The sequence below is a fragment of the Vibrio cincinnatiensis genome (assembly GCF_022113815.1).
Classification (GTDB): Bacteria; Pseudomonadota; Gammaproteobacteria; order Enterobacterales; family Vibrionaceae; genus Vibrio; species Vibrio cincinnatiensis_A.
In genome coordinates this window covers 173,014-634,386 of the sequence record NZ_SGOM01000001.1, presented here as the reverse complement: position 1 = coordinate 634,386, position 461,373 = coordinate 173,014, and the positions used below count along the sequence as shown (strand labels likewise).

At 42.9% G+C, this 461,373-nt stretch carries 439 protein-coding genes, 3 tRNA genes, 9 pseudogenes, 1 riboswitch and 1 other annotated feature (1 of these 453 only partly in view); of the genes and pseudogenes, 217 read left to right on the top strand and 234 right to left on the bottom strand.

Going from position 1 to position 461,373, the window contains the following annotated elements:
* Window positions 1-80: 80 nt before the first annotated feature.
* Window positions 81-1,394 carry a ferredoxin reductase family protein gene (locus EXA13_RS02985; RefSeq protein WP_238131793.1) on the bottom strand — a complete coding sequence of 438 codons (1,314 nt, stop codon included), beginning with the start codon at window positions 1,392-1,394 and terminating at the stop codon, window positions 81-83.
* Between the two features lie 302 nt (window positions 1,395-1,696).
* Here EXA13_RS02985 and EXA13_RS02980 point away from each other — a divergent pair, with 302 nt between their 5' ends.
* Window positions 1,697-4,396 (top strand): bifunctional diguanylate cyclase/phosphodiesterase, encoded by a 2,700-nt coding sequence (locus tag EXA13_RS02980; protein WP_238131792.1) that lies wholly within the window; start codon window positions 1,697-1,699, stop codon window positions 4,394-4,396.
* Window positions 4,397-4,617: 221 nt separating this feature from the next.
* Here the strand turns inward: EXA13_RS02980 and cdd are convergent, their stop codons facing one another.
* The 6 genes from cdd to EXA13_RS02950 form a co-directional block, all read right to left on the bottom strand.
* Window positions 4,618-5,505 carry a cytidine deaminase gene (gene cdd / locus EXA13_RS02975; protein ID WP_238131791.1) on the bottom strand — a complete coding sequence of 296 codons (888 nt, stop codon included), beginning with the start codon at window positions 5,503-5,505 and terminating at the stop codon, window positions 4,618-4,620.
* Window positions 5,506-5,663: 158 nt separating this feature from the next.
* Window positions 5,664-6,344: an LrgB family protein gene (locus EXA13_RS02970; RefSeq protein ID WP_238118279.1), complete on the bottom strand. Its 681-nt coding sequence runs from the start codon at window positions 6,342-6,344 to the stop codon at window positions 5,664-5,666.
* Entirely contained in the window at window positions 6,344-6,727 is a 384-nt protein-coding gene (locus EXA13_RS02965) for a CidA/LrgA family protein (RefSeq protein WP_238118269.1), read from the bottom strand. The genes EXA13_RS02970 and EXA13_RS02965 overlap by 1 nt, the downstream gene beginning before the upstream one ends.
* 31 nt (window positions 6,728-6,758) lie before the next feature.
* Window positions 6,759-8,180: an exodeoxyribonuclease I gene (gene sbcB / locus EXA13_RS02960; RefSeq protein ID WP_238118268.1), complete on the bottom strand. Its 1,422-nt coding sequence runs from the start codon at window positions 8,178-8,180 to the stop codon at window positions 6,759-6,761.
* A gap of 157 nt (window positions 8,181-8,337) precedes the next feature.
* Entirely contained in the window at window positions 8,338-9,708 is a 1,371-nt protein-coding gene (locus EXA13_RS02955; RefSeq protein WP_238118267.1) for an L-cystine transporter, read from the bottom strand.
* Between the two features lie 166 nt (window positions 9,709-9,874).
* Complete coding sequence (locus EXA13_RS02950) at window positions 9,875-10,564, bottom strand: NAD(P)H-binding protein (protein WP_238131790.1); 690 nt, start codon at window positions 10,562-10,564, stop codon at window positions 9,875-9,877.
* A 160-nt stretch (window positions 10,565-10,724) separates the two neighbouring features.
* Here EXA13_RS02950 and cobT point away from each other — a divergent pair, with 160 nt between their 5' ends.
* The 10 genes from cobT to EXA13_RS02900 all read left to right on the top strand — a co-directional run bounded on the left by cobT (window position 10,725) and on the right by EXA13_RS02900 (window position 23,613).
* Entirely contained in the window at window positions 10,725-11,789 is a 1,065-nt protein-coding gene (gene cobT, locus EXA13_RS02945) for a nicotinate-nucleotide--dimethylbenzimidazole phosphoribosyltransferase (RefSeq protein ID WP_238131789.1), read from the top strand.
* Window positions 11,789-12,601 carry an adenosylcobinamide-GDP ribazoletransferase gene (locus EXA13_RS02940; RefSeq protein WP_238131788.1) on the top strand — a complete coding sequence of 271 codons (813 nt, stop codon included), beginning with the start codon at window positions 11,789-11,791 and terminating at the stop codon, window positions 12,599-12,601. The genes cobT and EXA13_RS02940 overlap by 1 nt, the downstream gene beginning before the upstream one ends.
* Window positions 12,586-13,131, top strand: coding sequence for a bifunctional adenosylcobinamide kinase/adenosylcobinamide-phosphate guanylyltransferase (cobU, locus tag EXA13_RS02935; RefSeq protein WP_238131787.1), 546 nt, complete (start codon window positions 12,586-12,588; stop codon window positions 13,129-13,131). The genes EXA13_RS02940 and cobU overlap by 16 nt, the downstream gene beginning before the upstream one ends.
* Entirely contained in the window at window positions 13,131-13,754 is a 624-nt protein-coding gene (locus EXA13_RS02930; RefSeq protein ID WP_238131786.1) for a histidine phosphatase family protein, read from the top strand. Before cobU ends, EXA13_RS02930 begins: the two co-directional genes overlap by 1 nt.
* A gap of 170 nt (window positions 13,755-13,924) precedes the next feature.
* Complete coding sequence (locus EXA13_RS02925; RefSeq protein ID WP_238131785.1) at window positions 13,925-14,953, top strand: succinylglutamate desuccinylase; 1,029 nt, start codon at window positions 13,925-13,927, stop codon at window positions 14,951-14,953.
* Between the two features lie 71 nt (window positions 14,954-15,024).
* Window positions 15,025-16,020, top strand: coding sequence for a vitamin B12 ABC transporter permease BtuC (btuC, locus tag EXA13_RS02920; protein ID WP_238131784.1), 996 nt, complete (start codon window positions 15,025-15,027; stop codon window positions 16,018-16,020).
* Window positions 16,007-16,762, top strand: coding sequence for a vitamin B12 ABC transporter ATP-binding protein BtuD (gene btuD, locus EXA13_RS02915; protein WP_238131783.1), 756 nt, complete (start codon window positions 16,007-16,009; stop codon window positions 16,760-16,762). The genes btuC and btuD overlap by 14 nt, the downstream gene beginning before the upstream one ends.
* A gap of 573 nt (window positions 16,763-17,335) precedes the next feature.
* Window positions 17,336-18,454 carry an efflux RND transporter periplasmic adaptor subunit gene (locus tag EXA13_RS02910; RefSeq protein ID WP_238131782.1) on the top strand — a complete coding sequence of 373 codons (1,119 nt, stop codon included), beginning with the start codon at window positions 17,336-17,338 and terminating at the stop codon, window positions 18,452-18,454.
* Window positions 18,455-18,462: 8 nt separating this feature from the next.
* Window positions 18,463-21,537, top strand: a complete 3,075-nt coding sequence (locus tag EXA13_RS02905) for an efflux RND transporter permease subunit (RefSeq protein ID WP_238131781.1) — start codon at window positions 18,463-18,465, stop codon at window positions 21,535-21,537.
* Between the two features lie 201 nt (window positions 21,538-21,738).
* Window positions 21,739-23,613, top strand: a complete 1,875-nt coding sequence (locus EXA13_RS02900; protein WP_238131780.1) for a PhoX family protein — start codon at window positions 21,739-21,741, stop codon at window positions 23,611-23,613.
* 71 nt (window positions 23,614-23,684) lie between these two features.
* On the opposite strand, the gene EXA13_RS02895 is transcribed toward EXA13_RS02900, so the two are convergent.
* The 4 genes and pseudogenes from EXA13_RS02895 to EXA13_RS02880 all read right to left on the bottom strand — a co-directional run bounded on the left by EXA13_RS02895 (window position 23,685) and on the right by EXA13_RS02880 (window position 26,730).
* Entirely contained in the window at window positions 23,685-24,260 is a 576-nt protein-coding gene (locus tag EXA13_RS02895) for a nucleoside triphosphate pyrophosphohydrolase family protein (RefSeq protein WP_238131779.1), read from the bottom strand.
* Window positions 24,261-24,464: 204 nt separating this feature from the next.
* A complete protein-coding gene (locus EXA13_RS02890; protein WP_238131778.1) occupies window positions 24,465-24,815 on the bottom strand; it encodes a DUF2750 domain-containing protein in 351 nt (116 codons plus the stop codon).
* Window positions 24,816-24,914: 99 nt separating this feature from the next.
* On the bottom strand, window positions 24,915-25,475 hold the full coding sequence (locus tag EXA13_RS02885; protein ID WP_238131831.1) for a DUF1415 domain-containing protein: 561 nt from the start codon (window positions 25,473-25,475) through the stop codon (window positions 24,915-24,917).
* Window positions 25,476-25,530: 55 nt separating this feature from the next.
* Window positions 25,531-26,730 (bottom strand): annotated as a pseudogene (locus EXA13_RS02880) (MFS transporter).
* A gap of 110 nt (window positions 26,731-26,840) precedes the next feature.
* On the opposite strand from EXA13_RS02880, the gene EXA13_RS02875 reads away from it, so the two are divergent.
* Window positions 26,841-27,710: a LysR family transcriptional regulator gene (locus tag EXA13_RS02875; protein WP_238131777.1), complete on the top strand. Its 870-nt coding sequence runs from the start codon at window positions 26,841-26,843 to the stop codon at window positions 27,708-27,710.
* Between the two features lies 1 nt (window position 27,711).
* On the opposite strand, the gene EXA13_RS02870 is transcribed toward EXA13_RS02875, so the two are convergent.
* Window positions 27,712-27,945 (bottom strand): glutaredoxin family protein, encoded by a 234-nt coding sequence (locus EXA13_RS02870; protein WP_238131776.1) that lies wholly within the window; start codon window positions 27,943-27,945, stop codon window positions 27,712-27,714.
* 156 nt (window positions 27,946-28,101) lie between these two features.
* Between EXA13_RS02870 and EXA13_RS02865 the strand changes: the two genes are divergently transcribed.
* Together EXA13_RS02865 and EXA13_RS02860 are read left to right on the top strand one after the other, a co-directional pair.
* Window positions 28,102-28,599, top strand: coding sequence for a M48 metallopeptidase family protein (locus tag EXA13_RS02865; protein ID WP_238131775.1), 498 nt, complete (start codon window positions 28,102-28,104; stop codon window positions 28,597-28,599).
* Window positions 28,600-28,774: 175 nt separating this feature from the next.
* Window positions 28,775-28,999 carry a hypothetical protein gene (locus EXA13_RS02860; protein WP_238131830.1) on the top strand — a complete coding sequence of 75 codons (225 nt, stop codon included), beginning with the start codon at window positions 28,775-28,777 and terminating at the stop codon, window positions 28,997-28,999.
* A 2-nt stretch (window positions 29,000-29,001) separates the two neighbouring features.
* Here the strand turns inward: EXA13_RS02860 and pilW are convergent, their stop codons facing one another.
* Both pilW and metA read right to left on the bottom strand, forming a co-directional pair.
* Window positions 29,002-29,715 carry a type IV pilus biogenesis/stability protein PilW gene (gene pilW / locus EXA13_RS02855; protein WP_238131774.1) on the bottom strand — a complete coding sequence of 238 codons (714 nt, stop codon included), beginning with the start codon at window positions 29,713-29,715 and terminating at the stop codon, window positions 29,002-29,004.
* A 159-nt stretch (window positions 29,716-29,874) separates the two neighbouring features.
* Window positions 29,875-30,816, bottom strand: a complete 942-nt coding sequence (metA, locus tag EXA13_RS02850; RefSeq protein ID WP_238131773.1) for a homoserine O-acetyltransferase MetA — start codon at window positions 30,814-30,816, stop codon at window positions 29,875-29,877.
* A 264-nt stretch (window positions 30,817-31,080) separates the two neighbouring features.
* On the opposite strand from metA, the gene EXA13_RS02845 reads away from it, so the two are divergent.
* A complete protein-coding gene (locus EXA13_RS02845; RefSeq protein WP_238131772.1) occupies window positions 31,081-31,455 on the top strand; it encodes an AAA family ATPase in 375 nt (124 codons plus the stop codon).
* A 3-nt stretch (window positions 31,456-31,458) separates the two neighbouring features.
* Here EXA13_RS02845 and EXA13_RS02840 read toward each other — a convergent pair whose 3' ends face one another.
* The 5 genes from EXA13_RS02840 to EXA13_RS02820 form a co-directional block, all read right to left on the bottom strand.
* On the bottom strand, window positions 31,459-32,607 hold the full coding sequence (locus tag EXA13_RS02840) for an ABC transporter permease (protein WP_238131771.1): 1,149 nt from the start codon (window positions 32,605-32,607) through the stop codon (window positions 31,459-31,461).
* Entirely contained in the window at window positions 32,594-33,757 is a 1,164-nt protein-coding gene (locus tag EXA13_RS02835) for an ABC transporter permease (protein ID WP_238131770.1), read from the bottom strand. The genes EXA13_RS02840 and EXA13_RS02835 overlap by 14 nt, the downstream gene beginning before the upstream one ends.
* Window positions 33,758-33,760: 3 nt before the next feature.
* Window positions 33,761-34,735, bottom strand: a complete 975-nt coding sequence (locus EXA13_RS02830; RefSeq protein WP_238131769.1) for an HlyD family secretion protein — start codon at window positions 34,733-34,735, stop codon at window positions 33,761-33,763.
* On the bottom strand, window positions 34,732-36,141 hold the full coding sequence (locus EXA13_RS02825) for a TolC family protein (RefSeq protein ID WP_238131768.1): 1,410 nt from the start codon (window positions 36,139-36,141) through the stop codon (window positions 34,732-34,734). The genes EXA13_RS02830 and EXA13_RS02825 overlap by 4 nt, the downstream gene beginning before the upstream one ends.
* Before the next feature lie 124 nt (window positions 36,142-36,265).
* Window positions 36,266-36,508 (bottom strand): hypothetical protein, encoded by a 243-nt coding sequence (locus EXA13_RS02820; protein ID WP_041156857.1) that lies wholly within the window; start codon window positions 36,506-36,508, stop codon window positions 36,266-36,268.
* A 509-nt stretch (window positions 36,509-37,017) separates the two neighbouring features.
* On the opposite strand from EXA13_RS02820, the gene EXA13_RS02815 reads away from it, so the two are divergent.
* Entirely contained in the window at window positions 37,018-37,989 is a 972-nt protein-coding gene (locus EXA13_RS02815; protein ID WP_238131767.1) for a chemotaxis protein, read from the top strand.
* A 25-nt stretch (window positions 37,990-38,014) separates the two neighbouring features.
* Window positions 38,015-38,701 (top strand): DUF2726 domain-containing protein, encoded by a 687-nt coding sequence (locus EXA13_RS02810; protein ID WP_238131766.1) that lies wholly within the window; start codon window positions 38,015-38,017, stop codon window positions 38,699-38,701.
* Here EXA13_RS02810 and EXA13_RS02805 read toward each other — a convergent pair.
* Entirely contained in the window at window positions 38,698-39,759 is a 1,062-nt protein-coding gene (locus EXA13_RS02805) for a GGDEF domain-containing protein (protein WP_238131765.1), read from the bottom strand. The two genes, EXA13_RS02810 and EXA13_RS02805, sit on opposite strands and share 4 nt — an antisense overlap.
* Before the next feature lie 330 nt (window positions 39,760-40,089).
* Here EXA13_RS02805 and EXA13_RS02800 point away from each other — a divergent pair.
* Together EXA13_RS02800 and EXA13_RS02795 are read left to right on the top strand one after the other, a co-directional pair.
* Window positions 40,090-40,166 (top strand) — tRNA-Val (locus tag EXA13_RS02800).
* Window positions 40,167-40,184: 18 nt separating this feature from the next.
* Window positions 40,185-40,261 (top strand) — tRNA-Val (locus EXA13_RS02795).
* Window positions 40,262-40,398: 137 nt separating this feature from the next.
* Here the strand turns inward: EXA13_RS02795 and EXA13_RS02790 are convergent.
* Window positions 40,399-41,592, bottom strand: coding sequence for a class I SAM-dependent methyltransferase (locus EXA13_RS02790; protein ID WP_238131764.1), 1,194 nt, complete (start codon window positions 41,590-41,592; stop codon window positions 40,399-40,401).
* A gap of 136 nt (window positions 41,593-41,728) precedes the next feature.
* Here EXA13_RS02790 and yccX point away from each other — a divergent pair, with 136 nt between their 5' ends.
* Window positions 41,729-42,004, top strand: a complete 276-nt coding sequence (gene yccX, locus EXA13_RS02785) for an acylphosphatase (protein WP_238131763.1) — start codon at window positions 41,729-41,731, stop codon at window positions 42,002-42,004.
* A 31-nt stretch (window positions 42,005-42,035) separates the two neighbouring features.
* Here the strand turns inward: yccX and EXA13_RS02780 are convergent, their stop codons facing one another.
* The 6 genes from EXA13_RS02780 to EXA13_RS02755 form a co-directional block, all read right to left on the bottom strand.
* Window positions 42,036-42,365 (bottom strand): TusE/DsrC/DsvC family sulfur relay protein, encoded by a 330-nt coding sequence (locus EXA13_RS02780; protein ID WP_238131762.1) that lies wholly within the window; start codon window positions 42,363-42,365, stop codon window positions 42,036-42,038.
* A 123-nt stretch (window positions 42,366-42,488) separates the two neighbouring features.
* Window positions 42,489-43,148, bottom strand: coding sequence for a Bax inhibitor-1/YccA family protein (locus tag EXA13_RS02775; protein WP_238131761.1), 660 nt, complete (start codon window positions 43,146-43,148; stop codon window positions 42,489-42,491).
* Window positions 43,149-43,318: 170 nt separating this feature from the next.
* Window positions 43,319-44,074 (bottom strand): amino acid ABC transporter ATP-binding protein, encoded by a 756-nt coding sequence (locus EXA13_RS02770; RefSeq protein ID WP_238131829.1) that lies wholly within the window; start codon window positions 44,072-44,074, stop codon window positions 43,319-43,321.
* Between the two features lie 30 nt (window positions 44,075-44,104).
* Complete coding sequence (locus tag EXA13_RS02765) at window positions 44,105-45,196, bottom strand: amino acid ABC transporter permease (protein WP_238131760.1); 1,092 nt, start codon at window positions 45,194-45,196, stop codon at window positions 44,105-44,107.
* A gap of 2 nt (window positions 45,197-45,198) precedes the next feature.
* Window positions 45,199-46,422: an amino acid ABC transporter permease gene (locus EXA13_RS02760; protein WP_238131759.1), complete on the bottom strand. Its 1,224-nt coding sequence runs from the start codon at window positions 46,420-46,422 to the stop codon at window positions 45,199-45,201.
* Between the two features lie 107 nt (window positions 46,423-46,529).
* On the bottom strand, window positions 46,530-47,558 hold the full coding sequence (locus tag EXA13_RS02755; RefSeq protein ID WP_238131758.1) for an amino acid ABC transporter substrate-binding protein: 1,029 nt from the start codon (window positions 47,556-47,558) through the stop codon (window positions 46,530-46,532).
* A gap of 360 nt (window positions 47,559-47,918) precedes the next feature.
* On the opposite strand from EXA13_RS02755, the gene EXA13_RS02750 reads away from it, so the two are divergent.
* The gene (locus tag EXA13_RS02750; protein WP_238131757.1) at window positions 47,919-48,857 is read left to right on the top strand and encodes a siroheme synthase; all 939 of its coding nucleotides are present in this window, start codon (window positions 47,919-47,921) and stop codon (window positions 48,855-48,857) included.
* A 31-nt stretch (window positions 48,858-48,888) separates the two neighbouring features.
* Here EXA13_RS02750 and yidA read toward each other — a convergent pair whose 3' ends face one another.
* A complete protein-coding gene (yidA, locus tag EXA13_RS02745) occupies window positions 48,889-49,695 on the bottom strand; it encodes a sugar-phosphatase (protein ID WP_238131756.1) in 807 nt (268 codons plus the stop codon).
* Window positions 49,696-49,910: 215 nt separating this feature from the next.
* Between yidA and queE the strand changes: the two genes are divergently transcribed.
* From queE to EXA13_RS02725, 4 genes are all read left to right on the top strand, one after another.
* Window positions 49,911-50,579, top strand: a complete 669-nt coding sequence (gene queE, locus EXA13_RS02740) for a 7-carboxy-7-deazaguanine synthase QueE (RefSeq protein WP_238131755.1) — start codon at window positions 49,911-49,913, stop codon at window positions 50,577-50,579.
* A gap of 11 nt (window positions 50,580-50,590) precedes the next feature.
* Window positions 50,591-51,292: a 7-cyano-7-deazaguanine synthase QueC gene (gene queC, locus EXA13_RS02735; RefSeq protein WP_238131754.1), complete on the top strand. Its 702-nt coding sequence runs from the start codon at window positions 50,591-50,593 to the stop codon at window positions 51,290-51,292.
* 117 nt (window positions 51,293-51,409) lie between these two features.
* A complete protein-coding gene (locus EXA13_RS02730) occupies window positions 51,410-51,634 on the top strand; it encodes a hypothetical protein (protein ID WP_238131753.1) in 225 nt (74 codons plus the stop codon).
* Between the two features lie 205 nt (window positions 51,635-51,839).
* On the top strand, window positions 51,840-52,040 hold the full coding sequence (locus tag EXA13_RS02725; RefSeq protein WP_238131752.1) for a hypothetical protein: 201 nt from the start codon (window positions 51,840-51,842) through the stop codon (window positions 52,038-52,040).
* On the opposite strand, the gene EXA13_RS02720 is transcribed toward EXA13_RS02725, so the two are convergent.
* The 4 genes from EXA13_RS02720 to EXA13_RS02705 all read right to left on the bottom strand — a co-directional run bounded on the left by EXA13_RS02720 (window position 52,037) and on the right by EXA13_RS02705 (window position 58,319).
* Complete coding sequence (locus tag EXA13_RS02720) at window positions 52,037-52,585, bottom strand: hypothetical protein (protein ID WP_238131751.1); 549 nt, start codon at window positions 52,583-52,585, stop codon at window positions 52,037-52,039. The two genes, EXA13_RS02725 and EXA13_RS02720, sit on opposite strands and share 4 nt — an antisense overlap.
* 188 nt (window positions 52,586-52,773) lie before the next feature.
* Window positions 52,774-55,581: an Hsp70 family protein gene (locus EXA13_RS02715; RefSeq protein ID WP_238131750.1), complete on the bottom strand. Its 2,808-nt coding sequence runs from the start codon at window positions 55,579-55,581 to the stop codon at window positions 52,774-52,776.
* 177 nt (window positions 55,582-55,758) lie between these two features.
* Window positions 55,759-57,687, bottom strand: a complete 1,929-nt coding sequence (locus tag EXA13_RS02710; RefSeq protein WP_238131749.1) for an Hsp70 family protein — start codon at window positions 57,685-57,687, stop codon at window positions 55,759-55,761.
* A complete protein-coding gene (locus tag EXA13_RS02705; RefSeq protein WP_238131748.1) occupies window positions 57,687-58,319 on the bottom strand; it encodes a DUF2760 domain-containing protein in 633 nt (210 codons plus the stop codon). The genes EXA13_RS02710 and EXA13_RS02705 overlap by 1 nt, the downstream gene beginning before the upstream one ends.
* 329 nt (window positions 58,320-58,648) lie before the next feature.
* Between EXA13_RS02705 and EXA13_RS02700 the strand changes: the two genes are divergently transcribed.
* Complete coding sequence (locus EXA13_RS02700; RefSeq protein ID WP_238131747.1) at window positions 58,649-60,169, top strand: sensor domain-containing diguanylate cyclase; 1,521 nt, start codon at window positions 58,649-58,651, stop codon at window positions 60,167-60,169.
* Between the two features lie 83 nt (window positions 60,170-60,252).
* Complete coding sequence (locus tag EXA13_RS02695; protein ID WP_238131746.1) at window positions 60,253-60,783, top strand: 3'-5' exonuclease; 531 nt, start codon at window positions 60,253-60,255, stop codon at window positions 60,781-60,783.
* A gap of 16 nt (window positions 60,784-60,799) precedes the next feature.
* Here EXA13_RS02695 and EXA13_RS02690 read toward each other — a convergent pair whose 3' ends face one another.
* From EXA13_RS02690 to EXA13_RS02680, 3 genes are all read right to left on the bottom strand, one after another.
* On the bottom strand, window positions 60,800-61,255 hold the full coding sequence (locus EXA13_RS02690; protein WP_238131745.1) for a TerB family tellurite resistance protein: 456 nt from the start codon (window positions 61,253-61,255) through the stop codon (window positions 60,800-60,802).
* A 107-nt stretch (window positions 61,256-61,362) separates the two neighbouring features.
* Window positions 61,363-61,704, bottom strand: a complete 342-nt coding sequence (locus EXA13_RS02685) for a hypothetical protein (protein ID WP_238131744.1) — start codon at window positions 61,702-61,704, stop codon at window positions 61,363-61,365.
* A 213-nt stretch (window positions 61,705-61,917) separates the two neighbouring features.
* A complete protein-coding gene (locus tag EXA13_RS02680; RefSeq protein ID WP_238131743.1) occupies window positions 61,918-62,505 on the bottom strand; it encodes an FMN-dependent NADH-azoreductase in 588 nt (195 codons plus the stop codon).
* Between the two features lie 239 nt (window positions 62,506-62,744).
* Between EXA13_RS02680 and hrpA the strand changes: the two genes are divergently transcribed.
* Window positions 62,745-66,668 (top strand): ATP-dependent RNA helicase HrpA, encoded by a 3,924-nt coding sequence (gene hrpA / locus EXA13_RS02675; RefSeq protein ID WP_238131742.1) that lies wholly within the window; start codon window positions 62,745-62,747, stop codon window positions 66,666-66,668.
* 197 nt (window positions 66,669-66,865) lie between these two features.
* The gene (locus EXA13_RS02670) at window positions 66,866-67,345 is read left to right on the top strand and encodes an outer membrane beta-barrel protein (RefSeq protein ID WP_238131741.1); all 480 of its coding nucleotides are present in this window, start codon (window positions 66,866-66,868) and stop codon (window positions 67,343-67,345) included.
* A 105-nt stretch (window positions 67,346-67,450) separates the two neighbouring features.
* On the opposite strand, the gene EXA13_RS02665 is transcribed toward EXA13_RS02670, so the two are convergent.
* The gene (locus EXA13_RS02665; protein ID WP_238131740.1) at window positions 67,451-68,350 is read right to left on the bottom strand and encodes a LysR family transcriptional regulator; all 900 of its coding nucleotides are present in this window, start codon (window positions 68,348-68,350) and stop codon (window positions 67,451-67,453) included.
* 107 nt (window positions 68,351-68,457) lie between these two features.
* Between EXA13_RS02665 and EXA13_RS02660 the strand changes: the two genes are divergently transcribed.
* The 3 genes from EXA13_RS02660 to EXA13_RS02650 all read left to right on the top strand — a co-directional run bounded on the left by EXA13_RS02660 (window position 68,458) and on the right by EXA13_RS02650 (window position 72,111).
* Window positions 68,458-69,864, top strand: coding sequence for an MDR family MFS transporter (locus EXA13_RS02660; protein WP_238131739.1), 1,407 nt, complete (start codon window positions 68,458-68,460; stop codon window positions 69,862-69,864).
* A gap of 256 nt (window positions 69,865-70,120) precedes the next feature.
* Entirely contained in the window at window positions 70,121-70,603 is a 483-nt protein-coding gene (locus EXA13_RS02655; protein WP_238131738.1) for a GNAT family N-acetyltransferase, read from the top strand.
* 50 nt (window positions 70,604-70,653) lie between these two features.
* Window positions 70,654-72,111 carry an NUDIX hydrolase gene (locus EXA13_RS02650; RefSeq protein ID WP_238131737.1) on the top strand — a complete coding sequence of 486 codons (1,458 nt, stop codon included), beginning with the start codon at window positions 70,654-70,656 and terminating at the stop codon, window positions 72,109-72,111.
* A gap of 12 nt (window positions 72,112-72,123) precedes the next feature.
* Here the strand turns inward: EXA13_RS02650 and EXA13_RS02645 are convergent, their stop codons facing one another.
* The gene (locus EXA13_RS02645) at window positions 72,124-73,644 is read right to left on the bottom strand and encodes an EAL domain-containing protein (RefSeq protein WP_238131736.1); all 1,521 of its coding nucleotides are present in this window, start codon (window positions 73,642-73,644) and stop codon (window positions 72,124-72,126) included.
* Between the two features lie 281 nt (window positions 73,645-73,925).
* Here EXA13_RS02645 and EXA13_RS02640 point away from each other — a divergent pair, with 281 nt between their 5' ends.
* The gene (locus tag EXA13_RS02640; RefSeq protein ID WP_238131735.1) at window positions 73,926-74,858 is read left to right on the top strand and encodes a glucosamine inositolphosphorylceramide transferase family protein; all 933 of its coding nucleotides are present in this window, start codon (window positions 73,926-73,928) and stop codon (window positions 74,856-74,858) included.
* A gap of 31 nt (window positions 74,859-74,889) precedes the next feature.
* Here the strand turns inward: EXA13_RS02640 and EXA13_RS02635 are convergent, their stop codons facing one another.
* The 6 genes from EXA13_RS02635 to EXA13_RS02610 all read right to left on the bottom strand — a co-directional run bounded on the left by EXA13_RS02635 (window position 74,890) and on the right by EXA13_RS02610 (window position 80,642).
* On the bottom strand, window positions 74,890-75,600 hold the full coding sequence (locus EXA13_RS02635) for a glycerophosphoryl diester phosphodiesterase (protein ID WP_238131734.1): 711 nt from the start codon (window positions 75,598-75,600) through the stop codon (window positions 74,890-74,892).
* A gap of 9 nt (window positions 75,601-75,609) precedes the next feature.
* The gene (locus tag EXA13_RS02630; RefSeq protein WP_238131733.1) at window positions 75,610-76,389 is read right to left on the bottom strand and encodes a DeoR/GlpR family DNA-binding transcription regulator; all 780 of its coding nucleotides are present in this window, start codon (window positions 76,387-76,389) and stop codon (window positions 75,610-75,612) included.
* Between the two features lie 8 nt (window positions 76,390-76,397).
* Window positions 76,398-77,492 carry a sn-glycerol-3-phosphate ABC transporter ATP-binding protein UgpC gene (gene ugpC / locus EXA13_RS02625; RefSeq protein ID WP_238131828.1) on the bottom strand — a complete coding sequence of 365 codons (1,095 nt, stop codon included), beginning with the start codon at window positions 77,490-77,492 and terminating at the stop codon, window positions 76,398-76,400.
* 52 nt (window positions 77,493-77,544) lie between these two features.
* Window positions 77,545-78,387, bottom strand: coding sequence for a sn-glycerol-3-phosphate ABC transporter permease UgpE (gene ugpE, locus EXA13_RS02620; RefSeq protein ID WP_238131732.1), 843 nt, complete (start codon window positions 78,385-78,387; stop codon window positions 77,545-77,547).
* Between the two features lie 15 nt (window positions 78,388-78,402).
* On the bottom strand, window positions 78,403-79,284 hold the full coding sequence (locus EXA13_RS02615; RefSeq protein ID WP_238131731.1) for an ABC transporter permease subunit: 882 nt from the start codon (window positions 79,282-79,284) through the stop codon (window positions 78,403-78,405).
* Window positions 79,285-79,349: 65 nt separating this feature from the next.
* Window positions 79,350-80,642: an extracellular solute-binding protein gene (locus tag EXA13_RS02610; protein WP_238131730.1), complete on the bottom strand. Its 1,293-nt coding sequence runs from the start codon at window positions 80,640-80,642 to the stop codon at window positions 79,350-79,352.
* A 239-nt stretch (window positions 80,643-80,881) separates the two neighbouring features.
* On the opposite strand from EXA13_RS02610, the gene EXA13_RS02605 reads away from it, so the two are divergent.
* The 17 genes from EXA13_RS02605 (at window position 80,882) to EXA13_RS02525 (ending at window position 97,234) form a co-directional block, all read left to right on the top strand.
* A complete protein-coding gene (locus EXA13_RS02605; protein WP_238131729.1) occupies window positions 80,882-81,664 on the top strand; it encodes an MBL fold metallo-hydrolase in 783 nt (260 codons plus the stop codon).
* A gap of 175 nt (window positions 81,665-81,839) precedes the next feature.
* Complete coding sequence (locus tag EXA13_RS02600) at window positions 81,840-83,018, top strand: methyl-accepting chemotaxis protein (RefSeq protein ID WP_238131728.1); 1,179 nt, start codon at window positions 81,840-81,842, stop codon at window positions 83,016-83,018.
* A 32-nt stretch (window positions 83,019-83,050) separates the two neighbouring features.
* Window positions 83,051-83,419, top strand: coding sequence for a response regulator (locus tag EXA13_RS02595; RefSeq protein WP_238131727.1), 369 nt, complete (start codon window positions 83,051-83,053; stop codon window positions 83,417-83,419).
* 10 nt (window positions 83,420-83,429) lie between these two features.
* Window positions 83,430-83,747, top strand: a complete 318-nt coding sequence (locus EXA13_RS02590; protein WP_238131726.1) for an STAS domain-containing protein — start codon at window positions 83,430-83,432, stop codon at window positions 83,745-83,747.
* Window positions 83,748-83,757: 10 nt separating this feature from the next.
* Entirely contained in the window at window positions 83,758-85,896 is a 2,139-nt protein-coding gene (locus tag EXA13_RS02585) for a chemotaxis protein CheA (protein ID WP_238131725.1), read from the top strand.
* A gap of 83 nt (window positions 85,897-85,979) precedes the next feature.
* A complete protein-coding gene (locus EXA13_RS02580) occupies window positions 85,980-87,587 on the top strand; it encodes a methyl-accepting chemotaxis protein (protein WP_238131724.1) in 1,608 nt (535 codons plus the stop codon).
* Between the two features lie 9 nt (window positions 87,588-87,596).
* Window positions 87,597-88,118 carry a chemotaxis protein CheW gene (locus tag EXA13_RS02575; protein ID WP_238131723.1) on the top strand — a complete coding sequence of 174 codons (522 nt, stop codon included), beginning with the start codon at window positions 87,597-87,599 and terminating at the stop codon, window positions 88,116-88,118.
* Between the two features lie 14 nt (window positions 88,119-88,132).
* Window positions 88,133-88,978, top strand: coding sequence for a CheR family methyltransferase (locus tag EXA13_RS02570; protein WP_238131722.1), 846 nt, complete (start codon window positions 88,133-88,135; stop codon window positions 88,976-88,978).
* Between the two features lie 63 nt (window positions 88,979-89,041).
* Window positions 89,042-90,112, top strand: a complete 1,071-nt coding sequence (locus tag EXA13_RS02565) for a protein-glutamate methylesterase/protein-glutamine glutaminase (RefSeq protein WP_238131721.1) — start codon at window positions 89,042-89,044, stop codon at window positions 90,110-90,112.
* Window positions 90,113-90,211: 99 nt separating this feature from the next.
* A complete protein-coding gene (locus EXA13_RS02560) occupies window positions 90,212-90,982 on the top strand; it encodes a DUF3450 domain-containing protein (protein WP_238131827.1) in 771 nt (256 codons plus the stop codon).
* Window positions 90,979-92,346: a MotA/TolQ/ExbB proton channel family protein gene (locus EXA13_RS02555; RefSeq protein ID WP_238131720.1), complete on the top strand. Its 1,368-nt coding sequence runs from the start codon at window positions 90,979-90,981 to the stop codon at window positions 92,344-92,346. Before EXA13_RS02560 ends, EXA13_RS02555 begins: the two co-directional genes overlap by 4 nt.
* 9 nt (window positions 92,347-92,355) lie before the next feature.
* Entirely contained in the window at window positions 92,356-92,898 is a 543-nt protein-coding gene (locus EXA13_RS02550; protein WP_238131719.1) for a MotA/TolQ/ExbB proton channel family protein, read from the top strand.
* Window positions 92,898-93,305: an ExbD/TolR family protein gene (locus tag EXA13_RS02545; RefSeq protein WP_238131718.1), complete on the top strand. Its 408-nt coding sequence runs from the start codon at window positions 92,898-92,900 to the stop codon at window positions 93,303-93,305. Before EXA13_RS02550 ends, EXA13_RS02545 begins: the two co-directional genes overlap by 1 nt.
* A complete protein-coding gene (locus EXA13_RS02540; RefSeq protein ID WP_238131717.1) occupies window positions 93,302-93,922 on the top strand; it encodes an energy transducer TonB in 621 nt (206 codons plus the stop codon). The genes EXA13_RS02545 and EXA13_RS02540 overlap by 4 nt, the downstream gene beginning before the upstream one ends.
* On the top strand, window positions 93,919-95,094 hold the full coding sequence (locus tag EXA13_RS02535; protein ID WP_238131716.1) for a tetratricopeptide repeat protein: 1,176 nt from the start codon (window positions 93,919-93,921) through the stop codon (window positions 95,092-95,094). Before EXA13_RS02540 ends, EXA13_RS02535 begins: the two co-directional genes overlap by 4 nt.
* Window positions 95,095-95,266: 172 nt before the next feature.
* Window positions 95,267-96,118, top strand: coding sequence for a patatin-like phospholipase family protein (locus EXA13_RS02530; protein WP_430794455.1), 852 nt, complete (start codon window positions 95,267-95,269; stop codon window positions 96,116-96,118).
* A gap of 240 nt (window positions 96,119-96,358) precedes the next feature.
* Complete coding sequence (locus tag EXA13_RS02525) at window positions 96,359-97,234, top strand: DNA ligase (RefSeq protein WP_238131715.1); 876 nt, start codon at window positions 96,359-96,361, stop codon at window positions 97,232-97,234.
* A 66-nt stretch (window positions 97,235-97,300) separates the two neighbouring features.
* Here EXA13_RS02525 and EXA13_RS02520 read toward each other — a convergent pair whose 3' ends face one another.
* On the bottom strand, window positions 97,301-98,671 hold the full coding sequence (locus EXA13_RS02520) for an MATE family efflux transporter (RefSeq protein ID WP_238131714.1): 1,371 nt from the start codon (window positions 98,669-98,671) through the stop codon (window positions 97,301-97,303).
* A 152-nt stretch (window positions 98,672-98,823) separates the two neighbouring features.
* Between EXA13_RS02520 and EXA13_RS02515 the strand changes: the two genes are divergently transcribed.
* A complete protein-coding gene (locus EXA13_RS02515; RefSeq protein WP_238131713.1) occupies window positions 98,824-99,447 on the top strand; it encodes a riboflavin synthase subunit alpha in 624 nt (207 codons plus the stop codon).
* 90 nt (window positions 99,448-99,537) lie between these two features.
* Here the strand turns inward: EXA13_RS02515 and EXA13_RS02510 are convergent, their stop codons facing one another.
* Entirely contained in the window at window positions 99,538-99,741 is a 204-nt protein-coding gene (locus EXA13_RS02510) for a CPXCG motif-containing cysteine-rich protein (protein WP_238131712.1), read from the bottom strand.
* A 133-nt stretch (window positions 99,742-99,874) separates the two neighbouring features.
* On the opposite strand from EXA13_RS02510, the gene EXA13_RS02505 reads away from it, so the two are divergent.
* Complete coding sequence (locus tag EXA13_RS02505; protein ID WP_238131711.1) at window positions 99,875-100,192, top strand: heavy metal-binding domain-containing protein; 318 nt, start codon at window positions 99,875-99,877, stop codon at window positions 100,190-100,192.
* Window positions 100,193-100,260: 68 nt separating this feature from the next.
* On the opposite strand, the gene EXA13_RS02500 is transcribed toward EXA13_RS02505, so the two are convergent.
* Complete coding sequence (locus tag EXA13_RS02500) at window positions 100,261-101,127, bottom strand: fructosamine kinase family protein (RefSeq protein WP_238131710.1); 867 nt, start codon at window positions 101,125-101,127, stop codon at window positions 100,261-100,263.
* A 373-nt stretch (window positions 101,128-101,500) separates the two neighbouring features.
* On the opposite strand from EXA13_RS02500, the gene EXA13_RS02495 reads away from it, so the two are divergent.
* On the top strand, window positions 101,501-101,842 hold the full coding sequence (locus EXA13_RS02495) for a DUF3802 family protein (RefSeq protein ID WP_238131709.1): 342 nt from the start codon (window positions 101,501-101,503) through the stop codon (window positions 101,840-101,842).
* A gap of 12 nt (window positions 101,843-101,854) precedes the next feature.
* Here the strand turns inward: EXA13_RS02495 and EXA13_RS02490 are convergent, their stop codons facing one another.
* Window positions 101,855-102,373, bottom strand: coding sequence for a C40 family peptidase (locus tag EXA13_RS02490; protein WP_238131708.1), 519 nt, complete (start codon window positions 102,371-102,373; stop codon window positions 101,855-101,857).
* 21 nt (window positions 102,374-102,394) lie between these two features.
* Window positions 102,395-103,180, bottom strand: coding sequence for a sterol desaturase family protein (locus tag EXA13_RS02485; protein ID WP_238131707.1), 786 nt, complete (start codon window positions 103,178-103,180; stop codon window positions 102,395-102,397).
* A gap of 103 nt (window positions 103,181-103,283) precedes the next feature.
* Between EXA13_RS02485 and EXA13_RS02480 the strand changes: the two genes are divergently transcribed.
* Together EXA13_RS02480 and nagK are read left to right on the top strand one after the other, a co-directional pair.
* On the top strand, window positions 103,284-104,012 hold the full coding sequence (locus tag EXA13_RS02480; RefSeq protein WP_238131825.1) for a tRNA-uridine aminocarboxypropyltransferase: 729 nt from the start codon (window positions 103,284-103,286) through the stop codon (window positions 104,010-104,012).
* Window positions 104,013-104,187: 175 nt separating this feature from the next.
* Window positions 104,188-105,099: an N-acetylglucosamine kinase gene (nagK, locus tag EXA13_RS02475; protein ID WP_238131824.1), complete on the top strand. Its 912-nt coding sequence runs from the start codon at window positions 104,188-104,190 to the stop codon at window positions 105,097-105,099.
* Between the two features lie 71 nt (window positions 105,100-105,170).
* Here nagK and EXA13_RS02470 read toward each other — a convergent pair whose 3' ends face one another.
* The 6 genes from EXA13_RS02470 to EXA13_RS02445 are packed head-to-tail and all read right to left on the bottom strand — an operon-like array spanning window position 105,171 to window position 110,057.
* A complete protein-coding gene (locus tag EXA13_RS02470; RefSeq protein ID WP_238131706.1) occupies window positions 105,171-105,440 on the bottom strand; it encodes a DUF2960 family protein in 270 nt (89 codons plus the stop codon).
* A 29-nt stretch (window positions 105,441-105,469) separates the two neighbouring features.
* Entirely contained in the window at window positions 105,470-107,239 is a 1,770-nt protein-coding gene (locus tag EXA13_RS02465; RefSeq protein ID WP_238131705.1) for a bifunctional molybdopterin-guanine dinucleotide biosynthesis adaptor protein MobB/molybdopterin molybdotransferase MoeA, read from the bottom strand.
* Entirely contained in the window at window positions 107,236-107,823 is a 588-nt protein-coding gene (gene mobA / locus EXA13_RS02460) for a molybdenum cofactor guanylyltransferase MobA (protein ID WP_238131704.1), read from the bottom strand. The genes EXA13_RS02465 and mobA overlap by 4 nt, the downstream gene beginning before the upstream one ends.
* Window positions 107,801-108,511, bottom strand: a complete 711-nt coding sequence (locus EXA13_RS02455) for an energy-coupling factor ABC transporter ATP-binding protein (protein ID WP_238131703.1) — start codon at window positions 108,509-108,511, stop codon at window positions 107,801-107,803. Before EXA13_RS02455 ends, mobA begins: the two co-directional genes overlap by 23 nt.
* Window positions 108,512-108,536: 25 nt before the next feature.
* Window positions 108,537-109,235 carry an ABC transporter permease gene (locus tag EXA13_RS02450; RefSeq protein WP_238131702.1) on the bottom strand — a complete coding sequence of 233 codons (699 nt, stop codon included), beginning with the start codon at window positions 109,233-109,235 and terminating at the stop codon, window positions 108,537-108,539.
* A gap of 6 nt (window positions 109,236-109,241) precedes the next feature.
* Window positions 109,242-110,057, bottom strand: coding sequence for a substrate-binding domain-containing protein (locus tag EXA13_RS02445; RefSeq protein WP_238131701.1), 816 nt, complete (start codon window positions 110,055-110,057; stop codon window positions 109,242-109,244).
* Window positions 110,058-110,280: 223 nt separating this feature from the next.
* Here EXA13_RS02445 and EXA13_RS02440 point away from each other — a divergent pair, with 223 nt between their 5' ends.
* Window positions 110,281-111,729 carry a sigma-54-dependent transcriptional regulator gene (locus EXA13_RS02440; protein WP_238131700.1) on the top strand — a complete coding sequence of 483 codons (1,449 nt, stop codon included), beginning with the start codon at window positions 110,281-110,283 and terminating at the stop codon, window positions 111,727-111,729.
* Window positions 111,710-113,752 (top strand): sensor histidine kinase, encoded by a 2,043-nt coding sequence (locus EXA13_RS02435; RefSeq protein ID WP_238131823.1) that lies wholly within the window; start codon window positions 111,710-111,712, stop codon window positions 113,750-113,752. The genes EXA13_RS02440 and EXA13_RS02435 overlap by 20 nt, the downstream gene beginning before the upstream one ends.
* Before the next feature lie 59 nt (window positions 113,753-113,811).
* On the opposite strand, the gene fdhD is transcribed toward EXA13_RS02435, so the two are convergent.
* On the bottom strand, window positions 113,812-114,588 hold the full coding sequence (gene fdhD, locus EXA13_RS02430; protein WP_238131822.1) for a formate dehydrogenase accessory sulfurtransferase FdhD: 777 nt from the start codon (window positions 114,586-114,588) through the stop codon (window positions 113,812-113,814).
* A gap of 227 nt (window positions 114,589-114,815) precedes the next feature.
* On the opposite strand from fdhD, the gene EXA13_RS02425 reads away from it, so the two are divergent.
* The 10 genes from EXA13_RS02425 (at window position 114,816) to cobB (ending at window position 124,429) form a co-directional block, all read left to right on the top strand.
* Window positions 114,816-115,277, top strand: coding sequence for a DUF3305 domain-containing protein (locus tag EXA13_RS02425; RefSeq protein ID WP_238131821.1), 462 nt, complete (start codon window positions 114,816-114,818; stop codon window positions 115,275-115,277).
* Window positions 115,267-115,773, top strand: a complete 507-nt coding sequence (locus EXA13_RS02420; RefSeq protein ID WP_238131699.1) for a DUF3306 domain-containing protein — start codon at window positions 115,267-115,269, stop codon at window positions 115,771-115,773. The genes EXA13_RS02425 and EXA13_RS02420 overlap by 11 nt, the downstream gene beginning before the upstream one ends.
* 198 nt (window positions 115,774-115,971) lie before the next feature.
* Entirely contained in the window at window positions 115,972-117,633 is a 1,662-nt protein-coding gene (locus tag EXA13_RS02415; protein ID WP_238131698.1) for a 4Fe-4S binding protein, read from the top strand.
* Window positions 117,634-117,640: 7 nt separating this feature from the next.
* Window positions 117,641-118,264, top strand: coding sequence for a TorD/DmsD family molecular chaperone (locus EXA13_RS02410; protein ID WP_238131697.1), 624 nt, complete (start codon window positions 117,641-117,643; stop codon window positions 118,262-118,264).
* Between the two features lie 81 nt (window positions 118,265-118,345).
* Window positions 118,346-118,543: a twin-arginine translocation signal domain-containing protein gene (locus EXA13_RS02405; RefSeq protein WP_238131696.1), complete on the top strand. Its 198-nt coding sequence runs from the start codon at window positions 118,346-118,348 to the stop codon at window positions 118,541-118,543.
* Window positions 118,544-118,552: 9 nt separating this feature from the next.
* Window positions 118,553-121,408: a formate dehydrogenase subunit alpha gene (locus EXA13_RS02400; RefSeq protein WP_238131695.1), complete on the top strand. Its 2,856-nt coding sequence runs from the start codon at window positions 118,553-118,555 to the stop codon at window positions 121,406-121,408.
* A gap of 11 nt (window positions 121,409-121,419) precedes the next feature.
* Complete coding sequence (gene fdh3B / locus EXA13_RS02395; RefSeq protein ID WP_238131694.1) at window positions 121,420-122,028, top strand: formate dehydrogenase FDH3 subunit beta; 609 nt, start codon at window positions 121,420-121,422, stop codon at window positions 122,026-122,028.
* Between the two features lie 6 nt (window positions 122,029-122,034).
* Window positions 122,035-123,108, top strand: coding sequence for a formate dehydrogenase subunit gamma (locus EXA13_RS02390; protein ID WP_238131693.1), 1,074 nt, complete (start codon window positions 122,035-122,037; stop codon window positions 123,106-123,108).
* Window positions 123,092-123,514, top strand: a complete 423-nt coding sequence (locus EXA13_RS02385) for a hypothetical protein (RefSeq protein ID WP_238131692.1) — start codon at window positions 123,092-123,094, stop codon at window positions 123,512-123,514. The genes EXA13_RS02390 and EXA13_RS02385 overlap by 17 nt, the downstream gene beginning before the upstream one ends.
* 189 nt (window positions 123,515-123,703) lie before the next feature.
* Window positions 123,704-124,429, top strand: a complete 726-nt coding sequence (gene cobB, locus EXA13_RS02380; RefSeq protein ID WP_238131691.1) for a Sir2 family NAD+-dependent deacetylase — start codon at window positions 123,704-123,706, stop codon at window positions 124,427-124,429.
* Between the two features lie 155 nt (window positions 124,430-124,584).
* On the opposite strand, the gene EXA13_RS02375 is transcribed toward cobB, so the two are convergent.
* From EXA13_RS02375 to potA, 5 genes are all read right to left on the bottom strand, one after another.
* The gene (locus EXA13_RS02375; RefSeq protein ID WP_238131690.1) at window positions 124,585-125,622 is read right to left on the bottom strand and encodes an extracellular solute-binding protein; all 1,038 of its coding nucleotides are present in this window, start codon (window positions 125,620-125,622) and stop codon (window positions 124,585-124,587) included.
* Window positions 125,623-125,748: 126 nt separating this feature from the next.
* Window positions 125,749-126,780, bottom strand: coding sequence for an extracellular solute-binding protein (locus EXA13_RS02370; RefSeq protein WP_238131689.1), 1,032 nt, complete (start codon window positions 126,778-126,780; stop codon window positions 125,749-125,751).
* 100 nt (window positions 126,781-126,880) lie between these two features.
* On the bottom strand, window positions 126,881-127,651 hold the full coding sequence (gene potC / locus EXA13_RS02365; RefSeq protein ID WP_238131688.1) for a spermidine/putrescine ABC transporter permease PotC: 771 nt from the start codon (window positions 127,649-127,651) through the stop codon (window positions 126,881-126,883).
* Window positions 127,651-128,508 (bottom strand): spermidine/putrescine ABC transporter permease PotB, encoded by an 858-nt coding sequence (gene potB / locus EXA13_RS02360; RefSeq protein ID WP_238131820.1) that lies wholly within the window; start codon window positions 128,506-128,508, stop codon window positions 127,651-127,653. Before potB ends, potC begins: the two co-directional genes overlap by 1 nt.
* Window positions 128,492-129,625, bottom strand: a complete 1,134-nt coding sequence (gene potA / locus EXA13_RS02355; RefSeq protein ID WP_238131687.1) for a spermidine/putrescine ABC transporter ATP-binding protein PotA — start codon at window positions 129,623-129,625, stop codon at window positions 128,492-128,494. Before potA ends, potB begins: the two co-directional genes overlap by 17 nt.
* A 461-nt stretch (window positions 129,626-130,086) precedes the next feature.
* Between potA and EXA13_RS02350 the strand changes: the two genes are divergently transcribed.
* Genes EXA13_RS02350 through EXA13_RS02340 form a run of 3 tightly spaced genes read left to right on the top strand, consistent with a single transcriptional unit; the run spans window position 130,087 to window position 132,327 of the window.
* Window positions 130,087-130,884: a hypothetical protein gene (locus EXA13_RS02350; protein ID WP_238131686.1), complete on the top strand. Its 798-nt coding sequence runs from the start codon at window positions 130,087-130,089 to the stop codon at window positions 130,882-130,884.
* The gene (locus tag EXA13_RS02345) at window positions 130,877-131,665 is read left to right on the top strand and encodes a glucosaminidase domain-containing protein (RefSeq protein WP_269136837.1); all 789 of its coding nucleotides are present in this window, start codon (window positions 130,877-130,879) and stop codon (window positions 131,663-131,665) included. The genes EXA13_RS02350 and EXA13_RS02345 overlap by 8 nt, the downstream gene beginning before the upstream one ends.
* Before the next feature lie 2 nt (window positions 131,666-131,667).
* A complete protein-coding gene (locus tag EXA13_RS02340; protein ID WP_238131685.1) occupies window positions 131,668-132,327 on the top strand; it encodes a DUF2987 domain-containing protein in 660 nt (219 codons plus the stop codon).
* Window positions 132,328-132,375: 48 nt separating this feature from the next.
* On the opposite strand, the gene ttcA is transcribed toward EXA13_RS02340, so the two are convergent.
* The 11 genes from ttcA to ccoN all read right to left on the bottom strand — a co-directional run bounded on the left by ttcA (window position 132,376) and on the right by ccoN (window position 142,435).
* Window positions 132,376-133,308: a tRNA 2-thiocytidine(32) synthetase TtcA gene (gene ttcA / locus EXA13_RS02335; RefSeq protein WP_238131684.1), complete on the bottom strand. Its 933-nt coding sequence runs from the start codon at window positions 133,306-133,308 to the stop codon at window positions 132,376-132,378.
* 140 nt (window positions 133,309-133,448) lie between these two features.
* The gene (gene uspE / locus EXA13_RS02330; RefSeq protein ID WP_238131683.1) at window positions 133,449-134,396 is read right to left on the bottom strand and encodes a universal stress protein UspE; all 948 of its coding nucleotides are present in this window, start codon (window positions 134,394-134,396) and stop codon (window positions 133,449-133,451) included.
* Window positions 134,397-134,540: 144 nt separating this feature from the next.
* Window positions 134,541-135,293, bottom strand: coding sequence for an FNR family transcription factor (locus tag EXA13_RS02325; protein ID WP_238131682.1), 753 nt, complete (start codon window positions 135,291-135,293; stop codon window positions 134,541-134,543).
* Window positions 135,294-135,380: 87 nt separating this feature from the next.
* A complete protein-coding gene (locus tag EXA13_RS02320) occupies window positions 135,381-136,061 on the bottom strand; it encodes a sulfite exporter TauE/SafE family protein (RefSeq protein ID WP_238131818.1) in 681 nt (226 codons plus the stop codon).
* A 2-nt stretch (window positions 136,062-136,063) separates the two neighbouring features.
* The gene (ccoS, locus tag EXA13_RS02315; protein ID WP_238131681.1) at window positions 136,064-136,270 is read right to left on the bottom strand and encodes a cbb3-type cytochrome oxidase assembly protein CcoS; all 207 of its coding nucleotides are present in this window, start codon (window positions 136,268-136,270) and stop codon (window positions 136,064-136,066) included.
* A complete protein-coding gene (locus EXA13_RS02310; RefSeq protein WP_238131680.1) occupies window positions 136,263-138,641 on the bottom strand; it encodes a heavy metal translocating P-type ATPase in 2,379 nt (792 codons plus the stop codon). The genes ccoS and EXA13_RS02310 overlap by 8 nt, the downstream gene beginning before the upstream one ends.
* Window positions 138,642-138,645: 4 nt before the next feature.
* Window positions 138,646-139,125 carry a FixH family protein gene (locus EXA13_RS02305; RefSeq protein ID WP_238131679.1) on the bottom strand — a complete coding sequence of 160 codons (480 nt, stop codon included), beginning with the start codon at window positions 139,123-139,125 and terminating at the stop codon, window positions 138,646-138,648.
* A gap of 83 nt (window positions 139,126-139,208) precedes the next feature.
* Window positions 139,209-140,192: a cytochrome-c oxidase, cbb3-type subunit III gene (gene ccoP, locus EXA13_RS02300; RefSeq protein WP_238131678.1), complete on the bottom strand. Its 984-nt coding sequence runs from the start codon at window positions 140,190-140,192 to the stop codon at window positions 139,209-139,211.
* Window positions 140,189-140,362, bottom strand: coding sequence for a cbb3-type cytochrome oxidase subunit 3 (locus EXA13_RS02295; RefSeq protein ID WP_238131677.1), 174 nt, complete (start codon window positions 140,360-140,362; stop codon window positions 140,189-140,191). The genes ccoP and EXA13_RS02295 overlap by 4 nt, the downstream gene beginning before the upstream one ends.
* Window positions 140,363-140,373: 11 nt before the next feature.
* Window positions 140,374-140,994 carry a cytochrome-c oxidase, cbb3-type subunit II gene (ccoO, locus tag EXA13_RS02290; protein ID WP_238131676.1) on the bottom strand — a complete coding sequence of 207 codons (621 nt, stop codon included), beginning with the start codon at window positions 140,992-140,994 and terminating at the stop codon, window positions 140,374-140,376.
* A gap of 13 nt (window positions 140,995-141,007) precedes the next feature.
* Window positions 141,008-142,435, bottom strand: a complete 1,428-nt coding sequence (gene ccoN, locus EXA13_RS02285; protein WP_238131675.1) for a cytochrome-c oxidase, cbb3-type subunit I — start codon at window positions 142,433-142,435, stop codon at window positions 141,008-141,010.
* A 254-nt stretch (window positions 142,436-142,689) separates the two neighbouring features.
* On the opposite strand from ccoN, the gene EXA13_RS02280 reads away from it, so the two are divergent.
* The 3 genes from EXA13_RS02280 (at window position 142,690) to EXA13_RS02270 (ending at window position 146,043) form a co-directional block, all read left to right on the top strand.
* Window positions 142,690-143,037 (top strand): hypothetical protein, encoded by a 348-nt coding sequence (locus EXA13_RS02280; protein ID WP_238131674.1) that lies wholly within the window; start codon window positions 142,690-142,692, stop codon window positions 143,035-143,037.
* Between the two features lie 138 nt (window positions 143,038-143,175).
* A complete protein-coding gene (locus EXA13_RS02275) occupies window positions 143,176-144,294 on the top strand; it encodes an FIST signal transduction protein (protein ID WP_238131817.1) in 1,119 nt (372 codons plus the stop codon).
* Window positions 144,295-144,303: 9 nt separating this feature from the next.
* Window positions 144,304-146,043, top strand: a complete 1,740-nt coding sequence (locus EXA13_RS02270) for an ATP-binding protein (RefSeq protein WP_238131816.1) — start codon at window positions 144,304-144,306, stop codon at window positions 146,041-146,043.
* A 211-nt stretch (window positions 146,044-146,254) separates the two neighbouring features.
* Here EXA13_RS02270 and EXA13_RS02265 read toward each other — a convergent pair whose 3' ends face one another.
* Complete coding sequence (locus tag EXA13_RS02265; protein ID WP_238131673.1) at window positions 146,255-146,566, bottom strand: G5P family DNA-binding protein; 312 nt, start codon at window positions 146,564-146,566, stop codon at window positions 146,255-146,257.
* Window positions 146,567-146,578: 12 nt separating this feature from the next.
* Window positions 146,579-147,754: a phage/plasmid replication protein, II/X family gene (locus tag EXA13_RS02260; RefSeq protein WP_238131672.1), complete on the bottom strand. Its 1,176-nt coding sequence runs from the start codon at window positions 147,752-147,754 to the stop codon at window positions 146,579-146,581.
* Between the two features lie 70 nt (window positions 147,755-147,824).
* On the opposite strand from EXA13_RS02260, the gene EXA13_RS02255 reads away from it, so the two are divergent.
* Both EXA13_RS02255 and EXA13_RS02250 read left to right on the top strand, forming a co-directional pair.
* Window positions 147,825-148,232 (top strand): helix-turn-helix transcriptional regulator, encoded by a 408-nt coding sequence (locus EXA13_RS02255; protein ID WP_238131671.1) that lies wholly within the window; start codon window positions 147,825-147,827, stop codon window positions 148,230-148,232.
* Window positions 148,233-148,960: 728 nt separating this feature from the next.
* A pseudogene (locus EXA13_RS02250) lies at window positions 148,961-149,384 on the top strand (phage protein).
* A gap of 44 nt (window positions 149,385-149,428) precedes the next feature.
* Here the strand turns inward: EXA13_RS02250 and EXA13_RS02245 are convergent.
* The 3 genes from EXA13_RS02245 to EXA13_RS02235 form a co-directional block, all read right to left on the bottom strand.
* A complete protein-coding gene (locus EXA13_RS02245; protein ID WP_238131670.1) occupies window positions 149,429-150,127 on the bottom strand; it encodes a hypothetical protein in 699 nt (232 codons plus the stop codon).
* Window positions 150,128-150,189: 62 nt separating this feature from the next.
* Window positions 150,190-150,366 (bottom strand): hypothetical protein, encoded by a 177-nt coding sequence (locus tag EXA13_RS02240; RefSeq protein ID WP_238131669.1) that lies wholly within the window; start codon window positions 150,364-150,366, stop codon window positions 150,190-150,192.
* Window positions 150,366-150,572 carry a hypothetical protein gene (locus tag EXA13_RS02235; RefSeq protein WP_238131668.1) on the bottom strand — a complete coding sequence of 69 codons (207 nt, stop codon included), beginning with the start codon at window positions 150,570-150,572 and terminating at the stop codon, window positions 150,366-150,368. Before EXA13_RS02235 ends, EXA13_RS02240 begins: the two co-directional genes overlap by 1 nt.
* Before the next feature lie 75 nt (window positions 150,573-150,647).
* Here EXA13_RS02235 and EXA13_RS02230 point away from each other — a divergent pair, with 75 nt between their 5' ends.
* The 4 genes from EXA13_RS02230 to EXA13_RS02215 all read left to right on the top strand — a co-directional run bounded on the left by EXA13_RS02230 (window position 150,648) and on the right by EXA13_RS02215 (window position 151,992).
* Complete coding sequence (locus EXA13_RS02230; protein WP_238131667.1) at window positions 150,648-150,953, top strand: hypothetical protein; 306 nt, start codon at window positions 150,648-150,650, stop codon at window positions 150,951-150,953.
* Complete coding sequence (locus tag EXA13_RS02225; RefSeq protein ID WP_238131666.1) at window positions 150,943-151,257, top strand: hypothetical protein; 315 nt, start codon at window positions 150,943-150,945, stop codon at window positions 151,255-151,257. Before EXA13_RS02230 ends, EXA13_RS02225 begins: the two co-directional genes overlap by 11 nt.
* A gap of 206 nt (window positions 151,258-151,463) precedes the next feature.
* A complete protein-coding gene (locus EXA13_RS02220) occupies window positions 151,464-151,694 on the top strand; it encodes a TA system antitoxin ParD family protein (RefSeq protein ID WP_158116517.1) in 231 nt (76 codons plus the stop codon).
* Window positions 151,669-151,992, top strand: a complete 324-nt coding sequence (locus tag EXA13_RS02215; RefSeq protein ID WP_238131665.1) for a type II toxin-antitoxin system RelE/ParE family toxin — start codon at window positions 151,669-151,671, stop codon at window positions 151,990-151,992. The genes EXA13_RS02220 and EXA13_RS02215 overlap by 26 nt, the downstream gene beginning before the upstream one ends.
* Before the next feature lie 24 nt (window positions 151,993-152,016).
* Here the strand turns inward: EXA13_RS02215 and EXA13_RS02210 are convergent, their stop codons facing one another.
* Together EXA13_RS02210 and EXA13_RS16955 are read right to left on the bottom strand one after the other, a co-directional pair.
* A complete protein-coding gene (locus tag EXA13_RS02210) occupies window positions 152,017-152,286 on the bottom strand; it encodes a regulator (protein ID WP_346346940.1) in 270 nt (89 codons plus the stop codon).
* 158 nt (window positions 152,287-152,444) lie between these two features.
* Window positions 152,445-152,636, bottom strand: a pseudogene (locus EXA13_RS16955) (DUF3693 domain-containing protein); the annotation flags it as partial.
* Between the two features lie 84 nt (window positions 152,637-152,720).
* Here EXA13_RS16955 and EXA13_RS02200 point away from each other — a divergent pair.
* Window positions 152,721-153,992: an O-acetylhomoserine aminocarboxypropyltransferase/cysteine synthase family protein gene (locus EXA13_RS02200; RefSeq protein ID WP_238131664.1), complete on the top strand. Its 1,272-nt coding sequence runs from the start codon at window positions 152,721-152,723 to the stop codon at window positions 153,990-153,992.
* A gap of 402 nt (window positions 153,993-154,394) precedes the next feature.
* On the opposite strand, the gene EXA13_RS02195 is transcribed toward EXA13_RS02200, so the two are convergent.
* The 9 genes from EXA13_RS02195 to EXA13_RS02155 all read right to left on the bottom strand — a co-directional run bounded on the left by EXA13_RS02195 (window position 154,395) and on the right by EXA13_RS02155 (window position 162,829).
* Window positions 154,395-154,556, bottom strand: coding sequence for a YoaH family protein (locus tag EXA13_RS02195; RefSeq protein WP_238131663.1), 162 nt, complete (start codon window positions 154,554-154,556; stop codon window positions 154,395-154,397).
* A 40-nt stretch (window positions 154,557-154,596) separates the two neighbouring features.
* Entirely contained in the window at window positions 154,597-155,745 is a 1,149-nt protein-coding gene (locus EXA13_RS02190) for a conjugal transfer protein TraF (RefSeq protein WP_238131662.1), read from the bottom strand.
* Between the two features lie 58 nt (window positions 155,746-155,803).
* Entirely contained in the window at window positions 155,804-156,679 is an 876-nt protein-coding gene (locus EXA13_RS02185; RefSeq protein WP_238131661.1) for a DUF2861 family protein, read from the bottom strand.
* A 4-nt stretch (window positions 156,680-156,683) separates the two neighbouring features.
* Entirely contained in the window at window positions 156,684-157,343 is a 660-nt protein-coding gene (vxrB, locus tag EXA13_RS02180) for a response regulator transcription factor VxrB (protein WP_238131660.1), read from the bottom strand.
* Window positions 157,318-158,820 (bottom strand): sensor histidine kinase VxrA, encoded by a 1,503-nt coding sequence (gene vxrA / locus EXA13_RS02175; RefSeq protein ID WP_430794458.1) that lies wholly within the window; start codon window positions 158,818-158,820, stop codon window positions 157,318-157,320. Before vxrA ends, vxrB begins: the two co-directional genes overlap by 26 nt.
* 136 nt (window positions 158,821-158,956) lie before the next feature.
* Window positions 158,957-160,333 (bottom strand): Re/Si-specific NAD(P)(+) transhydrogenase subunit beta, encoded by a 1,377-nt coding sequence (pntB, locus tag EXA13_RS02170; protein ID WP_238131658.1) that lies wholly within the window; start codon window positions 160,331-160,333, stop codon window positions 158,957-158,959.
* An 11-nt stretch (window positions 160,334-160,344) separates the two neighbouring features.
* Complete coding sequence (locus EXA13_RS02165; protein ID WP_238131657.1) at window positions 160,345-161,889, bottom strand: Re/Si-specific NAD(P)(+) transhydrogenase subunit alpha; 1,545 nt, start codon at window positions 161,887-161,889, stop codon at window positions 160,345-160,347.
* Window positions 161,890-162,170: 281 nt separating this feature from the next.
* Complete coding sequence (locus EXA13_RS02160; protein ID WP_238131656.1) at window positions 162,171-162,449, bottom strand: HlyU family transcriptional regulator; 279 nt, start codon at window positions 162,447-162,449, stop codon at window positions 162,171-162,173.
* A 2-nt stretch (window positions 162,450-162,451) separates the two neighbouring features.
* Window positions 162,452-162,829, bottom strand: coding sequence for a late competence development ComFB family protein (locus EXA13_RS02155; RefSeq protein ID WP_238131655.1), 378 nt, complete (start codon window positions 162,827-162,829; stop codon window positions 162,452-162,454).
* Between the two features lie 282 nt (window positions 162,830-163,111).
* On the opposite strand from EXA13_RS02155, the gene EXA13_RS02150 reads away from it, so the two are divergent.
* A complete protein-coding gene (locus EXA13_RS02150) occupies window positions 163,112-164,368 on the top strand; it encodes a GGDEF domain-containing protein (protein ID WP_238131654.1) in 1,257 nt (418 codons plus the stop codon).
* A gap of 51 nt (window positions 164,369-164,419) precedes the next feature.
* Here EXA13_RS02150 and EXA13_RS02145 read toward each other — a convergent pair whose 3' ends face one another.
* The 7 genes from EXA13_RS02145 to EXA13_RS02115 all read right to left on the bottom strand — a co-directional run bounded on the left by EXA13_RS02145 (window position 164,420) and on the right by EXA13_RS02115 (window position 170,570).
* On the bottom strand, window positions 164,420-165,052 hold the full coding sequence (locus tag EXA13_RS02145) for an ATP-dependent zinc protease family protein (RefSeq protein ID WP_238131653.1): 633 nt from the start codon (window positions 165,050-165,052) through the stop codon (window positions 164,420-164,422).
* Between the two features lie 23 nt (window positions 165,053-165,075).
* Complete coding sequence (locus EXA13_RS02140; RefSeq protein ID WP_238131652.1) at window positions 165,076-166,257, bottom strand: amino acid aminotransferase; 1,182 nt, start codon at window positions 166,255-166,257, stop codon at window positions 165,076-165,078.
* Between the two features lie 75 nt (window positions 166,258-166,332).
* On the bottom strand, window positions 166,333-166,800 hold the full coding sequence (gene nrdG / locus EXA13_RS02135) for an anaerobic ribonucleoside-triphosphate reductase-activating protein (RefSeq protein ID WP_238131651.1): 468 nt from the start codon (window positions 166,798-166,800) through the stop codon (window positions 166,333-166,335).
* Window positions 166,801-166,804: 4 nt separating this feature from the next.
* A complete protein-coding gene (nrdD, locus tag EXA13_RS02130; protein ID WP_238131650.1) occupies window positions 166,805-168,925 on the bottom strand; it encodes an anaerobic ribonucleoside-triphosphate reductase in 2,121 nt (706 codons plus the stop codon).
* Window positions 168,926-169,360: 435 nt separating this feature from the next.
* On the bottom strand, window positions 169,361-169,795 hold the full coding sequence (locus EXA13_RS02125; protein WP_238131649.1) for a YeeE/YedE family protein: 435 nt from the start codon (window positions 169,793-169,795) through the stop codon (window positions 169,361-169,363).
* 24 nt (window positions 169,796-169,819) lie between these two features.
* Window positions 169,820-170,239, bottom strand: coding sequence for a YeeE/YedE family protein (locus EXA13_RS02120; protein ID WP_238131648.1), 420 nt, complete (start codon window positions 170,237-170,239; stop codon window positions 169,820-169,822).
* Between the two features lie 10 nt (window positions 170,240-170,249).
* Window positions 170,250-170,570 carry an ArsR/SmtB family transcription factor gene (locus tag EXA13_RS02115; protein WP_238131647.1) on the bottom strand — a complete coding sequence of 107 codons (321 nt, stop codon included), beginning with the start codon at window positions 170,568-170,570 and terminating at the stop codon, window positions 170,250-170,252.
* Window positions 170,571-170,726: 156 nt separating this feature from the next.
* On the opposite strand from EXA13_RS02115, the gene EXA13_RS02110 reads away from it, so the two are divergent.
* From EXA13_RS02110 to glpD, 6 genes are all read left to right on the top strand, one after another.
* A complete protein-coding gene (locus EXA13_RS02110; protein WP_238131646.1) occupies window positions 170,727-170,918 on the top strand; it encodes a YgaP family membrane protein in 192 nt (63 codons plus the stop codon).
* A gap of 100 nt (window positions 170,919-171,018) precedes the next feature.
* Entirely contained in the window at window positions 171,019-172,722 is a 1,704-nt protein-coding gene (locus tag EXA13_RS02105; protein WP_238131645.1) for an FAD-dependent oxidoreductase, read from the top strand.
* A gap of 212 nt (window positions 172,723-172,934) precedes the next feature.
* The gene (gene ahpC, locus EXA13_RS02100) at window positions 172,935-173,492 is read left to right on the top strand and encodes an alkyl hydroperoxide reductase subunit C (protein WP_078924691.1); all 558 of its coding nucleotides are present in this window, start codon (window positions 172,935-172,937) and stop codon (window positions 173,490-173,492) included.
* 194 nt (window positions 173,493-173,686) lie between these two features.
* A complete protein-coding gene (gene ahpF, locus EXA13_RS02095; protein WP_238131644.1) occupies window positions 173,687-175,255 on the top strand; it encodes an alkyl hydroperoxide reductase subunit F in 1,569 nt (522 codons plus the stop codon).
* A gap of 236 nt (window positions 175,256-175,491) precedes the next feature.
* A complete protein-coding gene (locus tag EXA13_RS02090) occupies window positions 175,492-175,929 on the top strand; it encodes a DUF3069 domain-containing protein (protein ID WP_078924689.1) in 438 nt (145 codons plus the stop codon).
* A 303-nt stretch (window positions 175,930-176,232) separates the two neighbouring features.
* A complete protein-coding gene (glpD, locus tag EXA13_RS02085) occupies window positions 176,233-177,777 on the top strand; it encodes a glycerol-3-phosphate dehydrogenase (protein WP_238131643.1) in 1,545 nt (514 codons plus the stop codon).
* A 94-nt stretch (window positions 177,778-177,871) separates the two neighbouring features.
* On the opposite strand, the gene EXA13_RS02080 is transcribed toward glpD, so the two are convergent.
* From EXA13_RS02080 to EXA13_RS02065, 4 genes and pseudogenes are all read right to left on the bottom strand, one after another.
* Window positions 177,872-178,915: an AbrB family transcriptional regulator gene (locus tag EXA13_RS02080; protein ID WP_420895606.1), complete on the bottom strand. Its 1,044-nt coding sequence runs from the start codon at window positions 178,913-178,915 to the stop codon at window positions 177,872-177,874.
* 60 nt (window positions 178,916-178,975) lie between these two features.
* On the bottom strand, window positions 178,976-179,326 hold the full coding sequence (locus tag EXA13_RS02075) for a GlpM family protein (RefSeq protein ID WP_238104953.1): 351 nt from the start codon (window positions 179,324-179,326) through the stop codon (window positions 178,976-178,978).
* 145 nt (window positions 179,327-179,471) lie between these two features.
* Window positions 179,472-179,882: pseudogene (locus tag EXA13_RS02070) on the bottom strand (VOC family protein).
* A gap of 44 nt (window positions 179,883-179,926) precedes the next feature.
* Entirely contained in the window at window positions 179,927-180,469 is a 543-nt protein-coding gene (locus EXA13_RS02065; RefSeq protein WP_238131642.1) for an isochorismatase family protein, read from the bottom strand.
* A 143-nt stretch (window positions 180,470-180,612) separates the two neighbouring features.
* Here EXA13_RS02065 and EXA13_RS02060 point away from each other — a divergent pair, with 143 nt between their 5' ends.
* From EXA13_RS02060 to EXA13_RS02050, 3 genes are all read left to right on the top strand, one after another.
* Window positions 180,613-181,086, top strand: coding sequence for a peroxiredoxin (locus EXA13_RS02060; RefSeq protein WP_238131641.1), 474 nt, complete (start codon window positions 180,613-180,615; stop codon window positions 181,084-181,086).
* A 201-nt stretch (window positions 181,087-181,287) separates the two neighbouring features.
* On the top strand, window positions 181,288-182,022 hold the full coding sequence (locus EXA13_RS02055; protein WP_238131640.1) for a hypothetical protein: 735 nt from the start codon (window positions 181,288-181,290) through the stop codon (window positions 182,020-182,022).
* A complete protein-coding gene (locus EXA13_RS02050; RefSeq protein WP_238131639.1) occupies window positions 181,943-182,605 on the top strand; it encodes a hypothetical protein in 663 nt (220 codons plus the stop codon). The genes EXA13_RS02055 and EXA13_RS02050 overlap by 80 nt, the downstream gene beginning before the upstream one ends.
* 23 nt (window positions 182,606-182,628) lie before the next feature.
* Here the strand turns inward: EXA13_RS02050 and viaA are convergent, their stop codons facing one another.
* Both viaA and EXA13_RS02040 read right to left on the bottom strand, forming a co-directional pair.
* Window positions 182,629-184,071: an ATPase RavA stimulator ViaA gene (gene viaA / locus EXA13_RS02045; RefSeq protein WP_238131638.1), complete on the bottom strand. Its 1,443-nt coding sequence runs from the start codon at window positions 184,069-184,071 to the stop codon at window positions 182,629-182,631.
* A gap of 13 nt (window positions 184,072-184,084) precedes the next feature.
* Window positions 184,085-185,740 carry an ATPase RavA domain-containing protein gene (locus EXA13_RS02040; RefSeq protein WP_238131637.1) on the bottom strand — a complete coding sequence of 552 codons (1,656 nt, stop codon included), beginning with the start codon at window positions 185,738-185,740 and terminating at the stop codon, window positions 184,085-184,087.
* Between the two features lie 323 nt (window positions 185,741-186,063).
* Here EXA13_RS02040 and EXA13_RS02035 point away from each other — a divergent pair, with 323 nt between their 5' ends.
* Window positions 186,064-186,582, top strand: a complete 519-nt coding sequence (locus tag EXA13_RS02035; RefSeq protein ID WP_238131636.1) for an NUDIX hydrolase — start codon at window positions 186,064-186,066, stop codon at window positions 186,580-186,582.
* Between the two features lie 185 nt (window positions 186,583-186,767).
* The gene (locus EXA13_RS02030) at window positions 186,768-187,517 is read left to right on the top strand and encodes a TetR/AcrR family transcriptional regulator (protein WP_238131635.1); all 750 of its coding nucleotides are present in this window, start codon (window positions 186,768-186,770) and stop codon (window positions 187,515-187,517) included.
* A gap of 43 nt (window positions 187,518-187,560) precedes the next feature.
* Here EXA13_RS02030 and EXA13_RS02025 read toward each other — a convergent pair whose 3' ends face one another.
* Complete coding sequence (locus EXA13_RS02025) at window positions 187,561-188,826, bottom strand: DEAD/DEAH box helicase (protein WP_238131634.1); 1,266 nt, start codon at window positions 188,824-188,826, stop codon at window positions 187,561-187,563.
* Window positions 188,827-189,157: 331 nt separating this feature from the next.
* Here EXA13_RS02025 and EXA13_RS02020 point away from each other — a divergent pair, with 331 nt between their 5' ends.
* Complete coding sequence (locus tag EXA13_RS02020) at window positions 189,158-190,363, top strand: aromatic amino acid transport family protein (RefSeq protein ID WP_238131633.1); 1,206 nt, start codon at window positions 189,158-189,160, stop codon at window positions 190,361-190,363.
* Window positions 190,364-190,559: 196 nt separating this feature from the next.
* Window positions 190,560-191,984, top strand: a complete 1,425-nt coding sequence (locus EXA13_RS02015; RefSeq protein ID WP_238131632.1) for a methyl-accepting chemotaxis protein — start codon at window positions 190,560-190,562, stop codon at window positions 191,982-191,984.
* Between the two features lie 49 nt (window positions 191,985-192,033).
* Here EXA13_RS02015 and galE read toward each other — a convergent pair whose 3' ends face one another.
* Entirely contained in the window at window positions 192,034-193,050 is a 1,017-nt protein-coding gene (galE, locus tag EXA13_RS02010; RefSeq protein ID WP_238131631.1) for a UDP-glucose 4-epimerase GalE, read from the bottom strand.
* Between the two features lie 209 nt (window positions 193,051-193,259).
* Here galE and EXA13_RS02005 point away from each other — a divergent pair, with 209 nt between their 5' ends.
* From EXA13_RS02005 to EXA13_RS01995, 3 genes are read left to right on the top strand one after another with little or no spacing between them, the layout of a single operon-like run.
* On the top strand, window positions 193,260-194,000 hold the full coding sequence (locus tag EXA13_RS02005; protein ID WP_238131815.1) for a 5-oxoprolinase subunit PxpA: 741 nt from the start codon (window positions 193,260-193,262) through the stop codon (window positions 193,998-194,000).
* A gap of 1 nt (window position 194,001) precedes the next feature.
* Complete coding sequence (locus EXA13_RS02000) at window positions 194,002-194,727, top strand: 5-oxoprolinase subunit B family protein (RefSeq protein ID WP_238131630.1); 726 nt, start codon at window positions 194,002-194,004, stop codon at window positions 194,725-194,727.
* On the top strand, window positions 194,724-195,656 hold the full coding sequence (locus EXA13_RS01995) for a biotin-dependent carboxyltransferase family protein (RefSeq protein WP_238131629.1): 933 nt from the start codon (window positions 194,724-194,726) through the stop codon (window positions 195,654-195,656). Before EXA13_RS02000 ends, EXA13_RS01995 begins: the two co-directional genes overlap by 4 nt.
* A gap of 9 nt (window positions 195,657-195,665) precedes the next feature.
* Here EXA13_RS01995 and EXA13_RS01990 read toward each other — a convergent pair whose 3' ends face one another.
* From EXA13_RS01990 to EXA13_RS01980, 3 genes are all read right to left on the bottom strand, one after another.
* Complete coding sequence (locus tag EXA13_RS01990) at window positions 195,666-197,108, bottom strand: FAD-dependent oxidoreductase (RefSeq protein ID WP_238131628.1); 1,443 nt, start codon at window positions 197,106-197,108, stop codon at window positions 195,666-195,668.
* Between the two features lie 354 nt (window positions 197,109-197,462).
* Window positions 197,463-199,904: an ABC transporter permease gene (locus EXA13_RS01985; RefSeq protein WP_238131627.1), complete on the bottom strand. Its 2,442-nt coding sequence runs from the start codon at window positions 199,902-199,904 to the stop codon at window positions 197,463-197,465.
* Entirely contained in the window at window positions 199,901-200,581 is a 681-nt protein-coding gene (locus tag EXA13_RS01980; protein WP_238131626.1) for an ABC transporter ATP-binding protein, read from the bottom strand. Before EXA13_RS01980 ends, EXA13_RS01985 begins: the two co-directional genes overlap by 4 nt.
* On the opposite strand from EXA13_RS01980, the gene tesA reads away from it, so the two are divergent.
* The 3 genes from tesA to EXA13_RS01965 all read left to right on the top strand — a co-directional run bounded on the left by tesA (window position 200,580) and on the right by EXA13_RS01965 (window position 204,467).
* Entirely contained in the window at window positions 200,580-201,200 is a 621-nt protein-coding gene (gene tesA / locus EXA13_RS01975; RefSeq protein WP_238131625.1) for a multifunctional acyl-CoA thioesterase I/protease I/lysophospholipase L1, read from the top strand. The two genes, EXA13_RS01980 and tesA, sit on opposite strands and share 2 nt — an antisense overlap.
* Window positions 201,201-201,355: 155 nt before the next feature.
* Window positions 201,356-202,552 carry an enoyl-ACP reductase FabV gene (gene fabV / locus EXA13_RS01970; RefSeq protein WP_238131624.1) on the top strand — a complete coding sequence of 399 codons (1,197 nt, stop codon included), beginning with the start codon at window positions 201,356-201,358 and terminating at the stop codon, window positions 202,550-202,552.
* Between the two features lie 265 nt (window positions 202,553-202,817).
* Window positions 202,818-204,467, top strand: a complete 1,650-nt coding sequence (locus EXA13_RS01965) for an ABC-ATPase domain-containing protein (RefSeq protein ID WP_238131623.1) — start codon at window positions 202,818-202,820, stop codon at window positions 204,465-204,467.
* A gap of 43 nt (window positions 204,468-204,510) precedes the next feature.
* Here EXA13_RS01965 and EXA13_RS01960 read toward each other — a convergent pair whose 3' ends face one another.
* Window positions 204,511-205,134: a DNA-J related domain-containing protein gene (locus tag EXA13_RS01960; protein ID WP_238131622.1), complete on the bottom strand. Its 624-nt coding sequence runs from the start codon at window positions 205,132-205,134 to the stop codon at window positions 204,511-204,513.
* Window positions 205,135-205,387: 253 nt separating this feature from the next.
* Here EXA13_RS01960 and EXA13_RS01955 point away from each other — a divergent pair, with 253 nt between their 5' ends.
* Window positions 205,388-205,993 (top strand): DUF2238 domain-containing protein, encoded by a 606-nt coding sequence (locus EXA13_RS01955; protein WP_238131621.1) that lies wholly within the window; start codon window positions 205,388-205,390, stop codon window positions 205,991-205,993.
* Window positions 205,994-206,000: 7 nt separating this feature from the next.
* Here the strand turns inward: EXA13_RS01955 and cutA are convergent, their stop codons facing one another.
* The 3 genes from cutA to EXA13_RS01940 all read right to left on the bottom strand — a co-directional run bounded on the left by cutA (window position 206,001) and on the right by EXA13_RS01940 (window position 207,684).
* Window positions 206,001-206,345 carry a divalent-cation tolerance protein CutA gene (gene cutA / locus EXA13_RS01950; protein ID WP_238131620.1) on the bottom strand — a complete coding sequence of 115 codons (345 nt, stop codon included), beginning with the start codon at window positions 206,343-206,345 and terminating at the stop codon, window positions 206,001-206,003.
* A gap of 23 nt (window positions 206,346-206,368) precedes the next feature.
* The gene (locus EXA13_RS01945) at window positions 206,369-207,025 is read right to left on the bottom strand and encodes an HAD family hydrolase (protein WP_238131619.1); all 657 of its coding nucleotides are present in this window, start codon (window positions 207,023-207,025) and stop codon (window positions 206,369-206,371) included.
* Between the two features lie 140 nt (window positions 207,026-207,165).
* On the bottom strand, window positions 207,166-207,684 hold the full coding sequence (locus EXA13_RS01940; protein ID WP_238131618.1) for a hypothetical protein: 519 nt from the start codon (window positions 207,682-207,684) through the stop codon (window positions 207,166-207,168).
* A gap of 162 nt (window positions 207,685-207,846) precedes the next feature.
* Between EXA13_RS01940 and EXA13_RS01935 the strand changes: the two genes are divergently transcribed.
* Entirely contained in the window at window positions 207,847-208,320 is a 474-nt protein-coding gene (locus tag EXA13_RS01935) for a CreA family protein (RefSeq protein ID WP_238131617.1), read from the top strand.
* 115 nt (window positions 208,321-208,435) lie between these two features.
* Window positions 208,436-210,154 carry a GGDEF domain-containing phosphodiesterase gene (locus tag EXA13_RS01930; protein ID WP_238131616.1) on the top strand — a complete coding sequence of 573 codons (1,719 nt, stop codon included), beginning with the start codon at window positions 208,436-208,438 and terminating at the stop codon, window positions 210,152-210,154.
* Here the strand turns inward: EXA13_RS01930 and EXA13_RS01925 are convergent.
* From EXA13_RS01925 to EXA13_RS01915, 3 genes are all read right to left on the bottom strand, one after another.
* Window positions 210,098-211,156, bottom strand: a complete 1,059-nt coding sequence (locus EXA13_RS01925; protein ID WP_238131615.1) for a S1 family peptidase — start codon at window positions 211,154-211,156, stop codon at window positions 210,098-210,100. The two genes, EXA13_RS01930 and EXA13_RS01925, sit on opposite strands and share 57 nt — an antisense overlap.
* 95 nt (window positions 211,157-211,251) lie before the next feature.
* The gene (gene gcvT / locus EXA13_RS01920; protein ID WP_238131614.1) at window positions 211,252-212,385 is read right to left on the bottom strand and encodes a glycine cleavage system aminomethyltransferase GcvT; all 1,134 of its coding nucleotides are present in this window, start codon (window positions 212,383-212,385) and stop codon (window positions 211,252-211,254) included.
* 237 nt (window positions 212,386-212,622) lie between these two features.
* A complete protein-coding gene (locus EXA13_RS01915) occupies window positions 212,623-213,255 on the bottom strand; it encodes a helix-turn-helix domain-containing protein (protein ID WP_238131613.1) in 633 nt (210 codons plus the stop codon).
* A gap of 337 nt (window positions 213,256-213,592) precedes the next feature.
* On the opposite strand from EXA13_RS01915, the gene gcvH reads away from it, so the two are divergent.
* The 4 genes from gcvH to cspE all read left to right on the top strand — a co-directional run bounded on the left by gcvH (window position 213,593) and on the right by cspE (window position 217,874).
* Entirely contained in the window at window positions 213,593-213,973 is a 381-nt protein-coding gene (gene gcvH / locus EXA13_RS01910; RefSeq protein WP_238131612.1) for a glycine cleavage system protein GcvH, read from the top strand.
* Window positions 213,974-214,086: 113 nt separating this feature from the next.
* On the top strand, window positions 214,087-216,951 hold the full coding sequence (gene gcvP / locus EXA13_RS01905) for an aminomethyl-transferring glycine dehydrogenase (RefSeq protein ID WP_238131611.1): 2,865 nt from the start codon (window positions 214,087-214,089) through the stop codon (window positions 216,949-216,951).
* Window positions 216,952-217,097: 146 nt separating this feature from the next.
* Complete coding sequence (locus tag EXA13_RS01900) at window positions 217,098-217,334, top strand: RNA recognition motif domain-containing protein (RefSeq protein WP_238131610.1); 237 nt, start codon at window positions 217,098-217,100, stop codon at window positions 217,332-217,334.
* A 327-nt stretch (window positions 217,335-217,661) separates the two neighbouring features.
* On the top strand, window positions 217,662-217,874 hold the full coding sequence (cspE, locus tag EXA13_RS01895; RefSeq protein ID WP_078924645.1) for a transcription antiterminator/RNA stability regulator CspE: 213 nt from the start codon (window positions 217,662-217,664) through the stop codon (window positions 217,872-217,874).
* Window positions 217,875-217,932: 58 nt separating this feature from the next.
* On the opposite strand, the gene EXA13_RS01890 is transcribed toward cspE, so the two are convergent.
* Complete coding sequence (locus tag EXA13_RS01890) at window positions 217,933-218,247, bottom strand: DMT family transporter (protein ID WP_238131609.1); 315 nt, start codon at window positions 218,245-218,247, stop codon at window positions 217,933-217,935.
* Between the two features lie 637 nt (window positions 218,248-218,884).
* Here EXA13_RS01890 and EXA13_RS01885 point away from each other — a divergent pair.
* The gene (locus EXA13_RS01885; RefSeq protein WP_238131608.1) at window positions 218,885-219,661 is read left to right on the top strand and encodes an EAL domain-containing protein; all 777 of its coding nucleotides are present in this window, start codon (window positions 218,885-218,887) and stop codon (window positions 219,659-219,661) included.
* A 45-nt stretch (window positions 219,662-219,706) separates the two neighbouring features.
* Window positions 219,707-220,942 (top strand): glucose-1-phosphate adenylyltransferase, encoded by a 1,236-nt coding sequence (glgC, locus tag EXA13_RS01880; protein ID WP_346346942.1) that lies wholly within the window; start codon window positions 219,707-219,709, stop codon window positions 220,940-220,942.
* 35 nt (window positions 220,943-220,977) lie between these two features.
* Here the strand turns inward: glgC (EXA13_RS01880) and EXA13_RS01875 are convergent, their stop codons facing one another.
* On the bottom strand, window positions 220,978-221,841 hold the full coding sequence (locus tag EXA13_RS01875; protein ID WP_238131606.1) for a DMT family transporter: 864 nt from the start codon (window positions 221,839-221,841) through the stop codon (window positions 220,978-220,980).
* Between the two features lie 326 nt (window positions 221,842-222,167).
* Between EXA13_RS01875 and EXA13_RS01870 the strand changes: the two genes are divergently transcribed.
* The gene (locus EXA13_RS01870) at window positions 222,168-223,424 is read left to right on the top strand and encodes an aromatic amino acid transport family protein (protein WP_430794452.1); all 1,257 of its coding nucleotides are present in this window, start codon (window positions 222,168-222,170) and stop codon (window positions 223,422-223,424) included.
* Between the two features lie 160 nt (window positions 223,425-223,584).
* On the top strand, window positions 223,585-223,806 hold the full coding sequence (locus EXA13_RS01865) for a hypothetical protein (RefSeq protein ID WP_238131605.1): 222 nt from the start codon (window positions 223,585-223,587) through the stop codon (window positions 223,804-223,806).
* On the opposite strand, the gene EXA13_RS01860 is transcribed toward EXA13_RS01865, so the two are convergent.
* Window positions 223,798-224,046, bottom strand: a complete 249-nt coding sequence (locus tag EXA13_RS01860) for a DUF1289 domain-containing protein (RefSeq protein ID WP_238131604.1) — start codon at window positions 224,044-224,046, stop codon at window positions 223,798-223,800. The two genes, EXA13_RS01865 and EXA13_RS01860, sit on opposite strands and share 9 nt — an antisense overlap.
* 143 nt (window positions 224,047-224,189) lie before the next feature.
* On the opposite strand from EXA13_RS01860, the gene EXA13_RS01855 reads away from it, so the two are divergent.
* The 5 genes from EXA13_RS01855 (at window position 224,190) to EXA13_RS01835 (ending at window position 228,889) form a co-directional block, all read left to right on the top strand.
* Entirely contained in the window at window positions 224,190-224,633 is a 444-nt protein-coding gene (locus tag EXA13_RS01855; RefSeq protein WP_238131603.1) for an META domain-containing protein, read from the top strand.
* A 152-nt stretch (window positions 224,634-224,785) separates the two neighbouring features.
* Window positions 224,786-225,931 carry an ABC transporter substrate-binding protein gene (locus tag EXA13_RS01850; RefSeq protein WP_238131602.1) on the top strand — a complete coding sequence of 382 codons (1,146 nt, stop codon included), beginning with the start codon at window positions 224,786-224,788 and terminating at the stop codon, window positions 225,929-225,931.
* 9 nt (window positions 225,932-225,940) lie between these two features.
* Window positions 225,941-227,614 carry an ABC transporter permease gene (locus tag EXA13_RS01845; RefSeq protein WP_238131813.1) on the top strand — a complete coding sequence of 558 codons (1,674 nt, stop codon included), beginning with the start codon at window positions 225,941-225,943 and terminating at the stop codon, window positions 227,612-227,614.
* Window positions 227,611-228,258, top strand: coding sequence for an ATP-binding cassette domain-containing protein (locus tag EXA13_RS01840; RefSeq protein WP_238131601.1), 648 nt, complete (start codon window positions 227,611-227,613; stop codon window positions 228,256-228,258). Before EXA13_RS01845 ends, EXA13_RS01840 begins: the two co-directional genes overlap by 4 nt.
* A complete protein-coding gene (locus tag EXA13_RS01835) occupies window positions 228,251-228,889 on the top strand; it encodes a CDP-alcohol phosphatidyltransferase family protein (protein WP_238131600.1) in 639 nt (212 codons plus the stop codon). The genes EXA13_RS01840 and EXA13_RS01835 overlap by 8 nt, the downstream gene beginning before the upstream one ends.
* Here EXA13_RS01835 and EXA13_RS01830 read toward each other — a convergent pair.
* The 3 genes from EXA13_RS01830 to EXA13_RS01820 all read right to left on the bottom strand — a co-directional run bounded on the left by EXA13_RS01830 (window position 228,886) and on the right by EXA13_RS01820 (window position 231,984).
* Window positions 228,886-229,818, bottom strand: a complete 933-nt coding sequence (locus EXA13_RS01830; protein WP_238131599.1) for a class I SAM-dependent methyltransferase — start codon at window positions 229,816-229,818, stop codon at window positions 228,886-228,888. The two genes, EXA13_RS01835 and EXA13_RS01830, sit on opposite strands and share 4 nt — an antisense overlap.
* A 3-nt stretch (window positions 229,819-229,821) precedes the next feature.
* Entirely contained in the window at window positions 229,822-230,520 is a 699-nt protein-coding gene (locus tag EXA13_RS01825) for a TIGR01621 family pseudouridine synthase (RefSeq protein ID WP_238131598.1), read from the bottom strand.
* A gap of 129 nt (window positions 230,521-230,649) precedes the next feature.
* Window positions 230,650-231,984, bottom strand: a complete 1,335-nt coding sequence (locus tag EXA13_RS01820; protein ID WP_269135224.1) for a sodium-dependent transporter — start codon at window positions 231,982-231,984, stop codon at window positions 230,650-230,652.
* A 337-nt stretch (window positions 231,985-232,321) separates the two neighbouring features.
* Here EXA13_RS01820 and cls point away from each other — a divergent pair, with 337 nt between their 5' ends.
* Both cls and EXA13_RS01810 read left to right on the top strand, forming a co-directional pair.
* Window positions 232,322-233,776 carry a cardiolipin synthase gene (gene cls, locus EXA13_RS01815; RefSeq protein ID WP_238131597.1) on the top strand — a complete coding sequence of 485 codons (1,455 nt, stop codon included), beginning with the start codon at window positions 232,322-232,324 and terminating at the stop codon, window positions 233,774-233,776.
* 102 nt (window positions 233,777-233,878) lie between these two features.
* The gene (locus tag EXA13_RS01810; RefSeq protein WP_238131596.1) at window positions 233,879-235,069 is read left to right on the top strand and encodes a cystathionine beta-lyase; all 1,191 of its coding nucleotides are present in this window, start codon (window positions 233,879-233,881) and stop codon (window positions 235,067-235,069) included.
* A 107-nt stretch (window positions 235,070-235,176) separates the two neighbouring features.
* On the opposite strand, the gene EXA13_RS01805 is transcribed toward EXA13_RS01810, so the two are convergent.
* The 4 genes from EXA13_RS01805 to pspA form a co-directional block, all read right to left on the bottom strand.
* Entirely contained in the window at window positions 235,177-235,734 is a 558-nt protein-coding gene (locus tag EXA13_RS01805) for a DNA-3-methyladenine glycosylase I (protein WP_238131595.1), read from the bottom strand.
* Between the two features lie 24 nt (window positions 235,735-235,758).
* Window positions 235,759-236,148, bottom strand: coding sequence for an envelope stress response membrane protein PspC (gene pspC, locus EXA13_RS01800; protein WP_238131594.1), 390 nt, complete (start codon window positions 236,146-236,148; stop codon window positions 235,759-235,761).
* A gap of 1 nt (window position 236,149) precedes the next feature.
* A complete protein-coding gene (gene pspB, locus EXA13_RS01795; protein WP_238131812.1) occupies window positions 236,150-236,374 on the bottom strand; it encodes an envelope stress response membrane protein PspB in 225 nt (74 codons plus the stop codon).
* Window positions 236,375-236,447: 73 nt separating this feature from the next.
* Complete coding sequence (gene pspA / locus EXA13_RS01790; RefSeq protein ID WP_238131593.1) at window positions 236,448-237,113, bottom strand: phage shock protein PspA; 666 nt, start codon at window positions 237,111-237,113, stop codon at window positions 236,448-236,450.
* A 222-nt stretch (window positions 237,114-237,335) separates the two neighbouring features.
* Here pspA and pspF point away from each other — a divergent pair, with 222 nt between their 5' ends.
* The 6 genes from pspF to EXA13_RS01760 all read left to right on the top strand — a co-directional run bounded on the left by pspF (window position 237,336) and on the right by EXA13_RS01760 (window position 243,714).
* The gene (gene pspF / locus EXA13_RS01785) at window positions 237,336-238,370 is read left to right on the top strand and encodes a phage shock protein operon transcriptional activator (protein WP_238131592.1); all 1,035 of its coding nucleotides are present in this window, start codon (window positions 237,336-237,338) and stop codon (window positions 238,368-238,370) included.
* A 105-nt stretch (window positions 238,371-238,475) separates the two neighbouring features.
* Window positions 238,476-240,098, top strand: coding sequence for an ABC transporter substrate-binding protein SapA (gene sapA / locus EXA13_RS01780; RefSeq protein ID WP_238131591.1), 1,623 nt, complete (start codon window positions 238,476-238,478; stop codon window positions 240,096-240,098).
* Entirely contained in the window at window positions 240,098-241,060 is a 963-nt protein-coding gene (locus EXA13_RS01775) for an ABC transporter permease (protein ID WP_238131590.1), read from the top strand. The genes sapA and EXA13_RS01775 overlap by 1 nt, the downstream gene beginning before the upstream one ends.
* On the top strand, window positions 241,047-241,934 hold the full coding sequence (gene sapC, locus EXA13_RS01770; RefSeq protein WP_238131589.1) for a putrescine export ABC transporter permease SapC: 888 nt from the start codon (window positions 241,047-241,049) through the stop codon (window positions 241,932-241,934). The genes EXA13_RS01775 and sapC overlap by 14 nt, the downstream gene beginning before the upstream one ends.
* Window positions 241,934-242,923, top strand: coding sequence for an oligopeptide/dipeptide ABC transporter ATP-binding protein (locus EXA13_RS01765; RefSeq protein ID WP_238131588.1), 990 nt, complete (start codon window positions 241,934-241,936; stop codon window positions 242,921-242,923). The genes sapC and EXA13_RS01765 overlap by 1 nt, the downstream gene beginning before the upstream one ends.
* A gap of 2 nt (window positions 242,924-242,925) precedes the next feature.
* Window positions 242,926-243,714, top strand: coding sequence for a peptide ABC transporter ATP-binding protein (locus EXA13_RS01760; protein WP_238131587.1), 789 nt, complete (start codon window positions 242,926-242,928; stop codon window positions 243,712-243,714).
* A 63-nt stretch (window positions 243,715-243,777) separates the two neighbouring features.
* On the opposite strand, the gene EXA13_RS01755 is transcribed toward EXA13_RS01760, so the two are convergent.
* The 3 genes from EXA13_RS01755 to focA all read right to left on the bottom strand — a co-directional run bounded on the left by EXA13_RS01755 (window position 243,778) and on the right by focA (window position 246,498).
* On the bottom strand, window positions 243,778-244,167 hold the full coding sequence (locus tag EXA13_RS01755) for a DUF2750 domain-containing protein (RefSeq protein WP_238131586.1): 390 nt from the start codon (window positions 244,165-244,167) through the stop codon (window positions 243,778-243,780).
* 55 nt (window positions 244,168-244,222) lie between these two features.
* Window positions 244,223-245,128 (bottom strand): manganese-dependent inorganic pyrophosphatase, encoded by a 906-nt coding sequence (locus EXA13_RS01750; RefSeq protein ID WP_238131585.1) that lies wholly within the window; start codon window positions 245,126-245,128, stop codon window positions 244,223-244,225.
* A gap of 527 nt (window positions 245,129-245,655) precedes the next feature.
* A complete protein-coding gene (gene focA, locus EXA13_RS01745) occupies window positions 245,656-246,498 on the bottom strand; it encodes a formate transporter FocA (RefSeq protein WP_238131584.1) in 843 nt (280 codons plus the stop codon).
* Between the two features lie 257 nt (window positions 246,499-246,755).
* Here focA and EXA13_RS01740 point away from each other — a divergent pair, with 257 nt between their 5' ends.
* The 3 genes from EXA13_RS01740 to EXA13_RS01730 all read left to right on the top strand — a co-directional run bounded on the left by EXA13_RS01740 (window position 246,756) and on the right by EXA13_RS01730 (window position 248,546).
* Window positions 246,756-246,992, top strand: coding sequence for a TIGR02647 family protein (locus EXA13_RS01740; protein ID WP_238131583.1), 237 nt, complete (start codon window positions 246,756-246,758; stop codon window positions 246,990-246,992).
* A 98-nt stretch (window positions 246,993-247,090) separates the two neighbouring features.
* A complete protein-coding gene (locus EXA13_RS01735) occupies window positions 247,091-247,921 on the top strand; it encodes an NAD(P)H-binding protein (RefSeq protein WP_238131582.1) in 831 nt (276 codons plus the stop codon).
* On the top strand, window positions 247,914-248,546 hold the full coding sequence (locus EXA13_RS01730; protein ID WP_238131581.1) for a YdcF family protein: 633 nt from the start codon (window positions 247,914-247,916) through the stop codon (window positions 248,544-248,546). Before EXA13_RS01735 ends, EXA13_RS01730 begins: the two co-directional genes overlap by 8 nt.
* Before the next feature lie 47 nt (window positions 248,547-248,593).
* On the opposite strand, the gene EXA13_RS01725 is transcribed toward EXA13_RS01730, so the two are convergent.
* Entirely contained in the window at window positions 248,594-249,172 is a 579-nt protein-coding gene (locus EXA13_RS01725; RefSeq protein ID WP_238131580.1) for a thymidine kinase, read from the bottom strand.
* Window positions 249,173-249,303: 131 nt separating this feature from the next.
* On the bottom strand, window positions 249,304-251,079 hold the full coding sequence (gene aspS / locus EXA13_RS01720; RefSeq protein ID WP_238131579.1) for an aspartate--tRNA ligase: 1,776 nt from the start codon (window positions 251,077-251,079) through the stop codon (window positions 249,304-249,306).
* Between the two features lie 283 nt (window positions 251,080-251,362).
* Here aspS and EXA13_RS01715 point away from each other — a divergent pair, with 283 nt between their 5' ends.
* The 7 genes and pseudogenes from EXA13_RS01715 to EXA13_RS01690 all read left to right on the top strand — a co-directional run bounded on the left by EXA13_RS01715 (window position 251,363) and on the right by EXA13_RS01690 (window position 257,521).
* A complete protein-coding gene (locus tag EXA13_RS01715) occupies window positions 251,363-252,253 on the top strand; it encodes a DUF72 domain-containing protein (RefSeq protein WP_238131578.1) in 891 nt (296 codons plus the stop codon).
* Window positions 252,254-252,372: 119 nt separating this feature from the next.
* Window positions 252,373-253,101 (top strand): carboxy-S-adenosyl-L-methionine synthase CmoA, encoded by a 729-nt coding sequence (gene cmoA, locus EXA13_RS01710; protein WP_238131577.1) that lies wholly within the window; start codon window positions 252,373-252,375, stop codon window positions 253,099-253,101.
* Window positions 253,102-253,184: 83 nt separating this feature from the next.
* The gene (cmoB, locus tag EXA13_RS01705) at window positions 253,185-254,156 is read left to right on the top strand and encodes a tRNA 5-methoxyuridine(34)/uridine 5-oxyacetic acid(34) synthase CmoB (RefSeq protein ID WP_238131576.1); all 972 of its coding nucleotides are present in this window, start codon (window positions 253,185-253,187) and stop codon (window positions 254,154-254,156) included.
* 114 nt (window positions 254,157-254,270) lie between these two features.
* Window positions 254,271-254,493: pseudogene (locus EXA13_RS16950) on the top strand (ATP-dependent Zn protease); the annotation flags it as partial.
* An 83-nt stretch (window positions 254,494-254,576) separates the two neighbouring features.
* Window positions 254,577-255,020 (top strand): annotated as a pseudogene (locus tag EXA13_RS16945) (ATP-dependent zinc protease family protein); the annotation flags it as partial.
* Between the two features lie 16 nt (window positions 255,021-255,036).
* Entirely contained in the window at window positions 255,037-256,545 is a 1,509-nt protein-coding gene (locus EXA13_RS01695; RefSeq protein WP_238131574.1) for an inactive transglutaminase family protein, read from the top strand.
* A gap of 1 nt (window position 256,546) precedes the next feature.
* Window positions 256,547-257,521, top strand: a complete 975-nt coding sequence (locus EXA13_RS01690; RefSeq protein WP_238131573.1) for an alpha-L-glutamate ligase-like protein — start codon at window positions 256,547-256,549, stop codon at window positions 257,519-257,521.
* 65 nt (window positions 257,522-257,586) lie between these two features.
* Here EXA13_RS01690 and mukB read toward each other — a convergent pair whose 3' ends face one another.
* From mukB to cmoM, 4 genes are read right to left on the bottom strand one after another with little or no spacing between them, the layout of a single operon-like run.
* On the bottom strand, window positions 257,587-262,047 hold the full coding sequence (gene mukB / locus EXA13_RS01685; protein ID WP_238131572.1) for a chromosome partition protein MukB: 4,461 nt from the start codon (window positions 262,045-262,047) through the stop codon (window positions 257,587-257,589).
* Window positions 262,044-262,772 carry a chromosome partition protein MukE gene (gene mukE / locus EXA13_RS01680; RefSeq protein ID WP_238131571.1) on the bottom strand — a complete coding sequence of 243 codons (729 nt, stop codon included), beginning with the start codon at window positions 262,770-262,772 and terminating at the stop codon, window positions 262,044-262,046. The genes mukB and mukE overlap by 4 nt, the downstream gene beginning before the upstream one ends.
* Window positions 262,753-264,090 (bottom strand): chromosome partition protein MukF, encoded by a 1,338-nt coding sequence (gene mukF / locus EXA13_RS01675; protein WP_238131570.1) that lies wholly within the window; start codon window positions 264,088-264,090, stop codon window positions 262,753-262,755. Before mukF ends, mukE begins: the two co-directional genes overlap by 20 nt.
* A 2-nt stretch (window positions 264,091-264,092) precedes the next feature.
* Complete coding sequence (cmoM, locus tag EXA13_RS01670) at window positions 264,093-264,881, bottom strand: tRNA uridine 5-oxyacetic acid(34) methyltransferase CmoM (protein ID WP_238131811.1); 789 nt, start codon at window positions 264,879-264,881, stop codon at window positions 264,093-264,095.
* Window positions 264,882-264,969: 88 nt separating this feature from the next.
* Here cmoM and elyC point away from each other — a divergent pair, with 88 nt between their 5' ends.
* From elyC to EXA13_RS01650, 4 genes are all read left to right on the top strand, one after another.
* Window positions 264,970-265,791 carry an envelope biogenesis factor ElyC gene (gene elyC / locus EXA13_RS01665; protein ID WP_238131569.1) on the top strand — a complete coding sequence of 274 codons (822 nt, stop codon included), beginning with the start codon at window positions 264,970-264,972 and terminating at the stop codon, window positions 265,789-265,791.
* Window positions 265,792-266,210: 419 nt separating this feature from the next.
* A complete protein-coding gene (gene purR / locus EXA13_RS01660; RefSeq protein WP_238131568.1) occupies window positions 266,211-267,224 on the top strand; it encodes an HTH-type transcriptional repressor PurR in 1,014 nt (337 codons plus the stop codon).
* Between the two features lie 202 nt (window positions 267,225-267,426).
* Window positions 267,427-267,509: riboswitch (cyclic di-GMP riboswitch) on the top strand.
* Window positions 267,510-267,630: 121 nt separating this feature from the next.
* Window positions 267,631-268,221: a TfoX/Sxy family DNA transformation protein gene (locus tag EXA13_RS01655; RefSeq protein WP_238131567.1), complete on the top strand. Its 591-nt coding sequence runs from the start codon at window positions 267,631-267,633 to the stop codon at window positions 268,219-268,221.
* A gap of 153 nt (window positions 268,222-268,374) precedes the next feature.
* Window positions 268,375-269,058, top strand: coding sequence for a TVP38/TMEM64 family protein (locus EXA13_RS01650; RefSeq protein WP_238131566.1), 684 nt, complete (start codon window positions 268,375-268,377; stop codon window positions 269,056-269,058).
* Here the strand turns inward: EXA13_RS01650 and EXA13_RS01645 are convergent.
* From EXA13_RS01645 to topA, 4 genes are all read right to left on the bottom strand, one after another.
* A complete protein-coding gene (locus EXA13_RS01645; protein ID WP_238131565.1) occupies window positions 269,055-269,852 on the bottom strand; it encodes an alpha/beta fold hydrolase in 798 nt (265 codons plus the stop codon). The genes EXA13_RS01650 and EXA13_RS01645 overlap by 4 nt on opposite strands.
* Before the next feature lie 149 nt (window positions 269,853-270,001).
* Window positions 270,002-271,456 carry a glycogen synthase GlgA gene (gene glgA, locus EXA13_RS01640; RefSeq protein WP_238131810.1) on the bottom strand — a complete coding sequence of 485 codons (1,455 nt, stop codon included), beginning with the start codon at window positions 271,454-271,456 and terminating at the stop codon, window positions 270,002-270,004.
* Between the two features lies 1 nt (window position 271,457).
* A complete protein-coding gene (gene glgC / locus EXA13_RS01635; RefSeq protein ID WP_269136830.1) occupies window positions 271,458-272,687 on the bottom strand; it encodes a glucose-1-phosphate adenylyltransferase in 1,230 nt (409 codons plus the stop codon).
* A 460-nt stretch (window positions 272,688-273,147) separates the two neighbouring features.
* Complete coding sequence (gene topA, locus EXA13_RS01630; RefSeq protein WP_238131563.1) at window positions 273,148-275,778, bottom strand: type I DNA topoisomerase; 2,631 nt, start codon at window positions 275,776-275,778, stop codon at window positions 273,148-273,150.
* 334 nt (window positions 275,779-276,112) lie between these two features.
* Between topA and EXA13_RS01625 the strand changes: the two genes are divergently transcribed.
* On the top strand, window positions 276,113-276,361 hold the full coding sequence (locus EXA13_RS01625; protein WP_238131562.1) for a YciN family protein: 249 nt from the start codon (window positions 276,113-276,115) through the stop codon (window positions 276,359-276,361).
* A gap of 36 nt (window positions 276,362-276,397) precedes the next feature.
* On the opposite strand, the gene aroA is transcribed toward EXA13_RS01625, so the two are convergent.
* Both aroA and EXA13_RS01615 read right to left on the bottom strand, forming a co-directional pair.
* A complete protein-coding gene (aroA, locus tag EXA13_RS01620) occupies window positions 276,398-277,678 on the bottom strand; it encodes a 3-phosphoshikimate 1-carboxyvinyltransferase (protein ID WP_238131561.1) in 1,281 nt (426 codons plus the stop codon).
* A gap of 142 nt (window positions 277,679-277,820) precedes the next feature.
* The gene (locus EXA13_RS01615) at window positions 277,821-278,276 is read right to left on the bottom strand and encodes a glycine zipper 2TM domain-containing protein (RefSeq protein ID WP_238131560.1); all 456 of its coding nucleotides are present in this window, start codon (window positions 278,274-278,276) and stop codon (window positions 277,821-277,823) included.
* A 32-nt stretch (window positions 278,277-278,308) separates the two neighbouring features.
* Between EXA13_RS01615 and aat the strand changes: the two genes are divergently transcribed.
* From aat to infA, 3 genes are all read left to right on the top strand, one after another.
* The gene (gene aat, locus EXA13_RS01610) at window positions 278,309-279,043 is read left to right on the top strand and encodes a leucyl/phenylalanyl-tRNA--protein transferase (RefSeq protein WP_238131559.1); all 735 of its coding nucleotides are present in this window, start codon (window positions 278,309-278,311) and stop codon (window positions 279,041-279,043) included.
* Window positions 279,040-279,738 (top strand): arginyltransferase, encoded by a 699-nt coding sequence (locus EXA13_RS01605; RefSeq protein ID WP_238131558.1) that lies wholly within the window; start codon window positions 279,040-279,042, stop codon window positions 279,736-279,738. The genes aat and EXA13_RS01605 overlap by 4 nt, the downstream gene beginning before the upstream one ends.
* Before the next feature lie 83 nt (window positions 279,739-279,821).
* Window positions 279,822-280,040 (top strand): translation initiation factor IF-1, encoded by a 219-nt coding sequence (gene infA, locus EXA13_RS01600; RefSeq protein WP_001040191.1) that lies wholly within the window; start codon window positions 279,822-279,824, stop codon window positions 280,038-280,040.
* Window positions 280,041-280,179: 139 nt separating this feature from the next.
* Here infA and clpA read toward each other — a convergent pair whose 3' ends face one another.
* Together clpA and clpS are read right to left on the bottom strand one after the other, a co-directional pair.
* Complete coding sequence (clpA, locus tag EXA13_RS01595; RefSeq protein ID WP_238131557.1) at window positions 280,180-282,447, bottom strand: ATP-dependent Clp protease ATP-binding subunit ClpA; 2,268 nt, start codon at window positions 282,445-282,447, stop codon at window positions 280,180-280,182.
* Between the two features lie 38 nt (window positions 282,448-282,485).
* Entirely contained in the window at window positions 282,486-282,806 is a 321-nt protein-coding gene (gene clpS / locus EXA13_RS01590) for an ATP-dependent Clp protease adapter ClpS (protein WP_238131556.1), read from the bottom strand.
* A 521-nt stretch (window positions 282,807-283,327) separates the two neighbouring features.
* Here clpS and cspD point away from each other — a divergent pair.
* Window positions 283,328-283,549: a cold shock domain-containing protein CspD gene (gene cspD / locus EXA13_RS01585; RefSeq protein WP_238131555.1), complete on the top strand. Its 222-nt coding sequence runs from the start codon at window positions 283,328-283,330 to the stop codon at window positions 283,547-283,549.
* Window positions 283,550-283,749: 200 nt separating this feature from the next.
* Here the strand turns inward: cspD and pgsA are convergent, their stop codons facing one another.
* The 3 genes from pgsA to uvrY are packed head-to-tail and all read right to left on the bottom strand — an operon-like array spanning window position 283,750 to window position 286,827.
* Entirely contained in the window at window positions 283,750-284,307 is a 558-nt protein-coding gene (pgsA, locus tag EXA13_RS01580; RefSeq protein WP_238131554.1) for a CDP-diacylglycerol--glycerol-3-phosphate 3-phosphatidyltransferase, read from the bottom strand.
* Window positions 284,308-284,353: 46 nt separating this feature from the next.
* Window positions 284,354-286,183, bottom strand: coding sequence for an excinuclease ABC subunit UvrC (gene uvrC / locus EXA13_RS01575; RefSeq protein WP_238131553.1), 1,830 nt, complete (start codon window positions 286,181-286,183; stop codon window positions 284,354-284,356).
* Window positions 286,183-286,827, bottom strand: coding sequence for a UvrY/SirA/GacA family response regulator transcription factor (gene uvrY / locus EXA13_RS01570; RefSeq protein ID WP_238131552.1), 645 nt, complete (start codon window positions 286,825-286,827; stop codon window positions 286,183-286,185). Before uvrY ends, uvrC begins: the two co-directional genes overlap by 1 nt.
* 436 nt (window positions 286,828-287,263) lie before the next feature.
* Between uvrY and EXA13_RS01565 the strand changes: the two genes are divergently transcribed.
* From EXA13_RS01565 to EXA13_RS01555, 3 genes are all read left to right on the top strand, one after another.
* Complete coding sequence (locus EXA13_RS01565) at window positions 287,264-287,746, top strand: DUF3015 domain-containing protein (protein WP_238131551.1); 483 nt, start codon at window positions 287,264-287,266, stop codon at window positions 287,744-287,746.
* 122 nt (window positions 287,747-287,868) lie between these two features.
* Window positions 287,869-289,740, top strand: coding sequence for a DUF4105 domain-containing protein (locus tag EXA13_RS01560; RefSeq protein WP_238131550.1), 1,872 nt, complete (start codon window positions 287,869-287,871; stop codon window positions 289,738-289,740).
* A gap of 119 nt (window positions 289,741-289,859) precedes the next feature.
* A complete protein-coding gene (locus EXA13_RS01555) occupies window positions 289,860-292,223 on the top strand; it encodes a DNA polymerase II (RefSeq protein ID WP_238131549.1) in 2,364 nt (787 codons plus the stop codon).
* Here the strand turns inward: EXA13_RS01555 and EXA13_RS01550 are convergent.
* Both EXA13_RS01550 and EXA13_RS01545 read right to left on the bottom strand, forming a co-directional pair.
* Window positions 292,220-294,159: pseudogene (locus EXA13_RS01550) on the bottom strand (EAL domain-containing protein). The gene EXA13_RS01555 and the pseudogene EXA13_RS01550 sit on opposite strands and share 4 nt — an antisense overlap.
* Window positions 294,160-294,591: 432 nt before the next feature.
* Window positions 294,592-295,359 (bottom strand): nucleotidyltransferase domain-containing protein, encoded by a 768-nt coding sequence (locus EXA13_RS01545; protein ID WP_238131548.1) that lies wholly within the window; start codon window positions 295,357-295,359, stop codon window positions 294,592-294,594.
* A gap of 203 nt (window positions 295,360-295,562) precedes the next feature.
* Between EXA13_RS01545 and yeiP the strand changes: the two genes are divergently transcribed.
* Together yeiP and EXA13_RS01535 are read left to right on the top strand one after the other, a co-directional pair.
* Window positions 295,563-296,129 (top strand): elongation factor P-like protein YeiP, encoded by a 567-nt coding sequence (gene yeiP, locus EXA13_RS01540; protein WP_238131547.1) that lies wholly within the window; start codon window positions 295,563-295,565, stop codon window positions 296,127-296,129.
* 2 nt (window positions 296,130-296,131) lie between these two features.
* Window positions 296,132-296,452 carry an HI1450 family dsDNA-mimic protein gene (locus EXA13_RS01535; protein WP_238131546.1) on the top strand — a complete coding sequence of 107 codons (321 nt, stop codon included), beginning with the start codon at window positions 296,132-296,134 and terminating at the stop codon, window positions 296,450-296,452.
* Between the two features lie 38 nt (window positions 296,453-296,490).
* On the opposite strand, the gene yqfB is transcribed toward EXA13_RS01535, so the two are convergent.
* Window positions 296,491-296,790, bottom strand: a complete 300-nt coding sequence (yqfB, locus tag EXA13_RS01530; protein WP_238131809.1) for a N(4)-acetylcytidine aminohydrolase — start codon at window positions 296,788-296,790, stop codon at window positions 296,491-296,493.
* A 250-nt stretch (window positions 296,791-297,040) separates the two neighbouring features.
* Here yqfB and EXA13_RS01525 point away from each other — a divergent pair, with 250 nt between their 5' ends.
* On the top strand, window positions 297,041-297,766 hold the full coding sequence (locus EXA13_RS01525) for a DUF3581 domain-containing protein (RefSeq protein WP_238131545.1): 726 nt from the start codon (window positions 297,041-297,043) through the stop codon (window positions 297,764-297,766).
* Between the two features lie 38 nt (window positions 297,767-297,804).
* Here the strand turns inward: EXA13_RS01525 and EXA13_RS01520 are convergent, their stop codons facing one another.
* Window positions 297,805-298,266 carry a methyltransferase family protein gene (locus EXA13_RS01520; protein ID WP_238131808.1) on the bottom strand — a complete coding sequence of 154 codons (462 nt, stop codon included), beginning with the start codon at window positions 298,264-298,266 and terminating at the stop codon, window positions 297,805-297,807.
* 62 nt (window positions 298,267-298,328) lie between these two features.
* A complete protein-coding gene (gene ydiJ, locus EXA13_RS01515) occupies window positions 298,329-301,367 on the bottom strand; it encodes a D-2-hydroxyglutarate dehydrogenase YdiJ (RefSeq protein ID WP_238131544.1) in 3,039 nt (1,012 codons plus the stop codon).
* 320 nt (window positions 301,368-301,687) lie between these two features.
* Between ydiJ and EXA13_RS01510 the strand changes: the two genes are divergently transcribed.
* The 7 genes from EXA13_RS01510 (at window position 301,688) to EXA13_RS01480 (ending at window position 307,643) form a co-directional block, all read left to right on the top strand.
* Window positions 301,688-302,371 carry a DUF3334 family protein gene (locus tag EXA13_RS01510; protein WP_238131543.1) on the top strand — a complete coding sequence of 228 codons (684 nt, stop codon included), beginning with the start codon at window positions 301,688-301,690 and terminating at the stop codon, window positions 302,369-302,371.
* 191 nt (window positions 302,372-302,562) lie between these two features.
* Entirely contained in the window at window positions 302,563-303,246 is a 684-nt protein-coding gene (locus EXA13_RS01505; protein WP_238131542.1) for a DUF2786 domain-containing protein, read from the top strand.
* Window positions 303,247-303,396: 150 nt separating this feature from the next.
* A complete protein-coding gene (locus tag EXA13_RS01500; RefSeq protein ID WP_238131807.1) occupies window positions 303,397-304,065 on the top strand; it encodes an OmpA family protein in 669 nt (222 codons plus the stop codon).
* 233 nt (window positions 304,066-304,298) lie between these two features.
* Window positions 304,299-305,303, top strand: a complete 1,005-nt coding sequence (locus EXA13_RS01495; protein ID WP_238131541.1) for a J domain-containing protein — start codon at window positions 304,299-304,301, stop codon at window positions 305,301-305,303.
* 164 nt (window positions 305,304-305,467) lie between these two features.
* A complete protein-coding gene (locus EXA13_RS01490; RefSeq protein WP_238131540.1) occupies window positions 305,468-305,653 on the top strand; it encodes a hypothetical protein in 186 nt (61 codons plus the stop codon).
* A gap of 305 nt (window positions 305,654-305,958) precedes the next feature.
* A complete protein-coding gene (locus EXA13_RS01485) occupies window positions 305,959-306,369 on the top strand; it encodes a hypothetical protein (protein WP_238131539.1) in 411 nt (136 codons plus the stop codon).
* Window positions 306,370-306,530: 161 nt separating this feature from the next.
* A complete protein-coding gene (locus tag EXA13_RS01480) occupies window positions 306,531-307,643 on the top strand; it encodes a phosphoribosylaminoimidazolesuccinocarboxamide synthase (protein ID WP_238131538.1) in 1,113 nt (370 codons plus the stop codon).
* Window positions 307,644-307,762: 119 nt separating this feature from the next.
* On the opposite strand, the gene EXA13_RS01475 is transcribed toward EXA13_RS01480, so the two are convergent.
* Window positions 307,763-308,140: a transporter gene (locus tag EXA13_RS01475; RefSeq protein ID WP_238131537.1), complete on the bottom strand. Its 378-nt coding sequence runs from the start codon at window positions 308,138-308,140 to the stop codon at window positions 307,763-307,765.
* Between the two features lie 201 nt (window positions 308,141-308,341).
* On the bottom strand, window positions 308,342-310,690 hold the full coding sequence (locus tag EXA13_RS01470; protein WP_238131806.1) for a helicase-related protein: 2,349 nt from the start codon (window positions 310,688-310,690) through the stop codon (window positions 308,342-308,344).
* Between the two features lie 206 nt (window positions 310,691-310,896).
* Between EXA13_RS01470 and EXA13_RS01465 the strand changes: the two genes are divergently transcribed.
* The 6 genes from EXA13_RS01465 to EXA13_RS01440 all read left to right on the top strand — a co-directional run bounded on the left by EXA13_RS01465 (window position 310,897) and on the right by EXA13_RS01440 (window position 316,702).
* Window positions 310,897-312,585, top strand: a complete 1,689-nt coding sequence (locus tag EXA13_RS01465; protein ID WP_238131536.1) for an NAD-dependent malic enzyme — start codon at window positions 310,897-310,899, stop codon at window positions 312,583-312,585.
* Between the two features lie 111 nt (window positions 312,586-312,696).
* On the top strand, window positions 312,697-313,020 hold the full coding sequence (locus EXA13_RS01460; protein ID WP_269136826.1) for a DUF3392 domain-containing protein: 324 nt from the start codon (window positions 312,697-312,699) through the stop codon (window positions 313,018-313,020).
* Window positions 312,993-313,766 carry a SanA/YdcF family protein gene (locus EXA13_RS01455; protein WP_238131535.1) on the top strand — a complete coding sequence of 258 codons (774 nt, stop codon included), beginning with the start codon at window positions 312,993-312,995 and terminating at the stop codon, window positions 313,764-313,766. Before EXA13_RS01460 ends, EXA13_RS01455 begins: the two co-directional genes overlap by 28 nt.
* Before the next feature lie 31 nt (window positions 313,767-313,797).
* Complete coding sequence (locus tag EXA13_RS01450; RefSeq protein WP_238131534.1) at window positions 313,798-314,625, top strand: DUF2797 domain-containing protein; 828 nt, start codon at window positions 313,798-313,800, stop codon at window positions 314,623-314,625.
* 253 nt (window positions 314,626-314,878) lie between these two features.
* Window positions 314,879-315,343: a MarR family winged helix-turn-helix transcriptional regulator gene (locus EXA13_RS01445; protein ID WP_238131533.1), complete on the top strand. Its 465-nt coding sequence runs from the start codon at window positions 314,879-314,881 to the stop codon at window positions 315,341-315,343.
* 12 nt (window positions 315,344-315,355) lie between these two features.
* Window positions 315,356-316,702, top strand: a complete 1,347-nt coding sequence (locus EXA13_RS01440; protein ID WP_238131532.1) for an MATE family efflux transporter — start codon at window positions 315,356-315,358, stop codon at window positions 316,700-316,702.
* 76 nt (window positions 316,703-316,778) lie between these two features.
* On the opposite strand, the gene EXA13_RS01435 is transcribed toward EXA13_RS01440, so the two are convergent.
* From EXA13_RS01435 to EXA13_RS01415, 5 genes are read right to left on the bottom strand one after another with little or no spacing between them, the layout of a single operon-like run.
* Window positions 316,779-318,143: a TrkH family potassium uptake protein gene (locus EXA13_RS01435; RefSeq protein WP_238131531.1), complete on the bottom strand. Its 1,365-nt coding sequence runs from the start codon at window positions 318,141-318,143 to the stop codon at window positions 316,779-316,781.
* A gap of 1 nt (window position 318,144) precedes the next feature.
* The gene (locus tag EXA13_RS01430) at window positions 318,145-318,798 is read right to left on the bottom strand and encodes a potassium channel family protein (protein WP_238131530.1); all 654 of its coding nucleotides are present in this window, start codon (window positions 318,796-318,798) and stop codon (window positions 318,145-318,147) included.
* A 14-nt stretch (window positions 318,799-318,812) separates the two neighbouring features.
* Window positions 318,813-320,351, bottom strand: a complete 1,539-nt coding sequence (locus tag EXA13_RS01425) for a TrkH family potassium uptake protein (protein WP_238131529.1) — start codon at window positions 320,349-320,351, stop codon at window positions 318,813-318,815.
* A complete protein-coding gene (locus tag EXA13_RS01420; protein WP_238131528.1) occupies window positions 320,266-320,964 on the bottom strand; it encodes a response regulator transcription factor in 699 nt (232 codons plus the stop codon). Before EXA13_RS01420 ends, EXA13_RS01425 begins: the two co-directional genes overlap by 86 nt.
* Window positions 320,961-321,995: a sensor histidine kinase gene (locus EXA13_RS01415; protein WP_238131527.1), complete on the bottom strand. Its 1,035-nt coding sequence runs from the start codon at window positions 321,993-321,995 to the stop codon at window positions 320,961-320,963. The genes EXA13_RS01420 and EXA13_RS01415 overlap by 4 nt, the downstream gene beginning before the upstream one ends.
* A 221-nt stretch (window positions 321,996-322,216) precedes the next feature.
* Here EXA13_RS01415 and trxB point away from each other — a divergent pair, with 221 nt between their 5' ends.
* From trxB to EXA13_RS01395, 4 genes are all read left to right on the top strand, one after another.
* Window positions 322,217-323,176, top strand: a complete 960-nt coding sequence (gene trxB / locus EXA13_RS01410) for a thioredoxin-disulfide reductase (RefSeq protein ID WP_238131526.1) — start codon at window positions 322,217-322,219, stop codon at window positions 323,174-323,176.
* A gap of 119 nt (window positions 323,177-323,295) precedes the next feature.
* Entirely contained in the window at window positions 323,296-325,083 is a 1,788-nt protein-coding gene (gene cydD / locus EXA13_RS01405) for a heme ABC transporter permease/ATP-binding protein CydD (RefSeq protein ID WP_238131525.1), read from the top strand.
* Window positions 325,076-326,797, top strand: a complete 1,722-nt coding sequence (gene cydC / locus EXA13_RS01400) for a heme ABC transporter ATP-binding protein/permease CydC (protein ID WP_238131524.1) — start codon at window positions 325,076-325,078, stop codon at window positions 326,795-326,797. Before cydD ends, cydC begins: the two co-directional genes overlap by 8 nt.
* Window positions 326,798-327,063: 266 nt before the next feature.
* Window positions 327,064-328,767: a hypothetical protein gene (locus EXA13_RS01395; protein WP_238131523.1), complete on the top strand. Its 1,704-nt coding sequence runs from the start codon at window positions 327,064-327,066 to the stop codon at window positions 328,765-328,767.
* A gap of 270 nt (window positions 328,768-329,037) precedes the next feature.
* Here EXA13_RS01395 and rluB read toward each other — a convergent pair whose 3' ends face one another.
* From rluB to rnm, 3 genes are all read right to left on the bottom strand, one after another.
* A complete protein-coding gene (rluB, locus tag EXA13_RS01390; protein WP_238131522.1) occupies window positions 329,038-330,072 on the bottom strand; it encodes a 23S rRNA pseudouridine(2605) synthase RluB in 1,035 nt (344 codons plus the stop codon).
* 118 nt (window positions 330,073-330,190) lie between these two features.
* Complete coding sequence (locus EXA13_RS01385) at window positions 330,191-330,811, bottom strand: L-threonylcarbamoyladenylate synthase (RefSeq protein WP_078924558.1); 621 nt, start codon at window positions 330,809-330,811, stop codon at window positions 330,191-330,193.
* A gap of 2 nt (window positions 330,812-330,813) precedes the next feature.
* A complete protein-coding gene (gene rnm, locus EXA13_RS01380; protein ID WP_238131804.1) occupies window positions 330,814-331,686 on the bottom strand; it encodes an RNase RNM in 873 nt (290 codons plus the stop codon).
* A gap of 152 nt (window positions 331,687-331,838) precedes the next feature.
* Window positions 331,839-331,939 (top strand) — a sequence feature (Trp leader region).
* A 75-nt stretch (window positions 331,940-332,014) separates the two neighbouring features.
* On the opposite strand from rnm, the gene EXA13_RS01370 reads away from it, so the two are divergent.
* From EXA13_RS01370 to EXA13_RS01340, 7 genes are all read left to right on the top strand, one after another.
* Window positions 332,015-333,580 carry an anthranilate synthase component 1 gene (locus EXA13_RS01370; RefSeq protein WP_238131520.1) on the top strand — a complete coding sequence of 522 codons (1,566 nt, stop codon included), beginning with the start codon at window positions 332,015-332,017 and terminating at the stop codon, window positions 333,578-333,580.
* An 11-nt stretch (window positions 333,581-333,591) separates the two neighbouring features.
* On the top strand, window positions 333,592-334,173 hold the full coding sequence (locus EXA13_RS01365) for an aminodeoxychorismate/anthranilate synthase component II (RefSeq protein ID WP_238131519.1): 582 nt from the start codon (window positions 333,592-333,594) through the stop codon (window positions 334,171-334,173).
* Window positions 334,174-334,255: 82 nt separating this feature from the next.
* On the top strand, window positions 334,256-335,254 hold the full coding sequence (gene trpD, locus EXA13_RS01360) for an anthranilate phosphoribosyltransferase (RefSeq protein WP_078924553.1): 999 nt from the start codon (window positions 334,256-334,258) through the stop codon (window positions 335,252-335,254).
* A gap of 6 nt (window positions 335,255-335,260) precedes the next feature.
* The gene (gene trpCF, locus EXA13_RS01355; RefSeq protein ID WP_238131518.1) at window positions 335,261-336,682 is read left to right on the top strand and encodes a bifunctional indole-3-glycerol-phosphate synthase TrpC/phosphoribosylanthranilate isomerase TrpF; all 1,422 of its coding nucleotides are present in this window, start codon (window positions 335,261-335,263) and stop codon (window positions 336,680-336,682) included.
* Window positions 336,683-336,744: 62 nt separating this feature from the next.
* Entirely contained in the window at window positions 336,745-337,935 is a 1,191-nt protein-coding gene (gene trpB / locus EXA13_RS01350; RefSeq protein WP_078924551.1) for a tryptophan synthase subunit beta, read from the top strand.
* Window positions 337,935-338,744, top strand: a complete 810-nt coding sequence (trpA, locus tag EXA13_RS01345; RefSeq protein ID WP_238131517.1) for a tryptophan synthase subunit alpha — start codon at window positions 337,935-337,937, stop codon at window positions 338,742-338,744. The genes trpB and trpA overlap by 1 nt, the downstream gene beginning before the upstream one ends.
* Before the next feature lie 143 nt (window positions 338,745-338,887).
* Window positions 338,888-339,706: a DNA-binding transcriptional regulator gene (locus EXA13_RS01340; RefSeq protein WP_238131516.1), complete on the top strand. Its 819-nt coding sequence runs from the start codon at window positions 338,888-338,890 to the stop codon at window positions 339,704-339,706.
* Window positions 339,707-339,779: 73 nt separating this feature from the next.
* On the opposite strand, the gene EXA13_RS01335 is transcribed toward EXA13_RS01340, so the two are convergent.
* From EXA13_RS01335 to EXA13_RS01305, 7 genes are all read right to left on the bottom strand, one after another.
* Window positions 339,780-341,144 (bottom strand): MFS transporter, encoded by a 1,365-nt coding sequence (locus EXA13_RS01335; protein ID WP_238131515.1) that lies wholly within the window; start codon window positions 341,142-341,144, stop codon window positions 339,780-339,782.
* A gap of 80 nt (window positions 341,145-341,224) precedes the next feature.
* Window positions 341,225-342,238 (bottom strand): 4-hydroxy-2-oxovalerate aldolase, encoded by a 1,014-nt coding sequence (dmpG, locus tag EXA13_RS01330; RefSeq protein ID WP_238131514.1) that lies wholly within the window; start codon window positions 342,236-342,238, stop codon window positions 341,225-341,227.
* Window positions 342,239-342,250: 12 nt separating this feature from the next.
* Window positions 342,251-343,186 (bottom strand): acetaldehyde dehydrogenase (acetylating), encoded by a 936-nt coding sequence (locus EXA13_RS01325; protein WP_238131513.1) that lies wholly within the window; start codon window positions 343,184-343,186, stop codon window positions 342,251-342,253.
* Window positions 343,186-343,983, bottom strand: a complete 798-nt coding sequence (gene mhpD, locus EXA13_RS01320; protein WP_238131512.1) for a 2-keto-4-pentenoate hydratase — start codon at window positions 343,981-343,983, stop codon at window positions 343,186-343,188. The genes EXA13_RS01325 and mhpD overlap by 1 nt, the downstream gene beginning before the upstream one ends.
* A gap of 10 nt (window positions 343,984-343,993) precedes the next feature.
* Entirely contained in the window at window positions 343,994-344,857 is an 864-nt protein-coding gene (locus EXA13_RS01315) for an alpha/beta fold hydrolase (RefSeq protein WP_238131511.1), read from the bottom strand.
* Between the two features lie 15 nt (window positions 344,858-344,872).
* The gene (locus EXA13_RS01310; RefSeq protein WP_238131510.1) at window positions 344,873-345,841 is read right to left on the bottom strand and encodes a 3-carboxyethylcatechol 2,3-dioxygenase; all 969 of its coding nucleotides are present in this window, start codon (window positions 345,839-345,841) and stop codon (window positions 344,873-344,875) included.
* A gap of 1 nt (window position 345,842) precedes the next feature.
* Window positions 345,843-347,531 (bottom strand): bifunctional 3-(3-hydroxy-phenyl)propionate/3-hydroxycinnamic acid hydroxylase, encoded by a 1,689-nt coding sequence (locus tag EXA13_RS01305; RefSeq protein WP_238131509.1) that lies wholly within the window; start codon window positions 347,529-347,531, stop codon window positions 345,843-345,845.
* A gap of 437 nt (window positions 347,532-347,968) precedes the next feature.
* Between EXA13_RS01305 and EXA13_RS01300 the strand changes: the two genes are divergently transcribed.
* From EXA13_RS01300 to EXA13_RS01285, 4 genes are all read left to right on the top strand, one after another.
* Complete coding sequence (locus EXA13_RS01300) at window positions 347,969-348,517, top strand: septation protein A (protein WP_238131508.1); 549 nt, start codon at window positions 347,969-347,971, stop codon at window positions 348,515-348,517.
* Window positions 348,518-348,610: 93 nt separating this feature from the next.
* On the top strand, window positions 348,611-349,012 hold the full coding sequence (gene yciA / locus EXA13_RS01295) for an acyl-CoA thioester hydrolase YciA (RefSeq protein ID WP_238131507.1): 402 nt from the start codon (window positions 348,611-348,613) through the stop codon (window positions 349,010-349,012).
* A 91-nt stretch (window positions 349,013-349,103) separates the two neighbouring features.
* A complete protein-coding gene (locus tag EXA13_RS01290) occupies window positions 349,104-349,400 on the top strand; it encodes a YciI family protein (protein ID WP_238131506.1) in 297 nt (98 codons plus the stop codon).
* Window positions 349,401-349,402: 2 nt separating this feature from the next.
* Entirely contained in the window at window positions 349,403-349,792 is a 390-nt protein-coding gene (locus tag EXA13_RS01285; protein WP_238131505.1) for a GspS/AspS pilotin family protein, read from the top strand.
* A gap of 49 nt (window positions 349,793-349,841) precedes the next feature.
* On the opposite strand, the gene metE is transcribed toward EXA13_RS01285, so the two are convergent.
* Window positions 349,842-352,133 (bottom strand): 5-methyltetrahydropteroyltriglutamate--homocysteine S-methyltransferase, encoded by a 2,292-nt coding sequence (metE, locus tag EXA13_RS01280; RefSeq protein WP_238131504.1) that lies wholly within the window; start codon window positions 352,131-352,133, stop codon window positions 349,842-349,844.
* 246 nt (window positions 352,134-352,379) lie between these two features.
* On the opposite strand from metE, the gene metR reads away from it, so the two are divergent.
* Window positions 352,380-353,291, top strand: coding sequence for an HTH-type transcriptional regulator MetR (gene metR / locus EXA13_RS01275; RefSeq protein ID WP_238131503.1), 912 nt, complete (start codon window positions 352,380-352,382; stop codon window positions 353,289-353,291).
* A gap of 20 nt (window positions 353,292-353,311) precedes the next feature.
* Here the strand turns inward: metR and EXA13_RS01270 are convergent, their stop codons facing one another.
* Both EXA13_RS01270 and EXA13_RS01265 read right to left on the bottom strand, forming a co-directional pair.
* The gene (locus EXA13_RS01270) at window positions 353,312-353,506 is read right to left on the bottom strand and encodes a DUF4250 domain-containing protein (RefSeq protein WP_238131803.1); all 195 of its coding nucleotides are present in this window, start codon (window positions 353,504-353,506) and stop codon (window positions 353,312-353,314) included.
* Between the two features lie 87 nt (window positions 353,507-353,593).
* Window positions 353,594-354,271, bottom strand: coding sequence for a hypothetical protein (locus tag EXA13_RS01265; protein WP_238131502.1), 678 nt, complete (start codon window positions 354,269-354,271; stop codon window positions 353,594-353,596).
* 225 nt (window positions 354,272-354,496) lie between these two features.
* On the opposite strand from EXA13_RS01265, the gene EXA13_RS01260 reads away from it, so the two are divergent.
* Window positions 354,497-357,250, top strand: a complete 2,754-nt coding sequence (locus EXA13_RS01260; protein WP_238131501.1) for a M16 family metallopeptidase — start codon at window positions 354,497-354,499, stop codon at window positions 357,248-357,250.
* A gap of 64 nt (window positions 357,251-357,314) precedes the next feature.
* Here the strand turns inward: EXA13_RS01260 and EXA13_RS01255 are convergent, their stop codons facing one another.
* Window positions 357,315-357,473: a hypothetical protein gene (locus tag EXA13_RS01255; protein ID WP_238131500.1), complete on the bottom strand. Its 159-nt coding sequence runs from the start codon at window positions 357,471-357,473 to the stop codon at window positions 357,315-357,317.
* Between the two features lie 70 nt (window positions 357,474-357,543).
* On the bottom strand, window positions 357,544-357,933 hold the full coding sequence (locus EXA13_RS01250; RefSeq protein WP_238131499.1) for a VOC family protein: 390 nt from the start codon (window positions 357,931-357,933) through the stop codon (window positions 357,544-357,546).
* Between the two features lie 305 nt (window positions 357,934-358,238).
* On the opposite strand from EXA13_RS01250, the pseudogene EXA13_RS01245 reads away from it, so the two are divergent.
* Window positions 358,239-360,437: pseudogene (locus tag EXA13_RS01245) on the top strand (YgiQ family radical SAM protein); the annotation flags it as partial.
* 120 nt (window positions 360,438-360,557) lie between these two features.
* On the opposite strand, the gene EXA13_RS01240 reads toward EXA13_RS01245, so the two are convergent.
* From EXA13_RS01240 to EXA13_RS01230, 3 genes are all read right to left on the bottom strand, one after another.
* Window positions 360,558-362,426, bottom strand: coding sequence for a methyl-accepting chemotaxis protein (locus tag EXA13_RS01240; protein WP_238131498.1), 1,869 nt, complete (start codon window positions 362,424-362,426; stop codon window positions 360,558-360,560).
* A 338-nt stretch (window positions 362,427-362,764) separates the two neighbouring features.
* Window positions 362,765-363,859 (bottom strand): 3-phosphoserine/phosphohydroxythreonine transaminase, encoded by a 1,095-nt coding sequence (gene serC, locus EXA13_RS01235; RefSeq protein ID WP_238131497.1) that lies wholly within the window; start codon window positions 363,857-363,859, stop codon window positions 362,765-362,767.
* A 206-nt stretch (window positions 363,860-364,065) separates the two neighbouring features.
* Window positions 364,066-365,328, bottom strand: a complete 1,263-nt coding sequence (locus EXA13_RS01230) for a DUF945 family protein (RefSeq protein ID WP_238131496.1) — start codon at window positions 365,326-365,328, stop codon at window positions 364,066-364,068.
* 287 nt (window positions 365,329-365,615) lie between these two features.
* On the opposite strand from EXA13_RS01230, the gene EXA13_RS01225 reads away from it, so the two are divergent.
* The 3 genes from EXA13_RS01225 to EXA13_RS01215 all read left to right on the top strand — a co-directional run bounded on the left by EXA13_RS01225 (window position 365,616) and on the right by EXA13_RS01215 (window position 368,946).
* Window positions 365,616-367,550, top strand: coding sequence for an ATP-binding protein (locus EXA13_RS01225; RefSeq protein ID WP_238131495.1), 1,935 nt, complete (start codon window positions 365,616-365,618; stop codon window positions 367,548-367,550).
* A gap of 17 nt (window positions 367,551-367,567) precedes the next feature.
* Window positions 367,568-368,065: a response regulator gene (locus EXA13_RS01220; protein WP_238131494.1), complete on the top strand. Its 498-nt coding sequence runs from the start codon at window positions 367,568-367,570 to the stop codon at window positions 368,063-368,065.
* A 332-nt stretch (window positions 368,066-368,397) separates the two neighbouring features.
* Entirely contained in the window at window positions 368,398-368,946 is a 549-nt protein-coding gene (locus EXA13_RS01215; RefSeq protein ID WP_238131493.1) for a hypothetical protein, read from the top strand.
* Window positions 368,947-369,018: 72 nt separating this feature from the next.
* On the opposite strand, the gene EXA13_RS01210 is transcribed toward EXA13_RS01215, so the two are convergent.
* Window positions 369,019-369,606, bottom strand: coding sequence for a TfoX/Sxy family DNA transformation protein (locus EXA13_RS01210; protein ID WP_238131492.1), 588 nt, complete (start codon window positions 369,604-369,606; stop codon window positions 369,019-369,021).
* 374 nt (window positions 369,607-369,980) lie between these two features.
* Here EXA13_RS01210 and EXA13_RS01205 point away from each other — a divergent pair, with 374 nt between their 5' ends.
* From EXA13_RS01205 to EXA13_RS01185, 5 genes are all read left to right on the top strand, one after another.
* Window positions 369,981-370,901: an HDOD domain-containing protein gene (locus EXA13_RS01205; RefSeq protein ID WP_238131491.1), complete on the top strand. Its 921-nt coding sequence runs from the start codon at window positions 369,981-369,983 to the stop codon at window positions 370,899-370,901.
* A 20-nt stretch (window positions 370,902-370,921) separates the two neighbouring features.
* Window positions 370,922-371,827 carry a lysine exporter LysO family protein gene (locus EXA13_RS01200; RefSeq protein WP_238131490.1) on the top strand — a complete coding sequence of 302 codons (906 nt, stop codon included), beginning with the start codon at window positions 370,922-370,924 and terminating at the stop codon, window positions 371,825-371,827.
* A 131-nt stretch (window positions 371,828-371,958) separates the two neighbouring features.
* Entirely contained in the window at window positions 371,959-372,471 is a 513-nt protein-coding gene (locus EXA13_RS01195; protein WP_238131489.1) for a hypothetical protein, read from the top strand.
* 131 nt (window positions 372,472-372,602) lie between these two features.
* Entirely contained in the window at window positions 372,603-374,276 is a 1,674-nt protein-coding gene (gene panP, locus EXA13_RS01190) for a pyridoxal-dependent aspartate 1-decarboxylase PanP (protein ID WP_238131488.1), read from the top strand.
* Between the two features lie 341 nt (window positions 374,277-374,617).
* A complete protein-coding gene (locus EXA13_RS01185) occupies window positions 374,618-375,472 on the top strand; it encodes a MurR/RpiR family transcriptional regulator (RefSeq protein ID WP_099612275.1) in 855 nt (284 codons plus the stop codon).
* A gap of 67 nt (window positions 375,473-375,539) precedes the next feature.
* Here EXA13_RS01185 and EXA13_RS01180 read toward each other — a convergent pair whose 3' ends face one another.
* The gene (locus EXA13_RS01180) at window positions 375,540-376,790 is read right to left on the bottom strand and encodes an iron-containing alcohol dehydrogenase (RefSeq protein WP_238131487.1); all 1,251 of its coding nucleotides are present in this window, start codon (window positions 376,788-376,790) and stop codon (window positions 375,540-375,542) included.
* A 300-nt stretch (window positions 376,791-377,090) separates the two neighbouring features.
* On the opposite strand from EXA13_RS01180, the gene EXA13_RS01175 reads away from it, so the two are divergent.
* Together EXA13_RS01175 and EXA13_RS01170 are read left to right on the top strand one after the other, a co-directional pair.
* Entirely contained in the window at window positions 377,091-377,357 is a 267-nt protein-coding gene (locus tag EXA13_RS01175; protein WP_099612274.1) for a GrxA family glutaredoxin, read from the top strand.
* Window positions 377,358-377,524: 167 nt separating this feature from the next.
* Window positions 377,525-379,201, top strand: coding sequence for an aspartate:alanine antiporter (locus tag EXA13_RS01170; RefSeq protein WP_238131486.1), 1,677 nt, complete (start codon window positions 377,525-377,527; stop codon window positions 379,199-379,201).
* Window positions 379,202-379,275: 74 nt separating this feature from the next.
* On the opposite strand, the gene fabV (EXA13_RS01165) is transcribed toward EXA13_RS01170, so the two are convergent.
* The 3 genes from fabV (EXA13_RS01165) to EXA13_RS01155 all read right to left on the bottom strand — a co-directional run bounded on the left by fabV (EXA13_RS01165) (window position 379,276) and on the right by EXA13_RS01155 (window position 383,638).
* Window positions 379,276-380,478, bottom strand: a complete 1,203-nt coding sequence (fabV, locus tag EXA13_RS01165; RefSeq protein ID WP_238131485.1) for an enoyl-ACP reductase FabV — start codon at window positions 380,476-380,478, stop codon at window positions 379,276-379,278.
* A 190-nt stretch (window positions 380,479-380,668) separates the two neighbouring features.
* The gene (locus EXA13_RS01160) at window positions 380,669-382,951 is read right to left on the bottom strand and encodes an acyl-CoA dehydrogenase (RefSeq protein ID WP_238131484.1); all 2,283 of its coding nucleotides are present in this window, start codon (window positions 382,949-382,951) and stop codon (window positions 380,669-380,671) included.
* Between the two features lie 60 nt (window positions 382,952-383,011).
* On the bottom strand, window positions 383,012-383,638 hold the full coding sequence (locus EXA13_RS01155) for a TetR/AcrR family transcriptional regulator (protein ID WP_238131483.1): 627 nt from the start codon (window positions 383,636-383,638) through the stop codon (window positions 383,012-383,014).
* A 414-nt stretch (window positions 383,639-384,052) separates the two neighbouring features.
* Between EXA13_RS01155 and EXA13_RS01150 the strand changes: the two genes are divergently transcribed.
* Complete coding sequence (locus tag EXA13_RS01150) at window positions 384,053-384,946, top strand: pyridoxal-phosphate dependent enzyme (RefSeq protein ID WP_238131482.1); 894 nt, start codon at window positions 384,053-384,055, stop codon at window positions 384,944-384,946.
* Between the two features lie 21 nt (window positions 384,947-384,967).
* Window positions 384,968-385,237, top strand: a complete 270-nt coding sequence (locus EXA13_RS01145; protein ID WP_238131481.1) for a DUF1496 domain-containing protein — start codon at window positions 384,968-384,970, stop codon at window positions 385,235-385,237.
* Between the two features lie 2 nt (window positions 385,238-385,239).
* Here the strand turns inward: EXA13_RS01145 and EXA13_RS01140 are convergent, their stop codons facing one another.
* The 6 genes from EXA13_RS01140 to EXA13_RS01115 all read right to left on the bottom strand — a co-directional run bounded on the left by EXA13_RS01140 (window position 385,240) and on the right by EXA13_RS01115 (window position 390,857).
* Complete coding sequence (locus EXA13_RS01140) at window positions 385,240-386,694, bottom strand: NAD-dependent succinate-semialdehyde dehydrogenase (RefSeq protein WP_238131480.1); 1,455 nt, start codon at window positions 386,692-386,694, stop codon at window positions 385,240-385,242.
* Between the two features lie 104 nt (window positions 386,695-386,798).
* Entirely contained in the window at window positions 386,799-387,518 is a 720-nt protein-coding gene (locus tag EXA13_RS01135; protein WP_238131479.1) for a carbonic anhydrase, read from the bottom strand.
* Between the two features lie 203 nt (window positions 387,519-387,721).
* Window positions 387,722-388,939: an organoarsenical effux MFS transporter ArsJ gene (gene arsJ, locus EXA13_RS01130; protein WP_238131802.1), complete on the bottom strand. Its 1,218-nt coding sequence runs from the start codon at window positions 388,937-388,939 to the stop codon at window positions 387,722-387,724.
* 44 nt (window positions 388,940-388,983) lie between these two features.
* Window positions 388,984-389,478 carry a cyclin-dependent kinase inhibitor 3 family protein gene (locus EXA13_RS01125; protein ID WP_238131478.1) on the bottom strand — a complete coding sequence of 165 codons (495 nt, stop codon included), beginning with the start codon at window positions 389,476-389,478 and terminating at the stop codon, window positions 388,984-388,986.
* Between the two features lie 11 nt (window positions 389,479-389,489).
* Window positions 389,490-390,491 carry an ArsJ-associated glyceraldehyde-3-phosphate dehydrogenase gene (locus EXA13_RS01120; RefSeq protein WP_238131477.1) on the bottom strand — a complete coding sequence of 334 codons (1,002 nt, stop codon included), beginning with the start codon at window positions 390,489-390,491 and terminating at the stop codon, window positions 389,490-389,492.
* Between the two features lie 24 nt (window positions 390,492-390,515).
* Window positions 390,516-390,857 carry a metalloregulator ArsR/SmtB family transcription factor gene (locus EXA13_RS01115; protein ID WP_099612266.1) on the bottom strand — a complete coding sequence of 114 codons (342 nt, stop codon included), beginning with the start codon at window positions 390,855-390,857 and terminating at the stop codon, window positions 390,516-390,518.
* Window positions 390,858-391,192: 335 nt separating this feature from the next.
* On the opposite strand from EXA13_RS01115, the gene EXA13_RS01110 reads away from it, so the two are divergent.
* The 7 genes from EXA13_RS01110 to EXA13_RS01080 all read left to right on the top strand — a co-directional run bounded on the left by EXA13_RS01110 (window position 391,193) and on the right by EXA13_RS01080 (window position 397,525).
* A complete protein-coding gene (locus EXA13_RS01110; protein WP_238102775.1) occupies window positions 391,193-392,215 on the top strand; it encodes a substrate-binding domain-containing protein in 1,023 nt (340 codons plus the stop codon).
* Between the two features lie 69 nt (window positions 392,216-392,284).
* A complete protein-coding gene (gene pstC / locus EXA13_RS01105; protein ID WP_238131476.1) occupies window positions 392,285-393,670 on the top strand; it encodes a phosphate ABC transporter permease subunit PstC in 1,386 nt (461 codons plus the stop codon).
* Between the two features lie 16 nt (window positions 393,671-393,686).
* A complete protein-coding gene (gene pstA, locus EXA13_RS01100; protein WP_238102771.1) occupies window positions 393,687-395,057 on the top strand; it encodes a phosphate ABC transporter permease PstA in 1,371 nt (456 codons plus the stop codon).
* A gap of 38 nt (window positions 395,058-395,095) precedes the next feature.
* A complete protein-coding gene (gene pstB, locus EXA13_RS01095; RefSeq protein WP_238115236.1) occupies window positions 395,096-395,902 on the top strand; it encodes a phosphate ABC transporter ATP-binding protein PstB in 807 nt (268 codons plus the stop codon).
* A gap of 24 nt (window positions 395,903-395,926) precedes the next feature.
* On the top strand, window positions 395,927-396,670 hold the full coding sequence (phoU, locus tag EXA13_RS01090) for a phosphate signaling complex protein PhoU (RefSeq protein ID WP_238131475.1): 744 nt from the start codon (window positions 395,927-395,929) through the stop codon (window positions 396,668-396,670).
* Window positions 396,671-396,846: 176 nt separating this feature from the next.
* The gene (locus EXA13_RS01085) at window positions 396,847-397,218 is read left to right on the top strand and encodes a transposase domain-containing protein (RefSeq protein WP_238131474.1); all 372 of its coding nucleotides are present in this window, start codon (window positions 396,847-396,849) and stop codon (window positions 397,216-397,218) included.
* A 13-nt stretch (window positions 397,219-397,231) separates the two neighbouring features.
* Entirely contained in the window at window positions 397,232-397,525 is a 294-nt protein-coding gene (locus EXA13_RS01080; protein ID WP_238131473.1) for a hypothetical protein, read from the top strand.
* Here the strand turns inward: EXA13_RS01080 and EXA13_RS01075 are convergent.
* From EXA13_RS01075 to EXA13_RS01065, 3 genes are all read right to left on the bottom strand, one after another.
* Window positions 397,508-397,867, bottom strand: a complete 360-nt coding sequence (locus EXA13_RS01075) for a VOC family protein (protein ID WP_238131472.1) — start codon at window positions 397,865-397,867, stop codon at window positions 397,508-397,510. The genes EXA13_RS01080 and EXA13_RS01075 overlap by 18 nt on opposite strands.
* A 64-nt stretch (window positions 397,868-397,931) precedes the next feature.
* The gene (locus EXA13_RS01070; RefSeq protein ID WP_238131471.1) at window positions 397,932-398,633 is read right to left on the bottom strand and encodes a helix-turn-helix transcriptional regulator; all 702 of its coding nucleotides are present in this window, start codon (window positions 398,631-398,633) and stop codon (window positions 397,932-397,934) included.
* A 263-nt stretch (window positions 398,634-398,896) separates the two neighbouring features.
* Window positions 398,897-399,193, bottom strand: coding sequence for an ArsR/SmtB family transcription factor (locus EXA13_RS01065; RefSeq protein WP_238131470.1), 297 nt, complete (start codon window positions 399,191-399,193; stop codon window positions 398,897-398,899).
* 176 nt (window positions 399,194-399,369) lie between these two features.
* Between EXA13_RS01065 and EXA13_RS01060 the strand changes: the two genes are divergently transcribed.
* Window positions 399,370-400,470 (top strand): permease, encoded by a 1,101-nt coding sequence (locus EXA13_RS01060; RefSeq protein WP_238131469.1) that lies wholly within the window; start codon window positions 399,370-399,372, stop codon window positions 400,468-400,470.
* Window positions 400,471-400,520: 50 nt separating this feature from the next.
* Here EXA13_RS01060 and EXA13_RS01055 read toward each other — a convergent pair whose 3' ends face one another.
* The 3 genes from EXA13_RS01055 to EXA13_RS01045 form a co-directional block, all read right to left on the bottom strand.
* Window positions 400,521-400,757, bottom strand: a complete 237-nt coding sequence (locus EXA13_RS01055) for a thioredoxin family protein (protein WP_238131468.1) — start codon at window positions 400,755-400,757, stop codon at window positions 400,521-400,523.
* A gap of 8 nt (window positions 400,758-400,765) precedes the next feature.
* The gene (locus EXA13_RS01050; RefSeq protein WP_238131801.1) at window positions 400,766-401,779 is read right to left on the bottom strand and encodes a permease; all 1,014 of its coding nucleotides are present in this window, start codon (window positions 401,777-401,779) and stop codon (window positions 400,766-400,768) included.
* A gap of 183 nt (window positions 401,780-401,962) precedes the next feature.
* Window positions 401,963-402,139 (bottom strand): hypothetical protein, encoded by a 177-nt coding sequence (locus EXA13_RS01045; RefSeq protein WP_238131467.1) that lies wholly within the window; start codon window positions 402,137-402,139, stop codon window positions 401,963-401,965.
* A 246-nt stretch (window positions 402,140-402,385) separates the two neighbouring features.
* Between EXA13_RS01045 and EXA13_RS01040 the strand changes: the two genes are divergently transcribed.
* Window positions 402,386-404,110, top strand: a complete 1,725-nt coding sequence (locus tag EXA13_RS01040) for an SgrR family transcriptional regulator (protein ID WP_238131466.1) — start codon at window positions 402,386-402,388, stop codon at window positions 404,108-404,110.
* Window positions 404,111-404,148: 38 nt separating this feature from the next.
* Here EXA13_RS01040 and EXA13_RS01035 read toward each other — a convergent pair whose 3' ends face one another.
* Both EXA13_RS01035 and EXA13_RS01030 read right to left on the bottom strand, forming a co-directional pair.
* Window positions 404,149-404,709, bottom strand: a complete 561-nt coding sequence (locus EXA13_RS01035; protein ID WP_238131465.1) for a sigma-70 family RNA polymerase sigma factor — start codon at window positions 404,707-404,709, stop codon at window positions 404,149-404,151.
* Between the two features lie 68 nt (window positions 404,710-404,777).
* Entirely contained in the window at window positions 404,778-405,098 is a 321-nt protein-coding gene (locus tag EXA13_RS01030) for a metalloregulator ArsR/SmtB family transcription factor (protein ID WP_078924502.1), read from the bottom strand.
* Between the two features lie 245 nt (window positions 405,099-405,343).
* Here EXA13_RS01030 and EXA13_RS01025 point away from each other — a divergent pair, with 245 nt between their 5' ends.
* Both EXA13_RS01025 and EXA13_RS01020 read left to right on the top strand, forming a co-directional pair.
* On the top strand, window positions 405,344-406,834 hold the full coding sequence (locus EXA13_RS01025; RefSeq protein WP_158117389.1) for a SulP family inorganic anion transporter: 1,491 nt from the start codon (window positions 405,344-405,346) through the stop codon (window positions 406,832-406,834).
* Window positions 406,835-406,844: 10 nt separating this feature from the next.
* The gene (locus EXA13_RS01020; protein ID WP_238131464.1) at window positions 406,845-407,693 is read left to right on the top strand and encodes a universal stress protein; all 849 of its coding nucleotides are present in this window, start codon (window positions 406,845-406,847) and stop codon (window positions 407,691-407,693) included.
* Between the two features lie 82 nt (window positions 407,694-407,775).
* On the opposite strand, the gene EXA13_RS01015 is transcribed toward EXA13_RS01020, so the two are convergent.
* The 4 genes from EXA13_RS01015 to EXA13_RS01000 all read right to left on the bottom strand — a co-directional run bounded on the left by EXA13_RS01015 (window position 407,776) and on the right by EXA13_RS01000 (window position 412,788).
* Window positions 407,776-409,413: a BCCT family transporter gene (locus EXA13_RS01015; RefSeq protein WP_238131463.1), complete on the bottom strand. Its 1,638-nt coding sequence runs from the start codon at window positions 409,411-409,413 to the stop codon at window positions 407,776-407,778.
* 189 nt (window positions 409,414-409,602) lie between these two features.
* Entirely contained in the window at window positions 409,603-410,826 is a 1,224-nt protein-coding gene (locus EXA13_RS01010; RefSeq protein WP_238131462.1) for an MDR family MFS transporter, read from the bottom strand.
* A 124-nt stretch (window positions 410,827-410,950) separates the two neighbouring features.
* Window positions 410,951-411,733 carry an ABC transporter ATP-binding protein gene (locus tag EXA13_RS01005; protein WP_238131461.1) on the bottom strand — a complete coding sequence of 261 codons (783 nt, stop codon included), beginning with the start codon at window positions 411,731-411,733 and terminating at the stop codon, window positions 410,951-410,953.
* Between the two features lie 2 nt (window positions 411,734-411,735).
* Window positions 411,736-412,788, bottom strand: coding sequence for a FecCD family ABC transporter permease (locus EXA13_RS01000; RefSeq protein ID WP_238131460.1), 1,053 nt, complete (start codon window positions 412,786-412,788; stop codon window positions 411,736-411,738).
* 345 nt (window positions 412,789-413,133) lie between these two features.
* Between EXA13_RS01000 and EXA13_RS00995 the strand changes: the two genes are divergently transcribed.
* The 3 genes from EXA13_RS00995 to EXA13_RS00985 all read left to right on the top strand — a co-directional run bounded on the left by EXA13_RS00995 (window position 413,134) and on the right by EXA13_RS00985 (window position 416,647).
* Complete coding sequence (locus tag EXA13_RS00995) at window positions 413,134-414,219, top strand: ABC transporter substrate-binding protein (RefSeq protein WP_238131459.1); 1,086 nt, start codon at window positions 413,134-413,136, stop codon at window positions 414,217-414,219.
* 167 nt (window positions 414,220-414,386) lie between these two features.
* The gene (locus EXA13_RS00990; RefSeq protein ID WP_238131458.1) at window positions 414,387-415,316 is read left to right on the top strand and encodes a homocysteine S-methyltransferase family protein; all 930 of its coding nucleotides are present in this window, start codon (window positions 414,387-414,389) and stop codon (window positions 415,314-415,316) included.
* Window positions 415,316-416,647 carry a basic amino acid/polyamine antiporter gene (locus EXA13_RS00985; protein ID WP_238131457.1) on the top strand — a complete coding sequence of 444 codons (1,332 nt, stop codon included), beginning with the start codon at window positions 415,316-415,318 and terminating at the stop codon, window positions 416,645-416,647. Before EXA13_RS00990 ends, EXA13_RS00985 begins: the two co-directional genes overlap by 1 nt.
* A 70-nt stretch (window positions 416,648-416,717) precedes the next feature.
* Here the strand turns inward: EXA13_RS00985 and EXA13_RS00980 are convergent, their stop codons facing one another.
* From EXA13_RS00980 to EXA13_RS00900, 17 genes and pseudogenes are all read right to left on the bottom strand, one after another.
* Window positions 416,718-416,996, bottom strand: coding sequence for a hypothetical protein (locus tag EXA13_RS00980; protein WP_238131456.1), 279 nt, complete (start codon window positions 416,994-416,996; stop codon window positions 416,718-416,720).
* Between the two features lie 13 nt (window positions 416,997-417,009).
* Window positions 417,010-417,582: a DUF6795 domain-containing protein gene (locus EXA13_RS00975; protein ID WP_238131455.1), complete on the bottom strand. Its 573-nt coding sequence runs from the start codon at window positions 417,580-417,582 to the stop codon at window positions 417,010-417,012.
* A 720-nt stretch (window positions 417,583-418,302) separates the two neighbouring features.
* Window positions 418,303-419,166, bottom strand: a complete 864-nt coding sequence (locus EXA13_RS00970) for a hypothetical protein (RefSeq protein WP_238131454.1) — start codon at window positions 419,164-419,166, stop codon at window positions 418,303-418,305.
* 5 nt (window positions 419,167-419,171) lie between these two features.
* Window positions 419,172-419,624, bottom strand: coding sequence for a hypothetical protein (locus tag EXA13_RS00965; protein WP_212752364.1), 453 nt, complete (start codon window positions 419,622-419,624; stop codon window positions 419,172-419,174).
* Window positions 419,625-420,287, bottom strand: a complete 663-nt coding sequence (locus EXA13_RS00960; RefSeq protein ID WP_238131453.1) for a hypothetical protein — start codon at window positions 420,285-420,287, stop codon at window positions 419,625-419,627. It abuts the gene before it with no gap.
* 9 nt (window positions 420,288-420,296) lie between these two features.
* A complete protein-coding gene (locus EXA13_RS00955; protein ID WP_170905940.1) occupies window positions 420,297-423,278 on the bottom strand; it encodes an ATP-binding protein in 2,982 nt (993 codons plus the stop codon).
* A gap of 10 nt (window positions 423,279-423,288) precedes the next feature.
* On the bottom strand, window positions 423,289-423,936 hold the full coding sequence (locus EXA13_RS00950) for a hypothetical protein (RefSeq protein WP_238131452.1): 648 nt from the start codon (window positions 423,934-423,936) through the stop codon (window positions 423,289-423,291).
* Window positions 423,937-423,946: 10 nt separating this feature from the next.
* Complete coding sequence (locus EXA13_RS00945) at window positions 423,947-426,742, bottom strand: molecular chaperone DnaK (RefSeq protein WP_238131451.1); 2,796 nt, start codon at window positions 426,740-426,742, stop codon at window positions 423,947-423,949.
* Between the two features lie 32 nt (window positions 426,743-426,774).
* The gene (locus EXA13_RS00940) at window positions 426,775-427,734 is read right to left on the bottom strand and encodes a helix-turn-helix transcriptional regulator (protein ID WP_238131450.1); all 960 of its coding nucleotides are present in this window, start codon (window positions 427,732-427,734) and stop codon (window positions 426,775-426,777) included.
* A gap of 299 nt (window positions 427,735-428,033) precedes the next feature.
* Window positions 428,034-428,228, bottom strand: coding sequence for a hypothetical protein (locus EXA13_RS00935; RefSeq protein ID WP_238131449.1), 195 nt, complete (start codon window positions 428,226-428,228; stop codon window positions 428,034-428,036).
* A gap of 200 nt (window positions 428,229-428,428) precedes the next feature.
* Complete coding sequence (locus EXA13_RS00930) at window positions 428,429-429,223, bottom strand: hypothetical protein (RefSeq protein ID WP_238131448.1); 795 nt, start codon at window positions 429,221-429,223, stop codon at window positions 428,429-428,431.
* Entirely contained in the window at window positions 429,216-429,698 is a 483-nt protein-coding gene (locus EXA13_RS00925) for a hypothetical protein (protein WP_170905946.1), read from the bottom strand. The genes EXA13_RS00930 and EXA13_RS00925 overlap by 8 nt, the downstream gene beginning before the upstream one ends.
* Window positions 429,685-430,365 (bottom strand): GTPase, encoded by a 681-nt coding sequence (locus tag EXA13_RS00920; RefSeq protein WP_238131447.1) that lies wholly within the window; start codon window positions 430,363-430,365, stop codon window positions 429,685-429,687. Before EXA13_RS00920 ends, EXA13_RS00925 begins: the two co-directional genes overlap by 14 nt.
* Window positions 430,366-430,634: 269 nt before the next feature.
* Window positions 430,635-430,826, bottom strand: a complete 192-nt coding sequence (locus EXA13_RS00915; RefSeq protein WP_170905948.1) for a hypothetical protein — start codon at window positions 430,824-430,826, stop codon at window positions 430,635-430,637.
* A gap of 188 nt (window positions 430,827-431,014) precedes the next feature.
* A complete protein-coding gene (locus EXA13_RS00910) occupies window positions 431,015-431,470 on the bottom strand; it encodes a hypothetical protein (RefSeq protein WP_238131446.1) in 456 nt (151 codons plus the stop codon).
* 159 nt (window positions 431,471-431,629) lie between these two features.
* Window positions 431,630-431,935 (bottom strand): annotated as a pseudogene (locus EXA13_RS00905) (hypothetical protein); the annotation flags it as partial.
* A 192-nt stretch (window positions 431,936-432,127) separates the two neighbouring features.
* Window positions 432,128-432,334 (bottom strand): AlpA family transcriptional regulator, encoded by a 207-nt coding sequence (locus EXA13_RS00900; RefSeq protein WP_170905360.1) that lies wholly within the window; start codon window positions 432,332-432,334, stop codon window positions 432,128-432,130.
* Window positions 432,335-432,449: 115 nt separating this feature from the next.
* Between EXA13_RS00900 and radC the strand changes: the two genes are divergently transcribed.
* The 4 genes from radC (at window position 432,450) to EXA13_RS00880 (ending at window position 434,924) form a co-directional block, all read left to right on the top strand.
* Window positions 432,450-432,920 carry a RadC family protein gene (gene radC, locus EXA13_RS00895; RefSeq protein WP_170905361.1) on the top strand — a complete coding sequence of 157 codons (471 nt, stop codon included), beginning with the start codon at window positions 432,450-432,452 and terminating at the stop codon, window positions 432,918-432,920.
* A complete protein-coding gene (locus tag EXA13_RS00890; protein WP_238131445.1) occupies window positions 432,917-433,351 on the top strand; it encodes a DUF2787 family protein in 435 nt (144 codons plus the stop codon). The genes radC and EXA13_RS00890 overlap by 4 nt, the downstream gene beginning before the upstream one ends.
* Window positions 433,352-433,398: 47 nt before the next feature.
* Window positions 433,399-433,833, top strand: a complete 435-nt coding sequence (locus EXA13_RS00885; RefSeq protein ID WP_238131444.1) for a DUF2787 domain-containing protein — start codon at window positions 433,399-433,401, stop codon at window positions 433,831-433,833.
* A gap of 104 nt (window positions 433,834-433,937) precedes the next feature.
* Window positions 433,938-434,924 carry a GTPase family protein gene (locus tag EXA13_RS00880; protein ID WP_238131443.1) on the top strand — a complete coding sequence of 329 codons (987 nt, stop codon included), beginning with the start codon at window positions 433,938-433,940 and terminating at the stop codon, window positions 434,922-434,924.
* Between the two features lie 42 nt (window positions 434,925-434,966).
* On the opposite strand, the gene EXA13_RS00875 is transcribed toward EXA13_RS00880, so the two are convergent.
* A complete protein-coding gene (locus EXA13_RS00875; protein WP_238131442.1) occupies window positions 434,967-435,608 on the bottom strand; it encodes an inovirus Gp2 family protein in 642 nt (213 codons plus the stop codon).
* Window positions 435,609-436,025: 417 nt separating this feature from the next.
* On the opposite strand from EXA13_RS00875, the gene EXA13_RS00870 reads away from it, so the two are divergent.
* Window positions 436,026-437,084 (top strand): hypothetical protein, encoded by a 1,059-nt coding sequence (locus EXA13_RS00870; RefSeq protein ID WP_238131441.1) that lies wholly within the window; start codon window positions 436,026-436,028, stop codon window positions 437,082-437,084.
* Window positions 437,085-437,169: 85 nt separating this feature from the next.
* On the opposite strand, the gene EXA13_RS00865 is transcribed toward EXA13_RS00870, so the two are convergent.
* From EXA13_RS00865 to EXA13_RS00855, 3 genes are all read right to left on the bottom strand, one after another.
* Window positions 437,170-437,325 (bottom strand): AlpA family phage regulatory protein, encoded by a 156-nt coding sequence (locus tag EXA13_RS00865; RefSeq protein WP_238131440.1) that lies wholly within the window; start codon window positions 437,323-437,325, stop codon window positions 437,170-437,172.
* Between the two features lie 78 nt (window positions 437,326-437,403).
* Window positions 437,404-438,639, bottom strand: coding sequence for a tyrosine-type recombinase/integrase (locus tag EXA13_RS00860; protein WP_238131439.1), 1,236 nt, complete (start codon window positions 438,637-438,639; stop codon window positions 437,404-437,406).
* Between the two features lie 313 nt (window positions 438,640-438,952).
* A tRNA-Ser gene (locus tag EXA13_RS00855) sits at window positions 438,953-439,040 on the bottom strand.
* A 314-nt stretch (window positions 439,041-439,354) separates the two neighbouring features.
* On the opposite strand from EXA13_RS00855, the gene EXA13_RS00850 reads away from it, so the two are divergent.
* A complete protein-coding gene (locus EXA13_RS00850) occupies window positions 439,355-439,924 on the top strand; it encodes a UPF0149 family protein (protein ID WP_238131438.1) in 570 nt (189 codons plus the stop codon).
* A gap of 94 nt (window positions 439,925-440,018) precedes the next feature.
* Here EXA13_RS00850 and nadA read toward each other — a convergent pair whose 3' ends face one another.
* From nadA to cysS, 16 genes are all read right to left on the bottom strand, one after another.
* Window positions 440,019-441,062 (bottom strand): quinolinate synthase NadA, encoded by a 1,044-nt coding sequence (nadA, locus tag EXA13_RS00845; RefSeq protein ID WP_430794450.1) that lies wholly within the window; start codon window positions 441,060-441,062, stop codon window positions 440,019-440,021.
* 149 nt (window positions 441,063-441,211) lie between these two features.
* Window positions 441,212-441,991, bottom strand: coding sequence for a tol-pal system protein YbgF (ybgF, locus tag EXA13_RS00840; protein ID WP_238131437.1), 780 nt, complete (start codon window positions 441,989-441,991; stop codon window positions 441,212-441,214).
* A gap of 14 nt (window positions 441,992-442,005) precedes the next feature.
* Window positions 442,006-442,554 (bottom strand): peptidoglycan-associated lipoprotein Pal, encoded by a 549-nt coding sequence (gene pal, locus EXA13_RS00835; RefSeq protein ID WP_238131436.1) that lies wholly within the window; start codon window positions 442,552-442,554, stop codon window positions 442,006-442,008.
* 47 nt (window positions 442,555-442,601) lie between these two features.
* Window positions 442,602-443,954 carry a Tol-Pal system beta propeller repeat protein TolB gene (tolB, locus tag EXA13_RS00830; protein ID WP_238131435.1) on the bottom strand — a complete coding sequence of 451 codons (1,353 nt, stop codon included), beginning with the start codon at window positions 443,952-443,954 and terminating at the stop codon, window positions 442,602-442,604.
* A 12-nt stretch (window positions 443,955-443,966) separates the two neighbouring features.
* Entirely contained in the window at window positions 443,967-445,046 is a 1,080-nt protein-coding gene (tolA, locus tag EXA13_RS00825; protein ID WP_238131434.1) for a cell envelope integrity protein TolA, read from the bottom strand.
* A 14-nt stretch (window positions 445,047-445,060) separates the two neighbouring features.
* Window positions 445,061-445,504, bottom strand: a complete 444-nt coding sequence (gene tolR, locus EXA13_RS00820) for a protein TolR (protein WP_238131433.1) — start codon at window positions 445,502-445,504, stop codon at window positions 445,061-445,063.
* 3 nt (window positions 445,505-445,507) lie between these two features.
* Window positions 445,508-446,191, bottom strand: a complete 684-nt coding sequence (tolQ, locus tag EXA13_RS00815) for a protein TolQ (protein ID WP_238131432.1) — start codon at window positions 446,189-446,191, stop codon at window positions 445,508-445,510.
* A complete protein-coding gene (gene ybgC / locus EXA13_RS00810; protein WP_238131431.1) occupies window positions 446,181-446,591 on the bottom strand; it encodes a tol-pal system-associated acyl-CoA thioesterase in 411 nt (136 codons plus the stop codon). Before ybgC ends, tolQ begins: the two co-directional genes overlap by 11 nt.
* A 180-nt stretch (window positions 446,592-446,771) precedes the next feature.
* Window positions 446,772-447,077 (bottom strand): cyd operon protein YbgE, encoded by a 306-nt coding sequence (gene ybgE, locus EXA13_RS00805; RefSeq protein WP_238131430.1) that lies wholly within the window; start codon window positions 447,075-447,077, stop codon window positions 446,772-446,774.
* A complete protein-coding gene (gene cydX / locus EXA13_RS00800) occupies window positions 447,070-447,177 on the bottom strand; it encodes a cytochrome bd-I oxidase subunit CydX (protein ID WP_000270284.1) in 108 nt (35 codons plus the stop codon). Before cydX ends, ybgE begins: the two co-directional genes overlap by 8 nt.
* Before the next feature lie 11 nt (window positions 447,178-447,188).
* Complete coding sequence (cydB, locus tag EXA13_RS00795; protein ID WP_238131429.1) at window positions 447,189-448,325, bottom strand: cytochrome d ubiquinol oxidase subunit II; 1,137 nt, start codon at window positions 448,323-448,325, stop codon at window positions 447,189-447,191.
* Window positions 448,326-448,341: 16 nt separating this feature from the next.
* Complete coding sequence (cydA, locus tag EXA13_RS00790) at window positions 448,342-449,928, bottom strand: cytochrome ubiquinol oxidase subunit I (protein WP_238131428.1); 1,587 nt, start codon at window positions 449,926-449,928, stop codon at window positions 448,342-448,344.
* A gap of 458 nt (window positions 449,929-450,386) precedes the next feature.
* Complete coding sequence (ruvB, locus tag EXA13_RS00785; RefSeq protein WP_238131427.1) at window positions 450,387-451,391, bottom strand: Holliday junction branch migration DNA helicase RuvB; 1,005 nt, start codon at window positions 451,389-451,391, stop codon at window positions 450,387-450,389.
* Window positions 451,392-451,523: 132 nt separating this feature from the next.
* The gene (gene ruvA / locus EXA13_RS00780; RefSeq protein ID WP_238131426.1) at window positions 451,524-452,141 is read right to left on the bottom strand and encodes a Holliday junction branch migration protein RuvA; all 618 of its coding nucleotides are present in this window, start codon (window positions 452,139-452,141) and stop codon (window positions 451,524-451,526) included.
* Window positions 452,142-452,246: 105 nt separating this feature from the next.
* Entirely contained in the window at window positions 452,247-452,768 is a 522-nt protein-coding gene (gene ruvC / locus EXA13_RS00775; RefSeq protein WP_238131425.1) for a crossover junction endodeoxyribonuclease RuvC, read from the bottom strand.
* A gap of 107 nt (window positions 452,769-452,875) precedes the next feature.
* Window positions 452,876-454,258: a cysteine--tRNA ligase gene (cysS, locus tag EXA13_RS00770; RefSeq protein WP_238131424.1), complete on the bottom strand. Its 1,383-nt coding sequence runs from the start codon at window positions 454,256-454,258 to the stop codon at window positions 452,876-452,878.
* A gap of 146 nt (window positions 454,259-454,404) precedes the next feature.
* Between cysS and EXA13_RS00765 the strand changes: the two genes are divergently transcribed.
* The 4 genes from EXA13_RS00765 (at window position 454,405) to EXA13_RS00750 (ending at window position 457,520) form a co-directional block, all read left to right on the top strand.
* On the top strand, window positions 454,405-454,899 hold the full coding sequence (locus EXA13_RS00765) for a peptidylprolyl isomerase (protein ID WP_238131423.1): 495 nt from the start codon (window positions 454,405-454,407) through the stop codon (window positions 454,897-454,899).
* Window positions 454,900-454,956: 57 nt separating this feature from the next.
* On the top strand, window positions 454,957-455,676 hold the full coding sequence (gene lpxH / locus EXA13_RS00760; protein ID WP_238131422.1) for a UDP-2,3-diacylglucosamine diphosphatase: 720 nt from the start codon (window positions 454,957-454,959) through the stop codon (window positions 455,674-455,676).
* 107 nt (window positions 455,677-455,783) lie between these two features.
* The gene (locus tag EXA13_RS00755; RefSeq protein WP_238131421.1) at window positions 455,784-456,998 is read left to right on the top strand and encodes an EAL and HDOD domain-containing protein; all 1,215 of its coding nucleotides are present in this window, start codon (window positions 455,784-455,786) and stop codon (window positions 456,996-456,998) included.
* Window positions 456,999-457,061: 63 nt separating this feature from the next.
* Window positions 457,062-457,520, top strand: coding sequence for a YchJ family metal-binding protein (locus EXA13_RS00750; RefSeq protein WP_238131420.1), 459 nt, complete (start codon window positions 457,062-457,064; stop codon window positions 457,518-457,520).
* A 39-nt stretch (window positions 457,521-457,559) separates the two neighbouring features.
* Here EXA13_RS00750 and EXA13_RS00745 read toward each other — a convergent pair whose 3' ends face one another.
* Window positions 457,560-458,228: a DUF2057 family protein gene (locus EXA13_RS00745; protein ID WP_238131419.1), complete on the bottom strand. Its 669-nt coding sequence runs from the start codon at window positions 458,226-458,228 to the stop codon at window positions 457,560-457,562.
* Window positions 458,229-458,306: 78 nt separating this feature from the next.
* Complete coding sequence (locus EXA13_RS00740; protein ID WP_238131418.1) at window positions 458,307-459,248, bottom strand: porin; 942 nt, start codon at window positions 459,246-459,248, stop codon at window positions 458,307-458,309.
* A gap of 556 nt (window positions 459,249-459,804) precedes the next feature.
* On the opposite strand from EXA13_RS00740, the gene dinG reads away from it, so the two are divergent.
* Window positions 459,805-461,373: the 5' portion of an ATP-dependent DNA helicase DinG gene (dinG, locus tag EXA13_RS00735; protein ID WP_238131417.1), read on the top strand. It continues 540 nt past the right edge of the window; 1,569 of the gene's 2,109 nt are visible here — the first part of the coding sequence; its start codon is at window positions 459,805-459,807; its stop codon lies beyond the right edge, outside the window.

Sequence of the window (461,373 nt, the reverse complement as noted above, 5' to 3'; positions counted from 1 at the left end):
ATACCGAGAGCGAAAACAGCGGCCATGATACTGGAAAGGTAAAAAAAAGAAAACGTTTGCCTTTAGGGAGGAATCAAATCTTAACGCATCATAAACCGCTCAGAATGAAAGTTATTTGGTGCTAATCCAGCATCAATCAGTGCGTTTTTCATGCTTTGTGAAAAAGCCATGGGGCCGCAGAAAGAGATACTCAACTCCGATAAATCTCGCCCTTGCGTAATCTCTTTTGCACTTAAATATTCATGGTTACCTGCAGTATAAATGTGCAATTGAATGTTGTGCAGAGGAGCTATCATGGTTTGGATTAATTCAACAAAAGCCGTTTGTTGCCTCGTTTCTCGACAATAGTACAAATCGATTTGATGGTTTGAGTTTGAGGCTTTTTGACTCAAGGCTTGTATCCAAGCGATAAAAGGGACAATACCAATGCCAGCTCCAATCCATACTTGATGCGTGGCTTGTGGAAGGCAGAAACGTCCGTAACCACCTTCAACGGAAACGGGTTGACCGAATGTTAAACTGTGATAGAGCTGGTGAGTGTAATCGCCGAGATCTTTGATAGCGAATTCTACTTGCTGAGAAAAAACATCATATTTTAGGACAGAAAACGGGTGGGCGGGTTCACCATCAAGAAAGTCAAGATAGGCAAATTGACCCGCAGTGTATGCCATAGGGGTGTCAAGTGTGATACCAATATGCAGAACTCGATACTGGCTTTGTGGTTCATTGATGTGCTTTAGATAAGAAACCTGTCCTTGAACTTTACGCCTTTTCCCAATTTGCCCACTCAGTGAAATAAAGGCGCATATTGATCCTAAAAGCGCTGCACCCCAAACCAGAAGGTTCATACCAAGTGCACTGGGTTGATTGTCTAATAAAATGATCGAATGAAAAGCCCCCGCTAAAAAGAGAGCCCCTGCTAATTTGTGGGTAAAACGAAATTTCCGATAACTGATACTTTGAATTAAGCTAATAGCGATAACTGCCGTTAAACAGTAAAAACTCAATTCGCCAATTGTCTTGGCAAGATGTGTCCAGTTAATCAGATCTAATGATTGTGCGAATTGGGCTCGGCGTTGAGGTCGTTCAAGGAGGTTAAAACGGATCAACCAATGAGGAATTTCTACCAGTAGCCAGTGTATTACTAATGTGATACCAGCACGGATGCCTAGCCACTTGTGAATGGCATAAGCCTTATCCTGGCCATGCACATAGTTTTCGACTTTTGGTAGTCGTATGGCCAGTAACATCGCGAGTGCCATGTAAACGAGCCCTAACATACCACTCAGCAAAATGAACTGATGACGCCAATAGAAAAAGTGAGCATCCTCTGACCAAGTGAATACAAGGTTAGGTAACCATAGCAGCAAGACCAGTAGTGTTATTTTTTTCATCACAACAAATCCCTGTTTATTGTATGGTTAAATATTAGACCTGATAGATAGAGAAGGGTATCAGCTTTATCAAACCTTACCTTTCTTGACATAAGCTGACAAAGCGAGCAATTTTCAACCGTGGGTAAGTAAGAACAGGACGCCTTTGAATAGGATCTCTTATTGCTTTTGTCTAAATGTGGTTGTAAATCGAACAACTCATCTGTTTTGGTGATATATACATGAATAAAATCATTTTATTTATTGATTTTAACAACTAGTATTTTACCTATAACGATCAAGTAGTAGATGAGTACACAGCGATGCTTCGAACAATTAACTTAGAAATAAAAACAGCGTTGCTGTTTGCCGTAGGGTTAATCGGTGTGGTACTAAGTAGCTTATTTCTCACTCGGTATTTTTTTCTCTATAGCCTCTATGAATTAGAAAATATTGAAGTTCACCGAGCCAGTAACCAAGCATTATCGGTTGTAGAATCTGTTGTCCAACGGCAGGAAGAATCCTCTTATGATTGGGCGTATTGGGATGAAACCTACATGTTGCTGACCGATCGAGATCCGGGTTATGCCGAACGAAATTTAACAGAGGATGGTTTAGACGCGCTGGATTTAGACCTTGTGGCTTATATTCGTCCAAATAGAACGCTGTTACTCTCTTTTGCTCGGGAGACAGACCAATCTGTCCAACAAGCGAAGCAGTTATTACAAACGGAAGTACTGACACATTATTTGCAACAAATGGATAAGCAGTTAGATGCAAAAAAAAACAGTACAGCAAGCTTGGTCAGTATTGAACAGCAATTGTGGGCCATCAGCCTAACAGCTGTCAGAGATAGTGGTGGAGATACTGAAGCCGTTGGTTGGATGCTATGGGGGCAGAATTTAACAAACCGTTTTCCTCAGCATTATGAGCGAATCTTAATGGCAGATAACCAACTGTCAACCGATGAGCAAAGTGTGGCATTTTGGAATTCTGCTCAGCAAAGTGGGCATGATCATTTATTTATAGAGCGAACCGATCAACATCTCATTCATCATACTCTCCTAACTAATGATCACGGTAAGGCGATTGCGGTACTAAAAACCACAGAGCCGAGGCTCTATTATCAACGAGCGAAAAGCGTTTTTGTATTGCTTATTGTCGTTATGCTCGCAGTTACCAGTGCCATAGCGCTCATTATGTACGGTATTTTTTGGGTCACGGTGAGCCGACGTTTTAGTTATTTTGAACAAGGAATGCAAAATTTATTGAGTACGGTAGCCGCGCCTGAAAAAAACAATCATACCGATGAGTTTGATCGAATCACCCAATGGGTGAAAACTCTGGCTCTCTCTTCTTCACAAACAGAAGAGAAGCTGCAAGAAACCTTACAAAAATTCGATGTCCTTTATCATAGTCGCACGGTTGGAATGATATTGTTGACCGATAGAATCATTGTGGATGTAAGCCCTACGGTGCTCATGCTATTGGGGTTCCAGCGTGATCAACTTATCGGTCAGCCACTGAGTATGATTTGCGGCTGTAAACATACTCAGTGTGGTACAGAGCAACTGTATCATTCGATTAACCAAGGGCAATATCATTTTGAAACGACAATGAAGCGACATGATGGTTCAGACATTGCCTGCTCGGTTGAAGCCGCTTTGCTAAATGATGGTGAAAATTCATCCATTATGCTTTCAGTAAAAGATATCAGTGAGCAAAAGCAGCAGGCAGAATTAATTGAAACATTAAAACATTGTGATCCTGTTTCTGGTTTACTGAATCGGCAGACCTTGATGAAACGAGTGAATCACCGTATTCAGCAAGCGGAGACTACATTTAATGTGCTGTATCTATATGCATCACGCTTAAAAGAAATTGATGATGTATATGGGCACGATTACTACGACCGAATTGTTCAACATTTAGCGGCGACGTTGAAACGTCATTTCCCCGCTATGGAGATAGGCCGAATCAGTGAACAAGAGTTTATGATTTGGGCAGAGCAACCGACCCTTGATTTTGAGCGGGAAGGTAATCGCGTATTAATGGAATATCGCCAGAAAATCATGCTAGAAGATATAGAATGTGATATCGGCTTAAAAGCCGCATTGTTATCTTCTGCTATTGATTTTGAAAATTTTGAAAATTTATCGCACACCGGGTTGTATGCTGTCACACATGACAGCGGCACTAATACGTCTGTGACTCTGGTTCATGCGCAGCATTTTGAGCGAACTCAAGAGCTATTAGTGTTAAACCGAGATATTGTTGCAGCTTTAAAAAATGGTGAATTTACGGCGCATTATCAACCGATAGTGAAAGCTGAATCTGGTCAATTGGTTGGTTTTGAAGCATTGGCTCGTTGGACTCATCCAACATTAGGGATGATCTCCCCAGCGGTTTTTATTCCTCTGGCCGAGCAGAGAAAATTGATTGTGGAATTAGGCGAACAAATATTGGAGAAAGCGTGTCAGTTTATTCAACAAATTCAATGTGCGGATAAAACCCTCTCTTCCCACTTAAGTATTCATGTCAATATTTCTAGCCCTCATTTTCACCATAATAGTTTGGTGGAAACGTTACACAAGGTAATCGAGACTTATCACTTACTCCCTGGGCAGTTGGTTCTTGAGTTGACGGAGAGTATCTTGCTAGGAGCGGAAGATGATATTATTCACCGAATGGAGACCATTAAAGCATTAGGGGTTCAACTGGCACTGGATGACTTTGGTACGGGGTATTCCTCGTTCAGTTCACTCTGTAATTTCCCATTGGATATTGTGAAACTGGATAAATCCTACATTGATGGTTTAGAAACCAATAGTAAGGCCAAAAGCCTTATCCGAAATATTATCCATATGTCGAAAGAACTAGGAATGACCACCGTCGCAGAAGGCGTTGAAACAGCATCGCAGCTTAGAAAATTAACGGTATGGAATATTGATGAAATTCAAGGCTATTATTTTTATAAACCCATGACTGCAGAGCAAGCCTTTGAAAAATTTACGCTTTATTAAGTCCCTTATGAACGATGAGATTGTGGCTCACAATACTGTAATGGTCGCTTAATATGAATGGCACTATTAATTTGAGCCGCTGAGTTAAGCGGCTTTTGTCGATCTAAGATAATTTGATGATTACGAATTTAATCCGTTCACAGGTACGGCCCTGTGCCATTGTAAGTGAGCCTTGAAACATTGAGTATTTATCAAGGCTCACAAACTTTAAATGTTTATTGCTAGAGCGATAAATAGGACAGAGGAATATCTGGATTTATCGCTTCTAATGTGGCTTGAGTATCCGCCAAGTGGCTGATGGTGCCTTGCGACATTTCAATTAAAGCAGCCTCACGAATTTGTTCGAATGACTCTCTTGCCATTCGTAGTTGGATCAGTGCGACTTGTAGTGGCGGAAGGCTTGGATTGAATGCCGCATTTTCAGCATAAGCGCCGCTAAATTCTTGACCTGAAGCTGTGCGCAGAGCAACACCACTTAAGTTATTCGTGTAAGGGGCATGGCTACGGTTAAGGGCTCGTATGGCAGCTTGCAATAATGGCTCTTGGATATCGGTAAATAACCCATGATCCGTCTCTGACATTAGGCCAGAGGTAATACCGAGATCTCTCGGACCAAAGGATTCTGGGAGGTAATACTGCAGTGATTTTCCTTCGCGTTCAGGAAGTTGAATGGTCAACGTGTGTGAGCTTGTCAATTCATTCATAAACTGACGGCAGTGTCCACATGGGCTGTAGTTAACCGTAATATCCGTAATGCCTTGCTCACCTTTCATCCAAGCATGACTAATGGCGGCTTGCTCTGCGTGAATCGTCTGACCGAGCTGCACACCTGAGAATTCCATATTCGCCCCAAAATAAAGGTGGCCACTGATGCCACGCACGATCGCACCGACATAAAACTGAGAAATAGGGACATAAGCATAAGCCGCAGCAAGCGGGAGTAAAGCGACTCTTAATTCAGCATCGGTTAACTTTGAAATAGCAAGTAACTGGTTAAACTGTTCAGCAGACAGGGTTGCATCATATTTTTCAGTGAGCACGATCGGTGAGAGGTATTCGCTCACGGCCAATGGCAATTGTGCTAAAGCTTGTTCAATACGACGATTCATAATTTATCCTTATCCGTTTATTGAACTTCATTTTAGTGAATTGAGCGGTGCTTGCTGAGATCTGTGTCACGACTAGATATGTAATGGATTCTAATATTTCATAATTAGAGTGATATCACACATGGCGCAATCGGTATCCTTAGGTGAGCAGGCGTGGCTTATCCGTAGATAAGCCAAACACTAAATGCAAACAGGGTTGGGGCTAAAATGGATGTAATAATGCCGCAAACGACAAGGGCGAGTGAGCTAAATGCTGCATCCCGTGCATCTTTTTCCGCACAAGTTGCGGTACCGAGTGCGTGAGAAACGGTGCCTGTCGTTAGGCCTCTTGCGATGGGGTGGGTAATGTTAAGCAAGTTGTAAATAGGGTAGGCCATGATGGCACCAAAGAGGCCAACCAGTAGAACAAGAATGGCCGCAATCGCAGGTTCCCCTCCTAGGTTATTGGCAACTTCCATCGCAATGGGAGTGGTGACGGATTTTCCCATCAAGGCGGCGACTAATGATGTGTCTGCCTGCATCGATAACGCGATAAAACTGGCCGTAAGCATAGACATAATACTGCCGATACCACAGGCTAACATGATGATGCGCCAGTTAGAGCGAATTTGGGGGAGCTGTTCGTACAGTGGGTAGGCAAGTGCGACGACAGCAGGCTGTAGGAGATCGCTTATCCAATGATTATCAGCGTAGTAGGTATCAAACGGTACCTGAAGATAGATTAAGGTCGGGATTAAAATAGCAATACAGATCAACAGTGGGTTAACCAAAGGGGTTCGACATTTTTGTGCAACCCAACGAGCAAAGAAAAAGACCACTAATGTGACGAGTAACCACATCATTTTTCTCCTTTTTTAAGTAGCCGATCCAATACATAACCGAGTGAAACCAAAACGAGAACGGTGCCACCAATGGCACTGGCGAGGATTGGCCACAGGTTATTGAGCAACATATCGAAGTGAACCATTAACCCAACACTGATTGGGACAAACAGTAAGATCATGTAGCGGATAAAAAGATGAGCACTGGGTCTTACCCATTCAATGGGTACGAGCCCACTGGCTAATAAGGTGAAAAGAAATAATAAGCCGATAATACTGCCGGGAATGGCGATCCCCAACCAATGCTGTATGGTGATCCCAGCCCAGAGGCAGAGAAAGATTAACCCCATAGACACCAAGTATTGAGCGGCGGTTTTGAGGTGAAGAGTGATCGTATTCATGGTTAATTTTCACAATTAATAAAAGCGATTTTTAGCAAGCTAAAGATTCTACATAGCGATACACAGATTTGAGTATCGCCATTTTTTTCTCATCACTTTGGTGCTCTTGCACTAAGTTTTCTAAATTAAGCATATAGCTGGGTAGACGTGTTTCAAAATAATCTCGACAGTGATTAGCCCAGCGACGCTGCTCAGCATCATTAAGTGTCCAAGGATAATGACGAGCACGATAGCGAAAGAGCAGTGGGGCGATTCGCTGATCGCTAAATTGAATATCTAAGCTGCCGAGTAATTCAGGATGACTTGAGCGAATGATTTCCATGCCAGCTTTGTCAGAAGGGGAAAAGAACCCATCATACAGTTGGCTATCGACATCAACCGTGGTGGGAAATTCTCGTTCAATCGTAAATAGGGCAACTAATTTTTCTCGAATTTCTGGATGTTGACGAAGTAAGGCGAGATTTGCTAAGCATTGTTCACGATCAATCCCAATCACAGCGGCATTATCTGCAGTTAAGGTTTTTGCAGGCGCTAAAATCGGACATTTATTGAGATGCACCAATTTGATGGGCACCGGTAATTCATCTTCGGCCAACTCTTCACGTTTGGTGTAAAGACGTCGATGTAATTGCTCGACAGATAGCGTGAATAATGGTTCAGGATCTTTGGCTAAATCGACCACAATAACAGCATTCTGGTTGGTGGGATGCCATGTCATTGGAACGACCCAACTGGTGTATTGGCATTCTCGCCCCAACATGCCAGAAACATGCATTAAAGGCGTCATATTGACAATATCGACCAGATCGATCAGCTTACGTTTATGACGCATTGATAAAAAATAATCGAAAAGCTTAGGTTGGGCAGCTTTGATTTTTTTTGCGAGTTCGATGGTAGCGATGACATCGGCCATTGCATCATGTGCATTTTCATGTTCAATGCCATTTTCTTTTGATAGGTCTTCTAATTTAAAACTGGTAAACCCATCGTTATTTTCTGGCCAGTGGATCCCTTCCGGACGTAGCGCGTGACAGGCTCTCATCACATCTAATAGATCCCAGCGAGAGTTACCGTTTTGCCAACTCCACGCATAAGGGTCAAGAAAGTTGCGATAACAGGTATAGCGCGTCACCTCATCATCAAAACGAATGCTGTTATAACCTAGGCTAGTCGTATTGGGGGTGGCAAGTTCCGCATGAATCCGAGCAATAAACTCAGGCTCAGCTAGCCCTTCCTCCATCACTTTTTGTGGTGTAATTTTGGTGATTAACGCAGCCTCCGGCCCCGGTAGGTAATCACAAGGTAACTGGCAGTAAATCACTAATGGGTCACCGATAATATTGAAATCCATATCGGTACGGACACCGGCAAACTGACTGGGACGATCTTTCGCAGGGCTCGTTCCCCAAGTCTCATAATCAAAGAAGAAGAAAGTTGGCTGGTGTTGTTGCATGTGTGATTAACCCAGTAACGAAGAGGAGATGATGAGTATTAGAACATTCCACTCAAGACATGGCAATGATTGGACTGGGTGATAAAGCATAAGTTTAGAGAAAGAAAAAGCCGACCCGATTAAGGCCGGCTAACAGATGATAAGCCATTAAACGAACTTAAGCTTGTTGTTGTTCAGCTTCTGGTTCATGAATCTGCTTCATTAAGCGGCTCGTAATAGTACCGGCCGTCATTGAACCAGAAACGTTCAATGCGGTACGTGCCATGTCAATCAAAGGTTCTATCGAAATTAACAGGGCTGCGATGGTGACAGGTAATCCCATTGCTGGCAGTACAATCAGTGCGGCAAATGTAGCGCCACCACCAATACCTGCAATACCAAATGAGCTGATTGTGATCATCGCAATTAAAGAGAGCACAAAGTGAATGTCGAGTGGGTTTATCCCCATTGTGGGTGCAACCATCACAGCGAGCATGGCTGGGTAAATTCCTGCACATCCATTTTGGCCAATCGTTGCTCCAAATGAAGCTGAAAGGTTGGCGATGGCGGGTGGCACATTCAATTTCGTAATTTGTGCTTCAACATTCAACGGAATCGTGGCGGCAGAACTACGTGATGTGAATGCGAACGTTAATACAGGCCAAATTTTTTGAAAGTACGTTTTAGGGTTAACGCCCACAAAAGAAACCAATATTCCATGTACAACAAACATTAGGCCAATCGCAATGTAAGAGGCGACGATAAAACCGAGCAAATTGAGGATATCACTCGCACTGGATGTGGCGACGACTTTAGCCATGAGCGCGGCAATGCCATAAGGTGTCAAAGCGATAATCATTTTTACTAAGCGCATCACAATCGATTGCAGCGCATCAACAAATTGACGAATCGGCGCTTCAAATTGTTCTTTTTCGATCATCACTTTACGAGCTGCGATACCCATGAGTACACCGAAAATCACGACCGCAATAATGGATGATGAGCGTGCTCCCGTTAGGTCTGCAAACGGGTTGGTTGGAATAAAGCTCAACAGCATCTGTGGGATCGTTAAATCAGCCACTGTCGCGGCACGAGATTCTAATTGAGTCATGTGAGCGACTTCTCGGCTTCCTTCCGTGAGGCCTGCTGCACTTAAGCCAAAGGCTTGAGTGACTAAAATACCAATCAAAGCGGCAATCGCGGTGGTGATCAATAGAATCGAGATGGTCAGCCCTGAGATTTTACCTAGTGAACCGCTGTTCTCTAGTTTTACGACAGCAGAAATCATGGAAACAAGGACTAATGGCATAATGACCATTTTTAGTAGCCCCACATAGCCGCTACCGACGATAGCAATCCAAGAGAGGACTTGACTGATGACTGGGCTGTTCTCACCAAAGGTTAGCTGTAGAGCCAGTCCGAATACACTACCAAGCACAAGGCCTAGTAATACAACACGAGAAAGGGAATACGCTTTTTTCTGCTGGCTGAACAGGAACAGCAAAATGCCGGCAAATACCGCGAGCATGGCGATAGCTGTAACTGACATAATAAACATCCTTAAAATGGGGTAAGAGTAAAGAATGGAAAACGAAGGCAGGATACCGCTTCAAGGTTTATATGAAAAAGAAAAAAACAGTATGATTTAGAACAAATGGTTATCTAACTGAACGATTTGTTTATCCAAACAACATTTTGCTGGTGAATTGTTCGTTTTATTGATATTTCTTCAACATTTGATGGATGTCTTGTGAATGTAAAAGAGAGATGCGTTGTTCGGAATAGTCAAATAATTGATACAACATGGCCTGAGCAACTCGATCCGCTTCGATCGGAATCAGGTTTTTGAGCCGACCAAATAAGAAACATTGTCCGAGAATCATGACGCGTTGTAGCCAAATTTCGTCCAGCCTTGGTGTTTTTCGCTGACCTTTCAGCGGTCCTGGGCGAACAAAGGTGACATGTTCAAACCCTTGCCGGCGGATTGCTTCTTCCATTCGGCCTTTACAACGTAGATAGTGTGAGCGTGATGTGGGATTTGCGCCATAACTGGACACGACGGCTAATCGAGTCACACCTAACATCTTCATGGTTTGAGCGACTTGACAGACTAAATCAAAATCGATTTTTTCTAATGCTTGCTTTGAACCGGCTTGTTTGAGGGTTGTACCTAAAGCGATCACTCCATAGGTTGGGCGAGGCTGGTCATCATCCCACTGAGTAATATTCAGTTGTGCATCAATCCATTCGGTTAACTTGGGATGTGGAAGCCCAGAAGAATGTCGTGTAAGAGAATAGACTCTCTGGATAGCCGGTTGTGCGAGCAGGCGTTGCATCACGCAGGATCCAACTAAACCGGAAGCTCCAGCCACTATAACAATGGGGTTGCGAATCGATGAATTCATCTTCTTGTCTCGCCACTGAATCGATGAGAGTAGGAGCATAGCATGAATGAAAGCTCACGCGGGTTTGTTAAGTAAAGATTGTGATGGACAAAGCGTAGCATCATCAAAGGATAACGAGTAGACTGCTCCCACTGATTTTATTTCGGCTTAGGGATTAGCAATGTCTTACCTTTTCAAACAGTTAGATCTTTCATTTCATCATCAGATCACTCAGCGTATTGACCAAAAAACCAAGCCTTTAGGAGCACTGGGTAATCTGGAATCCCTTGCTTATCAGTTGGCACTCATTCAGAGCCAAGGACAAACGCAAGCCGCAGAATCCATCACCCTAAATAACCCGAACGTGGTTGTTTTTGCTGGCGACCATGGGATTGCTGACGAAGGCGTGAGTATTGCGCCCAGTGACGTTACTCACCAAATGGTAATGAATTTTCTCTCGGGTGGTGCGGCGATTAACTGTTTTTGTCGAGCTAACCAAGTACAGATAACAGTGGTAGATTGTGGCATATTACTCCCTATTGAAACTGCTCATCCTCACTTGGTGGTACAGCGCTTAGGCGCAAGAACCCAGAATTTTGTTCAGCAAGCGGCGATGACGCCTCAACAAGTCGAGCAAGGGCTAGAATATGGGCAGCAGTTAGTGACAAAGGTGATTCATTCTGGTTCCAACCTTGTTATGTTTGGTGAAATGGGCATTGCTAATACCAGCAGTGCAGCTGCATTATTGGCTGCATTATCAGGGCTACCGAGTGAAATCTGTGTAGGGAAGGGGACCGGAATATCATCGGAACAATTTCAGAAAAAACAAATGCTTATTCATCAAGCTGTATTACGTTGTCAAGAAGCAATGGGTGATCCTAAACAAGAACCTAAGCTGGTGCTTGCAGAACTGGGGGGATTTGAGATTGTGCAAATGGTCGGTGGATTTTTAGCCGCTGCTCAGCACAATACTCCTGTCATTGTGGACGGGTTTATTGCGACGGTGGCGGCGTATGTTACCACTTTACTTAACCCTAGCTGTCGAGATTACATGATTTTTGCTCATCGCTCTCATGAATCAGGACATCAAGCGGTGTTACAACTGCTTGAGGCGAGACCCTTGTTGGATTTAGGACTGCGGTTAGGGGAAGGAACGGGGGCGGTATTGGCCGTGCCTCTTCTTCGTGCCACCGCAGAATTTTACAATACGATGGCCAGCTTTGAGCAAGCCGGAGTGACAGTGTAATGTTTTGCCGAGTGCAATATCAGTGGCAGCTCTTTTTATTAGCGGTCAGTTTTTTTTCCCGTCTGCCCGTGCCGAAATCTTTGCCTTACAGTGTAGAACGGATGAATCAAGCGGGGCGATATTTCGCCTTGGTTGGGCTGTTACTCGGCAGCTTATGTGCTTTGACTTTCACGGTGTTAAGTGGGGTGTTACCTAGCCACATTAGCCTATTTTTAACTATGCTCATGAGCTTATTATTGACGGGTGCTTTTCATGAAGATGGGTTAACCGATATGGTTGACGGCATTGGTGGTGGAATGACCATTGAGCGGCGGCTACTCATCATGAAAGATAGCCGCATCGGGACTTATGGTGCAACCGCATTAATCATGGCATTGTTGGGGAAATATTTGTTTCTCTCTTCCTTGGACTCTTGGATGTCGTTAGTGCCCGTTTGGTTGCTGGGGTATACCTTAAGCCGAGCGGTAGCCGCGAGCTTTATTTATGATTTGCCTTATGTGAGTGATCCAGACAGCAGTAAAAGCAAGCCTCTTGCCAGCCGCCAAAGTCGTAGCGAGTTGGCGATATTGTTGATTACTGGAGTGTTTCCTGCATTCTGGTTTAGCGTCGAAGTGTTTATTGGGCTGCTTTTGTTAACCGGGTTATTCCGAGTGGGTTTTAAGGCTTGGTTAACCAAGCAGCTGGGCGGATTTACCGGAGACTGCTTAGGCGCAGCGCAACAGATTATGGAGCTAGCTATTTATTTACTGTTGATTGCTTATTGGCAGCAAGGTATTCAAGTGTTAGGACGTGTACAGTGGCTATTCAACTGATCTTAGGTGGGGCAAGAAGTGGTAAGTCCCATTATGCAGAGCAGCAAGCTCAATTGTGGCTTGCTGAGAGTCCCTCCTCTCAACTTCATTATGTGGCAACAGCAACCGCCTGTGATTTGGAGATGCAAGCACGTATCGCACATCATCAGCAGCAACGTGGTCAAGGTTGGTTAGAACATGAAGAACCTCTCGCTTTGGCGCAATTATTCACCCAGTTTCGTGAGCATGATATTGTGCTGGTTGATTGCCTGACCTTATGGCTTAACAATGTGATTTATAATGATGGGCAGGTACTGAACAAAAAACAGATAGAGCAACAGTTAGAACAATTACTGGTGGCACTCACGTGCAGCAAGGCAAGAGTTGTGCTTGTTTCTAATGAAGTAGGAATGGGGATTGTACCACTCGGCGAAGCTTCACGTTTGTTTGTGGATTACGCTGGTTGGATGAATCAAGCCATTGCTAAAGTGGCTCAGCGAGTCGTCTTTATTTGTGCGGGGCTTCCTCTCATATTAAAGGAAAACGGTTGATGATTTCTCTCTATCTGCTTCGCCATGGGAAAACGGTAGGACCTGCTGCTTTGAATGGGCGAACGGATGTCGCTGTAGCGGATAAAACGCAGCAAGCGATTGCAGAACAGCTTAAGTCCTTATCATTTGCGACGGTCGTGACTTCACCGCTGCGCCGCTGCGCTGATTTATCGGTACAACTTAAAGCTCTGAGGCCAGAGTTGGAGGTGATAATTGAGCCTGCATTTCAAGAACTTGATTTTGGTGAGTTTGATGGAAAAACCTTTGATGAATTATCTCTCCATTGGCCTTGTTTAGAGGCGTTTTGGCAAGATCCAGTCAATCATCCTTTGCCCGGAGCAGAGCCGCTATTCGAGGCCTATCAGCGAGTGAGTAACGCTTGGCACCGTTGGTTGCATCAGTGTGATAAAGATTGTTTGATGATCTTACATGGCGGAACCATCCGTCTATTATTGGCAGACATTTTACAGCTCAATTGGCAAAATCCACGCTGGTATTCCTCACTGTCGATTGCCAATCAATCAATAACTCAGTTAACCATTTACCCGACGGATCCTCCGCAGGTAATGGTCAACTATATTGGTGTTCCATTACCATTGGCATCCATAATAACTAAAAGGTAGTTATAGAGTATTCGCCACAGTTAGTGGTAGAATTTGCGCTGTTAGACGGACTGTATTTATTGTTCATAAATCTATGAATAAATAGCTTTTGTCTTGATAAGTGCGATCCTCCCAACATAAATTGGCTGAACAATTCTTTACCATACCGCTGTGCAATAAAGGAGTAGCGCATGACGAAGTCACTATTTCGCCAATCTTTTCTTTTCGACAGTCTTGATCTTGAGCAGCCAGTTTTACGTGGTGAGGTCACCACACTTTCGGGTGTAACGGTTAAGTTACATGAACGTGGTTTGGTTGAAGTTGTGCCTGCACAGAACAATGCACAAACGAAACACATTGTTATCTCTTGTGGTATTCATGGTGATGAAACCGCCCCGATGGAATTAGTGGATAAACTGCTGGAAGATATTCTAAGCGGTTTTCAAACGGTTAAAGAACGTTGTCTATTTATTTTTGCTCACCCAGCAGCAATGCAAAAACATACTCGCTTTATTGAAGAGAACCTGAACCGCCTGTTCGATGATAAGCCGCACCCTAATACCCAAGAATACTCGATTGCTGAGCATTTAAAGAAAGTGGTGGCAGAGTTCTATGTGGGAACGGCCCCAGTGCTACGCTGGCATTTGGACCTACACTGCGCGATTCGTCAATCTAAGCACTATTCTTTTGCCGTCAGTCCCAAAACTCGCCACCCAGTGCGTAGCCGAGCATTAATGCATTTTATTGAACAAGCACATATTGAAGCCGTCATGCTTTCTAATGCTCCATCAAGTACGTTTAGTTGGTTTAGTGCGGAATATTTTGCTGCGCAAGCCATGACCATTGAATTGGGTCGAACGGCTCGATTGGGAGAGAACGATCTTTCTCGTTTGGTTGCTTTTGATCTTGCGCTGCGCGATCTTGTTTCAAGGGAAACACCTGAGCATTTGCCTAAGAAACCCGTTATTTACCGAGTCAGTCGAACCATTGTGCGTATGCATGATGATTTTGATTTCCGTTTTGGTGAAGACGTTGAGAATTTTACAGCCTTTATGCATGGTGAAGTGTTTGGGCACGATGGGGATAAACCGTTAATGGCGAAGAATGAAGGGGAAGCGGTAGTATTTCCTAACCGTCATGTTGCCATTGGTCAGCGAGCTGCCTTGATGGTGTGTAAAGTGGATACTCGCTATGAAGAGGATCAATTAGTCTACGACTAAGTAAATCTCTTGAGCTTGGCCTGTGATGACGGTAAGGTTAACCCATTCTCATCAAAGCCTTTGATCTCTCAATGCAATTTAGTCAGCTCATCCAACAAAAACAGCGCCGCTGGCATCATGCTTCATGGCTGATGTTATGTGCCTTACTAATCAGTAGCGTTGTTTATACCATGGTGGGTGAGGTTTGGATTTGGCCATGGACTTCCCATACTCCTTTAGAACAACAGGTCGTTTTTGAATTAAGATTACCGCGTTTATTTGCTGTTATCTTGATAGGTAGCGCATTAGCGCTATCGGGGGCGACTTTACAAGTTTTACTGGGTAATGTGCTGGCAGAACCGGGCATTCTGGGTATTTCTGGCGGTGCGAGTGTCGCCATGGTTGTCGTACTCTTCTTTTTTCCCTTATTGGCGACTCCGCCGATCTTTATGATTGCCGCCGTCATCGGCTGCTTACTGTTTACTTTATTGCTTGTTCTTTTAGCAAAAACCATGCATCTAAGTACGACGCGCCTATTATTGGTTGGTGTTGCACTTGGCATTTTGTCTAGTGCGGCAGTGACTTGGGCCTTTTATTTTAGTAACAACTTAAATTTAAGACAGTTAATGTATTGGCTCATGGGTAGCGTCAGTGGTGTTAGTTGGTATCAGCACAGCCTGTCGCTTTTCGCATTACCGGTGATGGTGTGGCTGATGTTTCAAGGCGCTAAACTGGATAAACTGATGCTAGGTGAGGGGCATGCTAAACAGCTTGGTATTGATGTGCTGAATTTACGCTGGAAGCTGATTTTTTCTGTGGCGATTTTAGTGGGGGTGAGTGTAGCGCTTGGTGGTGTAATTGGCTTTGTTGGTCTCGTTGTTCCTCATTTCTTGCGTTTACTTTTAGGCAGTGAAAATCGAATGTTGCTTCCCCTTGCCGCGATTGGCGGAGCTTTACTGCTGGTTTTTTCTGATATTGTGGCACGCCTGATGTTAGAGGGGGCTGAACTGCCACTCGGCGTCGTCACTACTACGTTAGGTGCGCCAATCTTTATCTGGATGTTGATAAAAAACCATGATTCAAATTAACGGTTTACAGGTTGGAACACGCTTACTTCCCCTTTCTTTTCAGTGCAAAAAGGGTGAAATTTTACATGTGGTTGGCCCTAATGGCAGTGGAAAAAGTACGTTATTAGCAGCTGTGGCTGGCGTATTGGAAAGCCAAGGAGAGGTTATGCTTAACCAAACTCCTCTTTCTCAGCTTTCTTTCTCGGAGCTTGCACTACGACGAGCTTATCTATCACAAAGTGATAAACCCGCTTTTAATTTGGATGTTTTTCAATACCTCGCTTTATCTCTTCCCCAGGGTAAGCATCATCACGATTCAGAGGTTACGATCGCACTGAATGAAATCTGCAGCTTGCTCAATTTAGGTGACAAACTTCATCGCACCATCCATTCTTTATCTGGTGGAGAATGGCAGCGTGTACGCCTTGCCGGTAGTTGTTTACAGATTTGGCCAACGCTTAATCTTGATGGTCAAGTGTTGATTCTTGATGAGCCTGCTGCTCCGCTCGATATTGCTCAGGAACAGTTACTCTATACTTTGATTCAGCGGATCGCGAATCAAGGTATTACGGTTATGATGTCTAATCATGATCTAAATCGTTCACTTCATCATGCCGATCAAGTGTTATTGCTTGATAAGGGCATTATGCATGCCTTTGGTCCCGCACTTCATGTATTAACGGAAGAGAACCTTGCGGGCGTTTTTCAAACCTCAGTGAAGCGAGTGGATTGGCAGGGGCGAGCCTACCTTCTGTTTGAGTGATTTTGGTGCATTAAGCCCATTTGTTGGGCAGTGTGATGAATTTATTGGAAGTTGATAGAATATTTTCATTTAAAAATCAATCGGTTAATTTCTCCCCAATATTGGCACACCAATCGCATTACTCTTAGCGATACATTCTCGTTCTTGTTAGGCTTTTATAGTCACATTCGCCACCTTACTCTTGAGGTGGCTTTTTTTATCAAATGATCGCTTTATTGCTGTCTGAAAAGAGCGCTAGAGAAGCTCTGTACTATGGCGTAAAACGTACTGTGAATGATAACCATAAGTTATTTCTTGATGTCTGTTCATGCTTTTTTATTTATTCAACACTATGATGGTTTGGCACAGGGAAAAGTTTTGGATATGAAAGAACCTTTTTCATATTTGACGCATAAAATGGTAGTGACATAAGGTTTTTTGAAAATCATCTTTTCAGCACTTTTCGCTTTATTATTGTGACATTATGACGTTATTTTGAGCAAGGTAACGGTATTGGAATTAGGATTAGAAATGTCTCCTGATTTTCATTACTTTTTGTTATTTCATTTAAGGATCAACCAGCAAGGAGTTTTCATGTTAAAACGCATGATCCTGATGTTAATCGTCAGTACGCTGATTTTTGGTGGCATTTTTGCCTACAAAGCGGTCGGTAACTATTTTATGAATCAATTTTTTGACAATATGCCGATTCCTCCAGTCACAGTGACGGTGAGTGAAGTGACGACCGATGAATGGCAACCTTTTGTCAGTGCGATTGGGAGTTTTGCTGCCGTTCATAGTACCGATCTCACCACAGAAGCCAGTGGCATTATTACTGGTATCTATTTTGACAATGGAATCCGTATCAAAAAAGGCACACTGCTTGTTACATTGGATGATTCGGTCGATAAAGCAGAATTAAAACGGTTACAAGCGGTGGAAGACTTGGCGAAGTTAGAACTGACTCGTTATCAGCGCTTGTATCGAGAGAAAAATGTCTCTGAATCGGAGTTACGCTTGCGTGAAAGTGAAGCGAAGCAAGCGGCGGCCACGGTTGAAAGCCAACAAGCTCGTATTGCCCAAAAAACGATTAGAGCCCCTTTTGATGGGGTCGCAGGCATTCGGCAAGTCAGTTTAGGCCAATGGTTATCACCCGGTAGTACGGTGGTTTCACTGCAATCTTTCGCACCGATTTTCCTTAACTTTACTTTGCCAGAGCAGCAGTTACCGAACATTGAATTAGGCGGAAGCGTTCAAGTTGGGGTCGATTCTGTACCTGACCAAACTTTTGTTGGACGAATCACTGCTATTGCTCCTTCGATACGAGAAGCGAGCCGAAGCATTGAAGTGCAAGCCACGCTGGAGAATCAGAATTTCGCTTTGCGCCCTGGAATGTTTGCCCGAGTGCAGTTGAATACCGGAGATCCTGCTAGCGTGAGTCTAGTTCCGCAAACGGCCATTCAATTTAACCCTTATGGTAATTCGGTGTTTGTGGTTGAAGAACACGATGACACCTTGTTGGTTCAGCAGCGTTTTGTTCAAACTGGCGAGCGTCGTGGAGATGTTATCGTGATCGAAAAAGGGCTGGAGGTAGGTGAGCGAGTCGTGACTTCAGGTTTACTTAAATTACGTAATGGTGCTCCGATTATTATTAGTGATAACTCCCAAGTTCAGCCTAGTGCTGACGTGGCACCGTCACCTGACAATCAGTAGGAGTTTTCATGCGTTTTACTGATAAGTTTATTCAAAAGCCGATTCTTTCATCGGTGGTGAGCTTGTTTATTCTCCTATTAGGCTTACGAGCTATTATGGATATGAACGTTCGCCAATTTCCAGAGATCCAAAATGCAGTGATCAGTGTCAGTACGACTTATGTTGGGGCTGACGCGGATTTGATTCAAGGCTTTATTACCACACCATTGGAGAGAGAAATTGCCGCAGCTGAGGGAATTGATTACCTCGTTTCCACTTCTGTGGCAGGCAACAGTACTATTGAAGCTTACTTGCGACTTGATTATGACCCAAATGAAGCGTTGACGCAGATTGCGGCACAGGTCAATAAGGTTCGCTCTGAACTGCCAGAGAATGCTCGTGAGCCCGTTGTGACTTTACAAGTGGGTGAAAGTGTCGCGGCGATGTATTTATCTTTCTATTCTGAAGTCTTGGGTGACAACCAAATTACGGATTATTTAGTTCGAGTGGTGGAACCTCAGCTATCCACCCTACCAGGGGTTCAGCGTGCTGAAATTTTGGGGGCTCGCACCTTTGCGATGCGTATTTGGCTCGATTCCGTCAAAATGGCAGCCTATGGGATAACCGGAAGCGATGTTGCTGCAGCACTGAATAATAATAATGTACTGGCTGCGCTTGGCCGAACCAAAGGGCAAATGGTGGCCATTGACTTAACCGCGGCCACTGACCTACGCGATGCCGAAGGATTTAAACAATTAGTTATTGGTAGCGATGGCCGGAGTGTGATTCGTTTGGAAGATGTAGCGGATGTTGAACTCGGTGCCGAAAGTTATGAAAGTTCGGTTAGCTTCAATGGGTTAGCCGCAACCTTTATCGGGATCGAGGTTTCTCCTGATGCGAATGCTTTAGATGTAATTGAATTGGTGCGGCAAGTGTGGGACCGAGATATTATTCCCCAGCTTCCCCAAGGTTTGTCAGCCTATATCGCTTATGATTCCACTGAATACATTGAAAATGCGATTGATGAGGTGGTGATTTCCATCGTCTTAGCTTTGGCGATCGTGGTATTGGTTATTTATGCCTTCCTCGGTTCTATTCGTTCAGTCATCATTCCAGCGGTCGCTATTCCCGTTTCCTTAATCGGGACTTTTTTCTTAATGTGGTTACTGGGCTTTTCTATCAACCTACTGACACTACTTGCCATGGTGCTGGCAATTGGAGTGGTAGTGGATGATGCCATCATTATGTTAGAAAACATTCATCGCCATATTGAAGAGGGGAAGAGCCGTACTGAAGCGGCGATTCAAGGCGCTCGTGAACTTGCTTGGCCAATCATTACTATGTCCACAACGCTGGTTGCTGTCTTCCTACCGATAGGATTTGTTGGGGGGTTGACAGGTGTTCTCTTTGTGGAATTTGCTTTTACATTGGCTGCCTCAGTGATTTTATCGGGTGTGGTGGCATTAACGCTTTCTCCGGTGATGTGTGCTTATATTCTCAAACCTCATGATGCAAATAATGAAAAAGAGAAGTCGCTGGAACAGTGGCTAGATAAACAGTTTGAACGTTTACACCATGCTTATCAGCGTACATTGCACAGCTTACTTGATAGTAAAAGTGTGGTGCTCACCTTTGGTTCGATTGTACTTATCTCTTGTTATTTTCTATTTGTGACCAGTCCTTCTGAATTAGAGCCAGCCGAAGATCAAGGGTTTGTTTTCTCGATTCTTGAAAGTGATAGCTACCATACATTGGACGCATTGAGCCAAGCAACAGGTGAACTGAACCGTTTGGTGGATGAAGTCGAAGAAGTGGAGAATGTCTTTATCATCAATGGAATTGGGGGAACCAATTCGGCGATCGCAGGGATTGTACTTGCACCATGGGAGCGAAGAGAGCGGGATACTCAGGCGGTATTGGAAAACAATATTCAACCTTTTCTTACTCAGCAACCAGCATTAAACAGTTTTGCATTAGTGCCACCTTCACTGCCTTCTCCAGGGGGCGGGACACCGGTTGAATTTATCATTGGTTCTACACAGCCATTTGAAGCACTTCAAGAAGTGGTGCAGGAAATCTTGGGGCGAGCAATGGCGAGTGGCCGGTTTATTTTTGTTGATAGCGATTTAAAAATTAATCGCCCACGTCAAACGGTAGAAGTGGACCGAGAAAAAGCAGCATTGATGGGGGTTTCTATGCAGCAAATCGCGGCAGATTTAGGCAGTTTATTATCAGGCGCTGATACTGGGCGTTTTTCGCTTGATAATCGTTCTTACCGAGTGATCCCTCAAGTTGAGCGCAAAGAACGCTTAAATCCAGATCAACTGACCAATTATTACACTCGAAATAAGCAAGGGGAATTGGTGCCTCTTTCAGCATTGGTGACGCTAACGGAATCGGTACAGCCGCAGGCTTTGCGTGGTTTTCAGCAGTTGAACGCTGTGAAAATATCGGGTGTTCCTCGCCCCGGTGTGCCCTTAGGGGAGGCTTTAAATATCCTTGATACCATTGCTGAGGAGTTATTGCCCGCTGGATTTAGTGTCGATTATGCGGGGCAGTCACGTCAGTATAAGAGTGAAGGGCAACAGTTGGTTGTCACCTTCTTCTTTGCACTGATTGTGATTTTCTTGATCCTTGCGGCGCAGTTTGAGTCATTCAAGAATGCCATTATCATCATGGTCACCGTTCCAATGAGTGTTTGTGGTGCGTTGATCTTTACCAGTTTAGGGTTGACCAGCATTAATATTTATACTCAAGTGGGGCTGTTAACCTTAGTGGGGCTGATTGCAAAACATGGCATTTTAATTGTGGAATTTGCTAACCAACTACAAATGGAAGGCAGAAGTAAACGAGATGCAGTTGAACAAGCCACCGCTATTCGTCTGCGGCCCATTTTAATGACTACGGCGGCAACGGTACTGGCGATGATTCCGTTATTGATTGCGACGGGCGCGGGAGCTGGGTCTCGGTATGCGATGGGGTTGGTGATTGCCAGTGGTATGACAATTGGTACGTTATTTACCTTATTTGTTGTTCCTGCAATGTATCTACTATTGGCAAAGGATATAAACCCGCACGTGGATTCTCTGACCGCACAAGACTAAACATTATAGAAGTATGCGTATGGCCGTATCATTGTGATGCGGCCATTTTTTTAGCTGTTCATTATTACGCGAAGAGGCATTAAGGTGTCATGAGACAGCAGTATAAGGTTCATCTCTTCGTCATTTTTGCTGGTTATGGTTTTGTGGTATTCATGTTAGCTATTTATTAAATTAATAATCATAAAGTAAAGGAACCAGCCAATGTGTAAAAATGAAGAGCAAGCATCGCAATTGAGTGAAATGATTGAGGCGCGTTTGTCGAGACGTCACTTTTTAGCCGGTAGTGCAGCGACGAGTGCTGGCGCTTTTCTGGCACTCAATCCAGTTGCGAGTGCTGTCGCCGCATCAGCCCCTTCATCGCTGCTTAAGTTTGAACCAATTCCAGCATCCATTGAAGATCGCGTTATTGTGCCTAAAGGCTATAAGGCGACACCTTTAATTTCATGGGGCGATCCTATCTTTGCTCATGCGCCAGAGTTTGAGTCTAGCGGTAAGCAGACATCTCAGGCACAAGCGCAGCAATTTGGTGATAATACCGATGGAATGAGCCTTTTCCCCATTAGCGATGGGCGTGCGGTTTTAGCGGTCAATAATGAATACACCAATTATGAATATTTGTTTGCTCATCAAGGAAAATCGATGACCGTGGATGATGTGCGAAAAGCACAAGCAGCGGTTGGAGTGACGTTGTTTGAAATTATCAAAAATAAAGGGCAGTGGGTGGTGGATCGACAAGGTGCTCGAAATCGACGAATCACAGCATATACACCGATGTTAATGACTGGGCCTGCTGCTGGGCATTCGTTATTAAAAACGGCGGCCGACACTTCTGGTACCAACGTGCTGGGAACGTTTAATAACTGTGCTAATGGACAGACGCCATGGGGAACGTATCTCACGTGTGAAGAGAACTTTGATGATTTCTTTGGGAGTGATAAAAAAGCGGAACTGAATGCAGACCAAAAACGTTATGGTCTTTCTGCTTCTCCCAGCCATTATCAATGGCATAAATATGATGAGCGTTTTGATATTACCAAACACCCCAACGAGGCCAATCGTTTTGGATGGGTCGTAGAAATTGATCCACATAATCCACAATCAACGCCACTGAAACGAACGGCACTTGGGCGTTTTAAACATGAGAATGCGGCATTAACAATCAATAAAGATGGGCATGCGGTTGTGTATTTAGGAGATGATGAGCGAGGAGAGCATCTCTATAAATTCGTCTCTAAAGATCGCTATCAACCGGGTAATGATGCGGCCAATCGCCAACTTCTTGAGCAAGGTACCTTGTATGTTGCTCAATTTGAAATGGAAGAAGATACGCTTAAAGGTATCGGACGTTGGATTGAATTGACCTGGGGAAAAAATGGATTAACTCCTGACAATGGTTTTAACGATCAAGCGGAAGTATTGATTTTTGCTCGACGTGCAGCAACACAGGTTGGCGCAACGACCATGGATAGACCGGAATGGGTCGCGATTCATCCAGAGAATAAACATGTATTCTGCACATTAACTAACAATAAGAATCGCGGTAAAGAAGGTCAGCCAATCGGTGGTCCAAACCCAAGAGCGAAAAATCACTATGGTCAGATCGTTCGTTGGATGCCCGCACATGGCGATCACACCAGTGAACATTTTGCTTGGGATCTGTATCTGTTAGCGGGCAACCCGACAGTTCATAAAGGGACTTTATACGCTGGAAGTCAAAACATATTCGCTGAAAACATGTTTAATAGCCCAGATGGCATTGGTTTTGATCAAGCGGGAAGGTTATGGATTCAAACCGATGGAAACTACTCCAATCAAGGAGATTTTGCTGGACAAGGGAATAACCAGATGTTGTGTGGCGATCCGATCACAGGGGAAATCAAACGTTTCTTGACTGGGCCTGTTGCTTGTGAGATCACAGGATTAGCCTTTTCTCCTGATCACAAAACGATGTTTGTGGGTGTTCAACACCCGGGGGAAGATGGTGCTCCTTCTCACTTTCCTGCTGGAGCGAATAGCAAACCACGGTCAACGATTATGATGATCACCCGTGAAAACGGTGGTGTTATCGGCGCATAAATTCGTCAGTCTTCATGTATCAATATCCCAAGCGACCTGTCTTGGGATATTTTTTAGAAGATATCCGCGAATTATTGTGTCAGTGAGACTAAATCAGCAGGACGGTAGTAAACGGATTTGAGTACTTTTCCTTGGCGAATGGTTTTCCCTTCCATTACCACATCTTCAGCACATTTGGCGATAATATAATCGCCTTTTGGAACCGCTATCAGCTTAATGCCTTGTTTGGCATAGAATTCGACCGTGTCAGCAAATTCTTGTTCACTACGGCACACTTTGCTCATGTTTGAACTGTGTACTTCATCCCAACATGGAAGAAAATCGATACCACGGTTAGCGGCGACATTAAGAAGTAAATCAATAAGATAACTGATGGCAATATTATCATTCACCTGCTTGTGACCAAGGTGAACGAGGCGTCCCATCAAAACGTATACACTGTCTACAATCGCATCTGCTTGTTCGACTTTATTATCGGCTTCAGCCAATTCAGTCAGCTCTTCAATCGCTAAAGAAGTATGTAACGTATCTGCCTGTGCATCTAAGCTGGTTGGAGCGGCCACAGGAAGATCAAAGGTACTGCGAAACTCACTGATATCGTGATAAAGGTGGTGATAAATTTCTTGAGTCAGCTTAGATAAGTGCATGTTCTAATCCATATCGTAAAATAAAAAAATATTCGAACAAGCTTGCCGTTATGGATGAGGAGGATAAGCAAGCATTGTTATGGTTACATTTAGAAAGCAGCCATGGAAGAAGAAAGCTGAGAGACGTCATTCCTAATCGGCATGTGTATTGTGAATGAGAATGACGACATAAAGGTTCAGAAGTTCTGCCGATGGCATTTTGATCTATAGGTAGAGTTTTGCCAGCTCTGCTGGCTCCAACTCTTTACCTTCAAGGTTAGCATTCCAATTGGTTCCAACTAAAACACCGTCTTCTGCTAAGGTGATCAGCCAATCTTCAACGAAAATATCGAGTGGAATTTCTAAAACATCGAAATCTGCCCACTCTTCTACATTATGTAATTGGGCATCTTCTTTTCTGGACCAGAAAGGCATTACTTCACTGTCTTCAAATTCTGTTGATTCACAAGAGAGCCAACCTTCTTCGTTACGTAGCCCCCAAACCAATTGGTTTTCTTTCGACTCGTTAATGAAAAGGTCTAGGTTAGCTTGCACATCTGCCGTTAATTTGCTCATTTTATTCTCTCACTAAGAATGACGCGGCTAGGGTAGCATTTCCAAGGGGTAAATCCCATTAAGATTTATGATGCGATCTCCCCCTTTACCCTTGAGATTTTAGCGGAATAAAAAGGGGAATAGTGCTTTGCGTTGCTGATCGGTTAGCTGACAAACTCGCTTAATGTTGACGTCAGGAATGAATTCCGGGTTTGGATAATGTTTGAGCACTTTTTCCATGCTTTCCTCACGAATGAGATGAAAAATAGGATAAGGCGAACGGTTGGTTAGATTTTCATCATCGTCAGGTTGCGTACCGGCAAAACAGTAGTCTGGGTGAAAGGTGGCAACTTGGAAAATACCTTCCCAATCTTGCTGGCGGATCAGTGCTTCAACCCAGTCAATGAAAAAGTTATAGTCCGTAAAATCATGGAGTAGGTTAGGAATCGCGACTAAAGTTGTCTCTAATTCTTCGGGGTCTTTGGTATCGAGCTCAAGGAGTTGGTCCAAAATGTCTTGCAAAAGTTCCTCTTCGCTTTGTGCTTGGCTGACGTGAATTTTTATCTGCTTATTACGCTGAGGTTTGGCTGCGAAGGGGCAAAGGTTTAGCCCGATCACTACGTCATTCAGCCATTGATTTACTTCTTGAGTGATGGTTTGTTGGTTGGTCGTTGAGCTCATTGGACGGCGCTTATTATTTGTATAGAGTGTCATTCTAGCACGTTAATGGGCTGATTTATAAGTTGAAGACGGTGGTGCTTCTTGTGCGCTGATGCTTGAGAGCCCAACATAAGCTAAAGAGTACGCCGTAGATAACTGAGCCGCCCAGCGTCACCATTTTCCAGCCACCGTGCTGCCAGCAATAGAGCAGATAGAACCCACCTAAACTGCCACCCACATAATAGTGGACGAGATACAGCGCTGTCGCCGTTGCTTTTGCCTGTGTTGCCTTCTGGCTTACCTAGGCGTAGGCCAGTGTATGAGTGAAGAAGGCCCCAAAGCTTATTAAGCTTAGCCCCAGTAACATAAATAGGATGGATTCGACGTTAGCCAGCCACATTCCAAGCATACTGAGTAGGCCTCCCACCGCCATGCCGAGCACAGGATCAAACCGCTGTGTCCAATGACTGGTTAGTTTAGAGCTGAGCGTTCCCGCTAAATAACAGAGGAAAATGAAAGAGGCTAAACCAATAGGAAGAGAGTAAGGTTTTGCGACTAAGCGAAAACCCATGACGGAATAAAGATTAACAAACAGCGCGAAATTGGTTGCCCCAATGAGCATGGCGAGCCAAAGGTTACGATTGGTTAAATGCCGAACCATGGCTTTATTATGATGGAAGAACATACCTTTTTGAGGCGTGAAATGTTGCTGTTTTGGTAGAAGGAGAAAAACAAGTATGGCGCCACACAACGTAAAGAGGGCCATCGAAAGGACGGCTGATTGCCAGCCCAATGTATCGGTCAGTAACCCTCCCGCAATTCGTCCACTGATTCCACCAAGAGAGTTCGCCGCAATATAACCACCAATGGCTTTGTTAAACGCTTGGGGGGAGAGTTCTTCTACCATATAAGCCACCGCGACCGAAGCAAATGCCGCTAATGCAATCCCCATAAGTGCTCGGGTTAAGACCAAAATCCATAAGTGCGCGCTGATCAGCATCAGTACTCCAATCAATGGCATAGCGAATAGCCCAAATAGCATGACTTGGCGACGACCAAAGGATTCAGAACCGATTGCCCAAGGCACTAGGCTGATCGAGAGAGCTAGGGTCGATGCAGCGAATAACCAGTTAATGTGCGTTTCGGACACAACGAAATGCTGTGCTAAATAGGGCAGCATTGGTTGGAAAAGGTATAAATTACAGAAAACCAGAAAGGAGCCAAACGCTAAAGCGAAGGTAACTTGACGATATTGTGGGCTGTGTAATTCAATCATAGAAACTCATCCATGTTGAGCGTAGCTGCTGATGTGATCAAAGTAACAGTATTCTTTTGATTAATAAAATATATTAAAAATATGGTTGTGATATATATTGGTTATGGTCAATGGAAACGCGTCATTTAAAACATTTTTTGGCCGTAGCAGAGTGGAAAAATTTTACTCATGCAGCGCAGCAACTGCATATTGCACAACCAGCACTCAGTATTTCAATTAAGAAGTTTGAGCAACAGCTAGGTGTGACTCTTTTTAAGCGAGATGATCGCAAAGTCACCTTGACCCATGAAGGGCAAGTATTGCTGGAACATGCTAAGCGCATTTATCAGCAAATAGAAGATGCACAATTAGCAATAGATGAATTAAAAGGTCTAGTCAAAGGAGAGGTTCGCCTCGGGGCTCCTAGTATGATGGGAAGCTATTTTTTTCCTCAAATTGTGATGGCATTTAAAAGCCATTTCCCACAGCTGAAAATGACGGTGATTGATGCTGGAACTCAATCTATCCGAAAAATGTTATTGTCTGGTGAGTTGGATATTGGTGTGATTTTAAATCAAGATGTGCCGGATGATTTAGAGGTTGATCCGTTACTTTCTTCCCAAATGGTCGCAGTGGTTGGCCCTAAGCACGAACTGGGTAAGCAGACGGTGATTGATTTTCAGCAATTTTTTTCGCATGAATTAGTGATGTTTAAACCGGGATATTTCCATCGGGAATTTATCGATCATGTTTGTAAAAAACACCAGCATAAAGCAAATATTTCTTTTGAAACTAATCTATTGCCTATGATTCTCAGCATTGTTAAACAAGAATATGCGATTACGGCCTTACTCGAATTAGTGACAGATAATGAACCTGAAGTCAGGGCGATTCCTTTTCATCCTCCGGTGTGGCTCGATTTGGCGCTGGCATGGCGTAAAGATGCTTACCTTTCTAATGCTGACAGAACGTTTATCGAGTTTGTGAAACAGTATACCTAGTTTAGCCCTTGCTGTGGTAGATGCGTTCAAAGTTGCTGGCATTCCATCCAATCATAAGCCGATCGGCAATTTTCAACACAGGAACACTACGAGCTCCTAAAGCGTCCAGTTCTTTTCGGCCTCGTTCCATTTTTGCGTTACATAAGCGGTATTTTATTCCCTTTGCATCTAAGTATTGCTGAGCACTTTTGCAGTGGGGGCATTTATCTTTTACGTAAAGAACAACACGTTTCATAGTTAAACTCGATGATAGAAAAAGGCGAATTTTAGCTTTTGAGCCGTAGGGATGCAATCAGCGATGAATCGTTTTTCGCTTTCCGCTAGACTGAGCGCTTCATGATATTTAGCCAAACGCATTCATCTAAAAGGGCGCAGGGCATGAGGTAGGGTTATGCAGTCTCTATTAAAATATATTCAAGGATATCCGGAACCTATTATTGAACAGGTTGAGCAATTAATTGAGAAAGAGCAGTTAGTGCCTTGGTTTGAGCAGCGTTACCCACAACGGCATGATATTCAAAGTGAAAAGGCATTATTTGCTTATACTATGGCGATTAAAAACCATTACATGAAAAAAACGGCCCCTATTAGTAAAGTGGTGTATGACGGAAAAATTCATCTCATTAATAATGCGTTAGGTTTACACAGCTATGTTTCCCGTGTGCATGGCAGCAAAATTAAGACGAAAAATGAGATTCGAATTGCTAGTGTTTTTAAAGAGGCCCCGGAAGCATTATTACGAATGCTGGTGGTTCATGAGCTTGCTCACCTACGCGAGAAAGATCACAATAAGGCTTTTTACCAATTGTGTTGTCATATGGAACCGAACTACCACCAACTGGAGTTGGATGCTCGTTTGTATATGATGGTGCTTGAGTTAAGAGCATAGCTGCTTGATGACGAGCGGATTTTAAGGCGGTTTCCATATATACTGTCGTTAATCACAGTAAAACCAGATAAGCATGCCAATCTAATAACTTTTTCTCTCAAGATCAGGAAAATTTAGCCGATATTGTTATTAGAGGTCATGCATAGTCAACGTGAGATAAGGGGGCGATATGGATATGGATTTTGATTTCTATCTACCATGCCAGCCTGAGTGGCTTTGTAAGCCTTTTATGACGGTATTTAGTCTGTTACTCCTCATTGGCCTGATTCTGTTTATTCGAATCGGTTATCGAGAATATCTGAAAATTCAACGAGCTAAAAATGTTAAACGTCGGCGTAGAATTCATTACCGAGATCGTAAAGGCGGTAAAAATGGTCGTCCGACTAATATCAAAAAATAACCTTAAGAGAGATTATCTAATAAGGCCTGATATTTGTTCTCTAATGCGCTATTGCCAGCTCGTTGTTCCAGCTCAATCAAGAGCTGCAATGAGGCTTTTTGGTATCCATACTGTTGGTGCAATTGCATCAAATGAATACGCGCTTGAGTGAGTTCATTATCATCCATTTGCAGTTTGGCAAGTTGCAGTAATGAGTTCACTCGTGTGGGATCATGATCCAACACTCGTTTAAAATACTGTTTGGCTTTGGGGGTATCATTGGATTTTAAAGCACAAAATGCCGCGTTTTCGTAACTGGCAGGGATCAGGTAGTAGTAGGGTTGTTTTACTGCGCGCATAAAAAATTGATCGGCTTTCGCATACTCTCCTTGTTTACATAAAAAAGTACCGTAATTATTGAGTACATTTCCATTACGCGGATTATCACGCAGTGCATTTTGATAAAGTTCAGTTGCGGCTTTATTTTCTCCTACAGTTTCTAGGTAATGTGCCATTGACAGTTGAGCGCGATAGTAATGAGGGGCATGCTGCATGGCGATTTGTAAATTTTGACGGGCTTTTACGCGATTGCCATTTTTTAAATAGCCTAGCCCAAGCTCTATTCGTGATTCGGCCATTTCAATCGGGTTGCTTACCGATTCCGCTTGTTCGTTTTCTGTGATGGTGACACAGCCTGTTAAGCCTATAGATAGGCTTAATGCCAACACATATTTCATTACGTTTCTCCCTAACCGAACTCAAGCCGAATTTTGGTATAGAAAGCATGATAGATAAATCAGGTCGCCCGAGAATGGTGGGGGAAAAACAATGCGAGTCAGTTGGCAATCTTAATGTATCCAAAGGGCAGATCGCCGCTTTGGATACGTGAGAAAGGGTTAATCGTCTTTCGTGAACCTATCTTCACTAAAGTGCTCAAGATCGTAAGGAGTTTGTTGGTAAACACAGTAATTGAGCCAGTTAGAAAACAGCAAATGCCCATGGCTACGCCAACTGGCTCTCGGTGGATTATCCGGATTATCATTAGGATAATAATTCACTGGGATAGGGGGCTGTAGTCCTTCGGCTAGATCCCGAACGTATTCTTGATGAAGAGTATAAGCATCATACTCTGGGTGGCCTGTAACAAAAACATGGCGTTTGTCTTTGGTTGAGGCTAAGTAGACCCCGGCGACCTCCGACGTTGCGAGGAGATCTAAATCGGTATGTTGTGCTAAGTAATTAGCATCAAAATCAGCATAGCGAGAATGCGGGGCAAGAAACGTATCATCAAACCCACGTAGTAACGGATGAAAAGGTTGATGGATATCATGGTGATAAACACCAGACAGTTTTTCATCCCGCGTTTGTTTTGGTAGGTTATAAAGGAGTTTCAGTGCTGCTTGAGCGGCCCAGCAAACATATAGCGTAGAGGTGACATGGTCTTTTGCCCATGCCATGATATGTTGTAAGTGATCCCAATAAGCGACGTCTTTAAACTGCACGAGGCCTAAAGGTGCACCCGTAATAATTAACCCGTCAAAATTACGGTGTCGAACCATCTCAAACTGACGGTAGAAGGCGTTGAGATGCTCCTCGGGTGTATTTTTACTTGGGCGATCATCAATCCGAAGCAGTTCGATATCCACTTGAAGTGGAGAGTTGGATAATAGGCGCAAAAATTGTGTTTCAGTCTCGATTTTTTTAGGCATCAGGTTCAACAGAAGAACTTTTAATGGTCGGATTTCTTGCGTTGAAGCGCGAGACTCAGCCATGATAAAGATATTCTCTTTACGCAATACATCGGTGGCTGGTAATTGATCGGGAATTTTAATAGGCACAGCTTTCTCCCTAAGCATTGTACTTGGACGTCTATACTTCTAGACTTATAGCTTAACTGATTAAGAAAGTCGATAGTTAACTACCGTTATCGTTTAAATTAACTCGTTTACCTAAATTTCAATACACATCAATACCCAGATAGACGGATACTCCGTTGGTCGCTTGTACATTTATCCTGATGACTATAGATGATGCTATTACTCGGTAAGCAATATCACAGTGGCGTGAAGTAGAAAGAGAAAAGGGATATAATAGGCTTACTTATGGTTTTGTCATTGACCTTAATTCGTGGGTTACCTGGCTCCGGAAAATCCACGCTTGCGAGAAAATTGCCAGGAAAACATATCGAAGCAGATATGTATTTTATCAATGATCAGGGAGAGTATTGCTATCGTCCTAACGCTATTTCACAGGCCCATTTGTGGTGTCAGCAGCAGACGGAATATTGGTTAGCAAAAGGAGAGAGCGTAGTAGTGGCCAATACGTTTGTTCGGCAATGGGAGATGGAGGCTTATCGATATTTAGCACGAAAGTATCATGCTCAATTAGTGATACGAGTTTGTCGTGGATCGTTTGATAATATCCACCATGTGGATGCTGCCACTGTGGCTCGTATGCGCAAACAGTGGCAGGAGTAAAGATTAATCTCTGTGAGCGAGAGCGCCTTTGCCCGTTCGTTTAAATTGCCACCAAGCCAGATATCCCCATCCTAAGGTTTGTAGCCAAAGGAGTGTCCATTGAAGTGCGATTTGTTGCCAATCCGCCCCCATTTGGTTTAACGCTAAAAAGCCTTGTATTCCTGGGGTGCTTGGAAATAAGCTTGCTATCCATGTGATAGGGGCTGGAAGTGCCTCAATTGGCCAGATAAAGCCAGCTGAAAACGCTAACGGTAAAGAGCTTAATAAAACTAACATGGTCACCAACTCACGTCTTGGTGCTAAGGCTCCAAGCCAGATACCGACAAAACAAGCACTGAGTAAAAACGGTAACAGTAATGTCAGAAGTTCGACGGGGTTTGCTAACATAGTGATGCCTAATCGGCTAAAACTAGCGCCGAAGTAGTACATACTTAATAAGTAGTAGCAGACAGCAAAGATGAGACTACGCATTAAAATTAAGCGAAGTGGGGAAACTCGGCTCCAATAACCATTGCCTTGCTTTTGTGTCCCAACCATTAGACCAGAAGCCATGACTAAGGTTTGTTGTAAAATAAGCACAAACACGGCGGGCACGACGTAATCAATGTATCCCATACGAGGGTTAAATGTGGGTTTCTGGTTTGACTGTAATGAGGAGGCGTGGCCAAGAGCAATACTTAATGGTTCCCCCTCTACTATTAGGCGGGATATTTTTGCTTTGGCAGCTAGAGTTCCTCCCGCTTGAGCTAAACCTTCAACGATGGTGCCATAAACAAGAAAGTACGCTGCATCTCCGGCATAAGCTAATGTTGGGCTTTTTCCTAGCAGTAGATCTTTATAGAAGTGCTCGGGAATCACTAAAATGCCGCTAACATCACCCTTAAGGAAAGCTTGTTTGGCTTCTTCAATGGAGTGATCTCGCTGAACCACATGGACCTGCGGTGTGGCATCGACCATACGCTCAAGTTGATAGCTGGTTTGACTTTTATCCAAGTTAACTACGGTGATAGGGAGTTCTCTTGGGGTTTGTTGACTATACGGTAAAGGGTAAAGAAAAGAGTAAAAGACAACACCACCGATCATGGTGAGCATAACCACAGGGTTCGTCAGTAAAGCTTTTAATTCAGCTTTAAATAGTTCAAACAAGGTCATGAGCACCCCCTGATTGTGTTTCTTTGCTCTGATGCTTACGGATCAAAGCAAGAGTGATCCAAAGTGGAATAAGATAACCCACCATAGGTATTAGGTGCTGTAAAGATTGGATAGCACTTAAGCCATAGTTGATCTGAGTTAGCTGTACCTCAATATAATGGCTAATCGGTAATAAGCTCCGCCAAATCAAAGCAAGGTTATTCATATCTGAGGCCGGAAAAGTGACCCCCATAAAGGCAAAGCTTGGGGCTGTGAAAGCACCGGCGAAGCTCATTGCTCGTGCAGGATCAAGGGTCAGAAAATAGAAAACACCGCCCATAATGATGCAAGCTATCACTGTAATCGCCTGAGCAAAGATGATCACCGGTAGGCTGCCATGTATAGGCCATTGCATAAAGCGATAAAAGCAGACGAGAAAAATGACGCCTTGGAGAAGGAATATAACCGAGTAGGGTGCGAGAGTGGCGATTAAATGCCGAAGAGGTCGATCGTTTAGCCAGCGGTTCAAGCCATACTCTCGATAGTTTGCCGTTAAAATCATAATCGTGGTGACGACAATAAATATTTGCCAAACGGCAGGCACGGCTGCTGAAACTAAAAACTGGGTGTAGTTATTGTTTCGATTAAATAGCGGGGTCATTTGGGTGCGAACGGGAACGGCTCTTCCCATTGCACTGAGCGATGTTTGGCTACCTTTAGTTAAGGTTTTCATCCCTTCTATTTGAGCATTCAAGGTTCCTTGAGCCTGAAGGATCGCAGAATTAATCAAACGCCCAACTAATATGTACTGACTATTGTAAAACGTCGTTACTTTGGGTTGTTCTCCTCGGTATATCTTTTTATCAAATTGATCCGGGATAATCACATAAGCGTAGATTTGGCTAGAGATTAACTCTTCCTTCGCTTGAGCAACCGTTTGATACTGTCGTGTGACAGAAAGGGTTGAAGTGGCATCCAAATGACGGGTTAATTGCCGAGAGAGCTGACTGTGCGATAAGTCAACCACACCAACGGGTAAGTTTTGTAAGACGCCTTGCGAGAATATCCACCAGAGCAGGGCTCCGACAAGAAGCGGAACCCATGTTAGGCAAGAGAGTAACCAGTGGTCGTGACGTAATAACTGCCATTGTGAGGGTAGGGGATTACGCATGATTTATAGCTCAACTGCGACAGTCATTCCCATTCTCAACCCTTCTATTGCTTGTGTTGGGCGAGCTTCCACTTCAAAAGTTCGTAGATCAAACCCTTGTGTCGCATCGGTTGAGCGCCAAGTCGCAAAATCGCCCATTGCGGCAATATGGGTAACTTTAAACTCAATAGATTGATTTAATGCTGGAAGAAAAGCGTTAAATGTTTGCCCTTTTTTAAAGTGTTGCAGAAGATCTTCACGCACATTAAAGACAGCCCAAGAATCTGCTCGATCAATCACCGTGACCACAGGGAAACCTTGAGGTGCTAATTCACCATCATGCATTAGCACTTGTGAAACTTCACCATTAAACCAACTTTCAATCCGTGTATCTGCCGCATACGCTTCAACTTCAGCGACTGCTCCTGCTGCCATTCGCTCTTTTTCTAACGCGGCAAGAATGGTTTCTTCACGAGCACCTTCTTTAGCCATTTCATACATTTGAAACGCAGCACTTTCACTGTGCTTGGCGGCTTGCCATTGAGTGTTGGCTTCATCACGTTTCTGCTCAGAAACAACGCCTTCTTGATAAAGGTTATTAACACGCAAATAGGTTTTTTCAGCCAAATCAGCCGCTGCTTTAGCTGTCAGCCATTGATCACGTGCAGCATGAATCTGTTGGTTACGTGACCCTTTTTCGGCTTCTTGAGCCAAAGCACCAGCGGCTTTTTGACCCGCTAAGGCTTGGTCAAGTTTGGCTTCAATTTCAGGGCTATGCAAAGTGAAAATAAGCTGACCTTTAGTTACATCATCCCCTTTACGTACAAACACTTGATCGATTCGTCCCGGCACCTTTGATGAAATACTGTATTGCTGAGACTCTATTTGCCCCTGAAGGCGAACCGGTTTTGGCTGATAAGCCTGATAAAAGCTGTAGCCGACCCAAGTGACGGCCGCGATGGCTGTAACAGTAAGAAGAGACGATTTTACCGCTTTCATGATGGTTCCTTTTGTGAAGTAAGATCTTGAGTAAATTGCATAGTCAGAGGGGTGGCCGTCTGTTTATATTGTGAAAAGGTATTCATTTCACTAGAGAGTGCTAAAAGTTTACTCAAGGAGATAAGATAGTTAAATCCAGCAACCGCTTGTTGAGTGCGAATACTGGCTAAATAAAGTTCGGCATCAACCACATCTAAAGAGGTAGCAAGCCCTTGGTTAAATGCTTTTTGACGTAGAAGAAGGTTTTCTTGTGCGAGAGTTAAGCTGGAATCCAAACCTTGAACTTCTTCGAGAGCTTGTTCAGCTTCTTTGTATGTTTTTTCAACTAAAACGGTGAGATCTTGTTCTGCTTGAGCGCGTAAAAAACGCACTTGTGAAACCGTGCTGTTTGCCGCTTTTACTTGATGACTCCGCCCTGTATTTTCGATTAGGGGAATGCTGACACCAACACCGACCATCCAATCTGGTTTCATTTGACTAACCAGAGAATCATCATCGTATAGGCTGTAGTTACCAAAAGCATAAACTTCCGGGTAGTACTTACCTTTTTCTGCTTTTATTAAACTATTGGCTTGTTTCTCTTTAGCTGATAGTAATTCTAAACCTGGATACGTCGATAATGTTTGTTCAACAAAGGCAGAAAGTGGTGGTAAGTTTTGGTTGATAAAAAGTTGACCACTTGGTTCAACCGATTGATCTTGATTGAGTATCTGAGTTAATGCACTTTGGGCAATGTCGAGATCTTTTTCTGCTTTTTTACGATCAATCATGGCCTTATCTAGCGATGCTTCAGCTTGTAAGCGTTCCACTAGGGCAATCTGACCTTGCTTCTCAAGTTTTAAGGCATTATCTCTGTGTTGGGTTAGGCCTTGTTCAACGGCAATGCGAGTATTAAGCACTTCTTTTGCCAGTACCACACTGTAGTAATACTTCGCTAGATCTTCATAGCGAGCTTGAATGACCATGGCAAGCTGGCTTTGTGCTTCTTCTTTTTTTCCTTCAGCAGCGGTTTGTGCTGCCGTAATTCGGCCACCTGTAAAAATGGGCCAAACGGCTCGAATGGAAGAACTGAAGATATCGCGTTCTGTCATCGTCGATGTTAGGGAACCCAGTTTATTGAGTGCCCCTAAACTTGCATTGCTGCTTTTTTCGATTTGTTTTAAGGATAGTGTGACATCTTGATCTAAGCGTATGTAGTTTGCACTGACGGTAACGGAAGGTAAATTCAAATTAAACGTTGAATCTTGCATGTACTGATAGTGTTCAACATTGGCTCGTTCAGCGGCTAAAGAATGGTTACTTTGCTGCAAAATTTCCCAAGCTTGCTGGAACGAAATGGGCGCAGCGGATACCGATGAAATACCCAGCAATGAGCACATCAAGAGAGTGAGTGATTTTGGCTTCATACTTTCCGTTCAGAATCAGGTTTAGAGTTAATGCTCTATATTATAGATTTTCGACAGGGCTGAGTAGTATTTTGTTGTAACAAAAGTCGAATTGCTGATTCGAAAACCCGAACCAGCAATAATGTTATATATGAATATTATGAGAATAGTAGGGACATAAGAAATCTGCGCGCCATATGAGCTTTTTGGTCCCTTGCATTGTTGTGAGTACATCTTTTCCAGACATTTGTGGGAACGCAAGCAAGACACGTAAGTTTTCATGATCTTCGGTTTCTAATTCATAGGCCCGGACATGAGTAAACGTCGAAAGGAGATGCTCGTTTAGCATGTCTCGTGAAAGGCATATACCTAAAGCATCTTTTTCCATTGTTACTTTCCTCCTGACAATGTATAGGGTGAGCTATCTACCACATTAGTCATTATAATCGAGCGTAGAATGGCAATAACTTTTACTCCTCACTGCTCCATTTAGTATATAGGTAACCACGCAATTGGGCAAAAAATACGCGAATCTTAATGTGATCAATGACAGATTTTCGAGTGTAAATAGGGAAGAGTTATTAGCTAATAAATTTATCATTAATGAATCTTTGTCTTCCTTTATTTTATATTTATAAATCATAGCGTTAAATATTATTATTTCGAATGACTGACTTTCATCCAAGCCAAGTTAGCTAGAATGATTTTGAATAGCGAGGTTAATGTTCAGCCTGTTTTTGTACGACGTCATTGTTTGGGTATTTTTCTGCTGAATTATCAGTGATACCTAACAAAATAGAGAGTATGTCTTGTTGAGCGGATTATCTTTACGGGAACTTCGGTGTATACTAGAAAAATTGAACAATATCGTCGACTTGCCTTAAAGATGTGATCATTATGAGTAACCCAAGCAGTACTATTTTATTAGAAAGCGGCACCAACGAACTGGAAATTATTGAGTTTCATCTGGAGAAATTATTACCGAATGGTGAGACAAAAACTTGTTACTACGGTATTAACGTAGCCAAAGTTCGAGAAGTGATCCGGGTTCCAGATACCACGGATTACCCAAATGCACAGCCTCATATGATTGGTGTTTTCTCTTCTCGTGACATTTTGACTCCGCTGGTGGATCTCGCAGGATGGCTAGGCGTACCGACTCGTAAAGGTGTCGACAACAAATATGTCATCGTGACCGATTTTAACCGGATGACCAATGGATTTTTGATTGACAGCATTAGCCGTATTCATCGTATTTCATGGAATGATGTTGAATCACCGAGTCAGTTTCTTGAATCAGGAGAGCAAGATTGTGTTGTCGCTGTGGTACGAAAAGAACAAAAATTAATCATGATTCTGGATTTTGAAAAAATCATCGCTGACATTAACCCAGAATTAAGCATGGAAAAATATGATGTTAAGGTGGATCGTTCAGTTGACCTTAATCAGAAAATGCTTGCTAAGCGTAATGCAAAAACGGTGATGGTGGTTGATGACTCTGCTTTTATTCGTAGCCTGATTCAAGATACATTAAGCTCTGCTGGGTATAACGTCATCGCTTGTAAAGATGGCGGTGAAGCGTATGAAAAATTGATGGACATTCAACGTATTGCTAATGAAGAGAAGTTGTCAGTCAGTGAGTTAGTTAACGCTTTAGTTACCGACGTAGAAATGCCACGAATGGATGGAATGCATTTGGTGAAACGCTTACGTGAAAATGAAGCGTACAATAACACTCCTATTGTTATGTTTTCTTCTTTAATGAGTGATGACAACCGTTCTAAAGCGCTGTCACTAGGAGCAAATGATACCATTACAAAACCTGAAATTGGCAAATTAGTCAGTATGATGGATAGTTATATTTTTTAACCATATTTAGCCTCAAACAGGTACTATGACGAACATATTTATTATCGTTGCACTATTGGTTGTTTTTTTCGTTTTTATTCAGAAATACGTTATTCGTCAAGAGAGTAGCAAAGAGTATACATATAAAAAAAAGGGGGTATTGCTTAATGCCTCTGAAAGCACCTTCTATCATGCATTAAGAGCAGCGGTTGGTGATCATGGCGTAGTTTTAGCCAAGGTGAATATGGCGAATGTCATTGCCCCAGGAAAGCTAAAAAAGAAAAGTCAGTTTGCCGCCTATAATCGTATTGCTAAGAATCATTTTAATTTTATTGTTTGTGATGCTCGGACTCTTGAGCCTAGGGTTATCATTGAATTAGATGATGGTAAGCCGCTGGCGAAAAATAAATTAGAAAGGCAGAAACTGCTACTGCATGTTTGTCAATCGGCTAACATTCCCTTAATTGGGGCAAACATGAAATACAGTTATCAAGTGGGGAAGTTACGCCGATTATTGGCTGCTCATATTGATCTTATTGAAACAGATAAAGAAGTGCGTTTTTGTAAGCGTTGTGGTAGCCCAATGGTTATAAAGGTTGCCAGTCAAGGTGAATTTAAAGGGCGACGCTTTTTTACCTGTAGCCGCCAGCCCCATTGTACCTATACTGAAAATTTCAATGTAGTGTATGAATTAGAAGAGACAGAAGATAACACCCAGGATATTGAGCGTTAAAGTGTCTCTGCTTGAGAAGCGGTATATGCAGCAGTATCCGATGTTTGGCAGATCCGAACTTGGTTTCGACCATTTTTTTTGGCTCGATAGAGTTCTAAATCTGCCAGTTTAATTAATTCATTTAAGTTGTCACCTTCTCGATACTCACAGATTCCAACACTCAGTGTGAGTTGAATACGTTTGTTATGATGAGAGAAGAGGTGGTTTGCCATAATATTGCGCAACCTTTCTCCCACATGTTCTGCTTGGCTCAATGAGTGGTCAAATAAGGTGATACAGAACTCTTCTCCACCAATTCTATAAATATTATTATCACCAACAATGTTAGCTAATAAATGGCTGGTATCTATTAACACTTTATCTCCAGCATCATGACCGTATTCATCATTGATCTGTTTAAAGTAGTCTAAATCAAGGATTAAAAGACATAGTGACGAATCGTGGTCTTTATTATGTTTAAAGTGTTGAAAGGCTGAGTTTAGTGATAAACGGTTATGGGCTCCGGTGAGAGAGTCCCTGGATGCTAAGTAGGTTAAGGTGTTTTCAATTTTATTTCGATTAAATTCATAGATGTGGGCAATAATCCAAATACCACTGTAACAAGCAATCAGATTAATTAAGGTTGCCCCTATGTTGTAACCCGCGAAGGGGGATGACTGATGAAAGAGACTGGTGACTTGAATGATAAGTACAATCCCTGTTATCAGTTGGCCTTGCTTTAAACCCAGCAAGACATATAAAAGTACGGGACAAAGTAAGCTCCATAAAAATAGCCCATGACTTATGGGTTGTAGGTACGTACCAATACTGATGATAGTGACCAAAAAATAGACATACCATTGAATGTGTCGAAAGGTGTGCCGCTCTCGTCTTGTGAGTCGATAGAGGTAGGCTGAATGTATGGCAAATAAGAGTTCCAATCCCGCAAGTAAATAAGTCTGATGGTAGATAACGTTAAAGGTAGCAAAGAAAAGAGCAATAGCAGTCAGAAACAGGCTTAATCCTGTTAGAACTGATGTTCTTAACGTATGCGAATTGCCAAACAACTTTGCATCCATGTTCTAACGACTCGATTGCATATTCCTTAATCCATATGCGCTATAGTACTTATTTGGTTTCAGCAATCAATATTATTTTTGAATCCGAGTCACAAAAGGAGAGGTAGTTCTAATTAGTTACCTTGCACGTAGTGTGATAAGCCTCGATGAGTTGTTTTTTTCTCTTTCCTCATTTGCACTATAGTTTTAGGCAGGTTTGTGAATTTAGCAAGAATAAAGGATAAAAAAACAGCAAATTGGTGGTGTAAAAGCCAATCAGTTCAAAAACATAGAAAATAGACTTGCACTGGTTAAAATCAATCGCTAATATCCACCTCGTTCTCAAGTGATGCGTCCGTAGCTCAGCTGGTTAGAGTATCGCCTTGACATGGCGGGGGTCGGTGGTTCGAGTCCACTCGGACGCACCAAAGAGAATAATAGAGTTTGCGTCTGTAGCTCAGCTGGTTAGAGTATCGCCTTGACATGGCGGGGGTCGGTGGTTCGAGTCCACTCAGACGCACCAGATTCGTTCTTTATGAACAAACAACAAAGCCCACTTCAAGTGGGCTTTGTTGTTTCTGCTGTATTTTAAACTTGTTGCCCGATACAGGGCGATTATACTCAGCCCCTAATGAGGTGAGTATAATGACTCAAATTAAGTTATAGAACTTTACAAGCAAAGCCTTTTAGGTAAAACCCTTCTGGGTAGGCCGAATCAATCGGGTGATCAGCAGCCTGTCCAAAGCGTTCGATAAATTTCACTTCTCGCTTAGCATCTAAAGCGGCATCGGCAATAATTTTCTGAAACAGAGTTTGGTCCATTAGGCCTGAACATGAGTAGGTAAGTAAAGTGCCTCCCGGTTTTAGTATTTGCATCGCTAGCATGTTGATATCTTTATAACCACGACATGCCCCTGCTAATTGAGCTTTAGCATCTGCAAACTTAGGTGGATCCATGATCACCACATCAAATTGTGTACCTTGATCACGGTATTCACGCAGCAACTTAAATACATCTGCATTTAAAAAGACTGCTCGTTTTTTACTTATATCAAACTCATTGAGATGGGCATTTAATTTTGCTGTATCGAGCGCAGGTTGTGATACATCAGCATTAATTACTCGTTTTGCTCCACCTTTTAATGCATATAGTCCAAATCCACCCGTATAAGAGAAACAGTTAAGTACTTCCTTATCTTTTACATATTTCATCGAATGATAACGGCTGTCACGCTGATCAAGATAAAAACCTGTTTTATGTCCACCGACAATATCAACGCTGATTTTCACGCCATTTTCTTCGATAATCACAGAATCAGGTGGTGTGTTACCATAGAGAACGCCGACTCGTTCCTCTAACCCCTCCTTTTTTCTTACTGCGACATCAGAACGCTCATAAATAGAGCAATCAGAGAAACAGTATTTGAGAGCTTCTACTAAGTTGTCTTTATGGAACTCAGCTCCAGCACTCAGTAATTGGCAGACCAGATAATTTTGATATTTATCGATGGTTATTCCAGGCAATCCATCCGATTCAGCGGCAACTAATCGGTACCCTGTGACGCCATCACGTTGAATCAATTCTTCGCGCAAACACTGTGCTTGTTGGATACGTTTGATGAAAAAAGAAGTGTCGATGGTTTCATTGTTAAAGCTCCATACTCGAGCTCGAATCTGTGAGTGAGGAGAGTAGGCCGCTTTTGCTAACCATTGACCATTATGGCTGTAAACATCAACCGTATCCCCTAATTGTGGAGTACCTTCTACTTTGCTGATACCACGAGAAAAAATCCAAGGGTGACGGCGACGTAGAGATTTGTCACGGTCTTTGACCAGATAGATTGCTGGAGTCATAGGGCTACTCACATGTTTCATAAAAAAGGGCGCGTATTGTCATGTAAGTGATGCTGAAATGCAAACAAGGATCACCAGTGATATATACTTAGGTTATCCATTACTTTTATGATAAGCCATTTATCAAGGTGATAGTATGACGATACAATGCGAAAAATTTAGAGTGTCCGGGATTGTCCAAGGGGTGGGGTTTCGTTATCACACTGCGCATCAAGGTCTTAAATTGGGTTTGACCGGGTATGCTAAAAATTTAAATAATGGGGATGTGGAAGTGGTTGCTTGTGGTGATCCCAACAAGGTTGAAGTGTTTTGGGAGTGGCTAAATCAAGGGCCCAAAAGTGCTCAGGTGGACCAAGTAGAACGTACCACAACGATACTTGACACTCCCTGTCAAGGGTTTCAAATTCTTTAGCTACATGCATTAAACAATGCAGAGTTAATGATCACAAACATTTGGCTGGTTTTGGTAAACCGGCAAGTTTGGTTGCTTGTTTCGCTGGGCCTTTCGGAAAAAGTTTAAAAAGATATTTGCTGTTTCCCTTTTCAGGGCCGTGCGCTTTTTCCATAGCTTTGACTAACATTCTGATTGCGGGAGACGTATTGAATTCCAAATAAAATTGGCGAACGAAATGTATGACCTCTAGGTGAGCGTTATCGAGAGTGATGCCTTCTTCTTTAGCAAGGACGGGAATCATACCTTCTTCCCATACCGTATGATCAAGTAGGTAGCCTTGTGAATCTGTATCGATGGTTTTACCGTTATATTCAAACATAGTGAGTTGCCTAAACTTAAAGTGGGTATAGGGTAATAGAGAGGCTGAAGGAGCTCAAGAAAAAATAAAAGCCCGAAATTGACTTTCGGGCTAGGTAAAAATACAAAGTAAATGAGCGAGCAGTTAGTCGCGCATAATGCCAAGAATACTCAATAAGCTGATGAACAGATTATAAATTGAAACATACAAGGTCACGGTTGCGGAGATATAATTTGTTTCTCCACCACGTACAATTTGTTGCGTAGTTAGTAAAATTGCACCTGTTGAAAACAGCACAAACATTCCGCTCATGGCTAAATACAACATAGGCATTTGTAGGAAAATGTTCGCTACCATACCTACAAGTAATACCACAAAGCCCGCCATTAAGAGGCCGCCAAGGAAAGAAAGATCGCGTTTAGTGGTTAGCGCATAAGCCGAAGCTCCCATAAAGGCAAGAGCTGTGCCTCCTAGCGCAGTCAGCACCACATCGCCCATCCCAGCCCCAACATACATATTGAGAATGGGGCCAATGGTGTAGCCTAAGAATCCAGTGAATAGGAAGGTAAAGACTAAACCTAAACCGTTATTGCGATTTTTTTCTGTCAGGAATAATAGACCATAAAAACCGACTAACATAATCAGTAAGCCAGGTCTTGGTAGGTTCATTGCCATAGAAATACCAGCAATCACCGCTGACCATAGCAACGTCATAGAAAGCAGTGCATAGGTGTTTCTGAGCACTTTGTTGGTTTGTAGAGCACTGTCATAAGACGAGGTGCGTGAATACATAGGACTATTCATACTCTTCCTCATAGAAGGTGGTGATATTTATGTAGACATTGATGGGGCCAAAAGTTCCTAATTTCAATCCCATACTTTGTCTTTTCCTTGGTTAGAATCATAATCCAAACGAGAGGGTTATGTGTGAACAAGTTGTAACGTGATATTACCAGCTTTCTCTGTAGAAAAACTTAATGATGTAGAATTTGAGCTAAAAAGTTTTGAGTCCGCTCAGACTGAGGGTAATTAAAGAAATTGGTGGGGGTATTTTCTTCAATAATTTCACCGCCATCCATGAAGATAACTCGATCTGCCACTTCTTTTGCAAAGCCCATTTCATGGGTGACACAGAGCATGGTCATTCCTTCCTTTGCCAGTTCAGTCATAACATCAAGTACTTCTCGAACCATTTCTGGATCCAGCGCTGATGTAGGTTCATCAAACAACATTATTTGTGGATTCATGCATAATGAACGAGCAATTGCTACGCGTTGTTGCTGCCCGCCGGATAACTGACCGGGATATTTATCTGCTTGATCTGGAATTTTGACTCGCTGTAAATATTTCATAGCTATTGCCTCAGCTTCCCCTTTCGGTATTTTTTTTACCCAGATTGGGGCTAGCGTACAATTTTCTAATACCGTTAAATGAGGGAAAAGATTAAAGTGTTGAAAGCACATGCCTACTTCTCTCCTGACCGCTTCGATATTTTTTAAATCGTCAGTTAATTCATGACCTGAAACTAAAATCTTCCCTTGTTGGTGTTCTTCTAGTCGATTGATACAGCGGATCATCGTTGATTTTCCTGATCCCGATGGCCCACAAATAACGATGCGCTCTCCTTTGTGCACATTCAAATTAATGTTTTTCAACACGTGGAATTCGCCATACCATTTATGCATATTTTGAATATCAATGACTGATGGATTATGAGAGTGGGGGATCATCATGATTCAATTCCTTTTATTCATTATTATTTAGTGTTTGTGGCCAGTATGCAGTTTATGTTCGAGCCAAATAGAGTAGCGAGACATCGCAAAGCAGAACAGCCAAAAGACAAGGGCAACAAAAACATAGCTTTCGGTAGCAAAGCCTAGCCAGTCAGGATCCGTATTGGCGGTTTGTCCAATTCCCAACACATCAAACATGCCGATGATCAGCACTAAGCTGCTATCTTTAAATAGGCCGATAAACGTGTTGACGATGGAAGGAATGGTGATTTTTAACGCTTGCGGAAGGATAATTAGCGTCATTTTTTTCCAGTAACTTAGGCCTAATGCATTGGCTGCCTCATATTGCCCTTTCGTTATCGCTTGTAAGCCTCCTCGAATGACTTCTGCCATATAAGCTGCGCTAAACATGATCACACCAAGTAAGGCGCGAATCAGTTTATCGATCTCTGTTCCATGAGATAAAAATAGAGGTAACATAACTGAAGCCATAAAGAGAACCGTAATTAGTGGTATCCCTCGCCAAACTTCAATATAAACGGTGGATAAACTACGGATGATTGGCATACGAGAGCGACGGCCCAACGCGAGTAGTATTCCAATAGGTAGAGATGCAATTATTCCCACTAAGGCGATGACTAATGTGATGAGTAACCCTCCCCAGCGGTGAGTTTCAACGACGGCTAAGCCAAAAACGCCACCATAGAGCAGTGTAGCGATGAGGCAAGGATAGGCTGTGACAAAAAAGGCCCAGATTCTGGTTCGGTTTGGGGTTTTCTCATAAGCTAATAGCAGAAGTAGGATGGCCAGTGAGGCAAAAAAGAGACGGGGTCTCCATAGTTCTTCTGGTGGATAGAAACCATACATAAATTGTTCCCAGCGAACGGAAATAAAGACCCAACAAGCGCCTTCACCGTGGCAAGCGTCACGAGTTGAACCGATCCAGTCAGCATTAAAAATAGCCCAATCTAATACGGCCCAAGCAGCGCTCAAAGCTAAGTAGCCCAATAATAGGGAACAGAATGTATTGATTACCCCATTGAATAGATTTTCCCTCAACCAAGTGAGTATGGAGGTGAATAAGGCAGGTGAGTGAGCGTGAAATAGAGGTGTTGTCATTATTATCTCTCCACTAGAGCAACTTTGCGGTTGTAGATATTCATCAATGCGGAAGTGAATAAACTAAGAGCGAGATAAACTCCCATTGTCATGGCAATAATTTCGATGGCTTGTCCGGTTTGATTGAGCGTCGTGCCAGCAAAAACGGAGACTAAATCTGGGTAGCCGATCGCCATGGCTAAGGATGAATTCTTTGTTAAGTTGAGGTATTGGCTGGTTAGGGGTGGAATAATGATTCGCAGGGCTTGGGGAATAATGATCAACTGTAAGGTTTGAGATCGAGACAAACCTAGCGATAAGGCGGCTTCACTTTGACCTTGACTGACAGCATTGATTCCAGAGCGAACAATTTCTGAAATAAAAGCGGCGGTGTAGACACTTAAAGCAAGTAATAGAGCGGCTAATTCAGGAATGATACTAATGCCACCATGATAATTAAACCCTTTTAATTCTGGATATTGGAGTGAAATAGGCATGCCTAATAGCCAATAAATAATAAAAGGGAGCCCCAAACTTACAGAGAAAACAATACGAGCATTTGAACAAGTTTTGCCTGTTTTTCGTTGTTGGCTTTTGCTCCAAATAAGGAAACTAAAGGCAGATGTTAGTCCAATAGCGAGTGCCATGAGAACGAATTGACTTCCGGGTTCAAACGCCAGTGAAGGTAAAAATAATCCGCGTACATTTAAAAAAAGAGCATTGGCGAAACTCAAGCTTTCTCTTGGTGATGGTAGCGCTTGCAGTACAGCGAAATACCAGAAAAAAATTTGTAATAACAACGGAATATTGCGAAACGTCTCTACATAAAGTGCAGCTAATCGGTTAATCAGCCAATTTGAGGAAAGACGTGCAATTCCAATCATAAACCCCAATACGGTTGCGAAAAAAATCCCTAATATTGAGACTAATCCTGTATTGAGTAAGCCGACGATAAAGGTTCGTCCATAAGAATGGCCTTCATTATAGTCAATTAAAGATAAGCCAATCCCAAATCCAGCTGGCTGTTTAAGAAAATCGAATCCTGTGGCAATACCTCGATCACTTAAGTTGGTGAGTGCGTTATTGATAATGGTGTAGAAGAAAAAAATCAGTGCGATGACGGCAAGCAATTGAAATAAAGCAGACCGAAAGGCTGGGTTATAGAAAAAGCGTGTGCTTTTATACGTAGTTCGAGTTTTATTGTTTTTTTCGCTTATTTTAAGCACAGCAAGGGGCTCAGGTTTCATAGAATGATAACCTCAAATCAATCAATATGGGAGCGGGCAAGGTCCCGCGCTAGAGAAACCATAACGCAATTAGGCTATCCCTGATTACGTTATGGTTAGCATGAGAATTATCGGATAGGAGGAGCGTACATAAATCCACCTTCATTCCATAGGGCGTTAACACCACGAGCAATTTGTAACGGAGAGCCTTTTCCTACAGTACGTTCAAAACTTTCTCCATAGTTGCCCACTTGTTTGATGATTTGATACCCCCAGTCGTCACGAAGACCAAGAGCCTGTCCTTTTGGCCCATCAACACCCAGAATGCGTTTGACATCAGGGTTATCAGATTTAAGCATGTGATCAATATTGGTAGAGGTGATGCCATATTCTTCAGCATTGATCATGGCAAAAAGCGTCCATTTGGCAATGTTGAACCAGCGATCGTCATCTTGGCGCACGACTGGGCCTAGCGGTTCTTTAGAAATGATTTCTGGTAAAACCGTAGCGGAATCGGGTTTAGATAAATTTAGTCGCAGAGCATACAAACCGGATTGATCTGTCGTTAATGCATCGCAGCGGCCTGAATCAAACCCTCGTGCGGTTTGTGCTGCAGTATCAAAAACAACTGGCTTATAACTCATGCCATTTTTACGAAAGTAATCTGCAAGGTTAAGTTCGGTTGTCGTTCCTGATTGGACACACACCGATGCTCCATCCAGATCTTTTGCGCTCTCAATTCCCAACTCTTTTTTGATCATAAAACCTTGGCCATCATAGTAATTGGTACCAACAAAATTCAGGCCCAGTGCGGAATCACGGTGTAATGTCCAAGTGGTATTGCGCGACAACACATCAATTTCACCTGACTGTAGAGCGGTAAAGCGTTCTTTTGCTGTCAGAGGAACATATTTAACCTTATTTTTGTCCCCCAATACTGCTGCCGCTAAAGCTTGACAATATTCAACATCAATTCCTTCCCATTCCCCCTTCGCATTAGGGTTAGAAAAACCGGGTAATCCAGTACTGACTCCGCAACTTAAACTTCCCTGAGCTAACACTTTATCTAAAGTACTGCTCGCCGCTTGCGCATTATTTATGGTTAAGCTTGTTGATACTGCGATGATTGTTGTCATCAATGTTAATTTATTTGCCATGATAATTATTCCTGTCTGATCCGGTGGTAAGCCCACTTCAATGGTGAATTTTATTATTAGTGAATGTACGTTTTTAGTGTCGTTATCGTCGTTGCACATTGATACTGGACTTGGAATAAGCATGGCTAAATGTTACTTAGTTGTAAATAGTGCAATTGGGAACGATCTTGGTGCAACAGAGCAGAGAAAGTGTAAATTTCTCACTCTTAATTTCATTATTTAAAATGTGGTTATTATTTGAAATAAAAAGCCATAAACAAAGATAAATTTAGTGAATAATTATTTATCATTTGATGATATTCTCTTTTGGTGCACCTTTTTTGGTCGCACCTTCTAAACGGTTTAAAAGGTGGAGACATAATGCGTTATTTCCCTCTATTTCTTGATTTGCTGAATAAAGCGGTATTGGTCGTTGGTGGAGGTGAAGTCGCATGCCGAAAAGTTGAAGCCCTGCTACGTGCCGGCGCACAGGTTACGCTCGTCTCTCCGCAAATTGTTTCACCCATTCAAGCGTGGGTTGAACAAGGGTGTTGTCAGTGGGTAAAAAATTTCTACTCCTCACAGTATGTTACAAAAGAGTATCGCCAGGTGTGGGCGACAACCGATAACCCTGAACTTAATCATCAAGTGTATCGTGATGCTACAGCGGCAGGTATTTTAGTGAACGTGGTTGATGACCAACCCTATTGTGATTTTATTACTCCTTCTATCTTAGAGAGAGGACGCATTCAGATTGCGATTTCCAGTGGTGGAGCTTCTCCGGTATTAATCCGTAATGTTCGTGAAACACTGGAAACGGTTTTACCTCAAAATCTTGATTTATTGGCGGATTTTGGGGCATCGAAACGCAATTCGATTAAAGAATATTTACCCACCGTTGAGCTAAGGCGTAAATTTTGGGAACATTTTTTTGCACAACGTTCAGTGAAAAATGCGACAAGTCGTGAAGCCTTAGAGCAGTGTTATCGAGTCGCGCTCACAGAAGAAGTAGATGAACGGGGTGAGGTGGTTTGGATCGAATATGGTACAGATGTTGAGCTCTTACCTCTGAAAGCGTTGCGTTATATGCAGCAAGCCGAATTGGTTTTATTTGAACAAACATGCCCTTATGGCTACATTGATCTTTGTCGGCGAGATGCTGAGCGAGAGAGTTTTCATCATCCTGCGCAATTGAGTGAGCGCCTAGCTACAGCGAAACAAGCCGAGCAAAAAGTCGTAGTATTGGTGTCTGCTGATAAGCATGAGTACTTGTTATTACAAGGACAAGAACGGGTTTTAAAACAAGGAAGAGAAGGGTAACGAAACTGTGTTACCCTACGTTTTGTTCCTGTTAGCGCAGTGCAAATTGTTCAATCGCCACGGCGACGCCATCTTCATCGTTACTCAGGGTAATATGATCGGCAATTTGCTTGGTTTCTTCCATCGCATTTGCCATTGCAATGCCAAGCCCGGCATACTGCAACATATGGTGATCATTTTCTGCATCCCCCATACAGATCACTTCGTTGGCATGAATACCTAAATGATCGGCTATCGCTTTGACTCCGATACCTTTGTTGCTATTTGGATTCAGAAATTCAAGGAAGAAGGCTGCACTTTGAACGATGGTATAATCTTGATGTAATGAAGAGGGTAGTTGACGGATTGCTTCGGTTAATGCTTCAGGTTCTGCAACTATCATGGCCTTAATAATCGGGTGATCATCTTCTAATTGTTCAAAATCCATCTCAGTAATGGTTAAATCATTAATGGTGGCTTCGACTTCAGTATATTGGCTGATTTTTGGGGTAATAAGCCCATGAATCTGACTGAATGCATGAGCATTCACTCCTAGTTCTTTGGCTAAGCGAGCGACCATTTTCGCTGAGCGACCATCAAGGATCTGCTGATAAATGATATCACCGGTCCCCACGTTCTGTACTACGGAGCCATTGTAGTGGAGAACGTAGTCATCCTGTGAAGTGAGGTTTAACTCTTCCAATTTACTGCGCATACCAGCCAGCGGACGTCCAGAAGCAAGAACGATGTGAATTCCTTGTTCCCGAGCTTTTGCAATGGCCTGTTTGGTACGTGGTGAAATCTGTTTCTGGCTATTAAGCAGGGTGCCATCCATATCAAGAGCGATCAATTTATACATGTGTTACCTAAAGTGATGGAATCAGACCAATTAAAACATGACAAGATACGCGTTTTCTATGAAAACTAAAAGTAACCTTGTACAACAATCAAGCATTGGCTCAAATTATGAAGCTGTTTTTTTCTTTTATCCACTCGGTTTTAAATTGACCTAACGAAGCGCATCTATTAAGGTCTGCGACCTGAAATTGATAACGATAGATTAGGCCGTTGACCTTGTATAAAGTAAACGAAATATTTGAGACCATTCAAGGCGAAGGCGTCTTTACTGGGGTTCCCGCTGTCTTTGTTCGCTTGCAATATTGCCCGGTTGGTTGTGCTTGGTGCGATACTAAACAGACTTGGCAGGCGTTCGAGCAAGATCAACGCAGTATGGAGCAAATCATCGTGAAGCAGGGGGATAGCCCGACATGGTGTTCGGTGTCTGCTGATGAAATTATTTCGCAATATCATCAGCAAGGGTTTTCAGCCAAACATATTGTTATTACTGGCGGAGAGCCGTGTTTTTACGATCTTATGCCATTGACACTGGCATTTGAAGCGATTGGATGCCAATGTCAAATTGAAACCAGTGGCACTTTTGAGGTTCAGGCCAGTGAGCGTACTTGGGTGACCGTTTCACCGAAAATTGCCATGAAAGGCAAACTACCTGTTTTAACGTCGACGTTACTGCGAGCTAATGAAATTAAGCACCCAGTGGGAACGGAAAAAGATATCGAGCAACTGGAGGCTTTATTAAGCCAAATAGTGTTGCCCGTATCGACGATCATCGCTTTACAACCACTGAGCCAGAAGCCACGAGCGACTCAATTGTGTATTGAAACTTGTATTGCCCGTAATTGGCGCTTATCCATTCAAACTCATAAATACCTAAATATCGCATAGAGGATGTCAATATGAATAAAGCCGTTGTGGTGTTCAGTGGTGGACAAGATTCAACAACCTGTCTCGTTCAAGCGCTAAAAGAGTACGACGAAGTACATGCCATCACATTTGACTATGGTCAGAGACATCGGTTGGAAATTGAGGTGGCACAAAAATTAGCCGCGACATTAGGTGTGAAAGCGCACAAAGTGATGGATGTGACTTTGCTCAATGAGTTGGCCATTAGTTCTTTGACGCGTGATGATATTCCTGTTTCGCATAAACGGCAAGATAACGGCTTACCCAACTCTTTTGTACCTGGACGTAATATTCTCTTTTTAACCCTAGCGGGTATTTATGCTTACCAAATTGGTGCTGACAGTATCATTACCGGAGTGTGTGAAACCGATTTTTCTGGCTACCCTGATTGTCGAGATGAATTTGTAAAAGCGATGAATCATGCACTTGTTCAAGGAATGGCGAGACCATTAAGCATTCGGACGCCTTTAATGTGGCTCAATAAAGCGGAAACATGGGCTCTAGCCGATCAGTATCAAGCATTGGAATTGATTCGGCATGAAACCTTAACTTGTTATAACGGAATCATGGGTGATGGGTGTGGCGATTGCCCATCTTGTGATTTGCGAAAAGCAGGATTAGAGCAATATTTAGCGGACCGATCTGTGTGGACGAAGTCATTACTTACTAAGCAATCCAGTAAAAATCAACAATAGCGGAAGTTCGTCACGATAAATAATTCATTTTCCTGTATGTAAAAACAGTGTTTTTGCTTGACAAAGAAACCAACTGCACTATGCTGGATGTATAACCAGTGGTAAAGGAGGTCATCTATGTTATGGGAGACATTAGAACGAGTTAACCGCCTGCGCCAACAGGCGATGTCTGACCCAGAATTTGTTGAGTCAGCAAAAAATCATGAAGAAACCCTCAAGCAGGTCGAACAAGAGTTTGAACCTAAACGTCGACGTAAAACTAAATCTGCAAAAGATAAAAAACTGGCAGATATTTATAAACAAACAGAATTCAGCTATAACCCTTCTGGTATAAAACACTAAGTGCTTTACGCCCTATGATGAAGAGTGGGGCGTAAAATTTTAGTGCCTCGACAACAGCGAAGAGAACGTATTTATCCATTCTTTTTGTTAGGTGGAGGTTCATTTTTATCCCGCTACATTATTTTCCATATTCTCTTTGAGTATTTCTGTCTAAACTATAAGTAATCTTGATTCTCTTTCCTTCATTAACTTGCAGGATGAATTAATGAGTGGGAAACCAGTAACGTCTCCCATTCATGAGCTTAAGGGGATGGAAATGCAAAATGTACCAAACAGGGTGAGAAAATTTATTGTTGTTGGGATCTTAGTGCTCGCAGCCATGATCGCTTCAGGTTATTTTTATTGGCGTAGCACAGAAGTCGCTTCCTTCTACCGGTTGATGAGTGAAAGCTTAATGATGTGTTAAAAGTCTGCGTTAACTACGTAATAAGGATTTTTGGGCTTTTTAATATGGCTGAGTTTTGATTTAACCAACTGATTCCACAAAGTTTTATCAAAACTCCCTTTAGGGATAGAAGGATAAAGTGTATCAACCTCTTCATAAGCATAACGCATAAATTCTTTCTTCTTAATTTGGTTATACTCATTGACCACCAAATTATACTGTTTCATCCATTCTTGTTTAAAAGCTCGTAAAGCGGGTTCAGCCTGTTCAAGTGGAAGCCGCGAGAGATACACTCGCTTGTAGGCAACTTTTCTATCGATCATGGTCAGCATAGTCGTTTGAATATAGCGACCGTGATGCGTTATCGAAATATCTTGTTCAGTAAATGGCGTTAAACACCAGCCTTTCGGTAAAAACGAGTTTTTTTTATACTGTTTATTACGCAGTATAATGGCTTCATGTAAAACAATATCTGATGTCCCACGAAAGGTCGCTTGCCATTTTGCAATACGAACTTGGATCGACCCCGGTAGGCGGAATATATGCATAAATTTATCTTGCGTCATAGTAATACGATGATCCAGTAAGTCTATCTAACGACCAATACATCTTACCCTGTATTTTTTTATAATCGGGTTTTGAAATACGTTAATACTGACCTAGCCAAACAACGAACACTCGTGGAAGATTATTATGGTATATCGAGCGCGGAGAGCTATTCTACACTGAATACCCCCCCATGCCCAAGTAACTTTTAATGACTTAATAATATGAGTCCGCTTGGTAAAGCATCACCAAATATTCGTTTTGATTCACCTGCTGATAATTCACAACGGTTCTCCATTAAATGGATCCATGATGTTGGTGCTTTACACTGTTTTAGCTGATCTGTGACTTGTTGGCGCACATCGTCTCGAATATCCAGCGTTCTATCTCCAGTCTTACGGCAAATCATCACACAAGCAAAAGCGATCATCGGTTCACGTTGCCAATCTTGAGCGAGCAATGTCGGTAACCATTGTTCGACGATGTCTCGTGGAATGACCGTGTGTTGGCTAGCGTAAAGCGGAGTCCGAGAGGCCAATCGTCCGACTGCCCACCAGTGGGCTTGTTCAAATTGATGATGATGGCAAGCTTTATTTAAGAACCAATGGGCCAACAGTTTTTTATCTTCTACCTCTAAATGTTCGAGAGAGGCAGCAAGGCGAACCATGGCTTCGTATCCCATCTCTTGAGCTGCTTTCACTGTTTGTGGATTTTTCGCTGCGCTCGGATGAAGGTATTTAGCGATATCCGCTAGAATTGTTTCCTGTTGTTCTTGATTGAGCCCTCCGGCAATACGACGCCAGAAAACCCACCAATCACTCCAACCTTGATGATTTTGAAATTGAATGCCTTGTTGATAAAGCCCCCACACTTGTTCGATACGCCATGAGTCGGTGGCATCACCAAAACCGGGGCGGAGAGTAAAACCGGCTAAGCGTAGCCAATTTTTTTCATGCTGTTCTGAGCGACGACGACGTTTACGTCCTTGTGCTAAGGTATCAAACAATTGACGTAGAGTAATGAAATCCCATTCATCGCGTTTCCCTAATCTTTTTTCGAGATCTTTGGCAAGTGTTTTAATCTCATGACCTTCACTGCTTTTTTTATTACCACTGTAGAGGCGAGAGATCAGAGCTTGACACTCTACGAGGTGAGGGGAGTGAGCGACGGGTTCAGTTGCTTGTGCCTTTTGGTTACGTACCTCAAACTCTAAAGCCCAGCGTTTTTGATCGTCGTCGATGCTGACGCATTCAAGTTTTAAAGTACCGACTTCGGTTAATTGAGAGGCAAGCTGAACGGTAACCCGCTCTTTCTGGTTTGCCTCAAGCTTTGCGCCTTCACTGTCTAAGGTAACAATATAGGGAGGAAGAGGAGCAAATAGATCCGGATCTACCTTAACCACTACGCCATTTTGAATCGCGGTATCTTGCGCTATCGTGTCATGTGTTGAGGTGAGCAAGTTAAAACGTACGGGTTCTCCTAGTGTTAATGAGAATCGTCGGCCTGTTAAGCGGATTTCCTGTCCTTCCTCAGTCCCTTTGGCAAGAAGGCAAAGCGCATTACCCATTTTATTTTTTTCTTGTAGATGTAGAAAATAAGAGCGGGCAGCGCCTCCGCCAATTTTCAGTTGCGCACCTCGGCGAGCTTTAGCAAAGGCTACTGCACCAAGGGCTACTGACCAGTCAGGATGTGGGTTATCGAGTAAGGTAATGGGCGATTGTCGCCAGTTTTCTAGCAGTTGTAACAGGCGTTTTGTGATCAGTTCACTATTGAACAGACCCCCATTCAGTAATAGGCCAACGGGAATTGCAGCTTGGTTTGGTTCTTGCTGATCTAAAGCGGTCATCGCCACAGACTGATGTTGATGGAGAAAGTCAGCAATATGTTTACTGATCGCAGGATCAGCCACATAAGGCAGGCCAAATTCAACCATTGCACTTCGCCGCTTATCTGGGTGTTGTGAAAAATCCGTTAAAGGAAAGAATCCATCCAAAGTAATGTGGTGAACTTCTTTCTGGCTCAGTGGAATGCTTTTTGTACCCCCCAGCAGTTTTGAGCCGCTACCAAGCATCGTAATTTTCACCTCTTGTGGTGCATTCGACGTCAGCAGATTTTCTTTCGCCTTACGAGTTTGTTGGATGAGTTTCGTTAAGTTGGCCGCATTCAATTTTTGGGTTTGGTTTAGTCGCTGCTCTGCGAGATGAGCTAATGCAAGGTCAAGGTTATCTCCTCCGAGCATCAAATGCTCCCCGACACCAATACGATTGAGCGCTAGTTCACCTTGTTGAAACTGTGCTTCGATCAAGCTCAAGTCCGTTGTACCGCCTCCTACATCGCAGACTAAGATGAGAGGCAGTGTTTGCAGCTCTTGATGTGCGGTGTTGTGATGTCGGGCATACCAATCGTAGCAAACCGCTTGTGGTTCTTCTAACAGCAGTATTTTTTTTAGCCCAGCCAGTGCTGCGGCTTCGATCGTCAGTTTTCGAGCCGTTTCATCGAAAGAGGCAGGAACGGTCACGACGACTTCTTGATTTTCTAATGGGTCACTCGGGTGGCGATAGTTCCAAGCTTGACGGATATGGTTAAGATAACTGGCACTAGCAATGACGGGGGAGACTTTTTCAACATCATCCGTGCCTGCCCACGGTAATATGTTCGCACGGCGATCCACCGCTTGGTGAGATAACCAACTTTTAGCGCTGGATACTTGGCGTCCCGCAACTTTTGAGCCTAATTCTCGTGCCCATTCACCGATAATCACCGGTTCAATATCTCCCTCAACGGCTTGATGTTTCCAAGGTAAGATGAGGTCAGAGTAAGCAACTTGTCCGTGAGCCGGGTGGTAACGAAAAGAAGGGAGTAAAGGTTTACGGACCACTTCACCAGGCCCCACCAATTGATCAATAGGAAATAACGTGATTTCAGATTGTGACAGATTGTCGGTGATTTCACAGAAGGCAACGACGGTATTGGTCGTGCCCAAGTCAATACCGACCAAAAAACGAGGAGAGCCCATAAGACATACCTTTCATGAGTTAAAGAACGACATGGGTGAAGATGCCATATTTCTTTGTTCGACTGATGATAAAAATATGGGCACTATGAATTCGCTCCAATCACGTGATTCGTGATGAGGGCGGTTTATCAACAATGCCCACTCGTTAAGTATCAAGTCGTATGAATCTCGGTTATTTTAGTGTTGCGTCTGAGCGTTAGCATCTTCACGAACATTAAATTCAACATGCCATTTTTGACCATTATCAGCGGCGATCGCTTCTAAGTAGAGCGTACCTAATTCAGTCACTCGAGCTGCGAGAGTCACTGGCACGATGTCACCTTCACGACGTCCTTCTGAGACTGGAAGCGAGACTTGAATTTCTGGCAATTCTTCTAGTTCCCCCTCATTCCAGTAATCAAGATGGGTGCCCACGCTATCCTCTCGGCGTACTGTTGAACCAAAAAATTGGAAGTTTACTGGCTGGCCAATCACTAGACCAAATTGCTGGCTAGGTACATCAACACTGGAGCCTTCTTCCATACCGAAAGGAGCAACACAGAGTGCTTCCATTGGGGGAGCCATACCTGGAATGGCAGGCATTGCACTTTCAATTCCGACATAATAACTAGAGGCAATACCACCACGGATACGGACACCTTGGCCTTGGCGAACGTGTCCATAATAGGCTGCGCCGCAGGCAACCGCGAGATCAAGATCAACGCCCGTTAAGCGCTTTGCAACTTGAACCTGTGCGTGGGTTAACCAATCATTAATGGTTTGTTCAAGACGGTTGGCCAATAGGGAGGATTTCAGTACTCCGCCATTAAATAACAGCACGCTGGGTTTGATGAAATCATTCATTGAACTCGTTGACTCATTTTCCATGCCTGGAATGCCCCCCATAAATGGGTTAAATGCATCAGTAGGCGTGGCTTGAGCTTCACCTTGAGCCATCGCTTGTTTGGATAAAAAGGCAGCAATATGACGAGTGATCCCCGCATCTTGTGCATAAGGTAGGCCCATTTGTGTTAATGCACCACGATTGCGTTGTTGTGGGTGTTGATCAACCATTACTGTAGGAAAAAAACCATCAACCAAGATTTGCTGCACTTCTTGCTGAGTTAATTCCGTTTTCAACGTTGTCCCAAGCAATTTTGAGCCTCGGCTAGGTACTACGATAGGAACAGAGGCCAATAGGGGATCATTGAGTAATGCCTCTTTTGCATCTCGACAAGCATGAGTCATCGCTTGAACTTGCCATGGCTGTAACTCTTTCCCTTCTTTTGCCAGCTTTATTTTTAAATGGTAAGCGAGGGCAAGATCCATATTGTCACCGCCGAGTAGAATATGTTCACCGACAGCGATACGCTTTAAGCTCAGATTGCCTTCTTCTTCAGTGACTTCAACCAAAGAAAGGTCTGTGGTTCCACCACCAATATCCACCACAAGGACGATATCGCCAATACTCACTTGATGACGCCACTGTTCATGACTGTTATCAATCCAGTTATAGAGGGCAGCTTGAGGTTCTTCTAACAGAGTCAGGTGTACAAAACCCACATTTCTGGCGGCTTCTGCGGTTAAATCACGAGCTGCAGGATCAAACGAGGCTGGCACCGTGATGGTCACGTCTTGCTCAGATAACGGTGCGCTAGGATGTACGTGATTCCACGCGGCTTGCAGATGCTCAAGATAACACTCGGTTGCCTTGAGTGGCGAAATTTTTTCTACCTCCTCTGGGCTTCCTGCAGGTAGGAAGGCATCTCGGCGATTGACACCAGCATGGCATAACCAAGATTTGGCACTAGCGACTAAGCGAATAGGGGTTTTAGCCCCAAGATTACGCGCAATAGCACCAACTAAAGCTTTCGGTTCGTTCGTCCACGGCAGCACGCGGGCTGATGCGTTCATTTCGTGCTCATGGGGTTGATAGAGAAAGGACGCGAGTTGAGAGCGTGACTCTACCGTGCCTGGTGCGGTTAATTGTGGAATGGGCATAGTTTGGACACGTGCTTGTTCATCTTGAGTATCAATATATGAGATCACACAGTGTGTTGTCCCTAAGTCAATACCCACACTAAATTTTGCACCGCTTTGATTTACTACTGAGGTGAGATTATCCATTACAACTCTACCTCTGCAGGAGCAATAACCGATACGTCATGATTTTCGGCTAATTGAGGTAGGTTCATCGCAGTCGCTTTCCAGCCTTTATGAATTAAGGTTCCAGTAAAAGGGGCGTATCCGGTAACATGACCAACTAAGCGAATTGATTGAGGGTTAAAACCTTCTTCAATGGTCACTCGGCTCTCTTCTTGTTCTAAGCAGATAGGCTCAAGTGTGAGATACTCTTTGAGGACTTTTTGACCACCGGCATGAATCACACGCGCTGCTGCACCGACGTCTTCATCAGAAAAGGTGGTGAGATCTTCTTGTAAAAAGTCAATGAGTCGAGCCTCTTGCTGCATAATAGAAAGTAATTGCATCGCAGAATCGGTTGCAGCCGTGGCCAATTGAGATTGGACCTCGACCACTTTTTCAACCACTTTCTCAACTTCAACGATTTTTTCGACCTCAACAATCTTTTCTACCGGTTTCTCAACTTCAATAATTTTTTCAATGGGTTTTTCAATGACCTTTTCTACGATCTTGGACTTTCTGCTGATAGAGAAAACCAGTAGAAGTAGTGTGGATGCGGCAAGGCCGGCATGAAGCATATCGAAGGTGGTGGGAATCATAGCTAAATCGAAGTTCATGATGAATTCTCTGTCGTGTCCATAATCAACGATAAAAGAGAGGTTCTTTTATCTTCATAAGAGTCAGAATTAGGTAAAACTTGGGGCTGATACTACCATATTCAAGAGTGATCACATGGATAAATGCGCGCATCTCTTGGCTCGTTTATTTGTTAGTTGAACTTTTAATCAAATCGCTCACGGATTTCGTGAAAAATTCGTGTTAATTGTCAACATTTGGTTATGAACCCCGTTTACTTTGCGCTACATCAAGGGAAATAAAAGTCCTGATATTGACGAAGTGAAAGAGAGTCGGTAAAACCACAACAAAGTTCAGTTAAGGCGGAAAGATGCCCGATACAATAAAAAAACGTCTGCCTCTCTTGGTCATGATGGCAAATTTAGTGGTTACTGGTGCCATCGTCTCTATTGCGTATCTCGTTCAGCAAGGTTACAGCAAGGCTTTATTTAATACTTTAGCCTCTCGGCAAGCACTTGTTGTACAGCAATATATCGACAATGATATTCATCTGATTGGTTCAAGCGCTAATTTTTTGCGCGCTGCTTCTGTACAAAGCCGAGATAATTTTCAGTTTTTTGCTGAGCAAATATTGCAAGATTCCGAAAGTTTGATCGGGTTGCAATGGCTAAAAAAAGTAGAAAAGAGTGATTTGCCTCATTACATCGATATGAGGCGTGCCCGCGACCCTAATTTTTATCTTTATACACAAATGGATAACAACGTTATTTTGCCGGGCTATCATTTAAAAGATCAGCCGATTTATGTCATTGATGATATTTATCCACGAACATTAACGAATACAGCATTATTGGGTTTTTATTCCTCAAATCAACGTTTTCAGCAAATGTTATCGATGATGTTAATATCAAAACAAGCCGGCGTATCTGAAAAAATACATCTATTAAAGAATGAGCAACGCGAATATTCTGGCCAAGATGGTTTGCTTATTTACTACCCAGTTTTTGACCTTCAGCACGATACTCTTTCCGGTATCGTTGTCGGTGTTATTCGCTTGTCCATTTATGTTGAACGCTTAATTCAGGAAACCGCATCGAATGAACTTTTTATGATGCGCGTTATTGATAAAGGGTTTGATAATGAAAAAAATAGTTTGCTCTATTTAAGCCCAAATTGGCAGGAGGATGAAGGGAGTATGCAAGTTAGTCGGGTCATTAATTTACCCAATCGACAGTGGGTGATCGAATTTAACTTGCCAGAGCCTTTAACTGCCAATGACCGCTGGGTTTTATTTGGTTTAGGTAGCGGTGGTGTAGTTATTAGCTTATTGCTGGGTGTGGTCAGCTTATTATTAACACGTGAGAAAGAATTCCTGAATGATCGGTTGGAAGAACGTACTGCAGAGCTTAAATTTTTGGTTGAACATGACAGCTTAACGGGGATTTATAATCGTCGAGCATTTAACCGAATTTTTCAGCTTTATATTCAGGATAAGAAAGCCTTTTCGTTGGTGAGTTTTGACATTGATTATTTTAAGCAGATCAATGATAACTACAGTCACTTAGCGGGAGATAAAGTTCTGGTCGATGTGGTTCAGGTGGTGAAGACTCACTTAAATATTAAAGATGTATTTGTTCGAACCGGTGGGGATGAGTTTGCTATCTTATGCGCAATTACCGACAGCGTCTCTTTGTATGAATATCTTGAACAGTTACGTCGTTTAATAGAAAAAAGTCAGTTTAATTATGAAGGTCATCAGATAACCTTATCACTCAGTATTGGCGCGGTAATTAATCAGGCATACACCGAGCAAGAGTTACTACAAAAAGTGGATGCCCAATTGTATGAAAGTAAAGCAAGAGGGCGGAATACCGTCTCGATTGAAGAGTAATTCACCGCTTGATCGTCGAATTTTTACGAAGAGTTCGGTAAGATGGCGCGCTTTATGTTTGGTCAAATAAGCTGGATAGATGAATGAATCATAACCGAGTTGTGTGTTTTGACTTAGAAATGTGCTGTTGGAGTGAAAATGGTGTGGGCACAACAGGCGAAATCATTGAAATTGGTTTAGCGGAGATTGACCTAGCAGCCAATAAAATAGTCAAGAGAGCCCAATATTATGTGAAGCCAGCGCATGATGAAATATCCGCTTTTTGTGTTGAATTGACGGGGATTACACCTCGAAAAATAGCCAAACAAGGGCGACCATTAGCGGATGTATTGCAGTCGATGGTAAAAAATTTTGGGGGAAATAATAAAATTTACGCTTGCTGGGGAAGAGACGACCGTATTTTATATAAAGAATGTAAAAACAAAGGATTAACTCTGCCTTTTCAAGAGTGCTTAAATTTAGCGACACTCTACCGAATTCAGCACCGAATGAAAGACCAACGTATTGGGCATCGAGCCGCTCAAGAAGCGAAAGGGATAGAATGGGAAGGCCGTCAGCATTCAGGGTATGTTGACGCCTATAACCTTGCCAAACTAGCGCTTACCATGCTGTAAGTAGAGTAAACCCATGTTAGCGATTTGTTTGTTGCTCGACGACCAGTAATTTTGCACGGATAAACTGGCTATGATCGACGTAAAGGAGTTCTGCTGTTTTACGAATAACGGCATCTTCTAACGGATCAATTTCACCGTCACTATGAGCGACCTCCCACATGGCTTTAATCAGATCAAAGCGTGTTTCTTGGCTTAAACTGCGAAGTTGAGAGGTAAATTCATAGAGTGAGGCGGATTGACGAATGTGCTGTTCTGATTGAGTCACTAGCCGTTGTGCTTCTGTGGCATCAATGTCTAGCAGTCGTTCCAACAGCGCCAGTTTGGCTTGACGTTCTGTGAGGCTAATTTGGTGATCGGCCCCAGCAACTTCACTGAGCAAACAAGCTATTGCAAAGTTAGGGCTGGGTGTTTGCTGGCTGAGATCTTGCCCATCAAGTAATTGCTTAAAAAGGGTTGTGATTGCGTTAAACATGATTGTCTTGCCTTTACTTTCTGTGTCTTTTCATCTATTGGATAATTTTATTGAGACTCAGTTCCCACTTTTCAAGCTTAAAGACGAGAGTCTTATTAAGTGGTGTTTTAGATTTGATCACCAATCATTTCAATAAACTCTGCGCTGGTATGTTCATGAGCGGCAAGGAGTAAAGCCAGTAAAGCTTCAATTTTTTCTCGTTGAGCGCTCTCTTCACGTAGTACTTGGGCAAGCCGATAACGGATAAGCTCAATTTCGTGTTCGACAAATCCTCGACCTTCTTCTTCTTCCTCTTCTTGTGGGGCATTGTCAAACTGCAAAAAGAGCAGCTCATCGTCCAACTGAGTACCGACTAATTGTTCTGGCAGCCAAAGTTCGCCCATCACAATGTCAGGGTCAATATCGCTGGGGAGATCATCTAGTCGTTGTTTGAGTTCAGAAGCTTTCACAGTCTTGTCTATTTAGTTACGCCTAGGGTTATTCTAGCGGTCAATGGCAAAGAAAACTAAGCTTTCTATCATTAAACAAGCATAAGAGGGGAAATAATCATCAAACGGGAGGACTATTGAGAAGTGCAGTTTGGCTTGAGTGCCGTATCCATCGAAAGATGGCTTTAAATACGGTGGGGAAGAGGGTATGTTCCCATACCCTCTAATCGCTGTTTATAGTGCGATTTCAGTCAATTGAGCTTTTGCCGACTCAATGCCTTTTGAAGCAGAATCTTCACCCATATTTAGAGCTTCTGCGTAAGCAAATTGAACATCGGTCATACCGACAAAACCTAAAATGGTTTTTAAATAAGGCGTTACATTATCAGTTGCACTGTCTTTATGAATGCCGCCGCGTGTCGTGATCACCACCACTTTTTTGCCTGTAATTAACCCTTGTACACCCGCTTCAGTATATTTAAAGGTCACCCCAGCGCGAGCAATTAAGTCAAACCAGTTTTTGAGTTGCGTTGGTATGGTGAAGTTATACATTGGTGCAGCAATCACAATCGTATCTGCGGCGTTCACTTCAGCAATTAACGTGTCAGATAGCGTGACCACTTTTTGTTGTTCTTCCGAAAGGTCTTCCGTTGCACGCAGTGCGGTTGCAACAGAAAAGTCCAGCACTGGGAGTGGGTTTGCGGCCAAATCACGAACCAACAGATCGTTGGTATCAAATTGGCTTAAATAAGTATCAAGTAATTTGCTTGACTGAGAATATTCACCAAGAATGCTAGATTTTAGGGCAAGTATACGAGACATATTTTTTCCTTTTCTGTTCTATTTGAGCATGTTGACGGCGTGGCGCTCAGTCATCATGTTGATGGCGCTATAGTAAGCATTACGCTCAGGCAATATAAGTCGGTAAATTTGCTGAACTCATTCAAAAAATTTGAAGATAAGAATCACCGTGTGGATGCGTATCGGTGAAGAGGTCACTTGATGATAACTCTGTGATACAATTCGCACAGTTTTATAGATGAATAAGAATAGGTAATGCTTTGACTCAGTCACAGCCTCACTCAGAAGCGCGTAGCGAAGCAAAAGCTAACAGCGCTCAATCACTGCAACAAGCCCTCAAACAATGCTTAATCAAAGACCGCTTTCGACTCAATAAGCGGATTATGGGGGCGAGTAAAATTCGCAAAGAATCGGCCCGTCATGCAGTATTTGATGAAATCGCTTTAGATATTGCCCGCTCTATGTTGGTGGTCCAGCAGCGCATGGAGCAAAAGATTACGATTGATTACCCTGAACTTTTACCCGTCAGTCAAAAACGTGATGAAATAACGAAAGCCATTGCTGACCATCAAGTAGTGATTGTTGCGGGGGAAACGGGGTCGGGCAAAACAACCCAGCTACCTAAAATTTGTGCCGAGCTCGGGCGTGGTAAATATGGTTTGATCGGTCATACTCAACCACGTCGTTTAGCGGCTCGTTCGGTGGCGACTCGAATTGCTCAAGAGATGGAAACAGAACTGGGCAGTTTTGTGGGGTATAAAGTCCGTTTTAACGATCAAATTTCTGATCAAACCCAAATTAAACTGATGACCGATGGGATTTTGCTGGCGGAAATTCAGCATGATCGTTATCTCAATCAGTATGACACCATTATTATCGATGAAGCCCATGAGCGCAGTTTAAATATTGATTTCATTCTTGGTTATCTCAAGCAACTCTTGCCTCGTCGCCCAGATTTAAAAGTGATTATCACCTCGGCGACGATTGATCCTGAGCGCTTTTCCAAGCATTTTTCTAACGCCCCCATCATCGAAGTCTCTGGCCGAACTTATCCTGTGGATACCCGTTATCGCCCCTTAGCTGGTGATAATGATAGCGATCGTGATCAATTGGAAAGCATTTTTGATGCAGTTGATGAACTGTGCGCTGAAGGTCTGGGTGATATATTGATCTTTATGAATGGAGAGCGGGAGATCCGTGATACGGCGGATGCACTCTCAAAACGTAACTTACGAGATACGGAAATTGTGCCTTTATATGCCCGCTTATCCGCCGGCGAACAGAACAAGATTTTTCAGCCACACAGTGGGAGACGCATTGTGCTCGCTACCAATGTGGCGGAAACTTCATTAACCGTTCCGGGGATTAAATATGTGATTGATCCCGGAACGGCGAGGATAAGCCGTTATAGCTATCGTACAAAAGTGCAACGCTTACCCATCGAACCGATTTCTCAAGCCAGTGCGAATCAACGAAAAGGTCGTTGTGGGCGTGTGGAAGCCGGAATTTGTATTCGCCTTTATTCTGAAGACGATTTTCTCTCTCGCCCTGAATTTACTGATCCTGAAATTTTACGAACTAATCTGGCCTCAGTCATTTTACAAATGACTGCCCTTGGCTTAGGCGACATTGATGCATTCCCTTTTGTTGAAGCTCCAGATAAACGAAATATTCAAGATGGCGTGCGTCTATTGGAAGAATTAGGGGCAATCGATAATGACGCCACGGATCCCAAAAAACGCTTAACCGAAATGGGGCGTAAGCTCGCTCGTTTACCCATTGACCCTCGTTTAGCTCGAATGGTACTTGAAGCGCCACGCCTAGGCTGCTTGAAAGAAATAATGGTTATTGCTTCGGCATTATCTATTCAAGATCCTCGGGAACGGCCGAGCGACAAGCAACAAGCCTCTGATGAAAAACATCGGCGATTTTTTGATGAAGAATCTGACTTTTTAACTTTAGTAAACCTGTGGAACTATCTTCAGCAGCAACAAAAAGCGTTAAGCAGTAACTCATTTCGTCGTCAATGTAAGCAAGATTACCTGAACTACTTACGAGTGAGAGAATGGCAAGATGTTTACTTCCAAATTCATCAAGCGATGCGAGAAATGGAATACAAACTCAATGATGAATCTGGCAGTTACCAAGCCGTTCATAGCGCAATTTTAGTCGGTTTGTTGTCACATATTGGTAGCAAAGATGCAGAAAAAAATGATTACCACGGGGCGCGTAATGCTCGTTTCCATATTTTTCCCGCCTCTGGATTATTTAAAAAACAGCCCAAATGGGTGATGAGTGCTGAATTGGTGGAAACCTCTAAACTGTGGGCCAGAATTGTGGCGAAAATTCAGCCAGAATGGATTGAGCCTTTAGCGAAACACTTGATTAAACGCAGTTACAGTGAACCCCACTGGTCGAAAAAACAAGCCGCGGTGATGGCTTATGAAAAGGTCATGTTATATGGCATGCCGATCGTTGCGAAGCGATTAGTCAACTATGGCAACATTGATGCAGCGTTAAGCCGAGAAATTTTTATTCGGAGCGCTTTAGTTGAAGGGGATTGGGAAACAAAACATGCGTTTTTCAAGCAAAACCGTTCACTGTTGCAGGAAGTGGAAGCATTAGAACATAAGTCTCGCCGCCGAGACATATTAGTTGACGATGAAGAACTGTTTCAATTTTATGATCAGCGAGTGGGAACGGAAGTGGTTTCTGGTCGTCATTTTGATGTATGGTGGAAAAAAGCACGTCAAGCTCAGCCAGACTTACTCAACTTTGAAAAAGAGATGCTCTTTAAAGGGGATGCCAGCCATATTACTGAGCTTGATTACCCCAATTTCTGGTATCAAAATGACATTAAGTTAAAACTGAGTTATCAGTTTGAACCAGGTGAGGATAGTGACGGTGTCACCGTTCATATTCCATTGCCTATCCTTAACCAAATTGAAGCGACGGGGTTTGATTGGCAAATTCCAGGGTTACGTCATGAATTGGTGGTGAGCTTAATTAAATCATTGCCAAAAGCGCTGCGTAAAAATTTTGTGCCTGCGCCGAACTATACCGATGCGTTTTTAGCACGAGTCACCCCGATGGAATTGCCACTACTCGATGCATTAGAAAAAGAGCTGCGCCGTATGACAGGTGCTGCTATTCAGCGTGACGACTGGAATTGGGCACAAGTTCCAGATCACTTAAAAGTGACGTACCGTGTTGTTGATCATCGTCATCGTAAATTACATGAAAGCAAAGATTTATATGCACTGAAAGAGCGTTTAAAAGAAAAAGTACAACAAACATTGTCACAAGTGGCGGATGACGATATTGAGCAAAAAAGTTTGCATACTTGGTCATTTGGCGAACTACCACGAGTTTATCAACAAAAACGAGGAGGCTTTGAAGTTAAGGCTTACCCCGCATTGGTAGACAATAAAGAGAGTATCGAAATCAAGCTGTTTGAAACAGAATATGAACAACAGTGTGCTATGCAAGCCGGACAACGGCGATTGATTTTGCTCAATGTGCCGTCTCCCATAAAGTATTTGCATGCGAACCTGCCCAATAAGTCTAAGCTTGGTTTGTACTTTAACCCTTATGGCAAAGTGTTGGATCTGATAGATGACTGTATTGCTTGTGGTGTCGATAAATTGATTGAAGAACAAGGTGGGCTAGTTTGGCAACCGGAAGCATTTGAGGCATTAAAAGAACAAGTGCGGGCTGAATTAGGGGATACGGTTGTTGCGATTGCTCAGCAAGTTGAAACGATTTTAACCACGGCTTATAACATTAATAAACGCCTTAAAGGAAAAATTGATTTTACCATGGCATTTGCATTATCTGATATCAAAGCTCAAATGGAAGGGTTGATTTTTAAAGGTTTTGCGACAGAGTGTGGCTATCAACGTTTGCCTGATATATTGCGTTACATGAAAGCGATTGAACGGAGAATGGAAAAATTACCGATTGATCCGAATAAAGATCGACTTCATATGCTGAAGATTGAATCGGTCACCAATAGCTATAAAGCCCTGCTCAATAAAATACCGAAAGGGGGCGTAGTCCCTGATGCGGTGAAAGATATCCGTTGGATGATTGAAGAATTGCGCGTGAGTTATTTTGCTCAACAATTAGGCACACCTTATCCTATTTCTGATAAACGTATAATTCAGGCTATTGATGCGTGTTAATGGTTCACTAGCTGAGTGCTTAATAAGAAATTTATCTTTTAGATAACCTTGTTTCTTGAGGTCACTAGGGGATGATTCTATAATTTGTGGAAGTGGTATACCTGCCCACTTGAAGCGGCTACGTTGTTCGCTATTTAAGTGGTTTGGGTAGATAGAGGCTGTATGATGCATGCCTTATAACAATGAAAAGGTTTATTATGAAAAAAACTCTTCTTGCACTTGCGTTGATCGGTGCATCTTCAACCGCGATGGCAGATGCACTGGTTTATGCAGGAGCATCGGTCGGTCAATCGGATTATCGTGGTGACACAAGTACGGCTTATAACTTGCATGTGGGTACCGGTATTCTGCCTTTTTTTGCTGTTGAAGGTGGTTACAGTGATTTCGGTGACTTCAAAGTGAACGGCGTTGAAACTTCAGCATCGACAATGTATGCCGCGTTAAAACCTAGCATCGATTTTGGCCCTTTGCATGTTTATGCTCGTGGTGGCATCCACTCTTGGAAAACGGAGATCGGTGGCAGCAAAGATGATGATGGCATTGATGTTATGTATGGCGTCGGCGCAGAGTATTTCATTATGGGCCCATTTTCTATTGGCGCTGGCTATCATCGTTACACGCTTGATAAACACGACGTTAAAGTGCTCTCTTTTAATGCGACGTTCCATTTCTTATAAAGATACAGTCTGAAGCACTCTCTAATCTCACCATTGGTTTTGCTAACGAATGGTGAGGTTTTTTATTGAGTGAGTTAGGCGTTTCCTTCCTATTCATTCTACTCTCTATGCCAACCAATGACTAAAGGCAACTCTCGACCAATGGGTAATAATATAGTCAATTAAAGCTTGAGTTCTTTCGGGTAAAAAACGTCGCTGAGGATGTAATAAATGCACATCAGCCCCTTCCATTTGCCACTCTGGGAGCAATGGAACCAATTTTCCTTGATTGAGTTCTTGAGTAATCAGCCCTTTGGGTAATCGAGCGACTCCCATATTCAAAAATGTTGCTTTGAGAATGGTATCGAGATCTTCAGATCCTAACCTAGGCTTAGGCATAAACTGAAATCGCTCCCCACTTTGGGTATGTAGAAATACCCATGTTTGTTTCGTGTTGAGCGTTAACAAAGGTAAATTAAGCAATTGCTCTGGATGCTGAAGGTTGAGTGAATGAGCATATTGAGCAGATGCACATAATAGGGAAGGGTTACTGGCCAGTTTTCTGGCCACCCATTCGGATTGAGGTTGAGGCCCAAAACGCAGAGCAATATCGAGATCGTAGCGGGTGAAATAATCCATACCTGCGCCAACTTGAATGTTGATATTGACTTTAGGGTGCAGCTGGCAGAACTCTAGTGCGAGCGGACTGAGTTGATGACGAATGGGAATAATTGGCGCGTTGATCACTATATCTCCCCGATATTCACGTTTCGCCTTCAAGGCTTGCTCTTGTTTGAATTCTAATTCTGCAAACAGCTCTGCATACGTATCAAATAGGTGTTCACCTTCTTTTGTCAAAGCAATCTCTTTGCTGCTGCGAATTAATAAAATACTGCCAATATCTTGTTCAAGTTGCTGAATCCGGCGACTTAGCGTACTGCTGGATATCGCTTTTTGTTTTGCCGCTAGGGTAAAGCTGCCACAACGAACGACCGCCAAAAAAAGCGCAAGATCATCAAGTTTCATTCTTAATCCTATTTTTGCAATTGACTATCCCATTCTATCCTATTTTGGAGATGATGGGATTAGGGTATCTTGTCGAGGGAGATCTTTTCATTCATCTAGAGGGGCATATGCTAAGCGATTCAACCTATACAGATAAGCCAAAAATTATTTTTGCCAGTGTCGCCCTGGTTATTGCCTTAGGTTCATTGGAGAAAAGTATTGTTACAACACCATTAGCTTTGATTGGTGAGGAACTCTCTGCGGGCAAATCACTCACTTGGGTGATTACCGCTTATTTATTAGCAGCGACGGCCGTATTACCAGTTTATGGAAAATTAAGTGATCTGTTTGGGCGCGTTCGTATGCTTAATACCAGCATTCTTATCTTTATGCTCGGCTCGGCCTTGTGTACGTTTGCGATTGATCTTCCGACCTTAATTGGCGCCCGAGTCATTCAAGGGATTGGTGGGGGAGGTCTAATTGCTTTAGCCTTTACCGTTATTGCTGATTCGATCCCTCCGCGAGAAGTTGGGAAGTATCAAGGTTATATCTCTGCGGTTTATGCTGTATCGAGCATCGCTGGGCCTTTATTGGGCGGGTATTTTGCTGAGCATTTAACATGGCGTTGGGTTTTTGGTATCAACTTACCTTTAGGGGGGGTTGCGTTGTTTATGGTTAACCGATACCTACGACATCTTAACCGACGTCGCCATAGTCGATTTGACTGGATGGGGGCGGGGTTGCTAATGATCGCTACCACCATGTTGTTATTACTGCTTTCTTCGCATTCATTTATGCCAAGTGGATGGGGCGCGTTTATTCTTCTGGCGACGATTTTGGGCCTGATTGTGGTCGAAAGACAGGCCAGCGACCCGATTCTTCCTGCGAGGCTAGCTCGCTTACCCAATTATTTAACCGCGATTATGCTCATTATGGGCTCGCAAATGTTGATGTTTGCGTTGTTAGTCTACTTGCCTCTACAATTGCAATGGCAGAAAGGATTATCGCCATCACAAAGTGGCAGCATCATGGTGATCTTCATGTTTTGTATTACATCGGGTGCCTATGTTGGAGGGAAACTCGTTTCAAAGCATGGGCGTTATAAACTGCAAGTGATGTTAGGTTTTATTTTAGCGATGCTTGGGTTATGGCAGATACATTATGACGTTTGGGTAAAATTTGCACTTGGTTTTTCAGGAATTGGCCTTGGGCTAACATTACCAGCGCTTAATGTTGTCGTGCAAAGTGTGCTGCCCGCCAGAGATCGCGGTATTGGCATGTCGTTGTATAATTTTGGCCGTGAATTGGGTGGGGCGTTAGGCGTGGCCTTTTGTTCGGCACTGTTTTACTTGCGTGTGCCACAAACAGTGATGGTCAGTGAGCAAGGCTCAAAGCAAGGTGATGCTGCCAGCTATCACTTGCTTGCTCAAGGGTTTAGCTTAGTGTATATCGGTATGAGTATTCTCGCTTTATGTGCCGTACTATTAACCTTGAGCCGTTTACGTAAAGACGCCTTGATGGTTGAGGGAAAGTAACGGTTTTATTTGGCTTAATATAGGGAAAGAAAGGTTCAATGAACCTTTCTTGTTACCAATTGCGCTTTGTTTTTTGATTAAAAGCTTCTTGTGTCAAGATCGCACGGCCTGCTTTTTATTTAGCCATTAATGGCAAATTTTGCTGAATTAATCAGCACTTCCTATCTCTTTACGCTATCTGAATCATATGATGGTGTTCTTTCATTGGCCAATCCGATAGAATTGCAACACAACGTCTTAATTAACACGACAAAAAATGTCTTCTATCGTGCTTTCTGCCGCTCAATTTGGTGATTTAGAACCCCTAAATCAATTGATGTTTGATCTACATGATGAACATCATCACTCTTGTCCAGAATATTTCAAAACGGCGCAAGAAATAGAGCAAGAAAAAAGTATTGCTCGCTATCTCGATGATCCTCAATGTTTGGTTTATATCGCTAAAGTTAATGAAACGATAGTTGGGTTTGTGACAGGACATTTTTGTGAATTGGTATCAACGGTCAGTAAACCGGTATTAATGGGCAGTATTGATGAACTTTATGTGCATCCTTTATTTCGTCAGCAAGGCGTGGCTCGGGAACTGCTTACTCATTTAGAACACACCTTTATAACCTACGGTGTGAAAGAAATTTTTGTCGAAGTATGGGAATTTAATCAGACGGCGCAGCAGCTTTATCAAGCATCGGGGTTTACTCATCATATTCATTGGTTACGTAAGTCAGTGACGAGTCAGTGAGTTTAATCTTGCCATTGCAAGAGTCATTTATACGAAGAAGAGTCCTGTTGATGAGCCAGAAAGAAAATAAGTGTTATCAGATTTATAAACCGTGGTCTTTACTGAGTCTCGGTTTCTTCCTTATTGGTATGATCTACACCTCTGGTGCCTTGGCATCGGAAACCCGACGCGGGGCATTATGCCTTATCCGGGCAAATGACAAAATGGTGGTAACCCATGAAACCATCACTCAAAAGCTCTCACTACCGGGGGGAACCATTGAAGTCGGTGAATCTCCAGAACAAGCGGCTCAGCGTGAAACTTGGGAAGAAACCGGGCTTGTTGTCACAGTGGGGGCAATATTGGGAGAAACACCAACAGCGACGGTTTTTGATTGTGTCAGCGATTCCGAGATCGTTAAGTTTCGTTATGTGAATGCATTAGGTGGAGAAGTGTTACCACTATGGTTTGCTCCCGATTATGGGGTGGAAGTGTCTGATGCCATGTTAATTCACCCTTCACGGATCATAACCAGTCAGTATCGTTACCCCGAACAATGGGCCTTAATTGAAGACTTTTTTACCAAAGCAACCCATCAATCAACCCGCACTGTTGATGAGTTGATTAAAGCGGCGCCTTCTTTTCATCAGCTTGAGTTAGGTTGGATGCGCCACGTGCAATATTGGTCAGCGACATGGCCTCACTCGCTCAAAAATCGTTTTGATTCAATATGGATTTTGATTGCTAATTTAGCCTCTCCACTACTTGGTATTGTGCTTTTTCCTTGGTTGTACTGGCAAAATGGAAAAGTATTTTGTTATAAAGCATTTTTTTCTGTTTCGGCTACCTCCTTGCTGTGTTTAGTCGCTCAACAAGGCTTTTCTTTACCCGGCCCGTATGCGTATGCGCCTGAGGTTCTGAAAATTCCGCACTATGGTTTTGGTTTTCCAAACTTATCGATTGCGGTCTGGACCAGCTTGGTTGCGCTTTGGTTATTAGAAAAAGACCAAGTACAAATCAACAGCAAGACTCTTCTTGGTCTCTTCTCCATTTTAGGGGTTGGTTTTGCTCAGTTTTATTTAGGTTGTGCATTTATTACCGATATGTTGGTGGGAGGGCTATTAGGGCTTTTGGTCACCTGGCATATCGTACGGTTTTATAGTCAGCCGGAGATTAATATTAACCAACTACTGTGCTCGTATAAGGTTTGGTTTACGATGACATTGTGTGCGGGTGTATTGGTTTATCTTTGGCCTCACCCCATATTTCTAGCATGGCTTTTGGTGCTTATTGCCGTTTCTGTTATGGTGGTGACGAGCCATAAAGAGCAAGTTGAAGTCAGTAATCCGTTTCTTGTTTTGATTGCGGTAAGCTTGTTATTAACCAGTTTATTGCTGTCTTATCTCTCTGACTTTGTCTCGTCAAATGGGCTCGCTTCATTACTCATGCAGGTGTTTTATTATCCTATCTTAATTATGCTTTTTGCGCTGTTGCTCAGAGTGGGTCAGCACCTAGCTCGAAAAGCCTAAGGTGCTGGCTGGCTAATGATTAGCGGGAAGGGTTGGGGAGATGTTCGCTAATTCTTCGAGGCAGAGAGGTTTTGAATAGTAGTAACCTTGTTGATATTTTACCCCTTTCGCTTTTAGGTATTCAGCTTGATAAGCTTGTTCTATTCCTTCTGCAACAATTTCCACTTCTAACTGTTTGGCAAGTTCAATAATGCTGTTCAAGACAGGCGCATTGATAGAGTCAACACCAATGGTATCTGTAAAGCATTTATCAATTTTCAAGCAGTCAAAGGTAATATGCTGTAAAACAGACAGGGCTGTGCGGCCAGTACCAAAATCATCAATTGCAATTCTAATTCCAGCATCACGCAATAATTTTAGGACCTGTTGTCCTTGTTCATCCAATAACTGACGCTCTGTAATTTCTACAATTAACTGAAACCCTTGGTTGGCAAGGTAGTTTGAGCTATCTATTAATCGGTTAATATGTTTTTGCGTGGATAAATAACTGGGTGGAACATTAATACCGATATGTAAGCGATGCGAGTCATTGATGGGTAGATGATCCATGTCGTGTTCAACTTGACGAAGGACATAATCCGTTAATTTATTAATTAAACCGTACTCTTCTGCGATAGGAATAAAACTATCTGGGTTAATAAAGCCCAATTTCGGGTTAACCCAACGAATCAACGCTTCATATCCGTGAACTTCTCCTGAATGGGTAAACACAATAGGCTGATACACTAAAAATAGCTCATGACGTTCCAACCCCTTTTTTAAATCATCAAGCAAGCTGGTTCTTCTATTTTGAAAGTAAATCAGGGTAAATATTAGCAGTGATAGAACAAAAGAAGCCGGAATCGCACTTAAAAGATGAAAGGTGATTTGTTCTGATGCGAACTTCTGACTGGCGACGATCTGCAAGGAAAAGCGTTGTTGAGGAGAATGAATTAACACACTGTGAGCGTGTGTTAAAAAGTGGCCATTGGGGGGGTAGTAATCGTCACCCACTTTAACAATCAGTTTTGCAATTCTGTTATCCACATGATAGCCCAAATAGGCTTGGATATATTTTTCATCGACCACGGAAACCGCGCCACGGTAGGGGTTATTTTTATCCGCATCAATCACGAGTAGTGTGCGTTGCCATGCATTGTTGGGTAAATCAAAAAAACGTTCTTTGGTGGTGACGATACCATCGGGATAGTAATGGCTAACATCAGATTGCATTTTTCCTCGTTTGGAGGAGCAGACAATTTTCTGATGTTCGATAATGAACATTTCACGCAATAAGCTTTCAAACAGCAATTCTTCTTGGATTTGCGAACAGTTTTTACTGCCATACAAAGCTTTTGCATTTTCGGTATGTAAATCGATGATCAATGCTTCTATACGGTTGGCATAAGCGCTAGCAATGTTGTGCAACTGACGTTGAATACTTTCTAAACTTGAGTAATAAGCGTAGATAAAGATGATAGGGAAGGGCAAAAGACATGTGATAAGAACTTTTATCAACCATCGTTTTTTATTATTTTGCAATTCCTTTTTCATCTTTTTGTTTCCTAGTCTTAAAATCGATACATTTTATGTATAGGTTGCGCAGTATAGAGGATGCGCTCACGGATAAAAAGCTTAAAAAATGAGTGGAATACCGTATTTCATGCCGAATTAGGAGGGGCGATGGCATCCGCTAATGGTCAGGATTTATTTAATATATGGCTTTAACGGCAGATTTCTTCTACTTATTCGAACACGATTCGTTGCATAACTATTTGTCCGGTTGCATAATTGCAGAAATTTTGTGGAGGCTGATCACACATTGATGGGCTGTGATGAATGAGAGCGTTACCGTGTTAGATGCGATAAAAACACTATACAGAAAGTTATTTGAGCTAGAACAGTGGCGCGTTGGAATGGTGGATCAAACCTTAGCTGAGGTCCTTCAATTTGGTATCCGTTCAGAGCGGGTGGCATGGTTTCCTTGCCATCGATACGATTTTATTGCGGATCCTTTTCTCTTCTCCCTCAAGGGGAAGCCTTATCTTGCTTGTGAAATTTTTAATTACTTCTCTGCCAAAGGAAAACTGAGGTGCTATGACCTTAATGGACAAGAATATCCTTTTTTTGATGAGGTGAATCGAGTCAAAGGCCATAAATCTTATCCATTAGTTTTTGAACATGATGGGGAAATCTACTTAATCCCAGAAACGAGTGATCTAAACGCGGTCTCTCTCTACCAGTTTGATGAGCAGAAGCAGAGGTTTATCTGGCAGCAGCATTTGATTGAAGGTAAGGATTTTGTTGATACTTCTATTATTCAAGAGGATGGTTATTGGTATTTATTCACCTCATCGGCGCAAGATCCATATACTCAACGTTTGTTCGTCTCAGAATCATTGACGGGCGTTTTTTCCGAGCATCCTCAGTCTCCCATTTGTTGTCACCGCTTAGGTGGCCGTAATGGTGGCGCCATTTTGCGGGACCATCATCAACTTTATCGGTTTGGACAAAATGGGGTTGGAGGATATGGAAAGAGTTTGTTAGTGATCAAAATTGAGCAGTTGACGCCCACGCAATATCAGGAGTCGGCCGTTCGGGAGCTAACCGGTGTGAGCCCTTATATTGACGGCCTACACACCTTTGCTTGCTCTGGTGAACACATCGTGATTGATGCGAAAAAGCATACCTATTTTTTGAGTAATCTTTTTAAGAAAATCGTGTTTAAGTGTTTGGAACGATTGAATATTGAACGTCGCTACCACTGATCTCTATGAAGGCGTCGTGGTAGCGTTATTCTCAATCGATGAATCGATTTGGCCAATCTGAAAAAATCGCATCCACCTGTTTGAAATGAGCAAATGCACTTGGCTCATTGACGGTATAGCACCAAATTTGATAACCATGCTCTCGCAAATAATCAATATGTTTTTGGGTTATCCAGCGATAGTTGAGATTGGCACTAAAAGCATTGATTTCATGCAGTATCTCCTTGTCTTTGTGAGAAAGACGCTCGCTCAGTACGCCGAGCCTGTATCCTGGGCAGTGTTGATGCAGTTCGCGGATAATGTCATGGCTAAAACTAGAGAGCAGCAGTTTTTCTTGAGATAAGGGGCTGCGATCCAGTTGTGCTTTAAGCTGGCTAGCGACTTGAGTCACGTCATGCTTATCTACTTTGACTTCAATATTGAGCCCTAGTTGGTGAACGGCCGACAGCTCCAGCAGCTCTTGCAGTGTCATAATGGATTCACCACTAAATTGAGGTTGGAACCAACCACCAAAATCAAACTGGCGTAGCTCGGCTAACGTGTAGGCATCAACCCGTCCTTTCCCATTACTACAGCGGTTAATGGTATGATCATGGCAGACAACCAAAATGTTATCTTTGGTCGGTTGAACATCAATTTCTACCCAAGACAACCCTAAATCAATGGCGGCTTGTACACTGACTCGAGTATTTTCGGGATAGCTTCCGGCCACACCTCGGTGGCCGATAATGATGGGAGACATAATGCGTCCTTAAGCTTTTTCAATGGTTGATGAAGCGACGACGACTTCGATTGAGTGATGAAGTGCTAATTGTGTAAGCTCGGGCGTCGCATAGTCTATAAATAGACGTTGTATTTCAGAGAGTTTACCACTAACTACAGGCGCATAACGTCCAAATTTACTTTTGTCTGCCACTAACCAGCATTGTTGGCTTTGCTCAATAATCGCTCGGGTTAAACACGCTTCTTCAGAAGTGAAATCCAGTAATTGACCTTTACTATTGAGCCCTCCCACCCCAAAAATACCAATTTTAAGATTAAACTGACGATAAAAATTAGTGGCTGACTCTCCAACTGTATCCTCATCTGAAGGGCGGACGGCTCCACCAGCCAAATGAATAGAAATATTGGGGTTTCGGCTTAATATTAAGGCCGCATTGAGGTTATTGGTGACTACCGTTAACCCAGGATGATCCAATAAGGCGTGAGCTACATGTTTTGGCGTGGTTCCTATTCCTAAAAAAAGGCTACATCCTTCAGGCAGTTCGCTCACCACTTTTTGAGCAATGCTTTGTTTGGCTGATAAATGAATAAGCTCACGATTGGTAAAAGATACATTATCATTGGCACTTGGGAGGGATATCCCTCCATGCACTCGGCGCACCATTCCTTTATCACTGAGATCATTCATATCTTTGCGAATGGTTTGCACAGAAACATCAAAATGTTTTGATAATAATGTGCTAGATAGAACGCCGTGTGCTTGCTGCAAGTATTCTAGAATCTGCTTTTGTCGGGTAGATAAGCTCACATTAATCCTTATGCAATGGCACGTTTTGTAAGAGAAATTGGACTCAAACGCTGACCTTGCTCATCAAAGAGGTGCAAGTGATCAGGGGCGATTGATAAGGTGAGGGGATCATGCAGGTTTAACGGCATTTCAGGGGTGACGGCAATAAAGTCAGACTGGGTATCTAACCCGATAATTTGCCCGTGCACTAATTGATTTGGCCCTAATGGCTCTATGACATGAATATTTAAAGCAAGGGCTAGCTTATCTTGAACATGAGTCAGTTCTGCATGTTCAGGGCGAATCCCCAAGGTTAATGTTTGTGCACTAAGCCCTTGGTATTGAGGAAGATAAAAGTGTTGGCCAGCAATGTGTAAGTGACCATTTTTGAGCTGAGCAGGAAGAAAGTTCATAGCAGGACTGCCGATAAAACTGGCAACAAAGGTACTGGCTGGTTGGTGATAAACCTCGGTCGGTGTACCGATTTGTTCAATTTCGCCTTGTTTGAGTACGACAATGCGATCGGCCAATGTCATGGCCTCCACTTGATCATGGGTGACATAAACACTGGTAACCCCTAATTTACGTTGCAGTTTCTTGATTTCTAGCCGCATATGAGCGCGCAGTGCGGCATCCAAATTAGATAGCGGTTCGTCAAATAAAAAGAGTTGAGGATCTCGAACAATTGCCCGTCCCATCGCTACTCGTTGCCGCTGTCCTCCGGAGAGTTTACTGGGTTTACGTGTTAAATACTCGTCGATCTTGAGTGTTCTTGCGACCTGCTGAATTTTTTCTTCGATGGTTTTTTTATCAACCCCTCGATTTTTTAATCCATAAGCGAGGTTATCATACACACTCATGTGCGGATAAAGTGCATAGTTTTGAAATACCATGGCAATGTCTCGTTTGGCGGGCTTTTCAGTATCCACTCGTCGGCCAGAGAGATAAATCTCCCCATCGGATATGGGTTCTAGTCCTGCAATCGAACGTAAAATAGACGATTTTCCACAGCCTGATGGGCCAACAAGTACAATGAACTCACCTTGTTGGATAGAAAGATCCACACCTTTCAGGGCTCGGTGGCCATTTTCGTAAGTTTTTACGAGTTGTTTGATTTCAAGCATCATGTTTTTTGGCTCCTGTGCGGGAGTATGTGGTACTAAATGGATTGCAGTATTATTTTTCACTTTCGATTAGTCCTTTGACAAACCAACGTTGGAAGATAACGACCACCAAAACAGGTGGAAACATGGCTAATATGACCATGGCAAAAGCGTAGTCATAACGCGGTAAATTGGTTTCATTGATATTATTAAGAATTTGCTTTATACCCATTACAATGGTGTTGTAGTGTTCATCGGTGGTCATCATGATTGGCCATAAATATTGATTCCATCCCACGACAAACATAATGATGAAAATGGCGGCCATCATGGTTTTGGATAAAGGAAGCAGTATGTCGATAAAAAAACGAATCGGACCTGCATTATCGAGTTGTGCGGCTTCCATTAATTCATCGGGAATGGTTTTAAAAAATTGCCGAAAAAAGAAAGTCGCGGTTGCTGATGCGATCAAAGGTAAAATTAATCCAGTGTAGCTGTTGAGCATTCCTAGGCTGGATACGACTTCATAAGAGGGGATGATCCTGACTTCTAAAGGCAAAAGTAAGGTCACAAAGATCAGCCAAAACCACGCACTGGCATAAGGAAGGCGAAAGTAGACTAGGGCAAAGGCTGCCATCATGGAAATAATAATTTTACCAATAGCAAAACCCAGCCCCATGATCATGGAGTTTGCAATCATCGTACTCGCGGTAACATTTCCAGCGAAACCTAAACTTTTATTCCATGCCTCTTCGTAAATGGCTGCGGTGTGATGACCTAACCCCCATTGCAGCCCTTCACTCATGATCGTGTTCGGGTGGTGAGTTGAGCTGGCGAAAATCAACCAGATCGGGATCAGCATAAATAGAGCACCAATGATCAATATTAAATGGTCAGAGAGTTTGTTGCTTTTCATGATCAAACCTTGTGTTTAGTAGTGGACACGTTTTTCAACAAATCGAAATTGAATGAAGGTTAGGATAAGAACCAGCGTTAACAACACCACAGACTGTGCAGAGCTGCCGCCTAAATCAGCACCGACAAAACCATCCCGATAAACCTTATACACTAGGGACGTGGTACTCCCGCCTGGGCCACCATTGGTCATGGTGTCGATAACACCGAAGGTTTCAAAAAAGGCGTAGGTGAGGTTAATCACCAGTAGGAAAAACCCCGTCGGTGCTAAGAGAGGGAAGGTGATGGTCCAAAAACGTTTTGTATCATTGATGCAGTCTAGCGTGGCGGCTTCTTTGACTGCGTAAGAGATAGATTGCAGCCCCGCCAGAAAATAGACGAAATTAACCGCGACTTGCTTCCAAACGGAGACTAAGATCAGCGCAACGGTGGCATCAACAGGATCGGTTTGTACACTGAATTGCCAACCAAGCTGAGCAAAAAGCTCGGTCAAAATACCGATGTGCGGATTAAACAAAAATCCGCCGATGATCCCTGCGACAGCAGGGGCTACAGCATAAACCCAAGTCAATGTCACCTTATATGAACCTTGACCATGAATAATATTATCGGCTTTGACGGCCAGTAATAGAGCGATAGCGAGAGAAAGAAAAGAAACCAAGATGGAGAACAGCACGGTAAAACCGAGTGATGATAAATATTCGTTGGATTGAAAAAGCATCTGATAGTTTTCAAACCAAACAAAAGTCGAGGACATCCCCCAAGGATCTTCTAACATAAAGGAGAGATAAATCGCTTTGACCGCTGGATAAACAAAGAAAATTGCAATGATAACGATCTGAGGTGCCAGCAAGAGATAAGGCAAAGGCGAGTGTAGAAATTGTTGTCGACGTTCCACAAGTTTTTCCATTAATAAGCTATCAAAAACACCCCCGCAGAGAGTCCCACGGGGGTGAATAAACATTACTGCATAGTGCGCGCAAAGCGGCTCAGCAGTGTTTCACTTTCGTCTTTTACTTTATCGAGGCTATCTTTGACAGAAGAGCGGCCCGCGAAAATATTGTCGAATTCACGGTGCATCACTTCTCGAATCTGTGGGTAATAGCCTAAGCGATACCCTTTGGTCCATTCCCCGGAAGGTAAACTGAGTTGTTTTACCCCCACCTCAGCATCGGGGTGATCACGGTAATAGCCTGACGCTTTTGTCATCTCATAAGCAGCATTGGTGACAGGAACATAGCCCGTGGTTTGGTGCCAATACATTTGAACTTCTGGACGAGTTAAGTAGGCAAAGAAAGCGGCGACGGCTTTATCTTCCGCTTTTGAATGGCCATTTAAAGCAAACAGGGCCGCGCCACCAATAAAGGTGTGTGTACCGCTTTGATTTAATGATTGCCAGTAGGGTAAGTAAGTGGTACCAAAATCGAAATCGACTCGGTTACGTAACCCCCCAAAAGAGCCGGATGACCCCATCCACATAGCGACTTCTTGACGTTCAAAGGGTGTTTGGTTTGCATCCCAATTGCTGCCGTAATATTTAAAATAACCTTTGTCTGACCATTCTTTCAGCTTCCCAACATGCATTAACATGTCTGGAGTATTCACCATAATGGTCGAAGAAAGTGCCTGATAGCCATTGTTCTGATCGGAGAGAGGGAGGTTATGACGAGATTTGAAGTTTTCGACCATGATCCACGGAGTGAGTGACTGTGAAAATGCCGCATATCCTTGTGATTTGAGCTTGATGGCCAGCGCTTCTAATTGTTCGTAGGTTTTTGGCACTTCACCCCCCACTTTCTTGAGAATCTCTTTGTTGTAATACAATACCGGGGTTGAACTGTTAAATGGCATGCCAACCATTTTACCGTTATTGTCCGCATAGAAGTTACGTACACCGGCCAGATAATCTTGGGAATGAAAGGCATAACCTGAATCAATCATAATATCTTGTACCGGTTTTGCGACACCCGGAGCATTCATGATGGTTGCTGCACCGGCATCAAACACTTGCAAAATATTCGGGGATCGTCCGGCACGAAAAGCGGCAATCCCTGCTGTCAGCGTTTCGGTGTATTCCCCTTTGTAAATGGGGGTTATCTGATAGTCATTTTGTGAGGCATTAAAATCAGCAGCCATCTTATTGACGGTTTCTCCTAACTGCCCACCCATTGCGTGCCACCAAGTAATATTGGTGGCGGCAACGCTGCTTCCTGAAAAAGCGACCGACAGTAGGCTCGCTAACCATAGCTTGTTCATTTTTGTTTCCCTTATTGAGTTTCGAACGAGGCTGTTCTTGTTTCGTTTGATGCTATGGTGACAACAAAATATGTCATATCCGTGGCTATTCAGTTTCATTGCGATGAAAGATTTATGGTGGAATAAAGACAGCATGGATGGTTGACTATTGCTACTGCATGTTAATTTTTTGTTATATATCCGTTCTGGCTAATGTTATTCTTCTTGCTATTGATAAGAACAGACCAGCGAGAGGGCGCGTGAAAATTCATCCCATAATTGGCCATATTCAGACGTTATATTTAGTTGAATATGCAGATAAATTGATGTTGTTAGATGGTGGATGTCGAGCAGACGTCACGACCGTGATCACCTTCATTGAACAGACATTGCAACGGTCAATCGGGGATTTAAAAGTGGTGGTAGTAACACATATGCATCCTGATCATGCGGGAGCTGCTCACCTGTTACGTAAAAGAACCCAGTGTAAAATTGTGACAGGCGCTCAAACCACTCATTGGTATCAAGGATGGCAAGGTGTGTTGATGTTTTGGAGTGATTTGGCACTAGCTCATTGGATGGCGAAGCGGCTTGGTAAATCAAAAGCACGATTATGGTATCCAAGAAAGTTGTATGCTGATCTTCAACTGGCTGATCAACAGAGGATCCCACTATTTGAGGAATGGCAAGTTTTAAATACACCCGGTCATACCGATCGAGATTTGTCCTTATATCATGCAGAACAAGGCATTCTTTATGTGGCCGACTTGATGGTTGAGGTAAAAAATCACCTCATTGCTCCTTTCCCCGTTTTTTACCCAAAGCTTTATCGGCGTTCTGTTGAGCGAGTTTACCAACTTAACCCTCAACAACTTTTGCTAGCGCATGGCGGAGAAGTCAATTTAGATTATGAGATTTACCAACACATACTCAAGACCGCCCCCCGAAGCCCCGTGACGCACTGGCGTGTTGTAAGCATAAAAATGAAAAAACTTGTTCGAGGGCTAGTCCAGCGTTTTATTCGGTTTTCGTTCTTTTTGTAAAATCATTAATAGATTGGATGTTATTTCACTGAGTCATTTGCCTACTTGATATCCAGCTGCTACTTTTTAAACACAGGCTTATATTCATAAATTCTCATATAACGACTATAAAGAGCAGGAATGTAGCCAAATATAATCATTAGAACCACGTCAGTTAGGCATAGGAAAATGATCAATGTTAGTGATTAGGCTTATCCCTCTGTTTATGCCTGTGCTCGTCTTGTCCGGCATAGGCATCGTTTACTCGGATATCTCACTGTCAATCAGTGTATTTCTCCTTGTGGCTTCAATACTTAGCCTCAGCTATGCCGCTTGGCATTACGAGGCGTATATCCAAACGGTCAAATGGCAAAAAAAGCAAATTGAACATCTTTCCTCACAACAAGAATCAGAGCTGGAATCTTTTCATTCTCTTGAGCCTCTTTTTATTGAGTCTTTACCCATTTGGTCGAGACATATTGATTCTGCAAATCATCATTTAACGGAGTCGGTGGCTGAACTGAGTGAGCAATTTACCCAGTTGGTTGAACGGCTTTCTCATACCTTGTCATTAACGGAAGGGGGGGAGCGAACACAAGATCAATCGATTCCACAAGAGATCAATCAATGTCGAACCATGCTCACTGATGCAGTAGAAGCGCTACGTTCAGGGCAAACACTACGCCAACAAGTACTCAGTGAGATGAGAAACTTGGTTCAGTACACCAGCGCACTGAAAAAGATGGCTTGTGATGTGGTCGGTATTGCCGAGAAAACGAACTTACTGGCACTGAATGCAGCGATTGAATCGGCACGAGCAGGAGAGGCTGGGAGAGGGTTTGCCGTCGTTGCGGATGAAGTGCGCAGCTTATCTCATCAATCTAGAGAAACCGCTAATCATATGACTGATCAGGTTAACTCCGTCAATTTAGCAATAGAAAAAGCCTGCGAAATGGTACACCAAGTTAATAAAGATGAAACCGAGCAGATGAACCATACCGAGCAATGTGTGGAGGAAGTGATGAGTCATTTTCAGCATATGCTGCATACCTTAGAGGCTCAAGCGCAAGGGTTAACCGAAGAGGCCCACCAGGTTAAAGAAACGGTGACTCACGTGATCATTCGCTTACAGTTTCAAGATAGAGTTAGCCAAATTCTCGATCAAATTAGCTTAAATTTACAAGAGCTTAGTGAGTCAATCGCTCTCGTTCAACAGGATCGTCATCATCCGGTGGTTGGGCAGTTATCGCCCGAAAAATGGCTAGAAAAGATGAAAGGTAATTACACCATGATAGAGCAACATCAAGTTCATCGTGGAGAATCGAAGTCGTCGAAGGTTAAACAGCCAGTACAGTCAGATATTACGTTTTTTTAAATGATTGAAGCGATCAACAAGGAGGCTTGAGTATGAGCAAAACCATTTTAGTCGTGGATGACTCTGCGGCTATTCGTCAAGTTGTAAGCTTGGCTCTTAAAGGAGCGGGGTATCAAACCATTGAAGCGATGGATGGTGCAGATGCTTTGCGAAAAATACAAGGGGTCAAAATTCATTTGGTGATCAGTGATGTCAATATGCCCAATATGGATGGTATTACTTTGTTGAAAGAGTTGAAAAAACAACCCACCACCAAATTTACCCCCGTTATCATGTTGACCACTGAATCTGAAGCAGCCAAAAAAGATCAGGGACGCTTAGCCGGAGCCAAAGCATGGGTTGTGAAACCATTTGTCCCAGACCAAATGTTGGCAGCTGTGAATAAATTGATGCCTGCCTAGGAGGCTTTACATGCAGTTACTCCAAGAAAATAGTGAGCAAGTTCAGATCGCCTTATCTGGTGAGTTAACCATTTATCAAGTGCATGCATTGTATGAATTTCTTACACCTTGGGTTGAAAAAAACGGTGATCTGTTACTCGATATTGAACAGGTTACCGACCTAGATACCAGTACCATTCAACTATTGTTAATGATTCATAAGGTGAAAAGACAACAGCATCAACGTTGTGTGTTGCTCGGAGAGAATCCATTGCTGCATCAAGTAATAGAGAAATTGGGGGTTAATAGTATGGTGAGTCGGTTGGTGGTGCAATCAAACCTAAAATAAGGATAAGGGTATGAAGATGGATCCGATGCTATTAGCCGCTTTAGAGACTTATTATACCGAAAGCCGCGAGTTACTCGAGGCGATGGAACTGGATCTACTGGAACTGGAAGCGGGGAATCATGATGAACTGGCAGAAAGACTCAATGCGATTTTCAGAGCCGCGCATACGGTAAAAGGTTCGGCAGGTATTTTTAATTTAGATTCGATTGTTCATTTTACGCATAAAGTCGAAAACTTATTGGATCAATTAAGATCAATGCCATCGTCACTTTCTGATGAGGTGATTAGCTTATTGTTTCGTTGCCGAGATCATATGTTACGGCTATTGGATGAAGCACAGTATCAGCAAGTTGATCATCAAGATAATGCACAAATCAGTGCACATTTAATGGCAGAACTGGATCAGTATCTGACGCCATTTTCGGGTGCGAAGACTATTGAAGAGGAGAAGATTGAACCGACAAAAGCTCATTCTCCCAGTGCAACATCATTATCCACTTACTTCCTTTTTATCCGATTTCCTATAACAGCCTTACAAGATGGCATGGATCCGCTCTCCTTTTTTACCTATTTGGTTAAGTTGGGAGACATCGAGAACATCATTCTAGATGATGGTGGGCTACCTGAAGAATGGCAAGCATTTGATCCAGAAAACCACTACTTATGTTGGCAGTTATCTTTGGTTACCCACGCAGCGATCAATGAAATAGAGGATGTTTTTGAATTTATTCGTGATGAAGGTGATATTTGGATTTTTACCGCAGAACAGTACACCCCTGAATATATGGCAACTCTGCAGCAACGAAGTCCGAACAACCCACCTCATCTTCATTATTGCGGTTTATCTGAGCGAGAGTCACTTCACGCTACTTCGGTAATAACTCCCGAGTCAGAACTGTCGATCAGTGCCTTACCGACGGAAAAAGAACAAAGCCGCCCACCGAAAGCATGCACAGAGGCGAACCTTCGTGATTCAAAAAGTTTACGGGTTGATGCCGAAAAACTGGACACGTTAATTAATCTTATTGGGGAATTGGTTACCGCAGGTGCTGGATGTGCTCTACAAGCTAGCCACTATGCTGATAGCGTAATGCAAGAATCCGTCTCTTGCTTAAATGGACTTTTAGAAGAAGTAAGAGATGCGGCACTTAAATTAAGAATGGTGCCCGTTGGATCCACCTTTATTCGTTTCCAACGTGTGGTGAGAGATGTATCGAAAGAGTTAGGCAAAGAGATTCAACTGGTTATTCATGGCGCGGAAACGGAACTGGATAAATCAGTCGTTGAGAAAATTGGTGACCCCCTAATGCACCTTATCCGTAATGCGATGGATCATGGGATAGAGTCTCCTGAACATCGAAAAGAGTGTGGAAAGGCTTGTGAAGGGAAAATCACACTCAATGCTTATCATGATTCAGGAAATATCGTGTTAGAGATCAGTGATGATGGAAAAGGGTTAGATACAGAAAAACTCCGTCTTAAAGCGGTGGAAAGAGGCTTAATTGATGAACAGAGTGTCCTCAGCCGAGAAGAGATTTACCAACTGATTTTTGAGCCGGGTTTCTCGATGGCCAAAGAGGTATCGAACCTATCCGGTCGAGGTGTGGGAATGGATGTGGTTCGTCGAAATATTCATGAATTACGAGGTCGAATTGAAATAGAAAGTGAAGCATCAATTGGAACCACTATTCGGCTAATTCTTCCGCTAACCTTAGCCATTATTGATGGCTTTTTGGTGGAAGTCGGGCAAGAAGAGTTTGTTGTGCCGTTAGATTCCGTCAAAGAGTGTGTTGAACTGAATCATCCGTTGGAAAAAACAAAGGGAAAAGTGATCCATCACCTCAATTTAAGAGGAAATGTTTTACCGCTCATCGACCTACGCAAACAGTTTAATCTAAATCAGCGGCCTCCACGGCGACAAAACGTTGTTGTTGTACAAACCGGAGGGCATATGGCCGGATTAGTTGTTGACCGATTATTGGGTGAGCTGCAAACCGTTATTAAACCTCTTGGACCTATTTTTACCAATATTGAAGGTATCAGTGGCTCAACGATTTTAGGAAATGGGGATATTGCACTTATTCTTGATATTCCAAGTTTAACCCAGCAAATCATGCAGAAAGAAGCTCAGCAATTTACGGTGCACTAGCAAAAACTGTTGTTTGAGAAGTATAGGAAAACCTGATTTATCAGATTAAGAACATGATGTTCATTTAAATAAGGAATCTGGCAATGTTTAAGGATCTCTCAGTAAAAATTAAGCTCAGTTTATTAATTGGGCTATTAGGTATTCTGTTGATTGGTGTCGGTGCCGCCGGCTTATATGGAATGGGGAAAATGGTCGATGGACTAAAAATGGTCTATCAAGATCGAACCATCCCAATCGGTCAATTGGGAGAGGTGAAAGCCAGGTTCTTAAACAATCGTATTGCCTTAGCATTTGCCCAGCTTTATGACGATAAAGAAAATATCAACGCGCAAGTCGCTTTGGTGGAAAGTAATTTAAAACGGATCGATGATATTTGGACGCAATATGTCAGTACTGCGTTAACGTCAGAAGAAACTCGTTTAGTCACTCAGTTTGAACAGGATAATCAAGCTTTTGTTGCTCAAGCGATTGAGCCGACCTTGGTTGCATTACGAGCGAATGATATTGCTACGGCAACCTTACTCGCGGCACAGAAAGTTCGCCCTCTTTATACACCTGTGGCGCAAGTGCTTGATCAACTGATTGAGCTACAAATCCAAGAATCCGCCAATGAATATCAAAGAGAAACCGTCCTCTACGCCACGTTGCGTATGGTTTCGATTTCTTCGATTGCGATTGGCCTCATTCTGGCTTTAAGTTTTGGCGTTGTCATTATTCGTGGCATATGTGGTCCATTGGAAAGTGCCGTTCGACTTTCTCAACAGCTAGCAAAAGGGGATTTAACCGCCAGTATTGAGGTGACCAGTAAGGATGAAATGGGGCGCTTATTAGCAGCCATGCAACAGATGGTTCGGAAAATTTCACAAATCGTGGGTGAAGTGAATGGTGCGAGTAACGCGCTGGCTTCCGCTTCAGAGCAAGTGTCTGCAACAGCTCAAAACTTAAGCCAAGGAGCGAGTGAGCAGGCAGCTAGTGTGGAAGAAACAACCTCATCGATAGAACAGATGTCGGCGTCAATAGCTCAAAATACGGAAAATGCCAAAGTAACCAATGGCATTGCCAGCAAAGCAGCCCAAGAAGCGCAAGAGGGTGGTGACGCTGTAACAAAAACAGTGGCTGCCATGAAATCCATCGCAGAAAAAATCAGTATTATTGATGATATTGCGTATCAAACCAATTTATTAGCTTTAAATGCTGCGATTGAAGCAGCTCGCGCGGGGGAGCATGGCAAAGGGTTTGCGGTCGTTGCCGCAGAAGTGCGTAAACTCGCTGAACGTAGTCAAGTGGCTTCACAAGAAATTGGTGAGGTCGCTAAAAATAGTGTGGCGTTAGCAGAACAAGCGGGAATGTTATTAGAAGAAATTGTCCCTTCGATTCAAAAAACAGCCGATTTGGTTCAAGAAATTAATGCTTCCTCAATGGAACAAGCCACCGGAGCATCACAAATAAATCAGGCTATGGAGCAGCTAAATAGTGTGACGCAGCAAAGTGCTTCCGCTTCAGAAGAGCTAGCTTCAACTTCCGAGGAAATGAGCAGTCAAGCTCAGCAATTACAACAATTAATGACATTCTTTACTACGGAACATTCCCATGAAATTCGGACTGAGAAAAAAGCCTATAAATCACTTGTAAAACCGCTGCATGATGCATCTATACAAGTTGATGATGATGCTGATTATGTACGTTTTTAGGAGGCAGAAATGACAGCATTAGCCGTAACTCCCAATGGCGAGACACAAAACAATGATCAGCAATATTTAACGTTTTTACTGAATGGCGAAATGTATGCGTTTGCCATCCTGAATGTAAAAGAGATTTTGGAATATGGGAAAATTACGCCTATTCCCAGAATGCCTAAATTTATTCAAGGCGTTATTAACCTTCGTGGTGAAGTGGTTCCTGTGATCAATCTTGCTCATCGTTTTCATATTGAAGCTCAGCCAATTACCAAACGATCTTGTATTGTGATTATTGAAGTTGAAACTGAGAATCAGCGCCAAGATTTAGGCGTTTTGGTCGATAGTGTTTCTGAAGTAATTGATATACCTGGGGAAAATTTAAGAGCGGCTCCCTCTTTTAGCTGCCAAATACGCATTGATTTTATCCGAGCTATGGGGCAATTGCAGGATAACTTTGTCATCATTCTTGCTGAAGATAGAGTGCTTTCTGTAGAAGAGTTAGCCATGGTTGAGAAAGTGACTAACGAATTAGTGGGTGGTTGAAAGGAGGGCATATTATGCCGTTTCTTGAGTCTGTTTATCGAGAATGTTATCTACCGCAGAATTTATCTGATCAAACATTTGTACGCTACCAGCGTTGGCTGTATGAAAAAGCGGGCATTTATCTCAATGATGGAAAAAAGTCATTAGTGATGGGGCGGCTTGGCTCTCGTATTCAGCATTTGAGATTGTCTGATTGGGATGCTTATTTTGATTTTTTTTCCTCATCCGCTGAGAGTTCTGCCAAAAAAGCCGAACAACAAATGGTGATTGATTTATTGACCACCAACGAAACCTATTTTTTTCGGGAAGAAGCACACTTTTCCTTTATTCAACACGAGATTATTCCTAAATATGCTAAACGACCGCTTCGTTGTTGGAGTGCTGCGAGTTCCTCAGGAGAAGAGGCCTATTCATTAGCCATGTTGTTAATGGAGCACGGTTTGCAACCTTGGCAAATTTTAGCGACGGATATCAGTAGCCGAGTATTAGAAATGGCTCGACATGGTGTCTATCCTCTCAGCCGGAGTACCAATATACCTCACCACTACTTACAAAAATATTGTCTTAAAGGGATAGGGGAAAGAGCCAATGTTTTTAAAGTTAGCCGAGCATTGCGTGAAAAAGTGAGTTTTCAGTCGGTTAACTTACAAGATAACTTAGCGCGTTTCGGTCATTTTGATCTTATTTTACTTCGTAATGTCATGATCTACTTCGATATACATTCTAAGCAAAGGGTCATTGAGAATATTCAACGTCAGCTTAATGTAGGCGGATATTTATTTATTGGACATGCAGAGACTCTTCAATCGGTTCGATCGTCTTTGAAGCTGATTTCTCCTTCCATTTACCAGAAAGTGTAGAGCTTACCCATACGTGGTGAGGCAAAAACATGATGGGCAAAATAGATAAATTAGGGCTGTGTGATGACATCTCACAAAATTAAAGTGTTAATCGTCGATGATTCCGCTGTGGTTAGGCAAGTTCTTAGCCAAATGTTATTAGGGCAGCCAGATATTGAACTATTACCCGCGGCGGCAGATCCTATTTTTGCGATGAAACGTATGCAGAAAACATGGCCTGATGTGATGATTTTAGATGTGGAAATGCCAAGGATGGATGGTATTACCTTTCTCAAGAAATTGATGGTAGAGCGACCCACTCCCGTTATTATTTGTTCAACACTCACTGAACAAGGTGCGCAAATAACCTTAGATGCCTTACAAGCTGGGGCGGTAACGGTCATTACTAAACCTAAAATGGGTTTAAAAGGATTCCTTGAAGAGAGTGCCAACCAAGTGTTACAAGCGGTTCGTTCTGCGGCCAAAGCACAACTGAAAAATTTATTCACATCTCGCTCAGGTCAATCACTACCAGTAAGTAGCCGAGCGACCCCCTCAATGAATCCATGGTTAAGCAGTGAGAAAATTGTAGTAATAGGAACCTCAACCGGAGGAACACAAGCGTTAGAATATATTTTAACTCGTTTGCCTGCGCATGCTCCAGGCATTGTGATTGTTCAACATATGCCAGAAAAATTTACCGCAATGTTTGCTGAACGCTTAAATAGCTTGTGCCAAATTACCGTGAGTGAAGCAAAAACAGGGGATCGCGTACTAGCCGGCAGCGCTTTGATTGCTCCTGGAGGAAGGCATACAAAGCTTATTCGAAGTGGGGCACAATATAAAGTTGAAGTGTTTGATGGCCCATCCGTCAACCGTCACAAACCTTCCGTGGATGTATTATTTCGTTCAACGGCTCAGCAAGCAGGGAAAAATGCATTGGGAATCATTATGACGGGCATGGGAGATGACGGTGCGAGAGGGTTAAAAACCTTATTTGATGCAGGGGCTATGACGGTTGCTCAAGATGAAGCCACGAGCGTGGTTTTTGGTATGCCAAAAGAAGCCATTGCTCTGGGCGCAGTACAGCAAATTAGCCCATTATCAGGCATCATCAAACATATTTTGGAGCTAAAAGTGAAGAACTCAGCATGAGAAATCGCTGAAAAATAATTATCCATCGAAAATACAGTTGATAATGAGAGTTTTTATCAATAACATATCACCATTCTTTCGTGGTAACAGATGATGATGATGAATTTGATAAAATCCAGCCTAATACTGCTTTCTGCGGTCTCTGTGCTGCCTTCTAACGCAAGTACACTGGATGACGCTAAAGCGATACAAAACCGCACGAATAGTCATTCAGCAACGAGTCAGAAAAAAATCGATAAAAGTTCAGCGCAAACCCTAGCTCTTCAAGCTGAAATTGAGCGTTTGAATGAAGAAGTGAAAAATCTCACTATTTATCGAGATCACCTGTCATCTTTGGTGGTTAGCCAAGAGTCTGAAATGGCCAGCCTTGAAGAACAAATTACCGATGTCCATCAAACTCGACAGGGTATTGTGCCGTTGATGTATCGGATGCTTGACGGATTAGAAACCATTATCGATCAAGATAAACCGATTCGTCTTTCTGCCCGCCAAGAGCGTTTATCTCGTTTGAAATCTTTGATGCCACGCGCGGATGTCAGTGATGCTGAAAAGTATCGCCGCATTCTAGAAGCCTACCAAATTGAAATGGACTACGGATCAAAACTCGGTGTTTATCAAGATAGCATCACGCTCACAGAAAATGAGCGCATTGAAGCGGATATTCTCTATTTAGGCCGGGTTTCTTTAGTGGCTCGTAATCTTAATGGCACTCGTTATTGGTCTTGGAATCAAAAAAATAAGCAGTGGCAACCATTGTCTTCAAAAATGAAAGGTGACATTGATACGGCTTATCAATTGGCCTATCAGCAAATTGCGCCAACGCTACTTAATTTACCCGTATCACTTACAGCAGCGGAGGAAAAACAATGAAACTGACCCGTTGTATTTCTATTTTAGGGCTGACGGTTACTTTTATTTCTCCTTCGTTTGCTGCAACTGGACTTGTTGAGAAAGCTCAAAGTGAGCACCGTGTTCAACGTTCACATGATAGCCAACGCGAAGCCGGCTTTTTACAGACAGAGAAGTCACTCAGGGAGCAAAAAAATACACTCCTTGCTCAACGTAATCGTTTACAAGAGGAAGCGGACAAATTGTCTGCTCGTTTTAGTAAAAACGAAAACAGTCTTGCTCGTTTAGAAGAAAAATTACGTCTCGAAACCGGGAGTTTAGGCGAAATATTTGGTGTTGTTCGTCAAAATGCCAAAGAGCTGCAAGCCACTCAAATGGCTTCGGTCACAGGCGTCGATCGCCAACATTATGCTCATATTGTTGAAACGATTGTGGCCGCTAAATCGCTTCCGTCAATGAAACAATTGCAGGGGTTGTGGCAAGCGATGGAAGAACAGGTCACAGCCAGCGGTGAAGTGAGCCACAGCTCCGTTGCGTTTATTGATGGGGAAGGCCGCCAGCAGCAAGTGGAGGCGATTCGTTTAGGAGCATTAGGGCTTGTGACCGAGCAAGGATATGTGAGTTGGAATTCCCAGCGCCAAGATGCGGTTGCGTATCAACAGCAACCGAATAATGCCCCTCGCTACTCTTCTCTACGGGCGTTACACCAAGGTAGTATGGAAAATGTACTGCTTGATCCCTCTCGTGGTTTGCTATTGGAACAACTCGCGCTTGCTCCAACCTTGAAACAACGACTCGAAGCCGGTGGCGTAATAGGTAAAATTATTTTGCTCTTACTTGGTGTGGGGCTGATTATTGCAGTATATCGCGGTATCACGCTTGCGATCGCTCGACAAAAAATACAGCAGCAATTGAAAAATCCACATCAGGTTGGCAACAATCCGCTAGGTCGTGTGCTTTCGGTCTATAACAAAGAACAAACTCGTAGTGTCGAAGCATTAGAACTGCGTTTATTGGAAGCGGTGGTGGATGAACAAACTGGGCTGGAAAAAGGGCTTTCCATGCTGAAACTGCTTGCTGCCTTGGCACCAATGTTGGGGTTACTGGGAACGGTAACAGGGATGATTGAAACTTTTCAGGTCATTACTCAGTTTGGTAATGGTGATCCTAAAGTGATGGCTGGGGGAATATCCATGGCATTGGTGACGACAGTTTTAGGTCTTGTTGCCGCCATGCCTTTATTGTTGGCGCATAATATACTCAGTTCTCAGGCTGAGAATATTCGGACTATTTTAGAAAAACAAGGCATTGGTTTAGTCGCTGAACAAGCTGAACGTGAAAGTACAAATACCGATGCGAATAAAACCGTCAGTCATGCTGCGTAAGGAATCAATATGAACCAAGCTGATGGATTATTTTCTTTTGCCAGCCTATTTATGCCTCTGTCGGAGTTTATGGCTCAAGGGGGAACCGTCCTTTGGTGGTTGGCAGCGATCGTTGCCATCTGTTGGCTGTTGGTCATTGAACGTATTCTGTACTTGGCTTTTACTTTTCCGAAGCAGCGTAAGCAGTGGATTACGTCGTGGCACCAGCGTAGTGACCATCACTCTTGGTATGCGCATGCCATCCGTTCCGGATGGATAGGGCAAGCGCATATTCAACTAACGCAATACTTAAATATTATTAAAGTGTTGGTAGCGATTTGCCCCATGCTTGGATTACTAGGCACCGTAACGGGCATGATTTCTGTGTTTGATGTGATGGCAACACAAGGCAGTAGTAACCCTAAATTGATGGCTTCCGGTATTTCATTAGCCACGTTACCCACAATGGCAGGCATGGTGGCTGCTTTAGCGGGCATGTTTATTCATGCTCGCCTTGCAAAAACTTGCCGTTTGTGTGAATTAAAACTTGAAAAATCATTAAGGAGTCAGTGATGAGACTGGGTCGACATTCATCGAATCAAGAAGAAGCACAAGTTGATCTCACCTCGATGTTAGATATTGTTTTTATCATGCTGATTTTCTTCATTGTCACCAGCTCTTTTGTCCGAGAATCCGGCGTTGAAGTGAATCGTCCATCGGCGGCGAATGTTGCTGCACAAAAAGATGCCGGTATTTTTGTGGCCATTACGGCCGCCAATGATATCTACATTGATAAAAGACAAATTGATGCGGAAAGGGTGCAAGCTACGTTAGAACATTTATTGCTTGAGCAACCGGAAGCTTCACTGGTTATTCAGGCCGATGAGCATGCCTATAATGGTACGGTGGTAAAAGTGATGGATGCAGCAAAGGGGGCGGGTGTAAAAAACATTGCTCTGGCGGCGGAGAAGCGTGGATGAGGCGTTTATTACTCGCAATGCCTTTTGCTGCAGCGGTTTCCGTCGGTTTATTTGCGTTTATGGCTTGGATGGTGAATAACGATGGATTGCGTTCGCCACAACAAAGTCCATCACTGAGTTTTAATATGGTGATGGTGGAGCAAGAACAAGAAGTACAACGTCGTCAACGAGCGGTTCCTGAACAGCCACAAGTACCAGAGCCACCACCAAAAGCGCCTGTTTCTCAACAGCAAAGTACCATGACCAATACGTTAACTCCAACCAGTGTACCGTCATTGGGGTTAGACACGGCCATTAATGGTATTGCGATTAACGCCCCCACTTTTGGTGACTTTGGAGCGAATCAGCAAGCATTGCCTTTGTATCGTGTTGAGCCGAGTTATCCGGCTCGTGCCTTAAAGCGTAATATTGAAGGCTATGTTGTTTTACGGTTCACAATTGATGAAACAGGTAGGCCGACCGAGATTGAAGTGCTAGATGCTAACCCAAGGCGGATGTTTGAGCGCGAAGCGATGCAAGCATTACGGAGTTGGAAATATCAACCCAAACTGTTAGATGGCAGTGCAGTTACTCAGCCAGGCCAAACAGTAAAACTGGAGTTTAAGTTAGCCAAATGATCAGACAATTTATCCTTTACCTCATGTTGCTGGGTTCTGCTTCATCATTCGCGAGTGAGCTTAGCCCTTATGCTGCGAATAAAGCCTTGCAAGCAAACCAGTTTGCTCAAGAAGAACGATTTGGAGAGGCGATTCGTTTGTTAGAGGAAACCCACTCAACTCGCGCTTATGATAAAGCTTATTTAGCTCGCATGATCGGGGTGTTTTATTGGCAAAATGAACAGCTAAAACCGGCGATAAAATCACTGAATAATGCGGTCAATAGTGGTGAGCTACAGGATGAACAGGGCTGGACAACTAGACGTATGTTGGCTGATCTCTTGTTGATGGATAAACAATATCAGCAGGCATTACCCCATTACTATCAACTCACCAAGCAGGTGCCTTCCAATCAAAATGCTCATGAGTTATGGCTAAGAATTGGTCAGCTTCATTACCAATTACAGCAGTGGAAAAAAACCTTAGAAGCTATGGCACATTATGACCGCTTTCAACGCCCTGATGAGATCACACCATTATCGGTCAAATTAGGGGCCCAGTTGCAATTAGAACGCTGGTCTCCCGCGATTGATACACTGAAAAGGTTGATTACGCTAGAGCCAACGAAAAGTAGTTGGTGGTTGCAACTTGTTAGCCTTGAACTACGTACTGGTCAGCAACAAGAAGCGTTAAACAGCTTAGGGTTGGCTAAATTACAAGGTGTTGAACTTAGTCAGCAAGAATTGAGATTGTTAGCCCAATTGTATGCTCAAAATGGTATCCCAGAACGAGCAGCACAATTATTAGTGCAGTTATCGACACCAAACAGTGATATTGAACTGCTCACTGAGTGTGCAACTTATTGGCAAAGAGCAAAAGAGTGGGATAAAGCCATTGAAACTTGGTTGATCGCCGCTAAGAGAGAAAGTCAATATTACTGGAATGTGGCCTTACTGCAGAGCCAGCAAGGGGAGTATCAGCAGGCATTAGTTTCTTTAGATCAAGTTAAAGATAGTCAACGTCAACCAGAGATAGCTCTCGCCAGAGCTCGAATTTTATATAAGTTAAATAAACTGGATGATGCGTTAGCACAAGCGAAGAAAGCTCATCATTTAGAGCCATCTAAAGAAAGTAAAGGGTGGGTGAATTATCTCTCCCAGCTGAGAGCGATTGACGCACGACAAACTTCCTAATCATAAAAGGCGCAACTTATCAGGTATGCGCCTTTCTTTTCCTATTCGATCAATAACTAAAACCCATTAGCGGTTTGTTTCTTTTCTCTCTATCCTTGTTCTAATCTATTCATGGGGCTGGGTAATGCTCAGTTCTCATAGGCTTGAGCAAGAAATAAAGAGGAGTCTTATTGTGTCAGGTAAAAAAGTACTGGTTGTTGAAGGGGGAGCCATGCGCGGTATTTTTGCCTGTGGTGTGTTAGATGCGTTCATGGAAGAAAACTACCGACCTTTTGACTTTGTGATGGGAGTGTCTGCTGGTGCATCTAACTTAGTTGGTTACTTAGCTCATCAGCCCCAGCGTAGCTATCAAGTGTTCACTGAACTGGCAACCAGTAAACGATTTTATAATCCGGGACGATTCTTACGGGGCGGAAGTCTCGTTGATGTTCGATGGCTTATTGATGAAGCGAACGAACATTATCCTATTGATGAAGAACGTTTATTCTCATCGATTCCTTTCTTTGCTGCGGCAACAAACGTTAAAACAGGCAAAGCTGATTATTATCAAGTTACACGGGATAACTTTTTGACAGCCATTGAAGCAACGTCAGCACTGCCTTTAGTGTATAAAAATACCCCATGCATTTCTGGTGGATGCTATACCGATGGTGGTGTTGCCGACTCTATCCCTGTTAAAGAAGCGTATCGCCGTGGGGCCCGTGATATCACGGTGATCTTATCTCATCCGCAGAGCTATACCATGAATAAACCAAGGAGTGAGTGGATGGTGAAGAAACTTTTTGCTCGTTATCCACAAGTAGCCAACTCGATTGTACATCGTTCAGAAAAATACAATGGCTCACTACAATTTATTCATCATCCTCCACAAGATGCCAATATTCAGGTTATTGCGCCACCAGAAAATTTTGCCGTTAAGCGGCTAACGATGAAAAAGCCACTATTGCAGCAGGGTTATCAGATGGGACTTAACGCAGGAAAGCAGTATTTACAGTCTGTGGAGAAAAAATGTGAACTTGTTTGACAAGATCATCATCTTTACCTGTGATATCAATAATTATCAATCAGTCCTTGCGGGTTTAGACGATGATTACCAAGAAGATCGTGAACAGTGACACAGTTATCTAATGATTTAGAAACAAGAAAGTCTTATCTGGTGTGAGAAGGCTCGTAGCTCATCATAAATCATAAGATCGTCATCGTGTGATTTCACATACTTTTCCTTATGCATCATCAAACATTCAGTCAGAAGAGGAAAGGAAAAGTGCATTTAAAACTCTCGCTCATCACGCTGTCACTATTGGCGGTAACTCCAATATATGCTGCTGACCTCCAGGCTCAGCCGATACCACTCCTTCAGGCCAATGAGTATCGGGAAGGTATAGCGTTAGAGCAATACTGGCAAAGTGAAAAATTAGATGGGATTCGTGCCATATGGAATGGCACACAGTTAGTGACTCGTACTGGCAATCCGATTTATGCTCCGAAATGGTTTACATCTGCACTACCTGAGTTCCCGGTAGAAGGAGAACTTTGGGCAGGTAGAGGTCGATTCCCTCTGGTTCAACAAACGGTACTCGATCATCATCCATCCGATACTGCGTGGCAGCAGATTAAGTTCATGCTGTTTGATTTGCCGACTTTCGCGGGGCATTATCAAATACGTTATCAAAGATTAATTGCGCTAACATCCACCATTTCTCAAGAACATATTCAATATATTCAACATGATCCCATTGCATCAGAAGAGGTTCTACTCAATGATCTTGAGCAAATTTTTGCTTCAGGAGGCGAGGGGTTGATGTTGAGAAAAATGACATCCTCTTATACCTCGGGGCGAAATGATGATTTGCTAAAACTAAAAAAACACCAAGATAGTGAAGCGCGAGTTGTAGGATATAAGATGGGAAAAGGTAAATATCAGAATATGGTTGGGTCACTTTTAGTGCGAAATAAAGACGGTGTCGAATTTGCGTTAGGGAGTGGGCTGAGTGATTTTTTACGACAACAACCGCCAGAAATAGGTTGTGTGATCACTTATCGATTTAATGGAGTGACGGACTCAGGCAAGCCTCGTTTTGCTCGCTTTATGCGTATCAAAGAATCTTGTGCCAATGCTGAGGTTTTTACCTTTCTCTAAGGGCTGTTTTAAGCAATACCGCGATTTATTGAGGATAAACGCGGCATTGCTTAATCATGGTGCCTATTATTTAGTCGCATAATGCATTTGAACATCATCATCTTGGTGTTGCATCCAATACAAACGCAGCCCCAGCATGAGTGCAGCAGAACTTAGCCCAACAATGAAACCAATCCAAAAACCGCTGGCACCCATTGGCTCAACGATCCAATCTGTCATGGCTAATAGATAACCCGTTGGCAGGCCTAATATCCAATAGGCAATAAAGGTGCGGTTGAAAATGGCTGCCATATCTTTATAGCCACGTAGAGCTCCTGCTGCAACAACTTGAATGGCATCCACACACTGATAAATACCCGCTAAAATCAACAATTGCATCGCCATAGTAATAACCGTGGGGTTATGTGTGTAAAGTAAAGCGATTTCTTCTCGGAACAAAATGGTAAACATTGCGGTAAATAAAGAGGCGACGACCCCAACTAGCAATCCAACATTAGATGCGATCGCTGCTCCTCGTAAGTTTTCTTCGCCCAGGGTATGACCTACGCGGATAGAGACTGCGGCGCCAATACTCATGGGTAAAACAAAAACCAGTGAAGAAAAGCTTAACGCTACTTGATGTGCAGCAACAACCAGTGGACCTAATGGCGCGACCAGTAATGCCACCGCGGCAAAAAGCGTGACTTCAAAAAAGAGTGCAGCTGCCACTGGAAAGCCGAGTTTAAACAAGCGCCGCTGAGCTTGCCACTGGGGAGCGTGAAAGGTAGCAAATAGTTGAATACGTGCAAGTCGGTTTGAAGTCACCACATAAAAAAGAAGCATAAGGAACATCAACCAGTAAACGATGGTGGTAGCGACACCACATCCTACGCCACCAAGAGCTGGTGCGCCAAATTTTCCGTACACAAAAATCCAGTTTAGTGGAATATTGAAAAGCAAACCTAAAAAGCCAATGACCATGGCTGGTTTGGTGAGTGACATCCCATCAGTAAAACTGCGTAAGGTTTGGAAAAGAAGAAAGGCGGGAACGGCAAACATCACGGCATACATATAACCAATCGTTTTTTCTGCCATCAAAGCTTCAACATCCATTAAACTTAAAATGGTTTTTGTTTGAAATAAAACGAGAATAATGGGGATAGATACCCACAACGCTAGGCTTATTCCTTGTTGTATTTCAAATGGAATTCGTTCTTGTCGACCTGAACCATTTAATTGTGCGACAACAGGAACCAGTGCCATTAGTAAACCGATACCAAACAAGATAGAAGGTAGCCAGATACTGGCAGCAATAGAGACTGCTGCCATATCCGTTGCACTCACCCCGCCCGCCATCACCGTGTCGACAAACCCCATCCCGGTTTGTGCAATAGAGGCAATTAATACCGGCGTCGCCAATTTAATTAAGGTCGACGCTTCTTTTTTATAACGTTGCACTGTTTTCTCCGCAAAGACGATGCGCTGAACCACAGAAAAGGCTCAGAGTTTGGTTATATAGCTAAGGAAAATGCCATGATATTACGTAGTACTAGAGAGAATGATAAAGAAATGTCACACTAAGCACCATGAAAATCTATCGGAATTACAAAATGTTCACGGGTATTGTACAAGGGACCGCAAAAATTGTCTCGATTGATAAAAAAACACAATTTCAGACACACATTATTGAGTTTCCTCAAGGGCTTAGTGATGGTTTAACCCTTGGTGCTTCTGTGGCCCATAATGGGTGCTGTCTAACGGTGACCCAAATTGATGGCCAACACGCGGCGTTTGATTTAATGCAAGAAACTTTGGCGGTAACCAACCTTGGGACACTGCAAGTTGGGGATGAAGTGAATATTGAGCGTGCGGCAAAATTTGGTGATGAAATCGGTGGTCACTCAATGTCTGGCCATATCAGTGATATGGCAACATTAGTGGAGGTTATTGAATCAGAGCACAATAAAACACTCTGGTTTGAACTGCCTACTGCTTCAATGAAGTATGTGTTAGCAAAGGGCTATATTGGCCTTGATGGTTGTTCATTGACCATTGGTCAAGTAGAAAGCAATCGTTTTAATGTTCACCTTATTCCGGAAACGTTACAACGTACATTATTTGGACGGCGTCAGGTCGGAGACAAAGTGAACGTTGAATATGACCCTCAAACACAAGCGATTGTTGATACGGTTGAACGTATTTTGATGACTAAGTTTGGCGACAAATGGGCTTAACAGGTTGTAAATGAATCATTTTAAGCGAATTGGGAATAAGAGAGGCACTCTTATTCCCAATTATTTTCTGCACTAAGTATCATTTCAACGCTAAAATATTTGTTCATCATCGGCATCGATACTAAGCTCGACTGTGTTTTTTAGCTCATTAACCGTCATATTTAAATGTATCGCGTGGCAGCAAGCGGGGCAGTCATCATAGAAGTCTTGGCTGCCATTACTCGCATCTAAAGTGATACGGATAGAATGTCCACAATGAGGGCACCGCGCCGTTCTTTCAGTAAAATTGTTCATCTCTCTTTCCTTACTTCTGTGGGAGATACACTAATAGTAAGCAGGTAAGTTACTTAAAGTGGAAAATTAAGTGCAAATTTTGAAGAAGAACATAGAATTCGGTAAACACTCAAATAATTAAGAGATCATATCAATGATATATACGACGACAGAAACTATCCCCGGAAAGGAAATTGTCGATATTTTAGGGGTTGTGATGGGCAATGTTGTTCAATCTAAGCATGTTGGCCGAGATATTATGGCAAATTTAAAAGGCTTAGTTGGGGGAGAGTTAAGAGGTTATACCGAAATGTTAACGGAAGCTCGCAATGTCGCTATTGAGCGATTATTAACAGAAGCAAGGTTATTAGGTGCCGATGCAGTTGTCGCTGTGCGGTTAACCACAAGTGCGATTACTGATGGTTCATCAGAAGTTCTTGCTTTTGGTACGGCAGTAAAACTAAAGAAATAAATTCGGTAAGAGTGAAGCCCTATGGGTATAAACACTTCACTCTTACTCAACGTTATCAAAGCAATAGGTTAGTTAGCCAGTAGGTTTTTGATCATTGCATCAGCTTGGGCTAAATAACGGCCACCAAAATGGTTGCAGTAACTGAGTAGTAGGTAAAGATTATAGATATTTTTGCGTTCTTCATAGCGAGCATCCAGAGGATAGGCACTCTCATAGCCTTGATAAAACTCTGGCTTAAACCCGCCAAATAGCTCAGTTGCCGCGAGATCACACTCTCTGTCGCCCCAGTAACAAGCAGGGTCATAAGCGATTGGACCCATCACGGATTGAGCGACATTGTTAGACCATAAGGCTCCATGTAGCAAGGATGGCCTTGGTATATGTGGGCCTAATTTTTGTTTAATAAGTTCGACAAACTCATCAATGTCAACCAGATCTATCCCTTTTTCTTTGAGCAATTGCAGTTGCCAGCCAATACGCTGTTCAGCAAAAAAGATCGCCCATTTCTTATGCCAAGAGTTAGGCTGAACCAACATACCTAAATGATTTTCCACATCAAATCCGTATTCTTTTTGTTCGCCCCATTGATGGAGCTTTGCTAACTGTTGCCCAAATAAGTAACTCTGTTCTGGATCATCGAGTGGCTTTGTGGGTAGGTAATTAAGAATAATAAAAGCGTGGTTTTTGGTTGTTCCCACGAGTATGGGAATGGGGACGGTAATGGATTGACTTTCTGCCAAAAGCTTTAAGTTCTCAGCTTCCAGTTCATAATGATGGATAAAGTCACGTTGGTTAACCTTCACAAAGTAGCGTTCAGTATCATCAGAAATTACATAGCAGTCGTGAAGCTCGCCGCCTTCTAACTTCTCTTTTTCAACAATACGATAGTGGATTGATAAGGTCTCTGAAAGTTGTTGCGCAATAGCCTGCCACATAGCGATCTTCCCATCCCTATTAACGTACATTTAGTGTAGGCGATTGACTAAAAGATTTCTGACTCTAATGCACATAATTTCATCTGTTTATCAATTCAGTCGTGTTAAAACATATAAATGTGATAATTATCAAGTTTCTAAGTGGGCCTTAAATACACTTTTCCTTGTACACTGAGTTTGAGATGCAATAATGATGTTTCTTATAAAGGACCGCATCAATGTGCGATACAGAGTCTTGCTGTGATTATCGATGGAATAAATCGTTTGTCTTCAAAGATTCTGTCGCATAAATCTGTGAAAAAGGTCGTTCATGGCTTAGTATTACTTAAGAGAACGTTGATTCTGGCAGTAAGCGGTAAAGCGGAGAAAAAAAGTGGTTGTAGACACCGATGGTTATTCAGCTCTAATCGAACATTTAGCGATGAACATGGACATCTTTACTCGTGATGGTTACACGGGAAAAGAAAGTGTTGAAGATGTCATCACTGATATGGTTGCCAGTAATATTATGGCGATATTCGAGCAAAACCCTGAACTGCATTCAAGTGTACGCTTTCAGTTACTAAAAGAGGCTGATCTCGTGGTGGATGATTTAGGGGAAGTACTGGCAGGCGTTTGGGCAAAACCAGCAACCAATGATCAGATCTTGTTTTTAGATGAATATATTGCGCTGGTAAAAAATCTGTTTGACTCAGCCGTGAGTAAATATGACTAAGCTTTGACGGTTTTACATTCTAACTTTTGTCGAATCATTTACCATCATCGTTGGCGGATTATTTATCCGCCGGAACTGCCATAGCTTAGATGCCCAATAAGGGTTATCCAGTCTCGATATGATCACACCTTGCGAGGTGGATGCATGCATAAAATATTGATTACCTAAGTAGATCCCAACATGGCGGGTTGAACGGGATGTCTTGAAAAAAACCAAATCACCATACTGTGCATCCCGGTAGCGAATAGCTTGACCTTGTTGACTCTGTAAGCGCGTCGTTCTTGGTAGCGAATGTTGCCAAGCGTCTTGAAATGCAATTTGTACAAATGCAGAACAATCGATACCCGCTTTGCTAGTACCGCCGAGGCGATAAGGAACTCCCTGCCACTGTTGGTAGACTGAAAACAGTGATGTTTCCGGCCACTGTGAAGATTGTTGCCATTGTTGGCTGCTTGGTGTGCGGTTTGATTGAGTGCTACAACCAATGATCATACACAGAGTTAATAAACTTAGGGAGTTATGTTTTTTCATCTTAAATCTCGGTACTTTTTTTTAACGACGACGAAAAGGCTGGGTCAGCATTTTGTCTAGCCATTGCTCTCTTGGGGTTTGAAAGAGGGGGAGACCAATAGTCATCTTTTCATGTCCCAATTTAGGTTGAGCGCGATAGGTCGAAAACCATTGATCCCAAATGGATAAACAAAAGCCAAAGTTTGTATGTGTTTCAGTTGGCATTATCGAATGGTGTACTCGATGCATATCAGGCGTAACCACAACTTTACGTAGCCATCGATCAACGTTTAAGGCGAGTTTAGCATTACTGTGGTTGAACATAGCGCTGGCATTAAGAATCACTTCAAATAGAAGAACGGCAAATGGTGAAGCGCCCAGTATTAAGACGGCCGCTATTTTTATTCCTATAGATACCATTATTTCAATTGGATGAAATCGAGCTCCGGTCGTGACATCAATGTCTTGATCAGCATGGTGCATACGGTGTAAACGCCAAAGGCTAGGGATATGATGGAACAAAACATGTTGAGCATAAATGATGCCATCAAGGATGACGACACAAAGTGGTAAAGCGAACCACGCTGGAATAGTTAGCCAATACATTAGCCCAAATTGCTCTTCTTGCGCCCATTGGGCAGCAGAGAAAGCCACAATAGGCATCAATATTGTTACTAATAAGCTATTTAACCCGACTAGTCCTAAATTATTAAGCCAGCGGATCCATGTTGTCTGGGTCCTTTTTTTACGAGGCAGACATTTCTCCCATACAGCACAGGCGAACAGTACGAAGATAAAAATGGCTAATCGCCATATCTCTGGTTGCATCGGCGTTGAACCTTTTATTGAGCCGGCCCATTCTTTTAAAAGACTAGCCAGTTGAAGTGCAGAGCGGTAGAATCGCCGCTTATTTTTATGTTCCGTGATGGTTATGAGAATTCACGCTTTTCATCGTTTGTATCAGGATCGCTTGCAACGATCAACCAAACCTTTCTTAGCCCGCGGCTCAAAAATAGCGCGTTGTTCATTTTGTCATGTCCCTTGCGAACACTGTTTATGCGAATACCAGCCAGATATTGAGACAGCCGTTGCGGTTATGTTATTGGTTTCTGAAAATGAGGTTTTTAAACCCAGCAATACTGGGCGATTAATTGCGGATACGGTAAAAGAAACTTATGTATATCAATGGCACCGTACGGAGCCTGATCCTCAGATGTTAGCTTTGATCTCTGATCCCGCTTTTTTTCCAGTATTGGTTTTCCCTGCGCAAACTGAGCAGGATAGAGCCCGTCAACTGCTCTCGATTCCTAAGCTTAATGACGCTAAAAAACCATTATTGATTTTTATTGATGGCAGTTGGCGCGAAGCCAAACGAATTTTCCGTCGCTCAGCTTATCTTGCCTCACTCCCTATATTGTCGATTGAACCAGAGCACTTATCGAATTATTTAATGCGAAAAGCCAGTAATGAGCAATATTTGGCCACCGCAGAAGTGGCGAGCTTAGTGCTGTCATTATGCGGTGAAGAAAAAGGGGCAGAAGCATTGCATATTTGGTTTGAAGCATTTAAAGAAAGCTACTTATTGGGGAAATCTCGGCTTAAACCTGTGCGAGATAAACCAGCACTTAAGAGATGGCAAGCGTATCAACAAACCGTGTAAAGTGACGTGACTCTACATATCCACTTATGGTGATGTTTTCATGTGTAAACCCGATAGAGAAAAGAATAAACTCGGGGTTGGTCACGGACAGGTTACTGAGCAATATGGATAATATTGCCGTTTTTATTTTTTGATGATTTGGCCCAAGGCTGGGTATTTTTAAGGAGAGATGAGCATGTATTATGGCTTTGATGTCGGTGGCACAAAAATTGAGTTTGGTGCTTTTGATGAAAATTTACAGCGTGTTGCCACAGAACGAGTACCGACACCAACGGATGATTATGCCCTGCTAGTTGATACTATTGCTGGCTTGATAGCAAAGTATGATGCTCAATTTGGTGTAGAAGGGAAAATTGGCCTTGGCTTACCGGGCATGGAAGATGCTGATGACGGTACCGTTTTAACCGTTAACGTTCCAGCGGCGAAAGGCAAGCCTTTACGTGCAGATCTTGAAGCAAAAGTTGGGCGCAGCGTGAAAATTGAAAACGATGCTAACTGTTTTGCACTGTCAGAAGCATGGGATGAAGATCTAAAAGAGGCGCCTTCTGTAATGGGGTTAATCCTTGGGACAGGTTTTGGTGGCGGCTTAGTTTATGATGGGAAAATTTTCTCTGGTCGTAACCATGTCGCGGGTGAAATGGGACATATGCGTCTGCCGATTGATGCTTGGTTCCATCTTGGCAGTGAAAAAGCGCCCTTATTAAGCTGTGGTTGTGGTAACAAAGGTTGTCTTGATAACTATTTGTCAGGTCGTGGTTTTGAACTGATTTATGAACATTACTTTGCTGAAAAGAAAGCGGCGATCGATATTATTACGGCTTATCAGCAAGGGGAAGCGAAAGCGGTGGAGCACGTTGAGCGCTTTATGGAGTTATTAGCCATCTGCTTTGCGAATTTATTTACCGCGAACGATCCGCATGTTGTGGTATTAGGGGGCGGCTTGTCTAATTTTGATTTGATCTATCAAGAAATGCCAAAACGTATTCCCAAACATCTATTGTCTGTCGCAAAATGTCCAACAATCATTAAAGCTAAACATGGTGATTCTGGTGGCGTTCGCGGCGCTGCTTTCTTGAATATTAAGTAATTGGTTTTCTCATAAGGTAAAAGGCTTACTAAGAAGTAAGCCTTTTTTGTGAACGAATGCTAGATCCTAATTTAAGCCTTTGGCTTTTTACCGACACCATGATTTTCTTTTGCTTGTAACGTTATCAGTCCAAAGCCTAATTTCTTAAAATAGTTATCTCGATAATTACGGACCGCTTTCGTATCTGAGACGGCTTCTAGCTGTAATTCCATCTTCAGATACTCAGAAAGATCAATCCCTTCTGCTTCTGCAACGGCTTCATGAATATTGCGGTGTTTTTCATAAGAAAACGTTAATGTTTTCTGTTTATCTTTGTAGCTGTAAATAATGGTACGAGCCATGAGGTTCTCTATTTGCTCTTATTAATGGGCTAAATTCTGCCTTGAAGTGGAATGATTGTCACGCTTTCACCGACACTAACCTTATCAACGGCGGGTTCAATTTCAATTAAACAGTTGGCTTGGCTCATGGAACGCAAGATTCCAGAACCTTGCGTTCCTGTCGTTTTCACGACAAGTTGTCCCGATGTATTAGTGGAGTAAACACCACGGCTAAATTCGGTTCTTCCTTGGCGTGACCGTAACTCTTCACTGGCGATCGCTCGAACTTTTAACGGCTGCCAATCGATCTCACCTTGCATCTTTCGCAAGGCAGGTTCAACAAAGTTGATAAATGATACCATGACGGCCACAGGGTTTCCTGGCAACCCAAAGAAGGGGCAATGACCAATACGGCCAAAAGCTAACGGACGGCCCGGGCGCATATTAATCCGCCAAAAATCGACCTGACCAAGCTTTCTGAGGGCTGATTTAATAAAATCTGCATCACCGACAGATACCCCACCAGAGGTCATGACCACATCCGCTTGTTGGGCAGCTTGCTGTAATGTGGTTATCATCTTATCTTCATTATCTTCGATAATACCGAGATCAAGTACCTCACAACCCAGTTGGGAGAGTAGTCCGATTAATGAAAAGCGATTGGAATCGTAAATCGTATGATCGGAGGGTGGGGTCCCTGGGGCTTGTACTTCATCACCCGTTGAAAAGATGGCGACTTTTAGACGTCGTATGATATGAACATGGCTCATTCCCAGAGAAGCAAGCATGCCCATTTCTGCTGACTGTATCCGTTGACCAGAGTGAAAGACCATTTGACCTTGTGCGAGATCTTCGCCCGCTTGGCGAACATTTTGCCCCGCTTTAATGACTTTCGTTGTAAAAGAAATAGACAGATGGCTTTCAACGGCTTGCTCTCGCATGACTACTGTATCAGCATTCTCTGGCATTGGGGCTCCGGTCATGATTTTGACACATTCCCCAAGTGCTAACGGTTGTGAATAGGGGTGCCCCGCTAAGATTTCTCCCACTAGCGTGTAGTGTGAACGGTCAAGATCGTCACTACGAATCGCGTACCCATCCATGGCTGAGTTGCGATAAGCAGGGACTGAGATCGGTGAGGTGATAGGGTAAGCCAGTATGCGTCCATAAGTATCCTTGATGGCCACCTCCTCTTGTTCGTGAATGGGGGTAACCGACGCTAAAATTTTTTCAATCCCTTGTTTTACAGAGAGAAATGCTGGAGAAAGCGTATCGCAGCAGGCAGTCGTTGAAGGCTGACCCAAATCGTTTTTTACGTAGTCTAAAATAAACTGCCCAATGCCCTCTAAATCATTAATAGACATTTGAGGAAGGGTGGTTTCGACAGACTCGTCAGCTGCAATGGCGATAATATTTGAGTCATTTAAGTATAACCAAGGTTTACCGACTTCTGCCCTGTGTAACTCAATTTTGGGGAAAGCAATATTTTTACATCCTTCGACTAAAATCAAATCTAGCTGTTGGCTGTCAAAGCATTGCAGTAATTCATTGAATTCGGTTTCCGCATCCGGTGTTTCAGTCATCAAGGCATATCGATTGCGAGAGGCTACCAACATCTGTGAGGCTCCTGCCTTACGTAGGCGATAACTGTCTTTACCGGGAATATCAACATCAAAATCATGGTGAGCATGTTTCAGTACCCCAACACGAAGCCCTGCATGGGTTAACTTAGGTAGTAAGGCTTCAAGCAACGTGGTTTTACCCGTTCCTGAATAAGCGGCAAAACCGAGCAGGGGAAGGGCTGGACGCTGAGTATTCATGAGTGTAATGCTCCAAATTGGGCGAGTTCTTGGGGGGTGTTTAAATTGAAAAAACAGGATGGGCTATCACTAAAATCGACATATTCAGTATGACACTCTTCATAGAGCAAAATAATTTTACGATCACCACGCATTAAAAACGCTTCTAATTTAGGTAAGACTCGACGATGAAAAAGGGTAAAAACCGGTTGTAGGTGTTGGCCATCATGAGCCACTAATATTTCACTCTCTGCGGTAACGGCACGGCAAAATCGAGTGACAAAATTATCACTCAATAATGGGCTATCACAGGGAATAAAACCGACCCAGTCGGTTTGCGCGTAGGTTAAACCGGCATGAATACCACCAAGTGGCCCCGGGTAGTGTTCAAATAAATCGCTAATCACAGGGGCGTATTGCACATAAAAGGCGTGGTTGCGGTTAGCGTTGATCAACACATGTTCGGCTTGAGGGGAAAGCCGTTCCAGAACATGTTCAATCAGTGGTTTTTCATTCAGCGTGATTAACCCTTTATCATTTCCCCCCATGCGGCTTGCTTGCCCGCCCGCTAAAATAACCCAACTAGTTTGAGATGGAAGTAACATAAATGGTCTCTGATGGTTCGGGGATGACATGCAGTAACGGCGATTCAACTAACTGGTGCTCTTTGATCCACCACTGTTTATGACATAAATCGGTTAGTGCATTGGTTTGGTGACTGGTGATCACTAAACTGGATCCACGATTTAATAAATCTTTCGCCATTATAACTAATCTATCGATAGATTCCTGATCTAATGAGGCACTAGGTTCATCCATTAATAAAATCGAAGGGCTTAAGATCCAAGCTCTCGCCATAGCAACGCGCTGTTTTTCTCCACCAGATAATACTGAAATATGTTCATTCGCTAAGGTTTCTAAGCCAACCATACGCAACGCATTGATGACTTTGCTGCGTTTTTCTTTGGTTGGTAAAGGTGAAAAACGAATGCCATAAGCAACATTACGATAAACGGTATCATCAAATAAATAAGGGGTTTGGTGTAAATAGACAACGTGTTTATGGGCTCGACTGTGCAATAAACGTTGCCACCAGACTTGATGATGAGAAACAACACCTGTGGTTGGCGTTAACAAACCCGCAAGAATTTTGAGCAATGTGGTTTTTCCAACCCCATTATCCCCTTTAAGATAGACTGCATCATTAGGGCCGAGCTCTAACTCAGAGATATGAAATAAGCCTCGTTCATTAAAACGCATAGATAGCTGACTGGCAGTAAGTTTTATCGACATGGAATATCCTTTCTATCGTTTTAAATCAGGTTCGTAGGTATCCTTTACCACGTAGACTTGAGAGTAAAAAATTGAGCACCAGTGCTAAACAAAGTAGGACAATGCCAAGTGCGACCCCTTGAGCAAAAGCGCCTTTTTGGCTTTCCATTGCAATGGCGGTAGGAATGTTGCGCGTTAATCCCATAATGTTGCCCCCCACCATCATTGAACAACCGACTTCCGTGACAATCCGTGAAAATCCAGCAATGATGGCTGCGCAGAGGGGAAAGCGCGTTTCCCACACCATCGTTATTGCAATACGTGGTATGGATACCCCTAATGTCATGGCGGTTTCGACAGAGCGTCGATCGCTGGATTGCAGAGCGCCATGCATCATGGAAACTAAAATAGGAAAACCGATCAGCATTTGTCCTAGAATCATGGCTTTTTGCGTAAATAACATTTGCCAATCACCCAGCGGACCAGAGCGTGATAGCAGCATATAAAGTAATAGACCAATTACAACTGTTGGGACGGCTTGCAGGGTATTGATTAATGATAACAGTAGCCACTTTCCTCGAAAGTGACTGTAAGCAAAGAGAAAAGAAAGTAAGATCGCCGGCAGTAAAACAAACCCAACCGCTGCTAAAGAGACACTAAAGGAGACCGCAACGATCTCCCATAGCTCAGCATCAAAGCTGATTAATAAGGCTAAGGCTTCTAAGGTGGTTTGCCAAAGACTCATCAATAATTACTCATCCGCATTGGCCACAAAGAGTGCCTGACCATGAAGTTTAAAGGCGTTGATTAAAGCTTGGCCTTTAGGGGAAACTAACCAATCACTGAATATTTTTGCGCCCTGATAATTAATGCTAGGGTAACGCTCAGGATTCACTAAAATTACTTGGTATGGGTTAAAGAGTAGTGCATCACCTTCATACAACATCACTAAGTCCAGAGTGCTTTGATAAGCCAGCCAAGTTCCACGGTCTGTTAACGTATAAGCTTGCATTTCTGAAGCCATATTTAACGTTGGTCCCATTCCTTGTCCGACCGAACGGTAACCTGAAAAATCGGTTTTGACTTGACTCTTCGACCAAATGATCAGTTCCTTTTTATGAGTCCCTGAATCGTCACCACGGGAAATAAACGGCGTTTGGCTTGCCGCAATGTGAGCAAAAGCTTGTTGAACATTGGGTTGGGCAGCGACATGGGCTGGGTCTGCTTTCGGGCCAACAAGAATAAAATCGTTATACATTAGCTTACGGGGCAATACTCCATGGCCTTGTTCAACAAAGATGGCTTCCGCCTCGGGAGCATGAGTCATCACCACATCCACATCACCATTTTCACCCATTTTTAAAGCTTTACCCGTACCAGTGGCAATCACATCCACGGTGTAGCCTGAATCTTTTTTAAATTCAGGAAGGAGATAATCCAACAAGCCGGAGTGGTAGGTACTGGTTGTGGTGGCCAAGCGAATACGAGGAGCATCATCAGCGCTTAGTACATAGCTACTACTTAAAAGTAGGCAGCATGCCATCAGACGCACGAATAATTTTTTCATTCTATCTGTCCATTATGATTAAAAAGAAGGAGCGTCGTAATGAATAGCAAACTCAATGCCAAGATATTTACGACAATTTTCATGTAAAAACAAAGAATAACCGTGAAGAGAGTGGTGAAACCGTGACAACTTGCATAAGCTAAGACAAAATGTCTCAACTTAACCGAATTCGGTGTAAGGTTTATTGGGTCATTATGTCTATATACTATCAATAGAGAGCAATATGTCTTATTTAAGTCGCAATAAGCAGGCACAGCATTATCAGGCTTTTTCCGTATTAGTCGTGGATGATGAAGTGGGGATGCAGTCCATTTTACAAAAAGCATTAAGTAAATGGTTTTCGAAAGTAGACTGTGCGGGCTGTATTGACGAAGCAGAACAGTTACGCAGCACAACCCATTACGATTTGATTATTTTGGACATCAACCTACCAGGGCGATCTGGGATCGAGTGGGAAGAGATTTTTACCGATGCTTACCAAAAACCAGATGTGATTTTTATGACCGGTTATGCCGACTTAGAAACCGCGATTAGTGCTTTAAAATTGGGAGCAGCTGACTTTATCCTCAAGCCTTTTAATCTTGAACAAATGTTGCAAGCGGTTGGGCGTTGTATAGACAAGCGCTTAAATCAGCGTATGCAATATGCGCTACAACGAGACTTTCAACGCCATTGTGCCACTCAAATTTTAGGCCAGTCAGAACAAACGGAGCAGCTTAAGCAATTGATTGTGCAATTTGCTCCTTCAAGAGCTTCAGTACTCATCGAAGGCGAATCAGGCACAGGGAAAGAACTGGTTGCCCGTAGCATTCATGAGGCTAGCCAGCGCCAAGGGCCATTTGTACCAGTCAACTGCGGTGCCATTGCCCCTGAACTATTAGAAAGCGAGTTATTTGGGCATACGCAGGGCGCATTTACGGGAGCCAAAAAACATCGAGAAGGACTATTTCGGGTTGCCAATGGTGGCACTCTATTTTTAGATGAAATAGGTGAAATGCCATTAAACATGCAATCTGCACTATTGCGAGTGTTGGAACAAAGAGCGATTCGTCCGGTGGGCTCTGAGAAAGAGCTATCGATTGATGTTAGAGTTGTGGCTGCGACTAACCGCCATTTACACCAAGAAGTAGAAGAAGGGCGCTTTCGTGCAGACCTTTACTACCGACTGAATGTATTAAGAGTGGATGTTAGCCCGTTACGGGAACGAAAACATGATTTGCAAGAGTTGGTTCCTTTCTTTACCCAAAAACTCTGTGCCGAACTTGCCATTCGTCCTCCTAAATGGGCCCATGAGGATATTTTAGCACTGCATAATTACGATTGGCCGGGAAATATTCGAGAACTGAAAAATCTGATTGAACGCAGCTTATTGCTGGGGAAACCTCTGGCGCATTACTGGAGTGAGAAAGAAAGCCTACTCGTTCAATCTGAGGTGACGATGTCACTTTGTTCCCATCACGATCCGAATACCTTAGACGAAAAATCAAGCTCGGTTTCCCACGGCTACCCAAACCATTGGAGTTTAAAGCAGGTAGAAAAAGCACACATCGAGCAGATAGTTTCTCTACATCAAGGAAATAAATCGGCGGCGGCCCGAGATTTAGGCGTCGCTCGAAAAACCTTAGAAAGAAAATTCAAAGAATGGGAAAATGATGAGCAAATCATGCAATGAAGATTTTTGGTGGCAGAAGTGGCAGCGCCGCTTCAAAACCATGGTTCGTTATCGTTTACTCATTCTCACTTCGTTACCGATCGGCTTTACTCTGGTTGCCCTGATTGCGATCAGCCTTTATTGGTCGTTACATTACACGTGGCAAAGTGCGTTAGTCGATGTATCAGAGCGGTTGGGGGTTGCACAAAATAGCGTGGCTTTGCTTCAGCAAAGGCAAGCCGGTTATGTCCATGCTTTTGCTGATTCTTATGATTTTAAGCAAAAGATAAAACACGGTGATACTCATCATTTAAGGTTCCTCAATTGGGTACAACAACAGAAAAAGCGTTATGGGCTCGATTTTCTTTCTTTTCAGCCTGTTGATACCTTAGAACAAAAATTTCGTTACTTAGATCTGACTCGTAGAGAGTCGTTTTTTGATATTCTCAATGAACCCGAACTTAAACGGTTGGATCCAGAGTTAGCGATTCGAGCCCAGATCCCTATTCTGAATAACCGAAAAATGGAAACCCGAGGTTTAGTGAGCCGAACGGTCATTCCCGTAAAAGATGATCAACAAAGGATCATTGGTTTTTTAGATGGTGGATTGCTGCTTAATAACAGCACCATATTAGTTGACCAAATTCGTGATTTAATCTATCCAACGCAATCGAATATCCTAGGCCCGGCAGGGACGTTAACCCTTTTTCTTGATGATTTGCGCGTAAGTACCAATGTTCCGTTAGACAGTCATGCTCAAGCCGGTAGAGCAATCGGTACTCGCGTTTCTCTTGAAGTGGCTGATCAGGTGTTACGAGAAGGGCAGCAGTGGGTAGACAAAGCCTATGTTTATGATGCTTGGTACATCAGTGCTTATCAGCCGATTCGTGATCAATACAATCAAGTTGTTGGGATGATCTACACGGGGTATTTACTGTGGCCTTTTATTCAAACCTACCTTACTAACATTGTTGAAATGGGGAGTATGACGCTCATTTTACTGATGGTTTCAGGGCTTTTTGTCTACCGAGGATCACGAGATCTTTTCCGCCCCATTGAACGTATTCATCGAGTTGTCAAATTAGTACAGCTGGGAAAAAATCAGCGGATTGGCTCACTTGGATTAGATGAAAAACACGAACTCGCCCAGCTGGCGAAACAGTTTGATACCATGTTAGATTTATTACAACAGCGCAATGAACAGATTCAACATGCCGCTCATGAACTCGAAGAAAAAGTCCATTCAAGAACGGCCAGTTTGCACGAAAAAACACAGCAACTTGAGCATCATATTCAACTCCTTAATCAGACGAGAAATAAGCTGATTACCCATGAAAAACTGGCCGCACTTGGCGAATTAACCGCAGGAATCGCCCATGAAATCAATAATCCTACGGCGGTTATTTTGGGTAATACAGAATTAATTCGCTTTGAGTTGGGAGAAGAGGCAGAACGTGTTAACGAAGAAATTGAGGCTATTTTACTGCAGGTTGATCGGATTCGTCATATCACCCGCAGCTTATTGCAATACAGCCGTCATGGCGGTGTTCAAGATGAGGTTACTTGGCAGCATGTCAACCCAATCATCGAAGAGAGTATTACCTTAGTAAAAGCGGGAAGTAAGAAACGAGACGTTGAATTTATTACCCAGTTGCAGGCTCAATGTTCGGTCGAAGTCAATCGTCACCATTTATTACAAATTTTGGTGAACTTACAAATGAATGCGATTCACGCGATGCAAGGGCAGGGACGGCTAACCATTCACAGTGAAGACTGGGTTGAGGCAGGTGATACCCTTGGTGCGGTGATTCATGTACACGATGAAGGGTGTGGGATTAAACCTGAACATTTAACCCGTATTTTTGATCCTTTCTATACGACGAAAAGAGAAGGAACCGGTCTTGGGCTTTCTGTCTCACAAAGCTTATTAAGCCATGTGGGCGGTGAAATTCGTGTTCAATCTGTATATGGGGAAGGCAGCACCTTTAGTATTTATTTACCCGAGAAAGCCGATAGCCACTTACTTATTACTAAAGCGAGTTAAACCATCAAATGATCATCGAAGCATTCGACCTTCACCAAGGTCGAATGTTTTTTGAACACTTATTGATGCCCTTTTACATCAAATTCAATTTTTTCTGAACCGCTGTAAATTTCAAACCGCAATCCTTTTGCTCGTGCAATGGTCGTAATACCAAATTGATTGGCGAGATCTAACCCCATTTGAGTCACGCCAGACCGAGAAAGCAAGACAGGAATTCCCATCTGCGCTACTTTAATCACCATCTCTGAGGTTAAACGCCCCGTGGTATAGAAGATTTTATCTGCACCAGTGTCACCTTTTAACCACAATTCCCCAGCTAAAGTATCGACAGCATTATGTCGGCCAACATCTTCAACAAAAGAGATCACATGATCATCCTGACAAATAGCACAACCGTGTACCGCTCCAGCTTTGCGGTAAGTCTCGTTATAGTGAGTTAACGCCTCCAAAGCGGCGTAAATTTGGGATTGTTTCAGACGAGTTTGTGGTACTTGATACCCTTCAAGTTGCTGCATGACATTGCCATACATCGTCCCTTGACCACAACCAGAGGTAACGGTTTTTTTCTTGAGTGCAGGCTCTACCTGCTCAATATTTTCTTCAGTGATCACCGCTGCAGAGTGGGTTTGCCAATCAATAATGACCGATTGCAGTTTGTTTCGCATAGAAATAAAGCTTTGATTTTTTAAATAGCCAAGTACTAAAGCTTCTGGGCGTGAGCCAAGCGTCATCAATGTGACCACTTCTTTCCAGTTTAACAACACCGTTAAAGGGCGTTCACAGGCGATGGATTTATTGAGTGGCTCGCCATATTGATCGTACACAACCACATCCATGGTTTGCTGAGGGTTTTCACTCGGTTTAATAATTGAAAATGTGTTGGGCACTGTTGATTCCTATCCATTCTGTTTTGGGTGTTTACTGGGGTAATTCATCGTATGCCAAGTTAAGGCAAATATCATTCCATGATGAGTATTGATACCATTTTCGTAGTGTGGCTCAATAATTGCTACTTTTTCTATTATACTCATTTCTTCTTATTTGCATGAGGTACTGGATGACGATGCTCGTAAAACCATCGCCCACAGCGATGCCACTCAAAACTGATGTTCAATGGCCGATGGGTTGCCAACTTGTTTTACAAGAAGTCAAAGCGGGACGCTGGTTAACGACGCAATGGCAATTAATGGGATTTGATTTAGTTCCAACCTCTTCCCATATTGCTTGGTTTGAGCTGGAATTATTTAGAGATGAACGGACAGATTATCGTTTTAACCTTAGCTCCCGGGAACCAAAACTGTTTGTTATTTTAGAAAATGAGACAGAGTCAGAACCGAAATTAGTTCGTATCACGGCTTCACAAAATGTTGCCGCTCGCTATATGGATAGCGACTATGTTGTGCTTTCTGCGCCTATGCCCCTTGCCGTACAAGCTTGGATGGAAGCGTATATCGGTCGGGAAGGCGAATTGTTAGAATTTCGCACTAAAAAGCGCAAGGGCGCGGGGAGAGCCAGTGGCAACTGATTCTTTTTTCCATCGTTGGTCTAAACGCAAATTACATCAAAAGGAAGACGAAAACCTTTTATTACCACTTGAAAATGATCTTTCTGCGCCGTTACATATTGAAGAAGATAAAGCGGGGGAAGCCACAGAAGTTCAGCGTGAACATACCTCAAGTCCACCGAGTGAAGAAACACTCTCTGCATTATTGCTCTCACAAGCTTCTCAAGAGATAAAAAAAAGTGCATTGCGCACCCTTTTCTTTAATGGTGAATTTAACGAGCGTGATCGATTGGATGACTACGATGACGACTATCATAACCAAACGAATTTAGCGAATGAACTCTCACAATCATTAAGAGAATGGTTTGATGATTCACAAACATCCACAAATACTGCCACTCAGGATCCTTGTGATCCACCCGCGACTTATCCACGAGAAGAGAAAGAAGACGAGGATTCATCATCAGTTTCTTTGCTATCCTCGAACGAGGGGGCTGATGGACAGAATGTCACATGATCATTATGGACATTTTGACCCAGTAGCATATACCGTAGTAAGACAAAATGTCTCAATGTCTATTTCCCTTCATTATAATCTTTAAAATTTTCAATAAATCATAACGTTACAGCTTGTTTTTAGTTGGAACGTTATTTGCAAAATCCATGCAATAACTAAGGGCTGGCCAACGAGCCTGCTTATATATGGAAATGAGCAATGTTAAATGACTATCTACAACAAGCCACGTCACTTGCAGGGCAAGCGCGTTGGTATGCGCTACAAAATACGGTAGAGCTCAATAACTTAATTCCACCTACGGTCAGTTATCAAAGTGGTGGGCATACCTTGATTATTGGGCCAACGAGCCTCATTGAGCGTTCTGCTCAGCAATTGTCGTCCATGAATTCTCTCACTTTGCTTTCGATTGATGGTGAAGCGGGCGATGCGCCATCACTTTATTATGCCGATTCTGTTGAGATCAGTGGCTATCTTGGTGCTTTTCAGGTTCAAGTCGATAATGATGGGCAGCGAGGTAACTTAGCCCATGTCGCGATTTCGCAAGATCACTTCGATATTGTGCTTGATTTATCATTAAGTGGAGTGATGAATGAAGAAGTCCCTGTACCTGGCTATTTCCCTGTGGGTAGAGGGGAAACCAAACTTGCTGAAGCTTTAGAGACCATTCCGACCTTGATGGGGACTTTTGACAAACCGAAATATTTCCGTCTTGATACTGATTTATGCGCACATAGTTCCCGTGGCGTAAAAGGATGTGAACGTTGTGTCGATGCTTGTCCTGCGGGCGCATTATCAAGTGAGGGATCGCCACAAACAGGGCATCATATACAGATTAACCCTTATCTATGCCAAGGCATTGGGACATGTGCGACGGCGTGTCCAACCGAAGCGATTCACTATGCGTTGCCAAACCCAACGGATACCCAAAAATTTATTGAGCGGTTACTCAAACACTATTTCCAAGCTCAAGGTGAAAAACCGATTGTACTCTTTTGCAGTGAACGCCACGAAAAATACAACCTTATGGCGTTACGAGCGTTACCGGATAATGTGATTCCCGTATTTTTGGAAGAACTTCCTTCGGTGGGAATGGATACTTGGTTTGCCGCATTAGTGAATGGTGCGACTCAAGTCTTGTTCGCGGCCAGCCGGCACATGCCTGAAACGATATTGCGAGTTCTGAATCAAGAAGTCGCATTAGCCCAAACTTTGCTCGAATCATTGGGAATAGCCAAAGAAACCATTGATATTCTTTATTTAGAGTCTTTGCGCGAAAGCGCTCCCACGCTATATGACTTCGATTTTGGATTGCGATTAGGTGATCTTTCGGGAAATAAACGTCAACGCTTATACCAAGCTTTAGATGCATTCGTGGAACTATTACCACAGCCGCCTGAAACCTTACCACTTACTCATTCAGCCCCTTTTGGTCGAATTGAATGTGTAAGTCAAGATTGTACTTTATGTATGAGTTGTGTGGCGGTTTGTCCCACTCGCGCTCTACACCATAGTGGCGACATTCCTTCATTAAATTTTATTGAGCAAGATTGTGTGCAGTGTGGATTATGTGTTTCTGCTTGCCCAGAGAAGGCGTTGACCGCCATACCACGGATTAACTGGGATGCAAAAGAGCGTCAATCTGCTCTGGTTTTACATCAGGAAGAGCCGGCTCGCTGCCTACGTTGTCAAAAGGCTTTTGCTCCGCAGTCGATGATCTCCATGCTACAAGATAAGTTACGCGGTCACTCTCACTTTTCCGATCAAACAGCGATTAACCGAATTGCCATGTGTGAAGACTGCCGAGTGATCGATATTTTTGAATCAATGGCAGAAAACCCTGAGCAACAACTCAATTATTAAGGTCGTGATGATGGAACAAGCAGATGCAATGCGCGCAGAAATTTATCTTCTTTTAGCTTCATTATTTCGCCGTGCCCCTAACCAAGAACAGAAAGCTTTTCTGGCTGAATTAGCGGTTGAAGAGAAGGAGAGTGCAATGAGTCAGGCATGGCAGAATGTGGTCGATGCGGCGCGTCAAGCCAACGTCAATCAATTAGAAGAAGAATACCAGACCGTATTTATTGGTATTGGACGTGGTGAAGTTGTGCCTTTCGCCTCATGGCACATCACTGGATCGTTAATGGAAAAACCACTGGCTGAGCTTCGGCAGCATATGGTTGAACTTGGCTTGTCACGCAATGAAACGGTCAAAGAGCCGGAGGATCATATCTCTGCATTGTGTGAAAGTATGGCCTTGTTAATCACTGAGGCGTCAGAGCAACAACAAGTTTTCTTTCATCGACATATAACCCCTTGGTTTGAAAAGCTAGCGGCACAAATTGCACAGGCTCAGCATGCTCATTTTTATCGCTCGATTGGGGCATTAATGCAGGCTTTTTTCCGCCTAGAACAAACGACAATGACGCCATCGACGATCGCCAGTAAACGCAATACTCACACCATGCGGGTAAAGAATTTAGTAAAGCAATGAGCAGTATAAGATAACGGTCAGCAGACCAGCCCATAGGCACATGACACCTTCGCCACTTAGAACGGGAAAAGGAAGCAAAGAATGAAAAAAGAACAACCGATTAATACCAGCAGACGAGATATGCTTAAAAGTTTGGCCACTGCTACCGTCGCTGGAGGCGTGATTGCCAGTGTTGGACAATCAGCGGTTGCTGCGGAGCCACAGCCTGAAAGTCAGACAAAACTCAAAAAAGGGTATCACGAAACCCAGCATATCCGCGATTATTATGACACTTTATAGGAGAGCGTGATGAAACTCACTAAACGTTCTGAGCAGATAGAAAAGCAGCCCAATACATTAGGACTGAGTCGTCGAGCTTTCATGAAAAATAGCTCACTCGCCGCGGGTGGCGCAGTAGTGGGATCGGCACTTTTTGCACCGGGCATGATCAAAAAAGCCCAAGCAAGCTCGGTTAATCACGATGTAAAAACAGAAATTAAACGAACCATTTGTTCTCATTGCTCTGTGGGTTGTGGGATTTATGCTGAAGTACAAAATGGTGTATGGACTGGGCAAGAACCGGCTTTTGATCACCCTTTTAATGCCGGTGGTCACTGTGCTAAAGGGGCAGCATTGCGTGAACATGGTCATGGTGAAAGACGTTTAAAATACCCAATGAAACTGGAAGGGGGTAAATGGAAACGCCTTTCTTGGGAGCAGGCCATTAATGAAATCGGTGATGAAGTTCTAAAAATTCGTCAGCAATCTGGTCCCGATTCCGTCTATTGGTTAGGCAGTGCTAAGCACAGTAATGAACAAGCTTATCTCTTTAGAAAAATGGCTTCATTATGGGGAACCAATAACGTCGATCACCAAGCGCGTATCTGTCACTCAACGACGGTTGCCGGAGTTGCAAATACTTGGGGCTATGGGGCGATGACTAACTCATTTAACGATATGCACAACAGCAAATCGATCCTCTTTATTGGTTCTAACCCGGCTGAAGCACATCCTGTAGCGATGCAACACATCTTGATCGCTAAAGAAAAAAACAATTGTAAGATTGTGGTGGCCGACCCCCGTCGAACACGCACCGCTGCGAAAGCCGATCACTACGTCTCTCTACGCCCCGGAACCGATGTTGCCTTTATTTGGGGCGTGCTTTGGCACGTATTCAACAATCAATGGGAAGATAAAGAATTTATTCGCCAGCGAGTTTTTGGCATGGATGAAATCCGTCAAGAAGTGGCGAAGTGGAATCCAAAAGAAGTTGAGCGCGTAACCGGGGTGAGTGAAGCGGATGTTTATCAAACCGCGAAATTACTCTCTGAGCATCGTCCTGGTTGTGTGGTTTGGTGCATGGGTGGTACACAACATACTACAGGTAATAACAATACGCGAGCTTACTGTGTACTTGAGTTGGCTTTGGGGAATTTAGGTAAAGCAGGGGGCGGTGCCAATATTTTCCGTGGGCATGATAACGTGCAAGGCGCAACGGATTTGGGTGTCTTAGCCGATTCTCTTCCTGGCTATTACGGTGTGGCTGAAGGCGCTTGGCGTCATTGGGCCAAAGTGTGGGATTTAGATTTTGATTGGATAGCCAATCGATTTGATAATGGCACCTATGGTGGCAGTAAGCCAATGAATACCTTTGGTATTCCAGTTTCTCGCTGGATAGATGGTGTGCTTGAAAATAAAGACAATATTCAGCAAAGAGAAAATATCCGCGCGATGTTCTACTGGGGTCATGCTGTTAACTCTCAAACTCGTGGCGTTGAAATGAAAAAGGCGATGCAAAAGCTGGATATGATGGTAATTGTTGACCCGTATCCAACCGTCGCCGCCGTAATGAATGAACGCAGTGATGGTGTGTATCTACTCCCTGCGACTACACAATTTGAAACTTATGGCAGTGTGACGGCATCAAACCGTTCTATTCAATGGCGAGATCAAGTGATTGAACCTCTATTTGAATCTAAACCTGACCATGAAATTATGTATCTACTCAGTAAGAAATTGGGTTTTGCTGAACAGCTCTTTAAACATATTCATATAGAGAACAATCAACCTTTAATTGAAGATATTACCCGAGAATTCAATAAAGGGATGTGGACCATTGGTTATACCGGTCAAAGTCCAGAGCGTTTAAAAGCTCATCAACAGAACTGGCATACTTTCCATAAAACGACGTTGGAAGCAGAGGGTGGGCCTATTCATGGTGAAACTTATGGTTTACCTTGGCCATGTTGGGGAACACCAGAGCTGAAGCATCCAGGAACACATATTCTTTACGATACCTCCAAGCCAATTGCTCTTGGTGGTGGGACATTCCGCGCCCGTTATGGGGTGGAATTTGAAGGGCAATCATTACTGGCAGAGGACAGCTTTTCTCAAGGTAGTGAGATTGAAGATGGTTATCCAGAATTTAACGACAAACTTCTGAAGCATCTGGGTTGGTGGGATGATCTCACTGATGCTGAAAAAGTGGCCGCAGAAGGTAAAAACTGGAAAACCGACTTGTCTGGCGGTATTCAGCGAGTGGCCATTAAGCATGGATGTATTCCCTTTGGTAATGCAAAAGCTCGCGCCATTGTTTGGACTTTCCCAGATCGCGTGCCGTTGCACCGTGAACCTCTTTATACCCCACGCCGTGATCTGATTGCCGATTACCCAACATGGGATGATAAAGAAGCCATTTTCCGTATGCCAACACTGTATAAATCGATTCAGGCACAAGATCGATCGGTTGAGTATCCTATTATCCTGACTTCTGGTCGTTTGGTTGAATACGAAGGTGGGGGTGAGGAAACCCGCTCTAACCCTTGGCTAGCAGAGCTACAACAAGAAATGTTTGTCGAAGTGAACCCGAAAGATGCCAACGATCTTGGTTTCAAAGATGGGGATATGGTGTGGGTTGAAGGAGCAGAGAAAGGGCGTATTCATGTAAAAGCCATGGTTACTCGTCGGGTAAAACCGGGAATGGCTTTTATTCCTTTCCATTTTGGGGGCAAATTCCAAGGTGAAGATCTGCGTCATAAATATCCAGAAGGTACTGACCCTTATGTGATAGGGGAATCGGCAAACATTGCGACCACGTATGGTTATGATCCGGTAACTCAGATGCAAGAAACCAAAGTGACTCTTTGTAACATTCGCAAAGCGTAAGGAGCGAACAAATGGCTAGAATGAAATTCCTTTGTGATACCAAGCGCTGCATTGAGTGCAATGGCTGTGTCACTGCCTGTAAAAACGAAAACGACGATGCTTTAGAGTGGGGGATTCAACGTCGCCGTGTTGTCACTCTTAACGATGGCGAACCCGGTGAAAACTCTATTTCCGTTGCTTGTATGCACTGTACGGATGCCCCCTGCATGGCAGTTTGTCCTGCCGATTGTTTCGTTCATACGGAAGATGGCATCGTATTGCATAACAAAGATCTTTGTATTGGCTGTGGTTACTGCCTCTTCGCTTGCCCATTCGGAGCACCGCAATTTCCTAAACAAACCGCATTTGGTGAACGCGGAAAAATGGATAAATGTACTTTTTGTGCCGGAGGACCAGAAACCGAACCTGGTTCAGAAGAAGAACGCCGTAAATATGGTGCAAACCGTATTGCGGAAGGGAAATTACCAATGTGTGCTTCTCTATGTTCAACCAAAGCGTTACTTGCTGGGGATGCACAAAAAGTCTCAGATATTTTCCGCCAACGTGTTGTTGAACGTGGAGCAAAAGAGGCCGGTTGGACAGATGGTGAAGATCTTGCCTTTGATGCGACAAGGAGCTAATGGGCTATGCGACACGGGATATTGCGAGCCACACATTTAGTGCTACCTTTTTTGGTAGCCTTACTGAGCCTCTTTTCTTTGCCTTCCTTGGCGAAAGAGGGGGATCAATCCGAAGTGGCGCAAAGAGAGATGACTCAGTTAGCAGGGGCAGATTACTGGCGACAAGTTCGGCAAGGGCAAGAAGGATATACGACTTCTACATCCCCTGAACATGGGGTTTTGATCAGTACGCCGGGAGAAACGTGGTTTGTTCTAAAAGAAAAATGGATGTCACCAGCCGGAGCGATCGCCATTTTTGGTAGTCTCGCTATGGTAGTGATGGCCTATTGGCTGTTGGGGCCATTAATGCTCAGTCAATCAAGGACCGGGAGAAAGCTTACCCGCTGGTCTCGATTAGATCGAGCCTTGCATTGGTGTATGGCCTTTACTTTTCTGACACTGGCATTTAGCGGCTTAATGCTTGTTTATGGCAAACATTTTCTCAAACCTTACATTCCAACGGATTGGTGGGGAATGGTGATTTATTCAGCAAAACAATACCATAACTACATTGGGCCACTGTTCTTCATTTTGTTAATTTTTATTCTCCTGAAGTGGTGGAGAAAATCGCTGTTTAACAAAGTGGACATTCAATGGTTCCTGAAATTAGGGGGAATGGCGGGAAAATATAAAGGAACACACCCTTCCGCTGGCTTTTCTAATGGTGGTGAAAAAGCCATTTACTGGTTACTGATTGTTTTTGGGACATTTGCTGCCATCAGTGGGCTTATTTTAGATTTTCCCATTTTTGGTCAAACTCGTCGTGATATGGAATTATCAAATTTGATCCATATGTTTTCTGCGCTGATTCTAATTTGTGGGTTTATCTTCCATATCTATATAGGATTATTTGGCATGGAAGGGGCGCTTGAAGGAATGGTGACCGGAAAAGTCGATGAGACATGGGCAAAAGAACACCATGATTTATGGTATGAAGAGATGAAGGCACAAGGCAAGATTGAATCTGTTGATGGTACCGTGATTGATCATACAAAAAGCCAGCAAAAACCAGAAGGAGACAGCGATGTTACCCGCCAATAAAAATAAGTCGGTATGGTTCGTTTACATCGCCAGCCTATTCACTCCGGTCACTTGTTTATTATCTGGTGTGATTGGCATTATCTATGCGGGTTACCGACTTGATAAAAACCTAGATGGTGAGGTCGCTAATTCTCACTATTATGGTTTAATTCGAACTTTCTTTCTCTTCTTAACTTTTTTTGTGGTGTTGATTGTAACCGTTGCAACAGCAAATGGTGTGATCATGGGTGTGAATCGTTATTGGTTTAGCAACACTTGGTTAGCAGCTATTGGCCATGCAATTCCCTATATCGGTGCATTCATGGCTGTAGGAGCCATCACTCTTTGGATTTTACGGATGCTACAAGGCATGAAGCAACTTCAAGCCAACGTCCCTCATCAGCCATCAAAAGGACCAAACCTATAGTTAAGCCGTGATAAATGGCATAGATTTTGGGTAACGACCTTGTTGAAACACCCAGCTTGTCTGGGTGTTTTCACTCATAAACGTGATACGTGTAGAGAGAAGTTCGACTATTGTCTAACCCTGAAAACTAGGGTGACGTGTTTATCAATGTTAAGCTAGTGCTAATGTAGCGAACAGAAGGAATATGGTATGAATTTTCCCTGTCAAAATATTGTCGTACTAACGGGTGCGGGAATTTCTGCCGAATCAGGTATCCAAACATTCCGCGCTCAAGATGGTTTATGGGAGAATCATCGAATTGAAGATGTTGCGACACCAGAAGGATTTGAACGTGATCCTGAACGAGTGCAAGCCTTTTATAATCAGCGCCGTCAGAAATTGCAGTCTGAGGCGATATTCCCCAATGCGGCACATATTGCGTTAGGAGAGCTAGAACAGAAGCTTCATGGTCAAGTCACTATTATTACTCAGAATATCGATAACCTTCATGAGCGAGGAGGGAGTCACAATATTATTCACATGCATGGTGAACTATTAAAAGCTCGCTGTAGTGTTTCTAACCAAGTGGTGGAACAGAAAGAAGATTTAAAAACAGGAGATTTGTGCCACTGCTGCCAAATCCCACATCAATTACGCCCACACATTGTTTGGTTTGGTGAAATGCCGCTGCGTATGGGGGATATCTATAGTGCCTTAGAGCAAGCTGACCTATTTATTTCCATTGGAACCTCTGGCGTTGTCTATCCTGCCGCAGGATTCGTGCATGACGCAAAAATGCATGGTGCTCATACTATAGAAATTAACCTTGAACCCAGTGCTGTCGAAAGCGAATTTGCAGAAAAACGTTATGGCAAAGCCAGTGTAGAAGTCCCTCGCTTAGTTCAAGAATTATTAGCCTTACAAACTGTAACCTAAACTTGCTTAAGTTCACCGCCGTTATTTTCGATAACTTATTAGGAATGGGTTACCTACTGATAGGTTGCTTTTAAATGGTGGAAATGACGTATTCAGTAATAAAAAACAGCGATTGTGATATCGCTGTTTTTTTATTTTCTTCTAAGACCTATTATTTATTTTACTTTTAGGCGTTGGAAGTATTCGTCGTAAAGAACACTGGCTTCACCGACTTCGTCTTGCCATTCACCACTATCCATGACCGACTGAGGTGGGAAGATGCTGGGATCGTTAGCAAAGTCTTCAGGTAAGAGCTTATGAGCGGTTCTTACAGGTGTTGGATAGCCAATTTCTAACGCAATTTTTGCTGCATTTTCTGGGCGCAATAAGAAATCGATCATTTTATGGGCAGCTTCAACGTTTTTTGCACCCGCAGGAATGGCGAGGCTATCCATCCAGAAAATAGCGCCTTTTTCAGGCCAAATGATATCAATAGACGCACCTTCCTGACGAGCCATATAAGCGGAGCCGTTCCATAACATTCCCAGAGAAACTTCTCCGGCTAAGAATGGGTTCGCGGGAAAATCTGAGTTAAACACTAATACGTTTGGCATTAATTTGGTTAACTCGTGGTAAGCCGCCTCAATTTCTTTTGGATCTGTTGTGTTAGGCGAGTAGCCCAATTTACTCAGTGCAATATGGAAAACTTCACGAGAGTCATCCATTAACATCAATTGACCTTCCCACTTCGCATCCCATAAATCAGCCCAGTTTTTAATCGAGCTTTTGTCTAACATGTCAGAATTAATACCGATGCCCGTTGCACCCCAAATATAGGGAATGGAGTAGTTATTATCAGGGTCAAATGGCTTATTTAAAAAGTTAGAGTCTAAATCGGCAAAATGACTCAGTTTAGATTTGTCGATATGACGTAACATTCCTTCTTTGCGCATTTTAGAAACAAAGTAGGTAGAAGGGACAACTAAGTCATAACCTGAGCCTTGTGTTTTTAATTTTGCATACATGCTCTCATTTGATTCATAGGTCGAATAGATGACTTTGATTCCCGTCTCTTTGCTAAAGTTCTCCAGAACTTCATTAGGAATATATTCAGACCAGTTGTAGAAATAGAGTTCAGTGTCGCTAGCCATTACTGAGGAGGTGAATAGCGCAGCTGCGCATAAAGCGCCAGCATACAGTTTACTTTTCTTCATTACAGTTCCGTATTCTTTGTAGCAAGAGCCTAAATAAGGCAAAAGGTTAAGCTAATCAGCGGGTAAGTATAGCAGATCACAAAAAAATAGGCAGCTTATGCTGCCTATTTATCAATAACGTTTAGCTTATTGACCCGCTTTTAGTTTCATGAAGTAATCTTCATACTTCACGGTTTTATCTCCAACGGCGGCTTGCCATTCAACACGATCTAAATCTTCTTGTGAAGGGAAGAGGGGTTCAATGTCTTTAAATTTAGCATTGGATTGGGCAACTCCGGTGAGGTATCCCGTATCACGAGAGATCTGTTCTGCAATCTCTGGGCGCAACAAGAAATCGATCATTTTATGGGCAGCAGCGACATTTTTTGCACCAGAAGCTATCGCAAAGTTATCTACCCAACCAATACCGCCTTCTTTAGGGAAGACAAGCTTAATCGGTAACCCTTCTTTTTGTGCTGCAGCTGCAGAGCCATTCCACAACATACCTAGGCCAACTTCGCCAGAGAGGTAAGGAGCAGCTGGGTTATCCGAGTTGAAAACCAACACATTTGGCATCAGTTTACGCAATTCCGCATAAGCTTCGTCGATCTGTTTATCATCCGTGGTGTTCCCTGAGTACCCGAGTTTGCGTAGTGCGATATGGAAAACTTCACGAGTATCATCCATCAACATCAGTTGGCTAGCTAACTCCGGCTTCCACAAATCGCCCCAACTTTGAAAGTCATTGGGATCATACATGTCAGTGTTAACCGCAAGGCCGGTAATAGCCACAACATGAGGAATCGAGTAATCGTTGTTTGGATCGTAAGGCTTATTTAGATAGTTAGCATCTAAGTTGGCAAAGTTGTTTAGCTTTGATTTATCGATCTTCTGTAGCATTCCTTCATCGCGCATTTTTGACACAAAATAGGTAGAAGGGACAACAAGATCATAGCCTTGGTTATGGGTTTTTAGCTTGGCATACAAAGTCTCATTAGATTCATAAGTTGAATAGATAACTTTAATGCCTGTTTCTTTGGTAAATTGTTCCAGAATGCCACTGTTAATGTATGGCCCCCAGTTCATAAATACCAATTCCTCATCCTGCGCGACAGCTGTATGTGATAACAGAGAGAGCGCACATGCACTACCAGCTAATAAAGTAGCCCATTTTTTCATTGACGTTAGCTCCAAACCAAACGTTGCCCGTTAAGGGCGTTGTATAGAAAAACAGAATGACCATTGCCATTCTGTTCCGTGTTATATCATCCTGTCAATATTACTTCACTTTTTCCCTTGCTAACAACTGTGATGTGATAACAAGTAACAAAGAAACTACTAACATCACAGTAGCAAGTGCATTGACTTCCGGTGAAATCCCAACCCGAACCATAGAATAAATCTTCAGTGGCAGAATTTCATAGGTAGGGCCTGTCACAAATGAACTAATAATCACGTCATCTAAAGATAGGGTAAAGCTCAATAGCCAACCAGCCGCAACAGCAGGCTTAGCTAAAGGAAGAATGATTTTTTTCAAAATAACCCATTCACTGGCCCCTAAATCTTTGGCGGCCTCTAACATTTTCACATCAAAGCCGTTAAGTCGGCTGTAAACGGTAACAACCACAAACGGCAAACAAAACGTGATATGAGCAATTAAAAGCGTGAAAAAGCCAAGTTGTGCCCCTAACACTAAAAAGAGGGCTAATAGGGAAATAGCCATAACGATGTCAGGCGACATCATCACCACAAACAGCATACCATTAACCATTTTTTTACCTTTAAATTGGTAACGAAATAAAGCAACGGCGGTTAAACTTCCGATAACGGTAGCTGCGGTGGCGGAAAATACGGCCACATTAATAGAATGCCAAGCGGCTTGCATCAAACTATCATTATTAACTAAAGCGTGATACCACTTGGTTGTAAACCCACCCCAACGAATACCGAATCGGTTATCGTTAAAAGAGTTAACGATTAGCACTATGATAGGGAGGTATAAAAAAAGATATACCAAGCTCATAAAGCTAAATCTAACTGTTCTTCCCATTAGTCTAGCTCCACTTTTCTATTCAATAATTTTCCAGCGCGGTAGTAGGCGTATAGCATGATGGCCATAGCCATGGTTAAGGCAATACTGGTCGCGGCACCAAATGGCCAATCTCGAGCATTCAAGACTTGGCTCTTTATGACGTTACCGATCAACAAGTTTTTCGCGCCACCAAGAAGGTCCGCAATGTAGAACATTCCTAAAGCAGGGAGAAGAACCAGTAAACAGCCACCGATAATGCCAGGCATGGTCAGAGGTAACACGACCTTGACAAGGGTTTGTAACTTATTAGCCCCTAAATCCCGAGCAGCTTCAATATAAGTGTTATCAAGTTTTTCGATAGCAGAATAAAGAGGCAAGATCATAAATGGCAATAAGATATAAACAAGACCAATCATGACTGCGGTTTCTGTATACATAATACGCAGTGGCGCATCAATGACGCCAATTCCAAGTAGTAACTTGTTTAAAATACCCTGTGTACCTAATACAACTTTTAACCCATAAGTACGAATTAATGAGTTAGTCCAGAAAGGAACAATGATCAGAAACAGCATGATAGGACGCCACTTTTCAGGCATTTTCGCTACGATATAAGCAAAAGGGTAGCCAATGACTAAGCACAACAGTGTTGCCACTATCGCCATATAAAACGAGTGCAGCATCACTTTTGCATAGAGAGGATCCATCAAGCGTAAATAGTTTTCAAAGGTGAAAGTAAAATCAATCAGATTTGATTCATCACGAGTCAGAAAACTGGTTGCAATAATCATTAGGTTAGGGACAAGGACAAACAGAGTCAGCCAGCCAACAATTAAAGCAATAATCGCATTTTGCAGATTAATCTTGTTGCTCATCATTGAGGACTACCTCCCAGCTTTCAACCCAAGTAATAGCGACTTTTTGGCCGATAGAGTGGTCTACGTCCGGATCATCTTCGTTAAAGAATTCACTGACCAACACACGCATACCAGAATCGAGCTCAACGATGGACTCAAGTGTCATCCCTTTATAGGTGCGGTCGGTAACGTGGCCGACAATACCTCGGGTTTCTGATTCTTTAATCTCTTCGATACGGAGATCTTCTGGGCGAAGAAGAACTTGCAACTTATCGCCTTTTTCTACGGTTTGATCGTAATAAACAATGGCAGGAACACCATCGATATCCACTTGTATCCGTTTGTCATCAATACGCTCTTGCATATCTGCATTGAACACGTTGATTTCACCAATAAAACGAGCCACAAAGAGGTTTTTAGGCTCTTCATAAATCTCACGAGGTGAGCCATCTTGTTCAATGATTCCATCACGCATCACAATAATGCGATCTGACATAGATAAAGCTTCTTCTTGATCGTGCGTAACGAAAATAAAGGTAATGCCTAACTGGCGTTGCAACTGCTTAAGTTCGATTTGCATCTGCTTACGCAGTTTATAATCAAGCGCAGATAAGGATTCATCGAGAAGCAATACTTTCGGTTTGTTTACCACAGCTCGAGCAATGGCAATACGTTGTTGCTGTCCACCAGATAACTGATGAGGCTTACGCTGTGCCATTTGCTCTAAACGTACCATACGCAGTGCTTCCATCACTCGTGGCTCGATATCCGCATTGGGGACTTTTTGCATACGTAAACCAAAGGCTACGTTTTCGAACACCGTCATATGAGGAAATAGAGCATAACTTTGGAAAACCGTATTAACATGCCTCTGTTCTGCAGGAACTTGAGTAACATCTTGACTATCAAGTAAGATCTGACCTTCATCGACGGTTTCAAAACCAGCGATCATGCGTAATACGGTGGTTTTACCACACCCTGATGGGCCAAGAATGGTTAAGAATTCACCGTGATTCACATCTAAATTCAGGTGAGAGATAATCTCTTTTCCATCAAAGCTTTTGCTAATGCCAGATAGACGAATAACTGGCTTTCCTACCGAGTGTTGTTTGTTCAACGTCTGTTTTTCTCCCACTTGTAATCGTTATACCCTTATCCTACTCCTTATCCTGTTGAATGCATCATGGATGTATTCACAGTAGAAAGTGAGTAAGCAGTGTATTGGAGTGTGATATAAAGTAATTTTAGTGATACAACCAAAATGATGATGACGACCAAAATTGTAAAATTGAGCCTTCAATAAGCAACTTGGTTATGCTCTCTTAAAGGGCGCATCATAATTACCATAAACTCTGAAATCAAAGTATTTTCACCTCTTGAAACAGAAAATTTTTTGCTTAGAAATAGTGATGATCGATAACATCGTTATTTTACTAAGATTTAACGAGTTAAAATGGTTAATTATTAACCATCCAGACCGTAAAGCAAGCTGAGTTTGGCATTGAGATTTTAGACTGAGCCGTATTTCAGTATAATGACCAGATATTTTTTCATTTTGGTGTGTTCGCGTTTCGACCAGCCAACCTAGGGCAAACTATGAGCAATAATTTCGAAAAAGATTTCAATTTAGGAGGAACGGTTGATCAAGCCCTCTCGGGCCAATATCAACTAAAAGTAGGGGAGGTATTAAAGGAAGCCTGGGATTGTACGCTCAAGCATTTCTTATCTTTCTCTCCCGCGATTGTCATGCTAATCATTGTTCAGGTGGTGATTTTCTTTATTGCACTGAAATTAATGATTGGTGATCCATCCATCATTCTAACAGTTTTAGATCAAAAAGAGGGTTTCCCACAGTCAATCGTACAGGGGATTCTGATCGCTAACTTTAGTTATGAAGTGGTTAGTGCCCCCATTTATGCTGGGGTGAGTTTAATGGCGATGAGTCATACTGCTGGCCTAAAAACCAAAACCAGCCAGATTACCAAAGGGCTACAATTTACCATTCCCGTCATCATGGCAACGTTGCTTAGCTTACTACTGCAAGGCATTGCTGGAATGATCTTTCCCCTTTTATCCATGTATTTTTCGTTGGCATTTAGTAATGTGATTCTTCTTATTTGCGAAAAACGTGTTCCGCCGATTCAATCGTTATGGATTTCATTACGAGCCGTAAATAGAAAACTACTTCCGTTGGCCGGTATTTATGCCTTACTGATGTTAATGTTTGTGGCTGCCGTTTTATTTTATGGCATTGGTCTTATTTTTGTATTGCCTTTCTTTTTTCATATCAAAGGCATTATTTACCGAAACATGTTTGGGATTCGTTTGAAAATCATCACCACACAAAAGCCAAATAACAACGGTAATTCTGATTCACAGGTGTTTAATGCGTAAAATTACTCTTATTTCTATTGCTGTACTTTTTTCTGCCAGTTGTGGTGTTTATGTTTATCAAAAACTGTTGGATAGCCCCGAAAGTGGATTAGAAGGTAAAGCGATCTCTGGCGCACCCGATTTCCGTGCAATCACTGATATTCCAGAAAAAAAACACGCATTCTTTTCTTATTTAAAACCGGGTATTGCTTTTGAAAATGCTCGGATTTTAAAAGAAAGAGAGCAAATTATGCTGCTACAAAAAAACTTCACTGACGGAAAATTTTCTTCTAAAGATCGTACACAAGCAACGCAGTTCGGCGATCAGTATGGTGTGACATGGGAAGATGAGCGGGCGAAAGAATGGTTTAAATCCATACTCCATCGGGTGGATATATTACCGGAAGCGCTTGTATTAACTCAAGCGGCGAATGAATCGGCTTGGGGAACCTCGCGCTTTGCTCGGGAGGCAAATAATTATTTTGGTCAATGGTGTTATTCTCAAGGCTGTGGCCTCGTTCCTTTGGCTCGTAGCGAAGGTATGAATCATGAGGTAGCAAAATTTACCTCAGTACAAGAATCTATCCATCGCTATTTTATGAATGTAAACCGTAATGCTGCGTATCACGATCTCAGAGAGATTCGTTTCCAGTTACGTCACCATGATGCTGATCTTTTCAGTGTTGAAAGTGCGGTAGCGTTGAGTAATGGCTTACTGAAATATTCGGAACGTGGTGAAGATTATGTGCACGATTTACAAACGATGATGCGTCATAACCAACCTTATTGGCAGAGTGAATAAACATGAGACTACCGACGACACTTCTATTAAGTTGCCTATCATTGGGAGCCTCGCTTCCTACGCAAGCACAAGAGTACATGTTTACCTATTCAAAGCTGTTTTCTCAGTTAAAATACAACACAAAGGAACAGTATTCGGATGTGAAAGTCGGTATTTTTTTTGTTAATGCCGAAAATAAGCAGCTTTGTCCGATTGAAAAAGCATGGATGGAAAAAGAAGCACATTATGAGTTATTGCCTTCAAATAAAATCCATGAACTATTACTTCCTCTCGATAACCATTTACGCCAAGCTAATCCATTAGTTTTTGTTGATACACCGAATGATCAACCTTGTGATTTCTCGGTCGTCGTACTGAGTAAAAAACCATTAAAAGGGCTAATTTCTTACCAAGAAATTGAACAACTTTTGCCTCAAATGCAGAGCTTATTACAAGAGCTAGGTGGAATGTTTGCTCGTTGGTTTACACCTCAAGTTGCCGGTGTAACATTAGAGTTTGCTAAAGAAGCACAAGGGAGGGTGGAATTGAGCCGAGGAGAATGGTTACCTATTATCGATGGTAAAGTTCAAATTACGCTTGAGCAGATAGGTGAAGATGGTTGGATTCGATTACCGATAGCTACCCAGCGTGTACTACCTTTTTTACCTAAAGCTGGTCGGTAACAAAAGGCTGCATAACTTTATGCAGCCTTACATTCACAACAACCCAATTTATAGGTTAGTCACATTAAGCATTAAGCTTGGGTCAAACTCTGCCACAATATCTTCATCATCTAAGCTTGGCTGAGGAAGAGGCTCTTTATCAAAACCAATATCCCCCCCATTAATCACACCAGAGTCACGGTTTATTGATTTAAAATCAAAAAGCTCGAAGTCGGCTAAATGGCTTGGAACAACATTCTGCATCGCTCTAAACATGGTTTCAATCCGACCTGGAAATTGTTTATCCCAACCATTGAGCATCTGTTTAATATTTTGTCGTTGTAAGTTTGGTTGAGATCCACACAAGTTACACGGAATAATTGGGTAGCCACGCATATCAGCATATTTAATGATGTCTTTTTCTCGACAATAAGCGAGGGGACGAATGACAACATGCTCACCATTATCGGAGACCAATTTCGGCGGCATACCTTTCATTTTTCCACCATAAAACATATTTAAAAATAGAGTTTCAAGAATATCGTCTCGGTGATGTCCGAGCGCAATTTTCGTTGCTCCTAATGCTTTTGCTGTGCGATATAAAATACCACGACGTAAACGAGAACAGAGTGAACAGGTGGTTTTACCTTCTGGAATTTTATCTTGCACAATTGAATAGGTGTCTTCTTCAATAATTTTATATTCAACACCTAAGCTTGCAAGATATTCAGGAAGAATGTGCTCTGGGAATCCGGGCTGTTTTTGGTCTAAATTGACAGCAACCAATGAAAAAGAAACTGGGGCACTTTTTTGCAAACTCATCAAAATATCCAACATGGTAAAGCTATCTTTACCACCGGACAAACACACCATGATCCGATCGCCATCTTCAATCATGTTAAAGTCAGCAATTGCTTGGCCTGTATTACGACGAATACGCTTTTGCAATTTATTAAAATTGTAGTGTTGGGCTTTCGTTAATGCTTGAGTCTGCTCTGTCATTAGCTTGCGGTCTTTAATCTTCAAAACAAAATGAAGTGCGTATGATACGGATATATGCTGGAGATGCTAGTAGTTCGCTTAAATAAAAACGCCCGAAGATCATGCTTGGGGCGTTATTGATGATAAACACCAGAGCGCAATTAGCTTGCTATTTTTGGATCAAGCGGGCTGATGTAGCCTTTGGGTTTAAGTGCTAAAACATCACAATTGATTTTATCAATAACTTGTTCCGCCGTATTACCAATAAAGACGGCTGATAGGCCAGTTCGCCCTGTCGTACCTAAAATAACCATCGCAGCATTCAGTTTTTCAGCCGCTGCTGGGATTACATCTTCTGGTAACCCTTGTTGAACCACGGTTTGTTCTTCAGTTAACCCATGCTTTTGTCGCAATGCTTTCATTGCTGTGAGATGGTGGCCTCGCACTGCATCGGTATAAGTCGTTGGATCAAACTCAGGCAGTTCAATTGTGATATTGGCAGGTGTGACTGGATAAGCATTCACTAAGTAAGGTGCCGCTCCGAGCCGAGAGGTTAGACACAGTAATTGCTCTACCATGATATCGTTTAATTCAAGATGTGTTTCAACTTCAGACCCCACATGGACAGAGGCAAGAATGTTGGCGTTTTCAGGCCAGTCAGCATTTTTCACCAATAAAACAGGAGTCGGGCATTTACGCAACAAGTGCCAATCGGTAGGAGTAAAAATGACTGATTCTAAAATATCGTGCTTACGTGTTCCTTTAATGAGGATATCGTGTTCACCAGAGAACACTTCCGCAATGATCGCTTCATAGGGACGATTATGCCAAACAACTTTTACACAAAATTCGATGGAAGAGTCCACATAAGCCTCTGCCACTTTCTTCATCCATTTTTCACGTTGATGAATGACACCTCGTCGCATAGCATCTCGTTCATCAATAGAAAGCATTGAAGTCATGTCATAAGAAAAGTCATAAATCGACATAAAGAACGTGATTTGGCTAGGTGAGCGACTCTTAGCTGCTAGTTGGACCGCTCGTGCAAGTGCGGGTTGCTCATCGTGATTAATATCTGCAACCACTAATATTTTGTTGTAGATGCTCATAACAGACTCCTTGTTTGTGGAGGAGATTGAAGACTTACCAACCTTAGAGTTACTTTAGCGCAGTTAGAGCAAGAGTTTTAGCGAATAAGGGAAGATTTTGGGGAAAAGTATGATGTAGCTCATTAATGAGCTACATCATTGAACTTATTTAGATTCTTTTGACACTCCCGCCAGTTGCATGAGTGCATCATGATCTAAAATAGTGATGTATTTGCCTTTTACGCTCAAAATTTCAGATTTTTGGAAGCGACCTAATAGGCGGCTGATGGTTTCAACGGTTAAACCTAAGTAGTTACCAATATCACCACGAGTCATCGTTAAACGAAACTCACGGGGGCTGAAACCACGTTGAGAAAAACGAGTCGATAAATTATACAGAAAAGCCGCTAAACGTTCTTCCGCATTCTTTTTAGAAAGCAGGAGAATCATCTCTTGGTCACCTTTAATTTCGTTACTCATTAGACGCATAATTTGCTGGCGCAATTTAGGCATTTTACCTGATAAATCATCAAGAATTTCGTAAGGAATCTCACAGACCATTGACGTTTCTAGCGCTTGTGCAAAACTGGGGTGGGAGTCCTCGGTAATGGCATCAAAACCGACCAAATCACCGGCGAGATGAAAGGCTGTGATTTGTTCATCGCCCTGCTCAGTAATGGTATAGCTCTTAATGGTTCCTGAACGTATTGCATAAAGAGAGCGAAGATCGTCGCCTGCTTTAAATAGTTCTTGTCCCTTTTGAATGGGCTTTTTACGCTCAATAATTTGATCAAGCTGGTCTAACTCTGACTCGTTTAATGTAAACGGAATACAAAGCTGACTAATGCTACAGTCTTGGCAGTGAATCGCACAACCACCAGATTGAATACGCTTTGCAGCAGGCTTATCAGAAATCATAACAACCTTTCACTAAATTGATATACATCAAGATTCTAACATCCATTAACTCTAAAGGATAGTCTAAAAGTCACGGCCATCTCTCTCTTAAGTGAGGGCGATTAATATTTCAACAGCACCATAAGCAGTGTAACCGCCGTACACCATAATGGAAATAGCGGCTAATTGGCGAAAATATTTATCTTGTTGGAGCCGTTTTAATTTAGCGGCACCTGCGCCTATCAGTAGCATGGCAGGGAGCGTTCCCATGCCAAATGATCCCATAATCAAAGCCCCTGAAAGGGCACTACCGGAAACCGCCGCCCAAGTCAGTATTGAATAGACCAGGCCACAAGGTAGCCACCCCCAAATAAAACCAAAGGGAATTGCTTGCCAACGGTGCTTTAGCGGTAAAAATTGATGACCTAATGGTGAAAGGTATTGCCACAGTTTTTTCCCTATCGCTTCAAGCTTCAGTAGTCCAAACCACCAACGGCCAATATAAAGACCAAGGACAACCATAAAAATGGCTGCTAATAAACGTAACCAAATAAGGGATTCATTTAAACTGGCTAGCTGGGTAATTGATGCAGTAACTCCGCCAATCAGCGCACCAAAAATCATATAGCTGATAATTCGGCCAATATTATAAAGAAGGAGGGTATGATAAATGGGAATCGAAGAGGAGTGCCCCATGGTTAATAATGAACTTAGTCCCCCACACATGGCCATACAGTGCCCAGCACCGAGCAGGCCAATAACAAATGCTCCAATAAAATCCGGAGTAATCATCATTGATTTTCCGAATATTCGTTAGGCTCTTCTGCTTTTGAATCGGTTGACTCCTTGTGTTTAGGGGTATCTTCCTCAAACAAAATGTTATGTCCTTGACGTTCTAGATCTTCAAACTGATCATGTTTGACTGCCCAGATAAAAATCGCGCAAGCAAGTGCGGTAAATAAAATAGCCGCGGGAACTAATAGAAAAAAACTATCCATGGAACTTTAATAACCTCATCGAATTCGCAATCACGACAACCGAGCTAACAGACATCCCCAAAGAGGCAATATAAGGGGGAACATAACCCATAATGGCTAGAGGTAGAATGAGTAGGTTGTAAAATAGGGAAAACCATAAGTTTTCTTTGATGATTTTTCGCGTTTTAAAAGCAAGTTCTCGAGCTTTAAGTACATTACTGAGTTTATCATTCAATAAAACCATATCTGAAGAGGCTTTTGCTACATCTGTTCCACCTCCCATTGCTACCGAAAGATGCGCACCGGCCAAGATAGGGGCATCGTTGATGCCATCACCAATCATTAATGTGATGTTATCATCCGGTAGGGAGTGTAGATAGCTTAATTTCTGCTCTGGGGATACATTAGCAATGACCTGTTCAATACCCATTTCATCCGCTACTCGTTGAGCGTTAAGTTGATTGTCACCAGATAACAGTGTTAAGCGAATGCCTGATTTTTTAAATTCTGTAACCATCGCTAAACTGTCACGGCGTATTGGATCTTGATAATAAAAAGAAGCAATCAACTGCCCATCACCACTGAGATAAATACAATCGGGGTCTTGTGATATGGAATTTGGTTTAGCTAAAGCAAAAGAAGCTGAACCTAAACGAATAGATACCCCCTGATAACGACCTTGCAGGCCACTACCTATCACATTTTCCACTTGTTCAACTAAATGATGAGGATCAGAAAAAGAAGCAAAAGCTTTGGCTAAAGGATGATTGGCATGCTGCTCTAAACTAGCGGCAATCGCTTGGCATTGTTGTGAGGTAAAACGTAAATCATGTACTTGTGTACGATATATTTCGATACGGCCTTCCGTTAACGTACCCGTTTTATCCATAATAAAATGGTTAACACAACAAAGCGTTTCAAAAACATGTCCTTTACGCAGTAAAATACCAAAATGACTTAATCGAGACGTTGCACAAGTAATGGCGGTTGGCGTCGCTAAGGCTAGGGCACATGGGCAGGTTGCCACTAATACCGAAAGCATGATCCAAAAAGCATCGTCAGGATGGTAGAAATGCCAGAATAGCCAAGTGCTTGCGCCAATAACTAAAGTCGCTATCACAAAGTAACGTGAAACAATATCTGCAATTTCGGCAATTCTTGGTTTACTCATTTGAGCATTATCTTGCATACGCACAATATGAGAGATCATAGAATCGGTTTTATTTTTGGTTACCTGCATCTCAAAAGATTCATCACCATTTAAGGTGCCAGCAAAAACTGCATCACCCACAGTTTTTGCGACGGGAACAGATTCACCTGTCAACATGGACTCATCTACATAAATTTGTCCTAAAAGAACGTGTCCATCAGCAGGGATACTTTCTCCCGGTAGAACTCTCAGCAAGTCACCCACTTTGAGTTGCCTTACGGGAACTTGTGTTCCATCAGATAAGGTTGCAAAAGTTGGAACGAGTTTGAGGAGGTTAGCACTATGAGCTGAGGCTTCACGACGAGCCTTCATCTCAAAATATCGTCCAAGCAATAAGAAGAAAGCAAACATAGTTACCGCTTCATAAAACACTTCACCCGAACGATTAACCGTTGCCACAATACTTGCGACATAAGCCATGATCATAGCAATGGAAACGGGAACATCCATACTTGGTGCCCGAGCCTTAATACTCCGCCATGCATTTTCGTAAAATGGCCATGCTGAATAGAGCATGACAGGAGTGGCAAAGAATAGGCTAACAATCCGAAAATAATGTTTGAAGGCTTCATCAAGATCAGAAAATACTTCTAAATAGAGTGCGATGGCAACCATCATCACCTGCATTGAGGCAATACCGGCTATACCAATACGATAAAGATATTGCCTTGAAGCTCGATGATACGCTTGTTCTTGATCATCTTGTTCAAAAGGAGAGGCTTTATAACCTAAACGTTGTAGCTGAGTGATAATTCTACTTAGTTTTGTTTTCGTAGGATCCCAAACAAGTCTAGCTCTGTGGGTAAGTGTATTTACACTGACCTCTGTAATCCCTGACTGCTGAAGCATATGCTTTTCAATTAGCCAAGCACAGGCTGCACAAGAAACACCTTCAAGGCTTAGTGTGACTTCATTGTGCTGATCATGTTTAAAGACGAACTCTTCTTGAACTTGCTCATCATCATAATGTATCAAGTTTTTTATGGATTCAGGAACAAGATCAAGCTTTTCTGCTGTCGTTTGGCGATATTGATAATAGGAAACAAGTCCACTGTCTACAATCGTCTGAGCGATCGCCTGACACCCCGGACAACACATTTCTCGCTGTTCACCTAAAATCGTTACCGTAAATTGGGTATCGCCTGGGACCTCTTCACCACAGTGATAACACGCTTTATTCATAAGTTTAATTCATTAATGGCGTTGAGGAAGTAATAGGAAAATTTACCCTTCCTTGAATTAACCATTCATTGTCATAAGGCGATAACTCTAAAAACCATGGACCAGAAAGTGCCTCTTCTAATTTTATTCGATAATGACCTTGAAAATCGGCTGTGACTAACTGAGTAAAGTCTCGATCTGGAAGAGTTCGATGAGCAAACATAATCTGTAGAGCAGGGTAATGAGCTAAAGACCCTTTTTTTAACTCAATCACGATATCACTTCCCTCAGAAAGAACCGCCGCCTGAAGATGATAACGCTTAGCTTCGTTAATCTTTGATAAGTCAACATTAATGCCTTTGCCTTTTTTATAGTAATCCTCTGTAACGAGGGAAACAGCGTTCTGATGAAAAATAAAGACAACGACTAAGGTTCCAATGACCACAATGGAGGGTAATATAATTAAAAACCAGGGCCAGAACTGTTTATACCAAGATTGTTCCATAAGAATATTCTCTACAACAAAAGATAGAACATACAACAGATAGAGAATCAGCCCCTTTTTTTGTAAGGGGCTGTATTGAAGCGCTATTCCATTGTGTCTGAATTGCTCAAACTCCATACGTAGGCGGCAACAAGCTGCACTTTGTCTTCTCCTAATATGTCTAACCATGCGGGCATAACACCCGAGCGGCCATGCATAACGGTTTCCGTTACATCCGCTCGCGAACCACCAAATAACCAGTATTGGTCGGTTAAATCAGGCGCACCAACCGCAGGGTTTCCTTTGCCATCAGTACCATGACATGCCGCACAAACCACAAACCGAGTTTTTCCTGCTTCAGCTTCTCGGGCATTTACCGAACGACCAGAAAGGCTCAGAGTATAGCTGACAACTTCTTTAACCCCTTGTTCTCCTAGCGCCTCTTTCCAACTTGGCATTTCACCTATTCGCCCATGACGAATTGTGGTAATAATAGCCTCGGGTTCACCACCGTACAGCCATGCCTCATCCGTTAAGTTAGGAAACCCTTTTTGCCCTCGAGCATCAGAGCCATGGCATTGAGCACAGTTTTGCAAAAAGAGGCGTTGTCCGACATTTAACGCATCTGAATCTGCCGCAATATCGGGTAGTGGCCGTAGATCTGTCCCTCCACTTTGGTAGGCAAGTTTTTTAAACTCCTCACCAAAATAACTTTGCGCATCATCTAACTCTTTAGCGTATTGAACCAAGGCTCGATTTTTCTGTGCGGCTTCAATAGAAGCCTTAGAGGCAGTTAATGAACGTACCGTTTGGTCTGAACTTTGCCAACCCAGCAACCCTTTAAAGTTACCCAAACCTGGGTAAAGAGCGAGATAAATAGCGGCAAATACAAACGTTCCAATAAATAAATATGTCCACCATTTAGGTAACGGATTATTTATTTCTCGGATGCCATCATATTCATGGCCCATATCTTTGCCTTCTTCTACACCCGTTTTGTCTTTTACACACCAAACGAGTAGAGCAGCACAGCCAAGCAGGGTTCCGACTGTGATGACGATAATCCAAAGACTCCAAAATGTCGTCATGACTTAGTCTCTCCTTGTTTTGTCGAAGAAGAAAGCTCTTCATCAAAGATGAGATTGGCCGCTTCATCAAAACGTGCTTTACGCTTCTTCCCGTATGCCCACCACACAACACCGATAAAGCAAACAAACAGTACTATGGTCCAAATACTGTGAATCGTACCTATATCCATAAATACTTCCTCTATTTCATTGCATGACCAAGAGATTGAAGATAAGCAATGATGGCGTCCATCTCTGTTTTACCTTCTAATTCTTTTGGTGCATTGGCAATTTGTTCATCGGTATAAGGCACACCAAAACGGTCACGGAATAGCGTCATTTTCTGCTGGGTATGCTTATGACTTAGTGTATTTTTTGCTAACCATGGAAAGCTTGGCATATTGGACTCAGGCACCAACTCACGAGGGTCAAGCAGATGAACTCGATGCCACTCGTCTGAATAACGTCCACCGACTCGAGCAAGATCTGGCCCTGTACGTTTTGAACCCCATAAGAACGGGTGTTCCCAAACACTTTCACCAGCGACCGAATAATGTCCATAACGTTCAGTTTCAGAGCGAAACGGGCGAATCATTTGGCTGTGACAAACATTACATCCTTCACGAATATAAATATCCCGGCCTTCTAATTGCAAAGCTGTATATGGACGTAGATTCTCCACCGGTTCATTTGTTTGCTGCTGGAATATTAGTGGGGTAATTTCCACCAAAGCCCCTAAGCTAATAGCAAAAACAATTAAAATAGCCAATAAGCCGACATTGCGTTCTACAATTTCATGGCGATTTTTAGAATTACTACTCATTCTTTCAATCTCCTTAGGCCGGCTGAAGAATAGCTTTTAAGCTATCTTTAGGTGCAGTAATGGTTTTATAAGTGTTATAAGCCATTACAAACATGCCTGATAAGAAAATGAACCCACCAATAAAACGCACGGTATAAAATGGGTAGGAAGCTTGCACGGATTCAACAAAGCTATAAGTAAGCGTGCCATCAGAGTTAACCGCTCGCCACATAAGGCCTTGCATGACACCCGATATCCACATCGCAACGATATACAATACTGTTCCTATGGTGGCTAACCAGAAATGGGCATTAACCAACCCCACAGAAAACATTCGTTCTTGGCCAAATAGGCGAGGAATCAAATGATAGACAGAACCAATCGATACCATAGCAACCCAACCTAAAGCTCCGGAGTGAACATGCCCAATAGTCCAGTCAGTATAATGAGATAACGCATTCACGGTTTTTATCGACATCATTGGCCCTTCAAACGTTGACATCCCATAGAAAGAGAGCGAAACAATCAAAAACCGTAAAATTGGATCATAACGTAACTTATGCCAAGCACCTGATAATGTCATAATGCCATTAATCATTCCTCCCCAAGAAGGAGCAAAAAGCACCAGAGACATCACCATGCCAAGTGACTGAGTCCAATCAGGTAGGGCTGTATAATGAAGATGGTGAGGCCCAGCCCAAATATATAAAGAGATCAAAGCCCAGAAGTGAACAATCGATAAACGGTACGAGTAAACAGGACGTTCTGCTTGTTTTGGAACAAAGTAATACATCATTCCTAAAAAACCTGCCGTTAATAAAAAGCCCACGGCATTATGTCCATACCACCACTGCACCATGGCATCAACAGCACCTGAATAGATGCTATATGACTTCATCATCGACACTGGGATGGCCATACTGTTCACTATGTGTAACACCGCAACGGTAATGATAAATGCACCAAAAAACCAGTTTGCAACATAGATATGCGAAGTTTTTCGCTTAACAATAGTTCCAAAAAAGACCACGGCATAAGCTATCCAGACGATAGCAATCAAGATATCGATAGGCCATTCTAACTCAGCATATTCTTTACTCGTGGTGTAACCTAATGGTAAGGATATGGCCGCCGCCACAATGACCGCCTGCCATCCCCAAAAGGTAAAAGCCGCTAGAGGGCCACCAAAAAGACGAGTTTGACAGGTACGTTGCACAACATAATAAGAGGTTGCGAATAGGGCACTCGTACCAAACGCGAAAATTACCGCATTTGTATGCAGAGGACGTAAACGACTATACGTCAACCACGGCGTATCAAAGTTGAGCTGTGGCCATACTAATTGAGCGGCTATCAAAACCCCCACAGCCATACCGACAATACCCCATAGAATGGTCACAAGGGTAAATTGGCGAACGACCGTATAGTTGTAGTTTTGTTTAAGCTGCTGTTCTTGGCTCATTTGCATGCTTCCAATTTCTCATTAACTACACTTTACTTCCAACACGACTCATGTCGTAATGCCACCAAGTTCACAATAAAAACAATGATTATCAAACCCTTAAAATTATTGCTGGCTTTATAAAAAGTGGCATTTTCCGAACGCAACTATACTGCATTTAACAATTCAATGACAGAGTTGTAACCTTGCTATTGTTCTGGGTTTGCTTTTTTATTTAAAAAGTTTGAAGTTTGTCACACGGAGAACATAAAGTAATGCCATCAGAAACACTTACAAAATACAGGCTTGTTCAAATAATCGTCACTTTAGCGATCTTACTTATTGCTTTTATTTGGCGAACCGCAACATATGGTGACGTTGTCACCATGAATTGCATACCAGAACCTAAATGTTCATTAATTGTAAATGAGATATCCATAACTATCACAAAAAGCAAGGGAATTTATGATGGTTATATCGTTTATCCAATAAATAAAGAATGGACAATCAAGCCAAAAGGAAAAACCATTAGAAATGGTGATGCATGGCTAGTAACCAATAGCGCAACTGAGATACAGATCATAGAGTTAGGCATTAAAATTCAACTTTTACAAACTAAATGAGGATAAAAATTATCATCTAAACCAAAGATCATGTATAACAAACCAAGGACTTTTTAAGCATATTTTCAGATGCGACTCATTACCGCCCATACTCACCGATTAGCACCGATACAGGCTATAGACCAATTGAAGGAAGAGATCAGTAGAGAAGGTTTATCTAGTCTTATCTGCTATTACTCCGAAGAATATTATAGTCATGAAATACAACATGCACTAACTCAGGCTTTTCCCACAACACCTTTTATTGGCTGTTCATCTTGCTTAGGGGTTATGACTGATAAAGGTTATCATCCAGGCCCAGTCATTGCTCTTATGGGTATTTATGACTCATCTTATAGTGCTTATGGTACAGGGCTAGTTGATCTCTCTCACTGTAGTGATTATAAAAAAGCTACACAAATCGCGCTTCAACAAGCATTAACTGCTTCTCACCGTGTTGGTGAAGTGCCAAGCCTGATTGTTTTACATTCAACACCTGGTAATGAAGAGCTCTTTATTGATGCGATTGATGAGACATTTGGGACTCAAGTGCCGATTATCGGCGGTAGCTCAGCGGATAATAATATCCAAAAAAAGTGGTCGATTATCACTCAAGACGGGTGGAGCCAGCATGGCATTGCCATACAACTTTTCTTTCCTTCAAAACCACTAATTACTGGGTTAAGTGCTGGCTATTCACCGACAGAATTTGAAGGAACGGTCACACAAGCAGTAGGGCGGTTCATTGAACAAATTGATGGAGAACGAGCCGCTGATATCTACAAGGAATGGATTAGCGATCATTCAGGAATACAAATTAGTGATGATTACCTTTTCCAACATGTTACCCGTTTCCCTTTAGGGCGTATTGCAGGTTATGTCCATCAACAAGCCTACTATAAGCTATCACATCCAATTCGAATGACACAAAATGGAGCACTGGAATTGTTTTCAACCATCAAGGAAGGTGAGGCGATCACATTAATGACGGGTTCAAAAGAACAATTAGTCAATCGTGCTTCAAAAATGATTAAAGATGTGAGTACTCAAAATTATCATGAATCTCTTTTGCTTGGAGCAATAATTATTTATTGTGCAGGACCAATGCTGCGATTAGGTAGTGAAATTTTGACGGTTTACCAGCAACTGGCGAAACAAACACATGGTCAGCCTTTTATCTGTCCCTTCACTTTTGGAGAACAAGGCCGATTTGTTGGCGGTGAAAATGCGCATGGTAACTTAATGATTGCCTCGGTTATTTTCTATGAATCAGAATAATGATCAATGATGGAACAAGATAAAATTGAACAGTTTAATGAGATGCTGCTTGAGCTTGAGCGGAGTAAAGAGCGAGAATTCAGATTAGCAGAAGAGAACCGGGTCATACTAACGGCAATTTCAGCTTTAGGTCATGCCGAAAACAAATATCAGATATTCGACGAATTACAGGATGTCTTACATCGATATATCAAATTTGACGATTTTGTTGTTATCTCAAAACTCAAAGAAAAGGGCTCTTTTTCTACCTTTCTTGCATCAAATCAAGCTTTCCAAGATAAGAACTGGTTGAATGGTGATAAATTTCAGCGGGTATTAGAAGGTGAGTGCATCATTCTTTTTGAGCCGATCAAACTAGAAGAATTTCATGATCTTAATCCTTTTCTTCAAAACCAAATCAAATCTGCACTCTTTACTGGTATTCGAACACAAACAAGCGACTCTATTTTATTATTACTAGGTAATAGGAAAGGGCAGTTTAGTTTAGAAACAAAAGCGACACTGCAACGTTTTCGTCCATTACTTGAACGAGCCATCAATGATATTGAACATAAAGAAGAGTTACAACGTCTCGTTGAGTTGAAAACACGTGAGCTAACGATCGCACAGCAGCAAGCAGAACAAGCCAATCAATCAAAATCTCAGTTTCTAGCGATGATGAGCCATGAGCTAAGAACACCACTCAATGCAGTATTAGGTTTGATTGATATCTTGCGTAAAGAGTCAAATCGTTATCAACAAGATCTGCTCGAACAAATGGAAGACTCAGCAGAGCTGTTATTGGTCATTATCAATGATATTTTAGATTTAAGCCGAATTGAATCAGGTCATTTTAAGTTACATTGTCACTGGGTGCAGCTTCATAAACGTTTAATGCATGCACTTGAATACCACCATAAAGCGGCTGAAACCAAAGCCATTCACTTTAACGTTAGAACTTCAATTTGTGATCATTATGAATATTGGGTTGATCCTGTTCGACTGATTCAAATTTTGTTCAATATCATAGGTAATGCCATTAAATTCACTCATGTTGGCCGAGTCGATGTTTCATTAATCACAGCACGAGACCAATTGCTGATTGAAGTAAAAGATACGGGCATTGGTATTGAAAAGCATCGAATTGAACATTTATTTTCACCTTTTATTCAAGCAGATAGCTCGATCACTCGTAATTATGGTGGTACTGGATTAGGATTAGCCATAACAAAGCATCTTGTTAGTCTAATGGGGGGAGATATCTCTGTACAAAGTGTCCTTGGTGAGGGAAGCCAGTTTACCATTACCTTACCTGTTGAATCTCGTCTTAGTAAAGGTACAAATATTCCTTCATCTACAAACACTCAGCTAGATAAATCTGAACAAAGATTAATAAATAAAAATATTCTAGTTGTAGAAGATACAAAAACAAATCAAGTGGTCATTCAGTTGATTTTATCCCAAATGGGTTACAATGTAACAATTGCTGATCATGGTCATCAAGCCATTGAATTGGTAAAGAGTGATGATTCCTTTGATCTCATCCTTATGGATATCTCTATGCCAATCATGGATGGTATCCAAGCAACAAAACAATTACGAACCAAGAATATTCAAACCCCAATCATCGCTCTCACCGCGCATGCCATGCAAAGTGATCATCAAATATTTCTAGAAGCGGGTATGAACGATGTCATTTTAAAACCAATACGCAGTCAAGAATTACAACGCCTAGCTCAATTTTATTTACAGCTGCATGAACCAAACTAATAATGTTATCAACAATAATTAGCTTAATTGGTCAGTGTCAGTAATGACACAATTAAGCTAATTATATACTTTATGGTAAATAGATTATGTTGAATTAAAATTTAGAAATGATGGAAGGTTATTTCAACGTCTCTTAAACAACAATTATCCAAACCATTATTTAACATAACCTACATAATGCGCACTCATTGATGGGTTGTTTTAGAGCGTTCTATGCCATTGTTTTCTTTAAACCAATGTCGATTGGCTTGTCTTCTAGTGGCTCGATTATCATACCAAAGCGTTTTAACTCTAAGCCACCAAAGTTGTTTACCACATAACTTGAACTGTGCGGCGTGTATGTTCCAGCGGCGTACGGCTCTTGGTCTTTCTCAAGCGTCAGCTTCATTTCTATTGGGAACTTACCGCCTAGATGTGCGTACGCGATTTGTTCGTAGATCGTGCGACCAGGTTTGTCATCTTTACTTGGGATGCTACGAGTTTCTACTCGAACGTTCTCTGGGAAGATTTCGATTTTAAGCATGGCTGATTTCCTTTAAGCGATTGCCCTGAACGGCATGATGTTAGATTTCTCGACAATTGGTAATTGATACCAGTCCGGAATACTAAGTGATTGAACCTCTATAACTTCTGAACGTTTGAGTGTCGGACAGATTCGAGTTACATCGAACGGTAAAGCTATATCGATGCCGATACTTTTTAGTCGTGGTCTATGCACATAATACTGGCTGTTTTTCTCGATTCTCTGTCCAAGTTGCCACATCAACGCGACACTTTGAGATGCATTTGCGGCTTGTCTACTTTTTACGATCCCTTGTTCAAGTAATTGATCTGATATCGATTTATGCGTGTCATGAGTTGCTGTTAGTGTTTTCATAATGTTCTCGAGATCTTTTATGTGTTCAATGAAGTCTTGTAGTTTGGTTTTTCCATAAAATTGTAAGTTGTATCGCTTTAAATGCTTCTGGCTTAATTGGTGTTCTTCTCGAACGACACCATGTTGTTCGCAGTATGAGATGAGTTTTTCCACGTAATTCAGTTGTTCTTCTGATACACCGTCTTTTTTCCGTTGATCTTTTCTCAAGTGGTTCTTCAACTCGTGGGCTTTAGCGTAGATTTTGGATAGTTTCCAAGACCGTTTTCCCCAGTAACAGCTCGTAAAGTCTGGATAAGGAGCCGGTATTCTGCTGCGGCCAAGTGTTGTCGACGACATCGCCCGTATAAATGTGACTTCTCTGCCCTTACCTACTTTATGGTTTCGAGTCCAGTCTATACGTGTGATTTCTGCTCCATTACCAATAAGGCGAGGTTTCTTATCTTCTGGTGTTTGTCCGAAGTAAACCTTTGTATTTGCAGTAAAAGGTGGAAGATTAAATTTAGCTAAGATGTGGTTGTAGATATCGATACAGTCATCTAGAGAACGGAGTCCAAAAAGGTTATCCATGCGTTGCCATCGTGACGGATTACCTTCGATTCTGACTGTGAATCCATCACAACGAACTTTTAACGTTGTGCTAAATGAACCTTCAAGACCCTTTGTTTTTACGAATGATGAAAGACGTTCGCCTGTTTCAGAGTCGATTTCTTCCATGACACTTTTACCCACGAGCGGTAAACCACCCTCAGGATAAAACTGCTGGACTGATAGCCAATCAATGAAGAAATCTAGCACTCTCAAAAACCTGTCAAGTATATAAATATGTATTTGCATGAATACTTTTATTTACTCTAACATAGAGGTGTAGAAATGTGTATGTATAATTAAATTAAGGTTTACTTTTATGGTTAATATGATGATTAAAGATGTACTTAAATCGGCTAGGAATGAACTTAACCTAAGTCAGGAAGAAGTTGCAGAAGCAATTGGGATTACCAAGCAAACGTACTTGAAATGGGAGAATGGAACGACAGAACCTAAAGCCACTCAAGTGGTACAACTAAGTAAGGTTCTGAAGGTATCACCTAATGAAATATGTACAGGTGTCCGAAATGAGCGAATGGATCTTGAAGAATTCATTCTGAATATTGCTCTCGCTAAAGTACCTAATGAAATTGTCACCATGTACTCATGGAAAATGATTCCAGATCATGCAACATTCTTTAGTCGAATTAGAGGTTTAAGTGAAGACGAATATTACTCCGATTACGGTGAAGTTAGCTCTACAGAAGCTAAATTCAGAGGTGTGTGATTCCGGAAGTCCGGAGTTAGTTCGGGTATAACAGGAACCCGAACCGCTTTGCGGTCAAAAAAGCAACACGGCAAGTTATCCAAAAATGTCTCAAAATGAGACAAGGGTACATGCGGCTCCCTGCTCTCCTTAATCCTCCTCCCCAGTCTGGTCGTCGTCATTCGTCGTTTGGTCGCCAAATACACGTCAATAGATAGAAGAACGGCGACCGCTGATTTAATGCAGATAGGGGAAATTCCGCTTCCTCGTAAATATTCGCGTAGCGAAATTTACTTGCGGCGAGCGGTTGAGGTTAAAAAGCAGGGATTCAAATGCGCATTATGCAAGTTATATTACGGGCTTCGCTTGTTAAGCGATTCTCTTTCCTAAGCATCACGGCCAGCGTTGCACTGGCCGGATTTAGCTAAGTCTTTCGCCCACTCTTAACGGCTCTCAGGCCAAAGGCAAACCCTCAACATAACTCATATCCATAATGCGCACTAAGGTGTTAAGCTTTAACATTTTGCTATTTTTAGCTGTATCAAGAAATTATTTATTTAAATTCAGTCACTTATATTGAGCATTCTAGTTAATAACACGGTTCAAATTGATTCTAATCGCTCCACTATTGATTTAGCAATTTTATTCGAAATGTTGACCTCTCAATACCCTTCGGTATTGCCAAACAAAAAAGCCCTATCAATAGGAAAAAACTATTAAACAGATTTCAAAAATGAGAGTTGTATCACGTGGACGATTTAGCATTTAAGACGTTATTTTGGCGAGAATTCAAAAGTATTTGGCGCAGGAGCCGATTATTTTCACGTTGAACCCATCACAGTTAAGCGTTGGTTATCAGGAAAAAGCCCCATCAATCCGATGGCCGAAAAGCTGCTTATCATTAAAGCATTGGGCTATCTTCCCAATGATATTCGCTGGCAAGGCTTTCGCATTGACGAACAAAGAGCCGTGTTTATCACGCCCACTGGCCGCGAATTTTCTCCCACCGAGCTGGAATCCTTTGCTTATCATAAAGATGAATATCATCAACTGATTGCGTTACATGGTCACATTGAGTACCCGCGTATTATTCCTGCCAAAGAGAACGTGTTACCATTTCGTGGCGGGCGTAGAATGAAAGCCGCACCGTGGATACCCACCAAATTTAAGTAATGATAAAGCCCGTAAAATACGGGCTTTATCATTTAATTCATTCGTTATAATGGGACTGAACCCCATATAGCGCCAGTATCACTAGACATAACACCCGCTAAATAGTGGCTCCCTCCGTATAAAGCTGTTGCCATGACTCCTGTATATTGCCCGTCCAGACTGCTATCTGCACAATTTTCAGCTTGAGCGGTAACATCAAAATACGCTCCGTTTCGGCTCATTGTTCCAGAAATGAAACATCCGGTGTTAATCTGAAATGCACCATTCAAGGCCACTGTCCAGACGCTCCCATCAATACTATTGGTATGTGTTCCAGCAATATTTAATAGTGACAAGCTGTTATCCGTTTTTTTCATGCTGTACAGATAGGTTTGATTTTCTACAACTGCACTTAATGTGACTACATCATCATTAAACAAAACAGAGCCTGCTAAAGCTTCATCATAGACCCATGTTGATAAATCAATGTAAGTTAGACCTTTAATACTTAAACGGTTACTGCTCACTGTTGCTTTATGAGAAACAATAATAGCATTGTTTAAAAAGTCACCTACGATTATGTTTTCATTAGGTCGTTGACTATCAACGACCATAAAAACATGGTCGTTAGAATTGGCATATAACCCATTGTAAGAAAATGAATCCGATTCATCAGAGCCGCCACCGCCGCCACATCCACTTAGCGCCACTGAAAACATTGACGCAATCGCAAAGGTATAACCCATTTTTTTAGTAAATTTCATTATATTCCCTAATTTATTTCATGATTAAATAAATAAGCAATTGTAATGAATGGTTAATCAGATTATCCACGATAATTCCTAATAATTGGGGCGCTGTTCTCTAAACGAGTGATTCGTTTATCCATTTTCTCCATCATGAGTCGTAACCATTTAACATCTGTTTTTAAGGTTACTCCAACACCAATCCCACTACACAAAGCACTCACCGCAGCCACTATAATGGTTTGGTATTCGCCCATTACTTAATCGTTTCCCATAGGCCAAGAAGTACCGGAACGGCTGTACCAATGACTCCACCATATTTTATCCCATCATCGCTAATGGCAGCAGTTAAAAGCTCAGGCTGACCAACGGCAAGCGCAACCCCCGCCCCAATTAATGCCAAGCCTTTTCTTGTTGAGGGTTGGCTCAGGTCTACTCCCCATTTGTTTAAATATGATTTCATAGCAATTTCCACTCGTTCAGTTTTTTTATGGTATAGGCTGCTATCACAGCAGCAATAACAGTTATGACAATTCGCTTGGATTCAAGCGAAATTGGTATCAATCTTACTGCTGCTTTTGAGAATGCGGGGTTTACGGTGAATACTGTTACTGCTAACCGACTGAAGGATAATTTTTTCATATTCGAAGGCGGTGATTTTAGTGCTTTAGTGAAGGCGGTCTCTACTTCAAATAATACCGCCCTATTGTCACGGCCTAATATGTTGATCATGGATAGAGAGCACGGTTATATCACCGTCGGTCAAAACGTCCCTTTCCTTGTTGCGTCTGAAGTCACAAGCGGCGGCAATTCTATTCAACGTATTGAGCGCCGTGACGTTTGAGGTTGTTCCCCACATCGTTGCTGATAAAGTTGTACTGACAATCAATCAAGAATCCAGCACAGTAACAAACAGTACCATCGCATCCGATATCATCACAAATAAACGCACGCTTACGACTACTGTGATACTAAGAAATGGAGAAACTATCGTATTGGGTGGCTTAATCTCGAGTGAAAAGCGCAATGTAGAAAGCGGAGTTCCTGTTCTAAAAGACATTCCTTTGATGGGCGATCTCTTTCGTTCTACGTCAACGAATGACGTTAAGAAAGAGCTTAAAATGATAATAAAAACAACGTTGTTATAGTTTTAATTTAAGGTCGAAAGTCATGGATAAATGGGCGTCTTTTTGCACATTTATCTATGGCTTTTGAGCAGACAAGCGGTGGCCATGCTAAGCATGTTGATCATGTAAACACCGCGCGTCAGTTATCTCAATGGGTTAAATGATTGCATTTTGCAACAAATTGTCGCATCATATCGGCATTGAATAGACATAATGGAGAAACAATTATGGCAACTAGTGTAAGGCTAGATGACGGTTTTGTCTCACATGCTAAGGTTCACGCTGAAGCGGAAAACCGCTCTCTGCCTAAACAAATCGAGTACTGGGCTAAAATTGGGCAGATAATGATTGATAACCCTGATTTATCCTATGAATTCGTGCATGAGACTTTGCTTGCGACTGAAGAAATCAAACAGGGACTAGCAAAACGATATGTTAGACGAACCGCAAGAAATTGATGTTTATGAAACCCCTCGTTTTACAAAAGCGTTGGCTAAACTGTCGGATTTGCAGTTAAAAGTCGTAGAAGATGAAATTGATAAACTCATTTGTGATCCTGAGCTAGGAGAGCAAAAAAAAGGAGATTTATCACATCTTAGGGTTCATAAGTTTAGACTTGAGAATCAGCAGGTTCTTTTAGGCTATTCTTGGCTTGATAAGAAATTAGAGATTTACTTACTTCAACTTGGTAGTCATGAAAATTTCTATCGAGATATGAAGTCAAGCCGTAAAAGAGATTTAAAGTTAATTCAATGATAAAGGGGCTTAAAGCCCCTTTTCTTATGCTTTCAACTTAGCGATTGCTCTCGCATATTTGAGTAGCTTTGCTTTTGTTTTAATGTCCTCTGTCGATTCTATTTCAACGAGTGCGATTCCGGTTAGGATTTGTTGCGGTGTCACTTTTTGTCCCGTTGGTAATTCGAGCAAATTATTTACAATTTTGAAGCCATACCACGCGTCTAGCGTGCTCAATTTATTCTTTGTTGCTAACCGCATAAGCCGTTTACACTCTGGCGGTATAGTTTTTCCTTTGTCCCATTCTTTGACCATTCTCACACTTTTAAAACAAAGTTTAGCCGTTTCTTTTTCTGTTAACTTGCACTTGAATTCACGAAATATATATTTTGGTCATTTCGCGGTACTTCATTGTCGAAACCTATAAAAGAAGAGGTTTCACTTCTAAGTGATTGATTAGCAACAATTAACGTAAGCAAACATAACGCGCGCTGGGAAAGTGGGGAATTAACCGTCAACATTGTCAGCGTTAACGCTCCGCAACTCATTGATATTGCTTTTAATCCTAGCCCGTTTTGCTTTTTTGCTATGTGTTCCCATAGCTGTTTGATACGTGGGTTTTCGTTGCGGTCTGCGTGGCATCCAAGTAATACTAGTTCTGGGTCGTTCAGGTTTGTTGATAATCGAAATTGACATGCTTTTAACCCCATGCTTTGATGGGAAAACGTTAGATACAACAAGGATATGTAATGAAACGTGAAACAATAGCTTTACATCATGGATACCAACCTGATAATCAAAATGCTGTCGCGATCCCCGTTCACCAAACGACATCATTTAGCTTTGATAATGCTCAACATGCTGCAGATCTATTTGACTTAAAAGTTCAAGGGAATATTTACTCTCGAATTATGAACCCGACTTGTGATGTTCTTGAACAGCGCATTGCAGCCCTTGAAGGTGGTGTTGGAGCCTTAGCTGTTGCTTCGGGTATGGCAGCCATCACCTACGCTATTCAAACCATCGCTCAAACTGGAGATAATATTGTTTCAATTAGCGAGCTCTATGGTGGAACATATAATTTATTTGCTCACACTTTACCAAGACAAGGAATTGAAGTCCGCTTTGCTGATAAAGATAACTTTAATCACATTGCTCAGCTTATTGATAAAAATACTCGTGCCATTTTTTGTGAAAGTATCGGTAACCCTTCAGGCAGTATTGTCGATATTCAAGCTTTAGCCGATATAGCTCATCAACATGGTCTCCCTTTAATTGTTGATAATACGGTTGCCACTCCATTTCTTTGGCGTCCATTTGAGCATGGTGCTGATATTGTCGTGCATTCTGCCACCAAGTATATCGGTGGACATGGGACCACTATCGGTGGATTAATTGTGGATTCAGGGCAATTTCCATGGGCTGAACATGCAGAACGTTTTCCTTTACTTAATCAACCCGATGTTTCTTATCATGGTGTTAATTACACACAAGATATTGGTGCTGCAGCTTTTATTGCCCGAGCGCGCGTGGTTCCTCTTCGTAATATGGGAGCAGCACTTAGTGCTCAATCAGCATGGAATCTTTTGCAAGGATTAGAAACTTTAGCGTTACGCATCGAACGTATTAACCAAAACTGTTTGGCTATTGCTCACTGGCTTTCTCAGCACCCACAAGTAAGTTGGGTTAACTATGCCGGCTTGCCTACACATAAAGATCATCACTTGGCAGAAAAATATATGCAGGGACAGGCATCGGGAATCTTAAGTTTTGGAATCGTTGGAGGTCGAGATGCAGGAGCCCGCTTCTATGATGCTCTGAAATTAATTCTTCGCTTGGTTAATATCGGTGATGCAAAAAGTTGTTCTGCAATTCCTGCTGCAACCACACATCGTCAGCTCAATGATGAAGAATTAAAGGCAGCGGGAGTCTCTTCCGACATGGTCCGCCTCTCTATAGGGATTGAACACATTGATGATTTAATTTCAGATCTTGATCAAGCTCTTAAAGCGTCACAATAATACTTATTACCAATGGCTTTAGCCTTTACTATGTCAAGCTCATCAATATAGTGACAATGTCACTATATTGATGAGCTTTTTCTTTATCTAATATATCTCTATTTAAACGTTTTCTGTACCGTCCTTCCTTCTCATATATAAATGCCACTTGTTTTAACGATTTAGCGAGCAAAAACGTGACAGCGTTTAAATTCAGAATATTCCACTAGCTGAATTTGACTGGTCAAATTAACTTGTAATTTTATTACAACTCATTGTTTTCACCTAACCATTCAGGTTTATCACTAGCACTTTATACTAGCGTAACCAATTGAAACTTAAATAAATTAATTGCTTAACGTCATTATTTAAAACAAAAAAAGAGCGCTTTTGCGCCCTATTTTATTCTATCTTTTCAGTTGTTTATTCTTTGCTTTGAGAGGGGGTAGATTGCTTAGATCGTATCTGTTCGGCAACAACTTTAATCGCTTGTGCCGTGCTCATACCTTGTGACATTAATTGTTGAATTTGTTCAACAGCGGCTTGTTGCTCTGCATGAGTTAAAGTTGGTAAATCATCAAACATAAAAAAGCTCCTATAAAGGAGCCAAACTATAGAGGTTCATTTAGTAACTCGCAAGGAAGTTTACATAGGCTCCCATTGCTTTTTCATTGGTATAACTCGCTCCAATGTCTAATTGAAATAAGCCAAGTGGAGAAAGCCCAACTCCAGCGGTTACCGTATCTTCTGAATCACTATAAGCTAGGTTTTTGTTGTACCCTGCCCTGAGTTTAAGCTGTCGCATGATATCCACTTCACCGCCTACTCTAATCATTTGAGTATCATCCGCGAAGTTTTTATAGCGCTTATCAGTATTCACATCATAATCAACACTGAGAGAAAAATAATCAGCGACAATTCCCGCTCCAAATGTTACTTGGGGACGAATCTGATATTCGTATTGTACGCTGCCAATATTGCGGGTTTGTATGTCTCGACTCACTAAGTTGCTCGCAGAAACACCTAGTCGATAAGGGCCATGAAACCACAGTGCCCCAGCATCAATATTGAATGTGGTTTCACCAGTACCGTCATCCAAAAAGTCTTTAAACTCATAGTTGGTGAAGCTAGCTTGGTAAACATAGGTATGGATACGTTGTAGCTTTGGGCTTATACCAAAAGACATATGCTGCCCCAATACCGTTTGATACTTAGCTAATGATATTCCGACTTCTGTCACAGCTACGGAAACCGCATGGACGGTACTATTTTTTGCTTTTTCAAGCGTACATTCATCACTATTCAGAGAATCTGGACAAGTTTCAGCAATGACTGGCGACGCAAAGGACTCAACATAGGCTTTGCCAAAAATATTGGCAGAGATATAGCGATTTGGGATTCCAAAAGCAACCACCCCACCGATATTGGCGTTCAGTACGCTACCGTCAATATCATCCATTGCCGCTTGTAGCTCACCCGCTTTTGATAAATCACTGCTGTTGATCAAATCCGCAATATTATCAATACCTTTAACCAGTTTATTGGGGTCGTTATAGGTTAGGCCAACACTGGGTAATATCATACCTGCGTCATCACTACGTCGATAGATAGCAACAATTGCTGGGTTATAGAATGGAGCAGTAAGATAGTTAGCGGCGACAACCCCTACACCACCCATAGCATCACCGCGAGCTTCAATCGCGTAGTTTGCAGCAAAGGAATGTCCTGCTGCTAGCGTAACAGATAACGCTAAAAGGTTAATTTTATACTTCATGCCAAATAAACCGTCCGTTCCTTTTCTGTTTTAGCGGCCTATTGTCTATTAACTTTAGCTATTCCTCTAGTGAAACATTATATGTCTTACTGATAACTTGAGCTTGCTCTATGGTTATCGCTCCCTGCCAACGTTGATGTGTCATGGATACCGCAAGAACATAGCGATCTGAGGCTAAATTTGTTAGTTCAAGCTCTGTCGGATAGTCAGATTCGTAGCTTTTGGTCCAGATTTCTTTATATTCATTCTCTACATAATCAAAAACCGACACATTCAGTTTTGGTAATGGACAGTATCGATTCAACAATGCATTTTTTTCCACAACCCACTGATCTTTTGATGCCCAGCGTACCGTTTGTTTTGCTTTAGGATCACCAAAGATTATCCATGAACTCCAAGAAGTTTGATCACTTGCTGTGATATCTAACCGATATAATCCGATCGATAATTTGGTATTTAAATTATAGCGTTTGAGATACGTTCTCCAATCACTAGTGACATCGTCACCTTTTAGATTAAATAACACATCGCTAGACAGTGGTTTCTCAACCCATTGAGTCAGTTTAACATTGGCAAGTTCTTTACTCGTTTGTGCTTCTACTAATACCTGATAGGCATCTCGGCCAGGGCTTTGAATATCAACATTCGTAATGGTGACAGATTTGATCCACTCAGGAAAAGGTTTACTACTTAAGCTTTTTCCACAATCAACCGAGAGTGATTGAAGTAATAAATCATTTAGATGAGTTTGAGTATTTTTGTTTTGTTCTAATTGCCAGACTTCAACCAAAGAAGCAAACATGCTTTCAAGATCATTGGTCAATAGATTTTGATGAGCTTGAGTCAAAGGTGTATTCGTTTCAAACCAATCACTACTATGAAGCTGAAAAGGCACGCTAAGTAACGTGCCCAGAATCAATGCTTTTTTTTGCATGAAATTAGGCTTTCATTTTGTATCCCACACCACGCAAAGTTTCAATTTCTAATCCTGGAAGCTTTTGGCGTAGTTGCAGAACATGCGTATCAACCGTACGCGTGGTTGGAAAATGATTATATCCCCATACATGATCAAGAAGTTCATCACGAGTAAAAACTCGGCCTAAATTACTGGCCAAAAATAGCAATAAATCAAACTCAGTTCGGGTTAAGGTAACCGCTTGCTCGTTGAAAAACACTTCTCTGGTGGCTTTATCAATAACCAAATTGGGGGTAATAACTTTGCTATCATCATGCTCATCGCTATCAGGGGAGCGAAGCTGTGCTCTTATTCTGGCGAATAGCTCGGCTTCGGCAAAGGGTTTGGTTAAGTAATCATTGGCTCCAGCATCAAGGCCCGTTACTTTATCTTTAACCGTAACAAGTGCTGTTAGTAAGATAACCGGAACATCTTTGATCTTTTTCCATTCAGCCATATGCTGCACAGAGTCACCGTCGGGTAATTGGCGATCCAAAATCACTAAATCTGCTTTTTCCCAATGTTGTTTTACAGTTGCAATGGTTTCTGCATGTAAACAGTCATATCCTGCTTGCTCCAAGCTAACTAATAATCCGTCAGCGAGGTTTTTATCATCTTCAACGAGAAGCAATGTCTGTTTCACAGGGTATCTCCAATATAAAAGTGGTCGGTGGTCCAATAAGGGTCATCGATCCCCCCATTCTTCCAACCATCGATTCTACTATAGTTAAGCCAAGTCCTAAGCCACTTTTGCTAACAAATGGCTTGCGTAAATGACGCCAATCTTTATTTGTAAGTGTCCCTTGGTCAGTAACCTTAATAATAACTGAGTTCGGTTGTGTTAAAACTTCTAACGTCACGGGGGTAACGCCATATTTGACCGCATTGCGGATTAAATTATCCACACAAGTTCCAAGCCAATAAACATTTAATTTCGCAGCTATGTCTTGGTTAATAATAAACTCAATCGGTTCTACAAATTCTTCTTCTACTTTATATTCTAACCACTCAGCAACAGAAGGAACCCAGTCGGTTGCCAGTGGTTTGTTATCCGATTGCAGATAATCTTTACTCGCTTCGGCTAACTGCCTTAATCGACGAGAATCTTCACAGAGTCGACGAAACTCATCGTATACAGATTCAGGTAAATGTTCAAACTCACGGCGAAAACCTTCAACCGTTAACGACAAGCTGGCAATCGGAGTTCTCAGCTCATGAGTGAGAATCTGTAAAATGAGCATCCGACTTTTCATATCTTGTCGTTTGGAATTCCATCGGTAGATTGACCATCCAATCACTAGCAAGATGTTGGCAATGACCAATATCACCATACTAATGCGTAAGAGATCTGAATGATCTTCAATATCCCAGCATAAGTTCCCACGTTGAACAAAACAGGTAGTGTCATTGCTTGCTAAGGTAAAAGATAATCCAGCTTTACCCGCATTTTGCTGCCAAGCGCTCTCTTCAAATAGATGATACTTATCACCCTTTCTGAGCCAGTACAGTGTCCCATCACTAAACATGACTGAGCCTGAAATCAGTGCGCTCATCGTCTCTTCATCCATGTGCTGAAGACGTCCAAGCAGGCTTTCTTCGGTCGCTTTTGGTCGTTCTTGAATATGCATAAATGGTTCAAGTTCAGTGAACATGTCAGGATAAGCTTCCGCATAACGCGCCGCATAGGTTCCACCACCAGGGTGAATTAATGCACTTCGAGCAAACCAGCGTATCGGTAATTGTGTACCTTTACAGAGTGCTCGAGTAAAAACCAACGGCTCCGTCACTAAAGGGTTAAGAGGCAAATTTCCTGAACAATTTTCAGCCAACCGATACAGTAACTGGATATCCTTTAAAGGATAAGCCGAAGTCTGAGGTAACATCGTTTCGTGAATCAATAACCGAGTGGGATACTCTTTCTGGATACTACGAATATCATAAGTTACCACGGCAGTTTGATAATCAAACGATGAAACAAACTGATCGATTCGCTCCGGCAATGAATCGGCATAAACCGGAAAAACTGAGGCGGTCACCCATAAAAAAATGAGGGAGCGAATAATAGCAGTAGCCAATGTTAATGTTCGTTTGATCATAAAACCCCAAAAATGGAGATTAATTATCCAATGGATATATAGTGTTCTTGTTATATCACTGTCAATAATAGACCGAGCTATCGTCAAAAGAAATTGGGCCATATCCAAAACGAATAAAGCCAGCAAATGCTGGCTTCTTAGTAGAACCTAAAGACGAAGATTACAATGCTTTAGATATTGAGTCTACACTCTCTTTTGCATCACCAAATAACATATAGGTGTTTTCTTTAAAGAACAGTGGGTTTTGTACACCAGCATAGCCAGTATTCATTGAACGTTTAAAGACAATCACATTTTTAGCATGCCAAACTTCTAAAACGGGCATACCCGCAATTGGGCTATTGGGATCTTCTAGTGCAGCAGGGTTTACCGTGTCATTTGCACCAATCACGAGAACTGTATCCGTATCGGAAAAGTCATCATTGATTTCGTCCATTTCTAGCACGATATCATAAGGGACTTTTGCCTCAGCTAAGAGTACGTTCATGTGACCCGGTAACCGACCAGCAACAGGGTGAATACCAAAGCGAACTTTCACACCATGCGCACGGAGTTTTTCGGTAATTTCATAGACCGGATATTGTGCCTGAGCCACCGCCATACCATATCCAGGAGTGATGATTACCGAACTGGAATTTTTCAGCATATCGGCAACATCTTCTGCATTCATCTCACGGTATTCACCTTGCTCTTCATCCGAATTAATTACGATTTCTTGACCAAATCCCCCCGCAATTACACTGATAAATGAGCGGTTCATTGCCTTACACATGATATAAGACAAGATAGCACCTGAAGAACCGACTAAAGCACCGGTAACAATTAAGAGATCATTAGCCAGCATAAACCCAGCGGCAGCTGCTGCCCAGCCTGAGTAAGAGTTCAACATGGAAACAACCACTGGCATATCTGCGCCACCGATAGAGGCAACTAAGTGGTAACCAAAAACTAAAGCAATAACTGTCATTACGATCAAGGGGAATAGCCCCCCATCAGTATTCAAGAAATTGATTAGTAAGAAAGCGGATACAACCAGTGCTGCAAGGTTTAACTTGTGTTTATGTGGCAAGTTAAGTGGTGATGAATTAATCGTTCCACGCAACTTACCAAAAGCAACGATAGAACCCGTAAAGGTAACCGCACCAATGAATACACCAAGAAAGACTTCAACAAGGTGGATAACATGTTCAGCATGAGTGGCAACCAGAGGGGCATCCAGTAAGCTATTGTAGCCCACCAATACTGCCGCCATACCAACAAAGCTGTGCAACATTGCTACCAACTCAGGCATTTGGGTCATTTCGACTTTCTTTGCTAAGTGGATACCCATCGCCGCACCGATGACCATCGCAAGTAAAATCCAGCTTAACCCTTGAGCATCTGGGCTAAAAATAGTTGCAAGTAAAGCAATTGCCATACCCGCAATACCATAGTAATTCCCTGCTTTTGCTGATTCTTGCTTTGATAAGCCCGCCAAACTCAAAATAAAAAATAGAGCAGCCACAATATAAGCCGCGTGTACTAATCCTGCAGACATTGTGAACTCCCTTAGTCTTTACGGAACATTTCAAGCATACGTTTGGTTACCGTAAAGCCACCAAAGATGTTGATACTTGCAATTAAAACAGCAATAAATGCCAAGGCGGTAACAATGCCATTTCCTTGACCAATTTGTAATAATGCCCCAACGACAATGATACCTGAGATAGCATTCGTTACCGACATTAGTGGAGTATGCAAAGAATGCGTTACGTTCCAAACCACGTAATACCCAACCACACAGGCCAAAACAAAAACCGTAAAATGACCTAAAAATGCGGCAGGAGCCACTGAGGCAACCCAAGCAAAAGCACCAACACCAACGGCCAATGCTGCCAACTTCTTGATCGGAGAGGTAGGCTCAGCTTTCGGTTTTTCTACCACAGGTTTTGCTTGTGCCTGCTGAGGCTGTGCAGAGACTTGAATTGGTGGCGCAGGCCAAGTAATTTCACCCTGTTTCACCACTGTGACGCCGCGTAATACCACGTCATCAAAATCAATATGAATATTACCGTCTTTCTCTTTGCAAAGTAGTTTAAGTAAGTTAACTAAGTTTGTTGCATAGAGCTGTGAAGATTGAGTCGGTAAGCGCCCAACCATATCGGTATAGCCAATCACTTTGACGCCATTTTCGGTCACAAACACTTGGTCTTTTACCGTGTATTCACAGTTACCGCCATTCGCAGCCGCTAAGTCAACGATCACACTACCCGCTTTCATGCTATCAACCATGTCTTTGGTAATGAGCTTAGGTGCCGGTCTACCGGGGATTAATGCGGTCGTAATGATAATGTCGACATCTTTTGCTTGCTCAGCATAAAGCTCAGCCGCTTTGCGATTAAAGTCGTCAGACATCTCTTTAGCATAACCATCGCCAGATCCCGCGGCTTCTTGGTAGTCAACTTCTAAGAAGTCAGCCCCCATGGACTGTACTTGCTCTTTGACTTCAGGTCGCACATCAAATGCACGTACAATCGCGCCTAAACTTCCAGCAGCACCAATAGCAGCAAGGCCGGCAACACCTGCACCAGCAACAAATACTTTGGCTGGTGGCACTTTCCCCGCAGCGGTGATTTGTCCAGTAAAGAAACGGCCAAATTCATGAGCGGCTTCAACGACAGCTCGATATCCTGCAATGTTTGCCATTGACGACAATGCATCTAAAGCTTGAGCACGAGAAATTCGTGGAACGCAGTCCATCGCAAGTACGTTAATATTCTTGCTGGAAAGTTTTTCCATCAATTCAGTTTGTTGTGCTGGCCAGATAAAGCTAATCAGTGTGGCCCCATCCTTGAGCAAAGAAATTTCGTCAATTTCATCATTACTAACAGGCGCATTGACTTTTAAAATCAGTTCTGAATTCCACACTTGCTCTTTATCAGCAATTGTTGCTCCTGCTGCTTGAAAAGCAGAATCTTCAAAACTCGCTAAAAGGCCTGCTTGAGATTCAATGACGACCTCAAAACCTAATTTTATTAGCTGTTCGACCGATGACGGTGAAGCAGCGACTCGCGTTTCTCCTGCGAGTATTTCTTTTGGTACACCAATTTGCATAGCAGTTCCTTGACTATTGGCACAATGATTATTCTGTTCTTATCTGCTTGCCCTAAAAACTGATAACATGAATCACCTCAGGCTCAGTATTTAGTGAAAGACGGATTCGAATTTGCTGTTTTTAAACATCTAACTTGCATTAAGTCAGATAAGATAGCAAATCTACACAAGTCGTGACAGAGAAAAACAGGTTTTTGCAAAGTACGCAAATAAATAAAAGAACCGTAAGCATATCGACTTACGGTTCTTTTATTTATGATTTCTGTCAACGACTTGGCGAATTATTCGAAGATTTCTCCTCTCATCTGGTCAATATAGAGCTGTGCTTTATTGAGCATAAGTTCTTTGGCTTCTGTTTCATTGGAAAGGAGATCAGAACGGATAAAACGATGCACTTTCCACACCCCCTCCACTTCTTGAGTTATTCGGCCTGCAACACGATACTGACCGTGTTCATTAATCGGTTCCTGATAGATTAAAAAACCTTTATATTCAACTGGTTGATCTTCTTCTTTCGTCTTTTTTGATTGACTGCCAAACACACGTGAAAATAATCCCACAACTACTCCTTTTCCATCACTTTATGGCCCATAATAGGGGTTTCATACCATTCTAGAGCCACCTCTTCATCAACGATACGTTTTCCATATGTAACCGGTGTCACCATGTCACGTTCGGTTCGACGATCATCAATGATCATCGGTTCAGCCGCTTCAACCGCAGCGATTGCCCGCTGTTTTAAGACGACTAAACGCTCTTCTGGTAATGACGACAAAAAATCAATATCAAAACGAATGTATACTGGCCGAATTTGATTTAAAGCCAAACAAGCTAAATCAGCCAGTTGATCATTATTATAATGTGAGACATACGGTTCTTGGGCAAGCACTTGCCCAACTAATGTTTCCATATAATTATGGACTTCCATGTTCAGTTGCATAAGCTGAACTCCTCATCATTTCATAGCAGACAAAACGACTTTATCTCACTTGTGATACAGAAAGCCTGTTACACTTCAGCAAGAAGGTTGGCAATGAGAGCTAAGATTGGCATTTTCTACTAAAACGACACGGTGATTCTCGTGTTTAGTTTAGCAAAAGCTTGGCAATTGATGAAATCAACGTATCCTTATATTTAGTGAGGGGTAAAGTCATTTATCTCTTTTTCATGACGTTTAATTTGTATCTCTACGTAATCACAGTAAATGGTTTATAAATAAAACATGTTAACGGGTTTTACCTCCTCGTCTTGGTTTCGTTTTGCTTTTCCGCTTCTCTTACTGATCACAGTATGGATAGGAATGAATAACGTAATTCTCGTCAGCCGTACCAACAGTGGTTTTGCAGGAACATTGCCTTATGTGCTCTTTTCTGCCGCCATTGCGGTTGCCCATCTCTTTAAACAGAGCCGCATTGCGATGATCGCCTCTACTATGCTGATCAGCTATTGGGTTATTCAATGTCGCTTACAAACCCCGCTTACGATGGGATCAACATTACTTGAATTATCTCTATTAGCGGTATTACTACCGGTTGCTTGCCTGATTAGCTATGCATTTAATAATGAAGGACTCATCAGTAAAGGGTTTGCATTATACCTTAGTATATTAGCGTTCTTTACCCTATGGAGTGGCTTGATTGTTGTGCACTTTGATTCTGAAGGGTTTTCAGGGCTAAATGAGGGGCTACTGTATTCCGAGCCAAGGCTGTCCCGTTTGCCCGTGATCGTCATTCTTTATCTTGCTTCTATTGTTGGAGTTTGTGCCATTTTACTGCTGACGAGAAATCGCCTTATGGATGCAGTGACGTACACCTCGGTATTATTAATTACTAATACCTTTATTTTTTTCCATGTCCCTTATATTTCTAGCACGATGTTCTCATTAGCAGGCATTCTCCTACTCTTGTATCTGCTTTCTGTCGGGCATGAACTGGCATTTAAAGATCGTCTCACCCAGCTACCCGGTCGGTATGCTTTAGACCTCGACCTACAGAGATTAGGCCGAAAATTTACCGTAGCCATGTTAGATATTGATCACTTTAAAACCTTCAACGATAACTTTGGCCATGATACTGGTGACGATGTTCTCAAGCTTGTCGCAAGTCGGTTACGACATATTCCCGGTAGAGGCCATGTTTATCGTTATGGTGGAGAGGAATTTACCATTTTGTTCAAAGGGAAAAATGTTGCTCAAGCACAAGAGTCTTTAGAGTGGTTACGTAATGATATTGAGCAATATGATCTTATCGTACGCAATATTGAAGAACGCCCTAAAAGCCAGCGTGCGGGAATGAAAAAACGAAGCAATGAGAAGAAAACATCGGTCAACATTACCGTTAGTATCGGCATTTGTGACAGCAGTATTGAAAAAGACCCAAGACGAGCATTAAAACTGGCGGATGAAGCTTTGTATAAAGCCAAAAATTCGGGAAGGAACTGTATAAAACAAGCCCCTCTTACGGCTGTAGCCTCTTATTAAATAAAAATAATCCCCCTTTATAAAGGGGGATTGAGCCGAAATAATTCTAGATTAATTCTGCTGTTTTTCTTGAACGTATTGCCGACTTACATCAACAATTGCCACATCCTTAAAAAAGCTTCTTCCTAATAATAGAGGAAAGGTTAAGTGGGTTCGATTAGCCAGCGTGAATTCTGTTTTTTCTTTCAGCTCTCCAATCTGAATCCATGCGACCACAACAGGACGTCGATGCTCTCCTTCACTGGCTGACTGGCGAATATTCACCCAGCGCTCAACCGGAAGGTTAATTTCTCCACTTTTAATACCATCATGCTCAATGCGAAATTGAACCCAATCTTTACCATCTCGTTCAAACGGTACAATATCAACAGCACTGATGGACGATGTTGTTGCACCGGTATCAACTCTGGCTCGGAAATTTTCCTCTAGCGCAGGAACATACACCCACTCTTTCTCGCCAAGAATTAATTTACCATCTGAGGTTTTGGTTGAGGCCAAAACCACGACGGCTTGCTCCGTAGATTGAGGCGCTGAATTCGGTTTTTTATCCTTAACCTGAGCACTCTCTTCTTTTGGTGTTTGTTCCATAGAACTTGGCTCTTGCTGCGTAGATGGCATAAGAGCACAAGCACTTAAACCTCCAGAAAGCATAAACGGGATAAGGATTTTCCATTGTGATTTCATTCATTCACCTAATCAAACTGCAGTTAAGATACTTTGACTATCGCTTCTGCCACATAAGGAATGTCTTTTTCTGTTAAGCCTGCAATATTAATACGGCCATCCACAACTCCATAAATAGCAAACTCTTCTCGTAAACGATGCATCTGCTCAGCACTAAATCCCAGCACAGTAAACATCCCTTTGTGGCTTTCGATAAAGTCGAATTGTGCCGTATTATGTTGATTTCTCAACTCATTACATAAGGTTTGACGAAGGCTTAACAAACGATGTTGCATTTCGTTTAGTTCTTGTTTCCAAATCGAAGTTAATGCTTCACTCTGTAACACGGTTTTTACCAATGCTGCGCCATGATCCGGCGGCATGGTATAAGTAGAGCGCGCTAAGGTCAGCATTTTACCTCGAGTATTAGCGACCTCTTGTGCATTTTTTCCTAATACAATCGCAGCTCCGGTCCTTTCTCGGTACAAACCAAAGTTTTTAGAACATGAGGCCGTGATCAGCATTTCCTCAACTTGCGCAGCCATATGGCGTAAACCTTTTGCATCCTCTTCTAATCCACCACCAAATCCCTGATAAGCCAGATCGACAAATGGAGTAAAACCTTGCTTTAGTGCTAATTCAGTAATGGCCTGCCAAGCGGAGAAATCAATATCAGCCCCGGTAGGGTTATGGCAACAACCATGCAGTAACACCACATCTTTTGGCCCCGCCTGAGATAAATCATCCAGCATGCGTTCAACATCAACCATTTTGCTCTGTGGGCTAAAATAAGCATAGTATTTAACCTTTAACCCTGCTGCTTCCATCACGGGTTTATGGTTAATATAACTAGGGTTGGTTAACCAAACGGTGGTGTCCGGCTGAGCTACCCGCATTAAGTCGCCAAGCATACGTAAAGCACCGCTGGCTCCCGGTGTTTGAATTGAGGTGAGCCGATCAAATACAGGTGTTTCACCCAACACCAGCTTAGCAATACTCTGGTTAAACTCTTCACAACCGGCTAATCCGACATACGATTTGGTGGTTTGTGTTTCGACAACCAATTTTTGTGCTTGCTGCACGGCTTGCATTATTGGGGTTTCACCTTGGCTATTTTTATATACGCCAATACCAAGATCGACTTTTTCTAGACGAGGATCTTGGCGAAACGCAACGGAAAGGGAAAGAATAGGATCTAACGCAGGTGTTGGTAAATGAGAAAGCATGAAAGTCACAACCCTTTGAAATTCAAGTAATGACTTTCAAGTAAACACTAGATAAGAAAAAATCGAAAGTGATTTTTACAATTTGAAGCGATGAATGATCTGATTACTGCTCCCTCGCCAATCTAAACTGGGATCCGCCAGTGACTGTTCAAACTTACCATCCACCAAGACATCAATATAATCAATGAGTTGACTTTGCTGCTCATCGAGATCGTCTAAACAATAACCGGTCCATAACCAAATATCTTTACCGACACATTCCTGTTTCACTCGCTGAACCAACTGTAAGATTGCCGACACATTTTTTGGATGCAACGGGTCGCCACCGGAAAGAGATAAACCTCTTTTAGGTATACGCGTATCATTGAGATCGGCAATAATTTGATCTTCCATCTCTTTGGTAAAAGGATGCCCAGAATCTAATGACCATGTGCTTTTGTTATAACAACCTCGACATTGATGAAGGCAGCCGGAAACAAACAAAGTACAGCGTGTTCCCGGCCCATTCACCACATCAATCGGGTAGTATTGATGATAATTCATAAGGCTACAGATGTTTCACTCGACGTTTAACTTCTTCTTGTTTCCCAAAGTTAAACGGACGGGCATCCGGGCTGCCTAAATAACCACAGACACGGCGAGTTACCGAAACTTTTGAAGAATCGTGATTACCACATTTAGGGCACACAAACCCTTTACTGGTGCAGTCAAACTCACCGGTAAATCCACATTCATAGCATTCATCAATCGGTGTATTCGTTCCGTAATATGGCACACGGGTATAGCTGTAATCCCAAACATTTTCCAATGCTTCAACATTGCGCTGCATATTCGGGAATTCACCATAGCAGATAAAACCACCACTAGAGAGAGGTGGATATGGCATCTCAAAATCAATCTTATCGTAAGGGTTAACTTTCTTTTCAACATCTAAATGGAAGCTATTGGTATAATACCCTTTATCAGTGACACCATTGATAATCCCAAACTCTTTAGTATCAATACGACAGAAACGACTGCAGAGGTTTTCACTGGGAGTTCCATACAAGCTAAAAGCATAACCGGTTTCTTCCTTCCATTGATCCACTGCGGAGCGAAGTTTACCAATGATATTCAATGCATGCTCACGAAGTTCAGCGTTATCATAAACATGCTGCTCTTGGCCAAATAAAGCATTCACAGTTTCATGTACACCAATGTAACCAAGCGAAATAGAAGCTCGACCATGTTTGAAAATTTGTGCAACCGAATCGTCAGCTTTTAAACGAACACCACATGCGCCTTCCATATATAAGATAGGGGCGACACGCGCTTTCACATTTTCTAAACGGCTAATCCGAGTTTCCAATGCTCGACGAGCTAACTTCAATTTCTCGTCTAGTAGACGGTAGAAAGTATCGAGATCCCCTTTTGCTTTCAATGCTATGCGCGGCAAGTTTAAGCTCACTACGCCAAGGTTATTACGACCTTCATGGACTAACTCACCCTTTTCTTCATATGGGTTTAAGAAACTGCGACACCCCATCGGAGTTTTAAATGACCCTGTCACTTCTACTACTTTGTCATAGTTGAGAATATCAGGGTACATACGCTTAGATGCGCATTCTAAAGCCAATTGTTTAATATCGTAGTTCGGCTCACCAGCTTTATGGTTTAACCCATCTTTAATAGCAAACACGAGCTTAGGGAAAACGGCTGTTTTACGATTTTTACCAAGCCCTGCAATTCGATTTTTTAAGATTGATTGCTGAATTAAACGAGATTCCCAATTAGTACCTAACCCAAACCCAAACGTGACAAAGGGGGTTTGCCCATTAGCTGTATGCAAGGTATTGACCTCGTACTCTAAAGATTGAAAAGCGTCATAGCACTCTTTTTCAGTACGGGCCATAGCAAATGCCTGAGGATCGGCAATCGCCCATTCTTGAGCAATAGCTAAGTGTTTGTTATAGCTAGAAGTAACATAAGGAGAAAGAACTTCATCAATACGGTTAATGGTTGTCCCACCATAAATATGGCTGGCCACTTGCGCAATGATTTGGGCAGTAACGGCCGTTGCTGTAGAGATAGATTTAGGCGTATCAATCTCGGCGTTACCCATTTTAAATCCATGAGTCAACATGCCTTTTAGATCAATCAACATACAGTTAAACATCGGGAAAAATGGCGCGTAATCCAGATCATGATAGTGGATATCGCCTTCTTCATGAGCTTGCACAATATCACGTGGAAGAATACGCGTTTTCGCATAGTGTTTAGCAACAATGCCCGCCAACAAATCACGCTGAGTTGGGATCACTTTGCCATCTTTATTGGCATTCTCATTGAGAAGATCCGCATTACTTTCTTGGATCAACCCTTCGATCTCTTTGGTCAACGTGCTCTGCTTTTCTCGGGCAATGTCACGATCATGGCGATATTCAATGTATGAACGAGCTAATGCTTTATACGGACCTTGCATTAGCTCGTTCTCTACCAGAGTTTGGATCTCAGCAATATGAACTTGTTCATACTCTTTCAGCTTCAACTCAACCGCTAAAGCCACATTCAGTGCGTAAATAGCAATTTCATTGGTCACCTGTTCGGCGGCGCTTTCTACGGCGGATTGAATGCGATCTCTGCTAAACGGGGCTTTTGAGCCATCACGTTTGATTACTATTGGTTTCACCATTTCTCCTTACCCAGCATATTCACAGAATTATCCACAAATACACTATATAGGGCTTTATACTAGCCAATGAACACTATATGTTGTGCTGTATTTAACGCAAAGACCTAGCGAACCGTATTGATTTAGATCAATTAAAAACCGACAATGGGTAAGAAGGAATCAATCTTATTGAATAAGATCTCAATCTGCTGAGAACGAATGAAAAGATAATTTTTATCGATAATATGCTTGATTTTTTTGTAACCCTGATCGGCTAAGGGCTAGGAAAGATGACGGTGAAAAAAAGCAGAAAACGCCCCAAATGATCACTGTCATTGCCACTCTCATTCAGTCGTTTTGCTATCCCTAAAGTTATGCACAACCTAACATAAAAAAGCCCCATGTATCGAATGAAACAGGGGCAAACAGAAAAGGAGGATCACTGAATTCTATTTAATTATTTTTTACTTTAAGCCAAATATTCATCACCCCTAATCCAACCATCATAGAAATAAAGAATACCCAAACATCCGGGTTACCAAGGGCTAAGCTAGATACAGCCGGCCCAGGACAAATACCAGCGATCCCCCAACCAATACCAAATAAGGTAGCGCCTATCAGTAACTTGGTATCAATCACTCGATTTTTAGCTAAACAAAACTCTGTTGCATTTAACGGTTGTTGCCGAGGTTTAATCAATAGAAAATAACCTGGCATAAACACCAGCAAGGCTCCCCCCATCACAAAAATCAAACTGGGATCCCAAACACCAGTAATATCTAAAAAACCAATGACTTTTGTTGGGTTCGCCATACCAGAGATAACCATACCGATTCCAAACAGTAGCCCAGAAAATAAAGCGGTAAGTTGAAAGAGTATTTTATTCATGAAGTTATCCTTACTCTTATTCAATTAAAGAAGATGAAGACGAAAATAAACGGTGATACCAGCCACCAGCATAAAAACCCCAGTCGCAACAATAGAGCGAATGGATAATCGCCCAATACCACAAATACCGTGACCACTCGTACAACCGTTGCCTAAGCGGGTTCCCAAGCCGACCAATAACCCAGCCAAAACCAACAAAATCTGGTTAGATTCAAACTGCAAAGGAATATCACTCTCGAAAGCCCGCACGCCTAAGACACCACCAGAAACCATGCCTAAAGCAAACAGTAAACGCCAAACAAAATCTCGCGGTTTGGGAGATAAAATTCCCGCTAAAATACCACTAATTCCCGCTACCTTTCCGTTAAGCAGCAACATTAACGTTGCTGAAACACCTAATAGCATACCGCCAAACAGCGATTCCCAAGGAATGGAAAATGTCATAATTACCTCGTTATTGATTCACGCTAAATTCAGAACAAAACACCCTGTGTAGGTGGTAGATCAACTGCTTAACACGGCTATCGGCTAATGAATAAAAAACCTGTTGTGATGATTTACGGGCTTGGATTAACCCTTGCTTTCTCAACACGGTTAAATGTTGTGAGAATGCCGATTGACTCAGTGAAGAGCATTTTTGCAACTGAGCAACCCCCACTTCTCCCTGAGTCAATTGACACAACACCATTAATCGTTCGGGATGAGCCATAATTCTCAACAACTCAGACACTTCAATGGCACGATCATGCATCTGCTCAATATTTACCTCATCCATATCCGCCCCTCTGCTTACGGTTTATCGAGATGATACGTAATAATCGATAAATTAGTCAAACCTTATTTAGCATAAACAAATTTAGCAAAACAAAAATTAGACATAGCTAAATTAAGGTTTTATAGTAACACTAATTTTGCAACGGAGGCTAAAACCATGACTATCGAAAATGGTATCAGAGTGATCGCAGGCAGTACGATACTTCTCTCAGTCTTATTAACCATTTTTGTTCACCCTCATTTTGTATGGTTGACAATATTTATTGGTGCCAACTTACTACAGAGCGCATTTACAGGTACTTGCCCTGGCGTGTTTGTCCTAAAAAAGCTAGGCATTCTCGCTAAGTAAGACTTGGGCCTATTGTCGTTGCCCTACTTACAATAGAAGTGGGTATAACAGGATTTATCATTTGCCCTACTGTGTAAGGCATATCACTTTTGGAGTTGTTATGACAAAAATCATCATTGTCGGTGGCGTTGCAGGTGGCGCCTCAGCCGCGGCCCGGGCTCGTCGTTTAAGCGAAGATGCTCAAATCATCATGTTGGAACGTGGTCCTTTCGTTTCTTTCGCTAACTGTGGATTGCCTTATCATATTGGAGGCGAAATAAAAGAACGCAGTAACTTACTGCTACAAACGCCAGAAAGCTTTTTGGCTCGTTTCAACGTGGATGTCCGAGTCATGAATGAAGTCCTACGGATTAATCGTGATGCAAAAACCGTGACTATTCGCAACCTTATCGATCAAAGCGAATATGAAGAAAGCTATGATTTTCTTCTCCTTAGCCCCGGTGCTGGGCCCGTTATTCCCCCTATTCCCGGTTTAGATAATCCGCTGACTTATTCGCTTCGTAATATCCCGGATATGGATAACATCATGAAAGCGATCCAGATGAACCAACCTAGCCATGCCACCGTTGTGGGTGGTGGGTTTATTGGGTTAGAAATGATGGAAGCGTTTCACCAATTGGGGATAAAAACCACGCTCATTGAAATGGCCGATCAAGTCATGACCCCAATCGATCGTGAAATGGCCGGTTTTGCCCATGCTGAAATTCGTGCAAAAGGCATCGATCTACGTTTAGGTGTAGCGCTGCAGTTAATCGAATTTACTCCAACAACCTCAATTGCCAATGTGGATGCTGGCGAAGCTGCAAATCAACAACATCTTTGTGGCCAGTTAGAATTAACACTAAGTAATGGCGACGCCTTGTCCACAGAATTGTTGATCATGGCAATAGGTGTACGCCCAGAAACAAAACTGGCGAAAGAAGCCGGGTTACAAATCGGTGAGCTAGGCGGTATCTGGACCAATGAATCAATGCAAACAAGTGATCCTGATATTTATGCCGTCGGTGATGCCATTGAAGAAAAAGACTTTGTGACTGGAAAACAGACGTTAGTGCCTCTAGCAGGTCCTGCCAACCGTCAAGGTCGTATGGCTGCAGACAACATGCTTGGCCGCAAGGAAACTTACCAAGGCACTCAAGGAACAGCCATTTGTAAGATCTTTGATCTAGCCGTAGCTTCAACCGGTAAGAATGAGAAGCAACTTAAACGTGAAGGCATAGAGTACGAAAAAGTCTACGTACACACCGCAAGCCATGCGAGCTACTACCCTGGCGCAGAAGTGGTTTCGTTCAAACTATTGTTCGATCCCCAAACGGGTAAAATTTTCGGCGCGCAAGCAGTTGGTAAAGATGGTATCGATAAACGTATCGACGTAATGGCGGTAGCTCAACGCGCAGGAATGACAGTAGAGCAGCTACAACATTTAGAGTTGACTTACGCCCCCCCCTACGGCAGTGCAAAAGATGTGATTAACCAAGCCGCATTTGTTGCCAATAATCTTATAAAAGGTGACGCCAAAGCGATTCACTTTGATGAAATCGACCACTTAGATGAAAATCAGATCATATTGGATGTGCGTAATCCCAACGAACGAGAAGGCAACCAACACTTCATTGGTGATATCAATATCCCTGTTGACCAACTTCGCCAACGACTCAATGAACTGCCTAAAGATAAAGAAATCATCATTTATTGCCAAGTTGGGTTACGCGGTAACGTAGCCTATCGACAATTAGTGCATCATGGCTTTAAGGCTCGGAACTTAATTGGGGGATACCGTACTTACCTATTTGCCACTGCTTAACGTCCTTCCTTTCTTCAATAGCCAGCACCTAACCCGTGCTGGCTTTTTCTGTCTGGGCTCTATCAGCCTCGGTTCCTCTTCCTAGTGATAAATATAGTTTTTGCCTATCGATAATATAGGTATAAGCAATTTTATTTTAACAACCTGAAATGTGAATATACTTTCCGAACGCAAGACATTGCGAAATCAAAAAACTGAAAGGAAAGTAAAGAATGATTAACACTCAAATCAAACCATTTAGCGCAACAGCATACAAAAACGGTGAATTCGTAGAGATCACAGAACAAGATGTTCTCGGTAAATGGGCCGTGTTCTTCTTCTACCCAGCAGATTTCACGTTTGTTTGTCCAACTGAGCTTGGTGACCTTGCTGACCATTATGAAGAACTACAAAAACGTGGCGTAGAAGTGTTCTCTGTTTCAACAGACACACATTTCACACACAAAGCATGGCATGACAGCTCTGATACCATTGGTAAAATCAACTACTACATGGTTGGCGACCAAACCGGTAACATCACTAACAACTTTGGCGTGATGCGTGAAGGTCAAGGCCTTGCAGACCGTGCAACCTTTGTTATCGACCCAGAAGGTGTAATCCAAGCGATGGAAATCACTGCTGAAGGTATCGGTCGTGATGCAGAAGATCTGCTACGTAAAATTAAAGCGGCACAATACGTTGCTGCACACCCAGGTGAAGTGTGCCCAGCGAAATGGAAAGAAGGTGAAGCGACTCTTGCTCCTTCTCTCGACCTAGTCGGTAAAATCTAACCTTTACCTAACTGATTAAGAGCAAGCTGGGTGTTTTACTCTGACGACCTAAATGCCCAGTTTGCTCTCCCTTTTCGCTCAATCTCTATCATAAAGTCAACATCGATAAAAACTTAGCAGCGACCAAAGGGTATTTTGCATTTATCCAGAGTAGCCATTCTCTTTATCACATTATTCGACAGGATTAGATAACAATGCTAGACCAAGCGATCAAGCAACAATTAAAACAATATCTCAGTAATCTGAAAGAAGAAGTCCGTTTAGTGGTTAGTCTAGATGAAAGCAAAGCTTCACAAGACATTCTTTCACTAGCGAATGAAATTGCTGACCTCAGTGATTTGGTATCCGTGATCCAAGATGATCAAGCCAGTGCACGTAAACCCGTGATGACGGTGAGTAACCCAACAAAAAATACCCAATTACGCTTTGCTGGCGTGCCTATGGGGCACGAATTTACCTCTTTAGTTTTGGCTCTGCTCCACTCAGGTGGACATCCAATGAAATTGGAACCTGTGGTTATCGAACAAATCGCGCAATTGGATAAAAAGCTGGATGTGGAAATCTTTATTTCTCTCTCTTGTCAAAACTGTCCTGATGTTGTGCAAGCATTCAACATGATGGCTGCGATCAACCCTAATATTCGTGCCACCATGATTGACGGTGCCCTATTCCAAGATGAAGTAAAACAGCGCGACATCATGGCAGTACCAAGCATCTTTATTAATGGTGAATTATTTGGTCAAGGCAGAATGAGTCTCACTGAAATTCTCAATAAATTGGATGATGGTGCAGCTAAAAAAGCCGCAGCAAGCTTAAATGAGAAGGCTCCTTATGATGTACTGGTTGTCGGTGGTGGTCCTGCGGGGGCAGCAGCGGCTATCTACGCGGCTCGTAAAGGCATTCGCACGGGAATCGTCGCCCAACGCCTTGGCGGTCAGGTGATGGATACCATGTCGATTGAGAACTTTATCTCGGTTAAACATACCGAAGGGCCAAAATTGGCTGCGGATTTAGGAGAACACCTCAAAGAGTACGGTGTGGATATTATTACGGAGCAGCAAGCAGATAAGCTGATGGGCGCTGATTTTACTAACGACGGTACTATTCACGTCAGTCTAGAAAGCGGAGCTCAGCTAAAAAGTAAAAGTGTCATTTTAAGCCCGGGGGCTCGTTGGCGTGAAATGAACGTACCGGGTGAGCAAGAATACCGTAATAAAGGGGTTGCCTACTGTCCTCATTGTGATGGTCCTTTATTTAAAGGTAAAAAGACCGCGGTGATCGGTGGTGGTAACTCAGGGATTGAAGCGGCAATTGACCTTGCTGGTATTGTAGAACACGTCACTGTGTTGGAATTTGCTGATACGCTGCGAGCAGACCAAGTGCTGATCAATAAAGCCAACTCAACACCGAATATCGACATTATTACCATGGCACAAACCACAGAAGTGATTGGCGATGGGAAACGGGTTACTGGACTGAAATATAAAGACCGTAATACCGATGAGATCAAAGAGATCGAACTCTCTGGAATCTTTGTCCAAATTGGCTTAGTCCCAAATACCGAGTGGCTAAAAGATTCAGCGGTAGAGCTTTCTGCTCGTGGTGAAATTGAAATTGGCAGCCGTGGTGAAACCAGTATGCCGGGTGTTTTTGCTGCTGGTGATGCGACAACGGTTCCTTATAAACAAATTATCATAGCGATGGGTGAAGGGGCTAAAGCCAGCCTTGGCGCTTTTGATTACCTTATTCGTCAGCAAGGTTAATTCGCCCAATCGGATAGGAAGCAAAATAACGGGTAAATCTTCTTCGCCTTTTCTAGGAGCCTACCCATTTTGCTTTATCTTAAGCCGTTCACTTTATGAGCGGCTTTTTCTTTTCCGTACCAGTTTTATATTCAATCCCGATTCTTTTCACACTTTCTTCTCTTTATTCCACACACTGTATTGACTTTTGAGCGTAACTTTTTAGCATGGCGTTTTCCCTTGATGAGAAATTTTTCATGTCAGAAACGACTCAAACTGAAGCACCTACCATTACTTTAGATACTATTTCGCCTGAACTCCGCCAAGTCATCGAATTTGACCAAGTGCCAGAGCAGATGTACAGCATGGTGACTTCTATCCATGAAGTATCAGAAGAAGTCGTTCGAGAGGCGTGGAATAGCCTTCCAGCCAGCGCACAAAATATTCTTGATAATTTCGAACAGTTCCATGCGCTTATTTCTGTGAGTCAGGCCTTTGCCGGTATTGATGTAATGGAAGAGTTTCCAAAACTAAACTTACCTAAAGAAATGACAGAGCAAGATAAGGAAGAATATCGCGCTCAGTTGCTTGATCAAGTTTTACACAACTGTGTCAAAGATATGGTTAAGCAAATTAAAAAGGCTCGCCGCGATCCTATTTTGAAACGTGACTTTAAAGAAGTGTTTCAAAAATAAATAATTGCCAACCAAACCGTGATAAAAAAGCTCGCTGATACGCGGGCTTTTTTTATGGCCGCTCCTCGCTCTCCCAATACTTACCAGCCAACCTCTTTCTGTCATCTCCTTCACTTATTCATCCTTTAGCGTAATCTCTTCCATAATATGGTTTTAAAGCCAACTTCGCGCATGCTCGACGATAAATGCACTAGCAGAATATGATCAAGATCAAAAATAAACGAGTAAAAACTGCCATTTATCATTTTTTAGTGGTTTCATACGAACATAAACAAACAAAATCGAACAAAAAAGGCCATCAAAATGAAAAAACAACACAGTTCAACGCCATTTAACGAACATGATGTGTTAGACATCATCGTGGTCGGAGGTGGCATTAATGGAACCGGTATTGCAGCTGATGCAGCGGGCAGAGGGTTAAACGTCGGTTTATATGAAGCGCAAGATTTTGCAGGAGCCACTTCTTCTGCTAGCTCGAAATTAATCCATGGTGGCCTGCGTTACCTTGAACACTATGAATTCCGGTTAGTAAGCGAAGCACTGGCAGAACGAGAAGTGCTCCTCAAAAAAGCCCCTCACATTGTCACCCCTATGCGCTTTCGTCTTCCTCACCGTCCGTTTCTTCGCCCGGCATGGATGATTCGCATTGGGCTATTTCTATACGATCATTTAGGTAAACGTACCTCTTTACCGGCGAGTAAAAAAGTCCCACTCAAGGCGGGAATCGTCACGAAACCACAGATGAAAGTCGGTTTTGAATATTCAGACTGTTGGGTAGATGATGCGCGACTTGTGATCCTCAATGCAATGCAAGCCAAAGAGTTGGGAGCAGAAGTCATGAATTACTGCCGGGTAGAAAAAGCCGTTCGAGAAGGTAAGCTCTGGAATGTCACTTTATTTGATGAGCGAACGCAAACACATTTTGTACGCAAAAGCCGAACATTAGTGAACGCAACGGGTCCATGGGTAAAACAATTTTTAGATACGAATATTCAAATTCGCTCACCCTATGGCATCCGATTAATCAAAGGTTCACACATCATCGTTCCTAAAATTCATGATGAACCACAGGCATACATTCTACAAAATGAAGATAAACGAATCGTCTTTGTGATTCCCTATCTAGACAAATACTCCATGATAGGAACCACAGATGTCGAATATAAGGGCAACCCAAGAGACGTCGCCATCTCCATCGAAGAGCGACAATATTTGATCAATGTCGTCAATAAACACTTTGTCCGTGAAATCTGTGTCGATGACATCGTCTCTGAATTTAGTGGTGTACGGCCCTTGTGTGATGACGAATCAGACTCACCACAGGCGATTACTCGAGACTACACACTTTCGCTCGATCAACAAGGAGAGGAAGCTCCACTGCTATCCATCTTTGGTGGAAAATTAACCACTTACCGCAAACTGGCGGAAGCCGCCATGAAACAACTCACTCCATTTCTGCCACCAATGAAACCGAGTTGGACCACACAATCTACCTTACCCGGCGGTGAAAATTACCAGCCAAGCTCCCTGTTGGAGACCATCAAACAACAAGTTCCCTTTGTTGATGAGCAAACGATCTCTCGCTGGATCAAACAGTATGGTTCACGAACTCAAGAGCTGTTACGCGGAGTAGAAACTGTAGAAGATTTAGGCCATGCATTCAGTAATACCCTTTTCCAACGAGAAATTGATTATTTGATTGAGAACGAATATGTCTATCAAGTGGAAGATATCTTTTGGCGACGAAGCAAGCTAGGGATTGATCATGACACCCGTTGTATCGAAAAAGTCGAACTCTATTTGAAAAATGCTTCAGAACTTTCACAACCAAGCCATGCTCTTGATTAAGACCATAACCTGATAGACAAAAAGCGAACAACGCCGGAAATCCAGAAGAAATGAGTGGATTTCCGGCAAACGAGTTTAGAAGCTCACTCTCAATTTAAGCTTTATCACGCAGTTCTTCTAACTGGTTTTTAAATACCGCAGGCATGGTATAAAGCAGCAATAATCGAATAGCATGATTGACCATCACAAAAGCAGGCTCTAATCCTAGTAAAAGAGCCACGGCCGTCATCGCTTCAACACTCCCAGGAACCCAAGAGAGCAATAAAACCAACCAACTCATTCCCAGCCAGTGGGCGGCTAAAAAAGAAACACCAATCGCAACGGTTAACCCGATTAGCGTCACCATTACACCCGCTTTTGAATAAGAAAATGCTTCTCGTAAAGTGGTTTCGGCTAAGCGTACACCGATCAACACTCCCAACAAAGCGGTTGAAAATAGTACTAGGTGAACAGGCACCAATAATGAATCGGGTGGCATCACGCTATTCACCGTTGCCGCAATTAATAATGACGCAATCATATAAGGGGCTGGAATGCCAAATTTAATTGAGAGTTTCCCACATAACATGCTAATAGCGACCAATATAAATAGCATTATCCAATGTTGAATAGCCATGGTGGCACTATTGATTGTTGTCTCAGTCGCACTATTGGAGATAACCCCAGCCATCAAGATCAAAATGATCAAACGAACAGAATGCGCATAAACCACTTTAGATGACGGTTTACTGCCCGATTCACTAATCACTAATATCGCCGCCATTGCTCCAGGGACCGCACCCAATAAAGACTCAAATGGATGCCAACCCTCCCGTTTATATAGCCACAAGAAACCACCGCTGGTCTGTAAAATAAGACAAATTATTAGCCCTATTACCACAGGTAAACTTAACGTTTGAGCAAGTTCTCCTATCGAAATGGTCGCGCCAACACTGATCCCCAATACTACTTGAATAAACATCAGCAGAGTTTTAGGTAAAGTTAAAGCAACGTTGGCTCTTTTACGTAGAAGAATAACGAAAATTGCTGCCACAAACAGTTCTGCTAATGGCAGAGAGAAAAACAGCCCCATTAACATCGAGAGTAAAGCGATGCCGGTAATTTTTAATAGATTAGACAAAGAGGTTATTTTGAACACGAGAAAGCCTCACTAGGCTTAAAAAGCCATACAGACAGCAATACACGTTAACACCAAAGGCTATGCCATACTCGGATGAAAACGACTCCAACTCACCAAAAGTAGACCAGCAAAAGCAATCCACACCAACGTAGCAAAACCGAGCGTCCACAGTAGATTAAATTGATAACTGAAGTAATAAACTGCCAGTAAATAAGCGGCATAAGGAATGAGCGAGTACAACCCAAAGAGCACCGTTATTCTTAATTCTTCCATGGTACGTTCCGTACCAACAATGTAGTGAGCGATGAGGGCAAAAGTAGGAAAAAGAGGAACCAAGCCAGAAATAAAAAAACTTTTACTTTTTGAAAGCAGAGCTATCAGCAAAACAGCCAACGCACCCAGCAAGCATTTAAAAAACAGAGCCAGCATAACCATCCTTATTTTGCGACACTCACCGCATTTGACTATAACCCTATGTAACCAAATGTAAAGTAAGAGTTATCACTCAATGATAAACACACCCTGTTTAACCTTTAACGTGAAAATAATCCTCAATGAATCCGCTTGTTTCTCCTCATTCCATATTAAGCGGTTTGAGTTCAATCACATTACCTTCAGGATCTTCAATATAAATCGAGCGGCCAAACCCTTATGCACCATAGCGTTTGGCAAAGTCTGAATGTGGGATCTGGTGTTTATCTAAATATTGAATGATCGAAGCTTCGGTAAGCGGAGTAATTTGTAAACAGAGATGATCGACATTGCGGCCATCTTGTTGAGGAGCCCGTCCTCCCATTTGGCCGAGTTCACTATTGACAGTTACTAAATCAATCAAGGCATTACCCGCTCGAAGTTGTGTCAACCCGAGCTCTTCCGATATATCTCTTTCAATCTGACAGCCTAATACTGAACAATAGAAATACAACATTTGCTCTAATTGCGTAGTGCGTAAAACAACATGATCCAATCCATGTATTGTCAGCATCTTGCACCTCCCGATTGCTTTGTTATAGGTTCAATGTAGTTGAGCTACTTGATCAGTGAAAGGATCGTTTTAAAGTGTGGTGATCGACAGTCTTCGACCATCTCATAAAGACACATCTCTACTGAGGTTAATTGCGCCCCTAAGTGTTGCATTTTATCGAGAGCCAATTGCTTGTTCGTCATTTTCCGAGCACTGATAGCATCCGCGACTACTTCAACCTGGTAACCAAGTTGTAATAACCCACAAACAGTTTGATATACACAAATATGTGCTTCAATTCCACAGACTAACCAATGGGAAATTTCCGCTTGTCGCAATTGCTCAACCATGGCGGGTTCTTGTGTAGCATCGAAAGTCATTTTATTTATGGGAAAAGTAGAGGAATGAAGTAATTGAGCCAGTTGAGGTGTTGTTGGCCCCAGTTTTTCTGAATTTTGCTCAAGCCAAACGATAGGAAGATCTAACCGCTGAGCCCCTTGAATAAGCCGAGCTGTCTGTGTTATCAGCTCTGTACTGTTCTCCACTATCTGAGCTAATTTCCCTTGAATATCGATAACGACAAGTCCGGTATTATGTTGAGAAAGCATCCTGCCTCCAAGCGAATCATCGGTTCTTACCCAAAACGGGTAAACATAAAGATAATACCACACTCTTTCTCCGTGGTTAGCGCATGGATTTAGCGCTAGACTGATAGAAATGTTTTCTCATCACTTATAATCAAGGATTCATCATGATCAAACAAGGACAACCACTCCCAACGGCCACACTGAGCCAAATTACTGCAGAAGGCATGGTTAACCACAATGCCTCCGAGCTCTTTGCTGGCAAAAAAGCCGTCCTTTTTGCAGTTCCTGGAGCATTCACACCAACCTGTTCTGAAGCTCATTTACCCGGCTATGTTATCTTAGCGGATCAATTAAAAGCGAAAGGTGTCGATATCATTGCTTGCGTTGCCGTCAATGATGCCTTTGTCATGAAAGCATGGGGAGAAGCACAAAATGCTTCAGAATTGATGATGCTTGCTGATGGCGATGCCAGCTTTACAAAAGCGCTCGGTCTAGAAATGGATACCGCCAGCTTTGGAGGCATTCGTTCACAGCGCTATGCGATGATTATCGACGACGGCATCATCACCACGCTAAATGTCGAAGAAGCAAAAACGTTTGAAGTCAGCAAAGCTGAAGCCATTCTCGCTGCACTGTAATGCTATCCGCCAAGCTCAGAAGAGACCTTCCTCTGAGCTTGGCATGACGATGAAGGAGAAATAGAACCGCCTTTTTATTCAAGAGATTATCGGATCTTTGCCTTCCCACTCGATTTAATTTCGACTAGCTCTACAACTCCCTCCTTGGGTGGCATACAATAGCAATTCATTTTTACGTTATCCCAGTCGGAGCCAAGATAAGTGAGCGCAAAATATACCCATCTAGCCTGGCAACTCAATTGTGCAAGCCCTGCCGAAAAGCTGGTGTTACTGATGCTTGCAGACAGTACAGATGATATGGGGTATGTCACAGTTAACTTAGAACATATGGGTCCCCTGTGCTGCCTGTCAACTTTTGGGTTGGCCGAATGCTTGCGTGCGTTATGTGAGCAGAAACGATTAGAAAAAATCAAAGTAGAATATCGTCAAGGTGCTGAGTTACATATTTTTAGGATGCTGATCAATCAGCAAGGTAGCGAGGAAGTTCTGACTTCATCTGCACCTGCACCTGCACCTGCATCACAGGAAACCTTTCCTAATTTACCCAAGCAAGCACTACACTATCGTAATAACGCTTCAAATCTTATGCAGGGTAATGCGATTGCCACACATGATTTAGATGAAAATGAAATTCCAATGTGGGCAGAACGAGCTTTCAAATTTTCGGGGATCAGTAATGATCATATTCTGGTTTGGAAGAAATTCGTTCTTTGGCATAAATCTAAAGCCAGCGAGTTATTAACCATTGCACGATTAGAAAACAAACTCCAGTATTGGCTGACCAACGAGAAACTCAATGAAAGACAGCAAGCGAAAACCTCTGAACATTCAGGAAATCGAGAGCAAACTGCGGGAAATGGGTATAAACCAAAGCTTAGCCCATCTGAACGCTTCCGACAGCAGCTTATCCAAAGAGGAAAAAAACCCACCTTCTGAGCCAACAATGCCAGAAGTACTCGGGAATGAAGAGCCTTCTGACTGGTGTCTACATGTCTTTGGCTCTTTTCTGAGTGTCTATGAGACTCAATGGGAATATCAATACGGCAGTCAGCCCACTGGAAAATTTATTGATTTTGCCGAGTCGATTGACCCCAATAGTCTGAATCGAGTACTGAAACATTGCCATGAACGGATTCAATTAGGCAACAGTTGGCCGCCACAAATGGGTGAGCTGTGGGTGCTCCGTGATGCTTTAACTGCCGAAGAACTCTTAGATAGCCGTATTCGTGTTCTTTCCCGAGAGCCAGAAAATAAAATTGAAAAATGGTTAGTACAAAACAAACTGTATGATTTAAAACGAGTTGCAGAAAACAAGCTTGATCAACTATTTAAAAAATATTATTTAGAAGCCAAACGATTGGAAGAAAAGGGGAAACTGGTGACGGAGTTACCTGACAACCTGTTGCCCTCTCACTCAGTCAAAAACCTCAATGATATCAAACGGGAAGAATATGAGCAGCAGCATGGCAAACAACTCAATCCTCGTATACAAGCGATTTTAAATAGTAAAAAACCTTAATAATGGTAGGCGTCATAAGACGCCTACCATTTTTTAATTAAGCGGCCGAATAAGTTAGGATGATAATGCCAGCAGTGATCAAACATACTCATGAGCTCTGGATTACCATAACGTGACAATGTCACAGCATGAAAACGATTCTTTCTCACCTTTAACCCCTCGACTTGCTGTAAAATGTCGTCGTTTTGCTTCGGGGCAATAAAATCAGAAATGATGATTAAATCTGCATTGTAATAACGCTCTCCATTCATCTGTTCCATCGCCTTTTCCATCGCTAAATTAAGATCCGTTCCTCCATGAAAGGTATAGCTTAGAAAATCGCTGGCTTCTCTTAACCCATCTTGGCGCGTCAATTCATAAATAATTGCTTGAGTTGAAAATAACACAACATAGCAGTCACGATCCTCAGCAAGTGCAATTTGCATGAGAGCATAAGCCATTGCTTTAGCACTTTGCTCTGGCAGACCTTTCATCGAACCAGACGCATCAATACAAATAATAAAAGGACCTTTTTCTATTTCACTCTGAGAGGGATCCACTGACTGAGCTCGAATTTTTCGAAGTGTCCGTGATTTTCCTTGCATACGGTAGTTCATTAACCGTTTATCAATCAGATGCTTGTAAAAAACAACTTCCAATTCTGGGTAAGTGAGAAAAAGTGTTTCGTTGGGTAATAATTTATGCAGATCATCACTGGGATGAATTCCGACAATATCATCGGTTGCTTTGTCTGATTTTTCTTCAATGGCTTGAGGCTGCTCGGTAGGCAAAGAGTTAAGGAGAGGATCATCCACTTGACTAGCCATTCGTCCTAATTGTTCGGCTATTTCTTGTAACCCTTTGTGTTTTCTAAGAAATTCCGCATGACGTTTCATTACCGACAAGTCAGTTTGGCTCAACTTCGCAGAAGCCATATCCCATAACCGACCAACTCCCATTTCATTACCGCTCTCCGTGACCTGCTCCATGCTACGCAGCGTTTCCATACGCTGATAGAGGTCAAGATAAATTTGCTCTTTGCTTGCTTCAAGTTCGATCACTTGCGCTTGCTTAATATCATCACATAACGTTTTGTACCACTGATCACAGAAAAAATGCGCAAACATAGGATTATTGACTGCTTTTTGATCTTCAAGCAATTGTCTTGCTCGGGTATAAAATGAAGAGTGCCATTCTAACTGTTTGATTAACTGGGGTAGCTGATGAAGAAACTCCACTTCATCTAGCTGCACACTTTGCTGATATAATGCAATTTCTTTTTGAAAATGTTCCGCCTCCCCAACTTGGGTAATACGTGCTTTTACACTGTTTCGCCATTTGGCTAAATGGCTCTTCACCGACACTCGAATGCTTTCATTTTCGATCATCATCACTTGCGAACGCGCTAAGAGATCATTGACCGCCGTTTCAATGATTCCTGATTCTGCAATAGCTAAAACGATATTTAACCCATCAGCACCGAGCATGATTCACCTTTTACTAAGAAAAAAACTGTTCAAGATGCTGAAATCGCTGTACCTGTTTTTCGCATTCTTTTTGAGTACTCTCTAGTTGTTGCTGCAACTGATGTAAAGTAGATTCCATCGCAACCGGTAGATCTGGATCGATAAAATTATGCGGTAATGAACCATGAAAATCCGAACGAACTTTACGCAAATGGTGCTCTGCCTGCTTTAATTGAATCGTTGCTTGTTCTGCGTTTATCAGCCATTGCTGATAAACCGACGCATCGAGCCCCTCTTTGGTGGCCAATGCGACTAAAACCGAACGATTCGCAATATCTTTAATGACTAAGTTATTATTAACATCTAACTCAAAGCGTAAACGATATAAGTTAGGGTTATGGTTAACATAACCATAAATGTCCCCCTGACCTTCTTTAATAAGACGTTCCATATCCGCTCGGGTGACATAAACCCAACGACTATCACCCTTTTCACCTTCAGCCACAGACATATTGCTTTGCAATAAAACCAGCTTAATTAGATTTTTGGCTTGCCCAACTTGATGTGTTTTAGCTCGGCTAAAATCGTATTGATAAACCTGTTTTTTCCTTAACCCATTAGATGTTTCAAGGGATAACACAATGGATAATTCCGCTTCAATTTCTTGCTGGATCGCGGCCAGTTCAGCATGACAAATCTCAAGCTGTTGCTCAACCTGAGATTGATCAAATGCTTCTCGAAGCGCAAATTCACGAATGATGCGATAAACCACATCTCTGGATTCTGGGCTATTCCATAGACAATCTTGCAAAAGTAATAAATCTAATGGGCTGATTTGATCTCTCCCATTAAAAAAAGCACATGCTTTTAGTAATTTAACCGATTTTTTCCATCTACGGTCAGAGACATACACATCATCAGCAGGTAAACCACTCTCTTCTGCCGCTTGCTCAAGCATCTGCTTAAGTTGATAGAGTTTTTCAAATACGTCATTGCTTAATGTTAACGCTTCAAGTTGAGCTAACCATTGGTGGTATTCTTGATCTGTTATCGCAAGGCCTTCCGGAATTTTAGCTTCTTGTTCCGTCCCCACCGTCAGCATTGATTTGAAGTTTTGTTTATTTTGAATTCGATTGACAAAAATTCGGACTAAAATACGGTCATACAGCGCATCAAGCCCACTCTCTTCATCAGGCAGTTCATTTGAGGCTGATATTAAAACTCGCATAGGAACACGCTCAATGTCACTGCCATTTTTAAAGGTTTTCTCATTCACTACGGTAAGCAGTGTATTTAAAATTGCAGGGCCGGCTTTCCAGATTTCATCAAGAAAAACGACTTGAGCCGTTGGAAGATACCCTTCTGTCAAACGAACATAACGCCCATTATCTTTTAATTCTTGAATACTCAGTGGGCCAAACACTTCTTCTGGCGTTGAGAAACGAGTCATTAAATACTCAAAATAGCTACTATGATCAAAAGCTTGAATTAAGCGTTTAGCTATTAAGCTTTTCGCAATGCCAGGAGGGCCAAGCAAAAAAACACTTTCCCCCGACAGCGCAGCTAGCAGACAAAGTTTAATGGTACTTTCTCGCTCGTAAACACCATCAGAAAGGGCTTGAGCTAATTTGTTGATTCGTTCCGCCAATAGTGCTTTTTGAGCATAAGAAGCAGAAGGAGTATTGATCATTGAATCACTCCACTGAGGGATAAAGAATGGTAAGTATAAATCAATTTATACATTGGTTATCATTTTGTTACATTGTGTTTTTCATTTCAACGCATTTTTATAGCAGATCTCTTCCCGTTGAAAGTAATTGCAATCAATGTTTTCACTTGTGGTGTATTGATCACACTATTTTTCACGTTATAACCCAACTCTCCCCACTTGTGCGCTTTCTCTCTATTTTGATAAAACTGCGTCATCGGTGCCTACAAATAGCGGAATTGCATTTTGGCTCAATTTGTCAAATAAGGTAAGGTGATGTTCTCTGATTTAAGCGAAGGATCTTCATGAGTAAAACCGTACACCAATGGAAAGCGATCAGTGTAGTAGAAGAACCGATCACGCTACCCACGGGGAAAATCATTACCCATACCACCATCAAACATCCTGGAGCTGCGGTTATTCTGCCTCTCGATCCGGATAAAAGAATTATTTTGATTAATCAGTTTCGTCCTTCACTTAATAAATGGTTACTTGAGCTTCCTGCGGGAACCATTGAATCGAATGAACATGCTTTTGAGTGTGCTCAACGAGAATTAGAAGAAGAAACCGGCTACAGCGCAGAGGAGTGGATTAAACTAGGCCAAGTCACCCCTATGGCTGGGTTTTGTGATGAAATACAGCACTTATTTGTCGCAAAAAAATTAAGAAAAACCGAACGTTTAGCCTGTGATGATGACGAAGTTATTGAAGTGCTTGCCTTGTCTATTTCTGAACTTGAACAAAAAATTATTACCGGTGAAATCAGTGACGCAAAAACCATTGCTTGCCTTAGTAAAGCTAAATTATGTGGGCATCTCTCCTGAGTCAACGGTGCTGTGACATTCATCTTCGTTAATCCATTTAATGTAACAAAATAGAGTAAATTTCTTGCAAAGGGGTGATATAAGGCGATGAAATGTGCAGTTAATCGCTCAAGTGTTCCGTTATCCGTGAAACTTGTAGGTATATCTGGTAAAACAGCAGGGATCTTGGCTGACGAAGAAGAGCAATGAGCGAAAAAAAACAAGGGCGGCGTAGTGCCCAAGATGCCCAAAAGACTCGGTATCATATTCTTGAAATTGCTGCAGAGCTATTTTGCGAACTGGGCTATGAACGAGTTTCACTGCGTAGTATCAGCGAAAAAGCAGGAGTTTCGCACAGCTTGATTCGCCACCATTTTGGCAGTAAAGAGAAAATTTGGCACAGTATCAGTGATGGCCTCCACCTTTATATGGAGCACTACTTACGTCGAGTGATTGATGAAATCCCGAGTGCTACGCCGGCAAATGTAAAATTGTACCATTTCACTATGCGTTTATTGGCTCATGGATTAATTATCAAGCAACCGATCCAACTGATCGCGGATGCCGTTCGACAAGAAGACGCATTGTTTGACTACTTTATTGATACGTCAGGTGAACTTGAGCATCTTATCGAAAGTTTTGCTGATCAATATAATCAACAATGCCCTGACAACCCTATTAAAATTTGGGAAGTAAAATGGCAGATGATTATGTATACCCACAGCGCCGCCAGTTTAACTCCGTTTCTAAAAGAAACGTGGCGTGATGAAGATGCTGATTTAGATCAATGCCTACTCAATCATTGGCAGCTTTTCAATGAACTCATGATCCACAAATATCAAATCGCTGACGAATTTATCCTCAATCCAAACAGTGTGCAAGAATTGGTCTACGATGTGGCTTATAGCTGGGAGCAACAATGTGCCAAAATGAGAGAGGAAAACTCACCACATTGATGCCCACTTATTTTGCCCGTATTGTTTAATAAAGGTCGAGCGGTTATTTCTTACCTCGTTTAGCGTGTATTTTGAGCTTAGCTTTTAGCTTACGTTTTTCTTCTGAGCGGCTTAAACGGCGAACAGAAGAGACATCTTCCGTTGGTTCAACAAATGATGGCTCAAACCCTTTTAACCATTCTTGCGGCAAACGCTGATCCAATAACTGTTCTATCGCTTGTAGCATGGGCTCTTCGTTCGGACTCATAAACGAGATAGCCATTCCAGCGTTACCTGCACGCCCGGTTCGCCCAATTCGGTGTACATAATCTTCTGCTTTATATGGCATATCGTAGTTAACCACTTGCTCTAGTTCACAAATATCGATACCTCGTGCTGCTACATCGGTGGCAATCAATGCGCGAATTTTACCCGTTTTAAAATCATCTAGCGCTTTTTGACGCGCCCCTTGGCTCTTATCTCCATTGATTGACGCCGACTTAATACCATCCAATTTCAACTCTTGGGCCAAAGCATCACTGCCCTGCTTTGTTTTCGTAAATACCAAAACTTGCTGCCAATTTCGTGAGCCAATTAAATAAGCGAGCAACTCTCGCTTACGTTTTTTATCAACAGGATACACCATTTGTGTCACCGTCTCGGCGGTTGAATTTTCCGGTGTCACTTGAACTTCTTCGGGTTCATGTAATAAACGATAAGCCAGACTTTTCACTTTATTATCAAAAGTGGCCGAAAAAAACAGCGTTTGTCTTGCCCGGTTAAGCTTTCTGAGTATGCGCTGAATATCCGGCATAAACCCCATGTCCAACATTCGATCGGCTTCATCCAGAACCAATGTTTGTGTATTACCAAGATATAAGCTTCTAACGTGAGCATGATCGAGAAGACGTCCCGGTGTTGCGACTAAGATATCTGCACCGCCTCGTAAATGCTGTTTTTGTATATTCATGCTGGTGCCACCATAAACGGCGACGATTTTAAGCCCGCTCCCCTGAGCATAAGCCTGTAGATGATCAAAGACTTGCTGAGCTAATTCACGTGTGGGCACTAAGATTAATGCTCGAATATCTTTCGTTTCACCTCTAGACTCAACCTCAGATTGCGAGAGCTGTTGCAATAACGGTAAGCCAAATGCCGCTGTTTTTCCCGTTCCGGTCTGTGCTCCCGCCAGCAGATCTTTTCCCGCGAGGGCATGAGGAATGGCCTGCTTTTGAATTTCAGTTGGGGTATGAATCCCTAACGTTTCTAAGCGTTCAACTAAAGCGGGCGCAATCCCTAATTGCAGAAAAGTCACCGAGTGTGAAGGCATATTCATTTCCCATAAAAATAGACGCCATAGAAGCGTCAAACGATGTAAGTGGCAGATTGTATCAAATTCGAGGTCACTTGGCTTCGTCTAACCATCACCACTGGAGACAGCTAATGGCCATTGGACATCGTCTAAAAAGAGCATAATCATTGAAAGATCATCGTGTACAAAAATAAATACACTTTTGGTTTGATATTTTTACAGCAGCATTGACCCACTCCCATTATTTCTTCAAAATAGGCAAAATTTAGTGAATAAAGCCAATAGATCTGGTTGTTTTTCGCACATTACCCTTCTGTAACCACAACTATCGTACAATTATATTTACATTATGAAAAAATCTAAACTTTTAGGCAGTAGTTTGATTATTGCAGGAACCACCATTGGAGCGGGAATGCTTGCGCTTCCTTTAGCGTCTGCAGGTATCGGGTTCTCTACGTCACTTATTATTATGTTTACTTTGTGGGCGTTAATGGCGTTTACTGCGTTACTGATGGTTGAAATCCACCAGTACTCAAGTAAAGAGGCGACATTACACACTCTGGCAAAAGAAATCCTAGGATATGAAGGGAAATGGATCGCAACCTTTGCAATGCTTTTTCTCTTCTATTCCCTTTGTGCTGCCTATATTGCCGGAGGCGGTGCTCAATTTACCCACAGAGTAGCGGAATTGACAGGGTTTGAGGTTTCAGGCTCAATCGGAACATTGCTGTTTACTTTTCTCGTTGCTGCCGTGGTCACCATTGGTACCGCCACTGTTGATAAAGTCAATCGGATTCTATTTGCAGGAAAAATTATTGCCATGATTATGGTGCTGACTTTTCTTGCCCCTAACGTTACAGAATCCTACCTGCTCAGTATGCCATTAGAACAAGGGTTAGTGATTGCCTCTATTCCGGTCATTTTCACTTCTTTTGGCTTTCATGGCAGCATTCCCGCGATTGTCAATTACCTTGATGGACATACCCCATCACTTCGCAAAGCGATTGTCATTGGTTCCGCGATTCCGCTAATTATTTACGTTCTTTGGCAGTTAGCAACCTTAGGGGTTGTTAGCCAAGCCGATTTAGTTCAAAACAGCGGACTGTCGGCACTGATTCGAACCCTAGCACAAACAGCACATCAATCAGGTCTAAGTAATATGATTGGTATTTTTGCTGATTTAGCACTATTAACCTCTTTCCTTGGAGTTAGCTTAGGGTTGTTTGAATTCATGGGTGATACACTGCGTAAACCCGGCGCGACGAAAAGTCGAATTCGAGCTTCCATCGTCACTTATACTCCACCGCTGGTTTTTGCGTTGTTTTATCCACAAGGGTTTATTATGGCTCTGGGCTATGCTGCTATTGCCTTGGCCGTATTAGCCATTTTTCTTCCTATCGCCATGGTCATCAAAGTTCGTCAACAAAATACTGATGGCCAGTATTATCAAGTGTTCGGTGGCAAACCCGCTTTACTCTTTACGGGAGTGGTTGGGGTTATCATTGTGGCAGCGCAACTTCTTATCACCGTGGGTATTCTGCCTGCTTTAGGTTAATGAGCCCTCTCGTTTTACCGACCAAGTCGATGTGGTGATCACATCGACTTGGTTTCCCCTCCTATATATTGATCTATATCTCATTTCTAATATATATATACATATTCATTTCATAAATCTATGAGATATTACGCATTCTTACCTCTGCTAGCCGTATGCTTTTTGAGCTACAAAAATCAGTTACACCGGAGAAACAATGAAAGAAGTTCAATTCAGGATGATTGACCGTGTGTTCATTAAAATGTCGATCAACGATAAAATGTGGGCCATCTTTACGCTCTTTATCATCACACTTACTACTTTAGCGGGAACACTTTATTGGCAAACGATTCAAAATTTTGAAACGCAAGCTAAAATGGCAGTTGAATATAAGCTACAAGGTATTCTCAGCCAAAACGATATTATAACCATTCCAGGTTTAGAGACACGTTCTACCTTATCTGAAACCCGATATGAATACGGCCAAGCCATCGCAACAGGACGAGCCAATAATGGGCAAATCTATCGTTTAAGTGAAGACTTCTCTCTCCAAGAGAAACAAACGCGCTCTCATGCCTTCACCACTTTTTTACTTAGCTATTTGTGGCTGATTCCTTTTGCTCTATTCACTTATTGGGTCGCAACGTTTATTGGTGGAGCACTGTGGGTGCTTTACACCACAACCCAAAAAATTGCCCAAGGTGATCTCACTTCTCGATTAGGTTTTCACCCCGGACGTGATGAATTTGGCACAATTGGCTGTGCGTTAGATAACGCCATGGACACCCTCACCGAACTGGTGGTTACAGTTAAAGATAACTCCGCAACACTGAGTGAAACATCACGATCTTTTGCCAGTGAAATGAAAGAGAGCGAAACACAAATCTCTCATCAATATGCATCACTCGACTCGGTTGCAACCGCAATGGAAGAGATGACGGCTTCCGCACAAGAAGTCTCTACCATTTCTCAACAAGCCAATCAGCAGGCCAATCAAGATGCGCAACAAGTGGAAACCAGTCACCAGCGAGTTACCCAAGCAATTAATGAGATTGAGCAACTCTCACGCTTTATTGCGCAAACATCTTCATCTGTAACCACGTTAAATGAAAATGCGATTCAAATTAATGAGGTGATTACGACTATTAATGCCATTTCTGAACAGACGAATCTATTAGCATTAAATGCTGCGATTGAAGCAGCTCGTGCGGGTGAGCAAGGTCGTGGGTTTGCCGTGGTCGCCGATGAAGTACGTACGCTGGCGAGTCGAACTCAGGCGGCAACAGTCGAAATTCAATCGATGATAGAAAAATTGCAAACGGAAAGCCAACACATTGCCAAAATCACAGATCAGACGGTGAGTCAAGCGCATACCAGCAGCCAGTTAGTGACTGAAATCGGCTATGATATTGAACATATCGCAGAATCATCACGCATGATTAATGATATGAGCGTCCAGATCTCAACTTCTGCAGAAGAACAAAGTGCAGTAGCGAATGATATTGCCTCTGAATTAAGTGATATCCGCAACCAGTCTAACACCATCCGACGAGTAGCAGAGCAGTCCTCTTCAGGCATTCAGGAAATCGCTCAAGCAACACAAAATTTGAGCCAGATATTAAGCCGCTATCAAACCAATTAGAAACCAAAAAGCCAACCGATGAGGTTGGCTTTTTTCTTTGAATGACTATCTAAGCATCTGGATAACCTTGTGGGTTACGTGATTGCCAACGCCAAGTATCTTCCGTCATTTCTTGCAACGTACGTGTCGCCTGCCAACCTAATTCTTGGCGTGCTTTCGTTGGATCTGCCCAGCATTCAGCTATATCTCCGGGGCGGCGCTCCACCAACTGATAAGGGATTTCTTTCTGGCTTGCGACCTCAAAAGCTTGCACCATATCGAGCACACTATAACCTTTACCCGTCCCCAGGTTAAAAATGTGTAACCCGGCATGGTTACCCACATTACGCAGGGCCGCAATGTGTCCATCCGCTAAGTCCATAACATGGATATAGTCACGAACGCCGGTTCCATCTTTCGTTGGATAATCACTACCAAAAACAGAGAGATGCTCACGTCGCCCAACCGCAACTTGAGAAATAAAAGGCATTAAATTATTGGGAATACCTTGTGGATCTTCCCCTAATTCACCAGAAGGATGTGACCCCACTGGGTTAAAGTACCTTAATAAGGTAATGCTCCAGTCTGGGTTTGCTTTTTGAAAATCCGTCAAACACTCTTCAACCATCAGTTTACTGCGTCCATACGGGTTGGTTGCACTGGTCGGAAAAGATTCTGTAATAGGCACACTCGCTGGGTCGCCATATACCGTAGCAGAAGAACTAAAGACCAGTGATTTCACCCCGACTTCGCGCATCGCAGCCACGAGTACTAAAGTACCATTAACGTTGGTATCATAATACTCAAGTGGTTTTTGAACAGACTCACCCACAGCCTTTAAGCCCGCAAAATGGATCACCGATTCGATCTGATGCTGAGTTAAAATATCCACTAAGTGATTTTTATCCCGAATATCACCCAAAATAAATGTGGGACGAACCCCGGATACTTTTTCAATTCTATCGAGAACCGTGGATTTACTGTTATATAGGTTATCCATAATGATTGGGGTCATTCCTGCTTGAATCATTTGGATGCAGGTGTGGCTACCAATGTATCCCATCCCCCCTGTCACTAATACTTTCATTCCTAGCTACCTTAGTTGTTATTGCTGGTCAAGATTGTATCGATAAATACGCGATAGATCACGGTTCATTCCCCTCCTGTTCGTAAAAATCATCAATTACAACAATGGGAAACCTTAGAGTATATTCTATACTCTACAAAGCGTTATGGTGATCTTTTAAGATATAGCATTCAACTGTGGAAAAGACATAAGGACTCAGCTTCGTGACAATAACAAACCGCGCCATCAAACTAAACTGTGACATGGGGGAAAGCTTTGGCGTCTGGACAATGGGCGCAGACGAGCAAGTTATGCCTTATGTCGATATGGCTAATATTGCCTGCGGCTTCCATGCCTCTGACCCTCATGTCATGAGCAAAACCATTGACTTGGCCATACAAAATGATGTGATGATTGGTGCTCATCCAGGCTATCCCGATCTACAAGGATTTGGGCGCCGTTCTCTTCACTTTTCAGATGACGAAATTTGCGAACTTCTGATCTATCAAATTGGAGCACTAAAAGCCTTATGTGAAAGCAAAAATGCTGAATTAAGCTACGTAAAACCTCACGGTGCACTCTATAACGATATGATGCAAGATAAAGCTATTTTTCGGGCCATTGTCGATGCCGTTTCCTGTTTTAACGTACCGCTGATGATATTAGCCTCTTCAAATAATCAAGATTATTTAGATATAGCTGATCGTTTTGATGTTCCCCTATTGTTTGAAGCATTTGCCGATCGAACTTACCTTGCAAATGGGCAGCTCACCCCTCGTTCCATGCCAAACTCTGTCCTGACCAGCGAAGAAGCAATACTCAGCCAAGTTCAACAAATTGCTCGTTATGGAAAAGTAACCAGCGCTGATGGCTTTATTATCCCCATTGAAGCCGATACGTTATGCGTTCACGGTGATAATCCACACGCGACTCTTCTGATTGAGAAGATTCGAAATTGCTTGCTTAATTAAGATGGACTCGATTGTGAACTACACGCTTCAATCAATCTCAGAAACCAGCATATTAGTAACGTTTGAATCCCCTTTCCAGCCAAATCTATCAATACGCATAGGTCAAATAGCAGCCTATATCCATGCTGAGTTAGGTGAGTGTGTGATGAACATTACACCAGCCTATACCACCATTTTGATTGACTATTTACCCTACCGCATCACTCCGCAAGAATTTGAGCAACGATTGAGACACGGGCTGGCCCATTCCTATGACTTACCACCCGTGCCAGTAAAACCTATTGAATTGCCAGTTTATTATCACTCAGAGGTTGGCCCAGATTTGGCTTCATATCAGCAACAAGGCCTTTCTTTAACAGAACTCATCACGTTACATACTCAACACGTTTATACCGTCTGCGCCATCGGGTTTTCTCCCGGCTTCGCTTTTATGACCGACGTTCATCCCAAACTACAACGACCAAGACGAACAACACCTAGGCTATGTGTCCCCCGAGGCAGTGTGGCCATTGCCGAACAACAAACCGCGGTGTACCCCAATCATTCTCCCGGAGGATGGAACCTTATTGGTAATTGCCCGATAACCTTATTTAATCCAGAACAAGATCCTATGCTACCATGGACAATTGGCTCAAAAGTTACCTTTTATTCTATTGATCGCAAAGAATTTTTAGCTTTAGGCGGCGTGATTCAACCTCAGTTATTTCAGAGAGAGGGCAATGTATGAGCAACGCCTTCCTCACCGTCAGCAAGCCGGGTAATTTAAGCTTACTGCAAGATTTTGGCCGCTATGGGCTCAGCCATTTAGGTATTAATACCGCAGGTGCTGTTGATGAATATGCCTACAGTTGGGCAAATCATTTACTCGATAATCCAATCAATAGCCCAGTTTTAGAAATCACCTTAGGCCAAGCTGAATTTATCATTCACCACTCTTGTCAGTTGGCTATTGCTGGAGGGGATTTAGCCGCCAAATTGTCAGGACAGCCACTCACCAACTGGAGCGTATTTACCGCTCAAGCAGGAGATAGGTTGACCTTCGCACTGCCACGCAATGGGCTTAGAGCCTATCTTTCCGTTCGAGGCGGCTTCCACGTTTCCAAGCAGTTAGGCAGTGTTTCTACCGCGTGTCGACAATCCTTAGGCGGATTACAACACAATGGAATGGCGCTACAGACTGGCGAGCAGATCCATTTTTCCCCTCATTCAATCGAGAAAAGTAGACGTCAAGTCACCTTTCGTTTTCTGCCTAACTATAATTTACCCCTTAAATTGCGTGTTATCGAAAGTTACCAATTTCAGCAATTTAACCCATCAAGCTTAGATACCTTTTATCAAGGGAAGTTTCTGGTTAGCCAACATGCGGATAGAATGGGCTACCGTTTAAACGGCCCGAAGGTTATCTCTCCCACTCGCCCATTATTATCAGAAGGCATAGCCTTAGGTAGTATTCAAATTCCCCCCGATGGTCAACCAATTATCTTGTTAAATGACCGACAAACCCTAGGGGGATATCCCAAAATAGGTTGTGTAGCGAGGATTGATCTGCCCAGACTGGCGCAAGCCAAACCGGGGCAAATGGTACAGTTTGTTCGTGGCGATCTGGCAGGCTTACAACAAGTATGGTGCCAATGGGCGAAATTTTTCGGTTATTAGAGGTAGAGATTAGCTCACACCACTCCCCACCACTTTTGCGAGAGCAATGGGGTAACCTCGTTTCTTAGCTAACTGCATGGCTTTATGCTCAACTTCTTGCTCTGTTAAACTCATGCTCACCGGATGCTGTTGCTCAATCGAAGATGGCACAAATTCGGTAATGAGTTGCCACGCCGAAACGATTTTTTTGGCGGCTTCCAACGCAGAAGATCCTTTCACGATTTCAATGCGAGCATAATGATTAGCTTCAAAGGTGACATCTGCTGCTCGTAGCGACGCTTCTTCTCCCGGAATTTGCTGCGCACCAAATAACGGCGTCCCCGCCACTTCTGCATAAGTAAACTCGGGAATAAATTGACTCATATGGTCAATCGCTCGTTGTGTCCGCTTAGTTAAGCTTTCTAGCGACCAGCCTTGAGTAATTTTTTGTTCTAAGTATTGAGGCAATCGAGGTTGAGAAGAAGCCGAACTGGATGTCACTAATCCATCATTGAATAATGTAATATCCTGAGTCATACCGTGTAATTGAAACATCCCATCGGCATAAGGCGTTAATTGGGCCATGCCTTTGGGCGTCCCTCTTGGGCCATGAAAGATCACCTCAGGCCATGCTTGATGACAGCGAGGCCAATGAGAAACATAGGCAGCTTTAAACTCAACGAATCGGTGGCGAGGGTGAGTGGTTAAATCATCGACGGTTCCAGTTTCATAACCACACGCATTAATCAAATAGTCACAAACTAATGAATGTTCAATACCAGCCTGATCTCGATAAGTTAAATGCCATTGCTCATCCTTGAAAATGGCATCAACTAAAGTGCTGTGAGTGAAAACTTGGCAGTTATCTAAACGGTTTAGCGTCAACACGACACTGGCAGCCAGACGAAAGACACTCCAGCCGTATTCCTGCACCGCTATAACCGGATATTTTAATTGATCTAAATGTGCATATTGAGCAAAAGGAATGAGCCAGTCATCCATCGTTTGAGGGCAACTAGGCTGAGACTGTTTAGCTAACTGCTCCAATTCCTCTTGTTGGTAAAGGCGATAGTAGTTCTTGGGATCACCGAGAATTTGATTATTCGAATCTTCATCGACTAACCGCTGATAAGCCGTTTGTATCACCTCTAGCCGCGCAAGCAACTCTTGTGGAGAACCGGGATCAGAATGTGGAACCGCAATCACCGTTGGTCGCTGGTTTAACGTATGGGGATAAAGTCGAATGATTTCTATCGATTGACGCAATAATTCCATGCATTGAGCTAAAGAAATATCCCGATAGAGGTTGCCGCCTGCATGAAGGTGACATATCGGAGGGCCATCCACTAAGTCGGTTTTTTTTTCCAGTAAACTGACCTTTAACCCTTGTTCACTCAAATGGATAGCGGCGGTACTTCCTGCTACGCCACCACCAATAATAGCCACACTAGGGATCGATTGTGTTGATTTCATTGATACCATATTACTGCTGCTAGTCATTTACTCGTTGCTTAGTTTAAAACGTGTAAAACGTTATGAAAATCACATTTTTCACAAGGTTATTTACCAGTAAAAATACCAGCAAAAAGAAAAAACACCACTCACGATTTACTCAATAACACAATTGAAAAATCCGCTGAAAAAGACAAAAAAATGCTTGACTCATTATTGGCAAATCTTCTTTTTCTACGACTTGTGAATAAACCATCTCAGGTAAGCTTGATTGCCATTGGCTTAGCACTGAAATATGGGTTATTCACACCCTAAGTTATCCCAAAGTTTATCCACCGTTTTTGTGGATAAGTTATTAACTTACTCAATGAATTTCTAATTAAATGCTTTATTTATCGGTGTTAATAATTGACGGAGTAAACTTCCCACCACCAAGGCTAACGTTAAAAATGTCAGTAATGGTAATAGTAACCAAATGCCCCAATGCACCTGTGGGGATAACGCAAATCCCCAGTACATAATTCCGGCGACCACCGCATCGGCACCCACACCAGCAATCAATCCAGCTACCAACGCCATAACACCAAATTCAGCCCAAATAGTGGTGGTGACTCGGCGACGACTTGCTCCAAGCGTCCGATAAAGCTGTATCTCTTGCTGGCGTTGACTCAGACTGAGTCGTAATAAGGTAAAGATAAGTAATAAACCCGCGACCATCCCCAAAGCGGCTAAGATAGTCATTGCCCATACGATTTGCGTCAGTAGCTGCTGTATTTTTTCACCCATCAGTCGAATATCTATCAAACTGACGGTCGGATACTGGCGTGATAAAGAGTCCAACACGGATTGATGATCAGAATCAATCCGAAAACTCACCATCCAACTGCCAGAGAAATTCGCCATTACATCCGCACTAAAAATAAAAAAGAAGTTCGGTTTCATCTCTCGCCATTCAACTTTCCGAACGGAGTGAACAACCGCTTCTATAGGCTGACTACTGATCAAAAAAGTTAATCGGTCACCCAATGTAATACCGAGTTCATCAGCCAATTCTTGTTCAACAGAAACACCTTTTTCACCTTCCCACCGCCCAGCCACGATCGGGTTGTAACTGGGTAGCGTCTCTCCCCACGTTAAATTCAGCTCTCGACGTAACGCATTTGGCCCTTCTCCACTCTCTACTCGTGCTTGAGCTGACTGACCGTTAATGTTGGTTAAACGACCTCGAATAATTGGAAAAGCGGTTGAACGCTCAATCCCAGCATTATCTAATGCGGCTAAATAAGCCTCTTTTTCATAATTCGCTATATTAATGGCAAACGCATTAGGGGCATTATGCGGTAGCATTTTTTGCCAATCTGCTAGTAAATCGGTTCGAACTAACCACATCACCGCAAGCAACATCAAAGAAAGCGCTAACGCCCCAAACTGAAGCCCTGTTGTGACGCTAGAACGGTTAATTCGACTCAACGCTAATGTCATCGCCGTACTCAATGGCAACCAAGTGAGAATTCGAGTAACCAACAAGCTCACCACAGCCAAAATAAAAAATACCCCAAACATACCAGCAAACACCATCCATACCAGCCGATTTTGCCAATAGACGATCACCATCGGAAGTAATGGAACCAGTAACAATGCACCATTTAATAATAAGCGAGGAGGTTTTCTGACTGTTTGCATGGAATGAATTGCACTGACATTCAGCAAATATCCCAATGGTATTCCTAACGCTGGCACGGCGATTAACGTACTCGACAGTAATGACACGAGCATCGGTTTCATCCCATAAGTGGGCAATGGCTCTGGTAAAAGATCCGCCAATGGGACTCTTAAAGCATATTCCAGCAATATCCCGATCGCCCCTCCAGCCAATGCAGCCATAACAAACAGCAACAACACTTGGATGCTCAGCCAACGAGCAATCCACACCTTACTTGCGCCCAAGCTTTTTAGCATTGCAATGGTGCGTTGTCGGCTCTCCACATAATGCTGACAGGTCAACACTAACGTCGTCGCCGCCATAATAATGACAATGGCTAGCGTCAGTGAAAGATATTGTTGCGTGCGTTCAAACACTTCATTGGTTCGATTGGCTGTTTCCGTATCGCGCCATGAGTCACTGGGAGTTAATGCAACCGCATCTTTAAGCTCCCGTAAAGCACTTGGCGCAGCATTAATAAATAAACGGTATTGCACTCGGCTCCCCAGTTGTATAGCTCCTGTCTTCTCTACATCGGTTTGATGAATCAATACCGTTGGCATTTGCTGGAATGGATTAAAACTTAATCCGGGTTGATCGATAATTCGTCCACTGATGATAAAGTCAGCATCACCAACACTCATCACATCCCCGATCGCCACATCCAGTTGAGAAAATAAGCGTTCATCCAACCAGAGTTCATTCGCTGAAACCCTCTGTCGGGTATTCTGCCCATCAGAGAGCACTAGCTTACCTCGTAAAGGATACTGGCTATCGACCGCTTTTACGGTCACGAGCTGCATTCCATGTTCACTAAATGCCATGGTTGTAAAACGGGTCATCTGTGAGGTGATAAGGGAATTTTGCTCGCTCCGTTGCACTAATGTTGTAGGAATAGGGTTGGCTGACACAAAGACACTATCGGCAGTCAATGCTTCTTTTCCTTGTTTAACCACCACTTGTTCCATACGTTGTGCTAACGCCGTAAGCGCAAAAATACAAGCAATGATCAAGGTTAGAGCAATAGAAATTGGCCATAGCTGACCATGGCGAATTTCACTAAAACTCCATCCGAGAAGACGTCGATTTAACGCCAGTGAAAAAAGAGGATTCATCTTTGCTCCTCCAATAACCCTGCATGCATATAAAAACGGCGATCACAACGCGCCGCCAATCGGGAATCATGGGTGACGAGTACCAACGTTGTACCGTGCTGCTGATTGAGATCAAACAAGAGATCTATCACTTTACTTGCCGTTTCTTGATCAAGGTTGCCCGTCGGTTCATCCGCAAATAAGATCTGAGGCTCAACCATGAAGGCTCGGGCAATCGCTACACGCTGCTGCTCTCCACCAGAAAGCTGCGTAGGTGAATGATGGATTCGATGCGCCAACCCGACGGACGTTAACAACTCTTTTGCTCGTTGTTTATTTTCTGGCTCTCCCTTTAATAAACAGGGCAAGGTTACATTCTCCAACGCCGATAAGCTGGGGATCAGCAAAAAGCTTTGGAATACAAAACCGACCGAGCGACTTCGAATCGCAGCACGCGCTTCGTCATCCAATGTTGATAATGGGTGACCAAGTAGATGAACTTCACCATTACTCGGGGTATCCAATCCGGCAAGCAGCGTCATTAAAGTCGACTTCCCAGCACCAGAACTTCCGACAATCGCCACACTTTCACCAGCGTGAATAGCCAGATTAATGTCTCGAAGGATTGTCAACGACTCCTGTTTGGTGGAGACTACTTTAGATAACGATTGAACAGAAATAATAACGGAGCTTTGCATGGTGAAACGGCTTTCCTTAATGTTGATATGGTTGATTCCGACGAGCGCACTATTGTTTGCCACAAGCGTCAGTAGTAATACACTCTTAGTCTTAGGAGATAGCCTAAGTGCGGGGTATCAAATGCCCTTAGAGAAAGCTTGGCCAAATTTATTGAATCAAACATTCTCACAGCAAGCACGAGACATCACCGTTGTCAACGGAAGCATCTCGGGGGATACTACCGGAAATGGGTTAGAACGCCTCCCCGCCTTATTAGAACAACATCACCCCCAGTGGGTATTCATTACTTTAGGAGCCAATGACGGTTTACGTGGTTTTCCTCCTCATCTTATTGAGAATAACTTACGAACTATGATTACGCAGATCCAAGCCAGCAATGCCCACCCCATTATCATGCAGATCCACACCCCTCCCAATTATGGCCGGCGCTACAGTGAGGCTTTTTCAGAAATCTACCCGCGTTTAAGTGAAGAGTTATCTATCCCTCTGATCCGCTTTTTTCTTGAACAAGTGATCGTCAAACCAGAATGGATGATGGCGGATGGCCTGCACCCCACATCAGAAGCTCAACCCTGGATAGCACAATACATGGCAAAACAGCTCGCACCATTACTATAACCGCTTTCAAGGCCTTAGCCATGAATTCAAACAATAAGTGTTAAATATGGTTAACTTCTGGTTAAAAGTCTCTTGTTTAATGGTCTAGCTCAATAAACTTTACCTAGCTTTACGCTATTTTGAAGGCTCTCCCAAGTATCAATAGGTGATTTTTCATGCGCATTGAGCCGATTATCCAAGGTGTGGTTGCTCGCACCGCTCACCCTTTTGGATGTAAACAAGCCGTACTCGAACAGATTCATTACGTGAAATCAGCGAAGCCTATCTCTCACGGCCCTAAACGGGTTTTAATTCTGGGTGCCTCTTCTGGATTTGGCCTAGCTGCCAGAATCGCGCTTACCTTTGGTGGCGCGGATGCTGATACCATTGGTGTCTCTTTTGAAAAAGGTCCTTCGGAAAAAAGCGTCGGTAGCGCAGGTTTCTACAATAACGTATTTTTTAAGCAGCAAGCAGAACAGGCCGGACGCATTGCCGTCAATATCAATGGAGATGTGTTCTCAAACGAGATCAAAGAACAAGTGATTGAAGCCATTGAAACCTACTTTGAAGGTGAAGTGGACTTAGTTATTTACAGTATTGCCAGTGGCATGCGCCGCAAGCCTCAATCAGACGAATTTTGGCACTCAGTGATTAAACCCATTGGCGAGGCTGTTTCTGGGGCAACCGTTCTATTAGAAAATGATACGTGGATTGATACCACATTACCTCCTGCGACTGAGGAGGAAATTGATCACACCTTAAAAGTCATGGGCGGGGAAGATTGGGAAAGTTGGATCGATACCTTAATCAACAATGAGTCACTGGCTCAAGGTTGTAAAACCATTGCTTTTTCCTATGTCGGGCCAAAAATGACGCACCCAATTTATTTGGATGGTACATTAGGTCGAGCCAAAATTGACCTTCACCAAACCAGCCATGCACTTAACTTAAAATTGGCCAATTTTGACGGTAACGCCTATGCGACAGTATGTAAGGCATTAGTGACCAAAGCCAGTGTATTCATTCCTGCATTCACCCCATACATTCTTGCTCTTTACCGAGTGATGAAAGAAAAAGGAACCCACGAGGGCTGTATTGAACAAATGCAACGATTGTTCAGCGATAAACTGTATGCAAACGTCCCTGTGCCCGTAGATAGTGAAAGGCTATTGCGTATGGATGACTGGGAACTGAATCCTGATACTCAAACTCGTGTGCAAGAGATTATACAGCAGATGAATGCCAGCAATTTCACTGAAATAGGCGACTATCAAGGATTTAAACAAGCATTTTTAGGCCTGAATGGGTTTGGGATTGAAGGCGTAGACTACCAAGCAAATGTAGACTTATCTTCATTTATGCTATCGCGCTAAGCCGATATTCTCTCAAACCTTTCAGCCCATAATATCCTCGGGCGACTCCCTGATGGAAGTGACCTTTCGCTTCCATCAGGCCCATAAGTGCAGATAAATGCGATTCGCAAGAAGAGAATCGGCACCAATACTGTAAAAATGCCAAGCAATAAAGGCTATAAGCCTTTTCCTCATAGGTGAGATTACTTATCATGCCTTTACTCTATACGGAGCGATCCCTATAATCGCCCTCCTTTCTTTCTCTCTCTAATAAGTGAAAATCGAGATGGATTTACTAATAGCGACACTGAAAAAACTCGAAAAACAGAATTACCGCATCTATCAAAAGATCAAAGGGCAATATGACTTTACTGATTTTACTCTGTTTATCGACCATGTTCAGCCTGATCCTTACGCTTCTCCCTCTCGATTACGTGCAACTCGTGCATGGTCACTAACAGGTTTAGAGTGGATAAGAAACCAATCGCCGGCTTATCAGCAAGCAGCCCGTGACTTTATTGCAAGACGATTTGCTGAGTTAGCCAAACAAGAAAATAGTCTATCGATTGCGTTAAGTGGACAAACCGTACTAGACAGTACAGCCGTGATTTTTAATGATGATGGTATTGAGCTACGCTTTCGTATGAATTTACCCGCAGAAGGACGAGATATTCTCGCCAAAAAAGCACTCAACATTTTAACCTTTCATCTCCCTAAATTTATTCGCCGCGCCACACTTGAGCGTGAACTGGATAAAGAGGCTTTAATTCATCACTGCCAAGTTATTGAAGATCAAGAAGCCCTGCGAGATCAACTCTGCAAACAAGGGTTAGTTGCCTTTGTTGCTAATGGTAGCGTTTTACCTCGCCTAGCGGGTGACAGCGATCTCCCAATGAAAGAAGCCGTTCCCTTTCAGACGCCACAAAACCTACAAGTGACCTTATCAACCCCTAATCAAGGACCGATTACTGGAATGGGGATTCCTAAAGGCATCACCTTAATTGTAGGGGGAGGGTTTCACGGAAAATCGACGTTGTTAACCGCATTAGAACGTTCGATCTACAATCATATTCCGGGCGATGGCCGTGAACGTGTTGTCATCGATCGACAAGCGATGAAAATACGAGCAGAAGAAGGTCGCTGCGTCCATAACCTTAATTTATCTAATTATATTAACCATCTTCCTATGGGTAAAAATACCCATGATTTCAGTACACAAGATGCCTCAGGTTCGACTTCTCAAGCCGCTTGGTTACAAGAGTCTATTGAAGCCGGAGCAAAAACCTTACTGATTGATGAAGATACCTCCGCCACCAACTTTATGATCCGTGATGAAAGAATGCAGGCTCTGGTGAGCAAAGGAGATGAACCCATCACTCCGCTCGTTGATCGTATTGGTCAACTTCGAGACGAATTAGGAACCTCAACACTGATCGTGATGGGCGGCTCTGGTGATTACCTTGATATCGCAGATACCGTCATTCAAATGCATGACTATCAAGCCATTGATGTGACAGAAAAAGCAAAAGCGGTCATAGAACAACACCCAACGTTACGACGTAACGAATGTGAAACGCCATTAGCCGTCTTTACACCAAGACACCTTAATCGCAACGCATTACAAAAGTTGTTGGTTGATGGGAAATTCCGCGTTTCAGCAAAAGGAAAAGGCTCACTCCGTTTTGGGAAAGAGTTCACTGATATTTCTGCTCTTGAACAATTGGAGTCTGCCTCCGAAATTAATGCTATTGGCTGGTTATGGTTTCAACTCGCTCAACAACCGGGATGGTCAACCAACCCTACCTTGGAAATGGAAAACTTGCTCGATGGGGAATGGTACACAAAGATGCCTAACCAAGGCGACCTTGCTAAACCACGCATTCTTGATGCCATGGCTGCCTTAAACCGTTTACGGAAAGCCCAATTTAAAGGATAAAGACTCGTTATTGCCTTACGTCACCAATATAGCCGTATGGATATTAAGGCTCTTGGCGTAAAACGTTCCATGCCGCACATAAAATTCGAAACCGCTCTGCGTTACCGTTATCCCGATCTGGGTGCCAGCGCAGAGCGAGTTTCCGCCAAGTTTTCCGGATTTCAAACGAAGAAGCCTCTTCTGTCAGTTCAAATAGGCGCAGAGCTTTAGCACGATCCAACGTTTTGATATTTTCCCCACCAACAAAACGTTGATACCGAGTCCAAAACTCATTCAATAAACGTCGAACCTCCCCTTCACTGGCTTCATAGTGTTCCCAACGGGTGTAATAGTCTCGTAACGGATCATCTGCATCAATCACGTGCTGCGCATGACGAAATATCGGTCGTAAAGCTATATCCATCGCTTCAACTTGCAACCAACTTTTGGGGTACAGCATCTCTTGTAATTGATAAAGGGCATTCATAATCAAAAAATTACGCTTAAAGAGATCCTTATCCGCTGCCGCATCCAAAGTTGGCATTAACGCTTGTTCACTCAAATGTGCTGCCAAAGTGTGTACCTTCCAGCCAGAAGGCTGACGTTTTAGCACTTCTAGAATAGGCCATAATAATGGATTTTCCATGTACGATTGAAAGGTCGTACTCAATGCTTGTGTATTTGACATGCGATACCCATAATTTCCTTCATGATGTTCATTCAAAGCTAAAGCAAAGGATTTGTCGAGCCCCATTCCAACCAGATTGTCAGTTTTTGAACTAGACTCCGCTTCTCAAGCCTCTTATCAGAAAAAACTGAGCTAAAAGCTCTCTTGAAGTTCATCGTAGGATCAGAGTAAGATACCAATCGAACGCTGTTCACAATTAATAATGAATAATGAATAATTAATCATTAATGTTGATGAGGGAATAAAAACCGTTATGATGCTTTCTAAACCCATTGCTTTATTGACTTTTGCCTATCTCCCTATCTTTCTTTTCTCTGCGATAGCTCCAACCTCACATGCAGTATGGGTTGCTGAGATTTTACCTGCCGTATTAATTCTATCAGGACTATGGTGGATTTCTTATTACCATACCTTAAGCAAAACAGCCTATCTACTTGCCTTCCTATGGCTTGCACTTCATACGATTGGAGCTAAATACACGTTTGCTGAAGTGCCATTTGATTGGTTTAACCAACTCATAGGTTCCTCTCGTAATCATTTTGATCGAGTGGCACACTTTGCTATCGGTTTATACGCTTATCCCATCGCAGAGTTATTGCTACGCAAAAAGCTGAGCAACCGTATGATCGCCACTTTGTTTGCACTGTTTTCCATTATGAGTGTTGCAGCAGGCTATGAAATTGTGGAATGGTGGTACGCCGAGCTGGCCGGTGGAGAAGAAGGTTTGGCCTTTTTAGGATCACAAGGCGATATTTGGGATGCACAAAAAGATATGCTGTGCGATACCTTAGGAGGTATCACGGCATTAATGATTCTAAATTGGCAATGCTACCGATCCCCTAAACGATTTACCAATTAAGGGAAGATTAACAAGATTTGTGCAATCCGCTCGCCTGAGTATGCAGAGAGATCCAAGATAAATAAGGGTCAAAACCTTCGGTGATCGGGATCTGCACAATTTGTGGAACTTGATAGCGGTGTAAGCGAACAATCTCTTGTTCTAATTCCGCATAACAAGCCTCTCGCGTTTTTATAATCAGCAAGATTTCGTCATCACAACAGATGCCCCCATTCCAGCGATAATGGCTTTGAATCGGTAGGGTTTGGATACAGGCCGCTAAATATTTAGACAATAGGGCCTGAATCATTAACTGAGCATTTTCTAGCCGGTTGGTCGTTGTCAATACCATACAAAAGCTTTGATTACTCATTACTACCTCATTAGCAATTCGTCTTAAAATAGGTGCCCCATCAACTCATCTAGGTGACTTAATAAGTGAACATTGGGGTGATTAAAATGATTCAGTGGGCTTAATGGTTGAAGCTGAAAAGTCATCACACCAGCATTGACTCCCGCTTTAACCCCTTTCGCTGTATCATCCACATAGACGCATTCTTCAAGCGGAAACCCCATGTTCATGGCACAGTAACGAATAAGATCCGGCTCTGGTTTCCAGCTATTTGCTTCAAAAGCGGAAAAAATTTTACCTTCAAAACGATCCGCTAGCCCTGCTCGGGAAAGAGAACCCACAATTTTTTCATAAGGCGCATTAGAAGCAACACAATATTCAATATTATGCATTTCAAGTTGCTCTAATAAAGATTCACTACCAGGCATCGGTTTCAATTGTGTCATAAAAATAGACTCAAGCACTTGTCGATAACGAATTTCTAGTAGATCAAGATCCGCGCTCATTCCCGCTAATTCTAGTGTATCTGCCAAGATATCGGCAATTTTTCCACCGGAAAAATGCTGAGCTACATCATGTAGTGTTAGTTGTGCGCCTAATTCATTGAATACTTGAACAAGAGCCATGCAACATAAACGCTCGCTATCGACTAAAGTCCCCTCGCAATCAAATATCACGCAGCTAAACTTTGTTTTCTTCATATACGACTCCCCCTGTTATCAAAGAGTGTATACGGATAGATGCATAACAAAATGATGCAGTTAACAGAATGACGTAAGATGATACGGCCAAAGCTCATATCTTCAGGCTATGTCACTCTTCTTGAGTATTAGCCTACAGCCTACGATTCAATATAGATAGTGCCATTAAATGAATGCCCCTCCATCCATTTATCAACTACCGCACAAGCAAAATCATCAGGCTTTCCGAAAACTACCGCATCATGAATAACAATATCGGAAATTAACAAACTTTGTTCATATTCAGTCAACAAAGCGGCAGCGACAGGTTGTGTATCAACAAAACCTAGAAATAAAGAACAAGGCGCTGAATAAATGATTTGGGTAAAAAATTCCACCAGCAATGCTTGTTGTTCTTCTTGTGGGCAACGCGAAGCCTGCAATAGTGCGAACATAATTGTCAAACGATGAAAATCAACCAAATAAATGCTATCTAAATTAATGTGGTGTTGCGCATTAAACATTAATGGTGTGACACTCTGCTGAGTATTGAGTGATAAATAGAGATCTCGCCCTTTAATACTCTCAGGCGTAGGAAATAAAACATCAACGTGATGACAAAGCCATGCGTTTTTTTTATCTACAATAGCTTGCATGTCAAGCTCAAAAGCGTGGGTCATAGTGGTACTTCTTAGTATGAAAACGATACATCGATAATGAGCCCTTCATCATCAACATGGATCGAGGTTGAAACTATATTAACACAATTCTCTCCTGCCTTTCTTATTCATTACTGCTATCATCAATCCAATTCAGAGAACGGAATTTCAACGAGTATCAATATGAAAAAAATCGCATTAACCCTTGGTCTGTCTGCATTGCTAGTAGGATGTGATAATAATGAAGTGGGCGATGTATCCCTTGGTTTATTCACCATGAAAGACATTAAGATCGCTTCTCTAGATGATCCGATTGTCACGGGGGTCACTTGTCATATTGCTTCCATTGAAGCAAATTTAAGCTTAGCCGATCCTAGTGATAGCTCGATATCTTGTCGGCAAACAGGAGAAATCACGCCTGAGATGATTGCTCAGATTGATAAAAGTAAATCCGGTGACGTCGTATTTAAGCAATCAAAAAGTATTTTTTTCAAGTCAATGAAAGTTCGTCGTATCTACGACTCTGAAAATCAGACTCTGCTCTATTTATCCTATTCCACCAAAGAAACCTCTGGCAGCTTTAAGCACAGCCTATCAACCGTACCATTGTGGGGGACAAAGGCCTATCAAAATACAAGCGCGACGCCACAAAACTAAGTCAAACTGCGTCTGCCATCGGGAGGAATATTGTTTGAAATTGATTCATTGAGCCTAGTTTTACTTGGCGTTATAGTAGGTTACCTATGATGATGGTAAAACCCGGTGTATTAATATGTTATTAACACAAGGCTCCTCAACAAAAAACAAAACGCCCTTTCTTGAGTATCAACAGCAGCGTTTAATACATATTTTTGACCTATTCAGTGAAGGTATTTTTCACATGGGGATGGATAAAAATATGACTTTTTATAATCCTCATTTTTACCAACAGTTTGGGTTTTACCGTTCAACAATCACCTATCAAGAATGGTTAGCTATCGTACACCCGCTCGATAGAGCAAAACTTGAGCAGCGAGTGGAACAACATTTAGGGCAAGAATCTCGTGTAACTACAGAATACCGAGTCAAACGAGAAGATGGACAGTACCTCTGGATTCAGGGTACCGCAGTAACAAAGACGGACAAAAATGAACGATTTCTAGTCGGGTGCCATCGAGATATTTCTGAACAAAAGAAAATGACTTCTTTTCTACATCAAGCTGCCTTTTACGATGCCGCTTCAGGTATGGCCAACACAACTAAATTGCTACGTGACATCAACGACATTAAACAGCAGTCTACCTCACCTGAAGCCACGCTAGTGTATATTCAAATTGAGGACATAAAATCCTACCTCAATCAATATGGTTCCGATGTTATTCAACACATTCTTCATCATATGAATCAAGCTCTCAGTGCATTAATTAACAATAACTCTATTATTTATCGAGTGCGAACTGACGACTTTGCTATTTTACTGCTCTCACCAAAGAGCCAAGAACAACTTCAAGCGTTATGCCAAACAATTATTGAACGTTATGCAAAATCGGCACAAGAGCAAGGGCATCTTTTTGGCGATAAAATGAATATTGGGGTTTATCCTCATTTTTCTCTCGAAGAAGATGCGGTTCAAATCCTTAATATTGCATCACGTACCTGCCAATATGCAGGAGAGAAGAGCTGTACTCATATTGAGATTTATAGTGGCCAAACTCAACAAGCCGTAGACCGGTTTTTCTTTATTGAGCGAGGATTAAAAGAGGCCTTGTATCAACATTCTCTTTCGGTCAAGTTTCAACCCATCATTGATGCTCTGACAGGTAAGGTCGCCAGTTTTGAAGCGCTCGTTCGGTGGCGATCACAAGAGTTTGGTGAAATCTACCCCGACGAATTTATTCCCTTAGCTGAAAAAAAAGGGTTAATTACTGAGCTGGGATATCAAGTATTTGAACAAGCCTGCCAATTTATTAGTCAGTACCACACCATTCATGGTGTGACAACTCGAGTTAATATTAATGTCTCTGTTTTACAACTTTTAAACAGTAACTTTCCCTCGAATATTAAAATGATGGCTGACGAAGCGGGGGTTCCCCCTCAATCGATTGTGTTGGAGCTGACGGAAACAGTGATTTTAGATGGTAACCGACATGCGATTAGCCAACTAAACACGCTCAGTGAAATGGGATTTCAATTATCATTAGATGACTTTGGCGCGGGCTTAAGTTCCATCTACAGCTTTTTCGACCTCCCCCTCAATCAGATCAAAATTGATCGAACAATGGCATTAAAAATACTGATAAATCCCATCTCAGAAGAATACCTCGGCTTTATTATTAAACTGTGCCATTCCAAAAAGATGGCAGTGGTCATTGAAGGAATAGAAAATGCCCAAATGCATGAGAAGTTTTACCAAATGGGCGTTGATTACTTACAAGGTTACTGGTTTTCTAAGCCTTTATCTTTTGCAACGGCAAGCCGTTATACTCTGCTTTCTACACCGCCAATAGCCTAGGCACATTACCCCAAACCAAGAAAGAAAATGAAGACTACCCCCTCCACTGCTAGACGAGTCAGCAGAAGAGGGGTCAAAGAAAGCTCGCCGCATTTCATCCGTAACAATATAGTTGGCAGCAACATTTCCATCTAATACATCATTGACCCACGTTCGATAATCATAAATTTCTGTAAATACAGAAGTGACCTTCGAATGATTAAAACCTTCCCCACATGTACTTGGCCCAAAGCTTGTTATACCAACCTGTACGAACTGACCGCTATTGTCCCAATAGACAGGCCCTCCAGAGTCTCCTTGACATGTACCATTGTCTAACGTCCGAGCTGGATTCACACCACTAAAGCAAAGCTGTTTATCCGTTACGGATATATCACGTTGGCAAGTCGCAGTTGAAACATAATCAATAGTAGTGGCTAACAATTTCTGCTCATCGTCCAAACCAGATTGGGTATTGCCATGCCCTACTGCTTCGAAAAAATATGAATTTTCATCATTATCGATACCATCAGCACCTAAGCGATATGCTGTGTTATCAGGTAATTTAACTTTTCCCGCCAGATTCATGGGGTGAGCTAGCCGAATAATCGCAATATCATTTGCCCACAAAGCCTCTGAGGAATCGATATACTTAGGATGATAAAAAAACTCAGCGCCACGCACGATCTCAATATTTCCATTAGGAAAGGCTGATTCATCATTCGTTTGCGCCGCAGAGGTAAAGAGCAAAACATGGGTGTTTAATTGCCCACTACCATCAAAAAGGCAGTGAGCGGCCGTAAGAATATGGCTCTCATCTAGCATGGTTCCGCCACAGAAACTGCCGACACCATAGACTCCATCATATTCAATGCGATCATAAAATAAGCTAACAAAGGAGGGATACTGAATCAGGGTTGTTGGAGTGCCATTAACAATATAGGGCGAAATCGCCCATTCGGCAAAGGCATAAGAAGGCAAAAAAGACACCGAAAGTAGAGTCGAAAGCATCCATTTATTCATAAAAGCAACCAATTAATCCATAAGTTAATAATATTATGCATCAATACAAAGCATGGCGCTTGAACTTTTATGCTTAAAATAAATACTTTCTATCGTTAACCGCGAACATAGCGTTGTGGAACAAAGGGCATTTTTTCGACCCGCATGGCTAACCGCTTTCCTCGAACCTCAGCAAAAACCTCTGCCCCCAAAATGGCAAGATCACTTTGTACATAGGCCATAGAAATCGGTTTTTCAGCCGTAGGACCAACGGTTCCACTGGTAACAATTCCAACCTGGTTTCCTTTAGCATCGAAAAGTTCTGTCCCTTCTCGAACAGGAGCTTTCGTTACTCCAACCAACCCAACACGTTTACGATCAACCGTTTTGGTTTCAATTTGGCTTAGAATCATTTCTGCGCCAGGAAAGCCCCCTTCTCGATCTCCTCCTTTACGGCGTACCGGAGAAATCGCCCACAGTAAACTCGCTTCGACAGGTGTCGTCGTTTCGTTCAAATCATGACCATATAAACAAAGCCCGCACTCTAAACGCAGTGAGTCTCGAGCACCAAGCCCTACCCATTCCACTTCTTCAACTTCAGCCAGCATCGCTGCAAAACTTGCCGCTTGCTCTGCGGGTAGCGAGATTTCAAAACCATCTTCTCCCGTATAACCACTACGACTCACAATGCAGTCAATACCATTGATCTCCATTTGCTGAATATCCATAAAAATCAAATCATGTACTTTAGGCTGCCATCGAGCGAGAACTTCCGCTGCAGCAGGGCCTTGCAATGCTAGCAATGCTCGCTCCTCCACAACGTCTAGAATCACATCACTGGGTAAATGAGCTCGTAGGTGGTCAATATCTTGTTGCTTACACGCAGCATTGACGACTAAAAATAAATAGTCACCCATATTAGCCACCATTAAATCATCCAGAATTCCCCCTTGATCATTAGTAAATAAAGCATAACGCTGTTTACCAACGGGGAGATCTAGAATATCGACTGGGGTTAACCTTTCCAGTGCGGCCGCAGCATGTTCCCCATGTAGACGCAGTTGCCCCATATGGGACACATCAAATAACCCCGCCGCTTGGCGTGTATGTATATGCTCTTTCTTAACACCTAAAGAATATTGGACGGGCATATCATACCCAGCGAAAGGGACCATTTTGGCTCCCATCGCTAAATGAAGAGCATGTAAAGGGGTCATTAAAAGATCCGGGGAAGTCTGCTGCTGAGTCATTGTCATCTCCATGAATTTCGATTCAAGATAAAAGCCGCCAGCAAGCACTATCATTGCTCGCTAAGTCTAAATTTCCAATAGTAAACAAAATGCGCTAATTTTTGATTATCAACAACGATCTCGTACTATTACCCATCATATTTAACACCAAGATCACATTTCAGTCAGGATTAGAATCGAGGTTTAGACCGCCTTTCACAACATCATGAACAATAAATCCACTATTGGAAATCTAGGCTATTTTGCCGTTACCCATAAAATCAAGGCATCTTGTTCACTGCTAGAAACCAGCATATGTCCCATCGTGGCATCGTAATAAACGCTGTCACCCAAAAAGAGCGATACGGGTTCATAAAACTCACTGTAGAAAATGACTTCGCCTTCTAAAATCAGCAAAAACTCCTCACCATCATGACGGATCCAATCTCGATAATCCTCAAAATTACGAGCCCGAACCCGGCTTTTAAATGGCATCATTTTTTTATTAGAGAGTTGAGTTGAGAGCAATTCATGTTCATAAGTTTGCGTTGGATGAGGTTTACCTTGCCCGTGTCGAGTAATATCCCGCCGACCTGTCGCTATAATTTTCTTTGGTGGTTCAAAAAGTTGCGGCATGTCAATTTGTAATCCATGTGCTAATTTTTGCATAGCTTGAAAGGTGGGGGAAATTTGTTCATTCTCAATTTTACTGAGTGTTGAGCGAGCCAGCCCCGTACGTTGACTCGCCTCCTCCAACGTAATACCTAACTGGGTTCGAATGGTTTTAATTCTCTGCCCAAATTTTAATGGGGTAACATGGTTCTCTACCTCCTCACTGACCTGTTTGGCTATAGTCATCGAGGGGTATTCATCAGGAATATCATCGCTCATTGTGTATTGGGCTTCTTATTCAGCATTAATGTTCATTTTTACATTGTGCATTAAGAATTCAAATAAGGTGGAATCATGCCTATAAAACGTGCTTTCTGTAACAAAAAAATCACTAATGTTTCCTATAGGAAATTTTTTAATTGAACGTCTATAAATGGCGGAGTATGTTATTAATTTGTAGCAATTGAGCTTCCTGTCGATTTAGTGATCGATGGCGCAAACATTTTCACCTAGCTGTTACAAACTCGTGGCTGTTTAGGTGTCAATCGTTCAAAAATAGAGAATATCATTCCTCTCTATTCGTTGATCATTCAATCATCTTTTGGAGAATAAACATATGGATAAAGCACTGAAGTTTACAGATAGCCACGAGTGGGTGCGTGATAATGGTGATGGGACCGCCACTATAGGTATTTCAGAACATGCCCAAGATATGCTAGGAGATGTCGTTTTTGTTGAGTTACCTGAAATAGAGAGTGAATACGATGCAGGAGATAATTTTTCTCTAGTTGAATCGGTTAAAGCAGCCTCCGATATTTATGCTCCGGTCTCCGGCATCATTCTCGAAGTGAATGATGAACTTTCTGATAGCCCAGAGTTGATTAATGAATCCCCCTATGATGCAGGCTGGATCGTCAAAATTAAACTGTCTGACCCGGTTGAGCTCGATGATCTAAAAGATGCAGACGAGTATCTTCGCTCTATAGAAGAAGAGTAATCAAGGATAAAGCTACCTTTTCTCACCGGTAGCTTTAACTATCACAGGCTTGAAGTATCAGCATTAATTCAATGAACTTCATTTCTTGTTGTGATTGTAAAAGGTAAAGGAAAATGACTGAACTGCTTCAAAGCCTAGAAACAAAAAATGAATTTATCGCTCGCCATAATGGTCCTAGCAAGGCGGAACAAGCCAAAATGCTCGCTTTCGTTCAAGCAAAAAACCTTGAGAACCTTATTGAACAGACCGTTCCTAAAAATATTCGTTTAGAAGCACCATTACTCCTTCCCGATCCAAAAGGTGAGGCTGAGATGTTGGCCCATCTCAAACGTTTTGCTAAGCAAAATCAGCTCAAACGAACTTTCATTGGCCAAGGTTACTATAATACCTTCACCCCTAGCGTCATTTTACGTAACGTGTTCGAAAATCCGGGCTGGTATACCGCTTACACTCCCTATCAGCCTGAAATATCTCAAGGTCGGTTAGAGTCATTACTTAACTTTCAGCAAATGATCATGGATTTAACGGGCATGGATATTGCCAACGCCTCATTATTGGATGAAGCCACTGCGGCAGCAGAAGCCATGGCTCTGTGTCATCGAGCAGGGAAAAACAAGAATAATACCTTTTTTGTCGCGGATGATGTCCACCCACAAACCATAGAGGTGGTGAAAACACGAGCCTCTTTCCTTGGGTTTGAGGTACGAGTAGGCCCACTTGAGGAACTCACTCAACAACCTGTTTTTGGCGCACTCCTACAAAATCCTAGTACAACAGGAGCGGTGTACGATTTAACGGAGATCATTACTCAAGCCCATCATCAAAATACCTTAGTCACGGTTGCCACTGATTTGCTGGCTTGCACGCTGATCAAACCTGCGGGAGAAATGGGGGCAGATGTCGTGATTGGTTCTGCACAGCGATTCGGTGTTCCTATCGGTTACGGCGGCCCTCATGCTGCATTTATGGCAACTCGTGAAGCCTATAAACGTACTATGCCAGGCCGTGTTATTGGCGTCTCAATTGATAGTAAAGGTAACCGTGCACTTCGCATGGCCATGCAAACTCGAGAGCAACATATTCGGCGAGAAAAAGCCACCTCCAATATTTGTACTGCGCAAGCTCTATTAGCCAACATGGCCGCTTTTTATGCCGTCTATCATGGGCCAAAGGGACTCAAAAAAATTGCGCGCAGAACTCATCATTACACCGCGATTCTTGCTGCTGGCTTAACACAAGCGGGTTATGAATTAGCACACCATACTTTTTTTGACACCTTAACCATCAAAACCGGCAACACCACAGAAAAGCACTATCAACAAGCCCTAAAAACCAATATCAATTTACGAAAATGGCCAAACCAGTTGGGTATCAGTTTTGATGAAACAACGACCTTAAAGGATATTGATGTGTTATTCTCTCTGTTTGGAATAGAAACATCCATTTATGATCTCTCCACTCAAATTGCGAATCATGAATTAGCCGCTATCCCTTATTCATGTCAACGAAGCTCTCGCTATCTGACTCACCCTGTATTTAATACCTATCACAGTGAAACACAGATGATGCGTTACCTAAAACAGTTAGAAAATAAGGACTTTTCTTTAACCCATGGCATGATCCCACTAGGTAGCTGCACGATGAAATTAAATGCAGCGGCGGAAATGATCCCCGTTACTTGGCCAGAATTTGCATCTTTACACCCCTTCGTTCCTAAAGAACAAGCGCTTGGATACACAGCTTTAGCGGAGGATCTCAAGCAGAAACTGTGTGAAATCACGGGCTATGATGCCTTTTCTTTACAACCCAATTCAGGTGCATCTGGCGAATATGCAGGGCTAATTGCCATCCAACGTTATCATCAAAGCCGCGGAGAAGGGCATCGCAATGTATGCTTAATTCCAAGCTCTGCCCATGGAACCAACCCAGCAACGGCATCCATGCTTTCAATGAAAGTCGTCGTTGTTCAGTGTGATAATCTCGGTAATATCGATTTGCATGACCTTTCTGAAAAGATCAACAAACACCGCGAACATCTCTCCGCCATTATGATTACCTATCCGTCGACCCATGGCGTTTATGAAGAACACGTTCGGCAAGTGTGCGAACAGGTTCATGCAGCGGGTGGGCAAGTGTACTTAGATGGAGCCAATATGAATGCTCAGGTGGGTTTAACCTCTCCAGGTTTTATAGGCTCTGACGTCTCTCACCTTAACTTGCATAAAACTTTCTGCATTCCTCATGGCGGCGGTGGCCCTGGGGTCGGGCCTATCGGAGTAAAATCTCACTTAGCTCCTTTCCTACCCGGCCATGTTGAACAAGGTGTTGATGGAGAACAATTTGCAGTATCCGCCGCTGATTTAGGAAGTGCTTCTATTCTCCCAATCTCTTGGGCTTACATTACCATGATGGGAACCAAAGGACTTCAACAAGCTTCTAAACTCGCCATATTAAATGCCAACTACATAATGGAACGCTTACGCCCTCACTACCCTATTCTGTATCGAGGAACACACGGCCGAGTCGCCCATGAATGTATTGTCGATATTCGTCCAATTAAAGAACAAACTGGCATAAGTGAAGAAGATATAGCCAAACGCCTCATGGATTATGGTTTTCATGCACCAACTATGTCTTTTCCTGTTGCGGGGACACTCATGATTGAACCAACGGAATCTGAATGCCTTACTGAACTTGAGCGCTTTTGTGACGCCATGATTGCGATTCGAGAAGAAATTAGGCAAGTAGAACTTGGGTATTGGTCAATCACGGACAATCCACTGGTTAATGCTCCGCATACGCTGGTTGATTTAGCACTCGATGAATGGCCACACATATACTCTAGAGAGCAAGCCTGCTTTCCTTCGCCTTACGTAAAAGCGAATAAATATTGGCCAACGGTAAACCGAGTGGATAATGTATACGGCGATCGCAACCTGATTTGTTCTTGCCAAAGTATCGATCATTATCTGGAATAAAAGTTCCTGGTGATTTGCTTAGCACACAGAAGGTGAACCATGAGTTCACCTTCACTACATTGATTAGCAAAATTTCCTTGAGATTATCTTGGTTTCCCATGGATTAACTGCGACAATGTGCTGTCAATCCATTTAAGATAATCACCATGAAATTGTTAGTTAGAAACCTTGCTCGCACGACAACAGAACATGAGTTACGAGTGCTCTTTTCCGATTTTGGCCAAGTCACGGAATGCACATTAGTCCTTGACCAAGAAACCGGACTCTCAAAAGGCTTCGCCTTTGTTACTATGCCCAATGATGAAGAAGCAAAGTCGGCCATCACAGCCCTTAACTTAACCCTGTTTGCGAAAAGTAAAATTCGCGTAAAAAAAACTGATTAATCTTTAAGTAGAACGGGAGTCTCTCGTTCTACCCCCTCTATATCACCCGTTAGATCAAATAGTTAATCTCTATATCCTTGCTTTGTATCACCATATAGATGCATATCTCTAAATAATTAAAAATAATCCTAGCTATTTAAATCACTCCGTGTATAGTAGCTATCGGCTCTTAAAGAAGAGTTGTTAATGTAAATTCAGTGTAAGTTTAGTGTTATACAAGTCACGAAATCTTTCGTTATACCTGTGTCAACTGCACCTAGATCGACCATTCAGCTTATCTCGGCCAAAAACTCATTCAATTAACACTTAAGATATTTAGAGGTGACTATGTCTGGTAAAATGACTGGTACAGTAAAATGGTTCAACGAAACTAAAGGCTTTGGCTTCATTTCTCAAGACAACGGTGGTAAAGATGTATTCGTACACTTCAACTCTATCGTTTCAGAAGGCTTCAAAACTTTAGCTGAAGGTCAAAAAGTGAGCTTCAACGTTGAAGAAGGCAAAAAAGGCCCACAAGCGACTCAAGTAACCGCTCTGTAAGCATTAAACGCCAATAATTCCCAAACGCAGTGCTGAGGCACTGCGTTTTACTTTTATTCTAAGATGCTAATTTCATCCCAATAATCCCTAATGCAATCAACCCTAAGCTCACAGCTTTAACCAGACTAAATGGTTCCCCCAAAAAGATTTGGCCAACGAGCGCTGTTCCAACAACACCGATTCCAACCCATATACTATACGCCAATCCAAGTGGCAAAGTTTTCAACGATAAGCCCAGTAAAACAAAACTTACCACTAAGCAAGCTAATGTAATCATTGAAGGAATAGGCTTACTAAACCCTTCTGTATATTTAAGGCCTGTTGCCCAAGCGACCTCACTCAAACCAGCAATAAAAAGAAGAACCCAAGCCATCACTATGCCCCTATCTATCAATATGGGGCCGTCCCCGAAATGGAAATAGAGCGGTAAGGTCGTCCTTACTTCTTACGGTTTGGCAGAGTAACAAAAAACCTCCTCTTACCCAAGTTTTATCAAAGACAATTGAATATAGGTTGATTTGTGTCAGCTCAATGTCATCCAATTTAAGCTAACATGAACAGAAGTTAACACTGAATGATAAAGAAACAGCAGAATTATCCTACAAAAAGTTACGATTAACCTCCCATTCACCTCTAACATCCTCTTTTCCCACAAAACAAATGTAAGAATATATTACAAATAAAATCCATCATTTATTTTGATAATTTCACAAAAACACACAATTCATGCCAATATCTTGATGTGTAGATAATAATATTATTTTTTTAACCAATTGAAATATAACAACATTATTATATTTTTAAAAATTCATCGATCACGGAGAACTAGAAAAAAAACACATATAACGAATGGAAACATCACATAATGTAAGATAAGAAAACAAAAAAACAACACATATTTCTTTTCGGATTTTTTCGTTACATATAAAAACATTTCGAGTAGGAGATTTCTGAAGTATTATTTTCATCGAAAAATAAGTCCCTATGGAAAGAAGACTAGAATCGCTAAAATGAAAAGCATAAATAATATAGAATATATCAACAATACGGATATTCACGAACCATATATTAAACCCATCTTTAATAATAAGCATGAACTAACTGGTGGCGAAATAGTCATTAATACTTTTTCAAAAGAAAAGCGTTTAATTTCTTTGAGCCAAATGGCCAATATAGAAAATTGTAGTAATGATAGCTTCATCACTACAAAAAATTTTCTTGAGTCTATTATATATAACTTCATCACCCCTCATGATGTGAGTGAGTTTAACTTATACATTAATATTAATGAGCTTTTCCTAGCTTGCAGCAAACTAAAAGAATGCTTATATGGATTTTGTAGCATATTGACTAAACGAGACAAGAACCTCGTTATCTCCTTGGTTATTAATGATAAAAGCACTTTTGCTAATGGATGTGCTCCGTATGGAAAAGTACTACGGCTTTTCCGTCAACTTGGAGTAAAAATTTGCATTAGAAGCTATACAGGTGACGTATCTAATTTACATTATCTGAGTCAATATAATATTGATTCGATTGTAATAGATAGGAAGTTCATCAGTGCATTGATTGATAACAATGAGAAACAAATAAGGCTAAAAAACATCGTTAGCATGGCTGAAGAGAATAAGATAAAAATCGTAATAAATGGTATCGATACTATTTTACAATATGCGATCACATCTAAATATCGAAAAGCTTATTTTCAAGGAAAATTACTGTGTAAAGCAATGTCATTAGAATATTTTAAGTTACAAGTTTTTGAACGTAACTTAAAAGTTGTTTAATACAATAACTACCCTCAATGAAGGGAATCCCTAAAAATAAATACTATAAATGAGGACAGTACAATGTCGAACATATTAGGCATGATTTTAGCCGGCGGAGAAGGTTCCCGCTTAATGCCCCTAACTAGTACAAGAACAAAACCTGCCGTTCCTTTTGCAGGAAGTTATCGTCTGATTGACTTTGCATTAAATAATTTTATTAACTCAGATTTAATGCGCGTTTATGTACTTACGCAATTTAAATCACAATCACTCTCCCAACATATGAAAAAAGGTTGGAACCTTTCCAGCATTACTGGGCATTTTATTGATGCCATTCCTGCTCAGATGCGTGATGGGAAACGTTGGTATGAGGGAACGGCGGATGCTATCTATCAGAACATCCGCTTTATTGAGCTGCAACGTCCCGATCATGTCTGCATTTTTGGCTCTGATCATATCTATAAGATGGATATTCGCCAGATGTTGGATTTTCACAAAAGAAATGCTGCGAGTTTGACCGTCTCTGCAATTCGAATGCCTATCTCGCAAGCCTCTCAATTTGGTGTGATTGAAGTAGACGAAAACTATAAGATGATCGGCTTTGAAGAAAAACCTGCTCATCCTAAATCCATCCCTGGAGAACCAGATTGGGCACTAGTGTCAATGGGTAACTATATCTTTGAGACAGAAACGCTATGTAATGAGCTAAGAACCGATGCAAATAATGAACAATCTTCGCATGATTTTGGCAAAGACATCATTCCAACCTTATACCCAAGCGGTAATGTTTATGTCTATGATTTTGCAACGAATATCATTGCAGGGGAACATTCATCCTGTTACTGGCGAGATGTCGGTACGATCGGTTCTTACTGGCAATCACAAATGGATTTGTTAGCCAAAGATCCGCTCTTTTCGCTGTATAACCCACGCTGGCCAATACACACTTACTATCCGCCGCTTTCACCAGCAACATTTGTAGACGTAGGCAATAACAAAGTAGAAGTTACTGACAGTATGATTTCAGGTGGTAGTTATATTCAGGGTTCAAAAATCCATAAGTCGATTTTAGGCTACCGTACCAATATTGCTGAAGGCTCAATGGTTAATGAGTCCATTATTCTAGGTGATGTTAAAATTGGTGCTGGTTGCATAATTAACAAAGCCGTTATTGATAAAAATGTTGAGATTGCACCGGGGACAATTATTGGTGAAGATTTGGAACTCGATAGACAACGTTTTACCGTTTCAGAAGAAGGTATTGTTGTCATAGCAAAAGGATCGCGAGTCGGATTCTAACCATAAAATGGGTGGGAATATACCCACCCATTTTGTTATGAGCATCGAGACCAAGGTATTCGATAAAGTAGTAATGCTCCTAATAATAAAGTACACCCCACCACTTTGTTAAACGGCATGTCTTCCTGGTAAATCCAAACGCTGAATAACAATGTCCACACCGGCTCCAACAACATTACGATAGCGGCATTAGAAGGATGTGTATTTTTTTGCCCAATGGTTTGCATTAAATAACGCAAGCTGGTTGCCAACAACACACTGAATGCAAACCACTTCCATGTGACTAAGCTAATCGTCTTCGGCCAAGCTTCAAAGAAAACCGACAATATTAACCCTAAGCAACCCGCCATCAACAACTGTAATGTAGTTAGTAGCATGCTTGGTAACGTCGCTGAATATTGACTATTAAAATTAAAATGCAAAGCCAGTCCAAAAGCAGCAATAAGAAACCATAGCTGATTGGGAGCGATGTGCCATGCACCATTCCAAGAGAGTAAGAATAGCCCACAAACAGCCATCGGTAATGAAATCCAAAATGATCGATTAGGCTTCAGCCCAAATAAAGGCCATGCCAACAGTGGAACAAACAGCATAGATAGGCTCATGATGAACGCCCCTTCCCCCAACGTTGGGCTGATTGAAATCGCATATATCCAACAAAAAATTGAACCGCCCAAGAAGAAACCGACACCCATCGCACGAAAACAGTCCTGCCATGTCGCTTGTTTAAAAGCAGAAAAACAAAAAGGAGCCAAAATGAATGCCGCAGTAATAATGCGTAAGCCAATGAAACCAAATGGAGGTAAGCCTTCGATCGCTTGCTTTGAAAACACCCATCCGGCCGCCGCAAGCACAGTTGTAATGATCAAAATTAGTTCAGCACGTAAATGAACAAACATAGTAAAGGTCTGAGCCTTCTTTTAGTTAGGGAAAGTGAATTGTGCGACAATTCTCTCGGCAGCACCACTCTTCGCTCAAGTTTGTTTATTCGTTATCATCTCGATAATGCATTATGACTATCTAAAAATAATAACAAAATAAGACCATTCAACTAAGAACCACCAAGAAAAACAGAATAAAAAATCAATAAAAATGCTTTATCCCGGTTTTATCCTATTTCAAATAGACAATAAAACAGTGTATTTAACTAGTTAGTCAAAATGATCATATAGTCTATTTATGGTAGCTTAACCAGAATTAAGATTTAAATATGGTTTAAATTTAAGTGAAAGAATCTATAAACGTGCCAAATTGCAGCACTACGAATAATTCATCAACGTGGAATACACATGATACGTATTGGACACTGAGCTTATTTGGTACTGCCGTTGGCGCTGGGATTCTTTTTCTACCGATCAATTTAGGATTAGGGGGATTTTGGCCTTTAGTGATCTTAGCGGTTCTTGCCTACCCTATGACCTATTTTTCCCATCGAGGCTTGGCTCGCTTTGTGCTCTCTTCTCAGCATAGCCAAGGAGATTTTACCGATGTTATTCAAGAGCATTTTGGCGTAAAAGCCGGACGAACCATCTCTTGGCTCTATTTCTTATCCATTTTTCCTATTTTACTGATTTACGGAGTTGGTTTAACCAATACGGTTGAGAGCTTTCTTGTTCACCAAGCTGCCATTACTCCGCCGCCTCGCACTTTGCTTTCTGGGCTTTTAGTGTTAATTCTCTTCTCTATTATGCTCGGTGGAGAAAGAATAATGCTGCGCACTTTTGCAGTGATGGTCTATCCTTTAGCCGCAATCTTGCTCATCTTATCAATTTACTTAATTCCACGTTGGAACCTACCTTCTCTAGCACTGCCAGAGTTGACTAAATTTACTCAAACCTTATGGTTAGCAATTCCAGTAGTTGTCTTTTCATTTAGCCATGCTGCTGCCATATCAAGCTTTTCACATACACAACGTCGCCACTATCAAAGGCGAGCACTGATAAAATCAGAGCAAATTCTAAAACGAACCAGTTTATTACTTATTGCCTTCGTCTTATTTTTTGTCTTCTCGTGTATTTTTACGCTTTCACCAGAGCAATTAGTCGAAGCGAAAGAACAGAATGTATCCATTCTCTCCTACCTTGCTAATGTTACACATAACCCATTGATTGGCACATTGGGCCCATTCGTTGCCTTTATTGCGATCACTTCTTCTTTTTTAGGGCATTTTCTTGGCGCAAGAGAGAGCCTCAATGGATTAATCACTAAGCACACCCCTCTTTCTTACCCGATTGCAGATAAAATCGGCATTGTATTTCTCTTTTTTACGATTTGGTTAACAGCCATCCTAAACCCGAGCATTCTTGGAATGATGGAAGCACTATCTGGCCCAATAATTGCCGTAATTCTGTTCATCATGCCAATGGTCGCCGTATACAAAGTGTCGTTTTTACATATTTATAAAAAGAATATCAGTACCTATTTCATTTTTGTTAGTGGTGTACTGGCTGTTTCCGCCCTACTTTTTCGGCTATTCAATTAGTAACCCGCCGAAACTCCCCCCCCCCCACACAAATAAAGCCAACCCCAAAATATAACTAGGGTGGATTGGATTAGAAAATATATGGCATAGACCGTGTTGACGAATAATTAACCAAGTTCTACCTTATTATGTAGTCTTGATCACATTCGGAGGTCTATCAATGAAACGTACTAGCCCCAGTTATCGTCTTCAAATGATCAAAGAAGTCGCTAACCGCCACCAATCCCCTGCCACAGATCCTATGGCCAACTATATTCAAACTCTTCTTAGCACAAACAGTGCTCATTCAGCACAAAAACAAGAGAAAAAGCGTGCCTTTTCTGGCCTCCATTTTGATGAGCACGCTGGAGGATGGGTAAGCGATCGTTGGGTATCAAAATAATTCATTTTGTGGGTCATCACATTCAACATTAAGTGAGTGTTCAACTTTATTAGCCCGTTTTTTACGCTGATAACGTTGACGACAAAGATGAATTACATGCAATTGCTGAGCAGGGGTCATTTCTAGCCACGTAAAACGTTCTTCTCTTTTACGCATGCAACCTTGGCAATACCCCTTATCATCGACAGCACATATGCCAATACACGGACTCGGAATGTGGAAAAACTCTAACTGCTCCATAGAGGCTCCTTATCGTTTCCTATCGGCTAATTGACGGTGGTGAATACTCGCCAATGCATTAAAAATTCTATGACTCTACGCTGACAAAAACAGTGTTTTATTAATTATACTAGCAACGTTTTCCATATTGGGAGTATTGATAAATGAAGCTTAGTTCAAAAAACTTATTAGCGGCAATGGCACTACCTATCCTTGTGACTGCATGTGTAAGTAACGGTGATCAAGTACAAGTCACTGCGGACGATTTACAACACCATAATTGGCAGTTAACGCATATTGATGGCCAAGAATGGGTGAAGAGCGAGCATTATGATGCACCTCGTCTTGAAATCGGTGAAAAAATGATGGCAAGTGGTAATGCCGGTTGCAACAACTTTTTTGGTCAAGCTGAACTAAAAAATAACCAGTTCCGTATTGAAAAAATGGGCATGACCATGAAAATGTGTATTGGTGATGTGATGGATACTGAACAAGCGGTTTCCCAATCACTCTCTGATTGGAACGATGTTACGGTTTCAGAAAATACATTAACATTAAAAAATGATGTTCATACACTCACCTTTACTCTAAGTGATTGGGTCCAATAAGATTAAGTAAGATGGCAGCTTATGCTGCCATTTCTCATTCTCTCTCTCATCTTACTGTTCCAATATTCAGATATCAGTTACATTATCGATAAGATTTTTTCCCATTTTTCATCCATAATAAGTGATAAATCATTACGTTAATTAGGATAATTATGAGAAAGCTGATCATATTCGGTCTCACTTGCCTGCTCTCATTTTTTACTCAAGCACAAGCTTGGCAAGAAGTTGTTGAAGACGCTAAAGGACAAACCGTCTACTTCCATGCATGGGGCGGGAGCCAAGAAGTGAATCAGTACCTCCGCTGGGCGGCACAGCAACTCAAGGCTCAATATGGAATAAACCTTGTTCACGTCAAAGTGACCGATATTGCAGAAACAACCAGTCGATTAATTGCGGAAAAAACTGCAGGACAAAATGACTTAGGAAGTGTCGATTTAGTCTGGATCAATGGGGCTAACTTTAAGTCTCTGAAATCTAATCAACTATTATATGGGCCTTTTGTTCAACAACTTCCAAACTGGCAGTTGGTCGATCACACGCTTCCCGTTTATGAAGATTTTTCAGAACCTACTGAAGGTTTAGAAGCGCCGTGGGGAGTTGGGCAGCTCGTTTTTATTCATAACTATCAATTATTGAATAATCCGCCACAAAGCTTTGCTGAGTTATTAAGTTATGCAAAAGCCTTTCCTTATCGAATCACTTACCCTCGCCCACCTGAGTTTCATGGTGTCAGTTTTCTAAAAGCCCTATTAATCGAACTAACCCAAAATGATCCATCACTCGCTTTACCTGTTGATGAAGCCTCTTTCCCTATCATCACTAAACCGCTATGGGATTATCTGGATACACTCCATACCGTTGCATGGCGTAGTGGAAAACAATTTCCTTCCGGTTCTGCAGAAATGGTTCAATTGTTAGATGACGGACAGATTGATCTCGCCCTAACGTTTAACCCCAATGCCGTCTATTCCGCACAAGCATCAGGAAAATTATCGACTAAGACAAAAAGTTACGCGATGAAAATGGGGGCTCTGACCAATATTCACTTTTTAGCCATTCCTTGGAATGCCAGCGCTCAATCTGGCTCACTCGTTACTATCAATTTTTTACTCAGTGCTAAAGCTCAATCTCGTAAAGGTGACTTAACTCTCTGGGGAGATCCTAGTGTTATCCAACCTCAATACCTCACAGATACAACACATCATTCACAGCGTTTTCCCTCTATCGCTGAACCACATCCTAGCTGGCAAACTGCGCTCGCGGAAGCATGGCAGAAACGTTATGGCTTAGCAAAGTAGTCGCTATTGATGTTTTTACGCTTTGGTTTTTTAACCATTCTTTTGATTTGCATCGCGCCTATCATTCCCGGAATTCTCGGGTTGGTAAGTTCCGCTTTTTCTTATATTCCGGCCTTAGAGCTTCATCAAGTTAACCTATCAGGTTTTATTGAACTTACAGATTGGGCTGGGATATCTCATTCATTATGGCTATCGACAAGCTCTGCTTTACTGAGCACTTACCTTGCATTAACCATAAGCTTTGCTATTTTATCGACCTTCTGGAACCAAAAACGCTGGTACCACGTTGAAAATTTGCTCTCGATTTTACTGGCTTTCCCTCATGTCGCATTTGCCATTGGTTTTGCGTTTCTGTTTTCTCCAACGGGGATTGCCGCTCGACTTATGCACGCCATCACGGATAACTTTCTGAGTACTCAAAATAGCACGTGGTTGGTTCATGATCCGTATGCATTGGGGCTAACCCTTGCGCTCACCTTTAAAGAGGTGCCATTTCTGCTTTTCATGAGCCTGCCCGTTTTACAACAGTTAAACGTGTCTTCAGTACTTGCGACAGGTAGCTCATTGGGCTATTCACCACAACAAACCTGGCAAAAGCTTATCTTTCCTCAATGGTTGAGCAAAATGCGCTTTCCTCTTTTTGCCGTCATTTGTTATGGCACCTCAGTAGTCGATATGAGCTTAATTTTAGGACCCAATACACCACCAACCTTTGCTGTACTGGTCTGGCAGTGGTTTTCTGATCCTGATTTACAACGATTACCACGTGCGGCAGCAGGGGCCATGTTATTAATGTTTACTGCGACAGGAATGTTGGGTGTCATCACCATCATCGAATATTTCATGCTCCGGATTTATCGCCGCTGGATGTGGTCTGGGCGGCATGCACACGGGTTAGCAGGTAAACTGCTATTAGGACTATTGGCTAGTGCTTTCCTGCTCATGGTTCCACTCATGTTGATCTGGAGTTTGACTCAACGCTGGCCATTTCCCTCGCTCTGGCCGCAAAAATTCAGTTTGCAGTTTTGGCAGTTAGAGTGGCCAGCTCTAGCACCTACCCTCTATAACAGTATTGAGATAGCCTTTATCAGTGGTAGCTTAGCACTGATTTCTGCACTCCTTGTTCATGAATACCGTTTAAAGGCTAAGCATGCACTGCCTACCTACATTTTGTTACTACCATTATTAATTCCACCGATTTCATTATTGTTTGGCTTGCAAATAGTCACTTTGTTCTTTTCCGTACACAGTTATTGGCTATGGACGATCTGGGGACATCTGTTTTTTGCTTTTCCTTTTGTTTACCTCGCCTTAGCTGGACCGTGGAAAAGCTACCCAAACAACTACAACAAAATAGCTGAGAGCCTTGGCAAGGCATCGTGGCAGATCTTTTGGCAAATTAAAATGCCACTTCTTCTTCCGGCTATCGGTTATGCTTGGGCCGTCGGAGTGAGTGTCAGCTTGGCACAATATTTACCAACATTGATGCTCGGAGCCGGACGAATCACCACCATCACTACGGAAGCGGTCGCCCTATCCAGTGGTTTTGACCGACGAGTGATCGCCATTTATGCATTGTGGCAAACACTGCTGCCCTTTATCTTTTTCTTACTCGCCATTGTGGTCAGTCGGTTTTATTCATACCAACGACATGTTAAGCCTTACAGAAGTGAAATGTTATGAGTTTTTATCTGCATCATTTATCTCTCCATCATCGTACTGGTGAAGCACTGTTAGAATCATTTAACCTGAGCATATCCATAGGGGAGATCGTCAGCCTTATGGGCCCTAGTGGCTGTGGGAAATCGACATTACTCAACCTCATCGCAGGTCATCTTGATTCTGCTTTCACTTTTTCGGGAGAGATAATGCTCGATGGATGTCGCTTAAACTCTCTCCCTCCTTACCAACGGAACGTTGGATTACTATTTCAAGACGACTTACTGTTTCCTCATCTACGTATATGGGAAAATTTAGCCTTTGCACTCCCTAACACGATAAAAGGTCAACAAAGAAAAGAAGCGGCATTACACGCACTGGCAGACGTCTCATTAACCTCTTTAGCGAATGCTTTTCCTCAGCAAATCTCTGGTGGGCAAAAAGCAAGAATCAGTTTACTGCGTATGCTGCTGGCAAAACCTAAGCTAGCCTTGCTTGATGAACCATTTAGTAAACTGGATAAAACTCTGCGTTATCAATTTCGTGACTGGGTATTTGAACAACTGCATCACTCGCAAATTCCAGCCTTAATGGTGACGCATGATGAGGAAGATGTGCTTCACTGTGATCACATGATTCATTGGCCTAAGGAGATACCTCATGCTTGATCGCTACACTGTTCCTGCCATTCGGTGGCCACTCTCTAAACTCGCGCACGTTCTAGACTCCATCAATATCACTGCCAATCAAGTAACATTATTTGGCTTTGTCCTAGGGTGTTTAAGCCTACCAGCATTGGTTCTTGAGCAGTATTTATTGGCGTTATTATTGATTCTAGCAAACCGGATTTGTGATGGGCTGGATGGGGCAGTTGCTCGGATACAAGGCTTAACCGATGCGGGAGGTTTTTTAGATATTAGCCTCGATTTTCTTTTCTATGCGCTGATTCCTTTTGGCTTTGTCCTCGCCAACCCAGAAAATAATGCTGTTGCTGGCGCGTTTTTGATTTTTTCATTTATCGGTACAGGCAGTAGCTTCCTTGCTTTTGCTATCATGGCCAGCAAACGAGACATCACAAACCCAAGCTATCCACATAAATCTCTCTATTATATGGGTGGGTTAACGGAAGGAACGGAAACTATCGTCTGTTTTGTGCTGTTTTGCTTGTTTCCTGACGCGTTTTCCTTAATCGCTTATCTATTTGGCTTTGCCTGCTGGTTAACCACCCTAACTCGCTTATATTCTGGTTATCATACTCTGGTTCAAGCCTCAGCCAATGAAGGGAAATGTCCCCATTAACTAAAGACCAGTGCTTTTAATGCAGCTTCATTATCAATGTCGGCAAACTCTGACGGATTTTCTAATCGGTATTGAAAGTTCAGTTGTGGCGCTTCTTGTTTCATTCCATCAATTAAAAAATCACAGCTAACCATAGGGGAATTGACACACGCAAGCACTTGCCCTTGCTCAGCCAATAACTCAGGCAAGCGACGTAATATGCGCTGATAGTCTTTTGTTAGTGCAAAACTGCCTTTTTGAAACGAGGGTGGATCGATAATGATCAAATCATAAGGACCTGAATGAGTGATTTTCCGCCACGATTTAAAAATATCGTACCCCAAGAAGTCTACCTGATTTAAATTGTGCCCATTTAGCTTATGATTCTCCCGACCTTTGGCCAGTGAGCCTCTCGCCATATCAACATTGACGACTTTATCCGCTCCACCTTCAAGCGCTGCAACAGAAAAACCGCACGTATAAGCAAAGAGATTTAATACCGTTTTCTGCTTAGCTTGAGAGCGAACCCACTCTCGACCTAAACGCATATCCAAGAACAACCCCATATTTTGGTTAGTTCCAACGGTCAACTGATACGATAAACCGTTTTCCTGCACAATAGGATGCGAATCTAACTCACCGATAATCACTTGTGAAGGTGCACCATTGGCATAACGGTGCTGTAATAAAACGCACTTCCCAGCTTTCTCTTGCCACAATGGGGAATCAGTCAATGCCTCTAAGCCTTGAGTTAAAGCCTGTAAGTACTCCATATCCACTTCTTTGTACAATGTCACCACCAATTGGCCTTGTAACCAGTCTGCAGTTAGTTGCTCTAATCCTGGCCATTGACGACCTCGCCCATGAAACAAACGGCGAACTTCATTGGGCGTCTTTTCCAGTTGTTGATGTAATTCTGTAAAAAATTCTTTTAATGCAGTGATATTCATAAATTATTCATTAGATAGTGAAGGCCAAATCAATAACCAAGGTGTCAGCCAAGAATCAATGCCTTGACTCACTGAAGGATGGTTCCATTTCTCACCGAGGCGATCATGTTGTCTGGGATCGCAGACAAATTCGAAACGCTCCTCTTGGTAAGAAAAACGCAGAGCAAACGCATGTAAATACCCTCGATCGGCTTGGCTACTGGGACTATAGATAGGATCGCCAATAATTGCTGAACCCATCGATTTTAAAGCCACTCGAATTTGATGGGTTTTACCTGTATGCGGTTTACACAAAAATAATCGCTCACCCGGTTGCGCAGGCAAAGAGAAAAACTGTGTGCGGGCTGGATTTTCCTGCGAAGTTAATAATTTCCAACTCGCCCGACGTGACCGTTGCATATCACCACTGATCAAGCCCTGTTTTTTTTTCGGTTTACTGCTACCTATCGCTAAATAAAATTTTTCCACCGTTCGCTGAGCAAACGCAAGCGAAAGTAATCGAGCCGCTTCAGGATTACGAGCCAATAATAAAAGCCCTGATGTCATTTTATCTAGGCGATGAACCAAATAGAGTTGATGATCTCCACTCTGTTTAGCGACTTCTTGTAGCAACATCACCTCACCATCATCTTTATGAACAGAGACATTGGGATGCTTAATGATCACTAAAAAATCATGATGTGTGTAGAGAATGTCAAACATGATGCTCTCTCAAATAGGCCGCATTATACAGAAATCTCCCTCTCCGTCCTCAATAAATAAAGAGGAGATAAAACGGTAAAACCGCCCCAAAAGGCGGCTTTACCGTTTTTATTAAGCGAATAGCACGACTTACGCAAAGAAAACCATCAACATTAAGGCTGGGCAAACAATACGAACGTAAAGCGGCCAGATTTTCCAAAACCAGCTATGTTCAATTTCTGGATAACCTTGCTTTAACTCTGTCAAAATCTGGTTACGATTCCAAATCCACCCTACGATAAGAGTAATTAATAACGCAATAATTGGTTGAGAGTAAACGGTCGTAACCTGAATCACTAAACCAAATAGACTTGAGAAATTAAAGACCACCACACCTGAAACCAATGTCACTAAACCGCCTATCCATAACACTGCAGTAGTCCGAGTTTGTTGCAACTCTTCGATAGCGCACGCCACGGGAACTTCCAACATAGAGATAGAGGATGTCAGCGCCGCAATAATCATTAATAGAAAAAAGACTAAACCAATAAGAGCGCCAACCGTCCCCATAGTTTCAAACATGGCGGGTAATACGGTAAAAACTAACGTATCTGAATTAAGTAACTCACCAGATGGCGAGAAGATTTCAACCCCATTATGCTTAGCGACAAACATGGCAGGCAAAATCATTAACCCAGCAATAAAAGCCACACCTGTATCCAGCAATGCAACTTGAGCGGCAGTTTTGGGTAAATTGGCTTCTTTTTTTAGATAAGAGCCATAGGTGGTCATCACGCAAACACCTAAAGAAAGTGAAAAGAAGGCTTGCCCCATTGCACTTACCACTAATTGTGGGCTCAGATGTGAAAGGTCTGGAACCAAATACATCTTCAGACCATCCCATGCACCTTCTTGCGTAAAGATATAGGCCGTCAGTAAACCAAAAAGAATAAATAATAGAGGCATTAAGCGTGTTGACCACTTTTCAATACCATTGGCTACCCCATTTCTGACCACAACCATGGTCAGAATCATAAAGGCCACCATCAAAATCAAATTGCGTTCCGTCGTAAAGCTGGTTAGCCAATGGCTAGCCGTTTTCATCCCAATTAAATCAAAGCCGCTACCAAGCAATGAACCGACCAACCAGCCCGCAACTATGGCGTAAAAGCTTAAGATCAAAGAGACAACGATCATACCGACAATACCTAAGAGGATTGCCCCTACCTTTCCTTGTGGCCATACTGCTCGAAACGAACGAATCGGGTTGGATTGCCCATAACGACCAATCGTTAACTCGGCCACTAACATAGGAAATGCCAGTAAAAAGACCATCAGTAAATAAACAATCAGAAATACCGCGCCACCATTGCTGGCTGCCTGCGTAGGGAATCCCCATACATTGCCAAGCCCGACCGCGGAGCCCGCAGCGGCCATGATAAAACCAAATCGTGAAGAGAATTGGCCTCGAGAACTACTCGCCATTGTCTTTATACCACTAGATTGTATTAATGCTTACAGTGCAGACTTAACTGTATATATATCTGTACAGTTATAAAAAAACCAAGTCACACCAAGAGGGGTAGCAAGTAGAACAGTTTAAGCATAAAATTGGAAGCCCAGACTTATTAATTTTGAGGCTTACCACGCCTTTTGTAGATTATCTGATGCTTTTATCAGCGAATATGTTTTATATTCGTCTTAGAATGTTCGAATTAAACCAGTTTTATGCGTTTTCTGTTTCATATCCAACTCTCCCCCTTTCTTATCTGATGCTTTCCCTTTACTATCCAGACTGACAATCATAGGTATCAATGTGGATATGGATAAGATTTATCATTTTTTAACCCTCGCAGGCATTGCAATCTATTGGCTATTGGTTGCGGGGATTACTTTACGTGTGGTCTTAAAACGTAGAGCTGTGAGTGTTTCTCTCGCTTGGTTAATGGTGATTTACATTCTCCCCATCGTCGGAATTTTATGTTACTTCCTGTTTGGTGAACTTAATTTAGGTCGCAAGCGAGCTGAACGCGCAAAAGAAATGTTTAAGCCATTTGGCGAATGGTTCCTCAACCTGAATGATTGCCAAGCCCATTTACCCGAAACGATGGGTGCTCATATCTATAAAATCGATAAACTCTGTAACCACCGAATGGGCATTCCTGCGCTTAGTGGCAATACTTTATCACTGCAAAACTCCCCCCATGAAATTTTGCATTCCATCATTGAGGATATCGAGCAAGCTCAACACAACATCCGCATGGAATTTTACATCTGGTATCCAGGGGGGTTGGCGGATGCCGTAGGCTCAGCGTTAATTCAAGCAGCTAAACGAGGCGTGGATGTTAAATTGTTACTCGATTCAGCTGGCAGCCCTCGTTTTTTCCGCAGCCACTGGTATCAAATGATGCGTACCGCAGGGATTCATGTGGTGCAAGCATTAGAAGTCAGTCCTTGGCGTATCTTTTTACGTCGGTTAGATTTGCGTCAACATAGAAAAATTATCGTCATTGACGATACCATTGCCTATACCGGCTCGATGAATATGGTTGATCCCGCTTTTTTTAAACAAGATTCGGGCGTCGGTCAGTGGGTCGATATTATGGTGCGCATTTCCGGGCCAACCGTGAATGTTTTATCTGCGATTCATTGTTGGGACTGGGAAGTTGAAACAGGGGCTCGTATGCTACCCAACATCCCAGAGTGCCAATTGGATGTGAACATCCCACAGCATCCTGTACAAGTTGTGCCTTCTGGGCCGGGAATGCCTGAAAATCTGATTTCCCAAGTATTGACCTTAGCGATCAATCAAGCGAATGAATCGGTTCGTATTACGACTCCCTATTTTGTTCCTAGTGCTGATCTGCTAGCAACATTAAAGATGACCGCACAGCGTGGCGTGAAAGTTGAATTGATCATCCCGCAAAAAAATGACTCATTTATGGTGCAATGGGCCTCACGAGCATTTTACGGAGAACTGCTTCAAGCTGGCGTGATAATTCATGAGTTTCATGGGGGGTTATTACATACCAAATCGGTTGTGATAGACCGACAGTTCTGTTTAGTCGGTACCGTTAACCTAGACATGCGGAGTTTATGGCTCAACTTTGAGGTGACTTTAGCCGTTGATGATGAAGAATTTACTCAGCAACTCTACTGGCAGCAAGAAAACTACATTAAACAGTCGCAAGAAGTGAGCTATTCCCTTTGGGAAACACGCTCACTCGGCCATCGCTTTCTAGAACGACTTTTTTACCTATTCAACCCATTACTTTAATCCCTAAGGCACTCTATTGAAGCAAATTATGACTTGGGGGTTGCATTGACCTACACCTCCATGTTTTAAATAACTTCTTCATCATTCAGACAAGGATAATTCATGTCAGAAGGCAAAAAGACTCAGCTTGTCACGGCTGGGCGCAATAAGAAATGGACGCAAGGTACCGTTAACCCGCCTGTACAGCGAGCCTCAACCGTTGTATTTGATAGTGTCGCCGAAAAACATCATGCTACCGTAAACCGAGCAAATAAGACGCTGTTTTATGGCCGCAGAGGAACCACCACTCATTTTGCTTTCCAAGAAGCGATGACCGATATTGAAGGCGGAGCCGGCTGTGCGCTCTACCCTTGTGGGGCTGCGGCCATCAGTAATACTCTTCTTTCTTTTGTTCAGTCTGGTGATCACTTATTAATGGTCGATACCTGCTATGAACCGACACGTGATTTCTGTAATACCATCTTGAAAAAATTTGGGGTGGAAACGACCTATTATGACCCCATGATTGGAGAAGGTATTCGTGCATTAATCCAGCCGAACACTAAAGTACTATTTACTGAATCCCCCGGCTCCATCACGATGGAAGTGCAAGATATTCCGACCTTAGCGCGAATTGCTCATGAACACAGTATCATCGTTATGATGGATAATACTTGGGCTGCTGGGGTTAACTTTTCAGCCTTAAAATATGGCGTGGATATTTCGATTCAAGCAGCAACAAAATACATCGTCGGACACTCCGATGTGATGCTGGGTACCGCTGTAGCTAAAGCCCCCTTCTGGGATCAACTCCGTGAGCAGAGTTACTTAATGGGCCAATGTATTTCGCCCGATGATGCTTACTTAGCCCTACGCGGGTTAAGAACTTTAGATGTTCGATTACGCCAACATGAACAGAGCAGCCTAAAAATCGCACAGTGGCTAGCACAGCATCCACTGGTTGATCATGTTCGTCATCCTGCACTAGAGGATTGCCCTGGGCATGAATATTTTCAGCGAGATTTTACTGGTGGTAATGGTTTATTTTCTGTGGTGTTAAAAACAAGTCATCCACGAGCAACAACAGCACTACTCGATGGTATGCAGCACTTTAGTATGGGTTATTCTTGGGGGGGCTTTGAAAGCCTGATTTTAGCCAATGAGCCGAAAAGCTTTGACAGCCTACGGACAGTGGCTAAGCCCAATTTTACAGGAACGCTCATTCGTTTACACATTGGATTAGAAGAGATCGATGACTTAATCGCGGATCTAGATCAGGGCTTAGCTCGTTATCAAGCCGTTTTGACCGAATAAAATTATTTATCGATAATGCAGAAAGAAAGAGCTCCTATGGCATATAAAATGCCCTCGGGTGGCTCATGGTATTCATCCAGTAAGAGCGCTAACGCGCTCTTAGTTATTTAGCGATGAGGGCAATGCAACAAATGATCATTGACCATCCCTACCGCCTGCATAAAAGCATAGCAAATCGTTGGGCCAACAAATTTAAACCCATGTTGCTTTAAGTATTTACTCATTGCCTGAGACTCTGTACTCACACTAGGAATTTGTTCCCCATCCTGCCACTGATTTAAAATTGGGGCTCCACCAACAAATGACCACAATGCCTGGCTTAAAGATCCATATTCTGCTTGCAATGCCAGCGCTGCTCGCGCATTAGAAAAAACAGAACTAATTTTCCCTCGATGTTTCACCACATCAAATTGAGAAATAATAGCATCAATACATGAATCATCCCGACTGGCCAAAAGCGTGAGGTCATAATCCGAAAATGCTTGCCGATATCCTTCTCGTTTCTTAAGGATGGTAAGCCAACTGAGCCCTGCTTGTGCCCCTTCCAGCGTTAAAAACTCAAACAAAGTACGGTCATCATAAACGGGTTTTCCCCACTCCGTATCATGATAAATACGGTCCAGTGGGTGCGTAATCGTCCATGCACAGATCACAGGTTGATTCATTAGAAACCCTCTATTTTTTATCCATTACAATTGGTTAAACCGGCGATGAACAGTAAAAGTTTCTGAAGTAACATAAGCCTCTATCACTCGCACCTTCTGTTCAACCTGATTTAAATCCGTCTCTAAAGTGGCAAGAATACGCTGTGCACTTTCTCCTTGCATCCAAGCCTTATCTTTCAAAGTATGTGAACGCATCGAGCGCAACTCATCACTATATTGAGGTGGCTGTTTTTCTAGCATCAAAGAAAGGGCGATGTAAGCGATCAAAACCAAAGCAAAACCACCTAGTAACGCAACCGTAATGGCAAGAATGCGCACGAGCCACACCTCCACCCCAAAAAAGTTAGCAAAACCGGCGCAAACACCGGTGAGTTTACCATTGACCGGATCCCGGTACAGTTCACGATGATTCATACTATCCTCTCCACGTCGGGGCTTCTTTATCCAGAATTTTCTCTAATGTCTCTACCCGCTGTTGTAGTCCTTTCGCTTGTTCTGATAGGGTTTGTAATTGTTGGTATTCTTCCTCAGACAAACCACTGTCTACTTTTCGTTTACTCCGATAATGCAACAGTAACCATAAGGGGGCAACAAAGATAAGAAAAACCACCAAAGGTCCCGCGATAAAAAATGAGGCCATCATTTATTCCTATTCAACCGGATGTTCGATTGCATCCATAATCCTGTCAGAGCTGACTGCTCTCTGAATAATGTTATTCTGATTTTAGCTGCTGCTTGAGCTTTGCCAATTCCTGGTCGATTTCATCCTGAGCTTGTAATTTTGCAAACTCTTGATCTAATGAACGACCTATATTTGACTGCGCATAAAGATCCGCTTCTGCTTCCAATTCGTCGATTTTCCTTGAATATTGAGCAAACTTTGCCAAGGCTTCATCACTACGATTGGTATGCAAATGCCGTTGTACACTACGGCGGTTATTGGCCGTTTGACTACGAATAGCTAAAGCTTGCTGCTTCGCCCGCGTCTCTGTCATTTTACTTTCCAGTTTAGCAATTTCACCCGTCAGTTTTTCAATCGTCTCGCTAACTAAACTTTGCTCGCTGTGTAAACTTTGTAAAATATGCTGTAATTTTTGTTTTTCGATCAACGCTGCACGGGCCAAGTCTTCTCGTTGTTTGGTTAAAGCTAACGTGGCTTTTTCTTGCCAGTCAGCCAATTGCCTTTCAATGGTCTCTATTTTACGTTCTAACTCTTTTTTATCTGCCATTGCTTTCGCAGAATTGGTTCTCACCTCAACTAAGGTGTCTTCCATTTCTTGAATAATCAACCGAATCATTTTTTCAGGATCTTCGGCTCTATCGAGTAATGCGCTGATATTAGAATTAATAATATCGGCAAATCGGGAAAAAATACCCATAACACACTCCTTCAGATAATCATAAGTAAATACCGTGACATGCTCCAAAGAAACCAATAAGAACGATTCAATGGAATTCAATGCAAAATATTTTCAACAATCATGCCATTATTTATTCTCTTATTTTTCAATAAATTATAATCACCATCCTACTTCACCCTTATTATGCTATGATGAAAATTACCAATAATTGGTTTAATTCACCGACGCAAGGAATGACACATGCAACAGCATACTTTAATTGGCGAATCCCCAGCTTTTCTCGCAGTGCTGGATAAAGTCTCTCGTCTAGCGCCGATTGAACGCCCCATACTGATTGTTGGTGAACGAGGAACCGGTAAAGAACTGATCGCTCAACGATTACACTATTTATCCAAGCGCTGGGAACACCCTCTCGTCACATTAAACTGCTCAACATTAAGTGAAGGGTTACTGGATTCTGAATTGTTTGGACATGAATCAGGAGCCTTTACTGGAGCCAAACAGCAGCATCAAGGTCGTTTTGAACGCGCAGAAGGTGGCACCCTCTTTCTTGATGAACTCGCTACAGCACCGCTCGCTGTACAGGAAAAACTGCTACGTGTTATTGAATATGGACAATATGAACGGGTCGGTGGCAGTCGATCCTTGAATGCCAATGTTCGCATCATTTGTGCGACTAACGAGAACCTACCAAACCTTGCTCAACAAGGACAATTCCGTGCCGATTTATTGGATAGGCTCGCCTTCGATGTTATCGCTTTACCCCCTCTTCGCCACCGAAAAGAGGATATTTTATTACTCGCAGAAACCTTTGCGATGAGAATGTGTCGAGAATTAGAACTCCCTGTCTTTGTTGGGTTTACTGAACACGCTCAACAACGATTATGCCAGTACCTCTGGCCTGGCAATGTGCGTGAACTTAAAAATGTGGTTGAACGGGCCGTCTATCAACATGGACAAGCACCAACGGCCATCCATGACTTAATTTTTGACCCCTTTATGGAAGCCAATGCCATGGCAGAAAATACTTTTTCGGATGCCAATCAAGGAACAAGGGAAACTCTTTCTCTCCCCCTAAACTACAAACAGTGGCAGACCGAACAAGATAAATCATTACTACAACTGGCACTCAAACGCGCTCAATTTAATCAGCGGCAAGCAGCACAATTACTGGGATTGAGCTATGATCAATTCCGTGGCATGGTACGAAAGTATCAATTGCTTTCATCAGAGAAACATGATCCACTTCAGGGAGAACAGACAAATGATTCATAAGCTGACCTTTTCATTTGGCCTTGTTCGGTAAAGAATGGTAAATTAAGCGGATTTTGAGGCACAAGCTATCTCGCTTAGCCTTGTTGCTCACAGATAGACTTCATTATGAACTCTTTATTACGACTGACTCTCGGATTATGCGGTCTCGCTTTACTCACGGGTTGCGGCGACAGCATTGACCATAAAAAAATTCGCCAATCAGGGTTTGTGTATTGCGGCCAAAGCAATCCCACAACCTTTAACCCACAATTGGTCGACAGCGGTATCACCTCAGAAACGTTAAGCCCTCAGCTTTATGACACCTTACTGACTTTAAACCCAGACACACATCTCCCACAGCCAAGTTTAGCCACACAATGGGCAGTGAAAAATCAAGGGTTAGAGTACTTTTTTACCCTCAGAAAAGGGGTTCAGTTCCAATCGACGGCGTGGTTTACCCCAAGCCGAGCGTTGAATGCCGACGATGTTGTCTTCAGCTTTCGTCGTATTATCGATTCATCTCACCCCTTTCATGCGATCAACCATGCCAACTACCCTTGGTTTAACAGCCTTGACTTTGCTGGTTTGGTCAAAGATGTTAAAGCTATTGATGAACACACTGTAAAGTTTACGCTTAACCAACCGGACAATACTTTTCTTTCCAATATTTCAACGACTTATTCGATTATTCTTTCTGCCGAGTATGCACAACAACTAGCCAAAATTAATCAACACTCCATGTTGGATAGCCACCCAGTTGGTACAGGGCCTTTCTATTTAGATGAATTCCAACCCGGCGATTTTATTCGGTTACGCCGTCACCCTCGTTATTGGAATGGCCCGGCACATATGAGCCAAGTGGTGTTTGATATATCTCAACGAGGTACTGGCGCATTAGCCAAGTTATTGAGAAATGAATGTGATGTGCTGGTTTCTCCAATCGCAAGCCAAATTCCAACCATTAAAGCACAATCGGATCTTGTTCTTGATACCACTTCAGCCATGAATGTGGCTTTTATTGCCGTCAATACACAACATCCTATCTTGCAAGATGCTCGTGTTCGTAAAGCAATAAACTTTGCTATCAACCGAAATAAAATTTTAGATTCGGTTTACTATGATACGGGAAGTATTGCGTATAACATTCTGCCACCTTCGTCATGGGCTTATCATCAAGACAATATTCAAGTGCGCTATGACCGAAACTACGCGCTGGCTTTACTTAGAGAGGCAGGGCTCAACTCCGGAATTGAGCTGACGATGTCAGTTCCTATTGAACCTAAAGTGTATAATCCAAGCCCTCGCAAAACGGCAGAATTAATTCAAGCCAACTTGGCAGACATTGGTATTCATTTACACCTAATTTGGGAAGATCGTTCAGAACGAAGCGAACTTTCAGAGCAAAATCGTGTTGATTTATCCCTGACAGGCTGGTCCGGTGCCACCAGTGATCCAGATAATTTTTTACGTTCATTACTTTCTTGTGATGCCAATCAAGCGGGGGTAAATGTTGCTCAATGGTGTAATAGTGAGTTTGATTTCTTGCTCGATTTAGCGTTAGAAACTGAGCGGCCACGCTATCGATTAAACCTCTACACGCAAGCACAAAATATCTTGAACCAAGAGTTTCCCGTGATACCGTTAACCCATGGAAAACAGTTTAAAGCGTACCACAAATCACTCACCGGATTTTATCTGAGCCCATTTAGCACTCAGCCTTTTCATACCATTGAGAGAATAAGTGAATAATGTTTAATTACACACTGCGCCGCTTAAACCTCTTTGTGATCACCTTACTAATATTAACACTTGTCGGGTATTCCTTGCTTCGGCTCGAACCGATGTCTCCTCTTGCCCATGAGTCGTACTGGGCTGGTTGGTGGTCTTATATTAATGAGTTGTTCAACTTAAACTTTGGGGTCAATAAAAGCGGAACCCCTATTTTTGAAGAATTACTATTGGTTTTTCCTGCCACTTTAGAGCTTTGCTTAGTTGCCTTTGTGCTCTCTCTGCTCATTGGTATTCCACTTGGCACTTTGGCGGGAATGAAACAAGGGAAGTGGCTCGACACCATCATTTCATTCACTTCTATGTCTGGCTATTCCGCCCCGATTTTTTGGGTTGCACTGATGATGATTATGGTTTTCTCTTTGCAATATGAAATTTTTCCAGTGGCGGGACGCTATGATTTACTGTATCAAATTAAGCCAATAACGGGCTTTGCCCTCATTGATGCGTTTCTTGCCCAAGGCCCCTATCGCAGCCATGCTCTACAAAGTGTCATTGAGCATATGGTTTTGCCTTGCTTAGTGCTTGCTTTGGCTCCGACAACTCAAATCATTGGGCTAATGCGGGCTTCTGTCGCAAACATTATGAGTGAAAATTACATTCGTGCAGCCAGAATTAAGGGCCTATCCTATTACAGAATCGTCACTCAACATGTGTTGCGAAATGCAATCCCCCCCATTATTCCTAAGTTTGGCGTGCAGCTCTCTAGTATGCTCACTCTTGCCATTATTACCGAATCGATATTTAACTGGCCGGGAATCGGCCGTTGGTTGCTCGATGCTCTCGCCAATAAAGATTACGTCTCCATTCAAGCTGGAGTCATGGCGGTTGGAGCTTTGGTGTTAACAGCCAGCATTCTCTCAGACTTAATCGGCACCATGGTTAATCCTCTAGTAAGGAAGGAGTGGTATGCTAACCAATAATGTTTATCAAGAAGAGCATATCCCAAGCCAATTTGAACGCTTTTGGCGCAGCTATAAAGCGAATAAACTGGCGATGTTTGGTTTATGGTGTTTGTTGATTATTTTAACGCTTACCCTAACCTCGTACTGGATAACGCCTCACGATCCCCATATGCCTTCAGGGGAACTCTTAATGCCCCCTTCATGGGACCCATCAGGAACGGTGCAATACTTTCTTGGTACCGATGATTTTGGACGCGATATTTTATCTCGCTTAATCGATGGTTCACGAATCACTTTTGGGGCTGCATTCGTGATCACCTTTATTGCGACTGTCATCGGCTGTGTCATCGGCACATTAGCCGGAATGACTAAAGGTCTACTTTCCAGTACGTTAAATCATTTACTCGATACAGTGATGTCCATTCCCTCCCTCCTGCTGGCCATTATCTTTGTGGCACTTTTGGGCGTGGGAGAATTCAACATCATGCTCGCAATCTGCCTAGCGTTGATCCCTCGGTTTATTCGTTCAGTCTATATTACGGTTCATAACGAAGTAGAAAAAGACTACATTATGGCTGCTCGTTTGGATGGCGCGAGTGATATCTATCTGCTTTGGTCGTCCATTTTACCCAACATTTTACCCGTCATCGCTGCAGAAGTGACGATGGCGTTATCTATCGCTATTTTGGATATCTCTGCATTAGGCTTTTTAGGCCTCGGCGCTCAATCCCCCAGCACCGAATGGGGAGCCATGTTAGGTGACTCAGTCGAACTCATTTATCTTGCTCCATGGACAGTGACCTTACCAGGCATTGCCATTATGTTTACTGTTGTTATGATCAACCTTGTTGGTGAAGGGGTTCGCCAAGCACTGAATGCGGGAGTCGAATAATGCCACTACTTGATATCCGCCATCTCACGATTGAAATTGATACCCCACAAGGTATTGTTAAAGCGGTTGACCGGATGAGCTTAACCATGAACGAAGGTGAAATTCGTGGCTTGGTTGGTGAGTCAGGCTCAGGGAAAAGCTTAGTCGCCAAAGCGATTGTCGGCGTAAGCAAAGATAATTGGCGTATTAGTGCCGATCGATTACGACTTGGCAATATTGATTTATTGCAACTTACCCCACGAGAGCGCCGTCGAGTGATCGCGCGTGATATTGCAATGATTTTTCAAGAACCGTCCACCTGTCTTGACCCTTCTGAAAAAATTGGCGAGCAATTAATTGAATCCATTCCCTCTCGAACATTTGAAGGACGTTGGTGGCAACGCTTCACTTGGCGTAAAAAACAAGCAATTGCCTTATTACATAAAGTGGGCATCAAAGATCACCGACGCATTATGGGTAGCTACCCTTATGAAATGACGGATGGGGAATGCCAAAAAGTGATGATCGCCATGGCGATCGCGGCTAAACCTAAACTGTTGATTGCCGATGAACCGACGAACGATTTAGATCCGATTACTCAATCACAGATTTTACGCCTACTCAGCCGAATGAATCAGGTTAACAACACTTCTATTTTGCTGATTGGCCATGACTTAACCACCATTACCCAGTGGGCAACTCGAATTACGGTTATGTACTGCGGTCAATCGGTTGAATCGGCTGATACTCAAAAAATCATGACCGAACCCAAGCACCCTTATACGGTAGCCTTACTCAAAGCGATGCCTGATTTTAGCGACTGGATCCCGCATAAACAAAAATTACAATCCTTACCGGGGTCGATTCCCCCGCTTCAACACTTGCCCATAGGGTGTCGGCTTGGTCCTCGCTGCCCTTATGCACAGCGCCAATGTGTAGAAGTCCCTGCAACACGCTGGGTTAAAAATCATAAATTTGCCTGCCATTTCCCACTGAATATGGAGCCATAGCCATGAGTGCTTCACTACTAGAAGTCAACCAGTTGTCTAAAGACTTTATCACTCGTTCTGGCTTATTCCGCAAAAAAATTCAGCATGCGGTAAAGCCCGTCAGTTTTCGTTTAGAGGCAGGGCAAACCATTGGTTTTATTGGTCAAAATGGATCAGGAAAATCAACCCTTGCTCGAATGCTCGCGGGAATGGTCGAGCCTACGAATGGGGAGATATTCGTCAATGGCGAGCGACTGGAACATAAAGACTACGCCACACGCTGCAAATTGATTCGGATGATTTTTCAAGATCCCAATACCTCGCTAAACCCTCGCCTACAAATAGGACGAATTTTAGAGGGGCCGCTCAAACGTAATACCAATATGACACCTGAAGCTCGAATGAACCGAGTAAAGGATACGCTGCTCCGTGTTGGCTTATTACCTGAACATGCTTATTTCTACCCACAAATGCTCGCAACGGGTCAAAAACAGCGGGTATGTTTAGCTCGCGCGCTCATATTACAACCTTCTATCATAATTGCGGATGAAGCGCTTAATGGCTTAGATATGGCCATGCGTTCGCAAATCATCAACCTCTTTCTTGAACTACAAGAAGAGATGGGGGTTTCCTTCATTTATGTGTCCCAGCACATTGGCATCGTCAAACACATTACTGATAAGGTGATGGTGATGCATGAAGGTGAAGTGGTTGAATTTGGCGATACCCAACAAGTGCTCTCTGATCCTCAGCATCCCATCACCCAGCGGATGATTGAAAGCCACTTCCAAAAAGCTCCCAGCTTTAAATAAAAATAATGCAAATAAACGAAGGCCCACATAAATATGTGGGCCTTCATCGAGATAACTTAAGAACTATCGTGCCGATTTTTGTTTATCAAGCTCAATATCGAACTCATCAGGGAATAAAACGACGCCCTCTTCCCTATCATTTGGGAAAACCACCACAGACAACTCATCGTCAGCCAGCCCTGGGGTCCAACGACTACGCCATTGGTTAAGTGGAATCGCCTGCGCTTCACAATCAGCCCACTCTCCTGTTGCCCAAGCCTGTGCTAATTCTTGGTGAGGCCAGACAGGAACACAATCCTCATCTTCTGTATTAAGCATCACGCATCCGTGTTGATCTTTTAAAATCCACACCTGCTGATGAATAACTATGTGCTTAACCGCGTATTTCATCCGTTGCTCTGAATCATAGTGATTAAGTGCCGAGATCTGTTCTGCGTTCAATGACTCTGCCATGGTTTAAGTTTACTCCCACTATTTGTCGGCCTGCGATCATACCGTAATTGAATGATTACACCAGTTCCGTTTGTAACCAAGGCCAACCCTGTTTCTTACGGCTTAGAGTATCGTGCATCATTAATACTCCATCTTGCTCATGTTTGACTAATTTTTCAGCCCATTCACCTTTAAAAAGTAGACGCGTTTGTGCCGTTGTTATATCGGTAAGCATCAATGCCGCTAACGCGAAATTTTCTTGATCACAGCGTTGTTGTAAATCAGCTTCCAATTCATCAATCATATCTGCAACCTGATCTAAGGTGGCCAACTCAACTTGACCAACAATCACGTCTCGCCCATTAAAAGGATACGCTTTAAGATCTTTTTCAACTAATTGAGCGGCGCTTAAGCCTTCAATATCCGTCTTAGCGATTAATAACTGCTGAGTAAAGTCGGCTAAATCATCCACTTCAGCTAACTGAGCTAATTCGGTGACAGCTTGTTTATCTTTCTCAGTGCAAGTTGGAGAAGCAAATCCAACCGTATCTGACAAAATGGCAGACATCATTAAAATGGCTAATGAACGAGTGACCGGAACCTGCTCCATCTTGCACAGGTTAAATAGAATTGTACAGGTACACCCTACAGGCCAGATCCAGGCTTCAAGTGGATTAACGGTCATCACATCGCCAAGACGGTGATGGTCAATAATCCCTAAGATTTCAGCTTGGTTAAGATCATCTGGTGCTTGTGCTACATCGCTATAATCAACAAGCCAAACCTTTTCACCGGCTACCGATGTACTAAGTTCAGGAGCTGATACACCCGCTTGCTCTAAAATATGTTGAGTTTCTCGGTTCACTTCACCTTGACGAATCGCTTTGGCTGATAGCCCACGCGCCTTAAGTAACTCTGCAGCAACCAAAGCACTACAAATACTATCACTATCTGGATTTTTATGACCTACGACTAAAATCATTGTTTTTCCTACTGAATGTGTCCCACAAAGGAGTTATCGACAAAAAGGCTCAATGTACAAAATTTTGTGACACATACTTAGTGCTACATCAAGAAAAATGCACTTTCTCAATTATTTGACGATAAGTGCACTCACCCACAAAGCAGAAACGAAAACACAACCCTTGCATTGGCGATAATTTAACCACCCAATTATTTTATTAGTGTTAATAGAAAGTCAGTGAACATCAACGAATGAATAAGATTAGAAAAGTTATAAAAATAACTATTTTCCTACTTTTTTATTTTATATAGGGGATTTTTGAAAAGAAAGAGGAGGATTTATTGCCTTTTTATCCGCTAAAAACCTATTGAGGTGTTTAAATATGCACCAAAATAGAACTTAACCCTGCACGAAACTAGTGCAACATTAATTTAATAAATCATGCAGTTAAGGTTACTCACGGAGTTTGAAACAACTTATCCACAGAAAATGTGGATAACAAATGGGTAAAACCGCCAGATTATGACGGTTTTACGCTAAACCAATTAATCTTTCAGGTATATCAACCAATACCATATTCCAACAAACACTCCTCCTCCAACAATATTGCCTAATGTCACGGGTATCAGATTGTTGATAATAAAGTTAACCATCGTCAGATCTGCGTACTGAGCAACATTCGCGCCAGTCATCTGCCAGAAGCTTTCTGGAGCAACATACTTAATACCAATCGCCATGGGTACTTGGTACATATTGGCAATACAGTGCTCAAAACCAGAAGAGACAAACATCGCAACAGGTAAGATCAAAACCATCACCTTATCGGTTAACGAACGGGCACTAAATGTCATCCATACCGCTAAACAGACCAAGATATTACACATCAACCCAAGCGAAAAAGCCTGAAAAAAACTATGGTGTAATTTATGTCCAGCAATGGCCATCGCATTGAGGCCCAGTTGCCCGCCATCTTCCATAAATTGCTTCATAGACAGCATGATCGCCACGAGTAGTACTGAACCACACAAATTTCCGAAGTACACCACTATCCAGTTTTTAACCAATTGTGACCAAGAAATTTTTCCACTGGCTTTCGCCACAAGTGTGAGTACTGAACTGGTGAATAATTCCCCACCAGTAATCACAACCAAAATAAGACCTAAGCTAAAGGCTAAGCCACCGATCAATTTGGTAATACCGTAAGGTACATCCTGAGCCCCGGTTGTGACTACAGTGTAAAAGATAAAAGCGATACCGATATGTATGCCCGCAGAAATCGCGAGTAAAAATGACTTGTATACCGGTTTAGTGGCTTTGCTTTCCCCTGTTACCGCCGCACGTTCAGCCATTTGTGGCGGAAGAAGAGAGTCAAATTGATTCAGGTCCATAGGTAATGTTACATTTTGATACACACAAAAGAGTGGCGGATAATCGCTCTATTTCAACCATTATTCAAGGGTTATTCCTCGCGTTCACTAAAAATGTTTTAAAAGAGACTTAACACATCAGAATTGACCACTTTTTAGCCAAATACATGCGCAAAAAAAGCACATAATGGTTCAAGATAACAGTTCTACTGGATAATAATTGCGTCTTCCTGTTCCGCCCCTTATGGTGAAAAGAAATCAACTACAGAGGGTTTGCGATGAAGTTTTCACCCCACCACCTTGATGAATTAAACCTGCTACTTCAATTTGATATCAGCAGCGCAGCAACCGGAATCAAGGTTCACACTGACGCGTCAGAATCGGTCAGAAATGCAGTTCAGCGCCTTTATGATAAAGGACTATGTACCTTACCTGACGGTGGGTACTTAACCCATGAAGGTATTGTGATGGCTGAGCAAGCTGATCGAATTCTACAAGTTCTCTCTCATCCTTAATCATTAACTCCCCAAGTCACCAATGGCGGCTTGGGGTTCTAGCATTTCGAAACAACACCCTTTAGTATACAAGCACGTTTACTGGTATAAGTTATCTCATGCAGCGGATCGCTATTATAGGAGCAGGCTGGTTGGGCCTTCCTCTTGCACGGCACTTACAACAAGCAGGCTACTGGGTATGTGCAAGCCGAACAAATCAGCAGCGGCTGGAGGAATTGCAGACGCAGGGCATTACAGGCTTTATTTGTCTACTGCCTCAAGCAAACACACTCGCTGAAACATTGACTCATTTTCACTGCGACACCTTGATTGGCTGTTTCCCCCCCGGTTTTCGCCAAGGTCAAAGCCTACATTATGAGAAAAGCTGGCAAGCACTCGTGACCCAAGCGAAAAAAGCAAAGATAAAAAAAATCATTATGGTGAGTTCAACCAGCGTCTACCCTAACCAAGCTCAAGATATGTTGGAATCGGATGCTTCTTGGTTAATCGCCAATCAACTCCCTCATTTTTCAGAAAAAGCAAAAACGCTGTTAGCGGCAGAGCAGGCTGTGATCGACAGTGGTATTGACTACACCCTTTTACGATGCAGCGGCTTAATAGGCCCAGATCGCCACCCGGCCCGATTTGCAGCACGCCTTTCCCAAGTCAGTGATTTAGCACCCGCAAATATGCTGCATTTAATCGATGCGATTCGCGCCATTGATTTTTCCATTAACCATTTGATGAATGAGGTGGTGAATGTCACCACACCAAACACGGTAAGCAAGGCCACATTTTATCAAGCCGCACTGAAAGCGGCCAAATCCGAAACGCCTTTACCTCCTTTAGTGCATCTTGCAGATAAACGCATTCTCTGCAGTAAGCTTCTCCAAGCGGGTTTTTCTTTTCATTATTCTCATACCCTAGAGGCCTTAGACAACGATGAGTAAACATCTTTATCAACATCTAGAAACGCTGTGGCAATTTATGCAAATGGGACACACGCCTCAGCCTGCCGATGTAATTATTGTTCCCGGTAGCAATGATACTCGTGTCGCTGAAGTGGCCTGCCATCTATATCAACAAGGGTTAGCACCATGGGTACTTTTTTCTGGTAATACAGGGCGATTTACCCAAGGTTTATTTGATCAAACTGAAGCAGAAACCTTTGCTCAGGTTGCAAAAGAAAATGGTTTACCGAGTGAAGCGATCTTAATCGAGCCGCAGGCAACCCATAGCGGTGAAAATGTCTTGCTGAGTTATCAGTTACTAAAAGAGAGAGGAATAAAAGCAGAACGCATTCTGGTTGCACATAAACCGTATATGGAACGCCGAGCCTATGCAACCTTTCTGAAACAGTGGCCAGAGCCGCTGAAAACACTGCAAGTTACCTCCTCTTCAGATACGTTGTTTGATTATCTCACCGAAGCGTTAACCTTAGATTTCGTGATTCAGGCCTTAGTCGAAGATTTTGAGCGTATTCAGCACTACCCTGCTCAAGGTTTTCAGATTGAGCAACCTATTCCCAATGATGTGTTACTTGCTCACCAAGCACTCAAACCACTCACGGTCTAAATGAATAAGGATGGAAAACCCATCCTTATTCAATCAAACTCTGCTCACTAACGTCCCAATGCTTCTTTATAGTGTTGACGACACACTGAAACATAACGGTCATTACCGCCAATATCCACCTGATCCCCTTCAGAGATGGCCTGACCTTGCTCATCAGTACGAATCACCATATTGGCTTTTCGCCCACAGTGGCAAATGGTTTTTAGCTCGACCAGTTTATCGGCCCATGACAATAAATATTGACTCCCTTCAAACAACTCACCTAAAAAGTCGGTTCGCAGCCCATAACATAAAACCGGGATACCCAGTTTATCCACCACTTCAGTGAGCTGATAAACTTGTTGACGAGTCAGAAACTGACATTCATCCACCAACACGCAATGACGTTTTTGTTCACGGTTGAGAGCGGTGATGACTTCGAGTAAATCGGTATCTTGTTGAAAAAGATGGGCATCTTCTTCAAGGCCGATGCGAGAACTGACTTTGCCTACCCCAAAACGATCATCTATCGCAGCGGTAAAAATAACCGGCGTCATTCCCCGCTCTTGATAGTTAAAAGAAGATTGCAATAAGGTGGTCGATTTACCCGCATTCATCGCTGAGTAATAAAAATACATCTGAGCCAACGGAGAGGTTTCCTTTAAAAACGTAAAAAGCGCGCTATTGTAGCAAACATCAGTAAAATGTGGATTTATCCTACCTAAATTACTGTCATAAAAAAGGGTGGCTATGCCACCCTAAATCCAACAAAGTGTCGTTATTCGGCTTTTTCTTTCGCAAGGTTGACAGCAATGGCCAACTCTTCTAATGCCGCAGGGTTAGCAACACTAGGCGCATCCGTTAATAAGCAAGCCGCAGCGGTGGTTTTAGGAAAAGCAATGACATCCCGAATGTTTTCGGTTCCACACAGCAGCATCACAAGGCGGTCTAAGCCAAATGCCAGCCCAGCATGAGGTGGTGTACCAAACTTAAGTGCATCCAGTAAGAAACCAAATTTCAAACGTTGTTCTTGTTCATCAATACCTAAAATATCAAAGACGGCTGCTTGCATAGTAGCATCATGAATACGAACCGAGCCGCCACCCACTTCATAGCCGTTGAGCACCATATCGTAAGCGTTGGATAACGCTTCGCTTGGGTTCGCTTTTAGCTGTTCAGCCGTCATATTTAATGGCGAAGTAAATGGATGGTGCATCGCAGCAACATTCCCTTCGTCATCGGCTTCAAACATGGGGAAATCAACCACCCACAATGGAGCCCAAGTCGCACCATTGGTAATATTAAGGTCTTTACCCACTTTAAGACGTAAAGCGCCCATCGCTTCCGCAACCACATTGGCTTTGTCCGCACCGAACAGAACGATATCACCATCTTGTGCTTGCGTACGTTCAATAATGGCTTTCACGATAGCTTCATCAAGGAATTTAGCGACAGGTGATTGAATGCCTTCCAAACCCGCATTGACATCATTCACTTTTAGCCATGCCAAGCCTTTAGCCCCATAAATGGCAACAAATGCTGTATATTCATCAATTTGTTTACGAGAGAGCGCAGCGCCACCCGGTACTCGAAGCGCAGCAACGCGACCTTTTTCATCGTTTGCTGGGCCAGAGAAAACCTTGAAGTCTACTGCTTTGAGAAGGTCAGCGACATCCACCAACTCCATTGGGTTACGTAGATCAGGCTTATCGCTACCAAAACGGCGCATGGCTTCACTGTATGGCATCACTGGGAATTCACCCAAGTCGACATTGAGCAGTTCAAGCCACATTTCACGAATCATTTGCTCAGTAACCGCACGAACTTGATCCGCTGTCATAAACGACGTTTCAATATCGATCTGGGTAAATTCTGGCTGGCGATCGGCACGTAAATCTTCATCACGGAAACATTTGACGATTTGATAGTAGCGATCAAAGCCAGACATCATCAATAACTGTTTAAACAGCTGAGGAGACTGAGGCAAAGCATAAAAACTGCCTTTGTGTACTCGGCTTGGAACTAAATAGTCACGAGCACCTTCTGGTGTCGCTTTAGTTAAGACAGGTGTTTCAATATCTAAAAAACCTTGATTATCAAGGAAACGACGGACAAAACTTGACGCTTTAGCGCGCAATTTGATGCGGTCGCTCATTTCTGGACGACGCAAATCTAGATAGCGATATTTTAAACGCTGCTCTTCTGAATTCTTTTGGTTGAAATCAAGCGGCAATACATCAGAACGGTTAATAATGTGTAGCGCGGTCGCTAACACTTCCACTTCACCCGTTGCCATACCTTGATTTACTTGGCTATCTGGACGAGCACGCACTTCACCGGTGAGCTTAATGCAAAATTCATTACGCAATTGGTTAGCGACAGAAAACACCTCCGCCATATCGGGGTCAACGACAACCTGAACGATACCTTCACGATCTCGCATATCAATAAAAATAAGACCGCCTAAATCACGACGGCGGTTAACCCAACCGCACAATTCTACGGTTTGTCCTGCAAGGGACTTGTTCAGGTGACCACAATAATGGCTACGCATAGTGAAATTCCCAACCTCTATATTTATCATCTAATTCTTACGCCGCAGACACGACAATTCCCTGCGACACATGGTTCCATTTATACGCTGAAAAAAAGTGAAGATCGACCTTCCAGAATATAATTTTGTTGTGTTCTATTCCGTATTCTTTGTTTTGTACAATAATCAATCAAATTGTGATTAAAGCATCAGCGACGGAAAAATTGGCGCTGATTATAGCGCTAAAATGCCGTATTCTTCAAAGAAACTCGTCTTTGTCCCATTGAAAAAATCAAGAGTCGCCATGCAAAAGCTTCCATTACGTCTCGGTCTTACTATGTGGTCACACTCTGGTTGGCAAGGCCGATTTTTTCCAACAGGAACCACGCCCGCCGAACGATTAGCTTATTATTCCAGCGTATTTCACACCGTAGAAGGCAACACGACCTTTTATGCATCTCCTTCGCCAACCACCGTACGTAGCTGGCATTTGGCCACGCATGATGATTTCCGATTTACCTTTAAGCTACCAAAAACGATCACCCACCAACACCAACTGGTGGGCTGCCAAACTGATCTAAAGCAATTTCTTCAACTCATGGAACCCTTACATGAACGTATCGGCTTATGGACGATCCAACTTCCCGCTGCTTTTCGTGGCGCACACCTTGATCAATTGAAAAAGTTTTGTCGCGGTTTCCCCGCCCATTTTCCCTTAGGCGTTGAAGTTCGACACGCCAGCTATTTTGCCAAAGGCGAAGAAGAACGTCGCTTTAACCAATGGCTCATCGAAGAGAACATCAATCGGATCATCATGGATAGTCGCCCAGTGTTTGCAGCCAAACCCGACAATGAAATCATTATTGATGCGCAAAAGAAAAAACCCAATGTGCCCGTACACGCCATTGCCACTGCCACTCAGCCGATGATCCGGTTTATTGGCCACCCCGACTTGCCACAGAATCAGGCTTTTTTTACCGCTTGGTTAGCCAAGTTGCCACAATGGATGGCACAAGGTAAACAGCCATATTTAATGGTCCATACTCCCGATAACCTCTATGCACCAGAGCTTGCCGCCTCTCTCTACCAAACCTTACAAACGGTCATTCACCATTCTGATACCATCACGCAAAAACTGCCTGATCTCGCAACGTTTCCAGCACAAAGAGGGGATACTCAACTCTCAATGTTTTAACTTCTCACGGGAACTGAGCGCGCTTTAATGACAGAGAATGAAATTTTTCATAAAATACGCGCCTTTTCTATCGTTGAGCGGTACATTTAGCTCAATTTATACGGGTATAAGGTTCTCCCATGAGCTCAAAAGACACCATATTTTCAGCCCCTATCGATAAAATCGGTGATTTCACCTTCGATGAGCGAGTGGTCGAAGTCTTTCCAGATATGATTCAACGTTCAGTCCCGGGCTACAGCAATATTATTTCGGCCATTGGTATGCTCGCGGAACGCTTTGCTAAACCTCATAGCCATTTGTATGACTTAGGTTGCTCACTGGGAGCAGCAACCCTTTCTATGCGCCGTCATATCAAGCAAGAAGGTTGTAAAATCATTGGTGTTGATAACTCGTCCGCCATGGTTGAGCGTTGCAAACTGCATGTCAATGCCTACCGTTCTGATACTCCGGTCGAGATCATGGAAGCCGATATTCGAGAGGTCACGATTGAAAATGCGTCGGTTGTCGTACTCAACTTCACTTTACAGTTTTTATCGCCTGAAGATCGCTACACGCTGCTTGAAAAAGTTTATGCTGGTTTGCGCCCAGGAGGCATTTTAATTGTTTCAGAGAAATTTATTTTCCCTGATGAGACAGCACATGAACTATTGATTGATTTACACCATGATTTTAAGCGTGCCAATGGATACAGCGAATTGGAAATCAGTCAAAAACGCAGTGCTATCGAAAATGTCATGCGTCCCGATTCCGTTGAAGCCCATAAACAGCGCTTTAAGCAGTTGGGCTTTTCAAGCTATGAAGTCTGGTTTCAATGCTTTAATTTTGGCTCTATGTTTGCCATCAAATAACGTTTATACGCCCTATCCTACCCAGAGACGATTTACCCTCTGCACGACGACAGGGCTTTGTGCACGATTTAGGAACACATTCCATGTTTAATTTTGGTCCACTTTATCAACGCCTTGCTCAAGACACTCGCCTACAGCCTTGGTTAGATGTACTGCCCAAACAACTGTCGGATTGGCAAGACAAGCCTCATGGCGATATGGATCGCTGGTTACGTGCTTTAAAGAAAATCGATGATACCCCACCCGATGCGATGGATTTAAAAACGTCAGTCACCGTCCATAATCACCAGCCACTGGCGGCTGGGGAACAGAAGAAATTAGAAAGCCTGCTGAAAACTTTTCATCCTTGGCGCAAAGGCCCCTATTTTCTCCATGGTATTCATATTGATACCGAATGGCGAAGTGATTGGAAATGGGACCGTCTTCTTCCTCATATTTCACCATTAAAAGATCGTTCAGTCTTGGATGTCGGTTGTGGTAACGGCTACCACATGTGGCGTATGCTCGGTGAAGGGGCACATCAAGTGATGGGCATTGATCCCTCCGAGCTCTTTCTCATTCAATTTGAAGCAGTCCGCAAATTAATGGGGAACGATCAACGTATCCATTTAGTGCCATTAGGCATTGAACAACTTCCGGTACTGGAAGCCTTTGATACTGTATTTAGCATGGGCGTGTTATACCACCGACGCTCTCCCCTTGATCATCTCATTCAATTGAAAAACCAATTGGTGGAAGGCGGTGAATTAGTCCTAGAAACCTTAGTGATTGAAGGGGATGAAAATACCGTATTGGTTCCGTTTGATCGCTATGCTCAAATGCGCAATGTTTACTTTTTCCCTTCAGCAAAAGCCCTGAAAGGTTGGTTAGAAAAAGTGGGATTTGTGGAGGTTCGCATCGTTGATGAGAATACAACCTCATTAGATGAACAGCGAACCACAGAGTGGATGACTCATAATTCGCTCCCCGATTACCTTGATACGAATGACACCAGTAAGACTGTTGAAGGCTATCCTGCACCAAGACGGGCAATTTTAATTGCAAAAAAGCCATAATTGACACAGTCTTAACGTGTTATTTGTCGTATAAGTCTACTCTAGCAAAAGATGCGTAGCGCATCCTTTGCTATAACTAATGAAACAAACTACAACACAAGAATAAGGTCGCAAATGTTTAAGCGAATAGCCCCCCTTGTCGCACTTAGCATGCTCTCTGGTTGCACAATATTAAAGGGCGACGAATACCATCAAGCTACGCTGGCTGCCATTCATCAATCCGAATCCAACCTTTCCAATAAAATGACCAATTTAGAGCTGCATATTAGTAACCAGATGGACTATATCGACAGCCTAGAGAATCAACTCTCTGACCTCAAAGGACAAGTCAAAGAGCTCAAGGTTCTGGCTAATCGTCCAGTGGTGGTTACAGAAGATCCGTCGCAGCCTCAACGCACATCCATGCCAAACAGTGCTGCCCCCAGTATCCCTCGTCATGATGTGGTATTGGGTGAAATAGAAAAAGTGACCATTGATGCGATCAAACAAACGTTTGATGCTCGCGTGGATACCGGTGCGGCCACTTCTTCTTTAAATGCGATTGATGTAGAAGAATTTGAACGGAATGGGAAAAACTGGGTACGTTTTCATCTCGCAGGCGATACCAGTGTCAAAGATGATAACAACTGGATAGAAGCGCCGATCATACGGTTCGTTCGTATTCGCCAGTCAACCAGCGAACAGTCAGAACGCCGCGCCGTCGTTGAATTGTGGGTCAAATTAGGCGCTATTCATGAAAAAGCGCAGTTTACCTTAGCTGACCGTTCACAAATGAGCCATCCGATCCTACTGGGTAGAGAGTTTATCCGTGACATTGCGGTAGTGGATGTCAGTCGGAAATACATTCAGACAGAAACAAAGTAAATACATAAGGTCAGTTATGACATCACGAGTTCCATTCTATTTATCGATTCTTTTGCTGGTTACCATCGGTATTACGTTAAGTATGATACGTCACCAAAGTTATGGGGTGCCGTGGACGCCGGGAGAAACCCGCCAAGTTTGGGATATTGAAGCACGCATCGAATTCAATGCTCAGGGGAAAGAAGTCAAAGTATCCCTTGCCGCCCCTCATACGCAAGATGGCTTCACCTTAGTCGGTGAAAACGCTTCCTCTCCAGGTTATGGTATCTCTTATCTCACGACAGAAACGGGACGACGGGCCGAATGGTCTATTCGTCAGGCTACAGGCCCACAAACGATTTACTACAAAGCACAGTTTTTAGTCGATCCACAAGCCAAAACAACACCCATTCCCCCAGCCCAAACGCTAAGTAAGCCAACGTTTGATGGCCCAGAAGAAATTGCCGCCATTGCTTTGATAGAGCAAGCAAACCGACATTCGGCTGACGATGTCACCTTTACTCGAGAGTTGATTAAGACGCTCAATGATACTGAAAACCAGAATGCCGCTTTACTGTTGAATAAAATGAGCAAGGTAGATGCCGCACAAAAATTGCTGTCTTACCAACAAATTGCCAATAAAGTTGTGGGCGTCATTAAGCTAGAAGACGGCCGCCGCCGTCAGTCTATCCAACATATGAATCAAGTATGGGACGGGCAAAAATGGGTTCTCTTTAATCCAGAAACTGGCATTCAACCAACTCAACCTAACCTTTTGGTATGGGATGAATCGAACATCTCTTTACTGGATGTCATCGGTGGTCAAAACAGCCAAGTACACTTTACCATGATTGCTCAAGAGGTTTCTCCACAGCAAGCAACCAGTAATAAAGTGGAAGCTGACGGGCTACTAAACCTCTCAATTCATAGCTTACCTCTCGAAGAGCAAGCTATGTTTAAAACGATCATGCTCATCCCTATCGGTGCCCTGATCGTGGTATTTTTACGTGTCATCATCGGTTTAAAAACTTCGGGCACCTTTATGCCAGTACTGATTGCGGTGGCCTTTGTACAAACCCAGTTAACCACCGGTATTGTCGGCTTCTTATTAATTGTCGGTACTGGGCTCATTATCCGCAGTTACTTATCGAAACTTAATTTATTACTGGTTGCTCGTATATCGGCTGTCATTATTTCCGTCATTTTAATTATCTCGGTCTTTACCGTGGTGGCATTTAAAATTGGCTTAACCGAAGGTTTAACCATCACGTTCTTCCCTATGATCATCTTGTCATGGACCATTGAACGCATGTCCATTCTTTGGGAAGAAGAAGGGGCAAAAGAAGTGATTTTACAAGGTGGCGGTTCACTCTTAACCGCAGTGCTGATCTATCTCGCGATGACTAACACGTATGTCCAGCACCTCACCTTCAACTTTATTGGCTTACAACTGGTTGTGTTAGCCGCCATCTTATTACTCGGAACCTATACCGGTTACCGCATAACAGAGTTACGTCGCTTTAAACCTTTGGTGGATGGAGATTAATATGTTTCTCTCTCTTTCTGAGTACACCTCCCCTTTCAAATTACGTCGCAAAGGGATCATGGGGATGAACAAACGTAACCACAGTTATATTGGCCGCTATAATGACCGTTCTAAGTACCCATTGGTTGACGATAAGCTGCAAACAAAATTAATTGCTCAACGGGCTGGTTGTACAGTACCGCAGTTAATTGGTGTGATCAGTAATCAAGGGGATGTAAAACGAATTCACCAGATGGTTGAGCAATGGCCGGGCTTTGTTATCAAACCAGCCCGAGGTAGTGGCGGTAAAGGTATTTTAGTCATTAGTTCGCATCAAGATGGGGTGTATACCAAACCATCAGGTTCAACCATTACCAAAGAAGATGTTGAAAGACACATCAGTAATGCGTTGGCTGGGTTATTTTCATTAGGCGGTAAGAATGATGTCGCCGTAATAGAAAACTTAATCAAGTTTGATGATTGCTTTGATGGCTTTAGTTATGAAGGGGTGCCAGATGTACGAATCATCGTCTTTAAAGGCTACCCCGTTATGGCAATGATGCGCCTTTCTACTTCTGCCTCTGATGGTAAAGCAAACCTCCATCAAGGCGCGGTCGGTGTCGGCATTGATATCGCTACGGGGAAAGCCGTCCGAGCGGTACAATTTAATCGTCCGGTCACCGTTCACCCCGACACAGGGAAAGATCTTTCCACACTTGTCGTTCCCCACTGGGAGCGTTTGCTCACACTTGCAGCTAGCGCATGGGAGATGACCGGGCTTGGTTATCTGGGTACGGATATGGTGTTGGACAAAGAAGAAGGCCCTATGGTGCTTGAACTCAATGCTCGCCCAGGGCTTGCGATTCAAACGGCCAATGGTGCAGGGCTACTGCCTCGCCTACAACATATTGAAAACTTAGGCTCACCACTGATTTACCCGACACCCGCAGAACGGGTAGTTTATGCCGCAAAACAGTTTGGCAACCAAGAAAAGTAACGGATTAATCACCCTATAAAAAACGCCTTCATATCGAAGGCGTTTTTTCTTCTCCAATCTAGCGGTTAACTTAATGCCTCCGCCAGCTGTTGCTCTTCACTTTTTGGTTTTTCTTTACTCGCAAACCCTCGCAGCCCCACTACATGCACATGTTCGTGATCTTTAAAGACTTTACGAACCAATTTATAGGTTGTGCCCTTCTCTGGGCTAATATTTTCAGGCGCGGCGATCAGCAATTGCATATCCAAGCGCTCACAAAGCTCAAATAGCGTTGCAATAGATTTTGCATCCAAACGTGCCGCTTCATCTAAGAAAAGCAAACGACAAGGAACAATATCTTTGCTCCGTAAGCGACGAGATTCTTCTTCCCAGCTTTGTACGACCATCAGAAGAATCGATTGACCCGTACCAATGGCTTCACCGGTCGATAATGCACCAGACTCGGCTTGTAGCCAACCATCGGAGCCTCGATTCACTTCAACACTCAACTCAAGGTAATTACGGTAATCCAACAGTTCTTCACCTAATACCTGAGGAGAACGCTGACCCATATCAATGTGTGGGTTGACTCGTTGGAAAAGTTTCGCCATTGCTTCTGAGAAGGTATAGCGAGTACTTTCAAACAGATCTTTATGCTGTACCTGTTGCTCGACTAACCCACTGAGCAAGATTTCATGGCTTTCACGCACTTTAACGTTAAGACGAACCCCTTTCACTTGACCAAAGGCGATATTCGATAGCCCTTGGTTAAGCATTCGAATGCGGTTTTGCTCACGTTGAATGGTCTTACGGATGATACTGGCGACAGAATCTGAGCTGATCGCCAATCGATTTTCCCGCTGCGTCAGTTCTTCAGTCAAACGAGCAAGCTCAACTTCCATCTCTTCAATGGCTTCAACGGGGTCGTCTGTTCGAATGATATCTTGACGAATACGTTCACGCAGATGCTGATAAACAGCGATATAAAATAGTACCTTGCGCTCTGGATGCGCATTATCTTCCGATAAGCGTAACGCATCACGCAAGTCTTCATTATTAGCAACCGCTAAACGTAAGGCTCCTAATGATTTATCAGACATAGAGCGCAGTTCACCGGCCGATAAATACGCCAGTTCGCGCTTATGTAAACGACGCTCAACATCATTTTCACGCGCAAGACGCAATACCGAGCACCAACCCGCTTTGGCATTAACCACAAAAGTTCGCAGATCCTGATACTCTTTTTCCACTTTCTTCAGACGCTTGGCTAACGCTTTCATTTCAACTTCGGTCGAGGTGATCGTCCGCTCATATTCACTCTTACGACCACGAGAGCTATGTAAACGCTCATGCAGTTCATCACGGCGTTGCTGAGCACGACTTAATGCCCCCTCGTCGGCCTGAACCCCAAACTCTTGTAGCTCTTGCTTAAATTCCTGTACCGTTTCCAGCTTAGCTTGATGAGAGCTTTTTAAAGACGCCAAGACTTGATGATACTGGCTCAACTGCGCTTGCGCTTGTTTAAGTTCATCACGGCTACGGTTACGAAGACTCTCCGCTTGTATGAGTTTGGCTTTAAGCTGTTCACTTAACTCACTGCTCTGGCTGAGCAAATCCACCGAATCAGAATAGGCAAAGTGCTGACGACGCTCATAAAGATCAGAAAGCGCAAAGATTTGGCTTTTTAGACTTTGCAGAGCCTGATCCGCTTGTTGATATTGTTGCTCTAATACATCAAATTGTTCTGGGTCCACTTCTAAGGCAGAAGCCAGCGCCTGCAACTGTTCGACGGTTTGACTGTGCTGAGCAAGAAATACCTTCGCTTGGCTAAGATGCTCTAATTTATCATTCAGATCAGTTAAGCGCTCCTGCAAGGCACTTTCTGCCAATAGACGCCAATTTGGAGAGATACTATCGAGTGCCGATAATGCTTGTTTGCTCAATTGACGTTGACTGCGTTGCTGATGCTCTTGGTTTTCCAAATCCGCTAACTGGCGAAGTACTTGATTACGTTTTTCTCGTGCAGTCAGTAATGCTTGCTCAGGATCCGCTTCAAATGCGCACTGTAAATGTTCAGCCACAAAAAGGTTAAAACTGCTGTATAAACGTTGCAGTTTTTGAGAATCAAAAGCCGCTTTGGCATGAGCTTCAACGACCTCTTCTCGTTCTAAGCGGAGTCGTTCTAAACGCTGCTCACGAGCTGCTCGTCCAAATAGAGGGATCTCTGGAAAGCGAGAATAACGCATTTGTCGATCATTTAACTGAACACAAACCGCTCCGGCTAACTCTTCAACATCAATCGAACTATCATCAAAGGCATCGATATCACCTTCGATTAAATAGAGATCTTCTGGACAATCATCTAGCTCAACCAACTTTTCTTTTATACCAGATAAGTCAGAAACAACAATCGCATGACGAGCCGGGCCATACATCGCACTGAAGTAAGGCGCATCATCCAGAGTAATATCATCATAAATTTCAGATAATAAAACGCCACCCAGTGTATCTGCCAACCCTTTTAAGCGAGGATCATTTGAACCACCCGGTGAAGCAAGCCGTTCAATTTCACGGTCAAGCTGAGCACGATGTTGAGCAAGTTTGTCCTTCTCAAGCGATTGTACTTTTTCACGCTCCAGCAGAGACTGCATCTCACTCATGACCGATTGACGATCACTTAATTCAGCACCACTTTGCTCACGTAAGATCGCCAAAGCATCATTGGCTTGAATCCACGCTGGGGCAATGCTTTCATAGCGAGCGATATCAGATTGAAGTTCTTGCTCAAGACGGCGCTGCTGACTTCTCTGTTCACGTAGTGTTTCTTGGTTCTGCTCCAAACTCTCTAACAACGCTTGGTGACGCTCACGCTCTAACTCGAGGCTGTCCTCTTCACTGAGTAGAACCTGATGGTGCTTGTGATAGTCACTGACTCGCTGCTGTACTAGATTTCGCTGTTCAATTCGATAGTGCAGATCACGCTGCTGCTCCAACCACGCCTGCTCATTTTGTACCATCTGCTGAGCATCTTGTGTTTGACGTAAAATGGTTTTCGCGTGTTCAGCCGCTTGACTACGGTTGACTTCCCCCAGTACGCTTTTCACTAAACTCAGCGCTCGATCAAACTGCTCCGCCGCCGCTGATGACATATCCAACTTATGTTTTACGGCCAATAGCTCGCTGGTTTTTTGCTCTTTCTGAGCATTCAGCTCACTGATTCGCGCATGAGCAACTTCTGCAGAGAGCGTGGGATCATTGAGCTGGTGGCGAGCTTTGTCGAGCGCTTGTAACGCTTGTTGATATTGCAAAGCGCGGGTCTGTTGTACATCAAGGGCTTGTTGATAATCAGCCAATTGTGTTTTCAGACTATCCACTTCTTCCTCAGCCATGGTGGCTTGCTCTTCCGCCATCATGACGCGTTCTTGCGCTTCTTCGACCACCATCAACTGCTCTTCAAGACGAATGTTCAGTTCTTCTAAATCATCTTGATAGCGAGCGATTTTTTCTTGTTGACGTAGGGCATTTTGTACCAGTTGTAAATGATCTGAAGCCCCCTGATAGTCTTGCTCTAGCGCCGACTCTTGCTCAACCAGCATGTCCAGTTCTTCATGAACACGATTAAGTAGGCGATTTTGTTCAATCAGTGTTTCGCGAGCCGTAAAGAGTTCTTGGCGCAGCGACAATGTTTGCTCAACTTTAATACGACGTTCATTCGCATGGCGCATATAGTCAGCAGCCACATACTGGGTCGATTCAGTGATCAAATGTTTGAATAGATCTCGATCTGCTTGCGTGTTTTTAATGGCTTCCAAAGTCATGCGGTTTTCACGCAACGCCGATTCCATATCTTGGAACGCTTTTTTAACTCCGCCATTTTGTGGCAATAAGTAATCGCGCAATGAACGGGTAATCGCGCTGGAAATACCACCATATAACGAAGCTTCAATCAAACGGTAAAATTTGGAACGATCGCTACTATTACGTAATTTTTTGGGTACCACTCCTGACTCAAACATCTGGCTGTGATAGTCCACAATGGAACCAAATGCTTTGAAAGAAGCCCCTTCAATACCGCTCAGAGCTTCTTTCACTTCATTTAACTGACGAACACGAGCATGGTTATCTGAAACACTTTCTACCAAAATATCCGTCGGTTTAATATGGCTGGGTAAACCTTGAATAACAAAGGGTTTGATGTCCACTTTCTTATCTCGCCCAGCCACTTGCTGAAGTTTGACCGCAAACAACAAACGTTGATGACGAGAATTCACCACATCGAGTGCCGCGTAACAAGCTCCCGGCTGTAACTTACCGTAAAGACCTTTATCACGAGATGCTTGTGAGCTCCCTGCTTCCGTTGTATTACGAAAGTGCAGTAAGCTTTGGTCAGGAATTAAGGCGGTGATAAAAGCCGCCATCGTGGTGGATTTTCCTGCACCATTACCACCGGATAATGTGGTCACCAAATTATCGATATCAAAAGTGCGGGCAAAGAAGCCATTCCAGTTGATCATGGTGAGTGATTGATATTTACCTCTTTCAATCATGCTTCGTCTTCCCATACTTCGTGTTGTTCATCTTGTTCTTGTAATTCCGCTTCATTGGCTAATAAGCTAGGTTGGTTAGGTTCTTGAGTATGAACCACTGCTTCACCATCACGGATCAAACGCAACTGTGCCTGACGCATATCATCCCCAACTCGTACATCCGCACCGAAACGAAACACCGCTTCCGTAATACGAAACTTGGTGGTTTCTCCTATGTGAATGAGCATGCCAAGGCGACGTAACCGGCGCAAAGAAGTGCGAACTTTTTCAAATAACTTTTCTTTATCTAAATCCGATCCCGTGGCGCGATGAGTCACCAATTTCATCAATTTTTTTTCATCAACCAATGAGAGCAGTTCTTCATACAGCTCTTGGTTGGTAAAAATCCCTTCATGCGCCAATCGTTCTGGACTTAAATAGAGGAAGCAGAGCACCTTACCTACCAACATATCCAATTCAGATAAGACACTACGGTTAATCAAGGATGATGAACGTGGACGGAGATAAAAAAAGCCTTCGGGTGCACGAACCAACTCGGTGTTGTAACGCTGATAAAATAACGCCAGCTCAGGTTCAAAATCAGATAAAAAGGCATGGTTATCCAGATCATCACTAGACACATGCCGCCCTGCACGTAATTGACTATCTAAAGCAGGAAAAAGCGGATTTACTATCGCTTTAGCCAGTTTCTCTGGCATATATTCATTAATATCGGTCGATGACATTTGCTTGTACCTTTGCACCAAATTCGTTAATTGCTTGCCAGTCTGGCTGAACAGCTCGGTAATCAGATTCAGAATAACCGAGGCGTACCGCTTGATCGACGACAATTCTAGCGAGATCAAAATGATGTGTACGCGGATGAGAAGCCAGATAATCACGTAACACGACGCCTAAATCGATAGGCTGTTGCTGCTCTTTATGGGCTTTAAGCATATGACCAATACGCTCTGAAATTTCATCATGGACTTGCTGAAATTCTTCATATTCAACCTCCATTGGCCGTTGCCCAGTCACCTCATCATCTCGGAGCACCAATGCCTCATCACGCAGATCCGACAAACGCTCCGCTTCTGCAAACGTTAATAACCACGGTTGCGTGAAATAGTCATTCATAGACTGGCGAAGACGTTGGCTGAAAGCTCGGTTTTGATCCATGTCGATAGCGGTTCGGATAAACTTATGGACATGTCGGTCGTAACCTATCCATAAATCAATCGCTTGTTGGCCCCAACTGGTGATGCGATCCAACTTCATCTGCAGTGAGAACAGCACTTCTTCAATAAACTCAAGTTCTGTATCACCATAGACTTTTTCTTGAATATCGAGGATCTGTGTTTGCAATTCATCGCCCGCGGCTTGCAAGGTATCTTGTAGCTCTCGCAGTGTCGATGAAGTTTCTGACAGTAGACGTTCACATTGCTGAATGGCGTCACGCCAATCTTGGTTTAACAGCTCCGCAATTTGCAGTTTTACGGATTGCTGCTGTTCATCGAGAACTCGCTGGTTGAGATCAATACGATCAAAGATCTCTTCAACAGAATATTTCAGCACACCATAAACGTTTTTTTTCCAGTGGCCCGCCGTGCCTCCCTGCTGAGCCGATTCCACCGCTTTAGCCATTTCATCGGCAACCATCGAAAGCTGAATGGAGAGCTTTAATTTAGAAAACTCTCGATGACGGACGTAGTAATCGGTAATCCCTACAGCAAGGGGCGAGAGACGATAAATACTCATCCCTTCGGTAACTTCACTGGTAAATCGACTGATCAAGCGCTGTTTGACCAATTCGTTAATCGCGTTATTCGCTCGAAAAGCCGAAGCTTCTCCTGTCTCAGTAAAGAGTCGAGTGACGATCGCAAAAGCATCATGCAACTCACCTTCACCAAGCTCTTCATCAAATCGTTCATGACTCAACACGGCGATGGCAATCAGAAAGGCCAGACGCTCCGTACTGAGGTTCAATGAGAAATCATGCTGCTTAACCCAACTAACCAACTCATCAATGGGCTGCTCTGCAGCGTTCTGAGTTAACTCACTCATTGTTATTCCTGTTCTTTTTTCTTAGCCCAAACATGGATATAGCGACCTAAAGAGAGATAAGGTTCCTGACGGCAGTACCGCCGTTCTAATGCCAAAAGGTCTTCATAGTGGTAGTCACCCATATTTTTCATATTGCCAATATAGTCACTAAAACAGCGGATACCGGATTTTCCACAAATTTCAAACCCCGCTTGCTCCACCCACTGATAAACCTCCGTCGGTAATAAACCTTGCTGAGGTTGAAGTTTAAAACGCTTGCGATGTGGCATTCCCGCCAAAATGTGAGGAATATTGCCACACACCGCATTCTTGTACACCAAGCCATGCTGGTTATAGAACATAATGGATGCCATTCCACCGACCCGCACTTGAGCCAATAGATGCTTCAATGCAGTTTGAGGATCAGCAAGCCACTCCATTACCGCATGGAACATGACAATATCAACAGGCGCTGACAAATGTTTATCTACCGATTGAACCGGAGCATGCACAAAATGGTAGTGCTCAAGTAATCCGTTCTCCGTAATGTTCTGTTTTGCCAAATGTAACATTTCAGAAGAAAGATCACACAAGGTGACATGGTGGCCAAATTTCGCTAATCTTTGCGACATCTGTGCCAAACCACCGCCTGCATCTAAAATGTGCAACGGAGCTTGTGATTCATCGAAATGGGTGAGCATACGCATGAGATCTTCCCAAACAATAACTTGGCGGATCTCACCTTTGTCAGAACCATAAATATTTTTTGCAAATTTGTGGGCAATATCGTCGAAATTGCGATCTTCTGTCACGGTGGCTTGAGTTATGATAATCAATCGTGCTGCTATTCTGTCATAGGAATGGCAGGAATAAAGAATCTTTCGCTGATTTTACTATCAAGTGCTGTTTTTTCGGACTATTTTGTTTATGTTTGAGCTGAAAAAAATCGTTTCCTCTCTCCTTATGCCTTTGCCAGCACTGCTGATCATTGGTTTTATCGGCTTAATGCTGATCATGTTTACGGCAAAGCGTAAAACCGGCTGCCTCGTGGTGCTATTTTCTTTGCTTGGTTTATTTCTCATTTCCTTCCAACCCCTGTCTAGCCGTCTTTTAATGCCCTTAGAACGCCAATATAGCGCCTTTCTACCTGTTGATGGTGCAGTTGATTATGTCATGGTGCTGGGGAATGGGCATGTCGTAGATGGCAGTATTCCACCCACTTCAGAGTTAACGCGAACTGCGTTGATGCGATTAGCGGAAGGTATCCGTATTTTACATATGTATCCGGGCTCCAAACTGATTTTATCTGGCTATGCGGGAGGAAGTGAGTTCAGCCATGCTAGGATGCTGGCGAAAGTTGCGCTCGCTCTTGGCGTATCAAAATCAGACATTATCTTACTAGAAACAGCGCAAGATACTTGGGAAGAAGCACGGCAAGCGGCAGCCTTTGTCCAGCAAAAACAATTGGTACTTGTGACTTCAGCTAGTCATATGGCACGTGCAATGAATGAATTTCATTCCGTTGGGCTAACCCCAATCCCTGCCCCTACCAATTATCTAGCCCAAAAGAATATTGCTCAAACTTGGGATAAATACACACCCAAAGCACAGTATTTAGAACAAACCGAGCGCTATTGGTATGAAACAATGGGGCTAATGTGGCAAGCCATGCGAGATTGGGCAAGCCATCATGACAATACAGAGCCAAGTCGTACCCAATAAAAGTGGAGCGATGGGTGGTGAATACTCATCTTGCTCACAAATTAACAAGTTTACTGACCATTTAGCGTGGCTATGACGCATAGTGAGGGTAAATTTCGTTGCGGGTTAACCCGTTGCAGTCTAAAATCTTGCTCGCTACTGACAAGATGAATGTAAGAGACAAGCCGCTATTTGAAAGCGGTTTTTGTGTTTTTATTACTTTTAGGCTAATTACAGCCTATGCCCAAATCATTGAGCGTTATCGTCAAGCAACAGGCAAAATCGCGCTTTCTCCAGAGCGGATTGCAATAAAACCAACGTCGCCTATCGCATCATAACGCCTAATGGCTCCCTTTTGGGGGAGATCGGGGTATAACTACTGCTGCACTCGATAAAGTGATGCCTCTTTTGGCCCCAGCAGTCATTGATAGGATAAATTTATGGCTACGATTAAAGACGTTGCACGCTTAGCTGGCGTATCAACAACAACCGTATCTCATGTTATCAACAAAACACGTTTTGTTGCAGAAACCACGCAAGAGAAAGTACTCGATGCAGTCAAACAACTAAACTATGCACCAAGTGCTGTTGCTCGGAGCTTAAAGTGTAATACGACATGTACGATTGGCATGCTGGTTACCCAGTCAACAAACCTATTTTTTTCTGAAGTGATTGATGGTGTTGAAAGTTATTGCTATCGCCAAGGTTATACGCTGATTTTATGTAATACCGGGGGTATTTATGAAAAACAACGTGACTATATTCGTATGCTGGCAGAAAAACGCGTGGACGGCATGCTCGTAATGTGTTCAGACTTAACGGAAGAATTGCTGGAAATGCTAGAAAGCCATCCAGACATTCCTAAAGTGATCATGGATTGGGGGCCTGAAACCTCTCAAGCAGATAAGATCATTGATAACTCTGAAGAAGGGGGTTACCTTGCAACCAAATATCTGATTGAAAAAGGGCATCAAGCGATCGCTTGCCTTAGCGGCCATTTTGTCAAAGCCGCTTGCCAAGAACGTATTGCAGGTTTTCGGCGGGCAATGGCAGAAGCCAATCTGCCAGTCAATGATGATTGGATTCTAGAAGGAAACTTTGAGTGTGATACCGCTGTATTAGCTGCAGATAAGATTCTCGCAATGGATACTCGCCCTACTGCCGTTTTTTGCTTTAATGATACGATGGCGCTTGGTTTAATTAGCCGTTTACAACAACGCGGTGTACGTGTCCCTGATGATATGTCGATTATTGGTTACGATAATATTGAACTCGCTGAATATTTCTCACCACCACTAACAACAGTGCACCAGCCTAAACGCCGAGTTGGGAAAAATGCATTTGAAATTCTGCTGGAGCGGATCAAAGACAAAGAGCACGAACGCCGTACTTTCGAAATGCACCCAGAAATTGTTGAGCGTGATACGGTACGAGATGTGACTCAAAAATCATAAATAAATTTTAATGACCGAGTCCGTAATATCATCGATAACGCTATGCAACTCAACCATTAATCCTTACTATTTTTATTGATATTACCACTACAAATTTGAACGAATATCACATATTGGTAACTTAGCTGTGATATTCGTTCATTTTTTTCATTACTGTATAACAAGAAGTATTATGGAAATAATGCTTAGAGATACCAAAATGTCACGCACAGGGCAAACCATCTGAAAAGTTGGGACGCAAAGCCTCCGGCCTAAACCAGTTTGGTAGGTAGCGGGGTTGCCGATGGCTGAAGGCTGAACTGCACAAACAGGAAGTTTACTCCTTATTGACACATCACAGCAGTTTTTTGCTAGTCTCTCGGACCTGATTTGGTGGCGAATTAGTTAATACACCGAGATTTACAGCATGGATAAACCAGTATTAAAAGATTCAATGAGACTTTTTGAACAATTTGGCCGTGTCAAATCACGTTCAATGTTCGGCGGCTTCGGTGTTTTTGTTGATGACACCATGTTTGCTTTAGTCGTGAATAACAAACTACATATGCGAGCGAACGATGAGTTAGCCGATAAATTTAAGCAACAAGGCTACCAACCCTATGTGTATAAAAAAAGAGGGTTCCCGGTTGTCACGAAGTATTTTGCTTTGCCTGAAGAATGCTGGGATAACCCTGAAGCTATTTTACATGAAGCAAAAGTTGCTTTAAAAATTGCCCAAGATGAGCGAGAAAGCCAAGAACAGTCAAAGCCGGAACGGCTCAAAGACCTCCCCAACTTGAGGCTCGCAACAGAACGCATGCTAAAAAAAGCGGGGATAAACTCCGTTGACCAACTTCATCAAAAAGGAGCCTTGGGGGCTTATAAAGCCATCCAGCAGAGTCACCCTACCGATGTGAGTCTAGAGCTACTCTGGGCATTAGAAGGGGCAATTGAAGGAAAACACTGGTCCGTCATTCCCCACTCTCGACGTGAAGAATTAATAAAGCATTTATCTTAATTTTCCCCTCCTCTATTGCCAACTGTCATAAACCCAGCCAAAGATACTCTGACTGGGTTTATGATTTTTTATCAACGATAAGCTAACCCTGTAAAGGGAAGGTGTTCTATGCTGGATCCAGTAAAGTCGATATATGGCACTATGGAATCTCTCATGACACAAAAAATGACCATCGGAATAATACTGCTTGGTGTGGTGATCTTACTGGCCGTCAGTTTGAATCAATATCTCAATTTAGAAGCCATCAAACAACTTCACACTCAATTATCCCAATGGATTCACCAACACGGGTTAGTCTCAGCCCTTCTTTACTTTATTCTTTATGTCGTACTGACCGCCTTCTCCGTTCCTGGTGCCGCTGTCTTTACCTTACTTGGTGCTGCCCTATTTGGTTTCTGGCTGAGTTTGTTTCTGGTCTCTTTTGCGAGTACGTTTGGTGCAACCATCGCGTTTTGGAGCAGTCGCTATTTACTAAGAGAGTGGGTTTCCCATCGATTCTCAGATAAACTGAATACACTTAACCAAGGAATGAACCAAGATGGCGCTTTATACTTATTCTCTCTACGACTGATCCCTATCCTGCCTTTTTTTCTGATCAACTTGCTAATGGGGTTAACGTCCATTACCACTTGGCGCTATTACTGGATCAGTCAATTGGGTATGTTGCCAGGAACGGCCGTCTATATTAATGCAGGAACTCAACTGAGTGAGATAGAAGACCTATCCGGCATCATGACCCCTTCAGTCTTATTCTCTTTTGTATTACTGGGGATTTTCCCGTTACTGGCTAAATGGCTCCTCAAACAATTACGTGACCAACGAATCAAACACCACTAATGGCTTTGTTGGTGAATGAAATCGATCGAAACCTGATTAAACAAACGTGGCTGTTCAATATTACATACGTGACCACAATCAGGAATTTCCACTAATGCACTTTGTCGATGAGCTGCCACCATCTCTCTGACTGGGCGTAGGAACATATAATCACCGGCTCCCATCACATATAAAGTTGGGATCGACAGCTCTCGCTCTTTGAAGTACCTCATTAACGGATTAACATCCGCCGTTAAGGTAAACCAGCGTTTAAACTCTTGTTGGCAAAGCTTCTGCGCTTCTCTGACAAAAAGGTGACGAGATTCCTTTTGACTGGGTTGAGGCATAACAATGTATGCAAATAAACGATAGAGCCACATATAAGGGATAATATGTTTACTGATATGGCCAAGTTTCACCAACACTTGTGAACGAATATTAAGCCGAGTGACCGCTCCCCCTAATACCATACTCCGTACTCGCTTTGACGCTAATTCAGCAACATTTCTGACAATGATCGTTCCAAGCGACATGCCCACAAAATGCGCAGAATGAATCTTGAGGTGGTCGAGGACGCATAGAACATCCTGTGTTACAGATTTGAATGTATAACGCTGAGCAAGCAGCTCTTTTAGTAATTGATGCGACTTACCATGTCCACGCAAATCGACCAAGAGTAAATTGAAATGCTGTTTGTAGTCTTTAATTTGCTTAAACCAAATGGAAGAACTTCCCCCAGCACCATGAATAAACACCACCCATTCTTTACTGGTTGGATGGGGATATACTTTATGAAACAACAAAGTTTGAGACATGGATACCACATTGACCCAAATTGATTTTGGTAAAAAGATTAGCATATTTTACCAAGAGAATTTTGTAGGAGTTGTAAAAAACCATGTATCAATTAGATGGGCTCTTCACAAAGAAACAGAGCGCACAAGGCGCTCTGTAAAATCGTCAATCAATAGAAGATTGCCGCTCGATACATTTTTAAGTATTCCTGTGCTGAATCATGCCAGCTAAAGTCTTTATTCATGGCTCTTAGCTGAACGGTTAGCATTTCATCTGGGTTTTGCAGATAAAAAAGCAGGGCTCTTTGCATCGTGATGAGTAAGGCGGCTGGCGTTGGTTCTTGAAAACCAAACCCTGTCGCTTGTTGAGGATACTTATCATAATCCTGAACAGTATCTTTCAGCCCACCGACCTCTCGAATGATAGGTAGAGTTCCATAAGCCATACTGTATATTTGATTTAACCCACACGCTTCAAATTCTGATGGCATAACGAAGAAGTCTGCCCCCGCTTCAACCAAGTGAGCAAGCCGATTACTATAAGCCTCAACAAAAGCAAACTTGTCTGGATGCATAGCTGCAATTTTATGCAGTTTTTCAGCGATTTGAGGCTCTCCTGTACCCACGATAACCACTTGAACATCGTTTCGTAAAAACTGCTCTAAAATGGGCAATAGATAATGAAAGCCTTTTTGGTGCGTTAATCGACATACCATCCCGAACATGGGAATCGCTGACTGAGGTAATGCCAGCTCCTGCTGAAGGGCTTGCTTGCTGCTGGCTTTCCCCGCTTTCAAAGACACCGCTTCCGCACTATAGGTTTGCGGTATATAACGATCGGTCGCAGGACTCCACTCTGAATAATCACAGCCATTGACAATCCCGTGCAAATCTCGCGCTCGTCGAACAAAGTCATCGACCAAACCGTGCGATCCTAATGGTGTTAAAAGCTCTGAAGCATAATTAGGACTGACTGCATTAATTTTATCAGCAAAAGCGATGCCAGCTCTTAAAGTACTGATATGATCATAACCATACTGTAAAAACTCCATTCCTGATAAATTCAGTTCAGGAATGATTTCCAATTGATGGTAAGAGAAAATACCTTTAAAAATGGCATTATGAATGGTTAATACCGTTTTCATCCCGCTGTAGTAATGATCGTCACGGTAACGCGTTTTCAATAAGAAAGGAACCAGTGCCGTGTGCCAATCATTGGCATGAATAATATCTGGTTTAATCGATAATTTGGGTAAGACATCTAAACAAGCGGCGGAGAAAAAACCAAACCGTTCGCCATTATCTGCATACGCCTGATTCTGCTCAGCATACAACTCTGCACGATCAAAATAGTCATCACAATCAATTAAATAGACGGGAACACCATCTAACTCACTCTGACGTACTTGATAACGAGTATGTGGCCAATGCAGTAACTCTGTTTCAAGAATAACCGGTAAATTCTGCTTTTCAGCAATGGTGCGATAACCCGGTAGCACGATCGCCACCTGATGACCAATATCCATCAAGGCTTTTGGCAGTGCCTTAGCCACATCTGCTAAACCACCACTTTTCACTAACCCTTCAGCTTCTGAAACAACAAACCAAACGTTCATTTTCTCAATGTTAGAATCCAACTTTTGTTCCTTTCGCTATCACAACAATTCCTTCATCAGAGACATGGAACCGTTGTCTATCAAGTTCTAAATCTTCACCGATAATGGTGCCGGGAGCGATCTCCACATGTTTATCGATGATAGTGCGCTTAATGGTACACCCAGCACCAATTTTTGCATCACCTAAAATAACGGATTCGCTGATAAAAGATCCGGGGCCAATATTTGTTCTAAAACTGAGGACTGATTTATAAATTGTTGAGCCCTGAACATAACTTCCTCCGGAAATTAAGCTATCGGTAATCTCCACTTTTTTATCATCCATATCCACAAACGTGGCGGGTGGTAATGGTGGATAATAGGTATGCAATGGCCAACTGCGGTTATATAAAGAAAATGGTGCATCTTTTTGCAATAAATCCATATGAGCAGACCAGTAAGACTCTATGGTGCCCACATCACGCCAATACGTTTCACCTTTTTCACCCTTGATGGTATTCGTTGAGAAGTCATAAACATAAACGCCTCCTTGTGGAAACATTTTAGGAATAATGTCTTTTCCGAAATCATGGCTTGATTGCTCATTAACCGCGTCTTCACGCAGTTCTTTGCACAGTGTTTCGGTTTCGAAAATATAGTTACCCATTGAAACCAATGCCCATTCAGGATCTCCAGGGATCGATTTGGGTTGTTTAGGCTTTTCTTCAAAACCAATCATCTTACCATCGACATCCACTTCAATAACACCAAACTGAGACGCTTGAGAAAGTGGCATACGCAGTGCTGAAACGGTTAGTTTTGCTCCGACGCGACGGTGAAAATCAAGCATCTGCCGGATATCCATTTTATAGATATGGTCGGATCCAAAAATACACACATCATCGGCTTCGGATATTTCTACAAACCGTAAGTTTTGATAGATGGCGTCGGCAGTTCCTTCATACCACCGTTTACCATCACGCATTTGGGCTGGGATAGAGTCAATAAAGCGATCTCTGATGCTGGAAACATTCCATCCTTTTTTCATATGTAGATAGAGTGATTGAGATTTAAATTGTGTTAATACATAAATTCGCATCAAATCAGCATTAACGAAGTTATTAAGTGCAAAATCTATCAGACGATAGCTTCCACCAAACGGGACGGCAGGTTTTGTACGGGATTCAGTTAGCGGCATCAGACGAGAACCTTCACCACCAGCTAAAATCATTCCTAATACACCACTCATATTCTTCTCCATCAGTTTCCATTGGTTCGTCGCCATGTCAAATGGGGGGAATGACGACGCTTTCCTTAGTGACTTATTGCATAGCGTCAACTGAAGTTAAAGCAAGCACAAAATGCAATCAGTTGTCTATTACTCTATCGAATTTATGTAGGAATACAAACGTCTAATGCGTATTCTGTGCTGGAAGTAAGTATGACATGTTGAACTCCTAACCTTGCTCACAGAATAAGAGTTATTTACCCCATAATACCTAACATTTATTTCACGATTTCGATCCCAAAACCCTAAAATCTCCCATTAAAATAATTGAAAAGTGTGACAGTTAATATTGATATATCAAATGAAATTAATATAGAAAAACAAAGTGGACATATAAAATACAGCGAACCAATGATTGAATCATCGAATTTTCTTTCAATATTCCAAAAATAAAGGCAGTCAAATGACTGCCTTTATCACAACAATGTTTCCGTCACTTCGTTTTCTTACGTTTATCCGTAACGTCCCAACGCCCGTCTTGATAAAGCGCGGTCCAACCAGATGGTTTCCCGTCAATTTCAGTTCGAACATAGTGCTCTTTACTTTTACGGCTAAAACGCACAACTGCAGAACGTCCATCAGGATCCGCGACTGGAGCTGATGCTAAATACTGATACTTCTCCGGTAATCTTTCCTTAAATCGTACAAGCTCTTCCACTAAAGGAGCACGAGTTTCTCGTGATTTAGGAAAATTACTGGCCGCGAAAAATAGGCCCGAGGCACCATCTCTTAGTACAAAATAAGCATCTGAATTTTCACAAGGTAGCTCAGGGAAATGAACAGGGTCTTCCTTCGGTGGTGCTACTTCACCACTTTTAAGGATTTTACGCGTGTTTTTACAGTTATCATTGGTGCAGTCCATATATTTACCAAAACGCCCTGTTTTCAGTACCATATCGGAGCCACATTTATCACATTCAACCACTGGGCCATCGTAACCTTTGACCTTAAATTCCCCTTCTTCCACGATATAGCCTTCGCAGTTCGGGTTGTTACCACAAACATGTAACTTACGCTTACCGTCAATAAGGTAGGCATCCATCGCGGTTTCGCAAATAGGGCAACGCTTTTTCGCACGCAGAGCTGCCGTTTCTACATCTTCTTCAAGAACGTTAATAATGCCGTCTTCATCACCTAAATTGATGGTGGTTTTACAACGTTCCTTTGGTGGCAAAGCATAACCAGAACAGCCAAGGAAAACACCAGTAGAAGCCGTTCTTATCCCCATTGGACGAGAACACGTTGGGCAAAGAATATTGGTCATAACGATGTGGTTGGGTTTCATTCCACCCAGCTCTTCATCTTGTTCTGCTTGTTCCAGATCGCCGCTAAAATCAGCGAAAAAAGCATCCAATACTTTTTTCCAGTTTGCGTCCCCTTCTGCAATTTGGTCCAGTTTCTCTTCCATGCGGGCGGTAAAGTCATAGTTCATCAAATCGGCAAAACTGCCATCGAGACGATCGGTAACGATTTCACCCATTTTCTCAGCATAAAAGCGGCGCTGCTCAACTTTAACATAACCACGATCTTGAATGGTCGAGATTATCGAAGCATAGGTTGAAGGCCGGCCAATACCCCGTTTTTCTAACTCTTTTACCAAAGCCGCTTCGGTATAACGAGCTGGCGGCTTAGTAAAGTGCTGCTTGGGCTCCAGCTTTTCAAGGGACAATGTGTCACCCACTTTTACCGCAGGTAAAATTTGGTCTTCATTTTTACCCAGTGGACGCTGTACCCGAGTCCAACCATCAAATTTAAGAATTCGCCCTTTTGCCTTCAAGGTAAACTCAGCGGCTTTTACGCTGATTGTGGTTGAGTCATATTGAGCCGGCGTCATTTGACAGGCCACAAATTGGTTCCAAATTAAGGCATACAATTTATGAGCGTCCGCTTCCATTCCGTCCAAATCATCCGATTTAACGTCTACATTGGAAGGACGTATCGCTTCGTGTGCCTCTTGAGCCCCTTGCTTACTACCGTATACATTGGGATTTTCAGGCAAGTAAGCTTGGCCAAATTGTTGCTCAATATACTGACGTACGTTGTCTACCGCTTCAGCACTTAAATTTGTTGAGTCGGTACGCATATAAGTAATATACCCAGCTTCATACAAACGCTGAGCTAACATCATGGTTTTTTTCACCCCATAGCCTAAGCGCGTACTCGCTGCTTGTTGTAGCGTTGAGGTGATAAAAGGTGCGCTCGGTTTACTGCTGGTTGGTTTGTCTTCACGTTTACAGACTTCATACACGGCTTTTTGCAGAATAGAAACTGCAGATTGAGCCTCTTGTTCATTGGTAGGTTTAAAGGCAACGCCTTCTTTTTGAGCAACCAATAGACGAAAATCATCTTGAGAGTGTGTCTTTGTCTCTGCGTGAATATCCCAGAATTCTTCCGGCACAAACGCTTTAATTTCTCGTTCACGTTCAACAAGCAGTTTAACCGCTACAGACTGAACACGTCCGGCAGAAAGCCCTCGCGCTACTTTTTTCCACAGTAGCGGAGAAACCATAAAGCCTACCACGCGGTCCATAAATCGGCGTGCTTGCTGTGCATTAACCCCATCCATATTCAGTACGCCGGGTTGTTGGAATGCTTGCTGAATGGCGTTTTTCGTAATTTCGTTGAAAACGACTCGTTTGTATCGCTTCTCATCACCACCGATGATCTCACGAAGGTGCCAAGCGATGGCTTCTCCCTCGCGGTCCAAGTCGGTTGCGAGATAAACGCAGTCGGCATCTTTGGCGAGTTTTTGCAGTTCGCTCACCACTTTTTCTTTACCGGGAAGAATTTGGTAATTGGCTTCCCAACCATGAAAAGGATCTATCCCCATTTTTTTTATTAGGGCGCTACGCTCTTTCTCTTTTTTTAAGCGTTCTTTTTCTTCTACAGTCAGTTGTTTATTCGCTGTAGACGGAGCCTTCTTTGTCGCGGTATTACTTTGACCAGCAGTAGGCAGATCGCGTACATGACCGACACTAGACTTTACGATAAAGTCTTTACCAAGGTACTTATTGATGGTTTTTGCCTTGGCTGGTGACTCCACTATAACAAGTGATTTACCCATAATTGACTCAAATGCCCTTAATCACGATGCGAATAATAAATCGCATGATGTTCTAAAATATTGCTTCTTTTTTTACTATCGAGCCAGACAAGCAGAAGATCAACTTGTTTTTATAAAAAAGCGCTTATTTGCTCGACAAATCGACGATATGTCTTCCTTCATGCGAAAACCGCACATACTAATGAGAGTCTCGTAGGGATGCGACCATAAAAGAAGGAAACATGGGACAAATCACAAAACAGCATGATCACTGAATCTTAGTTTTCCTGTTTTCGATCATGGTTTTTACGTGTCACAATCATAAACTGTGCACCAAACTGAGTAGGGATAAAACATGAACGATAAACAATCCATTAGTGAATTCGATTTACTGCTGATTGCCAACCAGCTTATTCAAGATCACGAGCAATATATTGAAGGAATGCGAGCAGATAGCGTGGAAGAAAAAGAAGGGGTGTTAGTTTTTAAAGGGCCTTATTTTCTTAATGATGACGGGCTACCCACCGAGAAAACGACCGAAGTATTTAATATGTTTAAATATTTAGCCCATCACCTTTCTAAAGAATTCTCACTACAAAAATAATAAAAGCCTCGTATGAGGCTTTTATTTTCAGTTCAATTAATGGCTGAGCTCTGCAAATTTTTCAAAATAATCAGGGAAGGTTTTCGAGGTGCATTTCGGATCATTAATCGTCACTGGAGTATCGCTCAAAGCCACTAGTGAGAAGCACATCGCCATCCGATGATCATCGTAAGTATCAATTGCGGCATGATGCAATGTGCTAGGTGGTGTGATGATAATATAATCTTCCCCTTCCTCAACGCTTGCCCCAACCTTACGCAGTTCCGTTGCCATCGCCGTTAAGCGATCCGTTTCTTTCACACGCCAGTTATAGACGTTACGAATAGCCGTGCTGCCTTGCGCAAATAAAGCCGTGGTAGCAATGGTCATCGCCGCATCAGGAATAGCGTTAAAGTCCAGATCAACGGCATTGAGTTCTCCACGACGCGCAATCACATAGTCCTCACCCCATTCAATTTCCGCACCCATTTTTTCTAAGGCGTAGGCAAACTGAATATCTCCTTGAATACTGTGCTTACCAATACCGGTCACTTTGACTTGCCCGCCCTTAATTGCCGCAGCAGCCAAGAAATAGGAAGCTGATGAAGCATCACCTTCAACCAAGAAATGACCGGGAGAGACATACGATTGGCCAGCAGGAATCACAAATTGTTGGTAATCGTGGTTGATCACTTGGACACCAAATTGCTGCATGATGTGTAACGTAATATCAATATAAGGTTTAGAAACCAGCTCGCCCTCAATATTGATGATCACTTCACCATCAGCTAAAGGAGCTGACATCAAAAATGCCGTCAAAAATTGGCTAGAGATGGATCCATCAATGGATACCGGCCCAGCTTTTAGGCCCGTGCCACGGATACGAAGCGGCGGATACTGTTCATTTTCCAAATAGTCAATCTGAGCACCCGCTTGACGCAAGGCATTCACTAAGTGACCAATCGGACGCTCCTTCATTCGGGGTTCACCCGTCAAGGTAAACTCCCCCTGCCCCAGACACAGCGCAGCCGCTAACGGGCGCATTGCCGTTCCAGCATTGCCTAAAAAAAGTTCTAGTGATTGTGATTGTTCAAAGGGCTTTCCTAACCCTTCAACTTCACATTCCGTTTTATCTTCTGAAAGGCGGTAAACAACCCCTAATTGGTTTAACGCATTAAGCATATGCCGAATGTCATCACTATCGAGTAAATTCGTCAATCGAGTTGTACCACTGGCTAACGCAGCCAAAAGAAGCGCTCGGTTAGAAACGCTTTTTGAACCAGGTAGGTTCACTTCACCATTAATTTTTGCAATGGGTTGTAACGTCAGGCTTTCCATTAAAATTGTGTTTCCTTGCACTGCGGCTATGCCTATTTTATCTAGCGCAGTTAAAATTCTTCGTATTGGCAGACTACCCAAAATAACCTGAAATCGCCAGTGTTAATCGGCCTTTCAAAAGGAAATGGCTTGCTCTTTTTTGCTATTTTTCTTTATCAACACGTACCCCATCATCAAAATACAGAATGCGAACCTTATCACCCGAATAAAATAACATATCGCTGTCGACATCTTGAATCACATCAATAAGATCTCCCTTTGAAGTACGGATGAGAATTTCAACTAACTTATCTTCGTAATAGTAAGACTGCTTACCGTGTTGATGTGCGATCACCGCGCCAGTAAGGGCCCCAACTGTTGTTGCCACTTGTTTACCTCTTCCATCCCCAAACTGGTGTCCAACTAAACCACCAACAACCGCACCGAGCAGAGTTTCCCACCCCTTCGCTTTCGATTGAATCATTTCTTGCTGGGAAATATAACGGACGGTTTCCACTTGACCAAAAATAACCTCATTAACTGGACGAGCTTGATTCCGTTGATAAGTGGCATTGGCAAACAAGGGAAAAATCAATAAGATCAAAATCCATGTTCTCATTTTGTACTCCGATTAGAATAAGTGAGTGAGTAATGACAATTTACCTTACCGAGTTGGCGGCGGACAGCTTTACCTTTCCCTCCCCTGATTCAGCACGAACCAACCCGAATGGTTTACTTGCCTACGGTGGCGATTTGAATCCAATGCGTATTTTGTCCGCTTACCACAATGGCATATTTCCTTGGTATGGGCCAGGTGAGCCTATCCTTTGGTGGAGCCCTTCACCTCGCGCAGTCTTTAACCCTAAGACATTTAAACCCACCAGAAGTGTGAAAAAATATCAAAAAAAACACGCTTATCGAATTAGTATGAACCAGGTAACCGCCCGTGTTATCGAATTATGTGCTGCGGTTCGCCCCGCAGAAGAAACATGGTTAAACCATGAAATGCGCAGCGCTTATCAACTCTTGGCAGAACAAGGAGTTTGCCATTCCGTCGAAGTCTGGAAAAATGAAGAATTAGTAGGTGGACTTTACGGGGTTCAGGTTGGGCAGCTTTTTTGTGGTGAATCCATGTTTAGCCTCGCCACCAACGCCTCTAAAATTGCACTTTGGGCTTTTTGTCAGCATTTTTCTCTCCATCAAGGGCAGTTGATCGATTGCCAAGTTATGAATCCTCATCTGCAATCCTTAGGGGCAACAGAATTACCACGGAGCCAGTTTATGCAATCATTGCTAACCTTAAGAGAAGCACCTGTTTCTGAATCTTGTTTTCAGCCACAGTGGTTACCTTGCCCATTATTGGGTGTATCAGAGGAGAGAGCATGAGCCAAGAGTTACAACAAATTCGAGTCGGCCTTACCGATAACCATCCATGCAGCTACCTACCAGAACGCATGGAACGCGTTGCTGTCGCTCTGGATCCTACAATGAAAAATAGCGAACATTACGAACAGCTGCTAGCGAATGGTTTTCGCCGTAGTGGTGACATTATTTATCGACCTTATTGTGACCATTGCTCGGCTTGCCAACCATTACGTGTTTCTGTCCATGATTTTTTTCCTTCAAAAAGTCAGAAACGGTTGCTAAACAAAGCTCATACCATTCAATGGCAGTTGAAACCAATCATGGATGACAATTGGTTCCCGCTCTATGCTCGTTATATTGAAGCTCGTCATAAAGAAGGAAACATGTATCCACCTCGCAAAGATGAATTTGATAACTTTGCACATTCAGATTGGTTGGAAACACAATACTTACATATTTATGTCTGCAACCGCCTTGTCGCGATTGCCATTACCGATATATTACCCAATAGTGCCAGCGCTTTTTATACCTTCTTTGATCCAGATAGCCCACTTTCGTTGGGTACCTTAGCGGTACTCATTCAACTTAAATTATGTAAGCGTATGGAGAAACAATGGCTTTATTTAGGCTATCAAATTGATGAATGTCCCGCTATGAATTACAAAGTACGCTTTCAGCCAAATCAAAAGCTAGTCAAACAGCGTTGGCGAGGGTAGAATACGCCCCAACTTTACATATTGTTTTTTTAACGGCAGAATGCGCCGTTGATTATTTTCGCCAAATTTCTAAAGAGGATTAAATGGCTAAAGAAGACGTAATTGAGATGCAAGGTACTGTCCTTGATACTCTTCCAAACACAATGTTCCGTGTTGAGCTAGAAAATGGTCACATAGTGACAGCTCACATCTCTGGTAAAATGCGCAAAAATTATATTCGTATTCTTACTGGTGACAAAGTTACTGTAGAGATGACTCCATACGATCTATCTAAAGGTCGCATCGTCTTCCGCGCTCGTTAATCTCTGATTGTCGAATGCAACAAAAACGGAGCGGTAAGCTCCGTTTTTGTTGCATAAGAGTATGGCTTAACAACGAATAACTGAGACAAAAAAAAGCGCACATATCATTTGTGCGCTTTTTATTATCGTTAGCTGAAACCTAATTCACGACTTCTTCTCGAGAACCTAAGTATTTAAAGGTTAATTGATCATCGGTGAGGTCTATTTTGACAGTTCCACCATCCACCAATGAACCAAATAACAACTCATTCGCCAGTGGTTTTTTCAATTTATCCTGAATAACTCGTCCCATGGGACGGGCCCCCATATCACGGTCGTACCCTTTGATCGCAAGCCAATGTCTTGCAACTTCAGAGACTTCAAGTGAAACCCCTCGGGCATCCAATTGAACTTGCAGCTCAACAATGAATTTATCTACCACTTGGTGAATCACACGCTCATCTAAGCTATTAAACCAGATAATGTGATCTAATCGGTTGCGAAACTCTGGCGTAAAGACTTTTTTAATCTCTGCCATCGCATCATGACTATGATCTTGTTGAATCATACCGATGGATTGTTTCACCGTTTCCGCCACACCTGCGTTTGTCGTCATGACTAGGATAACATTCCGAAAATCCGCTTTACGTCCGTTATTATCGGTTAATGTGCCGTTATCCATAACTTGTAGCAGTAAGTTAAAGACATCTGGATGCGCTTTTTCAATTTCATCCAACAATACCACCGCATGAGGGTGCTTAATAACGGCATCCGTTAATAAACCACCTTGGTCATAACCGACATAGCCAGGAGGAGCGCCTATCAAGCGGCTGACAGAATGGCGCTCACCGTATTCCGACATATCAAAGCGAAGTAGCTCAATTCCCAGCAACTTGGATAACTGGACAGTCACTTCCGTTTTCCCCACCCCTGTCGGACCAGCAAACAAGAATGAACCAACAGGTCGATTATCAGAACCAAGGCCTGCCCGAGTCAGTTTGATCGACTCACTCAACACTTCAATTGCTTGATCTTGACCAAAGACCAACATTTTCATCTTCTTATCAAGATTTTTCAAAATGTCTTTATCTGATGAAGAGACAGATTTTTCAGGAATGCGCGCCATCTTAGCAACCATGGCTTCAATTTCTGCAACTCCAACGGTTTTCTTGCGTCGGCTGGCAGGCATTAGACGCACTCTGGCACCCGCTTCGTCAATAACATCAATGGCTTTATCTGGTAAATGACGTTCATTAATGTATTTCGCTGACAGCTCTACCGCAGCTCGCAATGCTTTATTGGTATAGCGTACATCATGGTGTGCCTCATATTTGGGTTTCAATCCCATCAAGATCTTGGTGGTATCATCCAATGAGGGTTCTAACACATCAATTTTCTGAAAACGGCGTGATAAAGCACGCTCTTTTTCAAAAATCGTACTGTATTCTTGATAAGTTGTTGAACCAATACAGCGTAATTTTCCACTACTCAATAATGGCTTAATCAGATTCGCGGCATCTACTTGACCACCAGAGGCTGCACCAGCGCCGATAATCGTATGAATTTCATCAATAAAAAGAATCGCATCTTGTTCTTTTTCTAATTGCTTCAGGATCGTTTTAAACCGTTTTTCAAAATCCCCTCGATACTTAGTTCCAGCCAATAACGAGCCAATATCAAGTGAGTAAATAACGCTATTTTGAATCACTTCCGGGACTTGCCCTTCAACGATTCGCCAAGCAAGCCCTTCTGCAATCGCCGTTTTACCCACTCCGGCTTCTCCCACTAAAAGGGGATTGTTTTTACGTCGACGACACAAGACTTGAACCGTGCGTTCAAGTTCTTTATCCCTGCCAATCAAAGGATCAATTTGCCCTTGCTTTGCTAGTTGGTTAAGGTTACTCGCAAAACTTTCCAACCGTTCATCTGCATTGGCTTCATCTAAATTTCCAGAACCAAAAGAATCGGAAGCGGGATCTTCACTCGCACCTGAGGTTTTAGTGATTCCATGAGAAATGTAATTAACAATATCAAGCCGGCTAATATCATTTTTCTTCAATAAATACGCCGCATGGGACTCTTGCTCACTAAAAATAGCGACCAGAACATTCGCCCCTGTAACCTCATTACGACCAGAAGACTGTACATGAAACACCGCTCGTTGTAACACTCGTTGAAAACTGAGCGTTGGTTGCGTTTCTCGCGTTTCATCGTTATCAGGAATAAGAGGTGTTGTTTGGTCAATAAACAGATCAAGCTCTTGACGTAGTGTATCGATATCAGCTTGACAGGCTAATAATGCGTCCTTCGCTGCATCGTTTTCCAACAATGCAAGTAGGAGGTGCTCGACGGTCATAAATTCATGTCTTTTGTCTCGCGCTCGAGCGAACGCGCCATTTAGACTCGACTCTAGTTCTTTATTAAGCATAAGGCCTCCTTAAGGAACAACCACATTGCGTTACAAACCTAAGCTTGCTCCATAGTACACAAAAGCGGATGCTCATTTTCCCTTGAGTACATGGTCACTTGCGCTACCTTTGTCTCTGCAACTTCTGCAGTAAATGTGCCACAAATGGCTTTTCCTTCATAATGTACCCTGAGCATAACTTGTGTTGCTCTTTCGATATCCATTGCGAAAAAACGCTCAAGAATTTCAATCACAAAGTCCATCGGGGTGTAATCATCATTGTTGAGTACTACGTGATACATTGCCGGGGGTCTTACCTCGGTCTTTTCTTTCTCCAGTAAATCAGAGCCTGGAGTCACCCATTCAAAATTTCTACTCATGACGGCCGTATATCAGAGTGTTTCTCAAATTATCACACATTGTCATCCCATCCATCAGCGTGGACTATCCACTTAACTTGCTGTCTGTTCAGGTGAAAAACAACCCTTACTTAGAGACTAATCCAGCAATGGTAACGCTGCAAATAAAACATTGCTATTCCTCTTTGATCCCCTGTACAAGCGTTCAAAAAAACAGCTAATTATGCAAACACACTCACAATATGCATTGCTATTTGCAAATTCCATTGCATTTATCAACCATTTTTTAACAAATCCAACCTTTCTTTTCAGAAAAAAACGCAGCATGTTTACCTCTTAAAGTGATTTGCTTATAAAAGTGGCTATTTTTATACCGTTTTCCTATTGACTGTGGCTTATCATTGACTACATTGGTCAATTAGTGACTCGATTATTTGGCAGCGGCTAAATCGCATTCACACCTGAAATGCTCGTTCATGGAATAACAAAACGAACGTTTCTTTAAACAACATCAGTAATAAAATGCATGAGGGATGTATAGCATGGCTACAGGTACAGTAAAATGGTTCAATAACGCCAAAGGGTTCGGTTTCATTTGTCCGGAAGGTGGAAATGAAGACATTTTCACGCATTATTCAACCATTCAAATGGATGGCTATCGCACACTAAAAGCGGGTCAACAAGTCGCCTATGAAGTGGAACAAGGTCCAAAAGGGTTTCATGCCAGTAGCGTAGTTCCCATTGAAGGCCAGCAAACCAAATAACTCCGCTGCCACGCTTGGGGCCTATTTCCGTCTACTGAGCGAGGGAAAAGAGAAGGATACCCCACCCCAAATTGCCCTTCTAACGGATACCATAGAGATAAGCCAGTCATTGACTGGCTTATTTTCTTTTATAACAGACAAAATAAAAGCCCCAACGTGACATTGGGGCTACGATATTTTTCAATAACATTGATTAGAGGTTAGTGGTGTTCTTCATTAAGTAAATCACCTTTGGCTGCTGCTAAATACTGCATCATTGACCAATAGGTAAGAACCGTTGCAATATAGATAGCCACATAACCCATCCACACCATCCAGTCGTCATAACGCCAAATGAGCACCCACAGCGCAAACATTTGTGTCAAAGTTTTTACTTTCCCAATCCAAGACACCGCCACACTGGCTCGCTTACCAATTTCAGCCATCCATTCACGTAAGGCCGAAATGATAATTTCACGGCCAATCATGGTGACCGCTGGGATGGTTATCCAAATAGAATGATAATGTTCAGTGATAAGGATTAACGCTGTCGCCACTAAAACTTTATCTGCAACGGGATCAATAAAGGCTCCAAACCGAGAAGTTTGGCCAAGCTTTCTTGCTAACATCCCATCCAGCCAATCCGTAAATCCGGCGACCCAAAAGATCATTGCAGCGACAAACGGTGCCCAGCTGTATGGTAGGTAAAACGCCACGACAAATACTGGAATGAGGAAAAGTCGTAATAAAGACAAGATATTAGGGATGTTAAAACGCATATTTTTAGGCTCTTATTAGTTGCGCCTTTATGGTGCGGCATTTTTACTATTGTTTCAATGCTTGGTAAATGTTTTCTGCCAAAGAATGACTAATACCAGGTACTTTGGCGATTTCTTCGACAGTTGCTCGTTTCAGCTCTTGCAGACCGCCCATATATTTTAGCAAAGCCTGCCGACGTTTAGGACCAATACCTTCGATCCCCTCTAATGAGCTGGTTCGGCGAGTTTTACCACGTTTAGCTCGATGTCCAGCAATAGCATGATTATGGCTTTCATCTCGAATATGTTGAATCAAGTGCAACGCTGGCGCATCGCTAGGTAGGTTAAATTCTTTACCGGTTGTCGTTATCAACGTCTCTAAGCCAGGTTTTCGGGTTACCCCTTTCGCAATACCAATAAGGAGCGGACGTTTGGGCCAGTCTTGCCAACATTGGCTGATGATTTCATGAGCGCGGTTGAGTTGCCCCTTGCCACCATCAATGAAGATGATATCAGGAATTCTATCAATATCGAGTTGTTTAGCATAACGTCTTTCAAGCGCTTGCCCCATTGCAGCGTAGTCATCCCCTCCCGTAATTCCTGTGATATTATAACGTCGATATTCAGCTTTAACGGGCCCTTCTTGATTAAAGACAACACAAGATGCGACCGTACTTTCCCCCATTGTATGAGAGATATCAAAACATTCCATTCGCGTGATATTGTCTAATCCAATAATAGATTGAAGCGCTTTAAATCGCTGGTAAATCGTCATTTTATGATTAACTTTTGCCGTCATGGCACTGAGGGCATTAGTATTAGACAGTTTTAAATAACGACCACGAATTCCGGTTGGGTTAACATGAAAAACCACTTTACGCCCAGCCAATTGGCTCAATGCCGCCTGTAACGGCAAGGCGTCGTTCAATAATCCTTCATTGAGAACAATCCGGTTGGGAAGGGTTCTGGCCTCATTATGACTGAGATAATATTGGCTTAAGAAGCTTTCAAACACTTCTTGCCGCTCTGTATTTATCGGTACCTTAGGGAAGTGACTGCGACTACCTAGAACTTTACCTTGTCGGATCATCAAAATATGAATACAAGCCAGTCCTTTGGCCTCAGCGAACCCTAATACATCCACATCTTCCATTGAATCATCAGACACATATTGTTGCTCTTGAACTCGACGAATGGCTTGAATTTGATCTCGAAATTTTGCCGCTTCTTCAAATCGTAGCGCTATGCTGGCCTGCTCCATTTTTTCAACCAAAACGTCTAAAACTTGATTATCTTTGCCTTGCAAAAACAAGCGTACGTAATTAACCAGCTCAGCATAGTCAGCATCCGAGATGATTTGGCTAACACAAGGGGCAGCACATCGACCAATTTGATACATCAAACAAGGACGAACACGATTGCTGTAGACAGTGTCTTCACATTGGCGAACAGGAAAAATTTTTTGAATTAAATGCAGTGTTTCACGGACAGCCCCTGAATCTGGATAAGGGCCAAAATACTCCCCTTTACGCTTTTTTGCACCGCGATGCAGTGATAGCCGAGGGTGTTTATGAGCGCTGATGAAAATATACGGATAAGACTTATCATCACGCAGTAATACGTTGTATTTGGGTAAATACTGCTTAATGTAATTATGTTCAAGAATGAGGGCTTCGGTTTCGGTGTGAGTCACGGTTACGTCAATTTTATCAATATGACTCACTAACGCTCGTGTTTTTTCACTATCCACACGGCTACGAAAGTAGCTGGATAAGCGTTTTTTCAGATCTTTCGCTTTACCGACGTAAATAACTTCAGCATCGGCGTTATACATACGATAAACACCGGGCTGATTCGTTACTGTTTTCAAAAAGGAGAGAGAATCAAAATCAGGCACTACAACTTCTCGGTGTCGAGCATCCCGTGTCGAATCGCTAAATGCGTTAGCTCTACATCACCGCTTATGTCCAATTTGGCAAAAAGGCGATAACGATAACTATTGACTGTTTTAGGACTCAGATTCAATTGTTCTGAAATTTCCGTTACCTTCTGCCCTTTAGTGATCATCATCATGATTTGAAGCTCGCGTTCCGACAAGCCTGCAAATGGATTTTCAGAGGCAGGTGAAAATTGGCTTAATGCCATTTGCTGGGCTATTTCCGGAGAGATATAGCGCTGACCACTATTGACGATACGAATTGCATTAACCATTTCATCCGGTGCCGCTCCTTTCGTTAAATAACCTGCCGCACCAGCTTGCATCACTTTGGTTGGGAACGGATTTTCAGTATGAATCGTCAGTACAATAATTCTCACATCTGGATTCAGACGTAAAATTTTCTTGGTTGCTTCTAAACCACCAATACCGGGCATATTCATATCCATTAACACGACATCAGTATGGTTGGTACGGCACCATTTCACTGCGTCTTCACCGCTATCAGCTTCCCCTACTACGTTCATTCCACGGACGTCTTCAATAATACGTCGTATCCCTGTGCGAACCAGCTCGTGATCATCTACAAGGAAAACATTGATCAAACTTGTATCTCCACACTAATCTATTCGCTCTGCCACCACAGAATGGGCAACAGCATGACCGCTTAGTCTAACCTAAATGGCTAGCTCGCTGCCAACGAATATGTGCCTAAACATTAATTTTGGCAAGAACTTCTTTAATAAACTGTGGTATTCAATACGCAATTTGACTCGCATAAAAACGCATTATTCTTCAGGGCGTGAATCACTAATAAAATAATTTGCCACTCTTGTGGAATAACAACTGAACCAATGCAACAAAATCCGTAGAAAAAGTGAAGAAAATCACCATTTCCAGTTGAAAATGCAGCTTATTTCATATATTTATAGCCTCTGTCAATAGATGGATCGGTGGGCGCTACTTGCTGACAAGCAAAAAAGTATCCACGATATGATTCACTCTAAATTGATACGAAAATGATAATGATAAGGGAAACTTATGAAAAAACTACTTGCAGTGGCCGCTCTAGCGGTACTTCCTCTTTCCAACGCGGCTATGGCAGACTCAGACATCGGTTGTGGTCTGGGTACAATGATCTTTGATGGTCAGCAAGGTAAAGTGTTTAAAGTTCTTGGCGCAACAACTAACGGTACTTCCGGTAACCAAACTTTTGGTATCACTTTCGGTACTTTAGGTTGTGATGGTACTGGCACCATTAACTCTGCACAAAAACTTGCACTATTCATTGACGGTAACCTAGATAACCTAGCTCGTGATATCGCACGTGGTGAAGGTGAAACTCTAGCAACACTTTCTGAAGTTTGGGGCATCCAAGAAGCAGATAAAGCAGCTTTCAACCAAATGGCAAAAGAAAACTTTGCACAAGTTTTCCAATCTGAAAATGTAACGTCACAAGAAGTATTTACTAACCTAAATACTCTAGTTGCACAAGATCAAGCTCTAGCAGCTTACTCGATCTAAGTTGAGTACACACGAAGCATCCAGTATTAAAAGGTTGACTTCGTGGCTCGATAAACTTCATAAGTGCCCGTTGAGGGCACTTTTTATTGCTCAGCACAACACAGCATAATGACTCTATTGGCATGAGATTTTCTTCTATAAACCGCCGCCGTTTACTTTCCTATTGCCTGCTGGCAAATGGGTTAATATTCAACACGAGCGCTTTGGCCTCCCCTCAAGTGGATATAGCATCCCTTGCCAAGCACCCCTACTGGCTAAAACTTGGACATTATTTGCCCTCCTATCTATCAGGCTATCGCAGTACTGTAGACTCTCAAGAGTTTTTCATTGCCCCCAAGGGTAAACAAGATCCAGAGGCGGAACTACGAGCCACAGTTGAGAAGCTCTACCATGAAGATGCCGAGCTCGCCAAGCAAGCTCGTTGCACTTACCCAGCGCGATATCGTTGGATTGAGTCTCAGTTGGGCCATGATACGATAACTCTCGACTGTCCAGATTTAGAAAACTGGCGCACTGTCATTGATCCAGCAGGAATGACTTTAATTTTCCCAACTGCATTTATGAATAATCCTTCATCTATGTTTGGGCATACTTTGTTACGGATTGATGCAAAAGATCAAACGCGCCATAAGGAGTTGGTCGCCTTTGCCATTAACTTTGCTGCAGAACCAGAAGGTAATGACAATGCGGCTTTGTATGCAGCAAAAGGGTTATTTGGTGCCTATCCTGGGCGGTTTACTGTCATGCCCTATTACCGAAAAGTTCGAGAATATAACGATATTGAATCTCGTGATATTTGGGAATACCCACTCAACTTAACGGAGCAAGAAGTAGAACGAATCCTTCTACATTTATGGGAAATGCAACAAGCCGAGTTCGATTACTACTTCTTGGATGAAAATTGCTCTTATCAGCTACTGGCTTTATTAGAATTGGCTCGTGATGATCTCCAGTTAGTGAAAGATTTTCCACTGCAAGCCATTCCTTCAGATACCGTCGGTGCTTTAGCAAAACGAGGGCTTATCTCTACGCCTCGCTATCGTGAATCTTTTGGGACACGTTTACTCAATCAGTCCAAACAAGTTTCTCCTGATATTTTTGCCGCAGCACAGCAAGCTAAACAAGGAGAGTTCCCATCTCCCGAGCAGTTTACAACCGAAGAGCTGGCCGCCATTTATGAGTTTGCCTATGAGTGGCTTAACTTTGAACTTTATGACCAAGGTTTAGAACGTGACCCCACTGCAAAACGCCTCACGCAATTATTGTCACTGCGCAGTCAATTAGAAACGCCATCTCCATTTACTCCTGTCCCCACACCAACCGTTTCACCGGAACAAGGACATGGTTCTGCACGGTTAGGGTTTAGCGGACAATATTGGCGGCAAACTCCCTCAGCCGTTAATATCGAGTGGAGAGCGGCTTATCACGATTTATTAGACTCTCAAGAAGGGTTTATCCCGGGGGCTCAAATTAGCTTTTTGGATCTGCAACTGAGCCATGATGAACATCAAACGAGCCGCTTAGAAAAGCTGTATTTATTAGATGCGATGACCGTGGCTCCTAACCAAAGTGTTTTCTCTAGCCTAGCTTGGAATCTTCGCTTAGGGTTTGACCGTCAACCGAATCACCATCAACGAGAAGGCCGTTGGTTTTTACAAGGGGGATATGGGCAAGCCTGGGGAGAAGCACAAGGTGTTCACTCTTACGCACTCCTTTCTGCGTCCATTAACCACGGAGAATTGACTGAACATCAAGTCAACTACGGTGCAGGGGTTGAAGCTGGGTTACTCTGGCAAATCGCGGATAAACACCGTGTGGGTTTACAGGGACAATACTTATCACTCTTTAATAGTGATGCGGATCACCACAGCCAAATCAACTTAAGCTGGAACTGGAGTTTGAATCGTCACTGGGCAATACGCAGTGAGGTTCGTTACCAACACTGGCAGCAAGAAGAACTGGGCAGCAAACTCACAGGCTATTTTTATTATTAACCATTCCCCTTCTTAAGGTCGCCAGTCATCGTCTTTTATCGGTGATCGGCGACTTGCTCTTACCCAAGGTTAACGGTAGGCTGCATAAAAAATACAGCAATACAAACAGGTAACCTAACGTGCTCCTTGAACCAGGTTTTGTCCTCACTCGGCAAGCAAGAGATATAGATGGTCGAAGCCAAATTGAGTTATGGCTTTCTACAGATAACGGACCAACTCAACTCATTATTGAAGGGGAAAAGCCTGTTTTCTTTATTGCACAAGATGATATTACCCGCTGCCAATCTATTGCTCAGCACCAGCCCTTTCAGCTAGATATTCGTCCACTCCCTCTTAAAGACTTTTCTTTACAACCGCTGGCCGCTTGTTACTGTGCCAATTTGCGTCATGCAGTGCAACTCAAACAAGCATTAAGTCAAGCGGGGCTTACAACATTAGAAGCCGATATTAAGCTTGCTGATCGCTATTTAATGGAACGCTTTATTAAAGGCAGCTTAGAATTTACGGGGGAACGATTTTCTTACCCTCATCATCGACAAATACGCAGTGCCAAATGCCGCCAGACAAACTACCTCCCAAAACTTAAGGTTGTTTCCCTCGATATTGAGTGCTCAGAAAAGGGCCTACTCTACTCCATTGGATTAGATAGTCCAATGGATAGCCGTGTCTTGATGATAGGAGAAGCGCAGCCCGCAGATACAACGATCCAATGGGTCAAAGATGAGCAAGCATTATTAATCGCTCTGATTGAATGGTTCCATCGCTTTGATCCTGACATCATTATTGGCTGGAATATCATTGATTTCGACTTTCGTTTACTCCACAGACGAGCCGAATGGCACAACATGAAACTCAGGCTAGGGCGAGGCCATCAAGTCAGTTTTTTTCGCTCTGGTTCCGAAACCAATCAGGGCTTTATTACCCTACCAGGCCGAGTGGTCTTAGACGGCATCGATACACTAAAAACCGCTACATATCAATTTCGTTCTTGGTCATTAGAAGCCGTCTCTCGTGAGTTATTAGGAGAAGGGAAAGCCATTGATAACCCACATGATCGCATGGATGAGATCAATCGAATGTTTCGTGAAAACAAACCACAATTAGCACAATATAATCTGCAAGACTGTCTATTAGTTAACCGTATTTTTGAACACACACACTTACTCGAATTTGCCCTTCAACGCTCAAGACTAACCGGGTTAGAGCTGGATCGTATCGGAGGTTCTGTCGCCGCCTTTACCAACCTTTATTTACCTCAATTACATCGTGCCGGATACGTCGCCCCTAACCTACATTCCGAAGATTGGGTCGCCAGCCCCGGTGGCTATGTGATGGATTCCATACCCGGATTATACGACTCCGTTTTAGTTTTTGATTTTAAAAGCCTTTATCCCTCGATTATTCGCTCATTTCTAATTGATCCATTAGGCTTAATAGAAGGTTTGGCTCTTGATGTTGGGGCTGAGCCGCATCAAGCGGTAGCGGGGTTTCGAGGAGGGCAATTCCATCGTCACCACCACTTTTTGCCCGCCATGATTGAAGCGCTCTGGGCTGCACGAGATCGCGCCAAAAAGAGCCATGATCAAGCCTTTTCTCAAGCGATAAAAATCATCATGAATTCTTTCTATGGCGTTTTAGGCTCATCAGGATGCCGATTTTTTGATACACGCCTAGCCTCAAGTATTACTATGCGTGGGCATGAGATCATGAAACAAACCAAACTGCTGATTGAACAAAAAGGTTATCAAGTCATTTATGGAGATACTGATTCTACTTTTGTTTCATTAGGGAGTGCGTGTCAACATCATGAAGCTAATACCATCGGCCAAACCTTAGTAGCAGAAATAAACCAGTGGTGGAAAGCCCATTTACAGCAAACATACGCTCTCGATTCATTTTTAGAGCTTGAGTATGAAACCCACTACCGTCAATTTTTAATGCCAACAATCCGAGGGTCAGAAACCGGTTCAAAAAAACGCTATGCGGGGTTACTCGGTGAGCCAGGAAATGAACGTATGGTATTTAAAGGCTTAGAAAGTGCCAGAACCGATTGGACGCCACTTGCACAGCGCTTTCAATCAGAATTGTATTGGCGGGTTTTTCATTCTCAACCTGTCGAAGAATATATCCGAGCGATGGTTGAGCAAACCCTTGCGGGAGAATGTGATGACGAACTTATCTATCAAAAACGATTACGAAGAAAGTTGCACGAATATCAAAAAAATGTACCACCACAAGTTCGTGCAGCACGCCTTGCTGATGACATTAATACCCGATTAGGACGTGCGCTACAATATCAGAATAAAGGCCGCATTGGATACGTGATCACACTTAACGGCCCAGAACCAAAAGAATATTTAACCAGTCCAATCGATTATCAACACTATATAGATAAACAGCTCAAGCCCGTTGCCGATGCCATTTTGCCGTTTATCGGCCTCCAATTTGAACAAATCATTGCCGCACAGCTAGGGCTTTTTTAACCCGCTAAGGAAAAGACACCTTGGCGTAACATCACATAATCAATAAAGTCTTGCTCATTTAATGGCTTGCTGTAATACCAGCCTTGTACCGAAACTTGTTTAAACTGCGATACAAAGTTGAGCTGTTCTTGTGTTTCAACCCCTTCTACCACAACATCCATCGCCAACTCATTTGCAACCGCATAGATACCAGAGAAAACTTTACGCCCTTTCTCAGTATCCAGTGCTTGTACAAAAGAACGATCGATTTTAATCGCATCAATATCAAACAAATTAAGGTAACTCATTGAAGAATAACCTGTACCAAAATCATCAATATGAATATGACAACCGAGTTCGGTAACCGTTCAAAAACACCCGCTAGCTTCGCTTTATCTTGCAGTAGAGAGCCTTCTGTTATCTCAAAATCCAGATACTGACTCACCGGTTCAATCAAACGGACAATTTGCTCCATGCACTGATCATCCATCAATGTATAAACCGTAATATTAACGCTGGTATTTACATTCACCCCCAAAGCTTCTCGCCGTTTTAAATCTCGGACGACACGGCGCACCACCCAGAGGTCAATATCCTTCATTAAATTTGCTTTTTCTAACCACGGTAAAAATGCATTAGGGTACAGAATTTCTCCCTGGTCATTTTTGGCCCGAAGCAAAGACTCACAGCCAATCACTTTACCGGTTAGTTGGCTGATTTGTGGCTGATATTGCACAAAAAACTCAGTTCTACCAATAATTTGGATTTTACGTTCAACTTCAGCCATCTCTTTCTCTTTTTGACGAGAGATCAACACACTGTCGTTATTCACAGATTTTGCTTCTTCAAGGCATCGAATATAAGTCGTATCTAAAGAACGCAAATAGAAAATATTGTCCTGTTTATTCAGATAACGTACAGATGGAAAATAAACCGTACATGAGATAAACAGCAAAGCAACTTGCAACACCACGGCGTGCCAATCCCCACCTGACGCAAGCCAAGAGTTAAGGAAAACTGGCGTATATGGGTAGACATTTGATAATGTCGGTTCAATAAAACCCACATCAACTGCCAATAATGCAAGCACCACATTAATGATAGGTGCTAGCAAAAATGGGCGTAAAAAGCGAAAGTTTAAAATAATGGGTAAACCAAACAACAGTAATTCATTAACATTAATCATGCTTGTGAATAAACTGGATAAGGCTAATAAACGAACGCTTCTATGCTTAGAAAAGAGCAGAAGAACAATAGCGAGGGCTAACGTAGAACCGCTACCACCGATAAAAACAAAACTTCTTAAGAAGTTAATACTTAATGGAAATAGATCTGGCGTTTCATTCAATGCTTGGATAAAGACACCCATCACATGATGAGCATGAATGCCTAAAAACCAGAAAAAAGAATTTAAAAAAGAAAAAACAATACCAAAAGCATAAGCATTATCAGGTGAAATGTAATTGAATATTATATCATTCAGGGGTAATGACGCTAAGTAACGCAAAGAAAATACACTTAAATGAATAATAATCAATGCTGCCATTAAGCCGGGAATAATAATCTGAAAGGACTCTTTAACAATAATGTTTTCATTTTTGTGTGATGAAAAGAGTCGGAAAAAGAAAAAGATCAGTGGCACGGAACCAAAAGGCATAACAATCGCAAAGAAAGACTGATAAACCGGTAAAGCCGCGCCGATATGAGCCACTTCAGACGCAATCGCAAGATAAAGGGTGCACAATAAGATGATGGCAGAACGAGGCAACGAATAGCGAATGGCTAACATATAAGAGATGGAAGCCGTAATTAAATAGGGTAATGTTCGAACAACAACATCATCTAACGAGTGCAACTTTTCAGCAAGCCAAAATCCTTGACCATAATAAAGCTCAACTGCAACCGCAACAAACTGCGACAATGCCGCTACCATTACACAAGGAATAAGCCATACCATGCTTTCCCGGAAAATAGATAAAAGCGCAGAAACACGGGAGATACCCTCATCAAAAACGGTTTTTAACGAGGTCGGTATCATTGTTGTTGAATTGATCTTCATTTTAATTACGAATTGAGACCTTTATGGTTTGGATGCGGAGAACAAAATACCTATCCATCACTGATTGAATTAACCCTTTGAAATTTTTTAGATTAATAATCTTTGATAGCATTTTTATTCTTTAATCAATACCAGCTACTAGAATGTCGGTATTCTCCGCCTTTCATATCACAATGTCATGTAGGTCAATTCCGATAATATTTTCCCTGAACCATAAATTGAACAAACCAATAGATTAACTATTGCTCTAATCAATTAGAATCGTTAGAATTCCTCGATTTAATAAAATAGATTGAGTTCAAATTATTTTTTAGATAACCATACATTGACTCAACCAATTCTAAATTCGGTTTTCTGATACTGCTTTACCAACCAAGGTCCAAAACTGTCAAGCAACCCAATCACAGAGCGTTTCGCTATCACCTTTCCAGAAAGTAAGATGGCTAATCTTTCAATTTCTTTTTGTTTTTCAGGATAATAACGTAAAAAAGATTCACCGCATCGCAGAGGATCATCAAACCAATGCTTGTCCTGATACATCACCAAAGAATAGCTGGCTCGTAATAATTTTTTAGCAATCATTTTCTGGGCACTGACCTGCTCTTCCTTTGTCTGTGCTTTAGCAATTTTGTCACGGTAGACATGCAGCCAATCTTCCACATCCATATTCCAATGCTTTGCAATTTCCCAACTGGGTTCATAGTCCCCGAAACATTCCGCCAAATTTTCACCATATACGCAAACACTGCAATGGCGAAGCATAAATCCCCAAGAGAAGAGACTGTCTAGACTTGCCACTTGTGAAACCAAGGCGGTTTTTACAGATACATCCGTAATAAATGGAAAACGTTTTTGAAAACGCCAGCGGATAGTATTGAGCAAGGTTGTCCGATTTCTTTCAATCGACTCGTACGTCACTACGATTACATCCAAGTTCGAGGCATTAGGCTGCGCCGTTTTACGAGCAACACTGCCATAAAGATAAACACTGTGTAGCTGTTTTCCTAATCCAGCCCGCAAATAATTGACCAACTCGTTAATCGCAGGTTGATACTGAGGTTGAAATGGCTGATTAGGATCAATAGGCGACAAAGTCATGCCAAAGAACCGCTCCTTATAGAAATCGTCGCCTCATGTTCCCCTAAGCGTTAGTTGGAATCAATAGCAAGGCTATCTCTTGCTGATTATTTGCACTACATTGAACAACAGCTTCATGAGAAAATAAGGGGTAAAGCAATTATTTCTTTTCTCGCACAGCTTTAGTTATAATGCGCCGAAACTAAGAACAAAGGGTATTTTTCATGCCAAAGGCAAGTGAATTAAAAAAAGGGTTTGCTATCGTATCTAACGGTAAAACCCTATTAATCAAAGATATTGAAGTAACGACTCCTGGTGGTCGTGGCGGATCTAAAATCTACAAACTGCGTTGTATTGATCTTACTACTGGCGCACGTGTTGATGAACGCTATAAGTCTGATGACTTTCTCGATACTGTAGAGATGAATAAACGTAACATTTCATTCTCTTATGTAGATGGTGATGAGTATATCTTTATGGACAATGCGGATTACTCACAATTTACCTTTAAACAAGCCGATATCGAAGACGAATTGTTGTTTATCACTGAAGATATTCAAGGTATGCAAGTAGTACTGGTTGACGGTAACCCTGTTGCGATTGAATTGCCTTCTTCAGTTGAAATGGTAATTGATGAAACAGATCCTTCAATTAAAGGCGCCTCTGCATCGTCAAGAACCAAACCCGCTCGTTTTGCAACGGGTCTCGTGGTACAAGTACCTGAGTACATTGCAACGGGTGATCGTGTTGTCATTAATACGGCAGAACGCAAATTCATGAACCGAGCATAAGTATGGCTGATTTACTCTCTTACGATGAAGCGATTGATACCGCTTACGACATTTTTTTGGAGATGGCGGCAGACAATCTTGAGCCTGCTGATGTCATTCTGTTTACCGCACAATTTGATGATCGTGGGGCGGCAGAAGTTGTTGATATCGCTCCTGATTGGGACGCAGAAGTTGGCTTTGCTGTCGATAGAGAACGCTATGCTGAAGTTCGTATCGGATTAGTGAATGAAACGAATGACGAATTAGATGATGTTTTTGCCAGCTTATTGCTAAGCCGCGATCCTGAGCAGAAATCCTGTCATATTCGTTGGAAACGTGACTGAACTTCACCGATGAAAGAGCCAGCCTGTGCTGGCTCTTTTTATTCACACTTCTGATATTGAATCACATACAGTTGGTCAATACCGGGGTAGATTTCCTGAATCACGCTCCGCAATTGTTCCAATGTCATATTTTCTTGTTCGGCGTGGTATTCATTTAACTCATGAAACAAGATAGGCGTTACGCTGATGATTTTTAGCTTACAAAACCATCGCCCCTCTTCAAAAGTACTGACGTCCACTATCGAACCAGGTCGATAATTATTTTCACTTTCATCACGAATCGTAATCACCTTTTTACCCGCAAGAATATCGGTAACAAAGCGGGAAAAAAACGTCATTACTGTGGCAGCTTGAGCCTTTTCAATCTCTAACATATGAGCCTTCATTTTCGCTTAAATCAGTCCTCCACATTATACACTGACTCACTCCTCTCTTGAGTAAAATCAAGCATACGGCTTCCTATAGAATGCTGATTTAACGACCTTCTTATTAAAAATGACGGTAGCATGAGCGATTTAACACTGATTGGACCATTAAAATTTTTGTTAAGGCTATAATCAGCGCAGTTATTTTTGAAAAGCGTACATTATGTTTCTACAGCCTTATTTTTCATCCGTTGACCACCAATTCCAGTTCACCCGCCAACAGGCAAGTCATTTTGCCAAAAAAGTGGCCGGTGACTTTAACCCTATCCATGATGAAGACAGTAAGCGCTTCTGTGTGCCGGGTGACTTATTGTTTGCCGTACTACTGAAAAAAACCGGTATTAGCCAAAAAATGCGCTTTAACTTTTCAGGCATGGTTAATGATGGCATTGCATTGCACGTTGAGAATCAATGCAGTGAAAAGAGTGCTCTGGTCGATGCCACGGGAAAAGAATATCTATTAATGCAGCGTGCTGGACAAGTTTGCCACGAACCTGAATTTATCGAACATGTGGTAAAAAGTTACGTTCAGTTTTCCGGAATGAATTTCCCTCACATCATGGTTCCTTTGATGGAAGCCCAGCAAATGATGATTAACTGCCAGCGTCCCTTAGTAATTTATGAAAGTATGGAAGTCGAATTTGAGCATTTGCAACTCACTCACCCTGAAGTGGAATATACTGGTGCAACGTTTGATGTAGAAGGTAAACGCGGTATTGTCACGCTCAACTTTGCTTTTAAAGAAGCGGGCCAACAAGTGGGCAAAGGGGTAAAACGCATGGTTGCCAGTGGCTTAAAACCATATAACCCAGCAGATATTGATGATCTTGTTCAGCGCTTTAATGACCGAAAAGCTCGCTTTTTAGCGGAATGGAATCAAGCCGCTTAATGATTTCTCGCTCCATCAATACTGGTGGAGCAAACGACTTATATCCAGCGACGAACTCGTGATTTGTAATCGATATAATCACGGCCAAACACACGTTCTAACACTCGTTCTTCTGGCTGAATCTGAAAGCGATTCATATACAGAATAAACCAGATTACAACGAGTAAACTCACCCCGTTTTGATGCCAATAAGCCACACCAAAAATCAGCAAAAGCAATGCTAAATACATCGGGTTACGACTGACACGAAAAATGCCAGTATCCACAACCGTAGAGGCTTGATCTGGCTTAGTTGGGTTGACTGTCGTTTTGGCTAACCGAAATTGTATGACAGCCGATAGCCCCACGATACCCGATAAAATAAAGCAAAGAACAAATACAATATCTCGATACGGAAGGCTTACATTAGCAAATGTGAAAAGATGAGGTAATCGGTTCGCCATCACCAGTGCAATTAAGAACAGAGCCACTGGGGGGATTTTTAATTCTAAATATCGCATCATCACTCCGAATAAAGCGCCCTCAGTGTCAGTGAGGGCGTCGTATCTGAACCATCAAACCATTAAAGAAATTGCAACAAGGCCTGTAATGGATGTTTCGGTTGTATCTTTTCGAAGCGTTTGACTTGGCTTCGACAAGAGTATCCGGTCACTAAACACCGTTCTTTAGGCAACTTATCTAAGCTAGGTTGCCAACTCAATGCATAAATATCTTTAGACATTTGCAGTTTATCCACTTCATGTCCAAAGGTTCCCGCCATCCCACAGCATCCAACAGGAACCGCTTGTAACGCTGCCCCAAAATGATTAAAGATCGTTATCCACTCTTTTTCCGCATTAGGGAGCTTTGTTTTTTCTGTACAATGAGCCAGTAAATACCAAGGTGGAGCCTCACCCACTTCTTTTGGACTAAATTCACTTAAGCGAGGCAATAACCATTCATGTACGGTCAGTACTTCAAAATCACCACGATCATCACCTAAAATTTCCACATATTCATCGCGGTAACAAAGGACCAGCGCAGGATCAACCCCAACCATTGGAATGTTAAGATCCGACACTTGAGATAAAAAACCGGCCGCATTTTCAGCAGTGGAGCGAAACTGCTTAAGAAAACCTTTAATATGCTGCGCTTTACCATTGGGTTTAAACGGCAACAAAATGGGCTTCTTGCCTAATTTCACCAGTAAAGCTACAAAATCTTCCACCACTCCAGCATCGTAATAGCTGGTGAATGGATCTTGAACAATGATGACATGCTGTTCACGGTCTTGCTGAGCAAGCGCTGTCAAATCCTGCATATCAAATTGAACCAGCGGATGACGACGAGAGCGAGCCGCTAATGTAGGGACCGATAACAAAGGGGCATCTACATATCCAACCGTCGCAGCGGTTAAACTTCTCACCCATTTTTGAGCGACCACACCATTCACCACTCGAGGAGCTTTAGCCATTATCGGTAACATGGTTTCAATATTCGCCACTAAATAATCTTTGACTGGCCGAGGATAGCGCGAGTGATAAATGTTCAGAAAACGCGAGCGAAAGCTCGGTACATCCACTTTAATCGGACACTGACTTGCGCAGGCTTTACACGCTAAGCAGCCATTCATCGCTTCATACACTTCATGGGAAAAATCATATTGCCGATTTTTCTGTATGCCGTGACGTACTCGATCCAGTAAGGTTTTGATGGTGGCGGTTTTCTGTAACGTTTGTTGCTCTAAATCTAGAATATCAATGCCTTGTTCGGTCAATTGACGTAACCATTCACGCACTAACCCCGCCCGTCCTTTTGGAGAATGGCGTCGGTCTGCAGTCACTTTCATGGATGGGCACATAGGTGAGCTGGTATCATAATTAAAACACAAGCCGTTACCATTACACTCCATCGCTTGTTTAAAGCTATCCCGAACTTTGACATCAATTTGTCGATCAAAATAACCCCGTTTGGTCCCAGAGACTTTGACCAATTCAAAATTGGTATTGAGTGGCGTACAAATTTTGCCGGGGTTCATTTTATTATGTGGGTCAAAAGCAGCCTTGACTCGACGAAGTTCCGTAAACAGCGCTTCACCAAAAAATTCAGGTCCATACTCTGAACGATACCCTTTACCGTGTTCCCCCCACATCAAGCCGCCGTATTTTGCAACTAACTTCACCACTTCATCAGACACTTCATGCATCAGTAGCTCTTGTTTAGGGTCGCATAAATCCAGCGCTGGACGTACATGCAAAACGCCGGCATCCACGTGACCAAACATACCATAAGCTAAGCCTTTGCTATCGAGCAAGGCTCGGAATTCAGCAATAAAGTCGGCAAGATTTTCTGGCGGAACACAAGTATCTTCAGTAAAAGCCACCGGTTTTGCCCGACCTTTCGCCGCCCCCAACAAACCCACTGCTTTTTTACGCATATTATAAATACGGTTAACGCTGGCGAGATCACTACAGACTTGATAGCCAATGATGCCAGCTTGTTGATTCGCCATCATTTCATCTAACCGCGCCGTCAGTTTAGCGACTAAAGCGGTAACCGTGCTTTCATCTTGGTCTGCGTATTCCACCATATTAATCCCTTGCATCTCTTTGCCCGGGACATCAGTCAGGAGATCGCGAACACTGTGCCAAACAATATCCTCTTTCGCTAAGTTAAGTACTTTGGAATCAACGGTTTCTACAGACAGTGCATTGGCTTCGACCATGAGAGGTGCATTGCGCAGCGCGGAATCAAAACTGTCGTATTTGACGTTCACTAACGTACGTGCTTTGGGGATCGGCGTTAAATTCAGTTTCGCTTCAGTAATAAAAACCAGAGAGCCTTCTGCCCCACACAAAACGCGAGTGAGATTAAATTCATCACTTTGTTCATCAAGAGCATTTTTTAAATCATAACCGGTTAAAAAGCGATTTAATGGCGGAAATTTCGCAAGGATTTGTTCACGATGGCTACGACAAACGTTTTCTGTCACCTGTTTAGCAACGAAGGCGTATTCACCCTCTTCGGGTTCCCCTCGTGAACCATCCGTTTCCAGAATTGAACCATCGGCAAAAACCGCTTGTAGTGAAAGAACATGATCGGAAGTTTTGCCATATTTCAGTGAACCTTGCCCAGAAGCGTCCGTATTGATCATACCGCCTAACGTAGCTCGGTTACTGGTTGAAAGGTCGGGTGAGAAAAAATACCCGTACGGGCGCACCGCATCATTCAGTTGATCTTTGATCACGCCCGCTTGCACCCTCACCCACCCTTGCTCAGGGTTGATTTCGAGGATTTGATTCATATGGCGAGAAAGATCAACCACCACTCCTTTGGTGAGTGACTGTCCATTGGTTCCCGTGCCCCCGCCTCGTGGTGAGAAAGTCACACGTTCAAATTCAGGTTTAATACTTATTTTGCCAATCAGAGATACGTCATGTGTCGATTTAGGATGAATGACCGCTTGAGGTAATTGTTGGTAAACACTGTTGTCCGTCGACATTGCTAAACGGCTGGCATACTGTGTTTCTATATCACCGCTAAAACCTGCTGCTTTAAGTTCATGTAAAAAGGTTAAAACAACAGGGTCAACATCAGATTGGAGATGAAGTCTTGGTAACATTTGCTTCCTGCCCGTACTACGCTGATCCAATCAGCTTTGGCTTATGGGTTAATTTTGATTTTATTCTTTGAATCTGATCACTTTACAACATTTAAAAAGGTGATCAAATCAGAATCTCAGTAACCTATCCATGGAAATGACATTTTCTCCTGTTCTAAGGTTTTTCTTTCCCAAAACAATTTGCCAATGCCCGTTGACAACCCGCCCATAACCAGACATAAACGCTATGATTAGAAAATGCACGCAGCAAGCTTACTGCATATTCAACCAGGAAAGGTATAATTCCGTTTCCGCTAAAATGAGTCTCTACGGACATACTTATGAAAAAGAATAAAATCGTTACAACAGAAGACATCTTATTAAAACTTTGCCAATCCGTTTCTTCGGTACTGTCATCAGCAACAGGGTCAAACATTACCTATTCGGCCATGGTACAAAAAATAAACAAAACCTCGCTAAAACCAGATTTTGGCTGTTTTGTTCTGTTTGATGGCGGCTTTTCAGGTTTGGTCGTGATCAACTTTACCGCTAAAGCGGCATTAGAAGTCTATTCCCAATACATGCGCAATATGGGCATGCCAGAAGAAGAACTCGCTGTTTTACACACGTCAGATGAAGTGGGTGATGTTCTGGGCGAACTGATGAATCAACTCGTGGGTGATTTCACCAATAAAATACGCAAAGAGTTACAAACCAACATCACGCAAAACCAACCCAAAATGCTGTCGTTAAATAAACAAGTTATCCTCTCTGTGGATACTAATCTTGATCGACCACAAGCTCGTCGAGTCACCTTCTCAACGGAAAACAATAATATTTTCTACCTAGAACTGGCCATGGATAAAACCGAATTTATTCAATTAGAAGAGTTTGAAGTTCAAGATGATGAAAGTCCGGATTCCATTTTAGAAGCGACTCGACAAAAAATGTCATCAAAATCTCGTGAAGAAAATGCCTCCGATGCAGACCTTGCTTCTGATCTCCTCGATGAACTTGGCCTATAATCCTCTGCAAATAGCACAACGACAGTGAGCGGTGAACGTTATGAAATCATGATTACCGCTCACGAATCCTCTCTGAGGATAAAATACCGCCAAGGTCTGCACATGTCTGCTCTACTTCCCTTTAATTCCTACAATAAAAACGGTAAAATGTCTGACTTTTCTCAACGCCATGGAACCGTTTTTACAACTCGATGGATAAACAAAAAGCCTTAAAGAAAATTGCGAAATGCCTTGAATTAGGTAATTCAGCCAATGTAAATGAAGCCGCAAATGCCATTAAGATGGCTCATCGGCTTATGCTCAAATATGGTTTAGATAAAGACGATATTGAGTTTATTAAAATGGGGAAAACGCAATCCACCCACTTACTTCCAGCTTCTATCAGCTCTGGCATTTTGCGTGTTATTCGAGGCATTAATACTAAATTCGGAGTAGAAGCGGTCTTACTTAATCACAAAGGCTTAAAACGAGTTGAGTTTATTGGTGAAGCTGATCGAGCCATCTTTGCGGCCTTTGCTTTCGATATTATCTACCGCGAAATGAATGAACACACCGGCCAATTTCGTAACAGTTTTGCTGGCAGTGGCACGCCCGCCAGTGAAGTCTCTCGTCGAGTCACCTCCTTCCTATCCGGTTGGGTTGAAGGCGCTTTAGAAAAGCTTCCCACAATCACACCTGATGAAGATTCCACCAATAAAATTAATAATTACATTGATAAAGAATTTCAAAATATTGACCGAGAAACCTTTAAGCAGCAGCTAAAAGAAGCGATGAAAAACCTCACCGCTGATTATGAAGTTGGGTTAAAGAAGGGCCGGAAAATTTCAGTCAATCGCCCCATTGATGGTGCTCAAGCCCCCAAATTATTAAAGTAGTTAGCCTAAAAATCGTAAAGATCGCGTAAAATTGGCCTCCTTTGATTGACATTGTTCGGTAATTTTTGTTTATTCCAAAACACTTCCCAAGCAATTTATCAATATGGATAAAAAGGGAAACGGAGCCAAATAACATATGGAGAGATGGCCTTGAAGAAAATGACGCTGGCGATGGCACTATTGATCGCGCTATCAGGGTGTGCCGCAACGCAAAGACAAAATGCAACAACTGGAGAAACGGAAACCAATTCCGCTACAAAAGGGGCATTATTGGGAGCCATCACAGGAGCAGCAGTAGGTTTAGCCAGTGGTGATAACGCGAAAGAACGTCGCCAACGCGCTTTAATTGGGGCAACTGGTGGCGCAGCCGTTGGTGGCGGAATCGGTTACTACTTTGATCAGCAAGAAGCGGCTCTACGTAAAGAATTACTTGATTCTGGCGTTCAAGTACAACGCGTTGGTGATAATCAACTCTTGTTACGATTAGAAAATGGCATTGGTTTCCAAACGAACGCTTATCAATTAGATCCAACCATTCACAATACCTTACGTGGGGTAGCCAGAATTTTAGTGGAATACCCAGATACCAGTTTGGTGATTGATGGGCACACCGATAGCACGGGCAGTGATACCACAAACCAGATCCTTTCTGAACGCCGAGCAGAATCGGTTCGCTCTTTTCTTCTTTCACAAGGCGTAGCCGCGGGGCGAGCCATTGCACGAGGCAACGGTGAGCGTTACCCCATTTGTAGCAATAGCACCGCAGAAGGTCGAGCGTGTAACCGCCGAGTTGAAATCCAAATACTTCCACTTAAATAAGCACTTGAACTTAAACGCCAGATAACAAGCGACCAAATGAAAGGGGGCTGATTGACTGGCGATGACTTTAAAAGCCCTCTTCGGGCTTTTTTATTTGGGCTTCTAACCTCCAGGTATACAATTCTTCGCACGAAGCACAAACGAAAGGAGATCGGCATCTTAAAAGCAGTGACGTATACTAGATACACAGGTCAGTTTTCACAGATTATTTCGTTAGCAAGGAACGTTTATTGATGAAACAGTGGATATTACGGTTGATCCTTTTGATACCGATTTCTCCCGCTTTAGGAATGGCAACCGAATTGACCTTATTACAAGAACAAGCCAGACACGGTGATGCAGAATCCCAATATCAACTTGCGCAGTCCTACCAAAATGCCTCAACCGAGACCGGTGCGGATCAAAACCGCCTTTACTGGCTCAAACAAGCTGCCGCTCAAGGACATATATCGGCGATGGAACAGCTAGCTTATCGCTATTTAACCGCACCGGAAACCCCCGAAAATACCGAGCATGCACTACGTTGGCTGATAAAATTAACCAGCTTAGGCCAAACTCAAGCCGCTATCACTATCGGTGAAATCTATCAACGAGGCCGATCTTTACCCGAAACATTAACAATGGCCGAACTTTGGTATTACAGCGTTGCTGATCGAGAAACAGAAGCGGAACAACGTTATTCCCTTCTATTACAGAAGAAATTTGATCAGCAGCGAGCGAAGCAAATCTCCAACATGACAGCGTTAGAAAAAGCCAGTGTTCATTCTCTCTCACCGTCACAAGCTGTTTCCAATATCAAGCATGAACCAGCCGATGAGTTTGGCTCACCCAATCTGTTTTTAGTTGGCCTTTTTTTGCTCATCCTGATGAGTGCCTTATTTTTTTATTGGTTGAGCAAACGCAACGCACGCTTACCTCACCCTAACCAACTAAGCCAAACGGAGCAGTTACATGAACAAGCACGAGTTATTCAACAACAAAAACGACAATTAGATAAACTCTATCGAGAACTCGCTCGTCGACAGCAGAAACAAACCCATCAACTGCATGAACAGCAATGGATACTCGCTTGCGCACTTTTTGGTTTTTCCCCCGAGCAATTACCCAATGAACGGACGATTAAAACTCGCTATAAGCAATTATCAAAAATTTATCATCCTGATGCACAAGGCAGTGATGAAGAAATGAAACGCCTTAACAGTTCGCTCAATTTAATCCTACAAAAAATTAATAAATAAACCTTCTTCATTCATCAAACTTGCCTTGTCAGCTCATTTTCTTGAACATTTACTTGCAACGCAAACGATTAGCCTCGCAAATTGATAACAAGAAATTAACTTAACCCTGTCTTTGTGTGATAATACGCCGCGATAAAACACCGAGACGAGCAAGGTGGGGGGAAATGTTTAATATTGAAGGTACGTGTGACTGGTGTAAACAATCAAGACAACTAACTAAGCATGAATATATTGATGGCAAAGCTCATTATGCTTGCCAGAGTTGTAATGATTTAGCCCGAATGGATGTGCGACTTTTTAATTTAGCTGAAATCGCGCAACAAGAACGACAAGCTACACAGCCGATGTAGAAAAAGCGCCAATTGGCGCTTTTTTCATGAGCCTATCCCCTCATTTTCACCCTTTTATGAAACATAACGAAATGCAGCAACAGGGATGATACTCGTAAAAATTGTTAGCTGATCACAAAACCACCCACTTCTCTTCATTTCACGATTGCTCCAAGAGAAAATAAAATCTATATATATCAAATAGATAAGAAGAAACAGTCAATAATCTTTCCAACTTCACATCATCCGTTTGGTAATTATGACTTGATCCAGATAACAACTCATAATACTGTATGAACATACAGCATGTATGAAAGGACAGTATTATGCTTAACGCTTATTTCAATCACACTCTTATGGTCAGTGGATGTTCTCCTGCCGTGTCTTACACGACACCATCCGCCGGTAGCGACATAGTCGGCGACAGAATCATGGTGCAATTGGCCAAGTTGTCACAGCAAAAACAATGGATTTTTTATACAGCGCAATGCCCTCGCCCCCAATATCATGAATTGTCAGCCCATCAGGTACAATGTGAAAAAATTATTCATCTAAAAGCCTCTCAAGCTCAATCAGAAATTGAGATTGTCATCAAAGCGATTTTATCCAAAAATGCGAGTGCAATCGTCGCATCTGGTGAGATTGATATTGTTAGCCAAAAATTACTGACTCAAATGGGAAAAGAAAATCAATGCGAAGTTTTTTTCCTTACTCAGCTCATCCAACCCTTTCATTAAACAGTGAAACGTTTACTGGATAAGTTAATTTAAGCAATCGTTTGCTTTTTTCTGGCGAACATCGAGAATTCTGGTATGATGCGCTCAGTGACAACGGCACCTGCTCCAATGCAGGCTGCTTTCTTTTCTCTACGACGTTTAACCCAGATAGGAATGTCTCAATGAGCCTTGCTGATCAAGTTCTTGCCGTCAATGACGACCTCCCAATTCGTACTCATCAACCTGTCCATAGCGGTAAAGTTCGCTCTGTTTACTGGCTAACGGAACAAGACAGTAAACGTCTGATTCAACAAAAGGGTTACCCTATTGCTGAAGATGCACCTTTAGCGATTATGGTGATCAGTGACCGAATTTCAGCCTTTGACTGTATCTGGCATGCAGAAGGCGGTGTCCATGGTGTTCCCGGTAAGGGAGCGGCACTGAACGCTATCTCAAACCATTGGTTTAACTTATTTAAACAGCAAGGCTTAGCGGATAGCCACATTGTGGACATTCCTCACCCATTGGTGTGGATTGTACAAAAAGCAAAACCGATCAAGATTGAAGCCATCTGCCGTCAATATATCACCGGTTCCATGTGGCGAGCTTATGAAAAAGGGGAACGAGAATTCTGTGGAATTGCGTTGCCAGAAGGATTAGAAAAAGATAAAGCATTACCAGAATTACTGATCACCCCCTCCACGAAAGGGATTTTAAAAGGCATTCCGGGTGTCCCGGAAGCGGATGATGTCAATATCACACGCCAAGATATCGAAGCAAATTTTTCGGCCTTCAATTTTAGCCAAGTATCTGATATCAATCTCTATGAAACCTTACTAAAACAAGGCTTTGCTGTTATTAGCCAAGCATTGAAAGAGATTGGACAAATCTTTGTTGATACGAAGTTTGAATTTGGTTATGTCAATGATGTGAACGGCCAAGAAAAATTGATTTATATGGATGAGGTAGGAACCCCTGATTCCTCACGGATTTGGGATGAGCAACACTACCAAGCTGGAAAAATCGTAGAAAACTCCAAAGAAGGCTTCCGTCAATTTTTACTCAACTATTTCCCTGACCCAGATATTTTGTTAAACAAAGAACGCATGCCTGAACGTGAGGCACTTGCACGGGATAATGCTCTCCCACTTGAAGCACTCATGGCTATTTCACATACCTACCTTGGCATCGCAGAAAAAATTGTGGGTCATCCTATCGAGCTGAGTGCCCATCCAAAACAAGAAATCATTGATATTTTGCGCGATCAGTATGATTTAATCGACGAAGACCAATAGAAGGTTCAGAAAAATAATGATAAACGGTGGAACATGTCATAATCGGCAAGCTTCACCGTTTTCAATACTTCATCGTTTAAGCAATGGTAGATGGGCTGATAAAACGCGAAATGATTACCCTATAAAGTAATCATAAATTCATCCATCTCCAACACTTTGATCTGCGAAGCACTTTTCTCTTGAATCAAGGTGATTTGCTCGGGTTCAAGCGAATAGGGCATGACCAATTTTAGTTCTTCAATCCCTTCGGATTTAGCCAATTTCAGTAAAGTGATCAAATTGGCTTCATCACTTCGACGGCTGGATAAGCGCCGTAATGCCATATCCCAGAGACGCTCTTCCTGTGTTTGACTGAGTTTTACCGTATCTTGCCAAACCGCCCCAAAAATGGGAGCGAACGACAATAAAGCCTCTGAAAACGTCCATTTTTTGCGACAAGAGACACCTAAAAAGCTTGTGTAATCAAACACTACAGCGACTCGTTGTGATTGGTCCATATCTTCCTCGATATCAGTAGCATCCTAACTTGTTTACTATTATGCAGACATTCTCATATAGCAATGCGATATATAAAAACAATCTTTTATACTTATAAATTTAAACTAAGCGGAATATAAAAACCAAGCCAATAACAAGCCGTGTACAAATCCGACCCAATATGTGTCTGGTTGATTAATATTTCGGACAGTAAAGGAATATTAGTTGATGTCGATGATTCGGCTCGCTTTCTTAAATTGAATCCGATACCCCTCCCACCGTGGTAATTCCCAACGTTTAGGTACGGTTTTTCGCAACCCATTTTGATAAATCACATAAACCAACTTACGCTTGGGATGATATTCAACGGAGAGTTGTAAATCACCTAAATTCAACTCAAAAGGATAGCGCTCAGCAAAATCGGCTTTTTCCCAGTAAGGTATACCTTCAAAAACGAAATCATCGGCACTAAATAGTTCGAGATCCGCTAGCGAACTGACCCCTAATTGAATCAGTTGCTCAGTAAACCACTGTTCAAACGTGATTGAATGATGATCATGGGCTGTACTATCTAAGCCTAAGTCGACATACAGCTTCCAGAGTAAGATCTCCTGCTGACGCAGCTTGGCAAAGCCGGGTAAACATTGTTCATTCATCACCATATCCAGTAAAGATTTTACGGCAAACTCGCCTTCGGCTTGAACCTGTTTCTGCGCAATCTCCCGCCCTGCATAATAGAGTTTCAATACCGTTAAAAGCGCTCCATCTTGTGATTCCGTTTCTGCTTGTCGCCACTCACCCAATTCTAAATGCTCAATAGCCTGTGATTCTATCGGCATCAACACCGTTGCTAACGTCATCGTCTGCTTTACGCCCCGCCCCGGTAGTGAGTGTTGATCCAAAACTAGTGCCGCCTCATGCTCAGTAGAAAACCGACTATTTCGACCAATCAACACTTCTATTTTTCCGTTTCCCATGGCCTCTTTACGTCGAGCTCTACGGACAAAGAGTAATTCAGGGTGTAAACGTGCAATTGCATAGGCCAGTTGCTGGTGTGAATATCGAGATGCAACCTCTAACTGGGGCAAATGATAGACCTGACGCATTTGCTCGGCCAGCCCTTGTGCTTCATGTAATGCCTCTGTTTCAATGCTAACGCCATCAAAGATGGTTCCACGTACCAGTTGAATCAATAATTGGGCATCACAGTGCAAAGGTTCTTGTTTATTCAGTTTTTCGCGTTGATCTTCACTTGGGAGTAATTTATATAAGCTGGCTGGGACAGACAAAGCGGCGGTAAGGTCGATCATCGCTTCTTGTAAATTTTTCTCTTCCATACGAGCAACTAAGTCGGCATAAAGCACATCTATCGGTAGTGGCGCTATTTTTTTGCCATGTTCAGTGATCGTGCCATCGTCCCTGATCGCTTGCATGGTGACCAACTGAGCAAAGGCTTGCTGTAGCGATTTTTCTGGTAATGGCTCAAGAAACGTTAACTGAGCCATCGGTCGTCCACAACTGGCCGAAGCCAACATCGGTTCAAGTAACGATTCTCGCTGCATTTCTGCAGGTGTTACCGCCTCTAATGCAGCATGTTGACCATATAAACGAATGGCCACCCCATTCATTACACGCCCAGCTCGCCCTGCTCGTTGCTGCGCGCTGGCTTTGGAAATGGCTTTTAACGTTAATGTTGTGCGACCATTTCGTTGTTCGGTTCTTCGCTCTAGTCCACTATCGATAACATAAGCAATATTCGGAATGGTTAACGACGTTTCGGCAACATTAGTGGCAAGTACGACCTTCTGCTGAGGCTGTGGATTGAGCGCTCGATGCCTATCTTGCTCACTAACGGAAGCATGCAGTGGTACAACCAATAAGGAAGACTGTCCCGCTAATAATTGCTGACACTGGCTGATTTCCTTCCGCCCAGGTAAGAAAACTAAAATGTCGGAGGAAGTGAGTTCTCTCGCATGTAGCACTTCGTGTGCGACTCGTTCCGCCAGCCAGTAGCTTTCTGGTAATTTATGACTTTCTTTGCTGTGATACTCAACCGTGACTTGATACTGTCTCCCATCCGATTGTAGACGCTTGGCCTTTAAGTAATGCGCCAAGCGCTCTCCTTCCAGAGTAGCTGAGGTCACCACTAAGCGTTTATCTGTCTGTTCACGCAGTAACGCCACCAATAGATCACTATCCCAACGCCGTTCATGAAATTCATCAATAATCACAATATCAAACGTTGCCAACCCCTCTTCCGCCAACCACCGTAAAGCAACACCAGGAGTCACAAACACGATTTGACTCTGCTCGCTATAACACGCTTCCAATTTAATGGCATAACCAATCGTGCCACCCACCGATTCAGACTGTTGCTCTGCTAGAAACTGAGCAAGAGACGTGCACGCAATTCGCCTCGGTTCAATCACCAATACTCGGCCTTGTTGTGCAGCCCATAACGGTAAACACATGGACTTCCCCGAACCCGTTTGAGCCTCCACGATAAGATGCTGATGAGGTAATGCGGATAAAAAATCGGTATATAAAGATTGAATAGGAAGATGAAGCATAGTTAACAAGAATATAGAGCGAGAGAGGTCGGTAAATAATAACGGAAAATACGCCACTTTTCGTCCCTTTTCGCTGGCCTTAGATCGGTTATCAGCCCTAATTAACATAATCAAGGTAAGGTTAAGGCTTGTCTATTTACAAGCGAGCGGATAAGCCGTTATCATTTTTAAGTTCCTTGTTCCCATCCACCCTACGTAGGCCGAAAATGAATAACGATAAACGTCCGCTTTACATTCCTTATGCAGGGCCTGCCCTGCTCAGTACCCCTCTATTGAATAAAGGCAGCGCTTTTAGTGCAGAAGAGCGTGCTTCTTTTAACTTAGAAGGTTTGCTACCTGAATCAACCGAAACAATTCAAGAACAGGTGGTTCGCGCTTATCAACAGTACTGTAGCTTTGAAAGCGATATGGATAAGCATATCTATCTGCGTAATATTCAAGATACCAACGAAACCTTATTTTATCGTTTAGTACAAAATCACATTTCAGAGATGATGCCGATCATCTACACCCCCACAGTAGGGGCAGCATGTGAAAATTTTTCAAATATTTACCGCCGTGGGCGGGGTCTGTTTATTTCCTATGCCAACCGCGACCGCATTGATGACTTACTCAACAATGCCGCAAACCATAATGTTAAAGTCATCGTTGTCACCGATGGTGAGCGCATTTTAGGGCTTGGTGACCAAGGCATTGGAGGCATGGGTATTCCGATCGGGAAATTATCACTCTATACCGCCTGTGGCGGGATCAGCCCCGCCTATACTCTACCCATAGTGTTAGATGTTGGTACGAACAACCCACAACGACTGGCGGATCCTATGTATATGGGCTGGCGTCACCCACGTATTACCGGCATTGAGTACGATAATTTTGTTGAAGAATTTATCCAAGCCGTACAACGTCGCTGGCCAGAAGCCTTAATTCAATTTGAAGACTTTGCACAAAAAAATGCCATGCCACTGCTTGAGCGTTATAAAAACCGCATCTGCTGTTTCAATGATGATATTCAGGGAACGGCCGCAGTCACGGTAGGTTCACTGCTCGCAGCATGTAAAGCAGCAGGAAGTAAACTGTCTGAACAACGAATTACCTTCTTGGGTGCAGGCTCTGCAGGTTGTGGGATTGCCGAAGCGATCATTGCCCAAATGGTTTCAGAAGGGATTTCCGATGCACAGGCCCGCTCTCAAGTCTATATGGTGGATCGCTGGGGTTTATTGGAAGAAGGAATGCCTAATTTACTCGACTTCCAACAGCGTTTAGTCCAGAAAAAAGCCAACACGAAGCAATGGAAATCGGAAGGAAATGGCTATTCTCTGCTTGATGTGGCTCGTCAGGCAAAACCCACCGTCTTGGTTGGCGTTTCGGGTGCTCCCGGCTTATTTAGTGAAGAAGTCATCAAAGCAATGCACGCTCACTGCCCTCGTCCGATTATTTTCCCACTCTCAAACCCAACCAGCCGAGTAGAAGCGACACCCGCAGATATTATTCGCTGGACCAATGGTGAAGCGTTAGTCGCGACGGGTAGCCCTTTTGATCCCGTTTTGCATGACGGTAAAACCTATGCCATTGCACAATGTAACAACAGCTATATCTTCCCAGGTATTGGGCTTGGTGTACTGGCTGTCGGAGCGAAACGTGTGACCGACGAAATGTTAATGGAATCAAGCCGCGCACTGGCTCTATGCTCCCCATTAGCGATCAACGGCCATGGGCCACTACTTCCACCGTTAGAATCGATCCATTCCGTATCGAAAAAAATCGCACTAGCGGTAGCGAAGAAAGCCATTGCACAAGGGGTCGCGTTAGAAATAACCGATGAAGCTCTAGAGGTTGCTATCGAACAACATTTCTGGCAGCCTTCCTACCGTCGATACAAACGTACCGCTTTCTAATTCAATTACTGTCTTCTAACGGTGGGAGCTGTCGCCATAAGGCACATCACTCACCATAAAGAATTAAAATAAGCCCCATTCGGGGCTTTTGTTACTAGAGCACAGATAGATATGCTGAGTTTTTTTGCCCCTGCGGGCCACTATATCGCCCCCTACCTTGCTGAGATTTCGATGGCGCTCATTGCCTGTTTGTTGGTCATGCTGGGCGGGGAAATTAATGCCCTTCTACGTCGGATAATGTTGAATCAGCATTTTATTTTTAGAACATTGGCTTTCATTGCTATCAATGCGTTTGGCTATGGATTAATCATTGTTAAAGCTAGCCCTTACTTAACTCGGACACTTTCTCATTTAGAGCGAGGCATGATGTTTAGCATTGTTATCATCAGCTTTGTCGTGATAGGCCTATGGGCACAAAAAAATCGTCAAATTTAACCGTGTTTCTACTTATTCGCCGATTGCGTGTTGGCTTTTGGCTACGCAAAGGAATGACCTTTCTAGGCTTAGCCAGCCTCGCGGCTGCGATCGTCATTTTTAGCCTTGACCGCTGGGTCAGTTGGAAAACACAAGATCAGATCCTCAATGACACACAGCAACTGCCTCATTTTCAAGTTGCTGTGGTACTTGGTACCAGTAAATATCTCGGCCGGACTCTCAATGACTATTACCTGCATCGAATCGATGCGGCCATTGAGCTGTACCAACAACAAAAGGTCACCCATTTTTTACTCAGTGGCGATAATGCCCACCGTTCTTATAATGAACCATGGACAATGAAGCGAGACTTACTCAAAGCAGGCGTTCCCAGTGAGGTTATTTATCTTGATTATGCAGGGTTTAGAACTCTAGATTCTATTGTGCGCGCTAAACGTATTTTTGATACCGATGATTTTTTAATCATCACCCAACGTTTCCACTGTGAGCGCGCCTTATTTATTGCTGAACATCATAATATTAACGCAACCTGCCTTGCCGTACCTGGGCCAACAAACTATTCGGGGTTTAACGTTCGCTTGCGAGAAGTCTTTGCTAGAACCAAAGCTTTTTTTGATCTTTATCTATTTGATACTCAGCCTAAATTTCTAGGTCCCAAAGAACCCATAATATTGGAAAAAGCCACAGACGAACCCATACCCGATGAAACATCAACCCCATCGACACCATTCACGACTAAAGAGTGAATCACCCGCACTTAACCTAATGAGTAATGTCATGTCTTTCACTGTTCGCGGCGTATTGAATAAAATGCGCACCCAGCTTGGTACTCAAGTTCATTATCAACTGCCCGTTGGTGAACATCTTATCGATCTCAACCCCTTGATCGACAAAACACTCACCCTACAGCATACAGGTAATATTTACTGCTGTGCTTGTGGTAAGAAAACCAAAAAAAGTTATTCGCAAGGCCACTGTTTTGTTTGTATGAAAAAACTGGCCAGTTGTGATATGTGCATAATGAAACCAGAAATTTGCCATTTTGAACAAGGAACTTGCCGAGAGCCTGAATGGGCACAAACTCACTGCATGGTTGATCACTATGTTTATCTTTCAAATACTTCGAGCTTGAAAGTCGGTATTACACGTCACAACCAAATCCCAACACGTTGGATTGATCAAGGCGCAACACAAGGGTTACCTATCTATCAGGTAAAAACACGTCATATTTCAGGATTAATTGAGGTAGAGCTAGCGAAGCATATTGCCGATAAAACCAACTGGCGAACACTATTAAAAGAAGAAGGCGCTCCCCTTTCTTTAGTAGAACGGGCAGAAGCACTCAAACCTCTTTTGGCTAAAACCATTACCGAAATTAAGCAGCAGTTTGGCAATGATGCCGTCACTGATGTTCATCACACAACAACAGATATCGCATACCCCATTCAGCAACATCCAAGCAAAATCATATCGCACAATTTTGATAAACAACGTCAGGTAACTGGACGTTTACAAGGGATCAAAGGCCAATATTTGATCTTTGATAATGGTGTGATCAATATCCGTAAATTTACCTCTTATGAAGTGGAAGTTAGCCATGATTAAGCGGTATCGTAACTAACTCAGGCCATCCGTGTAGGAGAAACCGCCTCCTGTACGGATGGTAGCGAGCTTTATCACGATGAATTCATACTCTCAAAAACCTTTCGCTGCTCCCTGCATGCTTACCGATGATCAGAATCTAAATCAAGACAAAGTCAAAATGCCTTAGCCCCAATATTGATTTTACTCTTGCGGCTAAAAATATAGTTAGTTAGACTAACTAAAAAAATTAAATAGCAATAAGAGTCAGCTTTCGATGGGTTTAAGGTACAGCCTACAACGGCTAGAGTGGCATTTATGGCACCACTGGCGTCAACAAGCAAAACATAATGGCAATTTAGATCTCACCAACAGCGAATTGCAATATATCTATACGATACTGTCTTATGCAGACAAAGGGCTGCGTTTAACTGAACTGGCAGAACAGATGAAAATCAGTAAAGCGTCGGCAAGTACGATGGTCAACAAACTGCAAAAACAAGGTTATATCATCCGTAAACCTTGCCCAGAAGATGCTCGAGCCCAGCGATTACTCCCCAGCAAAAAGATGTTAGTGATGCAACAATATGAGACTCATGTCTATCAATCAGCCATTGAGCATTTTCAGCACACATTAACGCACGATGAACTGAAACAGTTAGAACAGTTGCTTACCAAAGCTTGCCGCGACTTAGAGTTAGGAGAAATGGAACCTCCTCAGCTCGCATCACGCCCCTATTAAATAAGAGAGAATATGATCAATTTACAACAATCATCCGTAGGAAAGGCTTTTTGGCACTACACCTTACCTTCCATTGCTGCACTCATGGTAAGCGGCACATATCAAATTGTTGATGGAATCTTTGTCGGTCACTTTATTGGAGGAGATGGCCTTGCTGCCATTAGTCTTGCTTGGCCGTTTGTGGGCATTTTACTCGCATTTGGAATGATGATTGGAATGGGTGCTGGCGCGCACACTTCATTAAAAATGGGGGCTGGCCAGCGTGACCAAGCCAGTGGATACTTGATGCATGCTTTATTACTATTGGTCGCTATCGGACTGCCCTTAGGCCTTCTTCTGCATTTTTTAAGCCCTAATTTTTTACTCTTACAAGGGGCCGAAGAAGGTGCTTATACTCAAGGTGCAAACTATCTTTACTGGATGATGATTGGCGCACCGATCGTACTGGGTAGTATTGCTCTCCCCTTATTAGTTCGTAATGCGGGAGCTCCACGCTTGGCAACGATGGCCATGGCCATCGGTGCGATCAGTAATATCGCGCTGGATGCGCTATTTATCGGCTATTTCCAATTAGGATTGCAAGGAGCTGCATTAGCAACGCTGTTGGGTGAATGTATTTCCGTCACACTCTGTCTAAGCTACTTACTCAGTCGTCGAAGCCAACTGCCCTTTGCTTGGCCAACCTTTCACTGGCAACTCCCCGCAGTTATCGACATTCTTAAAACGGGTCTATCGAGTATGCTGATGTATCTCTACGTCAGCTTTTCGATTGTATTACATAACATGTTACTGCTGCATTATGGCCAAGCCATTCATGTGGCTGCATATAGCATCGCGGGATATTTGATTACTTTCTATTACTTGATGGCTGAAGGCACCGCGGGAGGCATGCAGCCTTTAAGCAGTTTTTATTATGGTGCGAACCTAAAAAGCCGAGTAAAAGAGGCTTATAAGATTGCCTGCCTATTTACGTTAGGTTGTGGGGTGCTCTTTGTCTTAGCGATTCAATGGTCACCAGACTTTTTTGCTCAATTCTTTATTGCACAAGATGATACAGCCTTACTTACGACGACCACTTGGGCAATGCGGCTATTTTTATGCGCCATGTTTTTGGATGGTTTTCTTGTTTTAACTGCGACATGGTTCCAGTCTCTTGGGTTAGGCCACAAAGCGACTTTCATCACCATGAGCAACATGTTAATCCAAGTGCCATTTTTATTGATATTACCTAAGTTTTGGGGGCTCAACGGTGTCTGGCTCGCCGTTCCTTTGTCAAACATTTGCCTCTCATTGGTCGTTGGCTACATGCTGATTCAACAATGGAAAGCATTAGGTCGTTCAGGCCAAAAACTCACTTAATAGCCACCCTACCCTCTAAGGTTAGTCGGTAGGGATCACCTTAATTGAATCTCGTCTCACTTCACCCCATTCAACATTAACCAATCGCTAACTTGGTTTCTGCATAGCGCAGCTTCTTAGTTCTCGGGCTCGCTAAAAAATAGGCGATCGTGAGAGGTCCTAATCGCCCCATAAACATCAAGAAAATAATAATAAACTCTCCTGATGTAGAAAGATGCCCCGTTAGCCCTCGTGATAACCCAACCGTTCCCAACGCTGAGACTGCCTCAAAGACAATATCCGCCATGGAGGCCTGTTCACTCAGCAACAAAATAAAAATAGCCAACCACGTAACCACCAGTGAAATCATGGTCAACGCTAATGCTTTACTGATGGTATCTTTAGCAATTTCACGTTTAAATACATATACTTGTTCATCTCGTCTTAAATAACCATAAGTAGCTAAAATCAATACCATAAAAGTCACTACTTTTATTCCGCTTGCGGTACTCAATGACCCACCACCAATAAACATCAAGACTAACAAAATGGCCGTCGTAGCATCTTCTAACTGATCGATCGCTAAAGTATTAAATCCGGCCGTTCTAGGCGTCACCGCCTGAAACCAAGCGGCCAACCACTTACCCGATTCACTTAATGGCGCTAATGTATTAGGGTTATTGTATTCAATCAGATAAATCGCAATTAATGCGACAGCATTGATCGCCACCGTCCCCAAAATCATCATTCGGCTATATACCGTTAATCGAGACCAACGACGATTGCGTTTAAGATCAATCCAAACCGAAAACCCCAAACCGCCGGTAATAAACAATCCTGTAATAGTGAAATTTACCACGGGGTCGGCGACATAAGGCATTAAACTCTCTGCATTTAAAGCAAACCCAGCATTGTTAAAGGCACTAAGTGTATAGAAAAAACTATGAAATAAACTGTCTGCCCAACCCAACTCTTGCTGCCAATACAGGGTTAATATACTCATCCCGATCAATTCAACCACAAAAGCAAACCCTAATACTGATTTAGCCGTCGTAACTAAGGTTGAAGAATCGGTCTGGTTGAAGGCCTCCCTAGCAATGGTTCGTTCTAGAAAACCAATTTTACCCCCTAATGCAAGCAAGGTGACAATGGCAAAAGTCATCAGTCCTAACCCGCCACATTGAATAAGTAGAGCAATAATAGTCTGCCCAAATACGGTAAAACGAGTGCCCGTATCCACCACAACTAACCCTGTGACCGTCACGGCTGAAGTCGTGGTAAATAAACTTTGTAGCCAACTAATCGGTTCATGCGTCGCAAAGGGCAGTTTTAGTAGTCCAGTCCCCAGTAAAATCAGCAGTAAAAAACTCCCACACAAAATGAGCGGTGGTGCACCCACTAATTTTTTTCCCGCTTTAGGTTTGCGCTCAATAGGCGAAATGGAAGGATGCCACAGCACCATATTACACCAGCCTTGGAGCCAGATATTTCAGCTCAGCACGAGTCCCACATAGCAAAAGAATATCATTCGCTTCCAATAAGAAGTTTTCCTTCACCTGGGTAATGACAGCCTCATCTCGTTTAACGAGAATGGCTTGTACACTATTTTTAGCATCGCCCAGTACTTGTGATATTGCAGTATGTTGTAAGGTCGGCTTGACGTGTATCTCTACCACATACAAGCCATGACCAATAGAAAGATAATTGTTTACCATCGGGTAATTGAGTGACTGTGCGACACGTATTCCCATCTCTTCTTCTGGGTGAATAATCCTCTGTACGCCCAACTTAGAAACAATAGTATGGTGTGCTTTTGTGCTTGCCTTTACCCAGATTTCTTTTACCCCTAAGTTTTTAAGCGCTAATGTGCACAATAAACTGGACTGCATATCTTCACCAATAGCGACCAATACTGCCTCACTATTCGCAAGATCTAACTCTTTCAGCGCATTTTCATCGCTTGAATCACAAATCACCGCTTGGGTTAACTCTTCCACATACTTTTCCACTAGCTTGGCATCTCGATCCACGCCAGTTACCGTATGTCCAAGGTGAATCAGTTCAAGGCTGGCTGAAATGCCGAATCGCCCTAAACCTATGACTGTAAAATGTGCCATTACACTACCTTTTATTACTTTTTCCAAAAATGAGGAAGCAACATTACCAACACAGTAAAGTATTCTAAACGACCTAAGATCATCGCAAGATTAAGCACCCAAATCCCCGCATCACTAACGGGCTGAAAATTACTCCCTACGTCACCAAACCCAGGGCCCAATACGTTGAGACACGCAACGACCGCCGTAAAAGAAGACCAAAAATCCAACCCGGTTGCCATCATCAACAACGTTAATATCACGGTCGTCAATGCGGCTAATGAGAGAAATGCCATGACGGCATTCGTGACTTCGGAATGAATCACTCGCCCCTGATACCGAATAGGCAATAAGCCTCTTGGGTATGACAACTGATAGATTTCACGCTTGATAATTTTTAACGTGATAATATCCCTAACAATTTTATTTCCTCCCGCCGTTGAGCCTGAACATCCACCTAAATAAGCACATAAAACCAGAAACAATGCCGTCGCAGCAGGCCAACAGCTTAAATCGGCCGCACCAAATCCAGTACTGGTAATAAAGGAGACCACATGAAAAGTAGCAAAACTCAGTGCGATGAAAAAACTGTCATATGTGGCTTGGGTAAATAAATACCCACCCAAAAGAAAAGAAAGCACCAAAATGATAAGAATAAAAACTCGAGATTCTTCATCAGAAAAATACAGTTTTAGCCCGAGAAATCCGGAGCGAAATACCCGAAAGTGCAAGCCAAAGCTGATGGCTCCCAACATCATAAAGATATTAGACAACATCAAAATAAGGTGGCTTTCAAAATACCACATACTGGCATCATGGGTTGAAAAGCCTCCGGTTGAAACCGTAGTAAAACTGTGCGCAATCGCATCATAAGCAGACATTCCGGCTAAATAATAGGCCAACGCACAACCGATGGTTATCACAAAATAGACTCCCCACAAATAGTGGGCGGTTTTAGAAATACGGGGGGAAAGTTTGTCATCTTTAATTGGCCCTGGCGATTCCGCTTTGAGTAACCGCATTCCCCCAACATTAAGTATGGGTAATACGGCAACAACAAAAATAACGACACCGAGCCCACCCATCCATTGTAAAAATTGTCGATAGAGTAGAAACGATGGAGGCATCGAATCTAAGTTCGACAAGATGGTGGCTCCCGTGGTTGTCAACCCGCTAATTGACTCAAATATGGCATCCGTCATACTAACTTGAGTCACAACATGAATAGGGATCGCCCCCACCCCTCCCGTGACAACCCAAGTCAGTGACGCGAACATCATTGCATCACGAAAGGTAACTTTATGTAGCGAACTCTGCCTTAATAACACCAACAACAAAGCAGCAACCAAGATCATGACAAAGGAAGAAGAGAAGAAAATTCGGGCAATTCGATCTTGAAAAACAAACAAGGAAAGTAGCCCAAAAAAACCTTGAACAATACCCATCCAAAGCATCGGCATCGCCAATAAACGCAAAGTATTTTTAGGGTTAATCACGCTCAGAACCTGCTGAGACGAGTCGGTATCCAACCCCTGATTCCGTTTTAATAACGCCTTGCTCATCAGCACTGTCATTAAGCTTCTTACGAAGTTGGCTCACTAAGACTCGTAAATAATGAGTATCATTAATGTGGCTTTTACCCCAAATTTTCTCCAATAATTCACTTTGTTTGACTAATCGCCCCGGATGTGTCAGTAAATACGCGATAAAAGCGAACTCTTTTTTAGTCAGCATCACTTCTAAACCATCCAACCAAACCTGATTCGTGCTTTTTTTGAGCGACAACCTTCCAAACTCAGTCGTATCCGAAGCATCGTCTTCATCAAGCAGATCCCGCACCAAGACTTTGATTCGTACAATCAGCTCTCGAATACCAAAGGGTTTACTCAAATAGTCATTGGCTCCCGCCTCCAATAAGCGAATTTTCTCCTCTTCTTGATCTCGTGCAGTCAGGACCAATATCGGCGTTTTTTCCGACTGACGAATGGTTTTCAATAATGTCATGCCATCACCATCGGGGAGACCAAGATCAAGAATAATGACATCTGGAACATGAGTTTGAATCGACTGCCGTGCAGCCTGAATCGATCGAGCACCGAAATATTCAAACCCTTCGGCGGCCAATGAAATACGAATGAAAGTATGAATTTGAGGCTCATCATCGACCACAAGAATTTTATAGCTCATAACACCAGCCCTTCATTAACGGTCGGTAGAGTAATGCGCATCAAGCACCCCTTAGAGACAGGAACACTTTCAATACTGCCACCGTGAGCACTGATCAACCCTTTGGCAACAGCAAGCCCTAATCCAGACCCGGTATCTGCTGATTGGGAAACTGCACCACTATAAAAGAGATCAAAAATATGCCCTATTTCATCTTCTGATAAACCTTCACCTCTATCTAAGATATCAATCACGACAGATTGTTCGTCCTGATAAAGGGTAACCGTCACAGGATCATCTATGGGAGAGTAACGTAAGGCGTTATCCAATACATTAAAGAGTGCTTGTTCAATGAGTGAGGCACTGACCAAAACGAAACGAATGGGGCCATGAGGCATCACAGAAATGCGGCCACTGCGCAGAGAAAGTCGCTCCATTGCTTTATTAAGAATATGGACAATAGACTCTGGATTTTTTCTTACCACCAATGCCCCATGCTGAATCTTTGTGGCCTGAAGTAAATTCTCAATATACTGATGCAACCGATGACTCTCAGACGTTGCACTATCGAGTAACTCGGTTCTTTCCGTATCCGTAAGCTTAGGCAAATACTCTTTAAGCGTGGTCAATGTGCCGATAATGCCAGCCAACGGCGTTCGTAAGTCATGGGAAACCGAAAGCAAAATTTGATTACGCAGTTGCGTCTGCTTCAATTCTCCTTGCTGACATCGATAAAGCTCAGCCAACTGGCTAGTAGTAAAAGCAACCACGATAAAGACGACGAGATTAATCATGTCTTCGAGATGAAACATCTGCAGTGAATAACGAGGCATAGTAAAGAGAAAATTAAAACTGATCGCTTCTATAACTGCAGCCAAATAAGCCACTCGGGAGTGACATTGAAGCGCAATCATCACAATGGACAATTGCAAAATCAATAACACAGCAACCGTTGAACCGAGCCAATAATCAATCAACCAAGAAATCAATAAAGCAAAGGCTAAGGTCAGCCCCATCAATATTACCGAGTAATCGCGCCCCAAAAAATTCATAACGCCTAACTATAGAACAATGAATCGCTTTACTTTAACAAATGCGTCAGCCGCAATCGCGTAAAAAAAGCGTAAAAATAGAGGAAAAAATCCCGTCTTCTACTATCACTCACTTTCCCTGATTCCCACCTCATAACAATAACTTGCTGCAATGCTTTTCATTACCCGCAATATTTCCTACAATCGATTAACTTTTTTCAGCATTCAACAGCGGAGTCATCATGAGCGATGTGAAACACTGTAAACTTCTTATATTAGGCTCAGGTCCGGCTGGCTATACTGCAGCCGTCTATGCTGCGCGCGCAAATCTTAATCCGGTTCTCGTTACCGGAATGCAACAAGGTGGTCAGCTCACCACAACCACAGAGGTTGAAAACTGGCCAGGTGATGCCGAAGGACTTACTGGCCCTGATTTAATGGAACGCATGAAAGAACATGCAGAGCGGTTTGAAACAGAGATTATCTTTGATCATATCCATCAAGTGGATTTTTCTCAGCGCCCTTTTCGCCTCAAAGGTGATGGCAGCGAATACTCTTGTGATGCGTTAATTATCTCAACTGGAGCGTCGGCGAAATACCTCGGTTTAGAATCAGAAGAAGCGTTCAAAGGAAGAGGCGTTTCCGCGTGTGCAACCTGTGATGGTTTCTTTTATCGTAATCAAAAAGTTGCAGTGGTCGGAGGGGGTAATACAGCTGTCGAGGAAGCGCTTTATCTGTCAAATATTGCAGCAGAAGTCCATCTTATTCATCGTCGTGATAGCTTCCGTTCTGAAAAAATTCTGATCAATCGTCTGATGGAAAAAGTGGAAAGCGGTAATATTATTCTCCATACCGAGCGAACGTTAGATAAAGTTTTAGGCGATGAAATGGGCGTCACAGGCATACGTTTGAAAAATACCGTGTCTGGTGATTGTGAAGAGTTGGCCGTTATGGGCGTTTTTATCGCAATTGGACACCAACCCAACACAGATATTTTCCAAGGCCAATTGGACATGAAAGATGGGTATATTTGGGTACAATCAGGCCTTGAAGGCAATGCAACACAAACCAGCGTAGAAGGCATTTTTGCCGCAGGTGATGTGATGGATCATAACTACCGTCAAGCCATTACTTCGGCGGGTACGGGCTGCATGGCCGCTTTGGACGCAGAACGCTACCTTGACCGCTTACATGGTAACTAAAGAAATATAGATTGTGCCTTTTAAGTAACAACTCTCTAACCCAGCGGTATATCCGCTGGGTTTTCTTTTGTATACTAGCGAACTTCCGTTCCAATAATCATTATCAATAAGCCTTTAAAATGGATAAGAAAAAGCAACGTAGCCTCAACCTGTGGCTCAAACAGCAAAGCAAACTTGCCAAGCGTTGGCTCATGCTTGCGATCGGGTTGGGTGTAATATCCAGCCTATGTTTACTCGTCCAAGCTGCGCTCATCGCCACCATTCTTCATCAGTTGATTATTGAGCAGGTGGACAAATACACGCTCATTCCTCATTTTGCCGGATTAATGGCCATGGTCGCCTTGCGAGCAGGCTGTTCATGGAGCAGAGAAATTGCAGGTTTTCACGCAGGAAAAGAGGTTCGCATCTACATCAGACAGCTTATTTTTGATAAGTTGCGCGCTTTAGGGCCCGCTTATATCAAAGGTAAACCTGCCGGAACTTGGGCAACCTTAACACTTGAGCAAGTCGAAGATATGCACGACTTTTTTGCTCGTTATCTACCCCAAATGTCACTGGCGGTATTGATCCCTTTTATTATTTTAGTGGTCGTCTTTCCCGTGAACTGGGCTGCTGGGTTGATTTTCCTCATCACGGCACCTTTAGTGCCAATTTTTATGGCACTTGTGGGCATAAAAGCCGCCGATGCCAGCCGCAAAAACTTTAAAGCATTACAACGCTTATCGGGTCATTTTTATGACCGCTTACAGTCGATGACCACCATTCGCCTGTTTGATCGTACACAAGCCGAAACCGAACAAATGCGTGGTGCATCCGAAGTTTTTCGTAAACGAACTATGGATGTGTTGCGCATTGCTTTTCTCTCTTCTGCCGTTTTAGAGTTTTTTACGTCGATATCCATAGCCATTACGGCAGTTTATTTTGGTTTTAGTTTTATTGGCGAACTCGATTTTGGCCACTATGGAGCAGGCGTAACCCTATTTTCAGGCTTATTTATCCTTATTCTCGCCCCTGAGTTTTATCAGCCTTTGCGCGATCTTGGTACGTTCTATCATGCTAAGCAGCAAGCGGTTGCTGCCGCTGAAAGTATTGTTGAGTTTTTAACCATAGATGTTGAAAAAATACGCTCAGGTACACAAGTATTGGATCATCATCGCCCCGTTGAAATTATCGCACAAGACTTATGTGTATTTAGCCCTGAAGGCCATCAACTCGTTGGTCCAGTCTCTTTTACCTTATCCAGCGGGCAAACCACCGCTTTAGTGGGGCCAAGTGGGGCGGGCAAAACCAGTTTAGTGAATGCGATACTTGGGTTTATGCCTTATCAGGGAAGCCTAACCATTAATGGAATGGAGTTAAACCAATGCGATCATCATAATTGGCGCGCCATGATCAGTTGGGTGGGACAAAACCCACTATTAGTTCACGGCAGTATACGTGACAATGTCACACTTGGAAAAACGAATATTGATGACCAACGGCTACAACAGGTACTTGAGGAAGCATTTGCCAGTGAATTTGTCACTCAGCATGGTTTAGATTACCCCATCAGTGATCGCTCAGGTGGGCTATCGGTTGGCCAAGCACAGCGCCTCGCGTTAGCCAGAGCCATGTTGCAAGAAGGCATGTTCTGGCTATTGGATGAACCAACCGCCAGTTTAGATGCCAAAAGTGAACGATTAGTGATGCGCAGCTTAAGCCAGCAAATTGCCAATAAAACAGCCTTGCTGGTGACTCACCAACTCGCTCCTCTACACTCAGTCGACCAAATATTAGTGATGCAAGATGGCCTTCTTGTTCAAGCTGGGAACTTCACTCAGCTCAGCCAACACACAGGGCTGTTTGCCACAATGTTAACCGCTAACCAAACCAGAAAAGCCGCGGATAAGGGGAATTTAGATGCGTGATTTACTACCCTACATTAAACTGTATAAAAAGCATTGGTTTGGCTTATCTTTGGGGATGCTTTTAGCCTTTCTCACCCTTTTTGCTTCTATCGGCTTACTTACCTTGTCTGGGTGGTTTTTATCTGCTGCCGCCGTTGCAGGGTTAACGATTGCTCGGGAAACATTTAACTATATGCTACCCGGAGCTTTTGTCCGTGGATTTGCGATGGGTCGTACAGCCGGGCGTTGGGGTGAACGCGTGGTCAGCCACAACGCCACCTTTAAATTATTGACCGATCTTCGGGTCTTCTTTTTTCAAAAACTAGCCCCCTTAATGCCCGGACGGCTATCAAGCCTACGTGATGCAGATGTTTTAAACCGCTTAGTTGCAGATATTGATGCCATGGATCATGTCTACTTACGCTTGATAAGCCCGGTCATGGTGGGAGTGCTAGGTATTGCTAGCCTTACCGCTCTATTGTGCTGGTTTGATATGACTCTAGGGCTCACGCTGGGTGGAATCTTACTGCTGTTATTACTTGTCTGGCCGCCACTTTTTTATCAACTCGGTAAACGAAATGGACACGCGTTAACTGAGCATAAAGCACAACTGCGTATTACCACTTTAGACTGGCTGCAAGGTTATAGTGAATTGGTCATTTTTGGGGCTGAAGCTCGCTATCGAAAAGCCATTTTTACCGCGCAAGATCAACTCCTACACAATCAAAAAATTAACGCTCATTTTTCGGGATTGGCTCAAGCATTACTATTACTGGCTAATGGTTGGATTTTGGTTCTTATGCTTTGGTTGGCCGCTGACGGTGTCAATGGGAATGCCCCAGATCCCATGATAGCCCTAATCGCATTTGCAACGCTAGCCAGTGTTGAACTCCTAATGCCAATCGCCGGAGCGTTCCAACATTTAGGGCAGACATTAACATCGGCTCGACGCTTAAACGAGATTATCCTCACCGAGCCAGAAGTGGTTTTTCCTCAGCAATCGCTCTCCTATTCAGGCCCACTTGATATTTGTTTTGATCATGCTTCATTTCATTATCCGGACAGTCAGAAAACGGTATTAAACTGTATTAGCCTGACGATTCCTGCCGGAAAAAAAGTGGCTATTGTTGGTCAAACTGGTTCAGGAAAGTCAACCTTAATCCAATTGTTATGTCGTTATTGGGACGTACAACAGGGAGAGATCACGCTGGGTGGAACTCGTTTACAAACATGGAAAGAAAGCGATTTACGTTCAGCGATCAGTGTGGTTAGCCAACGCGTCGATATTCTAAATGGCAGCCTGCGTGATAACCTTCTGATGGCTAAGCCCCAAGCGCAAGAAAATGAGCTTTGCCAAATACTCACCTATGTGGGTTTGGGTAAATTGCTCGACGGACCAGGGTTAAACACTTGGTTAGGTGACGGAGGTCGTCAACTGTCTGGTGGAGAAAAACGCCGTATCGGTATTGCAAGAGCACTATTGCACAACGGTCCAATTTTACTTCTCGATGAGCCAACAGAAGGGTTAGATAAACAAACCGAACAGCAAATCATGACACTACTGCAAGCGCATTTTACCAATAAAACGGTCATTTTTATTACTCACCGACTAGTCGATTTAGAATCAATGGACACCATTTGTTTGCTTGATCAAGGAGTAATCGTAGAGCAAGGCGATCACTCAACCCTGCTTGCCCAGCAAGGCCGTTACTATCAGTTGCATCAAACCTTATAATACGATTCCCGGCAATCCGTTTTTGCCGGGACATTTCTCCTCCGCACATAGAAGGTAAAGTAAACCTCACTTTCCACGATTTCAAGCTAGATAAAAAGAAATAACCTATTGAACTCGTTGTTGATCTATATATGATACCTTCCCTATACCGATTATTTTTACATCAAATTAATAGTAATGGGTATACCCTTTTATTCAATGACAACAAAAACTCTTTATCTGGCTCAACAGAGTAATGGACTAAGAGATAAAAAACGGAGTTGCTAGTGAAAAAATTATTACTTGCCTCAGCTGTCGCTATTGCTGCAGCTGGTGGTTATTATTACACCACAGGATTAGATACCTCATCGGATCCATTACTCTCTCTCATCCCCGCCGAAGCCCCAGTGGTTGTTGTTCAAACAGAAGCCTATGACCATTTTGAATACGTCAGCACTGTGGGAACGTCTCAGGAAAGTTTGTATGATTTATTGACCGACGTCGAACTGACTCCAGAGCAAGATTTTCTTGTCGCTTATTTAGATGGCTATTTACAAAGCGCGGTTGATAAAGCAACCTTTAAAGCGTATCTAGGTGCACCAGATAAAGTAAAACCCGTTTTTTACACTTTAGGGATGATTCCTGTTTATAAAATAGAAATCGAAGACACGACAGCATTCTGGAACACCATTGATCAAACCGAGCAAGAAACAAAGGCCACTCATCACGTTGGTCAGTTAGGAAATGTAGCTTATCGCCGCTATCAACTGAGTGACCAAGGTTCTGAAGATATTGGTCTTGTTATTGCGGTTGAAGATAATGTTGCCACATTTACCTTGGATGTACCTCTACTTAAAGAGGCGAACCCACTTAAGCTAGCATTAGGGGTTGAAAAACCACAGCACTCCTTTGCTAACAGTGATATTCTACCGGCTCTGCAAAGCAAATATGGCAAACAGTACACCGCTTATGGATATTTTGATCACCAAGAAATTATCAAGGGCTTGACCCAACCTGCCAGTAACTTACTTGCTCAGCAAATTGATATTCTACAGCAACACTCTCCCGAATCCTTTATTGAAGAGATACGTCAACCCCATTGTCAAAGTGAGTTAGCGACCATCGCAAATCACTGGCCAAGAACCGTCTCATTCGCTCGTTATCAAGTCAAAAATGAGCAATTTAGTCTTGATGGACAAGTGGTTGTGGAAAGCCACAACTCAGTAATTCTGGATGCGCTCAAATCAATCCGGGGTTTTATGCCCAACATGGCCACCCAAGACAGTATTTTTGAGGTTGGTTTTGGATTAGATGTCGCCAAATTAGCCCCTGCGATTAATACCATTTGGCAAGATCTACAACAACCAACTTATCAATGTGCTTTTTTAGCCGAAACACAACAAGAAATGGGCTCAGAAAACCCATCTGCAATGCTGAGTATGGGCTCAAGTATGGTCAATGGAATGAAGGGGATGCACTTTACCCTGAATGATATCGCACTTGATACACAAAACCCCTATGCTCCGCAGTTTGATAAACTCGATTTTCTCTTTACCTTATCAGCAGAAAATCCGATTGCCCTAGTACAAACGGCTCAGATGTTTATCCCTCAACTATCACAACTCACCATTCAACCTAATGCTGAACCCGTGGATCTTTCCACATTATTAGAGTCTGAAACCGGTGTTTCCACCCCACTCTTTGCGCGATTAAATGATAAGCACCTTGCTCTTTATTCTGGTGAACGCTCATCGGCCAATTCACAGAGTGTCTTAACGGCACCGCTTGAGGCAAAAGGTTTATTCCAATTTGGTGTAAATGCACCACGGTTATTGGAACTGGTGGAGTTAATCAGCGAAATGAACGGTGAAGAAATACCGGAAGATATCAGCGCAGGGTTAAATAGTAACGCAGTGACTCAAGTTACTTTTGATGTCAATGATCATGGTTTCATCTTTGGTTATGAACATCACGTTAAAACGCAGAAATAATGACCTCTTGTAGAAGAAAATAAAGCCTCATACTAAAATGGCAGCGATTCGGTACGCTGCCATTTCTAAATCGGAAACCGCCCTATTATGTTTTACGTTAACTTTTATGCACAGCATTCAATTTATCTTTGACCTACGTTTCTTTATCACAAAAACTCTAGCTATGTAGCCAAATTTGCACATCCACTACACCGTTCGGTGTTCGGTGTGATAACAAAAACCCCGAGTATAGATCGGGGTTTTTATATTTATTACGCTAAAGTATGCGGCTTAACGACGAGGGGCTTTTCCACCTTGAGAGCGGCTGCTGCTTGGGCGTCCTTTTTGCTCAACGCCACTATTACGCGAGCTTGAAGCAGGCTTACGACGGCCGGTTGTCGTGCCATTTGTTGTCGGTGTTTTATTGGTTGTCGTTCCGTTTGTGGTACGGCTTTTCGGTTTCGTTGAACCCGTTGTTACACGTTCTTCATGACGACGCACCGCACGACGAATTTTTTGACTACGTGACCGCTCACGCTTACGAGAAGTATTATCTTTAGACTGATCAAGCATGGTTTCTCGTTCTGGACGCAGTTCAACCAACTCACGCAAATAATTCACTTGCTTAAGATCAAGCTCCATCCAACCACCACGTGGCAATTTCTTATCTAAGAAAATATCCCCGTAACGGACACGTTTCAAACGACTGACCGTGGTATCTTGAGACTCCCACAAACGACGAACTTCACGGTTACGCCCTTCGTTAATCACCACGTAAAAGGTATGGTTCATACCTTCACCACCCGCATAAACAACATCTTCAAAACGGGCTAAACCGTCTTCAAGCTGCACACCTCGGACTAAATTGCGGACTTTTTCTTCATTGATTTCGCCGAAAACACGAACTAAGTATTCACGCTCAACTTGACGGCTGGGATGCATCAAACGATTCGCCAACTCACCGTCTGTCGTAAACAGCAGTAAACCAGATGTATTCGCATCCAAACGACCCACTGAAATCCAACGAGAGCCACGAATTTTGGGTAGGCGATCAAAGACCGTACGACGACCTTCTGGATCATGGCGAGTACATAACTCCCCTTCCGGCTTATAATACGCCAGCACACGACAAATGACCTCTTCCTGTGCTTTTGCCGAAACCGCATGCCCATCGATACGTACGACCGCATTTTCATCGTCTAGGCGTTCGCCCAGAACAGCTACCTTGCCATTAACACTTACACGTCCAGCTCGGATCAGAGCTTCAAGCTCTCGACGAGAACCATGACCAGCACGTGCTAAAACCTTTTGTAACTTTTCGCTCATTTATCTACCTATGATGTCGTCTTCTCAGACGTCGAATGACAATATGCGACGTTAAAATCGCGGTCGCGTATTATCGCAAATTATCAGGAGAAAAGCATCCGTTTTATACACCACCACCTTACTCAAACGGTGCTGGGTCTCCTGCGCCTAAGCGAGCCACGCGCATCTCTTCCTCACTAAAATCAATAACCGTGGTGGGCTGTTCTCCTAAATAACCACCATTTAAAATAACATCGACCGCATGCTCTAAGCGGTCACGAATTTCTTCAGGATCCGCTTCTGTTGTTTCTTTACCGGGTAAGATCAAGGAGGTAGACATCAAGGGTTCACCTAACGCTTCCAGTAAGTCTAGCGCAATTTTATTATCTGGGACTCGAATACCAATCGTTTTACGTTTTGCGTTCATTAAACGACGTGGGACTTCTTTGGTTCCTTTAAAAATAAAGGTATATGGCCCTGGGGTATTGTTCTTCAGTAAACGGAAAGCGGTATTGTCCACACGGGCATACAATGAAAGCTCCGATAAATCACGGCATAACAAAGTGAAATTGTGCTTATCATCTAAGCGACGAATTTGGCAAATGCGCTCTAAGGCCTGTTTGTTTTCTAGCTGACAACCCAATGCATAACCAGAATCGGTTGGATAAACGACAACCCCACCGTTGCGAATAATGGCTACCGCTTGATTAATCAAGCGAGCTTGTGGGTTTTCAGGATGAACATAAAAAAATTGACTCATTATCATTCCTCATTATCGAGTCTCTCGACTCTAAGGTCTGGAAGATGCTTCCAATCTTTCCAAACCGGTTCAACGCCTGCGGGCAACCAGAGATTTCGCCCTAACTCCATCCACGGAGAAGGATAATGGAAATCACTGCCTTGCGAAGCGAGTAAATTATACTGAATCGCGTAATCACCAAGGGTACGCTTCTCTTGTGGAGCCTGTTGCGGTTGAGCGACTTCCATCGCATCGCCCCCTACCTCAACAAATGCGCTAATTAAGCGCTTAAGCCATTTTGCCGTCAAGTCATATCGACCCGGATGCGCTAATATCGCCTGCCCACCTGCAGTATGAATGGCTTCTATCGCGTCAGCCATAGAACACCAAGTTGGGGGAACATAACCTGGGTTATTACGGGTTAAATATTTTTTAAATACTTGCTGCATGGTTTTTACATAACCTTCATCCACTAACCATTTCGCAAAATGGGCACGCGTTATCGGCGCATCACCAGCAATCGCTTGTACTTCTTCCAGCACCCCAGGTCGAGTCGCTTTGGCTAGTCGTTCTGCTATCAACTCGGCTCGGTAAATACGGTGCTGCTTTTGCTTTTCAATCAACGTTGTTAATGCCACATTCTCAGGGTCAATATTCAACCCAACAATATGGATATCTTTATTTTGCCAGACGGTTGAAAATTCAATACCGTTAATCAAGGTAATCGGATATTGACCCGCTTTAATGTACGCATGAGCAGGAGACAAACCATCCACCGTATCATGATCGGTAATCGCCAATACATCGATATTGAATTCCAGTGCGCGATCAATCAATTGGTTGGGCTCAAAGCGTCCATCCGATGCTGTAGTGTGACTGTGTAGGTCAATTTTCATCATTTTTTCATTTTGTCTATTATTAAGGCTTGACTTTTTTCTCTCGCACTAGTTAACTAGTACACAAATACAAGAGTACAGTGCTAAGGCTTGCTATGTTACAAGAATTTAACTCAAACCCTAAATCTAATTTCAAAACAGTCAATACTGAACTGAATGGGTGGCGTATCTGGGTTAATGCCTGGCGGGCTCATGTGTACTTATAGTTAAGCAACGCATTGATAAAGCCCGCTCCCACAGCGGGCTTTTTATTCGCAGAATCAAAACAAATGACACGCGATAAATCGCACCTCAAAACGTCATCGTATTGAATAGACAAGGAGGTCTTGTGAACAAGACCATGAACAGACAAAAGCAAGCACCAATTAGCGTTATCAAGCAAACGCTGGACTATACACAAGATCCCACCGCACTTTTTCATGCTTTATGTGAAGGGAAAACAGACTGCTTGCTGCTGGAATCAGCAGAGATTGACTCCAAACAGAATCTCAAAAGTTTGTTGCTGATTGATGCCGCAGTCCGCATTACTTGCATCGGTCACGAAGTGATGTTTAAAGCCCTAAGCGACAATGGCCGTCACTTAATCCAAGTACTTACTGAGCGTCTCAATGAATCCGTCATCGCGCAGCAGCAAGAAGAAACTCTAACCTTAACCTTTTGCGCACCGTGCAATACGCTTGATGAAGATTCTCGTTTGCGTGAGGCATCTTCCTTTGATGCCCTTCGGCTGGTTCAGCACAGTTTTGACCTCACCCAACAAGATAAACATGCCATCTTTCTCGGTGGATTATTTGCCTATGACTTAGTGGCGAATTTTGAACCATTAGGTGAGGCTCAAGCGATTAATCACTGCCCTGATTATGTTTTTTACGTGGCAGAAACACTGATGGTGGTTGACCACCAACAAGAAAGCTGCCAATTACAAGCCACCGCCTTTACATCACACACCAAGACCCATGCTACGCTACAACAGCGTCTCAACGAAATTAAACAACAGGCGAGTCAATCGTTAGTTCAACCTGTAGCACAAACACTGGCAGAGATAGAGGTAACCACCAATATCAGTGATAACGATTTCTGTCACTTAGTTGAAGATCTCAAACAGTATGTGGTACAAGGCGATATTTTCCAGGTTGTCCCTTCACGCCGTTTTACTTTGCCCTGCCCTTCACCATTAGCCGCTTACCAGCAGTTAAAAGCGAGCAACCCAAGCCCATACATGTTCTATATGCAAGATGAGCATTTTACTTTGTTTGGTGCATCGCCTGAAAGCGCACTCAAATATGAAACGCACACCAACCAAATTGAGATTTATCCGATCGCCGGAACTCGCCACCGAGGGAAACGAGCCGATGGCACGATTGATTTTGATTTAGATAGCCGAATTGAACTGGAATTACGCTGCGATAAGAAAGAAAACGCCGAACATATGATGCTCGTCGATTTGGCTCGTAATGATGTTGCGCGGATAGCCAAAGCGGGCACTCGCCATGTTGCAGATTTACTAAAAGTGGATCGATATAGCCATGTGATGCATTTGGTTTCTCGTGTTGTCGGTCAGTTGCGTGACGATCTTGATGCTCTACACGCTTATCAAGCCTGTATGAATATGGGCACCTTAACGGGCGCCCCGAAAATTCGGGCAATGCAACTGATTCGAGAGGTCGAGCAAGAACGTCGAGGTAGCTATGGAGGCGCCGTCGGTTACCTAACCGGTGAAGGGGATTTGGATACCTGCATTGTCATCCGCTCAGCGTATGTCGAGAATGGTATTGCTCATGTTCAAGCGGGTGCAGGTGTCGTTTATGACTCTGACCCACAATCGGAAGCCGATGAAACTCGTGGAAAAGCCCAAGCCGTTATTTCTGCAATTCAATTCGCTCACCAAGGATAAGGATAGCGATCATGGCAAATATCATTTTTATCGATAACTTTGACTCTTTTACGTATAACTTGGTCGATCAATTTCGTTCACTCGGACATCACGTCACCATTTATCGAAATAATATCGCGGCTGCCGTTATCGAGCAGGCTATACAACACCTTGATAATCCGGTGCTTGTGTTATCTCCGGGTCCAGGAGCCCCCTCTCAGGCAGGATCCATGCCCAACATTCTTCAACGCCTGAAAGGAAAAGTCCCCATGATCGGAATCTGCCTTGGTCATCAAGCGATGGTGGAAGCATACGGCGGCATTGTAAGCGGAGCCAATGAGATTGTTCATGGCAAAGTTTCAATGATGGAACATCAACAGCACCCTATTTATCAAGGCTTAGCCTCACCACTGGCGATTGCTCGTTATCATTCACTCGTCACCACTCAAGTGCCCGAATGTTTAACCGTCACCGCACAAGTCGATGGCTTAGTTATGTCTGTCGTACATGAACAAGACAAAGTGTGCGGATTCCAGTTTCATCCCGAGTCCATCATGACCACTCAGGGAGCCACTTTATTAAAAAATGCCATTAATTGGGCTTTAGGACAATAAACCGTCGATAACCGCCATTTTTACCCCGCTCTTTATAAGTAAATCTAAATGCGGGTCTTCAGGGATACGGAGACATAACATTATGCAACACATTATCAATAAACTTTATCAACAACAGCCACTTAGTCAGCAAGAGAGCGAAACGCTCTTTACCGCCATTATCCGTGGTGAATGCGATTCAGCATTAATGGCAGCGGCATTAACGGCGCTTAAAATTAAGGGGGAAACCCCCGCAGAGATTGTGGGAGCCGTCCGCGCTTTACTCGCTAATGCTGAATATTTTCCACGCCCTGATTATGACTTTGCCGATATCGTGGGTACGGGGGGAGATGGCGCCAATACCATTAATATTTCGACTACCTCCGCGTTTGTTGCCGCGGCTTGTGGCATCAAAATCGCCAAACATGGTAACCGTGGGGTTTCCAGTCAATCAGGATCCTCTGATCTCTTAGACGCATTTGGTATTAACATGACCATGAGCGCGAATGATTCACGCCAAGCTCTGGATGATTTAGGCGTCGCATTCTTATTTGCTCCGCAATATCACGGTGGCGTTCGCCATGCGATGCCTGTGCGCCAAAGTATGAAAACTCGCACTATTTTCAATATCTTAGGACCTCTAATTAACCCAGCGCGTCCCAATATTGAATTGATGGGGGTTTACAGTTTAGATTTAGTTCGTCCTATTGCAGAAACCATGTTACAAATAGGGATGAAGCGAGCCGCTGTGGTTCATGGATCAGGATTAGATGAAGTGGCTATTCATGGTGAAACCCATGTTGCTGAAATCAAAGATGGAAAAATCATTGAGTACACATTGACGCCAGCCGATTTTGGTTTAGACACCTACCCACTGGACGCGATTCAAGGAGGCACTCCACAAGAGAATCGCGCCATCATCACCAACATTCTAACTGGCAAGGGAACGCCTGCTCAAATGAGCGCTGTCGCAATTAACGTTGCTCTCTTGCTACGCTTGTTTGGCTTTGAAGATCTCACTGCCAATGCCCAGCGTGCCATGGATGTCATGAATTCTGGTAAAGCCTACCAATTGGTTCAACAACTAGCAGAGCGAGGTTAAATTCACATGTCTGAGCATGATGCATCCCAGCAATTATCTGAACATATCTCTCTAAAGCACACTCAAATGGCGGAAGTGTTGGCAAAAATCGTAGGAGATAAGGCTGCCTGGGTGGCTGAGAGAAAGCTCGCTCAGCCTTTGGACACCTTTCAATCGTTACTTTCAAAAACGGATCGAGACTTTTATCAAGCCCTCGATCAGAGCAAAACCGTTTTTATTTTGGAATGTAAAAAGGCTTCCCCCTCGAAAGGGTTGATCCGTGATTCATTTGACTTAGATTATATCGCTTCGGTTTATCACCAGTATGCCGATGCAATTTCAGTGTTAACCGATGAAAAGTATTTTCAAGGTAACTTCGATTTTATTGCTAGAGTCCGCGCTCAAGTCTCGCAGCCGGTGCTGTGTAAAGACTTTATGATTGACCCTTACCAAGTCTATCTCGCTCGTCATTACGGCGCAGATGCGATTTTACTCATGCTCTCTGTTCTTAACGATGAACAATATGTCCAATTGGCCAACATTGCTCATGAACTGGGAATGGGAATATTAACCGAAGTCAGTAATGAAGAAGAATTGCAACGCGCAATTGCACTCAAAGCCAAAGTGATTGGTATTAATAACCGTAACTTACGTGACCTTTCCACCGACTTAAATCGGACAAAACAGCTCGCCCCACAACTACCAAAAGAATGCATTGTTATTTCAGAATCTGGTATTTATAACCATCAACAAGTTCGTGATTTATCTCAATTTGCGAATGGTTTTCTTATCGGCAGTTCATTAATGAGCCAAGACAATGTTGAACAAGCGGTACGTAAAGTCATCTTGGGTGAAAACAAAGTCTGTGGATTAACCCACGCCGACGACGCCGTAAAAGCTTATCAGGCAGGGGCTGTTTATGGTGGGTTAATTTTTGTTGAACAGTCAAAACGTTATGTTGATAAAGAAGCGGCACGTCTGACAATGAGTGGCGCACCACTGCTTTATGTTGGCGTGTTTCAAAACCACCCAATTGATCAGATAGTGGAACTGGCAAACGAATTAAATTTAACAGCCGTTCAGCTTCATGGTGATGAAGATCAAACTTATATTGATACACTAAAAACTCGTTTACCCGAACAAGTAGCAATTTGGAAAGCTTATGGCGTTGCCGAAACTGTCCCGCCTTTACTTAAGCACGTTGAACGACATTTGCTTGATACCAAGGTCGACGCTCAAACCGGTGGCACGGGGCAAACCTTTGATTGGCAACTCATTACTCAGCCACAGCACATTATGCTCGCCGGGGGAATTACCCCTGACAATGTGAAACAAGCCGCAAGCATCGGCTGCCTTGGCGTCGATCTGAATTCGGGCGTTGAAAGCGAGCCGGGAAAAAAAGATGCAGCGAAATTGCAACAAGCATTCAGTGCAATACGAGAATACTAATAATTTTACTTTTGAATAATAAGACATGGATATCATGTCATTGAATGTGAAGGAATAAGAGCATGGCAAAACTTAACGCCTATTTTGGCGAATACGGTGGTCAGTTCGTACCACAAATTTTAGTTCCAGCCCTTGATCAACTGGAACAGGCATTCATTGATGCTCAGCAGGACCCTGAGTTTCGTTCCGAGTTTATGACGCTGCTGCAAGAGTATGCTGGTCGCCCAACGGCACTGACGCTCACTCGCAACATCACCAAAGGAACCAAAACCAAACTTTATCTCAAACGTGAAGATCTCTTACATGGTGGCGCACATAAAACCAACCAAGTTTTAGGTCAAGCTCTGCTCGCTAAGCGAATGGGAAAACATGAAATTATCGCAGAAACAGGTGCTGGGCAACATGGCGTAGCAACCGCCCTTGCCTGTGCTCTGCTCGGGTTAAAATGCCGAATCTACATGGGAGCCAAAGACGTGGAACGTCAAAGCCCTAACGTTTTCCGTATGCGTTTAATGGGCGCAAAAGTGATTTCCGTTGATTCAGGTTCTGCCACCCTGAAAGATGCCTGTAATGAAGCAATGCGTGATTGGGCTTCCAGTTACGAAACAACGCACTATTTATTGGGCACTGCCGCTGGCCCTCACCCTTTCCCAACCATCGTGCGAGAATTCCAACGCATTATTGGCGAGGAGACAAAAAATCAAATTTTAGCCCGTGAAGGTCGATTACCTGATGCGGTCATCGCTTGCATTGGCGGCGGTTCAAATGCTATTGGCATGTTTGCCGATTTTATTGACGAGGCTTCGGTTCGTTTAATTGGCGTCGAACCCGCAGGAAAAGGGATCGAAACCGCTCAACATGGTGCCCCACTGCGTCATGGCAAAACCGGGATTTTCTTCGGCATGAAAGCGCCGCTGATGCAAGATGAAGATGGCCAAGTTGAAGAGTCTTACTCCATTTCAGCAGGGCTAGACTTCCCTTCTGTGGGGCCTCAACACGCACACTTGCATGCAATTGGTCGGGCTGAGTATGAAAGTGCCACCGATGATGAAGCGCTAGACGCTTTCCAACTGTTAGCCCGCCAAGAAGGAATCATTCCAGCGTTAGAGTCATCTCATGCTTTAGCTCATGCAGTCAAAATGGCGTATGCAGAACCAGAAAAAGAACAGTTATTGGTCGTGAATTTATCGGGGCGAGGCGATAAAGATATCTTTACCGTCCATAAGATTTTAGAAGACAAAGGAGTGCTGTAATGGACCGCTATCAATCGCTTTTTCAGCGTCTCGCTGACAAAAAACAAGGGGCTTTTATCCCGTTTGTGACCATGGGCGACCCTTCTCCAGAACAATCACTGCGCATCATGCAAACCTTAATTGATGCGGGTGCTGATGGTTTAGAACTCGGGATTCCTTTCTCTGATCCTTTAGCTGATGGCCCAACGATTCAAGCCGCAAACATTCGAGCCTTAGCTGCGCGCACAACCCCTGAGGTATGTTTTAGCTTAATCACTCAGATCCGAGCAAACAACCCAGATTTGCCGATTGGGTTATTAATGTATGCCAACCTCGTGTATTCACGTGGGATTGAAAACTTTTATCAACGCTGTCAACAAGCAGGGGTCGATTCTGTGCTGGTTGCCGATGTTCCAACCAATGAGAGCCAACCATTTGTGGCGGCGGCAGAAAAATTTGGTATTCAACCGATTTTTATCGCCCCACCCACGGCCGATGACGCCACGTTACAAGCCGTCGCTCAATTGGGCAAAGGTTATACCTATTTACTTTCTCGCTCAGGGGTAACAGGAGCGGAAACGAAAGCGAATATGCCGGTAGATACGCTCTTGCAACGGCTAAATCAATTCCAAGCGGCACCCGCACTGCTTGGGTTTGGTATTTCAGAACCAGAGCAAGTCAAACAAGCTATTCAAGCTGGGGCAGCCGGTGCCATTTCTGGTTCCGCCGTCGTAAAAATCATTGAGGAACACATCAATGAACCAGAGAAAATGCTGACTGAGCTGCGCATCTTTACCGCGGCAATGAAAGCGGCAACCGTACAAGATTAACCACTCAACCGTAATATTTCACACAAAAATCACGGCCCACAAGATGGGCCGTTTTCGTTTGCCGCCATTAATGCTATCTACACCCAAGAATAAATATTGCTGATTCGCTATGCTTTGCCAGCAATAAGATAAATGGAGTGGCAATGACGCAACATCAATCAACTGAGTATAAAACCGTTCGCGGTTTGACCCGTGGACTTTCCTTACTCAATGTCTTAAATCGTCTCGATGGAGGTGCAACGGTAAGGCAGTTGGCTGAACTCACCGGACTACACCGAACAACCGTTAAGCGGCTATTGGAAACGTTAAAAAATGAAGGCTACGTTCGCTATAGCCTATCCGATGACAGCTTTCGGCTGACCATCAAAGTCAGGGAGCTCAGTGAAGGTTTTCGCGATGAACAATGGATTTCAGCTTTCTCGGCCCCCTTGCTGGGAGGGCTATTGGAAAAGGTCGTCTGGCCAACGGATATCACCACACTGGATGTTGATGCGATGGTCATTCGTGAAACCACCCACCGTTATAGCCGTTTATCCTTTCACCGCGCAATGGTTGGAAGGCGTCTGCCTATCTTGCAAACCGCCAGTGGACTGACCTACCTCGCCTTTTGTCCAGAAAATGAAAGAACGCATATTCTCTCCTTACTTTCTCAACGTGAAGGCTCAGAATACCAACTGGCCAGAGATCCACAACGGCTGCATGATAAACTGGAAACAATCCGACAAAACGGTTATGGCGAAAACAACCAAAACTGGCAGCAAGAAGCCAAAATTGCTGCTCTCGCGGTCCCTATTCATGATGAAGAACGAGTACTGGGTTGCTTAAGTTTAATTTATATTGGGAAAGCGATGGCAATGGAGCAAGCCGTAGAAAAATATCTGCCCGCGCTACAAGAGGTTGCCCAACAAATCGAAGCCAGCGTTGCAGACAATACCATCCGCTACGGCTATCCCATTGGCTAATGATCTCTCAATAGCAATAGTTCAAGATGCTCAAACTAACCCTTGTGGTTTAGTTTGAGCACATAGGCGATTTCTAGAGTGAATTTCGTGCCACGTTGGTGATTTTAGCGCGTACAGGATCCGCTTTCACCACTGCCGTTTCTTTCGACCAATACACCCCAACAGCTGTCATTACGCATAGAACACAAAATAGGGTCGCAATATATTGGGTATTGGTTCCCCCTCCAGCACTCTGGAGCAGAGCCTGAGCAATGATCGGAGTAAACCCAGCACCAATCAACGAAGTGAGCTGATACGTCAATGATAACCCGGTATAGCGAGTACGAGTGGTGAACTTCTCGCTAATAAATGCTCCCATAGGCCCATACATCACCGCTTGAATAATGGGGTTGCCAATAATAAAACCGAGCAGCATTACCCAAGGATTTTCATGGCTGATCAAACTAAACATGGGCCAAATCAAAATCATCCCCAATCCCGCCCCCGTTAACATTACTGGGCGTCGACCAAATCGGTCTGAAACCGCAGCCATCAACGGAATGGTAAAAATATGCAAGGTATTGGCAATGGTTAACATCAATAAAGCATCACTGCGTGAATGACCAATAGAAACGGCATACGTGAGTGCAAACGTGGCAAGTAAAGACTGAATAAAAAGCGGAGCAAGGCCAGATAAAGTACCCAACCCAATTTCTTTTGAAGACGAACGAAATAGCTCAACCAAGGGTACGCCCGTTGGTAAACTTTGAGCTTCTTCTTTCTTTTTCTCTGCTTCAAAATCTGGAGATTCAGCCACACGATGTCGCAAATATAAACCGATCACCACCAAAAGTGCAGACAGTAAAAATGGCACTCGCCACCCCCAGCTCATAAACTGATCTTCTGGCATTAACGAAAAAGCCCCCAAAACAAGAGTGGCTAACACTGCGCCGGAAGGCCCTCCGGAAACAGCAATACTCGCTCCCAATCCTTTAGCCTTTTTACTCGAATGTTCCATGGCCATTAACGTTGCGCCAGCCCATTCTCCGCCCACCGCTAAACCTTGCAGAATACGCAAAACCAGAAGAGCAATTGGTGCGGCGAGGCCTATTGTTTGATAGGTTGGTAATAGGCCGATAAGAATCGACACGATCCCCATCACCATCAATGTAATAAATAAGATTTGTTTGCGGCCGTATTTGTCACCAAAGTGACCAAACAATAAACCACCGATCGGACGAGCAATATAGCCCGTGGCTAAGGTTAGAAAAGATAAAATGATGCCAAGCCCAGGGTCGAGATCGCTGAAAAAGAGGGCGGGAAATACGAGGCTTGCAGCACTGCCATACAAGAGAAAGTCATAATATTCGACCGTGGACCCTAAATAACTAGCGATCACCGCTCGACGACTTTCCCGTTTTTTTTGCTTTACTTCTGCTTCACATATTGAATTAGACATGTTCCTCACTCCGTGTAGGGTGGTCGGTCATCCCGATAAATGTCCGACCTTATTATTATTTAATTTGGTTTGGTTTGTGATTAACGACGTTGAAGCAGATCCAGTGCGACATCTACTATCATGTCCTCCTGCCCGCCAACCATGCCTCGCTTACCCAGCTCCACCAGAATATCCACGGTTTTGAGGTGATAACGTTCCGCGGCACGTTCGGCATGACGCAAGAAGCTGGAATAGACACCGGCATAACCGAGCGCGAGAGTTTCTCGATCCACTCGAACGGGGCGATCTTGTAAAGGGCGAACAATATCATCCGCCGCATCCATCAAAGCATAAAGATCGGTGCCATGATTCCAGCCAAGTTTGTCTGCCGCAGCAATAAAGACCTCTAATGGCGCATTCCCCGCTCCAGCCCCCATTCCAGACAAACTGGCATCAATACGATTACACCCTTCTTCTACCGCAACAATACTGTTAGCAACGCCAAGGCTGAGATTATGGTGAGCATGAATTCCCGTTTCTGTTTGAGGGTTAAGCACTTCTTTCAGTGCGCGGAAACGATCACGGATATCCTGCATGGTCATTGCCCCCCCAGAGTCAACAACATAAATGCACGTGGCGCCATAGCTTTCCATCAGCTTCGCTTGCTGAGCGAGATGCTTGGGTGAAGTCATATGACTCATCATTAAGAAACCCACAGTGTCCATGCCCAGATGGCGAGCATGCTCAATATGCTGCCGAGAAACATCAGCTTCAGTACAGTGAGTTGCGACCCGAACCACTCTCGCCCCAGCCTGATAAGCATTTTCTAGATCATGCACACTCCCAATTCCCGGAAGCAACAATGTGGCTACCTTCGCATGAGTCAACTCCTCAGCCACCGCGGCAATCCACTCCACGTCGGTATGCGCACCAAAGCCATAATTAAAACTGGAACCTTGTAACCCATCACCATGAGCCACTTCGATGGAATCCACTTTTGCTTTATCCAATGCCTGAGCAATCGCCTTGACTTGTTTGATGGAATATTGATGACGAACCGCATGGCTACCATCACGTAACGTTACATCGGAGATATACAGTTTCTGTCCATTCATGAGAGGAATTCCTTATTGATTCAATACTGACAAGGCAATACGCTCTGCCGTTGCAAGCGCAGCGCACGTCATAATGTCAAGGTTGCCAGCATAAGCCGGCAGATAATGCGCCGCCCCTTCAACCTCAATAAATACTGAGGCTTTCAACCCACTAAATTGTCCATAGCCTGGAATAGTCAATGGATAAGCATCTTCGATACGTTCAAACTGTATGGCTTGCTTCATTCGGTAGCCGGGAACGTAGCTTTGTACTGCACTGACCATTTCTTCAATGGATACACGCACCTTCTCTTCTTCTTGTGCATCACACAAAACGTGTACGGTATCGCGCATCATTAGTGGTGGTTCCGCTGGGTTTAACACAATGATCGCCTTCCCTTTCTTCGCCCCACCTACGGTTTCAATGGCTTTAGACGTGGTTTCGGTAAATTCATCAATATTGGCGCGCGTTCCCGGCCCTGCAGATTTGCTGCTGATCGATGCCACAATCTCGGCATAATGCACATTCGCAACCTGAGACACGGCTGCAACGATAGGAATCGTCGCTTGACCACCACAAGTCACCATGTTGACATTATTTTTCGCTAAGTTTTGTTCAAGGTTCACAACAGGCACACAGTAAGGGCCTATTGCCGCAGGTGTTAAGTCTATGAATTTAATCTCAGGCTTGACCTGACGCAGTACAGCATCATTCTTGATGTGAGCGCTTGCTGACGTCGCATCAAAGACAATATCAATCTCTTGAAATTCGGGCATCGCTAACAAACCATCAACGCCTTCATGAGTAGTGGCAACCCCTAAACGACGAGCTCGAGCAAGCCCATCCGATTGTGGGTCGATCCCCACCATTATGCTCATCACTAAGTGTTGGCTATTACGCAGTACTTTGATCATCAGGTCGGTCCCAATGTTGCCCGAGCCAATAATAGCCACATTCAATTTTTTCATTACTTTCTCTCCCCACCCTGATCAAAACTAATGGCCACTCGACCAATACCAGAGATCTCTGCTTCAAATTGGTCTCCCGCTTGAACTGCCACCATCGGGCCAAGAGCTCCGGTTAAAACAATGTCACCAGCACGTAGAGGCTCACCCAATTGACTCATGGTTCGAGCCAACCACACTGCAGCATTGAGAGGATGACCTAAACACTCTGCACCATCTCCCGATGACACCAATTCGTTATTACGCGTCATCTGCATATGAGCGCCACGAAAATCAATACCTTCGGCTTTGCGGGCCGGCCCACCCAAAACAAAAAGACCACTGGATGCATTATCTGCAACGGTATCCACAAACGAGATATTCCAATCAGAAATACGGCTACCTACGATTTCTAAAGCTGGAGCCACCCAGCCGATGGCGTTCATCACCTCGACAATGGTGGTATCTATTGCGGGTAAATCTTTATTCAGAATAAGGGCGATTTCTGCCTCAATTTTGGGTTGCAGTACTCGCTGATAAGGGACAACTTCGTTATCGCCATAACACATATCGGCAAAAAGTGTCCCGAAATCCGGTTGATCAACACCGAGCTGAGCTTGAACTTTGGGATTCGTTAACCCAATTTTTCGCCCTACGATCCGGCGTCCATTCGCGACGCCAACCGCAACATTGAGGCGTTGAATCGCATAAGCGAGCTCGGGATGTTTCGCGTCAATCCTGTCGCGCAATGGAGCTATCGATTGTCCATTCTGTTCCGCTTCCCGTAGCTGCTTAGCCAGTTGTTCAATAATGTCAGACATGCTCTACTCCTTAGTGCGTAAGAAAATCGATAACCAAGCGGTTGAAAGTGTCAGCATGTTCCCATTGTGCCCAGTGACCACATTGGTTAAATACATGCAGTTGAGCGTTAGGAATACCGGCCATTAAGCGCAAACTGGTATCAAACGGGACGAAACGATCTTGACGCCCCCAAACAATTAATGTGTCTGCTTTGATTTCCGCTAAACGGGACGAAAAATCAGGAAATTGTTTAGGGTTAGCTTCGATACTTTTCACAAAGTTATCCAGATGATCCTGACGGGCGAGCATATTGTTTAGACGAGTTTGGAACAGCTCTTCAGTAAGATCGCTGGTATCAAAAACAAAGATGTCCATCATTGCTTTGAGGTTTTCAATCGTCGGCTGACGATAAAGCTGATTTAAACGCTTGATGCCTTCTGCAGGCATTGGGGTAAATAAGCTCCCGCCTCCCGTTCCACCGCCCATTAATACTAATTTCCCAACCCGCTCCGGATAACGCAGAGTGAACGCTACCGAGCTGTGTCCTCCCATAGAATTTCCCAGTAAGTGAACACGCTCAATATCCAACGCATCCAATACCCCTTTTAATGCCACAGCATTGAGGTCTGAACGTGATTCAGTAGAAATGATGGCATCACTTTTCCCCCACCCAGGACAATCGAGTAAAATCACGCGGTAACCCGCTTCGACTAAAGGCTCGATATTACGGCTAAAATTTGCCCATCCTGTTGCACCTGGTCCTGATCCATGAAGCATGACAACCACTTCATCACCATCACCACAATCGTTGTAATGAAGGTTGAGATCTAATTCACCTTCTTGAATATGTACAAATTTACTGCTCTCTTGCTCACGATAAATAGAGTTAGCCATTCCGATACTCCTTGGTTATAAAGCGAATGATTGAGATGTGTGGTCGGGGGATGCACTGATCGAACCAAATCCGGCAATCCACTCAGGGATGGGGCGGTAGTAGCCCCCTTCCGTCTGATAAGGTCCAAAGGAAGAAAGTGCAGCAAAAGCAGCTACCCAAGTTTTCACTTCATGCGTGGACTTGCCCGCAATATCTGAAAGATCTTGATTGTTTACTGCATCCAGTTTGCTGATGTTCCCGGCGGCTAAATCCTCCATAAATGCTTTATCCCATTCCGGATTCAGAGGATGTAACGTGTTTTGATCTTGAGTAAAAGCAATGGCCGCACTCACAACGCGCTGTGTTCGGGCTTCACGTTCGTCGTCAGGTAAATCCCGCCCACTTCCTTTTAATCTATCGGCCAAATGTGCATTAGCGGTGGCCAATTCTGGTACAGGCGGTTGATGAGACAAGCCACCCGAAGCCAAAATTAAAACGCGCTTATTGAGATGTTGAGCAAATTCACCAATAGCCTCGCCTAATAAGCGAGCTCGCTGAAAGCTAGGTAAAGGGGTCGCAACACCATTAATGAAAACAGGAATCACAGGGACACGATCCAAACCGTCTAACAAAGACTCCAACGGCTGTGCAAAACCATGATCAACTTGCATGTTATAAGAAACGGCCGCGTCAATCCCTTTGGTTAACACATAATGAGCACACTCTTCCGCCAACGCCTCTGGCACATTCAGTGGTCCAGCTGCCGTGCCAAAATCGCCTATCGCATGTGCCGCCATTCCGATACAAAAGGACGGCATAATGTCATAGAAAAAACCGTTATAGTGATCAGGAGAAAAGAGAATAACTAATTCAGGATCAAACTGTTCGATTCGTGCTTTCGCTTCTCTAATAACCGTATTGACTTCATTCAATATGGGTAACTCAGGATCCACATGCCCCACCAATGGGGTGTGAGATAAGCAATGTAAATACACCTGACTCATATCACGCCACCTTTTTATTCGGCGCACAAGCAGCCGTAGCGGTTAGGTTTACCGTTGAAGAAAACAGTTTATGCCTTACCTGCTGACAAACCGTTTGAATTGTTTGTGGAATCGCCACCCCTGCAACAAAGCGGTCCGGCCTTACCACCACGATGGACGCGGGATAGCGACCAAACCATGCTTTCAATTCCCCCGTTTCATCACCAATACAAATGACGTCTTCATGGCGCGCTAGATTGGAGGCTAGCTGAACCGTTGGTACAACCTGAATGAACTGAGTTCTCAATTGACGCCAATGATGAATTTCATCGTCACTCATGCCCAATAACGGGTTGGTTCCCCAAGCAATAATGGCAAACCCTGGCCCGATAACATCATCCAGTTTGAGGCTCTGCTGCCCCACACAAACCGAAGGCTGAATAAATAGTTTTCCTACCGGAGACGCTTTTATTGCGGGTACGGGTTCAACAACCACACCTTGGTGATATTTCGGCATCGGTTTGAAACGCATCTCTAAAAAATAACGTTTTACGGGAGGAAGATAGTTCAGTAACCACGACACACCATCACGCAAAGTCGCTTGCCACTTTTTCGGTGGAGCCAGCACTTTTCCCGCCAAAACCGATAGGTCAATCATGGCTTTAGCATGGTCCCGACGCTCTTGCTGGTAAGTATCGAGTAATTGAGGGTCGGCTAACCCTTTCACGACTAACGCCAGTTTCCATGCGAGGTTATTGGCATCACGCATACCAGAGTTATACCCCTGGCCTTGCCAAACGGGCATAATGTGCGCGGCATCTCCGGCTAATAAAATGCGCCGTTCCCGAAATTTTCCAGCCAAACGAGCGTTGTGGGTGTACACTCGCTGACGAATAAACTCGATATTGTCTGTTGATGGCAACACTTTACGCAGTAATCGATCCATATTTTCTGGTTTACTGAGTTCTTCTTCTGTCTCTCCGGGCATGACCATAAATTCAAAACGGCGAATCCCCTGTGGCAATGCAGCAGAAACATAAGGGCGCTCTGCATCACAACATAAGTAAATATTGGGGATCCCAAGTGGATCATTTTTTATATCCATTACGATCCATTGGTTCGGAGCGGTTTCGCCATCAAAAGAAATATTCAACGCACGACGAACCAAACTATTTCCTCCATCACACGCCACCATATAACGAGCGGTAATGGTTTCTTGCTCTCCTTCACCAGAAGTGACTTTTGCCCAAACGCTATCCGCATCTTGGCTAAATTCCATGACTTCTCGGGAAAATAAAACTTGTACATTGGAGAAACGGGTCAACCCTTCATAGAGTGTTTTATCGGCCATCGGTTGAATGAACGCATTACGACGCGGCCACCCAAATTCCATGGTCGTTGGCTGAATATCGGCAAAACAGCGACCTTTAGGGGTGAGAAAACGCATCGCATGTAATGGTGTGGTGTATAAGCTGGCTTCTGCCGCTAACCCTACCGCTTGAAAGGTTCGTAAACTTTCATCATCAATACCGATAGCACGAGGGTAATCAATTAAACTTGGTAGCTTTTCAACGACGATAACGCTGATACCTTGTTCACCAAGGTAATTCGCAATCATCAAACCGACTGGACCGGCCCCAATGATCATCACATCAGAGTCATAACTTGTGGCTTGAACCAGTGTCTTCGCATTCGATACGGTCACTTTCATTACTCCAGATTCATTCGTTATTGTCACGTCCTCTCACTGACTACTCCGTGAAAGGAAATTAATACCCACACAAACAATGTGAATATTTATTTCTCATTTTGTTATATATGTTTTCCATTTGTTAAATTACAGTATTCCCACAACAACAAAGGAGCAATAAGATTTCGACCAGATGCGCACTAGGTGCACACATCTGATTTATATGATATTCAGATAAAAAATCAGCCTAATCGCACTACGAGCGAGCTATAATAATCAGAATAAATTGAGAGCTAGATCAACGAAAAAGGGGGGGAGTGTGTCATGAATAATGAAGGCTGGAATCTCGTCATGAGGGGATTTTTGGGCTATTTTGTTTCAAAATATCTTTAGCGGTTTAGCTCATCTCATTATTTCGTTAGACTGTGCATAATGTATAAATTGGATCTCACACGATAATGAAACAACTGCTCGATTTCATCCCACTGATTATTTTTTTCGCCCTGTTTAAGCTTTACGATATTTATGTCGCAACAGGAGCGCTCATTGCAGCAACAGCAATACAAATTATCGTCACCTATTTTCTGTTCAAAAAGGTTGAAAAAATTCAGCTGATCACATTTGCGTTGGTCACAGTTTTTGGCGGTATGACTATCTTCTTGCACGATGATAATTTCATTAAATGGAAAGTAACCATCGTCTATTTAGTCTTTGCTTTAGGGTTAGCGATCACCCATTGGCTTGGTAAATCAGCAATAAAAGGCATGCTTGGCAAAGAACTGACTCTACCAGAAGCTGTCTGGACCAAAATCACCTGGGCCTGGGTCGCATTTTTCCTCTTATGCGCGGCTCTCAATATTTATATCGCCTACCAATTGCCATTGGATGTGTGGGTCAACTTTAAGGTCTTCGGCCTGCTTGCGGCGACTTTTGCTTACACTCTATTGACTGGCGTTTATATCTATAAGCACCTCCCAAAAGAACAAAATAGCTCTAAACACTGTTAACTATTTTGAGTCAGGAATGTTTTTCCGGTTATAATCAGCACTCTTTTTCAGCGGCCCTTTTGGTCGCTGTTTTGTTTGTTGCGGATGTCAAACATGAATCAGGATGTAAACTCCCCGAAAGGACAACTTTTACTCAGAACGCTCGCCATGCCGGCTGATACCAATGCTAATGGGGATATTTTTGGCGGCTGGATTATGTCGCAGTTAGACTTAGCGGGTGGCATTCTTGCCAAAGAAATTTCCAGCGGAAGAATTGTAACGGTTTCGGTTTCGAGCATTACGTTTAAAAAACCCGTAAAAGTGGGTGATGTGGTATGCTGCTACGGCGAATGTACAAAGATTGGCCGAACATCCATGTCCATTAATCTTGAAGTGTGGGTAAAACCAATTAAAGAAGATGGCGTACTTGATCGCTTTCAAGTCTGTGAAGCAACCTTTAATTATGTTGCGATCGATGCAGAAGGCCGCCCAAGAGTGATAAACCCTCACCACTGATCACAGAAATGGATAAACACGGCTTTTAAAATCATTCAACTTCAGTACATTACCTCAACACTTTCGCTCCAACCATTATAAGGATATCAGTATGTGGTATGTTATTTTCGCTCAAGATGTGGAAGATTCTTTAGCTAAACGATTGAGTGCTCGCCCTGAACACCTCGAACGCTTGCAACAGTTACGTAATGAAGGTCGACTACTCGTCGCAGGCCCTCTTCCAGCCATTGACGCAGAAAACCCCGGTGAAGCCGGATTCACAGGCTCGACCGTCATTGCTGAGTTTGAGTCTTTACAGGCGGCTCAAACTTGGGCTGAGGCGGATCCTTATAACAAGGCAGGCGTTTACGCGCACGTTATCGTTAAACCTTTTAAACAAGTTTTTTAACTATGAAAAAATCGTTACTGAGTATCACGAGCCTTACTTTTTTGCTGCTTAGCGGATGCAGCTCTACTGGCGATCAACAAAAGAATCTTGAACTGTTAGCCGCCAACCGTGCAAGTGTACTCAATGCCGAACTGCCGATTGAACAAGGGCCACTCAATATTATGCGAGCCAGTTCTAAAGGCTCGACCATCGAAATGATGATGATCTACAACCTTGATCAACAAGGAGCGCAGTCAATGACTCAAGTGATGGAAAAAAGTGTTCAGCGCTTTTGTTCCAGTTCAGAGATTAGAGCCAACCTTGATGTCGGCATCAGTTACCGGCTACACGTCCGTAACCCAAGAGGTCAGCTGATGGTGGATCAAATCGTCACAAAGTCCCAATGTAAATAATGAATATGTTAAAGGCCTCCACAGAGGCCTTTATGATTAAAGAATCGTCCTATTTATTTTTCTGCCATTCTTCACGTAATGCTTTAGCCGCCAGTACTAAGTTGGTTAATGCGGCTTCCACCTCAGGCCAATTCCGTGTTTTTAGGCCGCAATCAGGGTTAACCCATAACCGTTCAACAGGAATTTTCTCCGCAGCTTTACGTAACAATCCTTCAATCCACGCTTGTGATGGAATGTTAGGGGAATGGATATCATACACGCCCGGCCCTATGGCATTCGGGTAATTAAACTCTTCAAATGCTTTCAGTAATTCCATATTCGATCGCGAGGTTTCAATGGTAATCACGTCCGCATCAAGCGCGGCAACAGAATCAATAATTTCATTAAATTCGCTATAACACATGTGAGTATGGATTTGTGTTTCAGGTCGAGCACTCGCGGCTGATATTTTGAAAGCTTGCACCGCCCATTGTAAATAAGTTTGATGATCCCGTTTTTTCAATGGTAAACCTTCACGAATCGCAGGCTCATCAATCTGGATAATATTAATGCCGGCATCCTGCAAGTCAGACACTTCATCACGTAGTGCCAATGCCAATTGCTGCGCAATTTGCTCCCGAGTAATGTCTTCTCGCGGGAACGTCCAGCAGAGAATCGTGACAGGCCCAGTCAACATCCCTTTCATTTGTTTGCTTGTGAGTGATTGTGCATAGGTTGACCACTCCACCGTCATGGGTTTCTCTCGTTCAATATCGGCCACCACAATGGCGGGTTTCACACAGCGAGAACCGTAACTCTGTACCCAACCAAACTGTGTCGTTTGGAAACCAGCAAGATTTTCAGCAAAGTATTCCACCATGTCATTGCGCTCAGCTTCTCCATGTACCAACACATCCAAACCAAGAGCTTCTTGACGTTGAACTGCATCGGCAATATGCCCTTTAAGCGCATTCACATAATCCGTTTCCGTCAGGTTTCCTTGTCGATAAGCACTTCGTTCAGCACGAATATCTCCCGTTTGTGGAAAAGAACCAATGGTTGTCGTCGGTAATAGAGGGAGCCCAAGCACTTCTTGTTGATGATAAGCACGCTCTGCATAAGGCGCACTTCGCTCAGCAAGAGCATCAGTGATACGGTTTAGCCGAGCTTGAACTTGAGGCTTATTGACATGGATGGCTTGTTTACGCGCAACAATAGGCTGACTGTAAGTTTCACATGCCTGTATCGCCGTATGATCACCATCTAATGCTTGACCCAATAAGGAAACTTCAATCAGTTTTTGTTTCGCAAAAGCAAACCAGCTATGCACTTCTGGTGAAAGGTTACCTTCTAGTTCTAGATCAACTGGGCTATGGAGTAGAGAGCAAGAGCTGGCAACCCATAAGCGATCTCCCAACTGGGCTTTTACTGGCTGAAGTTGACTGAGTTGTGAAGCGAGATCGGCTCGCCATACATTCCGCCCATTCACCACACCCGCCGACAATACCCAGTCTTGAGGAAGTTTTTCCAATACCTCACCCAGTTGCTGAGGGGCTGCTGAAAGGTCAATATGTAAACCATTCACCGGAAGTTCAATAATTTTATCTAACGTATCACTCACGGAATCAAAATAGGTGGTCAGCAGTAATTTCACCTCTCCTTGAATGACTTGATAAGCCAGTTTAAAGGCCTCTTGCCACGGTGTTTCAAGTTCTAGGGCGAGAATGGGCTCATCAATTTGTACCCAAGTCACTCCCTGTTTGGCTAATTTAGCCAAAATCGCCTGATAAGCAGTTAATAGGCGAGGAAGTAATGTAAGCCGATCAAACCCCTCCTCAACCTCTTTTCCTAAATAAAGATAGCTTAGCGGCCCAAGCAGAACGGGTTTTACCTGATGTCCGGCTTTGAACGCTTCGTTCACTTCCTCAAACAGTTGCGGCCAACTGACCTCAAAGCTATCAGTGGCACTAAATTCAGGCACAATGTAATGGTAATTAGTATTAAACCATTTCGTCATATCAGAAGCGGCACTGCCACTACATCCACAGCTATTTTGTGACTGGCCTCTCCCAACTCGAAACAACGTATCAAGATCCGGGAATCCATGACGATGGCGTTGGGGAACATGACCAAGTAAAAGTGTCGTAGTTAACACATGATCATACCAGGCAAAATCGCCCGCGGTCACAAAGCTCAAGCCGGCTTCTTGCTGCTGTTGCCAATTTTGTTGACGAATGCTCTGCCCAAGTTGTTGAAGCTGAGATGGCTCAATTTCACCACGCCAATACTGCTCAAGCGCAAATTTTAACTGCCGTTTTTCACCAATACGTGGGTAACCGAGAATATGCGTTGTCGTTGCCATGTGTCTTATCCTTTTATGTATGATGGGAGCAAACACCAAAAAGATGTCTGGATGGCTAGACTATCGCGTGGCATGGCTCTGAATACAATCGCCAATTATTCAACTTGTTTATTAGAAAATTTCATGTTTATAAAACATTTCATTAGTTGAATTAACAACCATTAGCCATCTAGATGTTTACAGTGATGGAAAAACCACGTAAGTTTAAATAAATTAATAATAAGAAAGGGAAGATGAAGGTGATACATGATCGAGCTTAAACATTTAAGAACCTTAGTTTCACTGCGAGAGACCGGTTCCTTAACCGCCACGGCCACCGCTCTACACCTGACTCAGTCGGCCTTATCTCATCAAATTAAAGATCTTGAAGCTCGGATCGGCGGCCAACTTTTTCTCCGTAAAACACGCCCAGTCCGCTTTACGTCTGAAGGAAAAATTTTGCTTAATGTGGCCGACGAGGTGCTGCCGCGGTTAGCTAGAGCAGAAAATGAACTCGCTAGTCTGAAAGAAGATGTGAATGGGCGTTTGCACATGGCGATTGAATGCCACTCTTGTTTCCAATGGCTAATGCCTGCCCTGCGTGAATATCAATTGGCTTGGCCCAGTGTTACGCTCGATTTTTCTTCAGGGTTTGGTTTTGAACCTTTACCTGCACTCCTAGCCGGAGAGTTAGACTTAGTGATCACCTCAGATATTTTGCCGCGCTCAGAGGTGCATTATGAACCTTTATTTGACTTTGAAATGCGTCTTATCACAGCGACCAATCATCCTCTCGCCGGTAAAACCGTCATTACGCCACAAGATTTAGCCGAGCAAACCATGCTGTGTTATCCCGTACAAAAACAGCGCTTAGATGTCGTCAAACATTTTCTTCACCCCGCAGGCGTAGAACCGGCGAAATGGAAGCAAGCAGACAATACCTTGATGCTGGTTCAAATGGTGTCTGCGGGATTAGGGGTGGCAACACTACCCAACTGGGCGATCAGTGAATTTTCACGTCAAGGACTCATCACCAGTAAACCATTGGGCCATGGGTTATGGCGTCGGTTATTTGCCGCAACGCGTCACAGCGAAAAAGACAAGCGTTACTTACAAGCCTTTTTTGCTATCGCCCGCCAGCAATGCAAAAGCCATCTTGACGGTATTAAGATGGCTTAAATTATGCGGTAAACAGTGTATCAGTACGATTTAAACTGGTTGGTAAGAGGGTCATATTTAAAGCCTAAATGGCTCAATTTACCAACCACATGCTCTTCATTCATCTCATATACGGATACGAGTTCATCCAAGCTATCGCACTCTAAACGCAGCTTCTCATTGATAATGCCCAATAGAATTGCGTCATCAAGACGGCTAATGTTGCTTAAATCCATCATCCTGCTCCTCTCTCGTCGCCCTGATAGTAAGCTTAGTCGCAATTTAAGGAATGAAAAGTGATTTTCCTCTCGAAACATTACCCACTATAAATAGAGGCGATAAAAGCCCATCACAGCAACCAGCATCAATAATAGCGCAATCAACAATGGTACTTTTGCCACAGGCTTTACCAATAGAAGATGCCAGCACCAAGAAAAAATACCCATCACTAATAACGAAAAGCTCACCAGTAACGGTTGAATCATAGCTGAAAGCTGATCTGGTTCTAGTTGGTATGCATAAGGCACAATGCAGAGCGTTATCACCATCGCAGATAAAATGCCCACCACGGGTAAAATGCGGTGAAAGGCTTGTAAACGAGTCCTTGCCACCGTTAGGAGTAAGTGACCAAGCAGTGCGCCAAGCAAAAAGATGCTACTAAAAAGTGTAATAGCCATTGAACCATTCAATGACTGCGTCATCACGATGGCAACAAATGACAAAGCTAATCCATCGGCAAGGTACAATACCCAAAGCGGCCCTTCATGACGTGTCTTCTTCGTTTGTACTTGAGAATAAAAATAAAGCAAAGCAAAGATGATTAAACACGCTTCGATTTTCAACGAAGCAACCGCAAGCCAAAGAACCGCAAGTACTGGCAGCACCTTATGCAATCGGCCTCGTTGCCCCGGACAGATATCACCTTTAACCAACACTAACGTTAGTAATAATTGTGTGCCAAGTAGCATCGGAGCCACAACACTCAGTAAGGAATAAAGCATACATTCTTCATTAACAAACAAAATTTGAAAGGATGATATCAAAAGCGGCTGAATTCTGCCTATCGCTTTACCCGCTAATTTACTATTTCAACGGTAACATCATGTTCCACTGACACTTTTATCATTGCAGTAAATAGGATTCGTTATTTGCATCGAAAATCAAATTACTCAAACTCATAAGCCTTGGATATTTGTTTATAGTGGGAGAAAAATCATGAGGTTATTATGAAAATACATCTATTGGCTGGAATGCTATGCATACCTTTACTCGGCTGCATCACACAGGCTCCCTCTACCCCTTTACAAGCGGATCAACAATGGATAACAGGACAGCTTGAAAATGGACTGACCTACCATCTCTACCCAGATCATCATCAAGCGGTATCCATCCGTCTATATCTTCATACGGGGTCACGACAAGAATCCCATACACAAGCTGGCTATGCACACTTTATTGAACATATGGCATTTAATGGGAGCCTCCACTATGCTCACAATGATGTCATTACAATGGTGCAGCAAGCAGGAGCCAGCTTTGGCCCCGATCTTAATGCCTATACCTCTTATCAAGAAACCGTTTATACGCTGGATTTACCCGATAATCTCGCCGTAGACAAAGCGTTACTTTGGTTTAGAGATATTGCCGATGGGCTCACCTTCTCTCCGCAAGAAGTCGAAAAAGAGAAAGGGGTAATTATGGGAGAGTTTCGCCACCGCTATCGGGAAGAAAAGCCATTAGAACAACAATATTATGAACATTTGATTGCAACAACCGATTATGCCGAACATGACGTACTGGGTACGAAAGAACAGGTTCAGCAAGCCTCACCAAAAAGTCTCCAAACATTTTACCAACAGTGGTATCAACCTCAATTAGCTGAAATAGTCATCACGGGTAACATAACGCTAGAGCAAGGGGAAGAATGGATTCAACGCTATTTTGCCAACTGGGAGAAAGGCACAACACCTCGACCAGAACCTGCGAAAAGACGCCAACAAAACCTGCAAGACTACGTTGCATATGTAGCAACTGGCGAACATGCGAGCTTCTCATTACTGATTGATCGAGGCCGTCATTCTATTACGACTCACGAACAATTATTAGACCATCGATTAGATAATATTGCTGAACAATTAATTGATCAGCGCTTAAAGACAGTATTTCGTGACAGCGCCCAACTTCATTCACAATTGTATGCCATGAGCTATCCTGTGCTTGATCAACGCTACACTTTGATTGGTAGTACATTCCCCTACCAGCAACGCTCTCTTGTACAAGAACTCATCTTATCTACGCTCTCTTCACTACGTGATTTTGGTATTACACAAGAAGAATTAGAGGCTCAACTGCACCCATTCAAAGATGATCTCCAGTATGCAGCACAAAATAAGGATGACTTATTACCCAATCAACATGCCAATCATCGCATTTGGGCGATAACCAACCAACAAGTCCTGCAGAGTACTCTCGACTTTCAATATGGCCTCAAACAACTACTCAACACCGCAACTATAGAGCAGGTTAATCAACGTTTAAAACAGTTACTGAAGGGGGATGCTGCCATCATTATTGGGGCGGATAAACAAGAAAATTTGGAACAACTTACCAATGAATTTAGCAAATTAAAAAAATTAAGAAAACGCCGAGGGAAACACTTCAATACAGCGGATGTTGATGCCATTTTACACCAACCAACTCAGCCAGGCGAAATTATCACATCCCAATCAATTCATAGTGATCCCGAGATCATTCAGTGGCAACTCGAAAATGACGTCAATGTTTATCTCTATAGAACCTATAGCAATAAAAATCAGGTACACCTTTTTTATAGCCGTGCCGGTGGGGTTGCCTCATTACCAAGCGAACTTTATTCAGCCGCCGATATCACGCCAATGGCCTTAACTCGCTCAGGAATTGGCAGCATGGATGGATCACAGGCTGACAGCTATATGAAAAGAAAAAATATGTCGATGGCATTTATCATAGACACAACGACACACTGGTTAAACATGGGCTTCAATAAACAAGATTTAGATGATGCTCTGGCCTTTATTCATCAATTTTCTACGGATCCTAAGCTTGATAAAGCCCAACTAGTCACAGCAACGCAAACCCACCAAGAAAACTTGCGCCAATTTTTGACTACCCCACTAGGCCAATTTACACATGAGGTCAACCTCGCCTCTTATACCAAAGATAGCTATCAACAACTACGCTATTTAGAAGGGCAGCCCACTCCCACTTTTGAACAAGTGCTGCACGTTCATACACATCTGTTTAAACAAGGGAAATTCAACCTCATTATTGTGGGTGATATTGCCCCATCCGACATAACCCCGCTGTTACGCCAATACATCGCCAATATCCCACTCACTGTACAACCGCCAGTAGAGATTAATCCACGCTTTAAACCGTCACTCAACAACAAAATAGAAAAAGCCATCAATACTGAAGATAGTGCCATCGTCATTCATCGTTATATCGCACCTGATCTATCCAACCAAAGTACTAAAAAAATCTTCCTCGAAGATATGCTACACCGTTTAGCCACCCAAAAATTATTGGCCAACATCCGAGAGAGCAAAGGGTTGGATTATACCCCTATTCTTTACATCATTAATAAGGATGGCGAACCCTATTCTGATTGGCTGATGATTGCACATGTTGCCCCTGCCAATGTGACGCAAACAGAACAAGCCTTTCAAGAAGTGATCACCAATTTAACGCAGAGTATTAGTGAAGAAGAGACTCAGATGGTAGCCAAACAGTTAATCGTGGCACTTAAACCCATTTATGATAAACCAGAACAGATGGCCTTTATGCTCAACCGCTACATTACCCATGGCTATGGTTTTGAAGGCTTAATGAACCTAGAAGCAACGGCTCAAAGTATTACCGCTCAGGAGATGCAGCAAAGAGCGCTAGAAATCTTTGGTGATGGGAGTGCAAGGCAAGTCAGTATTATGCTACCCAAGTAACGGATAAAAAAACCAAACGTTACCCCGCTTGGCTTTTCCTATGTTTAGATGGCCTATTTTTCAACTACAGTACAGGTTTGTCAGCTTCTCGTCGCGGTTTCTTTGGCATGAAGAAGCCACAAGCCTGACGCTTGGCTTGAGTAGGCTGTTCCCAAGCACCACACAAGTCATACTGATTTTCAGAGGTGCGAGTAAATTGGCGGCATTGACCACAATAGTTCATCTCATTACTCCTTATTAAGATGGCTCAACCAAAGATAAAACGTTGCAAGCAGGCCTTTAACGTCGATTGTTTAGTTATTACTGCTCATCATATGTGCGGCACACAGTTTATTCCCTGCCGGATCACGAAGATAAGCCAGATATAAAGAACGCTGTCCATTCGTTCTTACCCCCGGTGGATCCTCACACTCGCTTCCGCCATTAGCTAAACCGGCGGTATGCCATTTATCCACCAGCTCTGGGTTAGCGGCTTTAAATCCAATCGTCATCCCATTACCGTGCGTTGCTGGTTCCCCATTAATGGGTTTCGTAATGACAAATACGCTCTCTGGATGTAAATAAATACACCGTCCTTTATCATCAATAACACCAGGGTTGTAGCCAAGTGTTCCCAAAATCGCATCGTAAAAACGCTTGGATTGTTCAATATCATTTGCGCCGAGCATGATATGGCTAAACATAGTCTATCCTTCCTTATTAATATCGTTCATTCACTCTGCTATAGCGCATGAATATTGTCAAAGACTCTGCTAAAAAATGGCAACATTCACAGCCACTCTTTTACTTTTTGACTCACAGAAGTAGGTGTACTTTGCTAATAACATGGTAAACTGCTGCGCTATTTTATGTGGCCTATTTTTTCACCAACAGGCCTCACGAAAAGACCAAAACAAAAATAGGGTGAGAGACCCCATAGGGCCAATGGATAGCCAATAATGATGCGCTAAACCTTCGCCTCGAAGCCATGAGAGTAAGAGTCAACCAAATGATTTTAAAGAAAATAAATGAACACAAAAAATACTGGGCTGAATGCTTTGGTATTGCTCCTTTCCTTCCAACCTCGCGTAAAGAGATGGAGGCTTTAGGATGGGACAGTTGTGACATTATTATCGTAACCGGAGACGCCTATGTCGATCACCCCAGTTTTGGTATGGCGATCATTGGCCGCTTACTCGAAGCTCAAGGATTTAGAGTCGGAATTATTGCCCAGCCAGAATGGCAAAATAAAGACGCTTTTATGGCTCTCGGTCAGCCCAACCTATTTTTTGGTATTACTGCGGGCAACATGGACTCTATGATCAACCGCTACACCGCTGACAAAAAACTCCGCCACGATGACGCTTACACTCCCAATAATGAGGGAGGGAAACGCCCAGATCGAGCCACTCTCGTCTATTCTCAACGTTGCCGTGAAGCTTATAAAGAAGTGCCAATTGTTCTTGGCGGTATTGAAGCAAGCTTACGCCGTGTTGCACATTATGATTATTGGTCCGATAAGATTCGTCGATCTGTTCTGTTTGATGCCAAAGCAGACATTCTCCTGTTTGGTAACGCTGAGCGCGCTTTGGTGGAGGTTGCACACCGACTCGCAAATGGTGAAACAATCACGACCATGACCAACATTCGCGGTACTGCGATAAACCTGCCACACGCTCCCGACAATTTTACCATCATTGATTCATCTCGTATTGATAAACCGGGCAAGCCGTTTGTGCCAACCAATCCTTACGATGTTGAAACCCTATGCGAAACCCAAGCAAACACATCACAGGCCGAGGCAAAACCGATTACAGTTCGAGCTTCTCGTCATGATGCATTAACAACAGCCGTTCGTTTACCCTCTTATGAAAAGTTGATCAACGACCGTATTTTATATGCACATGCTAGTCGTGTGCTGCATTTAGAGACGAACCCTTACTCCGGTCGAGCATTAATTCAAAGCCATGGCAATCGTGAATTATGGGTTAACCCAGCACCGATTCCATTAAGCACGGAAGAGATGGATTACGTTTTTGATCTCCCTTATGCTCGCATACCTCATCCTAAATACGGTAAAGCCAAAATCCCGGCTTACGACATGATAAAAACTTCCGTCAATATCATGCGCGGTTGTTTTGGAGGCTGCTCTTTTTGTTCCATTACCGAGCATGAAGGACGTATCATCCAAAACCGTTCTAAAGAATCCATACTTGGTGAGTTGGCGGCGATTCGAGACAAAGTTCCCGGCTTTACGGGGACGATTTCCGATTTGGGAGGGCCGACTGCCAACATGTATCGCTTAGGTTGCTCGGATCCGAAAGCAGAAGCGAACTGTCGCCGCCCCTCTTGTGTGTTTCCCGGTATTTGTCACAAACTCAACACCGACCATAAACACACCATCGATCTTTATCGAGAGGCAAGAAAAGTCCCCGGTATTAAGAAAATTCTTATCGCTTCTGGGGTTCGTTACGACTTAGCGATTGAGTCTCCAGAATATGTGCGTGAACTCGTGACTCACCATGTGGGCGGTTATTTAAAAATTGCTCCTGAGCATACCGAAAAAAGACCACTGGATTTGATGATGAAGCCGGGAATGGGCACGTATGATCGCTTTAAACAGCTCTTTGAAAAATACAGTGCGGAAGCAGGTAAAAAACAATATTTAATACCTTACTTTATCTCAGCTCATCCCGGAACCGAGGATGAAGACATGGTCAACCTTGCGTTATGGCTAAAAAGTAATAACTATGAATGCGATCAAGTACAAAACTTTTATCCATCTCCCATGTGTAATGCCACCGCCATGTACCACTCACAAGTGAATCCACTTAAACGAGTGAAATATAAGAAGCGGGAAGATATTACCGTGGCAAAAGGAGAGCGCCAACGCCGGTTACATAAAGCATTACTGCGGTATCATGACCCTCTAAACTGGCCGATGATTCGTGAAGCCTTGGTTTTAATGGGCAAAAAACATTTAATCGGAGACAAACCGGGTTGCTTAGTTCCGGCTGAAGATAGTGACCTATCGACCCCCGCTCAACGTCGTAAATCCGGTCGTCATGGTTCAAACCGCTTTGCCACTAAACATACTAAGCAGCAACCCGGCTTTGATGCGCTAAAAGGCAATAAATCCAGTCAAGCTCGCAGTGGTAAACCAAACCCTAAAAACCGCTCGCAAACGCAAGCCAAAGCAGGAGCAAAGGGGAAGAACGCCACTCGACCATAATAAGAAACGTTTCAAATAAAGAACTCAGGTGCAAGCACCTGAGTTCAAACAATAGCAGACGGGTGATCCCGTATCAACGCTCTGAAAAATCAACCATTACACAATAAATTTGTTCATTACTGCATCTTGGCGACGAACATTGTCCAACTGCTCCTGCATTTGTTGATTCGACTGACTGGCTGTATCCGATACCTGAACAGATAAATCTTTGATTTTCACCGTATTCGCATTGATCTCTTCAGCCACTAAACTCTGCTCCTCCGCCGCAGAGGCAATTTGCATATTCATATCTGTAATCTGCTGGATGGCTTGTCGAATACGAAGCAGTGCATCATTGGCTTCGCATGCTTTAGCCACGGTATCGGTCGCGGTATCCTTACTTTGCTTCATCGCTCCAGCCACGGCACTGGAACCCACTTGTAGCTGTTCAATCATATTGCGAATTTCTGTCGTCGATTGCTGAGTGCGTTGAGCCAGCGTTCGAACTTCATCAGCAACGACAGCAAATCCTCGCCCAGATTCTCCTGCCCGAGCGGCTTCAATTGCCGCATTCAAAGCCAGCAAGTTTGTTTGATCCGCAATATCATTGATGACTTTTAAGATGGTTTCGATGTTCGATGTCGCCACTTCTAGTTGTTTGACTTCTTCAACTGCTTGGTCAATACGCGAAGCCAACGCGTTAATCGCCTCGGTCGTATGGTTAACCACTTGTGAGCCTTCTTCTGTTGCATTATCCGCATCTTGAGCGGCAGAGGCGGCACCTTGTGCATTGCTCGCAACATCATTAGATGTGGTTGCCATTTCATGCATCGCTGTCGCCAATTGTTCTACTTCATACATTTGAGTTTGCATGGCTTGGGTTGAGGCTTGTAAACCATGTGCCGTAGATTCTGTGCTGTGCATGATTTGTTGGCCAATCTGCTTCGATTCACTAATTAGCCGCTGTAATGTTTCGGTAAATTGATTAAAACCTGTGGCTAAGCGAGCAAATTCAACATCGGTATTCGTATCCAACCGCTTTGTTAAATCTCCCTGACCTGAAGCCACATCTTGTATTGCCTCATTCAATGTATCGAGAGGTCGCATTAATACTCGAAGTATCAGTGAAAGAATTAAGGTACTGATCACTAACGCGATGACCGAATAAATCAAAGCACTGCGTCGTAAATCATCAATGGCAGCAAAGGCGACACTTTCATCCAGTAAAACACCGACCGACCACTTTTCACCAGGAATATCGACAAAGCGTAATTGATAATATTGGTCATCAATCTTTATTTCTTGTACATCACGGCTAATTTTTACCTTAGGTAAAAAATCCGACATGGGTTTACCATTTAATTTTTCATCAGGATGCGCAACCAACGTACCGTCATCAGCAACAATAAAGAGATAACCTGCATCGAATAACGAAACCTGATTCACAAGTTTTGCCAAAGAGACCAAACTCACATCAAAGAAAATCGCACCTGAAAATTGCCCTTGGTATTTAACCGGAGTGGCAATAGAAATTAAAATTTCCCCTGACGATGAGTCAGCATAAGGGGCGGTGATGGTTAGTTTATCGGCATTTTTAGCATCTCGATACCAAGGGCGAGATCTGGGATCCCACGTTGCGCCTGGGTCCCAGTTAGGATCACTCCCCACGTAGGAACCGTCACTTTCATAGCCAAAGCCGACTAAGATAAAGTGATCATTCAAGATTGGCTGCCTTAATATCTCAGCCACATAATTTGGCTCAATATTATCTTGAGCTAACTGAGTCACATATTGGGCAAGCACCTTGCTTCCATTGAGCTCTTTACTGACCGTACTGCGAACGCCATCCACTATTTCCTCAACACTATCATTGACCTGTGTTTCAATCTCAGTTCGTATAGTGAAATACTGTTGTGTGGACAATAATGCCAGTGTCAAAAGCAACATTGCCGATGATGCTGCCACCACTTTATGGCTAAATTTCATGGTTTACCTCTCTAAGCAAATTATCCCTAAAATACACAGTTGATTGTGCGATTCCCTTTACTCCACCAAGATATGGGCCAGCAATTCATTGCCTTTCCTTTTCCTACTGAGCCTAAAGGTTTTTGCTAAGCCATTCATACCAAGCCATGGTTGGTTTATTGTTGTTTTCATTATTGAGTATGGACTAATAAAAAGCACTTTTCCTTATAATTAGAAAGAAAACATCACTCACAGCAATAATAAGAGTACTATCCACATCACGAAAAGAAATGAAAAGAATAGATAAAAAAAGGCTCACGAATGTGAGCCTTACTAAAAAATTTTGTTTTGGAATAGATTTAAGCGTACTGAGCTTCAAACTCTTTCATGAAGTCGACCAGAGCTTGAACGCCTTCAAGAGATATCGCGTTATAGATGGAAGCGCGCATCCCCCCTACCACACGGTGCCCTTTTAGTGACAGCAAACCTCGTGCTTCTGCCAATTCTAAAAAGGTTCCATCCAATTCTGGTTTTGCTAATTGGAACGGTACATTCATCAATGAACGGTTATCGGGATGGATGTTATTACAGTAAAAATCTGAAGAATCAATATAGTCATAAAGTAATGCGGCTTTAGCACGGTTCACTTTTTCTATTGCTTTTACACCACCTTGCTCTTTTAACCATTGAAAAACAAGTCCAGAGAGATACCAAGCAAACGTGGGTGGCGTATTAAACATGGAGTCTTTTTCGGCGAGAATTTTGTAATTCAATGTGCTTGGCAACACTTGGCTGGCAAAATCCAATAGGTCATCACGCACAATTGCAATGCAAATGCCTGCTGGGCCAATGTTTTTCTGAGCTCCGGCATAAATAACACCATACTTAGAAATATCAATTTCACGCGAAAGAATGGTTGAAGACATATCCGCCACAATCGGTTTATCAGTGATTGGTAAATCATTGATTTCAATACCATCAATTGTTTCATTTGGGCAAAAGTGTACAAAAGCGGTATCAGCGTCAATTTTCCACTCACTGGCAGGAAGTACGGCAATTTTTCCATCTTTTTCAATTTTTGCATCAAAAACATCGACATGGCAGTATTTTTTAGCTTCTTTCACCGCACTGGCAGCCCAGTAGCCAGCATCAATGTAGGTTGCACTCTTCGCTTGCCCAAGCAAGTTCATCGGAACCGCTGCAAACTGAGCTCGAGCTCCCCCTTGGCAAAATAAAACTTTATAGTTATCAGGGATAGCGAGCAAATCACGTAGATCTTGCTCCGCCTGTTGCGCCACTTGAATAAAAGGCTTACTACGATGGCTGATTTCCATGACCGAAACGCCAAGGCCATTCCAGTTAACGAATTCAGCCTGTGCTTTGGCCATTACCGCTTTAGGCAATGCAGCGGGACCCGCGCTAAAATTAAAAACAGTGTCCGTATTCGGCTCCATGTGTTCCTTGCTCCTGCTATAAAAAATGTGATTCTGCTTACTATAACTCGATAGGAGAGATTGAAGAAGGTTCAAATATACCGTCTTTTTGAATTCTACCTCAGAGGTCTGTTGGATATACCACTTTTTAATCCAGATAAAAAGTCACAAAAGAGGCTTTCAACCTCTTTTGTTTATCTACGGATAAAATAAGCAAAAAATAACGTTTACTGAATCATTAACGGCATCATTAGCGCCACTAAAGGTACCTGTTTCCCACTCGCAAAAACCAGTGAGCCCCCCTTAATCTCAGCCTTTAACTGATACCCTTTTTCATCATGAGTCGCCATATCCATCATGACTAATTCATCCACACCCTGCTGAATAAACGGGTAATCTTTTGCGAATTGTTGCGAAACAAAAGTCTCTACATTGCCACTTAAAGCCGAAAAAACCACACCGGGATCTTGTAAAATATTATGGGTCCCTTCCGGTATGCTCAGGCTCCATTTAGCCTCCAACTCACCTTGTCCCATCTTAAGCGCCAGTTGGTTAAGCGTTAAACTAAAACCTTGTGAGAAGAGCTTTTCGACCAAGGGTAATGCTTGATTTATCGCTGTATTAGATAAAGTAGGATGACTTTGATACAGTTCCGACAGCTGCGCAAATGCCTCACTATCGACATCCTCAAGGGTAAAATCGAAGGTGACATCATGGATTTCGCCCTCCTCCGTTTTAAGTGCATTCGCAGTCACAATATGTTGGCTAGTAAATCGTTGTTTTGCGGCATCCATGGAAGAATGGAATTCATACATGGCTTGGCTAAGATTGAACGTAGTGGCCTGTTGTTCATTATTGACCGTCACCTCTCCCACCGAAAATGTTTGCTGACCGAGCCAAAACCCTTGCTCTTGCTTGCCTTTTCCTTCACCACTGATATTCGCTAGTTGCACTTGCTCCCCATTAACAAAATTCATCACAATAGAAGGGAGGGAGAGAGAATAGCTCACCTCACCCAACATTGTGGCAGTACCTTGTAAACTCGAAGGAGTCACTGACACAGTAAAATCCTGCTCTCCACCCGGCTGATATAACCAGTTGTCTAGATTAATTTGAAAATCGGTACTGCCATTTAAACTTGTTTGCGTATTGATCTGAAGGGGAATATTGGCTTGTTCCGGTAAGGTAGAAACCGCCGACAGACTAAAAGCATGGTGCTGAATATCGCTCTGCACTACCCACTCTGTCGCCAACCCTTGTTCTTCGAGTTGCTGCTTAATATGAGTGTCTAACACAGTGTATCGAGTCACGGCTGTGGATGAAAAATAACCGCGTTCATAGCTAACTAACTCAGCATTAAATTGATCATTACTGAGGCTTACCACCCCATCTGTCACCAAGTTTTGGCCGATTTGCCCTACCGCGAGAGGCCAGCACAAGACCAGTGCAACCGCGCCACCCACAGCGCCAATTCGTTTAAGCGTTTTCATAAAATAAGGTTTTCCTTGTTGTTTTTCTCAGCCTAACCCAAAGCCTTACTACGACAAAAGGGGCATCATACTCAATGAACATTGATCTCTCATCCAGGCTTATCGCTTTATTGACCCAGTGTATGAGGTCGATAAAAAGAGTATGTCAGTGGACAATAAAATTATCGTGTAAAGAGAAATTTTTGCAGTCCATTGTACAGAATCAAGGTTCTCAAACCCAGCTCTCAAATCAACGGTATAAACCTTGTTACAATACTAGAACCATGAATTAAAAGTCTGAGAAGATCGTGAATCAATACGCGCTACTTTGTTTAGACAATAACCCCATCAGTGTTGAACAGTGGCGCCATGAATTAAGCGCTTTCGTCACTAAGTTTGATCTCTACACCGCGGAGTCATTTGAAGAAGCGGAACAAGCACTTGAATTTATGGAAGAGCAAGAACAAGTGGTAGCTTTAGTTATTGCCAGTCACCACCAAAGCTTTGACGGCGCTAACTTTTTGGTCCAACTGGACAAAATCGACCATACCAAAAATGCCCGAAAAATCCTGATCAGTTGTGGGCAAGATATCCAAGCAATTCTCAATGCCGTCAATGAAGGTCGGTTAGATTATTGCTTAACCAAACCTTTGCAAGACAATGTTCTATATAAAACCGTATTCCAAGAGTTAACCAGCTATATATTGCAATACGATAAAGAAAATATTCTTAGCTACAGTACGCTCCTCGACCAAACCCGTATTCTTCGTGCTCATATTGATAATAAAATGCACCTCTATCGGGAAGGTTTTATTAGTGATTACCACCGCTTAACCGATCACCAATTAGCGGAACAAGTCATTGGTGCTCTCCATCAATTTTTTGAAAAACAAGATGAGACACATGCTTGTCGCACCTATTCTGCCGAACATTTACTGACCAAAGAAGGAGAAGAAAATCAATTCTTATGGTTTATTACTTCCGGTGAACTGGCGCTATACAAAAAAGATGAACTGGGTCAACAAAGAGAAGTCGTGCGACATACCAAAGGAAACTTAGTTGGTGGTATGTCCTTTGTAACAGGTGAGCCTTCCTTCTCAACCGCGATTACCTTAACGAAAACGGAAGTCATCAAGCTTGATCGGGATGTATTTGCCAAAGTCATGCATAATGACACTCAACTCCTCCCCCTTTTTACCAACTTACTATTGCGCCATTTTAATCGCCGTTTACAACGCAGTATTAATACCAAATTACAACTGCAAAAAACGATTGAATCGTTAGAATCCGCGCACCAACAATTGATAGAAAGTGAAAAAATGGCCGTACTCGGTCAATTGGTTGCAGGGGTTGCTCATGAATTGAATAACCCAGTTGCTGCGATTTTACGGGGAAGTGATACCCTGTGCAGCCACATTGCTCAATTGGTCAACGATGCACCATCACAATCACTTGCAAGCAAAGGGGCCCAACTCCTTCACCAAGCATTGCAAGCCAAACCAATGTCAACGGCTGAAGAACGCATGCGAGCCAAAGCCTTAGAAAACCGAGTTCACCATCGTTTGCTCGCTAAAAAATTGGTTAAACTCGGCTTAGACCGTGACGAAGCATTGATTGAATTAGCGAAAATTAACCCTAAAAAAGCAGAGCAAGATATCGAAAAACTGGAACGTTATTATCTGTCTGGTAGTAACCTGCGCTCTATTCAAGTGTGCGCACAACGTATCGCTGATATGGTTAAAAGCTTAAAAAGTTATGCTCGTCCAGACGATGAAACCTTTCACACTATCGATATTCATGAGGGGCTAGAAGATACACTCGTTATTTTTGAAAACCATTTAAAAAGGCATACTGTTGAGAAACATTATGGGGATATTCCCCCGCTCCGATGCCTCCCATTCGCTTTACAGCAAGTGTGGACCAATCTTATTTCTAATGCGATTGAAGCATTTCCAGAACATGGATTACTGTGTATTCAAACAGAATTACAACACCATCAGAAAAAGGCCTACGCTGTTATTAGCTTTACCGACAACGGCAGCGGGATTCCGCAAGAACTTCAGCAACAGATTTTTGCATTAAATTATACGACAAAGCGGGAAGGTCATTTTGGGTTAGGTATTGGACTCTCCGTTTGCCAACAGATCGTCCATCAACATCAAGGATGGATAGAGGTTGACAGCCAGCTTGGAGAATACACCACAATGCGAGTATGGTTACCCACCACTTCTGAGCTTGTATAGAAACCAAGGAGAATACTATGCATAAATTACTCATTTTATGTGTTGATGACGAAAGAGAAGTCCTCAATAGCGTCATGCAAGATCTCAGAGATTTTGAAAGCCACTTTATTATTGAAGCCGCAGAATCGGTTGCAGAAGCTAAGGAAGTGATCGCAGACTATCAACAGGAGCAAATACCGTTAGCGCTAATTTTATGTGATCACATCATGCCAAAAGAAACGGGAATTCACTTTTTGATTGAACTCAATCAAGATGAACGGACCCAAAAAACGCGCAAAGTATTACTAACAGGGCAAGCTGGATTAGATGACACCATCGATGCTATTAACCACTCCAGTTTGGATTTTTTTATCAGTAAACCTTGGCAAGCCGATCAACTTTGTCAGATTGTGCGCGAACAACTGACTCAATACGTGATCGATCATGAGCAAGATTTAATGCCTTGGATACAAATATTGGACGCAGAACCCATTCTGAATGCAATCGCGGCCAACCGTATCAGTTATGGAGAATAATTAAGCTCCTCATTGAGAGTAAGATATCCTCAGCAAAGCCAGTATTTTGAGCAAAAAAAGAGCTAAACTGGCACTTAACTTGCTTATTTTTTGTTAAGGTGACAAAAGCCTGACATTTTTTGGTGGAGTTGTCATACATCTGTGAATTATGATGGGACAATCAGATGGTATGATACGCCCCACTCACCAATGGCATCAGTGAAAATGGCCACTTTTAGGGCGCATCGCTTGTATGATGTGCACCCGGCAATATTAAAACTGTGCCACTTAGCGATGGCGGAAATACCGCTTTAATATGGAATTCATCATAAACAGATAGGTTTATCGAGATTATGCGCAAAACAATCCTTGCAACCACACTACTTTTGGCTTCAGCACATGCTTTAGCTCAGGTTGACCCCAATAGCCCAACGGTCATGAGCAACTTTAATTACGACTATATTGAGGCTCGTATTGGCATCAGCCCAACCACTTATGGTGCAGGCTTCAGTAAATCGATTCACCCTAATGCCCACATGATTGCTCATGTTGATTCAGAATTTGATGGCGACTATGACTTAGCGACCGGTTTTGGTTTCCATGCACCAGTAAACAACTGGGCGGATTTCACAGGGGAAATGCTATTTCGTTTACAAGATAGAAAACATCAAGGTAGCCCCGATACAGGCATGGAGATCAATCTAGGTGTGCGTCAATGGCTAGGTCCACAACTTGAAGTGGGTGGAAAAGGCGGTTACGTCTCCATTGATGATAACGATGATTGGATTGGTTCCGTCTTTGCTCGTTTCCATTCTACAGAGCTGTTTTCACTGGGGGCGGAAGCTCGTTTTAATGACGCTTATGGTGATCAAGTTCTGTTTACGGCTCGCTTCAATTATTAATCACAGCCATCTTGTTATCTAATAACAAAAAACCGAGATGAATCATCTCGGTTTTTTCTTTTCCGCTTAATACTAATGATGCTGGCAAAACTCTAGGAGTTGCTGCTTCTTGGGTTCTTGCAGCAATTTCCAGTGTACCCCTTCAATTGCTCCAGCAAATTTCCACAATAACTTCACATCAACGTCACTGCCATAGACTTGGCGCACTTTACTAAAAACTTCTGGAGCGCCAAGCTGAATAAAGGTATCAACATCATCGACACCCGCTTTCTTCACCATTCGCTCTAAGGTTAGCTGCATATTAGGTAAATCACGTAGGCGGCGGCTAGCCTGAGACTTTTGAAAATTACGTTGCTCAATCGAATATTGAATAGAGCGACGGATAATGCTTTCCAACTCTGGATGCTGATTTTCAAACAGCTCAGTAATATCGTAATAATTCACCGTGGCGGTTGTTTGCTTCTTCACATGACGGTACTTCTCGCACCCTAAATCTATAAGCTGTTGATCCAACTCTTCACTACCACGAATGAAAATCGTCTCTTCCGTTAATAATGCATACATGGCATCTTGCTGAAATAAGCCAATACCACCAAACATAGAACGCTTTTGGTAAGCGCCAAACTTAATTACATAATCAAAAAATGTATGCTCACTCATCTCCATTGATCCTTTAATCATCGTCCCCGAGTCACAAAGATCACCAGAAGCAGCAAGTTACAGCGAATAAAAAGTCGATATCTATCGCAAGCTTATTTTTACCACATGCCTGCGTACTTATTTCCATCTATGATAGTTAACGAAACGAAATAAGTCCGGACTTAACTCACAGCAAATAAGTTTTAAAAGCAAAATTATGAGATGAGGTTCACAAGCTTACGATATTGAAGCACACGATATAATGCATTATTTATACAAAATGTCTGGTCAGTCATTAAATTGAACATTCCTCTGTTAATTCCTGCTTTAAAAGGTTGATTCACTTTATTAGCCATCGGTAAAATAACCCGACTTCCCGCTTTTAATCACATTGAATGAACCATTTATCGTTTTACTGGCTTCCAGAAAATAAACAACAGCTTATCCAAGGATTGGAAAGTGAATTCGCTCAGTTGGTTGAGTTATCTATCAGTACTGGGCAGATATCCCTTCCCCCAATCCCCGATGTTGTCATCAAAATACAGACATTGTCTCGCCTTGAATCAACGTCGATTTTTGATATTGCTACCTGTTTAACCGATGATCCCAGCCTCGCGGCGGTGGTTATTCGTATTGCTAACTCCGTGGTCTTTAATCGGCGGAATATTACCTGTACGGACTTAGTCACTGCGGTTTCCCGCTTGGGAATCAACCGGGTACGTGACATTGTCACAGCGCAAGCCATAGAACAACTCAAACATTCCGTCAATTTAAGTACGGAATGCAATAAAATGTTAACCCACAGTGCTCATGTTGCTCGTGAACTTGGGGCAACCATGGTTTTGGTTGCACAAAACTTTAAACGCTTGGAACCTGAACATTACTTGCATCTTGAACAAGAAAAAGCCCTATTGGTCGGTCTGCTGGCAGATATCGGCCTATTTTGTTTAGTCAACGAGTACCATCTTTATCTTGAAAAAGGGCACTACCTTGACCCAGATATTGCGATGCAAATTTTCCACTCTAACTGCTCAACAACGAGCAAGCTTGTGTTGAAACACTGGGGATTTGATGATGACTTTCTCGAAGTCGCTTGTAATCAACAATTAGTGGATCATTGCCAAGAAGTCAGTTACCTTGATGTCGCTCGTATAGCCCACCATTTACTCATGTTTAGAAAACAAGATGAGGCATTGGATGAGCATGAAGTTGAAATCAATGCAACAGGGGCAGAAGTGCTTTACCACTTAAGTAATCTTGATGACAAAGAATTTCGCTCTCAGCTCAAGGCCGTAATCAACGCCAGTGGCTTCTAATTTGTACTGCTGAGGAATATATGCTTTCAGGGATGTTGTTTATCTTTGCTCCACTCGTGGTGGGGTATCTCTTTTCTATTTCTAATCAAAATTGGCTCGCTCGCCTTAATCAGGCCACCGTCTCACTCGTCTATGTTATCTTATTTTTGATGGGGCTTAGCCTTGCTGCATTAGATAACTTAGGCAGTAATTTACAATTAATTTTAAAATTTTCAGGCACCTTCTTCTTCGTACTGGCGGCATGTAACCTACTTACCCTTCCTTGGGTTGATAAGTTCTTACCACTTGATACTCAAACCACGCAGACCAAACTTCCTCTATCAAGCATGGCATTTGAATCACTCAAACTGATTTTTGTGGTCGGTGGTGGCCTTACCATCGGAGTATTGCTTCATTTCGACCTTTCTTGGGTAGAAAAGGCCAGTGAGGGGATTTTATTTGTTTTACTCTTTTTTATTGGTGTTCAGCTTCGCAACAGTGGGTTAACACTCAAACAGATCCTTCTCAATAAACACGGTATGATCATCGCCGCTGTGGTCATCATAACGTGTTGGATTGGTGGAGTAATTACGGCTTTTATTCTTGATATCCCGGTTTATCACGGGCTAGCGATGGCGTCTGGGTTCGGGTGGTACTCTTTATCTGGCATACTGATGGGCGATGCCTTTGGGCCAGTCTATGGGGGCGCATCTTTCCTGATTGAATTGAGTCGAGAGCTGGTCTCTTTAGTATTAATTCCAATGCTTATTGGCCGTAAACCTTGTACATCCATCGGCTACGCAGGTGCAACGGCCATGGATTTTACCCTCCCCGTCATTCAGACCACAGGGGGAGTCAAATGTGTCCCTATTGCCATTGTCAGTGGGTTTATTCTGAGCTTATTAGTTCCCGTATTTATGTTGTTCTTTGTCTCTCTTGCAGGCTAGATCTCAGGAAGAAAGCAACGTATCATTTACAATACAAGAACATATTTAAGCCATTTCCATCACTTAAATATCAAATAACAAGCCTCAGCGAAGAGGCGAACAGAACCCGTCTCACAAGGAATAAAATTGCTATGAAACGCTCTATTGTCACTTTGCTGTTGGTCTCCGGCTCAATGACGGCAACCGCCGCCGACAATCAATGCTTAGCAAAAAAATATGATGCTTACATTGATGCATCTTTGGCTTGGTATCAAGATCTCACTCAAATAACAACGGAAACATATCCAGATCTCGATGATGTGGGCCAATGGTTTTTAGCCGGACGCCAACATCATTTTGAATTGAATCGCACAGCCGTGCACTATTATCTTAATCACCAGTCAGAGAAAGTTGCCACTTCTCAATCTATCGAATCTTGGCTCAAACTAGACCAGCAAGAGATCAAAACACTGGCAAGCCGTGATGATGAATTAGGTCAAAGTGCAAAAGTAACCTTTGATGATCGTCAAAGTAAGCCGCACGAAAAAAATTACCAGTTACGCTCAGCGTTTGCCGAATTGCTTAGCCACCCTAAGCAGATCGAACCTGCACTCAATCGATATAATGAAGCAATGGCCAAAGCTGAGCGAATTCATTGCCAATAATGAGCAATCACACTTTCTTTCTTAAGCCTGTCATGGAGTAAGATCTCAGCGAATAAAGGCGGGACATTCGTTCCGTTTTCGTTTAGATTGTTGCGCTTGACGACCTACAGCTAAAAATATAATGACACGGTATGGTATCAGAATACAAAACGGCAGATGCAAGCTTTGATAACCTGCTTCGCATTTTTACTGTCCCTGAAGGGCCAGATTCAACACTCACTCGTATTGAGGAAGAACTGTCACGCAATTTGAATCAATTTTTGCGTGAGCATATTGTCGCTGAAGAGAAGCCATTAAAAGAAATCGAAAAAGACTTCTCTGACCCACATATTCCTGAATTGCCTGAATTTGTATCCGATCATACTCAGCATTTAATGGATACCTTAGTGGCTCAATCGGTGCATACCGCATCACCAAGTTTTATCGGTCATATGACATCGGCTCTACCTTACTTTTTGATGCCGTTGTCAAAAATCATGATCGCGTTAAATCAAAATCTCGTCAAAATCGAAACCTCCAAAGCATTTACTCCCCTTGAGCGCCAAGTATTAGGTATGCTGCACCGTCTAATTTATGGTCAATCTAACCTTTTTTATCAGCAGTGGATGCACAGTGCCGATCACTCACTCGGTGCATTTTGCTCAGGTGGAACCGTTGCCAATATCACTGCGTTATGGGTTGCCCGTAACAATGCGTTAAAAGCACAAAGGCACTTTAATGGTGTTGAGAAAGAAGGCCTCTTTAAGGCCATGCAACACTATGGTTATCAAGGGTTAGCTATCTTAGTGTCTGAGCGTGGCCACTATTCCCTTAAAAAAGCGGCTGACGTGTTAGGTATAGGTCAAGATGGGCTCGTATCCGTCCGGACCGATGAAAATAACCGTTTATGTCCAAACGATTTGCAGCATAAGATTCAAATGCTCAAAGCAAAGAACATTCATCCTTTTGCTGTCATTGGGGTGGCTGGAACAACAGAGACGGGTAATGTTGACCCCTTACGTGAAATCGCTCGTATCTGCCAAGTTGAGCAATGCCATTTCCATGTGGATGCCGCCTGGGGAGGTGCAACCTTAATGTCGGATACTTATCGTCATTTACTCGACGGTATTGAGCTCGCGGACTCTGTCACCATTGATGCACATAAACAACTTTATATTCCAATGGGAGCAGGCATGGTGCTGTTTAAAGATCCCAATGCCATGAAAGCCATAGAACACCACGCACAATATATTTTGCGTCAAGGATCCAAAGACTTAGGTAGCCATACCTTAGAAGGCTCTCGCTCTGGCATGGCGATGTTAGTATATGCCAGTATGCACATTATCAGCCGAGCTGGTTATCAGTTATTAATTGATCAAAGTATTGAAAAAGCGCAGTATTTTGCCTCTCTGATTCAAGTTCAGCACGACTTTGAACTTGTCTCACAACCAGAACTCTGCTTGCTAACTTATCGTTATTTACCCGAGTCGGTCAAACACGCGTTACCATATGCCTCGGCGGTAGAAAAAACACATCTGAATGATCAACTCAATGCCTTAACAAAATTTATCCAGAAAAAACAACGAGAAATGGGTAAATCTTTCGTTTCACGAACACGGTTAAATCCTTCTTGTTGGGATCATTTAGATACCCTTGTTTTTCGTGTGGTGTTAGCCAATCCATTAACAACTCATGAAATTTTACAGTCAGTACTGAAAGAACAAAGAGAGATTGCAGCGACCTTTGCGCCCCAACTACTCAAACAAATTGAACAGTATTGCCAGCAAATAATATCAAACAAATTGAACAGTATTGCCAGCAAATAATACACTCGCATCACTAGTATCTGTGGCTAATTCCGGTAAATAGGAAGGAAAAACTGAAAATTTCTTTCTCTTTGCTGTAATTTGTCCACCATAATACGCCCTGAATATTCTTATTCTTGGCTTTTTAATCGCCAAAGCTGTAGTTTTTATGAAATTTAGTTTGAGGCTTGTCATATTCTCATCATTTGATAGTGTGTTTCGTTTCTGAATTACTACTGCTTAGGTTTATACTCACATTATGGCGTTGGTGAATGTGTTCTTTTGGAAATGGTTCGTTTCCCTCCCCTAAATAGACACAAACGATAATCCAACGAGTTGTTCTCTAGGCCCGCGTGAACACTATGAATACATTAGAAAAAATCCAAAAAAATCTGGAAAATTTTAGCAAGTCGGAACGCAAGGTCGCCGAAGTGATCATGGCGTCCCCACAAACCGCCATTCATTCCAGCATTGCCACGCTGGCAAAAATGGCCGATGTGAGTGAACCGACTGTAAACCGTTTTTGCCGCCGTTTAGATACCAAGGGATTCCCTGATTTTAAACTTCACCTGGCCCAAAGTTTGGCGAACGGTACACCCTATGTGAACCGTAATGTTGAAGAAGATGATGGCCCAGATGCTTATACGCATAAGATTTTTGAATCGACTATGGCTTGTTTAGATGTTGCTAAAAACAGCTTGGATCCAATGCAAATTAATCGTGCCGTTGATCTACTCACCCAAGCAAAACGAATATCTTTCTTTGGATTAGGCGCCTCCTCTTCCGTTGCTCGTGATGCTCAAAATAAGTTTATTCGATTTAATATCCCCATTACTTGTTTTGAAGATATCGTGATGCAACGCATGAGCTGCATCAACTGCACTGATAATGATGTCATTGTGCTGATCTCACATACAGGGCGAACAAAAAGTCAGGTGGAAATCGCAAACCTTGCCCGTGAAAATGGCGCAACCGTGATTGCGATTACCGCTAAAGACTCACCGCTCGATAAAGCAAGCTCATTATCGATCTGTTTAGATGTACCCGAAGATACCGATGTCTATATGCCAATGGCCAGTCGCGTGGTACAAATGACGGTCATTGATGTACTGGCTACGGGGTTTACGCTTCGTCGAGGATCTGGTTTCCGAGAAAACCTAAAGCGGGTAAAGGAAGTTCTTAAAGATTCACGCTACGATAAATTATCGCAGTTTTAATCGGTATTCACATGGAATAAAAAACGGAGCAAAATTTGCTCCATTTTTTATTCCACTTTTTGTACCACTAAGGGTTGAGTTCCCCTCCTTGTACTAACGCATCCTCTTCTATCAGTTGCATCTTAACTTCATCGTCGATGGGATTAAGATGAGCATTCCCCACCCCATGGCAAGAACAAACTTGGTGAAGAATATACACCAACCGCTCATGAGTCAGAGGAAGAGGGTTCCCTTTAATGGCCTGAGAGCGCAATGCATCTTGTGCAACCTGATCAAAGGAGGTCGTGCAAACACCAAATTGAGTCAACGTAGGCAATTGCAGTTTGTCCAACATCATTTGTACCCAGAGTACCCCGTCCTCAATATTAACATTTTTCCGTTTGGTTAATATTTGTGAAATTCGATAATAGCGCTGCAAAATATCATGACGAGCTTCTTGCTTAGCTGCATTAATATTTTCACGCATCACATAAGGGGCTAAACGTGCCGTAATGACACTATGAGGAGCGTCCAACTTTCCACCGAGAGCTGAAGCCAAACCATGAGCGGCACCTAATTTGGCATTGGTAATCGCCATCCCCCCAAGCATCGCCGCAAAAGAGAGATCAGCACGTGCTATTTTTTCATCTCGACAACACGCCGCCACAGTAGAACGAGCCAAACGACGAAGCCCTTCTTCACAAATCATATCGGTTAACGGGTTCGGTTCCCCGCAGACATATGCTTCCATTAAATGCGTGAAGGCATCCATTGCACCACGCCCGGAGGTATAACGATCGGTTCCGTAGGTTAAACTTGGGTCAATAATGGCGAGCGCTGCCAGCATATCTGGGCTACGTAAGCTCACTTTAACTTTATCTTGCCCCGATTTTAGAACCGCATTTTTTGTCACTTCTGCTCCAGTACTGGCAGTCGTTGGTATGGCAATGAAAGGCAAAGGCTTAGTTTTTAATGGCACATCACGCCCGACCACTTCTACATAGTCGTAGACATTGCCTTGATTGGGAATAATGGCCGCTAGCGCTTTTCCCATGTCCAATACACTTCCCCCGCCTATCGCCACAACCACTTGAGGCTGAAAGCGACGCCCCGCCATCGCCGCCTCTTCCACCATGGTAATATTGGGTTCCCCATGAATAGCGATATGCTGGTAACGCATGTGTTGCTGCTGTAAATAATCTGTAATTACCTGAGCACGCTGAAGATTTTTCCCTGACACTAAAAGTACGCTGTATCCATATTGATTAATCATAGATAACGAGTTTTGCAACACTCCCTCACCGAACACGATTCTATTCGATGTCATAAACTGAAACATGCTACCTCCAAGCCTCAGGCTTCCCTTACTTGCTACCAGCTTGCGATGAATTCATTGATCATTTTTTGATGCAGTGCAATGAGCGAAGAAATAAAAAAAGATTCCTTAAAGAGTATGCTCATCATCACATCCTGATTGCATAGTTACATAGCATTCCCATTAATGATGAGAATAGACGCTTTGCTCAACTGATGAAAAAATCGACCATCGTTTTTACCTATCAGAGCAAGTGTCAATTCACGCTTTATTTCCTAATTGGGATCGGGCATAGTGGCGAAAATGAAAATAGAGGAGAAAGTTATGTTCGTAGTGATTTTTGGCCGCCCGGCTTGCCCTTACTGTGTTCGAGCAAAAGAGCACGCAGAAACCTTAAAAGCCAAACGTGATGACTTCAACTACCGTTATGTTGATATTCATGAAGAAGGGATCTCCAAAGCTGACCTAGAAAAAACGGTGGGTAAACCCGTTGAAACGGTGCCTCAAATCTTTATCGATCAACAGCATATTGGCGGCTGCACTGAGTTCGAAGCTTATGCAAAAGAGCACTTAGGATTGTTTGACGAATAACTCGACCGAACAGCAAAACCCCCGCAACTCATTAGCGGGGTTTTCTTTGCCCATTAGATTAAAGAATGCACAAAGAATAAAAAATTCACTTATCTTTTTGTCTATTTACGATACAATCACCACAATTTAATCACCCTCCCTCTTGCACGCTTGAACTGAGCTAAATTGTGAATATCGACGTTGTACTTTTACTAGAACAAAACCCTATCCTCCTTATTTTCGTCGTCTTGGCTATTGGCCTTGCCTTTGGAAAGATCCGCTTTGGCAGTTTACAATTAGGAAACTCAATTGGCGTACTTATCACTGCCCTGGTCATGGGGCATCTCGGTTTTTCTTTTAATGCCGAAGCCTTAACCATTGGCTTCATGCTATTTATTTACTGCGTTGGTATCGAAGCCGGTCCAAACTTTTTCGGCATATTCTTCCGAGATGGCAAACATTATTTGATTCTCAGCTTAGTGGTGTTGATCACCGCAACATGGATAACCTATTTTGCCAGCCACTATTTCAATCTTGATTATGGTTTAGCCGCTGGCATGATGGCGGGAGCTTTAACGTCTACCCCCGTTTTAGTTGGGGCACAAGATGCACTCAATTCAGGACTTGCGAGCATTCCACGAAATATGGATTTGTCGCTTATTTTAGAGAATGTATCTGTCGGCTATGCCATGGCTTACCTTATTGGCCTGATCAGCATGATCATGTTCGCCAAGCTACTGCCTAAACTACAAAAGCAAAATCTCTCTGATTCAGCTCAACAAATTGCACAAGAACGGGGCATCGGAGGGCAACGTAAAGTCTATCTTCCAATTATCCGGGCTTATCGGGTTGGGCCAGAATTAGCCAATTGGGTTGATGGGCGTAATTTGCGAGAGTTGGGGATCTACCGCCAAACGGGTTGTTATATAGAACGAATTCGCCGAAATGGCATTCTCGCCCATCCTGATGGCGATGCTATTTTACAAGAAGGAGACGAGATTGCATTAGTCGGTTTCCCTGATAGCCACGCTCGCCTTGATCCTAGCTTTCGTAATGGAAAAGAAGTCTTTGATCGTAACCTTCTCGATTTACGGATCACAGAAGAAGAAATCGTGGTAAAAAGTGACAGTATTGCAGGTAAACGTCTATCTGATCTTAACTTGTCTGAATATGGCTGTTTCTTAAACCGAGTCGTACGTGCACAAATTGAAATGCCGATGGATCTGGATATCGTGTTAGCGAAAGGGGATGTTTTGCAAGTCAGTGGAGAAAAAAGCCGAGTAAAAGGCCTTGCGGAAAAAATTGGTTTTATCTCTATTCACAGCCAAATGGCCGACTTAATGGCATTTTGTAGCTTCTTCATTCTTGGTATCATTTTTGGTTTGATTACCATGACCTTTGGCCAAGTCTCCTTCAGCTTAGGCAATGCAGTGGGGCTTTTATTATCCGGCATCACCTTAGGTTTCCTACGTGCTAACCACCCCACCTTTGGTTATGTTCCTCAGGGTGCCTTGAATATGGTTAAAGACCTAGGGCTGATGTTTTTCATGGTCGGCATTGGGCTCAGTGCCGGGGGAAAAATGTTTGAACATTTATCTGAAGTGGGCCCACAAGTCATTGGGCTTGCTTTTATTGTCAGTGTACTCCCTGTCGTTTTTGCCTATTTAGTTGGAGCCTATTTGCTGAAGATGAACCGAGCTCTACTCTTTGGGGCTATCATCGGGGCTAGAACTTGTGCTCCTGCTATGGATATTGTTAATGATTATGCGAAATCCACCATCCCTGCATTGGGTTATGCTGGTACTTACGCGATTGCCAATATTTTAATGACCTTAGCGGGCACCATCTTAATCATTTTAAACTAAAGTAATTCAACAAATTAAGAGACTAAAAAAGGCGCAAACAGCGCCTTTTTGTCATGTTGGATAGGATAATAAAGTTAGATATCAATCACATCAAATGCAACTTCTGGGTTGACATCCGCATCATAGTCCACCCCATCAACACCAAAGCCAAACAGTTTTAAAAACTCTTCTTTATACAGCTCATAATCGGTCAATGTTTTTAGGTTTTCTGTGGTAATTTGCGGCCAGAGTTCACGACAATGCTGCTGAATATCGTCACGCAGTTCCCAATCGTCTAAACGTAGACGATTCTGCTCATCTGTTTCAGGTACGCTACCATCCGCTTTATACAAACGCTGGCTGAACATACGGAATATTTGCTCCATACAGCCTTCGTGGATACCTTCTTCTCGCATCTTTTTAAAGACCATTGCAATATAAAGTGGCATCACTGGAATGGCAGAACTTGCTTGAGTGACCACAGATTTCAGTACTGCAACATTAGCACTGCCCCCTTTTGCGGCAAGCTGCGCATTCAATGCCGTAGCAGCGCGGTCGAGATCCATTTTTGCCCGGCCCAAAGCCCCATCCCAATAGATTGGCCAAGTCAATTCGGTACCGATATAGCTGTACGCAACGGTTTTACACCCTTGAGCTAAAACACCCGCTTCATCTAATGCTTGAATCCACAATTCCCAGTCTTGCCCCCCCATCACAGTAATGGTATCTTCAATTTCCTGCTCTGTTGCGGGTTCAACACTGGCTTCAATAATGACATCTTTATTGGTATCCACCGCTGTTGAGGTATACGTTTCACCAATAGGTTTCAGCGACGAACGGATCACTTCGCCAGTTTCTGGCAGTTTACGCACGGGAGATGCCAACGAGTAAACCACTAAATCAATTTGACCCAGATCTTGCTTAATAAGATCAATCGTTTTCTGTTTTGCTTCATTAGAGAAAGCATCACCATTGAGACTTTTTGCGTATAAACCTTCAGCCTGTGCCAACTTATCAAAGGCTGCCGCATTGTAAAAACCCGCCGTTCCAGTTTTTTTCTCAGTACCCGGCTTTTCAAAAAAGACCCCGATAGTCGCTGCACCACCGCCAAAAGCAGCAGCAATACGAGACGATAACCCATAACCACTAGAAGACCCAACAACGAGAACACGCTTGGGTGCATTGGCAATAGGGCCTTGAGCTTTGGTGTAGGCAATTTGTTCTTTTACGTTCGCTTCACAACCCACTGGATGGGTAGTGGTACAGATAAATCCACGAATTTTCGGTTTGATGATCATATTCAACTTCCTTCAAAAATCTCGGTTAGGATAAAAGTTTCAGCGCCAGATCGCATCTTATTTCTGTCAAAATGCGCTTTTTTGCCAAGTGGTTGGAGCTGTTAATGATAATTTTGCCACAATCCGCCTAAAAATGAGACAAGGCCCCAAAATGGGGCCTTGTGAAGAGCGGTAAGAAGATTATGTTAACTTAAGCAACATGGTTCAACTTCGGAGCCTTGATTTTATGGGTCCGAACTTCTGACATGTCGTGGCTAAAATGGTCAACTTGAATCGCTTTATAACGTAATTTATCTGCAGCCAAAATCGCATCAACATCATCAGCGCTCAGTACACCAGCTGCTTTTGCTTGAGCTAAACGTTCAACCAACGGCCCTTTACGATCCACTTTGCCCTCTTTGACCGCTTTGTGCATTTGTCGCTCTAAGCCTTTCACGCTGTACATAGCAAGGAATGCTTTCTCGATCAGCCCAACGCTGTCGTTCTCATCTTGGCCCACGTAGCATAAATGCGTTAAGCGATCACGATGAGCCCCTGGAGTCATCAAGCTTTCCGCGATTCTCACGCTTAATTGATCGCTAGGTGCCTGATAATGATTACCCAATGGGAAAAGTAGCCCTTTCATCACTACACCAACGGCTTTTTGCGGGTAGTTCCGATACGCATCATTTAATGCTTTTGCGGCATGGTGTAAGCAATGCTGCATGGCATAATGCACATAATCTAAATCGGCTTGCTGACGCCCTTCATCTTCATAACGTTTTAATACGGCAGAAGCCATATAGAGGTAACTGAGTCCATCACCTAAACGAGCTGAGATCATCTCTTTGCGTTTCAGATCTCCGCCCAACGTTAGCATCGCAAAATCAGCACTTACGGCTAAAGCTCGGCTCAAACGTGTCATTTGCTGATAATAGGTTTTGGTTGGCCCACTCATTTCCGCTTTAATAAAACGAGAACCCGTCAACGCTGCCCCAAATGCACCAAAGGTATTTTTAAGTGCATGGCCGATATGTTTAAATAGCAACGCATCAAACTCTTTTGCACCTTGCGCCGTATCCGGGTTTGCCGCTGCTTCCATTTCTTTGAGAACGTACGGGTGACAACGGGTGGCACCTTGGCCAAAGATCATTAAGTTACGCGTTAGAATATTCGCCCCTTCAACGGTAATCGCAACAGGCACGCCAAGATAATGGGAAGAAAGATAATTCATTGGGCCATCTTGAATCGCTCGCCCAGCATGAATATCCATCGCATCATTTAGAATGGTACGGCCAATTTCTGTCATATGATATTTCGCAATGGCAGTAATAATGCCCGGCCGCTCTTTAAGGTCTAACGATGTGGTCGTTAATGTCCGTGTCGCCTCAAGCAAATAAGTCAGACCACCGATTCGGCCAAGTGCTTCAGCGACGCCTTCAAATTTACCGATCGACATACCAAACTGCTTACGAACATACGCGTAAGCACCCGTTGTGCGAGATGTTAAGTGACCAATCGCGGTCCCCAGTGCTGGTAATGAAATACCACGTCCTGCAGACAAACATTCCACCAACATCCGCCAGCCTTTGCCTGCATAGTCAACACCGCCAATTAACCAGTCCATAGGGATAAAAACATCGTTACCACGAATTGGACCATTCATAAATGCTAAACCAAGTGGGTCGTGTCGCTCGCCAATTTCGACACCTTTATGGTTAGCAGGAATTAACGCACAGGTAATACCAATTTCTTTTTGTTCTCCGAGTAATCCATCTGGGTCAGAAAGTTTAAACGCTAACCCCAACACGGTGGCTACTGGCGATAAAGTGATATAACGCTTATTCCAGCTCAAGCGGATCCCTAATACTTCTTTTCCTTCATGTTTTCCATAACACACCACGCCTTGATCGGGAATGCTGCCCGCGTCTGAGCCTGCTTCTGGGCCCGTTAATGCAAAGCAGGGGATTTCCGTACCGTCCGCTAAACGAGGCAGCCAATAATCTTTTTGAGCTTGTGTACCATAGTGAGACAATAGCTCACCAGGGCCCAATGAGTTCGGCACCATCACAGTCACAGCGACACTGGTACTACGAGTCGCAATTTTAGAAACGATGGTTGAATTGGCAAGTGCAGAAAACTCACGCCCACCATAAGCTTTCGAAATAATGAGAGAGAAGAAGCGCTCTTTACGTAAAAAGGCCCATACTTCTTTAGGTAAATCCCGATCATGTTTGGTGATTTTATATTCATCAATCATGGAAAGTAGCGTTTCTAATTCATTATCCATGAATGCTTGTTCTTCTGCACTCAAGGTTGGTTTTGGATAATGGTGTAATTTTTTGAAATCAGGTTTGCCAGAGAACAGTTCCCCATCCCACCAAACACTTCCCGCTTCCATCGCTTCTTTCTCGGTCGCCGATAACGGAGGTAAAACCTGTTTAAAGAGTTTAAAAGCAGGGTCACTAATCCATTTTCTTCTTAGAGAGCTCATAGTCAGATCCTTTTGTTCACTGGTTAATTGTTATATTTATTATTGTTGTATTGCGTTAACTTATTTCGCTGCCACACCGGCGGCCAAATAAGGAATAATTTGATCGATCATTGAGTTAGCATCCACTTTAACGTCAAAGTCATTTTCAGCAATCTCGGCTAACGCTTGGCTAGAAGCCATCGTAAAAACACAAGTTCCAAGGGTGAAGTGTAACCGCCAAAATAAGGTTTCTCGGGTTAAATCCGGATTTGCCTTCATGACCGATTGAGTAAATAAACGTAATACCTCGTCATAGCGGGTGGTGATAAACCACCGCAAATGCCCTTGTACATCGGTATAACCTCGACCAATCAACAACATAAAGCGACTGGTCCCATTAGGACGTACATGCTTAAGTGCCTTTAGTGGCCCTCGCAGAGCTTCAAAAACCGCTTCCATCGAATAGTTATCCTTAGCATTAAGTTCAATCAATGAGGCTTTGACGGCTGGCATAAATGCTTCAAGGTAGCGGCTCAATACAGCACGGACGAGAGTTTTCTTATCACCAAAATGATAATTGACGGAGGCTAAATTCACGTTAGCTTTGCTGGTAATCGTACGAAGAGAGGTATCATTAAAGCCATGCTCTGCAAACAATCCTTCTGCAACATCGAGTATTTTTTCTTTGGTTCTGCTCTTCAAAGCCATTTCAATTATCCGTATCAAACATCTGTTTGAAATATACTCATGAAACAGAAGATTAACAAGCGCTTAACATCACACTTTTGGGTCATGGTCCGACCAGAGGTATTTTTGGTTACTTAACTGTTTGAAAATGTATCTATTTAAGATTTTTCTAAAAAAATACCATTAATTTTCTTTTTTAAAGGAACTCTTTCGATTTAACCCGGTCTGATTTATCGTAGTTGACAGAGCATTAAGAGTTTTACGGCCGTCGAACTTTCTTCTTCACTGACAACCACAACGCTGCTTTTTCTTATTTAACTCCTATATTTTATCCGCCCAGTTCGACTTTGTTCTGGGCTTTTTTTCGTACGGAATACCGCTCGTGTAAAAGAAACGGTATACTTCGCCGCGTCATTACTTCACTCTGATGTCTTCATGAAGCTTACTCAAAGCCCGATCACAGAACACCGTTTTCAAGGCCATGCTTTTTATCTCAAGCGAGATGATCAGCTCCATCCACAATTTTGTGGCAATAAAGCCCGAAAATTTCTTTCCTTACTGGAAAAGGAAGCGCCCGGTATCACCACATTAGTCAGTTATGGCTCCGCACAAGCGAACTCACTGTATTCACTCTCTGGCTTAGCCGCCATTCGTGGCTGGCAATTAGAATATTATGTTAGCCATATCCCTGACTGGCTAAAAAATCGCCCCATCGGTAATTACCGTGCAGCGCTGGAGCTTGGTGCTAAGGTAATAGAGACTGGGGGCTTATTTCCTAAACATCCCCACCAGTACATCCTGCACGTACGTCAGCCCGATGAACATTGCCTATTTATTGAAGAAGGAGGGCGCTCACCTCTAGCGGAATATGGCGTAAAACAACTGGCCCTCGAACTACTGGAATGGATTCAGCAACAACCCAAGCAACGCTGGGTTGTCGCGCTGCCTTCAGGGACAGGCACCACTTCCCTCTATTTACACAAAGCCTTAAGGGTCCATGATATTGAGGTTATCACCTGCCCATGTGTGGGTGGAGAAGCATACCTTCGGCAGCAGTGGCAACAACTTGGAGAAAGCCAACATCCCACTATTCTTTCTCCTGAGCGCAAACACCATTTTGGTCACCTTTATTACGAAGATTACCAAATATGGCAGCAGTTACATGAGCAAACTCATGTTGAATTTGAACTCTTGTACGATCCTTTGATGTGGCGCTGTTTAATGGATTGGTTACCGCAGCATAATGATCTATCGTTAATCTATATCCACCAAGGGGGATTATTAGGTAACGAAAGTATGCTTCCCCGCTATCAGCGACAATGGGGTTAAAGTAAAAGAGGAGTACTTATCATGCTTAAAAAAACACTGGTGATCATTACCTTGCTGACAAGCCACACAGTGCTGGCAGAATCAAACCATACGTTACCCAAAACCGTGCTACTTGAGCACGGTAGCACCCAACGTGTTTGTTACTATCAAGATAAAGCCTATTCTGAAGGGGCTATTTTACCCATAGGGCAGACCTTGCTGATTTGTCAGCGAGCCAACAAGTTTGAAACCAATGGCTCACTGAAATGGCATCCGCTCAACGTGCAAACCACCACACCACCGCAGCCATGAGCTTAATACGTCAGTCCACCCATTAAGGTATATTTTACCTCTTGATACTCTTCTAACCCTTGTTTGGCGCCTTCTCGCCCTAAGCCTGACTCTTTCACACCACCAAAAGGAGCAACGGTGGTCGAGATCAAGCCTTCGTTGATACCCACAATACCACTTTCTAATTGCTCGCTCATTCGCCACGCCCGAGCATGAGACTGAGTGTAACAATAGGCAGCTAAACCAAAGTGACTACGGTTGGCTCTTTCAATAACTTCTTCTTCAGTGCTAAAACGGAATAGAGCAGCGAGTGGGCCAAAGGTTTCCTCATGAGCCACCAACATATCATCACTCATTTCGGTTAAGACATGAGGAATGAACAACCGACTCCCCGCTTCTGGTAATGTACCAAACGCCACTTTGGCTCCTTTTTCTAAAGCATCTTCAATGTGGCTACGCACTTTATGGACCGCTGCATCATTAATTAATGGTCCCATTTGGGTCCCATTAGCTAATCCATTGCCAACTTTCAGTTTGCGCACTCGATCAACCAACTTAGCCGTAAATTGTTCATAGATACTGTCATGCACATAAATACGATTGGCACACACACAGGTTTGCCCTGCATTGCGGAATTTCGCAATCATAGCTCCCTCAACCGCAGCATTAATATTGGCATCATCAAAGACAATAAAAGGAGCGTTACCACCCAACTCCAAAGAGAGTTTTTTTACATTGGAAGCGGATTGTGCCATTAAAATTTTTCCAACCCGAGTTGAACCCGTAAATGAGAGCTTGCGAATAAGAGGACTTTCGGTCAAAAGTTGTCCAACCATGACGGCATCACCAGTGACAACTTGCAATAATCCGGCAGGTAGCCCAGCGCGTTTCGCTAACTCGGCTAATGCCAAAGCCGTAAATGGTGTCTCTGGTGCAGGCTTTAATATCACTGCACATCCAGCAGCAAAAGCGGGAGCACATTTGCGGGTTATCATTGCGGCCGGGAAGTTCCACGGTGTGATCGCAGCCACGACACCAATGGGCTCTCGAGAGACCAAAATACGCGCATCGGCTTTATGTGTTGGTACCATCTCACCATAAGATCGCTTTGCTTCTTCCGCGAACCATTCCACAAAACTCGCTGCGTACGTAATCTCTCCTTTCGACTCTTTAAGAGCCTTCCCTTGTTCAAGCGTCATGATCTGGGCTAAATCTTCTGCATGCTGCTCAATCAAGTTAAACCATTGGCGTAAAACCATAGCGCGGGTCGCCGCAGTTTGCTTTGCCCATTGACGCTGCGCCAGTGTTGCAGAAGCGATAGCCTCCGTGACTTGCTGCGCGGTTAACTCTGGCACCGTACCAAGTACTGAATTATCGTAAGGATTGGTGATTGAGGTCGTTTTCCCCTCGCGGCTCTGGACCCATTGTCCATCAATAAAACACGCTTGCTGAAATAGGTTGGGATCGGATAAGTGCATACTTGTCTCCTGAAAACGTCCGACAATGACAAAATGAAAGCCAGCATATCAGTAAACTGGCTTGGTTTCATGGCTTGAATCGGGCTAAGCGGTAACGCTAAATGCTACTCCTGACTTAAAATCAGCCGAGCATTGTGTGGCTGGAGAGGTCGGTTATTATTCCCCATCATTGCGTGAATAGCCGATGCCTGTTCAACAGAAAGGGTTTTGGGCTGCTTTAACACCAACCAACGAACCCCTTCACTACATGGTGGCGTGGTTAATGAACCATTAAAACGATAGAAATGGTCGAATGAAGGTAATAAGGATTGAACATCCAAACCGTGACTTAATTCGATACTTTCCCCTATCTGGGGAAGCTTCTCCATCAATTGAGACAAGACTGAATTGGCTTCACCTCGCTCAAACATAACCGCAAGAACGGCGATATTTCCAGCCTCATCGGTATGCACAAAATGGGCTTCAAGTGGATATTGCTGTCCTTGAAGTCTATTTTCTGATGGTGTGTGAAAATGGAATTGTCGGAGGGTAAAGGTAACACCATCCAGCAACCATTGGTTTTCTCCAGATACCGAAGCTTGCAGTGTATGCCCATTATTGGTCAGCCCAGAAATAACCCCTTGGTAATGAATATTCAGCGGAGCTAACTCAGATTTAATGACCTGAGTGACATCAATTGGGCTTTGATTTTTCCCATCTTCACATATTTTGGAGACTTGCCCCCAATGTTCAGGAGCATGCTCACCTTGATACCCCCAGTCAGCCGCCTGAACGGAAGCCGATAAAACCAGAGCCATCGACGTTGTTAGTCGTAGTAATTTCATTCTTATTCCTTGAATGTTGATTTTTCAGTACAAACCCGACCTTAGCAATAAGGTCGGTAGGATAGATAAAGAGCCCCTACCCATCCTGTTGAAAAATACTATTACTGAATAATGACCACGACTAGCTATCCATCTGATCTATATTGAAAACTTACTATGATAAAACCGAAAGCCATGCATAATGCTCAGGCATTAATAGTTTTTTAACTGTGTTGTGCTTTCGGTAACCCAAATGAGATCAATGTCGTGAGTGACAAAAAGACAAAGGAAACCCACAAACAAGCAGCAAGCCCCCAAACTTGAAATACCCAACCAGACAGTATAGTCCCAATGAGTCGCCCCATCGCATTCGCCATGTAATAGAATCCAACATCCAAAGAAACCCCCTCATCTTTGGCATAGCTGACAATTAAATAAGAATGCAGTGAAGAATTAACCGCAAAAATGGCACCAAAGATCAAAAGCCCGAATACAATCACCAGCTCAGGTTGCCATTGCATTTGAATACTGTAAGCAATACCCGCTGTGACCAGTGTCAACAAAGCCGCCCAGCCAATAGCGGCTTTTCCATCTGGCATCTGACCTGTCGCTTTACCCGTGATCCGAGGAGCAAATCCTTGCACAATACCGTAGCCAATGACCCATAAAGCAAGAAAGCCACCCACAGTACTGTGCCCCCAACCAAACACCGAGCCTAAGTAAATCGGCAATGCAATCACAAACCAAACATCCCGCGCTCCAAACAAAAACATTCGAGCAGCAGAGAGAATATTTACCCGAGCAGATTTAGAAAAAATGTCGGAAAACTTAGGTTTGGCTTTCGCTTTGCCCATATCAGCTTGCAGCATCAATAAGCTGCCAACAAAAACAGCACTCAGAACCAGAGCCATTGCTAGAACGGCATATTGAAAGCCAATCCAGGTTAGCAATGCGCCACCTAAGAAAAACCCCGCTCCTTTTAACGCATTTTTTGAACCGGTTAACATGGCGATCCATTGATATAACGCCCCTTGTGCATCATCCGGCACTAACGTTTTAATGGCGCTTTTGGCACTCATTTTATTGAGATCTTTTGCAATACCAGACAATGCTTGTGCCGCCATCACCCAAGGAACCGTTAACCACACAGGCGGAACTGCCAGCATTAAAAGGGCGATGATCTGCATCCCAAGGCCAATATTCATTGTTCGGTTTAGCCCGAGCCGAGCACCAAGCCAGCCACCAATCAAATTGGTCACAACCCCAAAGAATTCATAGAATAAAAAGAGAGAGGCAATGGCTAAGGTCGAATAGCCCAAATCATAAAAGTACAACACGACCAACATCCGCAGCGCGCCATCAGTAATCGTGAAGTTCCAGTAATTAAACGTCACCAACATATACTGACGTATTGAAGAATGAAGTTGAGACAGCATGGTGATTTCTCGCTAAGAAAAGAGTGGCGAGTACCACTCTTATTAAAGGGTTATTTTTTAGCAAGCCGTTCAATATAGTCGACTTGTACTGGCTTGGTAAAAGCGCCAGGGCGCAACGCTTGAACTTGACGGATAATACGTGCCAGCGGCCAGCCTTTTTCTAACAATAAGTGCGCAGCCAATAATCCGGTTCGCCCGGAACCACCGAGACAGTGAAAAACGACCTTTTCACCCTTCTCTATCGCACGATGTAAAGCTGGGCTTATTTGTGCCCACTGGCTAGCAAATGCAGCATCGGGGGCGCAGTCATCTTCAATCGGGGCATGAAACCAGTGCATGTGAGCCTCTTGTACCCGCTGAGCTAATTCACTTACCCCCTGTTGCTGCATCTCATGCTCATTAATGGCTGTCACCACTGTAGTCACCCCTACCGCTTTTAGCTGCGCAACACTGTCGGCTAACGATGTGCCTTTCGTGCCAGGACAAGGTGTTAAGATCAGCGCTGCACCATTGTCTAGCGGCAATTCCCATATTGGATGTGTCATGTTTTTCTTCCTTATGCCAAACCCACTTTACGAACTAACTCAACAGTACGAGTGGCGTAACCCATTTCGTTATCATACCAAGCATAGATTTTCACCATCCGTTTACCGACCACCATGGTTGAAAGCGCATCAACGATGGTTGAACGCGGATCCCCTTTATAATCAATCGAAACCAGTGGCCGTGTTTCAAAGCCAAGAATGCCCTTCAGCTCATTGTCTGACGCTTCTTTGAGTAGCGCATTGACCGCTTCTGCACTGGTATCACGTTTCACATCAAAAATAATGTCCGTTAAAGAAGCGTTCGCTAGCGGGACTCGCACCGCGTGGCCGTTAATTCTCCCCGCCAAATCAGGGAAAATTTCGACGATTGCTGTTGCCGAACCGGTTGTCGTTGGAATCAAGCTCATCCCGCAAGCACGAGCGCGACGAAGATCTTTATGGGGGGCATCCAAAATGGTTTGAGTATTGGTTAAATCGTGAATCGTCGTAAAAGAAGCGTGTTCAATGCCGAGTTTTTCATGAATCACTTTAACAATCGGAGCGATGCAGTTGGTCGTACAAGAAGCAGCCGTCACGATGCGATGTTCTTCGGGGTTAAAGCTATGCTCATTCACTCCCACCACAATATTAGCAATCCCCGCTTCTTTGACGGGAGCAGACACCACAACCCGCTTCACCCCTTGAGCAAGATATTGGTTTAAATATTCACTTTTACGATGCACTCCTGTCGCTTCAATCACCACATCACACCCAGACCAATCCACTGCATTAATCGCTTGTTGTTGCGTTGTGTGAATCGATTTTCCATCGATGATCAGAGCATTACCCTCTGCTCGAACTTCGTGATGCCAACGCCCCTGTACCGAATCAAACTCAAGTAAATGTGCCAACGTAGCAGCATCACCTGCGACGTCATTGATCTGTACAAATTCCATGTCCGGCCAGTCATATGCTGCACGTAAAGCTAAACGACCGATACGGCCAAAACCATTAATTCCTACCTTAATCGACATAATCTTTCCTTCTTAAACCGTATGTTAGACACAGCACTGTGGGCGTAACTTCATCGCCGCCAAGCGAACCATGTCTTGCTGGTATTCTTCTTTTAAACAGTTGGAATCCACCAACCCTTGAATCTGTTTTCTCATCCAGCCGGGGAGGTGCTCTGAGAGGCGATAAAAGACCCACTGTCCTTGGCGCACATCCACCACCACACCGCTTGAACGCAATAAAGCCAAGTGGCGCGAGATTTTCGGCTGACTTTCTTGCAAAGCCTCGGTCAACTCAGCGACACAAAGCGGCTGTTCACGCGCAATCATCAATAAGCAGCGCACTCGAGTTTCATCTGCCAATAATTTAAAAAATTGATGAGGAAGCATAATTATCACCTTATATGGATATGCGTATATATTAGTTTTTAAACGTTATCCGTCAATGCATAGTCTGCGATTGTCATAAAAGTTTCATAACCAGAAATACGGTGATGAGGTTGTCATCATAGGGTCACACCACCGTCATAGCATTGCTCCACCTCGCTCATTAATACCAAATTTTTCTTTTCACCTACCCAACCTGTCACATTATTGTCATATAAGATCCATTTTACTGTCATACAAGCCGCCCAAAATTCAACTTAGTTAAACCAAACAAAGCCGCTTACGGAAGGCTAACAAGCCAAGGCGGTTTACGATATGAAATTAACGAGGGAAATATTATGAAGTTTGGACGCAACGCGCTATTGCTTGCCTCAACCATCGCCACGGCTATCTCAGCACCTGCAATGGCCCGTGAAACTATCCAAATTGCTGGCTCTTCCACTGTGTTACCGTTTTCATCGATTGTCGCAGAAGAATTTGGTCAAACATTCGCCCAGTTTAATACACCCGTTGTCGGCTCGGGTGGCTCAAGTGGTGGTTTACGTCAATTTTGCCAAGGTGTCGGTGTCAACACCATCGATATCGCTAACGCCTCTCGTGCTATCAAAAGTAGTGAACTAGAAAGCTGCCGAGCTAACGGTGTCACCGAAGTGATTGAAGTCAAAGTGGGCTACGATGGTATCGTTTTCGCCTCTCGCACAGACAGTGGTAGCTTTGCTCTTAAACCAGAACATGTGTTCAAAGCGGGCGCCGCTCAGGTACCTCAAAATGGCAAAATGGTAGCTAACCCATACACCAACTGGAAACAAATCGATTCCTCACTGCCTGACCAAGAAATTTTGCTTGTGATCCCAGGTTCTAACCACGGTACTCGTGAAGTATACGAAGAAAAAGTGGTTCACCCTGGTTGTGACACCTTTGCAGAAGTCAAAGCGATGGATAAAAAAGCCAAAACAAACTTCTGTAATGCTATCCGTACCGATGGTCGTGTAGTAGAAGTTGCTGGTGACTACACAGAAACCTTGGCTCGTTTAGATGCACAACGTAACGCCGTCGGCGTCTTTGGTTTAAGCTTCTATGACCAAAACCGTGACCGCCTCAAAGTGGCTACCGTTAATGGCATCACACCCAGCTTAGAAACCATTGGAACGGGTGAGTACCCAGTTTCTCGTCCACTGTTCTTCTACATTAAAAATGCCCACGTTGGGGTTGTCCCAGGGTTACTTGAATACGCACAATTCTTTGTAAGCGAGCAAATGGGTGGCATGGGTAGCCCATTAGAAGCCGCAGGATTGATTCCAATGGATGATAAAGAACGCGCCCAAGTTGCAAACAATATTCGCAACCGTAAAACACTTTAATACCCAATAAAGTGGCAAGAGGTTGAAATATCAACCTCTTGTTGCTGTTTTAATAAGGTAAGGACAGTAATGAGTAATATGATGCTAATGGTTGTACTACTCGCGGTTATGGCTTTGGCTTATCAGCTTGGGCTAACGCGCAGTAAAAAAGTGGCATCAACCAATACGGGACAAGCACAACGTCTGCACTCCCGCCCGGTTTACCACGGTATGCTCACTCTATTGTGGGCCGTTGTGCCTGCTTTTATCGTATTGGTGCTTTGGACGATATTTTCGCCCAGCCTAATCCAACATTTTGTACTCAATCATTTACCCGCCGAGTTTCAACCCACCAGCGTTGATCATGCTCGAGTATTAATGAACCGACTGCATAACCTCGCCAGTGGCTTTGCGGTTATCGATGATTTTGAAAGCTATGAAATCGCTGCGGCTGACTATCTACAACACATCCAGTTTCGCAGCCATGTATTACTCAGTGGTTTAATGGCAACGTTAGCCGCAGCTGGATTAGTCTTTAGTACCCGCCGAATTCGCACTGATTTACGGGCTCGTAATCAAGTTGAAAAAGCGTTACATATATTGCTAATCCTTTGTTCTGGTGTTGCCATCTTAACCACAATTGGCATTGTTTTGTCTATGGTCGGAGAAGCCTTTCGCTTCTTTAGTTTCGTTAACCCGATGGACTTTTTCTTCGGTACAACATGGAACCCGCGCTTCTCGACTGTCGGCACCAGTGGGCAAACTGGGTTTGGTATGCTCCCTCTACTCGCGGGCACTTTCTTGATCGCTTGTATCGCTCTTGCTGTTGCCATTCCTATCGGTTTGATGTGTGCTATCTATTTAGCGGAATACGCGCCAAATCGAGTGCGTTCCATTGCTAAACCTATTATTGAAATCTTGGCGGGTATTCCCACCATCGTATATGGCTTTTTTGCCTTAATCACCGTTGGCCCATTTTTAACTGAATTAGGTACGGTTCTCCATATTGATATCCGGGCCACATCTGCACTCACAGCAGGGGTTGTTATGGGGTTGATGGTCATTCCATTTATCTCATCGTTGTCTGACGATATTTTAACCCAAGTTCCCAAAGCGCTGCGTGATGGTTCACTCGGCTTGGGGGCAACAAAATCTGAAACCATTCGTAAAGTTGTCTTACCCGCTGCACTGCCCGGAATTACCGGAGCGGTTCTCCTTGCGGCAAGCCGTGCCATTGGTGAAACCATGATTGTGGTCTTAGCTGCCGGAAATAGCCCAGTCCTAACGGGCAACCCTTTTGAAGCGGTTTCAACCATGACGGTAACCATTGTCAATCAATTGACAGGAGACACTGACTTTGCCAGCCCTCAATCACTGGTGGCCTTTGCATTAGGGTTAACCCTGTTTGTGATAACCCTGTTTCTTAACGTTATTGCCTTAATGATTGTACGTAAATACCGTGAACAATATGAGTAATGCCATGGACAGTATCATGCAAAATTTAACGACCGCTTCGGCTGATAACTCGGTACAGCGAGAGCAGACCAAACAACGGATTGCTCAATCGCTTAAGAAGCGCCATGCCAGTGAGCGCCGCTTTAAGATGTTTGGAATGGGTGCCGTAGGGCTAGCACTCAGTTTCGTATTGATCTTATTTGTCTCTATTCTTTCCAAAGGCGTTCCCGCTTTCTGGCAAGCGACCGTCAGCTTAGAAGTTTATTTTGACCCTGATGTCATCAAAATTGACCCCAAACCCATTCAGAAAAATGGCGAATCACCTGCCGAATTTCAGCAGCGCATGCTCGCTTGGCAAACGAGCCTTGGTATGGTTAATTTCAATCGCATCATTGTTAATAGCTTAGCCACTGAATTACCGGAAGCATCCCGCTATCCGCGTGATGCTCTGCGTTTAATCACCAGCGGTGAACGTTTTGCACTACGTGATAGGGTTGCCAATGATCCAACGCTTATCGGTCAAACAGTGCGCCTTAATCTCTTAGCAGATGCGAATGTTGATGTCTGGCTCAAAGGTAATATCGATCGAGACCTCCCTGATTCCCGTCAACAGCTCAGCTCACGAACGCGAGCTTGGGCCGATAAACTGGCTGAGCGTGGTGTGATTGAAAATAAATTCAGCACAGCCCTCTTTATGAATGTGGACTCACGCAGTTCTCTGGCTTCTGCGGGCCTTGCGGGTGCCTTTATGGGTTCTGTCTTTATGATGTTGATTGTGATGCTGTTAGCCGTACCGATTGGCGTAGCGTCCGCCATTTACCTAGAAGAATTTGCGCCAAAAAACAAACTGACCGATCTCATTGAAGTCAACATCAATAACTTGGCGGCGGTTCCATCCATTGTGTTTGGTTTACTAGGCGCTTCCGTGTTTATTTTGTGGTTTAAACTGCCGTTATCTGCTCCTTTTGTTGGAGGTTTGGTGTTAACACTGATGACCTTACCAACGGTAATTATTGCCACACGTTCAACACTTAAAGCGATTCCCCCCTCGATTCGTCAAGCCGCCTTGGGTATTGGCGCATCAAAAACGCAGGCTGTATTCCACCACGTATTACCTCTCGCCCTGCCCGGTATATTAACCGGCTCAATTTTAGGTATTGCCCAAGCATTAGGCGAAACAGCACCACTGCTCCTCATCGGTATGAACTCCTTTGTTGCCAGCATTCCCGGTACACCGATGGAGCAATCTACCGCATTGCCAGTACAAATTTTCCTTTGGCAAGGCAATGAATTACGTAACTTTTTCGAAGCAAGAACCTCTGCCGCAATCATTGTATTGCTGGCTCTAATGATCAGTTTAAACGCGTTGGCTATTTGGTTACGTCGACGCTTTGAGACACGATGGTAATCAATATGATAAGTGAAGCAGTAATGAAAAATCAGTCAATGATCAACCCACAAATGGTCCGCCAGAACCCCAAAGCCAGTGTGGTAAAAAATACCAAGATGGCGGCTCGTGATGTCAAAGTGTTTTATGGCGAAACCGAAGCGCTACACGGCATCAATATGGATATCGTTGAAAACGAAGTCGTCGCCTTTATCGGCCCTTCAGGCTGTGGTAAATCCACCTTTTTACGCTGCCTGAATCGAATGAATGACACCATTGATACCGCTCGTGTAGTGGGTTCTGTCACACTGGATGGGCAAGATATTTATCACCCAAGTTTAGATGTCGTTCAGCTACGCGCTCAAGTGGGGATGGTGTTTCAAAAGCCGAATCCTTTTCCTAAATCGATTTACGAAAACATTGCCTACGGACCACGTTTACATGGCTTAGTTGATAACAAAAATGATTTGGATGAAATTGTTGAAAACAGCCTACGTCGCGCTGGATTATGGAATGAAGTTAAAGACAGGTTATCAGCACCAGGCACAGGCTTATCAGGAGGACAACAACAGCGTTTATGTATCGCCCGCGCCATTGCTGTCAATCCAGAAGTGATTCTAATGGATGAGCCTTGCTCCGCATTAGACCCGATTGCGACTTCCATCATTGAAGACTTAATTGATGAACTCAAAGGCAGCTATACCATTGCAATGGTGACACACAATATGCAACAAGCTGCTCGAGTTTCAGATAAAACCGCCTTTTTTCATATGGGTAACCTTGTGGAACTCAATGATACCCGCGAGCTTTTCACGAACCCAAGTGATAGTCGCACAGAAGATTACATTACCGGCCGCTTCGGTTAATTGACGATTTTTTAGGAGAAGTTTATGCCAACTCATCGTATCGATGGGCACACCTCACACAGCTACAATAGTGAACTGCGTTCTATTGTTGATGGGGTTGTTAATATGGGCGATTTGGTGATTACACAAGTTCGCCATGCCTTGAATGCATTCATGACAGGTGATGTCGCCCTTGCGAAACAAGTCATTGAAAACGATCATAATATCAACTTACTTGAACTGGCAATTGATCAACAATGTATTGATATTTTGGTCAAGCGTCAGCCCGCTGCTCGTGATTTACGTGCTGTATTCTCAATTATGAAAGCGATCATGGATCTTGAGCGTATCGGTGATCAATCCAAACGAATCGCTCATGCCGTCTTGCGTCTAAAAGAGCACCATCCCGGTAAAAAGAATTACTTTGATGGAATTGAACTGCAAGAAGATGCATTTGAACAGATCAATGCACACGTCATTAATATGCTACAAAAATCCATGGATGCCTTTCACAATATGAATGCAGAAGAGGCGCTGCAAGCGGCGATGCTGGATAACCACATCGACAACAGCTATGGAGAAATTTTGCGGCAAAATGATAAAGATATGTTGGTTCAAGGAACGCATTACCAAACGATCTTGGAAATCACTTGGATTGGCCGCGCAGTCGAGCGGATCGGCGATCACGCCCGTAATGTCTGCGAGTACACCATTTATTTTGTTAAAGGGCTGGATGTTCGACATAAGAAAGATCAAGAAATTGCGGAGTTATTAGCGAAAAAATCTTAATCGACTCTTCTGAGCCCCCTGCCGTCAAGTGACCCAATACTGTCATTTCTGTACAAGCAGACTAAAGCAATATATGGATCCCCGCCTATGCGCAATGCTGATCGTTTAAGGAAAATGAATAACTTGAACGATCCTTAAATTCAAGCAAACTACTGGCTCGCCTGAAAGGAGCCCGTATGTTTGCTGCTGAATTAGAAGACTTTTCTTCAAGCTATCCACTGCAGAGCGATTACTTACATGTCTTGAATGCTCACCTGCCTATTGAGTGGGTAAACAACGCATTGAGTATGACATCCCATGCGACGGTCCGACGTCGAAAAATTCAGCCACAAGATGTTCTCAGACTCGTGATTGGCATGTCTTTGCTGAGACAGGAATCTATCCATACTGTTGCTGAACCATTAGCCTTAAATTCCAAGCAATTAAACAACGCTTTGCTATCAGCTAAAAGCTCTCTCACCGAAGCTCGTAAACGGTTGGGTGTTGAGCCTGTACAGTGGTTATTCCATCAAAGTGCCAGTCATTGGAGCGGACAGCATCAACGATAATTCAGTGCTACTTATGGACAAACTCTATCACGGAGCAGAGCTACTTCGTCACGTTGAAAATCAAGGTAATAATCGCCATTGGGTGACACCATTAAAGAAAGATATTAACTATGAAATAGTGCATGAATACAGTGATAACGACTGGCTTGTGAAGCGAAAGCTGAGTTCCCATGCGCGAAAACAGTCACCGTCGTTACCGAAAGAATGGTACTTTCGAGTCATTCGTTATCAGTTTGATGGTTTCCCTGAACGTTTCCTTGCAACATCATTGCCGAAAAACAAGGTAACGTTAAGCAAACACTCGTAAACGGTGCCCATCTGGGTCTAATGCGACAAAATTGATACCATATACAGACTCTTCGCGCTCTTGAGCAAAATTTACTCCTAGCGCCTGCCACTTTTCAAATAAAGTATCTAACTCAGTTCTGTTAATTGCAGGGATAGAAAGCTCAGTCCCGCCACCTCGAACTGAACTACTTGGTGTAAGTGCATCCGTTTGTTTTAGCGTGATTTTTACATTTTCAGCAAACTCGACTACCACAAAAGTTGGCGACAAAAGCTTAGGTTCACACTCAAATACTTTCTTATAAAAGGCCATGCTGAGTTGAACACTTTCAACATAAAGAACAATAGAATCAATAGCTAACATAGTTGTCAATCTTCATTTCCGAAAGGGATAAATTAACTATAACCGTAGGTACTGACAGTTTTTGTCAGTAGTGAAAGTACTTATGTCCGATCCCCTCCAGAGCTTCCCATTCAGTGAGTAAAACATGACGAGAACGCTCATATTTAGACTCAAGTTGAAAAAATGATTGAATCCTATCAAGACGGAAATTACGGTAATCGTTTCGTGTTTCGCACCATGCAACCAAGATATTGTGTTGCTCAAACATCCCTATAAGTATTGGCCATACCACCCTTTTACTGATAACACCTTTGGCATCTTCGTAAAGAATTTCTGCTTTATTCTCTTTTTTTATCGTTGCTTTTAGCTCAGCTAGTTTAACCATCACCTCTGGTGCTTTAAGAATTGAAGCAACTCTGATGACGCTCTCGGTATGCTTAGCTTCATGTTCAGAAGGTAACACTGCTGATATCTTAGCAAGTGCGTCAATAGCGGCCTCACTAAACTCTCCGTTTGCTTGCTTTGCCACCCACTCAGCTCCTAACCTGAGGGCTTCAAGCTCCTCTAAGCTAAACATCATTGGGGGTAAATCGAAGCTCGGTTTTAAAATGTAGCCAAGCCCAGCTTCTCCCTCAACCTCTGCGCCTTGTGATTGCAACGTTGCTATATCACGATAGATTGTTCTTACGCTAACATCTAGTTTACTTGCTAATTGCTCAGCTGAGACTGGATATCTATAGCGTCGAAGAAGTTGGAGTAAATCTAGGAGGCGTTGACTTCTGGACATAGCAAGAACCCATAAAATAAAAAACAGGCATTAGATATAATGCACTAAAAGTGAATCAACTGATCGCTCAATAAAAATATGTGTGAACGACCTAATGATTAAATTGAATTAAATAGTTCACTTCCTTGGCTCTCGAAACATGGAATGGGGAAAAGTTATTTAGAAAATAACTATCGGAGGATTAGATTACTTTTGATAATTACCTGATTGTATACTGCCTCATCCAGCCATGATACAGATACATCCCCACCACTTTTATTTCTCTATTGTGCCTTTTCATCACTACAGCATTCATCTTGTAGATAGCCGATAACGGTTTGTAGGTTTTGGTATTCGGCGACACAGTAGAGCGTGCGCCCTTCTCGACGCTGTGTAATTAACCCAGCTGAAATAAGCGCAGAAATATGGTGAGAGAGGGTTGAATTGGGAATGGCTAGTCGCTCTTGAATTTGCCCGACCGCAACGCCTTGGTAACCAGCTTTTACCACCGTTTTATAGATAACTAAACGAGTTGGGTGCCCCAACTCTTTTAATGCTTTGGCAATGGTTTCAATATCCATTCAATACTCCTGATATATAACGCCTTGATACTATGGCAAGCCAAAATGAACCGCAATCATTCCCCTCGCATGATTCCTAAAAATCGTTACATTTCGATGTTTTTAGAAATAATTATTGTCAACCTTCATCATAAATACTATATTTCCAAAAATACAGAAATATATTGGAGTCACCCATGTATCCAGATATAACAACCATGCTGAACCATGCCGCAGAGATGTTTCTATTCCTTGCTATTGAACTTACTCTTCTTTTTTTAGTCATTAGTTATGCTGTTGGGGCTTTGCAGCTTTTTCTCACCCCTGAAAAAGTTCAGTCAATCCTCTCCTCTCGTAAGGGAAAAGGTTATATCATCGCGGCGTTGCTGGGAGCCATAACACCTTTTTGTTCCTGTTCAACCATCCCTTTTTTAAAAGGTTTACTCCGAGCCAAAGCAGGCTTTGGACCGATGATGGTTTTCCTTTTCGCCAGTCCGTTACTTAACCCAATCATCATTGGTTTATTTGTCATCACTTTTGGTTGGAAAGTGGCTCTGTTTTATTTTTCTGTCGCGCTGATTGTTTCGGTTGCAGCCGGCTTTTTACTGGAAATATTGGGATTTCAACGCTACGTTAAGCCTGAAGCTTATAGCGTTAAAAATGCGACCAGTACTTGCTGCACACAAAAAAATGCCCCTAAAATAGAGAAAAAAGATGCCCCAGCCTCTTGTGTTTTGCAAACTCCTGGAATGGCTCCAATAAAGGCAGCCAGCCTGCGACTCGGCGCTATCTGCTCGCCAATATCACCAGCTAAACCTACTTCTTGCTGTTCAACCTCTAATTCATCCAAAGATGGCGTTGTTCCTACCTTAGCAACTCAACCACCCAGTATTTGGTGGGCATTGTGGCTAACAACATGGAGAGACTTTAAGCAAGTGCTGCCTTATTTAATGGTTGGGATCAGCCTTGGGGCTTTTATCTACGGCTTTATCCCTACTGAATTTATTGTGCGTTATGCGGGCGTTGATCAATGGTATGCCATTCCTATCGCGGCCATAATTGGCATCCCTCTTTATTTAAGGGCAGAAGCCATCATCCCTTTAAGTGCCGCTTTAGTCCAAAAAGGAATGGCGATGGGCTCTGTTATGGCGTTAATCATTGGCAGCGCTGGGGCGAGTCTAACGGAGGTTATTTTACTTAAAGCCATATTTAAGACGCCAATGATTGTCGCTTTTCTTAGTGTAATTTTGAGCATGGCGATGTCAGCTGGATTGCTCTATTTATGGATAGTGGGCTAATCGCTCTTAGTTACTGAGGCGAAGACTTCTCTCCGCCTCAGCTCTGGCTATTAATCATTCAACCAGCGAATAATGGTTTCTGGTTTAGGAATACCACCAGAATGAACAACCTTCTCATCCATCACCACCCCAGGTGTCGACATCACACCATAATTCATAATCGTTTCAAGATCGGTCACTTTTTCGACTTTAACCTCAACACCTTGTTCACCCGCTATTTTTTCAATTAACCGAGCGGTATTGACGCAATTCGCACAACCAGAACCTAGCACTTTAAATATTTTCATTTTTTCTCCTAAAACTGCCAAAATGGTAAATTAAATATCCACCCCATGATGGTGAATGCTGATAAAAGCAAAGCAAATAAGATCCCGAGCAAACGCCATTGCATCACTTGTTTAAGCATGACAAATTCCGGCACACTTGCCGCAACCGTACTCATACAAAAAGCCAATGTAGTACCGATGGGAAGGCCATTTTTCAGTAAACTCTCCATAATCGGGATGACTCCGGTCGCATTAGAATAAAGAGGAATGCCGACCAATACAGAGGCAGGCACTGACCACCACTGACCAGCCCCCAGATGGCTTTCAATCCAACCATCTGGCACAAAGCCATGTAAACCGGCTCCGACACCGACCCCAATAAAAACCCATTTCCAAACTCGGCCCACAATGTCTTGCATCTCTTGTTTGGCAAAATGATGACGCTGAGAAAAAGACAGCCCAGAAGGGGGGGATTGTGAGGTTATCTCACCTGCTATCGCTCCCTTTCCCATCTTTTTCTGCGCTTGTTTCATCGCTTTAGAAGCAAAAGGCTGTAACCAACGTTCAGCACCAATGGCATCTAAAAGCCCACCACTCAAGATACCAATCAACATACCAACCACGACATACAGCAAAGTAAATTTCCAGCCAAGTAAGCTAAATAGCAACAAAATGGCTATTTCGTTGATCAGCGGTGAAGTAATTAAAAATGCCATAGTAATGCCAAGCGGAATCCCCGCGGAGGTAAAACCGAGAAATACGGGGATGCTTGAACAAGAACAAAATGGGGTGATCGCTCCAAAAAAACTCCCCGTAAAGTAGCCATAGACACGTTTTTTCCCAGCTAAATATTGACGTACCTGCTCCACATTTAATGAAGCACGAAATAGGGCAATGACGTAAATCATCACGACCAATAACGCCATAATTTTTGTAGTATCTTCAATAAAAAAGTGCAGAGTATCTGCCAATTTGGTGGAGGGATCTAAAGCTAACATATCGTAAGTCAGCCACGTCGCCAGTTGAGTAAAAACTTCAAACATCATTATTCCTCATGCAGTCAGCGCCGATGGTTTGAAGCTCATCAGCGATTCGTTTTGCTATAAGACGGAAACGTAAGGAAAAAGACGCAAATTTTTTCTTAGAAAAAGAAGGGAATAAAAAATGGCACCTTATTTGTGAGCTTGATGGGGGTCAGGAGCATAACAAAGTAAGGTGCCATAAGGTTACTCATTGGACGACATTTGCCATTGGCATAGCTGAATCATCATGGTAATCGCCTTTTTTTCCCAACAATTTTGGCTCAGTGACACCCGCTGTTGGTAATACACTGCCATTGGGCTGGAGGTATTTTTTCTCGATTGAAGTAGAGGGCGGTTGCCTTGTTGTACTGATCTATTCATGATGAAATCCTCACTGGGCTTCGGATAGAGTTAGTATGCCCAATATGAGGAAAACAAAAACTGAATTAATTATTTATTTTTGTTCCTCATTTGGTATAAATAATCTCTATTTGAAAATATAAGTCAGGATAAAAACAAACAACCAATTGAAATTAAAAGAGTTTAATAATTATCTTTAACAGAGAAAAAAATACGTGATAACTTATAATAAAAATAGGGAACATTAATTAATTGAGGAATCCGATTTTGTCTATCCTGAATTTATACCGTTATTATACTCGCCTCTCTGGTCGTGAAGTTGGACAGCCCCACTCTACAACATTAGATGACATCGCAACCCAATTGTGTACCAGCCCTCGCTATGCCCGACAATTGCTGCGCCAGATGCAAGAGCATCACTGGCTTACTTGGCAACCGAAAGTGGGTCGAAGTCAGCGTTCAACACTCTGTTTAATTCAGTCCACTGATTCCCTAAAACAGCAACTCGCCAGTGATTACATTCTACGCAGCCAATATAGCAAAGCATTAACACTGCTCGAACATAATGAACAACTGTTTGCCCGTTTACTTCAACACACCTCAGGTGCTTCGATGCACCAAGGGCGATTACACGTCCAACTGACCTATCGCCGCTCTTTTCATTCACTGTTACCGCATCGCCCACAACGTAACAGTGAACGTTTTCTACTTCGTCAGGTATACGCTTGCTTAGTACGTTGCGATAAAGAAGGTCAGCTACAACCGGAGCTGGCTCATCACTGGCAGTATGATGCCAATCGCTACCAATGGCGTTTTTATCTACGTCCAGAACTGACATTTCATAATGGGCAATTGATTGATGCTCAAACCATTGTCGATCTGTTCCACCACCTAAAAAAATGGCCTGATTACCAAGAAGAACTCGCCCATCTTCAACATATTAGTGCGCCGCACTCAAGAGAGATATTGTTTGAATTTTCACAGCCAGATCAAGGTTTTGCTGGGTTAATCAGTGGGGTCCAGTATTCGATTCAGCCACCAGAACAACTTCGAAGTCAGACGACCCCACTGATCGGAAGTGGGCCGTTTAAGATTCATACACACACAGATAAACAGTTAATTTTTCATGCATTTGAACATTATTACGGCTGCCGATCACTGTGTGATCACGTCACAATTTGGTTATTCAACCAAGAGACAGAGCAAGAGGTTAGTTCGATTCCACATGCGGGACGAAGCTGTCAATATTATGTTTCTACCTCCTCATCTCACACCGAATCTGAGCAAATCAATCAATTTTCTCGACAAGAAGAAGGTGGGATATTTTTGCTGATAAACCAAAATGCGAAACTGCCATTAACAGAACCTCAGCGTCAATGGCTACTCCAGCTATTTGAACCTTGCCGCCTTTCACAACGGTTGCAGCAAAACAATCTTGATCCGGCTTACCATATTCTGCCCTTCTGGCCAAAGCTATCACGGCTACCCTGCCAGCCTTGCTCATTGCCCCAACATATCACGATAGCGGTTTACAACTATGCCACCTTGGTTGAATGCGCCCAATCCATGGAAAAAGAACTATTAAATTATGGGGTGACCGTTCAGATTGAACATTATGATTATCAAACCTTGGCTCATCATGCCTCACAAGGCACACTACAGGCCGACTTAGTACTGAGCAGTATCAATCTGGATGATAACCGTCATACCAGCGCTTATCAGTTTTTATACAGCAACCCACTGCTTCACTGCTGTGTGGGGCCACAAACCAGCCAATGGTTACGGGATGCGCTGATTCAATTACGTGCCAACACCCCTGTCTCAGATTATTTAACCGCTTTGGAGCCGTTTGCCTCTAGCCTGATTCACCATGGGCTGCTTCATCCATTGTTCCATGAACAACAAGTGCTGCGCTTTCATGATTTAATTAATAATGTGTCCTTGACCGCTTGGGGATGGCCTGACCTTAAACAGGTTTGGACCTGTAATTGAAGAGAAAAACGGGAAATAAACGGTACAAAACTGTAGCGCTAGTCTGGACGAGGAACAAAACAGCACGCTCGCTGCTGATCATCAAAACGAATTTGACATTGGGTTTTCAATGTTTGGCGCAACTTTTCTCGGGCACGCTGAATGCGAGATTTTGCCGCTGATAAACTCAGGCCATGCTGCTGGGCAAAAGCGTATTGGCTCATTCCGTTTAAATCACACGCTTCGATGATCATTTTATCTGCTGGTTCTAAACGTCGTAGAGCTTTGGGTAAACACTGTGCAAGGCTGTCCACCGTTGGCGCTAAATCATCCATCTCAACCGCCTTTTCAAGCCACTGCTCATCAAAGCTTAGCTTCTCGTTTGCTCGCCATTGATCGGCTAATAAATTGGCGGAGACTCGAAATAACCAAGCTCGTTGATGGGTGATATCACAAAAAGCATACTCTTGCTGTAGCGCCCGTAAAAAAGTATCTTGCAGTAAGTCAAACTCTAAATCGTGATCTTGGCACTGCTTAACTAGCCAACGAAAAAGTGTTGACTCTGACCGATGCCAAGTGTCCAGTAAGCATGGCACCGGTGTAGAATGAGTCGAGTTCATTATGCGTTATTTCATCCTATTTTAATCGTCACTCAATTTCCTATCACAGACCCCTCCACACTTCGCCTTTAACAAGGCTGAGATCCCAGTTTATACAGTTCAGCTTCAATCAAAGAGGGGTTTTGTATCAATGTAAGCTGTAATACTTGATCCATCCATTCAGGTAATTGTGGGTGTAATTGATAATAGACCCACTTACCGCATCGTTCATCCATCACTAAACCATGTTTTCTCAGCTCAGCTAAATGACGCGATACTTTGGGTTGGCTTAACTGAAGTGCATTCATTAAATCACACACACAAAGTCGCTCTTTTTTCTTTATTAATAACAGTGATTTAAGCCGCGTTTCTTCGGCTAAAGATTTATAAAAACTTAATGGTTCATGCATGATTTCAAATATGGAAAAACGAATATTAAGGCAAACCCTAAATCCATAGAATCAAAGAGTCAATCATTGAACCTTATTCATTCACCCTATCAGGAGAATGCTTCATTGACCTTTACACGATGAATGACTAAGATCCCTCACTCAAATACTCAGCAGGAGACCCAGTGGATGCCACTTACGCCGCCCTAGAGCGACCTTCACCTCTCACTTCACACCTTTTTATTTCATTTTTATAGAGAACAAACATGTTACAAAATATTAAGCGCGATTGGTTTTCCAATGTGCGAGGGGATGTTTTAGCCGGTCTTGTGGTTGCGTTAGCACTGATTCCTGAAGCAATCGCTTTTTCTATTATTGCCGGCGTTGACCCTAAAGTCGGTCTGTACGCTTCTTTTAGTATTGCCGTGATTATCGCCTTTGTCGGCGGCCGCCCTGGAATGATCTCTGCCGCAACGGGGGCCATGGCATTATTAATGGTCACCTTAGTCAAAGAACATGGCTTACAATATCTGCTAGCGGCCACCGTACTAACCGGCATTTTTCAAATTGCGGCAGGTTACTTAAAATTGGGTAATTTAATGCGCTTTGTTTCTCGCTCGGTCGTAACTGGGTTCGTCAATGCGCTGGCAATTTTAATTTTTATGGCCCAGCTGCCTGAACTGACCAATGTCACTTGGCATGTCTACGCAATGACGCTCGGCGGTCTTGCCATTATCTATCTTTTCCCCTATCTCCCCGTGATAGGGAAAATGCTGCCTTCACCACTGGTCTGCATTATTTCACTGACGATTATCGCCATCAGCTTTGGTATCGATATCCGGACAGTAGGTGATATGGGCGAATTACCCGATACACTCCCCGTCTTTTTATGGCCAGAAGTGCCGTTGAACCTTGAAACTCTGCTGATTATTTTGCCCTACTCGGCAGGGCTTGCCGTGGTTGGTTTACTGGAATCGATGATGACCGCCACCATTGTCGATGATCTAACCGATACCAGCAGTGACAAAAACCGTGAATGTAAAGGCCAAGGTGTAGCAAACATTGCTACAGGTTTTATCGGCGGCATGGCCGGCTGTGCGATGATTGGCCAATCGATCATTAACGTAAAATCTGGCGGACGAGGTCGTTTATCCACTTTCTGCGCTGGGTTATTTTTATTGATCATGGTGGTCTTTTTAAGCGACTGGTTAAAACTTATCCCCATGGCAGCGTTGGTGGCCGTGATGATCATGGTTTCCATCGGTACATTTGCTTGGGGTTCGATTAAAGATCTTAAATCTCACCCTATTTCGACCAATATTGTCATGATTACCACCGTGGTAGTGGTGGTCTTCACCCATAACTTAGCGATCGGGGTTGGTATTGGAGTATTACTCGCCTCACTGTTCTTTGCTAACAAAATTGGCCGTTTTATGGTGGTGAAAAGTGCTCTCTCTCAAAATGATGCCGAACGTATTTATCATATTGTTGGACAAGTCTTTTTTGCCTCGTCAGATCAATTTATTAAGTCATTCGACTTCAAAGAGGTGATTGAGCGTGTCACTATCGACCTCTCAGCCGCTCATTTCTGGGATATCACCGCGGTATCCTCATTAGATAAAGTGGTCATAAAATTTCGCCGTGAAGGCACCGAAGTTAACCTTGTGGGTATGAATGAAGCGACCGCCACCATTGTGGATAAATTTGGGGTACACGATAAGCCTGAAGAAGTTGAAAAACTCATGGGCGGACATTAAGGAGCAAGTCATGACAAATATTATTGCCTGTATCGATGGTTCTAGCTACTCACAGTCAGTTGCGGACTTGAGTATTTGGACTGCGCAAACTCTGTCTGCACCGTTAACGCTTTTACATGTGCTCGACAAATCAGAACGAGAAACTGAGCCAGAGCTTTCGGGGAATATTGGCCTAGGGAGCCGTGAGCATCTATTACAAGAGCTGATTGAGTTAGATGAAAAACGAGCCAAAGTGGCATTAAGACACGGAAAGGCACTACTCAATGAGTTAGAAACCAAAGCATTAGAGTCTGGTTTTTCTGATCTCAATAAATTACAAAAACATGGTGATTTACTAGAAACGCTCCTCGATATGGAGCAAAACATCCGCGTACTTGTGGTCGGTAAATCGGGCGAAATGAACCAAAGCAATACCAAAGCGGTGGGTTCACAATTAGAGAGTGTTGTTCGTACTATTAAAAGTCATATTCTCGTCGCTACTGGAGACTTTACCCCTCCCGATAGCTATCTATTAGCTTTTGATGGCAGTGAGATTAGCCAGAAACTGGTTGAAAAAGCGCTCAAAACCCCATTATTGAAGGGAATGACATGTCATTTAGTGATGGTGGAAGATGCCAATGACAAAGCGGTAGCTTTTGCAAAAGCGGCCCAAAAACTGCGAGAAAATGGCATTGCGGTGGTTGAGGCCAGCTTAACAGGAGAAGTCCACCGTGCGATTTTAGATTACCAAGAGAACAATGCGCTGGGTATGATTGTTATGGGGGCTTACGGACATTCCAAACTCCGCCAGTTTTTTGTCGGCAGCAACACCACAAAAATTATTGTTGAATCTAACGTTCCTTTATTACTGATTCGCTAACGATCGAACACTCTGTGAGTGTTCATCCAATCAAAAGCCCTACCATTAAGGTTAGGGCTTTTTTATCGATGTTAAAACTCGATTATTTAGCTTTTCTTGGTTCGCTCATTAAGCCTTTAATTAACGAAACTGCCGCCACTAACAATACGATAGTGAACGGAAAACCGGTGGTAACAGCCATCGCTTGCGCTGCCGCAAGCCCGCCGCCTAACATCAGAGAAATCGCCACTAATCCTTCAAACGTACACCAGAAAATACGCTGTGGTGTTGGTGCATCCACTTTACCGCCCGCCGCTATGGTATCTATCACCAAAGAGCCAGAATCTGACGAAGTCACAAAGAATACAACGACTAATATAATTCCAACGACTGAGGTAATGCTGGCTAACGGCATCACATCTAACATTGCAAACAGTTTGACGGGTAAGTCTGCGTTGAATACGGCTTGATAACCATCATTCACATACTGACTGATCGCAGTGCCACCAAATGCGGTCATCCAAAAAACGCAAACGGTCGACGGGATTAAAAGAACACAGACAATGAACTCACGCACGGTGCGCCCACGAGATACACGCGCAATAAACATACCGACAAAAGGTGACCAAGAAATCCACCATGCCCAGTAAAAGGCGGTCCAACCTTGTGAATAATTCACATCTTCCCGCGCAAATGGCATGGAAAGCTCAGGCAGTGTCGTAATGTACGCCAAAATATTGTCAAAAAAGCCCGTGAGAATGGCAACGGTCGGACCCGCGATGACAATAAACAGCAATAACAGCGCCGCAAGCCCCATATTAATTTCAGATAAGCGCTTAACCCCACTATCAAGGCCAGCCACCACTGAAATCAATGCAAACGCAGTAATCACAATAATCAATACCACTTGAGTGGTGTCCGTGAGCGGTACATCAAAGAGGAAATTTAGCCCTGTTGCCGCTTGAGAAGCCCCATAACCCAGTGATGTTGCAAGCCCAAAGACAGTGGCAACAACCGCCAAAATATCAATGATATGCCCCGTCCAGCCCCAAACTCGTTCACCAAACAAGGGGTAAAAGACCGAACGCATTGTCAATGGTAGCCCTTTGTTAAAGGAGAAAATTGCTAATCCTAAGGCCAGTAATGCATAAATAGCCCAAGGGTGCAGTGCCCAGTGATAAATGGTTGCCGCCATACCAAGGCGGCGAGCGGCTTCACTATCACCAACAGCTCCACCTAATGGTGCCCAGTCTGTCCGAACTCCATTTTCAAATATAGGACCAGACAACGCCGTACTAAAGTGTGACATTGGCTCAGACACACCAAAGAACACTAAGCCAATTCCCATCCCTGCAGCAAAAAGCATAGCCAGCCAGCCAGCATAGGAATAGTCAGGCACCGCATCTGTTCCCCCAATACGGACTCGGCCTAGTGGTGAAACCACTAACCCTAAACAGATTAATACAAAAATATTACCTGAGAATAAGAAAAACCAATCCAAATGCGAAGTTAACCAACCTCTCATATGAACAAACAAGGGTTCGACTTGCTCACGGAAAATCAAAGTAGCAAACACAAAGATAACGATTGCTAACCCTGATACCGCAAAGACTCGGTTATGGATATCTAACCCAAAAGGACCAACAGATAACACAACATTATCCTGTCCAACCGTGTAGTCAGTATCAATTGGGTTTACCTTGCCACTCGGGCGAGGAATCCCACCATTATCACTACTCACACGTCTCTCCTTCATGCAAAGTTGTCATCAAAATATAAACCATTATCTTAAAATAGGTGCTTTTAGCCACTTTGTCTGTTTTTCTAATAAAAATAACGTAGCTCACCTAAAATAGATAAAAAGGCGATTATTAATAACATCAAAGAGTTATAGATACAATTTTTATGTAGGAAACTACCTTCACAGCATTCAACCTAAATGAGCAACCGAGGAAGCTTGCCGAACCTGATGGTACAACCATCCACCAGAGAACATGCCTAATATAGCCAGAGTTAACCATATCCAATTTGCAGAAAAATGTTGGTCCAACAACCACCCAGCAGCGCTGTTTCCGATAAAAGCAAACAACCCGCCAATACAAGATTGTAGGCCATAGTAGCTGGCTAATTTTCTTGTGGGAGCGAAATTTGGTACATAAGCACCCAGCAATGGAAAAACCATCATCGAACCAAAGCTAAGTAATACGGCGCACAGGATAAAAGGCAGAGCTGGCCACGGTGGAAAGGAGAAACTGAGAAGTAAAAATGCACTGCCCATTAAGGTCATTCCCCACCCCATGCCTTTAGCCGTTCCAAAAGAGCGATCAATCCAACGGCTGACGGACATCTGTAAGGTCACCCCCATGAGCGAAGCGATCATAAAGACCCAGGTAATCACGGTAGGGTCATTCGTTTCCGCCCTCGCATGAGTCGGAATTGCCATATAAAGTTGATGGAATAACACTTGATAAATAGACGCTGCAATAACAAAGGCCATAAATGGTTTATTGCATAGCATCTGCCCCCACTCTCGCCAGAAAGCCTGACGAGTAATGGTTGAAGTCTCCGCTTGCAGAGGTAAAAAAAACCACTGCAATATTAATAAGACGGCAAATACACTCGCTGCCAAGACACCCACAAAAACAAAGCTGAAAGCCAGCAAGGCCAAACCGACCAATGGCCCCAATAACATTCCAGCTTCACTGGCTAGGTTTTGTAAGGCAAAGACTCGATTACGCTGGCGGCTTTCTGGATACTCGGCGGCAAGGTAGGCCTGACTACTGGGGGTAAATAATGCTCCCGCAAACCCGGTTGCAAAAGCGCCGATAATAATCCAACTCAATTCGCTACTAACCGCAAGCAGTAAAAAACCGACGATTCTGACGATACACCCCAACAAAATCATTGGCTTGTAACCAAAGTGATCCCCCAAGGTTCCACCGACTAAAAACAGCCCCTGTTGGCTTAGCACACGTAAACCAATCACAAGACCAATATAAGCACTGCTAAAACTTAAGCTTTGTAAATGATCAGCAAGGTATGGCATCAACATGTAGAAACCGAGATTAAAGCTTAAGCTATTCGCGACCAACACTTTTCCGGCCGGTGAAAGATTTTTCCAATCTCTAAAGGTAGAAGTTAATGACTGATGCATGGCTTACCGAATTCCATTACTTCATCCATCCGCTCTTGCCAACATGGCACTATTGATTTGAAATGATCCAACATGATCCTCACTGCCTGAGCCTTTTTTACCTCATTGTGTTGAATACCCCTGTTCATTGCACTCTGACCTCTGCCGAACGTCGAGTTCGAATAAACGGGATCCCCTGTTCATCAAGCAGTACATCTGCATCAACTTGGTATAATTCATGTATCAATTCTGAGGTCAGTAGGTCTTGCGGCTTACCTTGAGCCAATAACTGCCCTTGCTTCATCACCAATAAGTTGTCGGCATATTGAGCCGCAAGGTTGAGATCATGCAACACCATGATGGTCGTGTATTGATGTTGTCGAGTTTGGTTGACCAAATGCTCAAGCAAAACATGTTGATGGTGTAAATCAAGCGCACTGACAGGTTCATCAAGCATTAAGATGGAAGGGCGACGCATCAGCGCTTGAGCAAATAAGATCATCTGACATTGTCCACCACTCAGTGTTCTGACATCTCGATGGGCCAGATGGCTCAAACCCAAGCTAGACAGAATGGACAAACCATCACTCAGCATCTGATCATCAATACGCATACTCAAAGCATCCAAACGCCCAAGTAAGATCACTTCAATAACAGATAAATTCACATCAAGATGAATATCTTGTGGCATATAACCAAATTGGTTACGCCACTGCGCAAGGTGATGTTTATTCAGCACCTGCTGGTTAAACCGAATCTCCCCCTCTTGCATGCGTATATCACCAAACAAGGTTTTAAGTAAGGTACTTTTTCCTGTGCCATTGGGCCCTAAAATCGCGGTCACTTGGCCCGGTTTTAATGAAAAATTCACCGCATCCGCTAGGACAAGTTCGCCAAAACGAACATGAAGGTTGTTTACATGCAACATAATTAACGCGCTCTCCCAATGATTAACCAAAAGAAAAAGGGGACCCCAACAATGGCGGTGACAATCCCTATCGGGAAAAGAGCACCAGGGACAATCACTTTTGATAGCACAGAAGCAGTGGATAATAGAAATGCGCCAATTAAAAAGGATAATGGAAGAAAGAAGCGTTGATCTTCCCCCACAAGAATTTTGGCAATATTGGGGGCGACAATGCCAATAAACCCAATAATTCCAACAAAGCTGGTGACCGTGGCAGTCATGACAGCGACGATCAATAATGTTTTCAGCCTTAGCCGGACAATGTTAACACCAAGGCTCTTGGCTCGTTCTTCCCCTAAACGTAGAGCGGTTAACTTCCAGGCATCTTTAAGCAATAACAATACACTCAGGCTTACCACTAACGCGGTAATAACAAGATTATTCCACGTTGCTTTCGATAAGCTGCCAAACAACCAAAACAAAATTTGCTGGCTCAACTCAGGAGAAGAAATGAACTGTACCAATGAGAGTAGAGACTGAAATAAAAATAGCAAAGCAATTCCCGCTAGGATCAACTGCCCTGAGCCGATATGGCGCACAGAAGCCAACGCAAACAGGAAGCAAGCCGCAAGCATGCAACAAACAAAAGCACCGAGGGGCACCGCAAAATGGCTGTCGATCCCCAACGAGCCAAGATACAACACTAATGCCGCTCCAAACCCCGCTGCGGCGGCCATTCCCAACGTATAAGGGCTCGCCATTGAGTTATTGAGTAAGGTTTGCATTTCGGCACCACCCACACCAAGAGAGCCACCCACAAAAATGGCCATTAGTGCGATAGGTAAACGTAAGTTTTTCACGATCACTTGCGTTGAGGCATCGACCTGAAAAGGGAGGCCCATCCATTCAAGCAAAGCATGTAGTACCGAAGTCACATCGATCATCGAAGGCCCGGTCATAATATCAAGGATAAAGGAGAAGGCGAGCAACAAACCAAAACCGAGCAGCATCCAACTACGGCGACGCTCACTTTTACGTTGCATCACCACCGCTTCTTGTAGTACATCAGACATCATTTTTTATTAACCTATAAAACAACACATATCCGTGTTGGTTCAACCTCATCCAAAACCAATATTCATTCACCGTGATTCACGAATCGATGTAGCAAAAATACTGGGTAGCTTGATAGGGAGAGCGTTGACGTGAAAATTTAACGCTATTTGTTCTTAACTCACACCATATGTAGCCTAAGCCGTGGATGATAACATCCAACAAATAATAATTACTACGATTTGCTTGTGCTAAATAATAACTATTTGCATAACCATTTATTCTGTTCTTATAATCCCCCCCCTCTAAAACCTAAAAACTAACCAGCTCCATAATACTAACCCAACTGCACATAAAGGCTTTACTGTATGTACACAAAGATCCTCTTTTTGGCTTCACTGGCTTTTAGCTCAGTGGCTTTCCCTGCGGTCACTACCGTTACCGATGTATTAGATCGACACGTGACATTTGATGCTCCCGCACAACGTGTCATTGTTGGGTTCTACCCTGAAGACTATATGGCGATTGGCACAGAATCGGCTTATGACCATGTGGTTGGTATGTCGAAGTACATTTGGCAAGCCCGTCCGGCCAACTGGGACATGTATGTGCAACATCGTCCAACACTAGATGACATTCCTGAAATTGGCCGAGTAGATACCAACTCATTTTCAATCGAAAAAGTCATTAGTCTTAACCCAGACCTTATCATGCTTGCTGACTGGCAATATAAAGCTCTAAGTACTGAAGTCGCTCGCCTCGAAGCGATGGGAATCCCCATTGTTGTCGTTGACTACAACGCACAAACGGTAGAACGGCATGTGAAAAGCACTCAACTCATTGGCATTATTACAGGCCAAGAAAAACGTGCCGCCGCCATTGCCAGTGAGTATCAACAAAATATCGCAATGATTACTCAACGCTTAAACGCAGCCAACAAGCCCAAACCTAAAATCTATACCGAATATGGCGCAACGGGTGTTAATGAAGTGGGGTATACCTTTGGTAAAAATATGTGGGGAGCAATCTCAACCATGGCTGGTGGCGATAATATCTCAGCCCCTTATGTCGAATGGTGGGGAAAATTAAACCCAGAACAAATTCTTGCTAGCAACCCAGATTTCATTGTTATTACAGGGTATGAATCAGGCAGTACCGATAGTGCAATGCTCATTGGACAAGGTGTATCAGAAGAAACTGCAAAGCAACAATTAGCCGGATTTAAACAACGCCTCGGTTGGTCTTCCATTAACGCAGTTAAACACAATCGGATGTATGCTGCCTATCATGGTGCATGCCGAACCATTATGGATGGCGCAATGATTCAATTTTATGCCAAAGCGCTCTACCCTGATTTATTTACTGACCTCGATCCCAATCAAGCCTACATGAATTTTTATAAACAATACTTACCCGTAGTACCTCAAGGTACCTTTATGACTCAACTTCCTTAGTCACTTCCTCCGAGCCTAACTACCCATTTAGGCTCATTTTTTATCTACTCATCATTCATTTCAATAAATTACTTTTGTTCACAAAGCATTTGTATTTATCTTCTTTTTCATTTAGCCTTTTAGCCATCTAAACATCTGGACTTTTATAATTATAATGAGGGATGACTATGTCAAATAAAACTGTACGAATTTTGGATGGGGGAATGGGCCGTGAATTGGAGCGCCGAAAAGCGCCTTTTCAGCAACCAGAGTGGTCAGCGCTTGCTCTGATGGAAGCGCCAGACATTGTGGCAGAAGTGCACCAAGCCTTTATAAATAGCGGCGCTCAACTTATAACCAGCAATAGCTATGCTCTTGTTCCTTTCCATATTGGAGAAGAACGTTTTGCCTCGGAAGGGCTATCTTTGGCTGATCTCGCAGGGAAAGTGGCACGCCAAGCGGTCGTAAGCTCTCATCATCCTGAAACCTTGGTTGCGGGATCGCTTCCACCACTGTTTGGGTCCTACCGCGCCGATCTCTACCGGCCTGAACAAGCGGAAAGTATTGCCACACCACTCATTCAAGGCTTAATGCCTTATGTGGATCTCTGGCTGGCTGAAACACAAAGTTTGATTGAAGAAGCATTAGAACTGCACCGATTAGTCAAAGCATTAGACCAAAATAACAAACCATTTTGGGTTTCGTTTACTCTTGAAGACTGTGAAGCCACTACCATCCCTACCCTACGTTCCGGTCAATCTGTTGAGCACGCAGTAAAACAGATGGCAAGCAGCGGTGTTTCAGCAATTTTATTTAATTGCTGCCAACCAGAAGTGATTGAACAAGCCCTCCATGTGGCAAAACAAACGCTGATTCAACTCGAACATACCCATATTGAACTCGGCGCTTATGCTAATGCTTTCCCCCCTCAGCCTAAAACAGCAACCGCAAATGATGGATTAGATGCGCTACGTGATGACCTAACCCCTCCCAGTTACTTAGATTGGGCTAAACGCTGGCAACAACAAGGAGCCTCTCTGATTGGTGGATGCTGCGGTATTGGCCCTGAACATATTGCACACTTAAACCAACATTTTTCATCAAGTGAGGCTGAGTAATGCAAGGAAATCAAAAACTGGGTTTAACCATGCTAACAGCATTGGTTTTCAGCTCTATGGTGGGTGCTGGTGTTTTCAGCTTGCCACAAAATATGGCCGAAGTAGCCGGTGTCAATGCCATTATTACTGCATGGTCGATTACAGGCGTCGGCATTATGTTACTCGCTGGATGTTTTTTGTATCTATCGCGCTTAAAGCCGAATCTCGATGGCGGAATTTATACCTATGCACGTGAAGGGTTTGGCGACATCGCTGGCTTTGTGTCTGCTTGGGGTTATTGGCTCTGTGCCACCATTGGCGTCGTGGGCTACTTAGTGGTGGCTTTTGCTGGTTTAGGAGCCTTATTAGATACCCCAGAACGAGTTATTTTTGGCAATGGTAATACTCTCTGGTCCTTTATTGGGGCATCCCTTGTCCTATGGGCCGTGCATTATCTTGTCTTGCGAGGAATCACACAGGCGGCATTAATCAATTTATTAGCCACCATCGCAAAAGCCCTTCCTCTCTTAGCTTTTATTCTTGCTGCTTATTGGGCATTTGAACCTGAAACGTTTCATTATGATAGAGCTGGAGAAAGCTTAAATACCCCTTTTATTGATCAGGTAAAAAATACCATGTTGATTACTTTATGGGTGTTTACCGGAATTGAAGGAGCCATCGTTTTATCACTACGAGCACGCAGGCGCAATGATATTGGCAAAGCCACGTGTTTCGGCGTATTGCTTGCGCTGATTCTTTATATAGCCGTCACATTATTAGCCCTTGGTGTAATGAGTCGATCAGACGTAGCCGAACTCAGCAACCCATCCATGGCTGGAATCATGGCACACTTAGGCGGTGAATCCGGACGATTACTAATCAGTCTAGGCCTAATAGTCTCTGTACTCGCTTCTTATTTAAGTTGGATACTGTATGCAGCAGAAGTGCCATTTATCGCCTCACAACATGGTGCTTTCCCAACGAGTTTTTCCCGTACCAATAAGCAGGGAACCGCAACCAATGCACTGATGCTGACCAGTTGTACCATTCAATTTTGCTTATTGATGATTCTATTTACAGGAGAAAGTTACAATGCACTGGTTTTACTATCAACATCCATGATTCTTGTCCCTTATTTTCTTGTTGGTGCTTATCTGGTGAAGGTCGCATTTAACCAGCGACTAAGTTGGAAAATAATGCTGACGGGGATTGGGGCCAGTATCTACGGATTGTGGCTTATTTACGCCGCAGGATTGGATACATTATTACTTTCAAGCATACTTTACCTACCTGGTCTCCTCCTATTCTTCTATACTCGACGAAAAACTCGCTTAGCGTTTAGTCAATCATGAACCCCAAATCCGATGCTTAAGGATTTTTTAATTTTAGATAAGAAAAAAACGTCCTAATACGTCTTTTTTCTTATCTTTGAAGTATCTTTAGATACTCTAAAGCTCGCTTTTGGGATAATTCAAACGGAGACTCTTGTTCACACATCCGTTTGATAAATAGTAACTTACCTAGCAGAGCAAACCCAGTTTTGGGGCGAAAGAAAAAACCACCTGATGTACCTACGGCTACTTTAGAAAAACTAAAGTGATCGTCAATAACTGCAGGCAATCTTATTCCGTTAAGATTGTGCTTAACATCGTATACAATATTACTTAACTCACTCGCCATTAATGGAGAAATAACGCTCATTGATTGATCTTCCTTAGGTTCTATTTTTCAACACGTGGGTATCAGTGCTTTCATCATATTCGTATGTAGTTATCTTCTCGTTTTGCCAATCACAGATTGAATGAACAGGCGTACGTCTCGTGGTCTTTGGAGAAATATCAACTTCATGAATGCGATTGATATTTGATAACTCACAGTCAATATTCCTGAGCATCCATCTCAGTGATTCTGCACCTTCAGTGGGTGCCCAAACGCCCCAGACTTTCTTTTGATCACCCTTCCAATTGAGATAAATTTTTTGATGGACGTTTAAGCTCCCACCAAATATATCTCCGGGAGCTCGTGACCGAATAGTAACGCCAGGAAAGAAGAACTCACCTAGTTCATTGGTTAGGACTTCATCTTTTAGCGTTTTTCCATTTTTATATGGTTCATAATAAAGTTCTCGATAAACCGTTAGCTCGGCTTGAGGTTCGCCATTAAGCTTGATGACACCACGAACCTCTGGTGACATTTCCACATCATACTTTTTAAAAGGCCAAATCATTGCACTTGCTCCTATCGAAAATAGAGCTAAGACCAATATAAGCGAGTGTTTTTTAGCCATAGCCTTCTCTATCCATTAACTATTTTGGGGGATGATATGGAAAAAGATGAATAAGTAGAAGACGTTCATAAAGTGAAGATGATTTTTGGAAAGAAACTCAAGGTAATATGTAATCGAGATATTTATTTTTATTGCTTAAACGCTTGAATTATAGTTGTGGCTTTATCTGCTTCAAAAACCACTGCCTAAATAGAAATAGATAAGTTTTGATTATTCATGACATTTAGCGGGACGTTAAGGAATAGTAATTTATTGATTTCGCTAATATTTAGATAAGAAAAAAGACGTCCTGAGACGTCTTTTTTCTTGAATGTGGCGGAGTGAGACGTCAGGGTTAATAACTTAATCAATTGATTTTAATATAGATTAATAAAAAGATTATCAATAAGTATTACTATAGGTATTACTTTTGGAAAATCATCAAAATTGACATTAGATCACACCAAATTAAGCAAACAAATCGCTTTCCAAGATTATTCTTTCGTCGTTTCTATGGCTACTTTATCAAAGAAGCAACTTTTTCATCTACCGATCCATGGCGGATAAAATCGCTAAATGGCATTTTATAATTAGAAGCGTAACTATCAAGAACGCAATGACCCCAATTCTTATGAAGTTTACTTCGGTAGGCAGTACACCACACGAGCTGGATAAACCATTTAATGAATTAGCTTATATACCCACCAACTATTAGGGCTCATTTCTCGTTTATTGTCATCCCTAAATCACCACCACAGATGGCTTAATCACCTTTTCTGTTTTGGTGTTCACATAGCCTGTCAATAATACCTTAGTGATTGAACCACTAGAGTTCGAACTGGTATTGTGCTTGATATGTAAGTGCGTATCAAAATTATCTCCCTGCTTAACTGCTTGCAAAGCAAACATTGGATAAGCAAGAATAAAACGGTTAAACAACAACTCAAATAATGCACTAATCTTTTCAATATCAGGATTAATGCCGTTAACCACTTCATTTTTCGCATAATCCCATAAGTTAGAAATATTTTTTTCTTGAATACCGCAAGCAACCAGTCCTTGAACACTGGTATCTTTAAAAATGCCACTTAAAGATGTGCGAGTTTGCTCAGACAGATCCTGATATAGGCTTGATAGCCTTAAATCATCAGCAAAATGCGTTTGATAAAAAGCCAATTTTTTCTCTCGCTCTTGGCTTTCTTGCTGTAACTGCTTAACCGTTGCTTGATGTTCATCGTGTATGTTACCCAACTCAGTGAGTTGAATATCTTTATCTTGTAGTTGTTTTCGTAACTGATTGATCGTTTCTAGAAGATTCGAGTCAGACGCTCGGCTTAACCCCAATAAGTGCTTTATTTTTTCAATGAGTTGATTCAATTGTTGATTCTCACTCTTCAGTTGCTGAACTTGCTCATCATGAGCCTTAAGCTCTGCTTGCATCTCTTCAAAGGACTGATAGATTTGGTTTTTATCTGACTCATTGTCGAGATGATCGTCCATTGATTTATCCTGATATTGCTCAGGTAGCGAATTGATGGTCAACCATAACTGGTTGCGTACTTCTTCGTCTTTCAGTGCTGTGAGTAGTTGTTCTTTAAAATCCATCTTGATTACCTAGCCCGATAATTTCTGGTTTTTTTGCGGTAGAAAGCTTGCAAACTCGAATTCGGTAGCGGCTCATCGACCAAAACCTCTTTATTAGGCACTTCAGCTTTCACCAGCATTCTTGAATCACTGGGCAGCACTTCAACAGTTGGATAACCATGTACTCTAGCCGCCGGAAAACTCAGCTCTTCAATTAGCCATGCCAAAGTTTGCGCATCATGTTCAAATTGCTCGGCTATTTTAATGTGCGGGTCTGGGGCAAACTCTGGATCATCAGCAATTAATATCAAGGCTAATTTTTCATCCTGAGTGTACTCAATTTTTTGCTCAAACTTCTGCCAGAAATCGTTCACATCAAGCTTAAGCTCTCCGGCAAACAAAATTGGTTCGAGTTGGTTATTAATCACGCGATGTGCTTGGACACGAGCATTGTTTAATACAATGATAAAATCTGTCATTTATGGCCTTAACCCCATTACTTTATCTTCTATCTGTTCAATACTTAACTCAGGCTCTAGCCGTTGATAAGCATCAACTAAGGCTCTGCTGTGTTTTTGGCTCTGCTCAATACTTAGTTCATCATTAAGGTACAAGCTATACTCGCTGGTGTTAAGATTTTTTTCTTTATAAGCTTTGATTGTCGCAATAATCTCTTCCGTTTCCAGATGTTGCGTGGCGACCATTGCCATAAATTTAGGACAAACCACAGTATCTAATTTTTCATTAATCCCTTGCAAAGTAATTGCCGAACCTATCGCTGAACGCGCCAGTAGTTCTTTCTCATCTAAGCGACTAAATTTTTCTCTATCAATAGTGACATCATTTCTCAAGTGAGCAATATAAGCATTGATTGAGTCGAAATCTTTCGGTGTTTTCTCGCTCATCATGGCTTTTTCACCCAACTCTTCTAAATTATCGTCTGGCTTAATAATACCTAAGCTGATCCCTACACCTTTAATCGCCTCGCCCACTCTCGCTGCAAGAGTAAGCCCCATTTCAGCTATGGTTGTCGCCACCTTAGTTACAGCACTACCCAATATTGATACCGCAGAGCTAACCACACTACATGCACCTCTGACGACGCTGCTTAACGCCGAGCCTACACTACTCCAAAATCCCATAAACGACTCCTAATATTTAACTTTAAGATCCTTGCGAAAAACGTCATTCAAATTAATACATATTCTCTCTTGATGATGACTATTTAGCTTACAAAGAAAGTCATGTACAGATTTTTCCCGTATGAGCCTATCACTACTGTCACTTTGCTGATAACAAGTTAAGCAAATATACTGGTACATAAATTGCCAACCAAACTTATTGAGATATTCAAGTAAGTCTATTCTATCTTTCGATTTACCTACCGCAACATACCATGACTCAGCGACAGCCCCTTGTAAGAAGTCCGAGACATCGTCTGCTGAAGGTTTACTGCTTAACCACTCTAAACCTTGAATTAAACCCGTTGAATAGGCATCAGCGTAATATTGCAGGGCAATCTGCCGAATCTCAGTCGGATCAACATCTTGCTCGGTGGTGGTACTCAGCAACTCTTCTATCTGTACTTGCAGAGGTTTACTCATACCTGAACTCGATAAGATCACTCGACCCGGCTCAAGATTTGATAAAAAATCTTTCTGCTCATCAGATAGAGCCATGGTATTCCCCACCGCCTCTTTATCATCTTGAGCAAATAATTTATGAATGATTTTGGTACTGGTATTTTTTAAAACTTCGGGGGTCAATTTATTGGGAATTTGATCAATAATAATCAGTGACTCACCGTATTTACGCACTTCAGCCAGCATATCAGCAAAGGTTTCAACCCCTTGCTTCTTATTTGGACTATCACCGACTTCGAATTTTGTCAGCAAACGGTGTGCTTCTTCAATCAAGGTAATATGGCGAAATTTCTCTCCGCGCTGCTGATATTGCTTGTAACTAGCACGAATCGCCTCGTTAAGATTAGCTAATACAAAGCCCATGATTAGCGATTTTTCGCTTGGATTACGAATTTCTTCTAACTCAAGAATTACATTGCGTTGAACCAAGTCCGTAAAATTGATTGAACGTGGTGTATCGAGCATTAATCCTTTTGCGCCTATCAGCAAACCCTGTAAACGCGCTTTGATGGAACCGATGTAATCTTGTTTTAATCGGTCATCAAACCCCTGATCGCTAACCACGACTTCCGTCATGGCAATCAAATCACTTAAAGTAGGGAAAGCATAAATGCCATCAGCAAAGGGATCAGCGTACAACCGATTTTTCGAGGTCGCAATGTTCCAACCTTTCTCTTCGTAACAACGATAGATAGCAGCTTCAATCAATTGAGGGATTGCCGCCTCCATATCAAAAGCGGCCTCAATACTGGCTTTGATCATATCGACGCGAGAAGTAATATTCTCATGGGGGAAGAACTCAAAGGGATTAAGCCTAAAGGGAGCTACGTTATCATTGCCTAGGGTAAAAATAAGGATATCTTTATTTTTTTTCGTCAATACTCGATATTCAGTTTTAGCAGGTTCAATCACCAAAAAAGGTATTTGAGCTGATTCGAGCAAACGGTGACAAGTGGTGGTTTTTCCACTGCCCGTCACCCCGGCGATAAAAATGTGCTTATCCAATTCACGTTTATCCATAAATACTTCTATCGTTTGTGGCAAGCCACTTTTAACGAGGTTGCCTAAGAACAAACGGTTTTGGTCATCGATTTGTGCATTAACATTTAAACCAAACTCAACCTCTTCTTTAAGAGTTAAACCCACCACCTCTTTTTGTGGTAATCCAGCGACAACACTGAGCTCTTTAGTCGATAACCAATTGCAAGCATAACGATTAAATGGACTCTTAGATAACAGCAATGCTAACTGACTTTCACTGCTGGTGATTTTCGTTTGCTCCGCCTCACGAATTTTTAATATCGGCAATTGAAAGTTTCTCACCGAATTAATCTCGTGATTATCCGTTACTTTTCGAATCTGTAGTGGTGACTTATTAGTTTCAGCCCCTGAAAAAATTGATCGTGCGGTATTACCTAATTTCAAAACACTGGCAACGGAATTAGCCAACAAATAAATGTTGGAGAGATACAAGCCCTTATTCTTCCCAAGCTGAACCCTTTTTAATAACACTTCATCAATATAGTTCAGCCACTCTTGGATACTTTTATCAGTAAAATCCCTTGATTCACTGGATGATGTTCCGCTTTGTGTTGAAGTATTGCTGCCGGTATTGATTGCGATAGCTTTTGAAACTGTCGTACCTTTGCTTGTCGCTTCAGAACCACTTCTATATTTATCATGATCAGTTTCTGCGGCACTTTTTGAGGTCTGTTTACTACTCCCGCTGTCTGAAGTTCCACTCGTCACCGAGACTGATTTACCGGTATTTTGCGTAATACTGAGGTTATCATTGGTACCCGTGGAATCAGTAACTGTTTTACCTTCCGCTTCACCAATACTCTTAGACTCGTTTTCTCCGCTTTGAATACTTTTCTTTGCTAATGGCATCAACTTATCATAAATATTATGTAATTCGCTTTCGATCTTATTGATCTCAAGTAATGATAACGGGTCGGCAAGTACCGCTAGGCAAAACTCATCGCCACTCATAATATCCACTAAGCGATCTACGCCCTGAAACTGCTCATTATCTTCATGAACGTTGGGGACACCTTCTAACTTAGAAATATGTGTAAAACTGCCAATAATATCCTTTACTTCATTACGCTGTATTTTTTCTAATTTTTCAACAACACTGCCTCGAAAATTCCCCTCCAACGAGGGTTTCAGGATCATTTCACCAATATCATCCACTTCGAGAGACAGCGAACCTCGATGTCGCTTGTTTTTAGCAATACCAAAATAGAAGTTTACTTGTTTTTTGTTCCCCAAAAGAAGATAGGTAAAAATAACCCCCTCGATAGCTAAGGCATTGAGCACATTTTCAAATGCTTCTTTACGTGGTGAATCTTCATCAAATGTAACTTGCTTAATATGATAAAGTGAAAACTCATGACCTAATATTTCAACTGGTGGCTCAATATTCGATGGAGCGAGCCAACCCGCCGCCGTATTTTTTAGCAGTTCAATTAGTGATTGTTTAGACATTACTGGTTCTCTAACGTAAGTTAATCACGGCGTCTTCAGCCTGTTGACGATCTAGTTCTGGATCGACGAATTGATAAGCACTCACCAAAGCTTCACTGTGCCGTTGCGACTGCTCGATGGTTAATTTATCACTCAAGTACTGCTCGACGTCATCGGCACTTAACCCACTTTTTGCGTAAGATTTGACTATGGCTAAAATAAGTTTTGGCTCTAACCCTAGCTGGCTAACTGTTCTTAAAAAAGGCAGTGATAGCTCTGTACCAATAACTTCACCAACACCTTTTAAGGCAATGGTTGCGCCGACTACATGGCGAATCGTGCTATCAACAGGATCTTGGCTTAACTTTTCACTATCAACCTCAACCTCATTTCTCAGATAATCAATATAATCATTAACCTGCTCAAAATCCTCGGGGGTTTTATTGGCCGCCATCGCCTTAGCGCCTAACTCTTCAGTGCGTTCATTGGGACGAAGCACATTCGTAGTGAGACCGATCGCTTCAATCGTTTGGAGCACCTTGGGCAAATGCTTACCGAGCGTTTCAATCATTATTGGCACATACTTGGTGATCATTGGTCCAAGTGTGGTGGCGAATTTACTGATTGCGACAATAACACTGGTAATGATGCTGGGTACCATTGGTGGAATAAATAACATTTTTTTGCTCCTATAGTTCAATATGTTGAATATCGCTTAAGTAAGTGCCCTCAGCTATGTCATTCGGTTGGGCAATGACATACTCAATATCGCTAGGGGAGACAACTCGCAAATAGACTGATGCATTCTCATCGGTCAATTCCAATTTAACCGTCTTTTTCTTGATGCTCGGATCGTTAATCACCACTTGACCTGTACTACAACTTGGCTGTTCGGTATAGAAAATCTCAAACTTTTGGTAATCGGCATAGGTGAATTCAACCCATTGATTAAATGTAATTTCACGGTCAATCAACGGTTTAAATTTCCCTTTACGCGCTTCACCTAAATAATATTTGAAACGAATATCTTGCTCACCAAGATTGTGATCCATAACCTTAATTCGCCCCCCTTCACGGGAAGTGATTAGTCCAAATGCCACACCGGTTTTACCCGTAGGTTTTTCAACGTTATTTTTATCGGCGCCCAAAGGAGGAAATAATTCAAAACGGCTTAGACCATCGCCAAGCTCCATCTCTTGATGCTGGAGCGCAATATGCTTTTCAAATAGCTGGTTTACAAAGCGAGATTGACTGGAGTTACCCGCCAAGAAAATTTTCACACTATCGATATCCGACAGCATTTGTTGACTATTACTGAACGCTAATCGTAAAGCCTCAAAAAAGTTGACTACCCCACGTTCAATGCGATCCGATAAAATTTGCTCCAACTGCTGCACATCAATATCGAGCGCAAAAGCAGAATGCTGCACTCCATCTTTATCGGTTAAGGTGACAGAAAGCTCACCTGAAGCATCAAACTCAAAATCAGCATGTTCTTCCCAAAAAGGTCGTAAGGCGATACAAAGCTGTTTGGTATTAGTTCTGGCTTCTTGTGAACTACTGATCAACTGCTCGCTACCGGCAAAGACGTCTTTTTCAGGGTGCTTGTCAAATTGAATACCGTTTTCCAGCAAGCGAGTTTTATTAGCTTTAAATACCTCAAAAGCCAGCAGCTCCAGTAGGTTCTCTCCACCCAAAAACTTATCACCACCAGCACCAAAGTGCTCTATCACATAATCAAAGCGGCGTTCGTCTCTCGCATTAGTAGGTTCATGATAGATACCAAAATCGAAATCTGTCGTCCCACCGCCAAAATCAAACACACTGTAGAAAATACGCTCTTCACTCTCAGGTTCGATGTCATATTCTTGCAAGGCAGTGAGCGCATAAGCAGCCGGTTCGCTAGCTCCTTTGCTCACCGACAATTGATTAATGGTCTCTTGACCAAGTTCTCCCGGCAATGATTTAGCAAGCCCCTTTCTAAAGCTCTCGATAATCTTATCTCTCACCGCCATTTCATAGGTCACCGGGAACGACATGATGTAGTCGATAAAAATACCGTTGTTAAGGTTATTGATGTACAATCCCAAGTAATAGGCATAAATCTCAATTGGGTTAAAATCTTGATCGGTTAACTCTAAAAACGGCGGCAAATCGATCACTTTACCGTGTTGGCCAACGATTTTAAGTTTACGGTTTTTATCCCCCGCCCACTGCTTGATCGCATCGAGAAAGGTATTAAATTTACTCGATTCACTGCCTTGCATGGAGTTTTGTGCGGTATGTGAAATAGTTAGATCTCGCCAACGAGTGTCCGGTTTATATGCTTGGGCGCAATATGCCTGAATAAAAGGTTCGAGATGGATAAACTCCATAATGGTTGGATTTTCGTAATGATGAGCAGCAATCTCTTTACTTAAATCACCAGTGCCGATACGCATGGGGTGAATGGTCACATTGTCTTTTTGATACACCACCACAGTACTTTTAGTGCCAAAATCAATGGCCACTACACCATCATGGATACTACTTTTCGGGTCACGCGCCACCATCTGACTAGGTAGATCAATCGAGATATAATCCTCGGTATTCAGTTCATCTTGCCATAATGACCAATGGCCTAATTCGGTATCTTGGAGCATTTTCGAATGGTACGGCTGGATATCGGCGCGTTGGGTATCTGCTTGCAATAGTGTATTGATAATTTTGTTATCTATATACTGAGCAATCAGTTGATCAGCAGCTGATTGCTCAGTGGTAAACAGATCAGGTTTATCGTAATGAAATAATTTGAGGAGGGTGTGATAAAGATGATCACTCTCTAATTCAGTGAGTGTAAAACCATTTTCGAGCAATTCAATAAATAGAGATCGACATGATAAATTTTCTGTGCGTAAGTATAAAAATGGTATGGCGAAACCTTCATCATAATATTTATCACTAAGTTTTATATCTATATGAAAACCTCTGGCCTCACCACCAGCATCATAAAGACCACACTGGAAGTTTTCTAGCACACATATTCCTGTATACTTTATATTCCGTCTGCTACAATCATGGGTAGCAAACGGCGCCTTTTCTAAAAAACAAAGCCAATAGGCTGAATCATGATCAGGAATGCACCAATCATTAATAGGAATAGGGTCTGAAATCGCTTGATTAATTGCTGCTTCAATTTCATCAATATCGTCCCCTGCTTTATATTTACCAAACGGCTTCATTAACCAAAAACCCTCAGCTTCTTTATCAAAGTAAATCTCATTCTCTAAGCACACCCATCGCTCTGCGGCTAATATTTGCTCTAGCGACTGGTAGCACTCATTAAGTAGTTGAGTAATTGGGTTAGTCGTTTGACTCTGCTGGAGAAACAGCTCTACCGCTTGTTCAATGAGATTTTTCGCATTTTTTACCGGGTCGCTTTCAAAGCCAAGTTGGGCAGCGAATTCAGGTGGGACTTTCCATTGTGATACTAATTTCGTTTTCATGCTGTTCTCTATATATGTTCTGCTAATCGGTTTCATTGACTACTCATTATCTCTACCCCCCACACTTGGTCACCAAAGCTGTTTAGCCAGCGTTCCAATTGTTTGGATTGAATCACCGTGGCGCAGATGTGGAAATGGTTGTCATATTCTTCGACGGTTTGATCGACGGCTAACGGTGTTTCCAACAGGTGAAAACCGGCGGATTTAGCGATATTAAACTGCACTTGGCAATACTCTCCTTCGCCAAAGCCAAAACGCCCATCACCATCGTATTGGCTGAGGCGAAACTCTTTCGGCCGTACAAAACTAAAGGTTGACACTACGGCTTTACTGATGCGATGCAATGCTAAGCTACGCTCATTGTCATAACCATCAAAACGGCAAACTAGATATAACCGATGCCCTTGCTGAGCCAGACCTAATGGCAACACTGTGGCGGATTTCTGCTCTTGTTTAGCATTGTTATAACTAATGTTAAGCAAGCGATCATGAAATAGAGCTTCACTGACCGCATGAAATACCTCGCTGTCAATGGTCGGTGGTAGTAAGGGCTGCGTTTCACTCACTACACGAACTTTTTTTAACCACTCGCGCTCTTTGTTGTTGGTTGCTGTGGGCGCTAAGGTATATTTTGCTTCACGGAAAAAACTCTCCAGCGAAACGGCTAGATTGACTGGTAATAGTTTGGCTAAATAATCTTCCGCTAGGCAGAGCAACAACGCTTCGGAAGGCGACAATTTGGGTAAGCTGAAGCCATGGCTATGTTTGCTCCATCGGTAGCCGTAAGGCTTGGTACGTTCATCTCTTTCAATATCAAAATGCTGAGATAGAATATCTAACGTGCGCTGTATGCTACGTAAATCACGCTGAATCTCGATCGCCAGCAACTGCTGATGAATTTCACTAGCGGTAATTTGACCAATTTTGGGAATGCGTTTTAAAACTTCAAACGCAATATGTAACGATTCTTGGGTCGATACTCGTTTCGCCATACTCATGCCATTTTACTGAGGTTACGGGTTTAGTTAATGATTTTGTAATTTTCACTCACTTTGAATGAGCAGCACTTGAGGCAGCGATGTGATTTACAAAACTCACGTTGACACTGCAAGCAGAGAAAAAACCGAGCTCGGTAGATCATCATGGCGACCTTATATTACCTCTGTTGCACCAATACAGGTTATACCCAATATGCAAGGCTAAGTTAAGCAACAGAGCGGATAATTATCGTTAAATTGAGAATAACGTGAGGCAAGACAAATTGTGTCGCAGCTAACTAAAACGACTCACGTTAAAATTTTCTAAACAGCCCTGCTATTGCTTTTTCTACCGTTGACGCTGCTTCTCTCTTTAACGTGTGGCCGCCACATTGAGGACATTCATTAGACAAATCTTTTGGTGACAATACATCACTTTTTGGCGCTCGCACTGAACTCCAGTTACACTGTGGGCAAACCAGTTTATAAGGTTGGGGGGGAAATGGCATTGTATACTCCTTTGCTACGACAAAAGCTGAGGTTATTTGTAATAAATGAGTTAAGGAAGTGAGCAATACCTAATCCCGATCACCAATTTTAAATTTGCTATTATCCCACCCAATCATCAGCAAGCCATCATAGTTCGTAGCGCAGAAAGTCGGCTACCTCTCGACCCGTCGATAACATACAGCATGACAATAGCGAACAATCAGAAATCAACAGATACCGTCACTTTTATTGCTTCCTTTGATTTTTCCAGTGACTTTTCAATAGCAGAAACATCGAAACGAGCTTTATAAAATTGAGCCACAACTCCAAGCTTGGCTGTCATTGATGAATCAAACATTTTCTTCACATCTTTGGTCATATCCAAAGTAAAATGTTGCTGTATGAGCTGATTAGAAGGAAATGAGCGCATATCACGGATACTTCTAAATAAGTCGTCACGTATCAAACCATTCTTAGTAAGAATCTCATCAGCAGCGGTTAAATCAGGTAAACTACCGGTAGCTTTTGCCTTCATCTCTATCATTTTCTTTTTCAAATTTTCAGTTGAACTACGAGCACTGTAATTCCCTCCTATAACACCACTACCGACAAGCATCTTAAGCTCTGCAGAAGCAGAATATTCGGCGGATGAATCCGAATCAATCAAAATGGATTCAACACTATTAACGGACACCTGCTTAGCCCCCAGAGCCATACATAGTAACTGCCAAAGCATAAATTTTTTAAGCGTTACATCTTCATCAAAGCAATCTATTGGTGAAAACTGGTTAGAATACTGAGTTTTCACTAATACATTTCCAGGCCGTATATGTTCAACATCCATAAGTAGATGAAGTTTATTAATAGCGTTTTCATCTATTATTGACAGATTAATAATCTGCGTATCAAGTGACGGTTGCTGAAAATATTCATACTTTGCAATAGAAGCTTCTTTTAGCTCACAAAGAAACTCATTGTCAACAAAGAAAACTTTCTGCGTGATAGGTTTAATCATTATTTTTCACTCTGTTAAAGAACACATGCAAAAGAATTAGAAAAAATGGGAGACATAGAATATTACTCATCACCTTAACATTTTCATCAAACTTTGGAGGAGTTACCCTTCCCATTTTTCGTACCCCCTCATGAATCAATTCAGCATACAGATTACGTTCAGAATTATACACATTAAACAAAACCTGAATTGGTGCCCAACGACCAGAGTCATCAAGAGTTAAAGGTATAATGGTTAACAAGCAATCACCATTCAGCAATATACGAAACGAAACTCTTGGGTCTGATACCAACCAGCTACGCCCCTTTTCCGCAATTTTATCGATACGCTGAAGCATCATTGCCCGACAGGGATCAGAATCATCAATATTATTAATAACATCAATATGATATGCATGCTTACAAATGCTATCACCAGAGTTGTCCAGCGTTTGAGCGTAGAAAAAAACGCCCCCTAAATGGTTATTTGCAATCATTAATAATATCCTCAATCAACTTACAAGAACTTTTATTATCGTGAAGATTAACTGTGTATATTACACCCTGACAATCAGACAATTCTTCGTAGATACGCCTCATAGCATCATCATTTACTACTACATTATTAACATCCGCAGGAGAAATATCTTTCCAACGGGACTCATCCAGATGTGTCCCAATAATTTTTACTCTTTTATCTTTCCCTTCTGACTTAATCTTATCCACCGTCTTTTTAATATCTAATTTGACTTTCGATGAATAATTTTCATCTGTTTTACTCAACTTATTTAGGTCAACGATATAGAAAATATTAGACTTACTTTCCACCTCTTTAAGCCAATCATTTAAGCGATCACGACTGCCAGGTAAGTCAACTAATTCTTTAATTATATAATTTTTCTCATCCCCACCCTTGAGGATAATATTTGTGTGAAGCACCTTGGATGTGGTTTGCTTCTTATTGTCCGGAGTAATATCTTCATCTTTTAGCCTTGAGATGAATGTTGTTTTTCCTGAATCCGGCTGCCCCCATACTGCAAAATCACCAAGATTATGATTATTATTCTCATCTGAGTCATCGTCAGACCAATACTTGTAAGCAGCTGTTGCTGCTGCTGCTGCTGCTGCTGCTGCTGCTGCTGCTGCAATTATGAAAGGAATCATCAATACCTCCAAATACACATTTCTCTCATTAAATCAAATATTCAACTTAATTTTTTAACACCTTATCTTGACTAATGCCGCTAAGAGAATGTGATCTGCCTCAGCAATACTGGACACTTCATTAAGCGACATTTCGATTTGCAAAGTTAATCGGACTTAGATACCCAAGAGCACTACGCCTCCTTATCAAATGATTAATCTAACCTCTATATATTCTTTATCACAATATGATCGGTTTTAGGATCTATAAACTCCGGTGTAACCACTGGTTAAGCCGCTTCATACCTAGCAATGATTGTTTCAAGCGGTAGATCTTTTTCACGGATCATCGCCACAACAGCTACAATATCCTCATTTTGATTAATTGCCATAGCTTGCTGAATATCCTCCATCAGACTTAAAGCCTGCGTTTTACTCAGTTTACGCAATAGATTGATGCGGTTAGCTTGCGGTAGACTCATTAGCAGTTGGGTGCTATCCGAAACTTTACTTGGTGACTCACAGCTTTGCGGTAATGCCTCAGATACAACCGATAGCGCAGACAACTGGCATTGATTAGGCTCTATTTCGGTGGCAGAAGCGGTATATTCTCTAGACTGCTTCTTACGTTTATATGCCTCTGTCAGAGAAACAACTGGTTTACCAGCCTTTATAGAGTATAATCTTCAACCAATCCATCATTTATAGCATCCACATCAATTGGCTTACAGCCAAGTAGATCGACATAATAAGCCAGACTGGGTAACATAAAATTAAGGTGCTTGATAATCGCCTTTTCAATGGCTTTCATCTCTTTGGGTTTTATGTATCCACCCTGCTTACGAGCTTGCAGCGCTAACTTAATCGAATGTTTCACTGTATCCAGCCAGTATACCGCTAGACCATCGACGGTGTTTGTCGCTAATACCTGAGATTCCTCATGGGATTTTATTACCTTCACTTGGGTTCTCAGTGATTTAACGCAAGTTTTAATCAATTTGTTGGAATATATAGTCGTTATTACCGATTGAGGAGGCTCCGCTATCGCCAACACAGTTTGAGGTTCGGTTTGAGCCGCCCGACACTCACGTTTAACTTCTGCCATAAAGTTATTGATAGACTTCATATCCGATGGCGTTGAACCGGTATAAAGCGGTTTGGAGACACCGTCTATAAGTACTTTAAGATGGTTGTTTTGAGTACGTTCATAAGAGAATGGCGTATGTACACCGAGAAACTCAGATAAAAACCGGATAACCCGTTTTTGATACTGACTGTAACTGACTTATTTACACATACCTGACTCTCCATCAAAATGTTTTTGAGAGGCATAGTAATGAAATGTCGATTTTTTTGCCGCTTTCGCCAGTTGCTCAGCCTCGGCACGCGCCTTGGCAATGAGCTCTAGTAGCTTATCGGCAGGCTCGTCGCTTGGGTCTTGCGCCACCAGCTCACCACGGAAGGCTTTGGCAAGAATGCTTTGCGTCAGGTTATCCACCCATACTTGGGCTTTTTTTACTTGCGCTTCAATGGTGTCGGCAAAAGCGAAATATTGGTCTACAAGTCGAACGATTTCGGTTTGTTCTTCGATAGGAGCTTTGGGTACATCAATATCTAGTAAAGCCTTCTGCCCAATATTACGCATAGACATTTGATTTCCTGTAGATCTCGACTCGATTTCGTTACGGCCATCAATAGAACAAAGAAACATACAAACCCATGGTTTACATGCTACTGGTGAACGCTTACCTATGAATTAACCATCAACCCTCCAGTAAAATAATTACCGACCTAGTAAACACTCTTCCATCCACTCATCGACCTCACTCTCTACCCAAGCCACCGCCCTATCACCCAAACTCACGGATTTCGGAAACTCTCCCTCACTCATTTTGCGGTAAATCGCTGAACGGCTTAATGCTGTTTTTTCCATCACTTCTTTTAGTTTTAAAAATCTCATGGGACGTTCTCCTATGTCTGTGGTCCTCATGGGATAAAGCGATGTTGTAAAAAATAAGATGGCGCCTAAGCCAACTCATATTCAAAAAATAATCAGATATATGTCATCTCAGTGAACCCCTAAGTGATGTACCAAGGAGACTGAAATGACAACATCGAAAAAATACCAACAACAACAGCATTACCAAGAAAATGAAGTACTAGAGCAAGCCGCTCAAATTCTGGCTAATCGTTATTTACGAACCGGCGCCTTTTGTCATCCTGAAGCCACCAAAGAGTTTCTACGCTTTAAATTAGGTGGGTTAGAGCGGGAAGTATTTTCCGTGATGTTATTGGATAATCAACATCGTTTGATTGAGTTTAATGAGTTATTTCAAGGAACGATTGATGCCGCCAGCGTCTACCCTCGTGAAGTGGTGAAAGCCGCCTTAGCCTGTAATGCCGCTGCCGTGATATTCGCTCATAATCATCCATCCGGTCAGCCTGAGCCTTCAGAGGCCGACAAGCGCATTACACAACGTTTAAAAGACGCCTTAGCGTTAGTCGATATTCGGGTATTGGATCATATTGTGGTCGGTGAAGGTTGTGTCTCTTTTGCTGAAAGGGGACTTTTATGACCGTTCAACACACCATCACTACGAGTGTCGAAGCAACATTAGCCGCGCCACTGACTCAAGTGCTACGCCGCTTTACTATCCCCGAGCATGCCAAGCGGATCATAATGAACTGTCGCCAAACAAGCTATTACCGAATCCGACAAGGATTAACACCCATGGAGCTACAACTTGTCCGTCACAGTGCGATGGATGTGTGGCACATCGTCATGATGGCAAGCTTTACCTATCCCCATCAGCAAAGCTCTTCACTAGAACTCGATCTCTATTTTCATTTGCCCAATGGCTGGTGCTACCAAGCCGATGTTGGCTCAGCCAGTCTGGCTCATGATGAAGTACAAACCTTATTGTCTGTCTGGACAACAAGTTTCGCTAGGCATCTTGCTCGACGTGCTTTTGATGAGATCACGGTAAGTGTCATCACCACTCAATAACACCACTGATTACTTAATGGCTCCACCGAATATCACAAGGAGGATTTATGTCTCAACTCACCTTTACAGCGTCTACGTTGCCCATCTCGCACAAGCTGCATGACTTATTGAATGAGCAGCTCAGTGCCTCATCGCTGAGTTCATCCGCTTTAGAAGCTCAATGCTTGCTGGTGTTTCACTTTCGAGATAAAGCCTACAGCGCAGAGAATGGCGGCTTTCATCCGGTTGAAATAGCGCTCAGCAAAATGGCGGATGCATGGCATATCGATTATCTGACCGAGTTTGCTTACTTTGGTCATCCCTACCCTGAGCTTGAACGCTGCTTAGATTTTGACTTTCAACGTGGAGAGTTCTTCGCAGCTTATCAAGGATGGCACCCAATCAAGGGCAGTCATGAAGCAAAAGCACTCTATCAACTGTGGGAACAAAACTTTCTCTCTTATGTAGCGATGGGAGTATTTGATGAAATCACTTTGAGTTAGCGACTCATTAGATCAATTACCCATCGCAAGTGGTTACTCCATTCCATATTCAGCAGAGACCAGGTAGTTTCTACTAAATCACGAGCACATAAAGGATTACAGTTATGAAAAGCAATGAGTTAATTTCATCACTAGAAAAGAATATTAGTAGTACAACGTTAGATACAACAACAAAACAGTTATTATTTAATAATTTAGCCCTACTCCATAAAACAACGCTCAATATCCTGATCACTGGCGCGACTGGCGCAGGCAAAAGCTCAACCATTAACGCACTATTTAACATACCGATAGCTGAAGTAGGAATTAATAGTGAGCCTCATACTGAGTGTGTTCAGCATTACCAATTAAATAACCTTGTACTGTGGGATACCCCTGGGTTAGGTGATGGTATAGAAGAAGATACAAGACACATAAAGGCGATCAAACACTTGCTCAACAAGAAGGACGCTCATGACCAGCTAGTAATTGATTTAGTACTAGTAATACTTGATGGCGGGTCTCGTGATCTAGGTACGCCATTAACTCTCATTAATGACATCATTATCCCACATTTAGGAGATGAAGCAGAAAAACGACTGATTGTTGGTATTAACCAAGCAGATGTAGCGTTGAAAGGCCCAAAGGCATGGAACTATATTGATAATGAGCCAACCGATGAAGCGTTAGTTTTTCTTGAAAAACAGCAAACATCGGTAGCTAAACGAATACATAAAGCCACGCAGATAACCATTGCGCCTATCTACTTTGTTGCTGGCTACAGTGATGGTGTGAATCGACAGAGACCGTATAACTTATCAAAATTGTTGTATATCATTGTCGAGCTGTTACCTCAAAATAAAAGAGTAATTCTGGCGAACCGAACCATTTCCAATGACGTGAATAATTGGAAAGATAACGACGCCAGCGATTACAACAAAAAAACCAGCTTAAGTCTTTGGGAAGCCATTGTAGAAACAACACTACAAGGCGCATCTATCGGCTCCGATATAGGGGCTATATTCGGAAAACCAGGAAAGGCTATAGGTAAAGTTATTGGTTCTGTTTCTGGCTTATTCTTTGGTGGGATAAGATATATCTTCGGTTTTTAAACACAATAAACATACCATTAAAAAGAGGCAGATCCTCTTTTTTTATTTTCGGCTAGTAGAAAAGTTTTTTAATCCGCTAGCATATACTTTTGTATCAACTTTAGCTAAGTAACTTAGACGATAAAAACATGCTTTATATTCATCTAAAAAATTCGCACTACTTTTACTGACATAATAAATAGAGTTTTCAGGAAAATGAATACTAGTATTTACTTCAAAGCAATCTAACCCTAAAGCACTCGCCCATGCCTCCTTTATCATAGATGACAAATTGCCATAGTCATGCTGGTAGTTGCCAGGGCAATAATAGATATCTCTATTAAAGAACAATGCCAGGTGATAATGTGGTAACACTGACGTATTCTGCTCTTTAACCCATACGTATCTCATATTACACTCTCCAATTTTTCCCTTCCGCCTTAAATCATTCTTTATCTTAGATTTCAATGACTCAATAAATCGAGTAATTGTACATCCATTATAATTTAAATAAAATTTAGGATATCTAAGATCAACTCGTTGAACATAAACTCTCCTATATTCATATAATGATAAGTCCAAGGTTTCTTTAATAGAAAATAAATATTTAATCACTAATCCACCATGATGGTTAATCACAGGAAGAGAAAGAAATCTCTTTTCATTGGTTAGAGTACGATGTCTAGTTGAAGTAAGTTCTTTCATTAGTTATCTCTATGGTTGTTTGTTCATAGAAGGTAACTATCTTGTTATTTTTATAGCTATTTAATTTAAATGTTCTATATATATTATTATACCAGCGCATTTTACTCATTTCTTTATCTAACAAACCTTGCTATCACCGGATTGTTCAAGATAACGTCACGTCTCGACACTCTGATAAAAGATCATGATAGAGTTAAGTAAGCCTTCTTCACAAAAACCGCTTCAATCCCCTGGTAGGATCACAAAAAACAACGTTCACTCTAGAGTTAAATCATGATTTAATCTACAATAAATCTACAATAAATTTATCTTTAATTGGCAATAAAACAACTGTAAACCGACGATAAAAATACAATAAAAAACTGTATTTATCACAAAAAATACATATATAAACAACATTAATTAGTGGGATAGAATATGGAAATTAGATGTAAAGAAACAGGAATAAATGTTGTTGATATTATAAAAATTAAAAAATATATTGAAGAAAGTGATATTAACTTTATAAAAGCAAAGGTGTTAGCCAACTACTGCAAGGATATAAAACAAAGTAATGATATTATAGCTTATGGTATTTTAAAATCATACAAAGATAAAGTAGTAATTAAAAATAAACCAAATCGCTTGAATTTAAAATCAGAATTCGAAAATGATGTTAAATTTATTTCATCAAATTTAATTACTTCATCAATCAACATAGAGTCAATTATAGAAAAATTAAACAACACCGGTGTAATTAAAAGTGATTTACTTTGGATTGACAGTTCTAATATTAGACAATGTTACTATTTAGCATCATGCTTATATCTTTCTAATATTTTTCATCAAATTACAAATGAAATTATACCTCTTGAAGAAAAAGATTTTGACTTTGAACACTTGGTTATCAATAGATTAAATGAATTTGAAAATACAAGTTCCATTAATTTATCCACATTTTCATTTAAAGAACACTTAACCTTAAATATAGAAAGCAGTCCTAATATTATGTATGATCACATCCTACTTGATATAATAGTCAATAGTATGTTGCTAAATAAAAACTATCAACAACAATTAAAAGTTTTTTGGTTAAATGCTAATACAATAAAGTATCAATGGTTAGATGTAAAAAATAAACAACAAGTTGATTGGGCTTATTGCTATCTTAAAAAAAACCATATATCTGGTTGGTTTTTACCAGAGGCAGACAGAGAAGATTATATCCATAAGTATTACTCATCCATCGTGCTATTAGATCTTTGGCCGGCATCACAGAAAATTAACGGGTTAGGAAATAAGTTTGAATTCATAGAAAAAATGAAAAGGTCTTGGTCTCAGCAAAAAAGTCGATTAAAAAATAAAAATAAAAAAACATTCACTTTTTCGATGGAAAGTAATGTTGAACCAAAAATAGAAAAACTCTGTAAAGATAACCATATTAATAAGAGCAAGCTAATAGAGAAACTAATAAATGACGCTTTTGATTCCTTGTAAATCGTATCATAATTTTGCAGGTCAAAATCAACCCGTAAACATGAGTTTAAAGTTCTCTATTAGAAACTCGCTTTCGAATCTAATCCTATACTTCGCTCTCTACCCAAGCCACAGCTCGTCCACCGAGCTGAACTTGGGTAGGGAAGTCATTTTGTTCGATGAAACGGTACATACTCGTACAAGATAAACCAGTTAAAGCCAGCACTTCTCGAGAACTGATCAAGCGAATATTGTTTGGCATATATCACCTCTTGCACTGGTTAATTTCAAAAAGATGACATATGTCAAATTTTATTTATATTTGATACAAAATAGTTACTTAAGCTTTTACCAAATATAAATGCTCCATACCAGTAACACTGTAACTTCCATAACTTGATTTCTCAATATGTTCACTCCACCAGCTCATTAGCTTACGGCGAGAGTCTAAATAGTCAGTACGGTTATAAGCCTTACGTATTTGGTTTTTATCCGTATGGGCAAGCGCAGCCTCAATAACATCTGCATCAAAGCCCTGTTCATTAAGTGTTGTACTGGCCAAAGCACGAAGACCGTGAGCTGTCGTCCTATCTTTAAACCCCATCCGCCCTAGTGCTTTATTTGCTGTTTCTGAATCGGTTGGGACTTTCGGGTTACGGCTCGAAGGAAATATATAGTCTCGATGTCCGCTAATTGGCTTGATCGCTTCAAGGAGCGCTAGAGTCTGGGGCGTTAGAGGAACAACATGCTCGCGGTTCATCTTCATTCGCTCTTTCGGGATAATCCATAGCTGGTTTGCCATGTCTATTTCTTCCCAGCGAGCGCCTGACGCTTCATTAGGGCGAACCATGGTATGAAGCTGCCATTCAATCAGAAAGCGCGTCACATGCTGAATATTGGCGGTTGCTACCGTTCGAATAAGCTCATGCATCTCATGAGGCTGTAGCGCTTTCATGTGCACTACTTTGTGCTTCTTGAATACGTCACGGATACCAGATAATGGATTAGAATGAATCACACCGCTGTTTACAGCATAATTCATGATCTCGTTCATCAGTTGGGCGGTACGTTTTACGGTTTCTAGTAAGCCTTGTGTTTCAACGGGACGCAACGCCGCAATAGCGATAGGCGCCGTGATTTTGCTAACGGGTATCGTGCCTAGCTTGGGAAAAGCATAGAGCTCCAGTTTGCGCCAGTTACCATTGAGAGTCTTCTCTTTTATCTGCCCTTCCTTCGTTGCCTTCCACTGCTCAGCGACAAACTTGAACGTTGCATTTTGCTCGACAATAACTTTGGCCTTTTGCTCTTCTTTGGCCAGTTGAGGATCAATACCATCCGCAAGCATCTTTCGGGCCTCTAGCGCTTTCTCTCGCGCTTCTGCCAAGGACATGTCTGGATAAGTACCAAAGGAAAGATAAGTGATTTTGCCCTGACCAGGTCGTTTATAACGAAACTGCCAAGAACGTGAATTGCTTGTACGCACACAGAAGTAGAGATTGCCGCCATCAGATAAGCGATAGAGCTTATCTTTGGGCTTTGCCGTTTGGATTTGCCTAGCCGTAAGATTATTCGCCATTTTGATCCCTCAAGTAATACCTGAACAAAGCTCAATTTTCGAAAAAATCTAGGTATTACTTTTGGTCGATAACTGCTTAACTTACATCAAGTTAAAGATCGAACTGATAGAGAAAATGACAACAAAGTAATACCTGATTTAGTGCTCAAAAGTAATACTAGCATCAAGTAGGAATACTGGGTATTACTTTAGGTATTACTCTAGACAAGCGCTTTTACGACACTTTATGGAACGCCACGAAACCGTAACTCATTGATTTTGATAATTTTTAGATAAGAAAAAAGACGTCCTGAGACGTCTTTAAACTTGAATGTGGCGGTGAGTGAGAGATTCGAACTCTCGATACGTTGCCGTATACACACTTTCCAGGCGTGCTCCTTCAGCCACTCGGACAACTCACCGATACGTTAGCTAAGCTAACGAGGCGCTAATTTAATGATAATAGAGGGAATGGTCAAGCAGAAATCAGGAAAAAAGTCTTACTGAGTCTCTAGTTGCTCACTTATTGAGTCATTCGCCTAAGTTCAACACAGTAGATCCCTATCAAATAGCGGAAATATGGGTGCGATTCATATACTCATAACCGTAGATGAAAAAAGATATGGCTAGTTTAATTTTATGAGGCGTACCTAAGCTTGTAATCAAATTCGCATTATTCGACAATTTAAGGTTAAGATAGACAGTGACTTTTCGCTGTTATACATGGAATTCCATTTTGACCTTACACGACATTCTAACTTTACCCGAACTCGAAGATAAATTACTTAATGAAGCTAAAACTCGCGGTTTTATCACGGCAATGGCTTTAGCGCCCAATATCCTCCCCCCAGAAGAGTGGTTACCCTTTTTATGGGGTGGCGATGATGTTGCTCCTTTTCAAGATGGTGAGCTGCTAGAAAGCTACTTAGAGCAGATTATCCATTTATGGAATGTGTACCGACCAGCTCTGCTTGATGGTGCTTGGGCTTGGCCTGAAGGGTGTGAACTAGATGAGGCCGATCTTGTTAACCAAGCAACGAGAGATTTTTGTGAAGGAGTATTACAAGGTTGGCAACTAACTCGTGATGACTGGGAAGTATTAATGCCAGAAGAAAGTCAAGATAATGCCTTACTCGGAGGCGTCCTCCTTTCATTAAGCATGCTTTATGATCCGGAGACATCACTTGCTACGCTAAGCCAACAGGGGATTGACGATTTAGATCAGTTTGAGGAAATCTATAATGCCATTCCTGTGATGTTGTGTGGGCTAGCAAAACGAGGTATGCAGCTTGCTGAAGCACAATAAATCAGCCGAATACGCTTAAAATAACCTAATAGTTAAAAGCCCGATCTTTATGAAACGGGCTTTTAATACCGAATACGATATCAGGCATTACCTTTTATTTATTGAGTTGCTCAGCAAAATCTAACATTCGATTAAGCGGAACTAACGATTTGACTCGGATAGCTTCATCAACAAAAATTTCGTGGCCTTGCCCATCATCACGCAATGCACCTTCTATTGCCTTCAAACCATTCATTGCCATCCACGGGCAATGAGCACAGCTACGACAAGTTGCACCAGCGCCAGCCGTTGGCGCTTCAATAAGCTCTTTCTCTGGAACCATCTGCTGCATTTTAAAGAAAATGCCTTTATCGGTCGCAACAATCATCTGTTGCTGTGGCAATGCTTTTGCCGCTTTAATGAGTTGGCTAGTAGAACCTACCGCATCGGCCAATTCAACCACACTCGCCGGAGATTCAGGGTGCACTAATACTGCTGCATCTGGGTATAGTGCTTTCATTTTACGTAGGGCATCAGCGGAGAACTCATCATGTACTACGCATTCCCCTTGCCACAGTAGCATTTCTGCTCCAGTTTTCTTAGCAATATAAGAACCAAGGTGTCTATCTGGCCCCCAGATGATTTTTTTATCTTCAGAATCAAGATGCTCAACAATTTCTAATGCAATACTGGATGTGACAACCCAATCTGCACGCGCTTTAACAGCGGCAGAAGTATTGGCATAAACCACGACAGTATAGTCAGGATGAGCATCACAAAAGGTCGTAAATTGATCTGCTGGACAGCCGAGATCTAAAGAACATTCTGCTTCAAGTGTAGGCATTAAAATACGTTTTTCGGGAGTGAGAATTTTGGCTGACTCTCCCATAAATCGAACGCCCGCGATCAATAAAGTCTGCGCTGGGTGACGATTACCAAATTTGGCCATTTCTAACGAATCACCAACAAAACCACCCGTTTCTTCAGCTAGAGCCTGGATTTCAGGATCTGTATAATAATGGGCAATCAGTACCGCATCTTTGTCTTTTAGCTGCTGCTTGATTCTTGCTACATAGGTTTGCTTTTCCTCATCCGTTAATGGGATGGGTTTAGCAGGGAACGGGTATACCGTATCGATTTTATCCAGTATATGACTCATTGCTCTTGCTCTGTGCAACGTTATGTAATGGGCGCATTGTACACTGTATCAGCAAAAATAGGCAAAAGTGATTCGATACGTGGTACCACCTTTTGTAAAAAACAAAAGAGGCCGCTAATTTAGCGCCCCCCAATAGTAAAAAACAAGGTTTATGGTTTTAAGTGATCTTGGGCAACTTTTGCTGATGCACTATTAGGATAGTCATCCACCACTTGTTGGTAATATTTTTTGGCTTGAGCAGCATTATTATTTCGTGCCGCTAGATCGCCTAATTTCACCAGTGCATCTGCGCGTTTATTAGAATCTTGATAACTGATCACCGCGGCAAAACTTTTTACTGCTTCTTGATCGTTTTTCTGTGCAAAGTAAAGCTGGCCTAACCAGTAATGGGCGTTAGGAGCAAAACTTGAATTCGGATAGTCTTTTTGGAATTGTTGGAAAGCCGCAATCGCGCCCGCATAATCTCGTTTCTTCAAAATGAGATCAACGGCATTTTGATAAGCCGCCTGTTCATCTGCATCACTGCTAAAAGTCCCTAGTGGTACATCATCACTACTCTCACTAGTAGCCGTTTCTGCAGCAGGACGTTTAGCCTCACGACGCAAAGTATCAAGTTCAACAAACAGTTCTCGTTGACGCTGCAACATTTGCTGCATATCGTAGTTATTTCTTTCTATTTGCCCACGTAATTCATTAATTTCAAGGGCCATATCGTCCAACTGCTTTTGCATCTGCAGTTGCATTCGATTTCGGTTTTCAAGCAAACGTTCCAAACGAGCAACGTCAGTTTCTCCTGCGATAGCTGAAGAAGTGGAGACTCGTTGGTTACTGTTTCCTAGATCTGATACTGGAGCTGGTGCAGCGAACGAAATGCTCGCTGCACTTGCCAGTAACGCAAGCGTAAATACGCGCTTAAGGTTACTGAACATGAGGGATCCCTCAATTAGTAGACAAGAACAGCACGGCGGTTCTTAGCATAAACATCTTCGGTTTGACCAAGAAGCAATGGCTTTTCTTCACCGTAACTAACAATAGCAATTTGGTCAGCCTGTACACCTAGCGCTTCTAGGTATTTCGCTACCGCTTGTGCACGACGTTCACCAAGCGCAATGTTGTACTCAGGGGTACCACGCTCGTCAGCATGACCTTCAACGGTTACTTTTAGGCTTGGGTTTTTGCTTAAGTAAGCCGCATGAGCAGAAAGCATTTCTTCATAATCACGTGCAATAGTTGCATTATCAAACGCAAAGTAAATAGTTTGAGTTTCACGTAGAGCTTGCTCTTTCAACTCTTGCTCAGAAAGTTGTGCATTCTCATCAATTGGCGATACAACCGTTGTATCCATACTGCGTGTACGTGACTCACCTGAAGTAGATTGGTTAGTTTGTGACTCAGAAGAAGCACTTGCTGCTTCATCACTTGAACTACATGCAGTAACTGCAAGAACAGGTAGCGCAATTAGTAGCCCTTTAAGAACCTTGTTAAGTTGCATCTTATTTTCCTTACTATGAAATAGTTAGTTGCTAAATTGTAAGTTTGCTATAAAAACGGAGACCATGCAGGAGCCCTAACGCGCCCATTGGTTGCTGGTAACCTTGCTTTAAATCGCCCATCTATAGAAACCATAGACAAGACATTCGCCTGATTATACATTGAACTGTAAATAACCATGCCACCATTTGGGGCAATACTTGGAGATTCATCCAACAATGTTTTTGTCAGAATTTGTACTGCTCCGGTTTCCAAATCTTGTTTTGCTAAGTTAAAGCCCGAATTATTTCGGTTTACCATGATAAGGAATCTTCCATCTGGGGTAATTTGCCCACCAAGATTCTGACTTCCCTGCCATGTTAAACGCTTTGTCGCATCATCGCTTAAATTTACTTGATAAATCTGTGGGTTACCACCCCTATCAGACGTAAATATTAAGGATTTGCCATCTGGACTCCAGAAAGGTTCGGTATTATTTGAGCGACCTCGAGTAATTTGTGTCAATTTCCGAGAGGAGAGATCGAGCGTATAGACCTGTAGGCTGCCTGTTTTCGATAACACTAAGGCCAATTTTTTGCCATCAGGAGAGAAACGAGGGGCACCGTTATGGCGAGGGAATGACGTGATTTTTTCACGTTCTCCCGTATATATATTCATTAAAAATATTTCAGCTTGGCCATTCTGAAAACTTACATAGGCTAACTGACGACCATCTGGAGACCAAGCCGGAGACATTAATGGTTGTTTAGAGCGTAAAACAAGGCGCTCATTATAACCATCATAATCAGCCACTCTCAGTTGATAAGGGTAATTATCTTTATCGTTAACAACGACATAAGCGATACGGGTGAGAAATGCACCTTTTTCCCCTGTGAGCTCTTCATACACTAAATCCGCAATTCGGTGAGCATACTCGCGCATCCGTTTTACCGGTACGGTCGCCACTTTATTAAATAGCACATGATCTTTCGATAATACTAACTGTCCATCCGCACTTAATGCTCGGCTTTGGCCTTGAGTCAATTGCCCACGAACAACGTCAACCAGTTGATAATTGATGACGTAATTACCTTGGTCATTCAAAGTAATTGACCCCGTTAGTAGTGCATCAACGCCAATTCGAGTCCATGCATCAAACTTAACATCCGCTTCATGGTAAGGGGTTTGTGGCATACGATTAGTGGCAATGGGGCTAAATTTACCACTGCGTTGTAAATCTGAGGCAATCACTGCAGAAATGTCCTGAGGAAGCGGTTGATTTCCTTCCCATTTAAAAGGAACAATCGCAATCGGACGAGCAGAGTTCACGCCGTCTGTTATTACCAATTCAAGCGCCCCGTGGGCCAGTTGTACGCTACTGGTGATGACCAATAACCACCCTACTAATAATCGCTTTAACACGAGCTTTTCCTTTTAATCTGGAACTACGGTTAAGTTAATGTTTTTAAGCTTCTCAATCACATCCGCTTCATCGGCTTTCGGTAACGGAAAGCTTCCCACTTGGGCTACCGCACGCTTAGTTGCTGCACAAAGCCGAGAATCCCCTTCTACGATTTGTAAATCACCAACAATTGCATCGGCCCCGGTCGGAATAAGACGCAAATTGACCTTACATTGCTTTCCCCGGAAGCTATCTTCTAATAACAGATTTTGCTCAATCAATTGAGTATAGATAGCACCCCAACGTTGGGCTTCATTACTGATATATTGAGAACGAGCCGCAGAAATATTTTGCGCTTCACTCTCCAACCCTGCAAAAATATTATTTAACGCGGCTTCTTGCTCTTTACGTTCCCGCTCCAAGCGTTCTAATCGTTGCTGTTCTTGACGCGCTTTCTCTGCAGCAGCTTTGGCTGCTTTTTCTTTCGCAACCCGTTCTTTCTCTGCTCGCTCAGCCGCTTCACGTTCGCGTTGAGCTTTCTCTTTGGCTTCCTGAGCTGCCTTTTCACGAGCTAAACGCTCTTGCTCTGCTTTGGCAGCAGCAGCCGCTTTGGCCGCACGTTCTGCTTCCGCCTTCTTCGCGGCTTGTTCGTTAGCTTTTCTTTCTGCTTCTGCTTTTGCGGCACGCGCTTGTTCTTCACGCGCCTTCTCTGCAGCAACTTTTTGCTCTTGCTCTTTCTGCAGGCGAGCTTTTTCTGCTTCACGAGCCACTTTAGCTTCTCTGGCTTGCTGCTCCTTCAGTTGGCGAACTCGTTCTTCTGCTTCTTTGCGATTCCGCTCCAGTTGCTCACTTTCTCGGCGTAATTTATCTAATCGTTCTTGCTCTTTTTTCGCTGCCGTCTCACGTTGGCTACGAATTTGCTGAGCTTGCTGCTTAACGAGGTTAGGATCTATCACCACCGCTTGCATCACGACCCCACCCGTTTCAGGAGTCGGCGATGAAAAAGTAAAATCGGCCCCCCACACGAGCACAATCAGCAAAGCCGCATGTAATACCACCGAAAGGATCAGTGGTTTTTTATCCAACGCTTTGTTCGATTTTTTCGCTTTCATCAACGCTTATAAGCCTATTCTTTGATATCCGTGAGTAAGCCCACTTTCGCTATGCCCGCTCGGCTTAATTCATCTAACACTAAAACAATATCCGCATAGGGTGTTGCGGCATCACCCCCAACAGCAACAGGCGAATCGGGTTTCAGTGACAGTTCTGCTTTCACTCGCACGATAACATCTTGTAAAGAGAGCCCTCGTTGAACCTCTTCATCATTCACGCTTAAGCCTAAATTTCCGTCTTTATCTACTTCAACAATAATAAAACTTGCGTCCGTTTCTTTTGCTAACTCGGCTGTAGATTTAGCCGTTGAGGTTTTCGGAAGTTCCACTTCAACCCCTTGAGTAATAAAAGGGGAAGTCACCATAAAGATAATCAGCAAAACCAACATTACATCAATATAAGGGACAACGTTGATTTCAGCTGTCATCTTCCGTTTCTTCGGTTGATAACCTGCCATCTGTTATTCCTTACCCGCCATGGCTTGACGATGTAATATACTGTGAAACTCTTCAGAAAAAGTCGCATACGTATGTTCTAATTTACTGACTTTGCTACTAAATCGGTTGTAAGCGATAACTGCTGGAATCGCAGCAAACAACCCCATTGCCGTAGCTACAAGTGCTTCAGCAATACCGGGAGCCACCATCGCTAGCGTTGCTTGTTTGACTTCACCCAGTGCAATAAAGGCATGCATGATACCCCACACTGTACCAAATAAACCGATATAAGGACTGATTGAGCCAACCGTCGCCAAAAAAGGTAAATGCGTTTCTAACTCATCAACCTCACGGGAAACCGCAACGCGCATTGATCGCCCCGTTCCTTCCATAACATAATCTGGTGAAGCCGCATGCAGTTTATGCAAACGAGCAAATTCAGTAAAACCGGAGTAGAAGATTTCTTCCGCCCCTTCTAGGCTGTCTTTTCTTTTTTTGACATCTTGATATAAAACAGACAAATCATTACCGGACCAAAACTTATCTTCAAACTTTTCTGCACTTTTCTCTGCCTGAGAAAGAACTTTGTTACGTGTGATGATCATCGCCCATGAAGCGACAGACATACCGAATAAGATAAGCATAACCAACTTAACTAATAGACTGGCCTGCAAGAACAGATCGAACATGGAAATATCAGCGGTCACTCTTTGTTAACTCCAAAATAATTGATTGAGGCATGGCTTGTGGCCTCATCTTTTGATTATCAATACATGCTACCTTAACTAATGCTTTACACAATAGTTGCCCCTCAGGATTGACCAGCTCTTGACAGAAGATTAAGGAGGCTTTCTTTAGCTCTGTTATCATGCTTTTCACCTGCAGTTGATCATCTAAACGTGCAGCTCGCAAAAAATCGATATCCGCATGTCGGACCACAAAGCCAAGATTTTGTTCCAGTAAGGTGTGTTGTGACACGCCCAGCGAACGCAGCATTTCCGTTCTAGCACGCTCAAAGAATTTAAGATAGTTAGCATGGTAAACCACGCCTCCAGCATCCGTATCTTCATAGTAAATAGTGATAGGCCAATCGAACACTTGTATCATTTCGCCATTTCCGCATCAAACATAGGGAAGTTTAGCTTGGTACTATACCGCATCTCTTTGTTGTAAGTACAAACTGAAGCGTAAGATTTTATTGGGATTTGATAAAAAAATAGCGTTACCTCAAAGAGACAACGCTATCATTTACTCGGTATTAACGAGTTGACTAATAATCCGTAACGGCTACCCCGTCAAGCGAACTAACAAAAAACTCATCATAATCGGTAGTGAAAAATAAGGGCTGAAAAAAATCTGCCAAACCCAGCTGCGAGGTTTAAAGCCGACACCAAACACCATACTTGAGCATATTGCCCAAATCAGTAATGGAGCAACTAGTGCATTAAACCCACCAATACTCACCGCATAAGCTTCAGGATCCCACATTACCATCGCAACATGATAAAACCCGAGCAGGATAGACAACATCTTAAATAAGATTTTATCTATTGGCTGATGCAGTTTGGTCAGCTGAATAGAAGCATTATTCACTATCTTTATCCATCATTTCACTGTGCTCTAACCAAAGAGCGTTGATGATGCCAAAAGCACATGCCAGCAAAACACCAAGAATCCATGCAAAATACCACATCGTTTCGCTCCTTAGTAAAGTGAGTTTTTATTGTCTTCGATGTACTTGTCATCCAAGCGACCGAACATTTTATAGTAAGACCATGCTGTATAAGCCAGAATAATAGGCACCATAACAAACGCGATAAATGTCATCACATTTAGAGTCAGTTCACTCGATGTCGAATCCCACATGGTTAAACTGTGGCTTGGTACTAAGCTTGATGGCATAACAAATGGGAACATAGCAAACCCTGCAGTAAAGATAACACCCGCATTCCCTAGGCTAGAGGTAAGGAAAGCTAATGCCCCTTTTTCAAAGCGAGACGCCAGTACTGCAAAGAGTGGCATGAATACACCAAGTGCAGGGGCTAACCATAAAATTGGATAAATTTCAAAGTTATGCATCCAAGCACCCGTTTCACGAACCACTTCTTTATTCAGTGGGTTTGAGGCAGCCGCACCATCAATTGCACTCACCACAACATAACCATCCATATTTTGTACCCAAAAACCAGCGGCAACAAATAGGATACAGGTTAACAAACCCGTTAATTGAGCAGTTAGGCGCGCACGTGCATGCAGATCACCCGTTGTTTTCATTTGTAGCCAAGCTGAACCTTGCATCAAAATCATAGACAAGCTAACTAAGCCACACACAAGCGCAAATGGATTCAATAAGCCAAAAAATGAACCATGGTAACTAGGCATGATTAATTCATTTAATTGGAATGGAACACCTTGCAATAAATTACCAAAAGCCACACCAAAAATAATAGGCGGAACAAAACCACTGATCGAAATGCAGATATCCCATGTGTTACGCCATCTTGGGTCTTCAATTTTTGAACGATAGTCCAACCCAATCGGACGCAACCAAAGGGCAGCTAAGGTCAGAATCATCGCAAGATAGAAGCCTGAAAATGACGTTGCATAAACCAACGGCCAAGCAGCAAACAACGCCCCCCCCGCCGTGATTAGCCAAACTTGGTTCCCATCCCAGTGTGGAGCAATAGAGTTAATCATGACTCGACGTTCTGAATCATTTTTCCCCAGAACAGGAACCAGAGCCCCCACTCCCATATCAAAGCCATCTGTAATGGCAAAACCTACTAGTAGAACGCCGATCAGCACCCACCAGATCAGTCGTAAGATTTCGTAATCAAACATATTGCTTTCTCCTTGGCTAGGCTTCTACTTGACGGTTGACGTTATCTTCAACAGAGTTGCCATGTTGTTCGAAATGGTAGCGGCCAGTTTTCAGGCTGCTTGGTCCTTTACGAGCAAACTTCACCATTAAATAAACTTCAGCAATTAAGAATGCGGTGTACAGCGCTAGAATAGCAAACAGCGATGTCCAGATTTGACTAGCTGTGAGCGCAGAAGCGGCAATATTAACCGGTAAAATTTCACCGACTGCCCATGGCTGACGACCATATTCAGCAACAAACCAACCCGCTTCAATCGCAATCCATGGTAGAGGAATACTGCAAAGTGCAGCTTTCAACACCCAAGGTTTGTGTTCGATTTTTTGACGACAAGTTTGAATAAAGGCGGCTCCGAAGACAAACAGCATAATAAAGCCACAACCAACCATAAGACGGAATGACCAAAATAGTGGCCATACGGTTGGAATAGAATCATCTGCCGCTGCTTGGATCTGCTCTTCTGTTGCATCAGAAACCTGTTCGGTATAACGCTTGAGCAACAGACCATAACCAAGGTCATTCTTCACTTCGTTAAATGCTTGGATATTTTCATCAGATTTATCTCCAGCACGCAGTGTTTGCAACAATTCATAGGCATACATACCATTGCGAATACGATCGATGTGCTCTTCACGTAAATCACGCAGGCCTGTTACTTCTTTATCTAAAGAACGAGTGGCGATAATTCCCATCACATAAGGGATCTTAATCGCATAATCGGTTTGCATGGTTTCTTGGTTTGGTAGACCAAACAAGGTGAAAGCGGCCGGTGCAGGCTCAGTATGCCATTCAGATTCAATCGCGGCTAATTTCACGCGTTGAACATCACCCAGCTCATAACCAGATTCATCCCCCAATACAATCACGGAAAGAATCGCGGCCATACCAAAAGAAGCGGCAATTGCAAATGAGCGGCGAGCAAACGCAACATCACGGCCTTTTAATAAGTAGTAAGCGCTGATCCCAAGAATAAACATCGCTCCCGTGGTGTAACCAGACGCCACAGTATGAACAAACTTAACTTGTGCGACAGGGTTGAGAACAACCTCAGCAAAGCTAACCATCTCCATCCGCATAGTCTCGAAATTAAACTCAGCCCCTACTGGGTTTTGCATCCAGCCGTTAGCGACGAGAATCCATAAAGCAGAGAAGTTTGAACCTAAGGCCACCAACCAAGTTACGGTTAAGTGTTGGCGTTTAGAGAGACGATCCCAGCCAAAGAAGAACAAACCGACAAAGGTTGATTCTAAGAAGAAAGCGACCAGCGCTTCAATGGCAAGCGGAGCTCCAAAAATATCGCCTACATAGTGTGAATAATAAGACCAGTTCGTGCCGAACTGGAACTCCATAGTTAGGCCTGTAGCCACACCCAGAGCAAAGTTGATCCCAAAAAGCTTACCCCAGAACTTTGTCATGTCCTTATAGATTTGCTTATCAGTCATTACATAGAGCGACTCCATAATGGCAAGTAGAAATGCCATTCCTAAAGTCAGTGGAACGAACAAGAAGTGATACATCGCTGTCAGTGCAAACTGCAACCGCGATAGATCAACAACATCAATCATGGTAACTCCTTTGTGTCGGCTGAATGACACTTTTGACATAATGCAACAACAAGCACAGGTTAACAGCCCATATCAACTGTTAACTTTTTGCACGAAATTGTTGCTTTTATGTACCATTGTGGTTAGTTAATTGTTAAGCATCAGCTAATATAGCTGGGACTAATACTACTTCCAAAACCCTTGAGTTTCAAAAGGTTTGTTCGTATAAAACGCTTTGATTTAAATCAATTTTTATTGTCACATGTCGGTTAAAAAAGCAACAAAATGATACAGATCAACAAAGATGCTGTTTTGTCGTTTAAACAGGATCAAAAATAAATAAACAAAAGCACACATTCAACACAATGGGTTAACACTAACCCAAAAGTTATTACGAATGATAAATTTAAGAAATATGCCAAAATGTGACATATATTTAGAAATGTTTCTTTTCCTCAGTAGCCAACCTGATGTTCACACTATTTTTGTAGACCAAAATGCAAATACGCACGGTCCGTTGCTATTCGTCCGCGAGGTGTTCGTTGTAAATAGCCTTGTTGGATCAAGAAAGGTTCGAGTACATCTTCGATGGTATCTTTCTCTTCGCCAATGGCCGCAGCCAAGTTATCTAACCCAACCGGCCCCCCAGAGAATTTCTCCATGATAGACAATAAAAGTTTTCTATCCATATAGTCAAACCCTTGGTGATCAACATCCAACATATCTAGAGCTTTATCTGCTGTTTGAGCACAGATATGACCATTCCCTTTCACTTCTGCATAATCTCGGACCCGGCGCAATAACCGGTTAGCGATACGCGGTGTTCCTCGAGCACGACGGGCCACTTCTAATGCTCCATCAGAGTCCATAGAAAGTCCTAAATGATGAGCGCTCCGCTGCACAATATGCTGTAAATCAGCCACATTGTAATACTCCAAGCGCTGTACAATGCCAAAGCGATCGCGTAACGGAGATGTCAATGAACCGGCGCGAGTGGTCGCTCCAATCAGAGTAAAGGGGGGAAGATCAATTTTGATTGAGCGGGCTGCAGGACCTTCACCAATCATAATATCCAATTGATAATCTTCCATCGCAGGATAGAGGACTTCTTCAACCATTGGGCTTAGACGATGAATTTCATCAATAAATAAAACATCGTTTTCTTCTAGGTTGGTCAAAAGTGCAGCAAGATCTCCAGCTTTTTCTAACACAGGTCCAGATGTCGTCCGAATGTTGACGTCCATTTCATTGGCAACGATATTAGCTAACGTCGTTTTTCCTAACCCTGGTGGGCCAAAAATCAGAAGATGGTCGAGAGCTTCACGACGTTTTTGTGCTGCTTGTATAAAGATTTCCATTTGATCGCGAACGTGATCTTGTCCTTGATAATCAGCGAGTTTCTTCGGTCGAATCGCACGATCAATCACTTCTTCATCTTTAAAGGAAGGGTTCATCGGCGCAATCAGGCGATCAGCTTCGATCATAACCAGGTATCCATCGTGTTAGGAGCAACCGTTACGGTTGTTCTCCATGGGGCGCAGTATAGAAGATCGTTCATCAATTCTCTGTTACTCATGGTGTGAAAAGCAAGTTTATCTACATTGGTATGTCAGCTATTAAACCATTGATTTTAAAGCATCGCGGATTAACTGCTCACTGCTCATGCCCGCTTTAGCGACTTGAGCGACCGCTTTTGAAGCTTGAGCGGGTTTATACCCTAATGCTAGCAAAGCACTCACGGCTTCTTCTTCCGAGTTTTGCTCCGATAACATGACTCGCTTATCGGCTGGTACAGCATCAGTGGCAGGAGTCAATAAATCCCCCGTACCCCATCCTTTTAGGCGATCTTTCATTTCGACAACTAAGCGTTCAGCTGTTTTTTTACCGACACCGGGTAATTTGATTAAGGTTGAAATATCTTCACGCTCAACACAAGAGACAAACTGACTGGCAGTCATGCCTGAAAGAATTCCCAGCCCCATTTTGGGGCCGACACCGTTAGCTTTAATCACTTCTCGGAATAAAGCCCGCTCGCTTACACTATTAAACCCATAAAGTAATTGTGCATCTTCACGTACAACAAAATGAGTATAGATAATTGCTTCTTCCCCTAAATTGGGTAATTCATAGAAACAGCTCATCGGCATTTGTACTTCATAGCCAATACCTCCCACTTCAATGAGTACTTGGGGAGGTTGTTTTTCAATTAATATTCCACGAAGACGGCCAATCACGGTTAATTCCTTTGTTTGTCAGTCAAGCTTAATGGCGAAGATAATAATAAAGAACTGGATGGATAGCCAGTAAAACTCCATAAATCACCATGTCCAAGATGGGGGTTATCGATAACGCCCTCGACGGGCACTGGTCACTTGACCAGCCAAAGCGATCAACGTCTTATTAGTATTTGCGTGACATATAGCGACCCCCAAAGCATCAGCAGCGTCGGCCTGAGGTTTTGCTGGTAATTTCAGAAGCTGTTGTACCATATGCTGAACTTGAGATTTATCTGCCCCTCCCGTCCCAACAACGGCTTGTTTAATCAACCTTGCGGCATATTCATGAACAGGCAAATCGGCATTAACCGCCGCCACAATCGCACTCCCTCGCGCTTGTCCTAATTTTAGCGCTGAATCGGCATTTTTAGCCATAAACACTTGCTCAATGGCAAAGACATCCGGCTGAAACTGAGTAATAATTTCACTGACTCCAGCATAAATTTGTTTTAGCCGTAAAGGTAATGCTTGATCAGCGGTTCGGATACAACCGCTCCCTAAATAGATGAGGTGCCGCCCTTGCTGGCGAATAACACCATAGCCGGTGATCCGAGAGCCAGGATCAATACCCAGAATAATTGACATAAGTCATTCCTAATTCAGCCTACCAGCGAGATTTTTGATGGGTATAAAGATAACAGCGAGGCATTAAACCTCGCTGTTGACGATCATCAACTCGATAAGCAAATGATTTACTTACGTCGCCAAGTTGTACCGTTTGGCCCATCTTCAAGAATAATGCCTAACTCATTCAGTTTATCTCGGGCAAGATCGGCATTCGCCCAATCTTTTGCTGCTCGAGAATCATTGCGCAGTTTAATCAATGATTCAATTTGCGCTACTTGAGCTTGATCTTCCACTTCTCCTTGCATGAAATGCTCGGGATCTTGGTAAAGAATGCCAATCACATCAGCCAACTCACGCATTAATGCGCCAAGCGCACTCGCTTTCACCCGATCTTCACTTTTCAATCGATTGATTTCTCGTGCCATATCAAATAGGACGGAGTAAGCTTCTGGTGTATTAAAGTCGTCATTCATTGCTGCGGTAAAGCGGCTGACATACTCTTCCCCACCGGCAGCAGGAACGGTCATATCTAATCCACGAAGCGCAGTGTACAGACGCTCTAAAGAAGCTCGAGCTTGATTGAGGTTTTCTTCACTGTAGTTCAGTTGGCTACGATAGTGACCAGACATTAAGAAATAGCGGATCGTTTCTGGATCATAATGCTGCAATACGTCACGAATGGTAAAAAAGTTGCCTAGTGATTTAGACATTTTTTCTTTATCCACCATGACCATACCGCTGTGCATCCATGTATTCACATACGAGGTATCATGAGCACAGCATGATTGTGCAATTTCATTTTCATGATGAGGAAATTGCAGATCAGAACCCCCTCCATGAATATCAAAATGGTCGCCTAAAATCGAAGAGTTCATCGCAGAACATTCAATGTGCCACCCTGGACGTCCAGCTCCCCATGGTGATTCCCAAGTCGGTTCACCCGGTTTAGACATTTTCCACAGCACAAAATCTAGAGGGCTACGTTTAGCCGTTTCAATATCAACCCGAGCGCCAGCCTGAAGCTGAGCAAGGTCTTGCTTAGAAAGTTGACCATATTGAGCAAACTTGCTCACTTCAAACATCACATCGCCATTATCAGCCACATAAGCAAAACCACGTTCAATGAGCCGCTGAACAAGGGCAATAATCTCATCAATATATGCGGTTGCTCGCGGTTCGACATCAGGACGCTTGATATTCAACGCATCAAAATCGGCATACATTTCTTGAATCAAACGTTCAGTTAGTGTCTCACAAGGTTCGTTATTTTCAGCAGCACGTTTAATAATTTTGTCGTCAATATCGGTAATATTACGCACAAAAGTAAGGTTATAACCCAAATAACGTAAGTAACGAGCCACCACATCGAAAGACACAAAAGTACGACCATGGCCAATATGACAGAGATCGTATATGGTGACTCCACAGACATACATGCCGACCTTGCCAGCGGTAATGGGTTTAAATTCCTCTTTCTGTCTTGTGAGTGAGTTATAAATCTTCAACATGATCTCTATCTAATTTATTGTGAATTCCAAAATAGTTTTAGAGTATAACAACTCTGTTATCACTAGGTCATCCATTTGATGTTTTGAATGCACAAAAAGTTAGGCTAAAATCAATCATTCATACAAAACGAGTAAAGGTAATACACATGATCACGCTGCATACCAATTTTGGTGACATTAAAATTCAGCTCAATGAAGAAAAAGCACCAGAAACCAGCGCTAATTTTTTACAATACTGTCGTGATGGCTTCTACGACAACACCTTATTCCACCGTGTTATTGATGGCTTTATGATTCAAGGTGGCGGTATGACTTCAGGCCTACGTGAAAAAGAAACTCGTGCTCCGATTCGCAATGAGGCCAACAATGGTTTAAGCAATAAAACGGGAACCCTTGCCATGGCTCGTACCATGGATCCCCATTCTGCTAGCTCACAGTTTTTCATCAATGTGAATGACAATACTTTCCTAGACTTTCGCTCAGAAAGCCGTGATGGCTGGGGATACTGTGTATTCGGTGAAGTCATTGAAGGTATGGATATTGTCAATAAAATCAAAGGTGTTAGTACCGGTTCTTATGGTATGCACCAAGATGTTCCCCTTGATGAAGTGGTTATTAGCAGCACGACGATCGAAGAATAAGATCGAAAATTAAATTACCGATGGATGGAGTGCGTTAAGCACTCCACTAATGTTCTTATGCATACTTTATTTATTTCAGATCTTCATCTTTCTCCCAAACGTCCAGATATCACCCAATGTTTTACTCAATTTATGCGAACTGAAGCACGACAAGCCGATGCTCTTTATGTACTCGGTGATTTATTTGATTTTTGGATCGGTGATGATGACCCAACCCCTTTTGCCCAACAAATTAAGACTGAGTTTCAGCAACTTACCGCATCAGGTGTGCCCTGCTTCTTTGTTCACGGCAATCGAGACTTTCTGATTGGTCAACGGTTTGCGAAAGAAACCGGAGTCACCTTATTAGGGCAAGAAACCGTTATTGACCTCTACGGTACCTCCGCGGTAATACTTCATGGCGATACCTTATGTATCGAAGATGTCCGTTATTTGGCGTTTAGAGAAAAAGTGCATAAGCCTTGGCTACAATGGGTATTTAATCGCTTACCCTACGCGTTTAAAAAACGTATCGTAAAACGAGTACAATCGGATATTCGGAGCGATAAAGAACAAAAAGCAATGGAAATCATGGATGTGACGCCAAGTGAAGTGCTACAGGTCATGCAGAATCACCATGTTGATCTTATGATTCATGGACACACCCACCGCCCAGCGATCCACCATTTGATGGGCATTGACAATAAAATACGCATCGTATTAGGTGATTGGTATAACCAAGGCTCGATCCTACGCTATTCACCACAAGGGTATGAGCTCGAGTCTCGACCTCTGTAATTTGTAACTCAACTTTCTTTGAGTTAACTCGCAACAACCTGCTTAGAAATAGATAATAATCATGAAAAGTGCCCATAAGTAACAATAAAGATAATAAGAGCAGGCCTATGAAGTACTCCTATATCGCACGACAACCTATTTTAGACCGAGACAAAAAAACCATCGGCTATGAGTTATTGTTCAGAGACGGGCCAAAAAATACTTTTCCCGAGATTGATCCTGAACTAGCGACCAGCCGCCTCCTCTCCGATCACTTTTGGTCAACCCATTACAGTGCATTAGGGCAACATTGGGGCTTTGTTAATTTCCCCTATCAAAGTTTAATTAATCTCATCCCAACATTATTCCCATGCGACAGTTTAGTGGTCGAAGTTCTCGAAGACTGCCAACCCACGGAAGAATTGCTCAATGCCATTAAACAGTTAGCTCAACTCGGTTATAAAATTGCTCTAGATGATTTTATCCCTAACCGAGCTTGGAAGCCTTTTCTTCCTTATGTTTCGATCATTAAGTTCGATATTCGCCTTATCCCCATAGATAAAGCGCAAATTTTCATACAAAAACTAGCAGGGTCACACATTCAATTTCTCGCAGAAAAAGTAGAGACTTATGAGGAGTTTGAACAAGCTAAGCAAGCTGGATTTGTTTATTTTCAAGGCTATTTTTTCAGTAAACCCGAATTAATCCAACGTAAAGCGCTGGAACCCGCTTTTATGACGATCGTTCAGTTGTGTAAAGAGATAGCCAAAGAAGAGATTGATTATCAAGAGTTAGAGCGCCTCGTAGCAAAAGATCTCACGCTTTCTTATAAATTACTGACGTTTGTCAATGCCTCTGCCATGGTCAGTGCCAAGATACAATCCTTTAAGCAAGCATTGGTCTATTTAGGGGAAGAACGATTACGAAAATTTATTTCTCTGGTTGCAATCGCATCGACTCACCGAGATAAACCGGATTCTTTGTACAGTTTATCCATTCAGCGCGCTCGTTATTGTGAACAACTTTATCTCAAAACCTGCGGAACAAATGCTTCAGGAAATGCCTTCTTAACTGGCATGTTTTCACTGTTAGACAGCCTACTTGATCAACCGATTGAAGAAATCATGCACAAAATGCCAATAGAAGATGCCGTTAAACAAGCATTATTAACAGGAGATGGTGTGTTAGGGCAACTGCTCTATTTGGCAAAAGCGTATGAGCACGCTGATTGGCAACAAGTAGCCCGGCTCTCTCAACAACTTAAACTCACCGAATCAGACGTGAGCGATTGTTACAGTGAAGCGGTCAGTTGGACTGTGGATTTATTAAATATCAGCACCTAGACACCGCTAACCTATCACCCTAAACTAAGCGGCTATTTTGTGTCGTTTAGTGGAACAACCGCCATGACAGATTGTTATTGTGGCAGTGGTCAAGAATATCAATACTGCTGCCAACCCATTCATACCAGCCCTCAACAAGCACAGACACCTGAACAGTTAATGCGTGCGAGATACAGTGCCCATGTACTGGGTTTGATTGATTTTGTCGTCGATACTTACCACCCTTCCTGCCAAGCAGATAAACAACGCGATGACATTGCAGATTCCATTAATAGCCAATGGCAAAAGTTAGTAGTTTTACGCAGTTGGCCTGGATGCAATGAGAATGAAGGGTTTGTTCACTTTAAAGCTTTCTATCAGAGCGGTCAGCGCAAGCATTGCCTTGAAGAGCAATCCCGCTTTATCCGTGAGCATGACCAATGGTTTTATATTGATGGGTGCTTTCCTCAATCGGGAAAAATAGGCCGCAACGATCCTTGCTCATGTGGCAGTAGTAAAAAATTTAAAAAATGTTGCGGCTAAGTGGGATGTCCCTAACATAAAATCGTTAGGGAAAGACATTTATTCTTGATCAATCATCCATTTACGAAACGCTTTTCTTTGCTCTTTATTGGCGTGCAAATAGAGCATTTGTAGATCATTCAATACCGACTCAGAAGTCACCACAGCGGGCTTAGCGGACGAAGAACTTTCGTTTGCTGTAACAGCATGTGGTTGATTATCTACCGTTAGATAACTCATCGTGATCGCAGCTTTGCCAGATCGTTTGTTGTATTCAACAATATCATCAATAAAACTTTGCCCTAGTACAAAACCACTAACAGGTACAATCTCGCTCACCTGCTCAACCGGTTTCTGGCTATTAATATCAACCAACTGCCATTCAAAATGGGGAATGTCTCTTTTGGCTTGCTGCGCATTACGAAAGTTGGGCATCGAGAACATTAAGGTTTGTTCACTAGCATTAAAGCGTAATACCACCAATTCACTGTACACATTATCAACCGTATCCCGGTTAACAAAAGGTTTCACATAACGAAAGGCAATTTGGTTAACACCATCCGGTAATTCCACCGTTTTACTATTACTTAAAAAACCGCCTTGAAGCTTCGGTTTCTCTAAGTTGACTACCGCTAAACTGATCTCTTCTGGGACAGTCAATTGTACCTCGGCTTGCACGGTTGCAGTCAGGGATAACCCTACCAATAGTCCATGAATGATATTTTTCATTATTGCGGCCATAACTCTCTTATCTCCCATAAAAAAAGCTCGGCAAAGCCGAGCTTATCTTAACGATAAATCGCTAAATTACCAGTATACACGAGCACCGATAGCAAGGTTGTTAAGATCATCTTGACCATCTGTATCGTTAAAGTTGTACTCAATGTAAGTACGTGCCCACTTAGCAAACATGTATTCTGCACCTAGGTAAAGGTTCGTTACATCAGCTGCTTCTTTTTTGCCGTTAATGAACTGAGCACCACCGTACAGTGATGTTTTGCTCGCCACTTCATATTTAGCACCTAAGTGGAAGCCATCAGATTCAGATTTAGTTTTAGCAACATTATCTTTATCTTTGTTATAAGCATAAGTAAAGCCAACCACACCTTTGTCCAGTGCATATTCAGCCGTCGCTTCAAAGTAAGTTGAATCAACATCACCAGATGTCTTATCAGACATTGACGCTCCACCAATGTGTAGTGATAGTGCATCATAAGAAGTTCCCGCGTACAGCTCAAACAGCTCTGCGTTATCGTTATTTTCCGCTAGGTTGTACTGTGCTTTTACCCAGCTGTTATCCAATTCTAACGCATACTTGATCGCACTGGTTTGCCAGAAATTATTATCCAAACCACCGTCAGCAATATAAGGCGCTAAATCGTATTCATACGCATAGATAGCACCATAAATATCATCATAAAGTGGTGAATGTTGACCATAAGTCATCACACCGTATTCGGTACTCATACCGATATAGTGTTGACGAAGTTCCCATTCATCACCAACTTTGTATTCTACGTTACCAATCACATCCAAGCCTTCTTCAGCGGCTTTGTAGGTCAAGTTGATACCAACACGTGAGGAACCTTGGTCGATCTTAGCATCCGTATCATCTTCATCGGTAAACTTAATGGTTTGACGAAGCTGACCATAAAAATCAACAGATACATCATCAGCTTTGAACACTTCTGCTGCATTTACTGACGTTGCTGCTGAAGCAACCAGTAGTGCTACTAGAGTCTTTTTCATATTAATCCACTGCCTTTTCTTAGATGGGAATTCCATTTCGGTTCCCTTTGTTTTAGATGATGGTTGGCTAACTCTTCGGTTAGTTACCATCGCCACTAAATTCGAGCTTTAGATTGCAAAAGAATATGCTACATGTCAAATGTGCAAAAAAATATTTATAAAAAATACATAAAACCTTAATGAACAATAAGTTACACATAAATTTCATATTATTTCGAGTAAGTTCTAATCAAAAAACTAAGAATTAGTAAATGTTAATAAACTTAACATTGTGGAATTAAAAACCTATAAATATGTGATAATTGAATGAAAATAGACATTTATATCAAAAATCATGATATTCACAGAGATTATGTTTTAGGCGGGTGAAATTATCAGCATACGCACAAAGGTTCAGATTTTTTTTGTGAGCAAGATCTATTATTGGTTCAAAAGCACACCATTTTGAGATAACCAGGCATACAAAGTCATTTATCCGGCCCCTATCAAAGAGAATAAAAAGTAGGCCAGCGACAAATCAGAATAAGTAAAGGGAGGCGATCCCTAGCAACATATTATGCTACTATCGCAGTTCTGCTATTTAGGTCTCGCTATGCTAACAACAAAAATTCAACAATCCATTCGGACTAGCTATCATAATCTACAGAGTCAATTGGATAACTTTATTCCACGCCGAGCACAAAATTATCTTGTGGCTGAAATTACCAAAACACTCTGCGGTCGCTATCACCCATCAACTCGGATGATTGTTGCAGAAGCAGGAACCGGAATCGGTAAATCTCTTTCTTATCTGATGGCAACCATCCCCGTTGCTATACTCAATAATCGTAAAGTGGTAATTTCAACCGCAACGGTCGCACTGCAAGAACAACTGGTACAAAAAGATCTTCCTCTTTATCGACGAATCACCGACCAGAATTTTTCGTTTCTCTTAGCTAAGGGGCGCCAACGTTATTGCTGTGCAGAAAAACTGGCCTCTGCAAGTGGCGTGGATGGAGGGCAACTTGCCATGTTTACCAGCAAGCCTGACGCTCAGGATGTCCAACAACTTCAAGAACTTTATCAACAACTGGCAAATGGTAAGTGGAATGGTGATCGAGATGCCTGGCCAACCCCCATCCGAGACGCCATTTGGAATACGATTGTCAGTGATAAACATAGCTGTAATGGAAGCTTTGCGGCTCACAGGACATGTCCATTTCAAAAAGCGAGAGCAGAAATTGATAAAGCAGATGTCATTATTGCTAACCACAGTTTAGTGATGGCTGATGCTGACCTAGGTGGCGGCGTCATTCTCCCTGAACCAGAAAATACCCTTTATGTCTTTGATGAAGCGCATCACCTTCCCCATGTGGCACGAGATCATGCCTCCGCATCTGCAACCATGAAAGGGGCAGTAACTTGGTTAGAAAAGCTCAATCAGTCATTAACGAAATTTATTGCTTTAGTCGACGGAAAGCGAGTGTCACGGTTTCATAATGAAGCTCAAGATGCGCTACAACTGCTGATCCCATCCCTGAATCAACTCCCGAATCAATTTGAAGCATCAGCCTTTGAGGAAGGTATTTATCGTTTTGAACATGGTGAATTGCCAGAGTGGCTAGCAAATCAGGCCAAAGAACTCAAAAAATCGAGCCAGAAGCTCAATCAAGCGATGAGTAAAATTGCCGATTTGATTGCTGAAGCAGTCAAAGACGGCGGGATAGCGGCAAGATTAGGTGATCCCGCCTTATCTGAACTGGGCTTTTATCTTCAGCGCCTAGAAAACCTTGCCCAAGTTTGGCACTTAATGGCAGAGCCGAACCGAGAAAAAGGGGCACCGCTAGCACGTTGGCTCGAAGTCAGTACAGAACGGGAGGGAGATTACTTAGTTAATGTTTCACCGCTAGAAATTGGCTGGCAGCTCGACCAACAAATATGGAGTCGCTGTGTCGGGGCGGTACTGGTGTCGGCAACGCTCCGAGCACTCAACTCTTTTCAGTTTTTCTGCCGCCAAGCTGGAATCAGTGAAAAAAGTGACGATGGCGTACAATTTTTAGCGCTCGCTTCACCGTTTGATTATCAAAATCAAGCAGAATTGCTGATCCCTAAAATGGAGTATGAGCCACAAGCACCTCAATATACC

Coding starts and splice junctions, on each gene's coding strand:
- cydX (WP_000270284.1), bottom strand. CDS start 447,177: ATGTGGTATTTTGCATGGATTCTTGGTGTTTTGCTGGCATGTGCTTTT.
- EXA13_RS02140 (WP_238131652.1), bottom strand. CDS start 166,257: ATGCTTTCTCATTTACCAACACCTGCGTTAGATCCTATTCTTTCCCTT.
- clpS (WP_238131556.1), bottom strand. CDS start 282,806: ATGAGTAGAAATTTTGAATGGGTGACTCCAGGCTCTGATTTACTGGAG.
- EXA13_RS01750 (WP_238131585.1), bottom strand. CDS start 245,128: ATGATTTTAGTCGTAGGTCATAAAAATCCAGATAGTGATAGTATTTGT.
- EXA13_RS01075 (WP_238131472.1), bottom strand. CDS start 397,867: ATGTTAGCTATTGATTCTATTGTTCTTTATGTTGAAAGTGTTCAACTC.
- EXA13_RS01030 (WP_078924502.1), bottom strand. CDS start 405,098: ATGCATGAACCATTAAGTTTTTATAAATCTTTAGCCGAAGAAACGCGG.
- mhpD (WP_238131512.1), bottom strand. CDS start 343,983: ATGTCTGACATTATTGAACAACTGGCTAAGCAGCTACGGGAAGCGGAA.
- pstA (WP_238102771.1), top strand. CDS start 393,687: ATGCAAAATTTAACGACCGCTTCGGCTGATAACTCGGTACAGCGAGAG.
- EXA13_RS01055 (WP_238131468.1), bottom strand. CDS start 400,757: ATGAAAATATTTAAAGTGCTAGGTTCTGGTTGTGCGAATTGCGTCAAT.
- EXA13_RS02270 (WP_238131816.1), top strand. CDS start 144,304: ATGGAACAAGATAAAATTGAACAGTTTAATGAGATGCTGCTTGAGCTT.
- yciA (WP_238131507.1), top strand. CDS start 348,611: ATGAATCAGGATGTAAACTCCCCGAAAGGACAACTTTTACTCAGAACG.
- EXA13_RS02905 (WP_238131781.1), top strand. CDS start 18,463: ATGCGTTTTACTGATAAGTTTATTCAAAAGCCGATTCTTTCATCGGTG.
- EXA13_RS01615 (WP_238131560.1), bottom strand. CDS start 278,276: ATGAGAACATGGATTTTGATCTTATTGATTTTTCCCTTGTTTGCCAAT.
- EXA13_RS01900 (WP_238131610.1), top strand. CDS start 217,098: ATGAAATTGTTAGTTAGAAACCTTGCTCGCACGACAACAGAACATGAG.
- EXA13_RS01460 (WP_269136826.1), top strand. CDS start 312,697: ATGCTGAGTTTTTTTGCCCCTGCGGGCCACTATATCGCCCCCTACCTT.
- EXA13_RS02600 (WP_238131728.1), top strand. CDS start 81,840: ATGTTAGTGATTAGGCTTATCCCTCTGTTTATGCCTGTGCTCGTCTTG.
- EXA13_RS01935 (WP_238131617.1), top strand. CDS start 207,847: ATGAAAAAAATCGCATTAACCCTTGGTCTGTCTGCATTGCTAGTAGGA.
- EXA13_RS02305 (WP_238131679.1), bottom strand. CDS start 139,125: ATGGAACAATCTTGGTATAAACAGTTCTGGCCCTGGTTTTTAATTATA.
- glpD (WP_238131643.1), top strand. CDS start 176,233: ATGAAAAAACAACACAGTTCAACGCCATTTAACGAACATGATGTGTTA.
- EXA13_RS00940 (WP_238131450.1), bottom strand. CDS start 427,734: ATGGCGAAACGAGTATCGACCCAAGAATCGTTACATATTGCGTTTGAA.
- EXA13_RS01200 (WP_238131490.1), top strand. CDS start 370,922: ATGCTTTCAGGGATGTTGTTTATCTTTGCTCCACTCGTGGTGGGGTAT.
- gcvT (WP_238131614.1), bottom strand. CDS start 212,385: ATGACTCAGCAGCAGACTTCCCCGGATCTTTTAATGACCCCTTTACAT.
- yqfB (WP_238131809.1), bottom strand. CDS start 296,790: ATGACGTTTTTTTCCCGCTTTGTTACCGATATTCTTGCGGGTAAAAAG.
- EXA13_RS01650 (WP_238131566.1), top strand. CDS start 268,375: ATGACACAAAAAATGACCATCGGAATAATACTGCTTGGTGTGGTGATC.
- EXA13_RS02565 (WP_238131721.1), top strand. CDS start 89,042: ATGACATCTCACAAAATTAAAGTGTTAATCGTCGATGATTCCGCTGTG.
- EXA13_RS02670 (WP_238131741.1), top strand. CDS start 66,866: ATGAAAAAAACTCTTCTTGCACTTGCGTTGATCGGTGCATCTTCAACC.
- EXA13_RS02750 (WP_238131757.1), top strand. CDS start 47,919: ATGCGTTATTTCCCTCTATTTCTTGATTTGCTGAATAAAGCGGTATTG.
- cydA (WP_238131428.1), bottom strand. CDS start 449,928: ATGATTGATGTTGTTGATCTATCGCGGTTGCAGTTTGCACTGACAGCG.
- EXA13_RS02710 (WP_238131749.1), bottom strand. CDS start 57,687: ATGGATAATCTCACCTCAGTAGTAAATCAAAGCGGTGCAAAATTTAGT.
- EXA13_RS00870 (WP_238131441.1), top strand. CDS start 436,026: ATGGAAATTAGATGTAAAGAAACAGGAATAAATGTTGTTGATATTATA.
- EXA13_RS00765 (WP_238131423.1), top strand. CDS start 454,405: ATGATCACGCTGCATACCAATTTTGGTGACATTAAAATTCAGCTCAAT.
- EXA13_RS02555 (WP_238131720.1), top strand. CDS start 90,979: ATGAAACTGACCCGTTGTATTTCTATTTTAGGGCTGACGGTTACTTTT.
- EXA13_RS02245 (WP_238131670.1), bottom strand. CDS start 150,127: ATGAAATTTACTAAAAAAATGGGTTATACCTTTGCGATTGCGTCAATG.
- EXA13_RS02595 (WP_238131727.1), top strand. CDS start 83,051: ATGAGCAAAACCATTTTAGTCGTGGATGACTCTGCGGCTATTCGTCAA.
- EXA13_RS01195 (WP_238131489.1), top strand. CDS start 371,959: ATGAAACGCTCTATTGTCACTTTGCTGTTGGTCTCCGGCTCAATGACG.
- EXA13_RS02845 (WP_238131772.1), top strand. CDS start 31,081: ATGGTTTTGTCATTGACCTTAATTCGTGGGTTACCTGGCTCCGGAAAA.
- EXA13_RS02050 (WP_238131639.1), top strand. CDS start 181,943: ATGGGTATAAACCAAAGCTTAGCCCATCTGAACGCTTCCGACAGCAGC.
- mukB (WP_238131572.1), bottom strand. CDS start 262,047: ATGATTGAAAGAGGTAAATATCAATCACTCACCATGATCAACTGGAAT.
- EXA13_RS01070 (WP_238131471.1), bottom strand. CDS start 398,633: ATGTCCAGAAGTCAACGCCTCCTAGATTTACTCCAACTTCTTCGACGC.
- EXA13_RS01980 (WP_238131626.1), bottom strand. CDS start 200,581: ATGCAAAGCTCCGTTATTATTTCTGTTCAATCGTTATCTAAAGTAGTC.
- EXA13_RS01000 (WP_238131460.1), bottom strand. CDS start 412,788: ATGATGTCTGATGTACTACAAGAAGCGGTGGTGATGCAACGTAAAAGT.
- EXA13_RS01135 (WP_238131479.1), bottom strand. CDS start 387,518: ATGAAATTACTACGACTAACAACGTCGATGGCTCTGGTTTTATCGGCT.
- EXA13_RS01110 (WP_238102775.1), top strand. CDS start 391,193: ATGAAGTTTGGACGCAACGCGCTATTGCTTGCCTCAACCATCGCCACG.
- EXA13_RS01060 (WP_238131469.1), top strand. CDS start 399,370: ATGTATCCAGATATAACAACCATGCTGAACCATGCCGCAGAGATGTTT.
- EXA13_RS02700 (WP_238131747.1), top strand. CDS start 58,649: ATGCCCGATACAATAAAAAAACGTCTGCCTCTCTTGGTCATGATGGCA.
- ahpF (WP_238131644.1), top strand. CDS start 173,687: ATGCTAGACCAAGCGATCAAGCAACAATTAAAACAATATCTCAGTAAT.
- EXA13_RS02385 (WP_238131692.1), top strand. CDS start 123,092: ATGTTACCCGCCAATAAAAATAAGTCGGTATGGTTCGTTTACATCGCC.
- tesA (WP_238131625.1), top strand. CDS start 200,580: ATGGTGAAACGGCTTTCCTTAATGTTGATATGGTTGATTCCGACGAGC.
- sapA (WP_238131591.1), top strand. CDS start 238,476: ATGAACTCTTTATTACGACTGACTCTCGGATTATGCGGTCTCGCTTTA.
- EXA13_RS02220 (WP_158116517.1), top strand. CDS start 151,464: ATGGCAACTAGTGTAAGGCTAGATGACGGTTTTGTCTCACATGCTAAG.
- EXA13_RS01425 (WP_238131529.1), bottom strand. CDS start 320,351: ATGACAGTGCTGATGAGCAAGGCGTTATTAAAACGGAATCAGGGGTTG.
- EXA13_RS02410 (WP_238131697.1), top strand. CDS start 117,641: ATGATGGAACAAGCAGATGCAATGCGCGCAGAAATTTATCTTCTTTTA.
- fdhD (WP_238131822.1), bottom strand. CDS start 114,588: ATGGATGTGGTTGTGTACGATCAATATGGCGAGCCACTCAATAAATCC.
- EXA13_RS02760 (WP_238131759.1), bottom strand. CDS start 46,422: ATGAAACCTGAGCCCCTTGCTGTGCTTAAAATAAGCGAAAAAAACAAT.
- EXA13_RS02980 (WP_238131792.1), top strand. CDS start 1,697: ATGCTTCGAACAATTAACTTAGAAATAAAAACAGCGTTGCTGTTTGCC.
- EXA13_RS01730 (WP_238131581.1), top strand. CDS start 247,914: ATGAGTAAACATCTTTATCAACATCTAGAAACGCTGTGGCAATTTATG.
- EXA13_RS01960 (WP_238131622.1), bottom strand. CDS start 205,134: ATGTCAAATACACAAGCATTGAGTACGACCTTTCAATCGTACATGGAA.
- btuD (WP_238131783.1), top strand. CDS start 16,007: ATGATTCAAATTAACGGTTTACAGGTTGGAACACGCTTACTTCCCCTT.
- EXA13_RS02955 (WP_238118267.1), bottom strand. CDS start 9,708: ATGTCAGTTACAGCTATCGCCATGCTCGCGGTATTTGCCGGCATTTTG.
- EXA13_RS01340 (WP_238131516.1), top strand. CDS start 338,888: ATGACGCAACATCAATCAACTGAGTATAAAACCGTTCGCGGTTTGACC.
- EXA13_RS02715 (WP_238131750.1), bottom strand. CDS start 55,581: ATGGGCTCTCCTCGTTTTTTGGTCGGTATTGACTTGGGCACGACCAAT.
- EXA13_RS02375 (WP_238131690.1), bottom strand. CDS start 125,622: ATGAAGAAAAGTAAACTGTATGCTGGCGCTTTATGCGCAGCTGCGCTA.
- EXA13_RS02925 (WP_238131785.1), top strand. CDS start 13,925: ATGACGAAGTCACTATTTCGCCAATCTTTTCTTTTCGACAGTCTTGAT.
- EXA13_RS01175 (WP_099612274.1), top strand. CDS start 377,091: ATGTTCGTAGTGATTTTTGGCCGCCCGGCTTGCCCTTACTGTGTTCGA.
- EXA13_RS01210 (WP_238131492.1), bottom strand. CDS start 369,606: ATGAGTGAGCATACATTTTTTGATTATGTAATTAAGTTTGGCGCTTAC.
- EXA13_RS02025 (WP_238131634.1), bottom strand. CDS start 188,826: ATGCCTTCACACTCGGTGACTTTTCTGCAATTAGGGATTGCGCCCGCT.
- rluB (WP_238131522.1), bottom strand. CDS start 330,072: ATGAGCGAAAAGTTACAAAAGGTTTTAGCACGTGCTGGTCATGGTTCT.
- EXA13_RS01140 (WP_238131480.1), bottom strand. CDS start 386,694: ATGCACTTATCCGATCCCAACCTATTTCAGCAAGCGTGTTTTATTGAT.
- EXA13_RS02570 (WP_238131722.1), top strand. CDS start 88,133: ATGCCGTTTCTTGAGTCTGTTTATCGAGAATGTTATCTACCGCAGAAT.
- EXA13_RS01865 (WP_238131605.1), top strand. CDS start 223,585: ATGAAACGTACTAGCCCCAGTTATCGTCTTCAAATGATCAAAGAAGTC.
- ccoP (WP_238131678.1), bottom strand. CDS start 140,192: ATGACGACATTTTGGAGTCTTTGGATTATCGTCATCACAGTCGGAACC.
- EXA13_RS02110 (WP_238131646.1), top strand. CDS start 170,727: ATGACTATCGAAAATGGTATCAGAGTGATCGCAGGCAGTACGATACTT.
- EXA13_RS00880 (WP_238131443.1), top strand. CDS start 433,938: ATGAAAAGCAATGAGTTAATTTCATCACTAGAAAAGAATATTAGTAGT.
- pstC (WP_238131476.1), top strand. CDS start 392,285: ATGAGTAATATGATGCTAATGGTTGTACTACTCGCGGTTATGGCTTTG.
- infA (WP_001040191.1), top strand. CDS start 279,822: ATGGCTAAAGAAGACGTAATTGAGATGCAAGGTACTGTCCTTGATACT.
- cysS (WP_238131424.1), bottom strand. CDS start 454,258: ATGTTGAAGATTTATAACTCACTCACAAGACAGAAAGAGGAATTTAAA.
- EXA13_RS02610 (WP_238131730.1), bottom strand. CDS start 80,642: ATGAACAAGCTATGGTTAGCGAGCCTACTGTCGGTCGCTTTTTCAGGA.
- trxB (WP_238131526.1), top strand. CDS start 322,217: ATGAGCGATGTGAAACACTGTAAACTTCTTATATTAGGCTCAGGTCCG.
- EXA13_RS02895 (WP_238131779.1), bottom strand. CDS start 24,260: ATGCACTTATCTAAGCTGACTCAAGAAATTTATCACCACCTTTATCAC.
- EXA13_RS00875 (WP_238131442.1), bottom strand. CDS start 435,608: ATGAAAGAACTTACTTCAACTAGACATCGTACTCTAACCAATGAAAAG.
- EXA13_RS00755 (WP_238131421.1), top strand. CDS start 455,784: ATGAAGTACTCCTATATCGCACGACAACCTATTTTAGACCGAGACAAA.
- EXA13_RS00910 (WP_238131446.1), bottom strand. CDS start 431,470: ATGAAGTCTATCAATAACTTTATGGCAGAAGTTAAACGTGAGTGTCGG.
- EXA13_RS02930 (WP_238131786.1), top strand. CDS start 13,131: ATGATTTCTCTCTATCTGCTTCGCCATGGGAAAACGGTAGGACCTGCT.
- EXA13_RS01315 (WP_238131511.1), bottom strand. CDS start 344,857: ATGGCTAACTCTATTTATCGTGAGCAAGAGAGCAGTAAATTTGTACAT.
- EXA13_RS01625 (WP_238131562.1), top strand. CDS start 276,113: ATGAACGATAAACAATCCATTAGTGAATTCGATTTACTGCTGATTGCC.
- trpA (WP_238131517.1), top strand. CDS start 337,935: ATGGACCGCTATCAATCGCTTTTTCAGCGTCTCGCTGACAAAAAACAA.
- EXA13_RS02325 (WP_238131682.1), bottom strand. CDS start 135,293: ATGATTTCTGATAAGCCTGCTGCAAAGCGTATTCAATCTGGTGGTTGT.
- btuC (WP_238131784.1), top strand. CDS start 15,025: ATGCAATTTAGTCAGCTCATCCAACAAAAACAGCGCCGCTGGCATCAT.
- EXA13_RS01450 (WP_238131534.1), top strand. CDS start 313,798: ATGTCTTTCACTGTTCGCGGCGTATTGAATAAAATGCGCACCCAGCTT.
- EXA13_RS02560 (WP_238131827.1), top strand. CDS start 90,212: ATGAATTTGATAAAATCCAGCCTAATACTGCTTTCTGCGGTCTCTGTG.
- EXA13_RS02835 (WP_238131770.1), bottom strand. CDS start 33,757: ATGCGTAATCCCCTACCCTCACAATGGCAGTTATTACGTCACGACCAC.
- EXA13_RS01440 (WP_238131532.1), top strand. CDS start 315,356: ATGATCAATTTACAACAATCATCCGTAGGAAAGGCTTTTTGGCACTAC.
- EXA13_RS01160 (WP_238131484.1), bottom strand. CDS start 382,951: ATGAGCTCTCTAAGAAGAAAATGGATTAGTGACCCTGCTTTTAAACTC.
- EXA13_RS02505 (WP_238131711.1), top strand. CDS start 99,875: ATGATATATACGACGACAGAAACTATCCCCGGAAAGGAAATTGTCGAT.
- EXA13_RS02545 (WP_238131718.1), top strand. CDS start 92,898: ATGAGACTGGGTCGACATTCATCGAATCAAGAAGAAGCACAAGTTGAT.
- ccoN (WP_238131675.1), bottom strand. CDS start 142,435: ATGAGCCAAGAACAGCAGCTTAAACAAAACTACAACTATACGGTCGTT.
- mukF (WP_238131570.1), bottom strand. CDS start 264,090: ATGAGTGAGTTAACTCAGAACGCTGCAGAGCAGCCCATTGATGAGTTG.
- EXA13_RS01415 (WP_238131527.1), bottom strand. CDS start 321,995: ATGAATTTTTTGGGGCGCGATTACTCGGTAATATTGATGGGGCTGACC.
- EXA13_RS01250 (WP_238131499.1), bottom strand. CDS start 357,933: ATGTTTAGCCATATCATGCTCGGCGCAAATGATATTGAACAATCCAAG.
- phoU (WP_238131475.1), top strand. CDS start 395,927: ATGCCAACTCATCGTATCGATGGGCACACCTCACACAGCTACAATAGT.
- EXA13_RS00980 (WP_238131456.1), bottom strand. CDS start 416,996: ATGAGCGTTATTTCTCCATTAATGGCGAGTGAGTTAAGTAATATTGTA.
- EXA13_RS02500 (WP_238131710.1), bottom strand. CDS start 101,127: ATGTGGCAGGCTATTGCGCAACAACTTTCAGAGACCTTATCAATCCAC.
- EXA13_RS00985 (WP_238131457.1), top strand. CDS start 415,316: ATGCAAGGAAATCAAAAACTGGGTTTAACCATGCTAACAGCATTGGTT.
- EXA13_RS02040 (WP_238131637.1), bottom strand. CDS start 185,740: ATGATCAATACTCCTTCTGCTTCTTATGCTCAAAAAGCACTATTGGCG.
- EXA13_RS01485 (WP_238131539.1), top strand. CDS start 305,959: ATGCTTAACGCTTATTTCAATCACACTCTTATGGTCAGTGGATGTTCT.
- EXA13_RS01715 (WP_238131578.1), top strand. CDS start 251,363: ATGCAAAAGCTTCCATTACGTCTCGGTCTTACTATGTGGTCACACTCT.
- cspE (WP_078924645.1), top strand. CDS start 217,662: ATGTCTGGTAAAATGACTGGTACAGTAAAATGGTTCAACGAAACTAAA.
- radC (WP_170905361.1), top strand. CDS start 432,450: ATGACAACATCGAAAAAATACCAACAACAACAGCATTACCAAGAAAAT.
- EXA13_RS02035 (WP_238131636.1), top strand. CDS start 186,064: ATGAGTAAAACCGTACACCAATGGAAAGCGATCAGTGTAGTAGAAGAA.
- EXA13_RS02390 (WP_238131693.1), top strand. CDS start 122,035: ATGCGACACGGGATATTGCGAGCCACACATTTAGTGCTACCTTTTTTG.
- potC (WP_238131688.1), bottom strand. CDS start 127,651: ATGGGAAGAACAGTTAGATTTAGCTTTATGAGCTTGGTATATCTTTTT.
- ahpC (WP_078924691.1), top strand. CDS start 172,935: ATGATTAACACTCAAATCAAACCATTTAGCGCAACAGCATACAAAAAC.
- EXA13_RS01835 (WP_238131600.1), top strand. CDS start 228,251: ATGCTTGATCGCTACACTGTTCCTGCCATTCGGTGGCCACTCTCTAAA.
- EXA13_RS01990 (WP_238131628.1), bottom strand. CDS start 197,108: ATGAAATCAACACAATCGATCCCTAGTGTGGCTATTATTGGTGGTGGC.
- EXA13_RS02865 (WP_238131775.1), top strand. CDS start 28,102: ATGCAGTCTCTATTAAAATATATTCAAGGATATCCGGAACCTATTATT.
- EXA13_RS02730 (WP_238131753.1), top strand. CDS start 51,410: ATGTTATGGGAGACATTAGAACGAGTTAACCGCCTGCGCCAACAGGCG.
- pgsA (WP_238131554.1), bottom strand. CDS start 284,307: ATGCGTTTTAACATCCCTAATATCTTGTCTTTATTACGACTTTTCCTC.
- dmpG (WP_238131514.1), bottom strand. CDS start 342,238: ATGAATGGACAGAAACTGTATATCTCCGATGTAACGTTACGTGATGGT.
- pal (WP_238131436.1), bottom strand. CDS start 442,554: ATGCAACTTAACAAGGTTCTTAAAGGGCTACTAATTGCGCTACCTGTT.
- EXA13_RS01955 (WP_238131621.1), top strand. CDS start 205,388: ATGATGCTTTCTAAACCCATTGCTTTATTGACTTTTGCCTATCTCCCT.
- EXA13_RS02575 (WP_238131723.1), top strand. CDS start 87,597: ATGACAGCATTAGCCGTAACTCCCAATGGCGAGACACAAAACAATGAT.
- EXA13_RS02020 (WP_238131633.1), top strand. CDS start 189,158: ATGAAAAAATCTAAACTTTTAGGCAGTAGTTTGATTATTGCAGGAACC.
- cobT (WP_238131789.1), top strand. CDS start 10,725: ATGTCTTACCTTTTCAAACAGTTAGATCTTTCATTTCATCATCAGATC.
- cydC (WP_238131524.1), top strand. CDS start 325,076: ATGCGTGATTTACTACCCTACATTAAACTGTATAAAAAGCATTGGTTT.
- EXA13_RS02480 (WP_238131825.1), top strand. CDS start 103,284: ATGAGAATTCACGCTTTTCATCGTTTGTATCAGGATCGCTTGCAACGA.
- EXA13_RS01240 (WP_238131498.1), bottom strand. CDS start 362,426: ATGAAATTTAGCCATAAAGTGGTGGCAGCATCATCGGCAATGTTGCTT.
- EXA13_RS02755 (WP_238131758.1), bottom strand. CDS start 47,558: ATGGCAAATAAATTAACATTGATGACAACAATCATCGCAGTATCAACA.
- EXA13_RS01115 (WP_099612266.1), bottom strand. CDS start 390,857: ATGCTTCCTCATCAATTTTTTAAATTATTGGCAGATGAAACTCGAGTG.
- EXA13_RS02860 (WP_238131830.1), top strand. CDS start 28,775: ATGGATTTTGATTTCTATCTACCATGCCAGCCTGAGTGGCTTTGTAAG.
- EXA13_RS01270 (WP_238131803.1), bottom strand. CDS start 353,506: ATGGATTTAAGCAACATTAGCCGTCTTGATGACGCAATTCTATTGGGC.
- rnm (WP_238131804.1), bottom strand. CDS start 331,686: ATGAAAATTGACCTACACAGTCACACTACAGCATCGGATGGACGCTTT.
- EXA13_RS02885 (WP_238131831.1), bottom strand. CDS start 25,475: ATGAGCTCAACGACCAACCAACAAACCATCACTCAAGAAGTAAATCAA.
- EXA13_RS01740 (WP_238131583.1), top strand. CDS start 246,756: ATGAAGTTTTCACCCCACCACCTTGATGAATTAAACCTGCTACTTCAA.
- ybgF (WP_238131437.1), bottom strand. CDS start 441,991: ATGTTCAGTAACCTTAAGCGCGTATTTACGCTTGCGTTACTGGCAAGT.
- EXA13_RS01915 (WP_238131613.1), bottom strand. CDS start 213,255: ATGAGCGATGATATTCCTGATGAATACCCCTCGATGACTATAGCCAAA.
- EXA13_RS00740 (WP_238131418.1), bottom strand. CDS start 459,248: ATGAAAAAGACTCTAGTAGCACTACTGGTTGCTTCAGCAGCAACGTCA.
- pstB (WP_238115236.1), top strand. CDS start 395,096: ATGATCAACCCACAAATGGTCCGCCAGAACCCCAAAGCCAGTGTGGTA.
- EXA13_RS01430 (WP_238131530.1), bottom strand. CDS start 318,798: ATGGCACATTTTACAGTCATAGGTTTAGGGCGATTCGGCATTTCAGCC.
- EXA13_RS01510 (WP_238131543.1), top strand. CDS start 301,688: ATGAAAAAGAATAAAATCGTTACAACAGAAGACATCTTATTAAAACTT.
- EXA13_RS02515 (WP_238131713.1), top strand. CDS start 98,824: ATGTTCACGGGTATTGTACAAGGGACCGCAAAAATTGTCTCGATTGAT.
- EXA13_RS01025 (WP_158117389.1), top strand. CDS start 405,344: ATGTTACAAAATATTAAGCGCGATTGGTTTTCCAATGTGCGAGGGGAT.
- EXA13_RS02075 (WP_238104953.1), bottom strand. CDS start 179,326: ATGCTGGCTCTGTTTTTTAAATGCTTGCTGGGTGCGTTGGCTGTTTTG.
- ccoS (WP_238131681.1), bottom strand. CDS start 136,270: ATGGATAGTTTTTTTCTATTAGTTCCCGCGGCTATTTTATTTACCGCA.
- EXA13_RS02550 (WP_238131719.1), top strand. CDS start 92,356: ATGAACCAAGCTGATGGATTATTTTCTTTTGCCAGCCTATTTATGCCT.
- EXA13_RS02370 (WP_238131689.1), bottom strand. CDS start 126,780: ATGAAAAAATGGGCTACTTTATTAGCTGGTAGTGCATGTGCGCTCTCT.
- EXA13_RS02215 (WP_238131665.1), top strand. CDS start 151,669: ATGTTAGACGAACCGCAAGAAATTGATGTTTATGAAACCCCTCGTTTT.
- EXA13_RS01890 (WP_238131609.1), bottom strand. CDS start 218,247: ATGGCTTGGGTTCTTCTTTTTATTGCTGGTTTGAGTGAGGTCGCTTGG.
- EXA13_RS02210 (WP_346346940.1), bottom strand. CDS start 152,286: ATGGTCAAAGAATGGGACAAAGGAAAAACTATACCGCCAGAGTGTAAA.
- EXA13_RS02060 (WP_238131641.1), top strand. CDS start 180,613: ATGATCAAACAAGGACAACCACTCCCAACGGCCACACTGAGCCAAATT.
- fabV (WP_238131485.1), bottom strand. CDS start 380,478: ATGATCATCAAACCGAAAATTCGTGGATTTATCTGTACCACTACCCAT.
- sapC (WP_238131589.1), top strand. CDS start 241,047: ATGCTAACCAATAATGTTTATCAAGAAGAGCATATCCCAAGCCAATTT.
- EXA13_RS02470 (WP_238131706.1), bottom strand. CDS start 105,440: ATGGCTCGTACCATTATTTACAGCTACAAAGATAAACAGAAAACATTA.
- EXA13_RS01645 (WP_238131565.1), bottom strand. CDS start 269,852: ATGTCTCAAACTTTGTTGTTTCATAAAGTATATCCCCATCCAACCAGT.
- EXA13_RS01155 (WP_238131483.1), bottom strand. CDS start 383,638: ATGGCTTTGAAGAGCAGAACCAAAGAAAAAATACTCGATGTTGCAGAA.
- EXA13_RS02440 (WP_238131700.1), top strand. CDS start 110,281: ATGTCTTATTTAAGTCGCAATAAGCAGGCACAGCATTATCAGGCTTTT.
- EXA13_RS01560 (WP_238131550.1), top strand. CDS start 287,869: ATGAGATTTTCTTCTATAAACCGCCGCCGTTTACTTTCCTATTGCCTG.
- EXA13_RS01185 (WP_099612275.1), top strand. CDS start 374,618: ATGAATACATTAGAAAAAATCCAAAAAAATCTGGAAAATTTTAGCAAG.
- EXA13_RS01985 (WP_238131627.1), bottom strand. CDS start 199,904: ATGAATCCTCTTTTTTCACTGGCGTTAAATCGACGTCTTCTCGGATGG.
- EXA13_RS02445 (WP_238131701.1), bottom strand. CDS start 110,057: ATGAAAAAATTATTCGTGCGTCTGATGGCATGCTGCCTACTTTTAAGT.
- EXA13_RS00955 (WP_170905940.1), bottom strand. CDS start 423,278: ATGTCTAAACAATCACTAATTGAACTGCTAAAAAATACGGCGGCGGGT.
- EXA13_RS02810 (WP_238131766.1), top strand. CDS start 38,015: ATGACGAACATATTTATTATCGTTGCACTATTGGTTGTTTTTTTCGTT.
- EXA13_RS02970 (WP_238118279.1), bottom strand. CDS start 6,344: ATGTGGTTACTCGTCACATTAGTGGTCTTTTTCTTTGCTCGTTGGGTT.
- nagK (WP_238131824.1), top strand. CDS start 104,188: ATGTATTATGGCTTTGATGTCGGTGGCACAAAAATTGAGTTTGGTGCT.
- EXA13_RS02535 (WP_238131716.1), top strand. CDS start 93,919: ATGATCAGACAATTTATCCTTTACCTCATGTTGCTGGGTTCTGCTTCA.
- EXA13_RS01020 (WP_238131464.1), top strand. CDS start 406,845: ATGACAAATATTATTGCCTGTATCGATGGTTCTAGCTACTCACAGTCA.
- EXA13_RS02790 (WP_238131764.1), bottom strand. CDS start 41,592: ATGACTCCAGCAATCTATCTGGTCAAAGACCGTGACAAATCTCTACGT.
- EXA13_RS02405 (WP_238131696.1), top strand. CDS start 118,346: ATGAAAAAAGAACAACCGATTAATACCAGCAGACGAGATATGCTTAAA.
- EXA13_RS02645 (WP_238131736.1), bottom strand. CDS start 73,644: ATGAAAAAGGAATTGCAAAATAATAAAAAACGATGGTTGATAAAAGTT.
- EXA13_RS02235 (WP_238131668.1), bottom strand. CDS start 150,572: ATGAAATCATATTTAAACAAATGGGGAGTAGACCTGAGCCAACCCTCA.
- EXA13_RS01215 (WP_238131493.1), top strand. CDS start 368,398: ATGCGCAAAACAATCCTTGCAACCACACTACTTTTGGCTTCAGCACAT.
- cobB (WP_238131691.1), top strand. CDS start 123,704: ATGAATTTTCCCTGTCAAAATATTGTCGTACTAACGGGTGCGGGAATT.
- EXA13_RS02105 (WP_238131645.1), top strand. CDS start 171,019: ATGACAAAAATCATCATTGTCGGTGGCGTTGCAGGTGGCGCCTCAGCC.
- trpCF (WP_238131518.1), top strand. CDS start 335,261: ATGTCTGAGCATGATGCATCCCAGCAATTATCTGAACATATCTCTCTA.
- EXA13_RS01285 (WP_238131505.1), top strand. CDS start 349,403: ATGAAAAAATCGTTACTGAGTATCACGAGCCTTACTTTTTTGCTGCTT.
- clpA (WP_238131557.1), bottom strand. CDS start 282,447: ATGCTTAATAAAGAACTAGAGTCGAGTCTAAATGGCGCGTTCGCTCGA.
- EXA13_RS00990 (WP_238131458.1), top strand. CDS start 414,387: ATGTCAAATAAAACTGTACGAATTTTGGATGGGGGAATGGGCCGTGAA.
- EXA13_RS01180 (WP_238131487.1), bottom strand. CDS start 376,790: ATGTTTCAGTTTATGACATCGAATAGAATCGTGTTCGGTGAGGGAGTG.
- EXA13_RS01150 (WP_238131482.1), top strand. CDS start 384,053: ATGAAGCTTACTCAAAGCCCGATCACAGAACACCGTTTTCAAGGCCAT.
- EXA13_RS01465 (WP_238131536.1), top strand. CDS start 310,897: ATGAATAACGATAAACGTCCGCTTTACATTCCTTATGCAGGGCCTGCC.
- EXA13_RS00890 (WP_238131445.1), top strand. CDS start 432,917: ATGACCGTTCAACACACCATCACTACGAGTGTCGAAGCAACATTAGCC.
- EXA13_RS01520 (WP_238131808.1), bottom strand. CDS start 298,266: ATGCGATATTTAGAATTAAAAATCCCCCCAGTGGCTCTGTTCTTAATT.
- EXA13_RS01860 (WP_238131604.1), bottom strand. CDS start 224,046: ATGGAGCAGTTAGAGTTTTTCCACATTCCGAGTCCGTGTATTGGCATA.
- EXA13_RS02825 (WP_238131768.1), bottom strand. CDS start 36,141: ATGAAGCCAAAATCACTCACTCTCTTGATGTGCTCATTGCTGGGTATT.
- EXA13_RS01120 (WP_238131477.1), bottom strand. CDS start 390,491: ATGTCGATTAAGGTAGGAATTAATGGTTTTGGCCGTATCGGTCGTTTA.
- EXA13_RS01005 (WP_238131461.1), bottom strand. CDS start 411,733: ATGTTGCATGTAAACAACCTTCATGTTCGTTTTGGCGAACTTGTCCTA.
- EXA13_RS02295 (WP_238131677.1), bottom strand. CDS start 140,362: ATGGATATAGGTACGATTCACAGTATTTGGACCATAGTACTGTTTGTT.
- EXA13_RS01855 (WP_238131603.1), top strand. CDS start 224,190: ATGAAGCTTAGTTCAAAAAACTTATTAGCGGCAATGGCACTACCTATC.
- EXA13_RS01260 (WP_238131501.1), top strand. CDS start 354,497: ATGAAAATACATCTATTGGCTGGAATGCTATGCATACCTTTACTCGGC.
- EXA13_RS01325 (WP_238131513.1), bottom strand. CDS start 343,186: ATGAAAAAATTGAATGTGGCTATTATTGGCTCGGGCAACATTGGGACC.
- EXA13_RS01605 (WP_238131558.1), top strand. CDS start 279,040: ATGAGCCAAGAGTTACAACAAATTCGAGTCGGCCTTACCGATAACCAT.
- EXA13_RS00965 (WP_212752364.1), bottom strand. CDS start 419,624: ATGACAGATTTTATCATTGTATTAAACAATGCTCGTGTCCAAGCACAT.
- EXA13_RS02765 (WP_238131760.1), bottom strand. CDS start 45,196: ATGACAACACCTCTATTTCACGCTCACTCACCTGCCTTATTCACCTCC.
- EXA13_RS00930 (WP_238131448.1), bottom strand. CDS start 429,223: ATGATTAAACCTATCACGCAGAAAGTTTTCTTTGTTGACAATGAGTTT.
- gcvH (WP_238131612.1), top strand. CDS start 213,593: ATGGATAAAGCACTGAAGTTTACAGATAGCCACGAGTGGGTGCGTGAT.
- pntB (WP_238131658.1), bottom strand. CDS start 160,333: ATGTCTGCAGGATTAGTACACGCGGCTTATATTGTGGCTGCTCTATTT.
- panP (WP_238131488.1), top strand. CDS start 372,603: ATGGTATCAGAATACAAAACGGCAGATGCAAGCTTTGATAACCTGCTT.
- yeiP (WP_238131547.1), top strand. CDS start 295,563: ATGCCAAAGGCAAGTGAATTAAAAAAAGGGTTTGCTATCGTATCTAAC.
- EXA13_RS02150 (WP_238131654.1), top strand. CDS start 163,112: ATGTTAACGGGTTTTACCTCCTCGTCTTGGTTTCGTTTTGCTTTTCCG.
- aroA (WP_238131561.1), bottom strand. CDS start 277,678: ATGGAAAGCCTGACGTTACAACCCATTGCAAAAATTAATGGTGAAGTG.
- EXA13_RS02090 (WP_078924689.1), top strand. CDS start 175,492: ATGTCAGAAACGACTCAAACTGAAGCACCTACCATTACTTTAGATACT.
- cutA (WP_238131620.1), bottom strand. CDS start 206,345: ATGAGTAATCAAAGCTTTTGTATGGTATTGACAACGACCAACCGGCTA.
- EXA13_RS01655 (WP_238131567.1), top strand. CDS start 267,631: ATGGATAAACCAGTATTAAAAGATTCAATGAGACTTTTTGAACAATTT.
- EXA13_RS02185 (WP_238131661.1), bottom strand. CDS start 156,679: ATGCAAAAAAAAGCATTGATTCTGGGCACGTTACTTAGCGTGCCTTTT.
- EXA13_RS02775 (WP_238131761.1), bottom strand. CDS start 43,148: ATGAATAGTCCTATGTATTCACGCACCTCGTCTTATGACAGTGCTCTA.
- purR (WP_238131568.1), top strand. CDS start 266,211: ATGGCTACGATTAAAGACGTTGCACGCTTAGCTGGCGTATCAACAACA.
- EXA13_RS00915 (WP_170905948.1), bottom strand. CDS start 430,826: ATGAGTCTACCGCAAGCTAACCGCATCAATCTATTGCGTAAACTGAGT.
- EXA13_RS01525 (WP_238131545.1), top strand. CDS start 297,041: ATGTTTCTACAGCCTTATTTTTCATCCGTTGACCACCAATTCCAGTTC.
- EXA13_RS01475 (WP_238131537.1), bottom strand. CDS start 308,140: ATGGACCAATCACAACGAGTCGCTGTAGTGTTTGATTACACAAGCTTT.
- nrdG (WP_238131651.1), bottom strand. CDS start 166,800: ATGAATTATCATCAATACTACCCGATTGATGTGGTGAATGGGCCGGGA.
- EXA13_RS02510 (WP_238131712.1), bottom strand. CDS start 99,741: ATGAACAATTTTACTGAAAGAACGGCGCGGTGCCCTCATTGTGGACAT.
- EXA13_RS02165 (WP_238131657.1), bottom strand. CDS start 161,889: ATGCAAATTGGTGTACCAAAAGAAATACTCGCAGGAGAAACGCGAGTC.
- pspA (WP_238131593.1), bottom strand. CDS start 237,113: ATGGGTATTTTTTCCCGATTTGCCGATATTATTAATTCTAATATCAGC.
- ccoO (WP_238131676.1), bottom strand. CDS start 140,994: ATGAGTAGTAATTCTAAAAATCGCCATGAAATTGTAGAACGCAATGTC.
- EXA13_RS01205 (WP_238131491.1), top strand. CDS start 369,981: ATGAACCATTTATCGTTTTACTGGCTTCCAGAAAATAAACAACAGCTT.
- EXA13_RS01385 (WP_078924558.1), bottom strand. CDS start 330,811: ATGAGTCAATTTTTTTATGTTCATCCTGAAAACCCACAAGCTCGCTTG.
- EXA13_RS00945 (WP_238131451.1), bottom strand. CDS start 426,742: ATGAAAACGAAATTAGTATCACAATGGAAAGTCCCACCTGAATTCGCT.
- EXA13_RS02830 (WP_238131769.1), bottom strand. CDS start 34,735: ATGAAAGCGGTAAAATCGTCTCTTCTTACTGTTACAGCCATCGCGGCC.
- ttcA (WP_238131684.1), bottom strand. CDS start 133,308: ATGACAGAGCAGACTCAAGCATTAACGAAAGCCCAACACTACAATTTT.
- EXA13_RS01145 (WP_238131481.1), top strand. CDS start 384,968: ATGCTTAAAAAAACACTGGTGATCATTACCTTGCTGACAAGCCACACA.
- EXA13_RS02120 (WP_238131648.1), bottom strand. CDS start 170,239: ATGACATTTTCCATTCCTTGGGAATCGCTGTTTGGCGGTATGCTATTA.
- ruvC (WP_238131425.1), bottom strand. CDS start 452,768: ATGTCAATTATTCTGGGTATTGATCCTGGCTCTCGGATCACCGGCTAT.
- EXA13_RS02640 (WP_238131735.1), top strand. CDS start 73,926: ATGAATGAGAGCGTTACCGTGTTAGATGCGATAAAAACACTATACAGA.
- pilW (WP_238131774.1), bottom strand. CDS start 29,715: ATGAAATATGTGTTGGCATTAAGCCTATCTATAGGCTTAACAGGCTGT.
- EXA13_RS02655 (WP_238131738.1), top strand. CDS start 70,121: ATGTCTTCTATCGTGCTTTCTGCCGCTCAATTTGGTGATTTAGAACCC.
- EXA13_RS02340 (WP_238131685.1), top strand. CDS start 131,668: ATGAGACTACCGACGACACTTCTATTAAGTTGCCTATCATTGGGAGCC.
- EXA13_RS01310 (WP_238131510.1), bottom strand. CDS start 345,841: ATGAGTCAGGTGTATTTACATTGCTTATCTCACACCCCATTGGTGGGG.
- EXA13_RS02195 (WP_238131663.1), bottom strand. CDS start 154,556: ATGTTTGATGATTTACCAACTTTAACTCATGCAGAGCAACAAGCCGCT.
- EXA13_RS01480 (WP_238131538.1), top strand. CDS start 306,531: ATGAGCCTTGCTGATCAAGTTCTTGCCGTCAATGACGACCTCCCAATT.
- EXA13_RS01125 (WP_238131478.1), bottom strand. CDS start 389,478: ATGACACATCCAATATGGGAATTGCCGCTAGACAATGGTGCAGCGCTG.
- EXA13_RS02485 (WP_238131707.1), bottom strand. CDS start 103,180: ATGCAACCAGAGATATGGCGATTAGCCATTTTTATCTTCGTACTGTTC.
- EXA13_RS02805 (WP_238131765.1), bottom strand. CDS start 39,759: ATGGATGCAAAGTTGTTTGGCAATTCGCATACGTTAAGAACATCAGTT.
- EXA13_RS02255 (WP_238131671.1), top strand. CDS start 147,825: ATGGTTAATATGATGATTAAAGATGTACTTAAATCGGCTAGGAATGAA.
- topA (WP_238131563.1), bottom strand. CDS start 275,778: ATGGGTAAATCACTTGTTATAGTGGAGTCACCAGCCAAGGCAAAAACC.
- EXA13_RS01965 (WP_238131623.1), top strand. CDS start 202,818: ATGGATTTACTAATAGCGACACTGAAAAAACTCGAAAAACAGAATTAC.
- EXA13_RS01755 (WP_238131586.1), bottom strand. CDS start 244,167: ATGGCAGAGTCATTGAACGCAGAACAGATCTCGGCACTTAATCACTAT.
- ugpC (WP_238131828.1), bottom strand. CDS start 77,492: ATGCTTGAAATCAAACAACTCGTAAAAACTTACGAAAATGGCCACCGA.
- EXA13_RS02455 (WP_238131703.1), bottom strand. CDS start 108,511: ATGTCGATAAAACTTACTGCCAGTCAGCTATCTATGCGTTTTAATGAA.
- EXA13_RS01255 (WP_238131500.1), bottom strand. CDS start 357,473: ATGAACTATTGTGGTCAATGCCGCCAATTTACTCGCACCTCTGAAAAT.
- EXA13_RS02350 (WP_238131686.1), top strand. CDS start 130,087: ATGAGCAATAATTTCGAAAAAGATTTCAATTTAGGAGGAACGGTTGAT.
- EXA13_RS02900 (WP_238131780.1), top strand. CDS start 21,739: ATGTGTAAAAATGAAGAGCAAGCATCGCAATTGAGTGAAATGATTGAG.
- tolR (WP_238131433.1), bottom strand. CDS start 445,504: ATGGCAGGTTATCAACCGAAGAAACGGAAGATGACAGCTGAAATCAAC.
- pspB (WP_238131812.1), bottom strand. CDS start 236,374: ATGGCCTCATTTTTTATCGCGGGACCTTTGGTGGTTTTTCTTATCTTT.
- EXA13_RS01335 (WP_238131515.1), bottom strand. CDS start 341,144: ATGTCTAATTCAATATGTGAAGCAGAAGTAAAGCAAAAAAAACGGGAA.
- EXA13_RS02940 (WP_238131788.1), top strand. CDS start 11,789: ATGTTTTGCCGAGTGCAATATCAGTGGCAGCTCTTTTTATTAGCGGTC.
- EXA13_RS01775 (WP_238131590.1), top strand. CDS start 240,098: ATGTTTAATTACACACTGCGCCGCTTAAACCTCTTTGTGATCACCTTA.
- EXA13_RS01505 (WP_238131542.1), top strand. CDS start 302,563: ATGGATAAACAAAAAGCCTTAAAGAAAATTGCGAAATGCCTTGAATTA.
- EXA13_RS01010 (WP_238131462.1), bottom strand. CDS start 410,826: ATGCATCAGTCATTAACTTCTACCTTTAGAGATTGGAAAAATCTTTCA.
- EXA13_RS02650 (WP_238131737.1), top strand. CDS start 70,654: ATGAGCCAGAAAGAAAATAAGTGTTATCAGATTTATAAACCGTGGTCT.
- EXA13_RS02695 (WP_238131746.1), top strand. CDS start 60,253: ATGAATCATAACCGAGTTGTGTGTTTTGACTTAGAAATGTGCTGTTGG.
- EXA13_RS02000 (WP_238131630.1), top strand. CDS start 194,002: ATGGACTCGATTGTGAACTACACGCTTCAATCAATCTCAGAAACCAGC.
- EXA13_RS01845 (WP_238131813.1), top strand. CDS start 225,941: ATGTTTTTACGCTTTGGTTTTTTAACCATTCTTTTGATTTGCATCGCG.
- EXA13_RS01565 (WP_238131551.1), top strand. CDS start 287,264: ATGAAAAAACTACTTGCAGTGGCCGCTCTAGCGGTACTTCCTCTTTCC.
- tolA (WP_238131434.1), bottom strand. CDS start 445,046: ATGAAAGCGAAAAAATCGAACAAAGCGTTGGATAAAAAACCACTGATC.
- EXA13_RS02345 (WP_269136837.1), top strand. CDS start 130,877: ATGCGTAAAATTACTCTTATTTCTATTGCTGTACTTTTTTCTGCCAGT.
- EXA13_RS02680 (WP_238131743.1), bottom strand. CDS start 62,505: ATGTCTCGTATACTTGCCCTAAAATCTAGCATTCTTGGTGAATATTCT.
- EXA13_RS02200 (WP_238131664.1), top strand. CDS start 152,721: ATGAAACGTGAAACAATAGCTTTACATCATGGATACCAACCTGATAAT.
- ugpE (WP_238131732.1), bottom strand. CDS start 78,387: ATGAAAAGCAACAAACTCTCTGACCATTTAATATTGATCATTGGTGCT.
- EXA13_RS01085 (WP_238131474.1), top strand. CDS start 396,847: ATGTTTGCTGCTGAATTAGAAGACTTTTCTTCAAGCTATCCACTGCAG.
- EXA13_RS02770 (WP_238131829.1), bottom strand. CDS start 44,074: ATGATCCCCCACTCTCATAATCCATCAGTCATTGATATTCAAAATATG.
- EXA13_RS02415 (WP_238131698.1), top strand. CDS start 115,972: ATGTTAAATGACTATCTACAACAAGCCACGTCACTTGCAGGGCAAGCG.
- EXA13_RS01825 (WP_238131598.1), bottom strand. CDS start 230,520: ATGTTTGACATTCTCTACACACATCATGATTTTTTAGTGATCATTAAG.
- EXA13_RS01820 (WP_269135224.1), bottom strand. CDS start 231,984: ATGGCGAGTAGTTCTCGAGGCCAATTCTCTTCACGATTTGGTTTTATC.
- EXA13_RS02435 (WP_238131823.1), top strand. CDS start 111,710: ATGAGCAAATCATGCAATGAAGATTTTTGGTGGCAGAAGTGGCAGCGC.
- EXA13_RS01490 (WP_238131540.1), top strand. CDS start 305,468: ATGTTTAATATTGAAGGTACGTGTGACTGGTGTAAACAATCAAGACAA.
- ybgC (WP_238131431.1), bottom strand. CDS start 446,591: ATGATACAAGTGTTCGATTGGCCTATCACTATTTACTATGAAGATACG.
- EXA13_RS00925 (WP_170905946.1), bottom strand. CDS start 429,698: ATGATTGCAAATAACCATTTAGGGGGCGTTTTTTTCTACGCTCAAACG.
- EXA13_RS01930 (WP_238131616.1), top strand. CDS start 208,436: ATGTTATTAACACAAGGCTCCTCAACAAAAAACAAAACGCCCTTTCTT.
- EXA13_RS00900 (WP_170905360.1), bottom strand. CDS start 432,334: ATGAGGACCACAGACATAGGAGAACGTCCCATGAGATTTTTAAAACTA.
- EXA13_RS01045 (WP_238131467.1), bottom strand. CDS start 402,139: ATGAATAGATCAGTACAACAAGGCAACCGCCCTCTACTTCAATCGAGA.
- fabV (WP_238131624.1), top strand. CDS start 201,356: ATGCGCATTGAGCCGATTATCCAAGGTGTGGTTGCTCGCACCGCTCAC.
- trpD (WP_078924553.1), top strand. CDS start 334,256: ATGCAACACATTATCAATAAACTTTATCAACAACAGCCACTTAGTCAG.
- EXA13_RS02660 (WP_238131739.1), top strand. CDS start 68,458: ATGCTAAGCGATTCAACCTATACAGATAAGCCAAAAATTATTTTTGCC.
- EXA13_RS01455 (WP_238131535.1), top strand. CDS start 312,993: ATGGGCACAAAAAAATCGTCAAATTTAACCGTGTTTCTACTTATTCGC.
- cls (WP_238131597.1), top strand. CDS start 232,322: ATGGATAAGATTTATCATTTTTTAACCCTCGCAGGCATTGCAATCTAT.
- EXA13_RS01925 (WP_238131615.1), bottom strand. CDS start 211,156: ATGAATAAATGGATGCTTTCGACTCTACTTTCGGTGTCTTTTTTGCCT.
- EXA13_RS02115 (WP_238131647.1), bottom strand. CDS start 170,570: ATGGATGAGGTAAATATTGAGCAGATGCATGATCGTGCCATTGAAGTG.
- EXA13_RS01080 (WP_238131473.1), top strand. CDS start 397,232: ATGGACAAACTCTATCACGGAGCAGAGCTACTTCGTCACGTTGAAAAT.
- EXA13_RS00750 (WP_238131420.1), top strand. CDS start 457,062: ATGACAGATTGTTATTGTGGCAGTGGTCAAGAATATCAATACTGCTGC.
- EXA13_RS01470 (WP_238131806.1), bottom strand. CDS start 310,690: ATGCTTCATCTTCCTATTCAATCTTTATATACCGATTTTTTATCCGCA.
- EXA13_RS01300 (WP_238131508.1), top strand. CDS start 347,969: ATGAAACAACTGCTCGATTTCATCCCACTGATTATTTTTTTCGCCCTG.
- lpxH (WP_238131422.1), top strand. CDS start 454,957: ATGCATACTTTATTTATTTCAGATCTTCATCTTTCTCCCAAACGTCCA.
- mobA (WP_238131704.1), bottom strand. CDS start 107,823: ATGTTACTTCCATCTCAAACTAGTTGGGTTATTTTAGCGGGCGGGCAA.
- EXA13_RS02690 (WP_238131745.1), bottom strand. CDS start 61,255: ATGTTTAACGCAATCACAACCCTTTTTAAGCAATTACTTGATGGGCAA.
- EXA13_RS02260 (WP_238131672.1), bottom strand. CDS start 147,754: ATGCAAATACATATTTATATACTTGACAGGTTTTTGAGAGTGCTAGAT.
- cdd (WP_238131791.1), bottom strand. CDS start 5,505: ATGAATCGTCGTATTGAACAAGCTTTAGCACAATTGCCATTGGCCGTG.
- cmoA (WP_238131577.1), top strand. CDS start 252,373: ATGAGCTCAAAAGACACCATATTTTCAGCCCCTATCGATAAAATCGGT.
- EXA13_RS01535 (WP_238131546.1), top strand. CDS start 296,132: ATGGCTGATTTACTCTCTTACGATGAAGCGATTGATACCGCTTACGAC.
- glgC (WP_269136830.1), bottom strand. CDS start 272,687: ATGGAGAAGAATATGAGTGGTGTATTAGGAATGATTTTAGCTGGTGGT.
- EXA13_RS00960 (WP_238131453.1), bottom strand. CDS start 420,287: ATGGGATTTTGGAGTAGTGTAGGCTCGGCGTTAAGCAGCGTCGTCAGA.
- serC (WP_238131497.1), bottom strand. CDS start 363,859: ATGGAGCCGAATACGGACACTGTTTTTAATTTTAGCGCGGGTCCCGCT.
- EXA13_RS01050 (WP_238131801.1), bottom strand. CDS start 401,779: ATGTTTGAAGTTTTTACTCAACTGGCGACGTGGCTGACTTACGATATG.
- EXA13_RS00885 (WP_238131444.1), top strand. CDS start 433,399: ATGTCTCAACTCACCTTTACAGCGTCTACGTTGCCCATCTCGCACAAG.
- EXA13_RS01420 (WP_238131528.1), bottom strand. CDS start 320,964: ATGAGCTATAAAATTCTTGTGGTCGATGATGAGCCTCAAATTCATACT.
- EXA13_RS01885 (WP_238131608.1), top strand. CDS start 218,885: ATGAAAAGCATAAATAATATAGAATATATCAACAATACGGATATTCAC.
- EXA13_RS02725 (WP_238131752.1), top strand. CDS start 51,840: ATGAGTGGGAAACCAGTAACGTCTCCCATTCATGAGCTTAAGGGGATG.
- EXA13_RS01365 (WP_238131519.1), top strand. CDS start 333,592: ATGGCAAATATCATTTTTATCGATAACTTTGACTCTTTTACGTATAAC.
- EXA13_RS01265 (WP_238131502.1), bottom strand. CDS start 354,271: ATGCTTTATTCCTTACTGAGTGTTGTGGCTCCGATGCTACTTGGCACA.
- EXA13_RS01445 (WP_238131533.1), top strand. CDS start 314,879: ATGGGTTTAAGGTACAGCCTACAACGGCTAGAGTGGCATTTATGGCAC.
- sbcB (WP_238118268.1), bottom strand. CDS start 8,180: ATGCAACAACACCAGCCAACTTTCTTCTTCTTTGATTATGAGACTTGG.
- EXA13_RS01840 (WP_238131601.1), top strand. CDS start 227,611: ATGAGTTTTTATCTGCATCATTTATCTCTCCATCATCGTACTGGTGAA.
- EXA13_RS00935 (WP_238131449.1), bottom strand. CDS start 428,228: ATGCCATTTCCCCCCCAACCTTATAAACTGGTTTGCCCACAGTGTAAC.
- aat (WP_238131559.1), top strand. CDS start 278,309: ATGACAATTTACCTTACCGAGTTGGCGGCGGACAGCTTTACCTTTCCC.
- EXA13_RS00995 (WP_238131459.1), top strand. CDS start 413,134: ATGTACACAAAGATCCTCTTTTTGGCTTCACTGGCTTTTAGCTCAGTG.
- mukE (WP_238131571.1), bottom strand. CDS start 262,772: ATGTCATCGACCGATATTAATGAATATATGCCAGAGAAACTGGCTAAA.
- EXA13_RS00865 (WP_238131440.1), bottom strand. CDS start 437,325: ATGCCAAACAATATTCGCTTGATCAGTTCTCGAGAAGTGCTGGCTTTA.
- EXA13_RS02875 (WP_238131777.1), top strand. CDS start 26,841: ATGGAAACGCGTCATTTAAAACATTTTTTGGCCGTAGCAGAGTGGAAA.
- EXA13_RS02465 (WP_238131705.1), bottom strand. CDS start 107,239: ATGAATACTCAGCGTCCAGCCCTTCCCCTGCTCGGTTTTGCCGCTTAT.
- EXA13_RS02240 (WP_238131669.1), bottom strand. CDS start 150,366: ATGGGCGAATACCAAACCATTATAGTGGCTGCGGTGAGTGCTTTGTGT.
- EXA13_RS01545 (WP_238131548.1), bottom strand. CDS start 295,359: ATGACTTTGTCGCCTATTGATCCTAATCAGCCATTTCAACCTCAGTAT.
- EXA13_RS01290 (WP_238131506.1), top strand. CDS start 349,104: ATGTGGTATGTTATTTTCGCTCAAGATGTGGAAGATTCTTTAGCTAAA.
- EXA13_RS02030 (WP_238131635.1), top strand. CDS start 186,768: ATGAGCGAAAAAAAACAAGGGCGGCGTAGTGCCCAAGATGCCCAAAAG.
- EXA13_RS02310 (WP_238131680.1), bottom strand. CDS start 138,641: ATGAATAAAGCGTGTTATCACTGTGGTGAAGAGGTCCCAGGCGATACC.
- EXA13_RS00970 (WP_238131454.1), bottom strand. CDS start 419,166: ATGGATTTTAAAGAACAACTACTCACAGCACTGAAAGACGAAGAAGTA.
- yidA (WP_238131756.1), bottom strand. CDS start 49,695: ATGTATAAATTGATCGCTCTTGATATGGATGGCACCCTGCTTAATAGC.
- EXA13_RS02190 (WP_238131662.1), bottom strand. CDS start 155,745: ATGAAGTATAAAATTAACCTTTTAGCGTTATCTGTTACGCTAGCAGCA.
- EXA13_RS01435 (WP_238131531.1), bottom strand. CDS start 318,143: ATGGTGCTGTGGCATCCTTCCATTTCGCCTATTGAGCGCAAACCTAAA.
- EXA13_RS01760 (WP_238131587.1), top strand. CDS start 242,926: ATGAGTGCTTCACTACTAGAAGTCAACCAGTTGTCTAAAGACTTTATC.
- pspF (WP_238131592.1), top strand. CDS start 237,336: ATGCAACAGCATACTTTAATTGGCGAATCCCCAGCTTTTCTCGCAGTG.
- EXA13_RS02720 (WP_238131751.1), bottom strand. CDS start 52,585: ATGACGCAAGATAAATTTATGCATATATTCCGCCTACCGGGGTCGATC.
- EXA13_RS01945 (WP_238131619.1), bottom strand. CDS start 207,025: ATGAAGAAAACAAAGTTTAGCTGCGTGATATTTGATTGCGAGGGGACT.
- cydD (WP_238131525.1), top strand. CDS start 323,296: ATGGATAAGAAAAAGCAACGTAGCCTCAACCTGTGGCTCAAACAGCAA.
- EXA13_RS01690 (WP_238131573.1), top strand. CDS start 256,547: ATGTTTCTCTCTCTTTCTGAGTACACCTCCCCTTTCAAATTACGTCGC.
- EXA13_RS02590 (WP_238131726.1), top strand. CDS start 83,430: ATGCAGTTACTCCAAGAAAATAGTGAGCAAGTTCAGATCGCCTTATCT.
- gcvP (WP_238131611.1), top strand. CDS start 214,087: ATGACTGAACTGCTTCAAAGCCTAGAAACAAAAAATGAATTTATCGCT.
- EXA13_RS01035 (WP_238131465.1), bottom strand. CDS start 404,709: ATGAACTCGACTCATTCTACACCGGTGCCATGCTTACTGGACACTTGG.
- EXA13_RS01765 (WP_238131588.1), top strand. CDS start 241,934: ATGCCACTACTTGATATCCGCCATCTCACGATTGAAATTGATACCCCA.
- ruvB (WP_238131427.1), bottom strand. CDS start 451,391: ATGATCGAAGCTGATCGCCTGATTGCGCCGATGAACCCTTCCTTTAAA.
- EXA13_RS02820 (WP_041156857.1), bottom strand. CDS start 36,508: ATGGAAAAAGATGCTTTAGGTATATGCCTTTCACGAGACATGCTAAAC.
- EXA13_RS02400 (WP_238131695.1), top strand. CDS start 118,553: ATGAAACTCACTAAACGTTCTGAGCAGATAGAAAAGCAGCCCAATACA.
- EXA13_RS02425 (WP_238131821.1), top strand. CDS start 114,816: ATGCTCGTAAAACCATCGCCCACAGCGATGCCACTCAAAACTGATGTT.
- aspS (WP_238131579.1), bottom strand. CDS start 251,079: ATGCGTAGCCATTATTGTGGTCACCTGAACAAGTCCCTTGCAGGACAA.
- EXA13_RS02265 (WP_238131673.1), bottom strand. CDS start 146,566: ATGCTTAAAATCGAAATCTTCCCAGAGAACGTTCGAGTAGAAACTCGT.
- galE (WP_238131631.1), bottom strand. CDS start 193,050: ATGAAAGTATTAGTGACAGGGGGGATGGGATACATTGGTAGCCACACC.
- EXA13_RS02450 (WP_238131702.1), bottom strand. CDS start 109,235: ATGAGTCTTTGGCAAACCACCTTAGAAGCCTTAGCCTTATTAATCAGC.
- EXA13_RS00745 (WP_238131419.1), bottom strand. CDS start 458,228: ATGAAAAATATCATTCATGGACTATTGGTAGGGTTATCCCTGACTGCA.
- nadA (WP_430794450.1), bottom strand. CDS start 441,062: ATGAGTCATATACTGGATAAAATCGATACGGTATACCCGTTCCCTGCT.
- EXA13_RS02635 (WP_238131734.1), bottom strand. CDS start 75,600: ATGTCTCCCATCATTATCGGCCACCGAGGTGTGGCCGGAAGCTATCCC.
- metR (WP_238131503.1), top strand. CDS start 352,380: ATGATCGAGCTTAAACATTTAAGAACCTTAGTTTCACTGCGAGAGACC.
- EXA13_RS02780 (WP_238131762.1), bottom strand. CDS start 42,365: ATGTTTGAATATAACGGTAAAACCATCGATACAGATTCACAAGGCTAC.
- EXA13_RS00975 (WP_238131455.1), bottom strand. CDS start 417,582: ATGGCTAAAAAACACTCGCTTATATTGGTCTTAGCTCTATTTTCGATA.
- EXA13_RS00950 (WP_238131452.1), bottom strand. CDS start 423,936: ATGTTATTTATTCCACCAATGGTACCCAGCATCATTACCAGTGTTATT.
- EXA13_RS01065 (WP_238131470.1), bottom strand. CDS start 399,193: ATGGATATTGAAACCATTGCCAAAGCATTAAAAGAGTTGGGGCACCCA.
- cydB (WP_238131429.1), bottom strand. CDS start 448,325: ATGTTTGATTACGAAATCTTACGACTGATCTGGTGGGTGCTGATCGGC.
- EXA13_RS02490 (WP_238131708.1), bottom strand. CDS start 102,373: ATGAAAAAACATAACTCCCTAAGTTTATTAACTCTGTGTATGATCATT.
- EXA13_RS02705 (WP_238131748.1), bottom strand. CDS start 58,319: ATGAACTTCGATTTAGCTATGATTCCCACCACCTTCGATATGCTTCAT.
- EXA13_RS01810 (WP_238131596.1), top strand. CDS start 233,879: ATGTCAGAAGGCAAAAAGACTCAGCTTGTCACGGCTGGGCGCAATAAG.
- cmoB (WP_238131576.1), top strand. CDS start 253,185: ATGTTTAATTTTGGTCCACTTTATCAACGCCTTGCTCAAGACACTCGC.
- EXA13_RS01850 (WP_238131602.1), top strand. CDS start 224,786: ATGAGAAAGCTGATCATATTCGGTCTCACTTGCCTGCTCTCATTTTTT.
- EXA13_RS01230 (WP_238131496.1), bottom strand. CDS start 365,328: ATGAAAACGCTTAAACGAATTGGCGCTGTGGGTGGCGCGGTTGCACTG.
- EXA13_RS01305 (WP_238131509.1), bottom strand. CDS start 347,531: ATGAAAGTGACCGTATCGAATGCGAAGACACTGGTTCAAGCCACAAGT.
- EXA13_RS01995 (WP_238131629.1), top strand. CDS start 194,724: ATGAGCAACGCCTTCCTCACCGTCAGCAAGCCGGGTAATTTAAGCTTA.
- EXA13_RS02910 (WP_238131782.1), top strand. CDS start 17,336: ATGTTAAAACGCATGATCCTGATGTTAATCGTCAGTACGCTGATTTTT.
- ydiJ (WP_238131544.1), bottom strand. CDS start 301,367: ATGTTACCAAGACTTCATCTCCAATCTGATGTTGACCCTGTTGTTTTA.
- EXA13_RS02815 (WP_238131767.1), top strand. CDS start 37,018: ATGAGTAACCCAAGCAGTACTATTTTATTAGAAAGCGGCACCAACGAA.
- cspD (WP_238131555.1), top strand. CDS start 283,328: ATGGCTACAGGTACAGTAAAATGGTTCAATAACGCCAAAGGGTTCGGT.
- trpB (WP_078924551.1), top strand. CDS start 336,745: ATGGCAAAACTTAACGCCTATTTTGGCGAATACGGTGGTCAGTTCGTA.
- EXA13_RS02870 (WP_238131776.1), bottom strand. CDS start 27,945: ATGAAACGTGTTGTTCTTTACGTAAAAGATAAATGCCCCCACTGCAAA.
- EXA13_RS02280 (WP_238131674.1), top strand. CDS start 142,690: ATGCCATCAGAAACACTTACAAAATACAGGCTTGTTCAAATAATCGTC.
- EXA13_RS01940 (WP_238131618.1), bottom strand. CDS start 207,684: ATGACCCACGCTTTTGAGCTTGACATGCAAGCTATTGTAGATAAAAAA.
- queC (WP_238131754.1), top strand. CDS start 50,591: ATGAATAAAGCCGTTGTGGTGTTCAGTGGTGGACAAGATTCAACAACC.
- EXA13_RS02890 (WP_238131778.1), bottom strand. CDS start 24,815: ATGAGCAAATTAACGGCAGATGTGCAAGCTAACCTAGACCTTTTCATT.
- EXA13_RS02965 (WP_238118269.1), bottom strand. CDS start 6,727: ATGAATACGATCACTCTTCACCTCAAAACCGCCGCTCAATACTTGGTG.
- yccX (WP_238131763.1), top strand. CDS start 41,729: ATGACGATACAATGCGAAAAATTTAGAGTGTCCGGGATTGTCCAAGGG.
- EXA13_RS01695 (WP_238131574.1), top strand. CDS start 255,037: ATGACATCACGAGTTCCATTCTATTTATCGATTCTTTTGCTGGTTACC.
- EXA13_RS02155 (WP_238131655.1), bottom strand. CDS start 162,829: ATGCAACTGAACATGGAAGTCCATAATTATATGGAAACATTAGTTGGG.
- metE (WP_238131504.1), bottom strand. CDS start 352,133: ATGGCAACGACAACGCATATTCTCGGTTACCCACGTATTGGTGAAAAA.
- EXA13_RS00860 (WP_238131439.1), bottom strand. CDS start 438,639: ATGGCGAATAATCTTACGGCTAGGCAAATCCAAACGGCAAAGCCCAAA.
- EXA13_RS02015 (WP_238131632.1), top strand. CDS start 190,560: ATGAAAGAAGTTCAATTCAGGATGATTGACCGTGTGTTCATTAAAATG.
- uspE (WP_238131683.1), bottom strand. CDS start 134,396: ATGAGCATCTACAACAAAATATTAGTGGTTGCAGATATTAATCACGAT.
- EXA13_RS01830 (WP_238131599.1), bottom strand. CDS start 229,818: ATGAATATCACTGCATTAAAAGAATTTTTTACAGAATTACATCAACAA.
- fdh3B (WP_238131694.1), top strand. CDS start 121,420: ATGGCTAGAATGAAATTCCTTTGTGATACCAAGCGCTGCATTGAGTGC.
- EXA13_RS02985 (WP_238131793.1), bottom strand. CDS start 1,394: ATGAAAAAAATAACACTACTGGTCTTGCTGCTATGGTTACCTAACCTT.
- pspC (WP_238131594.1), bottom strand. CDS start 236,148: ATGAATCATCGTGAACTGTACCGGGATCCGGTCAATGGTAAACTCACC.
- EXA13_RS02065 (WP_238131642.1), bottom strand. CDS start 180,469: ATGCTTTCTCAACATAATACCGGACTTGTCGTTATCGATATTCAAGGG.
- EXA13_RS02950 (WP_238131790.1), bottom strand. CDS start 10,564: ATGAATTCATCGATTCGCAACCCCATTGTTATAGTGGCTGGAGCTTCC.
- EXA13_RS01735 (WP_238131582.1), top strand. CDS start 247,091: ATGCAGCGGATCGCTATTATAGGAGCAGGCTGGTTGGGCCTTCCTCTT.
- EXA13_RS02585 (WP_238131725.1), top strand. CDS start 83,758: ATGAAGATGGATCCGATGCTATTAGCCGCTTTAGAGACTTATTATACC.
- potB (WP_238131820.1), bottom strand. CDS start 128,508: ATGAGCAACAAGATTAATCTGCAAAATGCGATTATTGCTTTAATTGTT.
- EXA13_RS01875 (WP_238131606.1), bottom strand. CDS start 221,841: ATGTTTGTTCATTTACGTGCTGAACTAATTTTGATCATTACAACTGTG.
- EXA13_RS02840 (WP_238131771.1), bottom strand. CDS start 32,607: ATGACCTTGTTTGAACTATTTAAAGCTGAATTAAAAGCTTTACTGACG.
- EXA13_RS02540 (WP_238131717.1), top strand. CDS start 93,302: ATGAGGCGTTTATTACTCGCAATGCCTTTTGCTGCAGCGGTTTCCGTC.
- EXA13_RS01220 (WP_238131494.1), top strand. CDS start 367,568: ATGCATAAATTACTCATTTTATGTGTTGATGACGAAAGAGAAGTCCTC.
- EXA13_RS02665 (WP_238131740.1), bottom strand. CDS start 68,350: ATGAAACTTGATGATCTTGCGCTTTTTTTGGCGGTCGTTCGTTGTGGC.
- EXA13_RS02145 (WP_238131653.1), bottom strand. CDS start 165,052: ATGAAATCACAATGGAAAATCCTTATCCCGTTTATGCTTTCTGGAGGT.
- focA (WP_238131584.1), bottom strand. CDS start 246,498: ATGGACCTGAATCAATTTGACTCTCTTCTTCCGCCACAAATGGCTGAA.
- EXA13_RS02125 (WP_238131649.1), bottom strand. CDS start 169,795: ATGAATAAAATACTCTTTCAACTTACCGCTTTATTTTCTGGGCTACTG.
- EXA13_RS01495 (WP_238131541.1), top strand. CDS start 304,299: ATGAAACAGTGGATATTACGGTTGATCCTTTTGATACCGATTTCTCCC.
- EXA13_RS01805 (WP_238131595.1), bottom strand. CDS start 235,734: ATGAATCAACCTGTGATCTGTGCATGGACGATTACGCACCCACTGGAC.
- viaA (WP_238131638.1), bottom strand. CDS start 184,071: ATGCTCGGTGCTGATGGGTTAAATATCGTTTTAGCTATTGCAGAATCA.
- EXA13_RS02580 (WP_238131724.1), top strand. CDS start 85,980: ATGTTTAAGGATCTCTCAGTAAAAATTAAGCTCAGTTTATTAATTGGG.
- EXA13_RS00920 (WP_238131447.1), bottom strand. CDS start 430,365: ATGATTCCTTTCATAATTGCAGCAGCAGCAGCAGCAGCAGCAGCAGCA.